We start from the raw sequence: 453,266 nt of genomic DNA, 5'->3' as shown, positions 1-453,266 counted from the left end.
GATCTCGCCGGCCATGCGATCCCGAAGAAGAGGGTGCTGGCTGTCGGCGACGCGATCCGAACCGACATAGCAGGTGCCGTGGGCTTCGGCATCGACGCCCTGATGATCGCTCGCGGCATTCATGCGGAGGAGCTTGGTCTCCACAAGGGCGATCTCGTCTCCGATCACGTGCAGGATTGGGTGGACCGGCAGCCGGTGAGGCCGACCGCGTTCACGGACGTGTTGTCCTGGTGAAACGAACTTCGGGCAGGGGTGCCCTTGACCCAAGAACCGGATTTCGACAGGGTCGCGCGGCACCGACCAGTCCCAGATGAGTTCCGAGGTTCTCCCCTGATGCCTACTTCCTTCGCGATCTGCCGCGATGGCGAGCCTGTGCCCGAGAGCCTCAAGGGAGCCCTGGCGGCTATCGGCAATTTCGACGGGGTGCATCGCGGGCACCGGCACCTTCTCGAAATGGCTCTGAACTCCGGACGGCCCGCCGCCGTCGTGACCTTCGAGCCGCATCCGCGCAGCTTCTTCCAGCCCGAAAAACCGCTCTTCCGTTTGACGCCCGAGCCCGTCAAGCTGGCGATCCTCGCGCGCCTCGGCCTTGCGGGTGTGTTCCAGAGGCGCTTCGACGGATCGCTCGCCGCGCTCACGGCAGCGGGCTTCGTGGATCTGCTGGTTCACGAATTGCAGCTGGCAGGCGTCGTGATTGGCCACGACTTCCATTTCGGCCGCGGGCGCGAGGGGAACCCGGAGCGCATGATGGAGCTGTGCCGGGAGCGGGGGCTCGACTGCCTAGTGGCGCCAGCCGTCGTCGAGGGCACGGAGCCGGTCTCCTCCAGCGCTATCCGGGCTGCTCTCGAGGCAGGCGACATCGTCACGGCCAACGGGCTTCTCGGCTACCGCTGGTTCGTCCGCGCCGAGGTGCGCCATGGCGACAAGCGCGGACGCGTCCTCGGTTATCCGACGGCCAATATGCGTCTGCCCGACGATTGCCGCCTGCGCCACGGCATCTATGCAGTGCGGGCCTCGATCGGCGGCAAGCCGGTCAATGGCGTCGCCAGCTTCGGCCGCCGCCCGACCTTCGACAACGGAGCACCGCTCCTCGAGGTCCATCTCTTCGATTTCGCCGGCGATCTTTATGGACAGGTCATGGATGTTGAGTTCATCGGCTGGATCCGCGGCGAGGAGCGGTTCGACGGCATCGAGGCGTTGATCGCCCAGATGGACCGGGACTCGGTCGAGGCGAAGCGGATGGTGGCCGAGGACAAGACAGTTTCGATGATCGCGTAATCTCGTCTGGTGTCATCCCGGATCGGCTGCGCCGTCGGGATGACACCCTTCACAGCACCGGCTTCATCGCCTGCGCGGCCATGGCATAGCCGCCCATGGCGCCGTCTACGAAATGGATGTGGTCGGCTCGGGTGGGCGAGGGAACGAAACAGGTCATAAGAGCCGCCTCCTGCCGGTGCAGGCCGTGGCGGGCAACGCCCTGCCGCTCTGCTTCGTGCAGAAGAGACTCAAGCCGGTCGGCCAGTCCTGGCGTGCAGTCGAGCGTCATCCGCAGGCCATCGTCGAACTTCCGGAAATCCGTGTTCTCGACCAGTTGGTGACGGTATCGGGTAGGATCGAAGCCGCCGAGAGAGCGGCCCGTTCGAAAAATCATGAAGGATGCGAGACGCCCGGCGGCGAGCCGCACCAGGGGCCACAGGTGAAGCCCGCCGGTCCTGACCGTCTTGGACTCGATCCCGAACCCTTGGAATGGCGATGCGAGCGGAGGTCCCTTGTCCGAGAGCGGGCGGCCGGCTTCCTGACCGTCCGCCAAGGCGAGCACCTTGTTGATGAGGGCGTTGAAAGCCTCCGGGTCTGCTTTTGGGGTAGGAAGGACGATCAGGGAAAGGATGACGCCGCGCTCCGGCGTGATCTCGTCGAACCGGCAGCTCAGGCCCGTCAGGTCGGGCAGGGTGCCCGATGGCGCCGGAGGAAGGCCGAAGGCGCCGTTCTTCATCTGCCGCTCGGCATAAGCCAGGCCGCCTCCCGCGAACATGGCGTAGGACACGTCCGGCGAGGCGGAAAACCGGGCGATGCGGACATCGTGGCCGTCAGCCCTGATCTCCGAGACCGGCACGAGGGCGATGCGCAGTTCGAAGCCGAAGGCATCCCGCACCCAGGCTGCGACAGCGCTCAGCGCATCCCGCGCGAGATCGGATTGCGAGGCGGGCAGGGCGAAGCTCGCGCCATCGCCACCGAAGGTGAAGGGGAATTCGCTGGTGCCGAGCTTGTTGGCCAAAGCCGCTATGACGGCGGCGGCGGCCGTGTTGACTTCCTTGTAGCGTCCCGCCTCGATCGCCGAGGTGGAGCGGACGATGTCGCTGAGGCCGAGCACCCAATCGTCCGGAACAGGCATGTAGCGCTTAGGGTCCGTCAGATCGGAGAAGTGATCGAAAACCGGCAGGCGGGCGTAGAAATCGGCGCCCGCCCTGATGTCCCTGTCCTGACGGCTCGGCTCCATGGCGGCGCCTTAGCCCGTGACCTCGCCTTCCGGCGCGCCGCGTCCCAGCTCGTCCGGCAGCGGATCGCCTTCGGCGACGAAGCGCATGGAAACCGAGTTCATGCAGTAGCGCTCGCCGGTGGGAGGCGGGCCATCGTTGAACACATGGCCGAGATGGCCTTCGCAGCGGGCGCAGCGGATCTCGGTGCGGACCATGCCGTAGCTGTTGTCGCGGATGAAGGCGATGTGGTCACGGTCGATGGGATCGAAGAAGCTCGGCCAGCCGGTGCCGGATTCGAACTTGGTGCCGGCATGGAAGAGGGGAAGCCCGCAAAGACGGCAGCAATAGGTGCCCTTCTCCTTGGCCTCGTTGAAGATGCCGCAGAAGGGGCGCTCGGTGCCGTGCTCCAGGATGACGCGGCGCTCCTCGTCGTCGAGGTTCTTCACCAGCGCGCGGAACTGCTCGGGATTCGGCGGGGAGAGGTCGAAGCCTGCACGGGAGCGCCGTTCGGCCGTGGTGGTCGAGTCTGCCATGGTTTAATCCTTCCTGCCGTCGTCTGTTGGATAGTGTAAGGCTGGTTTCCGCTCATAAATAGGGACCCGCTCCCGGAATCACCACGCTTTATTATCCGCCCCGGCGCTGCTAAAAGGCTCCCCATGCCCATGGTTTCTCAGGCCCTGCCGGCGGCCCGGATAGGCGCGGCGCGAATTATCGGCCCGGCTTTCGCATGACCTGCGAAGGTCCGGGATCCTAGCCGTTCGCCCTTCAAGAGAAGCCTGATGCGCCCGCCTTCTAACCGGGCCACACGAGACCTGATTGACCGTCATGACCGACAAGCTTGATCGCTCCACCCGCGACTATTCCGAAACCCTGTTCCTGCCCCAGACCGAGTTCCCCATGCGGGCCGGTCTGCCGCAGCGGGAGCCCTTGCTCCTGCAGCGCTGGAACGAGAAGAGGCTCTACGAGCGCCTGCGCGAGGTCCAGAAGGGCCGCCCGCGCTTCGTGCTCCATGACGGCCCTCCCTATGCCAACGGCAACATCCATATCGGCCACGCCCTCAACAAGATCCTGAAGGATCTCGTGGTCCGCTCGCAGGGCATGCTCGGCTTCGATTCCAACTACGTGCCCGGCTGGGACTGCCACGGCCTGCCGATCGAGTGGAAGATCGAGGAGGAGTATCGCGCCAAGGGCAAGAACAAGGACGATGTGGACATCGTCGAGTTCCGCCGCGAGTGCCGCGCTTTCGCCGAAAAGTGGATCGACGTGCAGCGCGAGGAGTTCAAGCGCCTCGGCGTCGAGGGCGACTGGACGAACCCGTACCAGACCATGAGCTTCGATGCGGAAGCGCAGATCGCCCGCGAGATCATCAAGTTCGCCGTCAGCGACCAGCTCTATCGCGGCTCGAAGCCGGTCATGTGGTCTTCCGTCGAGAAGACCGCGCTCGCCGAAGCCGAGGTCGAGTATCATGAGAAGACCTCCACGACGATCTGGGTGAAGTTCAAGATCACCAATACGCTCGATGGTGACCTCGACGGCGCGTCCGTGGTGATCTGGACGACGACTCCCTGGACGATCCCGGCCAACCGCGCCATCGCCTATGGCGAGAACATCGCTTACGGCCTCTACAGGGTCACGGAAGCCGCCGACGACAACTGGGCAAAGGTGGGCGACCGTCTCGTGATTGCCGACAAGCTCGCGGCCGACGTCTTCGCTGCGGCGCGCGTCGCTGCCTACGAGCGCGTCAAGGACGTGCTGCCGGTGATGCTCGAGCGCTGCGCGCATCCGTTCCGCGGACTCAATGGCGCGAACGGCTACTGGGATTTCGGCGTGCCTGTGCTGCCGGCCGATTACGTCACCGATGATGCCGGCACGGGCTTCGTGCACACGGCTCCCGGCCACGGCGCGGACGACTACAACACCTATGTAAAGCATCGCGACGTGTTCGCGGCCTGCGGCACGAAGGAGGTGCCGCATACGGTGTCGCCGGATTCGTCCTACTTTCCCGACGTGCCGTTCTTCGCGGGCGAGCGCATCTACGACGACAAGGGCAAAGATGCGGGTGCGAATGAAGCTGTCATCAAGAAGCTCGTCGAGGTCGGCGCGCTCATCGCGCGTGGGCGCCTGAAGCATCAATATCCCCATTCCTGGCGCTCGAAGGGGCCGCTGATCTTCCGTAACACGCCGCAATGGTTCATCTCGATGGACAAGCCGCTTGACGATAAGGGCGATACGCTCCGTCAGCGCGCGCTCCATGGCATCGAGACCGTCGAGTGGGTGCCGGAATCCGGCGAGAACCGCATCAACGGCATGATCGCCAACCGTCCCGACTGGGTAGTGTCCCGTCAGCGCGCCTGGGGCGTGCCGATTGCGGTCTTCGTGAAGAAGGGCAGCAACGAGATCCTCAAAGATGACCGCGTGAACAACGCCATCGCCGAAGCCTTCGAGAAGGAAGGCGCCGATGCATGGTATGCGGATGACGGGTCGCGTTTCCTCAAGCCCTTCGGCTACGATCTCGGCGAGTTCGACAAGATCAACGACATCCTCGATGTGTGGTTCGACTCCGGTTGCACCCATGCCTTCGCGCTGGAGAAGCGCGAGGACCTGAAGGTGACGCGCAAGGTCGATGGCGGGCCCGATCAGGTCATGTATCTCGAAGGCTCGGACCAGCATCGCGGCTGGTTCCACTCTTCGCTGCTCGAGAGCTGCGGCACGCGCGGCCGCGCGCCTTACGATATCGTCGTGACCCACGGCTTCACGCTCGACGAGCAGGGCCGCAAGATGTCGAAATCGCTCGGCAACACGGTCGCGCCCCAGACCATCATCAAGGATTACGGCGCCGACATCCTGCGCCTCTGGACCGCATCGGTGGATTACTGGGACGATCAGCGGATCGGCCCGGAGATCATCAAGACGACGGCCGAGACTTACCGCAAGCTGCGCAACACGATCCGCTGGATGCTGGGCTCGCTGGCGCATTTCCGCGAGGCCGACAAGGTCGCCTTCAAGGACATGCCGGAACTGGAGCGCTTCGTGCTTCATCGCCTGGTGGAGCTCGGCGGCGAGGTGCGCGAGGCTTACAGCAATTACGACTACAAGCGTGTCGTCGCCCTGTTGACCTCGTTCATGACCACGGACCTGTCGGCGTTCTATTTCGACATCCGCAAGGACGCGCTCTATTGCGACCCGATCTCGAGCCAGGTGCGCAAGAGCGCACTCACCGTCATCGATCAGACCTTCCGCTGCGTGGCCACCTGGATCGCCCCGATCCTCGCCTTCACGGCGGAAGAGGCTTGGCTTGAGCGTTATCCGGAGGCGGAGTCGGTGCATCTCGAGACCTTCCCCGACGTGCCGGCGGAATGGCGCGACGACGCGCTCGCCGAACGCTGGTCGAAGGTGCGCCGCGTCCGCCGCGTCGTCACAGGTGCGCTGGAGATCGAGCGTGCGCAGAAGCGTATCGGCGCGAGCCTCGAGGCTGCTCCCGTCGTGCACATTGCGGACGAGAGCCTGCTCAAGGCCGTGCAGGGCCTCGACCTCGCCGAGATCTGCATCACGTCCAACATCCAGGTGGCGCAGGGAGAAGGGCCTGCCGAGGCGTTCCGCCTCGAGGACGTGAAGGGCGTGGCCATCGTACCTGCCCTTGCTGAAGGCCGCAAATGCGCCCGCTCCTGGAAGGTTACGCCGGACGTTGGCACCGATCCGGATTATCCGGACGTGACGCCCCGTGACGCGGCGGCCCTCAGGGAATGGGACCAGCTCAAGGCAGCGGCGGAATGAGCAAGGCGAACGAGACCAGCGCGCCGCTCCCGGAAGCAGCGGCGACCTCTCAGGCCGGCCCGCAGCGCCCCGGTGCTGCGGCGCGTCCGCGCAGCCCGAGAAGTTCCGGCAAGAGAAGCACGGCTCGCAAAGGTCTCTCCACCGCCGCGATCCTCGGCTTCTCCGCGGCCGTGATCACGCTTGTCCTCGACCAGGCGACCAAGCTCTACACTCTGTTCGTCTTCGACCTGCCGGTGAAGGAGCCTGTGGAGTTCGCCCCGTTCATCAACCTGATCGTGGTCTGGAACAGGGGCATTTCCTATGGGCTGTTCCAGCAGAACTCCGAGCTCGGCCGCTGGGCCCTGATCGTGGTCTCGATCCTGGCTGCCATCGGCCTGTCCGTCTGGATCCGTCGCACCCAGGCCAAGCTCCTGGCAACGTCCCTCGGCCTGATCGTCGGCGGAGCCATCGGCAATGTCATTGATCGGCTGGCCTACGGGGCCGTGTTCGATTTCATCCAGTTCCACATTGGGTCGTGGTCCTGGTACGTGTTCAACGTGGCCGATGCCGCCATCGTTGCGGGGGTGGTCGGTTTGCTCTATGACTCCTTCGTGCTGGAAGGGCGTCGGGCAAAGAAATGATATTCTGCAGCGCCCGGCTGCCATATGTTCGCCAGAATGAGCGATCAGGCCTTCCGGCCACAATGAGAAACCAATGGTGGGTGCCATGAAGGGAATGAGAATCGTAGGGTGCGCGGGGGCTTTGGCGCTTCTGGTCGCCGCTACCGGCGCTTCGGCGCAGGAGGGCGAGGCCGTCAAGAGCCTGCTCGGCAGCATCGGCATCATTCCCAAGGAGAAGGACCCCATCGTTTACAACGAGCGTGCTCCTCTCGTGCTCCCGCCGAGCATGGATCTGCCCGCTCCCGCGCAGGGCGGCGGTGCCGAAGCGCGCAACGGCAACTGGCCCAAGGACCCCGATGTGGCAGCCCGCCGCAAGGCGGCCGCGGATGCCCGTACCCCTTGGACCAGCTCCGAGGCCTACAAGCTCAATGAGGGCCGCCGTCTCTCCATCGAAGAGATGCGCGCAGGCCGCAATCCCAACAACATCGCTACGGCGGCTCCCGCCCGCACGGGTGCGCAGGCCGACATGAGCCGTCTGACCCCGGACGAGCTGCGCTCCTACTCGAAATCGGACGATAACGTGAAACTTCAGGGTGACGGGCTGGAGCGCCGCTTTCTCAGCGATCCTCCTGCAGCGCTCCTCAAGGCCCAGGGCGGCGGCAGGCTCAAGGCCTCCGCCGATCCGGTGGTCAACGGCGACCCCGAAGGCCCTCAAGCCTTCATCCGCCAGCAGCAAGAGCGTAAGCGATAGCCATCCTCTCTTCTCTTTATTTTCAGGCGAACGGGTTCCCCCGCTTCGCCTGAAAACGTTATGGGGTCCTGAAAGGCCAAGTCTGGTTCCGCTCCCAGCGCGAACCGTCTCCCCACCGGAAAGTTTCGCGGCCTCGCTTGCGTACCCCCCTAATTTGACTATTCCCGTAGGTCTGATCCTGCGAAACGATTTGATGTCGCCAAGGTTGAAACGTCATGGACACTGCCTCTAAGCCCATTCTTCGCGCCGACGCCGCCTCTTTCGGGCGGACGGAAGGCAGTGGCCCTAACCTGTCCTCCTTCACCCTCGACAACGGCCTCGATGTGGTGGTCATCCCCGATCATCGCGTTCCCGTGGTCACGCATATGATCTGGTATCGCAACGGTTCGGCGGATGATCCGATCGGCCAGTCGGGCATTGCACATTTCCTCGAGCATCTGATGTTCAAGGGCACGCAAAAGCATCCGGCCGGCGAGTTCTCGAAAGTGGTCTCCGGTCTCGGCGGCCAGGAGAATGCCTTCACGTCCTTCGACTACACGGCCTATTTCCAGCGCGTCGCCCGCGAAAACCTCAAGACCATGATGGAGTTCGAGGCCGACCGCATGACGAACCTCCTCCTGGAGGAGTCCGTTATTGCTCCGGAGCGGGACGTGGTGCTGGAAGAGCGCCGCATGCGGGTCGAGACCGATCCCTCGGCGCAGCTGTCCGAGGCCATGGCCGCGTCGCTCTTCGTGCATCACCCTTACGGCATTCCGATCATCGGCTGGATGCACGAGATCGAAACGCTCAACCGCGATCACGCGCTCGACTATTACCGTCGCTTCTACACACCCGAGAACGGCATCCTCGTGGTTGCCGGCGATGTGGGCGAGGACGAAGTGCGGCATCTGGCCGACGCCACCTATGGCCGCGTCTCGCCGCAGGGCAAGCGGCCGGTTCGGTTGCGTCCGCGCGAGCCGGAGCCGGTGGCGGCCCGCCACATCACGGTGGCCGACCCGAAGGTCGAGCAGCCGACCATGCAGCGGCTCTACCTCGTGCCGTCCTGCCGCACCGCATCGCAGCGCGACTGCTATTCGCTCGAACTGCTCGCCGAGGTCATCGGCGGCGGTCCGACCTCCTATCTCTACCGCAAGCTCGTCATGGAGCGCGGCATCGCCGTGAATGCGGGCGCCTGGTACATGTCCTCCGCCATGGAGGACACCCGCTTCTGCGTCTATGCGGTCCCGTCCGAGGGCGTGTCGCTCCAGGCGCTGGAGGAGGCCGTCGATCAGGTGCTGAAGACTATTCCGTCCGAGGCGCTGGATGCGGATTCCATCGAGCGCGCTAAGACGCGCCTTGTGGCCGAGACGATCTATTCCACCGACAGCCAGTCCTCGCTTGCCCGCATCTACGGTTCGGCGCTCGCCATCGGCGAGACCATCGAGGAGGTGCGCCGCTGGCCGGTGGAGATCGAGACCGTCCTGAAGGACGACCTCGCCTCCGCGGCCGAGCGCTATCTCGTCCCCCGCCGGTCCGTGACGGGCTACCTGCAGAAGTCGGCTTCCTAAGCTGCCTGCCCCAGAATTTGAGGTCATAATGATAGCTTCTGTCGAAACCCTGTCTTCGTCTCCGACGCAAGTGAAGGCGCTTACCTCCCCGGGCGGCGTCGAGGTCTGGCATGTCGAGTCCGATGTGGTGCCGCTCATTGCCGTCTCGTTCATTTTCGAAGGCGGCTCGGCCCATGACCCGGCGGACAAGCCGGGCGTGGCGCAGATGCTCGCGCGCCTGCTCGACGAGGGTGCCGGCGAGTACGATTCCGACGCATTCCAGGAGCGCCTGGCTGCGCGCGCCATCGAGTTGTCCTTCAATGCCGGCAACGACGCGCTCGGCGGCTCCCTGAAGACCCTGGTCAAGCATGCCGACGAGGCTTTTGAGCTGCTGCGACTGGCGCTGGCTGAACCCCGCTTCGATCAGGATTCCATCGAGCGCGTGCGGGCCCAGACCATCGCAGGCTTGAAATATCAGCAGAACGATCCCGGCGTCATGGCGACGCGCTGTTTCTTCGAGGAAGGTTTTGCAGGCCACCCCTACGGGAGCCCAACCTCCGGCACCCCTGAGAGCGTTGCGGCGATCACGCGCGACGATCTCGTGGCGATGCATCGGGCGATCATCGCCCGCGGCCGCGTCAAGGTCGCGGTCGTGGGCGCTATCAGCTCCGATAACCTATCAGCGCTGCTCGACAAAGTGTTCGGCTCCCTGCCCGAAGCAAAGCCTCTTGGAATCATCGAGCCGGCGACGCTGCAGAAGATCGGCTCGCGCATCGTGGTCGATCTCGACGTGCCGCAATCGGTCATCCGCTTCGGCATGAACGGCATCGCCTGGCGCGATCCGGGCTTCATCCCGGCCTATGTGCTCAACCACATCCTCGGCGGCGGCGCCTTCACATCTCGCCTGTTCCAGGAAGTGCGCGAGAAGCGCGGCCTCGCCTACAGCGTCGGCACATCGCTAGTGAGCTACCGTTCCGCCGCCATGACCTGGGGCTATACGGCCACCAAGAACGAGCGTGTCGTCGAAGCTCTCGATGTCATCACCGATGAGATGGCGAAGCTGACGAGCGAAGGCCCCTCCGACGAGGAGTTGCAGAAGGCCAAGGACTATCTCATCGGTTCCTACGCTCTTGGCTTCGATACTTCGACCAAGATCGCCCACACCCTGGCGCAGATCGCCTTCGAGGATCTCGGCATCGACTATATCGCCCGCCGCAATGCCCTCGTCGGTGCGGTGACCCAGGCCGACATCCGCAAGGCGGCCGAGCGCATCTTCGGCGACGGGAAGATGTTGACGGTGATCGCAGGACGGCCGACGGGCGTGTGAGCCGGCCCGATAACCATGATGATATCCTGGTTATAGGCTGCGATTGCTGAGGATGGCGGTCCCTTGAACGGTGGGTTCTCTGCTTGGCCCTAGCCGTGCCCCCCTGTGTGCCCTAATCTTGCGCTCCAACTTGCAACGAGTCGGAGTACGCCTATGCCCCTGCAGCAATCGATCGAACTCGCCCTGGATGCCACTATCGGGGAGGGCGGTCTGACGCAGGCGGCGCTGGACGAGGCGCTCGCGCTGGTGGGCGAAGCTATGAAGCGGCTGGCGGAGGATGATTCCTCGGGACGACTGCCGCTGCTCCATATGCCCCGCACCACGGACGATCTGGCGAGCATCCGCGAGGCGGCGGCCTTCCTTCGCGACGATGCCACCGATGTGGTGTTCCTCGGCACGGGCGGATCGAGCCTCGGTGGTCAGACCCTGGCCCAGCTGAGGGATTACGCAGTGCCGGGCGCCGGGCGCTTCACCGAGAGCCCCCGGGTCCACTTCCTCGACAATCTTGATCCCATCACCTTCGACCGGGTGCTGCACAAGCTGCCGCTTTCCTCGACCAAGTTTGTGGCGATCTCGAAATCCGGCGGCACGGGCGAGACCCTGATGCAGACGATTGCCGTGCTCACGGCCCTGGATAAGGCCGGTCTGAGTGCCCACCCCAAGGATGTGTTCCTCGGCCTGTCCGAGCCGCGCAAGGAGGGCATCAGAAATGCGCTGCGCGATCTGCTGGAGCCCGAGGGCGTGCGTTTTCTCGAGCATCACACCGGCATCGGCGGCCGCTACTCGGTGCTCACCAATGTGGGCCTGCTGCCGGCAGCCGTGCTCGGCCTCGATATCGCGGCGATCCGCCAAGGGGCTGCTGATGCATATGAGCCGTTCCGCAACGGCGCTGCCGCCAAGGCCGCGCCGGCGGCGCTCGGTGCCGCCCTCAATGTGGCCATGGCCCGCGATGGCAAGGGCATCACCGTGGCCATGGGCTATGCGGATCGGCTCGAACGCTTCACCCGGTGGTGGGTGCAGCTCTGGGCCGAGAGCATCGGCAAGGATGGCCACGGCACCCAGCCGGTCGCCGCCATCGGCCCGGTGGACCAGCACAGCCAACTTCAGCTCTATCTCGCAGGCCCGAACGACAAGCTCTTCACGGTCATGACCACGGGTGTGGCGGGCAAGGGACCGCTCATGGACGAGAAGCTCGCCAAGCGGGCCGGCGAGCCTGGCTTCGGCGGCAAGCATATCGGCGATCTCGTGGCCGCGCAGGGGCGCGCCACCGCTGACACGCTGGCCAAGAACGGCCGCCCGACCCGCCAGATCCACATTGAGACGCTCGATGAGCGGGCCGTGGGCGAGCTCCTCATGCACTTCATGCTGGAGACCATCCTCGCCGGCTACGCGCTGGGTGTCGATCCGTTCGACCAGCCTGCTGTGGAAGAGGGCAAGATTCTGGCGAAGCAGTACCTGGCGCAGGGGTAATCAAAGTGCCGTCATCCCGGGCTCCGTTGCGCGGCCCCGGGACGATAGTGCTGGATTGATAAAGCGAACCCGGATCGCCTTAGGCCTCCGAGATGACGTTCCAAGTCAGCAGGGGAATAACGTCGCGCGTTCTGGTTTCCGGCGCCTCGAGCGCCTATCTTCCTGCCATCTGAATCCTGGAGAGCCGTAATCCTCATGCACGTCCGCCGCCTCGATCCCATCCTCGTCGACCGCATCGCTGCGGGCGAGGTCGTCGAGCGACCGGCGGCGGCCGTGAAGGAGCTGGTCGAGAATGCGGTCGATGCGGGCGCCACCTCCATCGAGATCACCGTGGAGGCGGGCGGGCGCCGCCTGATCCGCATCATTGACGACGGTCGGGGCATGACGCCCGAGGATCTGGAACTCGCGGTCGAACGGCACGCCACGTCCAAGCTGCCGGATGGCGACCTGTTCGCCATCAACACGCTGGGCTTCCGCGGCGAGGCTCTGCCGTCCATCGGCGCAGTGGCGCGGCTCTCCATCGTGTCCCGGACAGCTGTGGCCGAAACCGGCAGCGCCATCGTGGTGGAAGCGGGCATCAAAAGCCCGGTGCGGCCCGCGCCTGCCCCGAAGGGCACCCGCGTCGAGGTAACGGACCTGTTTTCCGCCACGCCCGCGCGCCTGAAATTCCTGAAGAGCGACCGCTCGGAGGCGCAGGCCGTTGCGGAGATCGTCAAGCGGCTGGCCATCGCGCATCCGACAATCCGCTTCACCCTGTCGGGCGAGCACATCACGGCCTTCACCTACCCACCGGAGGAGCCCGGCGAGCACGGCTTCCTGCGCCGTCTCTCGCGGGTTCTGGGGCCTGAGTTTCACGAGAACGCCATGGCCATTGGGGTCGAGCGCGAGGGCGTGCGGCTCGCCGGCTTTGCGAGCCTGCCGACCTATCATCGCGGCACCGGCACGGCGATCCATTTCGTGGTCAACGGACGGCCCGTGCGCGACAAGCTGCTGCTCGGCGCCGTGCGCGGCGCCTATGCGGATGTGATGGCGTCCGACCGGCACCCGGTGCTTGCCGTCATGATCGATATCGATCCGCGCAGCGTCGATGTGAACGTCCATCCGGCGAAGACCGAGGTGCGCTTCCGCGATCCGAATTTCGTGCGCGGCTTCGTGGTGGCGGCGCTCAAGGAAGCGATCACTCGCTACGCCTTCCGGGCTTCATCCACCGGCGGCACGCGCACGCTCGATAGCTTGCGTCCGCAAGGCGCTGTGCCCCTGCGCCCGGCCTATCCGCATCGCGTTCATGCCATCCGCCCCACTGGCTCTTTCGCGAACTGGCAGGCGCCGCTCGATGCACCGGAGCAATCCTACACATCGGGCCTTTCCGAGCGGCAGGCGAGCCTACCCAATCTCGCCGCGCCTTCCGCCGACAGCCGCGCGACATTGCATGAGATGGAGCCGCAAACCGAGGAATCGCCGCTCGGTGCCGCGCGCGCGCAGCTGCACGGCACCTATATCGTCGCGCAGACGCAGGACGGCATCGTCATCGTCGACCAGCATGCGGCGCATGAGCGCCTCGTCTACGAGCGACTGAAGCGCGAGCGCGCCTCATCCGGCATCGCGCGGCAGTTGCTGCTCATTCCGGAAGTGGTCGATCTCGATCCTGTCGATGCCGACCGGGTCTTGGCAGAAGCCGCCGCGCTGGAGGGGCTCGGCCTCGTGGTCGAGCCGTTCGGGCACGGCGCGCTCCTCGTGCGCGAGGTGCCGTCAGCGCTCGCCGGCGGGCGCATCAAGGCCCTGGTGCAGGACGTGGCCGATGCGCTTGCCGAATGGGGGCAGGGCGCCTCAAGTCCGCTTGAGGAGCGGCTTGACGCTGTTCTCTCGCGCATGTCCTGCCACGGCTCGATCCGCGCGGGGCGGCGCCTGCGGCCGGAGGAGATGAATGCACTCCTGCGTGAGATGGAAGCGACGCCGCTGTCGGCCCAGTGCAACCACGGGCGGCCGACTTACGTGGAACTGAAGCTCACGGATATCGAACGCCTGTTCGGACGGCGCTGACGCATATTTGATTGAGCGCTTCTCATGGTGGGAACGCTCAGGCGATGGTCAGATGCTGGTCTGATACAGCTTGAGGCTCTTGCGCGCCGGCTTGGCCGCAAGATGAGCCGGCATGGCGGCCTGATCGAGGCAATCCTCGAAGGTAAGCGTCCGGGGCGCTTCCACATTTATCACTGCGTCGGCCTCGTCCGAGCTGAAGGCGATTCCAGCAAAAGCCCCCTCGCGCCAGCACACCCGCGCCCGGCGGACCTGCAGGTCATGGGCTGCGATGAACAGCTCGAAGGTCTCGGGCAGGTCCATCTGCGGCTTAAGGGCGATCCTGGCGCCGCCGGTCGAGATGTCGCGCACCGTGCAGGCGATCATTGCGTCGGGTCCGAGCATGATCTGCGCCGGGTGATGGGCCGGAAAGCGCCTAGCGTGCCGGCGGTTGTCGGTAGCGATGGCAGGGACCATGGAAGAGACCTGGGGCAAATGGCCAATGAAGCTTTGCATTAACCATTTGTTAACCGGCTTCTCAAGTCCCCCGAAAGAGGTATCCCCGAAGAGATTGGGACTCTCCGGCTTAACGCGACGGACCCTTCCGCTCCGATGAGGCCGCCCAGATGTTCAGGTTGCCCTCGCCGGCGAAACGGTCGATCTCGGCGAGCTCCTCGGGCGTGAACGATAGGTTCTTGAGCGCGCCGACGCAGTCGACGACCTGCTCGGGACGGCTCGCGCCGATGAGCGCCGAGGTCACGCGCCCGCCTCGCAGCACCCAGGCCAGCGCCATCTGGGCCAGCGTCTGCCCGCGCTGCTCGGCGATGCCGTTGAGGCCGCGGATGCGGGAGAGGTTGTCTTCGCTGAGGAAGGTGGTGCGCAGGGATTTGCCTTGCGCGGCGCGGCTCTCCTCCGGAATGCCGTTCAGATATTTCGTGGTCAGCATGCCCTGCGCCAGCGGCGAGAATACGATGGAGCCCATGCCCAGATCGTCGAGGGTGTCGAGCAGGCCATCCTCCTCGATCCAGCGGTTGAGCATGGAATAGCTCGGCTGGTGGATGATGCACGGGGTCTTGAGCTCGCGCAGGATCGCAACGGCCTCGCGGGTGCGCTGGCTGTTATAGGACGAGAGGCCCACATAGAGCGCCTTACCCTGCCGTACGGCGGAGTCCAACGCCAGCATGGTCTCTTCCAGCGGCGTGTTCGGGTCGAAGCGGTGGGAATAGAAGATGTCCACATAGTCGAGCCCCATGCGCTTGAGGCTCTGGTCGAGGCTGGAGAGCAGATATTTGCGGCTGCCCCATTCGCCATAGGGGCCGGGCCACATGCGGTAGCCAGCCTTGGTGGAGATCACCAGCTCGTCGCGCAGGCCGTGGAACTCGCTGCGCAGGATCTCGCCGAACAGGGTCTCGGCCGAGCCCGGGGGAGGGCCATAATTGTTGGCAAGATCGAAATGCGTGATGCCTAGATCGAAGGCCGTGCGGCATATCTCCCGCGCGGTCGCCGCCGACTTGTCTTCACCGAAATTGTGCCAGAGCCCCAACGAAATCGCCGGCAGCATGAGCCCGCTGTGGCCGCACCGGTTGTAGATCATCTCATCATAGCGATTTTCAGCGGGCAGGTAGGCCATCGAATTCTCCAGCGCAGCAACAGGGCAGCAGACTTACATAGCGCGGTTGGGGCGCGTTCAACAACGTGGGCGTCGCATCTCTTATGACGAGAAGCGTGTGACGACGCTGATGCCAAGCCCTTCGAACCGGTCCATCGCCATGAGGGCGGCAGGTGCTTCGTCAAGGCTCAGGTGCTTGCCGACGAGCTTCTGCGGTGCGAGCTTGCCGGTGCGGATCATCGCCATCATGTCCTGATACCGGAAGGCCTGCATGCCGTGGCTGCCATAGATCTCCAGCTCATGGGCGATGACCTGCGCCATCGGTACGATTGCCCGGGCGTGATCGCCCACCATTAGGCCAACCTGCACGTGACGCCCACGGCGGCGCAGGTTGGCAATTGAGTTGTAGCAGGTAGCAGGGCTGCCCAATGCATCCATGGACATATGAGCACCGCCTTCCGTGATCTCATTCACCGTTCCGATCACGTCGGCGGAATCGCGTGCGTTCACGGTCGCCACAGCGCCCATCTCGCGCGCGAAGGCAAGCTTTTCGTCGGTCAGATCGATGGCGATCACGTTCGCCCCCATGGCGCTCGCAATCATGATGGCGGACAGCCCGACACCGCCGCAGCCGTGAACCGCCACCCATTCGCCGGGCTTCACGCGGCCCTGATCGACGATGGCGCGGAATGATGTCACAAAGCGGCAGCCGAGGCTCGCCGCAGTGGCGAAATCGAGTTCCTCGGGCAGCGCCACGAGGTTCGTATCGGCATAATCCACCGCCACATATTCCGCGAACGAGCCCCACGCCGTGAAGCCGGGCTGGAACTGCTGCTCGCAGACCTGGTGATTGCCGGAATTGCATTCGTGGCAATGCCCGCATCCGCCCACGAACGGCACCGTGACGCGGTCGCCCTTCTTCCAGCGTGTTACTTGGCGTCCGGTGGCCAGCACCGTGCCGGCGAGTTCGTGCCCCGGCACATGCGGCAGCACCACGTCGGGATCGTGCCCCATCCAGCCATGCCAGTCGCTCCGGCACAGGCCCGTCGCCTCCACCTTGATCACCACGCCATCCGGGGCGGGCGTCGGATCGGGCACGTTCTGCACGCGTGGTGGCTGACCGAACTGCTCGAAGAGAACCGCTTTCATGATGAGCCTTTCCTCCGTGACGGGTGAAGAGGCGATATAGCGGTTGAGTGAGGGCAGGGCAAACGCCCTGGTCATCGCTTCGAGAGCTTCAACGCCCCGGTGTCACCCCCACGAAGGCGGGGACCCATAACCACGACATTTCAGCGAGAGGCGAGACGCGTTGTGCGCTCTTCTGCATCGTCAGCGATTATGGATCCCGGGCGCCGCTGCGAGGCCCCGGGATGACGGCGTAGTGATGTGAGAGACGTATCTCAGATGACGAAGAAGTCGTGATAATAGAGCTTGGTTTTGTTGCCGATGGTGGCGATCTTCACCTGAGCCTTCGCGCCGGTGCCGTCCTGATCGTAATAGAGCGCACCGGTCTTGCTGTCGTAGATGATGCGGTCCTCCGCATCCTGCGCGCTGGTGCCCTGCACGAACATGTCGGCCTTGAACTTCACCCCCTTTGACGAGCCCTTTCCGAGCTTGGTGAAGATCTTGTCCTCAAGCTGGATGGAATCATACTTCGTGCTGAAATCGTAGATCCGGTCGACATTGGTGCTCTTGCTGGGGCGTGTGTCGAACACGAACACGTCCTTGCCCGCGCCGGTGCCGCCGTAGAGCTTGTCGTTGCCGGTGCCTCCATAGAGCTTGTCCGACCCCGAACCGCCGTAGAGCATGTCATTGCCTGAGGAGGCCTTGAGCACATCGTTGCCGCCCTGGCCCTTGAGGGTGTTCTTGCCCGTGTGGCCTGCAATCTCGTTGGCTGTGTCCGAACCGGTCAGGTTGCCCGACCTCTTGGACGACACGCCCGAGAGCTTGAGCACCTCGACCTCGGCAGACGCCGAGAGGGTGTAGGAGGAGGAGGTCAGAACCGTGTCACGCCCGGCCCCTGCATTCTCCGTCACCACGTCGCCTGATCGCACCCTGTAGGTATCATGGCCCGCCCCGCCGTGCAGATGCGTGGCGCCGTTGCCGGTCAGGATGTCGGCATGGTTCGAGCCGACAATGCCCTCGATGGAGATCCAGGTATCGCCGGCACCGTCACCGGAAGCACCCGCAAGGCTGGCGCTCACGCCAGCAGTCGAACTGGCAAACGACACGAAGTCGAAGCCGTCGCCGCCATTCAGGATGTCGGCGCCAGCACCGCCATCCAACGTGTCGTTGCCGAGCCCACCCTGCATGGTGTCGGCTCCTGCGTCGCCATCGATTTGGTTCGTGCCGGCATTGCCAGTGATCGTGTTCGCCAGAGCGTTGCCGGTCAGTGCAATTGAAGCCGAGCCAGTGGCAATGAGGTGCTCTACATGCGCACTCAAAGCATAACTGACACTGGCTTCGACCGTATCGATGCCTTCATTGGCCTTTTCGATCACACGGTCGCCGGCATTGTCCACTTTATAGGTGTCATTGCCGCCAACGCCTTCGAGCCGGTCCGCCCCCGCACTGCTCTCGAAGGTGTCGTTGAACGCTGTGCCGATGTAGTGATCGTTCTGAGCCGTACCTTTTAGAGAGATCGCTTTGTCGCGTGGGTCGACGATCTGGATACCTTGCGAGTGGCGAACGAGGATGCGCCCGTCAGCCATGAGATGCAGCTCGTGCAGGTAGATGGGCGCCGCTGTCGCCTCTTGTCTGACGCGAACATCGTCGGTCAGACGTACGCCGTTCTTGTCAAAGATAGCTAGATAGACCTCAAACCCAAGCGCGCCGCTGTCGTAAAATTCTGTCGCCTTCTCGTAAGCCACGGCAAAGCCGCCGTCCGGCAGGGACAGCACGTCGGAATGACCGGCGGAGAGAAACTCCGGAAATGGGAGGGATGAAACGGGCTTTTCATCGAAGAGAGGGGTGCCGTCCGGCTCGTAGACTCTGAAGAAGGCATTGTAATCAGGACCTTCAGCGGGGCCTTGCTCCATCCACGTGACGACAAAGCCGCCCCCTTTGAGGGCTGTGACTTTAACTCCTTCTTTGATGGGCGATGAAGTTGTTGAGATCTCGAAGGACATCGGAGCCGAACCGCCAGCCTCGGACGGCGCGAGCACATATCCTTTGAGGGACGAGGTGCCCTCGCGGACCACCACGGCGACATTGCCGTTGGCCAGCGCAGTGACATCGGTGAGAACGGCTCCGGGTGCAGAACTGCTGGCCAAGCCGAGATCGATTGCAGCCGAGCGTGTCCCGTCCGGGCTGAACATGCGCAGATATGCGTGGCCGTCCTTCTCGTTGCGGGCGCTGATGACCAGCGTTCCATCATCGAGGGCGATGATGGATTCCGCATAATCCCTCGCGCCGGAGACCGGATCGAAAACCGGCTTCGTTGTGCCGGTCGGCGTCAGATCCGCACTGTAGATGGACATCCAGGGCGCCACATAGGTGTTCCCAGAACTCGGCGTATTCACCGTCCAAGTGATGGCGATCCGACCGTCCGGCAGTTCCACCGCTATCGGATCGATGGCAGGGAGTTCCAAGTCTCCATAGACACCCGGTACCTCGTGCTTCGGAACATCGAGGTCCTGCTTGGTCTTCAGGGATCCATCTGCATTGTAGATCCAGGCTGTGAGCGTGACAGCGGGAAACGTTCCGGTTTTACCCACTACCAGAAAAGTGCCGTTGTTGAGCGCCGTCATGCGCGGGAACTGGGCTTCGGATGGAAGTGAGAATGGAGATCCCCAGAGAAATGGCTCAGTCATGACGATCCCCGTCGCAGTCAATCCATGGCGCCTTACGGCGCGATGACGCAATGTTATGCAGAATCAGCTATAGGACAACCGTCTTGACGAATATAGAATAATATTGCGCTATTATGGCGGAGCAGTTCGGTCTTTCTGTAAAGGTGCAGGATGAGGTTTGTTTTAGCCCTATGCATGTTGACATTAGGCTGTCTGATAGCATCCGCGCCCGCTTTCGCACATCGACCCTACTATTCGCAGATCGAAAGCATCCGTTTAGCCGATGGCGAGATCGGTCAAGTAAGGCTGCTCCATGGAGATGGTATTTTCTTCACTGATCCGGTCCGCCCCCTGATCGTGAATTCCAAGGGACAGCTTGTGGCGAGAGGCCCGAAGGCCCGTTCAATCGTGATCCCATGCAGTGCCGAGCATGCCTGCCTCATCGTCGATCTGAGGAACGAGCGCATCTATGACCTTGAGGCGGGCTCCTTCAGGCAAGGGCCAGTACAGCCTGACGTCCGGGATGGTGACCGGACGGACGATTGGGATCTGGAGGACGGGGACGAGAGCTGGGGGTTTACAATGCGTGACGCTAGCGCTCGCGAAATTCTGACAGCAAACTTGATGGCGGCACGTCAATCCGCCCCCGGACTTGCGATGATAGCGGCTCTTGCGGCCGTTGGAGCATTTGCTCTGATTCCGCTTCCCTTGAACCTCCGCTCCCGAGGTGTCCGAATCTTTGTCCGGACCATCCTGTTACTGGTCGGCGCAATGGTCTGCCTGTTTCTTCTGATCGTGACGTTCTGGCTCTCGGTGCTGAGCGGCCTCAGCTTCGAACTCTGGCTCGTTCCAACCGTCCTTGGAGCGGGAGCCGTCTGGCTTGCTGCAGGAATTGTTCGACGGCGTGCTCCTCGCGCTGCTCGGACATGAGGGAAGCCTGCAAACCACTCACCCCTTGAACCGCCCGAACACCACCTTGGTCTCCCCGTAATCCCGCCGCTCGATCTCCTCGAAGCGCTCCGGCAGTGCGACCTCGACGCTCTGCGCTTCTTCCACGATCACGAGCGCGTCCGGCACGAGCCAGCCGCCCTCGACGCAGGAGCGCAGGGCTTTCGGCGCGAGGTCCCTGCCATAGGGTGGATCGCAGAACACAACGGAGAAAGGCGCGTTGGGCGCGGCCTCGCCCATGCGGGTCGCGTCGCGGCGGAAGAGGCGGGTGGCGCCACCGGCGCCGAGGGCTTCCACATTCTCGCGGATGATGCCGCGGGCCTGGGCGCCGTCGTCGACGAAGAGCGCGAAAGCGGCACCGCGCGAAAGTGCTTCCAACCCTAAGGCGCCGGTGCCGGCGAACAGGTCGAGCACGCGCGCGCCCTCAAGGGGGTCGTTGTAGGAATGCTGGAGGATGTTGAAGAGCGTCTCGCGCAGGCGGTCCGAGGTCGGGCGGATGGCGTCCGAGCTTGGCCCCTTGAGCGAGCGGCCGCGCCAGCGCCCGCCCACGATTCTCATGGCTCAAACCTCATGAAGAGAGTCTCACAAAACCTCGAAGAGCCTCATCCTGAGGAGGTCGTGCAGCGACCGTCTCGAAAGAGGTTCCAGTGGTATCTGGAACCTCTTTCGAGACGCAGACTACGTCTGCTCCTCAGGATGAGGTTTGTGTTTTCTTAGCGGCGGCCGCGCGGGCCGCCCTTGGAACCACCTTTGAAGCCGCCGCCCTTCGAGGCGCCGCCCTTGGACGCGCCTCTGGGGCCGCTCTTGAATCCGCCGCCGGCACCGCCTCTCGGTCCACCGCGCGAAGGGCCATCGCCTCGCGGCGGGCCGCGACGGGGACGGTCATCGTCGCCACGGGCGCGGAACGGCCGGTCTCCTTCGGAGCGGCGAGGGCGGTCATCACCCCCTTCGCGCGAGCGGAAGGGACGGTCGCCCTGCGGCCTGCGCGGACGATCCTCGGAACCCTCATCACGGGAGCGGAACGGCCTGTCGCCGGCTGGGCGGCGCGGGCGGTCGTCGTCACGGCGCGGCGGACGGCTTGTGCCCTCGCGTCTTGCCGGAGCCGCATCTCGATCGTCACGACGGCGTGGGCGATCATCACCGGATGTTGCGCCACGGCCTCTGCGCGGAGCGGGTGCTTCCTCCGCTTCAGGCTGGCGCACGAGGCGCTCCACCCGGACCTTGCGACCTTCCTTGGAGGTGATCGCGCCCATCCGTTCGCGCTGACGCTCCCCGGCTACGGCACGGGCCTCGCGCGGATCGGCGCCGCGGCGGGGCATCTTCCTGCTCGGCGTATCCTCGTCGGTCTCGCCGGCGCGCCATACGCTGCGCTTCGGGTCGAGGCGGGAGGGGCGCTTTGCGGGTTCCTCCTCGTCGCGACCGCGACGTTCGCCGTCACGGGCGCGGAACGGCCGCTCGTCATCGTCGCGACGACGGCGCGGGCGCTCCTCATCGCGGCCGCGGGCGGAACGAGCCGGGCGCTCGTCTCGCTCCTGGCGGTCCTTTTTCGAGGAGCCGAAGGGTGCGATGGGCTCGCGCACCGGGCTCTCGAAATCGACGCCGGCCTCAACAGCGAGCGCTTCGCCGAGCTGGTCCTTCAGTATCCTGGTGCGCACCTCTTCCACGAGGCCAACCTCGAGGTCGCCGAGCTGGAACGGGCCGAACGACATGCGGATCAGGCGGTTCACCTGCAGGCCCATATGCTCGAGGATGCGCTTGATCTCGCGGTTCTTGCCCTCGCGCAGGCCCATGGTGATCCAGGCGTTGTCGCCCTGCACCCGGTCGAGGCGCGCCTCGATGGGGCCGTAGTCGATGCCGTCGATGGAGATGCCGTCGCGCAGTTTGTCGAGATCGGCCTGGTTCACCTCGCCGTGGGCGCGCACCTTGTAGCGGCGCAGCCAGCCGGTGTCGGGATGGGCGATGACGCGGGCAAGGCCGCCGTCGTTGGTGAGCAGCAGCAGGCCTTCGGTGTTGATGTCGAGGCGTCCGATCGCCACCACGCGGGGCAGATCCTCGGGCAGGTTGTCGAACACGGTGGGGCGTCCCTCCGGATCCTTGGCCGTGGTCACGAGGCCGCGCGGCTTGTGGAACAGCCACAGGCGCGTGCGCTCTTTGGTGGGCAGGGGCTCGCCGTCCACGGTGATCGTGTCGGCCGCCGTCACGTTGACGGCGGGGCTCTCCAGCACCTTTCCGTTGAGGGTCACGCGGCCTTCAGCAATCATCACCTCCACGTCGCGGCGGGACGCGATGCCCGCCCGGGCGATCACCTTGGCGATACGGTCCTCGACCGGCTCCTGAGGCTCGGCCTGCACCGCAGGCTGCTCCTCGCGGGTGCGGCGCGGGCGGTCCTCGCTCGAACGGTCGAAACGGCGCGGGCGCTCGTCGCCGCCACGACCCCGGAAGGGGCGGTCGCCATCCTCGCGGCGCGGACGGAAGGGCTTGTCGCCGCCTTCACCGCGGGGGCGGAACGGCTTGTCACCGGCACTGCGGGCGCGAAACGGCTTGTCGCCGCCCTCCGTGCGTGGTCGGAAAGGCTTCTTGTCGCCGCTTTCGGAACGGCGGGGACGGTCGTCGTTGTCACGGCTGCGGACAGGCCGGTCGCCACCCTCGGTCCGCGGGCGAAACGGCTTGTCCCCATCGCGGCTGCGGAAAGGTTTGTCTCCGGCGGCACGGGGCTTGCGCGGGCGGTCGTCGTCGCCACGGGCGCGGAAGGGGCGCTCGCCGCCTTCGCGGGGCTTGCGGGGGCGGTCGCCGGATGAGGGGCGGCCACGGTCGGAGCGTCCCGGCGGACGGCCCTTGCGATTATCGTCGTTGCTGTCGGTCATGGGAGCCTGATAGCAGAGGTGCCCAAGAGAAGCGAGGGCCAAGGGCACTACGAGAGTCATGGAGAACCAAGAGAGTGATGGACAACGCCGATCACACGCCGCTTGATCCGAGACAGGCCGATCCTATGAGCGTGGCCTTCGACGAGGCCCGTGCCGCTGCCGCGCGCGGCGAGGTGCCGGTGGGGGCTGTCATCGTCAGGGACGGGCGCATCGTGGCTTCTGCCGGCAACCGCCCACGCGAACTGCGTGATCCATCGGCCCATGCCGAGTTGCTCGCCATCCGCCGGGCCTGCGAGGCCCTCGACGATGAGCGTCTCTCCGGCTGCGACCTCTACGTGACGCTGGAACCCTGCACCATGTGCGCCGGAGCGATCTCGTTTGCCCGCATCCGCCGGGTCTATTACGCCGCCCATGACTCGAAAGGCGGTGCAATCGACAGCGGCGTGCGCTTCTTCGATCAGCCGACCTGCCACCACGCACCGGAGGTCTATGGCGGCATCAGGGAAAGCGAGGCGGCCGCATTGCTGCGGGAGTTTTTCGAGGGGAGGCGGTGAGAGCCGCATGAAAAAGCCCGGAGCGATCGCTCCGGGCTCTGCCTCAATTTATAGAACTGCGTTAGCGGCTCTTATCCGTCGTGCCGGTGCGGGAGATGCCGGCGCTGCGGTCGTCGTCAACCTCAACCTCGGTTTTGCGCACCGTGTCGGAGACGGTTTGCGTGCGCTGGTCGGCATCCTTGCGCACCACTACTTCCTCAACCACGCGAGCTTCTTTCGAGACAACAGCTTCTTCGGCCCGCTCTTCCATCTCGATGGTGCGCTCGCGGAAGAGATCGCCGTCGTTCACCGAGCCGGCGCGCAGGGTGCCCTCGGCCGGGCGGCGCTCGACGGACACGCGTTCCTCTCTCAGTGAAACCTGCTCCTCGACGGGACGCTCGGTCACGTGGGAGCGGATGCGGACGCGACCGTGACTGACCTCCCGCTTGCCCACATGCAGCTCTTCCTCGGCAACGGGGATCACCTCGTCGCCATCCGAACTGCGGCTCTGAGCGTACAGGCGATCATCCTGAAGGCTTTCATGGTCGCGTATAGCGCTTCCCTCTGTCAGGCCGCTGCCCAGCATGCCTGCGGACGTCGTTGCCGTACCGCCCAGATCTGCAACGCCTGAATCCTGATGGCTCCAGCCTTCCGACCGCCAAGCATCCTGCCGCTCGTCGAGATCGAGCACATCGTCGTCGTCGAGAATGTCGACAACGCGGTCAACCTCGTCGTCATTGCAACGCACGGCGATGAGAGCGTGGCCGCGGCGCACGCCTTCCGCATAGGCGCGGGCGTCATCGTGCGGCACCCCATTCGTGGTCAGATAGTTCTCGACGCGATCATGATGCGATCCGCTGGAGCTCTCGTCGAAGCTGCTGGTGCTGTCCCAGGTGCGATTGTTGCCGGATGCAGTGAACAGGCAGATTTTGCCCTGCGAGATGCCCGATTGCTCCAGCTCACGGACGATGGAAGAAGCTTGAGAGTCGCTGCCGAAGAGGCAGGTTACAGTCTTGGCCATTGCACAATATCTCCAGGGCCGCGAAAATACGGCGCCGTTGCTAAACGTTTCAGGTGTTTCAGGATGCCTGGACCGCGTTACAGGAAAACATCGCGGCACCAGACGCATTGATCTATCAATTGCTGCTCGTCGACTTCGTTCCTAAGGACAAGCTGTTCACGTGCTTTCACGGGTCTATGTCGTCATCGACCGGCACCCGCTCGATGATGACGCGTTGCTTGCGAAGCTCTACCGGTGCCTCAACGTCTTCAGTGGTCCTGCGCTTGTGAACGTGGAGTTCCTCTTTCAGGACAAGACGTTTCTCGACGACAAGAATTTCCTCGAGAACGGGAATGATCGTCACGTCGTTCTCGGTGCGAACCTCGGGCGCGCGCTCGACGATCCGATCAATGGGAACGCGCGTCACTTCAATGGTTTCGCCTTCGAGCGTGGCCTTGACCAGTTCCGTCTCGACATCGACGCTGGTGCGCACACGAACCTTGCCCGTTATGACCTCTCGCTTGTCGAGGCGCAGCTTTTCTTCCGCGATGGGAATGACTTCAGTGTCGGATAATGAGTCCTGAGCGTTCGGCTGGTCCGAAATATGATTGGCCATGAAAGGATCCCGTCTGCAGCGGTGAACGTGCCGCTTGCATGACAGGTTCCTCCGGCAGGGATGCCGGGACCGATGCAGGTTGTCCGACCTCAGCTGAGCAGGAAGGCCTGCAGCGCCTCAAGGGTTGCGCTTGGGTTTTCCTCCGCTACGAAATGTCCCGATGTGACGCCGATGCCATTCGCCTTCGGCGCGAAGCTGCGGCGCCAGATATCGATCGGCTTCTGCGCGTGGCCCATCGGGCCGCTGACGAGATAGAAGTCGCTCCAGATCACGTAGGTCGGGCAGGAGATCGTCTTGCCGGCGGCAAGGTCGGCTTCATCGGCTTCGATATCGCGCGTTGCGCCGGCCCGATAATCCTCGCAGAAGGCATGAATGCGGGTGGGCTCGTTGCAGCTCTGCCAATAAGCTTCCAGCGCTCTGTGATCGAAGGCACCGAGGTCGCCGGCGGCAGACCATTGCCGCATCAATCCTTCAAAATACGGAATCGGATCGCGCCCGATATCCTCCTCGGGCACCGGATAGGGTTGCGAGAGATAGCCCCAATGCGCTTTCGGGATCGTGCCGGCCCGCATCTGCTCCCACACATGATATGTTGGCAGGATATCGAGCAGCGCGAGGCGCTCGACCCGGCCCGGATGATCCAGCGCGAGCCGATAGCCGACGCGTGCCCCGCGATCGTGCCCGGCGACGGCGAAATGTACATGACCGAGGGCTTCCATGACCTCGATGACATCCCGGCCCATGGCCCGCTTGGAATAGGTCTCGTGCTTTGCATCCCCATTGGGTGCTGTGGACCAGCCATAGCCGCGCAGATCCATGCAGACGACCGTGTGGGTCTCGGCGAGCGTCGGTGCCAGATGGTGCCACATGGCATGCGTCTGCGGAAAGCCGTGCAGCAGCACCAGCGGCCTTCCATTGCCCTTGCTGCGCGCGAAGATGCGGCCGACCTCGGTATCGATCCAATGGCTCTGGAAACCGGGAAACAGATCATCGCTCATGGGCAGCCGCTCGGCGTTATGGAATGGCCTCCATCTTAAGCTAGAGCGCCGCTCCTCAAAATTGATGAGCTGGCTCTGGAAAATGAGGCGCAACCCGGACGAGAGAAAACTTACCCAACGTCATCAGTCAATAGGGGTAGGAGGAGTTTTCAACCCTGCTCACGCTCTACGGCCCGCCAGCCGATGTCGCGGCGGCAGAAGCCCTCGGGCCAGTCGATCCGATCCACAGCCTCATAGGCCTTTCGCTGAGCCTCGGTGATGGTGGCGCCGAGGGCAGTCACGTTGAGTACCCGTCCGCCATGGGCGAGGATCCGGTCGCCGTTCTGCTTCGTGCCGGCATGGAAGACGATCACGTCGTTGAGTTCCTCGGCCCTGTCGATGCCTTTGATCTCCGAGCCTTTCTCGACCGCTCCGGGATAGCCCTGAGCGGCCATAACGACGGTGAGCGCTGCCGCATCCGACCATTGCAGGGAGATGCTGTTCAGCATGCCGTCGCAGGCGGCGAGCAGGGCGGTGACGAGGTCGGATTTCAGGCGCGGCAGCAGCACCTGTGTTTCCGGATCGCCGAGGCGCGCATTGTATTCGATGAGCTGCGGCCCATCCTTGGTGAGCATCAGCCCGGCATAGAGGATGCCCGTATAGGGCATGCCCCGCGCCTTCATGCCGGCGAGCGTCGGCTCGATGATCTCCCGCATCACGCGCGCCTGCAGGTCCGGCGTCAGCACGGCGGCGGGCGAATAAGCCCCCATGCCGCCGGTGTTCGGGCCCTTGTCTTCGTCGAACACGCGCTTGTGGTCCTGGGCGGTGCCGAACGGGATCGCCCGGGTGCCGTCGCAGAGCGCAAAGAAGCTCGCCTCCTCGCCTTCGAGAAAGGCCTCGATCACCACCTCGGCTCCGGCCGCACCGAGACCGCCGCCGATCATCATGTCGATGGCGCCTTCCGCCTCCTCGAAGGAGGTGGCCACCACCACGCCCTTGCCGGCGGCCAATCCGTCCGCCTTCACCACGATCGGCACGCCGTAGCTGCGCACATAGGCTTTCGCCGTCTCCGCGTCGGTGAAGCGCCGGTAGGCGGCGGTGGGAATGCCGAACTCGGCGCAGAGATCCTTGGTGAAGGCCTTGGAGCCTTCGAGCTGGGCGGCAGCCTTGCTCGGCCCGAACGCCTTGATGCCGGCCCCCTTCAGGTCGTCCACGAGACCGGTCACGAGGGGCGCCTCGGGCCCGACCACCACGAAATCGATCTTCATCACCCGGCAGAAATCGATCACGGCGGGATGGTCGGCAACATCCAGGACCACATTGGTGCCATGCTGCGCCGTACCCGGATTGCCCGGGGCGATCAGGAGCTTGTCGCAGAGCGCGCTCGCCGAGAGGCTGCGGGCCAGAGCATGCTCCCGTCCTCCGGAACCGATGAGAAGAATGTTCATGGGCTTGCCTCCTGATGACGCTTGGGCTCTTAGCGGCTCCGGGTCTTTTCGCCTACCCGGAAACTGCGCAACCAGAGTCCTTTCGAAAGGCGCGGCGAAATGCACAGGGGATAGGTTGCCGTTGTCGCCGCCTGTGGCTCTCACGCCCTTGGCAGGCCCCTGCGGCACGGGGTAGGTTCACGGCATGTTCGCAGAGAAAGCCCCATCGAATGCCCAGGAATGGTCGGTCTCCGACCTCGCGGGCGCCCTCAAGCGCACCCTCGAGGATGCGTTCGGCCATGTGCGCCTGCGGGGTGAGGTTTCGGGGTATCGTGGGCCGCATTCGTCGGGGCATGCCTATTTCTGCATCAAGGACCAGAATGCCCGTATCGATGCGGTGATCTGGAAGGGAGCCTTCTCCAAGCTGAGGATCCGCCCCGAGGAGGGAATGGAGGTCATCGCCACCGGGCGCATCACCACCTTCCCGGGCTCATCCAAATATCAGATCGTCGTCGAGAGCCTGGAGCCCGCCGGCATCGGCGCGCTCATGGCGCTTCTGGAAGAGCGCCGTCGCAAGCTCAATGCCGAGGGGCTGTTCGCCCCCGAACGCAAGCGCCGTTTGCCGTTCCTGCCGCAGGTGGTCGGCGTCGTCACCTCGCCGACAGGCGCCGTGATCCGCGACATCCTCCACCGGCTGGAAGACCGCTTCCCGCGCCGGGTGCTCGTGTGGCCCGTGCGCGTGCAGGGCGACACCTGCGCGGCGGAGGTCGCCGCTGCCATCCGCGGCTTCAACGCTCTTGAGCCGGGCGGGCCGATCCCGCGTCCCGATGTGCTCATCGTCGCCCGCGGCGGCGGCTCCATCGAGGATCTGTGGGGCTTCAACGAGGAAATCGTTGTTCGTGCCGCGGCCGAGAGCGACATCCCGCTCGTCTCGGCGGTCGGCCACGAGACCGACACGACCCTGATCGACCATGCCGCCGACGTGCGTGCGCCAACGCCGACGGGCGCTGCCGAAATGGTAGTGCCGGTGCGCGTCGAGCTCATGGCCGCCGTCAGCGATCTCTCCCGCCGCCATGTGGAGGCTGCGCTGCGGCTCGTCGAGCGGCGGCGCTCCGATCTGCGCGCCACGACCCGGGCCATGCCCAGCGCGGAGACGCTGTTCTCGCCCAAGCGCCAGCGGCTCGATCTGGCCGCCACCAAGCTCTATCCGGCGCTGTCCCGCAATGCCCGCGGCCACGAAGAGCGTTTGCTCAAGGTCGCGCGCCAGCTCGCCCATGTTTCGCCGGTGGCGAACGTCGCCCGCATGCGCGCCCGCCTCGATGCGGTGGGGCCGCGCCCCCACAATGCGGTCTGCCGTTCCATCCTGCTGCGCGAGGAGAGCCTCAAGCAGATCGGGCGCCGCCTCCTGGTCTCGCGTGTAACGCTGCTGCGTGCCGAGCGGACGCGGCTCGCACAGGCGTCCGAGACGGCCCAGCGCGTGGCCGAGCGGCTCGGGCCTGCTGTGCAGAGTCAGCTCGCCCGCAAGACCGACCGACTAGACGCCGTGTCCAAGCTCTTCGACAGCCTGAGCTACAAATCCGTGCTCAAGCGCGGCTTCGCCCTCGTGCGCGATGCGGAGGGGCGGCCCATGAACTCCGCGGAGGCCGTGCATGATGGCCAGGCGCTGGTGCTCGAATTCGCCGACGGGAAAGCCGAGGCCACCGGCGGGCGCATCGGCTCACGGCCGAGACCCGCAAAGCCGAGGAGCGTGGCCGTGGAGGAGCAGGGCGCCCTGTTCTGAAGGTAAGATTGGCAATCCGCCGACTCAGCCCTTATGTGAGGGATAAGCGCAACGCGATCCGTCGATGTCTTCCATGATGAACAAGTTTGAACGCAGCGGCGGCGAGGCCGTGGTGCAATATCTCGACAGCAATCTTCGGGTGGTGAAGCCTGGGGCCTATGTGCGCTGTGCGGTGACGGGGGCTGAGATCCCCCTGGACGAACTGAAGTACTGGAGCGTCGAGCGTCAGGAAGCCTATGCCTCGCCCGAGGCCGTGATGATGCGCATCACCGGGCAAGCCGCGCCCCGGACGTAGGCCGTTTCAGACCACGCGCAGGCGCCGCTCGTTGATGCGCCGCATGAGAAGATTGCGAAGGCCTGTCTCATTCTCGATCCGCAGCCGCACCGGCAGTGCCATCAATGCCGGCCAGACCTCCGCGGCGTTGGCAATCCGCACAAGATCCTTTTCCGTCGTCACCGGCAGGAGCGCGAGACTTTCCGCCTCCTGCCGCAAGGCGGCCACCTCCTCCGGCTTGAAGGAATGGTGGTCCGGAAAAGCATGGGTCACGTCGACGATGGCCCCACAGGCGTGCAGGGTATCGAAGAACTTCTCCGGCCGTCCAATGCCGGCAAAGGCCATAACCCTCCGCCCCTTGAGCGCCTCGGCTGCTTCCGGGGTAGGCTTGAGCGATGCGGTAAAGACGCGTTTGCCATGCTCGTCCGCCTCCCGGACAATCCGCTGTCCCGGCTCACCGTCTCCGATCACCAGAACGGCATCGACCATGGGCCATTGAGCCGCCATGGGGGCGCGCAGCGGCCCGGCCGGCAACGGCAGACCGTTGCCGATGCCGGTGGCGCCATCCACCACGGCGATGGCACAATCCTTGATCAGCGACGGGTTCTGAAGCCCGTCATCCATGATGACGACGGTCGCGCCGATCTCGTAAGCAAGCCGTGCTCCGGCGGGGCGGGAGCGGGACACGATGGTGCGGGCGGCGCGGGACAGGAGAACGGGCTCGTCGCCGATATCGGTAACCCCATGCTGCGGCTGGACCCTGATGGGGCCTGCGAGGCGGCCCCCATAACCTCGGGACAGGAACACCGGATTCTCACCGGCCCCATCCAGGATGGTGGCAACCGCAAGGGCAGTCGGCGTCTTGCCGGCCCCGCCAGCCGTGAAGTTGCCAATGCAGATGACGGGCAGCTCCACCTGCTCGCCACGCCGCTTCATTCGATTCGCCGTAACGGAACCGTAAATCAGGCCGACCGGGCGCAGCAGGTTCGCCTCCAACGAGGGAGAGGGTTGCCACCAGAAGCGCGGCGCGCGCATCAGCGACGGGCTCCGAGCTTGGCCTGCACGATGAAGGGCTCGACGGACTGCATCGTCCGGTCCACAGCGCCGCCCAGCGCCTGCACGGCGTCTCCGGCGGCCCGGGCCATGTCCCGGGTCAGGGCGGCGTTGCCGAGCATTTCGCTCACTGCCCGCGCAAGACTATTGCTGTCCTTCACCATCAGGGCCCCGCGGGACCGGTCAAGCGCTTCGTAGATCTCGACGGCCGCATGAACATGGGGGCCATGCAGGATGGCGGCCCCCAGCTTGGCAGGTTCGATGGGGTTGTGCCCACCAACCGGCACAAGGGTTCCGCCCATGAGGACGATGGGCGAAAGCCGGTAGAACAATCCCATCTCGCCTATCGTGTCGATTACATAGACATCGGTCGCCCGATCGGGGTGCATCCCTTGTGACCGGCGACCCGCTTGCAACCCTGCCTGACCCGCGAGGGCGGCAACTTCAGGTCCCCGGTGCGGATGACGGGGTGCAATGATGGTCAGGAGGTGGGGGTGGCGTTTCGCCAAGGCCCGATGAACGGCGATGATGGCGCTTTCCTCACCCTGATGGGTGCTGGCGGCAAGCCATACCGGCCGTCCTGCGATCAGCCCTGAGAGTTGCGCCACAACGCGCGGATCGGCGGGCGGCGGGGCTGCGTCGAATTTGATGTTGCCGGTCACGACCACGCGCGGGGCGCCGAGCCGCGCCAGCCGCTCCGCATCCTCGGCGGACTGGGTCAGGCAGAGAGCGAAGCGCTCGAGCAGGCTTTTGATGATGCCAGGCATCTTCTGCCAGCGCTGGTACGACCGATCCGACATGCGACCGTTGACCATGACGAGCGGGATGTCCCGCTCCGAGAGCGCCATGATCGTGTTGGGCCAGATTTCCGATTCAGCGATGAGGGCCAAGTCCGGCTGCCAGTGATCCAGAAAGCGTCTTATATAACGTGGCACGTCGAGTGGCACAAATTGATGCACGGCGCCGGGCGGCAGGCGCCGGGCGATCAGACCGGCGGAGGTCTTGGTGCCTGACGTCACCAGAACAGCGAGGCCGCGCTGGGTCATGCGTTCCACGACCGGCAGGAGGGACAGGGTCTCGCCGATGCTGGCCCCATGGACCCAGATCACATGGCCCTTGGGCCTCTGTCGGCTGGGATGACCCTGGCGCTCGCCAAGACGGGTCTTGTCCTCGCGGCCCTTGCGCTGGCGCCAATAGAGGAGACCCAGAACGGCGGGCTCCAGAATGGACACGAGAGTCCGGTAGGTCCGGAAGGTGAGGGGCAGTCTCATGCCTGGGAGCCTCCCGCCAGCATGGGGCTGGTTTTCGCTCCAGGGTCTCTGGAGCCGACCAGCGCATAGGCTCGCTCGTGCACCCGGTCCAGCTCCCGCTCGACACCCTGCCTCAGGCGCTCGAGCGCAGGCTCGTCAGCATCTCTTGGCACCGGGATGGGCTCGCCCAGCACGATGGCGCCCCGGCCGAAGGGCAGGCCGATACTGGCCCGGTCCCAGCTGTTGAAGTCGATGCGGCGGCTCGTGACCACCGCAACGGGTACGATCGGGCGTCCGGACAACTGCGCCAGGGTCACGATGCCTAAGCCGCACACCCGCGAGATCTTTGGGATGTCGGCCGTCATCACGACCATATCGCCGTCGCTAAGGGCCCGCAGCATGGCCCGCAGGGCCTGGGCGCCGCCCTTCTTGCGGATGTCGCGGCCGCGCGCGCCGGAGCCGCGGATCGCTCGGACCCCGAGATGGCGCAGGGCGATGGCGTTGAACTCGCCGTCGCCCGAGCGGGAGACGAGGCTCGCCGCCCGGTCCTGCGGCCTTTTGGCGAAGTGGATCATGAAATGCTGCCCGTGCCACATGGCGGCGATCACGGGCATTTCGATCCGGTCATAGGCATCCGCCGGCTCCATGACGAACCGGTTCGTGCGCTGCACGAGCTTGAGATAAGCCGCTACAAGAAAGCCCATGGCTTCCTGCACCGCACGGGAGCGGGTGATGCGCTTGATGAGACCCATCGTGCTCGGGTCAGCCCTGCTGCGGGTCCAGCAGACGGTGAAGGTGAACGATGAAGTAGCGCATCTGCGCATTGTCCACAGTCGCCTGTGCTTTGGCTTTCCAAGCTGCATGGGCCGAGGCGTAGTTCGGGAATACCCCGACGATCTCGAGCTTGGACAAATCCTTGAATTCGGTCGATTCGAGGCTGGTAAGCTCGCCGCCGAAAACCAAATGCAGGAGCTGCTTGCCAGGCGTGTCGGTCATGGTGATAGGGCTCTTGTGACGAGGGTTGTAACGATGAAGGGCGTGAGGAGCCAGCAATGTTTCAGGCTCTCATGGCTCCAATAGCACGAGGATGCAACCGTGACGCAACGGCAATCATCTCATCATGAGACGGGTTGGGCTTGTTGTAGATCAGGAGCGAGCCGTCAAGCTGCGTCAGCCGGCCGCCTGCCTCCTGCAGAATGAGATCGGCGGCGGCGATGTCCCAGTCCTGGGCATGAGCCGACACGAGCCCCACATCGATGGAGCCGTCCGCCACCCGGGCGAGCCTGAGTGCCAGCGATGGAACCTTGGGCAGGCGCTCGACGGGATTGATATGCCGCTCAAGTCGGTCGACGAGGGGCTTGGGACCTGCCACCCGAGCCGGGCCTGAAAAAGTCTCCGCTTCGGGCAACTGCAGCCTCGCGCCATTGCTCCACGCTCCTTCGCCCAACCTTGCTTCATAGAGGCGGTCGTGGATCGGGGCATGCAGGATGCCGAGAATGGGCTTGCCGTTCTGTACAAGGGCAATGGAAATCGCCCAGTCCGGATGGCCGGACGCGAAGGCTCGGGTGCCGTCGATGGGATCGACGATCCACACATATTCTCGCCCGAGCCGCGCGGGATCGTCGACGGTCTCTTCGGACAGCCAGCCGGCCTCGGGGAGCAGTTCGAGGAGTTGGCTCTTCAGGTAGGTGTCGAGGGCGATGTCGGCCTCGGTGACCGGGGAACTCCCGCCCTTGTACCACAGCTTCGCGGCGGTCTGCGCGCCGGAACGGAAATAGGGCACGGCCAGATCTCCTGCACGGCGGGCGGCATCGCGCACGGCCGGTGCCAGGGACGACAAGGAATGTGGGGAAGGGGAAAGCATCGAACCTGAGATGGGAACTCCCGGCAGAAGATACCATATCTCACCGCACCGTTCTGCGACCTTTCCGAAGCGATAGGTGCAATGTCTTGAAACAGCCTTGAGAGATCTAGATCAGGCAGTCCAGGGTCATGGCCGCAAACAGGGTCAGGCCCGCATCACGGTTCGACCGGAAGAGCCGCAGCGCGCCGGCGCCGTCGTTGCGATCAATGTGCAGGACCTGCCAGCCCAGGTGAAGGGCGAACAGGCCCAAGCCTCCGAAGGAGACAAGCCCCGCTCCAGCCTGCGTGAAAGCAGCGGCCAAGAAGATCACCGTGAGAGCATAGCAGAGGCTGACGCCCTGCCTCACCTGCTCGCCGAAGAAGCGGGCGGAGGACTTGATCCCGACGACTTCGTCATCCTCGATGTCCTGCAGGGCATAGATGGTGTCATAGCCCACTACCCAGGCAATGCTGCCGAGGTAAAGGAGGATTGGAGCCCCGCTCAGGGAACCGAAAGCGGCGGCCCAGCCCATTAGGGCTCCCCAGGCGAAGGCGAGGCCCAGCACGATCTGCGGCATCCAGAAGAAGCGCTTCATGAAGGGGTAGAGTGCGACCACGCCCAGGGAGGCGAAGCCCGTGGCAATCGCGAAGCCATTGAACTGCAGCAGAACCAGAAGGCCAATGAGGCCCTGGAGGACGAGAAAGGCCAGGGCGCCCTTGAGCGTGATCTGCCCTGAAGGGAGGGGGCGCTGGCGCGTCCGCTCGACTTTGGTGTCGAGATCCCGGTCGACGATGTCGTTATAGGTGCAGCCAGCGCCACGCATGGCCACGGCCCCGATCAGGAAGAGCCCGCAGTGGAGCGGGTTGGGCCAAGACTGGCCGGCGTTGAGTGCTGCGAGCGCCGCCGACCACCAGCAGGGGAGCAGCAGCAGCCACCAGCCGATAGGGCGCTCGATCCGGGCGAGGCGCAGGTATGGCTTGAGCGAGGGTGGCGCCCACCGTTCGGCCCAATGGCCCCTGACGGCATCGGGCAGGGAAGGCGCGGCAGGGCGCTCCATAACGCTGAAAAGTTCAGATCAGAGGGCGCCCTTCGGAACGCTTAGGGTGCCGGTCAGGCCGCCGCCCATCTTGCCAGCCAGGCCGCCCTGCTGGGCTTGCTGAGCCTGCTGCTTGGCGCGCTTTTCCATCTCGGCCATCTTGGCGGCAGCTCCGCAGGCCTGGCCCTTGATGGTCTGAATGCGCTTATGCTCCGTGGAGAAATCCTCAAGAACCTTGTCAGGAACCTGACACCAGTCCTTGTTCTCGCTCATCCACTTCACGCCGCTTTCGCCGTTGGCCGCAAGCTTCGTGAAGAGGCCGCAAGCTGCACGAGGATCCAGCTGCTTGTTCTTACCGCCGTTGCTGAGCTTCTGAAACTGCTCACCCAGGCTCCGCCGCTCGGCAATGATCTTCTGCCCCTGCTCGCAGCCGCTGGCCTGCGCCTGGACCGATGAGCCGATGGCATCGGCACCGACGAGCAGACCGGCAACGGCCAACGCAGCCAGAAGATGCGAACGGATATGCGTCATGCCAAAATTCCTTCATAAAGCCTGCGACGTCTCGCATGCTTGCGTCCTGTTATCAGGTGAACGGCCATAAGGCCAAGAGGCGAATGGTCGCCTTGGCCTTAAGCTGTGCCATATAGCACCTGAATTTCCCGTGACCAAAGCGGCCACCCCTCTCCCTGGAAACAGGGGAAATTGATACAGCAAGGCCTGCTCAGTTCAAGGTTGTCATGGCTGATTACGATTTCAACGCTCCCCGCCTCTTCGTCGAGGCCCCCCTCCAGACCGGAGCCAAGGTCGCTCTTGACCGGGGGCAGGCCAATTACCTGCTGAACGTCCTGCGCCTGAAGGATGAAGACTCGGTCCTGATCTTCAACGGCCGGGATGGGGAATGGCGCGCCGAGGTCTCGGTGGAAGGCCGAAAGGCCGCCGATCTCGTCTGTGTGGAGCGAATCCGCGAGCAGGGCACGCCGTACGACATCATCTATGCCTTCGCGCCTCTCAAGCACGCCCGTCTCGACTACATGGTCCAGAAGGCCGTCGAGATGGGAGCAGGCGTTCTGCAGCCGGTCCTGACGCAACGGACTCAGAGTTCACGGGTCAACCTGGACCGGATGCGCAGCAACGCCATCGAGGCCGCCGAGCAATGCGGGATCCTGTCCATCCCGGAGGTGCGCGAGGAGGAGAATTTAGAGCGCTTTCTCAAAGGCTTGGAGGAGGATCGCCTGGTCGTTTTCTGTGACGAGAATGCCCCGGTTTCCAATCCTGTCGATGCTCTGGCCAAGCTTGGGAACAAACACTCCAGGCTTGTTGTTATCGTGGGACCCGAAGGAGGGTTCACCGATCAGGAGAGAGCGCTTGTCGCTGCCCACGAAAGATGTGTTTGCGTATCGTTGGGACCGCGAATCCTGCGTGCCGACACAGCCGCAGTGGCCGCACTGGCAATCGTCCAGTCTGTGCTCGGCGATTGGCACTGATCTCGTCGTCCGACGACGGCTCAAGCCGATCTGTCTCTAGCTTCAAAAGCTTAGCAGTTTCACGCCGATTCGCCCCATTCTGGCCCCATTGAGCCGGAGTTTGGGTGTGTCGCCGTAGGCCGATCCGCCTGTGCAAGGGTCATTTCTAAAGAATAATGAAGGACACGAGGAAATGAGCTGGGATTTCAAGTTCGGCATCGAGGAAGAGTACTTCGTCAACGATGCGCCCAGACGGGATATCGCCAAAGGTAAGATCAAGGAGTTCTTCGCCGCCTGCCGGGACCGGGTGTCGGGCGACATCCAGCCCGAGATGCTGGAGCCGCAGATCGAAATCGCCACCAAGCCCTCCCTGGAACTGGCTGATGCCCGTGCTCAACTGGCTGATCTGAGGTCCTCCGTCGGTGCTGTTGCCCGCGACTTCAACCTGTCCATCATGGCCTCCGGCACCCATCCGCTCGCCGTCTGGTCGCGCGTGCGCCCCACGGCGCAGGCCCGCTACGGCAAGGTGATGCACGACCTGCAGATGCTCGGAAGCCGCAACGTGCTGTGCGGCATGCATGTCCATGTGGAGGTGCCGGATCTCGGCATGCGCGTGGACATCATGAACCGGATTCAGCCCTACCTGCCGCTGCTCCTGGCGCTTTCCACCTCTTCGCCATTCTGGCAGGCGCAGCGGACAGGCCTTCTCGGCTACCGGCTGGCGGCCTACCGCGAGCTGCCGCGCACCGGCTTCCCGGACCTGTTCGAGAACGAGCAGGATTACAAGCGCTACATCGACACGCTGGTGTCGGCCCGCGCCATCGAGAATTCCAGCTATGTCTGGTGGGTGATCCGGCCGTCGCTGAAGCATCCGACCCTGGAGCTGCGCGTGGCCGACAGCTGCACGCGGCTCGACGACACCATCGCGATCGCGGCCCTTTATCGCTGCCTCGTGCGCCGGCTGAGCCTCGATACGAATCTCAATGCCGGCCAGACCGGCGCCTCGCGCGCCATCAACGACGAGAACGGCTGGCGTGCCCAGCGCTACGGTATTCACGGCAGCTTCGTCGACGAGAGGACCCGCACGGCCAAACCGGTTCGCGAGCTCCTCGATGAGACCCTGGATCTCGTGGCCGAGGATGCCAGGGAACTCGGCTGCCAGCGCGAGCTCGATCTCGCCCGCTGGATCGTCGCCCGAGGCACCAGCGCCGACCAGCAGCTGACGCTCTATACCGAGGCGGTGGGCCGTGGCCTGTCGAACCGGGATGCCCTGGCCGGCGTGGTCGACTGGCTCAGCGCGGAAACGACAGGGGAGCCGGCGTTTCGGCATTGACGAGATCGCATCGGGCGGATTGGTTCCGCACGATGCTCCAGCTGTGGATTGAGCATCGGCTCTAAAAGTGCAAGTCCACTTTTGTGGCCGATGCACCAGCCCTCATCGTTTTGTGCATGAGTCCCGCATTGCACCTTGGCGTTAAGCCCCTTATTGAGTCCCGACCCTGAGTCGGCGCGCCTTGAACGCGCTTTTTGATGAGGTGATGCATGGCGCGGGACGTATCCGATACGACCCCCATTGGTGCGCGGTCGGAACTCGTGGAGTGGATTGCCTCCGGCGAGAAGCCGCGCGAGTCGTGGCGGCTCGGCACCGAGCACGAGAAGGTTCCCTTCTATAAGGCTGATCTCTCGCCCGTACCCTATGACGGCAGCCGGGGGATCCGGGCGCTGCTGGAAGGCATGCAGGAGCGCACCGGCTGGGCTCCGATCATGGAGGACGGCCGCCCGATCGGCCTTGCCGACGAAGAGGGTGGAGGAGCGATCTCCCTGGAGCCGGGCGGGCAGTTCGAGCTGTCCGGCGCTCCGCTTGCCAACCTTCATGAGACGGCCCGTGAGACGGCGCAGCATCTCGCCGACGTGAAAGCCGTGGGCGAAAAGCTTGGGCTAGGCTTTCTCACACTCGGCATGAGCCCGCTCTGGACCCGGGCCGAGACGCCTGTGATGCCCAAAGCCCGCTACCGCATCATGACGAACTACATGCCGAAGGTGGGTTCGCTTGGCCTCGACATGATGTACCGCACCTCCACGGTGCAGGTGAACATGGACTACGCCTCCGAGGCCGACATGGTGAAGAAGCTGCGCGTCTCGCTGGCGCTGCAGCCCATCGCAACAGCGATCTTCGCCAACTCGCCCTTCACGGACGGCAAGCCCAACGGCTACCTGTCCATGCGCTCCAACATCTGGCTCGACACGGACAGGAACCGCACGGGCATGATGGCCTTCGCCTTCGAGGAGGGATTTGGCTACGAGCGCTATGTGGACTGGGCGCTCGACGTGCCGATGTATTTCGTCAAGCGCGACTCGGCCTATCACGATGTGGCGGGCGCATCCTTCCACGATCTGCTTGCCGGCAAGCTCCCCCAAATGCCGGGCGAGCGCGCCACGCATTCGGACTGGGCCAACCACGTCTCGACCCTGTTCCCGGAAGTGCGCCTCAAGCGCTATCTCGAGATGCGCGGCGCGGACGTGGGCAACCTCGAACACATCGTGGCGCTGTCCGCCTTCTGGACCGGCATCCTCTACGATGAAACGGCCCTCGACGGCGCCTGGGAGCTGGTGAAGGCGTGGAATGCTCAGCAGCGCGAGCAATTGCGCGCCGACGTGCCGAAACTGGCCCTCAATGCCAGCATCGCCGGTCGCTCCGTGCAGGATGTTGCCCGCGACACGCTTGCGCTGTCGCGCGCCGGTCTCGCACGCCGTGCGTGCCGCGACAATGCAGGGCAGGACGAGACCCGTCACCTCGCTTATGCGGAGGAGATCGTCGCGTCAGGCCGCACGCAGGCGGAGCGGCTGCTGGAGCGCTATCACGGTGCCTGGGGCGGTTCGGTGAAGCCTGCCTTCAGCGAGTGCGTGTTCTGATCGGAGAAACCTGATCAGGCGGCTTTTTCGCTGGCGACGCGGTTGCGCCCGTTTTGCTTGGCACGATAGAGAGCGGAATCCGCCAGCGTGATCAGGTCATCCGGGCGGATGCGGGAGCGATCCAGGCTCGGGATCCGGGTGGCGCTGCCGATGCTGATCGTGAGGATGCAGCTCGGAGGATTGGCCTCGTGCCGCACGCGCAGGGACTCGACCTTCGCACGCAAATTCTCTGCGATAATTGCCGCGTCGGCTTCATCCGCTCCCGGCAGGAGAATGGCGAGTTCTTCGCCGCCGTAGCGCGCAGCCAGATCACCGGGCCGGCGGGCTGCATCAGAGATGCTCCTGGCGATGGTCCGCAGGCACTCGTCCCCGGCCTGATGTCCATAGACATCGTTGTAGGCCTTGAACTGATCCACATCGATCAGGAGCAGAGACACGGGGGTTTTCTGGCGTGCGGCTCGAAGCCATTCCGCTTCGAGCTGCCTGTCGAAGGCTCGGCGGTTGGCGAGGCCTGTCAGGCCGTCTGTGGTGGCCAGAACGGCAAGCTCCGCCTCCGCATGTTCCCGTCGTCGGAGGGCCCCGGCGAGAATCCAGCCGAGGGAACCGATCATGAGGATGAGCAGGCCGATGATGCTGCCGCGGAACACGAACTCCTCGTTCCAACGCGCGAGCGCCTGGTCGCGACCGACGGCGGCAATCACGCCGACAGGGAAGATGTGGTTGCGCTGATAGCCGCCGATGCGGATCAACCCATCGATCGGAGACGTGTAATCGTAGTTGCCTGAGCCTTTCGCATTCCTGAACTGGGGATCGTCCAGGACATTGGATCCGATCGCACGCTCAATATAGGGGTAGCGTGACAGGATCGTTCCGTTCTGGTGAAGGAGCGTGATCGAACCTTGCGACCCAACATCGAAACGACCGAAGAAATTTCCGAAATAGCGGGGCGGAATGCTCGCCTGGACAACGCCGCCGAAGCTTCCGTCGAGCTTGTTGAAACGTCGAGAGATGGTCAGGATCCAATCGCCGCCGAGGGGATCGCGAATCAACGGGCCGACGAACCAGTCGCTGCTGGTTGTGGATCTGTGATGCTGGAACAGGGCAAGGGCGCCGATATTCACACGACCGCGGTGCCCAGGCAGTGAACTGCTCAGAAGGGTGCCATCCGGGCCAAAGATGGTCAGTGCCTTGATGCGCTGAAGCGGCTGCACCCGCTCGACCAGAAAGACGTCCAGACGCGCGATGGCATCCGGCGGGGTGCCACCCGTCTCGACCCGGTCCACCACATCCACCAGGAGCGCGTCCGCGAGTTCGAATGTGTCCTGGGCATGCTGGGTCAGGGATTTTGCCAGATTCAGGGTCTCAGACCGGATACGGTTGATCTCATGATCCCGCTCATGCCAGTCGCGCCACCCTTCAAGGCCGAGGATGGCAAGGCAGACCACCAGCACGAAGACCCGGAGGCCTCGCGCCGAGGACCTCGGCCTTTTCTGAACGAATGTGGTCATGGCGCACTCATCATACCGACCCAAGCTAGCCCGAAGCTAACTTCAGGCCGAGGATCCCGGAGACGATGAGGCCGATGCACACCAGGCGCATCACGGTTGCCGGCTCGCCGAAAAGATGGATGCCGAGCAGGGCGGTTCCAACGGTCCCGATCCCGGTCCAGACCGCATAGCCCGTTCCGACCGGCAGGGTTTTGAGCGCCAGGCCAAGGAGCAGGACGCTGACCACCATGCTGAGTGCCGTCAAAACCGAAGGAACCAGCCGGGTGAAGCCGTCGGTGTATTTCAGGCCGATGGCCCAGCCGATCTCGAACAAGCCGGCAAGCGTAAGCCAAGTCCATGCCATGACAGGACCTCCGTCATAGGCAGGGCCGTCCCTACCGTTTGTCATGAAGGCGAGGTCGTCCTCGCCCCTTCGGATATAGAGGGTCCGGAAAACCTTCTCAACAAAATCCGAGCGCGGCCAAAGGTCAGCCTCTCAACTTAGTTACCAGTGTCGGATGGCTGAGCGGAGCGTCCCAGGGCGGCATAAGGGTCGAACGGGGCGTAGATCTGGTGCTGCCACGCGTCGCCGCAATTGATGCAGATCGAGCGCACCATGTGATTGCTTCGCTCAAGGCGCATGAGGAGCTTCTGCTGCCGTTCCAGCGCCTCATTGGCCTCCGGCACGGTCCCGGATGGGCGGACGGTGAGCCGGAGCGGCTTGTCCTCCGGCGTCGTCTGGGCCAGGGCCGGACCCATGAGCAAGACGAGGCTGGCGATCCATAAAAGGCGGGTCATCAAGAATCCTGCGGCTGACTTGGCCACTGGACTCCAGGCGACACTGTTTCGTCAAGGCATGATCGCTGCCCTGAGACGTTCGGCTGCGGCGGTGTCGCCTCCGCAGCCCTGTCCCGGTGTTCAGAACCAGACGCTCTTTAACTAGATCTGCCGTACGGCGCCCTTGGCCGCGCTGGTGGCGAGCATGGCGTAGGCCTTGAGGGCAGCCGACACCTTGCGCTTGCGCGGCTGAGCCGGCTGCCAGCCACGTGTGTCCTGCTCGGCCCGGCGGCGCTGGAGTTCAGCATCGTCCACCGCCAAGCGGATGCTGCGGTTCGGGATATCGATCTCGATCCGGTCGCCGTCCTGCACGAGGCCGATAGTGCCGCCCTCGGCCGCCTCGGGTGAGGCGTGGCCGATGGACAGGCCTGAGGTACCGCCGGAGAAGCGTCCGTCGGTGATGAGCGCGCAGGCTTTGCCGAGGCCCTTCGATTTCAGGTAGCTCGTGGGATAGAGCATCTCCTGCATGCCGGGCCCGCCGCGCGGTCCCTCGTAGCGGATGACCACCACGTCGCCGGCCTTGACCTTGCCGTTGAGGATGCCGCTGACCGCATCGTCCTGACTCTCGAAGACGATAGCCGGGCCGGAGAACACCAGGATGCTCTCGTCGACGCCGGCGGTCTTCACGATGCAGCCGTCAAGCGCCAGGTTGCCGGAGAGGACCGCAAGGCCGCCATCCTTCGAGAAGGCATGCTCGGCGTCACGGATGACGCCGCTGGCGCGGTCGGTGTCGACGCTGTCGTAGCGGCTTTCCTGGCTGAACGCCGTCTGCGTCGGCACGCCGCCAGGCGCGGCGCGGAAGAAGTCGTGCACCGCATGGGAGTTCGTGCGCCGCACGTCCCAACGGTCGAGCGCGGTCTTCATGGTCTCGGCATGGACAGTCGGCACCGAGGTGTCGAGCAGGCCCGCGCGATCAAGCTCGCCTAGGATTCCCATGATGCCGCCAGCGCGGTGGACGTCTTCCATGTGCACGTTGGCGATGGCAGGCGCGACCTTGCACAGAACCGGCACCCGGCGCGACAGGCGGTCGATGTCGTCCATGGTGAAATCGACTTCCGCCTCGTGGGCGGCCGCCAGAAGGTGCAGCACCGTATTGCTCGATCCGCCCATGGCGATGTCGAGCGTCATGGCGTTCTCGAAGGCGGCGAATGAGGCGATGGTGCGCGGGAGAACGCTCGCGTCGTCCTGCTCGTAATAGCGACGGGCGAGATCGACGATCAGGTGGCCGGCTTCCACAAAGAGGCGCTTGCGGTCAGCGTGGGTGGCGAGCGTCGAGCCGTTGCCGGGCAGGGACAGGCCAAGCGCCTCGGTGAGGCAGTTCATGGAATTGGCCGTGAACATGCCCGAGCACGAGCCGCAGGTGGGGCAGGCGGCGCGCTCGATCGCCTTGATGTCCTCGTCGGCGATCTTGTCGTCGGCGGCCGCCACCATGGCGTCCACGAGGTCGAGCTTCTTAGTCACGCCGTTGAGCACGACCTTGCCGGCTTCCATCGGCCCGCCGGAGACGAAGACCACCGGAATGTTGAGGCGCATGGCGGCCATCAGCATGCCCGGGGTGATCTTGTCGCAGTTGGAGATGCACACCATCGCGTCCGCGCAATGGGCGTTGACCATGTACTCGACGCTGTCGGCGATCAGCTCCCGCGAGGGCAGCGAGTAGAGCATGCCGTCATGGCCCATGGCGATGCCGTCATCCACCGCGATGGTGTTGAACTCCTTGGCGACGCCGCCCGCCTTCTCGATCTCCCGCGCTACAAGCTGGCCCAAATCCTTGAGGTGGACGTGGCCCGGCACGAACTGGGTGAAGGAGTTCACGACGGCAATGATCGGCTTGCCGAAGTCGGAATCCTTCATGCCCGTGGCCCGCCAGAGGCCGCGGGCCCCTGCCATGTTACGGCCATGGGTGGTGGTGCGAGAACGATAGGCTGGCATGATTTCCCCTGCAGATTTGAGGTCTTGTTCGACTGAAATTGCGAAACTTGCAAGAAAATTTGCCATTCCTTGTGGTCGCGCCTGCTTTGCCGCAATGGAATTACTTGCGTTTGCGCTCGGTGGAATTGCGCTCTTGGGGCTGGTAAGGCTCGGCCGCAGGGGGAAGACAGAATGGATCATGCAGGCGCAAGCCAAAGCCTCCGCCGGGTGGTTGCCATCGTGGCTGCTCTCAACCTCGGCTATTTCGGCATCGAGTTCGCGGTGGCGCTCGCCATCGGGTCGGTGTCGCTCTTTGCCGACAGCATCGACTTTCTCGAGGATGCCTCCATCAACCTTCTCATCCTGCTGGCCTTGGGCTTTACCCTGAAGATGCGGGCCCGGGTGGGGATGCTGCTTGCCGGCATCATCCTCGTGCCGGGGCTCGCCACTCTCTGGATGGCCTGGGAGAAGTTCTGGGCTCCGGTCCCGCCCGAGCCCTGGCCGCTGTCGCTCGCCGGGGCAGGGGCTCTCGCGGTCAATCTCGCCTGCGCGCTCCTGCTGGCCCGCTTTCGCCATCACGGCGGCAGCCTCACCAAGGCAGCATTCTTGTCCGCCCGCAACGACGCCTTCGCCAATGTAGCCATCGTGGCCGCAGGTCTGGTGACCGCAGCCACGCTCTCGGCTTGGCCGGACCTGATCGTCGGTCTCGCTATCGCGGCGATCAATGCCGATGCGGCCAGGGAGGTCTGGGCGGAAGCCCGGGAGGAACATCGGGCTGAAACGCCTGAAGCTTGAGCCGCGTTGTCCTGCCTGAATGTTTCTCAAGGCAGGACCATACCATGCTGACCAAAGACGAACTGGATGCCCCGGCCCATCTGCAATACGAGCCCATCGGCACGGCTGGTCAAGGCCACCCCGGCGATGTGAGAGAGTTCAAGACGCTGCGGGAGGCTGTGCATTGGGCCATGAACAACGAGGCGCCGGCCGGCATGGAAGCTGTGATCCGCGCTGCCTCCGGCGCGGTGCTCGGGCCCCGGCACCTGGAAGAGATCTGGTCGAGCCTGCAGGGGCCTTAGATCCACCCCAAGCTTAAAGCTCCAACGGCTAGGTATCGGCCGGTCTTGGCCAGCGTCACGAGCGGGACGAAAACCCGCAAGGGCTCCCGCAGCAAGCCGGCCACGATGGTGAGCGGATCGCCGATGACCGGCACCCAGCTCAGCAGCAGGGTCCAGCGTCCGTAGCGGTGATACCAGGCTTCAGCTTTGGCCATTTGGTGGCGCTTCACGGGAAACCAGCGCCGATCCTCGAAATGGGCCAAGAAGCGGCCCAGGAACCAGTTCACGACCGAGCCGAGAATGTTGCCCACACTCGCCACGAGGATGAGCACCCACCAGGTGTAGTGCTCGGCCACAAGCATGGCGAACAGCACGACCTCCGACTGGAACGGGAAGATTGTGGCCGAGAGGAAGGCTGCGGCGAACAGGGCGCCGTGTTCGGCAAGGTGCGGCATGAGGCGGGGTGATCACACGGGACAGGAAAGAACCGGGGCAAGGCTCAAGGCCTGAATGAGGTGAGCCCTACCACAGTTCCGCTCTCCTGCCGAACTGACCTGTGCGATGCAGGTCAGCACCGCGACTCAGGTCGCTTCCTCGGGGTCACCAGCCTGCTTGATCAGTACATAGGTTCGCTGAACGAACCGTGCTGCGCCTGGGGATTGAGGCGCGAGAAGTCTTCCGCCTTCATATGCACCAGCGTGGCGTGGTCTCCGCCTTCGAAATAGATATCGCGCTGCCGGTCCATGTCATTCTCGATGATGACATTAAGCCCGTAGCAGGAGCCTACAGGCGGAATAGCACCACGATCGCAATCGCGGAAAACCTCCACGATCTCGTCCTCTGACGCGAGGCGCAGCTTCTGACCCAGTTCGGTCTTCAGATCGGACAGGCGCAGATGATGGGACGCCGGCATCACGGCAAGCATGTAGCGCTGACCATCGCTCAGCATGACGCCCTTAGCCATGCTGTCGCGGGGAATGTGACCGGCATGGGCCGTGCCCAGCGATGTCATGGCTGGCTCGTGCGGGATCAGGTCGTATTGGATGCCTTTGTCGGCCATGTAGCGTTGTAGGGTCGGGGAGATTGTCATGACAGCCTCCTATGAAACGAGAATGCTCGCGTATCAGGAGGGCGACTTTACTGACACACCGTCGCTTCGGGATGCGCAGCTGCAAGTAACCTGTAGATGGTACACCCCGGATGGACCGGCTTCAATCGAGAGAGCGACGACTTCGTCGAATACTTGCGCCTCTCAATAAGGTTCAGTACCAACGCCCTGCTCACTTGCTGAACCCAAGCTACGCTAGGCAAGGCATCGAAATCCTCCTTAGGGAGACCTTTCTTGGATCAGTTCGACGTTGTGGTGATCGGCGCGGGCGCCGCCGGGATGATGTGCGCGGCCGAGGCCGGCAAGCGCGGGCGCTCCGTGCTGGTCATCGACCACGCGGCCAAGCCTGGCGAGAAGATCCGCATTTCCGGCGGCGGGCGCTGCAATTTCACGAACCTCAACGCGGGTCCTGCCAACTTCATCTCACAGAACCCGAGCTTCGCGATCTCGGCGCTGCGCCGCTATACGCAGCGCGACTTCATCACCCTCGTGGAGCGCTATGGCATCGCCTATCACGAGAAGACCCTGGGCCAGCTCTTCTGCGACGGATCGTCGAAGCAGATCGTCGATCTGCTGCTGACCGAGATGCGGCAAGCCAATGTGGAGCTTTGGCTCTCCACCTCCGTACAAACCGTCGAGAAAATACCCGAGGGCTTCTCGCTCAGGCTCTCGCAAGGCGCGGTGCAGTGCCGCTCGCTCGTGGTGGCGAGCGGCGGCAAGTCCATTCCGAAAATGGGCGCCACCGGTTTCGGCTACGATCTCGCGCAGCAATTCGGTCTGAAGGTTGCCGAGACGCGCCCGGCCCTCGTGCCGCTGACCCTTGAGCCGACCCTATTGGAGCGGCTCGCACCTCTCGCGGGCGTTGCCGTCGATGCGGTGGCAGGCTGCGGCAAGACCCGGTTCGCCGAGGCCCTGCTCTTCACCCATCGCGGCTTGAGCGGCCCCTCCATCCTGCAGATCTCCTCCTACTGGCGTGAGGGCGATGAGGTCACCCTGTCCATGCTGCCGGGCGTGGACCTGTTCGAGGAGTTGCGCGCGGCGCGTGCGGAGAACGGGCGACAGGCGCTGCAGACGGCTCTCTCGGCTTTCCTGCCCAAACGTCTGGCGCAGCTGATTGCCGAGACCGAGAAGGGGCCTGCCAACCTGGCGGATTATTCCGACAAGCGGCTGCGTACTGTCGAAGAGACGGTAAACCGCTGGCGCTTCAAGCCGGCGGGTTCGGAGGGCTATCGGACCGCCGAAGTGACGCTGGGCGGTGTCGACACCCGCGAGCTCGATTCCCGCACCATGGAAACCAAGGCGGTGCCGGGCCTCTACTTCATTGGCGAGGTGGTGGACGTGACCGGCTGGCTCGGCGGCTACAATTTCCAGTGGGCCTGGTCCTCGGGCTGGTGCGCTGGGCAGGCCGTTTGACCTACCCTTTGGCGTCAGCACTCGTTCGGAATGGCTACATGCCGAATGGTCGGGATGATCTCCTTGAGACAGTGCGCTAAGGCACGCTGTCTTTCCCTTGAGGCAATTTTCAACCTGGAAGTGTTTGAGTTTCCCCGATGCCTTATAGATACGATATCCCATAACAAGATCCTTAAAGGACATAGCGTATCAATGGGGGCTTCAAGGAAAACTCAATGATGAAGTCTCATTACATTATGCCTCTTCTTATGATGGTTGGACTTTCTGTTGCGTCAGAAGCCAACGCGCTGGCGCTGGACAATGGCAGAAACCTGAATGGCCGTAATCTTAACGGCCTCAGCACCAACGGCCTCAGCACCAACGGTTTGAGCACTAATGGCCTGAGCACCAACGGTCTCAGCACCAATGGCCGTAACCTCAATGGCGTCGTCATCAACGATACGGCCCGTGAAGAAGCCAAAGGCCATGCGACGACCATCATCCTGAGGGATGGCGAGCGTGTGATCCTCAAGTAACAGGAGGAAGAGGACCCTCGCTCAGCGATGGGCGGGGGTCCTTGCAGATCATGTTGTTCCGATATTCAATCATTGTCCTAGGTGTCGTTTGGAGCCTTCTGATGCTTGACGCCGCAGAAGCCGCTAGCGGCCGCCTCGATGCTGAGCATGGCGAGTTCCGATTCGTTCTTGAGGATGGCCGTGTGCTGGCCGGCGAGTCTCTGGTGGGGGCCCGTGTCATGATGAGAAATGGCAATGAGGACATTCAGGTTCTCATTGCCGCTGTTGAGACAATGAACTCGGCTCCAGGCGAGCCACTCGTGCTTTACCGGTTGCTTGTCGAGGACATTGCGGGGCAGGGCCTTTATGATGCGTGCCGGCCTGATGCGAGAGGACGTCGGCTCGGGCTTCCCCTCATGAAAGACAAGGTCCTTACTCTCACATGCACCAGCGGCGCGGAGGGCAAATGCATCCTGATGGGCTACCGCCCCTGGGAGGAAAGAGGCGATGTGCCGATGCGCGATCTGCATGCGGCCTGCATTCACCTGGTGCGTGCCGATTACAGTGGCGATGATCGCCCTACAACCCGCGACGGTACCATGATCGATATCTATGACCGTTTCGGGATCCAGAAGCCGGATGATCTCGATCCCATGCCTTTCGAGGCGGCCTGGGGAAAAGATGGGGCTGTCTGCGTGGCCCATCCGCGTATTGCGCACTCCGTGACCCTCGACGAACTCGCGAAAAACCATCCGAGACTCCGCGATCGCCTTGGATCCGAAGCCTGCACGGAAGAAGTCATGCGCAGCCATCCGGAGGCTATTCTGTTCAACCGTTCGGCGCTGCCCTGACGGCCTGCACTTGTTCCTGGGTCCTGACCGGCGAGTGTGTTATGCTCCGCCGCGTCAGGTCTCATCAGGGAGGGGTTCATGCAACCGGGCATGGTCCTCATCTGGATCGGCGCGCTGCTGATCATCGCCGGGATCGTACTGGCAGCAGGCCAGGCGCTCTGGAAGGGACGCTTGAGCGATGCGCACCAAACGGGTCCAACGGGTGCAAGCGCCACGCTTGAGCCGCAGGGGCGGGTGCGCGCGTTCCATCCCAAGCACCACTGGCCCAGTATCATCCTCGTGGCGCTCGGCGTCGTCCTGATGCTGGCGGAAGCGGCTGTGTGACGAACATCGTACTTGAAACCGGGCGGGGCGAGTCCAGTTGTTGCTCCATCCGCTGCCTTGCGCGGCGGTATTCTCATCATCTACACCGGAGATCCCCATGCAGCAGCGTCAGCTTGGCCAATTGCAGGTGTCCGCCCTCGGTCTCGGCTGCATGGGCATGTCGGAGTTCTACGGCACCGGCGACGAGGCGGAATCCATCGCCACCATTCATCGCGCCATCGAGCTCGGCGTGACCTTTCTCGACACCGCCGACATGTACGGCGTCGGACGCAACGAGGAACTGGTCGGCCGCGCCATTGCCGACCGGCGCGACAAGGTGGTGCTTGCCACCAAGTTCGGCAATGTGCGCGGGCCCAACGGCGAGCGCCTCGGCATCAGCGGCAAGCCGGATTACGTGCGTCAGGCCTGCGAGGCGAGCCTGAAGCGGCTCAAGATCGATGTGATCGACCTCTATTACCAGCACCGGGTCGATCCCGAGACGCCGATCGAGGATACGGTCGGCGCCATGGCGGATCTCGTACGCCAGGGCAAGGTGCGCTACCTCGGTCTCTCCGAGGCCGGTCCGCAGACCATGCGCCGTGCTCATGCGGTTCATCCGATCGCCGCATTGCAGACCGAGTACTCACTCTGGAGCCGCGATCCCGAGGACGAGATCCTGCCCACCGTGCGCGAGCTCGGCATCGGCTTTGTACCTTATTCGCCGCTCGGACGCGGTTTTCTCACCGGGCAGATCAAAAGCGTGGACGATCTGGCTGAAGACGATTTCCGTCGCAACTCGCCGCGTTTCCAGAGCGAGAACTTCCAGAAGAACCTCGATCTCGTGCGCGAGATCGAAGCCATGGCGCGGGAGAAGGGCTGCGCGCCATCGCAGCTCGCGCTTGCCTGGGTGATGGCACAAGGCAACGACATCGTGCCGATCCCCGGCACCAAGCGCCGCCGCTATCTTGAGGAGAATGTGGGCGCACTTGACGTGACGCTCACGGACGAGGATCTCGCACGCATCGACCGCATCATCCCACCGGGCGCCGCCGCCGGGACGCGTTATCCGGAGCCGGGGATGAAGATGGTGGGGCTCTGATCCTTACGCTGCTGAAGAGGTGTTGAAGGACAGGGACTCCATCGCCCCCGCCTCGTCGATGCGGCGCACGAGATCGTCCACCTCTTCCTCGGTCTGATAGATGCCGAAGCCCAGACGCAGGCGCTGGCCGCGCACGTCGGTCACCACGCGCAGCTCTTTCAAGTTGTTGTGGATGGCCTGGGCTGCGGGCGTCTGGAATGTGAGGAAGTTGCCGCGCCGCGTCTCGTCCGTCGGCACCACGGGCGAGGCGTTCGCGAACAGGGCGGAGCTGCCGACGCGACGCAGGAAATGCTGCTGCAGCGCCTTGGCATGAGCGTGGATGATGCCGGCCGTGATGCCCTCGTCCGCGAGCCAGCGCATCACCGCGTTGAAGCGGTAGAGCCCCGACGGATCGAAGGTGGCGCCCATGAAGCGCCAGCCGTCCTCGCTGTAAGCCACCAATCCGCTCTGCACATTCGTGAGGTTGCCGAAGGCGGCGTACCACCCGGTATCGCGCGGGCGGAGCCCCCAGCCGGGCGGGCAATGCATGAAGCATGCGCCTTCGCCCGCCATGGCGTATTTGTAGCCGCCGGCGACGTAGAACACCCGATCCGCGATGCTGCTGAGATCCGCCGGCCGCGCCATGAAGCCGTGATAGCCGTCGATCACGATCATCGCACCGTCGCGGTCGCATTCCGCGAGGTGGCGCCCATCGAGCACGAAGCCGGAATTGAAAAACACCTGGCTGACGAAGACGAGATCATAGCCGGCTTTCGCGGCGGCGTGGAAGCGATCCTCGAAGGTCGCGAAGGGCTCCGCCGGTACGCGCGTCACGTCCACGAGGCGCTCCTCTTCCAAGCGCGCGATCTGGCGCGTGAAGGAATGGAACTCGCCGTCGGAGGTGAGGATGCGCACCGGGCGGTCGGCAGGGAAGCAGGAGAGGATGCGCTTCAGGAGCTCATGCGTGTTCGGCGCCACCGCGATGGTGTCGCGATCCGGCAGGTTGAGATGCCCGGCTACACGACCGCGGAACTCGTCGAGCACGGGGCCTAAGATGTGCTCCCACTTGTCGTCCATGAGACGGGCGGCGTCGTCCCACGCCTGCACCTGTGCCTCGCGCGTCACGTCCGGCCAGGGATGGTGGCTGTGAGCTGCGAAATGCAGGCGATCGGGCTCGGCGTTGAGGAAGCGGGAGAACTGGGAGCGAAGATCAAGCATGATGCTCTCAACCTGATTAAAGCTTGCCGCGCACGGACCAGAGTTCAGGGAAGAAGTATTTTTCCAGCGCCTTGCGCAGGTAGCTGACCCCGCTGCTGCCGCCGGTGCCGCTGCGCATGCCGATGATGCGCTCGACGGTCTTCATGTGCCGGAAGCGCCATTGCTGGAACGCATCCTCGAGATCGACCAACTCCTCGGCGAGTTCGTAGAGGTCGAAGTGCTCACCAGAATGGCGGTAGATCTCCTCCCAGATCGCCTCGACGCCTGGATGCGCCGTGTAGGGTTGCGTCACGTCCCGATCCAGAACCTCGAGGGGAACGTCATAGCCGCGCCGTGCCAGCAGGCGTAAGGCCTCGTCGTAGAGGCCCGGTGCGTGATAGGCGGCCTCGAGCTGCTCCGCGAGGTCGCTCCTGTGCTTGTGCGGTGCCATCTTCACCGCGTCCTTGGCGCCGAGCTTGAATTCGACAAGCCGATACTGCCAGGACTGGAAGCCGGAAGATTTGCCGAGCGCCGGGCGGAAGCTGAGATAGTCCGAAGGCGTCATGGTGGAGAGCACGGTCCATGCCTGGATCAGCTGCTCCTGGATGCGGTTGATTCGGGCTGTGCATTTGAAGGCCGGCTGGAGCTGGTCAGCCCGGATATGGGCCAGCGCCGTGTCGAGCTCCCGGTTCAGGAGCTTCAGCCACAGCTCCATCACTTGGTGGATGGTGATGAAGAGAAGCTCGTCGTGCTCGGCGGTCAGGGGGGACTGGGCGGAGAGGAGGGTATCGAGCCGGAGATAATCTCCATAGCTCATGCCGTCGGAAAAATCGGTGTGAATCCCATCCGTCGCTGCCGACAAATCTTTCTCTCCCTGGTTTCTTCCGCTTACGCGCGGATTATCGTCCTGCCGTTGGGGCTTACAACGAAAGTAGGACATTGCCGCAGGATTGTCACGTTGGGCTAGCCGGAATTGGCTTTCGGCCTCTGAGGCGGTAGGTTGCCGCCCCTGAACGATCCTGCATGGAGAGACCCTCGTATGACCGCTACGCTTCCCGACCGCCTGGCTTCGAACCCGGACAGCCCCTATTACGACGAGGAGCTGCTGGCGAAGGGGATCGGCATCCGTTTCAACGGAGCCGAGAAGACCAATGTGGACGAGTATTGCGTCAGCGAAGGCTGGGTCCGGGTCACAGCCGGAAATGCGAAGGACCGCTTCGGCAACCCGATGACCATCAAGCTCAAGGGCAAGGTCGAGCCGTACCTCAAGAGCCAGGAATAGGCCTTCACACGGAGCGGACCTGCCGCTGCGGCAGGACTGGACGCGCCATTCCGTGCGCTCCAAGATCACGGGTAAGCTAGTCGATCGCGGCACGTCCTCGGGAAAGGCTTGTCCTGAATGGCATCGGTGAAGGGGCGAACCTTAGTTGCAGCGGCTTATCTATTCGCCTCGCCGGCCTTCGCCCATGATTGGTATCCAACTTGGTGCTGCGACGATCACGATTGCCGTGAACTGACCGAGGCCCAGGGCGAGACGGTAACGGAAACCGCCGAAGGCTGGCGGCTTTGGGATGGACGCCTCATCGACCGCGAGTATGCCAAGATGTCGCCGGACGCCAAGTTCCACCTCTGCGAGGAGCCCACAACCCGGGCCATCATCTGCTTCTTCGCCCCGCAGGGCGCATCCTGATCGCCTCGTGTCCCGGAAGGCCGCGAATCAGAGATAGGCCCCAAAAAGGAAGCGCCCGCTCTTGGAGGGGCGCTTCAAGGTCCGACCCGTAGGGGCAAAATGAGGGTCGTGAACCTCTCTATTCGTAGAGTAATCGGGCTAAATTGTGACGAAAAACGGCGCCAATTGAGCATGTCAAGAGAAGAGGCGCGCTATTCTGACGCAAAGGATCGTTTATTTGCGAACTATTCGGCCTTGCGCGGACAGAGTTGATGGTTTATCCCAGATTAACCGTAGGGGCAAATACGGTCATAAGGGTCGCGAACACAGTCAAACAACAGGCTGGGCGCGGCCCTTTCCATTTCTGTTATTAGGAATCTGGTCCGTTACTTGCGGTCGATGCGACCTTCTGCACTCACTCCTTAGATAGTGCTGATCTTCCTAGTAGTCGCCGTGTATGTTGGCGCACGCCATATATTCCCATATGTTATAACTAGTATCGAGTGACGTTAATCTGCTTCACCTCCAGAGAAGGGGTGAGCAAAAGACGGGCATTCACTTTGTTGCAGCCGATGGGAGGCGCCGACTATGGCAACGATTTACGCAAATGGGGACACCCTTGGAACCGCAAGTCGCGATGAGATCTACGGAAGTAGCGGTGCCGATCAAATCGAAGGGCGTGGCGGGAATGACTGGATCCAGGGAAACCGAGGCCATGATGTGATCTTTGGCGACACAGGCAACGACACGATCTGGGGCGGCAGCGGCAACGACTTGATTCTCGGCGGAGCCGGGCGCAACATGCTGACCGGTCACGGCGGAAATGATGTTTTTGTGTTCAATCAGGCACTGTCGAGTTCCAATGTCGATACGATCACGGATTTCAGTGTGAGACATGACACGATTATTCTGACACCTAATGTCTTCAAGGGGGTTGGTGTTTCCGATCGGGATATGAGGTCGAGCGCCTTCTGGACGGGGGAGTCGGCACACGATGCGAACGACCGCATCATCTATAACAAGGGCACAGGCTCCGTGTACTACGATCCAGATGGAAGCGGTTCACGAGCGGCCGTCGAGTTCGCCAAGATCGATGCGAACCTGAAACTGACTTACAAAGACTTATACGTCCTGAATCCATGATGCCCTAGAGAGGCATCTATTTGTCTCAACTCCTTTTCCCGCGAACGTCCTGAAGGCGATCCATGGTGGCCTTGATCTCCTCGGCCGCCTTCAGTCCCCGGATGCCGATCACTCCACGGTCGACCGTCTTTCCATCCGCATCTTTCCTGCCGTTGAAGAACGCGTCCCTTTCGGCCTTGGACATCTTCAGCAGGGTTCGGGCCTCGGTCTCGATTCGCCACTCCTCGGACCAGGTGCTAACGGGCTGGCCGGTGAGTTCGGAGACGGCTTCGGTATCGCGGGAGTAGGTCATGCCGGACACCATGGCATGAAGGGGTGAAGAGAGCGTTGACTGGGTCTGCGGTTCAACTGGTAAAGCGTGCCCCGTAATGCGTTCCGTCCGTCCACACCAGCCGTGTCGTGGCTGCTGCGCCCGCCTCAGGGATCTCGAGCTCGAATTCCAAGGGAATTTCGGCAGAGCCGGCAATCACCAGCCGGACGCCCGACTGCGACAGGTCCCACACGGAACAGCCGATGCGCGCCCTGCTCTTCGTGTCCCGGATCCACCCTTCCAGCATGGTGGGGAAGCGCTCGTCCGATCGACGTTCAGGCAGTCCAAGGCTCATGCGCGGGATTCCATGGTTCGAAGGGTCCCGTTATAGGCTGGCGAGCTGGTGTGAGGCTATCCGATGCCCATCTGCATGACGATGTGACGATGGATTGACCCGATGGCGCCTTACCTCACGCAAGTTCGAGCGGTCCGTCGATAATCACGTGCGGGCACAGGCGCGAGCAGCGCTCGATCCGTCCATCCACCCGATAGATGTTCTGCAGGAGGGTTGGAGTGATCACCGTCTCCACCGGACCGCAATTCACCATGGTGCCGGAATCGATCACCATGACCCGGTCGGCGACGCGCAACACCTGGTTGAGATCGTGGATGGCGAGCACCACGCAGATCCCGCGTTCCCGGGCGAGCGAGCGAATGAGCGCCAGCACCTCCACCTGCCGGTGCAGGTCGAGGGCGCTCGTCGGCTCATCGAGCAGGAGGATCTTCGGCTCGCGTACGAGCACCTGGGCCAAGGAGACGAGCTGCCGCTGGCCGCCGCTGAGTTCGTTCAACCCCTTGAACAGGATTTCCTCGAGCCGCAGGTTGAACAGAGTGCGGTCGACCTCCTGGAGATCCTCGTCGGTCACCTTGCGCGGCGTGCCCTGCTTGCGGGCGAGGAGCACCGACTCGTAGACGGTCAGTACCGTGTTCACCGAGGTGTCCTGCGGCATGTAGCAGACAGGGCTCGGGCCAGGCCGCAATGCGATGTCGTCGATGCGGATGTCGCCCGGCCCGTCGAGCAGGCCGGCGATGCGCCGGAACAGGCTCGACTTGCCGGCGGCGTTCGGTCCGATCACCGCTGTGACCTCACCGCCCTTCAGCACCGGCGTGGTGACGCCGGAGAGCACGTCCTGCTTGCCGTAGCGGACGCCGACGTCGGTCATTTGCAGGGTCACTACCATGCGCGCCTCCGGGTGGACATAATCAGGCTGAAGAGGAACGGCACACCGACCAGCGCCGTGATGATGCCGATGGGAAAGATCGTGCCGGGCACGATGGACTTGCTGATGACGGAGGTGAGCGACAGGATGGCGGCACCGGACAGCACGGAGGCCGGAAGGAAATAGCGCTGATCCTCGCCCACCAGCATGCGGGCGATGTGCGGGCCGACCAACCCGATGAAGCCGATGGTGCCGACGAACGCCACGGGCACGGCGGCGAGCAGGCTGATGACCATCATGGTCTCGAGCCTGACCCAGCGCACATTGACGCCGAAGCTCGCCGCCTTGTCGTCGCCAAGCCGCAACGCGGTAAGCGCCCAGGCCCGGCGCATGAAGAGTGGAAGTGAAACCGCAACCACCGCCGTGGTAATGGCAAGTTTGGGCCATGTGGCGCGGGTGAGGCTGCCCATGGTCCAGAACACGACGGCGGACAACGCCTGTTCCGATGCGAGATACTGCACCAGCGCGAGAAGCGCGTTGAACGTGAAGACGAGGGTGATGCCGAGGAGCACGATGGTCTCGACGGTCACGCCGCGCTTCTGGCTCATGAAATGGATGAACAGGGCCGCCGCCATCGCCATGAGCAGCGCGTTGATCGACACGATGTAGTCGATGGCCCAGGGCAGGAAGCCGATGCCGAACACGAGCGCGACGGAAGCGCCGAAGCTCGCGGCCGCCGAGATGCCGAGGGTAAAGGGGCTAGCGAGCGGATTGTTGAGGATCGTCTGCATCTGCGCGCCAGCCGCGGACAGCGCCGCGCCGACGACCACCGCCATGAGCGCCACCGGCATGCGGATGTCCCAGATCACGACGCTGATCTGCTGCGAGACCTCCGGCGAACCCATCAGGGCCAGCACGACCTCATGCATGGAGTAGCGCGCGGGACCTAAGCCCAGATCGGCAATGACGGAGAGAACGAGAACCAGGCTAAGCGCAAGAAGCACGAGCTTCTTGCGCTGCACGAGGACGCGGTAGGCACCGCGTCCTTTAGGCATGGCGATGGCAGGAGAATGGGCCAAGAGCCTTATTCCTTGTCGCTGAGGGAGACCCAGTAGCCGGTCTTGTAGGGCACGGGCAGGAAGCGCTCGTAGAGCGTCTTCATGGTGGCGTCTGGTTCCACATCCTTGAACAGGTCCGGATGTAGCCACTTGGCCATCGCCTGGATGGCAATGAACTGATAGGGGCTGTTGTAGAACTGGTGCCAGATCGCGTGGACCTTGTTGTCCTTGACCGCCTTCACGCCGGTATAGGCCGGGCGCTTCATCAGGCCTGCAAGCTTGGTGCGGGCCTTCGCCTTGTCCGCGCCGGAGCCGACGCCGACCCAGGCACCGCCGGGCACATAAAGCTCCCAGTTCGAGCCGGTGACGATCACGTGGTCGGGATTGGCCGCGATGATCTGCTCGGGGTTCACGACGCCGAAGGTGCCGGGAATGATCTTGGCAGCCATGTTCTGGCCGCCGGCCACTTCCACGAATTTGCCGAAGTTTTCGGTGCCGAACGACATGCAGCAATCGTCCGAATAGCCGCCGGCACGCTCCACCATCACCAGGGGCTTGGCGGGATTGGCCTTGGCGAGGCGCTCGGTCACGAGGTCGATCTGTGCTTTCCGGAACGCGATGAACTCCTCGGCGCGCGCTTCCTTGCCGAACAGCTTGCCGATGAGGCGCATGCTGGCATCGGTGTTCTCGAAGGGCTTCTCACGGAAGTCGACGAACACCACCGGGATGTCGATCTTGGCGAGCTTCTCGATGAGCTTGGCGTCGTCGGTGGCGGTCTTGGCCTCGATGTTGAGGAGGATCACGTCGGGCTTCAACGAGACCGCCTGCTCCACATCGAAAGTGCCTTCTTTGAAGCCGCCGAAAGTCGGGATCTTCTCGATCTGCGGATACTTGGCGAGGTAATCCTTGTAGCCGTCGAGATCAGCCTTCTGCAGGTCGTCGCGCCAGCCGACGACGCGCTTGAATGGCTGATCCGTGTCGAGGGTGGCGACGAAATACATCTGCCGGCCTTCGCCGAGAATAACCTTCTCGACCGGCGCCTTCACCTCGACCTTGCGGCCAGTGATGTCCGTCACGGTGATCTTGTCGGCGGCATGAGAGGAAACGGGCAGGAGCCCGACGAGCGCCAGGGCGGCACCGAAGACCAGTTTGGAGAGTTGCATGATGCGCCTCGCAGCATTTGAGAAAGCGGGCTTCTCCTAGGTTCGATCACCAGGGCATGCAAGCGTTATCTTTTAGAATTACTCTAGTTAAAATAAGTAGAACGACAGATTAAAATAATTCTATTCTGCAGTTTACAATTATTCCAGTTTGACGTTATCGAAATTTGCTTTTAGAGGAGCGCCGGAATTCATCTTCACCACGAGCTTCTCATGAATGCGAATTACACGCTCCGGGACGAAATCCGCGACTACTGGTCGGCACGCGCGGCAACCTTCGACGAGCAGGTAGGGCACGAGATCTTCTCGGAAGGTGAGCGGCAGGCATGGCGCGACCTGTTCCTGCGCCATCTTGGACCGGGAGAAGGACGCCGGGCGCTCGATCTGGCAAGCGGTACCGGCGTGATTTCTCATCTGCTGCACGGTCTCGGCTTTAACGTCACCGGGCTCGATTGGTCGGAGGCGATGCTGAACCAGGCGCGCGCGAAGGCGGCCCGACGCGGCGCGGATATCCGCTTCGTCATGGGCGATGCCGAGCACACTCTGGAAAAGCCGGAGAGCTACGACGTGCTCGTCACGCGGCATCTGGTGTGGACGCTGGTCGACCCGAAGGCAGCTTTCCGCGAATGGCACTCCTTGTTGAAGCCCGGTGGGCGGCTTCTCATCGTCGATGGCGACTTCGTGTCGGACACACTGGTGAAGCGCATGATCCGCTTCATCGAGAAGCTTGTGCCAGGGCTTGCCGGGACTTCGCATGCTCCCAACGGCATGCGCGAAACTCATGAGCGCATCCTAAAGCGCGTGTATTTCTCGAAGGGAGCGCGGGCGAAGGACGTGGCAGCCCTGTTGCGCGAGGCAGGCTTTGCTGAGGTCATCATCGATCATGACCTCAAACCTATCCATCGGCAGCAGGCGAAGAACCTGCCGCTGCTCAAAGGGCTCGAGCGCGCCACGCAGCATCGTTACGCTGTCCTGGCGGTTAAAGCCTCATCCTGAAAACCCATAGCCTTCCTGTCGTGATCATGCTCTCTTGAACGTCGAGGAAACTCGGCATCAGGAGAGCGAATGGGACGCAGCCGCTTCCGAATGCTTGTTCTTTGCTCCGTGCTGACGGCGCCACTATGGGCTCTGGCGCAGCAAAGCGCCGATGTCGCGACACCCGAAGGCTTTCCCGTCATCGGCAAATGGATGCTGACGTCGCAAGGTGTTCCGTCAGACTGGCTGGGCGAGATTGTCCGCGGCAAGAACCTGCGCGAGCCGATCAACGTCATTATTGTGGATGAGGTCGCTTCAAGCGCCGAGGAAGCAAAGGCGAGATTGCTCGCCGCTGCCGCTCGCGCCGGCTATCCCGTGCGGTTCGGACATTCGGCAGGCTATCAGGGCTTCATCGGCACACAGCTCCACGCACAGCTGCCGCAGGGCCGGGATGATGCCTTGTCCAACGACATTTTCGAAGTGAGCAACAATCACGGCCGGATCTTCGGTCCGCATGTTTTTGGACAGGCCTATGTGTTCACTGGCGCATTCAGCCGCGAGGAGGTCGACCCGTTCCGCGATCCGCCGCATCAATACGGCTCGTTCAACCGGGCGCGGGACGATTTCACGCAGAGGCTCGATCGCAGCACGGCCTACAATGTGAGCGGCTTCGTCAATCTCGGCAACGCGCTCATCGATGATCCAAAGCTCACCACGGGCGATCACGACGGCATGGCTGTGGTGGTGCGGGCAGGGCGGTAGGAATCAACCAGCGAGAAAACCCGCCAAAGCCTGCGGATCCACGTTGCCCCCGCTGATGATGATGCCGACGCGTTTGTTCTTGCACGACACGGGTCCGTTCAAGGCCGCGGCCGCTGACAGGCAACCGGTGGGCTCCACGACAATCTTCATGCGCTCGATGAAGAAGCGCATGGTGTCGATGAGCTGCGCATCGGACACGGTGAGAATGTCATCGACGAGCGCGCGCATGATCGGGAAGGTCTTGGATCCCACATAAGTGGTCTGCGCCCCGTCGGCGATGGTGGAGGGCACCGGGATCTTGACGATGGAACCTGAGCGGAACGATTGCTGCGCATCGTTGCCCGCCTCCGGCTCGACGCCATAGATGCGGCACTCGGGCGAGAGCGCCCTGGCAGCGAGCGCCGAGCCTGCCAGCAGGCCGCCGCCGCCGGTGCAGACGAACAGCATGTCGAGAGGGCCAACCTCCTCGAACAGCTCCTTGGCGGCCGTGCCCTGGCCGGCGATCACGTCCTCATGATCGTAGGGCGGGATGAGGGTGAGGCCGCGCTCTTCCGAGAGCTTGCGCCCAATAGCCTCGCGGTCCTCCGTGTAGCGGTCGTAGAGCACGACCTCGCCGCCATAGCCTTTGGTGGCCGCCACCTTCATGGCCGGTGCGTCCTGCGGCATGATGATGACGGTCGGCACCCCCTGAAGCTGGCCGGCATAGGCGATGGCCTGGGCGTGGTTGCCGGACGAGAAGGCGACCACGCCGCGCTTCTTCGCCCCCGGCGACAGCCGCGCGATGGCGTTATAGGCTCCCCGAAATTTGAAGGCGCCGGCACGCTGAAAGTTCTCCGCCTTGAAGAACAGCCGACCGCCCGTACGCTCGTCGGCGGTACGGGAGGTGAGAACAGGCGTGCGATGGGCAATTCCCTCGATGCGCTGCGCCGCCGCTGCGACATCTTCATAGGTGGGAAGCCCTGGCAGGATGGAGCGAAGGGCGTCCTGCTGTGCTTGTGCGTTCATCAATTCCCATGCTCCTCAGGGTTTCCCGCTCGCGGCATCACGCCCCACAATGGCCGGATGCCGCCTTGGCCTTTGCATAGCAATTTCAGAGAAGCCTTGTCAGTAGGGGATTGCGGACCCGCGGCTCCCATGACGCCTTTCTCAAAGGAATGCTCCCGTCGGAACAGCCGTCCGCCCAAGCCGTTCATCCTGATCGAGGCAAAGGCTCAAGAGGAGGCTTCCCATGGACCTATGGCAAATGGTCGTGTCGGATCATGCGAATATCGAGGAGCTCTGCCGCGAGGTGCTGCGAGCCACGGCCACCGGCCCGAACAGCCGCTCCGAGCTTTTCGACGACCTCCAGGACGAGCTGGAGCGACACATCGCGGCGCAGCAGAACGTGCTTTACCCCGCTCTGGCCCATCATGAACGCACCGCCGGCTATGTGGCCGATCTGGAGCGCAAGCAGGATGAAATCCTCCGGCAGCTCGACGAGCTGGCCGCGCGGCCGAACAAGGACAGCCACGATTGGGCCGTGGATTTCAAGGACCTGACCGGCTCCATCCGCCACGCCTTCACCCTGGAGGAGAACGGCGTGATGATCGTCGCCCGCGGCGTCTTTTCTCCAAGCGAGCTCAAGAGCCTGCAGCGGGATTATGAGCGCGAGCGCATCGCGGCCTACGAGGCCAGCCGCTGGCACATGCCGCAGGCGATGATGCCGAGCCGCTACGGCCTGCCCACCGGCACCGTCTTCGGTGCGCTCGCCGGTGTGCTGGCTGTTGGGGCCGGAGCCCTGCTGTGGAGCATGAACCGGTCCAGGTCCATAGGCTCCGGACGGAGCCGGCCCATGCAGCCGGCGCCGCGCCGTCCGCAGCCGCCATTCCCGCTCGAGAGCGGCGTCATCGACCGCAGCCTTGAGGGCTCCCGCCGTGGCAGCATGGGACAGGATGCTTCCGGGGTCCGGACGTATTCCGGTTCCACCTCGGCAACCAGCGCCGCCGGTCGGATGAGCGGTCAGCCGGGGCAGGGCGCGTCGCAGGCCGATGATGCTCTGCTGCACGGCGCAGGCAGCGGATCCCCGCCGACGGCCGGTGGCAGCCCTTCCGACGACAACTGGTTCTCCTCGGCCAACCCGCCCCGGGCTCCTTCCGGCCTCTCGACGCCTCTGCAGCCAGGCGGAACTCTGCCGGCCGGCGGGCCTGCGGTTTCCACAGGCTCTATTGGCACCGGAGGCGCCCAGACGGGCGGCGCGGATACGGGTGGGCTGAAGAGGGGCGGCGTGTAAAGCAAGCTTGGGGACAAGCGGGAGACGCTTTTCCTTTTTCCTGCCTGTGCCGAAAAGACCGATTCAGAGAAGCCCGCGGACCCCAGAGACGCGGGCTTCTCGCGTCAGGCTCGGTTCCGGTTTCTGGTAAAGGGCCAGATGGTGGAGCCGCCGCATATCGAGGGTGACGGAGCGCGACTGATCAAACGGTTGTCGGATCCAGCTCTGGATCCTTGATGGAGTTCCAGAGGAATGACTGGACGGCCATCAAGCGCGGCAAGCTGAATTGCAACACCCCTACAAAATGCGCCCGGACCAATAAGAAAATATGCTCCTATACATTGACAGGGCCAGCACGCCTCACGGACTTTTCCTGGCAGATTCCCGGCGAACCAAGGTTGCAGGGTTTGTTTCGAGAGGCAGGAGACGGCCTTAAGCGCTGGCAGGTGACACAGATGACGACACAGACATTCGAGATGGCTGAGGCCTGGGCTACGAGCTTCGCGCCTCCGGCTCCACCGGTGATTTTCACGCATCCCGGGAGCAATATCACGAACAACCCCAAGCCTGTCATCGTAGGCTCAGCAGAGCCAGGCACCACGATTACGGTCTATGCCAACGACGCAGCAATCGGCACGACGACGACAGATGCCAGTGGCCACTGGAGCATAACGTCAACAATTGATCTTGGTGAAGGGGCACATACGTTCCGCGCTCAAGCGAAAGACCCTGACGGCAATGTCAGTGCCAATTCGAACACGACGACGATCACCATCGATACCGTCGTTCCGACGATTTCTATTACGTCCGGATCCTGGACCTGGGACGCGACGCCTCTCATCACAGGAACAGCCGAGAATGGTGCAACCGTTACGTTGACGGTTAACGGCGCGACTTACAAGACCGTTGCCGCAGCCGGTTCGTGGAGCATCGATCTCGGCATTGCGACGCCCACCTCCGGCGCTCCAGCGCTCAACCTCCATGGTCGCAACAGCATCTCGGTCATTGCCGAGGATGGAGCCGGCAACAGATCGGCGCTGGTGAGCCAAAGTCTCGACATCGAGATCAATCGCCTTCTGATTGGCGATTCCCGTCGTAACCTGCTGGCAGGAGATCTCGGGGACGACACCATCCTGGGCGCAGGGGCCAATGACGCGCTCTACGGCGGTGACGGCAAGGACATCATCGACGGGGGCTCCGGGAACGACGTGACCTATGGGGGCACGGGCGATGACCGTGCCACCGGCGGAGGCGGCCGCGACAAGCTCTATGGTGAAGTCGGTGCCGACCGACTCTATGGCAAAGCCGGGCGTGACATGCTCAGCGGCGGATTGGGTAACGACACATTGTCCGGCGGAACGGGTCAGGATGTCTTCGTGTTCGACAAAGAACTCGGCACGTGGAGAACCGACCGACTGGTAAACTTCGATAAAATCACCGATTTCAGCGTCAAAGACGACACCATCCGGCTCGACAATGCCGTGTTCAAGAAGCTCGGCGCCGGTACCGCATCCAAGCCCAAGGCCTTGAAAGAGGGGTTCTTCACCATCGGAAGCCATGCCAAGGACAAGAACGACTACCTGATCTATAACACGAGCAAGGGCGTTCTATCCTATGATGCGGACGGATCCGGGGCAAAGTTCAAGGCTGTGGAGTTCGCCCTGCTTAAAAAAGGTCTGGCTCTCACGGCAAAGGATTTTTTCGTGATCTGAGGGCATCTCCCTGGGAAGGGTCCAGTATCGGAGCGCCGGCTGAGAAACCCTTCGTCCAACTGCGACAAAACCTTGGTTTTCCGCCAAAAATCTATCCTTTTGCCCGAAATCTTAACCGTCCGGTAACCATAACGGGCGCCGAATGGATTCATTCCGTTGCGTAGAAATCGCGACAGCTCGATCCGCCTCCGCTCTCCGAACATGTTCTGCGGTTTTCTGGAGAACCTGCTGGTGATGCCGTCGCAACAACAGGTCTGAAGGGTAGGAGAACCAAGGATGGCGAAAGTTCTTGTGGTGACATCGGGCAAGGGAGGGGTCGGCAAGACGACTTCCACAGCGGCCCTGGGCGCGGCGCTGGCCCAGTCGGGACAGAAGGTGGCGATGATCGATTTCGATGTCGGTCTGCGCAATCTCGATCTGATCATGGGCGCCGAGCGGCGGGTGGTGTATGATCTGATCAACGTCATCAAGGGCGATGCGACGATCGACAAGGCGCTGATCCGCGACAAGCGCGTGGAAACCCTGCATCTGCTGCCGGCCTCCCAGACCCGCGACAAGGACAACCTCACCGACGAGGGCGTTGCCCGCGTCATCGAAGACCTGCGTGAAAAATTCGACTGGATCATCTGCGACAGCCCGGCCGGCATCGAGCGCGGCGCAACGCTCGCCATGCGCCATGCGGATGTCGCCGTCGTCGTGACCAATCCGGAAGTTTCCTCCATCCGCGATTCCGACCGCATCATCGGCATGCTCGATTCCAAGACGCTGAAAGCGGAGAACGGCGAGCAGGTGGAGAAGCATCTCCTTCTCACCCGCTATGACGCGGCCCGCGCACAGCGCGGCGAGATCCTGAAAGTCGAGGACGTGCTCGACATTCTATCGATCCCGCTTCTCGCCATCATTCCTGAAAGCACCGAAGTGCTGCGCTCCTCCAACCTTGGCGCACCGGTAACGCTCGGCAGCCCGAACTCCGCGCCGGCGCGCGCTTATCTCGAAGCCGTGCGCAAGCTGCAGGGCGAAACCATCGTCGAGGTGCAGAAGCAGCGTGGTCTGCTCAGCAAGTTGTTCGCCAGGAGGGCCGCATGAACCTGTTCAACTTCTTCAAGAAGAACACCACCTCTGCTCCGGTGGCCCGCGAGCGTCTTCAGGTCCTGCTGGCGCATGAGCGCACCATCGTCGGAGGCGGCGAGTCCGATCTCGTGGCGATCCTGCGCGAGGAGATCATGGCGGTGATCGCCAAGCACTTGGCAGTGCCGCAGGACAAGGTGCAGATCAAGATGGATCGTGGTGCCTCCGTGTCGACCCTGGAGGTCGACATCGAGATCCCGGCGACCCTCACAGGTTTGCGCCCGGCTGCCTGAATGCTCTGATCGCAGGCTGCCCTGTCCAGCCTGCGATCTTCCGGTTATAGTCCTCATCCACGATCCCGCTCGGCCCGGAGGTGTTTTATGGATGACGGCAGCTGGCCTGAACTCTCCTATCCTGCCTGGCGTGACACGGCCGCGACCCTGCAGCTCTGGACGCAGATCGTTGGCAAGATCCGGCTCGCGCTTACACCCTGGCTCAATCACGGTTGGCACGTGCCGCTCTACGTCTCCGCACGGGGCCTGAGCACCTCGCCCATGCCTGTCGGCCGCGAGATCCTGGAGATCGAGTTCGACTTCATCGCTCATCGCCTCCTCGTGCGCACCAGCCGCGGTGACGAGCGCATGCTGCCGCTGCGGCCGCAGAGCGTCGCGGCGTTCTACGCAGATCTTGCCAACCTTCTGAACGATATCGGCATCAGGGTCTCGATCAACGAGATGCCGAATGAGGTGCAAAATCCCGTCCGCTTCTCGGAAGATCACGAACATGCGTCCTATGATGCCGATGCCGCTCATCGCTTCTGGCGCGTGCTGGTGCAGGCCGACAAGGTGTTCAAGCTGTTCCGCAGCGGTTTCCTGGGCAAGGTCTCGCCGGTGCACTTCTTCTGGGGCAGCTTCGATCTTGCGGTCACGCGCTTTTCCGGCCGCGAGGCGCCGCATCACCCCGGTGGGGTGCCCGGCCTGCCGGACGCGGTTACCCGTGAGGCCTATTCCCACGAGGTTTCAAGTGCGGGATTCTGGCCCGGCAGCGATGCTTATCCTCAGGCCGCTTTCTATTCTTACGCATACCCCGAGCCGCCGGGTTTTCGCGATGCGGCACTACCGGCGGGCGCGGAGTTCGATCCTGCTCTTGGTGAGTTCATCCTGCGCTACGATGTTCTGCGGCAAGCGCCCAATCCCGATGCGATGCTGCTCGATTTCCTGACTTCCACCTACGCAGCGGCAGCGGATTCAGGACGTTGGGACCGGGCTATCCTCGAATGTGCCTTAGGCGCACCCGCACGTGTGCGCAATGTCTGAGGACATCGCTTCGAAAGGTGATGACGTTGCCCGAAAGGGTGACGTCCTGCAGAAAATCCTGCACCTATCCTGTAATTGCCGTTGATCCGATCAGATTCGGCGAGATTGCCACGTCTGCGCCACAACCCGCCTCTAGCCCTAGCATTGCATGCGGCGAGACGAACCCCGATTGCCGCATGCACGCTCATCAAGAGTGGAGCATCCACCACGAGTAAAGGTGTGAGGACCCCATGCAGATTGGCAATTTGTCACGAACCCGTCATCCCCACGAACAGCACGACAACGCAGCCTTTCAAGCGTTGCGCATTCTCCTTGTGGCTGGCCTGATGGCTGGCGGATCGCTGGCCTTGTGGCTCTCCGCCGGTACCAGTGCCCCCGCGGGCGGCATGATTACCGCCGCGCCGCCGCAGATCCTGGCAGGCGAGAAGCAGCTGGTGGAAGTGCCGCATCGGGACGAACGCGTGCAGGTGGCCGATGCGGATCCTGCCACCTCCATGGCGACCTCAAGCTCACGAGTGGAGGCTTCCTACTTGCCCGCGTCCGGCCCGCAGGACATTGTCTCTGCTCCCATGGCAACCGATCTGTTGCCGCTCGCCGGCGAACAGGCTTCCGCTGCTCTGGAGTCAACGGTGTCAGCCCCTCCCGCCGATATCGACATGACGGGTGCCGTGGCCAAACATGCGAGCCTCGCGGTGCCCGCTTCCCCTCTGGGCCCGGTCGCTGATCTGGTCGATCTCAATCGGGCCTCTGTCGAGCAACTGAATTCCTTGAAGGGCGCAGGCGCCCTCGGTCGCGCCATCATCAAGCACCGGCCTTACAGATCCGTTGACGATCTTGTGAAGAGGAAGATTGTGCGTCGCACGGTCTTTGAGAAGATCAAAGGTCAGGTCACCGTGCGGTAGGGCCAAAAGCCCTGCGATCCCGCGCCCGCTAAGGGCATGAATCTCCGGCACGGCTCTGCGCCTGCCGGGCGCGCAACGGCGCCTGCGTCAAGGCCATGCCGCTGGCCCCATTGCCGCCGGCGATGAGGACGCTACAAAACATCAAAGCGTCGCCATTCCAAGCCAGACAGTGCCCATGCCTTTTCGACCCGTTCTGGATGTGTGTGTCATTCCAGGGCTTCCAACCCCAATCTACGTAGGAGCGGGGCTTTCAGCTCATTGCGGACTCAGCCAAGCTGAGCTGCAGGAGGTTTCCCTGGCGGGTGGACGCATCCTCCGGACCGAGGCTGTTCGGACGAAAGGTCGGGGTGATGGACATTAGAACCCCGCATCACCCCGATTTCCTCCGGGATGGCGGCGAGACGGGCGCGCTGATCCGCCATTACGACTGGGCCAGCACGCCTATCGGGGCAATTTCGGACTGGCCACAGAGCCTGAGGACGACCGTCGGCCTGATGCTTCGTTCCCCGATCCCGATGGTTCTGCTGTGGGGCGGGCATGGGGTGATGATCTACAACGATCCCTACTCGGTCTTCGCCGCAGGGCGCCACCCGCGGCTTCTCGGGTCGAACGTGCTGGAGGGCTGGCCGGAGGTCGCCGATTTCAACGCCCATGTCATGAAGGTCGGCATGGCGGGCGGTACCCTGTCGTTCCGGGATCAGGAGTTGACCCTCTACCGCAAGGGCGTGCCCGAGCAGGTGTGGATGAACCTCGACTACAGCCCTGTGATCGATGAAAGCGGTCAGCCCGGGGGCGTGCTGGCCATCGTGGTGGAGACCACCGATCGGATCACCATGGAGGCCGCCCTGCGCGACAGCGAAACCCGCCTGCGCGGGGTGCTCGACGGCATGGGAGAAAGCCTAGCGCTCATGGATCGGGATTTCCGCATCATCGACATGAATGCGGAAGCGCTGCGCCTCGAAGGTCGGCCTCGACAGGAGGTAATCGGCAAGACTCATTGGGAGGCCCACCCGGATGCCGATCCGGCTCTTGGCGAGATGTTCAGGCAGGCCATGGCGACCGGGACGCCTGTCCAAATGAAACACCGCTATGCCTGGCCTCACGGGCGGGTGAGCTGGATCGCCATGCACGCCTACCCGGTTGGCGAGGGCTTGGCGGTATTTTACGGCGACGTCACCGAGCAGGTAGAGGCCGAGGAGCGTCTGCGGGAGAGCGAGGAGCGCCTGCGGCTCATGGCCGATGCAGTGCCGCAGATCGTCTGGGTCACCGACGCCGAAGGAAAGACCGAGTTCTTCAACCGTCAATGGTTCGAATACACCGGCGCGACCGAGAAGCCTGACAGTGCGACCCAAGTCGCTTCGGACTTCGTTCATTCCGATGATCAGGCCGCCACGATGCACGCTTTCGAGGATGCTCGTCGAAACCAGAGCATCTTCGAGGTCGAGCATCGAATCCGCTCGAAGGCCGGGGAGTATCGCTGGTTTCTCGTGCGCGCAGAGCCCTATTGCGATCCACGGACCGGTGAGATTGTGCGCTGGTTCGGCGTTTCCATCGACATCCATGACCGCCGGATCGCCGAGGAGCATCAGCAGCTTCTCATCAACGAGCTGAACCATCGGGTGAAGAACACCCTGGCCACCGTGCAGTCCGTGGCATCGCAGACGCTGCGCAATGCGAACTCGACCGCGCAGGCCAAGGAGGCGCTGGAAGCCCGCCTGTTCGCCCTGTCCCGCGCCCATGACGTTCTCACCCGCGAGAACTGGGAAAGCGCGGACCTGTATGACATCGTCGAACAGGCCGTGGCGCCCTATTCGAGCCGTGGCGAGGATCGCCTGCATCTTGAAGGCGCAAGGGTCCGCGTGCCCCCGCGCATGGCCCTGGCGCTCGCCATGGCGCTGCAGGAACTGGCCACCAATGCGGTCAAGTACGGAGCTTTGTCCAACGAGGCGGGGGTGATCAGGATTGCCTGGGGCGTGCAACAAGGCGAGAGCGGGCCACGCTTGCATCTCAAGTGGGAGGAAAGCGGAGGCCCCACTGTGCGGTCGCCGTTGCGGCGGGGCTTCGGATCGCGGCTGATCGAGCGAAGCCTGTCACAGGACCTTGATGGCACGGCCCAGATCGTATTCCCGGCCACCGGCGTCGTGTGCATCGTGGATGCGCCGCTCACCTGAAGCTGCGATCTTATGAGGACCTATGCGAGAAGCGCCGCAACAGATGCGGCGCTTCCTGTTGTGATCAGTTAGCCTTGGCGGCTTTGACCGGATCCTTGACGTTCGGGATCGTGGCGAACTCCACATTGTAGAGCTCCCCGTCCTTGCGCTCCACTTTCCGCACATAGATGTTCTGCACGATGTCGCGGGTCTGCGGGTCGATCGAGACAGGCCCGCGCGGGCTGGTCCAGCTCATGCCCTTCATGGCATCGATCAGCGCCTGACCGCCTTGGCCGTTGGTCTTCTTCAGGCCTTCGTAGATCAGGTGCATGCCATCATAGCCGCCTACCGCCATGAAGTTCGGGCGCATGTTCGGGTTCGCCTTCTTGAAGGCTTCCACGAACGCCTTGTTCTCAGGGCTGTCATGCGCGACTGAGTAGTGGTGAGTGGTGATGGCCCCTAAGGCTGCATCGCCCATGCCGTTGAGCACTTCGTCGTCCGTCACGTCGCCAGGTCCAATGAGCTTGATACCGCTCTTGTCGAAGCCGCGCTCCACGAACTGCTTCATGAACTGCGCGCCCTGGCCTGCGGGCACGAAGACGAAGAGCGCGTCGGGCTTAGCGTCGGCCACCTTCTGCAGGAAGGGCGAGAAGTCTGGGTTCGCCAGCGGCACCCGCAGGTTCTCCACCTGGCCCCCGGCCTTGGTGAACACACCCGAGAAGGCTTTCTCGGAATCGATGCCCGGACCGTAATCCGAGACGAGCGTCACAACTTTCTTGATGCCGTTCTTGGCGGCCCAATCCGCCATCGGCTCGGTCGCCTGAGGCAGGGTGAAGCTGGTGCGCGTGATGAACGGCGAGGCCTCCGTGATCGTCGCCGTGCCCGCCGCCATGACGACTTGGGGAACTTTGGCCTGCGTGGCAAGCGGCGCTGTGGCAAGCGCCAGCGGGGTGAGGCCGAAGCCCGCGAGCACGTTGACCTTCTCGTTGACGATGAGATCCTGGGCCGTCCGCTTCGTCGCGTCCGCCACGCCGCCATCGTCCTTGACGAGCAACTCGAGGGTCTTGCCCGAGACCGTATTGCCCTTCTGCTGCATGTAGAGCCTGGCGCCCATTTCGACTTGGCGCCCGATGGCCGTGAAGGGACCGGTCAGCGGCAGGATCAGGCCGACCTTGATCGTCTCCTGCGCCTGCGCGCCCGATATGGCGGTCACGAGCGCGGCGGCGCCTGCGGCCAGGATAAGCGTTCTGCGGTGCATCGTTGGTCCTCCCTGGTTCTTCTTGCTGTCTTATGGCACAGGATGAACAAGGATACACGGGCGGCCAATGGATAAAGCAAGCAGGAGATTGGACGAATCGAACATCTCCGGTCCTGTCCCTGTCACGCGAGGGACTGGGTATCCCCGTCGATGGCAATAGCCTGACCCGAGATCGTTCGCCCGCGCGGCGAGCACAGGAACACGATCTGATCGGCAATCTGCTGCGGGGTGACGGCGGTTCCCAAGGAAACGTGCCGGAGGAACTCGCTCTCCATTTCCTCGTAGCTGACCCCGCGAGCTTCAGCCTTGCTGCCGATCACGCGGCGGATCCGCTCGCCTTCCACCACACCCGGAAGGATCGCGTTGACGCGGATCCCGAGCGGTCCCAGCTCCATGGCAAGCGTCTTCGTAAAGCCCACCGCTGCCCATTTCGCAGCGGAGTAGGGGGAGCGAAGCGGAAAGCCGAAACGCCCTGCCGCAGACGAGAGATTGACGATGGAGGCATTGCTGCTCTCGCGCAGATGCGGGACCGCCAAGCGGGCGCAATTGAACTGCCCTGTGATGTTGATCGCAAGCGTTCGGTCCCAATCCTCGGGATCGACCTCGTCCACCCGCGCGGTCGGGCCGGCGATGCCTGCATTGTTGACGAGAACATCGAGGCCGCCCAGAACGTGGAGAGCCTCGTCGAAAAGGCGGCTCACATCCTGGCGGTTCGCAACGTCCGCACGCGAGCGGGTGACATCGGGATCGTTCGCTGCCAGGGAGGCAAGCGCTGCGTCGTCAACATCGCAGACATGCACCTTCGCGCCCTCGCGGACGAAGCTTCTGGCAATCTCCAGGCCAATGCCGCCGGCGCCCGCCGTCACGAGAACGCGCAAACCTTGAATGTCCAAATCCATGGCAGGTTCTTTCCGTCTCTTCACCATAAAAGAGACAAGGCCAGGACGAACCCGGCCCTGTCGTTGTCGTGGCGATCAGCCCTTCACGAGCGGGCAACCGCCTTCGTTGAGAGGCCGGAAGGCCTGATCGGCCGGGATTGTGGCGAGCTGCTTATAGAGATCCCAAGGTCCCTTGGACTCGGCCGGCTTCTTGACCTCGAACAGATACATGTCGTGGATCTTGCGGCCATCCTGACGGATCATGCCCTTGCCGAAGAGCGGATCGTCCGTGGGCATCTCCTTCATCTTGGCCATCACCTGCGCGGTATCCTTGCCCTTCAGAGCCTCGACGGCCTTGAGGTAATGAAGCGCGCCGGCATAAACGCCTGCATGGACCATGGTGGGCATCTTGCCGCCGTTCTTCTCAGCGAAGCGCTTCGACCAGGCGCGGGTCTGGTCGTTCTGGTCCCAGTAGAAGGCTTCGGTCATGACGAGGCCTTGTGCCACCTGAAGGCCGAGCGAATGCACGTCGGTAATGAACACGAGGAGCCCTGCGAGGCTCTGCCCGCCCTGGACGATGCCGAACTCCGCCGCTTGCTTCATCGCATTTGTGAAGTCGCCGCCCGCATTGGCAAGGCCGATCACCTTGGCGCCAGAGGATTGTGCCTGGAGCAGGAAGGATGCGAAGTCCTGACCCGGGAAGGGATGCCGAACCGTGCCGACGACCTTGCCGCCTGCCTTGGCCACCAGGGCCGAGGTGTCACGCTCGAGGGCGTGGCCGAAGGCATAGTCCGCCGTGACGAAGAACCAGGTGTTGCCGCCGCGCTTCACCATGGCGCCGCCGGTGCCGTTCGCGAGCGCCCAGGTGTCGTAGGTCCAGTGAACGGTGTTTGGCGAGCATTGCGATCCAGTCAGGTCCGAAGTGCCGCCGCCTGAATTGATCAGGATCTTGTTCTTCTCACGGGCAATGCCGTTCACGGCGAGCGCCACCGAGGAGGTCGGAACGTCGAGGATCACGTCGACGCCTTCCTGATCGTACCATTGCCGCGCGATGCCGGCGCCGATGTCGGGTTTGTTCTGGTGGTCGGCCGCCACGATGTCGACCTTGATGCCCTTCTCGGAGGCCTTGAAGTCTTCGGCGGCCATGCGGGCCGCAATCACTGAGCCTTCGCCGGTCAGGTCAGAATAGACGCCGGATCGGTCATTCAAGACCCCGAGCTTGACCGAAATCTGCGCATGAGCGGCTCCTGTCATGGCCAAGGCGGCCAGAGCGCTGAGAACATAACGCGTCTTCATTGTTGTTTCCTCCCTATTAGGGCATCCATCTTAGGCATGCCTGCAAGGGATTGGAAAGCCGGGCGGAAGCCCTGGGCAATTGCCATGACAGCGCTGACAGTTGTGATAAATTCCACCCGCTCGTTTTCGGAGGATGCGCAGCATGGACTGTTTCACCGGCGGCTGCCTGTGTGGCAATGTGCGACTGGTGGCGTCAGGGCGTCCCTACCGGGTGGGCCTCTGTCACTGCCTCGACTGCCGCAAGCATCATGGGGCGCTCTTTCACGCATCTGCAATCTTCCCCCAGGATGCGTTGACGATCGAGGGCGAAACACGCGACTATGCGGGGCGGTTCTTCTGTCCCCGCTGCGGCTCATCCGTTTTCTCACGTAGCGCTGACGAGATCGAAGTGAATCTGGGCTCCCTCGATGTTCCTTATCAACTGACGCCCACCTACGAACTCTGGACCGTTCGCCGCGAATCCTGGCTGCCGCCGTTTCCCCTCACGAGACGCTACGAGCGCGATCGCGAATCCGCGAGTCGTTCCGAGGAATAGGCCGCGCGGACAGCAGACCGCTCAAAAGCGCTATCCCGTCGGCGCAGTTCTCTCACATCGTTTCAGAAGGCTGTGTGCTCCGGCCCTTTCGTCTGCAGCATGCGGCGCGCATCATCCGGGGTTGCGATGGTAAGCGAAAGCTCCTCCAGGATGCGGCGGATCTTCCGAACCTGATCGGCATTCGACGGCGCGAGCTCGCCCTTGCCCAGATAGAGGTTGTCCTCCAGGCCCACGCGCACATGCCCGCCGAGAATGGCCCCCATGGTCACGAACGGCAGCTGATGGCGGCCGGCGGCCAGGATGGAGAGATAGTAGTCGTTCCCGAACAGCCGGTCGGCCGTCGCCTTCATGTGCATGAGGTTCTCGGGCTCCGGCCCGATGCCGCCGAGGATCCCGAAGATCGCCTGCACGAAGAAGGGCGGCTGTACGAGCCCGCGGTCGGCGAAGTGGGCCAGGTTGTAGAGGTGCCCGACATCGTAGCACTCGAATTCGAAACGGGTGCCGAGCGCACCGAGTTCGGTCATGCCCCGCTCGATCTGCGCAAAGGTGTTAGAGAGGATGAAGTCCTTGGTCATGTCCAGATAGGGCTTCTCCCAATCGTTCTTGAACGATGCGATGCGCCCGCCGGCGCCGGAAATGTTGAAGTTGAACGATCCCATGTTCATGGAGGCGATTTCGGGCTGCGCCCATTTCGCCGCCGCGAGGCGCTCGTCGAGGCTCATGCCGAGCCCGCCGCCGGTGGTGATGTTCACGATGGCGTTGCTGCCGTCCTTGATGGCCGGCAGGAATTGCTTGAACACCTCGGGGCTCTGCGTCGGACGGCCGGTCTGCGGGTCCCGTGCATGCAGGTGAAGGATTGCGGCACCGGCTTCTGCGGCCGCGATGGCGCTTTCTGCGATCTGCTGCGGGGTCACCGGCAGGTAGGGCGACATGCTGGGCGTGTGAATGGACCCTGTAATCGCGCAGCTGATGATGACTTTGTCCGCTCGCTTCATCGAAACCTCCAGGGCCGTGAGACCCCCTCGTCTATCGGGAACGATCTCCAGGTTAGGCGAAACGGCGGGCCCAGGTCCATAGAGCGCCGGATTCGGGGTGAGGCAATCATCGGGTTGGATTTTCCGGCACCCCATTCACGCGGCCATCATTCCCGGCTAAGAGTCCATCGTCTCTTCGCGAATTGGATTCCAATCTATGGCCGCCAGCGTTACCGACCGTTTCCTCCGTTACGTCGTCATCGATACCCAGTCCGACGCCTCCTCCAAGACCCAGCCCTCCACCGAGAAGCAAAAGGATCTCGGCCGCCTGCTGGTCGATGAGCTCCTGTCCATCGGCGTCTCGGATGCCCATCTCGATGAGCATGGCTACGTCTACGGGACCATCCCGTCGAACACGCCGAAGAACAGTGTGCCGGTGATCTGCCTCTGCGCGCATATGGACACGGCGCCGGATTTCTCCGGCACGAACGTCAAGCCGCAGATCATCCGCCACTACCAGGGCGGTGACATCCGGCTGCCGGGCGATTCGACCCGGGTCATCCGCGTCGCCGACCATCCGGTCCTGAAGGACATGATCGGCCATGACATCGTCACGTCGGACGGCACCACGCTGCTCGGCGCCGACGACAAGGCAGGCGTCGCCGAGATCGTGGCGGCGGCCGAGTTCCTAATCAACAACCCGGACATCAAGCACGGTACGATCCGCATCCTCTTCACCACGGACGAGGAGATCGGGCGCGGCGTCGACAAGGTCGACTTCAAGAAGCTCGGGGCCGATTTCGGCTACACCATGGACGGCGGAGCCGCCGGCAGCATCGAGGACGAGACCTTCTCGGCCGATGCGGTGGAAATTGCCATCAAGGGCGTGGCGATCCACCCCGGCCTCGCCTACGGCCGCATGGAAAACGCCATCAGGATCGCGGGCGACATCATCGCGCGCCTGCCGAGGGACATGGCGCCTGAGACTACGAAGGGCCGCGACGGCTTCATCCATCCGACCGGCGTTTCGGGCGTGATGGAAAAGGCGCATTTGAGCTTCATCGTCCGCGACTTCACGGAAGAAGGCCTCAAGTCCAAGGAAGCTCTCCTGGAAAACATCACCCGCGAGGTGCTGAAGACCTATCCGGGCTCCAGCCACACCTTCACGGTCAAGGAGCAGTATCGCAACATGAAGGAGGTGCTCGATCGGCACCCGGAGATCATCGAGCATGCCGTGGAGGCGGTCAGGCGTGCCGGCCTGGAGCCTCGGCGCGACAGCATCCGCGGCGGCACGGACGGCTCGCGCCTGTCCTTCATGGGCCTGCCCTGCGCCAACATCTTCGCCGGCGGCCACGCCTTCCATTCCCCGCTGGAATTCGTCTCGAGCCAGGACATGGAGAAGGCGGTGACCACCATCGTCGAACTCGCGAAAGTCTGGGAGGAGCGCGCCTGACGCGCCTCCTACGGGCCGCGCGAATGGAACGCCTCGGCTTGACGGGAATTGCCTTGGGAGGCGGCCACTGGGCCGCCCCTGGAGGAGGTCGCCCAATGCCTAACCGCGTGCAGGATGGTCAACAGCCCGAGGCTCTGCGTTCCCTGAAATCGGCCGCCAAGGCGGGCAGCCGGAAGCCTGACGATCAAGGTCTCGAAGCCCGCGGCGACACCGCGCCGGTTTCAGCCTCTCCGGAGCAGGAGCAGGACGCCGCCGCAAAGGTGCTCCGTGAGGGGGTCAAGAAGAACCCTCGCGGCATGGAGGAAGCTGCCAAAAAGGCTCCGCGGCGCTGATCGCCGGGGCTCCAGGCCAAGACAAAATAGGCTTGAGAGCAGAACGGGAGGTCTTGACACTATGATCCGCCTGCTTTGTCCCATTCGGAAACGATTGGGCTCTCTTCTTCTGCCCTGACAGGGCGTATATGCACCCATAGGATCGGGCTGCGTCGGCAGTCTTCTTGCCTTGGAGCCGATTCCGCCCGGTTCGGACCTCGGTTCGATAGACCTGCAGCCGCGCCCTCTATGGTTGCGGTCACCCACAAGCCATACTTGCACACCGGAGATCCTTCATCTGTCAAAGCTGAACCGTTCGCCGCGCAGCTACGTTGAACCGAGAAGGATCCCCTAGTGAAGAATTGGGAGTGTTCATGTCTGCAACTGGGATCAGCGAGCGGGTTGGCGTTAGTCCTGCGGAGCATGGGCATGCGACCCCAACCTCCTTCTGGGCGCTGACCCTCGGCTCCATTGGAGTCGTGTATGGCGATATCGGCACCAGCCCGCTTTACGCCCTCAAGGAGAGCCTCGCGGCTGCGACCGCGCATGCCGGCCACGCCGCGCTGACGCGCGAGATGGTGGTCGGAGTGGTCTCACTGATCCTGTGGGCGCTGATCATCATTGTGACCCTCAAGTATGTGGTTCTGGTTCTGCGCGCCGACAATAACGGCGAAGGCGGCACCCTCTCGCTCGTCACGCTCGCCCAACGCGCCCTCGGGCACAGCACTGGGTTCACCATCATCCTCGGTATGGTGGGGGCCTCGCTTTTCTATGGCGATGCCATCATCACACCGGCGATCTCTGTGCTATCGGCGCTTGAGGGCCTCAAGCTTGTGACACCTGCCTTCGATCCTTACGTGGTGCCGATAAGCCTCATGATCCTGATCGGCCTGTTTGCCGTCCAGCGGTTCGGCACGGCCAGCGTGGCAACCTTCTTCGGGCCGATCACCGCTTTTTGGTTTGCTGTCATGGGCGTCGGAGGCCTGATGCACATCCTGGACGATCCTGGGATCGTCGGCGCGATCAACCCACTCCATGGTCTCAGCTTTCTGGTCAACCACGGCACTGCCGGCCTGTTCGCGCTTGGCGCAGTGTTCTTGTCGGTCACTGGGGCCGAAGCGCTCTACGCCGATCTCGGCCACTTCGGTCGGACACCGATCCGCACCGCCTGGCTTGGGTATGTCCTGCCGGCCCTGGCCCTCAACTACCTCGGTCAGGGCGCCATGCTGCTGGCCCATCCCGAAATGCTGGAGAACCCCTTCTTCCTGCTCTACCCCTCCTGGGCGCTGCTGCCGATGGTGATCTTGGCTACCATCGCCACGATCATCGCCAGTCAGGCGGTGATCACTGGCGCGTTCTCAATCTCGCAGCAGGCGATGCAGCTCGGCGTATTGCCGCGCTTTCGGGTGCTGCGCACCTCGGAGACTGAAAAGGGCCAGATCTACATTCCGATGATCAACTGGCTACTGCTTATCGCCGTCATCGTGCTTGTGGTGTTCTTCAGGACATCGAGCAATCTGGCGGCGGCCTACGGCATCGCCGTGACGGGTGACATGGTCATCACCTCGTGCCTGCTGTTCGTCGTGGCTTGGAAGTTCTGGCGTTGGTCCCCGATTGTCACTGCCCTGGTCATTGCGCCGTTCTTCGCCATCGAGTTGATCTTTCTCGGAGCGAACGCGCTCAAGATCCCGCAGGGCGGCTGGTTCCCCTTGATGACCGGCGCGGGGCTGTTCACTCTCATGTGGGTGTGGCGCAAGGGCTCGCGCCTGCTGGCTGAGATCTCGCATCAAGGCCGCCCGCCGCTGCCTGAATTCATCCGCACTGCGGAGAGCGGCTCGGCCCCGCGGGTGCCTGGGACGGCCATATTTCTGACGGGCAATGCCCAGGACGTGCCCGCTGCCCTGCTGCACAACATGAAGCACAACAAGGTGCTGCACGAACAGAACGTCATCCTGACGGTGGTGACCGAGGAGGTGCCGCGCCTCCCGAATGAGGGGCGTGTCTCCGTCGAGAAGCTCTCGGATTGCTTCTCGCGGGTGACAGTACGCTTCGGGTTCATGGAAAGCCCAGTCGTGCCGAAGGCTCTGCAGGAGGCTGGTTTCGACCTCACCGACGTCTCGTTCTTCCTGTCGCGGAGGGCGCTGCAAGCCTCGGCTCAGGCCGGGTTGCCCCTGTGGCAGGACTACATCTTCATCCCAATGGCACGCTCCGCCAGCGACGCCTCGGACCACTACTGCATCCCAGAGGACCGGGCCGTTGAGGTCGGGGCGCGGATCACAATCTGAGTGCCACCCCACAGGCCGGCTGACACCAAAGCGCCAGCGATACGATCAGCCGATCATTTCGAGGACGATCTGACGGATCTCCTCGCGGGACAGGCCGGTTGATTGCGGCTTTGGTGCAGCCTTGGCCTGCAGGGGAGCCTTGGCGTGATGATGGGTTTTCTTGGAATTCTGAGTTTGAATAGCAGTCGACATAATGAACCTGTGGCCGCGCCGGGCACAGCCCGGTCGGCATTGTGATGAGTGAAGCCGTCGGCGCAGCGCACCAAAAACGGCGAAATCCGCCCGAAAGGGCCGGAGGTAACAAACGATGGGAACGGTAAGCGGGCTCGGCGGCTCGATCACGAGCTAGGGAGAGCAGGCCGAACATCTCGGTTGGATAGGATGCATATGGGGCATCAGCCGGCTTATGGCAAGATAAAACTTTGCAAAACTGCATGCAGCAGCCCGGCTCAGGAAAGTAAAACCAGCCGCAAAGCCCCGTCTATTTCGTTATTTTTCAGAAGAAATAGGGCCTCTTCGAGGAACAATGCTCAGGTGAACGCCGGCATTTTCTCAAAATGGTGGCTTGTATTTGGGGGCTGGACACCCTACATCAGGATCATCGACCTTTGGCCGGACAATTGGGCCGTTTCGCCTTGGCATGCCAGGCGCACGTTCAGACGCTCTCCCAAACTTCGACGAACCCGAGCTTAAGGGCGTGCTTCCGCACGTCTCTGAGCTCACGTGCACTAATGCATAAACTCCAAGGAATACCGCCATGATGACAGGCACCGTTAAGTTCTACAACGATCAAAAAGGCTTCGGCTTCATTCAGCCCGACAACGGCGAGAAGGACGTGTTCGTCCACGCTACCGCTCTCGAGCGTGCCGGCATCCGCGGCCTCCGCGAAGGCCAGAAGGTCACCTTCGACACCGCTGAAGATCGTCGCTCCGGCAAGGTTGCCGTGAACAACATCCAGGCAGCCTAAAGTTGATGGGCGCGCCACACAGCGCCTGATGCTACGAAGCCGCTCCCACGGGGGCGGCTTCTTGTTTGTGCAAGTCCATCTTTGATGGCGATACCGGCGAGGACGCTATGAACACGTTTCGAAAAGCCTCTCCTGCGAAATCCGTGATGTTCGTCGTGGATTATGCCGACGCCCGCAGGGCGTATCTCTGGGTCGACAATCCCGGAAAGGCGAGCGATCCCCGCGCAGTCGGGATCATCGCCCGCGCTCAGCAAGAGCAGGGCACTCTTCCCGGCGGTGACATCGCCAGCATCCGGCGCGTCCGGTAATCGGCCTTAAGTTCGACGAGGCAGCAATAGGAACAATGAGCGGAATGAAGCATCAGGATCTCGGCGAACGGCTCAATGCAGCCAAGAGCGCGAAGCAGGCCATGGCGGAAAAGTTTCGGCAGCGTCCGGGACTCGACGACCCGGCGGTTGCGGAGCGGCGGGCTGCCAGGGCCTCGGTGAGCGCCGCGCGCGATGCCAGGACCGCTGAGCGCGAGGCCAAGCGCCTTGCCGATGATGCCCGCATGGCGGCCGAGCGCGAAGCCCGCGCGGCCGAACAGGCTGAGCAGGACAAGCTGCAGGCGGAGCAGGACGTGCGGATGGCAGCCGAGAAGGCTGCCGATGACGCAAGGCTCGAAATCGAGCGCAAGGCAGCGCGCGATGCTCGCTATGCGGCCCGCAAGGCCCGCAAGTAAGAGAGGAACCCAAGCGATGACTCACAAGTTCAAAGTCCGGCAGATGGTTCGGCTGGCGCAGCCCGGTTTCTCCGACACCCGGACGAATTCCGGCAACGTCTATGAGGTCGTACGGCTCATGCCGGCCGACCAGACCGGCGAAGTGTCATACCGTATCAAGTCGGGCATGACCGAAAAGGCCGTCCGCGAGGGCGAAATCCGGAGCGCTTAAGGCCTAACGCCCCAAGCGCTTTGCCGATCCGATCCGCCAGGCAAAAGCCGAGGCACAGCAACAAACCATTTTAGAGAGAGGACATCCATTGCAGGTTCTGGTACGCGACAACAACGTCGATCAAGCCCTCAGGGTTCTCAAGAAGAAGATGCAGCGCGAAGGCATCTTCCGCGAAATGAAGGCGCGGAAGGCCTACGAGAAGCCGTCGGAGAAAAAGACCCGCGAGAAGGCCGAGGCCGTCCGGCGCAACCGCAAGGCTGCCCGCAAGCAAGCTATCCGCGAAGGGCTGATCGCCGCTCCCAAGCCGAAGCCCCGTCCCGGCGCCGCCGGCGCCCGCCGGCCGATGGCCGCTCCGAGCGCTGCGCCTCGCACCGAGGCTGCAGAGTAAAGCCCGGCTAGAGCATTTTCCGGCGAAGTGGCTCCGGTTCGCCGTCCGAAAATGCGGCAAACCCAAAAAGAGAGATGATTCCACGCAAGTGGAAACAGCTCTAAAGGGCTCTCCATCGGTCTTTCAGGCGGCGCATGGGATCATGCGCCGCTTCGTTTTTTTGTTGATCGTGAGCCGGCATCGCGGCAGAGCGTGGTGCGCATCGAACGCCGATTCATTTAAAGCATTTCATGATTATGCAGTTGCTCCGCTCCAAACTCTTCGACGTCTACCTGGCTGTCTGGACCGGCCTTTTCGCGCCGGTTCTGGCCGCGCTGTGGCTGTGCGGCTCTCCCGAGCGCGGCGTGCGCCTGGCCTCGCGGCTGTGGGCGCGGGGCATCCTGGCCGGCCTGAAGCGGATCGTCGGTCTGACCTATGCCGAGCGCGGGCTTCACAACATCCCCAACGAGCCCTGCCTGATCATCGCCAATCACCAATCGACCTGGGAAACCCTGGCGTTCCTGGCGCTGTTTCCGGATGTGGCCATCGTCGCGAAGCAGGAGCTGCTGACCATCCCGGTCTTCTCGTGGTTCCTGCGCAAGTCGCCGATGATCCTGATCGACCGGGAGAGCGGCTCGAAGGCCGTTCGCAAGATGGTGGACGAGAGCCGGGCTGCCTTGGCCCAAGGCCGCTCCGTGCTGATCTTTCCGGAGGGCACCCGCAAGTCCGTCTCGGAGCCCATCGCATTCAAGCGCGGCGTCGAGCTTCTTTATGCGAAGCTCGACCGGGTGGTTCTTCCCGTGGCCTTGAACTCGGGGCACTTCTGGGGGGTGGACCGGTCCGTCAAGCGGGGAGGGACCATTTCGGTCTCCTATCTCGACCCCATCGAGCCAGGCCTGCCCGGCAATGAATTCACCCGCAGGGCCGAGCAGTTGCTCGAGGCGGAGCGGCAGCATTCCTGGCCGCAGGCGGCCTGAAGCCGAGCGCAGGTTCAGGCGACGGCCCTGACCGTCGGCTGAGGGTTCTGGATGTCGGCCATGAAAGCCGCGAGGGCTTCGCGGGGCATGGGCTTTGCGATCAGATAGCCTTGAGCCTGCGAGGCGCCGGCCACGCGCAGGGCGTTGAGCTGCTCCTGCGTTTCAACGCCCTCGGCTGTCGTGCTCATCTTCAGGTCGTTGGCAAGCCCGATCGTGGCCGTGATGATCGCACGGCTGCCCGCCGAGTCGATCATGCCGCGCACGAAGGACTGATCGATCTTGATCTTGTCGAACGGGAAGCTTCTCAGATAGCTCATCGACGCATAGCCGGTGCCGAAATCGTCGAGCGAGATTCCCACACCCAGCGTCTTGAGCCGCCTGAGAGCGGCGGTCGCTTCCTCAGTGAGCTTGACGGATTCCGTGATCTCCAGCACGAGGCGGTGGGCCGGCAGGCCGGAGAGGTTCAGGGCTTTCGTGACGCTGGCGAAAACGTCCCGGCGCTTGAACTGAACCGGCGAAAGATTGACCGCGACCTTCGTCATGGAATCCCAGGTCATGGCCGTGGCGCAGGCCTCCTCAAGGATCCAGTCGCCGATGGGTGCGATGAGCCCTGACTCTTCGGCGGTCGGGATGAACTGCAGGGGTGGGATCATTCCCTTCGTGGCGTGCTTCCAGCGCACCAGCGCCTCGCAGCCCCACATCCGGTTCGTCGCCAGATCGAGGATCGGCTGGTAGAACAGCTCGAATTCCCGGTTGTCGAGGGCGCTCTTGAGAGCCCCCTCGATGGCGCGGCGTTCCGCGCGGGAATCCTGGATGGTCGGGTCGTAGAACCTGTAGCTGCTGTTGGGATCGGACTTGGCCGCGAAGAGCGCGACGTCGGCCGCTCGCATGATTTCGGTAGAGGTCTTGCCGTCCGTGGAGGCGATCGCGATGCCGGCGGACAGCCCCACGTCGATCTCCGTGTTGCCGGCTGTGCAGGGCGTCTTCATGGCGGCTTGGATGGCCGTAACGAAATCCATCACCTGCTGCCGGTCCCTGACCGGCCGTTGAATGATGGCGAACTCGTCGCCGCCGATGCGGGCGATGAAGTCGCTCTTCCGGAGCCGCTCGCGCAGGCGCCGCGCCACCATTTGAATGATCTCGTCGCCCGCGCCATGGCCGTGATTGTCGTTGATGTCCTTGAAGCGGTTGAGGTCGAGAAGATGCAGGGCGAAATCCGTGCCGGAGCGCTGCGAGGCAAGGTATGTGCGCTTCAGCTCCTCGATGAAGAACGGCCTGTTGGGAAGCCTCGTCAGCACGTCGTGACGCGACAGGTAGCTCTCGCTCGCGGCCCTGAGGATTCCGGTCTTCACATGCCTCAAGCCCATGAGGCTCGCCGTATCGACCGCAACGCCCATGACATAGGCCACAAACCCGATCATGCGCGCCTCGAGGCGCTGCCCGGCCATCAGCTCCGCCACGGTGCGGCTGACGGCGATGCCGGCCGAATGGTTGGCCAGCGGATGCAGCGCGAACAGCCGCTCCTGCCGGTCGATCCAGCTCACGTCGCGAATGAGGGTCGGGCTGTTCTTGGCGATCATCCGCTGCAGCGGCGTGTCGGGCTTCCAGATCTTGCGGCCCAACGCCCGCTCGGAATGCGGACTGTGCGCCAGCACGACACCGTCCCGCCGGTAGAGCGTGACAGCCGACGAGGGCTTGCGGAGATGCTCCTTGTAGAGCGCCTCGAAATGACTGAGGTCGATGGTGCAGACGACGATGCCGAGGAGGTTTGCCTCGGTGTCGTTGATCCGGCGCGCGAGCGACAGAACCTTCTTGCCCGTGGTGCGGATCCGCATCGGCTCGCTCAGGTACGAAATGAGCGACGGATCCGTCGTGAGGGTCTGATAGTAGGATGCGCCCGTGAGGTAGATGGGGTCGGACATCGGACGCGGGTTCGAGGTGCCGACGAGCTTGCCCCGGGCGTTGACGAGGTCGATGCGCACGATCTGGGGCAGGGTGCAGGAAGCACCGACCAGAACGAGCTTCGTGGCCTGGGACGCCGCGAAGCCGTCGAACTCACCCACCCGGAGGCTCGCCTGCGGGATGCGGTCGACGAGGTCGCGAAGAACGCCATCGATGGATTGCAGGATACCGTCCGTGCGCTCCTGGAGGGTCAGCGCGAGGTTCGCCAGATCGCCTTCCGCGCGCGCGAGATCGTCGGTGTAGCCCCGCACCAGAAGGAGCACGGCGCCGACGATGACGGCAGCCGCGAGCACGACGCTGAGGGTTATGATCAGTGAGGCGGGCACAATGGTTTCGATGAGGCCTGGGAGCGACGATCCCAGCCACCATCCGCCCGCAGGTGTGGTTATTCCGTTAACTTCTATCGAGTCTGAGCTTCCTTTAGGTAAAAAAGCAAAGCTTAGCCCTGTTCGCAGGGCTCGATTGGCGCCGAGGCCGCGTTGATGGGCTGTCTTTCGGGATCTGGCTCAAGCCTCAATGGGATTGCTGCGTGACCGAGATGGCTTCCATGAAGGGGAACTCCAGGACGATCTCGTCCATGTCGTCCTTCACCTCGATATGCGCCGTGGCCCAGTTGACCGGCCGCTCGAACTCGGTGCTCATCAGGTTCCGGGCCATGGCCTGGGCCACCTCCCAGGCCTGATCCGCATTGCGCAGATCCTGCCCCTCGGGATCGGCGAGCGCGTCGCCACCGATATGCACGTTGAAGAAGTAGCGCGGCATGAATGTCCCTGAAGCTTGAGTGGTAAGAGGCCAATCGGGTTGGATGCGATCAGTTCCGGACAGCATCCGAAATTGCCGGCCAGCGCGCGGGTCATCGAATTCATCGCGGGCTGTTGTTGGCAACGGTCAGCCGTGACGACCACAAGGGCCGGAGAAGCGGTTCGGCCACGACCCCGCCGATCACGGCGAAGGCCATCAGGATCAGGCCGAGACGGCCATAGAGCGCAATGCGATCCCTGCGGGTCATGAGCCCTCGCAATCGGTTGGCTGAAATCAAGTCAAGCTGATCCTTGTTGGCGATTGTGGCGAGATTACTGCTCCGATTTGGCCAGGATGAATAAACCAAGGCTTAACCATGCGGCAATGAAGCCAAGCATGTTTCCCACTGAATCAGGCGGTGAGGGGAACGGGGGCGAGGCGGAGCGGTTGGACAAGCTCACGGGGCGGCTGGGGAGCGGGTCCTTTGAGTTCTCATTCGCATCAATGCCTTTGCTCACATCAGAATTGTCGTCCCGGCATGTGGCTGGGCACCTGAGTGCCCTCACCGAGAAGGTCGATGAGATCGCACGGCGTGCCGGCGTGCCTGCGGTCGCGCGGCTGGATCTTGAAACCACACTGGCCGCCCTGCCGTGGCCGAGCCGGCGGCGCCTCGGCCTGGTCCTCGAGAGCGCCCGTGCCGGCACGAGCGACAAAGGCGTACAGGAGGCCGTAGCGGTGATGCTCGCGCTGGCGTCCGATGTCTGGGCCCGTACACCTCCGCCGGAGGAAGGCGCCCGCAACAGAGGTGATGCCTGAAACTGCGCTGCTTATGAGACCCTCGAATAGGAGTCCCGTCCGGCGTCCCAGACCATGATCCGCTGGTCACCCTCTTCCATCACGACGCCCGCGGCCTTTCCAAGGCGGGCCGACGCTTCGGCCACGACGACAGCCGCTTCGATGGCCTTCGGCCGCTCATCGAACCGGGCGAGGGTCTCTTTCGCGAGATGAAGGGTCCAGCCCTCGCCGGACGGGCGGATGATGTAGAGATCCTGCTCGCTCATGGTGGCACTCCTGGACCCTGCCGTGACCGGCAATGAGGAATAACGGAGAACCGCCAAGTTTATTCCCTTCGAGCCTCTTATCACCTGGTTCTATGGCCGAAGAGCCGGTCTCCACTACATTGCCCGCATCGGGTCCCGATCCGCCGATCTCGGAAGGCAGAGGTTGGGTTGGGCCAGCGCCGGCTCAAGCGATGGATGGCTGATGCTCTGCTACTTTCATCTGGTGAACGGAGACGAGATCATCGCCGACGATATGGGCGTTGAGATCCTCGACCTGGCCAAGGCGCACGAGCTTGCCTTGCAGGCCATCGATGACATTCGCGCCGAGGCGAGCCAGTTCGGCGACTCGTGGCAGGGCTGGCGGCTCGATGTGGTCGATCCATCGGGCAATGTCCTGCTGTCCATTCCGCTGGACCCGGTCCTGCACTGAGAGAGTCTCGACGATTTCCTGCGAAGGGCTAGGCGACCGGGGCATCCACCGTACAGACGACCCCCGTCGGAGCGAATGCGATCTCCACCTGGCCATCCAGATCATTGGCCAGGCTGCGCTCGATGAGGCGGGATCCGAAGCCGCGCCGGCGCGGGGGGATGACAGGCGGGCCACCGGCCTCGGTCCAGCGCAGGGTCAGCCGGGGAGGGGCTGTGCCGTTCGTCACGTTCCATGACACCTCGATGGTGCCTGTCTTGTTAGCCAGGGCGCCATATTTCACGGCGTTGGTGGCCAGCTCATGGATCGCCATGGCTAACGCGAGCGACATGCGCGGCGTCACGCGCACATGCGGGCCTGTGATGCGGAACCGTTTCTCGCCCGAGATCTGATAGGGCTCGAGAGCTTTCTCGATGACTTCGAAAAGGTCGGCGCCATCCCAGCTCTCGCGGGTGAGCACGTCGTGCGCCCGGGAGAGGGCGAGAAGGCGCATCTCCAGTGCTTCTCGCGCATCCTCTTTCGTGTCCGATGTGCGCAGGGTCTGGGCCGAGATGGATTGCACGGTGGCCAGCGTGTTCTTCACCCGATGGTTCAACTCATCGATGAGCAGTCGCTGATGCTCGGCCGCGCGTTTCTCCTTGTCGAGGCCAGCCTTCAGGCGCTCCTCGCCCTGATGCAGATCATCGAGCCGTGCGCGTGCCTCATATTGCCTGCGCCGTCCGCGCAGGGCCGATCGGGCGACGCTCACCAGCGTGCTGGGATGGAAAGGTCGCTCCAGAAACACGACATTGCCGAGAACCTCGGAAAGACGCGCCAGGGCCGGATTGCGCTCGATCCCTCCGCCGCGAAGGGTGAGGATCACGAAGGCGAAATCCGACCACGGGGGCTGAGCCGATAGCCAAGACGAAAGATCCTTCAGGTCCGCATTGCGGATCGCCTCGTCGGTGACGAGTGCAAAGCCCGCACCCTGCGCGATCTCGTGTACGAGCGCCGACATGTCGGGGCAGATCTGAGACGTGATGCCGACACCGTGCAGAATGTCGGCAGCGATCGCCGCATCCCGTCCAAGCGGCGCCAGGATGACCGCGCGCTCCGAATGCGAGTGAAGCATGTCTTTCATGCTCAGCGATCTTTGAGCAGTTGCGCGCGGTCGCCGTCGGTGAAGACGGGAGTCCCGCGCAGGATGCCCTGGAAACCTTCCAAGGGCTCGCCGAGGGCGACGCCCTTGTTGGTGATCCGCATCTCGCGAATGGTGTTCTCGTGCGAACCGAACCGCTTCTTGATGATCGAGATCGCCCGCCGGACCTGACCGAACGCCTCGAAGTAGCGCAGCAGGATCACGGTATCGGCGAGGTACGTGACATCGACGGGAGACTTCATGTCGCCGACGAGCCCATGCTGCGCGACGGTCAGGAATGTCGAGACGCCCTGCCGGTTCAGGTATTGCAGCAGCTCATGGATGTGCAGGGTCAGAAACTCTTCTTCGGGCATGGCGGCCTGATAGCCGTTGAGGCCGTCGACCACCACCGTCTTCACGCCGTGACGATGGATCTTGGTGCGTACCCTATCCGTGAACTCGCCAGGTGAGAGTTCGGCAGCATCGACCTGCTCGATGAACAGATTGCCGGCTTCGCACAAAGCCACCAGGTCAATGCCGATCAGCTTGGTCCGGTCGATCAGGAGGCCGAGTTCCTCGTCGAAGATGAACAGGGCCGCCTTCTCGCCGCGCAGGGCCGCCGAAATGGCAAACTGCACCGTCAGAAGCGACTTGCCCGTGCCGGCCGGGCCCATCACGAGGGTGCTCGATCCCTGCTCGACGCCGCCGCCGAGGAGCGCGTCGAGCTCGCCGATTCCACTCGTGAGAACGTTGCGGGCAAAGCCCGTCTTGTGCTCGCCGGAGACGAGGCGCGGGAACACCTGGACGCCTCCTTTCGCGATGATGTAGTCGTGAAACCCGCCCCGGAACGACTGGCCGCGATACTTGATCACCCGCAGGCGGCGGCGCTCGGCGCCGTAAGTGGGCGTCAATCCCTCCAGGCGGATCACCCCATGGGCGAGGCTGTGAACGGTCTTGTCGTTGGTGTCCGTGGTCAGATCGTCGAGCAGGAGAACCGTCGCGCCCTGGCGCGCGAAGTAGTGCTTCATGGCCAGGATCTGGCGGCGGTAGCGCAGGGAGCTCTGCGCCAGAAGGCGGATCTCCGACAGGCTGTCGATGACGATGCGGACCGGCTTCGTCCGGTCGATGGCGGCGAATACGGCCCGGGTGGTTTCGCCAAGTTCGAGATCGGACGAATAGAGCAGGCTCTGCTGGTGCTCGTCGTCGAGGAGGCTCTCCGGAGGCACGAGTTCATACACGTGCAGGCTGTCGCCGAGGGACCAGCCATGGGACGCCGCGCCGTCGCGCAGCTCGGCTTCCGTCTCCGACATGGTGATGTAGAGCCCGGTCTCTCCGACCTTGGCGCCGTCGAGCAGGAACTGGAGTGCGATTGTGGTCTTGCCGGTGCCGGGGCTGCCCTCCAGCAGGTAGACATGGCCTGGCGATAGGCCTCCGATGAGGATGTCGTCGAGGCCAATGACCCCCGTCCGGGCTTTGCGGGCGGGTTGAGATTCAGCGGTCATGGTGAAGTCCGATCTCGGCCTGCAGAGCGGCCGGAAGTGTGTGGGTCGGGATCAACCCGAGAATTCCTGTGAGAGCCTGCTCCGCGTGCCAGAGATCGTGCTGCTGCTGCCGTTCGAGCCAGAAGTGAGGCGTGGTGCCCGAGAGGCGGGCGAGGCGGGCGGCCATTTCCGGACTGACTGCGGCCTTGCCGGCCAGAACCCGATGGAGCGTCTGGCGGGCGATGCGGAGTTCGCGAGCGGCTTGGCTGATCGACAAGCCGAGGCCGGGCAGAACCCGGTCGCGCAGAATCCATCCCGGGTGGGGCGGAGCCGCCGGGAGAGTGTCTCGGGAGTGGGTCATGATCCTGCCTTTGTTGGCCAACTGTAGCGTTATGGGTGACAGTTCGCGAAAGACAAGGACCTTGGCGATTTTCGATCCTGAGCATCGCTGTCAAGCTTGGCCGCGCCATCGGAGGTTCAGGGGGAGCACCACACAGGCTTATCCCAGGTTAATGGCAGCACACCTTTAGTCGGTTAAGGCTTGGGATGCCTTCCGTACGCAACCGGTGTGCAGGGCATCCTAACCGTGTTCTGGAGAAGCGAGCGTGCCCAAGAAGGATCACAGAGACGGCGCCGTTCTGGAAGAGCCCGATAAGCTTGAGGACCTCCTCAACGTCAATGGCGATCCTGCTCCGGAGCCAAGCCTGCCGCCCCACGTGGCGGCCTTCCTGGGCGAACAGCTCCAGAACTACTACTCCCAGCTCATGAGCGAGCCGGTGCCTGACCGGTTCGTCCAGCTCCTGAAGCAACTGGACGGGAAAGAACGTGACCGCGATGACGCATGAGGATCCCGTCCGTCAGGCGATGCTGACGGCCATCCCGCATCTACGCGCCTTCGCCATCTCGCTCACCGGCAACGTCACCTATGCCGACGATCTGGTGCAGGCGGCGCTTCTGCGCGGCCTCGAGAACCTCGACAAGTTCCAGCCCGGCACGAGCATGCAGGCGTGGCTGTTCACCATCCTGCGCAACCAGTTCTACACGGATATGCGCCGCAGGCGTCGGGAGGTGGACGATCCGGAAGGAGCGCTCGCCGGCAAGCTGGCGGTCATGCCGGAGCAGGGCGCGCGTCTGGACCTGAACGATATGCAGGCGGCGTTGGCCAAGCTCAGCGTCGAGCAGCGCGAGGCGCTGCTGTTGGTGGGAGCCGAAGGCGTGTCGTACGAGGAGGCGGCGCAGATCTGCGGCACCAATCTCGGTACGATCAAGAGCCGCATCAACCGCGCCCGCACCCGCCTGGCGGAACTCCTGGCCCTCGATGCCCAGGAGGATCTCGGCCCTGATCGATTGGTGAAGGCGGCTTTGTTCGTACAGACGTCCTGATCGGCCGCTTACTTGCCCGCTGCCTTGCGCAGGGCCGCATTGATGCGGTCCTGCCATCCCGGGCCGTCCTGCTGGAAAAATTCGAGCACGTCCTGGTCGATGCGCAGGGTGACGCTCTCCTTCACGCCCGGGATGGAGGGAGCCGGCGCGGGCCCCTCGATGGGTTTGGTCGTCGCCTTCTTGAAGGCCGCTTCGGCCGCCTTCAAGGGATCGATCGTTCTGCGTCCGCCCGGTGATCTCGACATGTCCGTCTCCGCTGGTTGCTCTCCGCCTACGATAGGCGAGATCGCATGTCCGCGCCAAACCGGGAAGGCCGTTGCCGTTTCACCAAAGTCGGGCAACTGCTTCAGCCTCACAGGAACGAGACCGGATCATCGCTGTTGACCTCCATGTCCGCTATGGAGGTCGAGACTAGCTATGACAAAGCTCAAATGCTTATCGGCTGTTCTTGCAGGCTGCCTTCTCGCCGGCAGCCTCGCTACGGGTGTGTCCGCGCAATCCAGGATGGATCGCGATTGGGATAACGGCCGCGACTGGCAGGACCGCGACCGCGGCTGGGAGCGTGACAGAGACTGGCGGGATCGCGATTGGGATCGCGGGCGCCGGTGGCGCAGTGAGCGCGACTGCTATTACGAGACCCGGCGCGAGCGGAACCGCTTCGGCGAACTGATCGTCAGGCGCTACCGCGTTTGCGAAGATTAGTCGTTCAAGGCTGGTGGCAGCCCCTCCGCCGCCCGCCTTGATGACTCATTGAGATGTTGCAGGAGGCGTTGACGCGCGCGGCTGCGACTGTACCCTGTCGAACATGCGGAGCGCCGCGTCGACGCAGGCCTGTGTCGATTCCCGGTCGCTGCAGACGACGCGAAGCTGCGTGTCGCCGCTGCGCACGAAGAAGTGAGCGTTGCCGCCGGGACGATCCTCGTCGCCGTGGTCACGCATGGCGTGCCGGCGGCGGTCGCCCCGGTCGTCATCGCGATCCCTGTTGCCGTCCCAACGGTCGCGGCTGTCATACCACCGCCCAGAGCGGCTATCGTCGTCATCCCGCGATGAGGTCTGGCTCCAGGCCGAGGTTCCGAGCAGCACCAGTCCCGTTGCTAGTATGAGGGCTTTCCGCATATGGGCCTCCATCAGGCGACGCCTTCATGGAATGCGCGCGAACATTCCGCCGGAGCGGCGTCTTGGATCGTGAAAAGGGGCGCCTGGGTGAACCGGGCGGCAGGGCGTAAGTTCCGAAAACAGGAATGCCGCACCGCTTTGGCCGATCGCCGTGCGGCGATGGCGCATCAGCCGCGCCGCGCCGCCTCGATGGCAGCAACATCGATCTTCGTCATGTCCATCATCGCGTCGAATGCGCGCTTGGCCTCCTGGCCACCTGCCGCGAGCGCCTCCATCAGCACACGCGGCGTGATCTGCCAGGACACGCCCCACCGGTCCTTGCACCAACCGCATGCGCTCTCCTGGCCGCCATTGCCCACGATGGCATTCCAGTAGCGGTCGGTCTCCTCCTGATCGTCGGTGGCGATCTGGAACGAGAAGGCTTCGGTGTGCTTGAACGCGGGACCCCCGTTAAGCCCGAGACAGGCAACGCCCGCGACGGTGAACTCGACCGTCAGCACATCGCCCTGCTTGCCGGACGGATAATCGCCGGGCGCCCGGTGCACCGCATGCACTGCGCTGTCGGGAAAGGTCTCGGCATAGAAGCGGGCCGCAGCCTCGGCGTCCTTGTCGTACCAGAGGCAGATCGTGTTCTTTGCCATTGCGAGTTCCTTCATCTCTGAAGCCGAGACACCGGCCTATCCTCATCGCTCTATAGATGATCTCCATCGAGCATGCGCCTCACCTTGGAGGCCAGCTCGGCATAGGTGAAGGGCTTTCCGATCAGGTGCATCCCGGGGTCGAGGCGACCGTGATGGACGATGGCGTTCTGCGTGTAGCCGGTCGTGTAAAGAACCGGCAGCCCTGGCCTGCGCCGGGACACTTCGTCCGAGAGTGCACGCCCATTCATTCCCCCGGCGAGAACGACATCGGTAAAGAGGAGGTCGATCTCCGGATGCTCCGCGACGATATCCAGGGCCCCTTGACCATCACCAGCCTCAAGGACGCGGTATCCGAGATCCCGCAGCGCCTCGGTGGTGTAGGTGCGCAGATCGGGCTCGTCCTCCACAACCAGAATGGTCTCGCCCATGCCCCTCACCATCGCGGGGTTCTTCGCCGGCATCTCGGCAGGCTCCTCATCGGAGCCGATCAGGCGGGGCAGATAAACCTTGATCGTCGTGCCTTCACCCAACTCGCTGTAGATCCGTACATGGCCGTTGGACTGACGCACGAAGCCGTACACCTGGCTCAGGCCCAGGCCGGTGCCCTTGCCCACCTCCTTGGTGGTGAAGAACGGCTCGAACACCCGCTCCATCGTGGCCTTGTCCATTCCGCTGCCGGTGTCGGAGACGGCCACGAGCACATACTGACCAGGCGGCACGGGCTCGGCCAGAACTTCCACGTAGGCCTCGTCCAGGCGGGCATTGGCCGTCTCGATGGTGAGCTTGCCGCCATCCGGCATGGCATCGCGGGCGTTCACCGCCAGGTTGAGGATCGCGTTCTCGAGCTGGTTCGGGTCGGCCTGGGAGCGCCACAGGCCGCCGCCGAGCACGGTCTCCAGCACGACCACCTCGCCGAGCGTCCGCCGCAGGAGATCGGACATGCCGGCCACCAGCTTGTTGACATCGATGGGCTTGGGATCGAGCGGCTGACGCCGGGAGAAGGCCAGGAGCCGCTGGGTCAGGGTCGCGGCGCGCCGTGTCGCCTCCATGGCGTGCGTGGCGGCCCGCTGGAGGCGGTCGGACCCTTCCGGCAGACGGCGCTGGAGGAGTTCGATGTTGCCGACGATGATGGTGAGCAGGTTGTTGAAGTCGTGGGCGATGCCGCCGGTGAGCTGACCGATGGCCTCCATCTTCTGGGCCTGCCGGAGAGCCTCCTCGGCCTTCAGGCGCTCGGCGACCTCTTCGGTGACGCGCTCCTCCAGCGTTTCGTTCAGACGCTTGAGCTCCTCGGTCGCCTGCTCGGCCTTCTGGCGGGCCAGGAGCAGCTCGCGCTCGTATTTGCGCCGGTCGGTGGCATTGAAGAGGGTGATACGATGAACCATCGGGCGGCCATTCGCATCCCCCTTCTGGACCATGTTGGCCAGAACCGGCAGTACACGTCCATCGGTGCAGGTGAGATCGACGGCGATCTCGTTCACGAAGCCCTGCATCCGCAGGAGCGGGGTCAGGTGCGTGTCGTAAAAGATCTTGGCGCCGACGCTCAGCAGATCCTGGAAGCACGTGTGGCCGACGAGGTCCTGCCGGTCCATGCCGATCCAGGTGAGAAAGGTCTGGTTGGCCCTGATGATCGTGCCGTCCGGCAGGGTCGACAGATAACCGCAGGGAGCGCTCTCGTAGAGCTCCTCGGCCGTCTCAATCAGCGACCCCTGGTCCATCTTCACTAGGCGACGGCCTTGACCGGGGCCGGATCGCGCAGAAAGGCTTCCATGGCGGCAATCGTCTCCTCTGGCGCACTCAGGTTCGGGCAGTGCCCCGTGGCGCTGAGCTGAATGAATTCACTGCCCGGGAGGTTCTGGTGCATGTAGCGCCCGACCGCCTCCGGGGCAATCGCGTCATGCGAGCATTGAAGAATGAGCGCCCTGGTCTTCACAAGGGGAAGATCGGCACGATTGTCCGACAGAAACGTCACGCGGGCGAAGTGCTTGGCGATGTCCGGGTCGGTGCGGCAGAAGCTGTTGGTCAGCTCCTCGCCGAGCTCCGGGCGCTCCGGGTTGGCCATGATCACCGGGGCCATAGTGCTCGACCAGCCGAGATGGTTGCTGTCGAGAAAATCGAGCAGCCCCTCGATGTCCTCCCGCTTGAACCCGCCCACATAATCGCCATCGTCGATGTAGCGCGGCGAGGGGCCGATCAGGACCAGCTGGGCGAACCGCTCCGGCTCCCTGATGGCGGCGAGAACGCCGATCATGGCGCTGACCGAATGGCCGACGAAGACGGCATCCGTCAGGTCCAGCTCCCGGCAGATCGCCAGCACGTCGTCGGCATAGCCATTGAGCGAGCCGTATTGCGCCGGATCGAAGGCAGCGGCATCCGAGTGTCCATGCCCGATATGATCGAAGAGGACGATCTTGTACCTGTCCTCGAAAGCCGGCGTGATGAAGCGCCACATGTTCTGATCGCAGCCATAGCCATGGGCAAAGATCATAGGCGTCTGGCCGCGCCCGAATACCTTGACGTTGTTTCGCTTGAGGACGGCAGACATGGGAGCTCCGCAGATGCCGAAGACAAGGCAGATGGGGTTGAGTGGGTGCCGCTCGCCTATGGAGGCGGGTGTCAGCTTCGCTTTTCAGCCCACCTAAATAGATGAACCGGCCTCCGTTTCAACGGAAGGGCCATGCACGCGGGTCATTCCAGGCTGCTCTGACCCGCAGTTCGCCGAAGCGGGCGATCCGGCTGAATGATGAACGGGAGACGTCCGCGGGCCGAATTCCCTGGCGATCTTCGAACCGTCACAACCAGCCGTTCCGGCGGAAACGCCAGTACAGCCAGCCGCACACCGCGAGGATCACGGCCAGCACGAGGGCATAGCCGTATCGCCAATTCAGTTCGGGCATGTGCTGGAAGTTCATGCCGTAGACCCCGGCCACCGCCGTCGGCACCGCCAGGATGGCCGCCCAGGCGGCGAGCTTGCGCGTGATCTCGGTCTGCTGCGCCTGCCCGGTCATCAGGCTGGTCTCGAAGGCGAAGGCCAGCACCTCGCGCAGGGACTCGATCTCCTCCTGCACCCGGCGGATATGGTCGGACACGTCGCGGAAGAGCGGCGACATGGCAGGATCGATCCCCGGCAGCCCCGGCTGCTCGAGGCGACGGCAGACCTCCACCAGGGGCACGGCGGCATTGCGCAGGCGCAGCAGATCCCGACGGAGCTGGTAGAGGCGCGGCACCTGAGTCGAGGTTGTGGTCTCCGCCAGGATGCAGTCCTCGATTGCCTCCACCTCCGCCTGGATCGTCTCGATCACCGGCATGTAGTTGTCGACGATGAAGTCGAGAATGACATAGAGGATGAAGTCCTCTCCTTCCGAGAACGCCTTCTGGTCCGCTTCGCAGCGCTCGCGCACCGGCGTGTAGGAGGTCGAGGCGCCGTGGCGCACGGAGACCACATAGCCGTGTCCGACGAACAGGTGCGTCTCGCCGAAGGCGATGCGCCCGTCCAGCATCTGGGCCGTGCGCGCGACGATGAACAGCGCCTCGCCGTATTGCTCGAGCTTGGGCCGCTGATGGGCTTTCAGGGCATCCTCGATGGAGAGGTCATGCAGGTTGAATTCCCGCTGAACCCGACGCAGGAGATCGAGGCCCGGCTCGTGCAGCCCGATCCAGACCACATGACCGGGCTTCTTCGACCATTCGCCGACATCCTCGATCGGGATCTCGGCCACGCGCCGGCCGCCGACATAGACGGCGGAGGCCACCACTCCAGGAGGAGCCTCAGGCGGATCGGATACGAGCTTGAGCGGTTTCGTCATGATCAACCAACGCGGAGATGCCTCGTCGGTGCCAAGCCGAGAGGGCAACTTGCGAGATCGGCGATGCGGCCTCGTCTAGTGCGGCACCGCCGAATTCTCATCGATATGAGCGCTGGAATAGATCCTGTGCGCCAACGCGGCCAGGCCGAGCAGGGTGATCGCGGCGAGACTACAACACACCGCAAAGCCGAGCGAGAAGCCGCTGCGCGCGGTTTCCAACCATGTCGGTGTGGTGGTGCCCATCGCCTTGGCGGTCTCGACCGCGCCGGCGAGCGTGCTGGACACCGCGAGTTGCTGCGCGGCGTTCAGCCCGCTCAGGTCCACACCGTCCATGGTCATGCGGTAGACAAGCGTTCCGAGACTTCCGAGCAGCGCGACGCCGAGCGCGCCGCCGAACTCCGCGCTTGTCTCGGAGATGGCAGAGGCCGAACCGGCCTGCTCCGGCGGTGCAGTGCCCACGATCAGGCCAGTCGTGGTGAGGACGACGGGCACGAAGCCGATACCCACCAGCATGCTGGCTGTAAGGACGCCGACGAGGCTCTCGGCATAGGCAGCGACGGCCATCGCGGCGACGCCAACCGTATAGACGAGCAGCCCAAGGAGAACGGTCTTGACCGGCCCGAGCCGGTTCGTGAACCGGTACGCTTGCAGGGACATGATCGTGAAGACGAGGGCGGACGGCACGGACCATATGGCCGCCTCGAGTGGCGACAGGCCGAGAACCAGTTGCAGGAACAGGTTCTGAAACAGGAACACGCCGAACACGAAGAACATGCCGGCCAGATTGACGATCAACGAGGCGGTAAACGCGGGAATGCGGAACAGGCGCAGATCGATCAGCGGATGCGCGAGGCTCTTCTGCCGGCGCACGAACAGCCCGCCGACCAGAAATCCGGCCGCGATGGCCACGAGCTGGCGCGGCGCGAAGCCGTCGGCCGCCATATGCTTGAAGCCGTAGATGATCGGCAGCACGGTTCCGAGCGACAAAGCCACACTGATGAGGTCGAGCTTTTCGCCGCCCTCGCTCCTGTATTCCGGCAACAGGAAGGGTGCCACGACCAGCAGCGCGAGCATGACCGGAATGTTGATCAGAAACACCGATCCCCAATGAAAGTATTGCAGCAGCACGCCGCCGATGAGCGGCCCCACAAGCCCGCCTAGGGCAAAGGCAGTGCCCCATATGCCGATTGCGCGATTTCGCTCGGGCTCGTTCTGAAACAGATTGACCACCAGGGACAGGGTCGATGGAGCAATCGTCGCGCCGGCAATTCCCAACAATGCGCGCGCCATGATGAGCTGCTGGGCCGTGCCGGCAAATGCAGCCAATGCGGACGCCAGACCGAAAGCAAAGGCGCCGATGAGCAGCACGCGTCTGCGACCGATCCTGTCGCCGAGCGTGCCCATGGTCACGAGGAAGCCCGCGACCATGAAGCCGTAGATGTCGTTGATCCAGAGAAGTTCCGATGCCGATGGATCAAGATCCGCCACGATGGCGGGCATCGCCAGAAAGAGCACGGACAGGTCCATCGAGTAGATCAGGCAGGCGACCGACAGAACGCAAAGCCCGATCCATTCCCGACGCCCCGCGAGCGGCTGGTCTTGAACGCTAACCTGTTCCTGCATGAACCGACTCTTATCTTGGCGGGGGCGGGCACTGTTACGTCCTCGCGAAGATTTGGCAAGCCTTGGAGATTCGGGCGCGTGGTCTTGGCTATATGGCAAGTTGGCGAAGCCGCATGCACCCCAGATGTCTGCTTTCGTGCAATGAGGCCGTTGGGCTCAGATCAGAAATGTGCCAGGAGCGGTCCTTACCATCCAAGGCGCCGGCACAGGTTGGGGTCCCGGGACATCAGCGCTGCGGCGCGGTCCGACTGCGATGAAGCAGAAGAGAGATCCGGCGGGTGCGGCCTGTGCATGATGTCAGTCTGTTCCAGACTTCGTGTAGGACCGGTTCGCGGTCGCCTCCATCATCAGAAGTCAGCGCCATTTGGAGGCAGTCCAGCGTCCCGAACAGTCAACTCTCCCAGCCAGAGTCCGTGTGCCGGAGCCCGATTTCCCCGCGAGATTGCCTGTCACCTCAACCTGAGCCCCACGGCGTTGGAGGCTGGCCCGCACGCGCCCGCTGGGCTCCAACCCGCCAGTAACATTGGTCCTCGTCCGGCCGGAGGCATTGCGGGCCACGCCATTCTCAACCACGACCGCATAATGATCCGTTCTCCGACACGCGCCCTTCTCTGGAATGGTCGTGACGGTCCATCTCCCATCGAACTGCTGCTGTGCCATGCCCGTGGTGCTGACCGGGGTCAATGGTGCGGCAAGGAAAAGGCTGAGCAGCAGGCGGTTCATGGCGCGGTCTCCCTTGGGCGTTCGAACATCGCCAGTGCGGTGATGCGGTTGTCACCACTGCAACCCACAGCCGCTAGCATGTTCCAGGCGACTGACCGGACGGGTACTTAACGGTTTAGGGTGCCGGGTCGTCACTCATGATGGCATTCGTCACGCCATGCGGTCGGCGTCTGGCCCGACCAGCGCCGGAAGGCGCGGGTGAAAGCACTGGCTTCCGAATAGCCCAGCGCCGCCGCGATTTGGGCGAGCGGCACTTGCGTGTCCTGCAGCAACTGCCGCGCGATCTCGAACCGGATCTCGTTCGTGATTTCCCGATAGCCCATGCCGATGCTCTTGAGATGCCGACTCAGGGTGCGCCGGTGTATCACCAATAAGTCGGCAATGTCAGCGGCTGAGCAGCGCTGGCTCGTCAGCCGCGTCCGCAGCAGCCGCCGGATCTCGTCGGAGAAGTCGGACCCTTGTGCGCATATCAGTTGCTGGATCTTCTCCTCCAACATGGCCCGCAACAGGGGATCGGCCCCGGCAATCGGCAGATCCAGATCGCGGGCCGGGAAGACGATGGTGGCGCTTTCCTGGTTGAACTGGATCGGTGCCCGGAAATGATGCCGATACAGCGCCTGATCTGCCGGCGCGGCCCGTGGCACCAGAACCTCATCCGGCTGCCAATTCGATCCGCATAAGGTCCGCAGGATGTTGACGGTAACGGCCACGGCTGCGTCGAGGATCTGCTCCACGCTCCCGATCTCCGCCCGGTAGGTCGCATACGTGAGCAGGGCCGTGCGGTCGCTGATCGTCAGCGACGGCACCACCGCCCGGTCCTCGACGCTCAGGTTCGAGACGAGGGCGCGCACAGCATCGCCGACAGTGTTTGAATGCCGCATCAGGCGGCCGACCAGGCCCAGCGACAGGATGCTGGCCCGCCGGCCGACCAGCAGTCCGAAATGTGGGCAGCCCGTGCGGGCCACGCACAGCGTGTACAGCTGGCCCAAGGCCGCAAACGGGATCACATTCATGCCGTCGTCGAACAGGCGCGGATCGAGTCCTGCCGCCCGGATGACCGGATCGGGATCGACGCCGAGTGCTTGAAGGGTCGGTCCGATTTCCTTAGAGACGCCGAGGTGGATGTAGCCTGGGGCAAGCGTTCGCTCGCTTGCCACCGGGACAGAGTGGGACACCTGGCTTGGTGGCCGGCTGTCACCCGCTGTCAGACATTCAGTGCCATCAACTTGCCTCATGAGAACCTCACGCAGGTCGATTGTATGTCTTTACGCAAGCAACCTGATGATGTCCTGCATCCTCAGTCACACCGTCGTGCCAGGGGCGATCACCGCCCTAGTCCCAATCCATGCTGGGGATCTGGGATCCGACCATGGCTCCAACAACCGCCCGACCAAAGCCTTTAGCGGCATGGCCTGGAGCAGGTAATGTCCCCGATGGTCAACACAAGGTTATCACAGCCACCGAGCTAGTCCATAAGGAAAAACCCTGAAAACCAGCTGGAGAACACCTGATAATCGCTGATCAGATGGAAAAAACCTGTCCTTTGCTAGGACAGATCCTAGTATTATTTACTTTGGAGGCCTGCGCAGACATGCTCATCTGGCTGCGAAACTACTCCGAAGTCAAATCAACCGAACATCCGTTAGGGCATCGGCATCCAGCCGGGACAGCAATACTGGCGGAAGCAGCAGACCCATTCTGGTGTTGCTCTTGAGCCGTACCTGGTGCCTGGTCGTGCGGCTCCTGAGACAAGGGATGCGGGTCTTTTTGAGAACAGGCCTTCTCGGCCTCTTCGAGGCGTGGGCCAAGCTGAGCTTCAAGCTCGGCCGCTCCTGATCGGGTTATCCAACAACGGAAAGGCACATGGCGGGGTTCGACGGCGCCACCTCCCGTCTACTTCCGGGAGGTGCCATCAACTGTTCTTACGACCCGAGCCTCCGCATGATCGGCGAGCCCCCAGGACCTCGCAGACGCGCCGAACGGCCTGGAACCGGCAACAGTGCCTGCGGATGGCGGCACCCAAGGATGTTGCGTTCTCAGCCACCGCCCTGGCGCATTTCAAGAGTCACGATTCTCTCCAGCGGCGTTGCTGGATACAGTTGGCCGATGACGGCTTCGAGGATGCAGAGCGTACGCGCGATCCGATGCATCGGAACGATGCGGCTGTCGGAACTCCCCGAGAGGAATGACGGGTCATGACCGGGAAGCGTTCTCCGCCCGTCCGCCATTCCTATGGCTCTCTATGGACGCGCACTTGATGCCTCGGGACAGCGCCTTGCCGGTTTGGGATCTCGACCGTGTGATGCTCGCCATTACCCGTAGCCACAGGTGGGCGGGAGGCCGGCTGCCGAACTAAATCCCAAGCTTACCAGACACCTGCGATCTGCGACGATACCTTTGGGGGCCGCAGTTCCCATGCGCGGCCTTCCGCATTCGTCAGATGATCACGGCACACCCGACCGCAGGTCCCCGGCGGATGAGCGAAGTGCCTGCCCGAGGGCCGATCAGATGATCATGCCAAAACCACCCGCTCCCACACCTTTCACCGATCACCCCATATCAAGCCACGATGGGCGTAGTGCCTTTGCCGGGGCAGCCTTGCTTCCCTTCAACCCGGCCTTGCACAAGGGTCCGGATCGCAGCACAAAGGCTTTGGCCTGAACATCCCGCTGAGCCAGGAGCGATCGCGTGAGTCTCATCAGTTGCGGCAGGACATTGGTGGCGGGTGAGGCAGGGGGCGAGCTGCTCAGCGCGGAGTTGGGGCTCAGCTTCTGGGGCGGTGTCGATCCTCGAACGGGGATCGTCATCGATCAGCATCATCCCTTGTGCAACCGGAGCCTGGCCGGGCGCGTGCTCGCGATCCCGAGCGGCCGTGGATCGTGCTCCGGAAGCGGCGTGCTGCTCGAACTGATCCTCAACGGTCATGCGCCTGCGGCCATCGTCATCAGCGAACGTGAAGAGATCCTCACCCTTGGCGCAATGGTCGCCGAGGTTGTCTTCGACCGGTCGATCCCGGTGCTGCGTGTGGACCGGGAGGTGTTCGCGCGGATCGGTGAGTACCAGTACGCCAGAGTTGCGGGATCCAGCCTTCAGCTTCTCCACGAGCCGCCTGCCGAAAATGGGCAGCCCATACCGGCGCAGCATGGGAGCAGCGAGGACACGACAATCCACCTGGATCCGATCGACCAGGCGTTCCTTTCGGGCGAGCATGGCAAGGCGGCGCAGGTTGCCATGCGGTTGCTGCTCCGGATGGCCGCCGTTCAGGAGGCCGAGGCCTTCATGGATGTCTCCCAGGTGCATGTCGACGGCTGCATCTATACCGGGCCGGCAAGCCTGCGCTTTGCCGAGATGCTGGTCGCGTGGGGAGCGCGCGTGCGGGTGCCGACGACCCTCAACGCCATCTCCGTGGACAAGCGCCGCTGGCGTGCACAGGGCGTAGCAGACGATTTAGGGAGGCCTGCGAGCGCTCTGGCCGGCGCCTATCATGCCATGGGCGCCGAGCCCAGCTTCACCTGTGCCCCGTACCTGCTTGAGACCGCACCGAAATTTGGCGAGCAGGTCGGCTGGGCGGAGTCGAACGCGGTGGTCTATGCCAACAGCGTGATCGGCGCCCGGACGATGAAATACCCGGACTACCTGGACATCTGCATCGCGCTCACCGGACGTGCGCCGCTCGCGGGCTGCCACCTTGACGCAGGACGGCGGGCGACGCTTGCCCTGAATGTCGAGATGCCACGAGACACCGATGACAGCTTCTGGCCGCTGCTCGGTTATTGCTGCGGCTCCGTGTGCGGCACCGAGATCCCGTTGATCCGCGGGCTTGAGACGAGCGCTGCCGAGCCGGACGCGTTGAAGGCGTTCGGTGCAGCCTTTGCCACGGTGGCCGCCGCGCCTATGTTCCACATCGCCGGGATCACCCCGGAAGCGGACGGGCAAAGTCCGGAGCGCCAGGTGCGCATCGAATTGAGCGCGTTGCAGCAGGCCTGGGAGGCCCTGAACACGGCCGCATCGCCAGAGATCGGGCTTGTCAGTCTCGGCAATCCGCACTTCTCCCTGGGCGAGTTCGCTCACTTGGCCGCGCTGGTGCGGGGGCGAACCAAGGCGGCGGATGTTGCAATCGTCGTGACCTGTGGCCGGGCCGTGTTTGAGGGGGCCGCGCAGGCGGGTCATGTGGCCGAGGCCGAAGCCTTCGGCGTGCAGTTTGTAAACGATACGTGCTGGTGCATGCTCGGCGAGCCAGTGATCCCCCCGGCGGTGCGAACGCTGATGACCAACTCCGGCAAGTACGCGCATTATGCGCCGGGCCTCGTCGGGCGCGGCGTCCGGTTCGGCAGCATGGCGGCGTGCGTGGAGGCTGCCTGCAGCGGCCGGGCGCAACTGGAGCCGCCGGCCTGGCTGATTTGACAAGGTTGATCTGCCACGGCTGCGGGCGTACGAGATCCTGATCGCGAACAGCCCTGTGCCTGCTATCGTGCCGAATCGATGGCAGGCACTTGCACAGGAACCGCCTCATGAAGAAGATCGGCTTTCTCTCGTTCGGACATTGGTCGCCTTCGCCCGGATCGCAGACGCGCTCGGCCCGCGACACGCTGCTTCAGTCCATCGATCTTGCGGTGGCGGCCGAGGAGCTCGGGGCGGACGGCGCCTACTTTCGCGTCCATCACTTCGCCCGCCAGCTCGCCTCGCCCTTTCCGCTGCTGGCCGCCATAGGCGCGAAGACCAGCCGCATCGAGATCGGCACCGCCGTCATCGACATGCGCTACGAGAACCCGCTCTACATGGCCGAGGATGCGGGCGCGGCGGACCTCATCGGCAACGGCCGTCTCCAGCTCGGCATCAGCCGCGGCTCGCCCGAGCAGGTGATCGACGGCTGGCGCTATTTCGGCTACGCGCCGGAGGAGGGCGTGAGTGATGCCGACATGGCCCGCCAGCACACGGAGGTGTTTCTCCGCGTCCTCAGCGGCGAGGGCTTTGCCCAGCCGAACCCGCGCCCGATGTTCCCCAACCCGCCCGGGCTGCTTCGCCTCGAGCCGCACTCGGAGGGCCTGCGCGAGCGCATCTGGTGGGGGTCCGCGTCCAACGCCACGGCCATCTGGGCCGCGCAGCAGGGCATGAACCTTCAGAGCTCGACCCTGAAGGAAGACGAGTCGGGCGAGCCCTTCCACGTGCAGCAGGCCAAGCAGATCCGCCGTTACAGGGAGGCCTGGAAGGAGGCGGGGCACACGCGCGCGCCGCGCGTCTCGGTCTCGCGCTCCATCTTCGCGCTCATCGACGACCGCGACCGCACCTACTTCGGACGTGGCAAGGACGACGATCAGATCGGCATCATCGACAACATGCGCGCGATCTTCGGCCGCTCCTATGCGGCCGAGCCGGACAAGCTCGTGGAGGAGCTGAAAGCCGACGAGGCGATCGCCGAGGCCGACACGCTGCTCCTGACCGTGCCGAACCAGCTCGGCGTCGCCTACAACGCCCATGTGATCGAGGCCATCCTGAAGCATGTCGCTCCAGCAATGGGCTGGCGGTGACGGTCAGCTTTAATCCGCAAGCCCGTCACTGCGCCCAGCAATAGCCGAAGGCGCAACCGGAAATCGCGACCTTCTGCGAGACCGCGAAAGGGTTCTTGTCATCGAGCGTGATGCGGGCCAGTCGCGAACGGTCACGCGGGCGGAACATGTTCTGGAACTCCGCAGGAAGCGCATCGGCAACCGTCAGGATGGCATCGATCCGTCCCTTCGCCGACAGGGCTCCACCCTTCACGTGCACGGGCATGCCCTCGGAGATGTCGAAAAGATAATCGTCGGGCAGATAGGCGAGAATATAGGATTTGCCGCCGTTGATCTGCATCAGCTCGTCGCCGAACTTCATGATCTGTCCTGGGATCGGCACTTTCGCGCCAATGGTGCCTGGTACACCGGACCGCAGATAGCCTTCGTCATAAATTCCATTAAGCTTGCCGATGGCTTCGCTGAAGATCGCGCGCGATTGCCGCAGAAGCTTCAGCTCATTTTCGGTGGAAAGCTTCTCGCTCTGCATCTGCGCCACCCGTTCGGCGGCCTGCAGACTGTTGCGCAGGGCATCGTCCTTGGAGAGAGACGACACGATGCCTTTGCCCAGCACAGTGTCGAACTGTGTCGCCGTCACCATGGTTTCGCGCGCCGTGCGCAGCGCCAGCGGGGAGACCGCCTCGAAGGCCGTCAGCTTGCCGCTGAGCTGGCCCTCGCGGATGGAGAGCTCGCTGTCCCGCAAGGCGAAGTTGGCGAGCTCCTGCACCATTTCGAAGGACTCCAGGCGCAGCAGCGGCGTTCCCGCTTCAACTCGGTCTCCCTCCTTGACATAAACGTCCACTACCTTGCCCGGGTAGCTCGCGCCGACGGAGTAACGGTCCTTCAACACCGTGCCGTCGATGGACAGCACGACCATTCCGCCGACCAGGTAATATGCGAGGGAGCCCAGGAAGAGAACGACCAGCGCAAGATAGGTCATCCGGCCGAGTCTGCCGGACGACGAGCGCTTTTGAGCATCAAGCACGTCAATACGGGGATGTTTGCGGAGGCGTTTCACTTGATTTTCCGTTCTACCAGGGACGTTGCATGCGGACTTTCACCGGGGTGTAGTTGTCGCGGTGAGAGCCGGAGAACGCCCATTCGTCGATATAGGCGAGAAGTCTGACGGGCCGCATGACATAGGTCATGAAAAGGGAATACCCCGGCACGAAGAGAATGTTTCGCAGGAAGATATGACGACCCGTGCTCCAGGCCGAAGCCGCGAGGATCAGCACGTCGATGGCCATGATCCCGATCTGCATGGCCACGAGGATGGCCGGTGTGAACGCGCCGTACTGCATGAACAGCCAGACGAGATAGGCCGGAAGCATGAGCGCGCCGATCACGTTGAACAGGATGAAATCCCATTGATGGACTGCTTCGCCGAGGCGGAAGCCGGGAGAAAACGGGTTCATCAGCTTGGGATGCTTGCGGAAGCGGATCCAGATGGCGTCGCGTTCCCAACGCAGACGCTGTCGGATATACTGGTACACCGTCTCCGGGACATCGGTGTAGCATATGGCCTCGGGTGCGTATGCGATCTGCCAGCCCTTGAGACGCAGCCGGATGGTCATGTCGAGATCTTCGCCGCCGCCGACGTCGAAGCCGCCGATATCATCGAGCGCCGTGCGCCGGAACGCCCCAAAGGCACCGGAGACACAGACGACCTGATTGACGGCGCCGGCGATGCGCTTGCCGACGGAAATCGATTGCAGGTATTCGATCTCCTGAAATTGCGTGATGACGCTTGCATGGCTGTTGCGGGGAGCGATGTCGCCGGAGACGGCGCCGATGCGCGGATCGGCGAATGGCTCGATCAGACGCTCGATGGCATAGCGGTCGAACGAGCAGTCGCAATCCACGTTGATGATGATGTCGCCGGTCGTGTAGGCGCAGGCCAGATTGACCCCGCTGGACTTGCCGCCCCTGAGATCCGTGGAGAAGACGCGCGCGGCAAGGCCACGTTTCACGAGATCCCGCGCCCTTTGCGTCATCCTGTCGGTCGACCCGTCGCTCACGATGACAATCTCGAAGGCCTGTATCGATTGCTCGTGCAGGGACCGCACGCAAGCCTCAAGGGCATCTTCCTCGTTGTGGCCGACCAGGACGATGCTGACGCTTGGCTGCGCCGCTCCCTCGGATTCTGCCGGAATATCCTCCATGTCGGGCGAGCGCATGGTGAGGCCTGCCACCATGAAAGGCAGCATGTAGCGGGGAAACTCGAAGATCAGGGTGTACCAAAAGACCGACAGGATGCTGAGGATCGACTGGCTCAGAAGGAGGGCGAAGCCGACCTCAAGCGTGTTCACGATGAGGCTCTTCCAAAGCGTTGGGCGATCGTCAGCTGCGCCCCGAGCTTGTGCCGGAGGAGTTCCTCGCTGCGGGCCGCAATTGTGCGAATCTCCCGCTCCATGTCGGCATCGAACCGCTCTGCCAGGATATAGGCCGCATCCTCACCCACATGCAGGGAGGCTGCGCCTCCGAGCCGGTTGCGGACATCCTCGAGAAACAGGTCGCTCGCTCTCTCGAAAGCCGGGCGCCCGTGGCTGGCGATCACCTCGTCCTTTTCGGAGAAGCGGATCTCCGCCACCGCAGCCTGCGCATCGACTGTTCCCTGAACCCGCGCGATTTCGCGCTGGAGCGATATCGGAAGCGTCGCGGCAATGGCCGTGGTGCTCCCTTCGAGGAAGGCGACGCATGCATCGGTCAGGGCGTAGCTGTAGAGATCGACCCGCTCGGCGCCTTCGCCGTCCATGCGCGCATTGCAGTCGAGGCACACGAAGCCGACCTCCAGCTCGGACGAGCAGGTGTCGCAGGTGTTGCAGACATAGGCGTCGCCGGGCCTGTCGTAATCCTTGCCGTAATTGCGCATCTGGCGCTTGCATTTCGGGCAGACCAGGGCGGCGCCCTGGCGGAACTGCTCTTCCGGCAGCAGCGCGGCGCAGTGGAAGTGATGGATCAGCGATGTCTCGCGCAGATCCGCCGAACGGCACGTCGGACACTCCTCGCGCACGCTGAGCCGGCGCGAGCGGCACGTCCTGCATTCATGCAGCCGGTCGAAGAAGGTCTTCTTGAGGAAGCCGCGCAGAACGAGGCGTTCGGCGATCTCGACGACCGTGCTGGCCGACATGAAGCCGGGATAGCAGACGGCGTCCGGAGTCAGCGGGTAGCGCATGCCGCGCAGCTGCCGACCGGACACGTACATGTGCGCGAGAACCTGGAGATCGGGATCCACCGTATGGCGATATTGCGGTGCGAGCGACACACGCCTCTGCCTGAACCTGATGATGCGGCGCGCCGTCTCGGCCCAGGTGCGAGGCTCCATCAGGTCGAAGTGAGCGTCGGCGAATTCACCCGCGCGCCCTCCGAGATCGATCATCGGGATCTGGAGCCCACCGACGAAGTCGCGGATGTTGTGCAGGGGTGCGGAACGCCGCTCGTCGGAGAATAGAATGGCGTCGATGTCGTCGCCGTCCGCGGGCTCGAACAGAAGGCTGAAGACCTCGTCGAGATGGACGGGCATGCGCGGAAACCAGCGTGCCTGCGGCTTCCAGTTCAGGCCGGCCTCGCGCCAGACCTCAAGAATCTGGTTGGCGAGCTGCTCGGGTGACGAGATCACCCCACCCAACGAAAGGGCTGACCGGGCAAGGAGTGATGTCATGACGATAACTCAGGTGTCGCTAAAAAATCGGTCGGCAACGGTGTTATCGCGCTGCCTGCAAATGTTCGATGAATATGTTGTTGTGTAACAATCCGGATTTGCACCGGTGTAGCGGGGCGGCATCATGCCTTTGAGCGAACGGTTTCGGTTTCGTTGCTCAACCCGCCACAGACGTCATCGTAACGATTGTTCCTTTAATCCTATGCCGAGTCAACGACAACTTGGTTTGACATAGATCATGTTCACGTTGTCGTTAATCGAGCAATCCGATACTTGATGTTACTTCATTGCCGTGGCCGATGAGCAGATCGCTGGAGAATATCCGCGCCTTGATCATCGAGTGGCCGCCGACCTTGATTGAAGATAAACCTAACGGCCGGATGGGGCGCCATCCAGCGCGGAAGTTCCACATAGTCCCGAGCCGGGGAGGGGAAGCCCGCGCACACAACATGACCGATCACCGGAACCCTTACCGTCCCGCTGTCACTGACGCCTGCCAGCACCTTCGCTCTCCTGTATCTGAGAACAAAATAGGAACAAATTGACCTGGGCGGCGTCAATCGGGTTGGGTTGACTGGATGCAAATTTCGTAAGGGAGGCTCAAAATATCCGCCGATAAGGCGGCTTATTTACATGTATCCAAAGGCTTAGAGTTATTGGAAGGAGAACGATGAGCTTTCGCTGCCTCCCAAGCCTGATCCGCTCACGCAGAGGCTGGCCCTCGGGATCGGCCAGGTCACGGCCGTTCGCGCCGGAACCCGCTTCCCGAAAGGCCTGCCGTTGCAGCCGGGTTGAAGGGGCAGCCCGAGGCGTGGCCGATGGCCCCGGTTCCTGAAGAAGCGGGGCGCGGCCCGCTGTTCTTCCCGTGTCTGGCGCTCAGCTAGCCGTGGCGGTTGGCGTAGCGGCGCTTCTTCGTGAGGTTCCTCTGCCCTTCGACCATTTTGGCCGGGGCGACCACCGCCTTGTAGCGGCGGGTATTCTTCTTGAACGAGGGTCTGGTGCGCGCTTTGCCGGCCATGGATTTCATTCCTTCCCTGATGGACGTTGCGTTTACATGGCACTGACAAGGGGACAGGTCAACGCCGATCCCGGCCGTAAGCCCGCCGGTCGGGCGCCGCGTTCGGCTGAGGCTGCCTGCACGGATCGAGCGATGCCGGAACAGCCTATGCAGCCCTGGCGTTACAAGGAGGACGGTTAGCGACGGACCCACCCGAAGCGCCCTGGAGAACTCAAATGGCGAACCCTCCTCATGCCGGCAGCCCATCCGCCCCTGAAAGGCAAGGGAACAGATCTGCACAGCAGCCACTGGACAACGATATCGCCGAGAATTCGCAGGAGAACTTGGATGCGAGGCTCGACCACGCCATCGAGGAGACCTTCCCCACGAGCGATCCGGTCTCCGTGACCGTCACCAAAGGCCCCGAGCCCGAGCGGGAACCCCGCGGCGCGGCAACGGGCGGCCGGCCCGGCGATCCACCGCAGGGCTCGACCGAGCATGTTCTGAACCAAGTGCGGGACGCCCTGCACGAGGTCTCGGACCAGGCGTCAGGCGTCGCCCGCGACGTGTACGAGCGCGGCGAGCACTACGCCCAGCAGGCGCGCGAGCGCTATCCGGAGGCGGAGCGCTACATCCGCCAGGGTCAGCGGGCCGTGACGCAGCAGGTGACAGGAAACCCCTTGCTCGCGCTGTTCATGGCGGCAGCCGCCGGATACGCCCTCGCCTGGCTCATCCACGGCGAGAGGAGAAGCCGGGAGTCGGACGTGCCGGATTACGGCCGAACAGGGCGCGGATACGCACCCCACCGCGACAGGCAGAAGCCCTGACGCGCGTTGACGCGATGAGGTGAAGAGCGCGGCTTGAGCCGGGACCTTCGCATGGGTCGATCCGCTTGAACGCCGTTGCAGTATCGACCAGCGGAAGGCCGGGCGGATGATCATAGTAGGTCAAAGGTGAACCTCGCACGAGGGGCTCTGGGCTTTCTCCCAGGACCGATCCGCGTTGGGGAGATCGTGCCCTCGGGATCAGGAATGGTGGGCGGCCCAGCTCTTAGCCTTCCATTGATATCTTCCCAATCGACGAACCTCCCCCAGAATCCGGGTAGAGTTTCTAATGGGCAGGGGCATGGTCGATACCCGAACACCTGAGCAACGTCGTCATATTATGCAGTCAGTCCGGAGCAAGAACACCGGACCTGAAATGATAGTACGGCGGATCGCACATAGGCTCGGCTATCGCTTTCGAGTTCATCGGCGAGACCTTCCCGGCACCCCCGATCTAGTTTTCCCCAGCAGAAAGAAGGCCATCTACGTCCATGGCTGCTTCTGGCATGGTCATAGATGTTCCAAAGGAAAACTGCCTAAGTCACGACCAGAATTCTGGATTCCGAAGATCTCAAGGAACAAGGAGCGTGACCTAGGCGCCGTTGCCGCTATGGAGGCCATGGGGTGGGATACATTGACTCTCTGGCAATGTGAGACGAAGGATCGCGATGCCGTCGCTAAAGCGCTTGTGGATTTCCTCGGTCCGCCCGGAGCAGGGGCTCCCGTTTAGCGTTAAGCTCAGCGGCGGGAGCAAAGCTGAAGAATGACACGACCAATCGGAATTGACCTTTTCGCAGGCGCTGGCGGATTAAGCCTTGGTTTTGAGCAGGCGGGATTCGACGTACGCGCAGCTGTCGAGATCGACCCAGTTCATTGTGCCGTCCATAAGTTCAACTTCCCGAACTGCACCGTCATTTCACAGTCGGTCGCGGACGGCTTGACCGGACGTGATATCCGGGATCGCGCCGGGCTCGGCGATGCCGAAATCGATTGCGTTTTCGGTGGTGCGCCTTGCCAGGGCTTCTCATTAATTGGGCAACGCGTCTTGGACGACCCACGCAATCGGCTCGTTCTCGAATTCGTGCGTCTCGTTGCGGAATTGGACCCAAAATATTTCGTATTCGAGAACGTTAAGGGCCTCACGGTCGGCACCCATCGTAAATTTCTAGATGAGCTTGTATCTGCACTCGATGACGTAGGCTATTCCGTACGAATTCCCTGGCAAGTCCTCGATGCTGCCGAATACGGTGTCCCGCAGCATAGGGAGCGACTGTTCCTACTCGGGGCCCGAAAGGGACTTCCCCTTCCGGAATACCCGATGCCTACCACTCATGCTGCCGACGATCTCGATGTATCCTTGGACCTGCCGGTAGGGCCGACCTGCGAGGAGGCCCTCGGAGATTTACCGAACGTGGACCTCATCGAGGACCTCAACACTACCGATTCCGTACTGCTCGACGACTACGGCGTGTCAAGCGCGTACGCACGTGAAATGAGATGCCTGTCGAACGAGGCATGGCATCTGGGCTACGTACGGCGGTGGAACCCCGCTATGCTCACGTCCAGCTGGCGTACCGAACACACGGGCATCTCACAACGAAGGTTTGCCGAAACCCAACCGGGAGCGGTCGAACCGATCTCACGCTTCTATAAGCTTTCGCCGAACGGTCTATCGAACACTCTCAGGGCCGGAACTGACGGAACTCGCGGAGCATTCACTAGCCCGCGCCCAATTCATTATCAGTATCCTCGATGCATTACCGTGAGAGAGATGGCACGCCTCCACGGTTTTCCAGATTGGTTTCGCCTTCATGCAACGAAATGGCATGGGGCTCGGCAGATCGGAAATGCGGTTCCTCCTCCCCTTGCACGCGCAGTAGCCGCAACTGTCGTATGCGCGCTTGGATACACGCCTTCTCGTCCACGTGGCTCGTTGCTATTAGGTGACGAAGCGTTGCTCTATATGGATCTCAGTGAGGCAGCACGCCATTTCGAAGTTAAACCGCCAGCATCACGGCGTGATCGGAAAAGCGGTGCTCGGAAACGCAAGCAGCACGAGACCGAAGCTGCCCGTCTTGCAGCGCTGGAGGCAGCAGGTGCCTAAGCCCGATGGATCTACGGCGGTCCAAGAGCCAGCTGGCCAGGAGTCATCGACGACATCGCCAAAAGCCGAAGCAAAATACAAGCGGATTATTAGGGATATATTTGATCGATTCTATACCCCTGGTGCAACCGAGTTCGAATTTGGGCGAGAGGAGATTGCACGGAGCGCCGCAAGTCTAGAATTTGAGCCGCCTAAGAATCTTGGGGATGTGATCTACTCGTTCCGGTACCGCAATCGGCTCCCGCAGGAGATCTTAGACACGCAGCCGGAAGGGAAACATTGGCTAATTCTCGGGGCAGGCGATGCACGGTATCGCTTTCGTTTAAGCGACCTTGCATACATCTACCCATCGAAAGGGCTACTTGTTCGGAAAATACCGGACGCAACGCCGGAGATTATCGCTCAGTATGCTTTGACGGACGAGCAAGCCCTTCTCGCCAAGATTCGATACAACCGGCTCATCGATATTTTCCTCGGAATTACCGCGTACTCTTTGCAAAACCATCTCCGGACGAAAATCGCGAATTACGGTCAGATCGAGATCGACGAGTTGTACGTCGGCGTCGATGCGCGCGGGGCACAATACATCGTGCCAGTCCAAGCCAAAAGTGGGAAAGACGTTCTCGGCGTCATTCAGACAATTCAGGACACAGTCTTCTGCGCGTCACAGCCGAAGTACGCCCGTTGCATTCCACGCCCAGTTTCGGCTCAGTTCATGCCCAACGATATAATCGCAATGTTCGAGTTGAACTTCGACGGCAATGACGTGTCCATCGTTCGTGAGCGCCATTATCGCCTATCCGACGCCAGTCAGATAAGCGCGGATGATTTGAAGAAATACGGGCTCCCGGAGCCTGACTGATGTGGCATGGAGCGCCTTGCCTCTTTGGCGCATTGCACTCCGTAGCATGGTTCGGCGAACAACCGGGCTAGTTCCTATTGATCTCTAAATCCCCGCCCCATTCTCAAACGTCCACCGATAGCGCTCATCATACTCGCGCTCCTCGCGCTCGAGTGCTCCAGATGGGCCACGAGTTCGTCGCGCAGCTCGTGGAGGCTGCGGCGGGGCTGGTTGTCGATCTCGTATTGCCCTGACGGCAGAGCCGGCTCGGTTGTCCTGAGCCGCCGGTTCAGTGCCCGGTTGCAGTGTGTGGCGCGGCCACGGGCTTGGACTCCGGTGATCCGCGCTCCCGCAAGTAGATGCCGAGCACAAGCAGCACGGCGATCGACAGGAACTCGCTCTGCCAGTTCTGGAAGCTCTCGTACCAGAACCCCGGATCTCCAAGTGTCTCGACCATGGTCTGCGTCGGCTGATGATGCATGAGGGCCTCCTCGTTCATCCGCCGTGTGCTCCCGACCAGATGGAGCCAGAAGGAGGCGAGAAAGAGCGTGACCAGCGCGATGCTGAGGGAGTGCGAATAGAGCTTCAGCAGCAGGCCGCCACGATGCACGGGCCAAGGCGCGTCCGGATCGCTGCGCCTGGCGGATGGCGACTCATCCTCGGGGTTCGGCTCATCCGGCTTCTTGGATTCTGAGGCGCCTTTCTGGAACAGGAAGATGGTCAGCACCACGTAGGCGGCCATCTGGAGGAACTCGCTCTCCCAGTTCTCGAACACGGCTGAGATGAAGTGGCCGCTGGCCAGGTAGTCTGTGAAGCCGATGGCCGGGAGCTCGTGCAGGCGCAGTTCCTCGGCTTGCGCCCTCCATCCAGCGAGCGCTTGGCCGACCAGGGAAATCAGGAACAGGCTCAACAGGGCTATTGATAATCCATTGTCACGCAGAAACTGCCGCATACGCCTTACCTCAACCACTCGAACGGCTACGGTTGGGCAACGCAGGAATAGGAATGTTGGTTTCGCTCTGTCTTCGCGGTGGGAGCCAGCCTGAGGGGCTGTGGCCATACCGGTCCACAGGGTCGGCCGCCAGAAGAGGTTCTTCGAAAGAACCGCTTCGGGTCGAAAGCGGACGTTTGATCGTCATGCGGACAGGTCTCTTCATGGTCTCCTGCGGGACCTTGGTCCTGTTTGCATCAAATCCCGGCGCCATTCTCGAACGTCCATCGATAGCGCTCGTCATACTCCTTCTCCTCGCGCTCGATGCGCTCCAGATGGGCCACGAGTTCGTCGCGCAGCTCGTGCAGACTGCGGCGGGGCTGGTTGTCGATCTCGTATTGCCCTGGGGGCAGGGGCGGGCGGGCGTGCTTGTCCATCTCGCCCAGCGTCCGGGTGAGGCGGGCGAGCGGCTGGAGGGCGCGCTGGGCGTGGGCGATGGGCTGGTGCTCCAGCTCCTCCGCGTGGCGTTCGGCGAGGCGCCAGAGTTTGTCCGTGAGTTCCTGGCGCCGCTCGCCTGTCACGGAGGGGGGCGCTTTGCGCCGGCGCTCCGGCTTGAGCTTCGCGCTGCGGGTGGGCGCCGCCGCGCCGGGCGGACGCCGCCAGCCGCCTTCCGTGGCATAGCGCGACAGGGTGGAGGCCGAGACGCCGAGCGCCTCCCCGAGGCGCTTGAAGGAGAGGGTGGAGCCCTCCACCCATTCCCGCAGCTCCGCGATCCGCTCAGGAGGGAGCTTGTCCCGCAGGGTGGAAGGGGCCGAGGGGACTTGGGCAGAAGAGGCTGCGGAAGGAGAGGCAGGGTCGCTGGGGGTCATGGGGATCGATCCTTCCGGTTCTTCGCAAATGAGTACAAAACAAGAACAAGATAATGTTCACAGAGAAACCGTCAAGGTTGGCGCCGCTTGGGTGAATGCATTGCCGCGCTTGAGCCTGCGCCGTACACTCCGGCAGGGGCGTGGAGATTTGTCCGATGCCGATCGAGCCGGGTCTGTGGGGCGCGGGAGACGCCTATGAGCGCTATATGGGCCGCTGGAGCCGGCTCGTCGCGCCTCGCTTCGTGGAGTGGCTCGGGGCGGGGGCTGGCGGGGACTGCGTCGATATCGGCTGCGGCACAGGGATCCTGACCGCCGCATTGCTGGAGGGGGCTGGGCCTCAACGCATCGTCGGGATCGACAGCGCGCCGGGCTTTCTCGAGCTGGCGCGGGCGCGGGTATCCGATCCGCGGGCGACGTTCGCGCAAGGGGATGCGCTGGCCCTGCCGGAGGCGGACGATGAATTCGATCTCGCGGTCTCGGGGCTCGTGCTGAACTTCCTGCCCGACAAGGCGGCGGCGCTCGCCGAAATGGTCCGCGTGGTGCGGCCGGGCGGAACGGTCGGGCTCTATGTGTGGGATTATGCCGGGCACATGCAGATCATGCGCCATTTCTTCGACGTGGCGGCAGCCCTCGACCCGCGGGCGCTGGACTTCGACGACGGGGTAAAGGCGCCGGTCTGCCGGCCCGGCCCGCTGCGGGCGCTGTTCGCCGACGCCGGCCTCGAGAGCGTGGAGGTGCAGGCCATCGATATCACGGCCGCGTTCGAGAGCTTCGACGATTACTGGACGCCCTTCCTCGGCGGCACCGGCTCGGCGCCCAAATACTGCATGTCGCTCCCTGAGGAGGCCCGGGAAGAGCTGCGCGAGCGGCTCCGCACCCGGCTGCCCACGGGGCCGGACGGTGAGATCCTCCTGGCCGTGCGGGCCTGGGCGGCGAAGGGGCGGGTGGCCGGCTAGAAACGGTCGTTCCAAGGCGTTCCAGAGCAGTTTCAAGCGATTAGCGGGTCTTCCAAGCCGTTCCAGGGCGGAAGTCTTGGAACGTCTCATCACCGTTCCAAGGGCAAACGATCAGATATCATCATTTGTCGTGATGGCTCATCGGGCGTATTCGGATCGTCCCAAGAGGACGAGACCCCATGAGCCATGCCACCGCCGCCATGCCCGCCCAGAACCTGAGCCGCATCGACGGCTCGACCCTCGGGCTTTACGCTGCCACCGTGTTCCTGTGGGGCGTGAGCTGGATCGGGATCCGGGCGCAGCTCGGCGTCGTGGCGCCGGAGATGTCGGTGCTGTGGCGCTTCCTGCTCGCGGCCGTGCTCATGTGGGCCTGGGTGCTCGCAACGGGGCACAAGGTGCGCTTTGCTTTGGCCGACCATCTGCGCTTTGCTGCGGTGGGGGCCTGCCTGTTCTCGTGCAATTTCGTCTCGTTCTATTACGGCGGTTTGAGCATCCCGTCCGGCCTGCTCTCGGTGGTGTTTTCGCTGGCTTCGGTGTTCAACCTCGTGCTCGGTTTCGTGATCTTCCGGCAGCGGCCGGAGGCCCGGGTGGCGCTGGGCGGCGTGATCGGGGTGCTGGGAATCGTGTTTCTGTTCTGGCCGGAGATCACGGGTGCGGGCTTCAACGCGGCGGCCCTGCAGGGACTGGCGCTCTGCGTGATGGGCACCCTGTTCTTCTGCTCGGGCAACATGATCTCGACGCTGGTGCAGCGCCGGGGCGTGCCGCTGCTCTCCGCCACCGCCTGGGGCATGACCTATGGCTGCGCGGTGCTGCTGGCGCTGAACTTAGTTCGCGGCAACGCCTTCATCATCGAGCCGACGGTGAAATATGTGGGCTCGCTGCTCTATCTCTCCATCGGCGCGTCGGTGCTGGCCTTCATGTCGTACCTGACCCTGCTGCGGCGGCTCGGGGCCGCACGCGCCGGCTACGCCACGGTGCTGTTTCCCATCGTGGCGCTCACCGTCTCGACCCTGATCGAGGGCTATGTGTGGACGCCGCTTGCCGTCATCGGCGTCGTGCTGGCGCTTGTGGGCAATGTGCTCGTGCTGCGGCGGCCGGCGGCAAAGGCCTGATTATTCCGCCGCGATCGGCTGCACATTGCGGGTGGAGCCGAGATTGTCGAGGGACTGCTTGATGTGGAAGCCGAGCGCATCCGCCAGCGGGTTCTCCTCGCCGCGGGCGCGGATGAGGCCGATCTTGCAAGAGGGCAGGGCCGGAAAGCCGTCGGAGGGGCCGAGGATCCGCATGCCGGGGCGCACGGCGCTTTCCGGCAGCACGGAGACCGCAAGGCCCGCCAGCACGGCAGCGCCCACGGCGGTGGAATGCCAGCTCACATAGGCGATGCGGAACGGCCGGTCGGCGCTCTCCAGCGCTTCGGTCGCCGAATGGCGCCAGTCGCAGTTGGGGCGGCCGAGCGCCAGCGGGATCGGGGTCTCCTCGTGCACCCCGTGGCGCGATGACGTGACCCACAGCAACTGCTCGATGCGCACGATCTCGGACGGGCCGCGCCGGTCCACATGGGTGATGATCGCCAGATCGATGTCCCCGTGCTGAACCCGCTCGATCAGGTTGTGCGTGGGCTCGCACATCACCGTCACCTCGGCCTTCGGGTTGGAACGCGAGAACCGGGCCAGGATCTCCGGGAGATACCGATCGGCGTAGTCGTCGGGCAGGCCGAGGCGCACCCGGCCGGTGAGCTCGTTGTCGTTGAACGACGCGATGCACTCGGCATTCAGCCGCACGATCCGGCGGGCGTAGTCGAGCAGGCGCTCGCCCTCGTCGGTGAGCTTGGACAGGCGCCCGTCGCGCTCGAAGATCGTCTTGCCGACCCGGTCCTCCAGGCGCTTCATCTGCATGGACACCGCGCTCTGCGTCTTGTGCACGATCTCCGCCGCGCGGGTGAACGAGCCGGTATCGGCAATGGCGACGAACGTTCTCAGCTGGTCAATGTCGAGCAGGTGCATGGCGCAAACCTCATCATCAATCCTGTTGATGATATATATCTCAAACAATCGTTTCAAGTGATGAAAGAGATTTGGTAAAACTTCCCATATGAAAATGAAAGCGCATCAACATCAATGACTTAGCTGAGAGATCACTGGCAATTGCTCTCAGAAAGTCATTGGCAGGTCACTGGAAGACTACCAGCCGACTACCAAGACCGAAAAATCGAGAGCGAGAGCAAGGAGAACAGCGATGAACAAGCCGATACCAGCCAGAATGACCTTCACCGGCATGACCGTTCTGGGGCAGTTCGTCCGTTCGCTCACGGATCTCTCCAGAACCCTCAGGCACCGTGGGGAGATCAGGCATCTCGCCGAGTTCGACGACCGGATGCTCAAGGACATAGGCCTCACCCGCAGCGATGTGTCGTGCGCTCTATCCGAGCCACTTCTGCGGAATCCGTCCTGGGTGTTGATTCGAAGCGCCGAGCGACACTCGCGCGGCGAACGACCTGATCGGTCAGCTCGGCCTGTTCGTACGGTCGTGCCGATCGTGACGCAGGTTAAGCGCTGCGCCTAGGACTTGCCGCCACTCTTATCGGCGTCTGTGAAAATCGATTGGAGGGACGCGAGATATTGCATCTGCATCTCGCGTCCTTTCTCCATCATCGCATCGAGAGGTGTGGATGACGATTGCGGCTCCGGCTCCGGTTTTGGCGGCTCCGCCGGCGGAGGCATCTGAAAGAATCCAGCAAGCATCTCCTCGAAAGGATTGGCCGGCTTCTTCTCAGGCGAAGCGGTCTTCATCCAGTTTGTCCAGAGATCCGCCCACGGGTTGGCTGCCGGCGGGGCCTGCTGGCTATCCTTTGTGTTCGCAAAATTCTGAAAGGCCTGCGTCTGAGCCATCATCCACTGGGATGTGCCACCCGCCAGGATGCCGGCGAGCACCGGCAGCAATTGCTGCATGGTGTCGGCGTTGATGCCCGCATAGCTTGCGGCCTGATGCGCCACGCGCCGGCTGACTTCGTCGGAGCCGAAGAGCTGGTCGAGCAGCTGACGGCCCTCCTGCTGCGCCTGAGGCGTGAAGGGGTTGCCGGCCGCCTGCCAGAAGTTCTGGTAGGCTCCCCCCATCATGGATTGAAGCACGCGGGTCGGATCGCTCGACGCCATGGCGTGCTGGAGACCCATGGCGAAGGCCGGCATGAAGGCCGCCATGGTCCGCTGCGGCTGGTCGCCGGAGAGATTGAACTGCCGTGCGAGCGCATCAAGGGCTGCACTGGTCTGGGCCTGTCGCATCAGATCGAACCAGTTGAACATCGCGGCCTCCTTACAACAAACGCCCAGGCCCAGCGCTCAGGCGACCGGAACAGCTTGCCTCTCAAGGCGTCGAATTGTCCAGAACGCCGTGATGATGGCCGCGATGCCGAACGCAACGGAGCCGAGGCCGATCCCGACGAGCGCCCCCTTCGGGCCCGCCATCTGGGCTCCGAAATAGGCGAACGGAATCATGCCGAGGGTCGCGCGACCCCAGTTGAAGAAGGTCGACAGCAGGGGATAGCCGAGATTATTGAATGAGGCGTTCGACACCAGAACGAGCCCGATGAACAGCCAGATGAATCCGCTGAGCTTGCAGAAGAACTGTATGAGCTCGGCCGTCTCATCGGGAGCGTTGAAGGCGCGGGTCAGCGGCACCTGGACGAGGAACAGGATGAGCCAGACGCAGCCTACATAGATGATCGTGATCGTGAGGGCATCCTTCAGGATCTGCTTCATGCGATCGTAACGCTGCGCACCCCAGTTCTGTCCGAGCACGGGGCCGATGGCGCCCGCAAGCGCGAACAGGCCGGCGAAGGCCACCGGCGTGACCCGGTCGATGATGGCGGAGGCCGCAATGACCTCGTCCCCGAACTGGGCGATGACGCCCGTGAAGAACGCATTCGCCGCCGGAGCGGCGATGTTGGTCAGGATGGCGGGAATCGCAATGGCCAGGAAGGGGCGCGCATCGTGCCGCAATCCTTTCCAGGTGGGGAGAGCCAGCAGATTGTGGATGCGCGTCACATATCGGAAGCTCATATAGGCCGTCACGAACCGCGCGATGCCGATTGTGACCGCTGCACCGTCCGACTGCATGTCGAGACCGAAGATCAGGATCGGATCGAGAACCACCGTCACGACCGCGATAGACAATGTGGCGTACATGGCCCGTTTGGCGTCGCCCACGGCGCGCAATACCGTGGACAGTCCCATGCTGAGCGCCATCACGGCGTTGGACGGCAGAGCGATCCAGAGAAAGCTTAAGGCAACGTCGTAGGTCCGGTCATGCCCTCCCAGTGCCTTGAGGATGACGGGGAGCATGAGCAGAACGATCACGCTGACCACGGCAGCGATTGCCGTCATGAGAATGCTGCACGATGTCGCCAGGCGTCGCGCATCATCGGGTCGGCGCGCGCCGAGCGCGCGCGAGACGAGAGCCCCGATGGGGATCATCAGTCCTACATTGATCGAGATCGTGAAGAACATCACCACAGTGGCGAGGCCGACGCCGGCCGTCATGCTCGGATCATTGAGCCATGAGATGTAGAGAAGCGACACAAGATCGACGATGAAAATCGCGACAAGCCCAGCCGCGCTCGTTCCCGTCATGACGAGCACATGGCGCATGGTGGATCCGACGACAAAGCGCGGTGTGTCGGCCTTCCGGCCCAGGTCTTCCGTCGAGGGACTTGCGTCCATCAAATGACCCCTTCGCCGAGAATGTCGCGCGTCTCAGGGCTGAGGGCTCTCGCCTTGCCGGCGGGAGCCGTGAGCGGCTCGGGGGTAATCTTGGAGCCCACCACGAGTTCCGCTCCACCCATCGCGCCAACCTCCTTTTGCAGGACGAGGCGGGCAATGTCGCGCTTGCGGACATCGTTGGCAGCTTGCGTGGCCGTTTCAGGATCCGTCCCGAGTTCCTCAAGGGCGGCACGGCCGAACACGATGGCGGATTCGAAGACCTCGCGGATCTGATAATCCACATCCCGGTTCATGAGCTCGATCGCGTGAATGCGGTCGTAGGCGCGCACGAAGCTGCGGGCGTTCTGGAAGTTCTCGTGAATGATCTCAATGATCTTCATCATGGCATCCTGATTGTCGATGCAGATGCAAATCATCTCGGCCTTTTCGGCGCCCGCGGCGCGAAGCACGTCGAGGCGGGTTCCATCGCCGTAATAGACCTGAAGGCCGAAGCGTCCAGCATCGCGAATGCGCTCCACATCGCTGTCGATCACCGTTGCCTGGATGCCCTGGGTCAACAGAACCTGGTTTACGATCTGCCCGAACCGGCCGAAGCCGATCACGAGGACGCGGCTCTCAAGCTCGCCTTCGGGCACGTTCAGACCATGCAGGTCCGGTTCGTCCTCACTCCCGGCACGATTTCTGAGAAGCTTTTCGACGAGCGTCGACAGGAGCGGTCCCAGCAGCATGGTCATGGCCGCAAGGGCTGTCAGCGGCTGCGCCTCGGCTGGCGACATGATGCCGAGCCCTGCAGCGACCGGAATCAGGACGAACGCGAATTCACCGGCGGTGCATAAAATCGTGCCTGAGCGCAAACCATCGCGCCAGCTTGCGCCGAACAGCCGCGACAGGACCGCGATGATGAGGGTTTTGCCCAGGAGAACGACAGGTACCGCAAGGGCGAGCATCACCCACTGCTCCCGCACGAGAGCGAGATCGATCGACATGCCCACGCTCATGAAGAAGAGGCCCAGCAGCATGCCGCGGAATGGCTCGATATCGGCCTCTAGCTGGTGACGGAAATTGGATTCGGCCAGCAAAAGCCCTGCTAGGAAGGCGCCCATGGCCATGGAGAGGCCGACCTCCTGCATGAGGAGCGCTGCGCCGAGGACCACGAGCAGGGCCGACGCGGTCATCACCTCACGGGCGCCGCTGCGGGCGAGGATCCGGAAGAAGGGATTGAGCCCATAACGGCCGATCAGCACCACGGCGGCAATCCCGAGGAGCGCCTCGCCGACCGCGAGAAGGCTATCCATGAAAGAGCCCTGGTCTCCGACCCGTGAGGCCAGCAGCGGCAGAATGGCCAGGAGCGGGACGACGGACAGGTCCTGAAACAGCAGGATCGCGAAGGAGCGCTGTCCATACGGAGTGGGCAGGTCGTTGCGCTCTCCCAGCATCTGGAGCGCGATGGCCGTGGCGGAGAGCGCGACGGCAACGCCGGTGACGAAGGAGGCCTCCGGCGAGAAGCCGACGGCCATGGCAGCAGCCCCAAGAAGGATGGCCGTGACGGTCAGCTGGGCGAAGCCGAGTCCGAAGATGTCGCGCTTCATCTCCCAGAGGTGCGACAGCTTGAGCTCGAGCCCGATGATGAAGAGCAGAAGCACCACCCCAAGCTCGGCCACCGTGGCGATTGTCTGCGGATCCTCCACCAAGCTCAGGCCCGACGGGCCGATGGCGACGCCGGCTGCGAGATAGCCGAGCACCGCGCTCAGGCCCAAGAGCCGGAACACCGGCACGGCCACGACAGCGGCCCCGCAGAAGGTCAGGATGGGTGGGAGAAAGCTGACGTGGGATGCGGTGGATGCCATGAGGATCGGATATGATGAGGGACTGTTGCACCGTTGTAGGGATTCTTGGCCGCAGGCGCGAGCGTTTCTTGACGAGGGCCAAGTCTGTTTGGTGCCTCATCGCACAGGTTCGGGAAATGTTTGCGCTCAGCCTCCCGTCATCACCGGCCTTGTGCCGGTGATCCCGATTGATCGAAGCACGGAGCCTCATAGCATCGGGATGGCCGGGACAGGCCCGGCCATGACGTGATGGGTGTCATCCCCGGCGAGCCATAGGCGAGGGAAGGGGATCCATAGCGCCGCGCGAGTGAGTGGATTCCCTTCCTCTGCGATGGCTACGCCATCTCCGGCCGGGAATGACACTGAACCCGCCACACCATCCCCGCCGCGAATAAGCGTCGCTCCCGCTTGACAGGGGGGGTCCCGTCTCGCCACATCGCCCAATCATGACGAAGCCACCCCTCGACATTCTGCTCTGTGCCCCGCGCGGCTTCTGCGCCGGGGTCGTCCGTGCCATCGATGCCGTCGAGAAGGCGCTCGCGATTCATGGGGCGCCGGTCTATGTGCGCCACGAGATCGTGCACAACAAATATGTCGTGGAAAACCTGAAGCGGAAGGGCGCGGTCTTCGTCCGGGAACTCGACGAGGTGCCGGACACCGAGGCGCCGGTCATCTTCTCGGCCCATGGGGTCGCCAAATCGGTGCCGGAAGCGGCCCAAGTCCGTAATCTCTTCGCCATCGATGCCACCTGTCCCCTGGTGACCAAGGTGCACCGGGAGGCGCAGGTCCATTTCAAGCGAGGCCGCCACATCATCCTGATCGGCCATGCAGGCCATCCCGAGGTCGTCGGCACCATGGGCCAGCTGCCTGAAGGAGCCGTCACCCTGGTCGAGACCGTGGACGACATCGCCCGGCTCCAGCCGGCGGATCCCAGCAACCTTGCCTTCGTGACACAGACGACCCTCTCGGTCGACGACACCCAGGACATGGTGGATGCCCTCAAAGGGCGCTTTCCCACCATCGTCGGACCGCACAAGGAAGACATCTGCTACGCCACCACGAACCGCCAGGGCGCCGTCAAGCGGGTGGCCCCGCAGGTCGACGCCATGATCGTGGTGGGCTCACCCAATTCCTCCAATTCCCAGCGCCTGCGCGAAGTCGCCGAGCGGGAGGGCTGCCCTGTGGTGCGGCTGATTCTGCGGGCCGAGGACATCGACTGGTCGCTGTTTGGTGCCGTCCGGAGCCTCGGCATCACGGCGGGAGCTTCGGCGCCCGAAATCCTGGTGGAGGAGATCATCGACGCTTTCGCCGAGCGCTACGAAGTCTCGGTCGAGAGCGTGTCCACGGCGGATGAGAGCGTGTTCTTTCCTTTGCCGCGCGAGTTGCGTGAGCAGGCGGCGGAGTAAAAAGTGGCGGTCTATACGGAAGTCAGCGACGAGGAGCTCTCGGCGTTTCTCGATACCTACGATATCGGCACGGTGCTCTCCTACAAGGGCATCGCCGAGGGCGTGGAGAACACCAACTATTTCCTCCACACCACCCAGGGCTCCTACATTCTGACCCTCTACGAGAAGCGGGTGCGAGAGGCCGATCTGCCCTTCTTCCTCGGCCTCATGCAGCATCTGGCGCAAAAGGGGCTGAACTGTCCGTTGCCGGTCAATAACCGCAAGGGTGAGCCCCTGGGCCGTGTCTCCGGGCGGCCCGCCGTCATCATCACGTTTCTCGAAGGCATCGCGGTCCGCCGTCCGACGGCCCAGCATTGCGGAGCCCTTGGTGGCGCCTTGGCAAAGCTGCATCTGGCCGGCCAGGACTTTGACGGCCATCGGCCCAATGCGCTCACGCTCGAAGCCTGGGCGCCGCTCTTCGCCCAGGCCGAGGCCCAGGCCGACACCGTGTCCACAGGTCTTGCCGAGCGGACGCGGCGAGAGCTCGCAAGCCTGGAAGCTTCCTGGCCGCGCGGCCTGCCAAGCGGCATCATCCATGCGGATCTCTTCACCGACAACGTATTCTTCATCGGCTCCGAGGTGTCAGGGCTGATCGACTTCTATTTCGCCTGCACGGATGCCTTCGCCTACGACGTGGCCATCTGCCTCAATGCCTGGTGCTTCGAGATCGACGGCTCGTTCAACCTCACCAAGGGCCAGGCGATGCTGGCGGGCTATCAGGCCGTTCGTCGCCTCAATGCGGAAGAGGTCGAGGCGCTGCCGATCCTCTGCCGGGGCTCGGCCATGCGCTTCATGCTGACCCGGCTCGTCGACTGGCTCAACGTGCCGCCGGGCGCGCTGGTGAAGCCCAAGGATCCGCTGGAATACGACCGCAAGCTCAATTTCCACCGCCACGTGAAGCATGCGCGCGAATACGGACTTGAAGCATGAGTGATACCAAGCGCGTAATGATCTACACCGACGGCGCCTGCTCGGGAAATCCCGGGCCGGGGGGCTGGGGCGCGATCCTGTTCTTTAATGGGAGCGAGAAGGAGGTTTCCGGCGGGGAGCCTCACACCACCAACAACCGCATGGAAATCAGGGCCGCCATCGAGGGGCTGAATGCCCTCAAGCGCCCTTGCGCGGTCGATCTGTTCACGGATTCCCAATATGTACGCCAGGGCATCACGCAGTGGATGCACAACTGGAAGCGGCGCGGCTGGCGTACGGCCGACAACAAGCCGGTGAAGAACGAGGATCTCTGGCGGCAGCTGGACGAGGCGGCTGCCCGCCACGATGTCGCCTGGCACTGGGTGAAAGGCCACGCGGACGACCCGATCAATATCCGCGTCGACGAGTTGGCGGTTGCTGCAATGCAGCCATTCAAGAAGCAGGGGCGGAGGGCCAGCGCTTAACGTTTCGGCGCTAACCGTGGATGTCATGGCCGGGCTTGTCCCGGCCATCTCGATTGTTTGAAATGCTGCCCTCCTTGAGCGGGATCACCGGCACAAGGCCGGTGATGACGAAGGAGGTAGACCTTTCAAAGATCCTTCAGGAGGTTCTCGGCGCCGGAATGTTGCGCCTTGGAGGGGGCATCCTCCACGTTCAGGGCCTGCACCACGCCATCGTCGACGACCATGGAATAGCGCTGCGAGCGGGTGCCGAGGCCGAAGCCCGCACCGTCCATGGACAGGCCGATGGCCTTGGCGAAATCCGCATTGCCGTCGGACAGGAACTCGATGCCTTCGGCCTCCGAGGCCTTGCCCCAGGCTTCGAGAACGAACACGTCGTTGACCGAGGTCACGAGGATCGCATCGACGCCCTTGGCCATGATCTCGTTCTTCTTCTGCACGTAGCCGGGCAGGTGATTGCGGTGGCAGGTGGGCGTGAAGGCGCCGGGGACGGCGACGAGAACCACCTTGCGACCCTTGAAAAGGTCGTCCGTGGTCTTCGCCACGGGTCCATCGGACGTCATGACGCGGAAGGTAACCTGGGGCAGGCGTTCGCCGACCTGAATGGGCATGGGCAGGTTCTCCAAAGCTATACTGTTGAATGCTTTATCCCTAGCGCGGCAGGTCGCTCGCGTCGAGGCTGACTTCCGTCTCGATGGCCTTGTCGCCGGCGACCAGCGTCAGGCGTAAGGAAACGGGACCTGATGCGTCCTTCGGCTTCTCCTCTACCGTGAGGATGAAGTGATCCCCATCGACCGGATGAGAGGCGGAAAAGAACCAGTTCTCCGGCCCCTCAGGGAAGAGGGCGGGCTTCGTGCCGACTGGCGCCCGGATAGTCACCGTGAAGGCCGGCTTGTCCCCGGCGAGGGGGGCGACGGACAGGATCGACAGGTCGGCCGGAGCTGCAAGTGCTTGAGGGAGCGGAACCTTCACCAGGGCCGCCTCGATGGCATTGCGCTCGGAATCGGCCCCGTTGAGGTCAAGGGACAGGTCCGCATTGGCTGGGATGCAAATGTCCTTGCAGACCCCGTATTCCAGCGCCAGAGCGAGCCTGACGGGCTTTGCCGGATCCTTGGGCTTCACGAGGATCGGGATCACGGCCTGTTTGCCGTAGACATAGGCGACCCCTGCCGCATCCTCATGCCGCTTGGGGGCAGGCCATCGGATCTCGGTGCTGGCCACGTTCTCCGATCCCGACCAGTCGAACCGGGGCGGCAGGCCGGAATCGCCTGGTGTGCGCCAGTAGGTCTTGAACCCCTGGTCGAGGGTGATCTCGACTCCGGCGAGCCAATGCTCTCCCTGCTGCCCTCCACCGATCAGGCGGGCACGGGAATGGAACCCTTGAGTGGTAGCGGAAGGCTTGACGGGTTGCGCGATGGCTGCGGCAAAGGACAATACACAAAAAAACGCAACCGAAGCGGCGCGGAACATGGATACCATGGAACTGACGCCTCCCTGAGGCACTTCCCTTATGCGTTTATTCTCGGGTCTGCCATCCACGATCCTGTGATCGGGCTGGCAAGCTCGGCAAGGCAGATTGTAGGATATGGGCTCTCACCTTTCATCATACGGCACCGAATCAACCTACCTCGACGGGCAGCTTCTCGTGGCGATGCCAGGGATGATGGACGAACGCTTCGCCCGGGCCGTCATCTTCATCTGCGCCCATTCGACCGAGGGCGCGATGGGTATCATCCTCAACCGGCCTGCCGCCAACGTGACAATGCCGGATCTGTTGGTTCAGCTCGAGATCGTGCCCGAGGCGGAGCGCATCCGTCTGCCGCAGAAGGTGGGGAATATGCAGGTGCTCATGGGCGGCCCTGTGGAGACGAGCCGCGGCTTCGTTCTCCATTCGCCGGATTTCCACCTCTCCCAGTCGACCCTGCCTATCGACGACGGCATCTGCCTGACAGCCACCATCGACATCCTGCGCGCCATCGCGGCCGGCCGCGGGCCTGAGAACGCGGTGCTGGCCCTCGGCTATGCCGGCTGGGGCGCTGGCCAACTGGAGATGGAGCTGCAGGCCAATGGCTGGCTCAACACGCCGGCCGATGCGGAAATCGTCTTCAACACGGCTGCGGACGTGCGCTACGAGATGGCCCTGCGCCGGATCGGCATCGAGCCCGCTATGCTGTCCATGGAAGCCGGCCACGCCTGATCAGCATCAGGCGGCCGCCGGGGCAGCTCCCAAGAGCTGGCGCGCCTGGAGCGTCGACATCGGCTCGCCGAACACGGGTCCCTGCGCATATTCGCAGCCGAGCTGATAGAGCTCGATTGCCTCGGACTCACTCTCCGCGCCTTCCGCCACGATTTCCATGCCGAGCTCGTGCGCCATCTTGACGATGGATCGCAGGATGACCGGCCTGCCGCCCGCCATCTGGCGCACGAAGGACTCGTCCACTTTGATCGTGTCGAACGGGAAGCGCTGCAGGTAGGCGAGGGCGGAATAGCCCGTTCCGAAATCGTCGAGCGACAGGCCGGCGCCCAAATCGCGCAGGCGCGAGAGCATCTGGGCCGAGTATTCCGGGTTCTCCATCACGAGACTTTCCGTCATCTCGATCTTGAGCGTGCCGGGAATGACGCCAGAGCGGGCGATCACCGTCTTCACATCCTGCAGCAGGTCGTGCCGCAGCAGGTGGTGGCTCGACATGTTCACGCTGGCGAAAATCGGCGGCTCGACCTCGAGGGCGTTCTGCCATGCAGCGAGCTCGCGGCCCGTCTGCTCCAGCAGGAACACGCTCAGCTTGACGATGAGACCCGTATCCTCGGCAATGGACATGAAGTCCTCAGGACCGACGCGGCCGAGCCGCGGATGATCCCAGCGCAGCATCGACTCGAAGCCCGCAATGGTCCGGTCTTCCAGGCGCACGATCGGCTTGAACAGCACCTTCATCTCGCCCCGGTCGAGGGCGTGGCGAAGGTCGGTTTCCATGGTGAAGTGATCGCTGCGGTCGGAGCGCATGGTGGGCCGAAACACCTCGATCCGGTCGCCGCCGTTGCGCCGTGCGTGCGCCATGGCGATCTCGGCGTTGCGCAAAACCTCCTCGCGCCGCGCGGCGATCTGCGGATCGTGCAGCGCGATGCCGATGGAAGCGGTGAGGAAGAATTCCCGCTCGGAATAGGTGAACGGCGTCGTCACCACGCGCCGAACCATGTCGGCAAACGAGATGATGCGGTCGGTTTCCCGCTCAGACAGCAGGATGATCGCGAACTCGTCACCCGAAATGCGTGCCAGGGTGTCCTGGGGCTTCAGCAGGCGGCTCAGGCGCCGCGACAGGGTCAGCAGGATCGAGTCGCCGGCCGCATAGCCGGCACTGGCATTGGCGTCCTTCAGCTTGTCGATGTCGATGACCACGACGGTTGGGCGTAAGGCATCGTCCTGGCTCGCATAGGTGAGAGCCGCTTCGAGACGATCATAGAAGAGCTGCCGGTTCGGCAGGCTGGTCAGGTTGTCGTGGACGGCGTCGTGCAGCAGGCGCTCCTCAGCGGTCTTGCTATCCATGACATCCGCGAGCGTGCCAACGATGCGCAGCACTTCGCCATCCGAACCGATCACCGGGCGGGCTCGGAGGCGGAACCAGTTATGCGCCCCGGTCGACGAGCGCAGACGGAAATCCTGGGTCAGGCGACCGCGGCGCTGCTCGATGACCGCGTCGAGGCCGAGCCGGTAGCGGTCCTTGTCGAAGGGATGGATGAGGTCGAGCCAGGCCGAGGCGGGGCCTTCCAGCGAGCCGCGCTTGAGCCCGAGCTGATGCTCGACCTCGGGGCTGACGAAGATGTTGTCCGAGACCACGTCCCAGTCGAACACGATGTCGCCTGCGCCCGTCAGCGCCAAGGCCCGGCGTTCCGTGTCGTTGACGAAGCCGCGCGCAAAGCCGCCGCCGGCGAAGGCATGCTGCATGACCGTGAAGCCGATCAGCATGACCACCAGGACAAGGCCGCCGACGAGGGCCGGGGGCACGAGATCGGAGGAGAGCTGTCCCACGACGGTGAAGCTCGCCGCTGTCACCCAGGCCACCAGGAGCAGCCAAGTGGGGACAAGCATCACGGCGCGGTCGTAGCCGTGGGTCGCCAGATGGATCACGAGAACGAAGCCGATGCCGGCGACCGCAGCAATCGACATGCGGGCCACGCCAGAGGCCATGGGAGGATCGACGATGGCGAGCGCCATCAATCCCCCGAGGAACAGGAGCCAGAACGCCGTGACGTGGCTGTAGCGCACGTGCCAGCGGTTGAGGTTGAGATAGGCGAAGAGGAAGACGAGAAGCGTTGCGGCGAGCACCGCCTCGGCACCGGCGCGGTAGATCTGCTCCGTGGCTTCCGTGATCGGGAAGACCCGCTGGAAGAAGCCGAAATCGATGCAGGCATAGGCCAGCACCGCCCAGGCAAGCGCGGCTGCCGCCGGGAAGATCAGGGCGCCCTTCACCACGAACACGATGGTGAGGAACAGGGCGAGCAGGCCCGCGATGCCGATGATGATGCCCTTGTAGAGGGTCAGGCCGTTGACCCGGTCCTTGTAGGCATCCGCGTCCCACAGGTGGACTTGGGGCAGGTTGTCCGAGCGCAGCTCCGCCACGAAGGTCACGGTCGTGCCGGGATCGAGGGTGATGAGGAAAAGATCGGCGTCTTCGCTGTCGTCGCGTTCGGGCCGGATGCCCTGGCTCGCCGTGATCGCCGCGATGCGGGTGGCGCCGAGATCGGGCCAGATCACGCCGGAGCCGGTGAGCCGGAAATGCGGGGCGACCAGGAGGCGTTCGATCTGTTCGTCGGTGTCGTTGGTGAGCGCGAAGACCATCCAGTCCGGCCGGGTGCCGGACTCGCGCGCCTTCACGGCGATACGGCGAACGATGCCGTCGCGCCCGGGCGCCGTGGAAATGCGGATCTCGTCCCCGTCCGAGTTGTAGCGCTCGATGGCCGGGGTGAGGTCGATGGCCTTCATCTTGGGGTCGACGCGCACGGATTCCACGGCCCAGCCGGCAGTCGGCCAGGCGAGCCCCAGGAATGTCGCCAAAAGAAGGGTTATGGCGAAAGATACGATCCGCAATGCTTCGGTCTTTCGTCCGGTACTAAGACAGTGGAAGGGAATTGGTACCGGTCAGGAGGCTTGAGAGCAAGGCGGAGCCTGCAAAGGCCCCCACTTGTCCGCAGGACTCAGTTGTTATTGTTATCACGCGCCATGAGGCCCGTTTGCGGCGGCATTGAGGAGAATCAAGCATGACCTAAAGGCAGGCGCGGCAGAAAAATCAGCCACGCAGCCTCTGGGCGATGCTCTCCAGAGACGGCAGCGCCTTGATCGGCCCGATGGCCGCCATGGTGGGTGTGCCCTGCAGCAGCGAGCGGCCTGCCTCTCGCACATGCTCTACCTCAAGGGCATCGACCTTGCGGACGATCTCATCGCTGCCGACCACCCGGCCCCAGGACAGGAGCTGGCGGGCCACCCGCTCGATCCGGCCGCCGGGAGTCTCCAGGGCGGTGAGCAGGGCCACCTTCATCTGGGCCTTGGCGCGGATCAGCTCGATCTCGCTGATGTCCCCCGTCGCCTGGACCATGCAGGCGAGCGTCACGTCCATCAGCTCGCGCACGTCCGATCCTGCCGTTCCAGCCCCGATTCCGAAAAGGCCGCAATCGGAGAAGGGCCAGTGGAAGGAATCGATGGAATAGGCGAGGCCGCGGGTCTCGCGCACCTCGTGCCAGAGCCGAGAGGTCAGGCCGCCGCCGAGCATATGGGCGAAGAGATGGGCGGCGTAATAGTTTGGGTCCTTGAACGAGAGCCCCGGCAGGCCGAGCACAAGATTGGCCTGCTCAAGCTTGCGGGAGATGCGCCGCTCGCCGCCCGTATAGCGGCCCGCCTCCGGCTGGCGCGCCTCGACGGCTGGCATGGCGCCGAACAGGCGCTCGGCCAGATCGACGATCTGGGCATGCTCCACGTCGCCGGCGGCGGCCAGCACCATCTTGCCGGGCGTGTATTCCCGCGTCAGGAAGGCGCGGATCGTCGCCTCGTCGAAGCTCTTGATGGTTTCCGGCGTGCCTAGGATCGGGCGGCCGACGGCTTGGCCTGCGAAGGCGGTTTCCATGAAGGCGTCGTAGATCAGGTCGTCCGGCGTGTCCTCGACGGCAGCGTATTCCTGAAGGATCACTCCCTTCTCGCGGGCGAGCTCGCCTGCATCAAAAGCCGAGTGGATGAGGATGTCGCCGAGCACGTCGAGGGCGACGTCCACGTTCTCGCCGAGAACGCGGGCTGTGTAGCTCGTGTATTCGACGCTGGTCGCGGCATTGATGTCGCCGCCCACATTCTCGATGTCCTCGGCGATCTGGCGGGCGGAGCGGCGCGCCGTGCCTTTGAACGCCATGTGCTCGATGAGATGCGACAGGCCGTGCTCCTGCGGCTCTTCGTGGCGCGAGCCGGTGCCGACCCAGACGCCGAGCGTCGCGGTGGCGATCTCGGGCATCCGCTCGGTGGCGACCATGAGGCCGTTGGGCAGGGTGGTGATGTCGATCCGCTTTTCGCGGACGAAATGCTGGTTCATGCGGCAGCGCCTTTGACCGCCCGCGCGCGCTCACGGATGAAGCGCTCGACCGCAGCTTGGTCGTTGGGAAGAACGGTGAAGCTCTCCTTGCGCTCCATCAGATCCGCCATGTGCGGCGGAAGTGCGGGGCGCACGCCCGTGGCGCGCTCGACCGCGTCCGGGAATTTTGCCGGGTGGGCGGTGGAGAGGGCCACGACGGGCGTTTCGGGATTCTGCTTCAACAGGGCGCGGCCGGCGCGGGTGCCGACGGCGCTGTGCGGGTCGAGCACGTAGCCGGTGCTGCGATAGGTCTCGGCCATTTCCGCCATGACGTTGTCTTCGTTCACGGCTTCCGCCGAGAATTCCTCGCGGATGCGGGCCATTGGCTCCGCGTCGATCAGGAAGGCGCGGGACTGGTGGAGGCTCGCCATGAGGCGGCGGACCGCCTCGCCGTCACGGCCGTAGGCTTCGAACAGCAGGCGCTCGAAGTTGGACGAGATCTGGATGTCCATCGACGGCGAGGTCGTGGGATGCACGCCCTTCATCTCATAGCTTCCTGTGCCCAGCGTGCGGGCCAGGATGTCGTTGGCGTTGGTGCCGATCATCAGCCGCTCGATGGGCAGCCCCATGCGCTTGGCCACCCAACCGGCGAGGATGTCGCCGAAATTGCCCGTGGGCACGGAGAACGAGACCGGGCGGTGAGGGGCACCCAGGGCAACCGCAGCGGTGAAGTAGTAGACGGCTTGAGCCGTCACACGCGCCCAGTTGATGGAGTTGACGCCCGAGAGCTGCAGCTCGTCGCGGAAGCGGGCATGGTTGAACATGCCCTTCACCATAGTCTGGCAATCGTCGAAGGTGCCTTCCACCGCCAGCGCATGGACATTGGGCGAGGCGACCGTGGTCATCTGCCGGCGCTGCACGTCCGACACGCGGCCATGCGGATAGAGAATGAAGATGTCGACCTGATCGAGGCCCTTGAAGGCCTCGACCGCCGCGCTGCCCGTATCGCCCGAGGTGGCGCCCACGATGGTGGCGCGGGCCCTGCGTGCTTTCAGCACGTGGTCCATGAGCCGTCCGAGCAGCTGCATGGCCACGTCCTTGAACGCGAGCGTGGGGCCGTGGAAGAGTTCGAGCACGAACAGGTTGTCGCCGAGCTGGGTCAGCGGGCACACGGCCGCGTGACGGAACGAGGCATAAGACTCATCGATCATGCGCGACAGTGCCGCTTCCGGAATATCGCCGTCGACCAGAGGCCCGAGCACGGCTTTGGCCACCTCGGCGTAAGGCTTGCCGGCAAAGCCCCGGATTGTCTCGGCCGTCAGTGTCGGCCAGCATTCCGGCAGGTAGAGCCCACCATCCCGGGCGAGGCCGGTCAGCAGGGCATCAGTGAAACCGAGCGCCGGGGCTTCTCCCCGGGTCGAGACATGGAGCAATGTCGATCTCCTGGAAATTCGGCCGGACAATAGGTGCCGCGACCGGTCACGGCAAGGCGCAACCGGCCGCAGTGTCAGGGTTTTATCCTGGCCATCGCATAGGCATCGGCGAAGGCGCCGCCCCGAAAGGCGAAATCCCTGTGCGTGCCCTCGATCTCGAAACCGTTGCGCTTGTAGAGCGCGATGGCCGGCACGTTGTCCACATAGACGGTCAATTCGATCCGGCGCAGGTTCATCCAGTCATCGGCGATCGTGATCAGTTCGCGCAACAGCCTCGAGCCGATCCTCCGGCCGTGGAAACCGTCGTGCAGGCCCATGCCGAGATAACCCACATGGGCGCGCCGCCCCTGGTGCCGCTCGAAGCCGCCGTTGCCGATGATCCGGCCGGACTGCTCGACCACGAGGCTGATGTTGTTGGCCGGATCGGTGCCCTCGATCCATTTCCGGATCGCTTCAGGCGTCCGGTAGGGCAGCCGCAAGGTGCCCCAGCGATAGCCCGGATTGTCCCCAAGCGCCGCGATACCCTCGCAGTCGGCGGGACGCGCCGCCCGAATGACGATGTCATCAGCGGGACTAAGTGGATGAGTTGTCGGCTGAATGTCCATGTCGCTCTCCTCTGGATGAAGGCGGAGGCGAACCGAACCTTTAAGAAGCCCTGCTCGTCTCCGCAGGGCTTGTCAGGAATGCTCGACGCTAACTTAGACGCGCAAAGCCTCTCCCGTGCGCCCTGCATGGCACATCGTGAGATGGGTTACGGTCATGAGAAGCTTGAACATGCGGCTAGAATAGCTGCGCTCAGCTAAAATGACAAACGTCCTATTTCAGCTCGTCTGGGTCGGGCTCGGTCAAGCGCCGCCAGGCAAAGGCCGTGAAGACGCCGATCAGGGTCAGGGCGATGCCGTACCAGGTGATCACGTATTGAAGGTGGTTGTTCGGCAGGGTCAGCGGTGTCTGTCCGCCCCGGGGCCAGCCACCGGGATTCGGGCTCGCATCGGCGTCGATCAGGAAGGGCGCAACCCGCTCGAGCTTGTGGGCCGCCGCCAAGGCCAGAGGGTCGCGGGTGAACCATTGGTCGCGGGCGGGATCATTGTTGGGCGTGAAGGAGTTGCGGGCTTCCGGCGCCCGCACGAGGCCGGTGATCGTGACCTCACCCCTAGGCTGGCTCTCGGGGCGGCTGGCCGGATCACGCAGGTCGGTGGGCACGAAGCCGCGGTTGATCATCACGACGGCGCCGTTGGCAAGCTTCAACGGGGTCATCAGGTAATAGCCCTGGATCGGCGCTCCCTGCCGCTCACCGCGGGCGAGGCCGTAGACCGGAGTTTCGAATTCGTGGAGGAAGGTGCCGGTCACCCGCACTTTCCGGAACTCGTCCTGATCGGCGCGCCAGGTAGGCCAATCCGCCTCGGGCAGGATGGCGCCGGGCTCGCCATAGGCGCGGGTCTCGATCTGCGCGATCAGGTCCTCCTTCCAGGCCTTGCGCTGGAGTTGCCAGGTGCCGAGGCCGATCAGGATGGCCAGCGCCACCAGGGTTGCCAGGCCTGGAAGAATAAGGGAGCGGCCCTTGTGCAGGCGGGAGGCGGTCACTTCTCGAAGCGCCCTTCCTCGGCCTTGTGATGGTACTGCAGGTTCATCAGAACACCTTTGAGCGGCCTCACCAGGGCGAGGCTCAAGGCAATGCTGAGAACCGTCCACATGACGAGATGGAGCCAAATCGGCGGCTCGTAGGTGAACTCGGTCCACAGCGCCAGGGCCACCACCACGATGCCGACAAAGGACATAACGAAGAATGCCGGGCCGTCACCGGTGTCGGTGAATGCAAGGTCGAGGCCGCAGACCTCGCATCTCGGCTGAACCGACAGGAAACCCTTGAACACATGCCCCTTGCCGCAGCGGGGGCATAGCCCCTTGAGGCCGGTGGTGATGGGCGAGGGGGCGGACGGGTCGTGAGCCACGGCTTTTCTCCAAAACGGCCGGTGGGGCGTGACCGACAAATGGTGACGGGACCCCGAAAATGCGAAGGGCGGCCTTGAAGCCGCCCCTGCTGATTTGTCGTTCGGCGTGCGACTTAGTGGCCGCCGGCGGCGTGTCCGCCGTAGCCCCACACATAGATGGCGGCGAAGAGGAAGAGCCACACCACGTCGACGAAGTGCCAGTACCAGGCGGCGAACTCGAAACCGAGATGCTGCTGAGGCGTGAAGTCGCCGCGATAGGCGCGCAGCAGGCAGACGGCCAGGAAGATCGTGCCGATGATCACATGCGCGCCGTGGAAGCCCGTCGCCATGAAGAAGGTGGCGCCGTAGATGTTGCCGCTAAACCCGAAGGCCGCGTGGCTATACTCGTAGGCCTGCACGCAGGTGAAGACGAAGCCGAGGATCACCGTGAGCCACAAGCCCATCTTCAGGCCCTGGCGGTCGTTGTGCAGGAGCGCATGGTGCGCCCAGGTGACCGTGGTGCCGGAGGTGAGCAGGATCAACGTGTTGAGAAGAGGCAAGTGCCAGGGATCGAAGGTCTCGATGCCCTTCGGAGGCCAAACGCCGCCGAGCGTCTCGACTCGGGAGTAGAGCTGCGGGTCGCCGGCATAGAGGGCCGCATCGAAATAGGCCCAGAACCAGGCGGCGAAGAACATCACCTCGGAGGCGATGAACATCATCATGCCGTAGCGGTGGTGAAGCTGGACCACGCGGGTGTGCGACCCGGTGTTGGCCTCCTTCACCACGTCGGTCCACCAGGCGAGCATCGTGTAGAGAACGCCGATGATGCCTGCGCCGAACACGATGGGGCCGAGGTCCATCCCGGCGATGTGGATGTCCTTCCACCAAGTGACGAACCCGGAGGTCAGCAGGAACGCGCTGACCGCGCCGATGAGCGGCCACGGGCTCGGTTCAAGGATGTGGTAGTCGTGGTTCTTGGCGTGGGCCTCGGCCATTTCGTGTCGTCTCCGTGCCTCGAAGGTGAACTCGCTTTAAGACGTTTCCGCTTAAGTTGTCACGTGTCTTATTGAGAGATGGGTGTGGTGGATGATGTCACCTCCGCCACCGGCTTGCCCCCCTTGGAGGGAAAGTAGGTGTAGGAGAGGGTGATGGATGAGATGTCCTTCACGTCGCGATCCTCGGCCAGACGGGGATCGACGTAGAACACGACCGCGGATTCCAGAGTTTCGCCCGGCTGCAGGGTCTGCTCGGTAAAGCAGAAGCACTCGAGCTTGGAGAAGTAGGTGCCGGCGAGATCGGGCTGCACGTTGTAGGTGGCAATGCCCGTCGTCGGTTTGTCGCCCTTGTTGGTGACCTTGTAGAGAACCGTCGTGGTCTCGCCCAGCCTGACCTTGACCTCAGGGGTTTCCGGCGCAAAGCGCCAGTTCAGCCCGGGCGCCACATTGGAGTCGAAGCGCACGGAGATCGTCCGGCCGAGCACCTGCGAGCCGTTGCTGTCGACCGCGATGGGCGTGCCGCCGAAGCCGGTGACCTTGCAGAAGAGGTCGTAGAGGGGAACGGACGCGTAAGCCAAGCCGACCATGCCCACGACGAGGCCGACGCAGGCGAAGGCCGTGCGGTGCATCTTGCGTTGGATGTGCGGGTTCTCAGCCATGCTCAAACCTCACATGGGGCGCTGCAGGACGCCCGGTCCCAGCTTCGCGATCGTGACCACGTAGAACAGCAGCACGAGGGCCCCGAGGGTGAGCGCCAGGGCGAGCGAGCGCGTGCGGCGGCGCTTCTGTTCCTCGGGCGTCAGGCTTTGGGATGGTTTGCGATCCGCCATGGGGTTACCCGAACACCGGCCGGAAGAAGCCGAAGCCGTGCTCCACGAGCAGGGTCGCGAAGAGCAGGAAGAGATAGAGGATCGAGAAGCCGAAGAGCTGCTGAGCCACCCGCATGGCAGGCTCGCCTTGGCGCAGGCGATAGACCTGCAGGGCCAGCGCCAGCATGCCGAAGCCGCCGACGAGGGAGATGATGGCATAGGCCAAGCCGCCAAACCCTAAGGCCACCGGAGCTATGCCCAGCGGGGCCAGAAGGATCGTGTAGGCGAGGATCTGGAAGCGGGTCGCGTCGGGGCCTGCCACGTTCGGCAGCATGGGGATGCCGGCGCGCTGGTAATCGCCCGACTTCACGAGAGCCAGAGCCCAGAAGTGCGGAGGCGTCCACATGAAGATGATGGCGAACAGCACGATGCTGTCCAGGGCCACGTGGCCCGTGACGGCCGCCTGCGCGACCACCGGGGGGAGGGCGCCCGCCGCACCGCCAATGACGATGTTCTGCGGCGTCGTGCGCTTCAGCCACATGGAATAGACGACCACGTAGAAGAAGATCGTGAAGGCCAGGAGACCCGCGGCGAGCCAGTTGCTGACGAGCCCCAAGATGATGACCGACCCGACGGAGAGGGTCATCCCGAAGGCCAGGGCCTCGCCGGGCTGAATCTTGCCGGCCGGAATCGGGCGCTTGGCCGTGCGGGTCATGACCGCATCGATATCCGCATCCCACCACATGTTCAGGCACCCGGATGCACCACCGCCGACGGCGATCATCAGGAGGGACACAAAGGCGACGATCGGGTGAACGGTCGATGGGCTCACGACCATGCCGACCAGGGCCGTGAAGACGACGAGAAACATCACCCGCGGCTTCAGCAGGGCGAAGAAGTCGGACACGTCGCCCTGCGACAGGCCTGCCGTGGCAAGGCTCTCGACTTGGGTTTCGGCCAGACTGTTCGACATGGTGCTCATCACAAAATTCCGAAATGCCGTGACGAGGCCGAAAAGGCCTCCGGATGGTCGGCTCCTCGCCGGAAGGCTTGAAGAAACCCAAGCCCTCTGGGGAGGAGCCGGGCGGTGAAAGCCGCCCAGCTCAAATGTTTTAGTGCATAGTGCGGAAAAGTGGATCCGGTTTTCCGCGTGCAACGATGCACTACTTTTTAGATCAAGCATCGGATCAATCCCAAAAGTGGGTTCCACTTTTGGGTCCGATGCTAGTGGCCCGTGTCGATGACGCGGGGCAGGGTCTCGAACTGGTGGTACGGAGGCGGGGAGGACAGGGTCCATTCCAGCGTCGTCGCACCCTCACCCCACGGATTGTCGGCAGCCTTTTCCTTGCGGATGAAGGCATAGACCACGCCGAACATGAAGATGAAGAGGCCCGCGAAGAAGATATAGGCGCCGATGGAGGACACCATGTTCCAGCCCGCGAAGGCGTCCGGGTAGTCCGCATAGCGGCGCGGCATGCCGGACAGCCCGAGGAAGTGCATCGGGAAGAACAGGATGTTCGAGCCGATGAAGGCAACCCAGAAGTGCAGCTTTCCGATCCATTCGGGCATCACGTAGCCGGTGATCTTCGGGAACCAGTAGTACATGCCGGCGAAGATCACGAAAACTGCGCCGAGAGACAGCACGTAGTGGAAGTGAGCCACCACGTAATAGGTGTCGTGCATGTAGCGGTCGACGGGAGCGTTCGCCAGCACGACGCCGGTGACGCCGCCGACCGTGAACAGGAACACGAAGCCCACCGCCCATTGCATGGCCGCCGTGAAGCGGATGGAACCGCCCCACATGGTGGCGATCCACGAGAAGATCTTCACGCCCGTGGGAACCGCGATCACCATGGTGGCGAACACGAAGTAGGCCTGGGTCTGGAGCGATAGGCCGACGGTGTACATGTGGTGCGCCCACACGACGAAGCCGACCACGCCGATCGCCACCATGGCGTAGGCCATGCCGAGATAGCCGAAGATCGGCTTCTTGGAGAAGGTGGAGATGATGTGGCTGACGATGCCGAAGGCCGGCAGGATCATGATGTACACTTCGGGGTGGCCGAAGAACCAGAACAGGTGCTGGTAGAGCACCGGATCGCCGCCGCCCGACGGATCGAAGAAGGTCGTGCCGAAGTTACGGTCGGTGAGCAGCATCGTGATCGCGCCCGCGAGAACCGGCAGCGACAGGAGCAGCAGGAACGCGGTCACCAGCATGGCCCAGGCAAAGAGCGGCATCTTGTGCAGCGTCATGCCCGGGGCGCGCATGTTGAGGATCGTGGTGATGAAGTTGATCGCGCCCAGGATCGACGCCGCACCGGCGAGGTGCAGGGCGAAGATGCCGAAGTCGAGCGCCGGACCAGGGTGGCCGACGGTCGAGAGGGGCGGATAGACGGTCCAGCCGCCGCCGAAGCCGAGCGAGCCCGGAGCGCCCTCGACGAAGAGCGAGCAGAGCATCAGGGCGAAGGCCGAGACTGTGAGCCAGTAGGAGATGTTGTTCATCCGCGGGAAGGCCATGTCGGGAGCGCCGATCATGAGCGGGATGAACCAGTTGCCGAAGCCGCCGATCAGCGTGGGCATCACCATGAAGAACACCATGATGAGGCCGTGGCCGGTCACGAAGACGTTGAATGCCTGCGGGTTCGAGAAGAACTGAAGGCCGGGCTCCTGGAGTTCCAGGCGCATGCCGATGGAGAGAAGGCCGCCGACGATGCCCGCCGTGAAGCCGAAGATCATGTAGAGCGTGCCGATGTCCTTGTGGTTCGTCGAATAGAACCACCGGCGCCAGAAGCTCGGAAGGTGATCGTGGTGATCCGCGTGAGCGGCATCAGCTGCATGTGCCATGATGAGACCTCTGTGGTCCTTTTTTCAGATTATTGAGCGGTCGCGAACTTGATCGGGGCGGAGCTGTCCGTAGAAGCATAACGCTGCTTCGCCTCGGCTAGCCAAGCGGCAAATTGCTGCTCGCTCACGACGCGGATTTCGATCGGCATGTAGGGATGGCCGTTGCCGCAGAGCTCCGAGCACTGGCCGTAATAGACGCCTTCCTTCTCGGCCTTGAACCAGGTCTCGTTCAGGCGTCCGGGAACGGCGTCGACCTTGATGTAGAAGGACGGCATGGCAAAGGCGTGCAGGACGTCGGCGGAGGTCACTTGGACCCGCACAACCTTGCCCACGGGCACCACCATCGCGTTGTCGGCGCCGAGCAGGCGCGGCTGGTCGGGCTTCCGGTTCCCGTCCTCGGGAATCATGTTCGAATCGAACTTGAAGCCGCCTTGATCGGCCGGGTACTCGTAGCCCCAGTACCAGGAATAGCCGGTCGCCTTCACCACCAGGTCCGCCTGAGGCGGCACGAGCTGCTCGCGCAGCAGGCGAAAGGACGGGATGGCAATCGCCACAAGGATCAGGACCGGGACGATGGTCCAAGCCACCTCAAGAAGGGTGTTATGAGTGGTTCTCGACGGGGTCGGGTTCTTGTTCTCGTTGAACCGGACGATGATCACCAGGATCAGGGCCAGCACGAAGAGGCAGATCGCTGTGATCAGCCAGACCAGGTAAGTGTGGAAGCTGGACACGCTCTGTCCCAGCTCGGTCACCATCTCCTGCATGCCGGTTTCCCAGGGAGAGGGCTGCCCGGCGGCGGCCGACGCCACATTGATGCCCAACACAAGTGCGACCGCTGCCGTGGAGAGGGCGGTCACCGATCGACGTGCATTCTCGATCCGCATCGGTGTTCCAAAGCTCCTAAAGATGTGATGGCCCAGGGCCATGAAAGCATCGGGGAGGGCGCGGGCGTGCGAATTTCGGCGCCCGGCTTGCGCCATCACCTTTGATCTGCGTCAAAGACCACAGGATGGAATGAAGCGCAACGGTAGAAGCGTTCCAAACTATGCGTCATAACCGCCAAAAAACGTTTCAGGTCCCCAAATAGCCCCTCTCGCTTGACATTACGCCCCCTGGCATGGTCCCAACGGGCCAAACTTGGATCGGAGCGGCCGCATGCCGCGACCCTTCAAAAGGGTTTACGGAATGGAGAAACCGATGGGCGCATCGCAATGGGTTCGCCATGGCGCGGCAGTTGTCCTGGGGCTGGCAGCCCTGCTCGGCGCCAGCAGCGCAGGCGCTCAGGGCATGGTCAAGAACACCTTCGGCGACTGGCAGATGCGGTGCGAGACTCCGGCCGGCGCCACCGCCGAGCAATGCGCCCTGGTGCAGAACGTTGTTGCAGAGGATCGCCCCAACGTCACCCTCGTGATTATCATGTTGAAAACCGCCGACGGCAAAAGCCGCCTCCTGCGCGTGGTGGCGCCTTTGGGTATTCTGCTGCCTTCGGGGCTGGGCCTGAAGATCGACCAGACGGATATTGGCCGCGCCGGCTTCGTGCGCTGCCTGGCATCGGGCTGCGTTGCCGAGGTGGTCATGGAGGACAACCTGATCAACCAGATGAGGACCGGCCAGCAGGCCACCTTCATCGTCTTCCAGACGCCCGAGGAGGGGATTGGGATTCCCGTGTCGCTGAACGGGTTTGCGACCGGATTCGATGCCCTTCCGTAAACAATGAAGAGAGGGTGGGGGACAATGATGGATAAGGGATTGAACCGCTGGGCCGGACGGGCCTTCGTCTCGCTCGGGATTGCGGCCCTGGCTGGCTGCGGAGCGCCGGGCGAGGGCGGCTTCGGCGTCGGCGACATGCTGCTCACGGCGGGGACAACCCAGACGCCGCCTCAGGCGGCCGAGACCCGCGACGTCTATTGCCCGACGGTCGATGTCATGGCTGGCGGTTCGGTCATCCGGGCTGGAGGCGTTGATGGCGGCTCTGTCCGCAGCCAGATCTCCCTGGGCGACTTGGCCCGCGAATGCGTCGGCCAGCCGGATGGCGGCACCCTCGTGAGGGTCGGTGTCGAGGCCCGGGCGCTCCTCGGCAACGCCGGGTCGGCGGGCCGCTATGACGTTCCTGTCCAGATCGTCGTCAAGGATGGCTCGACCGTTTTCGCCAACCGCTCCCGCCGGGTGGCGGCCGCGATTCCGGCCGGCCAGACCCAGACGACCGTCTCGATCGTCGAGGAGGGCATCGTGGTTCCGGCGTCGTCCGCCAATAACTTCGAGATCGAGGTCGGCCTCGGCACCCGCGCGGCGACAGGCCGGCGGGGCTGATACTTAATAAAGAACGGCCGCGCCCGCTCTCTGATTGAGCGGGGCGGCCAGCACCTTGTCGATCCGGCGCTCGTCGAGGTCGATCACCTCGAAGCGCCAGCCGAGGGTCTCCACGTGTTCGCCTGTGGCCGGCAGGTGCTGCAACTCGCTGATTACCAGGCCGCCGACCGTGTGATAGCTGCGGGTCTCGGGCAGGGTCACGCCGAGGATCTCGGCCATCTCGTCCACCGGCATGGAGCCGGCGAGCAGCCAGGAGCCGTCCTCGCGCCGGACGGCGTCGGGCTCCGGCGCCTCGCCGTCGGACCGGAAGGCGCCCACGATGGCCTCCAGGGCATCGGCCGGGGTCACGACCCCTTCAAAATGGCCGTACTCGTCATGGACGACCGCCATGGGCACCTCGGAGTCCCGCAGGATCGCAAGAGCGTCCAGAGCGTAAAGCGTGTCCGGAATGACCGGCGCCTGCTGCAGATGCTTGCGGATTTCGAGGGGCTGGCCGGTCAGCATGGCGGCCAGAAGCTCCCGCGACTGAACGACGCCGATCACATTGTCGGGGGTGCCCTCGCTCACCGGTAGGCGCGAATGCGGCGTCTCGATCAGCAACTGGCGGATCGTCTCCTCGTTATCCTCGGTATCGATCCAGTCCACGTCTGTCCGGGGCGTCATGAGGCCGCGCACGGTCCGGTCGCCGAGGCGAAGCACGCCTGAGATCATGCGGCGCTCCTCCTCCTCGATTACGCCGGCGCTCTCGGCCTCGCCGACGAGCATCTTGATCTCCTCTTCGGTGACGGTCGAGGAATCGTCCGACTTGGTTCCGAAAAGGCTGAAGATCAGAGTGGTGGAGGCATTCAGAAGCCAGACGGCTGGCGCTGCGACCTTCGAGACAACCAGCATCATCGGGGCCATGGCGCAGGCAATGCCCTCCGGGTGGCGCAGGGCCAGCTGCTTGGGTACAAGCTCGCCCACCACGATGGACAGGTAGGTGATGATGCCGATGACGATGCCGTAACCGAGAGGCTCGGCCGCACCCTCGGGCATGCCCTGGCTTAAGAAGATATCCGTCAGCCGGCCTCCCAGCGCCGCGCCCGAAAAGGCGCCGGCCAGGATGCCCACCAGGGTGATGCCGATCTGGACCGTGGAGAGGAAGCGGCCCGAATCCTCCATGAGAGTCAGGGCCGTGCTGGCGCCGGAACGGCCCTGCTCGGCCATGGCCTTGAGGCGAGCCCGGCGGGCTGACACGATGGCAAGTTCGGAAAGAGCGAAGACGCCGTTGAGGGCGACGAGAGCGAGAGCGATGATCAGTTCGAGCAACGATGCGTGGAGCTGCTGACCGGATCAGGCCGCGCTTCTCCCCTTCTGTGACAGATGGCCCTAAGATGGAGCCTGGAGGGCGTGGCGTCAATTAAAGGGTGAACAGGCTCGGCTTGCTTTGTTGACAGGAGGCCAATTCCTCTTCAGAGCTTAGGCCAGCCGATGATCCCCGCGGAAGAGTCCGGACCTTAGTGTCCGGCGCCGAAGGCGCAACCGCCCCGGAAACGCTCAGGCCAAAGGACCGCGCGGGAGCTGGCACTCTGGAAAGCGACGACGTGTGAAAGCGTCGTCCACCGACGGGCGTAACCTGGGGCTTTTGCCCCGAGGGAAATCTCTCAGGTCTCGGGACAGAGGGGGCGCAGAGCAACGGGCCGCAAGGCTCGATGAAACGCGCACCTTTGAGGGAAACCGATGGCCGAGCCAGCGCACAGCGACGAGCCGCTCCTGAAAACCCCGCTCCACGCGGAGCATGTGGCGCTTGGCGCCCGCATGGTGCCGTTCGCCGGCTTCGACATGCCGGTGCAATACCCCACCGGCATCCTCACAGAGCACAACTGGACCCGTAAGCATGCGGGCCTGTTCGATGTCTCGCATATGGGCCAGGCTTTCCTGGTCGCTGAGGACAAGAGCCACGAGACCGTGGCCAAGGCGCTGGAAGCCTTGATCCCCGCCGATGTCGTGAACCTCAAGCCCAACCAGCAGCGCTATTCGCAGCTACTCGCCGATGACGGCGGCATCCTCGACGACCTCATGGTCACCCGCGTCGGCGCTTCGGGGCATGAGGGCTGGCTCTATCTCGTCGTCAACGCCTCCATGAAGGAGCAGGACTACGCTCATATCCAGGCGCGTCTGCCGAAGGGCGTGAGTCTGAACCGCAAGGACAACCTCGGCCTGATGGCCTTGCAGGGGCCTTCCGCGGAAGCCGTGCTGGCGAAGCTTTCGCCTGAAGCCGCCGCGCTCTCCTTCATGATGGCGGCCGATGTGCAGATCGGCGGCATCTGGTGCCATGTGTCGCGCTCCGGCTACACCGGCGAGGACGGTTTCGAGATTTCGTGCAAGGGCGAGGATGCGGCAAAGCTCTGGACCACCCTGCTGGCCGATCCGGAAGTGAAGGCCATCGGCCTCGGCGCACGCGATTCGCTGCGCCTCGAAGCGGGCCTCTGCCTCTACGGCCACGACATCGACACCACCACATCGCCCATCGAGGCCGGCCTGATCTGGTCGATCCAGAAGCGCCGCCGCGAGGAGGGAGGCTTCCCTGGTGCCGCGCGCGTTCAGCGCGAGATCAAGGACGGTGCTGCGCGCGTTCGTGTCGGCATCAAGCCGGAAGGCCGCGCTCCGGCCCGCGAGGGCAGCGTCATCACCACGCCAGACGGACGCGAGGTCGGCATCGTGACCTCCGGCGGTTTTGGCCCCACGGTCAACGGCCCTGTCGCCATGGGTTACGTTGCGAAAGACGTCTCCGCCGTCGGCACCGACCTGCATCTCATCGTTCGCGGCAAGCCGCTGCCGGCCAAGGTCGCAGCCATGCCGTTCGCTCCACACCGCTACAAGCGCTGACATCACTATCAAGAGGGAATTCATCATGACTACGCGCTACACCAAGGATCACGAATACATCCGCGTCGAGGGCGATGCCGGCATCGTCGGCATCTCCGATTATGCCCAGGGCCAGCTCGGTGACGTGGTGTTCGTGGAGCTGCCCAGCGTCGGCAAGAATCTGTCGAAGGGTGATGAGGCGGCCGTCGTCGAGAGCGTGAAGGCGGCTAGCGAAGTCTATGCACCCGTCTCCGGCGAAGTCGTCGAGGTCAACAGCGAACTCGAAGCTTCCCCCGGCACCGTCAACGAGGATCCGGCCGGTCGCGGCTGGTTCATGAAGATCCGCCTCACGAACCAGAGCGAGCTCGACGGCCTCATGACCGAAGAGCAGTACCAGGAATTCGTGAAGTCGATCTCCTAAAAAGAGAACACGGGCATGGCGCACGAATACAGGGCGACGATCCGCTGGGCGCTGGGTGCGGAGGAAAACTTCTCCGACAACCGCTACAGCCGCGGTCATACGTGGTCCTTCGATGGCGGCATCGAAGTTCCCGGTTCATCATCACCCTCCGTCGTGCCGTTGCCGTTCTCGCGGGAGGATGCGGTCGATCCGGAAGAGGCGTTCGTGGCAGCAATCTCAAGCTGTCACATGCTCACCTTCCTGTCGATCGCCGCCAAGAAGCGTTTTGTCATCGACCGTTACGAGGACAAGGCACTCGGAATCATGACGAAGAACGAGAACGGCAAGCTCTTCGTCTCCAAAGTGGTTCTCGATCCGACCATTGAATTCTCAGGCGACAAGCAGCCGACGCCTGAGCAGATTGCCGACATGCACCACCTCGCCCATAAGGAATGCTTCATCGCCAACTCTGTGCTCACGGAGATCGTCGTGGCGGGCATTCCCTCGCATTAACAAACAAGGTTCTTTCGCCGATGCGTTATTTGCCTTTGTCCGACACCGACCGCAGCGAGATGCTCGCGCGCATCGGCGTCAACCATGTCGATGAGCTGTTCGCCGACGTGCCGAAGAACCTGCTCCTCAAGGAGCCGGTGGACCTGCCGCGCCGCAAGGGCGAGCTCGATGTGGAGCGCATCCTCTCCCGCATGTCCGCCAAGAACATTCCGGCCTCGTCGGTGCCGTTCTTCGTCGGTGCCGGCGCCTACAAGCACTATGTGCCGGCCACCGTCGATCACCTGATTCAGCGCTCCGAGTTCCTGACAAGCTACACGCCGTATCAGCCGGAGATCGCTCAAGGGACGCTGCAATACCTCTTCGAGTTTCAGACTCAAGTTGCCGCGCTCACTGGCATGGAGGTGGCGAACGCCTCCATGTATGACGGCTCCACCGGCACCGGCGAGGCGGTGCTCATGGCGCACCGTGTCACCAAGCGCCGCAAGGCCGTGCTCTCCGGTGGCCTGCATCCGCACTACGCCGATGTGGTGCGGACGCTCTCCGAGATGTCGAGCGACGACGTCGTCACCATGGCACCCGACGTGGGCGCCAGCGAGGACATCCTGTCCCAGATCGACGACAGCGTATCCTGCGTGGTCGTTCAGTCGCCGGACGTCTTCGGCAACGTGCGCGACTTAAAGCCCATTGCCGACAAGGCTCACCAGCATGGTGCTCTCCTGATCGCCGTGTTCACGGAAGTGGTATCGCTCGGTCTGCTCAAGTCTCCCGGCAGCCAGGGGGCCGACATCGTGGTGGGCGAGGGGCAGTCGATCGGCAATGCGTTGAACTTCGGCGGGCCTTATGTGGGCCTCTTCGCCACCCAGTCCAGGTTCCTCCGCCAGATGCCGGGCCGCCTCTGCGGCGAGACCGTGGATGCGGACGGCAACCGTGGCTTCGTGCTTACGCTCTCAACTCGCGAGCAGCATATCCGCCGCGACAAGGCGACCTCGAACATCTGCACCAATTCGGGCCTGTGCTCGCTGGCGTTTACCATTCACATGACGCTGCTCGGCGAAGCGGGCCTCTCGCGTCTCGCCCGCATCAACCATGCGAACGCGGTAAAGCTGGCCGATCAGCTGGCCTCCGTGAAGGGCGTGGAGGTGCTCAACGCGACGTTCTTCAACGAGTTCACCGTGAAGCTCTCAAAGCCCGCGGCGGACGTGGTCGAGCGTCTGGCCGAGAAGGGCGTGCTCGCGGGCGTGCCCGTGTCGCGCCTGCTGCCAGGTGCCGGTCACGACAACCTGTTGCTCGTCGCTTCCACCGAAGTGAACACCGATGATGACCGTGCGGCGCTCGTGGCCGCCTTGAACGAGGTTCTGTGATGTTGAACCGCCAGGGACGTCCCTCTTCCGCCGGCCAGGCCGGCACCGCTGAGCATCCGACTTTCACCGGCAACAAGGCGCTGGCGCAGATCGAGCCACTGCTGTTCGAGATCGGCCGTTATGACACGACCGGCGTCGATCTCGACGAGCCGGAGGATTTCAAGCCGCGCCTCGGCGGGCTGGAGCGCAAGGAGCCCATCGGCCTGCCGGGCCTCTCCGAGCCAGAGACCATGCGCCATTACGTGCGCCTCTCACAGCAGAACTACGGCATCGACACGGGCCTGTTCCCGCTCGGTTCCTGCACCATGAAGCACAATGCGCGCCTCAACGAGCGCATGGCGCGCCTGCCGGGCTTCTCGGACGTGCATCCCCTGCAGCCGGTCTCCACCGTGCAAGGTGCGCTGGAGCTGATGAACGAGCTCGGCCGTTATCTCGTCACGCTCACCAACATGACCGCCGTGGCGCTCTCGCCGAAGGCCGGCGCCCATGGCGAGCTCTGCGGCATGATGGCGATCAAGGCCGCCATCGAGGCGAAGGGCGAAGGCGCGACCCGCAACGTGGTGCTCGTGCCCGATTCAGCCCACGGCACGAACCCGGCGACCGCCGCTCTCATCGGCTTCAAGGTGAAGCCGGTGCCGGCCCGCGAGGACGGCTGGGTGCATGTGGAGGACGTGAAGGAGCGTCTCGGCCCCGATGTGGCGGCGATCATGCTCACGAACCCCAACACCTGCGGACTTTTCGAGCCGCAGGTGGCTGAGATCGCCAAGGCGATCCACGATGCGGGCGCGTACTTCTACTGCGATGGCGCGAACTTCAACGCGATCGTCGGCAAGGCGAAGCCCGGCGATCTCGGCGTCGATGCCATGCACATCAATCTGCACAAGACCTTCTCGACGCCTCACGGCGGCGGCGGCCCGGGCTCCGGCCCGGTGGTGCTCTCCGCACGCCTCGCGCCATTCGCCCCGGTGCCGTTCGTGCGGATGAAGGATGGCAGCTTCGAGCTGGTTGAGCAAAACAATGAGGCCGGCGGCACCGCCGCCCCGTTCGGCCGCATGACCGCTTTCCATGGCCAGATGGGCATGTATGTGCGCGCCCTGTCCTATATGCTGTCCCATGGTTCGGACGGCATGAAGCAGGCTTCCGAGGATGCGGTGCTCAACGCCAACTACATCCGCGCAGGCCTCGCCGATCTGATGTCGCTGCCCTTCGGCAACAAGCCCTGCATGCACGAGGTGCTGTTCGACGATGCGTGGCTCAAGGATACCGGCGTGACCACCCTCGACGTGGCCAAGGCCATGATCGACGAGGGCTACCACCCGATGACCATGTACTTCCCGCTGGTGGTGCATGGCGCCATGCTGATCGAGCCGACCGAGTCCGAATCGAAGGCGTCCCTCGACCTCTTCATCGCCATGCTGCGCGACCTTGCCATGTCCGCGAAGAATGGTGACACGGAGCGCTTCACCGGCGCCCCCTATCACGCCCCCCGCCGCCGCCTCGACGAGACCCGCGCGGCAAGGACCCCGGTGCTCAAGTGGACGCCATCGGCGCCGGTCGCGGAAGCGGCAGAGTGAGGCTCCTTAAACTGCAAATGCCCGGCTAAGTGCCGGGCATTTTCTTTTGATGAGGATCAGATTCGTCATCCTGGACAGAGCGTAGCGGAGCATCCGGAATCGCGTGCCGAGAAAGTGCCTCGTCCTGCAACCGATCCCGGATCGGCTTACGCCATCCGGGATGACAAGTTGTCACTCAAGCATCTGCACGGCGCTTCTCAAGTCTGCCATCCGCTCGATAATCGTGCGAGCATCTGCTTGTTTCAGCTTCTCCGCATGCTCCGGCCCGCAATGAGCGCCGCCGACAAAGCCGATCACGCGCATGCCGGCGGCAAGCGCACCCTGAACTCCTGCGGCTGAATCCTCGATTACGATGCAATCCTGCGGGCTCACGCCCATTTGCTCTGCCGCATGGAGAAACAGATCCGGTGCCGGTTTGCCGCGTGAGACCTGTGTGGCGCTGAAGATGTGGTCGAACAGGGCCGACAGCCCTGTGATGCGCAGCGATAGTGCGATCCGGTGGGGTGTGGACGAGGAGGCGACGCAGCGCCGGTAGGGAAGCGAGAGGATGGCCTCGCGGACGCCCTCGATCGGCTTCAGGTCCGTCTCGAACTTGGCGAAGAGTGCGCTGTCCAGCTGCGCTCCCAGATCGGCGGGAAGCACGCAGCCATGCTCCGCCTCAAGGCGCGCCACCATGTCCTTGAAGCTGACGCCGACGAACTTCCGGGCGATGACCTCAGCCGAATAGGGCAGTCCGATCCTTGTGAGGATCTGGGCGTCGATCTCGCAGGCAAGCGCCTCGGAATCGACCAGCACTCCATCGCAATCGAAGATCAGCAGCATGGTGGTCTCCAGCAAAAAGGCCGCCTCGGAGGGCGGCCTTTGAGATATATCTGCTTCGCAGGAAGCCTTACTGGAGCTTCGTGCGCACGTCGTTGAGGCTCGATGTGACGAAAGAAGCCGCGGTGGCACCGGTGATCTCGTCGCGCAGGACGCGCTCGGACGCCTTGATGGCGGCGTCGATAGCGGCGGCGCGCACCTCGGCTGATGCCTGTGCCTCGGCCTGAGCGATCTTCGCCTCGGCGGTCGCAGTGCGGCGCTTCACGAAGTCGGCCATCTTCTCCTGGGCTTCGGCGGCGAGGCGCTCGGCCTCGGCGCGGGCGTTGGAGACGATGTCTGCAGCCTCTTGCTCAGCGGCGGCGCGCTTGGCCTCGTACTCCTTGAGGAGCCTCTCGGCATCCTGACGCAGGCGCTTGGCCTCGGTCAGTTCGTCGGCAATGCGCTTGCCGCGGGAATCGAGCTGGTTCATCACCTTGCCTGGGACACCTTTGTAGAACAGGATACCCCAGAAGATGACGAAGGCGACCGCAACCCAGAATTCAGCGCTTTGGAACATGCGGATCTCCTGATCAGGCCTTGATCTGGTTGAGAGCAGCTTCGACCTTCTGCGGGGCCGGAGCCTTGCCGGTGAGGCGCTCGATGATGGCGGAGGCCGTGTCGCGGGCGATGGCGTCCACGTGGCTCATGGCCTCGGCTTTCTTGCCCGAGATGGTGGCCTCAGCCTCGGCCAGACGCTGGTTGAGGTCGGCCTCGAGCGCCTTGCGCTTGGCATCGCTCTCAGCGGACAGCTTGGCACGCGTTTCTTGAGCCAGGGCCTGAGCGCGGCCCTTCGCCTCGGCGAGGGATCTCTCGTAGGCCGTACCAGCTTCTTCCGCGCGGGACTTCATGGCGGCCGCGTCGTCGAGATCGCTTGCGATCATCGCGCGGCGGTTCTCGATGATTCCGCTCAGGCGCGGCAGGACCAGCCGTGAGAGCAGGGTGTAGAGCACCACGAAGGTGATGGCGAGCCACAGGAGCTGACCAGCATAGGTTTCCGTCTCGAAGGGCGGGAACCCGATATCTTCGTGAGCGCCGCCGTGGGCCTCAGTTGTGGCATGGGTCGTTTGAGCCTGAGCCATAGAGCAGATCCTAAGGATAAACGTTCCTAGCATCGGCCCCAAAAGTGGAATGCACTTTTGGGATTTAGCCGATGCATAATTCCTAGACTGGCGCATCGTCGGACGCGGAAAACCGGAACCACTTTTCCGCACGATGCGCCGGAAACATGAATGACGGCGGTTGAGCCCGCCGTCACCCCTGTTGAGGCGAAGCGCGGGAAGCGCGCCTCAACCTCCCGATCACCGTCTTGAGATTAGGTGAAGAGCAGAACGAGAGCGACGACGAGGCAGAAGATGCCGAGACCTTCCGCGAGCGCGGCGCCGATGAAGGCGCGGGCGAACTGGCCGTCGGCAGCCGACGGGTTGCGCAGGGCGCCCGAGAGGAAGTTACCGAAGATGTTGCCGACGCCCATAGCGGCGAGGCCCATGCCGATGCAGGCGAGGCCCGCGCCGAGGAACTTGAAAGCAACCGGATCCATTGTGATCTCCTTGGGAATAACGTGATCGGGAGGGTAGGTTAACTCAGCGCAGACCTAGTGGCCCGGGTGCAGCGCGTCGTTCAGGTAGATGCAGGTCAACACCGTGAAGACGTAGGCCTGCAGAGCGGCGACGAGGAACTCGAGCGCCATGAGAGCAACCGCCATGAGGAGCGGCAGCGGAGCGAGAATCGTCAGAGCGCCGCCGGCCGCCAGGAGGCTGACCACGAAGCCTGCGAAGACCTTCAGCGCGATGTGCCCCGCGAGCATGTTCGCGAAGAGACGCAGGGACAGCGAGATCGGGCGGGACAGGAAGGAGATGAGCTCGATCACCACGATGAAGGGCAGGAGCCAGGCCGGCACGCCCGACGGCACGAAGAGGCCGAGGAAGTGGGTGCCGTGCTTGATGAAGCCGTAGACCACCACAGTGCCGATCACCAGCATCGCTAGCGCGAAGGTGACGATGATATGGCTGGTGACCGTGAAGAAGCCGGGGATCATGCCAAGCAGGTTTGCCGTCAGCACGAACATGAAGAGCGAGAACACGAGGGGGAAGAACTTCATCCCTTCCTTGCCGGTCGCATCGACCAGTGTGTTCGCGACGAAATCGTGCAGCACTTCCGCTACCGACTGGGCGCGGCCCGGAACGACGGCGCGCTTGCGGGTGGCGTACAGGAGGCCGCCCACGATCACGGCGGCAGCGCCGATCATGAAGGCGGACGAATTGGTGAAGTTGATGACCGGAATGATGGGCTTGATCTGGAATTGTTCGATCGGGCTCGCCATGATCCGCTCTCAAAAGTTCGCTGTTGCCAATGCCGTTCGGCGCTCGAAGTCGAAGTCCGTTACCGCTTGTCGTCATACCGGGCGGGTTTGACTACCCCGGCTGCTCGCATCAGATTGAGCATCCCGGCGCAGAAGCCGAGTATCAGACAAACGATCAGACCCCAAGGGGAAGATCCGAGCAGGTAGTCGATGATCCAACCCAGGATCCCGCCGGCCGCAACTCCTGCAACGAATTCGGCTGAGAGCCTGAAGGCTTGGCCGAGGGCAGTGGAGTTGGACGTCGGGCGGGCGCGAGGTTCCGACTCGGCTCGTTGAACGGATGCTTGAGAAATCCGGGCATCGAGCGATTTCAGTCTCGCTGACAGGTCGGCATCATCGGCGCTGCTCGGTTTCCCTTCATTTTCGCCGTTCCGCTCGTGAGGGTCCGCCATTGCGATCTCCTGTGAAGCGTTGCGGGAAAATGCCTGGAAACCAGCCCCGAAAGCCGGGCGCACCATATGAGCGGGGGTTACCCCTGTCAAGAACCGTCTGAAAACAACTAAGTAATTGATATTGCTCTAATATGATCGGTTTTGTGCAGGCTTGGGCGGAAAGCGCACATGTTTTTGAGGCCGAAGCGTGGCGGAGGCTTCAAAGCCTTACAGCATCGGACCTAGAAGTGGAATCCACTTCTAGGATTGATCCGATGCTTCATTTCTTAGTTGGCGCATCGTTCGTGCGGAAAACCGGAACCACTTTTCCGCACGATGCGCTAAGCCACCTCAAGAATGCGCTCTGCGCTCTGCAGGTCGACGGAGACCAGCTGCGAAACCCCACGCTCGGCCATGGTGACGCCGAACAGGCGGTCCATACGGGCCATGGTGATCGGGTTGTGGGTGATGACCACGAACCGGGTCTCGGTCTGGCGGGCCATGTCCTCCAGGAGGGCGCAGTAGCGCTCCACATTGGCGTCGTCGAGGGGCGCGTCGACCTCGTCGAGCACGCAGATCGGCGAGGGGTTGGTGAGGAACACGGCGAAGATCAGCGCCGTAGCGGTGAGCGCCTGCTCGCCGCCGGAGAGCAGGGTCATGCTCTGGGGCTTCTTGCCGGGCGGGCGGGCGAGGATTTCGAGGCCGGCTTCGAGCGGATCGTCCGAATCGACCAGGGTCAGCTCCGCCGTGCCGCCGCCGAACAGGGTGCTGAAGAGCTGCTTGAAATGGTTGTTCACCACATCGAAAGCGGCGAGCAGCCGCTCGCGGCCCTCGCGGTTGAGGCTGCCGATCGCCTGGCGCAGGCGCTTGATGGCCTCGACGAGATCGTCTCGTTCGCCTGCGATGCTGTTGTACTTGGTTTCGAGCTCGGTCAGCTCCTCGTCGGCGCGCAGGTTGACGGCACCCAGGCGCTCCCGGTCGCCCTTAAGGGAGTGGAGCTTGGTCTCGATCTCCGCATGCGGCGGAAGCTCGGTCGCCTCCTTCAGGCCCGCGAGCTCGATGAGACCGGCCGGGGTCGTCTCGAGGTTTTCCGCAATATTGTGGGTGATCTCAGCGAGGCGGGCCACGGCGGCTTCGTGCCGGGCCTGTGAGCCTGCACGGGATTCGCGCGCAGCCGAGAGCGCTTCGAGCGCCGCGCGGGCGGTGCGATCCGTCTCGGCGAGGCCGGTCTCCGCATCGGCAAGGCGGTCGGCCGCTTCCTTGCGCTTCGCCTCGGCCTCCTCGACTTCTGCAATCAATGCGCGGCGGCGCTGAAGATAGGTGTCGGGTGCCTCCAGCAGGCGCTGGTGTTCGTCCTGGGCGCGCTCCAGGCGCTCGCCCAGATCCTCGAAAGCCCTGGCGGCGCGGGCGGCGCGCTCGGTCCACAGGCGGATATCGGCCGCGAGGGCCTCCTGCCGACGCCGCCGCAGCTCGGCTTCGTGCATGAGCGATTGCAGGGCGGCCCGTGCCTCGGAAGCGGCGGCCCGGCGCTCTGCTACGCGGGTGCGCTCCTCGAGCAGACGGCTTTCCAGATCCGGCGCGGGGGCGAGGTCCTGCAGGGCACCTTCGGCATCCTGCACACGCTCCAGCGCTTCCGCCTCGCTTTCCGAGAACCGGGTCAAGCCCTCCTGCAGGGCCGAGCGGCGCTGGCCGAGCTCGGCTTCCTTGCGCTCGATGGCCGTCAGGCGGGTCCGGGCGGTATCGAGGGCCTGACGGGCCTGACGGGCAGCCTCGATGGCCTGCATTTCATGGGATGCAGCCCTGCGGACAGCCTCGAGGGCCGCTTCGGACTCGTGCCGCAGGTGCTCGGCCTGCTCGCGGGCCGCCGCCGCCTCGCGCTCCAGGTCGCCGAGGCGGTTCTTTTCGGCCAGGCGCCGGGCCGCCGGGGAGGGCGCCTCTGCGGCGTTGGTGAAGCCGTCCCAGCGCCACACGTCGCCTTCCTGCGAGACCAGCCGCTGGCCGGGCTTGAGGAGCGCACGCAGGCGGAGGCCATCGGCCCGGCCGACCACGCCGATCTGGCGCAGGCGGCGCTGCAGTTCGGCCGGCGCGCGGGCGAGATCGGCCAGCGAGCGGACGCCTTGCGGCAGGGAGGGGTCGCTCTCGCCGGCGCCGGTCATTTCCCAGTGGGCAGGAGCGGAAGGATTGGTCGAGGCTTCGAGATCGTCGCCAAGCGCCGCGCCCAGGGCGGCCTCATAGCCCTTCTCGACCGTGATCTGGTCGAGGGCCGGAGGCCACAGGTCGCCGGTGGCGGAGGTCACGAGCTTGGCCAGGGTGAGTGCTTCGGTCTCAAGCCGCTGCGCCTTGCGCTCGGCCTCATTCAGAGGCTGACGCAGGCGGTTCTCGGCCTCGCGGGCGACCGACAGGGTCTCACGCGCCTCGAGCACCGCCTCTTCGGCCGATTGGGCGCTCTCCTCGGCGATCGCCATCTCCTCGCGGAGATCGCCCAAGGAGGGGCCGTCCTCGGTCGAGCCGGCGAGGGCGGCAATCTCGCGCTCAAGCCGCTCTTTCTCGGACCGGAAACGGGCGGCGCGCTCCATCTCCTCCCGCACGGCACGCTCCAGGGCGGCACGGCGGGCATTGAGGTCGGAGGTCTGGGCCTGAAGAGCCCCCAGGGCGGCCTCGGCCTCGTGCAACTCCGCCTCGGCGGCGTGGAGGCGCTCCTCGGCCTCGGCGCGGACATCGTCCGCCCCATCGGTGGTGAGCGCGATCTCGGCGGCCTCGGACTGGAGTCGCTCGATGGTGGCCTGGGCGTCGGTGCGCTGGGCGGCCTCGCGGGCAATGTCCCGGTTGAGGTCGCCGATATGGCGCTCCAACTCCGTCACGCGCTCCTTGGAGCGGCGTTCCTCCGATTCGAGCTCGTTGCGGGCATGGGTCAGGCGCTGCAGGGCGGCCGCGGCGGCGGCTTCCTCCTGGCGCAGGCCCGGAAGTGCATGGGCAGCGACCGCCTGGGCGGTAGCGGCGCGAGTCTGCTCCTCGGTGGCATCGGCCACAGCCTTGAGGGCCTCAGCGACCTGGCGTTCGGCCGTGGCGGCCTGCTCGCGCGCCTCGGAGAAGCTGATGGCGTACATCAGGGCTTCAAGCCGGCGGATCTCGGCCGAAAGATTCTTGTAGCGGGAGGCTTGGCGGCCCTGGCGCTTCAAGCTCTCGATCTGGCTTTCCAGCTCGCGGATCACGTCCTCGACGCGAACGAGGTTGTCCTCGGCGGCCTTGAGCCGCAGCTCGGCCTCGTGGCGGCGGGCATGGAGACCCGCGATGCCGGCGGCGTCTTCGAGGATGCGGCGGCGGGCCTGGGGCTTAGCCGAGATGATTTCACTGATCTGGCCCTGGCGGACGAGGGCGGGCGAGCGGGACCCGGTGGCGGCATCGGCGAAGAGGATCTGCACGTCGCGGGCGCGCACTTCCTTGCCGTTGACCCGGTAGGTCGAGCCTTCCTCACGCTCGATCTTGCGCGAGATTTCCAAGAGATCGCTGTCGTTGAAGGCGGCGGGCGCGGTGCGCTCCGCATTGTCGATGGTGAGCATCACCTCGGCCCAATTGCGGGCCGGACGGCCGCCGGAGCCGGAGAAGATGACGTCATCCATCCCCGTGGCGCGCATGTTCTTGAAGGAGTTCTCCCCCATGACCCAGCGCAGGGCTTCGACAAGGTTGGATTTGCCGCAGCCGTTGGGGCCGACCACGCCGGTGAGGCCCGGCTCGATCAGGAAGTCGGTGGGCTCGACGAAGGTCTTGAAGCCTGCAATGCGAAGGCGCGTCAGCTTCATGGACGCGCCTTCCCGTCCCGCCCCAAAGGGGCAGGGGAGGAGAGCTTACTCTCCCAGGATCGGCTTGATGACCTTTTCAATCTCATCGATCGACAGGCTTCCAGGATGACGCTGACCATTGATGAAGAAAGTGGGCGTGGAGTCCACACGGAACTGCTCCATACCCCGGTTCTTCACCGCGTTGACTGCGTCATATAGTTTCTGGTCCTTGAGGCAAGCGTCAAATTTTTCCTGTGAAAAACCCGCTTGGCGCATCAGCCCGCGCAGAGCGTCAAGGGGCTTGTCGGTGAACGCCCAGTTCTTCTGCTGCTCGAAGAGCAGGTCCGTGATCGGATAATATTTGTCGGCGCCGTCGCAGCGGGCAAGCATGAAGCCGGCCGTAGCGAGCGGGTCGAGGGGGAACTCGCGCAGGACGAAGCGGACCTTGCCCGTATCGATGTAGCGCTTCTTCAGCTCCGGCCATGTGGTCTTGTGGAAGTTCGCGCAGTGGGAGCAGGTGAGCGAGGCATACTCGATAATGGTCACCTTGGCGTTTTCCGGACCCAGGGCCACATCGCCGAGAGGCCCCTGAACCGCGAGATCGGACACGGCCACGTTCTGGGCGAAGGCAGGCAGGCTCGTGGCGAGGTACGCGGTGACGGCTGCGGTTCCGAGAAGCTGAAGCGTCTGACGCCGGGTGATCATCGTAAGGGAACTCCTGAAGGGATTTCGTTCTGCGGTAGAATGCCTGACCTTAAGAGGCAAGCGCCGGATATCTCACGCTTTCGTGCGTGAACCTGAGCTGACGATTGCCTGGCCCAGCCGGTCGAGGGCCGCCTTGAGGGCCTCCTCCTCGATAGGCTGAACGGCCCTGTCGACCTTCTCCCGGTCTGCCGGGGTGAGGGCAGGAAGGAACGGGCGCTTCTTCTCGACCCGTCGAACGGGCCCTTGTTTCAGCACCATCTTCCCGATGCAGCGCCAGCCGTAATAGGTGTTCACCCGGTCGATGATGGTAGGCGCCATGTGCTGGAGCTCGAGGGCAAAGGCGCTCTCCACCCGGATCACGAGGGTCGCCGGATCGGGCCGCGTCTCCGGGTCCGCATGGGGGGCTTTGCGCTTCCACTCGATCTTGAGGGGCTGGGTAAAGGCGGCCAGCCGCTCGCCGACGATATCGGGCCAGGCCATGATGATGTCCGACGTGGCGAAGCCCTGCGCCGCCAGGCTGGGGGACAGACAGACGTCGAGAAACTCGGCGAGGGGGCGGGCAAGTGGCCGCGGTCGTCTCATGTTGAATGTCCAAAAGCCGCGTTGGAATATTCGGTATAGAACGCTATTCCAAAGCCCATGTTAACGCCCGCTTCGAGCGCAACCAAGCCCGACCCGCAGGATCTTCTCGTCTGGTACGACCGTCACCGGCGCGACCTGCCGTGGCGCGCCAAGCCGGGCGAGACCGCAAACCCTTACCGCGTCTGGCTCTCTGAGATCATGCTGCAGCAGACGACGGTCACAGCGGTCAAACCCTATTACCTGAAGTTCCTGGAGCGCTTCCCCACGGTCGAGGCCCTTGCGGAAGCGCCTTCGGATGCGGTGATGCACGCCTGGGCCGGGCTCGGCTATTATTCCCGCGCCCGCAACCTTCACGCCTGCGCCAAAGCGGTTGTGGACAAGCACGGCGGGCAATTTCCACCGACCGAAGGCGAACTCCTGAAGCTTCCCGGCATCGGCGCCTATACGGCGGCGGCGGTCGCGGCCATCGCCTTCAACGAGAAGGCCGCGGCGGTCGATGGCAATGTGGAGCGGGTCATGTCCCGCCTGTTCATGGTCGAGGAACCACTGCCGAAGGCCAAGCCGCTGATCCGGAGCCTCACCGAGGCACTGGTGCCTGAGGACCGTCCGGGCGACTTCGCCCAGGCCGTGATGGATCTCGGCGCCACCATCTGCACGCCCAAGCGACCGGCCTGCGCGCTCTGCCCCTGGATGGCGCCCTGCCGCGCCCGGGCCGAGGGCCTGCAGGAGACCTTTCCGAAGAAGCAGAAGAAGGAGACCGGGCAGTTGCGAAAAGGCGCGGCCTTCGTGGTTTTGCGCGCCGACGACACGATCCTGCTGCGCACCCGCCCGCCCACGGGATTGCTCGGCGGCATGGTGGAGCCGCCGACGAGCGAATGGGTGCCGGATTACCAACCCTCCCGGGCCGTGCTCGACGCCCCCATCGAGGCCCGTTGGCAGCGCCTGCCGGGCATTGTGCGCCACGTTTTCACCCATTTTCCGCTGGAGCTGACGGTGCTCTTCGCCAAAGTCGCAAAGGGAACGCCGGCACCGGACGAGATGCGCTGGACACCGCGGCTTCAGCTGCACGAGGAGGCGCTGCCAGGTGCGATGAAGAAGGTGCTGGCGCATGCGCTTGGCGAGCTGCCGGGTGCGAAGGTGAAAGCACCGGGGCAGAAGCAGGCGAAGGGTGCCTAAAAACGGTCGAAACCACACTCTGCCCTCATCCTGACGAGGTCGCATGCCAGAAAGGCATCACCCGCCGACGAGCGCCTTCTGATTGCGCTTGAACAGCGCGGCGAGCGCATTCGCCACCCGGGTCACGTTCGGGCGGTTCCGGCTCCGGCGGTGCATGACGAGGAACACGTCCTCGATCAGGTCGCCCTCCGGCTTCATCACCTGCACGAGGTCGGGGTCCGAATCGCCGAGCCAGCAGGGGAGGAAGGCGGCGCCGAGGCCTGCTTTCGCCGCCTGATAGCGGATCGGCATATCGCCAATGCGGGCCGCGATGGTGCGGCCTTGCGCGAAATCGGCCACATAGGCCGCCTGCCGCGATAGGGTCGGATCCTCCGGCGGCGCGATGACGGCTGTGGGGTTCTCGTTAAGGGCATAGATGGCGAAGGCGATCTGGCCGATCTTGCGTGCGACGAGATCGTCCGTGCCCTCCGGCAGGGTGCGCATCCGCAGGCCGATATCGGCTTCTCCGGAGGCTAGATCGAGCTGCTGCCTTGTCGGGATGTAGGAGATTTCCACAGGCGCAGCGGCCTCGTGCAACTCCGCCGCATGAAGCGACATGAAGAGCGTGACCGAGGCTGTGGCCGTGATCCGCACGGGCGCATCGGGATCGGGCCGGTAGGCGGCGGCTGTGCGCGACACGATGGCGGCTGCCTCGCCCATGGGAGCGGCCGCGTCGAGGACGGCGTGTCCGGCCTCCGTCAGTTCGAGATTGTTCGGGCCACGTTGGAAGAGGGTGAGCCCAAAGGACTCCTCCAGCACCTTGATGCGCCGCGCGATGGTCGGCTGGCTCTGGCCCAGCGCCTTGGCGGCGCTGTTCATCGATCCATGAGCCACCACGGCGAGAAAGATCCGCAGATCGTCCCAGGACGGTTCGGTGAGGGCGAAGCGGAAGGAATCGAGACACGAACGAGCCATGAGAGGATGCTAAAGCGCTGAACCGGGTTCGGCATAGGGGAATGTTCCAGCCTGGGGACAAGCCGCACCATCGCGCGGATGCAGGTCCCGCGCAGTCCGGCAGAAGCGTAGGAGACCTCTTCAGTTTTGAGGGAGGAGCTGGGCCTTCACAAACTCTTCAGTTTGGGTGAAAAGAACCGTCCCGATATCGAAGGACATCAACCGTGCGCCTCATCCGTTAGCGACGCCATCCGACAAAACATCGTGGCCGAGGAGCCACATCTTTTGGCGCCGAAACACATGTTTCGGCCGGATCATGACGCATGGATGAAGGAATCATCATGTCTGACAGCAATCGCGCCGTTATGCGCGGAACCATTCAATCAGGCCCGTTCGAACTGGCCTATTCCATCGAGGGCGAGGGAACGCCTGCTCTCGTCATCGGCAGTGCGGTCTATTATCCGCGGATCTTCTCGCAGGATTTACGTCAATCCCTGAAGCTCGTCTTCTCCGATCATCGCGGCTTCGCGAAAGCAAGCGGCGATATCGAACCGTCGGATTACACGCTCGATGTCGTACTCGATGATATCGATCTCGTCCGCCGGCGTCTCGGTCTGGAGAAGGTGATCATCGTCGGCCATTCCGGCCATGGATACATGGCGCTGGAATATGCCAAGCGCTATCCGCAGCATGTTTCCCATGTGGTGATGATCGCTACCGGCCCGAGTCACAGCGCCGCGCATCAGGCAGCGACGGAGCAGTATTGGAATGAATCCGTCTGCCCCGAACGGAAGGCAAGACTCGATGCCGACCTCGCCGGGCTGCCGGCAGAGATCGAGGCGGCGCCCGACAGGCGCTTCGTGACCTTCTGCGTGAGGATGGGCGCGCGAAGCTGGTACGATCACACGTTCAACGCTGCGGTTTTGTGGGAGGGCGTGCATGTGAACATGCCGGTTCTCGATCATCTCTGGGGCGAAGCCTTTCGCGACATTGATATCGCACAGGGGCTGGACCGACTTAACGTGCCGGTGTTCCTGGGGCTCGGTCGCTACGATTATCTCGTAGCGCCCTACGCCACATGGGCTCCGTACCGTGAGCGTTTCAGCGATCTGACCGTGCGCGTGTTCGAGAAGAGTGGGCACACGCCGCAATACGAAGAGAGTAGTCTCTTCGATGCGGAGCTGGTGCGATGGCTAGCATCGCATTGATGTCTTGAGCAAACGCCATGGCCGGAGGCGCCCGGCCATGGCGAAATATCAGGCACTCAAAGCAGGTCTTGGCTCGATCTGTCCAACGGACCTTGCACGAGGAACTGCGCCATCCGGCTTACGGGTGGCGCGTGCCGCTCCCTCCGTGGAACAATCCCAGGGGAGAGTTCCCACCGGGAGATATCGGCTCAATGCATTCAGCGCGAGCATCGCGGCAGTCACGACCGCAACGATGACGATGGCAACCGCCGAGGCCTGGCTCGCGAGGCCCGCTTCTTCGAGATTGTAGAGCACCACCCCTATGGTCTCCGTGCCGGCCGACCAGAGCAGGGCCGAGACGGTGAGCTCGCTGAAGGCGAGCAGGAAGGCCATCAGGCCGCCTGCCACGGCAGCGGGAAGCAGCGAGGGCAGGATGACGTCCATGAGCCGACGCATGAGGCGTGCGCCGTCGAGCGCAGCGGCCTCCTCCTGTGCCATGTCGACCTGAGCCATGCCGGCGAGCGCAGGCTTGAGCACCACTGGCAGAAAGCGGGCGAGATAGGCAAAGACGATGATCCAGGGCGTGGCATAGAGCGACACACCGATGAGCGGCAGCGGCTTCAGAAACAGCAGGATGCACGCAATCGCCAGCACGATGCCGGGCAGCACATAGGAGATCTCGAGGAGGGCGATAGCCGGGAACCTTGCAGGCCCCATCAATCTCACCAAGCCATAGGCCATAGGGACCGCAAAGAAGGCGAGCAGGCACCCCGCACCGCCTGCGAAAAGCAGGGAATTCAGGAAGGCCCTGATGGTGACCTCCTGCCGGGCCACCACTTCAACGAAATTGTCAAGGGTGATCGATGAGAGCGTCAGCGGCATGCCGTAGGACGGCACGAGGGCGGCAGCCAGGAGCGACAGCATCGGCAGCACCAGCGTGATGGCGATCACAGCAATGATGAAGGTTTCCGCGATTACGCCGGCGCGTCCGAGCATCCAGAACGGCTGGAGCGGGGCATCTTCGTCCAGGAGCACATCGCCCCGGCGGGTCAGGAATTGGCTTGCCGCCACGCATAGGATGGCGATGACCGCCACGAGAAGGCCGAGCGCCGCCACGTCGCCGAGGACGCCGGTGCCGAAACTCGACAGACGGCGATAGATGAGAACGGGCAGGGTGAGATAATTCACGGGTGCACCAAGCAGCGCCGGGATGCCGAAATTGCCGATGCCGGCCACGAAGGCGAGCAGGCCTGCGCTCATGATATGCGGCTGCAGCAGCGGCAGGAGGTGGTCGGTCACGACCTTGAGCGGCAGCGATCCATCTATGCGTGCGGCTTCGACGACCGCGAGCGGAATGCGCTTCAGCCCCGCGCTCATGATCACATAGACGAGAGGCGCGTGGTGCAGACCCAATACGAGAATGATGCCGAGACGCCCGAGCATCGGATTTGCGCTCCCTGCCTCAGGCGCGAGTCCGAGGGTGTTGAGGATCGGGGAGGCCGGGCCTGCAAGATGCAGGAAGGCGAGCGCGATCACCTGCGGCGAGATCATCAGCGACAGGACGAACAGGAACGACGCGACCCGGCGCCCACGCATGTCGGTGATGCCGAGCATCAGAGCCATGAGCGTGCCGAGGGGCAGCGCCAGCAGGGTGGAGAAGAAGGCGGTTTCCAGCGTCGCCCAGGTAGCGCGGATGGCCGAACGGCTGGCGAGCGCCGAGACCGCCTTGTCAGGATCGAACACACCGCCGGGCGCCAGAGCCGTCAGCAGCAGGCGACCGGCAGGCAGCACGTCGAAGATCAAGACGGCCAAAGCGATGGGAGCGAGAAGGCTGAGACCTCCTCGCTCCAGGAACGACTTGCCGTGCGTGCGATGTCTCACTGACCGAAGATGTCGGCGAAGGTCGCCTTGTTTTCGGTCTCATCGGCCAGCGCCTTGGCGGCGTCGAAGCCCATGACCCTGATTTGCTCGCGGGACGGATAGCCGGCCGGCAGCGCGACAGCCGGGTGGGCAGCGATGTAGCCCTGCTTCAGCGCCAATTCCTGGCCTTCTTTCGAGAGCAGGAAATCGACGAAGGCGCGCGCGGCGTCAGCGTTCTTCGTGGTCTTGAGGATGGCGACAGGCTCGGACACGGCCGAGACGCCTTCCTTCGGAAACACGAACTCGATGGGTGCACCCTTGGCCTTCTCGCGGATCGGCATGTAATCGACGATGACGCCGTAGAGCTTCTGGCCGCCGGCCACCTGCTTGAGCACGTCGCCGTTGCCGCCGCCAGCCACTGCGTCGTTCTCCTTCAGCGCTTCGTAGTACTTCCAGCCGTCTTCGATATTGCCGGTGAGCGTCGCCGCATGGATGAGAGCCGCGCCCGAGGTTAGGGGGCTCGGCATGACGAGCTGGCCCTTGACCTCAGGCTTGGTGAGATCCGCCCATGACCTCGGCTTGAAGGACGCCTTGGTGTTATAGGCGATGCCCGTGGTGATCAGCTTGGTGGCGAACCAGAATTTTTGTGGGTCGTGCGTGCCGGCGGGATAGGCCGAGAGGTCTGCCTTGTCATGCGCGAGGAGACGGCCTTCCTTCTTGAGCCCTTCCATGGTGACGCTGTCGGCAATCAGCAGCACGTCGGCCTGGGGTTGGCCTGCCTCGAACTCGGCGCTCAGCTTGGCAAGGATCTTCGGGGTCCCGTCGCGCACGAAGGTGACGTTCACGCCAGGATGCTTCGCCTTGAAGGCGTCTATGGTCTGCTGCGCGTCGGTGTTGGGCTGGCTCGTATAGAGCACCAGATTGCCGGAAAGACCTTGCGCCTGCGCGAAGGCAGGCACGAGAATGGCGAGCAGGGGAAGAAAAATCCGCTTCATGGACACGGGGCAGGTCCTCGCTTTTGGTAAGGCTCCCCCCGCGCTAGCGGTGTTGGATGACGCCTCTGTGACGGAAAGCTTAGTGCGGGAAACGAAAAGGGCCAGCACATGGCTGGCCCTATCACGGATTTGCGATGTCGCAGTCAAGCCTCAGGCGGCGATTTCCGCTCGAACCTTGGCGCGGAACTCGTCGATTGAGACCAGCTTGCCGCCCCGCTCCACGTTCCAGAAGGTCCAGCCGTTGCAGGACGGGAAGCCTTGCGTGAGCGCGCCGATCTTGTGGATCGACCCGACAATGGCGCCGAGCGCGAGCGTCCCATCGGCGCGCACCACCGCCTTGTGGCGGCGCCGCTCGTCCACCAGGGTCTCGCCGGCCTTTACGTGGCCGGCCTCGATGATGGACAGGAACGGTACGCGCACTTCCGTGCGCTTCTCTGGGGCGGCTGCAATCGAAACGTCGGAGAGTGGCTCCACCGCGTCGATCCGCTTGCGGGCCGCCTTGGCGTAGGTCGAATCGCGCTCGAGGCCGATGAAGTTGCGGCCGAGCATCTTGGCGACGGCGCCGGTGGTGCCGGAGCCGAAGAAGGGATCGAGTACCACGTCGCCGGGATTGGACGATGAGAGCAGGATCCGGGCGAGCAGGGCTTCCGGCTTCTGGGTCGGGTGGACCTTGCGGCCGCTCTCGTCCTTCAGGCGCTCGTCGCCGGTGCAAAGCGGTATGAACCAGTCCGAGCGCGCCTGCACGTCTTCGTTACCGGCCTTCAGCGCATCGTAGTGGAAGGTGTAGCCCTTCGACTCTGCGCTCTTTGAGGCCCAGATCATGGTCTCGTGCGCGTTGGTGAAACGGCGGCCCTTGAAGTTCGGCATCGGGTTGGCCTTGCGCCACACGATGTCGTTGAGGATCCAGAAGTTCAGATCCTGCAGGGCCGAGCCCACCCGGAAGATGTTGTGATAGGAGCCAATGACCCACAGCGTCGCGTTCTTCTTCATCACGCGGCGCACGGCCAAGAGCCAGGCGCGGGTGAACGCGTCGTAATCGGCAAAGCTCGCGAACTTGTCCCAGTCGTCGTCGACGGCGTCGACGAGGCTCTGGTCCGGGCGCGTGAGCGCCTGTTCGAGCTGGAGATTGTAGGGCGGATCCGCGAAGACCACGTCCACGCTCTCAGGGGGAAGCTTCTCAAGATTGGCAATGCAATCGCCGAGAAGGATCTCATTGAGAGGAAGAGAAGGCGGCAGAACGGAGAGGGGCGTTTTACGCCCCGTCCGAGGTGCCGGCGCAGACCGCCCGGTACGCGAGACATGGATCCGGGAGGCGGCGCCGGCAGCCCCGGTACGCGAGGTACCCATGGGTGATCACCGGTTACGCAACTGACACTCAGGATCATGAGGCGATAGGGTAAAGAGGAGGTTTCCAAACGCGATGAAATCCAAATATTTTGGATCGGCAAATCTTGCCTACGCTTTGAAATTATTGATCTTTTTAGTTAATCAAAGTTAAGGGAGGTTACAGGTCCGGTAACCCTTGGCGCAGGGGCGAGAAACTCATGCGATGGAACGGGCAGGGACCCTCGCTCGCGACCGCCGTGAGATGCGCTTTGGTGCTGTAGCCCGCGTTGCTGGCAAAACCATAAGCAGGATAAGCGTTCCCCAGCCGCGCCATCATGCGGTCGCGGACGACTTTCGCGACAATGGAGGCCGCGGCGATCGACGCGATGCTCGAATCACCCTTGATGACTGCTTCTGCGGCGCAGGGTAGGGCGGGGGGATCGTTGCCGTCGACGAAGGCGATATCCGGCTGGCAGGGGAGTGCGGCCAGCGCCCGGCACATGGCAAGCAGCGAAGCCTGCCGGATGTTGATCGTGTCGATCTCCTGATGTGACACGGAGGCGATGCCCACACGTGACGTTGCCAGGATCTCCGTGAACAGCGCCTCGCGCTTGGCCGCCGTGAGGGCCTTCGAATCGGCCAGCCCTTGAGGAACGTTGTCGAGATCGAGCACCACGGCCGCCGACACCACCGGCCCGGCCAGCGGCCCGCGCCCGACCTCGTCGAGGCCGGCAATGCAGGTATAGCCGGCGGCGCGGGCGGAGAGCTCGCGAGCAAGGCCGAGGCCGGAGGATTTGGAGGGGCGAATCACGGCTGTCATGGAGGGGATGAAAGCGGGAAGCCGGCCGCTTTGTCATCCCTGATGGGCGTTCACGAGAGTCGCAGCCTTAGGTGTCGTCCGGGATGACCCTTAAAGCGAGCCGTCAAAACAAGCTCAGCTGCCCCGTCTCCTTCGGCGGCACCTTGAACAGGTCCGTGCGCAGGCGCAGGTTGCGCTTGTTGAGCCCGAGCCGCTCGGCCGTGGTCTCGAATCGCCGTCCGAGCATCCAGGCATAGGGACCAACGCCGGATTGGCGGGTGCTCCAGTTGGCATCGTAATCCTTGCCGCCACGGGCCTCCTGCAGCAACGTGAAGACGTGATTGAGCTTGTTCGGATAATGATCGACGAGCCAATCGCGCATCAGATCCTTGAGGTCGTGCGGCAGGCGCAGGAGCACGTAGCCGGCCTCCTGCGCGCCAGCCTCGGCGCAGGCCTTCAGGATGGCTTCGATCTCGTGATCGTTGATGGCCGGTATGATGGGCGCGACCAGCACCGACACGGGAATGCCAGCCTCGGTGAGCCGGCTGATCGTCTCAAGCCGCTTGGCGGGCGTGGCCGCGCGGGGCTCCATGCGGCGGGCGAGCTTCGGGTCCAGGGTCGTGACGGAGATCGCCACCTTGGCAAGCTGCCGCTCGGCCATGGGGCCGAGAATATCGATGTCGCGGGTGACGAGGGCCGACTTGGTGACGATGGCGACCGGGTGGTTCATCCGGTTCAGCACTTCTAGGATGGAGCGTGTGATGCGGAAGCGCCGCTCCACCGGCTGATACGGATCGGTGTTGGAGCCGAGCGCGATGGGAGTTGGCTGGTACTTGGGAGATTGCAGCTCCTTCTCCAGAAGCTCCGCTGCGTTAGGCTTGGCGAAGATCTTGGTCTCGAAGTCGAGGCCGGAGGACAAGCCCTGATAGGCATGGGTGGGCCTGGCGAAGCAATAGGAGCAGCCGTGCTCGCAGCCGCGATAAGGATTGATCGACTTCTCGAAGAGGATATCGGGCGAATCGTTCTTGGTGACGATGGTGCGCGCCTTCTCGACGATCACCTCGGTGGGAAGGGTCGGCAGCTCCTCGTCCATTTCCCAGCCGTCGTCGAAGGCCTCGCGCTGCGCCGGCTCGTAGCGACCCGACGGGTTGGCCGAAGCGCCGCGGCCGCGGCGGCGATCCACCTCGACCCGGTAGGCCGGATCGTCCATGCGCCGCCGGGCCGCCTCTGCCGCCTCCAGGGGCGTGCGCTTCACGGGCCTGGAACGGGCAGGATCATGAGCCTGATCCTTGGCGCGAGCAGTCATAGCAGCCTCGGGCGAATCTGATTTCGGAAGCCGCAAGCTTAAGAACAAAACAGGAACAAAATCAAGATGGGATCGGCAGAAATGTCCTGGCGACGGACCGACAGGGAAGCGCTATAGTGTTCATATGATTACTGTTCTCGTACGCGTGACCCATGGGCCCGAGGCTCTGGCTGCCACCTTGAGTGCCCTCGTTCCCGCTGTAGCCGAAGGTCTGGTCGGCGACGCCGTGATCCTGACGGACAAGCAGGACGATACTTTGATGAAGGTGGCGGATGCTGCCGGCGCGACTCTGGTGGTGGCCGAGCGCGGCTCCTGGATGGAAGGCGCGCGAGCCGCGCGGCGCGACTGGCTGCTGTGCCTCGATGACGGCGACATCCCGCAGGAGGGTTGGATCCGGGTGCTCGACCGGTTCGTGGCCTTGTCGAAGCCCGAACAGGGGTTGGCGCGGATGCGGCGTCGGCGGGCCGGAGTGGCGCGTGCTCTCACCAATCTGTTTGCGGATGTGAAGGTGCGCGCCGGCGATCTGGTTCACCGCCGGGTGCTGCTGAACGAGGTGAGAGCCCGCATGCCCGTGCGGCTCTCCGCCACCATCGAGCGCGATCCTGTCTTCGGTTGAGCCATCCATGAACGATTTTCCGCCTGCACACGTGTTCTGCCAGGATTCCGAACTCGGCTACGAGCGCAGCCGAACGCGTTTTATCTCTGGCGAAAGGCTCATCCTCGATGAGACCTACCGACTCGCGCATCTGCCGCTCGTGGCACCGGATCATCCGCGTGTGATCAGGATGCGGGACGGCTCGTCTTATGTGATGGGCCGGCATGAGAGGGTGTTCTCGCTCGTGCTGCCGATCTCCGGCGACCTGCTGCATCGGTCACCGGCCTATCGCGCGCTGAACGAAGCCCTGAGAGTGGCGCCGTTTGCCCCCAAGATCGCCTGGGATCTGCTCGACAGGCGCAAGGACAAGCTGCATGCAACGATCTGCGGCTCGCTCTCAAGCGGAGAGCCGCCCGTGATTGATCGAATGCAGCGGCAGGAACTGGCCGGAGTCGGACCCATTCATGTCGAATTGCGCGGGCTGTTCTCCGGCAGCGTCAATCGCGGCAGGCTCTACCTTCGCGCCTATCCTGAAAGCCGAAAGGGCGAGAATGTCTTCCGGCACATTCAGCGCGCTCTGAGCTGCCGCGAGACCGATCTTTATGTCGTCGGCGTCTACAATCTGACAGACGATCTCGATGCCGAGGAGACGGCGGCGCTCGCATCCCTGATTGAGCGCTGGTGGGATCGCACGATCCTGCAAGTCACCGTGGATCATCTCTGGCTAATGGGAGCTTGCGACGACCTCGTCCTCGACTCCATAGTCGCGGAGACCGTTTCGCTGGTATGACGTTGAGAGCCCGCGTTCTCAGGTTTTCAGCTTGCCCCGCTTCAGGTGCTCGTCGAGGCGCGGCATGATCTCGACGAAGTTGCATGGCCGGTGCCGGTAATCGAGCTGGTTAGCCAGGATGCCGTCCCAGGCGTCCTTGCACGCACCGGGCGAGCCCGGCAGCACGAACACGAAGGTCGTGCCGATCACGCCGGCGGTGGCCCGCGACTGGATCGTCGAAGTGCCGATCTTGTCGTAGGAGATGCGGTGGAAAACGGCGGAAAATCCCTCCATCCGCTTGTCGAACAGCGGCTCGATCGCTTCCGGCGTCACGTCGCGTCCGGTGAAGCCAGTGCCGCCCGTGGTGATAACCACGTCGATGGTGGGATCGTCGACCCAACCCTGCACCTTGCCGCGGATCGCCTCCACGTCGTCCGTCACGATGGCACGGTCGGCAAGCTTATGCCCCACCTTTATGAGCCGCTCCGCCAGCGTGGAGCCGGACTTGTCCTCATCAAGGGAGCGGGTATCGGATACGGTCAGCACGGCGATGCTGAGAGGCACGAAGGGGAGGGTATCGTCGATGTCAGGCATGAAAGGCTTCTCGCGTAATCGACGTGTTTGTAGCCTAGAGGAGAGCCCCCTTGCCACCGGTGTTACCGCGGTTGGAGCGCAGCGAAGATCCAGGATCGAATGACGAGAATAGCGCCTGATCTGGATGCGATCCCGGATCGGCGTCCGCCGTCCGGGATGACGTTTTTCGGCTGAGCTTAAAGCTGGCTTGCCCGGAAGGTGTCGCAGGATTGGATCGTCCCACTTTTCAAGCCGGTCGTCAGCCAGCGCATGCGCTGTTCGGAGGAGCCATGGGTGAAGCTGTCGGGCACGACGCGGCCTTGAGACTGCTTCTGAAGCCGGTCATCGCCGATGGCTTCCGCTGCGCGAATGGCCTCCTGGATATCGCCCTGCTCGAGCGACTTCCAACGCTGGTCGGAATGGTGCGCCCAGACGCCAGCGAGGCAATCGGCCATCAGCTCGACACGCACGGAGAGCTGGTTGCCTTCTGCTTTGCTGACCTGCTGCTGACGCTCCTGAACCCGCGGGAGAATGCCGAGCTGGTTTTCCACATGATGGCCGACCTCGTGGGCGAGCACATAGGCATAGGCGAAGTCGCCGCCAGCGCGGAAGCGTTGCTGCATTTCCTGGAAGAAGGAGAGATCGATGTAAACGGTCTGGTCGAGCGGGCAGTAGAACGGCCCCATGGCCGATTGCGCGCCCCCACAGCCTGAGCGGGTCTGGCCGGAGAACAGCACCAGCTTAGGCGCTTGGTACTGGCGATTGGCCTGCTGGGGCAGAACCGTGTTCCACACGTCTTCGGTATTGCCGAGAATGGCAGAAGCGAAGCGCCCGGCCTCGTCCTGCGGCGCGCCCTGCCGGCCCTGTTGCTGCTGGTAGCCCGAGCCGCCGCCTGTCATCATCTCGGCGCCGCCGATCAGGATGCGGGGATCGATGCCCAGAGCCCAGCCGACAAGGCCGAGAATCACCATAGCGCCTATTCCGAGGCCCCCGCCGCCCGCCATGCCCATGCCGCGACGGTCTTCCACATTGGACGAGGTTCGAAAGTCTTGCCAGCGCATCGTTCACCTTCCAGCCGCAGTACAGGTCACTGCAGGAACTTAAGGCTTAAGCATATGAACCGGTTCCGAACGGACGCCTTACTCGCGACCGTCCAGGGCCCGCCGCAGGGCCTGAAAATCGCGCCAGCCGAGGCGCTTCTGCAAGGGCTGGCGCAGGAGATAGGCCGGGTGGAGGGTCGGCAGGGCCTTGATCTCGCGTCCGTCCTCTGCCTTGTAGGTGAACCAGCGGCCGCGGGTGCGCAGGATGCCGTCCTTGATGCCGAGCAGGTTCTGGGCCGCAGGGCCGCCGAGGCAGAGCAGGAATTCGGGTGACGCCAGCTCGATCTGCCGCGCAATGAAAGGCTTGCAGATCGCGATTTCCTGGGGCGTCGGGGTGCGGTTGCCCGGCGGACGCCAGGGCACGATGTTGGCCACATAGACCTGGGAACGGTCGAGCCCGATGGTGGCGAGCATCCGGTCGAGCAGCTGGCCGGAGCGGCCCATGAAGGGCTTGCCGATCCGGTCCTCATCCGCACCGGGAGCTTCGCCTACCAGCATGACCCGGCCCTCCGGGTTGCCGTCCGCGAAGGCAAGGTTCTTGGCGGAGAACTTCAGGGCGCAGCCGTCGAAGCCCGCCAGGATCGCCTCAAGCTCCTCCAGCGATTGCGCGTGGCGCGCCTGCTCGCGCGCCATTCCGGCGACCTCCTCGGGGGCGGCAGCGGCGGCCTTTGGCAGGGCGCGGGGCGGCGGGGCAGCAGGGCCTGCTTTGGGCGCAGGAGCCTTGGCCTGAGCGGGCTCGGCCTTGGGTTCGGCGAAGCGGTTATGAGGGGTTTCGTCGAGCGCAAGATCGACCCCTGCTTCGACATGGAAGTCGAGCAGCGCCTGAAGAGCGTCGCGGTCGGAGGGGAGATCCTGCATGATCCGTATGTAAGCATCCGGGGGGATGTGGACAACTCAGATTCGCGAAGAATCCCAGTGGTCTTAGCCCTTATGAGATCAGGTCGAAGAGGGTCGGGTTCTCGTCGCGTCTGGCGCCTTCGATCGAAAGGAGCCGGAGCTTGGTCGTGGGGCCGCCATTGGCCGAAAAGCCCCCCAGCTTGCCGTCCGCCGCGACGACCCGGTGGCACGGCACGATGACGGCAAAGGGATTGCGCCCCAGAGATTGGCCGATGGCCCGGGCGTTGTTGATGCCAAGCCGTGACGCAACCTCCCCATAGGTCAGAACCCTGCCAGGAGGGATGCTGCGGGCAAGCTCGTAAACCCGCCGGTCGAACTCCGATACCTCTGCCATATCCAATGGCACGGCCGACAGATCGCGCGCTTCACCCTGCAGCAGAGCCGTCACATCGGCGATGATGCATTGGATATCCGGGGGCGGCGGAGCCTCGCGAATACCGGGAAAGCGATTGGCAATGCGTCTGCGGGTCGTTGAGGCATCGTCTTCAGGGAGCTGAAAGCCGATCACGCCACGCTCGTTCCATGCCAGCCCGCAGGGGCCGATGGATGACTCGAAAAGCGTATAGAACGCCGCATGGTTGGACGGATGGTCCTGCATGCTTCCTTGTAAACCTCCCAATCTCGCCGAACAACCGCTTGATCGATCCGATCCAGTTGCTCAGGGCGGAGGCGATTATTGTGTTTCTGCATAACCTTATGCGGAAAGAGAACTTTCAGCCTTGTTTCAATGAAGCTAGGACAATGTCTTGATTAGAATGGCTTGAGAATTCGGACAGATTGTTCATATGTAAACCATCTGTGTCTTCAATCGCTGAAGCCGCGTACCAGGAGGAAACTCGATGTCCGATCTGCCCGCCCGTGAATCGATGGAATTCGACGTCGTCGTTGTGGGCGCGGGTCCCGCAGGCTTGGCGACCGCCATTCGGCTCAAGCAGCGGGCCGCTGATGCAGGGGCGGACATCTCCGTGGTCGTGGTGGAGAAGGGCTCCGAGGTCGGCGCGCACATCCTGTCCGGCGCAGTGATTGATCCCATAGGCCTCGACGGTCTCCTGCCGGAGTGGCGCTCTGATCCGGACCGGCCGCTCAAGACGGAAGTGACTGCCGACGAGTTCATGTATCTGGGCCATGCCGGCGGCGTGACGCTGCCCAACGTGTTCATGCCCAAGCTCATGAACAACCACGGCAACTATATCGGCTCCCTCGGCAACGTCGCCCGCTATCTCGGCCGTAAGGCAGAAGAACTCGGCGTCGAGATCTATCCGGGATTCCCGGCCGCCGAAGTGCTGATCGAGGACGGCAAGGTGGTGGGCGTCGCCACCGGCGATATGGGCATCAGCCGCAACGGCGAGCCCAACGCCAACTTCACCCGCGGCATGGAGCTACGTGCCAAGTACACAATCTTCGGCGAGGGAGCGCGCGGCTCGCTCACCAAGCAGATGGTCGAGCGCTTCGGCCTGAATGCGGGCAAGGATCACCAGAAATACGGCATCGGCATCAAGGAGCTGTGGCAGGTCAAGCCCGAGCATTTCCGGCCGGGCCTCGTGCGTCACTCCATGGGCTGGCCACTGCCGAACAATTCCGGCGGCGGATCCTGGCTCTACCATTTCGACGACAACCTCGTATCGGTCGGCTTCGTGGTTCACCTCAACTACAAGAACCCGACCCTCTCGCCCTTCGACGAGTTCCAGCGCTTCAAGACTCACCCGATGGTGCGCGACGTGTTCGAGGGCGGAAAGCGCATCGGCTACGGCGCGCGCGCCATTATGGAGGGCGGCTGGCAATCGGTGCCGCGCCTGAGCTTCCCGGGCGGCTGCCTCGTGGGCGACTCGGCCGGCTTCGTGAACGTCCCGCGTATCAAGGGTAGCCACAACGCCATCCTTTCGGGCATGCTCTGCGCCGACCATCTGTTCGCAGCCCTGCAGGGGGGGCGAGCCCATGACGAGGTCGCTTCTTATGAGGAATCCTGGCGCTCCTCTCCCATCGGCTATGACCTCAAGCGCGTGCGCAACGTGAAGCCGCTCTGGTCGAAATACGGCACGGCGGCCGGCGTGGCGCTCGGCGGTCTCGACATGTGGCTGACCGAGATCTTCAACTGGTCGCCCTTCGGCACCATGAGTCATGGCAAGCCAGACCATAAGTGCCTGCTGCCGCTCTCCCAGGTGAAGGCGATCAAGTACGACAAGCCGGACGGGGTTCTGACCTTCGACAAGCTGTCCTCAGTGTTCCTGTCCAACACCAACCATGAGGAGGACCAGCCGGTCCATCTCAAGGTCAAGGACATGGACCTGCAGAAGGCCTCCGAGCACGACGTCTTCGGCGGTCCCTCACAGCGCTACTGCCCGGCAGGCGTCTATGAATGGGTCGATGGAGAGGGGGGCGTGCGCTACCAGATCAACGCCCAGAACTGCGTCCACTGCAAAACCTGCGACATCAAGGACCCAAACCAGAACATCAACTGGGTCACGCCCGAGGGCGGCGGCGGGCCGAACTACGTCAATATGTGAAGCTTAGTCGCTGTCAGTTGGTCATCCCGGACGGCGCAGCCGACCCGGGATCGTGTGCAGGATAAGGCGGGTCTCCCTCTCCCGTCGGGAGAGGTGGTGGGGGAGCCATTCTCGTCCGGCGATCCCGGACCTGCGCTGCGCTTCATGCGGGATGACGCTTGACCTTTTCTGCCCCAGTGCCGTCCCTCTCACGAGCCTTTTACGCCCCAGCGTCAATTGTCCCCTTGCGGCGCTCTGAGGGAGACGCCATTCTCCGGCCTGATTTGGCGCACATCTCCCTCTGATGAGATGTCGCGATGATTGGAGCCGCGCTTCGTGCCCACCTTGAAAAGTCTGAAGTCCCGCAAGGGCTTGCCCGCCCTGATCTTGGCTGCCGGTCTGCTGGCGGCCCCTGCCGCCGTGGCGAACGCTACCGAGGAGATCTTGGAGCCGGCCCAGAGCCTCGAGGGCAATTTCCTCTCGGCCTATGTGGCGGGGTCCGCGCGGGACACGGAGGCGGCGACGCTTTTCTTCCGGCAGGCCATTCAGGAGGATCCCCGCAATCAGGAGCTTCTGGAGCGCGCTTTCGTGGCCTTCCTGGCCAACGGCTCCATGCCGGACGCGATCCGGGCGGCGGAGCGCCTCTCGGGTCAGGATGGATCGAACAACCTCGCGCAGTTCGCCCTCAGCGTCCGCGCCATTAAGACCCAGAAGTACGCCGATGCCCGGGCCCGGCTCTCCAAGAGCATCCGCGGCCGCCAGGCGGATCTGACGGCGACGCTTCTCTCCGCCTGGACCTTCGCCGGTTCCAAGGATGGCAAGCAGGCACTCGCCACCGTCGACAAGCTCAAGAACGAGCGCGCCTTCGACCAGTTCCGCGAGTACCATGCCGCCCTCATCGCTGATGTGACCGGCAACGCCGCCGAGGCGGAGAAGCGCTTCAAGGCGGCTTACGAGGGCGAGCGCAACACCCTGCAGGTGGTCGACGCCTATGGCCGCTTCCTGGCCAAGCGCGGCCGCAAGGACGAGGCCCTGAAGGTCTACAAGGCCTTCGATGAGGCGGCTCCGCGCCATCCGATCGTGCGCGCCGCCATGAAGGCGCTGGATGAGGGCAAGCCCCTCATGCCGCTCGTGAACAGCGCGCAGGATGGCGCGGCGGAGCTGCTCTACGGTCTCGGCGTTGTGGGCAATTCCCAGGGCGACGAGCTGACCGCCATCATCTATCTGCGCCTCGGCCTTGATCTTAAACCCGATCATCCGTTGGCTCTCGTCACCCTCGGTGATGTTTATGAGCGCCTGAAGCAGTACGACAATGCCAATGCGATCTTCGCGCGGATCCCGAAGGATTCGCCGATCCGAACGAGCGCCGAGATTTCCATCGGGCACAATTACGAGCTGATGGGCCGCGGCGAGGATGCCATCACCCATCTCGACAAGCTCATGAAGGAGCATCCCGAGGACGTGGATGTGGTCATGGCGCTCGGCAACGTGCAGCGTTCGCGCAAGAAGTTTGCGGAAGCGGCCGAGACCTATACCAAGGCGATCAACCTCGTGGGCCAGCCCGAGCGCGGCCACTGGATCCTGTTCTTTTATCGCGGCTCGTCCTACGAGCGCTCGAAGCAATGGGACAAGGGCGAGGCCGATCTGAAGAAGGCTCTGGAGCTAGTTCCCGAGAACCTGAATGCCGCCCGGGCCCAGGTGATGAACTATCTCGCCTATTCCTGGGTCGACCAGAACATGAATATCGACGACGCCTTCAAGATGCTTACGAAGGCCGTGGAGCTCGCGCCCCGCGACGGCATGATCATCGACTCGTTGGGCTGGGCCTATTACCGCATGGGCCGCTACGAGGACGCCGTGCGCGAGCTCGAGAAGGCGGTTGAGCTGAAGCCGGGCGACTCCACCATCAACGACCACTTGGGCGACGCCTACTGGAAGGTCGGCCGCAAGCTCGAGGCGAAGTTCCAATGGGATCACGCCAAGAATTCCGATCCGGAGCACGAGGAGCTCGTGAAGATCCTCAAGAAGATCGACAACGGGCTCGAAGAGGCTCCGAAGCCGGCGGCAGCGGAAAATACCCCTGCGCCTCAGGCGGAGGCGCCGAAGCAGAACGGCGGGTAAGGCTCTCCTATACTCCTGATTTCAACGTCATGGCCGGGCTTGCCCCGGCCATGTCTGTTTTTGAGCTCACTCTTCGCTGTCATTCCGGGCTCCGGTGCGCGACCCCGGAATGACAGTGGGAGAGCTTTCTCCAACTCTTTCCAACCGCGCCGCTCTCGGGCATGGAAGCGCCATGCCTCAGCCGCTTGCCACCCGCGCACCTGCCAAGATCAACCTGACGCTCCACGTGCTCGGGCGCCGGGCCGACGGCTATCACGATCTGGAAAGCCTTGTGGTCTTCGCCGGCACGGGCGACGATCTGTGGCTCGTGCCTGGCGATAAGCTGGCCCTTGAGGTTACCGGCCCGACAGCACCTCTCGCTGGGAGCCATGCCGACAACCTCGTCATGAAGGCGGCACGCCTTCTGGCGGAGCGCGTGGAACGCCTCAAAGTCGGCACCTTCCATCTGACGAAGCGCCTGCCGGTCGCGGCTGGGATCGGTGGCGGGTCGTCCGATGCGGCAGCAGCCTTACGGCTCCTAGCACGGCTCAACGGCCTCCCGTTATCGCATCCGGCCTTGAGGGAGGCAGCCCGCCTCACCGGAGCCGATGTGCCCGTGTGTCTTGAACCGAGAGCCCGGATGATGCGAGGGGCAGGGGAGGAGGTGGGACCCGGGCTGAACCTGCCGCGCCTGTTCGCCCTGCTGGTGAATCCGCGCGTGCCGGTGGAAACGCCCACGGTGTTCAGGGCTCTCGGCCTGCAGCCAGGGCAGGGGTTGACCGCCGCTGCGCATCCTACTCCTGAGGCATCCTCACCGGATGCGCTCCTCGCCATGCTGAGAGAAGCCCGCAACGATCTTGAGCCGCCCGCGCTCAAGATCCAGCCGCTGATCGGCGAAGCGCTCAGCCTCATGCGCGAGACGGACAGCTGCCGTCTCGCCCGCATGTCCGGCTCGGGCGCGACGGTGTTCGGGCTCTACGACGATTGCGAAGCGGCTGCCAAGGCCGCGCGGCAGATCCGCCACCTGAAGCCAGATTGGTGGGTGAAGGCGACGAGCCTCCGATAGAGTGCAAACGCGGTTCCCTCCCCTTGCGGGAGGGATGAAGGGTGGGGGTCGCAAAGTCGGAGCGCTGTGCGTGATCTAGAGAGGATGAAGGCTGAAACAGCGCTTCTCACGTTGGGTGGCTCACCCGGTCAGACCACCCCCACCCCTGCCCCTCCCCGCAAGGAGGAGGGGAGAAGAAGCCTCTTACCAAGCCGGGATGATGGCGCCCTTGAAGCGCTCTTCCAGGAACTTGGCGACTTCCGGCGACTGGTAGGATTCCACGAAGGTCTTGATCTCCGGGCGCGTGTCACCCTGACGGGCAGCGACGAAGTTGGCATAAGGATTGCCCTCGCGCTTTTCCGTCGCAATGGTGTCCCGGCGAATGTCGAGGCCTGCATTCAGCGCATGGTCGGTGTTGATGACAGCCGCATCGAGATCGGGCAGCGCGCGCGGCAGTTGCGCCGCGTCGAGTTCGGAAAACTTCACGCTCTTTGGGTTCTCGGCGATGTCGAGGAGGCTCGGCGACAGGCCTTTGCCATCCTTGATCGTGATGACGCCCTGAGCGGCGAGCAGGTTGAGAGCGCGGCCTCCGTTGCTCGGGTCGTTCGGAATACCGATCTTGGCGCCCTTGGGCAGTTCGGCGACGGATTTCGCCTTCCTGGAGTAGAGGCCGATCGGCTGCACGAAGGTAAAGCCGACGGGCGCGATCTTGTACCCGCGGGCGGCGATCTGCGCATCGAGATAGGGCTTGTGTTGGAAGGCATTGGCGTCGAGGTCCTTGCGTTCCAGGGCCTCGTTGACGAGGGCATAGTCGGAGAAGGGTACGAGGTCCACGGTGAGTCCCTTTGTGGCCGCAACCTTCTTCACGACCTGCGCCACCTCTTCCTCGGCGCCGGACATGACGCCGACCTTGATGCTGTTCTGCTGGGCCGCGACGGGCAGGGAGAAGGAAAGAGTGGTGCTGACAGCGACAGTGACAGCCAGAAGAGTGCGACGGGTGAAAACGGACATGGGAGATCTCTTTCAGACAAAGGTCGTTGCGGCTTCAACATGAAGCCGGTCAGGTTGTTCGAGCTGGAGTTTTGAGATTTCAGGCGGTGATGCGATGGCTCATGCCGAGCGGTGCACGCCACTGCGGACATCGGATAGAGATGGGGCACATGCGCATCATGACGCGTCGATCCTCGTGAACCACGAGGCGGAATTCGCCCGTGGCGCTTTAGCGTTTGATCACGCGGCGCAAGCTGCTCGTCTCAAATCACCGCGGCCTTGAGGCAGCTGAAGCCGTCCCAAGGCAGAGTTATTTTTAAACCGTTTGATTTTTTCGTCAACCGTTTCGTTCTGTAAAAAGAACAAGCCAGCTATGCTCAGTGAGCACGGCCAATGCAGAAATCGACCGTGTCGAGAAGGGCCTGCTTCATAGGGCCTGACGGGAAAAGCGCCAGCGCGTCGCGGGCCATGGCGCCGTAATGGCGGGCGCGCTCGACCGTGTCCTCGAGCGCCCGGTGGCGGCGCATGATGGCGATGGCCTGTTCGAGGTCTGCGTCCTCAATCTCGCCCTGCTCAAGCGCCCGCTTCCAGAAGGCGCGCTCCTCATCCGTGCCACGGCGGAAGGAGAGGACGACGGGAAGGGTGATCTTGCCCTCGCGGAAATCGTCGCCGACGTTCTTGCCCAGCGTCGCAGCCTTGCCGCCGTAATCGAGCGCATCATCCACGAGCTGGAAGGCGATGCCGAGATTCATGCCATAGGAGCGGCAGGCGGCCTGCTCTGCCTTGGGGCGCCCGGCGATGACGGGGCCGACCTCGCAGGCGGCGGCAAACAATTCGGCCGTCTTGCCCCTGATCACCGCGAGATATTCGTCTTCCGTCGTTTCGGTGTTCTTCGCGGCGGCGAGCTGCATCACCTCGCCCTCGGCGATCACGGTCGCGGCGGCGGACAGGATGTCGAGGGCGCGGAGCGAGCCCACCTCCACCATCATGCGAAAGGCTTGGCCGAGGAGGAAATCGCCGACGAGCACGCTCGCCTCGTTGCCCCATTTGATTCGGGCGGCGATCTTGCCCCGTCGCATATCGCTCTCGTCCACCACGTCATCGTGGAGTAGGGTGGCCGTGTGCATGAACTCGACGGAGGCCGCAAGCTTCACATGCCCGTCGCCCTGATAGCCGGAGAGGCCGGCGGTCGCGAGGGTCAGCATGGGTCGAAGGCGCTTGCCGCCCGAGGAGATGAGGTGGTTCGCTACCTCCGGGATCATGGTGACCTCGGATCCCGTGCGCGACAGGATCATCGTGTTGACCCGTTCCATGTCGGAGGCCACAAGGGACACAAGCTTCTCGATGCTCGCATTCTTCTCGGGATGCTTGTCTTCGAACGGAACGACGACGCCCACTGTCACGACCCGGGTTGCCGGCGGGAGAAGCCGGTAGGAATATGAACTGGCATGGCACTTTCCATGCTGCAATGCAAACGCATACCGCATGGGAAAGGGTCTCAAGCCGATGGTCGAAATCGTCCGAAGCAGCGATCTCGTTCTGGTCGGCTTCCTACAATCCTTGTTGGAAAACGCCAATATCCCCGTTCTTGTCGCGGACAGGCACATGAGCGCCCTCGAGGGCATGATCGGCGCCTTCCCGCGCCGGATCCTGGTGCCCGGAGATCATGTGGCGCAGGCGCGTCGGCTCATCGTCGATGCCGGTCTCGGAGCCGAATTGCGGCATGATTGAAATCACGCAGGATTTACTGCTCGGCGGACGCGCGCACCTGGCGCAGCCGGCCAAGGGCCATCGCGCCGGAACCGACGCGGTTTTGCTCGCCGCTTCCGCTCCGGTGAAGCCCGGTGACGTGGTGATGGATGTGGGCGCCGCCACCGGGGCAGTGGGGCTGATGGTAGCTGTCAGGGAGAAGAATGCGCGCTTCGTCTTCGTAGAGCATGATCCCGAGCTTGCCGACCTCTGCCGCCGGAACTGCCTGGACAACGATGTTCAGGGCGAAGTCGTCGTCGCCGATGTGCTGGACAGGGGGGCACGCCACGCTGCAGGCCTCATGCCGGAGAGCGCTGACCTTGTCCTGACCAACCCGCCTTTTCTGGAAGAAGGGCAGGCCCGCATCTCGCCGGACCGGGGCAGGGCGGCGGCCCATGCCCTGCCGGCGGGCGGTCTGGAGGCTTGGCTCAAGGCCTGCACCGGGCTGCTCAAACCCAAGGGACGCCTGGTGTTAGTCCACCGGGCCGACCGGACGGCCGAGTGCCTGGACATCTTAGGCAAAGGGCTCGGAGGGATGCAGCTTCGCTTCGTGCACCCCAGCGCCGACCGGCCTGCGATTCGCTGCCTGCTCTCCGGCACTAAGGGAAGCCGGGCTCCTCTTGCGATCCTGCCACCTGTGATTCTGAACGGCCCCGACGGGCGCTTCACCCCTGAAGCCGAGGCGCTGCACAGGGGCGAGGCTAGCCTCCTATGAGAAAGGGCGCCTTTCGGCGCCCTTTTCAGACTTACCAGCGACCGGGTCTGCGCACCGTGCGGCAGATCTCCACGGGACGACGGGTCCAGCCGTAACTGGTCCGCACGGTCCGCCGCTCGACCCAGCAACGTCGGACCGTGCGGACCGGGCGATAGACCGGCACGGGCCGGTAAGCCCGATAGGGGCGGTACGCGCGGTATGGGGTGCCGACCTGGACGCTGATCACCGGGCGGGGCCGGACGTAGCGGCGCTCGACCACGGGACGATAGCCATATCCGTAGCCCGGGTAATAAGGCTGAGCCTCCACGGGTTGCGTCGAAAGGGCACCAAAGCCAAGGGTCACGAGGCCAAGAAGGCCGAACATCAGCTTACGCATTGTTTTCTCCTAATGCTGCCCCGATTCCGGCTGGCCCGGAGCCTTGGCAGAACTCTTCTTCATGATGAGGGTCTAGCCCATCCTAGCTGAACGAAGGCCAACGAATTCCCTAACGGGATGTTCATCTTGGGAAGCCGGGCCGTGCACCCTACATAGACGCCATGGCTCAAACATCCATCTCCTCCATGCTTCCTGCACGCCTGCAATTCCTCTTGCCCGCCAAGTACCGCACTTATGCCAATCCCGTTGTGCCGGTGGTGCGCCTGTCCGGCCCCATCGGCGCCGTGATGCCGTTCCGCTCAGGGCTCGCCATGTCGAGCGTGGCGCCCCTGCTGGAGCGGGCCTTCTCGGTGCCAGGCGCGAAGGCCGTGGCCCTTGTCATCAACTCGCCAGGGGGCTCGGCGGCGCAGTCTCACCTGATCTTCAAGCGTATCCGGGCCTTAGCCGAAGAAAAGAAGCTTCCCGTCATCGCCTTCGTGGAGGATGCGGCAGCGTCGGGCGGCTACATGATCGCCTGCGCGGCGGACGAGATCTATGCTGATCCGGCCTCCATCGTGGGCTCCATCGGGGTGGTCTCCGCGAGCTTCGGCTTCCAGGAACTGATCGAGCGCATCGGCGTCGAGCGGCGGGTGCATACCGCCGGCAAGAGCAAGGCCATGCTCGACCCGTTCCGGCCCGAGAATCCGGACGACGTGGTGCGCCTGAAGGGCCTCCAGCGTCGGATCCACGATATCTTCGCCGATCTCGTGAAGGATCGCCGGGGCGAAAAGCTCAACGATTCCTATGACGACCTCTTCTCCGGCGCCTTCTGGGTCGGGGCCGAGGCGGTCGATCTCGGCCTCGTCGACGGCCTTGGCGACATCCGCTCCGTCATGCGCCAGCGCTTTGGCGACAAGGTGCGGTTCCGCATGATCGAGCCCGTTCGTCCGCCGTTGCTGGGGCGTCTGCTCGGCCGCCGCGCGGTTGGCGACATCAGCCTCATCGATCCGGGCGAGATCGTCGGCGCCCTCGAGGAGAGGGCCGCCTGGTCCAGACTGGGGTTGTAACAGCGTCGTCATCACCGGCCTTGTGCCGGTGACCCCGATTGGTTGAAGCATGGAGCTTCACTGCATCGGGATGGCCGGGACAAGCCCGGCCATGACGAGGAGGCTGTCATCCCCAGCGGCCGAATGTCCGGAAGGGGATTCATGGCGTCGAGCCTGATCGTGGATTCCCTTCCCCTGCGCTGACGCTGCGGCCGGGAATGACAGTGAGGGTGGCCCACCGCTTGACTTGAAGCGCCCATCATCCCAAGGGTTCGCCTGAAATTTTTGGATAAAATCGGACGCCGATATGACGAGCGAACCCGCGCATATGAACCCTGCGTGCTCTTTCCAGGGCCTGATCCTCACGCTCCAGCGCTACTGGGCCGAACAGGGCTGCGTGATCCTCCAGCCCTACGACATGGAGGTAGGCGCCGGCACCTTCCACCCGGCTACGACCTTGCGGGCTCTCGGCCCCAAATCGTGGCGCGCAGCCTATGTGCAGCCCTCCCGCCGCCCGAAGGACGGGCGCTATGGCGAGAACCCGAACCGCCTCCAGCACTATTACCAATTCCAGGTTATCCTGAAGCCGAACCCGCCGAACCTGCAGGAGCTCTATCTCGGTTCGCTCAAGGCCATCGGCATCGACACCGCGCTTCACGACATCCGCTTCGTCGAGGACGACTGGGAAAGCCCGACGCTGGGCGCCTGGGGTCTTGGCTGGGAGTGCTGGTGCGACGGCATGGAAGTGTCGCAGTTCACCTATTTCCAGCAGGTGGCGGGCTTCGAGTGCTCGCCGGTTGCGGGCGAGCTGACCTACGGGCTTGAGCGACTCGCCATGTACCTGCAGGGCGTGGAGTCGATCTACGATCTCAACTTCAACGGCCTCGACGGCGTCGAGAAGGTCACCTACGGCGATGTCTTCCTGCAGGCCGAGCAGGAATATTCCCGCCACAACTTCGAGCATGCCGACACCGAGATGCTGTTCCGGCACTTCCGCGACGCGGAGGCAGCGTGCCGCAAGTATCTGGAAGCCGGCGAGCCGAAGGCCGATGCCAACGATCAGCGCCACCTGATGGCGCTGCCGGCCTACGACCAGTGCATCAAGGCCAGCCACATGTTCAACCTGCTCGACGCCCGTGGCGTGATCTCCGTCACCGAGCGTCAGAGCTACATCCTGCGCGTCCGCGAGCTGGCGAAAGCCTGTGGCGCCGCATGGCTGAAGACCGAGGGCGGAGGCGTGGCGGCTTAAGAGAATGACGGCTTCTCGCACCTATTCCCCTCCCCCTTGTGGGGAGGGGCTAGGGGTGGGGGTGCCGGCGCTAAATTGAACCAGTCTGGCACTCACACCCCCACCTCCAACTCCTCCCCACAAGGGGGAGGAGGGCCAGGGCGGTGCCTCCTGCGAGAAAATGGGAAATCGGATCGAATTTCATATGCCTTCCACCCGCAAAATCGGCACCTCCCGATCTCGCGCGCTGCGCCGGAATTCAACCGAGCCGGAGCAGGCCCTCTGGCGCGCCCTTAAGCGGATCCCTGTCTACGGCACTCACTTCCGCCGCCAGGCCCCCATCGGCCCCTATATTGCTGACTTCGCCTGCCTGAAGGCCCGCCTGCTGATCGAGCTCGACGGCGGACATCATTCCCGAGATGATGTCGCCACGAAAGACGAGACCCGGTCTCGGTGGCTTGAGAACGAAGGCTACCGCGTCGTCCGCTTCTGGAACAATGAACTCTCCGAGAACATGAACGGCGTTCTCGACACCATTTACGCGGCCTTGTATGGCTCGCCTCAATCCGAAGCCGTCGCGCTTCCCACCCCACCCCGGCCTGACGGCCGACCCTCCCCCTCGAGGGGAGGGTGATGGACGCAACCGCCATGCCCGATCTCCTCCTCGAACTCTTTTCCGAAGAAATTCCGGCCCGCATGCAGCGTCGCGCGGCGGAGGATCTGAAGAAGCTTGTCACCGATGCGCTCGTGGAGCGCGGCTTCCTCTATGAGGGTGCCAAGGCCTTCGCCACCCCGCGGCGGCTGGCGCTGCATGTGGCGGGGCTGCCCGTGAAGGGGCAGGATGTGCGCGAGGAGCGCAAAGGGCCGCGCGTCGGCTCGCCTGAGGCTGCGATCCAGGGCTTTCTGAAAGGGGCGGGGCTTTCCTCCATCGAGCAGGCGAAGATCGAGAGCGATTCGAAGAAGGGCGAGTTCTACGTCGCCATCATCGAGAAGCCCGGTCGCTCCACGCCGGACGTGCTGGCGGAGATCCTGCCAGCCATCGTCAAGACCTTTCCCTGGCCGAAATCCATGCGTTGGGGTGCGGCCTCCCGCGAGCCCGGAAGCTTGCGCTGGGTGCGGCCGCTCCATTCCATCGTCTGCACCTTCGGTCCCGAGACCGAGGACCCGGAGGTGGTGCGCTTCGATGTGGACGGGATCGGCTCAAGCGACGTCACGAAGGGCCATCGCTTCCTCGCGCCGGATGAGATCCGCGTGAAGCGCTTCGACGATTACGCGCCGGCGCTAGAGCGCGCCAAGGTCGTGATCGACACCGACCGCCGCAAGGACATGATCCTGCACGATGCCAAGGACCTCGCCTTCGCGCAAGGACTCGAACTCGTCGAGGATGAGGGCCTGCTGGAAGAGGTCGCCGGTCTCGTGGAATGGCCCGTGGTGCTCATGGGCTCCTTCGACGAGGCGTTTCTCGACATCCCCCCGGAGGTGATCCGCACCACGATCCGGGCGAACCAGAAATGCTTCGTGCTGCGCGATCCAAACACCGGCAAGCTCGCCAACAAGTTCCTGCTGACGTCGAACCTGATTGCCAGTGACGGCGGCAAGACGATTGTCGGCGGCAACGAGCGCGTGGTGCGCGCGCGTCTCTCCGACGCCAACTTCTTCTGGAAGACGGACCAGCAGGTGAAGCTGGAAGACCGGCTGGAGAAGCTGAAAGCCATCGTGTTCCACGAGAAGCTCGGCACGCAATATGAGCGCGTGGAGCGCATCGCGGCACTCAGCAAAGAACTGGCGCCCATCGTCGGCGCCGATCCTGAACTCGCGGAGCGCGCCGCGCGTCTCGCGAAGGCCGATCTCGTGACCGAGATGGTGGGCGAGTTCCCCGAGCTGCAGGGCCTCATGGGCCGCTATTACGCGACGATGCAAGGAGAGCACGCGTCCGTCGCAGCCGCCATCGAGGAGCACTACAAGCCGCTTGGACCCTCTGATCGTGTGCCAACTGATCCTGTATCGGTTGCTGTAGCTCTCGCTGATAAAATTGATACCCTTGTCGGCTTCTGGTGGATTGGGGAGACCCCGACTGGATCGAAAGATCCTTTTGCGCTTCGTAGGTCAGCCCTCGGTATTATCAGGCTGCTTCTTGAAAAGAATATACGGCTGAGCCTTCATCAGGCTATCGTGAGTCATTTGCTAAGGGCAGTTGGCGCTGATGCAAAAAGGCAAAAGAAATTCGAAGACGCTTTTATTCTCTTCAGGGAGTCGAAGACTTCGTTTGAGCCAGTCAACGCCGTAATTTCAGGCTTCACTCGTCAGCTAATTTTCAAATCAGCTGGCCGTATTATAAATGATAACGACCAACTAAGTGACTTGAGCTCTGATGTGCAGACTAGGCTTCTAAACAGCTTAGATGACATTAATTTCTATTTTAAGCTCGTTGCTGACCCGGAGTTTCATAAACGAGGATATGAAGGTGACGACAGTATACAGCAAGAGCTATTGGCAACTGCTGAGAAGGGAAGGGCTCTAATCGTTGAGCATGGAAGCGAGATCGCAACAGACCTCCTCTCCTTCTTCGCCGACCGCCTAAAAGTCTACCTTCGCGATCAAGGCGCCCGTCATGATCTCATTGATGCGGTGTTCGCGCTCGAAGGCCAGGACGACCTGCTCATGATCGTCCGCCGCGTGGAGGCGCTCGGCCGCTTCCTCGACACGGAGGATGGTCGGAACCTGCTCGCCGGCTATCGCCGCGCGGCCAACATCCTGCGCATCGAGGAGAAGAAGGACGGGCGGGCCTACGACGAGGCGCCCGATCTCCAGATCGTCAACGATCAGGGGCAGATCGAGGAGAAGGCGCTGGCCGTGGTTCTCGACGGTGCCAAGCGCGAGGCGGCCGCTGCCGTCGAGGCGGAGGATTTCGAGGGTGCCATGCGTGCCCTGTCCCGCCTGCGCCAGCCGGTGGACGCCTTCTTCGACAAGGTGACGGTCAATGCGGAGGATTCGGCGCTCCGGGCGAACCGCCTGCGGCTCCTCAACAGCATCCGCGAGGCGACCCGCACGGTGGCGGATTTCTCCCGGATCGAAGGGTGAGCAAGAACCCGGCCAACAGCGAGGGTTGCGCCATGCGCATGGGGCGGCCCTCACAGGTTAATTCAGGTTAAGGTGTTGCCCGGGGGGCACAGCCATTCAATCCTCCAGGCCCTAGGTAGGCGGCAACCGATTCCATTCAGAAGACCGATCATGATTCGACGCCTCCTGATTGCCGCTCTCCTGAGCGTGCCCCTGGCTGCCTGCCAGACCGCCCAACAGCCTGTTGCCACGATGGACGATGACAACTGGTATGTGGGCTCGATCCCGGATCAGCCCCATAACATCCCGCTGGTCGACCGCCGCAAGATGGACGCGAAATACGCCCGCCAGACGGTGGAGTACAAGGGTCCGGAGAAGCCGGGCTCCATCGTGGTCGATATCGACGAGCGCATGCTCTATCTCGTTCAGCCCGAGGGCAAGGCGATCCGCTACGGCGTCGGCGTCGGCAAGCAGGGCTTCTCCTGGCGCGGCATCGCCAGCGTCGGCCGCAAGGGCGTGTGGCCCAACTGGTCGCCCACCAAGACCATGGTCGGCATCAGGCCGGACTTGCCGCGCTACCTGGAGGCCGGCCTCGACAACCCGCTCGGCGCCCGGGCCCTCTACCTGCACCAGAACGGTGCCGACACGCTCTTCCGCATCCACGGCACCAACGAGCCTTGGAGCATCGGCGAGCAGGTCTCATCGGGATGCGTGCGCATGCTCAACGAGGACGTGGCCGACCTCTACGAGCGCGTCCCCGTCGGCACCACGGTCTACGTGAAGCGCAACGGGCGGTATCGGGTCTGAACCCGAGTTCATGAGAGATTTCGAAAGGCCGGGCATGTCCCGGCCTTTTTCCATTTGTGAGACCGTCAGACAGCGAAGAAATCGGATGCTTTGATATTCAGGCCCTTCTCGAGCTGAGCGAACTTGATCTGAGCCGCTTTGCCGGTACCGTCCGCATCGTAATAGAGCGAGCCGGTCGTCTTGCTGTAGATGATGCGATCCTCCCTGTCGTGCGCGCGGTTGCCTACGATGAAGTCATCCGAGTCGAGCTTGGCGGGCTTGGTCAGGGAGCCGGCCTTGCCGAGGCCTTTGAAGATGCTGTTCTCGAGCCAGATGCTGTCGTCGACGACCCTGAAATCCAGGATGTGATCGACATTACCCGTTTTGCTGAGCTTGGTCGTGAAGAGAAAGACGTCCTTGCCCAGGCCGCCGTTGAGGGCGTCGTTTCCCGCCCCACCGTCCAGCCGGTTCGCGCTCTCGTTCCCGAAGATCTGGTTGGAGAATGAATTGCCGGTCAGGCCGATGCGGCCGGAATTGGGAAAGGCCTGCAGGATTTCGACCGATATTCCCTCCGCAAGCCGGTAGGTCGCCGTCGAAATGACGGTGTCGAGACCCTCTCCACTGTCTTCTCTGACCGCATCGCCTTGGTTGTCTACGTAGTAGACGTCATCTCCCCCCAGGCCTTCGAGCCAGTCGATGCCCCGCCCGCCATCGAGAACGTCGCTCCATTGACTGCCCGGCAGCTTGTCGTTGCCGTCGGCTCCCTTGAGGACCAGCGTTGCTCTGTCGGAATCGAGCCGGTCGGCAACGCGCATCAGGGAAGCGGGGGTCATGTCTAAGATGGAGGAAATCGGCACCCCACCGTAAGTGGTCGTATACGAGCCAAGATCGATAGAAAGGGTGGCCAGCGGGGCTTTGGTTCCTCCCATCGGCGTCACGGAAAGGGTTGCCGATGCGATCGTTCCAGCCACGGCTCCCTCGCCATGGGAAAAGGCATAATCTTTTCCGGTCGTTTCTATGCTGTAGTATTTCGTCTCGTCGACAACGCCATTGCTGATGATGCGGTAATTGGTATTGCCGCTGGTTGGGCTGTATCCGGCTGAACTCCATCGCGTCCCGAGCAAGCCGGGAAAGAACAGCGAGAGATCAACGCCTGCAGGATTGGTCACGGTCAGGGTGAATACGGCCACGGCGGCCTCCCATAGCGACAGAACTTCGATACTTGGGTAGGTTCGAGTGTGCTCCAAGCTTGCGGAGTTCACGAGGTATGCCGCGGGCTATTTGGAAATCCTCATCCGGATATTTGTGGTTACATGCGGGCGACCGGGTATTCAGAGCCGATCCCGCAGCGGTGCCGGGAAGTCGGTCGGCTCTCATCTTATGATAAGGTCGAACAGCCGCAACGCTGGTAAGGACAAAGGCGGCATTTCGTCCGCCCTTGCTTGACGAAGGAACCTTGGCTGTTCAGCTTGCGTTTGGGCTCCACATGTTTCAAGCCAACACCTGCGCGGCAGCAGGGCGTTTCTTAAGCCAAGGGATCGAGTGATGACGCAGTGGGTCTATACCTTCGGGGACGGCAAGGCCGAGGGCCAAGCGGGGATGAAGAACCTGCTGGGCGGCAAGGGGGCGAATCTGGCAGAAATGTCCAATCTGGGACTTCCTGTACCTCCGGGCTTCACCATCACCACCGAGGTCTGCACCTACTACTACGATCACGACCGTGCTTATCCGGGCGAGCTGAAATCCCAAGTCGAGAAGGCCCTGGATTATGTCGGGCAGCTCACGGGCCGCACCTTCGGCGACGCCGCGAACCCGCTCCTGGTCTCCGTCCGCTCCGGTGCCCGGGCCTCCATGCCCGGCATGATGGACACGGTGCTCAATCTTGGCCTCAATGACGTCACCGTCGAGGCGCTGGCCAAAGGCGCCGGCGACGAGCGCTTCGCCTACGATTCGTATCGCCGCTTCATCACTATGTATTCCAACGTGGTGCTGGACATCGAGCACCACCATTTCGAGGAGATCCTCGACGAGTTCAAGGATCGCAAGGGCTACACGCTCGACACGGACATGACCGCCCAGGACTGGAAGGCCATTCTCCCGCGCTACAAGGCGCTGGTCGAGAAGGAGCTGGGCAAGCCTTTCCCGCAGGAGCCGCAGGAGCAGCTCTGGGGCGCCATCGGGGCCGTGTTCGGCTCCTGGATGAACAACCGCGCCATCAAGTACCGCGAGCTGCACGCCATCCCGGCGAGCTGGGGCACGGCGGTGAACGTGCAGGCCATGGTCTTTGGCAACATGGGCGAGACCTCCGCCACCGGCGTGGCCTTCACCCGCAATCCCTCCACCGGCGAGAGCGAGCTCTACGGCGAGTTCCTCATCAACGCCCAGGGCGAGGACGTGGTGGCGGGCATCCGCACCCCGCAGGACATCACCGAGAAGGCGCGCATCGCATCGGGCTCCGACAAGCCCTCCATGGAGCGGGCGATGCCCGATGCCTACAACGAACTGGTGCGCATCTACGGCATCCTGGAGAAGCACTACCGTGACATGCAGGACATGGAATTCACGGTGGAGACGGGCAAGCTCTGGATGCTCCAGACCCGCAACGGGAAGCGCACGGCGAAAGCCGCTTTGCGCATCGCCGTGGAGCTGGCGTCCGAGGGCCTGATCACCCAGGAAGAGGCCGTCACCCGCGTCGAGCCGGCGGCCCTCGACCAGCTGCTGCATCCCACCATCGACCCCAAGGCCGAGCGCAAGATTATCGCCACCGGCCTGCCGGCCTCGCCGGGTGCAGCTTCGGGCGCGATCGTGTTCAACTCGGACGATGCGGAGGCGGCCAAGAAGGCGGGCCACAAGGTCATCCTCGTGCGCGTCGAGACGAGCCCTGAGGACATCCATGGCATGCACGCGGCCGAGGGCATTCTCACCACCCGCGGCGGCATGACCTCGCACGCGGCGGTGGTCGCCCGCGGCATGGGCAAGCCCTGTGTGTCGGGTGCGGGCCAGATCCGCGTGGACTACGCAACCCAGTCGCTCACGGTGGCAGGGCAAACCCTGAAGAAGGGCGAGATCATCACCATCGACGGCTCCAACGGCCAGGTGCTGCTGGGCCAGGTAAAGATGCTCGAGCCGGAGCTGTCGGGCGAGTTCGCCACCCTCATGGGCTGGGCCGACAAGGTGCGCCGCATGAAGGTGCGCGCCAATGCCGAGACGCCGCTCGACGCCAAGACGGCGCGCTCCTTCGGTGCGGAAGGCATAGGCCTCTGCCGCACCGAGCACATGTTCTTCGAGGGCGACCGCATCGTTGCCGTGCGCGAGATGATCCTCTCCGACGACGAGGCGGGTCGCCGCGCGGCGCTCTCCAAGCTGCTGCCGATGCAGCGCAAGGACTTTGCCGAGCTGTTCTCGATCATGAGCGGATTGCCGGTCACGATCCGCCTGCTCGACCCGCCGCTGCACGAGTTCCTGCCGCACTCCGAAGAGGAGATGCAGGAAGTGGCGAAGTCCATGAACGCGCCCATCGACAAGCTCAGGCACCGCGCCCGCGAGCTGCACGAGTTCAACCCGATGCTCGGCTTCCGCGGCTGCCGCCTAGCGGTAGCCTATCCGGAAATCGCCGAGATGCAGGCGCGCGCCATCTTCGAGGCGGCGGTCGAGGCCGGCAAAACGACCGGCCAGCCTGTCGTTCCCGAGATCATGGTGCCGCTCGTGATGACGAAGCCGGAGCTCGATCTGGTAAAGGAGCGCATCGTCGCCATGGCGGAAGCTGTGAAGGCGGAAAGCGGAGTCACTATTGAATATCAGGTCGGCACCATGATCGAACTGCCCCGCGCGGCCCTGCTGGCCGGCGAGATCGCGGAATCGGCGGAGTTCTTCTCCTTCGGCACCAACGACCTGACGCAGACCACGCTCGGCATCTCGCGCGACGATGCGGCCTCGTTCCTCGGTCCCTATACGCAGAAGGGCCTGCTGCCGGCCGATCCGTTCGTCACCATTGACCAGGAAGGCGTCGGCGAACTGGTGAAGATCGCGGTGGAGCGGGGTAAGAAGACGCGGCCCAACATCAAGCTCGGGATCTGCGGCGAGCATGGCGGCGATCCGGCGTCGATCCACTTCTGTGAATCGACGGGGCTCGACTACGTGTCCTGCTCGCCCTACCGCGTGCCGATCGCGCGTCTTGCGGCCGCGCAGGCAGCGCTTGGGGCGAAAGCCGCGAGCCAGGCGTGATGCCGATGGCATTATCGCGCGGACGGCTGCTCTACATCGCCGCGGTGCTGGTCTCCGGCATCGTGATCGGCCTCATCGTGGCGCCACGGCCGCATCTTCAGGAGCTGGTCGTGCCGCCCGCGGCATGGCCTTTCGCCGTGTCGCTGGTGCTCGATCTGATCAGCGGCCAGATGGCCGCTCAGGGCAGGGCGGCGCCGCTCACCATGAGCGACCGCTTCATTGCCGTACTCGGTGCTGGACTCATCGTCACGGCGATGGTGGCATACTCGGCCTGACAACAGACGGGGGTTGGAATGACGCTTCATAAGGGTTCGTGCCATTGCGGCAAGGTCGCCTACGAAGTCGAAACGGATCTTGCGCAGGTGATCGAGTGCAACTGCTCGATCTGCCAGCGCAAGGGCTATCTTCTGACCTTCGTGCCGCGCAGCGCCTTGAACGTAATCCGTGGTGAGGAGGATCTCGCCACCTACACCTTTAACACGCACACGATCCAGCACCGCTTCTGCTCCACCTGCGGCGCAGCCACCTTCGGCGAAGGCAAGCAGCCGACCGGCGAGGCTATGGCCGCGATCAATGTGCGCTGCCTGGAGACGGTGGAACTGTCGGAGATCACGCTGGTCCCGTTCAACGGGCGGGATGCGAGGGGTTAGTCACGCAGTTATCCCGGGGCTGCGCAGCAGAATCCGGGATCGCGGGACAAGTGTAGCTCCCCTTCACCTCTCCCTGAGGGAGAGGGAGTAAGCACTTCATCCTGCACCCAATCCCGGATCGGCTTCGCCGTCCGGGATGACGAGGTGCTGATCGGCATTTCACGCCACGGCTTCCTGCGAACGCCGCAGGCCGACATACTGGAACTCCGCATACATCAGCACCACCAGGGCCTGGGCGATCACGAAGGCGTAGCCCGCGCTCGTCGGCGCGACCCAGCCGCTCACGAGGAGCAGGACGCTGTCGGCCACCCAGAGCGCATTGCCTAGCACCACCGCCCAGGCGATTGGCTTCTGAATGGTCTCGCGCACGCCAAGCCAGCCGATGAAGCCCGCGTAGGGCAGGAGGACGAGGCCCGCGATGCGCAGGAGCATCTCCGGCAGTCCGAGCACACCACTTAAGGGTCCAGCGCCGATCAGCATCAGGAGGCCGCAGGCGGCGCTGGTGGCGGCATCGGCCACGAGGGCCTGGCGAAGAAGTGGGGAGGAGTGGATGTTCATCATGGCTGTCTCCTGTGGTTCGTCGATTGAGAGCCTCAACCGTGAAATCAGGATTGCGCCGTGAGGGAGGCTCGTCGATTACCTCTGAGGTCATGGAACAGTGACCTGCCTCGCGCTATGGTCCCGCTCATGAGAACCGCGAGCATACCTGTGAACAGCACTCCGCATTTGGGCGATTATCTGCGTGAATGGCGCCAGCGCCGGCGCATGAGCCAGATGGACCTGGCCCTCGAGGCCGAGATCTCCACGCGGCACCTGAGCTTCCTCGAGACGGGCCGCTCGCAACCGAGTCGCGAGATGGTGCTGCTGCTTGCCGAAAAGCTCGACATGCCCCTGCGGGAGCGCAACATCATGCTGGTCTCGGCGGGCTACGCGCCGGTCTATTCGGAGCGCTCCCTCGATGATCCGGCGCTGGCGAGCATGCGCCAAGCAGTCGATCTCGTGTTGAAGGGGCACGATCCCTATCCGGCGCTCGCCGTCGATCGGCATTGGTCGCTGGTCTCGGCCAACGATGCGCTCGTGTTGCTTATCGGGGATGTGGATCCTGCCTTGATGAAGCCCCCGGTGAACGTCCTGCGCCTGAGTGTCCATCCGGCGGGTCTTGCGCGGCGCATCGTGAACTTCACCGAGTGGCGAAACCATCTCATCCACCGCCTGCATGGCCAAGTAGATGCGACCGGAGATGCAACGCTCGCTGCCCTGATCGCGGAGCTGCGCTCTTACCCGACGCCCGATGCCGCGGCGCGCGCTCCCAAGCCTGGGCATGATTATGCGGGCATTGTCGTTCCCCTGCAGATCACCACGGAAGAGGGCCTGCTGACTCTCTTCAGCACCACGACGATCTTCGGCACGCCGGTGGACGTGACCCTGTCGGAACTCGCCATCGAGGCCTTCTTCCCGGCCGATGCGGACACTGCGAATGCGTTACGGCGTCTGTCCGACAAGCGTCAGGCTGCCGCAGCCCCTGCCCAATAGAGCAAAGCCGCCTTAACCACCCATCAACCTTAACCCGCGATAACTTTAAGCCATCGGAGCCCTCCTGCTGGATGCTTCGGATGTTCACGAGTTTTTTGCAGGGTGTTGCGCGTGCGTCTTCCGTATCGTCGGTCTCGGGTGAAATGGATCTGCGCCACCACGGCTCCCTGGGCGCTGGCCACGGGCTTGCTGATCTCGTTCACGGCGTCCGCCAGCAACGACCTCCATTCCGGCGTGAGCTTTGCTCCGCGCAGCACGACCGCCCGCCTGATCGATACCGCCCTCGTGCCGCCGACCGGCGCCTCCATGGCCGGTGGCAGGCTCGGGGTCGAGCGGGACATCCTTCGCACCCTGCCGCGCTACGACCTGCCGGATGACATGGCCGATTCCGAGCCCCTCAAGGCCGACCGGAAGGCCGATGCGGGGGCTGACGCGGTCATCGACCGCTCCCTGAAGAGCAACCCGCTGGTTGCCCCGCATGCGACCCTTTCCCGGCGGGCCAAGCAGCTGCGCCCGGCCCTCAACCAGGCTGGTGGCGCCCGCCTGCTTTACAGCCGCGACGAGAATCTTCTGCCGCCTACCGTTCTCATGGAGGGGCAGCTCGAAGAATTCGACATGGAGCAGACCTTCGAGCCGTGGCAGGCGCCGGAATACACCACGACCCAGCAGGCGACCTCGGTGCAGTCTCCCGCTGCCGCAGCGGCAGGTTCGACCGGAGCCTCGGCAAGCCCGACCACCCCGATGGTGAAGCGGGCGGTCGCCCTGTCCTCGGCAACGCCGGCGCCCATGGATGCCACGCCGATGGAGATCGCCGCCGCCCCCGTGTCGCTGCAGTCGCCGCGCCTCGACCGGGGCGAGATCACGATCCTGCCGAAGAGCGACGATCCCGACCGTCCGCGCTATGCCGATCTGATCGACCCGGACAACCTGAACAAGGAGCAGCGCTGCCTGGCTGAGGCTGTTTATTTCGAAGCGCGCAGCGAGCCTGTGGAAGGGCAGGCGGCGGTTGCCCAGGTGATCCTGAACCGCGTGAAGAGCGGGCTTTACCCCTCGTCCATCTGCGGCGTGGTCTACCAGAACCGCCATCGCCATCTCGCCTGCCAGTTCACCTTTGCCTGCGAGGGCAAATCCCTGCGCATCCGCGACACCGAATCCTGGGAGCGGGCCACGCGGGTGGCGAGCGCGGTGCTCGAGGGCCGGACCTATCTGGCCGATGTCGGTGGTGCCACCCACTACCACGCAGACTACGTTCGCCCTTCGTGGTCCCGCCGCCTGAAAAAGATGGACGTGATCGGCCGGCACATCTTCTACAAGCTCAAACCAGGGCAGACTTAAGAATGCCCCTCACCTGTGCGTTACGGCACTCACAGAACTGTAATAGCGTAGTAGAAGCTTGAAGCTCAAGCATCGGACCCAAAAGTGGACTTGCACTTTTGGGTCCCATCTGATGCTTTTCTTTAAGCTGCGCATCGTCTGGGCGGAAAGCCGGATCCACTTTTCCGCACGATGCGCTCGTGGCCTTGGGACGAGGGAATAATGGCGACGATCCGAAACTCTGTGCCGGGCGCCGGATACGGGAATGTCTATGTGGATTCCCTGATCTGGGGCGGCACGGCGTGGAACTCGAGTGTCGAGCCGATCAAGGTCTATTTCGGCCAGAGCGGCGACTTCGCAGCAGCCCGTGCTCGCCATGGCGAAAGCGAGGTCTTGACCAGCGCGGCTCAGGCGGATGACTGGATAACGACGGAAATAGATATCTTCGACTACGCGGCCGCTGTCTATGGGAGTGTCTGTGGTCTCAGGTTTCAGCTCGTCGATACGGTAAGCGCGGCCGACATCGTCTGGTGGAAGACAGCGCTCGACGGCAGCACACTCGGCCTCCATGAATTGCCCGCCAACGGTCAGGTCTGGGGATATTTCGATCCTTCCACTCCCTCCTGGAGCAACATGCATTTCGGGGGTGATGGCCTCAACACGGTGCTGCATGAGCTTGGGCATGGCTTAGGTTTGGCGCATCCTCACGATGGCGGAGACGAGGGAGGCACGAGTTTTCCCGGTGTGACTGACTCTTCCTCGACAGGAACCTACGGCCTGAACCAGGGAATTTGGACAATCATGTCGTACAACACCGGCTGGGATCGGGCCGGCTATGATGTGAGCTATGGTAACCAGGGAGGGCTCGGAGCCTTCGACATTGCGGCCCTGCAAGCCCTCTATGGAAAGAACATGGCGACGGGCGCCGGCAAGGATGTCTATACCCTGCCGACATGGAACCTGCTCACGGAGGAGCAGGGGTGGTTCTGCATATGGGATGCGGGCGGAACGGACACGATCACGGCCGCGAATGCATTGGCCGGCGTGCAGATCGACCTGCGGGCTGCCACCTTGAGGGCCGGGGATCGCAACGCCGGAGGGTTCATCTCGCGTGAAGCGGGGGTCGCCGGCGGCTACACGATCGCGAACGGCGTGGTGATCGAGAACGCCACGGGCGGCCGCTCCAACGACAAGCTCTACGGAAATGCCGCAGCCAACACGCTGAAGGGCAATGGCGGCAAGGACAGTCTGCTGGGGCAGTCCGGAAACGACATTCTCATGGGCGGATTGGGAGCCGATACCCTGAGCGGGGGCTCCGGCAGCGACGCGTTCGTCTTCAACACCAAGCCCAACAAGACCACCAATCTGGATCGCATCACCGACTTCAATGTCCGATACGACGTCATTCGTCTGGAAAACTCCATTTTTAAGAAGATCGGGAAAACCGGGACCCTGAGCAGCAAGCACTTCGAGGTCGGCACCAAAGCCGGCGATGGGGATGACTACATCGTCTACAACAAGTCGAAGGGCATCCTCTATTACGATGCCGACGGGTCAGGGCAGGGCCGCGCAGTCGAGATTGCCATTCTGTCGAACAAGGCCAAGATGACGGTGGCCGACATCATCGTGATCTGAAGCTGTCAGCGACGAGCCTGTATATTCATCACGATTCATCATACCAAAGGCGACAAACTTTCAATTCTGCTGATGCACGACTTGGGCTAGGGTGCCCTTCCAGTTTTGCCCCTTGAGGCCGTGACCATGCCCGCATCGCCAGCCCGCTCCCGCGTCTCCCCGGAAATCATCGTCGTCTGCGGCTGCCTCATCGCCCTGATCACGTTCGGGCCTCGGGCTTCCTCGGGGCTGTTCCAGCTTCCGATGATTACGGAATACGGTTGGGGCCGAGACACCTTCGGCTTTGCCATCGCGATCCAGAACCTCCTCTGGGGCGTCGGACAGCCCTTTGCCGGCGCGGTGGCAGACCGGTTCGGGGCCTTCCGTGTGCTCTGCGTCGGCGCACTTCTCTATGCGCTCGGGCTCGTCGTCATGGCCTATGCGACCACACCGGGCGTCCTGCATATCGGCGCCGGCGTGCTCATCGGCTTCGGCCTCTCCGGCTGCTCATTCAACCTGGTGCTTGGCGCTTTCGGCAAGATTCTGCCGGAGAAGTGGCGCCCTATGGCCTTCGGTGCCGGCACAGCCGCGGGTTCCTTCGGCCAGTTTCTTTTCCCGCCCATCGGCAACGTGCTCATCGAGTCGTTCGGCTGGCAGCAGGCCCTTCTGGTCTTTGCCGCCAGTGTCCTGCTCGTGATGCCCCTGGCGCTGGCGCTGGCCACCCGCCCTACTGCCGATTCCGCGCAGGCCGGAGCGGCAGCGGTGCCGAATCAGTCGATTGCTCAAGCCCTGGCAGAGGCGTTCAAACATCGCTCCTATGTTCTGCTTGTGCTCGGCTTCTTCACCTGCGGCTTCCAGCTCGCCTTCATCACCGTGCACCTGCCGGCCTACCTGAAGGATGCGGGCCTCTCGGCGGCCGTTGGGGGCTGGACGCTTGCCGTCATCGGCCTCGCCAACGCGGTCGGCTCCCTCGGCTCGGGCTGGCTCTCCACCCGCATGTCGAAGCGCTGGCTGCTGGCCTGGATCTATCTCGGACGCTCGGTGGCGATTGCCGCCTTCATCCTGGTGCCGGCGTCCCCCGTCACGTCCATCCTGTTCGGCATTTCCATCGGTCTGCTCTGGCTCTCCACCGTGCCGCCCACGTCGTCCCTCGTGATGCTGATGTTCGGCACCCGCTATATGGCCATGCTCTACGGCTTCGCGTTCTTCTCGCATCAGGTCGGCGGCTTCCTCGGCGTGTGGCTCGGCGGGCTGCTCTACGAGATCAACGGCAATTACAGCATGGTCTGGTGGCTCTCGGTCGTTCTTGGCCTCGTCTCCGCCCTGATCAATCTGCCGATCAAGGAGCAGCCGGTCCATCGCGCCCCGGCGCTGCAGCCGGCGGAGTAAGACAGCCTCCCTGCTAAGGGATGAAGCTTTCGCGCTTGTCCTCATCCTCCGCCGCGCCACAAATGGTGCGGGGAGGAATCGGCATTAGCGCATTCAAGGCTATGGTCATCGACAAGACCGACGCTGGGCAGAGCGTCGGGATCCGTGCGTTCGACGACACGGATCTCATGGATGGCGACGTGACCGTCCGCGTGTCGCATTCGACGCTGAACTACAAGGATGGCTTGGCGCTCACCGGCAAGGCTCCGGTGGTGCGGCGGTTTCCGATGATCCCCGGCGTCGATCTCGCGGGCATTGTGGAAGCTTCCTCGAATCCCGAGTTCAAGCCCGGCGACGCGGTCGTGCTCAATGGCTGGGGGCTGGGTGAGACGCATCTCGGCGCCTATGCGGAGAAGGTGCGCGTTAAGGGTGAATGGCTCATCCCGCTCCCCAAGGGTTTGACCGCGCAGCAAGCGATGGCCGTTGGCACGGCCGGCTATACGGCGATGCTCTGCCTGATGGCGCTGGAGCGGCACGGCTTGCGCCCGGATCGCGGCCCCGCCATCGTCACGGGGGCGGTCGGCGGCGTGGGCTCGGTGGCCGTGGCGCTGCTCGCCAAGGCCGGTTGGCACGTGATCGCCTCGACCGGAAGGCCCGAAGAGGCGGATTATCTCAAGGGCTTGGGAGCGGCGGAAATCCTCGACCGCGCCGAACTCGCGAGTCCTGGGCGGCCGCTTGGCAAGGAGCGATGGGCGGCTGGTGTCGACACGGTCGGCTCCACGACCCTGGCCAATGTCCTGTCCATGACGAAGTATGGTGGCGCCATCGCAGCTTGTGGTCTTGCAGGCGGAATGGACCTGCCCACCACGGTCGCGCCGTTTATTCTGCGCAACGTAGCACTGCTCGGCGTCGATTCGGTGATGGCGCCCAAGGCGCTGCGGCTCGAAGCCTGGAACCAGATCGCCCGCGAACTCGACCACAACAAACTCGCCGCCATGACCTCAACCATCCCGCTCGATGGGGTGCTGGAGGCAGGCCGGGAAATCGTGGCCGGGCGGATCAAGGGCCGGGTGGTGGTGGAGGTCAAATGACCTCGGCTGCATAGTTGAATAGGTGAGAGCCGACAGCACGGCTCAATGTGTTTTCGCCATGAGTGTTGCTCATGGCGAGGTCTGGATACGAGGCTTACCCGCTAGAATCTTTATCGAGAACAGGAATTGAAAGACCATAACTGAGAAAACAGGTATCATTAGCGGTATTGCTGCAAGGCTTCTTCCTTGCCTAAGTCCACGCTCACTAGATAAATCGACTTTAAACATAACGATGATGAACATAACCATCGTTAGCACTGTGGCTACAGCGCGTATCAGTCCGAATGCATAAACATCAAAGACCTTCTTCCCTCTCTTTCTCCTCATAAAAATAAGGTGATTGATGTCCATCATCGAGAATCCTCGATAGAGGAACCGTGCGGAGAGGATCGAACAAAGAATCGATCCGTAAAAGGATGCCAACGCGGCAGTCGAGAGATTGAGTTTGCCGTTCGCTGAAAGGCCAAGCACATAGTTGGCAACTGACGGGGCGATGAGGCCTGCAGGCTTTGCAGCCCATGATAACGCCTCATGGGAGGGCAAGCTTCCTGGTGCGAAATAGGCTTGTAGCCATACGATGGCCATCAAAAGATAAGGAAGAAACATAAACCAACCGAACACCCGAAGTGAGCGCAGAATTTCTTCGGATTTTGCAGTTTGATCTGCCGGAATCTCCACTTTCGAGAGATCGATAACGTCATTCTTTGAATGATTAGCCATTCGCCCGTCTGTCCGTCCCACCAAGGACCGGGGGATGCAACACTATTCTACAGCTGGCCGACATACCTCCGTCAAGCTGGAATACCTGGAGCTGGATTCATGAGGCTTTTTGCCCCGCCGCCCTCAATCCGCTTCTTCTGCTTGGCGATCTCGGCGGCCATGAAGTCCATGAAGGCCCGCACCCGGGCGGATTGGCGCAGGTCCGGATGGGTGAGGAGCCACAGGCCTGCGGCGAAATCGGCGTTGATGTCCGACAGGCGCACGAGATTGGGGCTCGCATCGGCGATGAAGCAGGGCAGGGGGCCGATGCCGGTCCCGGCCTCCACCGCTTCGGAAAGACCGAGCACCGTGTTGACCTTGTAGACGATATTGTCCGGCGACACGTGTTCGCGCACGAAGCGGGCGACCTTCAGGGTCGCCAGGTTGTCCCCAAGCGCGACCCAGTGCCGGTCGAAGAGATCGGCCAGGGTGACGTCTTCGGGGCCCCTGACATCGGGAAAGTCCGCCCTCCTACCATAGATCGCCCAGGCAATGGTGGCCACGCGCCGACCCACCAGCGTCTCGGGCGGGTCGTCCGTAGCGCGGATCGCCACGTCGGCATCGCGCTTCGAGAGGTTGAGCGCCTGGTTGGCGAGGACCACGTCAAGCCGCATTTCCGGGCAGGCCATGATGAAGCGGGCGAAGATCGGCGTCAGCAGATGGACGAGCAGCGTGTCGTTGGTGGTGACGCGCAGCTCTCCGGCCGGCGCGACGGCCTGGCCGGCGAGCTTGCGGGTGAACGCCGTGACGTTCTCCTCCATCTGCTCGGCGAGCGCCGTCATCTCCTCGCCGGCGGTAGTGAGCACGTAGCCGGTCCGGTGCCGCTCGAAGAGCTTGACCCCGAGGTTCTCCTCCATCTGGCCGAGCCGGCGGAAGACCGTGGAATGGTTGACACCTAATTTCTCGGCCGCGCCGGCCAGTCCATTGGCTTCGGCGATGATTTTGACGAGTCGGAAGTCGTCCCATTCGAGATGCTGCTGCTTGGACATGGGTTTGCATTCACGCAAGAGAGGCCCTGCATATCTAACACTGGTTTTGCAGGGGAGAAAGCTTATCCTCTTGGATGTCCAACACCCGCAGGGCAGTGCACATCCTGGCCTCTCGTGAAGACTGGCTGGGCAATGACTGGCCTGCGTCTCAATCCAACCAATTGGAGTTCACATGACCAAGGTTCTGGTTCTGTATTATTCGTCCTGGGGTCACATCGAGCAGATGGCCTATGCCGCGGCCGAGGGTGCCCGCGAGGCTGGCGCCGAGGTTGTGGTCAAGCGCGTGCCGGAGCTCGTGCCGGCTGAAGTCGCGCAGGCCGCTCACTACAAAACCGACCAGAAGGCCCCCATCGCCACGGTCGAGGAATTGCCGGAATACGACGCCATCATCTTCGGCACGCCGACCCGCTACGGCACCATGACGGCGCAGATGAAAAACTTCCTCGACCAGACCGGCGGCCTCTGGGCGCAGGGCAAGCTCATCGGCAAGGTCGGCTCGGTCTTCACCTCCACGGCTACCCAGCACGGCGGTCAGGAAGCCACCATCCTCACCACGCTGCCGGTGCTCCTGCACCACGGCATGGTGGTTGTGGGCCTGCCCTATTCCTTCCAAGGTCAGATGGGCGTCGACCAGATCCGCGGCGGCTCGCCTTACGGCGCTTCCACGACCGCTGGCGGCGACGGCTCGCGCCAGCCGACCGAGATCGATCTCGACGGCGCCCGTTTCCAGGGCCGACACGTGGCTCAGATCGCCGCGAAGTTGGCGGCGAAGTAAGAAACGACAGAAGAGCGGAGCGGACTTACCGCTCCGCCGCAGCCCGCCTCAGGCGGTCGTTGATGGCTTCGCCTAGGCCCGTCTCAGGAATCGGGCTCACCGCAATGGTGGCCGCTCCCGAAGCGTCGAGCTGCCTCAGATAGGAAAACAGATGAGCGGCGGCCTCCACGAGGTCGCCGTTTTTGCTGAGGTTCAGGGTGATGCGCGCGGCATCCGCCCCCTCCGGAGCCTTGGGGCCGAACAGCAGGACCGCTTCACCAGCCTCGACGCTCGCCGCATTCAGGCGCACCCGCGCCCGAGGTGCGTAATGGGAGGCGAGCATGCCGGGCGCCAACGGAGCTCCGCCTCCTTCCGATCCCACCTCAAGCCTCATCCCGATCAACGCCTCGATGGCCTCGCGCGGCACGCCGCCGGGGCGCAGCAGGCGTGGCGCGCCGCCGAGGCAGGCCACAATGGTCGATTCCAGGCCAACCTGGGACGATCCGCCGTCGAGCACCGCGTCGATGCGCCCGTCGAGATCGCCCAGCACGTGATCGGCATCGGTGGGACTTACGCGCCCCGAGCGGTTGGCGGAGGGCGCGGCGACCGGGCGGCCCGTCTTCTGCAGAAGCGCATGGGCGAGGGGATGGGCCGGCACGCGCAGGCCCACGCTGTCGAGACCGGCGCGGGCGAGGTCGGAGATGGTGCAGGTGGGGGCCACCGGCACCACAAGGGTCAGCGGGCCAGGCCAGAAGGCTTCTGCCAGGCGCCGGGCCATCTCGTCGAACACGCCTTGGGTTCGGGCGGCTTCAAAGCTGTCCAGGTGGGAGATCAGCGGGTTGAAGCTCGGGCGATCTTTGGCGGCATAAATGCCGGCCACAGCTTGCGAATCCGTGGCATCGGCCCCGAGGCCGTAGACGGTCTCGGTCGGGAAAGCCACGAGGCCACCCCGGCGCAGAATCTCCGCCGCGCGCGCAAGGCCGGCCTCGTCGGATGTCAGACGCTCCGTTTGGCGCATTGACCCAAGATCGTTCACGTCTAAACTATCCCTTGCCCGCGGGGAAAATCCCCTTGCCGGGCGGGTTTAACGGCGCGAGAACACGCGTCAATATGAAAAGCCTATCCCTGTGAGAGGAAGAGCCCATGACCTACCGCGCGCCCGTCCCCGACATCGTCTTTACCATGCGGCATGTGGCAGGCCTGGATCGTGCCGTGGCGGACGGCGTCTATGGCGATCTCTCCGTGGAGTTGGCCGAGACCATCCTGGAAGAGGCGGGCCGCTTCGCCAACGACGTCATCGCGCCCCTCAACCGCGAGGGCGACAAGCATGGCGTGACCCTCAAGGACGGAACAGTGACCACCGCTCCAGGCTGGAAGGAAGCCTATAAGGGCTGGACCGAAGCGGGCTGGAATGCGCTTCCCGGCCCGGTGGAATACGGCGGCCAGGGCCTGCCAACGCTGCTGAATTCCGCCTGCGTCGAGATGTGGAACGCCGCCTCCATGGCCTTCGGCATCGGCCCCGTGCTCACCATGGGGGCCATCGAGGCGCTGGTTCAACATGGTACGGAGGATCTCAAGAGCCGGTATCTTGAAAAGCTCGTCTCCGGCGAATGGACCGCCACCATGAACCTCACGGAGCCTCACGCGGGCTCCGATCTCGCGGCCCTGCGCTCGCGCGCCGAGCCGGCAGGTGACGGCACCTACAGGGTCACAGGCCAGAAGATCTTCATCACCTATGGCGAGCACGATCTCACCGACAATATCATCCATCTCGTGCTCGCGCGCCTGCCGGATGCGCCCGCCGGCACCCGCGGCATCTCGCTGTTCCTCGTGCCGAAGTTCCTGCCCGACGGCACCCGCAACGACGTGCGCTGCCACTCCATCGAGCACAAGCTCGGCATCCACGCCTCGCCCACCTGCACCATGATCTTCGGCGACAATGGCGGCGCCATCGGCTGGCTTGTCGGCGAGGAGAATCGCGGCCTCAATTGTATGTTCACGATGATGAACAACGCCCGCCTCGCCGTAGGCCTGCAGGGTGTGGCGGTTGCCGAGCGCGCCTATCAGCAGGCGCTCGGCTATGCCAACGAGCGCAGGCAGGGCCGCGCCATCGGAGCGGTGGAAGGCATGAGTCCGATTGCCGTGCATCCGGACGTGCAGCGCAACCTGCTCACCATGAAGGCGCTCACCGCTGCGGCTCGGGCCATCTGCTACATGACCGCGGAAGCCATCGACCGGGCGCATCTTGAAGAAGATCCGGGGCGCAGGAAGAAAGCGCATGAGCGCGCCTCGCTGCTGACGCCGGTGGCCAAGGCCTTCTCGACCGATATCGGCGTGGAGGTGGCCTCCATCGGCGTGCAGGTCCATGGCGGCATGGGCTTTATCGAGGAGACGGGCGCCGCGCAGCATTTCCGCGATGCGCGCATTGCACCGATCTACGAGGGCACCAACGGCATCCAGGCCATCGACCTCGTCACCCGTAAGCTGCCGCTCGCCGGCGGCGAAACGGTGCGGGCGCAGATCGCCTCCATGCGCGCTACGGCCGCGCGCCTTCTCAAGGAGAGCACGCCCGCTTTCGGCGCGACCGCGCCGCGCTTGCGCGATGCCATCGAGAGCCTTGACCGGGCGACGAGCCATCTGCTGCAGTCCCTGTCCTCCAACGCGCAGGGCGAAGCGCTTGCCGGCGCCACGCCATATCTGCGGCTCTTCGCCCTCGCACAGGGCGGTGCGGCTCTTGCCGAGATGGCGCTGGCGGCGAATGCTCAAGTGGCCGGCGGCGACACGGACCCCGCCCATGCCGGGCGCATCGCGCTCTGCCGTTTCTTCGCCGAGAACATCGCTGTCGGAGCAAAGGGGCTTGAGGAAACGGTGATGAGCGGTGCAGGCTTCCTGCACGACGCAACCCTGGCACTCGCGAGTTGATCCCATGAGCCTCAACGGAAAAACCCTCTTCATCACCGGCGCCTCGCGCGGCATCGGCCTTGCCATCGGGTTGCGTGCGGCGAAGGACGGCGCGAACGTGGTCATCGCGGCCAAGACCGCCGAACCCCATCCCAAGTTGCCCGGCACGATCTATACGGCCGCGCAGGAGATCGAGAAGGCTGGCGGCAAGGCGCTGCCGCTGGTGGTCGACGTGCGCGACGAGGAGGCGGTGAAGGGCGCGATCGCAAAGACGGTCGAGACCTTCGGCGGCCTCGACATCGTGGTCAACAATGCCAGCGCCATCAGCCTCACGCCGACGCCACAGACCGACATGAAGCGCTTCGATCTGATGCACCAGATCAACACACGCGGCACCTATATGGTGTCGAAATACGCCATTCCGCATCTGGAGAAGGCCGAGAACCCGCACATCCTCATGCTCTCGCCGCCGCTGGACATGAGCGAGAAGTGGTTCGCCCCGCATCTCGCCTACAGCATGGCGAAATACGGCATGAGCCTCTGCGTGCTGGGGCTTGCGGGCGAGTTGCGGGGCAGGGGCATTGCCGTCAACGCCTTGTGGCCGCGCACCACCATCGCGACCGCTGCGGTCAAAAATCTGCTCGGCGGAGATGCCCTCGTTCAGGCCAGCCGCACGCCGGAGATTCTGGCCGATGCAGCCTACGCAATCTTCCAGAAGCCCTCGAAAAGCTTCTCGGGTCATTTCCTCATCGACGACGTTTTCCTGCATGGGGAGGGTGTGAAGGACTTCGAGAAGTACCGGGTCGACCCGACACAACCCCTCGCGCCGGATTTCTTCGTGCCTGACAGCACACCGCCTCTGTCATCCTTGCGTTAAGCCCACAATCCATAGTTATTCTGGCGCTAACAGACTCTCCTCTCTCTTGTGGGGAGGGGGAAGAATTGGTCGTGAAGGGGCAAGAACGCGCATGATTCTGATCCACAGGCCAGCAGCGCAGGCGACGGGACCGGCTGGTCAGTCCCTCGACCGTTACGTCCTGCCGCCGGGAACCCCGATTCCCGGCGATGCCCTTTGGATCGACCTGATCGAGCCGACCCGCGAGGAGGACAAGCTCGTCGAGGCTCATCTCAGCATCGAAATCCCGACCCGGGAGGAGATGGCCGATATCGAGCCGTCCGAGATCCTTTATCACGAGAACAATGCGCGCTACATGACGGCGCGTGTCCTGTGCAGTTCCGAGACGGACACGCCGAAGCTCCTTGACGTGTCCTTCATCCTCACCGAGCGGGCCCTCGTGACCGTGCGCTATGGCGAGCCGCGCTCCTTCAGCATGTTCATGGCCCGCGCGGGCAAACCAGGCGGATGCCGGCATCAGCCGGAGGCCGTGCTCGACGGGCTGATCGAGACCATCATCGACCGCGCGGCCGAAATTCTCGGAACCGTGGGCTCGCGCATCGACCGCCTGTCGCAGGCGATCTTCGAGAACGAGCGGCAGGGAGCTAAACGTGCCGCATCCTACCGCGCTGCCCTGAAATCTATTGGCCGCAAGGGCGACGTCATCTCGAACGTGCGCGAGAGCATGGTGTCGGTGGAGCGCATGCTGCTGTTCTTGTCGGCCAGCATGCCGCGACCGCAGAAGACGGCGGGCTATCAGGCCGAATGGCGCACGGCCCTGCGCGACGTGCAATCCATCGAAGAGCACGCGACGTTCCTGTCCAACAAGATCCAGTTCCTGCTCGATGCGACGCTCGGCCTCGTCACCATCGAGCAGAATGACATCATCAAGATCTTCTCGGTCATGTCGGTGATCTTCCTGCCGCCGACGCTTGTCTCCTCGCTTTATGGCATGAACTTCAAGTTCATGCCCGAGCTCGAATGGGACTTCGGCTATCCCTGGGCGATTACCCTCATGATCCTCGCCGCAGCGCTGCCCTATCTCTACTTCCGCTGGAAACGGTGGCTTTAGGAGGATCTCATGTGCGGACGCTATGCCATTAGCCTCCCACCCGAAACCTACCGGGAGTTCTACGGCTATTCGGAACAGCCGAACTTTCCCCCGCGCTACAACGTGGCTCCCACCCAGCCGGTGCCCGTCGTGCTGGAGGATCGGGGCGAGCGGCATTTCATGCTGGTGCGTTGGGGCTTCCTGCCCTCATGGGTCAAGGATCCGAAGGATTTTCCACTGGTCATCAACGCCCGCGGCGAGACCCTGCAAACCAAGCCGACCTTCAGGAATGCATTGAAGCGCCGACGCTGCATCTTCCTCGCCGACGGCTTCTATGAATGGCGCCGGGACGGGAAAGAGAAAACGCCGTTCCTGATCCGCCCGCGCGACCGCAGGCCGATGCCGCTTGCAGGCCTGTGGGAAACCTACAGCAGCCCTGACGGCGGTGAGATCGATACGGCGGCCATCGTCACCACAGACGCCAACGGCACGCTGTCTGCCGTTCACGACCGCATGCCGGTGATCCTCTCGCCGGACGACATCGGAGCCTGGCTCGATGTGCGGGATGAGCGCGCCGACGTGATGCGCTTGGTACGGCCGTGTCCTGACGAGTGGCTCGACATGGTGCCGGTCTCAAGCCGGGTGAACAAGGTCGAGAACGACGACTCGGGCTTGCTGGAGCCTCTTACGCAGCCGGAGCCTGCGCCTGTGGCCGAGAGAAAGCCTAAGGCCAAGAAGCCGCTCTCCAGTGATGAGGATGATCAGGGGAGCTTGTTTTAGCTTTTCAGCACATTCATCCCGGACGGCGCAGCCGATCCGGGATCGGGTGCAGAATAGAACGCGGGTTTCCCTCCCCCTTGCGGGGAGGGGGCGCTGCGAAGCAGCTGGGGTGGGGGTGCCGGCGCTGGACTGGACCAGGGTAGCGCTCACCCCCACCCCCAACTCCTCCCCACTAGGGGGAGGAGGGTTCCCGCGCCACACTGATCCAGCGGTCCCTGATCTTCGCTGCGCTTCGTCCGGGATGACGCTTATGAGGCTCACCGCCGCTTCTTCACCACATCGCGGCGCAGGATGCCGACGACTTCCAGGTGCGGCGAGTGCTTGAACTGATCGACAGGGGTCACGCGCTCGAGCCGATAGCCGCTGTCCATCAGGATGGCCGCGTCGCGGGCGAAGGTGGCGGGATCGCAGGAGACGCTCACCACAAGTGGCACTTTCGACACGGCAATCTGCTTCACCTGCGCCTCCGCTCCGGCGCGGGGCGGATCAAGGACCACTGCGTCGAAGGCATTCAACTCCGGTGTCAGCAGCGGGCGGCGGAAAAGATCGCGGGCCTCCGTCGAGATCCGGCGAAGACCCGGCGTAGCGCGAAACGCCTTGTCCAATGCCGCCATCGAGCCCTTGTCGAACTCCACCGCATGCACCTCAGCCTTCTCGGCAAGCCGCAGCGAGAAAGGCCCCGAACCGGCAAAGAGATCGCCCACGCGCTTGGCCTTCGCGCAGGCCTCCATCACGAGTCCAGCGAGCACCTCCTCGCCGCGCTGCGTCGCCTGCAGGAACGAGCCTGCGGGCGGAATCACGGAGGCGCGGCCCATGAGGATCGCGGGCGGGCGGCGCTCCACGACCACGTCGCCATGGATCGACAGACGTGAGAGATCGAGCCGGCCTGCAAGGTCGATGAGGCTCAGGCGCTCCGCATCCTTCGTGGGGCCATGTCCGCGCACGTCCACGTCGAAGCCGGTCTGCGTCTGCGTGATCTGGATGTCGAGCGGCTTTCGCGGTCCCTTCAGGTGCTCGCCGATGGCGCGGGCGATGCCGGGCGCCTGATCCTTCAGGCCGGGCTCCGCGATGGGGCAGAACGCGATCTCGACGATCTGGTGGCTACGCGGAGCCATGTAGCCCACATGCATGGCGCGATCGGGAAAGCGCACATGCAGCGTCACGCGCCGCCTTCCCTCGCCATGGGCGTCGATGAGCGGTTCGATGGGCGCCTCGATCCGTGCCTGACGCAGGGTGTGAGCAAGGATCTCCTGCTTCCAGGACTGATAGAAGCCGTGCTTCATGTGCTGCGTGGCGCAGCCGCCGCAGGCGTCGAAATAGGGGCAGAACGGCGTCTCGCGCTCGGGCGAGGGGGCATCGACGCTCAGAAGCCGCGCATGCGATCCGTCGCGCTCGATCGTCACGATCTCGCCCGGCAGCACCTTCGGCACGAAAACGTGCTCGCCAGCGCTCTCGGCGATGCCGTCGGCTTTCGCGCCGAGGCGCCTGATGGTGACCTGTTCAGCCAATGCGGGCTCCCAACAAAAATTCGCGGTTACCATCACCGCCCTCGATGGGCGAGGGGATGAGCCCCATGACCTCGAAGCCGAGCGAAGCCACGAAGGCTCTCATATCCTCGCACACGGCACGATGCACAGCTTCATCGCGCACGATGCCCTTTTTCACGTGATCGCGCCCGGCTTCGAATTGCGGCTTCACGAGAACGGCAAGGTCCGCGCGGGGTTTCAGTAGGGCGACGGCGGCCGGCAGCACGAGCTTGAGCGAAATGAAGCTCACATCCGAGACGAGAAGATCCGCCGGCTGCGGAAGGAGGTCCGCATTCAGCGCGCGGGCATCTGTTCCCTCCAGATTACTCACACGCGCATGGCCGGCGATGGTGGGATGCAGCTGGCCATGACCGACATCCACCGCGTACACATGCGCTGCGCCCCGGTTGAGCAGCACCTCGGTGAAGCCGCCCGTGGACGCCCCAATATCGAGGCAGACCTTGTCCTTCGGATCGATTTGAAACACGTCGAGCGCCGCTGCCAGCTTCACGCCGCCGCGGGAGACGTAAGGGTGCGGCTGCTCGGCCGTGATCACAGCCCCCTCCGACACCGTGTCGGACGCCTTGCGGACCACAGTGCCATTCACGGTCACGAGGCCGGCGGCAATCGCCTCCTGGGCCCGGGCGCGGCTTGCGAAGAAGCCGCGCTCGACCAGAGCCACGTCGGCGCGCTTGCGGGTCATCAAGGTCTCACATCCATGTGCGTTCACGATCCTTTCATGGGCAGGAACCAGGCCCGGCCCTAGATCATCTTTCGTTCACAAGTCTCTCATAGCCAATGGAGATCCCATGATCAGCCGTCGCCATCTTCTGACAGGCGCTACCCTGCTTGCTGCCAGCGCTGCCATTCCCCGCGCCTGGGCGCAAGCCCCGTCGGGTCCTTTCAAGCTCGATCCCTTGCCCTATGCGCCCGCCAAGAACGAGCCTCATATCGACGCGCAGACCATGGAGCTTCACCATGGCAAGCACCATGCGGCCTATGTGACCAACCTCAATGCGGCGCTTTCCCAGAATGCCGAGGCGGCCAAGCTGCCGCTGCACGAGATGCTGGCGAAAATCGGCGAGCTGCCGGAATCGATCCGCATGGCCGTGCGCAACAACGGTGGTGGCCATGCCAACCACACCATGTTCTGGCAGATCATGGGCGGCCAGGGTGGCGAACCTGCAGGCGAGCTCAAGAGCGCAATCGATCGGGATCTCGGCGGCCTTGCGAAGTTCCAGGAGGACTTCAATGCGGCCGGCACCCGGCAATTCGGGTCGGGCTGGGTCTTCATGACCGTTGCCCGCGATGGCAAGCTCGGCCTGGTCACCAGGCCCAATCAGGATACGCCGCTCATGGACGGGCAGCGCGTCCTCATGGGTAACGACGTGTGGGAGCACGCCTATTACCTCAAATACCAAAACCGCCGGCCGGATTACCTGAAAGCGTGGTGGAACGTGCTCGACTGGAACCGGATCGGTGAGCGCTACGCCGCCGCGAAGGCCGGGACGCTGGCGATTTAACCAAGACTGTCATTCCGGGGCCGGATAGCGGAGCCCGGAATCCATAATCACGAGGTTGCAGAAATCTGCAATCGGCGTTCTGCTTCTTTTTGTAGCGTTAGCGGTTATGGGTTCCGGGCTCGGCCTGTGGCCGTTCCGGAATGACAGCGGAGGTGCTGTTAAGCCCTGACCTTCCGCGTCTCTTCTTGTCCAAGCGCCTCGAACACCTTGGTCACGATGCCGGCGGCATCGAGGCCGGCCTTGGCATACATGCGCTCCGGCTTGTCATGGTCGAGATAGACATCAGGAAGGACCATGGAGCGCACCTTCAGGGTGCCGCGATCCAGGGCGCCTTTGTCAGCAAGAAGCTGTAGCACATAGGAGCCGAAGCCGCCCACGGAGCCTTCCTCGACGGTGATCAGCACCTCGTGGTCGCGGGCCAGCCGCAGGATCAGCTCCTCGTCGAGGGGCTTGGCGAAGCGGGCATCGGCCACGGTGGTTGAGAGGCCTCGCGCTTCCAGTTCCTCGGCCGCCTTCAAGGCCTCGCCAAGCCGGGTGCCGAGCGACAGAATGGCGATGCGACTACCTTCCTTCATCACACGGCCTTTGCCGATGACGAGCGGCACGCCCTGCTCAGGCATGTCGACACCAACGCCTTCGCCACGCGGGTAGCGGAACGCGATGGGGCCGGAATCATACGCCGCGGCGGTAGCCACCATGTGAACGAGTTCGGCCTCGTCGGCTGCTGCCATCACCACCATGTTCGGCAGGCAGCCGAGATAGGCGACGTCGAAGGAGCCCGCATGGGTGGGGCCGTCCGCACCCACGAGGCCTGCCCGGTCGAGGGCGAAGCGCACGGGCAGGTTCTGGATCGCCACGTCGTGAACCACCTGGTCGTAGGCCCGCTGCAGGAAGGTGGAATAGATAGCGCAGAATGGCTTGTAGCCTTCTGTGGCCATGCCGGCGGCAAAGGTCACCGCATGCTGCTCGGCAATGCCTACATCGAAGGTACGGGTGGAGAATTCCTTACCGAAGAGATCGATACCCGTGCCGGTCGGCATGGCAGCCGTGACGGCGACGATCTTGTCATCTCGCCTCGCTTCCTTGATCAGGCTTTCGCCAAAGACCTTGGTGTAGGCAGGGGCATTGGCCTTCGCCTTGGTCTGGGCGCCTGTGACCACATCGAAGGTGACGACGCCGTGATACTTGTCGGCCGCTTCCTCCGCCGGCGCGTAGCCCTTGCCCTTCTTCGTCACCACATGGACGAGGATCGGACCGGTCTCGGAATCGCGGACATTCTTCAGGATCGGCAGCAGGTGGTCGAGGTTGTGACCGTCGATAGGCCCCACATAGTAGAAGCCCAACTCCTCGAACATGGTGCCGCCGGTCCAGAACCCGCGGGCGAATTCCTCTGCCTTGGCAGCCTTGTCGTAGAAGAACTTCGGCAGCTTCTTGGCCAATTGCTTGGCGGTCTCGCGCAGGCCCCGGTAGGCCCCGCCGGACACGAGACGGGCGAGATAGGACGACATGGCACCGGTGGGCGGCGCGATCGACATATCGTTGTCGTTGAGGATGACGATGAGGCGCGAATGCATGGCGCCGGCATTGTTCATCGCCTCATAGGCCATGCCGGCCGACATGGCGCCATCCCCGATGACGGCGATCACATTGTTGTGCTTGCCCTCCAAGTCCCGCGCGACGGCCATGCCAAGGCCGGCTGAGATCGACGTGGAGGAATGGGCGGCTCCGAAGGGGTCGTATTCGCTCTCCTGGCGCTTAGTGAAGCCCGAAAGGCCATCGGCCTGGCGCAGGGTGCGAATTCGATCACGGCGACCCGTGAGGATCTTGTGGGGATAGGCTTGGTGGCCCACGTCCCAGATCAGCCGGTCGCGGGGAGTATCGAACACGTAGTGTAGCGCCACCGTGAGCTCGACCACGCCTAAGCCTGCCCCGAGGTGTCCGCCCGTGACGGAGACCGCACTGATCGTCTCGGTCCGCAGCTCATCGGCCACTTGGCGGAGCTGGCTCTCGGGCAGATGACGCAGATCGTCTGGGGTCTTGAGGGTGTCGAGAAGGGGTGTGGACAACGTTTTACTCGCCAAGCTTCGACCGAAGGCCAGACAAAGGAGATAGGGGCTTAACTGGGGAGGGTCAAATCGGAAACCTCGTTCCATCTGCCTAGTCATGGCAACTTAACAACTGCCAAGGTGGTGGCAACCTGTCGCACTGAACACCGGCGGAGCCAAAGATGGCTTGGAGTCACTGTTCTCGAAGCCGTTTCATAGGTTAAGCTTCAGATATAACCCTGAGGATGCCTACGGATCTGTAAGCCGGGCGAGGTCATAGGCCTTTGCTCGTCATGCCTGAAGGTCACAGCGAGTTCACAGTTGGTTGAAAACACGGAATCGAAGTGCTAGACGGCGATCATTCCCGAAATATTGTTCCACGCCCTCATGGATATCAAAGTCTGCCGGTTCTGATGACTTTAGGCGCCTCCCGACTCAGCCTACCCACTGCCCTGGCCCGTAAGCACCTTGCCGATCATGGGCGGGTTCATGCGCTGAGCGTTGTGGCATTCGTTCTCTTCGTTATTGCCATCTTCTTCGCCAGAGGCGGAAAGGCCCCGGGTCTATCTGTCTCGCCTATATTTGCCGGTGCGCTCCTGGCCTTCGCCAGCGGGATAGTCGCGGAGACGCTTCGGAGAAATCTGTGGCTTTGGCTCTCACTCGGTTTCCTGTTAGCCTGGCAGGCAGCAGGCGCCCTGTTCGGCGACATGCCTCGGCCGGTCTCCGACTATTCCAAAATCGGATTGCTGGCCGCGTTCTTCCTTTTCGCCGCGCAGACGTCTCGGGTCTTAAGTACCCGACAGATCCTCTGGATTATCGCCGGCATCGGGGCAGCAAGCGCCTTCCTGTCGATCATCATTCATGTTCTGAAAGCCCCGCATTTCATGGACCGCATGATCCCCTTCGGGCGGGGCGGCAATCCCATTCCCGGTGCTGGTGCGCTCGCCAGTGCCCTGATCGCCACAGTTGCTCTGTGGAGGGATGAAATGGGCAGGAACCGGAAGACCTTTGGTATCCTGCTTATGCTGGCGGTGCCGTTGGCTGCCGGTCTCGTCCTGACCCAGAGCCGGGGGCCACTCGTCGCTCTCTGCCTGGCACTGCCACTTGCTTTCATGCTTGAACGGCGCGGCATGCTTGTCGTGCTTATGGCCTGCCTGGCAAGCTGGCTCATCGTAACAGGCCTCGTCATCTTCGAGCCGAACATCAAAGCCATCATTTGCGGCAGCAACAGCGACTGGTGCCGGCCCTCAAACCGCAACGAAGTATGGGAGCGGGTTCGCGATCAGATCGCGCTTCATCCGATTCTGGGCAGCGGACCTGAGTTTCGATTTCCGTTTGAGTGGTTGAGCCATGCCCATAACGGTCTTTTCGGCATCGCCTTGTATTTCGGTCTCGGCGGCCTCGTGGCATCCGCCTTCATGGCTGCAGGCTATGCCCGGTGCCTGACCCGAGGGATGGACGAGACCCTGCGCTTCTTCGGTCTTGCGTCGCTCATCTTCTCGTTCGGCTATATGGGAGCCGACCTGCCGAATCCCTTCGCGTTCTTCAACACGCATTATTTGTTTATGTGGTTCCCTATCCTGCTCGTCCTGGCGCGTGATAGGTCCTCAATCAACGTCAAGGCGACGTCTGCGGCTCCGGTGCCAAGCTTCGCCCAACGCATTTAACGGATCGCGATGGCCCGACATCATTCCGCCCTTCACCGGACCTTTGATCTCAAGCCCATCGCGTTCCGCGTGATGAAGGGGCTCACGGGCTCCAGTGCGACGTTGCGGAAGGCCGTTTCGTTCTTTCCCGATTTTGGTTGGCCCGATGACGGGAAGGTGAGGCTCGTCGAGGACAGCATTCATCCTTTCCGGCTGATGCAGGGCCGGTACGATCGGCAGCGCGCCTTCGTCAGTCAGCACAATGTCGATGTGATGAAACCGTCCTGCCGGTTCACGGATCAGAATTCCGCCCGTCGGGTGGCGGCCTTGCTGTCAGGCATCCTGGTTCCCGGTCATACCCTGACCCCTGTCGATGCGGCCACGGGCCGGCAGTTGTCCTTCGACACGAATGCGGACAGCAACTGGAACTTCGCGTTTCCGGCACCGACAGCTTTCCACACGCGCCGCGTGAGCGGGGTCGTTGCGGCAATTCCCCCTTACTCCCATTACGGCCATCTGCTCACCGATGTTCTGATGCCCCTGTGCCATGCGCTCGACCGTGGTGCGGTGCCTCAAGGGGAAACCCTCACCATCGCCACGGCGCGCTCGGTCAATCCGCTGGTCATGAGTTTCATCGAGGGCCTGCACCGCAAAGGCCTTGCCATCGATCATGTGAAGCTTGCGCCCTGGGAACGGATCCAAGCGGATTCCTACCTCTACGCGCGCACCCATTGCTGCAATGTCGAGAGGCTTTTCGCGACACCCGAGGCAATCGGCTTCGCCCGCTCAGTGTTCGAGGCCGCGTACAAGGATCGACAGCTCCCCGAGCCTGCGCCACGCATTTATCTGACCCGGGGTGACACGCGCCTGCGCCGGGTGGACGGAGAAGCCGCCCTGATGGAGGGGCTGCGCAAGCGCGGTTTCCAGATCGTCCAGGCATCCTGGTCGAACCACCACGAGCAAATGCAGTGGTTCGGCGAAGCCCGGATCGTCATGGGGGTCCATGGCGCGGGCCTTGCCAACATCCTCTGGGCTAAGCGCCAGCCTCTGCTCATCGAGCTGATGGCGCAGAACGGGCGCAAGAGCACGGGTCTGCATTGGGCCGCCGAAGTCGGCGCCAGCTATGAGCCGGTGATCGGCGGGCCCGAGGGACAGAAGCAGGCCTTCGCCATTGATCCCGATGCCGTGCTCCAGGATGTCGACGCGGCCATCGAGCGGAGCGGCGCCGCCTGATCTTTCAGTGACTTAGTTATCGACGTCCAGCGGAGCCGTGCCTGAGGCAACGCCGTCCGGGCCGATGGTGATCCTCTCGATCCGGGCCTCGGCCTTCTTCAGCAATTGCTCGCAATGCTTCTTCAGGGCCTCGCCGCGCTCGTAGATCGCAATCGAGTCCTCAAGGGGCACGTCGCCGCGCTCGAGGCGCCGCACGATCTCCTCGAGTTCGGCCAGAGCCTTCTCGAAGGGGAGGGTCTTGATGGAGGCGGTATCGGTCATGCGGCTATCCGTCAAATCTCGAGGCTAGGACAATGTCACGATGGGATTGCGGCGTTGCTGGGTCGATGGGCGAGGAGTCTTTGATAGACGAGACCGATGCCGATGAGAACAAGGCCGAGGCCAATAAATGACAGGGCGCGCATGACGCCCTCCAGATTGGCCAGGTCGACGATGAACACCTTCAGCACCGCCAGCACGAGATAGGCCGCAGAAGCCAGGCGGGCAAAGCGGTTGTCGCGGGCGAGCCCCGAACCGAGCAGCAGGATGCCGGTGACCAGCAGGGCCAACGAGTAGGCCCATTGCTCGCCCTGGGTGAAGTCGCGCCATATAGCGATGTCAGGTCCGGCAAATAGCCGCCGGATCTCCAACCCGACATAGGCAGAGAAGAGCAGCAGGCTCAAAATTGCCGAGGACAGGCTGTAGAAGCGGGGGCGGGAGCGCCGCTCGACCAGGGCCAAGCCGGCAGCCAGCAGGGATGGCAGCAGATAGGCTGGGATCAAGGCATTGAACACTGGCCCGCCGAGGATGGTATCATCCGTCAGCAGCGGGTTCTCGATGAGGAGGAGCCCTCCGGCGCAGAGCGCCAGCGAGGCAATTTTGAAGATCAGGGAGCCCCAGCGGTAAACCGGGTCTCCACGCCTGAGGTCCAGGCGCGTCAGGAGGATCGCGAAGACGAGGCTCTCGGTTGCAACCAGTCCGACCTCGAGGAGATCGGTCGTGAGTGCCAGTGGATCTCCCGCCCGGAGAGCGTGGCGGATCTCGAAGAAGACCAGGAAGGTCGCGAAGACGAGCCCCAGGCTCTCGGTCAGCTGGACGATTCTGCCACGACCGGATCGCTCTAGCAGCCGGCTTGCGGCGAGAAAGGCCAGGGCCGGGACGCCGTAGCCCCAGAGGAGCCAGTTGATCAGGACCGGGCCGGGATCGCCATTCACGATGGTCGGGTTGGCGATCAGCCGCCCCAGAACGATCAGCCCGATGGCGCCGACTGCGTAGCGCAGGGCGGGCAGAGCTGCTCGATCTGCAACCCAGGCCGTTCCCAGAGCCGTCAGGGCGAAGGCGACCGTCAGCATCCCCTTGTCGAGGGCGAAGGTCAGGCCGAGGGCAAGTGCCGCCAAAGCAGCCGAGGCGGTGGCCCCGAGGGCCAGCCGGATCGGAGCGCCCTCCGCACCGTCCTGGCGGCTGAGCCAGCGGGTAGCGGCGATGAAGGCCAGAGCCAGTCCGCCGGCGATCAGGGCAAAGGACAGGCTCCGCTCCAGGTGCGCCACCCGCCAATAGGCTGCCACGAGGGCGAAAAGCGGGCCGATGGTGGCGGCTCCCACGTACCACGCAGTCGCGGAGAGGCGCAGGTCTGGCGAGCGCACCAACCGGAGGAGGGCGGTGCCGGCGATGGCTGCAGGGGCAAGGAGCGCGAGGGCGAGATAGACTTCGAGCGCATGCGGCCGCACCGCGAAGACATCACCGCTCTGGTAGAAGAGGTTTTCCGGCGTGCCGCCGAGATCGGCCCGAATGGGCCAGACCAAGAGGGCGCCGACACTGGTCAGGGCTGCCCAAGCAGCAACTGGGGCCGCCGGGGCGAAGCGGATGCCTGTCGCCAGGAGGACGAGCACCATCGCGGCAACGAAGAGCGCGCGCCCGTCGCCCGCCGCAACCGTGCTCGACACTGCGACAGCGGCCACCGCGAAGGCCAAGAGAACTACGCTGGCCGCCCGGTCGATCATGCTCTCGGTATCGGGGACATGGCGGTAAGGCAGGGCCGCCAGGAAGAACGCAGCCAATGCGGTCTGGATCACCAGATGTACCATGGCCGGCAGGGCGTCCTGCGCGTCGAGGACAAAGATCAGGAACGTCCAGATCAGCACGCCGGTCGCGGCCGCCAAGGCAAGCCAGCGCCACAGGCGCAGGCGCGCGACGCCGTAGGCGGGCAGCACCACGAAGGCGAGATAGATCACGAGGGCCCAGGGCTGGGGCTCGTCGGATGAGACGAGGAGCGGGCTCCCCATAGCGCCGAGCAGGCCGAGCGCGGCCAGGATGGGGCCGTGCAGAGTGGACGCGGCCATGGTCAGGACCGCGATCACGCCCAGGACCACGAAGGCAGCTGCTGGGCCGATGAGGCCATAGAGCGCGTAGGCCGCATAGGCCGCCGCAAAAGCCCCGCAGGTTCCTGCCGCCGTGAGGATGCTGGGTACATTCGCGCTGGGAACGACCGGCAGGGCGATGCTGCTCTCCCGGCGTCGCAGCCATTCACCGGCCCCGATCAGCATAAGGGCGAACATCCCGCCGAGCATGATGCGGGTGGCGGGGCTCAGCAGGTTCTGTTCGATGGAGTAGCGGACGAGGAAGATGCCGCCGAGGGCCAGCGCAACGCCTCCGACCCAGACGGCCCAGCGGGAGCCGAGCGTCGCCTCGAAGTCCCGGTCGGGAGAAGCTGGCTGTGGGGCCGGCGGTTGCATGGCTGGAACCGATCCCGCCGGTCGGGGAGCTTCGGCTTGCGGCTCCGGGAGCAAATCCGGTGCGGGAACCTCTTCTGGAGGAGCTTCAGGAGCTTGCTGCTCCGTCGTGGAGGCTGCCGGTCCTGCCTGCGCCCTGGCGAGCCGCAATTCGCTCTCCAGAGCCGCGACGCGTCCCTGCAGGAGCATCAGCTTGCTGCGGGCCGAGAGGCCAAGAACAAGGCCCGCGATGGCGCAGACCGGAATGCCGAGGGCCAGCAGGACGAGGAAGGGGATCTCCAAGGGATGGCCTCAGTGTTCGTGACAGGCTGATTGTCCGAAACGGAATCGGCTAGCTACCGTTAAGCTGTAGCATGAAGGGTGTCCCCTCCATAGCCTCGGCCCCACGACCGATGGAGCGGATCGCGTCGACCATCCGGCCTTGGCGGCCGAGAAGATCGTCGGCGAGCGCAACGAACCGGGCGTTCGGGGTGGCGCTGGGGGCGGCTGCACGCAAGGCGAGGGCAATGGAGGTTTCGTCCCGCTCCGGCGCCAGGGCGCAGGCCGCGATATAAGCGGCAGCCGTTGAGCGGCTGATCCCGGCCCAGCAATGCAGGACGAGTGGGCTTTCCCGGCCCCATGCGCGAACGAACGAGAGCAACTGCTCCATGTGCTCCGCACCCGCCAGCACATGGCCGTCGAGCGGCTCCACGATGTCGCTGACGCCGATGAAGAGATGACGCTCCGCTGCGATGCCGGTAAGGCGAGGCACCTCGGCCCCGACCCCCATGAGGCTCACCACATGGCTGGCTCGGGTTTCGGCCACGGTGGCGTGCAGGCGGGACAGGGGGCAGACGTGAAGGGTCGGCATGGGCTCGGTCTCGGAGGTGGTGAAGAGGCTTACAGGATTCGGGTTGGCAGCATGAATTGAAGTGAGATGTCATTCCCGGCCGGAGCGCAGCGGAGGGGAAGGGGATCCATAGCAATGAGGGTGTGACTGGATCCCCTTCCCTCGCTGACGCTCGCCGGGGATGACACCCTGGCCGTCATGGCAGGCTTTAGATCAGATGAGACTGTGCATCACTTCGCCAGCGCCGCCGTCACCTTCTGGTGATAGTGCTCCTCGGCTTGCGCGACAGGCCAGGGCTCCAGAAGGGTCAGCACCGTGCGGGGCAGGGGATCGGGCCGTCCGAAGACCTTGATCGCCTCTTCGCGTCCGAAGCCTGCGAGATGGGTCGCTTCGAGGAAGGCTGCCTGCCGGTCCGCTTGCTTGATGAATCGCTTGAGGGCCGCAGCGGGTTGGGCAGGCAGGCCGAAATGCAGGTGAATGGCCGCGAGCAGGCCCGCTTCGATGGCCTTGTAGGCATCGCCGATCACCGCCTTGAAGGGCGAGATGATGTCGCCGATCACGTATTCGGGCGCATCGTGCAGGAGCACTGCCAAGCGCCACTCGCGGGACATGTCCGGATCGAGGTGACTGGCAATCGCCTCGACGAGAAGCGAGTGCTGCGCGACGGAGAAGATGTGTCCGCCCACCGTCTGCCCGTTCCAGCGGGCCACGCGGGCAAGCCCATGGGCGATGTCGTCGAGTTCCACATCGAGGGGCGAGGGATCGAGCAGGTTGAGACGGCGGCCGGAGAGCATCCGCTGCCAGACGCGCGGTTCCTTGGCCATCAGCGCATCTCAGCCAATGCCGCACATTCCGCGTGGCGATAGCAGCCGGTCAGGTGATCGTTCGTCATGCCCACCGCCTGCATGAAGGCATAGACGATGGTGGGCCCGACGAAGTTGAAGCCTTCTGTCTTCAGCGCCTTCGAGATCCTGCGCGAGACCTCGGTCTCGGTTGGCACGTCCTTGCGGGTTTTCGCATTTGTCTGGATCGGCCGGCCATCGACGAAATCCCAGAGAAAGTTTGAAAAGCCGCCGCGCTCCTGAATCACGAGCCAGGCGCGGGCGCCCGCAATCGTCGCCTCGATCTTGGCGCGGTTGCGCACGATGCCAGGATCGAGCATCAGTGCCTCCACCTGCGCCTGATCGAACCGGGCGATCACGGCCGGGTCGAAGCGAGCAAAAGCGCTGCGGAAGTTTTCGCGTTTGCGCAGGATGGTGATCCAGGACAGGCCCGCCTGGAAACCGTCGAGAATAAGCTTCTCGAACAGCGCTCGGTCGTCGTACTCGGGCACGCCCCATTCCGTGTCGTGGTATTCCACATAGAAGGGATCCGTGCCGGGCCACCAGCAGCGGGATTTGTTGTCGGGATGCAGGATCAGTCCGTCGCTCATGCGACCTGTGTAGCGGGAGTGCCGAAAAACGGGAAGATCGCTCCTGACGAAATACGTCAGGAGCGCGACAGCCGCTTCCGATAATACACGACCCGCTCCGTCTCCTCGAAGCCGAGCGCCTTGTGCATGCCCTGGGACGCGGTGTTGTCGAGGAGAACGTCGGAGGCGAATTCGCTGCAGCCGAGGCTCCGCGCCCAGCGCTCCACCGCCCTGCACAGCAGCCGGGCAAGGCCCCTCCCGCGGTGCTCCGGCTGCACGTAAATCCCTTCGAGAAAGGCCACCGGTGAGGTGGCGCAGCCGTTCACGTAGTCGTGGCGCAACGCCGCTTCGGCAAAGCCCGCCGGCGTTCCATCGGGCAGGCGCACGAGAAGCGCGATGGCTTCCTTCTGGTCCCAAAGCATGGCCTGAGCTTCGGAGCGGTGATCGTCCTTCGGCCCCTCCGGCCACAGGGCATGCCTCATGGCAACCCATTCCTCAAGGGTCTGCAGGACGCAGGGCTCAACGCGCGGTTCAAGATTGTCGGCCACCGGGCAAGGCTCCTCGCGCATCGACCAGATCCGCCATGTGCCGCGAGGCATCGTCCTCGGCAAGGCGCAGGCCCTCCGCGACACCCTGACGGTCGGCCTCCGACCGATTCTGGCTCACCTTCCACTTGCCCTCGATCCGGGTGATCTCGATCTCGATGCCGATGATCCCCTTGAGCTGCGCCGCCACGAAGGGAGCCGGTGCGTCAGTCACATTCCAGGGCTCCGGCCGGGCGACTTCCTGCACGTCCGTCATGGCGGTAATCTGCCGGAGGAGCCAATCCGTATCGTCAATGACGCGCATGCGGCCATAGGCCTGCACGACGGCGTAGTTCCAGGTCGGCACCACCTTGCCGTGCTCGCGCTTGGCTGCATACCAGGACGGGGTGATGTAGGTCTCGGGCCCCTGGAACACGACGAGAGCTTCCTGCGACGCGTCGAAATCCTGCCACTGGCCGTTCGCCCGAGACAGATGGGCCTTGAGGGTTCCCTGGGGCGAGGCGGAGGCGTCGAGCACGAAGGGAACGGGATTGGCCACGAGCCCCGCGCTGCCCAGCGTCACGAGAAGCCCAAGCGGATGGGCTCTGATGAGGGCGTGCTGAACCTCACGATTGTCCTCACGAAAGTGGGGCGGCTGATACATGGCATTCCCGGCTCGATTCTGTCGGGATGCTAGCGGGAAGCTTTTGCCGGCACCAATCAAAATTGCCGATGCCGTCCATCACTGAAGGCGATGACCTGTATGCTTAAGAACGGAGCATCCGCAGCTTGTCGGCAAGCTCCGTCCAGCGGTAGGGCTTGCTGATGAAGGAGACCCCCGCACCCAGGCCCTCGGAGGGCAGGGCCGACATGGGATAGCCCGAGGCCAGCAGGATCTTGAGGTGGGGGCGCAACTCGCGCGCCTTGCGGGAGAGTTCGACGCCGTTCATGCCATTGGGCATGATCACGTCGCTGAACATCACGTCGATCGCAGCATCGCCTTCCAGAACCGCAATGGCCTTTTGCGCATCGGTCGCGGTCAGCACGTCGTAGCCGAGGCTGTCGAAGATGTCGCTTGCCACTTCCAGCACGGCAGGCTCGTCCTCGACGATCAGCACGGTGCCCGCGCTATCACGTCCCGGATGCTCGGTCCTGTCTTCGTCCTGCACGGGCTCTTCCCCGTTATCTTGAGCGGGCAGCAGCATCGTGATCGTCGTTCCGCGGTCCGGGGTGCTGTCCACCTTCACGTGCCCGCCCGACTGCGTGACGAAACCATAGACCTGGCTTAAGCCTAAGCCCGTGCCCTTGCCGACCTCCTTGGTGGTGAAGAAGGGCTCGAAGACGCGCTCGACAACCTCGGGCGCCATGCCCGAGCCGGTATCCTCTACGGCGATCGAGACATAGGGACCCGGGCTCAATTCCGCCGAAACCCCTTCGTTCTCGCCTATGGTCGCGTTGCCAGTCGTGATCGTCAGCATCCCGCCATCCGGCATCGCGTCCCGCGCGTTGACGATGAGATTGAGGAGGGCCGCCTCGAATTGCGGCGCATCGACCGAGATCGACCGAACGCGTGGTGCAAGCGCAAGCTTCAACTTGACCCGTTCACCGCAGGCTCGGCGCAGGATCGCCTCGAAGCCTCCGATCAGGGTGTTCGGATTGTGCAGGGCAGGCTGGAGGGGCTGACGGCGGGAAAAAGCCAGCAGCTGCTGCGTCAGCTTCGAGCCGCGTTCGGCCGCGCGCTGGGCGCTCTCGATCAGCCGCATGTCGCGCGCATCGCGGGTGTTGCGGGTGAGAAGATCCAGGCTGTTGACGATGACGGTCAGCAAATTGTTGAAGTCGTGGGCGACGCCGCCCGTGAGCTGCCCGACGGCCTCCATCTTCTGCGACTGGAACAGGGCCGCCTGAGCCTGGGCCAGGGCCTCCTGCGCCTGCCGGCGCTCGGTGATGTCGCGGGTGATCTTGGCAAAGCCGATGATCTCGCCCATGTCGTTCCGGATCCGGTCGATGACCACATGGGCCCAGAAGCGTGTCCCGTCCTTGCGCAGGCGCCAACCTTCCGCCTCGAACCGGCCCTCGCGGGCTGCCGTCTCCAGGGCCCGCTTGGGCAACTCGGTCGCCTTGTCCTCGTCGGTGTAGAACTGTGAGAAATGCGCGCCGAGAATCTCGTCGTGAGAATAACCCTTGATCCGTTGCGCGCCCGCATTCCAATTGGTAACGCGGCCCTGCGGATCGAGCATGTAGATGGCGTAATCGGTGACGCCCTGGACCAGAAGGCGGAAGCGCTCCTCGCTTTCCTTCAGGGCTTCCTGCGCTCTCTTCCGTTCGGTCAAGTCGCGGGTGATCTTGGCGAAGCCGATCAGGTTCCCACGGGTGTCGCGGATCGGGTCGATGACCACATGGGCCCAGAACCGGGTGCCATCCTTGCGCAGGCGCCAGCCCTCGGCCTCGAACTTGCCCTCGCGGGCCGCGGTCTCCAGGGCGCGCCGCGGCAATTCGGTGGCCTTGTCCTCATCTGTATAGAATCGGGAGAAGTGCTCGCCGAGAATCTCGTCCTGCGTATAGCCCTTGAAGCGCTGCGCGCCGGCATTCCAGCTGGACACGATGCCCTTCGGATCGAGCATGTAGATTGCATAGTCAGTGACGGCATCGACCAGAAGCTGGAAGCGTCCCTCTTGGGGCGTCGAGCCGGTCCCTTGCACTGCGTTCATCAGAATCCCCCAGCGGACCCAGGCCAGCTCTTGCTTCAGTCCGATCTCGGGTCGATTGGCTGTAACGATTTCGTGAGGATTTCGTTCCGCTTCAAGCTTGGCTTTTTACCGGCTCAGGACGCGGCGTGCTGCTCGCCCGGGAAGGCAAACCTCACCCAGGAGGGCTTTTCCAGCAGCACCGGGATGCCGCCGGCCCGGATCGTCTCGCCGGCTTTGAGGGCATCCTCCGCCCGGTCGAGGCGGATCATCACGAGCCCGCGCCCTTCAGCGCCGGTGCCTGTCTTGCCCAGAAGCTTCTCGCCAGCCATCACCTCAACGCCGAGATCCGCCGCGAAGCCGCCCTCGTAGACGGCCGGGACGATCCGGGTGCGGGCCGTGCCGCGATGCTGCATGCGGGAGACCACCTCCTGGCCCACATAGCAGCCCTTGTCAAAATCAACTCCTTGGAGCTGGTCCATGAGGGCCTCGTGCGGGAAAGCGTCTCCGAACAGGAAGTCGCGCCCGCCCTCGGGCACGCCGAGAGCGATGCGGTGGGCGTGATAGGCTTCCGCCGGATCCTTGGCGAATTCGCCCGAGTCCTCGGTCGCCACGATGGCGCGCCAGCCCAGCGCCGGCAGCCGGGGATCCGCCACGACGAGACCGGCCTCGTCATCCGGCTGCGGCGCATCCCAGCCGGCCACAAGGTCGAGCGAATCGGACAGGTCCTCGACCACGACCTTCGCCCTGAGCTTGTAAAAGCCGAGGCGTTTGGCGAGGTCGGGTCCGTAGACCCTCAGGACATCGAGATAATAGGCGCCGCCGATCTCCTCCGGGGCCTGGAAAACCAGGAAGTCGAACAGGATCTTGCCCTGCGGCGTCAGCAGGGCGCCGAAGCGCGCCGTGTGCGGTGACACACGGTCCAGGTCGCAGGTGATGAGGTTGTCGAGAAAAGTCTTGGCGTCCTCGCCCGAAACCCTTACCACGCCCCGGTCGGCCAGATGGACTGACGGCATGTGCCCCGCTCCGATTGCTTTAAGCTCGATGCCTGACATATGCCCCTTCCGCAGCGGCCTCAAGGGATGAGATTGCCATGCCCCAAACCTTCGACCTGATCCTTAAAGGCGGCATCGTGGTGAACCACGACGGGCGCGTGGAGCGCGACATCGGTGTGCGCGGCGGAAAGATCGCCGCCATCGGCGACCTGTCGCAAGCCTCCGCCGCGCGGGAGGTCGACTGCCGGGGGCTGCACATCCTGCCGGGCGTCATCGACACCCAGGTGCACTTCCGCGAGCCCGGCCTCGACCACAAGGAAGATCTCGAATCGGGCTCCCGCGCCGCCGTCATGGGCGGGGTCACGACGGTGTTCGAGATGCCCAACACTGACCCGCAGACTACGACGCCCGAGGCGCTCGCCGACAAGGTGCGGCGCGGCCACCATCGCATGCATTGCGACTTCGCCTTCTGGGTCGGCGGCACCCATGAGAACGTGAACGATCTGCCCGAACTGGAGCGCCTGCCGGGCGCTGCCGGCATCAAGGTGTTCATGGGCTCGTCCACCGGCTCACTGCTCGTCGAGGATGACGAAGGCATCGCCAATATTCTTCGCCGCACCCGCCGTCGCGCCGCTTTCCACTCCGAAGACGAGGCAATGCTGCGCGAGCGCAAGAACCTGCGCGTCGAGGGCGATCCGCGCTCGCATCCCGTGTGGCGCTCGGCCGAAGTGGCGCTCGCCTGCACGCACCGCCTCGTGCGCATCGCCCGGGATACCGGCGCGCGCATCCACGTGCTCCACATCACCACCGCCGAGGAAATGGCGCTTTTGAGAGAGCACAAGGATCTCGTGTCGGTGGAGGTGACGCCGCATCACCTGACGCTGGTGGGACCGGAAGATTACGAGCGCCTCGGCACCTACATCCAGATGAACCCACCCGTCCGCGACGAACTCCACCGCGCCGCACTCTGGCAGGGGCTCGATGAAGGCATTGCCGATATCCTGGGCTCCGACCACGCGCCGCACACCCGCGCGGAGAAGGACAAGACCTATCCCAACACGCCGTCCGGCATGACTGGCGTGCAGACCCTCGTGCCGATCATGCTCGACCACGTGAATGCCAGCCGCCTCACGCTCGAGCGCTTCGTAGACATGACGAGTGCCGGCCCCAAGCGCCTGTTCGGCATCGCCGGCAAGGGCCGCATTGCGGTTGGCTATGACGCGGATTTCACCGTGGTCGATCTGAAGCGCGCCGAGACCATCACCAACGACTGGATTGCATCCAAATCGCAGTGGACACCCTACGACGGCAAGAAAGTCACCGGCTGGCCCATCGGTACGGTCGTGCGCGGCAACGTGGTGATGTGGGATGGATCGCTGGAGGCGCCGTCGCAGGGTGAGGTGGTGCGGTTCGAGGAGACGCTGGGCGGTTAATCTGCGGGAGTGAAGATGGACATCGTGGTTGGTGGACGGCGCTATACCACACTGCTTTGCAGTGACGTCGATGCCGATGGAATGTATCTTGAACTCAGGGAGATCACTGATGAAGGGCAGCCTGCCGTAGCCGACATCTTCTACTCAGATCAAACTCATGACATGGCTCTCAGCGCCTATCGCGAGAACATACCGCTAGAACTTATTGAGTGGCTGATTCAACAAGCTCGAGAAAGGCTCATTCCTAGAGCAACGACAAATGATTGAGGTCGTCTGAGTCCGTTCTCGTATAAGGTAGTGGATTTACTTCACCCAGGCCATGTTCTGCAGCACGACACGGTAGCCATCAGGGTCCTCGAACGTCACGCCCAGTTCATCCCAATATGGATTGAAGGATGGCACTGGAGAATGTCCGTTGTCGCGCATTCTCTGCACCGCAGCCTCCCATTCGCTGCGATCCGGCAGGTAGAAGACGAGCAGGTTGTCTTCGGTCGGGGCACGGCCGGCTTGATGACCGCGCAGGGATGTGAACTCCAGGTGCCACATGGCCTGGGGATGCCCCAGCATTCTGCCCTCGAAGCCATCCGTTTCGTCGAACGAGGCAATCACCTGGAAGCCAAGGCCATCGCGGTAGAAGCGCACAACCGCCTCAAGGTCATCTGTCGGCCGCGCCACGCGGAGCTTGAGATTTTTCATCAGCACATCCAGCTTTGATGCTTCAGCATGCGAACTCTACTTCACCCATGCTGTATTCTGCAGCACGATGCGGTAGCCGTCAGGATCCTCGAAGGTCGCGCCGTCCCGATCCCAGTAGGGATTGAACGAGGTGACGGATGAATACCCGTTGGTTCGCATCCGTTCGACGGCGGACTCCCATTCGGCACGATCGGGCAGGTAGAAGACCAGCAAGTTATCCTGCGTGGGCGCTCGTCCCGCTTGAAGATCGCGATAATACGTGAATGCGAGATGCCACGGTGCTTGCGGATGGCCCAGGATTCTACCGGAGAACACATTCTGATTGTCGAAAGCGGCGATGAGCTCGAAGCCCAAGCCATCGCGGTAGAAGCGTATGACTTCTTCAAGCCGGTTCGTGGGCCTGACCACGCGGAGCTTGACATCTGTCATGCGCCGACTTCCCGCCTCAATGCTTCAGAGATATCGCCATCGAAAACGCCCCCGTGCGGATCTTGTCCGGCAGGGTGGCGGCGTATTCCGCAACGGCATCCTCGCCATAGGTGGCGACGAGCTCGGTGAAGGCCGCGAAGAGGGCGGCCTGGGCCATGCAGTCGCCGTCGAGCCCGTCGAGCTCGGCTTCGGCGAAGGCCTCGGTCACATAGCTCAGGGCCGCCTGTTTGAGGGCGCTGAGGTTGGGCGATTCGTCGAGAAGGACGTCGTTGTCGTTCATGATCCAGGCCCCTTTGAGGGGCGGCGCGAGTTCGGTTGAATTAGTCTTAGACATCGCGCCGACCCGCCGCCAGCATCACCTTGCAAGGAGGTTAACGCGAGAGGGGATCGGCTGAAAAATGTGGATAAGAGGCATGGCTGCAACACCTCCGGACGGAGGGGCATCCCGCCCGATCAGCCGCCGTATCGCCCGGTGATGTTGCGCGCGAGCTGTTCTCCCTCGGCCAGGAAGCGGACCGAGGCCTCCTGGGCCGACGGCGTGCAGACCCGATAGGTGAGGGCATAGGCCTGATAGCCCTTGTTGTAGGCGCCGGCGAGCCGCTCCTTGCGTCCCGGCGTCGAGCCTTCGGCCTCGAGCAGAACCTGCATGCGCCGGCTCCACTCGGACGCGTCGGGGGCGCTGCAGAGGGGGCGCAGCATGGCGAGCGACCCCATGATCTCGGCAAGCCGCAGCAGCTCCTTCTCATAGGGCGCGGGCGGCGGCTCGACCGCGGGCGCGGGTTCCGCCTGCTGCTGCGGTGGCTGCTGTTGTGGCTGGGTGGCCGGACGCTGTGTTTGCGGCCGCCGCGGCTGCTGAGGGGCAGGCTGCGGCCGATACTGCTGCTGCGGGAGCGGCTGTGGCAGGGGACGGTATTGTGGAGGGACCCCCGGCTGCGGCCGGGATAGCGGCGGACCACCCGGCTGCTGGCCCGGCGGAGGGCCGAACAGCCGTTCGAAGAAGCCTTGAGCCGAAGCTGGGGCGGGTAGAGCCAGCAGCATCGCGGGAACGACGAGGGTCAGCCCCAAGCGTTTCACGAAGCGGAGTCCTCCCGCGCGATCCTGAAGGCCTGCTCCAGAATCCCAGTTAGTCCTGCCGTCAGCGGCAAACCGGCGATGTCCCGTTCCGTGATCCAACGGATTTCCTTTGCTTCCGGACCTGTCTGGGGTTCGCCCGAAGCCCAGCGGGCCGCATGGGCGGCGATGACGACATGATGCCTTATATGGCCTTTCTCGTCCCTTTCAATGAATTCGACCGGGGCGATCAGGCGGATAAGCTTGGCCTCAACCCCGACCTCCTCACGAAGTTCCCGCAAGGCCGCCTCGGCAAGCGTCTCGCCCACCTCCACCATGCCGCCGGGCAGCGAAAACAGCCCCTCGCGGATCACGGCCACGGAGGCGGTGAGAACGGGGCGGGTGGGGTAAAAGCGGTCGCCGGTCATAGGGAGTTATGCGTGGCCAGCCATCATTTAACAGATCAAGTGCCAATTCGCGTGGGCAAGCTCTTACCAGACATTATGTCACAATAACAAGTTTTTTCGAACAAATTCAATGACTTGGATCGGTTAAAAGGCATACCTCATTCCATCTGCAGAGACGCTTCTTGCAAGTGAGAGCAATCCTAAGTATCAGCCGCCCATACTGGGCAGAAGCAGAAGCTTTGCCGGAATGTCAGGCGTCATGCATCACCCACATCACCACATTATCAAAGAGGTGCAGGGACTTCGGGCGATCGCGGTCTTATCTGTGCTGATCTATCATGTCTGGCCCGAAATCTTGCCGGGCGGGTATGTGGGCGTCGATGTTTTCTTCGTGATCTCGGGCTTCCTCATCACCGGGTCGTTGCTTAAAGAAGCCGAGGTTGAAGGACGCATCAACATCCTGCGGTTTTATGCCCGACGCATCAGGCGCTTGCTCCCTGCCGCCGCGCTTGTGTCCGGCGCCGTCGCGCTGAGCATTCCGGTTTTTCCGAAAGGTCAGTGGCCTGACATCGTCAACGGGATTGCTGCCAGTGCGACCTATGTTCAGAATTGGTACTTGGCTGCTCAAGCGGTTGATTATCTCGCAGGGAACACAAATGGGCCCATGAATCATTTCTGGTCCCTATCGGTCGAAGAGCAGTATTATATTTTCTGGCCATTGATCCTCGTCCCCGTGCTTGCGACTGCGCGCAAGGCGGGCTTGACCTCCCGCGTGGCGTTCGGATGGGTTACTGCTTTCATCGGAGCCGGATCTCTCGCTTATTCCGTGTTCCTTACGCCTCTCGATCCTGGAACAGCCTACTTCGCAACCACAACTCGCGCATGGGAACTGGCCCTTGGCGGCGGCTTGGCCGTTTACCTAGCAAGGAATGCCTTATCTCCCGCCCTCCGTGAAATCCTGGGATTTGCTGGCATCGTCGGCATCGCCTTCGCGAGCCTAGCCTACAACGATAGCACTCAGTTCCCGGGTTATGCAGCGCTGGTTCCAACTTTAGGAGCGGCCGCAATCATTGCCTCGAGCGGCTCACAGTCACCTTGGTCTGTTCAGACCATCCTGAACTCGAGGCTGTTTCAGTATCTCGGCGATACATCATATTCACTGTACCTTTGGCATTGGCCGATCATCGTTATCTACAGGGAGATCACTGATCGTGCCCCAGGACTAGCCGATGGCGTCCTGATCCTCCTCGCTTCAGGCGGACTTGCGCATGTGAGCAAAGTCTATGTCGAGGATCGGTTCCGTACCTCCTCGTTTGCCGTCGGAAAGACGATTGCCGTCGGTGCCGGATGCATTGCAGCGACATTTCTCCTAGGGATTGGCTACCTTTCCTGGAGCGATCAGGCGCGGGGTCCTGTGGCTTTGAACGGGCGGCTTGGCGCCATGGCGATGCTCGATCCCCAGTACAATTGGCGTGATGAGGATCCGAGCAAGTTCATCCCAAGGCCGGAGAACGTGAAGGCGGATGTTCCGTCCGTCTACGCGACCAAGTGCCATCAGGAGCAGCGCAGAAGCGAGGTTCTGACATGCATGTACGGCGACCCGACGGCCAAGACAAAGATCGTCATGATCGGCGATTCTCATGCGGGACATTTGTATCCTGCATTCGAGGAGTTAGGGCGCGAAGGTGCGATCTACTTCCGCGGTCTGTCTAAGTCGGCATGCCTGTTCTCGCTGGAGGCATTCTATCATCAGCCCTTCAAGCGCGATTATACTGAGTGCCTTGAATGGTCGAAAAACGTGATTGCCTGGCTGGAGCGGGAGCGGCCAGATCTCGTCCTGATCTCGCAATCGCCGGCCTATCCCGAGTCGACCGGAAAGGGGATGACTGAGGCTTGGCTACGACTGATCGAGATGGGACTGGATGTGCGTGTTATCCGCTCGACTCCTTGGCTACGGTTCGATGCAGACAAGTGCCTGAGCGCCAGCAAAAATTGGAGTGTTGATTGCGCTCCCATGCGTAAGGATGTCTTCAGACAGGATCTTGTATCGGCAACCGCTGACAAGATGGAACTGCGTGTGTTGGATCTGTCTAATTACCTGTGCGATGCCGAAAGGTGTCCAACGGTGATCGGCGGCATTCTGGTGTATAGGGATCGGCATCATCTCACGGCCACATTCGCCAAGACCCTAAGCCACGCCTTCAGGAAAGAGTTATCAATCGATACGCGAGCCAACTAGCCAAAAAGGGGAACACTCGCTGGTCATGAAGAAGGCTTGTTTTCCGCCGCGACATAGCGCGCCCGTGGGCGGATGAGGGTAGCCTGGCTGCGCTGCTCGATGGCATGGGCGAGCCAGCCGGCCGTGCGTCCGATAGCGAAGAGCGTAAAGGCGGCGCCGGTGGGCAGTCCATAGGCCCGCTCCGTCACGACAAGTGCCACGTCGATGCTGGGCGAACCGCCCGAGACACCTGCCAGAACCCGCAGGGTCGTGGCATCGGAGGCGAGCAGGGGTACGTTCTCCAGGAGCGCACGCGCCCGTGGATCGCCTTCCGGATAGAGGCGATGGCGGAAGGCCGGATGGGGCGCTGTTCCGGGGGAATTCAGAAAGGCCCTGACCCGCTCGGTCATGCCGCCGTGATAGGGGCCGCTCAGGGCTGCCAGTCCCGCGATCACCGCATTGCGCAGGGATGCGCCGGTCGAAGCCGTGACCCGCACTGCGAAGGCCGAGGAACTGAGTTCGTGATCGGCGCACAGAACGAGCGCACGCCGGATCGCGTCCGCAGCCTGCGGTGGGGCTTTCCAGGCCGAAGCCAGGTGCCGGTGGATCGGTTGGATTCCGGGATCCGCACCGGTCGCCGCGGCGGCTGTCATGCGCAGGATCGCCGCCACCTCGGCTCCACGGGTCTCGCGCACGGAAGGCGCGGACAGGAGGCGGATGGCCTGCGCGACGAAATCGTGCGGTCCGAAGGCCGGCTCCGTCAGGGCACCAGGGATCGGGGAAGGGTGGTGAAAAGCGTTCCCGTCCAGGGCTCCGATGAGGAGGCGTGCCACATCCTCGAGGGTCGCCGTGCGGGTGATCGCGATGGCGTCCTGCCCGCGGTAGAACAGCCGTCCATCCCTGATCTGGGTGATGCTGGTCTCCAGCACCGGCAGGCCCCAGTCGAGGGCGGTCGCAGCCGCCACAGTCGGGCGCCGGAACCGTGCCTTGCGCTCCATCAGGGCTTCCACATCGTCCAGCGCATAGAGGCGCTGGCGCGGGTCGTGCGGCGAGGCGTAGGAGCGGATCAGGCCGCGGCTCACATAGGCATAGAGGCTCGCCCGGCTGATCCCGAGGCGGGAGGAAGCCACTTCGGCCGATGTGAGGTCGAGGGATGCTTGGTCCATATGTTGATATGTTGATTCAAGATTGACGCCTCAGCAAGTCCGGCGCGATCCTCCCCACAACAAAGGAGAGCATTCATGACCATCGGATTGGACGATGTGATCGCGGCCGAAACGGCGCTCAGCCATGTGGATGGTGAGGCGGGCCGCCTGATCATTGCCGGGCATGACCTTGAGGCATTGGCGGGTCGCGTGGCTTTTGAGGACGCGGTGGCGCTGCTCTGGGAAGGTCTCGTTCCCGACCTAGTGCACCCGCGCGCAGTTCTGGGCCAAGCCCGCGAGAGGGCTTACGGCTACCTTGAACCTCTCGGCCCGCAGCTTGCCGGCCTCACGCCGGTCGAAGGCATGCGGATGCTGCTGGCGGGCCTGCCCGATGCGGAAGTGGACCATCCCACATTGGCCGTCGGGGCCGCCGGCGTTGCGGCCGCCATGGCCGTGCGGGGCACCCAGGGCCTCGCGCCGGTCGCGCCCGATGCACGCTCAAGTCACGCGGCCGATATCCTGCGCATGATGCGCGATGCGCCCGTGTCGGATGACGAGGCGCAGGGCCTCGACACCTATCTCGTGACGGTGATCGACCATGGGCTCAATGCCTCCACATTCACCGCCCGGGTGGTGGCCTCGACGCAGGCCGGCATCCTGTCGTCCGTGGTGGCGGGGCTCTGCGCCCTCAAAGGTCCGCTGCATGGCGGCGCGCCAGGCCCGGTGCTCGACATGCTGGATGCCATCGGGTCGATCGACAACGCGGCGGCCTGGCTCGACGACGCGATCGTTCGGGGCGAACGCCTTATGGGCTTTGGCCACCGCATCTACCGGGTGCGCGATCCGCGGGCGGATGTGCTGAAGGCGGCCGTCGGGCGACTGAAGGGCAGAGGCAATCGGATAGCCTTCGCGGAGGCCGTTGAGGCGACGGCCCTCAAGGTGCTGGAGCGCCGCAAGCCCGGACGCCGCCTCGACACCAATGTGGAGTTCTACACCGCCATCCTGCTCGATGCCCTGGGTGTCCCGCGTGAGGGTTTCACGCCGCTCTTCGCAGCCGGTCGCACAGCGGGCTGGGTGGCCCATGCCATCGAGCAGAGCCGCCTGCGTCGGATCATCCGGCCGCAATCGCGTTATGTGGGCGCCTGGCCTGCGCAGGCCGCCTGATCGGCTCTATTGCGGCGGCTCCTCCGGGCAATGCGCAGGGTGGCGAAGAGCGTAAAGGCAGCCCCCACCGGCAGTCCATGGGGGCCCGTTCCATCATGACCAGCGCCACATCGATGCTCTGCGAGCCGCCGGACACGTCCGCGATGTCTCGCAGGGTTGTAGCCCCAAGGCGGCGGGCGGAGGTACAGTCTTGAGGAGGGTCCGGGCTTCAGTCTCGATCCGCCATTCCGAGGCCGAGTGCTGACGAACTGGGTCTGATAGGCCTCGGCATCAGAAAACCCATTTTCAGGAAGGTCGTCAGCTACACTGGCTCTCCAGCAGCGGCTGCTTGCGTTCAACTAACGAGCATATGGCCAAGATTTAAGTGGCCGTGCTAGATGCGTCACAACCTTCCTGCATGGTGAAGGGTAGCGTTAGGACCAACGGGGGTGGTCCTGGCGCACATCTGTCGTTTTTGACAGCAAACCCAAATAACCCCGCTCGGGGCAATGCGATGTTCGAGGTGCTCGCTCGATTCTTCCTTGGTGAGCCGCCACGCGAAAAAGGCGTGCAGGTGGATCTCATCTACAGCGACCCGGATCTCCAAGCCTTCTTCCTGGTGCTCTTAATATTTGGATCGCTGCTTTTGGCGCCGTTTGTCCCGTCCTTATGGCGGATGCAGAGACAAGGGGCGGCCTTCGTGTTGGCTTTCACGCTGTTCTGTGCCGTGAGCTTTGCTGCAATCGGCATCTTCGCCAGTGGCTTTGCCGGTGGACGATATCCGCAGCTCCAATGGAGCGCGGGCCAACAGCAAGCCCTGAAGTAATCCTGCAAAGCACTGCTCACGGAGGCTCGCTGGCTCCTGACTGTCTCTATCCTTACGCACCTCCCTAGCCTTACGCACCTCCCTAGCTTCTTGTGGACAGGCGGGCGAAAAACAGGGCTGAAAAAGAAAAAGCGCCAGTCCGAAGACGGCGCTTTAAGTTTACGGATCCGTAGGGGCAAATAAAACAAATCCGATGAAGAGCACCTGCTCACAAAAAAACCGGAATGTCTTTTTTCTTAGTCGTTTGGAGGGTGCGGCATTTTGGTAGTCATTGAGAACGATAAGGCTTTCTACTTATTGCATACCTCCGGCGAGGTAGGTATGCAGGCGTCTCCGTAGGGGCAAATACGGATCAGAGGGTCGCGAACACGGTCAAAAGACCGGGCGCGGCCCTTTTCTCTGTTCCGCTCAGCCCTTGCATGCCGGGGCTTACGGCATGCAAGGGTGAACGCACCTTCCCGAGGAGTGTGGACTGTACTCGTTCTGTCCCTGCCTCACGCGGGAGGCGGTCCAACGAACTCAAGACCGTAGCGGCCTGCGATTTCCACGATCTGAGGCATATCCCGCGACGGGTGGAGACCGAGACTCTCGACCTCGATGAAGAAGCCGTCCCCTTCTCCAGGGGTCAGGGTAATCAGCAGCTGCCCCTCGCTGGAGCCTATATTCTTGAAACTGTGCGGAGCACCCTTCGGAATCAGAATGGTGTCCCCGTCCGTCAGGTCCTGAGCCTCGCCCATGCACCAGAAGCGGAATTTTCCGGCGAGGACGCGGAACAGCTCCTGCTCCCTGTGATGCACATGCATCGGCGGACCGGCCCCGGCCGGGACCTTTTCAATCCAATGGGAAAAGGCCCCTTTAACCTCATCGGAGCGAACCAGGAAGGTGCGGGGCAGATCGAAGGCGTGATTGTTTGTGCCTTCGCCAGCCCGCCGGACGAGTGCTCTGCTTCCCGAATCCTGATCCATCATCTCGCCTTTGGTTGACATGGCATCCGAAGCCGACCAGGCGAAGCTAACATGCGAGCTTAGTGATTTGAGAAGGGAATTCCGGGCGATACAGGCTGCTGAGATCGGAAACGGCGGTGTCGCGGGATTAGGCCATGCCATCGCCATGGCATGGATGAGTGAAGTAAAAGGCCGCGCCCGATCCTTATGAATGCAAGGCGCGGCCCCCGGCCCGCAGTTGCCCCTACGGGTGAGCGTCAACGTAAGGTTAACCTTGGCTGGAATGCGGCCACGCTTCGGAATTTGTGCGACCATTCTGTGGGAACCTGAGAGCAGAACGGCCGTCGAAAGCCTTCTGGCCCTTTATTGCCCCAATGAGCCAGGCACTTCGGAGCGCCCCTCGCGGGCGATTATCCTATGGTGCTCAGGAAGCGTCCAGTCGCCGCTCGATTTCACGGGCGACGTCCCGGAGGGGAGGCGATAGGGGCTGTTGGAGCAACTCGCCGTACATTGCCCGCAGATTGACACCGATGTGATCGTGAGTGGCTGTCTTTATTTGTGACCAGAGCCGGTCATCTCTCCATGCGAGAGGGACTACGACAAGCTCACCGCATTCCCAGTCGTCGCAACCTGCATCCACCATGGGCTTCCCCCAGCCTACGCTCTGGCGATCATGGCTGGAAAACTATGCAGGAGAGCGACCGTTCCCGTCTCACCATCACAAATAATAGCTTATGTTAACAATGCTACTGAGGCTCCCGCCCATAGAGGGGTAGGGTCGCAGGAGAGAACCATAACCAGTGGCCCGGTGTCTCAGCCGAGGAACAGGTCGGCGAGGAGCGATACAGTCACCGCCTTACAAACCAAGGTCATTCCCAGGAGGGGGTGGCCGACGTGGGTCTGCTGAGGAATGCGAGTGGTCGAGCCGCGCACCTCGGTGTCTTGGGTTTTATGGGTTTCAAGCCGGTGCTCAGACATTGGGGCTCGTCATAGCGGTGCGCTCAGTCGGGAGCAATAGATCCGCGGGAGTCGTCATGGGGAGGGTATAGCGGAAAGGGGTGAAGAGAGGGTTGGTCAGCTTGGCTCAATCCCGAGCACACTTTGAACTTTGGCTTTCAGCAGGGCCGTCCCGATTTCTTTAAGTGCGGCAATGGACCAGCTCCCAGCAGCTGAGGCGCCTTCCTTGGTTTTTCGCCAAATCTCAGGGTCGCGCATGGTGTCCAAAAACTCGTGCCCGTCCCATGTGAGGCGTCGGACATACCATCCTCCGACAGTACTGCTTCCCTGCTTCTGATTGGCGTCGATCAGGCCGGCCTCTATCAGAAGCTTCAGATGGAGCTCGATTGTCGGTTGATCAATCCCATTAAGACGGTCGGCTGAAATAAGGTCGCTAATATAGAGGGCAGGCTTTTCCGATGCCTCGATTTCAAGCAGAAGGTTACGCACCAAGTCCATGTCGCGCTTCATGCCTGCCCCTCATCCCACCGTCACAGCATAGTCGCTTGCTGAGCTCGAAAACAGCCTTTCCCGATGAAGGGCGTCAGCCCTGAACCTGCTCCAATCACGCCGTTCATCATGAGGTACCGGTACCATCCCTCTTTTGGCTTATGCATCGGGAAACTCGTCATATGCGTTTCCTGATCTAGGCAGCCTGGGACAGCTGGGGAGGGCTTGACGCCCCAAGCCCCTGGGTCGGTCACACGAAAGGTACCGCGTATGAAAAGTCTTGTTATCCTCTTGGCGCTTGCAGCCACTCCCGCAGCTGCACAAGCAGAGCGCGTCACGCTGCGTAGCCTTCACGTCCTTTGCTCGACAGCTGACACGGCAAACCGCCTGCACGAGCTGCGCGGCAACAACAGCGCTTGGATAGAACAGGTCAAATCGGAAACAGCCCAGAAGCGCTGCACGATCCTGCCATCAGCCACGAACGTGTGGGTGGAGAGCCGCTCCGGGGCGCTAACATGTGCCAAAGGCGATGACATGCCCAGCTGCGGGTGGACCGTGCTTGATGCGACCTGACAGCTTTGCAGGCTGAAGGAGGGCAGCCATCCCCCTCCTGTCTAGGTGAGCAGAGGGAGGCGTAGCCTGCCGTCGTGATGGGTCATCGCTTGGCCCGCGCGGGCGGCGTGATGCTTCCTATCGCGCCGGCTCCTCCGGCCGCTGCGCGAGGCAGGGGTCAAGGACGATGAAGTCCGGGTTCGGCCGGCTGTAGCCGCCCGCCGCCGTCACCACCTCGCCGACCTTCATGTCGTTGGTCTGGTAGGTGACGCAGAGCACCTTCGGGTCGGGCGCTGTGCCGCACAGGCCGAGATAGGCCAGCGTCCCGTCGAAATGCACGAGGGCGAGGGGACCCGTGACGCTGAAATCCACACGCGTTGCGCCGGTCTCGCGATCCTTGGTCAGCTCCCGCACCTCATGGCACAGAGCCCGATAGGAGGGTTGCATGTCCGGATCGGCGAAGGGGCTTTTCTCATCGCTCTCCTGGCCTGAGGCCGCTGCCGAACCGAACATCAGCAACGCGATGAAAAGGCTCTGCATCTGGCGTCGGGGCATGGACCACCTCAGACGTGCTGGCCGCCGTTGATGTGAAGCTCCGCGCCGGTCACATAGGAACTTGCATCGGTGCAGAGGAAGTAGATGGCTTTCGCCACCTCGTCCGGGGTGCCGAGGCGGCGCATCGGCAGCTGTTCGACGATCTTCTCCGTGCCGGGCGACAGGATCGCGGTGTCGATCTCGCCCGGCGAGATCGCGTTCACGCGCACGCCCAGCGGCCCGAAATCGGATGCCATCTCGCGGGTGAGCGAGGCGAGCGCCGCCTTGGAGGTGGCATAGGCCGCGCCCGCGAACGGATGGACGCGCGAGCCCGCGATGGAGGTCACGTTCACCACCGAGCCCTTGGCCTTGGTGAGTTCGTCCTGAAGGCCGCGGGCCAGCATGATCGAGGCGAAGAAGTTCACCTGGAACACCCGCAGCCAATCCTCGTAGCGGGTGTCGAGGGTGCCCATCCGCGCGCCGCCTTCGCCCTTGGGCGAAATGCCCGCGTTGTTCACGAGCGCATGCAGGCAGCCGCCCTCGACGGCCAAGCGCTCCTTCACCTCCGCGATGGCGCGGCGGGTGTCCTGCGCATCGGCCAGATCGACCTGCAGGTGGTCCTCAGGCCCCATCTCCCACGGGCAGTTCTCAGGGAATCCGTGCCGCGAGCAGGTGATCACCCGCCACCCGGCCGCGGAGAAACGCTTGACCGTGGCATGCCCGATGCCGCGGCTCGCACCGGTGAGCAGCATGATGCGGCGAGAGGTGTTGGATGAAGAGGACATGGGGTTCTCTCGTGAGAGGGGGCAGACCTTTAGCCCGGTTCGGAGGTAGGGTCCATGGGATGGCTCGGCGTCACGGATAAAGCCGCACCTTCCGCCAGCCGTCGCCGTCGCGGCTGAACACCACGCGATCATGCAGCCGGAACGGCTTGTCCTGCCAGAACTCGATGGAAACCGGCGCGATGCGGAAGCCCGTCCAGTGCGGCGGGCGCGGGATTTCGCCCACGGCGAACTTGGCGGTGTTCAGGGCCACGGCCTTCTCCAGGGCGAAGCGGCTCTCGAGCGGGCGCGACTGCTGGCTCGCCCAGGCGCCGATGCGGCTGTCGCGGGGGCGGCTCTGGAAATAGGCGTCGGCCTCCTGGTCGCTCACCAGCGTCACGGGGCCACGGGCGCGCACCTGCCGGCGCAGGCTCTTCCAGTGCAGCACAAGGGCGGCCTTGCCCTGGCCGAGAAGCTCGCGGCCCTTGTTGGATTCCGTGTTGGTGTAGAACACGAAGCCGTTCTCGTCGAAGCCTTTGAGCAGCACCATGCGCACGTTCGGCAGCCCGGTCTCGTCCACGGTGGCGAGCGCCATGGCGTTGGGATCGTTCGGCTCCGAGGCTTCCGCTTCCTTCATCCAGGCCTCGAAGAGGGCGAAGGGCTCATCCGATTCCGTGAAGTCACCAGTTATTAACCCGCTCACTGTCTTATCTCGTTCTGTGACTTTTGGTTCTGGGGGACCCAACGCGTGACGTGGATCAATCCGCGCCGTTATAGATCAGATGGCTTCGCCAGCGAAGCCATGAAAATCCTGGTCGTCGGCCTGCTCGCCCTGTCGACGAGCGCCTGCGGCCTGTCCCTTGGCCTGTCGGCCCTCGACGAGGACGGACCTATGGCGACGGGCGCGATCGCGTCCAAGACCGACATCTCCCTCTCGTCCGATCTGGACGATGAGGATTGGCGCCGCGCCAAGGCGGCGCTGGCCGTCGCCCTCGACCCGCAGGGACCCGGCACCCAGGTCTCCTGGGACAACCCGGCGACCACCCGCAAGGGCACCTTCACCCCTGTCGGGGCGCCCTTCGTGAAGAACGACGAGATCTGCCGCAGCTTCTCGGCTCATCTGAGCGGCCCGTCCACATCAGTCCTGCAGGGCATGGCCTGCCGGCCTTCCGGCGGGGAATGGGTCCTCAAGGAGGTCAAGCCATTGAAGGGCACGGCCAAAGTCTAGCTGTTATCGGTTCGGGCGTTGCGAAGGGGCAACACTTTGCCCATATGACCGTCAAACCCGTGGAGCCTCCAAGCTCTTGTCCCGACGGTTCAGGATTCCACCATGCGCAACCCCTATGACGTTCTCGGCGTGTCCCGCTCTGCGAGCGAAGCGGACATCAAGAAGGCGTTCCGCAAGCTCGCCAAGACCTACCATCCCGACAGCAACACGGACGACCCCAAGGCCAAGGACAAATTCGCGGAGGCCAACTCGGCCTACGAGATCCTCGGCGACGCGACCAAGCGCGCCCAGTTCGACCGGGGCGAGATCGACGCCGAGGGCAAGCCACGTTTTCAGGGCTTCGAGGGCTTCGGCGGTGGCCGGGGCGGGACCGGGGCGGAGGGATTCTCCAGCTTTGGCGGCGGCAATCCTTTCGGCGGGCGGCGCAGCCGGAGCGGCTTCGGGTCCGATCCGGGTGAGGACTTCTTCTCCCAGATCTTCGAGAACGCCTTCCGGGCCGGGGGCGAGAGTCCGCGCCAGGCGCGCGGCCGCACCCGGCAGCCGAAGGGCGAGGACGTCGAGGCCACCCTCACGGTTACGCTTGAAGAGGCCGCCGCCGAGGCGAAGAAGCGGGTCCGGCTCCCCACCGGGCGGGACGTGGACGTGGTCATCCCCAAGGGCGTTGCCGACGGCCAGGTGATCCGCCTGCGCGGCCTAGGGCAGGGCGCCCCCGGAATCGATCCGGGCGATGCGCTGCTGACCATCACGTTCGCGCCCCATGAGCGCTTCACGCCGGAAGGCTCCAATCTGCGACTGCGCCTGCCCGTCGAGATCGAGGAGGCCGTCCTGGGCGGCTCGGTGCGCGTGCCGACGCTCACCGGCTCGGTGGAGATGAAGATTCCGCCTCTCACCAATTCCGGCCGCACCTTCCGCCTGCGCGGAAAGGGCCTTCCGGCCAAGACCGGCCATGGCGACCTTCTCGTGACCACGGAGATCAGGCTGCCGGAGATCGTGGACGAGGACCTGATGGACTACGCCCGCAGGCGCCTCTCGGCCAAAGCCAAGTAAGGCGTTTCAGCGGAAATTAGTCCTCATTTGCCGGGATCGTCGCAAGCCGTGCCAAGAGGGCTTCCCCGTGGACGACGGGTCGGCTAAAGAGGCCGTTCTTATTTGAACGATCCAGCGACGATCTAGGTGAATCATGGCGGAGACAAAGGCCACCGGCATTCTGGCCGGCAAGCGCGGCTTGGTGATGGGTGTGGCGAACAACCGTTCCATCGCCTGGGGCATTGCGCAGGCGGCCCGCCAGCACGGGGCGGAACTCGCCTTCACCTATCAGGGCGATGCCTTGAAGAAGCGCGTCGAGCCCCTGGCCAAGGAGTTGGATGCCCATGTGGTCGGCCATTGCGACGTGACGGACGGCGCCACCATCGATGCGGTGTTCGACGAGGTGAAGCGCCTCTGGGGCTCCATCGACTTCGTCATCCACTGCATCGCCTTCTCGGACAAGGATGAGCTGACCGGCCGGTACGTTGAGACCTCCGAGGGCAACTTCACCAAGTCGCTGCTGATCTCCTGCTATTCCTTCACGGCCATCGCCCAGCGGGCCGAGAAGCTGATGAACGAGGGCGGTTCGCTCCTCACACTCACCTATTACGGCGCCGAGAAATGGATGCCGCACTACAACGTCATGGGCGTGGCCAAGGCAGCCCTTGAGGCCTCGGTGCGCTATCTCGCGGCCGATCTCGGCCCCAAAAACATCCGCGTCAATGCCATCTCGGCGGGCCCGATCAAGACCCTGGCGGCGTCGGGCATCGGCGATTTCCGCTATATTCTGAAGTGGAACGAGTACAACTCGCCGCTGCGCCGCACGGTCACCATCGAGGAGGTCGGCGAGACGGCCGCCTATCTCGTGTCCGATATGTCCCGCGGCATGACCGGCGAGATCCTGCACGTGGATGCCGGCTACCACGTGGTCGGCATGAAGAACCCGGAGGCGCCGGATCTCTCCCTCGACAAAGACTGACCTTCAGTAACGCGTAACCGGATTTTCCCGTGACCCCGTCCCGCCCCACGATCTACTTCATTCGCCATGGCGAGACGGACTGGAACCTCGAAGGGCGCCTTCAGGGGCAGAAGGACATTCCGCTCAATGATGTCGGGCGCGTCCAGGCCGAGGAGGCTGGCCGCAAGCTCCGGACGCTCGCCCCCCATATCGAGGACCTCGCCTATATCGCGAGCCCCATGACGCGCACCCGCGAGACCATGGAGATCCTGCGCCAGACCCTGGGCCTGCACCCGGAATCCTACAAGCTGGACGACCGCCTCGTGGAGCTGACCTTCGGCTCTTGGGAGGGCATGACCTGGAAGGAAGTGCGCAAGGCCGAGCCGTCCCTCGCGGCCCTGCGCGAGCAGGACAAGTGGCACTACGCCCCGCCCGGCGGCGGCGAGAGCTACGCCATGCTGGTCGACCGCATCCGCCCGTTCCTCGACGACATCACCCGCGACACGGTGGTGGTGGCCCATGGCGGCGTCGCCCGGGCGTTCCTGTCACTTGCCTGCGGCGTCAACGCCCGTCAGGCCGCCAGCCTGGACATCTGGCAGGGGCGGGTGCTCGTGATCGAGGGGCGCAACCACCGCTGGGTGTAGCTGGCTTCCAAAAGTGGCCAACGTGATGGAGCATGCGATGGCCGATCTATACCCACCGCTCGACCCCTACGAGACCGACATGCTCGATGTGGGTGACGGGCACCGCATCTATTGGGAAGCCTGCGGCAATCCTCTCGGCAAGCCGGCTCTCGTTCTTCATGGTGGTCCTGGCTCCGGCTGCACGGTGAATGCGCGCCGATACTTCGATCCGGGAAAGTATTGCATCGTTCTGTTCGACCAGCGCGGGAGCGGTCGGAGCCAACCTCATACGAGCGAGCCGCGAGCCGATCTCTCCACGAACACGACCTCTCACCTGCTCGCCGATATCGAGCGGCTGCGTAAGCATCTCGGAATCGAGCGTTGGCTGATCCTCGGCGGCTCCTGGGGTTCGACCTTGGCGCTCGCCTATGCCGAGCAGCATCCGGAACGCGTGACAGAGATGGTCCTGTTCAGCATTGCCACCACCACGTCTCGGGAGATCGAGTGGATCACGCACGGCGTCGGGGCGTTCTTTCCTGAAGCCTGGAGCCGCTTTCGCGATGGCGCTCCTGAGGAGGAGCGGGACGGCAGTCTGGTCGAGGCCTATCATCGCCTGCTCATGAATCCGGATCCCTCCGTTCACGAGAAGGCAGCGCGGGACTGGTGCGACTGGGAGATGGCCATCGTCGCAGTTCATCCCGGTCACAAGCCACATCCTCGCTATGAAGACCCCACCTTCCGTCTCGGCTTCGCCCGTCTGGTGACCCATTACTGGCGCCATGCAGCTTGGCTCGAGGATGGCGCTCTTGTGCGCAATGCAGCCCGCCTGTCCGGAATCCCCAGCGTTCTTATCCACGGCCGACTGGATATCGGCGGGCCGCTCGTCACGCCGTGGACGCTTCATCGGCATTGGCCGGACAGCGAACTCGTGGTCGTCAGCGAGGCTGGGCACGATGCGCGTGATCCGGGCATGACGGAGAGCATCGTGGCCGCGACGGATCGCTTCGCTTGAGTCCTAGCGTCACCGCCGAGTAGTCGACAACCTTCAGCCGCCCTCCTGCGTTGAAGGATATGCAATTCATCTGCGACGCTCCGGGATCGACGACGTGGTTTCTCATTGAAACGGAAGGGGAGGCCGCGCTCGAATCCGACGCTATGCACCATGCGGTCGAGAAGCACTTCCGTCAGGCCTGGGAGACCGCCGAACGGAGCTACCGGCCGACGTCGAGTTCCTTCGTCGAGACGAATATCGGCCTCAAGGCCCATGTGCAGCGTGTCATGCCGCTGTTCCTGACCCTGCGCGATGCGGAGGGGCAGGCGCTCGTCACGGCCATGCTGCCGCCGGGCGGTCAGCACAATCCGGCCTTTCGGACCATCATCGTCGGTCCGGGGAACAGCGACCCCTATCTTGAGCACGGGGAGGCCATCGAGACCTTGGGCGAGCGCTTCGGCCTCTCGCTCGACCGCGCCGATTGCTATCCCTACCGGTGAGTGCGCCCACGCTCCCGGACATCACCTCTTGTTCTGCGCCGGTCATGGCCAGTGGGGTGTCATCCCCCGACTTGTTCCGGGGATCCTGTTGTCGTTTCCAGCTGCGCGCCCTTCAGGATGAGGACGATGTCTATTGAGACGGGATGGCCTGCACGAGCCGGGCCATGACGCGGCGGGCAAGTTCAGGGCCGCCCCCCATTGTTGAGCCTTCCCTAAGAATATGCTCTTATGCGTTACTCAGTAACGAAATAAGGGGTTTTCATGTCTCGCCTCACGGCCTTCGCGGCCAGCCTGATCATGCTCGCGGGCTCCGCATCGGCGGAAACCGTCGAGCGGACCGTCAAGGCCAACACGATTTCGGCCATCGGTGGCTTTCTCGGCTATGAGGTGGATACCTGCTACCCGTCGAACATCCCCGATGTGAAGGTACGCCAGCAACCGGCGAACGGCACCATCCAGATCCGCCCATACGAGCAGGCGCTCGGGAAGGAGACCCGCTGCCCCGGCACGAAGGTTCGCGGTCTCGCGTATGTCTACACGCCGAAGAAGGGCTTCAAAGGGACCGACGAGGTTGTTCTCGATATTCCCTGGAGCTGGAATGAGGCCGCGCCCCAGACGCTCATGACCTATACGTACCGGATCCGCGTGGAATAAGGTCGAGCAGTCAGCGCCAATGGAACTGCACCGGACGCGAGGATGACTGCTTCCTCAGACCACACAGGAGACCGCGGTGAATCAAGGGATTGCGCATATCGCCCTTGTGGTCCGTGACTATGATGAGGCCATCGACTTCTATGTGAACAAGCTCCGGTTCGAACTGGTCGAGGACACATACCAGCCGGAGCAGGACAAGCGCTGGGTTATCGTCAGGCCGCAGGGCCAGGGGAGCGCTTCGCTGCTGCTGGCACGTGCGTCGAATGCTCATCAGGAGAGCTTCATCGGCAACCAGGCCGGCGGCCGTGTCTTCCTGTTCCTGCGGACCGACGATTTCCGGCGCGACCATGCCGCCATGGTCGAGGCAGGCATCATATTCGTCCGGGAGCCCAAGCAAGCGGATTATGGCATCGTCGCCGTATTCAAGGATCTTTACGGCAATCTCTGGGACCTCGTTCAATTCACGGATGGCCGTCCATGATCACCCTGCGCCATCAGCCTCCGGACAAATGTTGCATGATGCGGGGGGCATCCCCGGCGGCCGCAGGCCGGGAAGGGGTTCCTTGGCGCTGAGTGTGCCAGTGGATTCCCTTCCCCTGCGATGGCTTGCGCAATCTCCGGCCGGGAATGACAGTGGTTCGGCAGCATCAATGTTCACATTTTGTTCTTGACAATTCTCCTAAGCTGGGCTATAGCTGGGGACATCCTCGCCCGACGAGGGGCGCGCTCGCGAGGCGTCGCAAGAGTGGGGCGAGGAGCGGTCCCGCCGCAGGTCTCGCACGCCTGTGATCGCGGGTGGCCGATCCTGGCTTGATCCAGGTCCGCTGAAACAAACCGCGCGTGACGGGCAGTCTGGCTCTCACTTTCCCCACACCCATCGAGCCGGGCTGCCCGCCACGCCTCCCTCGATCCACCTTCAGGCCCGCAGCCCAACGGCTGCAGGCCTGAAGGTGCTGGCTGTTTGACATCGATCCGCCTTTAGCCAGCGTGACACCGGGGCGCTTTGGTTCTAAGAGGCCCTAAACCCTGAAGAAGTGCCATGTCCCACAACACCTTCGGTCACCTGTTCCGCGTCACCACTTTCGGCGAAAGCCACGGGCCGGCCCTCGGCTGCGTGATCGATGGCTGCCCGCCCATGATCCCGCTGGAGGCGGCCGAGATCCAGGCGGAGCTCGACCGGCGCCGGCCGGGCCAGTCGCGCTTCACCACGCAGCGCCAGGAGCCGGACCAGGTCAAAATCCTCTCGGGCGTTTTCACCGACGAGCGGACCGGCCGGCAAGTGACCACCGGCACGCCGATTGCCTTGCTGATCGAGAACGTGGATCAGCGTTCGAAGGACTACTCCGAGATCAAGAACTCTTACCGTCCGGGCCACGCCGATTTCACCTATGACGTGAAATACGGCATCCGCGACTATCGCGGCGGCGGCCGCTCCTCGGCCCGCGAGACGGCGGCGCGTGTGGCTGCCGGGGCCGTGGCCCGTAAGATGCTCGCCGGCATCACCATCCGGGGTGCCCTCGTGCAGATGGGGCCGCATGCCATCGACCGTGGCAACTGGGATTGGGACGAGGTGTCCCGCAACCCGTTCTTCTGCCCCGACGCGAAGGCGGCCGCCTTCTACGAGGAATATCTCGACGGCCTGCGCAAGGCCGGCTCCTCCATCGGGGCCGTGCTTGAGATCGTGGCCGAGGGCGTGCCGCCCGGCCTCGGCGCGCCGATCTACGGCAAGCTCGATTCCGACCTCGCCTCCGCGCTCATGTCGATCAATGCGGTCAAGGGCGTTGAGATCGGCGACGGCTTTGCTGCCGCCGCCCTGCGCGGCGAAGAGAATGCCGACGAGATGCGTCCGGGCAACGGCGGCGTGCCGACGTTCCTGTCGAACCATGCCGGCGGCGTCCTCGGTGGCATTTCCACGGGCCAGCCGGTAGTCTGCCGCTTCGCCGTAAAGCCCACCTCGTCGATCCTCACGCCCCGCGCCAGCGTCACCCGCTCCGGCGCCGAGGCCGAGGTGATGACCAAGGGACGGCACGACCCCTGCGTGGGCATCCGAGCCGTGCCGGTGGGCGAGGCCATGGTCGCCTGTGTGCTCGCCGACCACGTCCTCCGTCACCGGGGGCAGGTGGGGCAGAGCGCGTCTTGGCCGTTCCAGGGCTGACCCTTCGCGCTAGCTCATCCTGATCTGCAGTTTTGCAAGGGCAGCCATGCGGATTTTAGTTTTACTAAAATCCTGCCATCGGCTAAGCCATCGCCATGAAACTGGCTGAGTGGCTCACCCGCAATGGCGTCTCGCGTGTGGAATTCGCGCGGCGGATCGGCGTTACCCCTGGCGCCATCACCCAGATGTGCAACTCCGAACAGGCTTGGCTCTCGCGGGACACGGCGGATTTGATCGCCCGTGAAACCCGTGGCGCCGTCACGCCCAACGATTTCCTGCCCCCGGCCGCCAAGGAGGCCCTGATGCCCAATTCCGTCACCGATGCCATCGAGGCTTTCGCCCGCGGCGAGATCGTCATCGTCACGGACGACGACGACCGTGAGAACGAGGGCGACCTTATCGTCGCCGCCTCCCTTTGCACGCCGGAGAAGATGGCTTTCATCATCCGCAACACCTGCGGCATCGTCTGCGCGCCGCTCACCGCAGCAGAAGCCCGCCGCCTGCGCCTCGACCCGATGGTCGCCTCTAACGATGCCCCGCTCGGCACCGCCTTTACCGTCACCGTCGACGTGAAGCATGGGCTCACCACCGGCATCTCCGCCGAGCAGCGCTCGAACACGGTGCGGGCGCTCGCCAACAACAACATGGGCGCGGCGGATTTCGTGCGTCCCGGGCACGTCTTTCCACTGATCGCCAAGGACGGCGGCGTGCTCATGCGCTCGGGCCATACGGAAGCCGCCGTCGACCTCTGCAAGCTCGCGGACCTGCCGCCGGTGGGCGTGATCTGCGAACTGGCTAACGACGACGGCACAGTGATGAAGGGCCGGCAGATCGACGTCTTTGCCGAGACGCACAACCTGAAGCGCATTTCGGTCGCCGATCTTATCGCCTATCGCCAGGCGCGGGAAAAGCTCGTCGAGCGCATCGCCACCTTCCCAGTGGAGACCCAGTGGGGCTCGTTCACCGGCTATGCCTATTCGACGCCCTTCGACAGCGTGCAGCACATCGCCCTCGTGCATGGCCGCATCGGCGACGGCACCAACATCCCCGTGCGCCTGCACCGGGCCAACGCGCTCACCGACGTGTTCGAGGGCGGCAAGGCGGTGAATGCCTCCCTGCAGCGTTTCGTCAAGGAGGGCAGGGGCGTTCTCGTCTACCTGCGCGACGGCACGGCGGGCGTGCCGACCACGTCCTTCGCCGAAACCGAAGAGACGGAATCGGAGGCCATGCGCTCGAGCCAGTGGCGCGAGATCGGCCTCGGTGCACAGATCCTGAAGGATCTCGGCGTCGCGTCCATCCGCAACCTCGCCACCTCGAGCCGCTCCTATGTCGGCCTCTCCGGCTTCGGCATCGAGTTGCTGGGTCAGGAGCCGATTGAGGGGTGAAGGGCACACTTGCAGTGTCATCCCCGTCTGCTGACGCTCCGGCCGGGAATGACAACTCTGGCTTAAGCCCCCGTCTCACGCCCCATCAAAGCATCGAGGTGGAAGGCTGTCGATTTCGCCAAGCCTTCGAGATCATAGCCGCCTTCGAGAACCGACACGATGCGTTGACCGCAATGGCGGTCGGCGAGATCCATCAGCTTCTGCGTCGCCCATGCGAAATCCGACTCGGTCAGATTGAGGCTGGCAAGGGGATCGCGCCAATGGGCGTCGAAGCCCGCCGAGATGATGATGAGATCGGGCGCGAAGCTGTCGATGCGCGGCGCGATGACGGTCTCCACCGCCTCGCGGAAGGCCTCGCTCCCGTCGCCCGCGTTCAAGGGCGCATTGACGATGGTGCCGTGATCGCCCGTCTCTGAGAGTGCGCCGGTGCCAGGATAGAGCGGCGCCTCATGGGTCGAGCAATAGAGCACGGTCCCGTCCGACCAGAAGATGTCCTGGGTGCCGTTGCCGTGATGCACGTCCCAGTCGAAGATCGCCACGCGCTCGGCGCCATGCTTCTTCTGAGCATGGCGAGCCGCGATGGCCGCGTTGTTGAAGAAGCAGAAGCCCATGGCTCTGATGCGCTCTGCATGATGCCCCGGTGGACGCATGGCGACAAAAGCATTCTTCACCTTGCCGGTCATCACCTCGTCGACGGCGAGCACCGCACCACCGGCGCCCCGCAGGGCGGCCTCGTAGGTGCCCGGCGACATCACGGTGTCCTCATCAATCCGGACTAGCCCTTCCCGAGGGCTGATGTCGCGAAGGCGGAGGATGTAATCTTCTGGGTGGGCGAGGGCGAGGCTCTCCATCTCGGCCATCGGCGCCTGCTCGCGGATGAGCGATGTGAAACGCTCCTTCTCCAGGGCGCGCTCGATGGCGCGGATGCGATCGGGCCGCTCCGGATGGCCGAAGGGCGTCTGATGGTCGAGGCAGGCCGGATGAGTGATGTAAAGCGTGGACATGGATTTTCTTAGATAAGGAAGGCTGCCGAATTTCGCAGCGTCACATGGGCCGGTTTATGTTGTTGCGATGCAACACCTTTCGGAGCGGAGCCGTGCCATGGTGTGTTTCGATTCGCGTTGGGGACCTTCCGGTCTATAAACCCGTCCGAAACCATCCCTCACCTCAGTTCCGCTGAGTCTTCAGAGCTTTGCACGATGCGTCTTTTTAGTCTGCCCCTTCTTTTGGCAATGATGACGGCCCTGGCCGGCTGCAACTTCAAAGGCGTTCCGGATCCGCAGGTCTCGGCGCGAGATGCCGAATGGATCGCGCAGATCCCGAAAGCGGAGGAAGACCCGCGCTTCGGCCGCTACATCATCGACGATCCCACGGGCGAAACACCGGGGACCATCGTGGTCGATACCAAGGAGCGCCAGCTCTATCTCGTTCAGGCGAACAGAAAGGCGATCCGCTACGGCGTGGCGGTCGGTGACGAGGCCTATGGCTGGACCGGCACCTCCACCATCGCCCGCAAGGCCGAGTGGCCGGATTGGAATCCGCCGGCCGAGATGAAGGCGCGTTGGCCGCATGTCCAATATACCAAGGGCGGACCGGCCAACCCGCTCGGAGCGCGGGCGCTCTACCTCTATGAGGGCAACAAGGACACCCTCTACCGCATTCACGGCACCAACGAGCCGGAGAAGATCGGCTTTGCCGTCTCGTCGGGCTGCATCCGGATGCGCAATATCGACGTGATCGACCTCTACAACCGCGTGCCGGTGAACACGAAGGTCATCGTCCGCTAAGGCCGCAGGTCACACGGAATTCGGATATGAAAAGAGCGCCTGAGGGCACTCTTTTGTTTTGGATTGATCGCTTGTTTGGGATCACTGGCCCAGCATGGCTTCCTTGCGCAGGAAGGCGGGAAGCTCTGAGACCTTCGGGCGCTTCTGCTGCAGCTTGGCGGCCTGGACGGCAGCGGCGAGAGCCGGAAGGGCGACGTCCTTGAAGGCCGGAATTGACTGGGCGGCATTCGGTTGGTCTGAACGGCTTTCACGGCCTGAAACGTGCTGGGTCATGGATCCTCTCTGAAAGATGCAGGCTGTTTCGACAACCTGCCTTCATGATCTCCAGGGCTGTGACCGCTTTGGGGCAGTCCCGTGATCATGTGTTGGCTTGGCTGCAGATGCAGGCCTCAAGGTGAATCAACACTTAACGGTGCCGTATTCTCGCAATCCGAGGCGTGAATACCTCCCGTCTTGTCGTTGCGGCAACTGAGCATGTTCTAAGGATTCGCTTCTTCAGAGGCTGTGCGCCCCCACACCCTTTGCAAAGCGCTCGCCGTCCCTCAACCCCATCTCGTAGGCCTTGCGGATCCCGGCCGGGTTGGTGATGTCGAACTGTCCGATCGGGACTGGCTGGGAGGGCTGGATGTAGGTACGGCCCTGGACCGTGGGATGAGCCCGGTAGAGTCGGGAGAGGATCACCAGGGTCCTGCCGCCCCGCTCCTCGACCGGGAGCAGGGGCTCCGTCGGCACGTTGTCGACGAGGCCGCCATCGAGAGCCGTCATGCCGCCGATGCGGCCGACCGGCATGAAGGGCGGCACGCTCGCGCTGGCCATCAGCGCCGCCGAGAGTTCCGCGGGAGACGCAAGATCCTGCACGCGTATGAATTCCGGGCGAAAGCCCAAGGCGCGGCCGCCTCTCGGGTGGACCGGTGCGCGCCATGTCTTCTCGATCTGGTACGTGGCGATGCCCAACGGAACGGCGAGCGACAGGGGCAGGCGGCGCGGCTTGCGGGCCAGACCGATAAGGACGCTGGGGCCCTGCTTCAGGCGCTCCAGCGCGGTTTCGTCGATGATGCTCTCGATCAGGGTGCGATACATGAGCGAAACCGGCCAAGGGGAGCCCTCGCTGCGCCAAGCGCGCCATTCGAAATTGCGGCGCCCGAGGCTGCAGCCCTCGGCCGCCATCTCGTTGACCTTTCGGCCAAAGCCCAGAAGGCTGTAGCAGGCGGACCAGGCGCCTGCGCTCACGCCGACCACCATCTCCGGCTTCAATCCGAGCAGCGGCGCCGCGGCCTCCCAGAAGCCTCCCTGCCAGTAGCAGCGGTTGCCGCCGCCTGCGAATGCCACCGCGTCGAACATTGATGCTACTACCGCTGTTTGGCGGGCGGAGCATCCTCGTCGGCCCGTGCCCTGTCGCGCCATGCCAGAACGATCCGCTCCATCTCGACGAGATCCTGCGGCGGAAGCGTCCCGAGGGTCCGCATCACATAGGCGCGCTGAGCCGCCATCCCCTGGTTGGCAAGGTCGCGCCCTTTGGCCGTGAGATAGAGCGCATTGGAGCGCCGGTCGCCCGGGATCGCACGCCGCTCCACGAGGCCGGCTTCGACCATGCGGTCGAGCAGGCCCGAGACATTGCCCTTGGTCACATAGAGCCGCTCCGCCAGCTCCTGCTGGCTCAAGCCCTCGCGCTCGGTGAGGGTGGACAACAGGTCGAACTGAGGAATCGACAGTCCGAGCGCCTTCAACTCCGCCGCCACGGCATTCGTTGCCCGCCGGTTCAGGCGGATGATCCGGAACCAGATCCGCAGAGGATCGGCAGCTTCGATCTCGGCAGGGGCGGAGGGGAGTGACGTCAAGGGATCGGAGCTCCTGGTGCAAAGCGGATAGTTTACATTGAAACCATTCCTTCCGTCATCCTCTTTGGGATAAGCGGGGCTGAATGTGCAGCTTTCTAAACAATCTTTGGAACCTGAAGCCAAGCTTCGCTTTTCTCTCCACCCACCCGGTTACCGATCAACGGCTGAAAGCTTTGGAAAAACAGGTGCCGCCCCGGCAAGGCGAGCCGCTTCTCGGTCAAGAGCAGTGGCGCGCGCTCAAAGAGATTTGTAAGACCACCTGATGCGTCGCCTCATCATCGAAGAACCTTACTCGCGGCCGGCCAAGTGGTCGCCCACGCTGGCCTTGTTCGCGCTCGCCGTGACCATCCTGGCGGTGCTGCTGATCCGCTTCGGCCGGATCGATTACCAATCCGGCTTCATCGCCCTTGGAGCAGGAATCGCGATTGCGCTCGTGGCGGTTCTGTGTGCCCTGGCCGGGTTCGTTCGCATCTGGCAGGAAGGACGGCAGGGCTTAGGAAGCGCGATTAAGGGATTGGTCGTCGCGATGCTGGTTCTCGCCTATCCGGGCTTTATGGCGTTCAAAGCCGTCACCCTGCCGGCGATTGCCGATGTGACCACCGATACGGACGACCCGCCGGGGTTCTCCCGCTCCCGGGCTGCGCTCGAGGCGCGTGATGGACGCGTTCCTCCGGACGTGCCCCCGGACGTGAGGGAGATGCAGCGGGCCTCCTATGTTCAGATCGCGCCGCTCACCCTCGACATAGGTCCCGAGGAGGCTTTTGCCCTCGTGCGCAAGGCGGCCGAGAATCTCGGATGGCGCGTGATCGAAGCCGTTCCGCCGGGTGGACGTGCCGGTCTCGGACGCTTGGAGGCCGTCGATCGGTCGAGGATTCTCAGGGTGCCCTACGACATCACGATCCGGGTGCGGCCGCGTGTCGATGGCGCGCGTATCGATATCCGCTCAGTCTCCCGGTTCGGCAATCATGATCTGGGCGCCAACGCGGACCACATCCGCGACTTCCTCGAGGAAGCCTCGAATCTGGCAATAGCCGTGCGCTAGTCAAACGGCATGATACTCGCTGTCGAGGGCAGGAAGACCATCGACCGCAGCCTGCCCCTTCGCGACCAGATCCTCCAGATGGGCAAAGACCGACAGGCCGGCGGCACCGACCAAGGCCGGGTTCAGGCCCTGATAGATGGCGGCCACGATCTCGGGGATCGTCCTGTCGCCGGCCCTCAGCCGGTTGAGGATCGAAGCCTCGCGCTGGTGGCGATGGTGGATGAGCGCACGCACGAAGCGCTGTGGCTCCTGCACCGGGCCGCCATGGCCGGGCCAGTAGAGGGTTTCCTCCCGCCCTCTGAGCTTGTCGAGGGAGGCCATGAACGCGCTCATGGACCCGTCGGGTGGGGCAACCACGGTGGTCGACCAAGCCATTACATGATCGCCGGAGAACAAGGCCTTCTCCTCAGGCAACACGAAGGCGAGGTGATTGGCCATGTGGCCCGGGGTGGCGAGAGCCTCCAGGGTCCAGCCGGCGCCCTCGATGGCATCGCCCTCATTCAGCTCCTGATCGGGCGCATAACCCTTGTCGGAACTTGCCTCCAGCGTGTTGACCTCGCCAGAGAACAGGGGGCGGGCGCTGTGATGAGGGGCGCAACCGACGATGACGGCCCCGGTGGCGGCTTTGATGGCGGCTGCTGCCGGCGAGTGGTCTTTATGCGTATGGGTGACGAGAATGTGCGTGACCGTCTCGCCCCGCACGGCGTTGAGAATCGCCTCCACATGATCCGGCATGTCGGGTCCCGGATCGATGATGGCGACATTCCCGGTGCCGACGATGTAACTGCAGGTGCCCGTGAACGTGATGGGGCCGGGATTGCCGGCGACGACCCGGCGGACGAGCGGGCTCACGCACACGCATTCCTCGGCCAGAGCCGGAGGGCGGGTGTCGAAGGTGGGGTCGTCTGCCATGGAAGATCCTTGCAACTGCCGTCAGGACATCGCTCGTTTCCTAACGCATCGGATTGAAAAGGGGACCCTGTTTCCTGAACCCTGTCTTGAACTAAAGCGTGTCCACAGCCGTGGCGAATGCTCAAGAGTGCGGCTTGAGGCACGAGGCGGACCCACCTATAAGGCTCCATGAGCCGCCGCGCGCATGGCGGAATGATCTGGAGATTGCCCTTATGACGACCAGCGCCCCTTCGCTGTCTTCTCCCTCGACCCTCGTCGGCCTCCTCTGGCCGTCGCGGGATGATGCCCGCTTCGCTGCGCTTCGTGCCATCGTGCTGATGGTTGTCGGTACAGCGCTTCTCACTGTCTCCGCGAAGGTCCAGGTGCCGCTGCCTTTCGTCCCGATGACGCTGCAGACCCTGGTCGTTCTGATGATCGGCGCGTCCTATGGCTGGCGCCTCGGCGGCGCGACTGTTGCTCTCTATCTCGCCGAGGGTGCCATGGGTATGCCGGTCTTTGCCGGCCCGACGGCCGGCCTCGGCTACCTGATGGGCCCTACGGGCGGCTTCCTGTTCGGCTTCGTGGCCGCTGCTCTCGTGATGGGCTTCATGGCGGAGCGCGGCTGGGACCGTTCGCTCCTGCGCGTCATCGTGATGATGAGCATCGGCCATGCGGTGATCTTCGCCTTCGGCCTGTCCCAGCTGTCCCTGGTGATGCCGTTCGCGAAGGCCTGGACGGTTGGCGCCGCGCCGTTCGTGGCCGCCACATTGGTCAAGACGGCCCTGGCCGTTGCCCTCATGCAGGCAGCCTGGTCCGTGACCCGTCGCGGTACCAAGGCCTGATCAGCCTTCGAACGTCAGCGTTCAGAAGCCGCCTTCGGGCGGCTTCTGCTTTTGTGGATACAGAATGAGAAATCGCCGGCGGTGGTCAGCCGACGGAGTGCACCAGCTTGAGCTTGGGGCGAGCCTTGACGCTGCCATGGAGGAAGGTGACGTCCACCCATTCCTCGTCGCCACTGCCTTCCTCGACGCGGTAGCCCATCTGCTTGGCGATGGCCTGAACCTGGCTGAGGTTGGACCGGGCGATCCAGCGTGAAAACTCGGGAGAAGCCTGGTCCATCAGAACGGCAATCATGCCGATCTCGACGCCCTGGTCGAACTCTTCGCTGCGACCGGGAAACCGCAGCCGCAAGCCATCGTCGAGGTGGATATGTCTCATGACGGGAAGCCCCCAAATCACCCTTTTCGGGCACCTTTTGTTTGAACTTATCAGGGAGTTGAGCGCGCCGAAAGGTGTCATGGCCGCGCAGGGAACCGCTTACCTGGCCGCTCATTAGCCTCGCACAGGCAAAACACCCGGAGGGCTCCCATGGCCGAGCGCAGGATAACCGCCTTCTTCGACACCTATGAGGAGGCCGCACGGGCGGTGCAGCGGCTCGAGGCAGCCCGGATGCCGGATTTCGAGATCAGCCTCGTGTCCAACAACTTCAACGATGCCTACACGCATCATGCGTCGCAGTCATTCGAGCCGGATGGGTCCGCGCATCCTTTCGCGGGCGCCACGGCGGCGGCCGGAACGGTCGCTGGAGCCGGCGCGGGCCTTCTGGCGGGGCTCGGCACGGTGGCCATTCCGGGCTTTGGACCGGTGATCGCAGCCGGCTGGATCGTCTCGACCCTAGTGGGCGCCGGTGCTGGCGCGGCAGTGGGTGGTCTTGCCGGCGTGTTGGCCGATGCTGGGCTCAGCGATGAGGAGGCGCATGCCTATGCGGACGGCGTACGCCGCGGTGGGGCGCTCGTGACGGTGAAGGTCGACGAAGCTCAGATGGACAGGGTGGTGAACATTCTCGATGACGAAGGCGAGGTCGAGGCAGGTGAAGAGGCGGGGCGCCGGGACGAGGCGCCTGCGCCACCCATTGGCGCCGCAGCTTCGACGACGACCGGTCTCATGACGGATCTCATGCCGATTCCGTTCGACGAGGACAGCGAGGATGGGGACGACCACACGCTTCATGTCGACGTGGAGGACGAGCGCCTGCGTCGACCCACAGGCACGAAGTCTGAGTAGGTGAGAGGCTGCGACGCCTCCCACCTGATCTCGGCGGCATCAAGCCTTGCGCAGAGTGCGATCCAGGCTCCACGCGCCGCCGCCGGCGGCAGCCAGGAACAGGAACACGAAGCAGTAGAGGATCGCAGCATCGCCGCCGTTCAGGACAGGGTAGGGGCTGCGCGGTGCGTGGGCGAGCCAATAGGCGAAAGCCATTAGGCCGGAGAGGACGAACGCGGTAGGCCGCACGAACAGTCCGGGGATCAGCAGCGCGCCGCCGCCAATCTCGAGCACGCCGGCAATCCAGGGCAGGCTGAAGGCCTCTGGGCCGGGACCCGGGGAGGCAGGAAAGCCGAGGAGCTTCTGCGTGCCATGCGCCATGAAGATGAGCGCTGCGACGATGCGCAGGATGCTGAGAAGGCGCGGTGCCCAAACGGTTTCGAGATGAGTTGTGTTCATCGGTCAGTCTCTGAATTGGTGATAAGGCGATCAGCACAGCCGATCAGCCAGGGAGGGAGCACCCCGATACTAGGTCAGGCAAACCGTTCCCAGCCTTTAAGGCACAGCTTGCAGTAACAAATTGCTTACCACGTTCCGAAGAGCGTTTGATCCGTTCGGGTTTTGCGGCGTTTCTCCTACGCCAACAGAACAGGGGGCTTTCATGACCATCCTCGATCCGAAGACCGGGCAGCTCGTCACGATCAATCTCAAGTCCAAGCCGCGCCGCGGCTGAGATCTTTCGGAACATATTCCGATTTCGCAGGATCGTTTCATAGAGCCAACCGCTACTCATTTTCCAAAAAATTTGATCTTTACGTCTCCTGAATTCTTGCGCGGCTCACCTAATTACTTTGACAGGTTGCGGATCGTGCCCCGACGCACATCGTAGATGCGACACGTATGGCAGATGGGTGTCTCGGCCGGAACCCTTGGTTCGCAAAGGCATTGGCTAAAGGAATGGATTCAACCGAGCGCCGGAGCCGCGGATTGTCAGGCTTGCAAGCTTAAGCAGCCGCAGCTTTGGCGTTCTAATTTTGAAGTGATCGAAAGAGTTGAGGAGCGGAAAATGGCTCTGACAGGGCGTTTTAATCTGCGCAAGACTTGGTCCGGGCGCATTGTATTGCAAGTCGAGGAAGAGGTCGCGGGTTTCTGGGGCCGTATGACGGGCAAGGCCAAGCTGAATCGCCGCTGGCGGGATGCCAACGTGCTGGATCTCGCAGCTCCCGAGCTGAGAAGCCTCGTCGACCTGCGCTTCCGCCCCCGCTACATGCCCCAGACGAACGAGGTGCCGCAGGATTGGCCGACGGCGCCGCGCCAGCTTGAGGCCATCCCGGCCCAGACTCTCCACTACGAGACCTATCAGGAAGACGGCCGCTTCTCGACGCATTGAAGCCCTGTTTTCTGCCCTGGAGGCGGAGTGCTGTTGCAATGCTGGCTGTCAGTCAGGCAGACCTCCGCGCGATTATGAAGCGGACTTCGCGAGGGGCCATTCCTTCGGGTTGATAGGAATCTCGAGAAGTTGCGGGGCACATGCTTTGATGAGCAGCTTGAATGCCTTCGCACTCTTCCGTTCTCGCTCTGGAACGCCAAGCAGCGTTTCGAATACACGTCGACTGTTGAAGGGGATGAAGCAGTCGGCATAGAAATCACGTTCAAGTAGGATCATGGCATGCCAAGCGCTCATGCGGTGCTCCCAGTAGAACTGATCTTTAGGGTTGAGAATGCCGCGTGCCTGATTGAAGCGCGAAGTTTCCAGAAAATCGGCAAAGTATTCCGTCGCCACGGTTTTGTATCGCTCCACTCCGTATTCTTCGACACGCTCACGAGCTAGTGGCGAAAGTGCACTCAGATAGAGCTCATACATCGAGTCCATAGTTTCGACCGATCCGATCAGATCGTACTTTCCCCCCTTATAGAAGAAGCGACCGATCTCGAGCAGATTGGCTGTCACAGTAAGGGTATCAGTCCCAGCGAAGTGCTCTCGCATTGGAGCAATCACTTCAAAATGGTGATTGTAATATGTCGTGGTGCTCAAAGCCTGAGAATCGGGTATCGACGACTTATCAGCTTTCACGACATGATGCTGGAATCCGGCAATCTTGCTAAGCTCGCGAGCTACGGCACAATCGATACCAGTCTTGGGGCCTCTGTCATACGTGTATCCCTCGAACGGAATGCCCGTATGAACTGTGAGAGCCAACGTCGTGCGGGAGTCCAATCCGGCTGTGATGCTCAAGGCAATACGATGGCTCAGCGCAATGTTCTTGAGTGCGGTTGCGCCATAAACAGTGACAGCGTGAGCCGCTTCAGAGGCCGTCCGGGTCTTGACAGGGCCACGCGGCCAGAAGCGTTCGACCTTGCAGGCGGCAAAATCATAAAGTGTGTTCGGCGTTAGAAGGCGAGTCCTCGAATACGGGGTGCGATTGCCTGGAAAACCATAGCCGAAGGGGAGCCGTTCTTTCTCAGGTTTGCCGCCCAGCATCTCTTCCACGAGCCTTGCGTGAGATGCCACGACTCCGCCGTCTGCGGCATAGAAGACCGTGCGCATGCCCGTGGCGTCAGTGAGGATGCGTATGCCTGTTTTGGTGCGGAAAAGTATGGCATGCCGACCGCAGTACCCGTCCAGCGCAACAAAGAACGTCTCCTCTCCCTGGCAAAGGGCGCTCAACAGGTGTCGGGCAGGCGTCTGTTCTGTTTTAGACTCATGGTTGGGCCTGTTCCTCCTGAGCAGGCGATCCAGCCACGTCGCGTTTGCTGTTTCAGGGCCAGTATCGACACAGGTGCCTAAAACAATGACGGCGTGATCCCCTTCTGAGGCAGCGTCAACGCTGCACGCCGGATCGATGAAGAAGTTGTCGAGGAGGGGACCGGAAACAAATTGTTCCGGTGGATGAATGGCTCGATGCGAGAGAACAAACCCCCGCGGATAAGGACGCAGCGACATGAGTCCGCATTAAATTGTCCAGCAACTTATGAACTGCCTGCCGGATTGGTTTTGACTGCAGGCTTATAGCTAAAAGAAAACTAGCAGTCTAGCTTTTGCGAATAAATGCAAATTTCTCTAAATAAATACGATAAGATTTGTGCTTCGCTTGATTGAGAAAAGCGGATTATCGGTGCTCAATAACTATCATTAACACGTTCTCGATCAGGATGGATAACGAAAGAACTCAAGCGCTCCAGCATATGATTCGGGCCAATCGGTCCAAACTTGAGTATTCAAATTATACTGGGTGTCGTGTGGAAAATGGTCGGAGTGGCAGGATTTGAACCTGCGACCCCCACGTCCCGAACGTGGTGCGCTACCAGACTGCGCTACACTCCGACACCGAGAAATTCTCGGGAAGGCCGGTCTTATAGCGGTGAGGGGGAAGCACCGCAAGGGGAGATTTGAACGTTTCCCATGGGATCGAACCATCCGCAAAACGGTGTTGCCAGCCGCGTTTGGGCCGATTATGTACACGCCACACCTATTGGGGCGTCGCCAAGCGGTAAGGCAGCGGTTTTTGGTACCGCCATTCCCAGGTTCGAATCCTGGCGCCCCAGCCATCCTCATTTTTTCCCAGCCTCTGAGATCTCCTCATTCTTAGAATGAGGTTGAGCGGCTATATTTGCTGGTCGTCAAGCAAACATGTTCGACCGATAAGGCATATTGCCCTAAAGATTACGACAAATTGAAATAGTGTTGTTGGGGCGAATGTGGTTAGCAGGCAGGACTCGACACCAGATTTCCAACCTCCCGGCATCAAGCATCGCCTACCGTCCTTGAGGATGCGCCTACTTTTCATTGTCTTTGCCCTGCTGATACCCTCTTTCGCCGCTGCCACCTTGGCCCTTTATACCGGCTATTACCGGGACAGACAGGAAATCCAGAAGCATCTGTTGGAGACGGGGCGTGCCCTGTCACTGGTCCTGGATCGCCAGTTCGGGCAGGCGGAGGCACTTTTGTGGGCTTTAGCCGCTTCGCCCGTTCTTCAGACCAACGATCATGCCGCTTTTGACGCCCTCGCCCGTCGGGCGACCCGCCTGCCGGACGCCTGGATCGTGGTCGAGGAGCTTGGGCGACAGGTGGTCAACACCCGCCTGCCGCCCGGCGCAGCTCTGCCTGAATTGCCGGTGCAGAATCACTGGAAGGGTATCGCTCCTGGACAGGTGCGGGTGAGCAATCTTTTCACCGGATTGCTTGCGAAGTAGCCGACGGTCGGTATCGATACGCTCGTCATACTCAACGACGGCTCGCCACGGTACGTTTCCGTCATCATGCCTGCGGCCGCCGTCGGGCGCATTCTCTCCGATCAGCGCCTCCCGCTGACCTGGATCGGTGCGATCGTGGATCGGAACGGGACGATGGTGGCGCAATCCCGCAATCCTGATCCGTTCGTCGGTTAGCCTGCAACCGAGGACAATGTGCTGCGGGTGCAGTCGGGTGTAGAGCAGGGGGTCTTCGAAGGCACATCCCTCGATGGAGAGGCTATGATGCTTGCTCTCGCCCGATCCCCATCGTCAGGTTGGTCGACGATCGTGGCGCTTCCGAACTCGGAATTCGATGCCGGCGAACGGGATCTTGCTCTTGCCCTTGGCGTTGCAGGGAGCGTGCTGCTTGCCATGGGGCCGTCCTGGCATTCCATGTGACCCGCCGCATCACCCGTCCGGTCGAGGCTCTGGCAAGGGATGCGTTGGCTCTTCAGGATGGCGGCTTTGAGACGCCTCTCCCTTCGCCCGGAGTGGAATTCAGGGAAACCACGGTGTTGCGCCATGCACTTGAAAATACGCGCGAGGTCTTGAGCCGGCAGAAGGTCGAACGCGACGAGGCGTATGAGCGCCTCCGTGAGGTGAAGGAAAGTCTTGCATTAAGAATCGAAGAGCGCACGCAAGAGCTCGAAAGGGCCAACGCGAGCCTTCGCGAGAGCCAGGCGGCACTTGCCGAGCGTGAAGCGCTCTATGCGGGTGTCTTCAAATTCAGCGCGGATGGCATCCTCGTCTTCACGCTCTCACCTCAGGGGAGTGTCGTGGTCGAGGCCTGCAATCCTGCGGTGCAACATCTTACTGGCAAGTCTACCGTCGCCATGGTCGGACGGCCCCTAAGCGATCTTCTGCCTCCGGATCAACGGCCGATCCTCAAGGCGCGAGCGCTTGAATGCCTGACATCCGGCCATGGGATGGCCTACGAGCAGAGTTACGCCTTCCCTTAACGCAAAGGGATGTTGATGACGACCCTCGCTCCCATTCGCGAAGGGGATGAGCCTGTTGTGCGAGTGGCGCATCTCTACGTGACATTACGCACGAGAAGGAAACCGAGATCGAGCTTCGGCAGAGCCGAGACAGATACAGCACACTTTTCGAACATTCCCCGTTCAATCTCGCCGTCATCGGCGTCTGCCCGAATGATTGCTTCGTCTATGAGGATGCCAACACGGCGCTGTTGAAATCCTTAGGCTTTGCCCGCGACGGATTCGTCGGCCGGATGCCCCAGGAGATATTTGCCCCCGAGACCGCAAAGCACGTTTCCAAACACTATCGGACTTGCGTGATGACGAAGTCGATCATGGATTTCGAAGTGACATGAAAGGTGCCGATCTGCGAGGTTACCCGACGGACCGTTCTCGTTCCCCTGCTTGATGGGCAGGGTCAGGTGACGGAGATCTTCGTGACGTCCATCGATCTCACGGAACAGCGCCGCATGGAAGAGCAGTTGCGCCAGGCACAGCGCCTTGAGGCGGCGGGGCAGCTCACAGGAGGCATTGCGCACGACTTCCACAACCTGCTGACGGTCGTGATGGGCAACCTCGACATGTTGAGGCGCGCAAAGCCCGATCATGCTCCGCGCCTGATCGACAACGCCATCAATGCCGTCGAACACTGGCGTAAATTGACCTCGCAGCTTCTCGCTTTCTCGCGACGGCAGCCCCTGAAACCTGGAGTCGTCGACCTGAAGGACTTCGTTGGTGGAATGGGGGACATGCTGGCGCAATCCCTGCGCGGGGATATTACGCTTGAGATCGATTTCTCCGAGGACTTGTGGCCCGTCGAGGTCGATCCGGCACAGTTGCAGGCCGTTCTCATTAACCTTGCGGCCAACGCCCGTGACGCGATGCCGAAAGGCGGCAAGTTCACAATCGGCATCCGGAATACCATGTCCTATAATGACGGACCGGCCGAGTTCGTCTCCATCGAGGTGGGCGACACGGGAATAGGGATTCCGCCCGAAGCCCTGCAAAAGGTCTTTGAGCCGTTCTTTACAACGAAGCCTGTCGGTGTGGGACAGTGCTGGGCCTGGCCCAGGTTTATGGTTTAGTCCAGCAGTCGGAAGGCTTGATCGACATCAAGAGCGAAGTGGGCCGCGAAACGACTGTGACGCTGCTTCTCACGCGAAAGTACAAGGAGCGAGACGAAGAAGCCCCCGAAAAGGAGATCGCTCCTTTCACCTCTCTTCCAACATCACGGATCCTAGTGGTCGAAGACAATTCACAGGTCGCTGAATCCGCCATGGCCTTGCTGCGCGAGCAGGGATATCAGGTAGAGCATTGTGCGTCCGCTCCCGATGCGCTCAAGTTTCTGGAGCGGGACGCGCGGTTCGATGTCATTTTCTCCGATCTCGTCATGCCCCGAGGCATGGACGGCTTGGATCTGGCTCGGATCGCCCGAGAGCGCTGGCCCGACATTCCGATCCTGCTGGCAACAGGTTACAGCGGTTCCGTCGAGCGTGCGGCCAGGGAGGGCTTCCCGAGTCTGAGCAAGCCCTATCATCCTGCAGAATTGGAGCGAGAGCTGCGCCGGTTACTCTCGCAGGCTGGTAGCGGATCAATCGTGCTGTCATTGCGGCCACGGCAGGTCTGAAGGCCTGCAGCATGCAGCGCATTCAGCTGCGGGCTGCCCATACCATCCCGCGGCGCAGGATCGTGCGCATTTCGGGAACATCAAACTCCTTCGCCGCGTGGCCGAGGGAGCTGTAGAAAACGTGCCCCTGGCCGTGCCGGCGCTTCCAGACGACGGGCATCACCACGCCTTCGATCCAGGACGCGTGCTCGCCTGAGAAGGTGGTGGTCGCGAGAACCTCGTTCGAGGGATCCACATGCATGTAATAATGCTCGGACCGGTAGTCGAAGTCGCGGATTCCCTCCATCACCGGGTCGTCGGGCCGGGCGATGTTCACCCTATAGTCGATGATGTTGCCCGGATGGGCCACCCACTGGCCGCCGCACATGAACTGGTACTCGACAGCCTCACGGAAGGCATCGCCCATGCCGCCGTGGAAACCAGCGAGGCCGGTGCCCTCACGAACGGCGAGCGAGAGATTGGCGACTTCGTCCTTCTCGATTTTCGACATGGTGAAGATCGGCACGATGAGATTCATCGTGTGGAGTTGAGGGCTGGCGAAGGCGCGGGTCGAGTTCTCCAGATGCACCCTAAAGCCTTCGTCCTGCAGCATCCCGGCGACGATCCCGGCGCATTGTTCAGGCTCGTGGCCATGCCAGCCGCCCCACACGATGAGTGCTTCGCGCATCGCTCCATTCTTTCTGTCAAAGATTTAGAAACCTTAGGCGGCGGATGCCGTTTGAGGAGGGCCTTTCCAGAGAATGGAGGCGTCCGCCTCCTCCAGAATGGCCGGGCGTTCGAGCGCGGTGGTGATCGCCCTGGGCTGGCCGGTCGCGGCGCCCTCGAGAATGCTGTGCATGACCTCAAGAACGTGCAAGCCAAGGCGCCCGCTGGAGCGGTGTGGCGTGCCGTTCAGAACTGCACTCGCCAGGTCGGCGAGGCCGAGCGCCCGGTAATTGGCCTTGTTGGGCATCTCGGGAGCCCAGTTCGGGGAGCGCCAGTTGGGAACGCCGAGCGGCATCTCGCTCGAATCGACCGCGCGCCAGTCCCCGCCGCGCTCGGTAACCTCCACATGGCCGCCGAAGAAATTCGGATCCGGCACGCGCAACGATCCTTCCGAACCATAGATCTCGATGGCCGGATGGCTGTGCTTCCACACGTCCCAGCTCATGCACAAGGTGACCTGCGCGCCCGAGGCGAATTCGAGCAGCGCCGTCACGTGAGTGGGAGTCTCGACCGTGATGCGATCGCCCTTGCGGGGCGATTCCGCCGTCACGATGCGTTCAGGGTATCCGATGCTCGACATGGCGAAGACGCGCTGCACCGGGCCGATCAGGTTGACGAGGGTGCTGAGATAATACGGCGCCATGTCGAGGATCGGACCGCCGCCGGGTTTGAAGAAAAATTCCGGATCAGGGTGCCAGTGCTCCATGCCATGGGACATCAGGAAGGCTGTTCCCGACAGAATGCGGCCGACGGCGCCATCGTCGACGAGCTTGCGGGCAAGCCGCCCGCCAGCACCGAGGAAGGTGTCGGGGGCGCAACCGAGATGAAGCCCGCGGGCTTCCGCCTCGTCCACAAGCCTGCGGCCCTGCTCGAAATCGACCGCCAGCGGCTTTTCCGAGAACACGTGCTTGCCCGCGCTGAGAGCCGCGAGCGAAACGCCGAAATGGGCTGCCGGTACCGTGAGGTTGACCACGAGATCGATATCATCGCGAGCCAGGAGCTGATCGACCGTCATGGCTTCAATGTTGTGGCGGCTCGCCTGGGCCTGAGCGACCTCCGGTCGCATATCCGCGCAAGCGCGTAGGGTAAGGCCGCGATAGGCAGGGATGTTCTGGAGATAGATGCCCGAGATGTTGCCGCATCCGATGATGCCGACGTTCAGCGAATTCATGATCGTTAATCCTCAATGGAACGCAGAAAATCGAAGCTGGCGCGGGCCGTCCGGGCCGGGTCGGAGGGCTTGTCGTGCTCGACCACCATCCACTCGGCTCCAGCCTCGCGGCACACACGCCAGAGATCGCGCCAGTTCAGCACGCCGGAGCCCACATCGGCCCAGCCGTCCTGGTCCTCGTTCTGGCCCGCGGGCGCGATGTCCTTCACATGGGCGGCGGTGACCTTGCTGCGGTATCGGTTGATCCATTCCTTGGGATCGGCATCACCGCGCACGAGCCAGGCCACGTCGACCTGCCAGGCGAGGGGGCTCGAACCGGCAGCCTCAAAGATCAGTTCTAGCGCCGTCTTCGCGCCGTCCTTCGGCTTCAGCTCCCAATGGTGGTTGTGATAGCCGAGGCGGATGCCTTGAGCCTGAAAGCGCTCCGCCATTTGCCCAAGCTCCTTGCCGAGATCACGCCATCCATCGGCGGCCATATCCCGTTCCTCCGGAGGAACGGCCGGCATGTAGAGGTGTGTGAGTCCGAGAGTACGGCAGGCCTCAACGATGGCGTCGGGCTTCTCACGCAGGGCCGCCATGCTGACATGGCTGGAGGACGTTTTCAGTCCACGGGCATCGAGCTTCGCCCGAACCTCGGCAGCCTTGTCGAGGTGTGATCCGACGGTCTCCACGTAGCGATAGCCGGCATCCGCGACCGTATCCAGGATCAGGTCCAGGTCTTCCAGGGTTCGCAGGGTGTAGAGTTGAATGGATAGTCTGTCCGTGACGCTCATGGGGTCCTCAGGGTTCAGAAAAAGCGGGCGCGACAGGTCGTACGCGAGACCTGCCATGATGGCAGTGTTGCTAAAGACGCTCGCCGGATTCCGCGGCGAACAACGAGACTTGGGCGGGATCGATGTGAAGCGTCACACTTTCGCCCGGCGTGGCGCGGCGAGAGCCGGCGGTGCGGACCTGAACGGAGCCTACGCCGTCGCTGCACCAGATCACCGTATCGGCGCCCATGGGTTCGACGATGTCGACCGTAAATCCTGGCCAAATGCCGGTGCTCGATATTTCAAGGTGTTCCGGACGCACGCCGAGCACCACGTCCTGACCTGACGATGGGGCCGTGATGAATGGGTAGCCGGAGAGTGACAGGCGGCGATCGCCAGCCAGGAAGCTCAGGCCCTCGCCGGTGTTCTCCAGGCGGCCCTTGATGAAATTCATCTGCGGAGAGCCGACGAAACCTGCCACGAACAGATTGGCCGGGCGGTGATAGATCTCGTCCGGAGTGCCGATCTGCTGGATCTTCTGCTCCTTCATCACCACGATGCGGTCGGCCAGCGTCATGGCCTCGATCTGGTCATGCGTGACGTAAACCATCGTGGTCTTGCCAAGCCGCGCGTGCAGCCGCTTGATCTCGACCCGCAACTCGTTGCGCAGCTTCGCATCGAGATTGGAGAGAGGCTCATCGAACAGGAACACGGCGGCATCGCGCACCAGGGCCCGGCCGATGGCCACGCGCTGGCGCTGGCCGCCGGAGAGCTGGTCGGGGCGCCGGTCAAGGAGGGGCGTGATCTGCAGCAGCTCGGCGGCCTTGGCGACGCGCTTCTCGATCTCGGGTTTCGGCGTCTTGGCCATCTTCAGGCCGAAGGACATGTTCTCACGCACGTTCATGCGCGGATAGAGCGCATAGGACTGGAACACCATGGCGATGCCACGGTCTTTCGGCTCCTCCCAGGTGACGTTTTTCCCGTTGATCCAGATCTGCCCCTCCGCCACATCGAGCAGACCCGCGATGGCATTGAGCAGGGTGGACTTGCCGCAGCCCGAGGGGCCGAGCAGCACGATGAACTCGCCTTCCTCGATGTCGAGGGACAAGCCGTCGAAGACCTGCACGGCCTCAAAAGCGACGGTCACATCACGAACGGAAACGGTCGACATAGCTTATCCCTTCACTGCGCCGGCGGCGATGCCGCGGACGAACCAGCGGCCGGACACGAAGTAGACGACAAGCGGAACGAGCGCCGCCAACATGGTGGCTGCCATGTCGACGTTGTAGGCGCGCTCGCCCTGCGTTGAGTTAACGATGTTGTTGAGCTGCACGGTCATGGGCAGGTTCTCCCGGCCCGCGAAGGTCAGACCGAAGATGAAGTCGTTCCAGATACCCGTGACCTGCAGGATGGTGGCTACCACCAAAATCGGCGTCGACATGGGAAGGATGACCCGGAAGAAGATCGACCAGAACCCGCCGCCGTCGATGCGTGCCGCTTTGAACAGCTCGATGGGCAACCCTGCATAGTAGTTGCGGAACAGGAGCGTCATAGTCGGCAGGCCGAAGATCACATGCACCAGAACGATGCAGGTGAGCGAGTTATAGATGCCGGTCAGCGAGAAGATGCGGACCAGAGGATAGAGAAAGACCTGGTAGGGGATGAAGGCGCCGAGCAGCAGAACGCCGAACATGACGTTGGCACCTTTGACCCGCCAGAACGACAGCGCGTAGCCGTTGATGGCACCGGCGATGATCGAGAGGATCACGGACGGGATCAGGATACGCACCGAGTTCCAAAACCCGACACTGATGCCGTTGCATTCCAGCCCCGTGCAGGCGGAGGACCACGCCTTGATCCAAGCCTCGAAGGTCATGGCGGCGGGCAGGGCGAGAATGTTGCCGAGCCGGATCTCTTCCATGGGCTTGAGCGACGTCACGACCATGATCCAGAGCGGCAGCATGAAGAACAGCGCGGCGGTCACCAGAAAGGCATAGACACCGATGCGACCGGCGGTGAGGCGGTGGGGGCGGCGGCCTTGCGGCACGGCGGTGCTCATGCATGCCTCCCTTGCGGACGGACGTAGCGGACGTAAACCCAGGGCGCCAGAACAGCGATGACGGTAGTCAGCATGATCGTCGCGGCAGCCGTGCCGAGGGCGATGTTGTTGCGCTCGAACAGGTGATCCATGACGAACTTGGCAGGCACTTCGGTGGCGATGCCGGGACCGCCGAGAGTCATCGCGACCACGAGATCGTAGAGCTTCACGACGCCGGTCGTGAGAAGCACGACGGCCGTGACGACCATGGGTCGGAGGAGGGGCAGAACCACGGACGTGTAGACGCGCCAGGTCGGGATCCCGTCGATCTTGGCGGCCTTCCAGAGATCTTTGTCGATCCCGCGCAGACCCGCGAGCAGAATCGCCATCGTCAGGCCCGAGCCATGCCAGAGTCCTGCGATGACGATGGTATAAATCGCCATCCTCTGGTTCACGAGCCAATCGAAGGTAAAGCTCTCGAATCCCATATCCCGGACGAGTTTCTGCAGGCCCAGTGCCGGGTTCAGGAACCACTGCCAGGCAACCCCGGTGACGACGAACGACATGGCATAGGGATAAAGGAAGATGGTGCGGAAAAGGCCTTCGCCGCGCACGTTCTGGTCGATGAAGACTGCAAGCAGAAAGCCGATGATGAGGCAGCCCGAGATGAACAAGGCGCCGAAGATGACGATATTGGAGGCCGAGGTCAGAAAGCGGTCATTGGCGAAGAGGCGGCTGTATTGCGCGAAGCCGACCCAATCGAGCTTGGGCAGGAGGGTCGAGCTCGTGAATGAGAGCCGCACGGTCCAGAGCATGCAGCCGATATAGACGACGAGGACGATGAGAGCGGTCGGCAGGAGGGCCAGGGCCGCAGGCAGGCGCGTCTTCATGCGACGCCGGGTCTTGGTGCCGCCTGAAGGCATGCTGGGGGCGCGGATCGAAATGGTATCCATCGAGAAGATCCCGTCGAGAGAACTCAAGCTTCAATAGAGAACGGCTCGCCCCAGCCCCGAGGGGCGAGCCGTTAAGTTTTAGCCTGCGTCTCGCATGGCGCTGACGATCTTCTCGATGAAGGCGTCCGCCGACATGCTCGGGTTGTTCCAGTACTGGGTGACGGCGTCCTGCATGGCGCCCGAGAAATTCGGCGGGCTCAGGATCTCCATGCTCTCCACTTGGTTTGCCGGATCCTTCAGGATGGCGTGGGACTTCTGGGCGCACACGTCCATGGAGGATACGTCGACATCCATGCGGACCGGGATCGAGCCCTTTTTCTTGTTGAATTCGAGCTGGCTGGTCGGGTCGAGGAGAACCTCGACGAGCTTGTCCTGGGTGGCAAGCGCCGCCTTGTCCTTCGTCGCAGGGAAGACGAACACGTCGCCGCCGATCACGAGCTTGGGCTCCTGGCCAACGACCGTGCAGCCGTATTCCTTACCGGCGGTCTGACCCGCGGCAATGAACTCGCCCTTGGCCCAATCGCCATTGAAGTGCATGGCGGCCTTGTTGGTGATGACAAGAGCCGTAGCGTCATTCCAGTTCCGACCCGGGCTGCCCGGGTCGACGAGGCTGCGCATCTTGCCGAAGAGCTCCACGGTTTCCTTGAACTTGGGGTTCTTCAGAATGTCCGGCTTGCGGGTGCCGTAAAGCTGGCGGAACATGTCGGCTCCGCCATGGCCGACGACCACGGCCCGGAAGAGATTGTGCTCCCAGGTCGGCTGTCCTCCAAGAGCAATGGGAATGATGCCCTTAGCCTTCAGTTTTTCGCCGCTGGCGACCAGTTCAGGGAAGGTCTTTGGAGGCTCAAGGCCAGCATCGGCAAAGACCTTCGTGTTGTAGAACATCCAGTTCTGGCCGTGAATATTGACCGGTACTGCAAAGAACTTGCCTTCGCGGACCGTTGCATCGACGATCGGCTTTGGCATGATCTCCCGCCACTTGCCCGCCTTCGCCTGTGCGTCGACATCGCGCACCAGAGCGTTGCTGACCAGTTCGTCGAACTGCTTGCCGGTGTTGAACTGCATCATGGTCGGGGGATTGCCGCCGACCATGCGGTTGATGCCGGCCGTGCGGGCATTGGCGCCGCCGGCGATGGCGTTGTCGACCCAGGTGCCGCCGGCTTTGGTGAACTGCTCTGCGAATACCTTCACGGATGCGGACTCACCGGCGGATGTCCACCAATGGAGGACCTCTGCCTTCTGCTGAGCGAACGCTGCGGAACTCCAGATCAGGGCAACAGAAAGGGTATACGCGGAAACGCGTGTCTTCATGCGCATGGCTTCCTCCCAGAAGCGTCTTATCGATTTTTGTAATCGATTACATCTTGTGTTATAGGTTGTAGGCGGTTTCATTATTAGTCAAGACATAAGTTAAGGCAAGTTATCGACCTGTGAAAGAGGGTAACATGTCTTGCGTGGCGCCCGGAGGTAACCTGCATGAGTCGGAAAAGGTGGCGAGCCGTGAAGGAGATACGCATCGCCGACGTTGCTCGACTTGCTGGGGTATCTACGGCAACCGTCAGCCGCGTCCTGTCCGATCCGGACAAGGTGCGGCAGAAAACTCACGATCTCGTGATGGAAGCCGTGCAGCGCAGCGGTTATATCCCCAACAGCACCGCACAGAAGCTCCGGACGCGCCGTACCATGAACGTGCTGGTGATCGCCCCGAGGCTTACCAATCCCGTCTTCGCCGAGATTCTCCGTGGGGTCGACGATGAACTGACCCAGTCAGGATATGGCATCATCATCGGCAATCTGGACAACCGAAGGGAGCGGGAGGCCCGCTATGTCGACTTGGCCCTGTCTCGCCAGGTGGACGGTGTCCTCCTGCTGACCGGGTACATTCCGGAGAACGGCGCACGTAGCATGCGGGATTCAGGTCTTCCCATCGTAGCCATGTGTGCTGCCATTCATGAGGACGGCATCCCCAATGTCGTTGTTCAGGACCGGGAGGCCACCCGGAAGGCTGTGGAATATTTGGCGCGCCTCGGGCATCGCAGGTTCGGCTACATCTCTGGCACGCTCGGCTCCATCATCGAGGCCGAGCGGTTCGCAGGATTTTGCGAGGGGATTGCCGCAGCCGGTTTCAGCTGGGATGATTTCGTGCGCTGGGAGGGACCCTTCGTGTTTTCCACCGGCGTTGCGGCGGCTGAAGCCTTTCTGCAGATGAGGGATCGCCCCACCGGCATTTTTGCAGCCTGCGATGAAAGTGCGATCGGATTCATCAAGCATGTTCGCGCCGAGCGCATCCGCGTCCCGCAGGATGTTTCCGTCATCGGCTTCGACGGGATCGAATATGCGGATTACACGGAGCCCACCCTCACCACGTTTCGGCAGCCGCTGCATGAACTGGGACGTGTCGGGGCCGATGTTCTCCTAAAGCTGATTCACAACCAGATGAAGCCGGAGGACTGGAGCATCCGCTTACCTGTGACGCTTCTGGAACGCGAAACGACAGGGCCGGTTCTGCACAAGGACTACAAGTCCTTACGCCGCTCCACGGTCTGAAATACGGATCTCATTTCACAACCAGAGAGCCTGAGGAGAAAGCCATGCAGCCGGTTCGTTGGGGTATTTTGAGCACGGCCAAGATCGGCTGGACGAAGGTTGTCCCCGGCATGATGAAGAGCCCGCTCTGTCAGGTGGTCGCCGTCGCCTCAAGAAACGAGGAAGCCGCCAGTGCGATGGCTGCGGAGCTCGGGATTGAAAGAGCCTATGGTTCCTACGAGGCGCTGCTTACGGATTCCGACATCGAGGCAATCTACAATCCGTTGCCCAATCATCTGCACGTCCCGATGACGCTGGCCGCCGCTGCCGCCGGCAAGCATGTGCTCTGCGAGAAGCCGATCGCCATCACGGCCAACGAGGCTGAGGCATTGAAGCAAGCTTCATCACGGGTGCTGATCGCTGAAGCCTTCATGGTTCGCCACCACCCGCAATGGCAGCGCGCCCGCGAGATCATTCGAGCCGGTGACATTGGAGAACTACGCTCCATCCAAGTCATCTTCTCCTATTTCAACGTCGAACCAGACAACATCCGCAACCGACCCGACATCGGCGGGGGAGGGCTCCTGGACATCGGCTGCTATGCGGTGGTGGCTGGACGGTATTTCTTTGAGGCTGAGCCTGTTCGCGCAATTGCTCTGGTCGACCGTGATCCGACCTACGGCGTTGATCGCACCACGAGTGCTCTTCTGGACTTCGGCACGGGCCGGCAGCTGACGTTCACCATCTCGACTCAGTCCGTGCCGTTCCAGCGGGTTCAGCTGCTTGGGACGAGGGGACGAGTCGAGATCGAGATCCCCTTCAATGCTCCTCCTGACAGGCCGACCCGCATCCTCGGGGACGACGGCAGCGCGCATGGCAATCGCTCGGCGCGGGCCATTGAGTTCCCGGAGGTGGATCAGTATGGGCTTCAGGGAGAGGCGTTCAGTCGGGCGATTCGAGGCGCTGAACCCCTGGCCTATGGCCTGGAGGATGCCATCCTGAACATGCGCATCCTCGATGCCTTGCGGCGATCCGAAACCTCTTCCGCATGGGAGAGGGTTTAGGATCGGGCTCTGTGGCTAGCCGGAAGGCTTAAGGCTGCAATGCCTTTGCGGTAGTTCGGATAATCGTCTCCCCCGTCCGAGTGACCCGTCCGAGCCATGTGGGTGCGTTGACTTGCGCGGCTGCGATCGAAATTAATCACCTGATCGAACATCGGAAAATACCGCACTTTGATCGAGCGGTTTCGAGCAGCCAGATTGCAGACAGGCAAGCCCTCATGGACATGAATCCAGCATTCGTTCCGTCGTCCCTGAAATTCGGCACAAGCGGGCTGCGGGGGCCTGTCGTCGAGCTGAACGGCGTCCCAGCGTTTGCCTACACCCGGGCTTTTGCTGAAATGCTCAAGGAAGACGGGTCGGCGGCGGCGTCCAACAACATCGTGCTGGTCGGTCGGGATCTGCGCGAGAGCAGCCCGAACATCGCCCAGCTCTGCTGCGCGGCTCTGCGGGAATCCGGTCTGATCCCGCTCGATTGCGGCGCTCTTCCCACACCGGCACTCGCCTATCACGGCATGAGGTTCGGCATTCCCGCGATCATGGTCACCGGAAGTCACATCCCGGAAGACCGCAACGGGCTGAAATTCTACAGGGCTCAGGGCGAGATCGATAAGAATGATGAGGCGAGCATTCTCGCTTGGCATGCCAAGCTTGGTATCGCCTATGTGCCAGCGAGCGCCCGCGCGTTTCGGGACCAGACGCCCGATACCGATCTGATCGGCGCCTACAAGACGCGCTATCGAGATTTCTTTGGGGCAGGGGCGCTAAAAGGACTTACTGTCGGCGTCTACCAGCATTCCTCAGTGGCGCGGGACGTCATCGTCGAAATGCTCGAAACCCTGGGCGCTCGGGCGGTGCCATTAGGGCGGGCCGCGAGTTTCATCCCCGTCGACACGGAGGCTTTGCGTCAGGAGGATGAGATTCTGGCGCGGCAATGGGCCGGCGAGCACACGCTTGATGCCATCGTCTCGACCGATGGTGATGCCGACCGCCCCCTCATTTCCGATGCAGACGGCGCCTTTCTGCGCGGTGACCTTGTTGGGGCGATCACGGCCAAGTCTCTAGGCGCGGACACGATCGTCACGCCTGTGACCTCCAATTCGGCTCTGGAGGCGTCCGGCGCCTTCGGGATGGTGCTTCGCACCCGGGTTGGCTCACCTTACGTCATCGAGGGCATGGGCGAGGCTTCTCAGTCCGGCGCCCGAGCCGTTGTGGGATTCGAGGCCAATGGCGGTGTCCTGCTCGGTTCCCATATCGTGCAAGACGGCCGCCAACTCGCAGCCCTGCCGACCCGGGACGCCATGCTGCCCATCCTCTGCGCTCTCCGCGAGATTGTCATCCAGGACAAGTCCCTCGCTGAGATCGGAGCCGCCTTCGCCTTCAAGGCTGCCGCCAGTAACCGGCGGCAGAACGTCGCAACAGAGAAGAGCGCAGCCTTCGTCTCCCGATTGGAGCAGGATGAGGCCTTCCTGTTTGAATTGATGACGCCCCTGGGGGGCGTGGCCGGATTCAGTTCCCGGGATGGCTTGCGGATCACCGCGAAGAACGGCGAGGTCGTGCACTTCCGCCCCTCGGGCAACGCGCCGGAACTGCGCGTGTACGTTGAGGCAGGAACCCAAGAGCGGGCAGATAGCTTGCTCGTATGGGGGCTGGAGAGGGCTGAAATGCACACAAGCTAAATCTTCGGGTCTTTCTCTAGCTGGGGTTGTAGAAACGTTCTGCCAACATTCCAACCATGGGCGTCTGATCTTGCTTGAGCGATGAAGATCTAATTTGCCGCGCTTGCGGTAGTGATCTCAACGTCCTTGACCAATGTACAGCATCGTCTGTGTAAGAGTTTCTCCCAGAAGCCAGTGACGCTGGAGTAGGTCGAATCCTTGGCCTTAATGACAATAATAGGTCTCCTCATTGCGGTTGGTCTGAATCAGACGCTAATAGCCTCAACCTGATTACTGCTCAGGTATTGCAGAGAGAAACGGCATCGCGATACAGAGTGGCATTAGCTATCCCTTGGCTTGACTGCTCGTTCCATGGTAGCGAGCGTCCAGCAAGAGGCGGAAGGGGGCATCATGCCGGGTAAAGCTGTTCAAGTAGAGGATCTTAAGCCGCTTACAAGCTTAAGATTCGTTGCGGCTATCATGATAGTACTTCTGCATTGCCTTAACTATTTCAAATGGGGCTGGTTAGTATACGTCCCGGGTACGGCTGTGCATGGGGTTAGTTTTTTCTTTGTGCTTAGCGGGTTTATTCTCTCTCACGTCTATAGTTCTCGACCTGATATTTCATACGGTCGCTTTATATGGACACGATTTGCTCGTCTTTGGCCAATACATGTTGCAGCAATAATATTTCTTGTGCTGACAGTGCCGCCAGGGTCTGTAACCTTCGACGGTCCGGGTATGTTTGATAAATGGATTGTTCTAGGCTTCAATCTATTATTGACTCATTCATTGTTTCCATTTCCTGCATATAGCTTTTCATGGAACGCTGTTTCTTGGTCGATTTCGACGGAGTTGTTTTTCTACTTATGCTTTCCATTTCTGTTAAAGAACATAGTGTCGTCTTGGCACTGGAAGCTAGTTGTATCTTTGTTGCCACTGGCTTCTCTTGCTTTACTAGCTAATGTCGTGGAACTGCCATTGGGTAGTGCTACTGTTGAAACTCCATCTACATACATGCTCATCTACACAAATCCCCTCTTCCGAGGCTTTGAGTTCTGCCTTGGACTTGCAAGTTGGGTTTGTTGGAAGCGTCTGTCGGTCATAAGTGTAAGCCGAGCAATAGCTACGATAATTGAAGTGGCTGCGATCGTGCTTGCAGTCTTTTGGCTTAAGACGGGCTTCTCTACGTATGGAATGGCTACTTTGCCTCCAACAACCATTGTTGGTCAGTGGTTTTCTGTTGCAGGTTCCTCATGGGTCTTCGCAGTCGTGATTATCGTCTTGGCTACTGGTCGTGGTTGGATTGGTTTTCTCCTTAGCTTGCGACCGTTTGTGTGGTTGGGGGAAATAAGCTTTGCAATTTATATGTTGCACCAGATTTTGCAGAAGATTTTCGTCACAAGTCTCCTGGATTGGCATTACGAGTGGGTCTTCTTTCCTCTTCTTATCTTACTGTCAGCTGCAGCTCATCACGGTATAGAGTTGCCGTGTCGCAAACTGTTGTTGTCGATTAGGTTCAGCAGCCTTATGGGGATTTCGAAGAGGGCGTCGGCTGCGCCCTAATGTGGAAGAATAGCCTGTATGTTTACACTCAGACAATAAGCTTTAACTCGAGCAATTTTGGAGTCGTAGTGTCAATAATATTTTGATATACGATATATCGTCATGCGCCTGTTGCTCGATGATAGAAACTAAGTAGCAAACGAAAAGATCTCTGACATGTCATCCGCACTGGCCTCATTTCAGGAAACGGCTCGCCTCCTTTATGCGGAAGCGTCACCGCTCGTCCGCTTCATGCAAAGAGGTCGCCCTTATATATGCCCGATGGACCTTCTGGTTCGGCAAGTGCCTGCAGGCGCTCAGATATTTGACATTGGATGCGGGAGCGGTCTCCTTAGCCTGCATCTTGTCAGGACCAATCACATCCGAGGATCCATGGGTGTGGATACGTCAAGCGACGCTATCGAATCTGCTCGTCGCGCTGCGGCAAATCTTTCGGATCAACTGCGTGGGCGGACTCAGTTCGAGGTTGTCAACGGAACGGATGATTGGCCCGACAGTCAATTTGATGCCGTTATGATGATCGATATGATGCATCATGTTCCAGTCTCAATCCGCAGGACTCTATTTTTGGAAGCTGCGCAGCGTGTCAAACGGGGCGGGCGTTTGATCTACAAGGACATGCGCAGCCAACCGGTTTGGAGGGCTAGTATGAATCGCCTCCATGACTTGGTCATGGCGCGCCAGTGGATCACCTATTGCCCATCTGAGACTGTTCGTGAGTGGGCGGGCGAGGCGGGGCTAAAGCTTAGCCTTCATCAGACATATGACGCTTTATGGTACGCACACGAACTGATGAGCTTTGATCGATGAATACTGGAGCCTATTTCGGTTGTTTGTGGGCACTTTTGGCGATAGTTTTGAATGCACTTGCAAGTACCTTGCTCAAGTTCGCATCAGGCAGTTCGCTCGCATCACTACTCGCACTCGATAGTCCACGAACGCTTCTCCTGCTTGTTGGCGCAATTACATCCTATGGATGTGCATTCGTCGCATACTTCATGACACTTCGATATATGCCGTTGGGAATTGCGTACATCCTGATTACGGCTGGAGCCTCGCTCGTCATAGCACTTATATCATTTCTGATTTTGAATGAACGCCTCATCTGGATGCAGATTCTTGGTTTTGCGCTCTCGATAAGTGGGTTGTATTTGATCGTAGCCAGTCCATCGCTTGCATCTCGGTGATCTTCGGCGGTGTGGGCCCAATGCAATTAGCAAAGACCGATCATGAACTTGAATAGCCATGTAGAAGTGCCGGATGCTACTGACGGGAGGCGAGCGCCCGCTGCCAATCGCGAAGTCCCTCTTGTCGTTGATCTTGATGGGACTCTCATACGATCCGATCTCCTGATTGAGACATTCTTAGCACTACTCGCGGTACGCCCCGCTGATGCTCTAGCGAGCCTGCGAGCCTTGAGAAATGGTCGGGCTGCCTTCAAGGCAAGTCTTGCCCTGTATGATCTCATTGATTTTGGGGCTCTTCCTTTCAATGATGAGGTTCTCACCTTTATACGACAGGAGCACGAGAAGGGACGGGAAATCCACCTAGTGACGGCTGCGGACGAGCGCCTAGCCAAAGCTGTTGCTCAGGAGGTTGGGCTTTTCGTCGATTCCCAAGGATCGAGCGGGGATACCAATCTTGCTGGTACCGAGAAGGCGCGGTTTGTATGCGAAACTTTCGGGTCGCAGCAGTTCGACTACATAGGGAATTCCGCAAGTGACATTCCCGTTTGGCAGCACGCACGACACAAAATCGTCGTTGATGCGCCGCCTTCAGTCGTCAAATCTTTGCGGAAGTTTGCTCCGGACGCCGTAATCCTTAGCGAAATATGTCCCCGTGATCGCCGTGCCAGCTTGATCAGGGCTCACCGGCCGCATCAATGGTTTAAGAATGTACTCGTTTTTCTTCCGCTACTGACCGCTCATCGGTTTGATTTTGGTGCGCTAGTTGCGGCCTGCATGGGCTTCGTCGCGTTCTCGTTGGCAGCTTCAAGTGCTTATCTGCTCAATGACCTGGTTGACCTGCAGCATGATCGAAAGCATCATTCGAAACGCCACCGTCCAATTGCAAGCGGCAGAGTGTCACTCACGCATGCGGCACTACTGACACCGCTTTTAGCGCTTGCTTCTGCCGGGATTGCGCTCGCTCTCTCGCCTCAGTTCCTCAGCGTGATAGCAATCTACTATACAGCAACGATCAGTTACTCACTTTACCTCAAGCGGTTGCTGCTTGTTGATGTCTTCGTGCTTGCGTTCCTCTACTGCATTCGCGTCTTCGGCGGGGCCGTCGCAACTTCAATCGTCATTTCACCATGGCTGGTTGCTTTTTGCATGTTCCTCTTCCTTGCACTGGCGGTGATAAAGCGACTGACTGAGTTGGTGAAAATCCAGGGGAAACGTGGAACCGGATCTCATGGTCGAGCCTATGAAACCAGTGATATCCAAGCTCTGATAGGCATCGCGGCAGCAAGTGGTTTCAGCGCAACCATCGTCCTCGCATTGTACATCACCAGCGATGCGGTTCTTAGCCTATACAGAACGCCTGCTGCCTTATGGGTCTTATGTCCGCTCCTCCTATTCTGGAACACTCGCATTCTCCTCCTGACGATGCGGGAGCAGATGAATGATGACCCGGTCGTGTTCGCGTTGAAGGATCGCACGAGTCACATCATTGGTGTTATGGTTCTGATTGTGCTGACTGCCGGGGCCAGTATCCTGTAAGTTGACCTTCTTCGTGGTTTATTGCCCATGACTTCTACTTCGCTCTGGTATATCCTCTACGAGATTTCGATTTTCGTAGCCGTACTTCCGATTGGGCTGCGGGTGCTTCCGGCGCCGGCGATCTCAACTGCACTTCTGCTTTGTACTTGGCTCACATTGAAGCTGCTCGCTTCCTCGGCCATTCCTATGATTATGACATTCTTGGGGCTGAATAGCTTCATCGGTTACATAATCATAGCGGCCATAGCCCTTATGCTTGGCGTCTTTCTCTATGCGAAACTGGGCTGCAGTCACCTAAATGCGCAATTCACGTGGACGTCAGGCCACCTTACTTCGTCGGTAGTTCTGTTGGCCTTCGTGGCGTTTGCTGTAGGAGTCGGGCTATCTCGCGTCGGCCCATTTTCCGAAACGGACTCGCTGGTCAATTTCTCCTATGTATTGGAATGGGCAAAGAATAGCTCATCTCCGTATTTCATGGCATATCACTATAGTTCATTTTGGGAGGTGGCCTATATCCCGATCATCGCTTTAGGCGGTACTGACGCGCTTCTTTGGTGGCCTGCGGCTCAAGCCATGGCATTACTGGCGGCATCGGTTTACGTACTAGCCCTGTATTTGACCAATAGCCGCTGGCTATCTTGGGGTGTCTTAGCTGCCAGCATTACGTTGCCAGCGTTCTGGTTCGGTGTCAGTGGGATCGGAACTCTAAAGAACGATATGATCTATAACGCGGGCCTTATTCTGCTCGTTGTCAGTTTAATATCGTTCCGGCTTCCCGAGCATCGACTTTGGTCCGCCGTACTTGCAATCGGCGGCTTATCCTTCTTGGCTGTAAAGTACTCAGGTCCAGTCTTGGGATTCGGAATAATGACTGCTTGGATCAGTCTTGGGTTCCTCTCCGCCGGGGTGCCTGAGGCGGCGAATCGTACTCGATTTGCAATACTCACCGGCGGGACTGCGCTGTTAGTCGCGGGGCACTATTATATCAAGAACATCATGTTCTACGGTAATCCTCTTTATCCGTATCCACTTCACATCGGTGCCTTTCAGTTGCCGGGTGTGGAAGCTCTGCCTAAAACCTCACTCCTGTCGCGAGCCAACGATTTGGCGCTCTGGACCGAGTTCTTTAAGAGTCCAATTTATGGATTGGCGTTGCCAGCATCCTTCCTGCTCGGGATAGGATGTTCGCTCTACCTTGTCATGCTGGGCGTAAAGCGTAAGGAGATCTTCAATGACGCGCTGATAGGCGCCTCATGTGTTCTCTCAGTGCTGATATATGCCGCATCGACTTTCAGTGATTGGCTAGGGCCAAGCCTTGTGAGCGTTCGATATGCCACAGGGGCCTTCATTCTATCGCTGATTGCCATTGTCATTACTGCGCGGTCTATTGGCAGGATTACCACTCTTTTGGCAGTTTCCATGCTCGCGTGGTGTGCCGTCGTCTTCGTCCAGTCGTCAATTCAGATCTCATTTCGATATACTCCCAGCGAAACTGTCCTTAAATATAGTGTATATGCAGTAGTGGTTGCTGGTATCGCTTTCGTAATAGCGAATATGCAACCACGGTTCCGGCCAGCGACCTTATTGGCATTGGTTCCGATAATAATTCTGGCTGGAAACCAATTTACTGAAATCAACCGGGACCGTTACTGGATTCCATCTTGGAAGCCTATTGTAGCTTATGTATCTAAGTTAAGGTCCGGAGAGCGGATTTTCTTGGTATCAGCAAGCGACAAGCTAATGCCTATATATGCAGGGATTGGTGAGGAGCAAAATCTCGCGCCAGCCAAGTATCCGGCCGTTGGCCCGTCTTTCCGTAACACAGTCATTTCTGGACGACTACCGGACTTGATCGATCGCCTTAAATCCGGGGAGAGTTTCACGGCGATTGCGGTTATGACATGGCAAGAGGCCGACGGAAATTTTATGGGGCGGGTTGTCCGTGATGTGGCGCCGTTCGGTTATACAACTAGTGGGACAAGCAAGTATGCTGTATTGCTTCAGAACTCATCAGCCAAAAGGCTGTCGCGAGATATCTCTGACACGGAGCGCGCATCTCAGTAGTGGCAGAGTGGATCGGATTGATCGGGCGCCCCTACGGCGGGCGACCCTCCTTGCGAACAGCGCCTGACAGCCAATCGGCCACGCCTTTCTCGCGTTCCCATCCGTGTTTGAGTCAGGTGCCAATGCTCGTATCAGGCATTCACTTGCCATGCTCCCTAACAGCTAATCGTTATAGGTGTAGTTCCATTCTCCGTTTGCGCCAAGGAGCGTTGCAGTATAAACAAACAGCAGGTTCCGAGAATGCTCTCGGCTGTATAGTCATATTGAGTCTAAACTAAAATATACTGTTTATTTTGTTGATAAACCTGAAACAAAATCAATATTATTATACGAATGAGGGCGCAATATAGATGGAACGGCTTTGGTAATGGCGAATGACATGCGGCTAACGGTCGAGTCTTGGTGAGTGAGTTGTGTGTTCTAAACTAGCAAAATCTCTAAGATAATATCGCGTCGGCCTCACATATCTGCTGTTTGTAAGATTAAAAACCCATATTTCTCTGGATAGGTTGCGAGCAATTGATACTATCCGTAGGATTGCCATTAGGTCGGTCGGATTGCTAGACGTAAAGAATTGGCCGGATTGGCTTGGGAGCGATAGGACTTGAACCACAGTTGTAATCCATCTCGGCAAGACGGAGCTGTGCCTGAGATTTCACAGGCTGAGTCCTTCGACGTTGCTGAAAAGAAATCTCTCAGGCACGCCTCCCAGTATACAGCTAGCTTGGAGGCAATCTCCGTAGAGCTTCAGCGTGCTCATGGCGAAAACTTGTCGTTGCGCGAGAAGCTTTCGCACGTCCAATTGCATTCGACCGACTTGCACATGAATCTCAACGCCGAGATTACCAGATATAGGAACGAAATTGTTAAGCTGAAGGCCGAGTTAGCGATAGCAGAACATGACAGACGACTAAATGTCACTCAGATGGTGAACGCGATGGTCGCTGCCGAGCATCGCGTTCGCGGGACAGGCGCTGTTCCTACTGACCTTGAGGAGCGCTATCAGAATATCCTCAATTATCTTGAACGGGTTAAGGTCGTTCACCAACATCTGCAAAGGCATGCTGAAGACGTTGCTAAACAGCGAGATGCATTTCAGCAGAGACTCGAAAAGGTTCAGAAAAAGCTAAAAGCGGTGACTAACAGCATCAGTTGGAAGGTGACGGCTCCACTTCGTCATCTTGTACGTGACAACCCGCGAGCAGTTCAGATAAGCCTTCGGGCGCTTTGGTTCGCGTGGCATACCTTAAAGCTACGTTCGATATATCGATTGTCAAAAATTGAGCGTCGACGAGAGGAACCTCTGAAGCCTTCGGGCTCGAAGCATTTGGAAAATGGTTCGCAGAAGCCTAACGCTGCAAAATCGAAGCGGGCAATTGCGGCGATGAGCGATCCATTTGCCTTACCGATTGAGTTGCTTAGCCGAACTGGCATTCAGAACAGCATCAGCACCGCTTCCATGGACCCTTGGCCAGCAGATCGACCCTTGGTCAGCGTCGTCATCCCTTGCTTCAACTATGGTCATTTCGTTGCCGAGTCGGTGGAGTCGGTGCTCGCCCAGACATTTCAAGATCTCGAGATTATCGTTGTCGAGGGTGGGTCGAGTTCGCTTGAGTCGCGGCAGCAACTGGCTGAGATGGTCTTCCCAAGAACCCGCATCCTGCTGCAGTCGGAGGCGCATCGAGCAGGCGCGAACCGTAACTTCGGCATTAGTCAAGCTCGCGGCAAATATATATGTTGCCTAGACGCCGACGATCGCATCGATCCGACCTACATTGAAAAAGCCGTGTTTCTCATAGAGCACTTCGGCTACGATGTGGTCTCGACCGCGGTTGAGTTCTTTGGTAACCGAACAGGCGGCTATGGCAGCCTTGAGCGTCCGGTTCTCAAAGACATGCTTCAAGCCAACTACATTCCTACATGCGCCGTCTTCAAACGTGATCTCTGGGATCGGGTAGGAGGATTTAGGGATTCCGACCTGAACACTGGGCATGTGCATGAGGATTGGTTATTCTGGGTGCGTGCGGCCGCCTTGGGGGCACGGTTCTGGAATATTGTTGGCGAACGTCTCTTTAAGTACCGTATCCACGGCAATAGTCTGAGCAATGGGCAGGATGTTCTACCCATCGAGCATCAGCGTACGATCGTTCGCGAGCTTAATGCAGACGTCTTGGGGCCGGAAGTTATTGGGCATTCATATGAACTTGCAGTGCAAAATTGGCGCCACCCAGAGCCGCTGCGCAACCTAACCCGATTTGGGCGAGATATCGCAGACGACCGGCCAACGATGCTTCTGGCCTTACCTTTCCTCATCATCGGAGGTGCTGAGCGCCTCTTGAGTGCGATCACAGGGCACTTAAGTTCCGTCGGATGGCGGGTCATCATTGTCACGACAGTGCAGGTTGGGCCAGAGCATGGTGACACTACGGATTGGTTTCGCGGCGCGACGAGCGAGATCTACCATCTCCCTCGTTTCCTAGGTCAGGAGCGCTGGAACGACTTCATCAACTTTCTTATACAAACGAAGCGCATCGACCTCCTCTGGATCGTCGGAAGCGCTGCGTTCTATGACAGGCTCCAGTGGCTGAAAGAGCTATATCCCAAGTTGAAAGTAGTCGATCTACTCTTCAACACGGTCGGTCATACAGCCAACAATAGGAAGCATGCGAATCTCATAGATCTCAACCTCGTCGAGAACCAGGAGGTTTACGGTTGGCTTGTCGAGCAGGGGGAGGCGCAGGACCGGATCCGCAAGATCGAAAGTGGTCTTGACCTGGAGCGCTACTCGCCGAGACCGAAAAGTCAGGAGATTCTCAACGAATTGGGCATCTCTGAAGATACCGTCCTCATCGGGTTCTCTGGTCGGTGGTCCGAGGAGAAGGATCCTCTCGGCTTTATTGAAATCGCCAAGCTTGTGCCTGAGGATGTGCCGGTCGCTTTCGTCATGACAGGAGCCGGGCCCCTGACGAAAAAGGTCGAGGCGGCTGTCACGGAGGCGAATTTTGCGCCCAAGCGATTCCATCTCATGGGAGCCGTTCCGGATGTCACGCCCTATATTGCTTCCTACGATTTGCTATGTTTGCCGTCGCTTTTGGACGGGCGCCCTGTGGTAGTGCTCGAGGCGTTAGCTCTTGGGATTCCAGTACTTGCATCGCGGGTCGGCGCGCTTCCTGACCTCGTTCAGGACGCGGTGAGCGGTCGTCTCTGCGCCCCTGGTGATTATCCTGCTTTCGCGGCGCAGATCGCGGCGTTGGTCCGCAACCCCAGCCAGCTTCAAAAGATGAAGCAGCAGGCACGGCTTGCGGCCGAGCAGAAATTTGATGCTCGCAATATGCTTACTGCATATGACGAAGCCCTTCGAGGTGTTTTGGTCGGTGACGCCGCAGGAAAGTCGTTTGAGGACGGCGACGGAGCGTCCAAGGCTGGCTCGGGAGAGTATTTTCCGGAGAATTCCGCAGGGGAGTAGATCGGCAGACTCCCGCGAGGCCCGTGCAAGCCAAGCTTCTGTCCTCGACATCAGACCTTTGACGATATATTGCTGCCCGCAAAATGACAACGGAGGCCCCAGTGATTAAGGGCAAAAACATTCTGGTAACAGGTGCGGCAGGCTTCATTGGTAGCCATCTCGTGGAGACGCTGCTGCAGCGTGGCGCGAATGTGACCGCCATGGTTCATTACAATTCGGCATCGTCGATCGGAAATCTGAAGTTCATACCAGAGGATCTCCGGACTAAGCTCAAGGTCGTCTTCGGCAATATTGAGGATAGCGACTTCGTTTTCAGGGCAGTCGACGGGCAGGATATCGTCCTTCATTTGGCTGCTCTCATCGCTATTCCTTACTCCTATGTCGCGCCAAGATCTTATGTGCGAACCAATGTTGAGGGTACGCTCAACGTATTGGAGGCCGCCCGTCGGCTAGGGACAGGCCGCGTCGTTCATACCAGCACGTCCGAGGTTTATGGGACAGCCATTCGCACGCCGATCGATGAGGATCATCCTCTCCAGGGACAATCTCCATACTCAGCCAGCAAGATTGGTGCGGACAAAATTGCAGACTCCTACTATTTGTCATTCGATACACCGGTTGTGGTGCTGCGCCCCTTCAATACGTACGGACCACGCCAGTCTGCACGTGCCTTCATCCCAACTATCATCTCCCAAGCTCTGGTGCGGGACGAGATTCATCTCGGGGCTCTTACGCCGCAGCGCGATATGACTTTTGTAACCGACACGGTTGAGGGGTTCATTCTTGCCGCTACAACACCGGGAATTGAAGGGGAGACCATTAATCTCGGAACGGGCGAGACATACAGCATCGGGGACTTCGCGCATCACATTTTGCGCCTCATGGGAATGGACAAGCCCATCGTTCATGACTCGTCGCGAGAGCGCCCTAGCAAGAGCGAGGTCATGAAGCTGGTATCCAACAACCGCAAGGCCGCCGAGTTACTGGGATGGCGCCCAACGACCTCCCTTGACCAGGGGCTTCGTCAGGGAATCGATTTTATTTCAAGCAACCGCGGGCTTTACAACGCAACAACCTATACGGTTTGAGTCAAAGAGGCGATCATGCAGGCAATCATCATGGCCGGGGGCAAGGGGTCACGCCTGCACCCATATTCTGCCTTGTTTCCCAAACCCCTTATGCCTTTGGGCGATAAGCCCATACTTGAAATCCTGCTCCGTCAACTCCGAGCCGCGAACGTGACCAACATCATTATCGCGGTCAACCATTTGCGACATCTCATTGAAGCTTTCTTCGGGGACGGGTCGCGCTTTGGCCTTTCGATTACCTATAGTGTTGAAGATAAGCCCTTAGGTACAGCAGGTCCTATGGGCCTAGTCTTAGACAAACTTGAAGACAACTTCATCCTCACGAACGGGGATCTTCTCACGAGCTTGGATATCGGTCGGATGGTTTCAGACCATCTAGAGAGCGGCGCTGCGGCGACCATTGGTACTTATCGCCGGGAGCTCCGATCCGAGTTCGGTTTGCTTGAGGTCGACGATAGTATGCGCATGGTGGGGTATCGCGAGAAGCCTACTTACCAGCATCTTGTCAGTATGGGTCTCTACGTGCTGAACCGTCAGGCTGTGCAGCGTTGGCTGGTGCCGGGCGAATACCTCGACATGCCCGTCCTGATGCAGTCGATGACGCAGGCCGACATGCTGGTCCGCTGCCACCAGCAGGACTGCACCTGGCTCGATATCGGCCGGCCCGAAGATTTCGCGCTAGCTCAGCAGATTGTTGAGCGCGACCCCGAAGCCTTCTCGCCTCGCAAAACTGTCTGATGCGTATCCTGCTCACAGGCTCAGGCGGTTTCCTGGGACGGCATATCTTGGCCTCACCCGCAGTAGCTGGCGTGCAGATTATCTGTGCGACCCGCGACCAGGGAGAGGCTTCAGGCGCCAAGATCCCTTTGGGGAAAGGTCCCTGGGGCAGGGCTGAGTTCGAGCAGGCCTTGGATAGGAGTCAGGCCGATGCGGTGATTCACTGTGCCGGCGCAACCCATGCAAACAATCCCGGACAGTTTTTGGAGGCCAACACTCTTCCGGCAGCGGGCCTGATTGCCGCAATGGCAGGAATGGCACGGCCGCCCCGGGCTATCCTTATTGGGTCGGCCGCGGAGTATGGATATGTCGGCCCTGACGCCATGCCAGTTCGGGAGGACCATCCCTGCCACCCTCGCAGCGACTACGGCATATCCAAATACACTCAAACGCTTTTAGGGGTTGCTGCAGCGGAACGCGGACTTCCTATCATGAGTGCACGCCTGTTCAATCCGGTTGGATTGGGTATGCCGTCCAAACTCGCCTTGCCATCCTTTGTAAGACAGATTGCCAACGCAGCATCGAGCGGTGGCATCATCAACGTCGGGGATCTTGAAGCGCGCCGCGACTTTATTGATGTGTCTGAGGCCGCGCGCATCCTTCTAGCATTGGCACATATGCCGCAATGGTCGTGGCCTATTGTCAATATTTGCAGCGGGCGCGCCTATCGAATTGGAACGCTTCTCAACGCGTTAATTGCAGCGAGTGGTCGCGCAGTACAGGTGAAGATCGATGCCGATCTGCTTCGACCTGGCGATATGCCGCTGCTTGTCGGGAGCATAGAGCGTCTCACCGCACTCAATCTAGCGCCGATCCCACCAGACTTCGATACGCTGATCCCCAAAATCCTTGTAGAAGAACATATCTAAGTTAGGTTGATCATTGAGAAAGCGGCAGATCAAATGCGACAATCCGTCGAGTGCGTAGGCTTCTCAAAGGGTGGGCGCTACTTCTTACTTGAGTTGGGACTCGCCTAGCTTGATACGCGTGCGACGGAAATCGTAACGAGCTCCATTTAGTGTACGACAATCTTCAAGCCTTAAAAGGCCCGATCCGCAGACAACAAGCGGCCGTCCCCCATCGAGGGTCCATATCTTACCTGGCTGTCTGATCTCAAAGTTCAAATCATCAACCTCAGATGCACTTTCAATAATAAGGGTTTCCCCATTAGCTGTAGTTCGTGCACCAGAGTACGGATATCCAAGCGCATCAATTGCCCGTACAATCTCACTTGCCGTCTTTGACCAGTCGATTAAGTAATCTGCATCGTTTCGCCATAGACTATACGTGGCCCGCGCGTGTTCTTGTTCACAGGTCGTGAAAAATCCCTCCGACCATTGTCTGTGGATCTGGGTTGCCAAGCTAATCATGAGATCTGATTGCAGATCAAGGGCGGTTTTGATTTTGATAGGGTACGCTATCTGAACTGCCAATTGACCAATAATAGGTCCTTCATCAACACCCGGTGTTGGCGTGAGCGCCGTTACGCCTATTTGAGTATCCCCTTTAAGGAGAGCAGTAACGGTTGGTGCAAATCCTCTATATTTTGGCAGCAATGAATCGTGAAATACTACGGAGAAAGGAGTGATCGTAGCAAACATATACTGCCAGCCAATAATGAATATCAGATCACTTGAAGAAAACTCAGGCTTCCTACTTTCCCGAAATTCAATTTGCATCGTCTCGGCGAGTTGCTTGATTGAGAAAAAGCTATCAGAATGATCATCCGGTTGCTTATAAGCATAAATCCTATCTAATCGGATCTCATGGTTCACAAGACCGCGAACGAAATTGGCGCCTTTGAGTCCAGCCGCACAAACAATGACCTTTCGATCTGCAGTTATCATTGATGATTGCACTCCCCATGATCAGCACACACTAAAGAAGAGCGTCCAGATGCCTTATGACGCGTTCTATCACATAGTCCAGCTGCGAATCGATGTGAGGGTAAAGTGGCAATCGAACTAACCTCTCACTCAAGTCTTGCGTGTGAAAAAGGTCGCCACTCGTTCTTGCGAGTTTAGTTCCTGCCGGTGAGTTGTGTAGCGGAACATAATGGAATGGTGCATTGATTCCATCCTGTCTTAATAAGGCAATGAGTTTCTGTCTCATTTCGGGGGTAGGCAGAATAATATAATAAAGGTGAGCGTTATGTGTGCGTCCCGGAGGCACAATAGGAGTTCTAACTCCTCTGCTTGCAAATCCCTGCAAAGCATCGTCATATTTTGTCCACGATGCCATTCTGTTGGAACCTATGGTATCTAGTTCGTCCAGTTGGGCGCATAGGAACGCAGCTATCAACTCTCCCGGCAAGAAAGAAGATCCAACATCAACCCACGTGTATTTGTCGACTTGGCCGCGAAAAAAGCGTTTGCGGTTAGTACCTTTCTCTCTGATGATTTCGGCTCGCTCAAGAAGAGATCCGTCATTGATCGCGAGCGCACCTCCTTCTCCGGAAATAATATTTTTTGTCTCATGGAAGCTGAACGCGGCGAGATGCCCAAGTGAGCCAGCTTTGCGGCCATTGTAAGTCGAGCCCAAGGCCTGAGCTGCGTCCTCCACTACATACAGGCTGTGTCTATTCGCGATTTGGACGATGCGGTCCATTTCAGCAGGCACGCCTGCATAATGTACTGGAAAAATTGCTTTTGTGCGTGAGGTTATTGCGGACTCGATAAGATCCTCGTCAATGTTGAGTGTATCCGGACGAATGTCGACGAAGACTGGGATTCCCCTGCGGAGCGCCACGGCGTTGGCTGTTGAGACAAAGGTGTATGAAGGCATGATGACCTCGTCCCCAGGTTCAACTCCTATTAGTATTGCGGCCATTTCGAGCGCTGCCGTGCAGGAGTGGGTAAGAAGAACTGCATTTGCCCCAATGTATGCGCTTAGTTTATTTTGACACCTTATTGTAAAATTCCCATCGCCAGCAAGTTGCCCAAGGGAAACCGCCTCTTGGATATAGTCAAGTTCCTTGCCTGCAAGACTGGGACGATTGAACGGGACTTTCATTTACAAAACCTTGTATGTGAAGCGATCTTCAGCCGTATAGCAGCACGGAGCCAAGCTTTAACAAGTGAGAAGTACGTTTTAAACTCTCTGGACGGATTCGCCATAGCTTCCACTTAGTATGCTCATTTAACATTCTGCTTATGTGGAAATTTTTAAAAGGTGCTGGGGACTGCGACATAGCTTGCGGCCTGTAGCAGCATAGGACAGACCAGAGCAATGACATGCAAGCCAACGAGCGTCTGAGGTAAACGCTTGTTATCGCGTCAAGTGGAGAAAGAACGTTGCGGACGCGCTAGCACTACAGTTGCACCCGCTGCTCATGGGCTCATAATCTCCTGATCTGACCCGGGAGGCTGCCATGACGGGTGTAGCCGTCGAGCAAATGCTCGAACTCTGGTGTGTGGAGTTGCGTCAGGTGAAAGCTCACCTCAAATCCCTGTTTGCTCATCCGAGTGTCGCGAATTCGGCCGCTGCCTTTCTTGACGGACTGCTCGGCCCCGAGCGGCGCAAGACCGGCTGGATGCGCGCCGAAGCCGCTGGCGATCGAGGGCCCTGGCGCAAGCAGGCGGTGCTCGGCCGCAGCCACTGGGAGGCGGACGCCTTGCGGGACATGGTGCGCGAGTACGCGCTCGAGACGCTCGCCACGCCCGAGGCCGTACTCGTCATTGATGAAACTGGCTTTCTCAAGCACGGTGTGGGCTCGTGGGGGATGGGGCGCCAGTACACCGGATCGTCGGGTAAGATCACCAGCTGCCAGATTGGTGTGTTTGCGGGGTACGTCTCAAACAAGGGCTGCGCCTTCATCGATCGCCAGCTGTATCTGCCCAAGGACTGGATCAACACGCCCGAGCGTCGGACCGCCGCTCAGGTTCCCGACAGAATCGGCTTCGTCACCAAACCCGAGATCGCCGCGCAGATGATCGAGCGCGCTCTTGCAGCCGGTGCGCCATTCGCCTGGGTGGCCACCGACACCATCTATGGCGTGGGCCGAATCGAGATGCAGCTGCGCCGGGCCGGCAAGGGCTATGTGTTGGGCGCGCATGCAACTGATCAGTTCTCGTCCTGGATCGACAAACCTGAAGTGGCCGGTACGGCCGAGCCGATCGCGCAGGTTCTTCCGTCTGAGGTCTGGCAGCGCCTGTCGGCGGGCGACGGCACCAAGGGCGCGCCTGTATGAATGGGCCTATGTCGCGTTGGCGGATCTCGAGACGGAGGAATACAACGAGGACCTCACCGGCTGGTGGACGCGCGGTCTGCTGATCCGACGCACCATCGTTGAAGGGGATCTGGCGTTCTTCTCGACTTGGTGTCCGGCTGGCACGCCGATCGAGATCCTGGTGCGGGTGGAGGGCCAGCGCTGGGCGATCGAGGACGCGTTCGAGACCGCCAAGACGGAGTCGGGGCTGACGCACAACGAGACGCGCTCGTGGCATGGCTGGCATCGGCATGTCTCGGTGGTGACGCTGGCCTTTGCCATGATGACAGTGGTGCGCGAGCGCGCCAACAGCCTGAGCTCACCCCAAAAAAGAACCGACGAAGCCAGGCTTCAGCGCTGGTACGATGGTCTGTCCAGGAAATCCGTGGCGTGGCCACGCGCCTCCAGCAACGTCGGATCGAGCCTGCCTTCGTAATCGCCTGGTCTGCGTGGCGGCGCGCGCATCAAGCGATGGCGCAAGTCTCCCATCGCAAACGCAAGGTGCAATTGTAGTGCTAGCACTACTTTGGCACTCTCATCATTGAACCAAGAGTGAAGCGAGCCCGACACATCGGACATCGCACGTGCATGGAGTGCGCCAGACGATCGAGCAGCATGCACCGGATTGCCGGCAAGCTGGGTTGTGGTGGCGGTCCGCTGGCTTTTCTTTTTCCCCCTTTGGCGGCCCGCAAACGCAGATGCTGCAGTAACAGATAGGCAATCAGCGTCAGCAATGCATGCCGGTGCAGTCCGCGCCACGAGCGCCCCTCAAAGTGATCGAGCCCAAGCTCTTCCTTGAGCTGCTGGTGCGCCCGCTCGCACACCCATCGAGCCTTGATGAGAGACGCCAAATGCTTCAGCGTCGTGTCAGGCGGCAAGTTGGACAGGTAGTACTTGCGCTCCCCCGACGAGCGGTGCTCGCCCACCAACCATACCTCAGCGCCGGGCAGATGCTGGGCGGCATGCCCGCGCAACTGAACCGCTGGTCCGTCGTTCACCCGCCACGCACGGCGGCGAACTTCGCCCGCAACGGCCCCTTCTTGGTGCCGCGCCGCCACGTGACCCGGCGCCATGACGCCTTGGCCAGCATGACCTCGGCCGAGATCGCTTCCGCATCCGGAACTAGCGTCTTGCGGGGCCGTCCACGGGTGGTGGTGGAGGCCACCACCCGCACATCGGCCGGGTAGACCTTCTGAATGCGCACTGTGCTCACGGCCCAGCGCAACCTAAGAGCCGTGAGCGCCTGGCGGAAAGGCGCGCTGATGCCGTAGCCGGCATCGGCCACCACCGCCCCGAAGCTCACGCCCGCTTGCATGATCTGCTGGAGCTCAGTCAACGCGATCTCCGGCTTGGAGCGCTCCATCCAGAACGCCTCGGGCACACCCGCGCGCTGCAGGCGCCCAAGATCTCTGATCCAGGTCTCCGGCAGGAACAGCCGCAAGACAATCGGGATCGGCACCTCGCCCTTAGCAAGCGTCAGTGAGACCAGGCTCTGGCAGTTCGCCTTCTTGCCCAACGCTCCGACATACTGCGGACCAACACCGACGGAATGGGTGCCCTTCTTGGGCAGGGCCGTGTCGTCGATCACCAGGTTGGCGTCAGGCCCGCCAACAAGCCGGTTGGCATGGGCCAGGAGTTTGGCTTCCAGCGGCGCCTCATCCCAGGGCCCCACGGCCACGAAGTGATGCAGCTGGTCATAGTCGGCAGGCGCTACCCGAGCCGCGATGGGCTGTAGGCTCTTGCGTGCGCCGGGGCCGATCAGCCCGGCGACATAGAGCGGGCACATGCGCCGGCGGGCCGGATGACGAAGGGGTTTGAGGAAGGGTTCGAGCCAAGACTGAAGTTCGTGCTCCCTCGCAACTGAGGTGCTCATGACAGCCTCCTGCAGACCCTCCTTCAGAAGGAGACGTCGACCGTACTCGCCAGGTTCCCCATACCTGCCAAAGTAGTGCTAGAGGGTGTCTGAGAATTCAGGTTGTGCCCATTTGAAGAGAGTATGACAAAGCTTCGCTACGGCACCGCGACCTGAGCGATGCGGAGCGGGCGGTGTTGGCGCGCCTCTCCTTGCCCCCGCGGCCCTCGCGGGCGCTCGCGAACATGAGCTGCGGCGGGTGCTGAATGCGGTCCTGTACATCCTGCGGTCTGTTTGCTGATATGGGCTAGCCTCCCTGACTCTCGGCCGAATTTGAATGGACGCTGCTGATCGTGAAGCGCCCCCCCGGCGCTGGGTGCGGGTACCGGCTGATCAGCCCGGGCCAGAAATGCCAGCTGGGTTTGGTGTTCTGCCCCAGCGCTGGATTGTAGAGCGGACCTTCGCGTGGCTCATCTGCAACCGTCGCCTGGCCAAGGATTGGGAGCGCCTTTCGATTATCACCGAGACGTGGTTCTATCTCGCGATGTGCGGCCTGATGACAAAAAGATTAGCCCGTGCAACAGCTTAATTTCCAAGAGCCCTCTAGTTTGCACGCTAGTATAGGCCAGGCCCAGGTAATCGGACAATGAACAAATTGAAGACGCTAAGGCGCAGACAGCCAGCGCCGTGATCGATAATACAGACAAGGACCGGCTGGGCATTATTTTCTAGGCATCAAGGCATTGTCCGGGTTTCCCAAGAATAATTACCGAGCTTGCGTCGTGGAATAGAATTTGAGGGTTCCGGAAGCCTGTTCGTTAAGTCAGTCGGGACAGGAGCCCACCTGTTCTCTTGGTGTGAGAACAAGACACTCGCAGCAAAACAGCTGCCATGTTGTTGCCCTCCCCAAATAGGACAATTGGCATCACGACAGCTGGCTGCGCCTCTCATCAGTCGGTACTGCACTCGGATGAACCACTGGCTCCCTAAGCCTAAATGCATTCCCGAAGCCATTCGCGAGCGTCCGCCTCACATCTGTTAGCCTGCGCTTTAGCCAGACTAGGACAATGCAGAGCGCAACCGAAACTAGAAGGTTGTACAGTAGGTTTAAGTTGAATGCGAACAGGCCTTGAGCGGCCGAAAAGTACTTTGGCACAGGAGAGAATTGGTAGGTATAAGCTACAAGACCATGGATACCAAATATGATGAGACTATTCTTTCCTAGGAACGATAATGCCTTGCTACTTACAAGATCAATTGCCAGACGATAGTAGAAAATTATGCTCACAAGGGCTGCCGGAATGTACAGATAGCTTCCTATGCCAGCAATATGGCCACCGTAGCTATATGAGTACCAAATCCCTACACACAGAGATCCGACTACGAGTGTTGTATAGAATGGGTTCGGTATCCGTACCCGGGTCTCTAGGTGTCTGTAGATATGGCCGAGGCCCATGAATACGAGCGCCATAGGAAGAACATTGATATGCAGAACCGGACGCACTGGTAACTTCGACTGGAATGGTATTACAGCTAGCGACATAGCTAAGATGATTGCAGAGAAAAGATAAATATTTGCTTTAGGAATGAAGAAATACATCAAGATGCTGACGAACATCAGCGGCAAAAACCACAGTGCGAAATTGAAAGTCGGGACTTGATTCAACCAGTCACTGGAGTACAAAAGTGCTTTAGCAGTTGCTATTGCTTCAAATGGAATTACGTACTGCCCAATCACATGTCGTACGAAGAGATGTCCAAAGGCAGTCGATATAATAAAGAACACTATGTAAGGAACATAAATACTTTTGAATTTCCGGGAGAAGTAAGAAACAAAACTTCTGTCATCCCTGCCGTAAGACAAATACCCTGTTGCCCAAAAGAACAAGGGCATGTGAAACGAATATATATATGCGACAATGGAGTATCCAATGGGCGCTGGGTCCATATGGCCCATAACTACGAAAATTATTCCAATCCCCTTGAGAATATCGATAGCGTTGTTCCTGGCACTGGACAATGGGATTGCGCGATCCATAAGAGCTTTGCTTTTGAACCTGTGAACGGGAAGTAGGGTATCTAGCCACAAGTTTCGAAGCAGGCAAGGATGTCGGCCGAAGGCATGGCATCACACTAAGTCGTGAACGCATAAAAGGTCTTTCATTTGCAGTGAGTTGATGATTCACCCCCCCCGGATGAGGGGGCCTGATGCGCCGAGATGAACTTACTGATTTCGAAAGGAAGATTATCGAACCGCTCTTGCCCAACAAGCTCCGCGACGTGCCGCGAGTGGATGACGGTCGCCTGTTCAACGGTATTCTCTGGCGCTTTCGAACCGTGTCACGTTGGCGGGACATCCTCAAGCTGTATGGCCCCTCCACGACCTGTTACAATCGCTTCGGGCGGTGTGCGAAGCAGGCATATGGAACCGGCCCACTGGAAGTGGTCTCGGCCGCTTACGATGGCGACCTGGTCACGGTCGAAAACTCCTGTGTTCGCATCCATCAGCATGGGGCGTCGGGTAAAAAGGGGATCAGGATGGTGGCATGGGGCGTTCCCGCAGCTGCCTGATGACCAAGATCCATGCGCTGGCGGACGGCGAAGGCCGCCCAATCCGCAGCATGTTGACGTCGGGGCAGGCGCATTGCGGCTGACGGGCTTCTGAGCGGGCTTTAGCCCGACGCGACCCTGGTAGCGCATAGGGTTTTGACAGCAGCGCCATTCGCAAGCAGGCTCAAGATTAATGTGGAGGCTAAGATGCTGCCGAAGAGCAACCACACGGGCTCGTTTATTATTAGCGCTTTGCTGTATGAATATGGAAACCTCGTCGAGCGCTTCTTCAGTAAGCTCAAGCAGTTCCGCTGCATCGCCCTGCGATACGATAATAGCCCAGAAAACTTCCAGCTGCCATCAAGTTCGTCTCAGCCCACATCTGACTGCGCAGTTATGAGAGCACAGCCTAGCAAAAGCTATCCAATTCATCAGCTCAGATCACTCTAGCCCAGTTGCAGATTGCAGATGTTAACAGTAAAGGATTATCAAGGTGCTCAGCGAACCTCAAAAACTCTGGCTGTGTTTGAACTACAAGACGCTGGACGACCGGTTGTCTCTCTTTATTGCTTGGAAGGAGTTGTAAATGTTCTTGAGTCCTAAAGTATCATTCGTAGTTCTTTCATATAACAACGCTAGATTTATACGTCAGGCAATTGATAGCATATTGGAACAAACATATTCGAATTGGGAAGCTATTGTGGTGGACGACGCATCTAGCGACGCTTCTGTGCAAATAGTTAACTCTTACGCAGATAGTCGAATAAAGCTCGTCATCCATAACGAAAATCGGGGGCTTACGCCAAGTTACAATGAAGCAGTGCAGTTGGCCAGCGGGAACTTCATTGTTAATTTGGATTCTGATGACGCGATCGACCCAATGAAGACTGAGAGGCAACTTGCAGTCTTCATGCAAGACCCTAGCTTAGAAGTTGTAGGAACCTACATCAATCTTATAGATGAAAACGGTCAAGCGCATCCCAGAGCTGAGTTGATAGAGGGCATGATCAACCAACAGTACGACTTGAATTCAGTCGGTGCGTGGATCGGGCAAAACATGATTGTTCGCTCATCAACGATGATGAGACGAAGTCTTCATAAGCGAGTTGGGCCAAATGAACTCGGAATGTTACGTGCTCCTGATTATGATCTGTGGACACGTGGGTTACGAAGTGGCTGCCGGTTTCATGTGATACCAGATCGGCTGACATATTATCGGCAGCATTCGGGTGGCCTTACATACGGAGATCCGTACGCAACCTTTCTGGAGTTGAGTTATTCTCTTATTCGGCATCTTGTTCCGCTAATAGATGAACGCGAAGACTATGTGTCGCTTGCGAAGGCGGTTGATTGGTTGATACACGACGAGCAATTCTCGGTGCTTGAAAGAGAGCAACAGCAACGGTTAATCGGCCTAATGCTGCGAGCTTGCCCGTTGAAAAGCTACAGTAGTTTTCTTCAGTTAGTGAATTCAGGTCTTGGACTTGAGGAGGACTTCATCACTTTTGGAAAGCGCATGCTTGCTTTGCAAGACTTACAAATAGATATCCAAAGGTTTAACGCTGTGAATGAAAGCTTGAGATCATTAGAAGAAAGTGCTATATGGTATAAGGGGCAGGCTGAAAACTGGAAAATAGAATACGAATACTACAGGGGACAATCGGAAAATTGGAAATCTAAGTTTGAGGCCTTGGAGTCGCGTAAGTCTCGTTCATCATAAAGGATCCCTCGGATCGACATTCTTAACGTATTCCATCTGCTTGCGATTCCACTGAGTCGTATAATCTCCGCCAATGTATTATGTAATAATCGTGCCCCAATACTTAAGGGGCTAGATACTTGTTTGTCTTGTGAAACGCGGTTTTATCTGTACTTAATTGCGCTTGCTAGGACCCTGACTCATAAAGAGGTTTAAGCGGGACGAGCTCTTGTGATTCATGGTTTCGGTGGAGATCACTTAGAGCCTGTTAGAGCATCGGACGGTTAAACGGACGCATAGCCGGCGGCCCTGAGGAAGTTCCAACACTCGTGCGGCTCAAACAAATCACAGATGTCGCCGAGGGCGCGCCAGAGCGCGTCGAATGTTCTCGTCTCGGCCGTGCGCAGGTGTGCCTTGATCTTGGCAAAGGCCTGCTCCATCGGGTTGAGATCGGGCGAACAAGCCAGCAGGAACAGGAACTAGGCGCCGCGTTGCCTCAGACACTGCGCGGCCTTCTCGCTCTTGTGGAACGCGAGGTTGTCGAGGATCACCACATCCCCTGTTCTGAGGGTCGGCGCGAGCTGCGTCTCGATGTAAGCCTCAAACGCCAAGCGGGTGATCGGACCATCGATCACCCATGGGGCGCTCAGCTCGTGACAGCGAAGCCCTGCGATGAAGGTGTGGGTCTTCCGGTGTCCAAGGGAGCGCTCATGCGCAGCCGCTGGCCTCTGCGCGCCCGCCCGCGCAGGCGCGTCATCTTGGTGTTGACGTAGGTCTCGTCCAGGGACACCAGGCGGTGCGGCTCTTGGCGCATGCGGACCTGACGGTGGTCTCGCCAAGCCCGACGCTCATCCCGAATGTTGGCGCGCGCGCACTCCGCCGCCATCAGGGCTTTTTTATAGGAGAAGCCGCGCCGGCACAGGAAGCGCGAGAGCATGGCAGGGGCTGCCACCACCTCATGCTGCTCCAGCAGCCTTGCGGCGAGCTCAGGCATGGTAATAGCGGGCCTCGCCTCGACCGTCTGGATCAGGAAGCGCTCATAGGGCACCAGCTTACCGCGTCCCGGTGGACGGCGCTGGCGGTCCGGCGCCGGTGAGCCGGTGTCCCGCGTGCGCGGCGGCCCGACAGGAATGGCCCGCCTCGACAAAGTCGACCACCCGCACCCGAAGATCGAGAGAATAGCAATGACCCATGATCCACCTCCCGGTCCAGCAAGTGGATCACAGCTTGCTCTCGCACAGAAGCCCAAGAGTCTGGTTTCCGGTCCGGTGCTCTAGGACTTGCTCCAATCGAGGACCGCGGCAAGACAGAGGATGCCGATGTAAGACTATGCGGTCTTCTCGTAGCGAGTTGCAACAGCCCGCCACTCTTTGAGGCGGCCCAGAGGCGCTCGATGACATTGCGGTTGTTGTCGATCCACTCAGGGCAGGCGACCGATGCCTCATGGCGCTGAGGCGGGATCGCCGGTCGGGCGCGCGGCGGATCGCGGTGCTCATCAACCCACCGAATTAGGTTGTGAACAGGCTCCTCCTCCCAATCGAAGCACCGCCGGCAGCCGCCCAGCTCGGCTTCCCGCTTGACATGATCGAGGTGCACGAGATTGAGGAGCTTGCTGCCGCCGTAGCGAGGGCTAAAAAGCAAGGGGCGGACGCCCTCTTGGTCCCTGGCGAGGCGATGTTTCACAGCCCGCCTAACCGCCTTCCGAATCTTGCCGCTGAGGTGAAGCTACCCGAGCTCTACTTGCCGCGTGCGTTTGTTGAGGCGGTAGGGCTCATGTCTTACCGCCCTGACTTTGAGGCCATCGAGAGGCGGGGTGCTCATTACGTCGACCGAATTCTGCGGGGAGCGAATCCAGTGGAGCTTCCGATTGAGCAGCCGACAAGGTATCAGCTCGTAATAAATCTACAGACGAAGGCGCTTGGGCTTGATGTTCCTTCCTAACTTCTCGCCGCCGCTGATGAGATAATCGAATGAGACGCGCGATGAATTGAGTCTGGATCCTAGGTGAGCAGGCTTCAGTCACGGAACAGGGCTTTGGGAGAGTCAGAATTAATTTTTCATAATTCAAGTTGACCCAAGTGGCCAGCTAGGCCGTCCCGAGCGCCGCGCACAATCAGTTTGAATCTAAAAGTTCTGTTGTCAACCATGGTTGTATATACAGCCAGAAAAGCTAGACATCGGCTGAACAAATAAATTCGCCATGCCAGAGGGGTGTAGTATTGTCGTGCCAGCCACAAAGCATTCCTGACCCAATAATAGTTCCGGACAGGCGCATGGACCGCAATTTGGCGGCGCCCTACATAAACAGTTCCGCTCCCGAGATGGTGATCTACGTTAGCAGTGGGACATAAAAAGGTCCTGTATCCGGCCGCCCGCGCTCGAAAACACCACTCCACGTCGACGAGGTCGATGAAGAGCTCCTCCTTAAACTCCCCAACCTTCTCCAGTACCGAGAGTGGGATAAGCGACCCTGAGGCAATAATAAAGTCACTGGCGAGCGGGTCCATCTTTTTATCGACTGAGATCCGCGAAAGAAGGGGGCCGCTGCCTCGGTAGGCTCTCGTACGTTGCCTACTGTTCACCTCGTAATATGCTGGCCCTATGGCAGCCACTGCGCCATGCTCCTTCTCAAGGTTTGCCAGATTCCTCGCCAGATCAGCTACAACCCCCGGTGCCAAGACTGTATCTTGGTCAAGTAGTAATATGTGCGAAAAGTCCTCTGCCTGAGCTAGCTTGATTCCCTGGTTCTGGGCCTTGGCTATCCCAAGATTTTGTTTGTTTGCTACGACCTGAACTCCGAGCGCCGAGGCTATGCTGCAGACTTCCTCAGCATTTCTAGAGCCGTTATCAATAACCACGATACCCTGCACTTGCGAGGCTATCGCATGCAGGACTTTAGTTAGCATGCTCGCATCCGGATGATATGTGATCGCGACAGCGAAGATACGCATTTCTGTTCTCCAGGACCGATTCTGGTCGACTAAACCAGTCCTTCAGCGTGAGCAAGCAAATGGTCCCTGCTATCTACGATGGGAGGCCAATGTTGCGGATCATTCGGTATTGTCTGATGGCCTAGGGGATGGCTTTCCTTAGCTCTCCTCGGTTAAGCGAGTTGCAGAAGAGATTGACGGCACTCAAAGGCAACGCGAGAAAGATATCAAAGGTATATGCTAGGGACCCTTTTGAGAATGGTTGAGACAGGCGTTGGTGTGATATTCAAGCTCGGGATGTGGACCCAAGAGAGCTGTGACCGGATGGCCCATATTTAGCGGAAGACCGAGCAACCCTAACTATTCCGACGGAGGATTAGGAGCGGATCGAGCCGCTGTCGCCGACTGCCGTCCCCGCTGGACGCGAACGCAGCGTCGATCTGTGGGAGATACCAAACGCAATCAAATATAGGCGACTCTGGTGAGGCTTGTGCTTGATGCTGAAGAACTTTCCGGCCCGGCAGGCAGTATACTGTTGGATCGCGTGTCCGAGATTATCCGGTACATTTGTCAGGAGCCAGGGGCAAGCTCTTGCCGAGGTGCCAGTTCGTGGAACGTACCTCCGGCTGAATGTCCCACTGGCGCCGGCTAATGTGTGATAACTAGACCTGGGTGGATGTCTCAGAGGCCAAGTCTATGTTGATATGGGAGGGCTGCTAATGCGACATAACGGGCGCTGAAAGTATTCAAACAGACTCTTGGCCTTGGCTTGTCCGCATGCATGCGTCTTCGCGATAGGAGGATTCATGTAATAATGTCTTGAGTTGACTGGCTGAGACCAGACACCTTAGTCATGGCTACACTACCACTAGGAGAGCCAAGATGGCGCTTGATGACATCATGAACCTGACAGCAGAACAGCGGGACTGGTATCATCGTACGTTCGCGAAGTGGCACGAGGTAATGCGCCCGTATGATGGGTTCCAACCTGGAGGACTCCTTCAGCGCTTACCTGTTCTTCCCGCAGATCTTCTAGCCGAGTGCAAAGTTGTCCCCCGTCGAGACGATATTTTGCCAGATATGCCGAAGCGCGGGCGCATTGCGGAAGTCGGGACGCAGCAAGGTCTCTATGCCGATAAGATTTTGGCCATCTGCCAACCATCAGAGCTGCACTTGTTTGACATCGACCTGAACCCGCTGAAAGCTCGTACAGATACTAATCTCATCTCCACAGCCATCTTGCATGAAGGCGATTCCTCAACTCGCCTTGCTGAGATGCCGGATGACTACTTCGATTGGATCTACCTGGATGCTGACCACTCCTATTCCGCCGTAAAGAAAGATACCGAAGTAGCCCGCACTAAGGTAAAGCCGGGCGGTCATATTGTCTTCAACGATTTCACTATTTGGAGCCCCATTGAACTCATTCCATACGGAGTGCCCCACGCCGTCCATGAACTTATGATTGAGCATAGATGGCCCATGACGCACTTAGCATTTAATCCTCTGTTGTACTGTGATGTAGCCCTCAGGCGCCCTGCGTAAATAGCGCTTTACCTCAAGATTGATTGTTTTACGCAAAAAATTACAGTTTTATTTCGGGAGGCTCCCGCCAGGGCTATGGAAATAGGTCCCCTTGCCAACCTACTTCTTAGCTTAGCCATACAAAATGGCTATATCCGGCGAGCTCTGAGGCATCTTCTGACCATCCCTATGCTTTAGGATATCCTTTAACCTGCGGAATTACTGGCCAAAGTGCTCCGAAAGCTCTGCCATATTCGGGCGAAAGAGCACCGCAGCGCCAGAGATATGCACTGCCCTGGTGGCATCGTTGAGATTTATTAGTGACTATTGCCATTGGACGAGCGTCCCAGGTTCAGGGCAAGTACTCCGCTCGTTAGGCTCGGTACAGCTAGGCACTTAATAGGTTCGAGAGGAGGTTCGGTCGAGCAACAGCTAGTGGTCGGTGCGGAAAAAACTCGTGACGCCAGGGCGTCTGATGGGAGAGTCAGGGTGAGGGTTGCTGATGGAACTGCGAGGAGGTATAGCGAGCTTCGAGCAGTTCCAGCCTACTTCCGAGGTCGGGTAACTGCCTCCCCATTCCGGTAGGCGCGGTATCATTGCGCTTTCCGGAGCCGTGCGACCCCATCCGAAATCTCTAAAGAAGGGGAGCACTGTCCAACGAGGTAGAATTCGAGATTTCCGATGCATAAAGATGGCCTGCTCAAGAAATTGAACGACAAAACTGCTGTCATCGGGGTCGTTGGCTTAGGCTATGTCGGTCTGCCCCTTTCGCTCCGGTACTGCGAAGTTGGCTACAAGGTCGTCGGTTTCGATATCGACCAAAGCAAGGTCGATATCCTAAAGCAGGGGCAGACCTATATCGAACATATCGGCTCCGAGGGAATCACCAAGGCCATCGAGAGTGGGTTCGAGCCGACCGCCGATCTGTCGCAGGCTGGCGATGTGGATGCCCTGATCCTGTGCGTCCCTACCCCTCTCAACAAATACCGCGAGCCGGATCTCAGCTTCGTGCTGAACACCGTCGATGCTCTTCTGCCGCATCTGAGAGCCGGCCAGGTCATGTCGTTGGAGAGCACGACCTATCCCGGTACGACCGAGGAAGAGTTGCGCCCGCGGCTTGAGAAGGCCGGATTTACGGTCGGTGAGGATGCGTTTCTCGTGTTCTCGCCCGAGCGCGAGGATCCGGGCAATGCCAAGTTCAGCACGCACAATATTCCCAAGGTCTGCGGCGGCAGCACGCCGTCCTGCCTCGAGGTGGGCCTTGCTCTGTATGGCCAGGTGATCAACACGGTTGTTCCGGTGAGTTCTACCCAGGCGGCAGAGTTAACAAAACTGCTCGAGAACATCCACCGCGCCGTCAATATCGGCCTCGTCAACGAGATGAAGATCATCGCCGACCGGATGGGAATCGATATCCACGAGGTCATTCGGGCCGCCGCGACCAAACCGTTCGGCTTCGTTCCCTATTATCCCGGCCCGGGCCTGGGCGGGCACTGCATCCCGATCGATCCGTTCTACCTGACCTGGAAGGCGCGCGAGTATGGCCTCCATACGCGCTTCATTGAGCTTGCCGGCGAGATCAACAGCACGATGCCGGAATGGGTCGTCGACAAGATCGCCGATGCCCTCAACGAGCGCGAGAAGCCGATCCGCGGCAGCAAGATCCTTGTTCTTGGCATCGCCTACAAAAAGAACGTCGACGACATGCGGGAATCGCCCTCAGTCGAGCTGATGACGTTGCTCCAGGACAAGGGCGCGCAGATCGCCTACAGCGATCCGCATGTCCCGAGCTTCCCGAAGATGCGGCGCTATTCCTTCGATCTCAGGAGCGTCGAGCTGACTCCCGAGACGCTTGCCGATTATGATCTGGTGCTTCTCGCAACGGACCACGACAAGTTCGACTATGACATCATTGAAAAGCACGCGAAGCTTATCGTGGATACGCGTGGGCGATATCTGGGTGTCCGCAACAATGTAGTGAAGGCGTGAACGCGCAGATGTGAGGACATCCGAGAGAAGAGAGCTACTGCCTCATTATTGGGTGTAGGACCAAGTTTAGATATGTTTGGCTTCTCGGGTTCAGCCCTCGAACGTCAGGAATGGAATCAAGGAAGCGAAGTTGAGAACCAACGGTTCGAATATGTTGGATGTCCTGCAAGAGGTTCGCGACGGCTGGCGCTGGCGTGAGTTGTGGATGACGCTGGGGTGGCGGGATGTGCAGACACGTCACCGTCGCTCGCGTATCGGTCCGTTCTGGAATACGCTGAGCCTGTCTTTGTTCGTGATCTGCATCGGCAGCCTGTATGGCGGGATCATGAGCCATCCGATGTCCGACTATATCCCCCATCTCGTCACTGGCTATATGGTATGGGTTTTTCTCAATGCTCTCGTGCTCGAAGGGAAAGACGCCTTTGTCGGAAATGCCACTGCGATCCGGGAGATCCCCGTTCCGAGGACCGTCTATATCTATAAGCTTCTCTGGAAGAATTTGATCATCCTCAGCTTCAACTCCCTTGTGTATATTGCGGTTGTTGTTCTCTACGGTGTGTCGCCATTTCCTAATGTCATCCTGATCCTGCCCGCCTTGATGCTTGTGTTTCTCAACGGGATTTGGGTTGCGCTGCTGCTTGGTCTCATCAACGTGCGTTACAGGGACGTGGGGCAGATGATCCCAAACGCCATGCGTCTCGCCTTTTTCGTGACGCCGATCCTCTGGTATCCGGATAGTGTCACCGGAATTCGCACGATCTTCGTGGATTTCAATCCGTTCTATTATTTTATCGAGCTCCTACGCGCACCACTGCTCGGGCAGGCCCCGACGACCTTAGTCTGGGCGGTGGCCATCGGGATCACAGCGGTTGGTTGGGGTATCACCGTGCCGATCTATGCCCATTGGCGTCGGCGCATTGCGTTCTGGGTTTGAGGTGAAGCGATGGCGCTGATAAAGCTTGAAAACATAACGCTCGAATTTCCAGTCCAGGCGTCGAAGTCTGACAGGCGGCAGTCGTCGTCGAAGGAGAGCCACATCGGTGGGCAGTTGTCGCTGGGGCCGTCGGGCCAAATGGTGGTTCGCGCCCTGGATCAACTGTCGCTCACGCTGGGACCGGGGGATCGTTTGGCTCTGTTGGGACACAATGGTGCAGGCAAGACAACGCTCCTGCGCGTGATGGCGAAGCTCTATCCGCCGACCCACGGGCGGGTCACCGTTCAAGGACGTGTGGCACCACTGCTGAATCTCGGCTTTGGTCTCGACATGGATTCCACCGGCTACGACAACATATTCATTCGTGGTCTCTATCTGGGGATGAGCAAAGCTGATCTGAAGAAGAAGGCTGATGCCATTGCAGAATTCAGCGAACTCGGAGACTTTCTCGATCTTCCGATGCGCACCTATTCCTCTGGCATGCGGGCGCGTTTGGCCTTTGCGATTTCCACACATGTGCAAACCGACATTCTATTATTGGATGAGGTGGTTGCAACCGGTGATGCACGATTCTTGAAGAAAGCCAATGAGCAACTGGAGAATTTCGCTCGTGACTCCAAGCTTCTGGTCCTTGCTTCCCATTCCAACAAGGTGTTGCGAGACCTCTGCAACAAGGCGGTCATCTTGGAGCACGGTCGAATCAAAGCATTCGGGCCCATCGATGAGATCATCGATGCATATGCTGTCTCTATGGGTGTAGAGGCTAAGGACAAGTGATCCTGTCGTGCTGTCGAAAAGGCTCAAGGGTGATGGGCATGAAACTGACGCTAAAAACAGCATGCTCGTCTCGGGTTCAGCAAGCTCAAGCCGCTCTTGGCCGGGCTCGCGGGTTCTGAGCAGCAAGGTCTCGGGCATATGACCCAGGATTTTCCCCGTTACACGTCCCAAACTGATGATCCTAGCGTTTCAAAGAATGGCGCCTCGCTGCAGGAGCAGGTCCAGCAACAAAGGGACGAGATCGCGGAACTTAATGCCACGATCCGGGAACTGCGATCGGAAATCAACGGGCTAAGGGGGTCCCTATCCTGGACAGTGACACGCCCTTTGCGCCTGCTGGCCAGGCGTCTTCCCGGCTTTGCCGCTGTGGTGCATCGCGGTCTTGATCGAACGAAGGACCTTCTCGCGACAAGACTTCCGAGGCGGGTCGCGCAGGCATTCTTCGACAATCGATGGGATGTGGAAGACGATATCGGGCGGCAGATTTCTGTCTATCGTTCCGCTGCACCGGAAGGCCGGAGAATCGTCTTTTACACGGCTATCTTTGGCGAATACGATAATCTGCTTCTCCCAGATCGCATTGATCCCGATGTCGAGTACGTGTGTTTCACCGATCGCCCGCGGAACGATTACGGTGTATGGCAGATGCGGTCCTCGCCATACTATCACCCTGATCCAACAAGGATTGCCCGCTGGGTCAAGACGCATCCGCACGAGCTGTTCCCGACCCACGAGGCTGCCGTATGGCTGGATGCCAACATCATCTTCAGAGGCGATGTACATCGCTATATCGAGATGGTCAGGCAGCAGGGCGCCCAGCTTGGTCTGGTATCTCACCCACATCGCACATGCTTCTATGAGGAGGCCGAAGCTTGCAAGCGGCTTAAGAAGGATGCTGCAAAGCTCATCAATGTACAGGTCGAGCACTATAGGAGCGCTGGTCTACCCTTGAACCAGCCGCTATTCGAGACTGGCTTCATGATCGTTCTCCTCAAAAATCAGGAGACTGCCGACGCCCTTCACGCTTGGTGGCAGCAGATCGAAAGCTTCAGCCGTAGAGATCAACTCGCCTTGGCATGGGTCAACTACAGCCATCCAGCTCTCCAACTCGTTCCGCTTCTGCCGCAGGGTGCGTCCGTCAGAGACCACGAGGACTTCTCCTATTTTCGCCACAGCGTCGCGCGGGCTTTGAAGGTTCCGGATATCCTGGTAAAGCTCGGCAATGTCGCCGACCCTTCAGCTGGGTTGAGCTTCGCCGACGTCAAGAGGGAGCGGCTGAAGCCTTTATGCGACATTCCCATCGATATAATCGTCTGCGTTCACAACGCTGTCGACGACGTTCGGCTTTGCCTAGAGGCGGCTTGGGCGAGCCTGTTGCCAAGTCACAGGATTATTGTCGTCAATGATCGTTCCGACGAGGCGACAACCTCCTATCTGCGAGAATTTTCAGCGGCCCGGGACCGGGTTGTCCTGCTCGAAAACGAACACAATTTGGGGTACACGCGTTCCGCAAATCGTGGCCTTGCCGCCGCGGGAGCCGGGTTTCGCATCCTTCTCAACAGCGACACGATCGTGAGTCCCAACTGGGCCTTAAAATTGCTCGATGCAGCCAACCAGAGCGACAGGATCGGCATTGTCGGCCCGCTCTCGAACGCGGCGGGAGCGCAGTCCATTCCTCGGATCAAGGACAAAGGCAACAACACAACCATTAATCCGCTACCGTGTGGCCTGGAACACTCCGATCTCGACCTAGCCTGTGAGACCTGGAGCAAGGCGGATCTCGTGCCTCGAATTCCGCTGGTTCACGGCTTTTGCTTTGGCATCAAGAAGGACGTCATTGAAAGCATCGGGTTGTTCGATGAAGTGAACTTCAAGCTGTTTTACGGCGAGGAGAACGACTACTGCTTCCGGGCTCGCGCCGCGGGCTTCGAACTCGCCGTGGCAACCAATACCTTCGTCTTTCACCGCAAGTCGAGGAGCATCGATGAGGAAAAGCGGGTCGTTCACATGGCGGAAGCCTGGAGGCGGCTGCGGGATCTCTACGGAGCCGACAAGATCCTCGCCGCCTACCGTCAGGTGGAGGAGCACCCGCTGTTGGAGCGGATCCGCAAGGAAGCGGTGGGCTATTTCCGGTCAATGCAACGGATGAATTAGAGACAAGTTTTTCTACCTGGAGTTGAGAAAGGGCTCAATTGTGGCTTTTTGCCCCGCAGGCAGACGTGACGTCGGAAGCCGTGGACGATATTACTTTGATAGGCTAGAACCCTCGCCGGAAAGCGAAAAGCGGGCTGCTCGCATCAAAGAGCGGGACTTGCACAGCAGTGCCGATGCTAACTGTTGATGGAGAGAGCACGAGTCATGGCAAAGCGATATTTGGTCACCGGAGGCGCCGGGTTTATTGGGTCAGCCGTCGTGCGCAAGCTTATTGCCAGTACGCCGCATGAGGTTCTCGTCGTCGATAAACTCACCTACGCGGGAAATCTCGACTCCCTCAGATCTGTCGCAGGCAGCGAACGATATCGCTTCATGCGCGCTGATATCGTCGACGCCCAGCGGATAAAGACCGTGATCGATGAGTATCAGCCGGACGTGATCATGCATCTCGCCGCCGAAAGCCATGTTGACCGCTCGATCGACGGTCCTGGAGAGTTCGTGCAGACGAACGTCGTCGGCACCTTCACACTGCTCCAAGCAGCCCTGGCTTACTGGAATAGTCTTGATGCCGCGCGTCGCGATACATTCCGCTTCCATCACATCTCGACTGACGAAGTTTTCGGATCCCTTAACCAGGAAGGATTCTTCCATGAGGATTACCCGTATCATCCCAATTCGCCTTACTCAGCGTCGAAGGCTGCGTCGGACCATTTCGTGCGCGCTTGGCACCACACCTACGGCCTGCCGACGCTGATCACCAACTGCTCTAACAATTACGGACCTTACCATTTCCCTGAGAAGCTCATCCCTCTCATGATCCTGAATGCGCTCGAGGGAAAGCCTCTGCCCGTTTACGGACTGGGCGAGAATGTGCGCGACTGGCTCTACGTGGAGGACCACGCTGACGCGCTAACCCTCGTGGCTGAAAAGGGCAGGGTGGGCGAGAACTACAACATCGGCGGATGGAACGAGCGCACGAATATCGACGTCGTGCGCTCTATCTGTCAGCTCGTCGATGAGATGGCGCCGAGCAACGCGATCGGGCCCCGAGAAAAGCTGATTTCGTACGTGACCGATCGGCCGGGCCACGATTTGCGCTATGCCATCGACGCCAGCAAGATCGAGCGCGAGTTGGGATGGCGTCCGGTCGAAACCTTTGAGACCGGGCTCCGGAAGACCGTCTCCTGGTATCTCGACAATCAAGCCTGGTGGGAGCGCGTTCGCTCCGGCGTCTATCAGGGTGAGCGGCTCGGAGTGGCGGTTTGACTCGCAGATGTGGGCTGACTCGGCTACTGCGAGTGACACCGTTCAAGCATGTTGAAGCAGTCAAAACAGAATGAGGATGAACCGTGCTGAGCGTGGAGCCAACGAAAATCCCTGATGCAAAGGTGATTACGCCAAGGCGCCTGAGCGATAGCCGTGGATATTTTTCGGAAGTTTTTCACAAGCAACGTTTTGCCGAGGCGGGCATCACGGTCGATTTCGTTCAGGACAATTGTTCTCGTTCCGCGTCAGCAGGCACTGTGCGAGGCCTGCACTTCCAAGCCGATCCGTTTGCTCAGGCCAAGCTGATCCGTGTCATGCGGGGCTCTATTCTTGATGTTGTCGTTGATATTCGGCGGTCCTCTCCGACCTATGGAAAACACGTTGCCGTTGAGCTTTCAGCGGAAAATGGCCGCCAGATGTTTGTGCCGATAGGCTTCGCTCACGGCTTCTGTACACTCGAGCCTGATACAGAAATCCATTATAAAGTTTCGTCATATTACTCTGCTGCTCATGATCATGGATTGCTCTGGGATGATCCTTCTCTCGAGATTGAGTGGCCAATCGATCCATCCCGAGCCGTTCTTTCCGATAAAGACCGCCGCCAGCCAACGCTTGCCGAACTTCCGGTCTACTTCCCGTAGATCAGGCTCGCCCCGGTGACGTTAGGGATATCAAGGAGCATAGCGATGAAGGGCATCATCTTGGCCGGTGGCAGCGGAACCCGCCTGCATCCTATGACGTATGTTACGTCAAAGCAGTTGCTGCCGATCTACGACAAACCAATGATCTACTATCCGCTGACAACCTTAATGCTGGCGGGAGTACGCGATATTCTCATCATCTCCACGCCGGATGACCTGCCGCGGTTTAAGCAGCTTTTGGGTACCGGCGAGCAGTGGGGTATTCGCTTGTCCTATGCGGAGCAACCAAAACCCGAAGGGCTTGCTCAAGCCTATGTTATCGGTGCTGACTTCGTAGCAGGTGGGCCGTCCGTGCTGATTCTCGGAGACAACGTTTATTACGGCCACGGATTGACTGATCTTCTGCGTTCCGCGGCACGCCGAACCTCCGGCGCGTCCGTCTTCGCATACCATGTTACGGATCCGGAGCGGTATGGTGTTGTTGAGTTCGACAGCAACGGCAAAGCAGTTTCGATCGAAGAGAAGCCTAGGGTTCCCCGCTCGAACTGGGCCGTTACGGGGCTGTATTTCTATGATCATCAGGTGGTCGACATTGCCGCACGCCTGAAGCCCTCCCCTCGCGGCGAAATCGAAATCACGGAAGTGAACCGCGCCTATCTTGAGATGGGTGAGCTCCAAGTCGAGCTAATGGGCCGGGGTTATGCCTGGCTAGACACCGGTACGCCGGACAGCTTGGTCGAGGCCTCCGAGTTCGTGCGCGCGCTCGAGAAGCGTCAGGGATTCCGCATCGCATGTCCGGAGGAAATCGCCTTCACGAGCGGCTGGATCGACCGCGCTCAACTCGTGTCTCTCGGATCGACGCTTTCGAAAAGCACTTATGGTCAGTATCTGCTCCGAATTGCAGAAGATGCAGAGCGTTTGCCTCGCAAATTGCTCGGGTAGCGGAACCCTCCGACACCAGCACCAGAAGGCTGTCCATTCCATATGCAACGTTTCCTCCGAAGCACAGTCTCACGGCTCAAAAAGATCGATCTCCTTCGAAGGACAGTGTCGCGGGCTAGGACGATCGGCTTCAGCCGCCAGACCGTTGCGCTCGAGCATGCTAGGAGGAACATGGACGCAGGCAACTTCAATGCCGCGGCCGCGCAGATCGAGAACCTGGAGACGAAGAATGCTCGGGCCTGGCGCATACTGCTCGATTGCTATCTCTCGGCACACCGATTCAATGATGTCATCCAGGCATATGAAGCGATGCCGGAAGAGCACAGGAAGGACTTTGCCTACCGGCACATCTATCTTCTAGCGGCTGCCAATCTGAAGCAATTCGATGCGGTTGCTGGGATCATCCAGGGTGCCTTGAACGAACCGAATTCGATGGCCACGTCCGAGTTCCTGAACAAGGTCCGCCCTTTCGCCGAAAGAATGGGATCGAATGCGCATAGGTTTGTGGTGGAACGGATTGTCTCTCAACGGACTTGGCTGGCGGCGGAGCAGTTCGACACGATCCTCAAATGCGCCCACGATCTTCGCGAGAAAGGCTGGGAGCAAGACGCGATCGCTTTGGAGAAGGCGCTACGAGACGCAGCGGGCAGCGCCAGGGCGAGAATGAAACTAGACATTTTTGATGCTCAGCTCCACTTCTGGAGCGGACGATATGACCTTCAGCTTGCCTCAATCAACTCGGTCCTCTCGAAACAGGACCTAACACCGATCCAGTTGAAGGATGAGAGTGCACCGTTCGCCTGCGAGAATCTAAAAGGTGCGCCGGCCACTCCTCCTATGCAGGGACCATTCGTCTCGGTCCTGGTGCCGGCCTACAACAGCGCAGGAACCATTCCGTATGTCCTGGAATCCTTGCGCAACCAGACCTACCGCGACTTCGAGGTGATCGTCGTGGACGACGCGAGCACCGATGACACTGCCAGCATCGTGGCGCAGTTCCGTGATGCCGACCCACGCTTTCGCCTGTTGTCCATAGAGCGCAACTCGGGCGTATTTGTTGCCAGGAACATGGCGCTTGTATCCGCCACGGGTGAGTTCGTGACCAATCAGGACGCCGACGATTGGGCTCACCCGCAGAAGATCGCTACCGCGGTTGCCGAGCTCCGGCGCGATCAGTCGATCATTGCGACTTGGGTGGATCATGTTCGCTGCTCCAAACAGCGCGGCTTCAGGGCTCTGAACGGGTACTTCAGGCCAGATGCTTCGTCGCTGATGTTCCGACGAAAGCCGGTCCTAGAAACGATAGGATACTATGACTCTGTGCGCGCGGCAGGCGATGGGGAGTTTCATCTCAGGATGAGTCGGGCGTTCGGTTCGCGGTCTATACGGAAGATCGACAAGCTGCTTTCCTTCGTGAGCTGGTCGGACGCAAGTCTCTCGGGGGGAGGGGCATTCCAGATCGACAGCGATTTGGGCCTCTTCAGTCCTGCACGAAGCGCATATCGCAGAGCTTTCGGCCTCTGGCATGAGACCACGAACTTGCTCAACGTGCCTTTTCCTCTTGAGAAGCGGCCGTTTCCGATACCGGACAGTCTCGCCCCGTCGCCCGACCATTGCTCCTGAGTGCCGGGCCCGGCTCATGAATGACCGGTCCCGCCAACAACGCCGCTTCCACACGGGCGTTGGCTGAGCGATCAGCGACGAGGCAGGGCCGACTTCTGTGCGGGTGATTTCAATCGACTGCTGAGATCCGCGGGGACTCACGCCGGGGCCGAACTCAACCCCTTAGATGTCAACTCGGCCAGTACAGGCTCGGCGTAATCTGCACCGCTCACGACTGGAGCACAGCCGAAGCGTTGCCTGAAGGCTTCATGCTGCTCGTCAGAGAGGCCAAGCTCAGTCACCACATACAGGCGCTCGGTTCGAATGCTCGGCAAAGGATGAGGAGCGTCGTTGAGCAGATCGGAGCCGAGTACGATAACAGTCGTGCATGACACGGCCTCACCCGGAACGATGTTCTGTGCGAGCCCGATGGCAAGGGCCGTGCGAACGGGCGAGGCGATGTTGGCTTCCGCCCGCCGGTAGGATGGCCAATGAACCAGCCCCAGTTTGAGGCCGGCTCGGGCCAAAGCGTTCCACTGGGCGGTTTGGCGTTCGGTCGAGTGCTCAGCTTCGGCGAAGTTACCGACGATCACGAGGTCTATGTCCGTAATTTCACCCTTCTGCCCCAGCAGAATTCGCGGGGCTGGAAACCGACGGGTCTCCGTCATGCGGAGGTCCGGTTCGGGTTTGGCCAACTCGCTCGCATGCCAGAAGCGGTAGGCTTCCTTGTACTGCCGGCGTGCACCGTAGTTGACGGTTGCGATACCTGCGGCCTTCGTCTGAGTCAGCGACGACCCGCTGAAGAGGATGAGAGTCAGAGGTGTAGCTGGAAAGAGCTTGTTCGTGGTCAGCCGATGCTTGGTCTTGACACGCTCATAGAGTTCGGAGTCCGCGCCGACTCTGGTCCTGTCCCATCCGCCGAGATCAGCGAGGATTTGCGTCCGCAGGAGCAGTGAGGATGTGTTCTCCATGAGCATGCCAGCCATGTTGGTTTTAACGTCGAAACGAAGGTCCTCAGAAACCCGCACGCCGATCGTCGTACTGATGCCGTCTGGATTCAAGAGGGCATAGTGCATCTGCGCGGCGAACTTCTCCGGGTGCGACCAGTCATCCGCGTCGTGAACTGTCACATACTCTCCAGTGGCGTGTGCGAGTGCTGTGTTTCGGGCTGCATAGGCGCCGCCATTCCGCTCGTGCCGGAGTGGAACGATACGGCTATCGCCTTGGGCAAGGCGCTCGATCACATTCCATGTATCGTCCTGACTTCGATCATCCACGATCACCAGCTCAAGATTATTCCACGTCTGGTTCAGAATGCTCTCGACGGCGATCGGCAGGGTGGCGGCGCAATCATAGGCCGGCATCAGCACGCTGAGCTTCACTGATGCGTCAACAGCGCGTGGGTGAGGGACTGTCAGATTACCGAGGGTAAGCGGAGCGCTAGGATCGCGCTTTTCGACTTTCGAGAAGCCCGCTTCCTCATACGGCCGGTTCAGCCGGGCAAGGCGCTCGGCATCGGCAGACGAAAGAGAGCCGCTTCGGACTGCAAGTGCATGACAGATGTTGGCGGCCGAGAAGTAAAGTTCAGCTCTGGGAATCGTTTTCCGCGACGCCCATTGCAGCCATTCATGAGCCTCGTCCGGCCGGCCGAGCTTGAGAAGGCACTCCACGATCATAAGCTGGGCGTAGACGTTCCGGCGGATTCGAGGAACCGCAGTGGTCATGAGAACGAGATTTTCGAGAGCCTTCCCGATGTCGCCATTATAGGCATACCACTTCGCAAGAGCCCAAGCCGTTGCGGCCAAAACCTTGCGGTCACGTTGCGCCGACAGCTTTGAGCGCTCGAGCTCGCCTGCAGCCCTCTCGCCAAAGCCGGACCACATCTTGGGAGCAAGCGGGTGCAGCCGTTGATTAGGGTTGGGCTGTAATAGCCTCTGCCAGGCACGCACATTGAGGAAGAGGGGAATGCTGTCCAAGCTGATCGCTAGCCTCTCGACAAGCTCGGGAGAATTCTTCTTGATCAGGGCTCGAGCCGCTGATGGGACAATGTACTTGATATTTTTTGCGACAGTCATGGAAATGGGTGCGCCCAACGATTGATCGGCCAAGCAGATATCAGCTTGAACCCTGATGAAGCAGGAAAGCTATTGCTGTGTTCTCAGGATGCCTAAGCTACACTTTACGGACCTTCTACTCTCGTGCTTTCGGGAGCACGACCACCAGTTCATCGGCATCCTCCGGAGCGGCGCAGCCGAAAGCCTGAGCCGCCCCTGTCCCATAGAATGCGTCCGGCTCGAATGCGGAGCAATGCGGCCAGCCTTTCTTCTGCAGCCATTGGATTACGGCTCGGTCCTGCTGCCGCCACCTCATTGGCCCCCACGCTCCCGAGTATGCATCGACCGCGAAGATCTGCCTGCCTTTCGGCGACAGCAAGGCGTCCGCGGCTTTCAAGACTTTCCCCATGCGGAAAGAATTCCCGGCAAGCCGATATGAATGAACGCAAAGATCAACTCCCGAGGGCACCTCCCAGCGCACGGCATCGAGGTCCTCCGCGAAGGCGATATTACTTATTCCGTCGAAGATCGCCTTCGTGACACTATCGGACCCGAGCACCAGAATTTCCGGGCCGGGCCCGTTCATTGACGCATAAATGGCCAGCGCCAAACGGCGATGGTGTGGACGGGATCCGCATCCCGCGCATTCGATCTGTTGCTGGGCTTCCTGCGGCTGAAGCCCTGTGCCGCAGATGGGGCATTCGAAGCGGCGAGGGCTCGACGATCGGTTGGCCAGTTTCGGTCCGCCGGTTCCTGCTTTGCCAGATTGAGCCCAAGTGGCGACGGTTGCCACGAATGTTGGTGGCAGCCGGTGCTTCAGAAATCGGCGAACGGATAGAGGTGTGAGATGTTTGAGCGTTCTGAGCAAGGTCACGACACGGTCTTCGGCTGACTGGTGGGGCCATCGATGCTCGGCTCCTGCTCGCTACCGTCGGGCATAATCAAGCCCCGCTCTCGATCAGAGAGAACCGCTCCGGCCTCGTGAAGCTCCCGAAGCCGCCTCGCGGCCTCCTTCTCTCCGGCAATTTCGCCGCCAGAGCGTGCCGACAGGAGCTTGGCAATCCAGAAGTCGGTCAGATCCTCTGGATGCATGCGATCCTGATGTCGCTCAGAGAGAAAGGTCGCCAATCCGATGGGCGACGCCAAAAACTCCTGAAGCGCCTCGAAACCGACCCCAAGCAGCGGCGCTTCAACAGCGATGTTGACGGCAGCCAGCAACATCGTGAGGCGAGCGAAAAGATCGATTTCGACAGCAGTCAACTCTAGGATCGGTAGGACAAGCCGGGCAAGTCCCAAGTCTTCCGCAAATAAGACCGCGGCGGCAATGGTCGGGAGGATGGCGTTCAACTGACCGTCGCGACGCGCGAACAAGCCGAAATTGGATGACACAATTGCATTGCGCGGTCCAATCGACGTCGTATAGGTACTCTCGCTCAACCTGATGGCTAGGTCATGCTCGAAGGCGCCAAGCGCCGCTGCCGAACGATAGGATCCGTCGCAAAGGATCGCCGTCCGCGTGCCGGAGGGTATGCGAGCCGGCGCCATCTCGACCCCTTCAACCAGTACATGCCGCGGCGAGAAGAAGCCCCGCAAGGGTTGGGAAACGTCGATTCCACAGCCGCGGCTCGGACTAAGTCGGCCGGATATGAACGGAAAAAGTAAGATGGCGTGAGCAACGGCTTCACGGTCCCGATTGCGCTCAATGAGGCGCCAATCCAGCCAAGCGGTGGATGACAGCGGAAATGCATCGTATTGTTCGGGCGTGAACTTGATGATTGTAACCCGCTCTGTGGGATTGAGTACGGTTTCAGTCTGCAAATCATTCCCCTGCGTCGAGACACTCGTTAGGGCCAAAGCGCCTGAGCTTTGCACATAGAAGGGCCTTCACGGGTCCGTCGAGCGGCGGCAGGCCTAGCCGATATCCGGATTCTTCATTTACAGACAGGAAGCAGCAACTGCTGTGTTTTTCCAAGACGTGCAGGACCCCCTCGATATCGGTGCCGACATCAATGTCAGCTCTCTCCGCGTGGGTTTTGGCTTTGAATGCGGCTTCAAGCATGGTAAGATTCGGATACACGGTCGGGAGCATGATTTCGTTCACCCCCTTAACCGGACCTGCTCCCGAGAGTGCAGACATGATTTTTCCTCGGCTTGCTTCATCAGGAGCCGTGATCGTAACGGCTTTGATGCCTTTGTGCGCGGTCGTGCCAAACGCGATGTTGATCTCACGGTAATCACTGAGGATCGACGCCAGCATCGCAGAGATATTGCGGCTAACTGGTAAGTTCTCCCCAAACTCAATCTTCATTCTCTTTGACATTAGACGCGATGGTAGGTGACCGGCCGCTTCGATAAAATCGCAGAGGGGAATGTCAGCCTCGGGGTTCGCTCTCGACGCTTTTAGATACTGCTGATCGAGATTTGCGGATAAGGCGCTTCGAGCCATAGTTTTGCTTATTCCAGAAACTGATTTCTGAAGGGAGCTATGCGCCTCAGCCGACTTGTGTGTGTGTCGGCGACGAAGAACGACATGGCGGCCGCAATGGGCCAAGCTGACACCTCCTCGCGCAATCCTGGTCAGCAGATCGTGGCTTGAATTCGCGCCAAAATTGTCGTTGTACCTATAAAACTCAAGCACCCGTCGTCTGATGAGAACAGTGCCATGGGCGAGAGGGCTTCGGAACATCATAGATGCGAAGTCGAATGTCGTGCGCCCTGGATTCGATGTCAGCGCACCCGTTTCATCGAAATCGATGTAGCCACCGTACGACCCCGCGCAGTCGTCGACGATTGCACTAAGCTGGCGGTCGAGCCTCTGAGGCAGCATCAGGTTGTCGTCATCGTGAATGGCGATGAACTCTCCTCGCGCCATGGCATTGGCATAATTCCTAGCAAACGCAAGGCCTCGGCTGTCCTTTAGGAGCAGCACCTTCAGCCGCGGATCATCAAGGTCGTCCAGTGACGGTCGCAGTTCCGGGGTCGATCCATCATCAACGACGATAATCTCGAAATCCTCGAATGTTTGTCGGAGACAACTCGATACCGATTCCCGCAACAGATCCGGTTGGTTCTTCGTCGCAATGACAATAGATACCGTTGGAACTGAACTTGTAGCGCTGCGATAGGACCGTGACAGGTTTCTGACCATCGTGCGGTCTTCCTGAAGGATCTTCTTATTGCTCTCGACGACTTTCACACCCGCAGAAGACGTACCTCTCGAATCCGGCGCATGCCAAATGTGATAGATCAGGGCTTCCGGGTCCCCGATCCAGTTTAGGATCGCTCCTGACCTGCGGGCACGCTGGACAAAATCATTGTCTTCTCCGCCCCAGACGGTCATGCGCTCATCGAAGCCATGGATCCGCGCGAAGATATCCCTTTTGAACGTCGCCGATCCGCCCATGCCCCACCGCGGGCGGATGGACGAAACCTGGAAGAGCTGATGCCAGTCGAATTGCGACAGGTTGTCCGATCCAAAGCCTTCGGGCAGATCACGGCATTGGATAATCTGAACGGAATCGGGCATCTGCCGAAGGTTCTCAAGCAGGATGCCGTGAGATTTAGGCGCAAAGATAATGTCTGCGTCCGTTGTGAGGATATTGTCGCTGCTGGCCTTCGCAATTCCTGCATTCAGGGCGGCCGATCTGCTCCAAACCTCAGCTTTGCTATAGATGTACTTGCAGTCGTAAGTCTCGGCAATCCTGAAAACATCGTCGCAATTGGCTGATCCGTAATCTGAAATGACGATTTCCAGGTCATGAATGTCGGATGCTCGATGTGACCTTAGGGCAATTTGAAGGCGATCCAAGCCCCAGTTCCGAATACCGATAACGATGCTCAGGGGGGGAGGCACATCGGCCGGTTCTGAAGATTTAATCGGATTAGTCATTCTCTCGAGTCTGCAGCCTTGACGATCAAACGATCCTTTTATCGTGCCGGGTCCTTTTTGAGAAGTGCAACTATGTTACTTAATGTGCGGGGGCCTCGTAGCCCGAGTAGTGGTCAGGCTTGAAGTTAAACGAGCAAACCTCCTGTCCGAGCTTCCTGCAACGAGCAATGGATGGCCAGGATTTGGTCATCTATGGAGATGAAAGCCAGAGCCGGGACTTCGTCCGTGTCTCCGATGTGACACGTTTCCTCGCAGCAGCCATGGAGGAGTCCGATGCTTCAACTCCCGTGACGAACGGCTGCATTGGGAGGGGAACGTCAGTCTTTGAACTGGGGAACACGCTCATTAAGCGTTACAAGGGCAGGATCGTGCATGATCTTGGACGTCCCGGAGATATACGCCGTTCGCTGGGCGCCCCAGAATTGGCCGCGAAGATTCTGGGTGTGCAGGCTCAGATTTCATTCGAGCAAGGCTTGACCACTTTAGGGTATTATTAGTTTGTCGTTTGGAGGAAGGACGAATTGCAGCCTAATGCGGAATTCAAAGTATTTGGGACATACTTGCTGCATCCGGTCTAGAGCACTAACTCTCACATGACTGGCTTCCTCAGTCTTCAGCGCGCTGCAGAGGTACACTGCTGCAGCGCCAAGTGTCTACCTTGTCTCCAGGACTGAGCTCTCTCGCGTGTCGGAAGGAGTCTGAAATAAGTCCGGTCGCACCTGCCTCATTCGCTCTCCGAGAGGAGTAGCGAGTGTGCGGGCGTATTCGATCGAAATATGATGGGAGTCTCTTAGAACCAGAACGTTGCCGATCACTGGGAAGCAATGTGTATCGTCACAGAACCTATCTGTAAGATCAATAAAGCTGACATTCTCCGGCTTATTCTCAAGCCTGGTTGTAGGATCCACCTCATCGAAAATTTCAGCCCGAGGCCGGGCGCACTTCATGATATCGGTTGGGTTCGCATCCACGCACTCGAGATTGTTCTTTCCAAACCGTGAATTATCCCGAATGGCGATCACGGTGATGCCATGCTTGGCCAACCTCTCCCAGCTCTTCAGGTAACCGTGAGGGACCGCCTCTTTCCAATTCTTTGAATTGCCCGACTGACGCGTCGACGTCATGACTACAGCATCAGGCTTCAGCTTGCTCAGTTCATCATGAACACTTTCGTTCCATTTGACACAGTGGGGAGCTCGTCCCCCTGCACCATCCATGAACGCGCATGCGCTCTTTGTAATCGCGACGATGTTCCAATTGTTTTCGTGAGCGATCCCTTCAAGAGCGGGCAGCCAGTGTTCCGAGTGCGACCCGCCAACAAGGGCAATCGTCTTGCGTGCTCCTATCTGAACACCATAATTGCACATAGTGACCTCAGGATCTCTCTCATTCTGCTGACAGCGATTTGGGTGCTTGTGCTTGACCCATTTTGTCTTGGGGTAAATCGGAACCCCCGGCTGCAACAGGTTCGCACGTGATATCGGTAGGGAGCCACCCGGATAGTCCTTGTTTCTGCGCTCAATGGCTTCTCTCTGGCGGGCTTCTTCTCTCTCGTTTGCATTGAGCCATACGCTGGCCGTAACAATCACCGGCAGAGCCAAAGCGACGCCCATAAAGTGGATGTGCCAAGCCTTGCTCTGTCCGATCGATGAGCGGTGGATTGGCTGCTCCAGACAGCGGGCGGTCACGTAGGCGCCGCCCAGCGCAATCGCGATCACCGCCAGTCCAGCCTGGAGGCCAAGCTGGGTCTTACCGCTGATGAGAAGGGCAAAGATCAGAACCGGCCAGTGCCAGAGATAGAACGAGAACGAGATCTCCCCGATGGCAACAAGTGGCCTCCAAGCCAGGATCCGGTCAGCGCCGAACCGCGTCCTATCGCCACCCGACATGAGGACCAGTCCTGCTCCGAGGGTCGGCCACAGCGCGATATAGCCAGGATAATGGGCGGAGGCGGGAACCAAGAAGCCGCAGCTTACCACCAGCAGCAGCCCAGCCCATCCGGCGATCTCGCGCAAACGCTCCGGCAACCGCACATAAGGAAGAGAGACCGCCAGGATTCCCCCCAGGGTAAACTCCCACATTCGGGCCAAGGTGTTGAAGTAGGTGGGGGAGGGATCAAGCCGCGTCTGCAGGACGGAATAGGCCAGAGAGCCTAGAAATATCGCTGTCAGGGCGGCAAGGTAGGCGGAGGCTCCGGCGCGAAGCTTCCGGGCTGCGAGGGCCACGCCCAGCAACAGGAAGGGCCACAAGGCGTAGAATTGCACCTGGACCGACAAAGCCCAGAACTGCTGAACCGGACTGGGAGCCTCCTCACGGGCTAGGTAGTCAACCGAATTCATCATGAGCTTGATGTTCTCAAGATGAACGGCGCTGTAGAGAACCTCGGACAAGAAGCCGGCTTGCCGAGACTGGGGCATCCACAGCACGGCGGCGGCGAGGGTGAGGGTGAGCACCAGATAGGCCATGGGGGCGACGCGCTTGGCGATCCGCCCCCAGAACGCGATCACGTCAATCGTCTGGCTGTGCTGAACTTCCTTGTAGAGCGAACCCGTGATCAGAAAGCCGGAGATGACGAAGAACACGTCTACGCCGCCCGAGACCCGCCCGCCCCAGATATGAAAACAAGCGACCAGCAGCGCACCGATCGTCCGGATGCCCTGAATCTCGGGGCGATAATTTTGTCGTTTGGCACTCGTGTTAGCCATTCGCCCAAGCTTCTATGTCTAGCCTCATTTGAGGGAGGTCATACAGTTCCATGCTTTACAAGGGAAGCCTGGGCGAGAGCACTTGCGCTGCAGCGGTTTGTCTAATTTTGGCGTCGGCTTGGCGGTTTCACCCAATAAATTTTGGCAGCCATTTCATGTGTTTGGCAGTATGATGCTCTGAAGGCGGGACAAGCCTCTGGCCGCTTTGAGCGCATATGTCGCGTTTCTGATCTTTTTCCCTCCCCAGGTGTTGTGACTCCTGCGTCCATATAAGGAAGGAAGTGGGATGGCGGCCAATGGGGATATCTTGGACTGCCTGATCGTCGGTGGCGGGCCGGCGGGGCTTACGACGGCTTTGTATCTGGCCCGGTTCAAGCGCCGTTTTGCCGTGGTCGATAGCGGGTCCCCACGGGCGTCCTGGATCCCGACCAGCCACAACATCCCGGTTTTCGCCGAGGGCATCTCCGGCAAGGATATCCTGGCCCGGGCTCGGACGAATCTTGACCAATATGGGGACTGTATTCTGCCCGGCATGGTCACGGGTCTGCGCAAGCAGCCCGACCGTTTCATTGCCTTGCTGGAGGACAATAGTAGCTCCACGAGGCAGATCGCCGCCCGCCGGGTGGTGCTCGCCACGGGAGCGGTCGATGTCGAGCCTGATTTGCCCAATGTACCCAATGCCGTCCAGCGCGGCCTCGTCCGCTACTGCCCGATCTGCGACGGCTACGAATCCCGTGACCGGAAGATCGCCGTCATTGGTTATGGTGCCCACGGCATAGGGGAGGCGGTCTTCATCGCCCGCACCTATTCCCGGGATGTGACCCTCCTCACCTTGGGGCAGCATCTGGAACTCAACCCGGAGCAGCAAGGGAGGCTCGACGAGCACGGGATCAAGGTCGTCGAGGCCCCGGTCGAGTCTCTCGCCATGGAGAACGACCGGATCTCTGCCGTGAACTTGGCCGGCAAGGAATATCGCTTCGACGTGCTTTATTCGGCGCTTGGCCTCAAGTACCGCTCGGACCTCGCGATCGCCTTAGGCGCAGAGCACGACCCCTCGGGCAGCCTGATCGTCGACAGCCACTGCCAGACCACCGTCAAGGGCCTCTACGCGGCCGGCGACATCGTCCGGGGTCTCGACCAGATCGTCGTGGGCATGGGCCACGCAGCCGTTGCGGCAACCCACATCCACAATCATTGCGAACTACCCACCGAGGATGAACCAGGCGGGGCTTAAGCGAGCGCTTTCGCCAGGAGCGGCAGGCTGATGTCCATCCGGTAGTCCACGGAGGAGTGGTCGTCGTGGAATTCCTCGTAAACGTGGGAAATACCTGCGGCCTCGAGCTTCCGGCGCATGATCCGTGAGCCATAGACCATGTTGTACTGGTCGATATCTCCGCAATCGATGTAGAAGGCCTTGAGCTGGCGCAGGTTCTGCAGATGCTTCGCGTCGTCCACTAGGCGCAGCGGGTCCCAGCGCAGCCAGTTGGCCCAGCGCTCCTCGATGATCTCGCAGGTCTCGAGATCCACCGGCAGGCGGACACCGTAGAACTGGCTCGGGTCGGGATCGAAGCTCGCCGCCTGGGCGAGAAGCATCAGAATGTGCCAGTCCTTGTCCTTCGCCTTAGGCCCTGCCTCTAACTTGCGGAGGAAGGCTTCGATGGACATGCCGTAATCCACCAGATGGCGGAGCGCTCCGGCGAACTCACCCAAATGGTAGAGGTATTCGAAGCCCACATCACCCGAATGCGAGGCGGCGGCTGACCAAACGGAACCACCGTGGCGCAGCGCATGCACCATGCTGCCGTAGCCGCCCGAACTTTTGCCGAACACGCCCCGGCGTCCGTCGCCGCCGCAACCGAGGCGCTCCTCGACGAAGGGCAGCATCTCGCGGATCAGGAAGGTCTCCCAGAGGCCCATGGCAGCGCTGTCGACATATTGGTTGCCGCCAAGACGCGTGAAGCAGTCGGGGAAGGCCACTGCAACGGGCGGCATGGCGCCGGTGCCGATTAGCCTGTCGAGGCGCTCGGGCACGTTCTCGCCGTAGTTCTTCCAGTTGGTGTGGGCCGGGCCGCCGGCCGTGTAGCCGACGAGATCGACCAGGAGGGGCAGGCTGTGGCCGTCATGTCCGGCCGGCACATAGACGTCGACCCGGCGTCGGGAAGGATCGCCGAGCAGGTTGTTTTTCAGACAATCGCTCTCGATCCAGAGGCTGTGCACGGTGCCCGCCGGCACGTCATGGTTCTTGCGCATCGCGATCCCTCTTGAGGCCTATCGTTCGAGATGTGACGGTCAAAACGGCACTTGTCCAGAATTTGGGTTGTCGTGCCGGTTAATAAGTCCTTATCGCACCTAGCCATTCCACAGGCCGCGAGGCTACGGTGCAGCCCCAGGTGTCAGACATTTGATGTCATACTTGGGGGTGTAGTCATGAGGGATGGTTTCCTGCCGCGATGGAGCTTGAAGACGGAAGGCGTCATCATGCCCGACGAGCGGCTGCCGACCGGCCAGATGGTGGTTGTCGGCCTGCAGCATGTGGTCGCCATGTTCGGCGCAACCGTGCTAGCTCCGATCCTAATGGGCTTCGATCCGAACGTCTCGATCCTGTTCTCCGGCATCGCGACCCTGATCTTCTTCGTCGTGGTCGGCGGCCGGGTGCCGAGCTATCTGGGCTCCAGCTTCGCCTTCATCGGTCCCGTCCTCGTCGCCACCGGCGCGAGCGTGGGCAGCCCCAATCCGAACATCCCCTTGGCGCTCGGCGGCATCATCGCGGCCGGTGCGCTCTATTTCCTCGTCGGACTTGTTGTGCAGCTGGCGGGCCATCGCTGGATCGAGCGGCTGATGCCGCCGGTGGTCACGGGTGCCATCGTGGCTGCCATCGGTCTCGTGCTCGCGCCGATTGCGATCAACAGCGCCTCCGGGGTCACGCCCGATAACCAGAACGGCAGCGATTTCGCCCGCTGGATCGCGCTTACCACCGTCGTGGCCGTCGGCCTGGTGGCGGTCTATGCGCCCGGCATGTGGCGTCGCCTGCCGGTGCTGGTCGGCGGTGTGCTGGGCTACCTGGTCTACTTCATCTGCGCGAACGTGCTGGGCCTCGGCCAGCCCATCGATTTCGCCAAGATCAGCGCGGCGGCCTGGTTCGGCCTGCCGTCCTTCCAGAGCCCTGTCTTCGACATGCGCGCCATGAGCCTGATCGCTCCGGTGGCCGTGATCCTGGTGGCCGAGAATCTCGGGCACATCAAGGCCATCGGTGCCATGACGGGCCGCAACCTCGATCCCTATCTGGGCCGTGCCTTCATGGGCGACGGCATTGCCACCATGTTGTCGGGGGCTTCCGGCGGAACGGGCATGACCACCTATGCCGAGAACATGGGCGTGATGGCCGTGACCCGGATTTATTCCACGCTGGTCTTCCTCATCGCCGCGGCTTTCGCGCTGCTGCTCGGCCTTTCCCCTAAGTTCGGCGCCTTCATCGGCACGATCCCCGGGCCCGTGCTCGGCGGCCTCTCCATTGTGGTCTTCGGCCTCATCGCTGCGACCGCAGGTCGGATCTGGGTGGAGAACCGGGTCGATTTCTCGAACCCGCGCAATCTCATCACGGTGGCTGTGGCCCTGATTCTGGGCGCCGGCAACTTCAAGCTGAATGTGGCTGGCTTCACCCTGGATGGTATCGGGACGGCGACCTTCGGGGCCATCATCCTCTACCACCTCCTGAGCATGGCACCGAGCACGGCGGACCGCACTGAGACCGTGCACTAACCAGCCTTTCCAGGAACACGCTTTTCGAGCCCGCGTTGAGCTTCAACGCGGGCTTCGTCGTTTGTATCGGCCTTTCGCTACGGTCGGCAGGAGGCCCGCATCCTTTCCGCACAAGGGATGACCCTATGAGCTCCGACCAGAACCAAACCCTGCCGCCTCAGGTCCAGGACCAGCAGCCCGGCCACGAGACCGAGATGAATCCGCGCCCCGATTACGAGCCACGCTATCCGGGCAGCAACCGGCTGCAAGGCAAGGTTGCCCTCATCACCGGTGGAGACAGTGGCATCGGGCGCGCAACGGCCGTTCTGTTTGCCCGCGAGGGCGCCGATCTCGCGATCATGTATCTGAACGAGAACGAGGACGCACAGGAGACGAAGCGTCTCGTGGAGAGGGAAGGGCGCTCGTGCCTGACCATCGCAGGCGATGTGGGCGATCCCGGCTTCTGCCGCTCGGCGGTGGATCAGGTGATTCAAAAATTCGGCAAGCTCGACGTGCTCGTCAACAATGCTGCGGAACAGCACCCGAAAAAGGAAATCGACGAGATCACGCCGGATCAGATCGACCGCACCTTCCGCACCAACATCTTCGGCTATTTCTACATGGTGCAGGCGGCGATGCCCCATCTCAAGAAGGGCGCTGCCATCATCAACACCACTTCGGTCACGGCCTATCGCGGCAGCGGTGATCTGCTCGATTACAGCGCCACCAAGGGCGCGATCGTGGCCTTCACCCGGTCATTGGCGCAGAAGCTTGCGGCTGAGGGCATTCGCGTGAACGGCGTGGCGCCCGGCCCAATTTGGACGCCGCTGATCCCCTCGACCTTCCCGGCCGAGAAGGTGAAGCAGTTCGGCGCGAACACGCCCATGAAGCGCCCAGGCCAGCCGAACGAGGTGGCGCCGTCCTACCTGTTCCTGGCATCCGAAGATTCTTCCTACATCACCGGATCGGTCCTGCACCCGAATGGAGGCGATCCTACGGAGGCGTGAAACAAGAAGGGCGGCTCTTTCGAGCCGCCCAATATTCGTGGCGCTGCCGGAGTAATCAGCGTCTGTGGCGCACGCGCACCGGAACTGGACTTTGCGAAGGCGTCATCCGTGCGAAGAACAGCATGACCGCCGAGAGAGAGCCGCCGATCAGAAAAAGAACTTCCGCGATTTCAACTTGAGAAGCCACGCCGGTGATCGCTGAAAAGACAGCAACAACAGCAAAGATGAGAAGTGCACGAAGGGCAACCGAACGATTCATTGGCCATCTCTCCCAAAGTGTTCTTGAAAACGTGCAGGGGGAAGTCGAGTTCCATGTGAACAAAAGCCTGAAAGATTACTGTTGAACGACTGATGAACAGCCACAATGAATGACGAAACGCGGAACCTTACAGTCGCGCTTGGCGTTGTTTGAACATCATCGGCTTACAGTCGATTGTCATGTTAATGAGGTAACACCATGCTGGGTTGGGCAGTCACTTTTCTCATCATCGCTCTCGTTGCAGCTCTGTTCGGCTTCGGGGGCATCGCCGGCACCGCGGTTGAAATCGCGAAGCTGATTTTCTTCGTCGCAATCGTGCTGTTCGCGATCTCGGCCGTCATCGGCCTGCTACGCGGACGCAGCCCTATGTGATGCCACTACGGCATATTTGACGTCGAACGCCGCCTTCATCGGGCGGCGTTCGGCATTTGGGAGTGTCGAATTCTATGGCGTCAGCCCTGCAGGGCCGCCCGGGTCATGCTGTCGGGGCCGAGATCCTCGATGTCGTTAACATTCAGTAGCGACGCGAGGCGCAATCGCGCCCGGTTCACGCGGCTCTTGATGGTGCCCACGGCACAGCCGCAGATGTTCGCAGCTTCCTCGTAGGAGAAGCCTGAGGCCCCGACCAGCAGAAGGGCCTCCCGCTGGTCGGAGGGAAGCTGGGAGAGGGCGCTGCGAAAATCCTCGAAATCCAGGTGGGCACCTTGCTCGGGCTGCACCTTCAGCCGTCCGGCATAGGAGCCATCAGGGTCTTCCACCTCCCGGCGCCGCTTTCTGTATTCGGAATGGAAGAGATTGCGCAGGATGGTGAAGAGCCATGCATTCAGATTCGTGCCGGGTTCGAACCGATGCAGATTGGAAAGGGCCCGCAGCAGAGTGTCCTGAACAAGATCATCGGCCCTGTCGACCTGGCCTGAGAGCGAGATGGCAAAGGCGCGGAGGCTGGGAACCGCCGCCAGAAGAGCCTCCCGTAACTCGGGCTCCGGCTCTAGGGTCATTGAGACCCGCCCTTTCGGCCGTTCTTGTCCAATTGGTCGAGCAGATCCCGGAAACGGTCCGGGACGGGCTGCTGCATGAGCTCGTCGTACATGGCGCGGAGTTGGTCGCCGATACGTTTCTGGCTGCCGCTGTCGAGTTTAGGATCGGTTGCAAGCTTTTCGCCGGAGCCGTTGTCGAGACTGACCCGAGCGAGCTTGTTCCCCTTATCAACCGTCATATTCTTCCCCTTGCCACCCGTCGTTTATCCGGGGTAGCCAACCTTGGCAGTATCCATATATTCGTTTTCGAGCAATAACGCTCATTGCTGCACCCGGTTCCACTCGACGGAACTTTTGCAGCTTTGCCGCGTTAAAGGAACCATCGGTACAACGAGTCAAAAGCACAATTAAGGGGAAGCGAATGTCGACAGCCCAGCTTGTCGTCCAGCACTTACCATACCTTCGCCGCTACGCGCGCGCTCTCACAGGCAGCCAGATGGCTGGGGACGCCTATGTCGCCGCAACTCTCGAAACGCTTGTAAGCGAACCTGAGACGATCGGCCCTTCCGGAAACGTGAAGGTTGAACTCTTTCAGGTGTTCACCCGGATCTGGAATTCCCTGTCGGTGAACGGCCGGAGCGAGCAGATCCAGCGCGACCTGCCAGCCGAGGTTCGGCTCGGTCAGATCACGCCGCTTCCCCGTCAGGCCTTCCTTCTCTCCTGCCTCGAAGGCTTTGGAGAAGAGGAAGTCGGCCAGATCCTCGATGTCGACACACGGACCGTGCGCGACCTCGTCGACGAAGCGGGCCGCGAGCTTGCGGCCGATATGGCTACGGACATCCTCATCATTGAGGATGAGCCCCTGATCGCCATGGATCTCGAGGCCCTTGTCGAAGGCTTGGGTCATAACGTCACCGGCGTCGCCCGCACGCGCACCGAAGCCGTTAAGCTGGCTGCTGCAAAGCAGCCGGGACTGATCCTTGCGGATATCCAGCTGGCGGACGGAAGCTCCGGCCTCGATGCGGTCAACGACCTCCTCAAGTCCTTCGAGGTTCCGGTCATCTTCATCACGGCCTATCCCGAGCGGTTCCTCACAGGTGAGCGCCCGGAGCCGGCCTTCCTGATCGCCAAGCCCTTCCAGCCGGCCAATGTGTCCGCCGTCATCAGTCAGGCGCTGTTCTTCCAGCAGAGCGCTCGCCGGCGCGAGGCGCGCGCTGCGACTGCCTAAGTCCAGACGGATACCAGCCTGAATAGTAATAGCCCGGCTTAAACGCCGGGCTATTCTTTTGTGTGCATGTATTGGGCGCAAAAAAAGACGGGCTCTGAAGCCCGTCTAAGGTGCCGGCCAATGCACAAGGGGAATGCGGGGAGGACCAGGAGGCCGGTACCTTAAGAACGTCCTATCGAAAATAAAGGTTCCAGGTTTTTTATCGCCCTTTTTATTCTTCTCTCCTGCGTAAGGGTGCAGGAACATCAAAGATACGGTCGCGTTGAATTTTCGAAACGTCGAGGTTGAAGAGCAGGAGAGAGGGATGTTCCGTATCCCTATGGCACTGGTGGGACTGGCTGGAATCTTCTTCGTTGCAGGAAGCTTCGTTCCTGCCTCATTCAACATGTCTGATCAGGCGCAATCCGAGGTCCTTGCCGACGCCGGACTGCCCCAGCGCATGAACGCTCCCACAAAGGGAGATCGCATGCTTGCCCCCGTTCCGAGTACAAACCCAGCCACCGTGTCCATTGTTGAGCTTGTGGGTGTCGCCCAGGCGGCGGTGATCCTACGCGATCGTGATGGGACGGTGCTCTACAAGTCCGACCCTCTCACGGGAACCACCATCTACGCCCGCGACACGGATCTGCCTGTTGTCACTCTCAAGGAGGAGATGCAGGCTCCCGCCACCCAGCATCCCGTCAGCCAGCGGGAAGGGAACGAGGCTCCCAGCGGGCCAAAACCTAAAATGCGCAAACCAGTCGGTTGCCTCGGCGATGTCAGCCCTCTGGCCAAGGCGAGCGCCGACAGGATGCCAAGCCTTTGCCTGGCGCTCCTTGAGCAGTCGCTCTCCTGATGGATGTGGCTCTCTGGAGCGAGGGGTCGGTCACCCCATGAGCCAGAGTGAATCCCGATGCGGTATTGTCTCCGAGACGGCGCGGGAACCAATTCTCTTGGCGCAGGTTCCTGCTAATGTAAGTCTTACTCCTGCTTTCTCACAAGAAGCAGCAGAACTAATTCCCTGCTCTTAAAATATTAATTAGTATTCAGATTGGCCTATCAGGTTAGACGAACCATTCACATTGTCTTGAAGAAGTTGATATTCGGAACGGTTGCGCATGCTGGGCGTTTAGTCCTCGCGCACTTTGGCGCTTAACGCGATTTAATGTACCCTCAGGAGAAATAAGCAATGCTGAAGAAGCATATGGCAGCTTGCCTTGTAGTGACGGCTTTCGCGGCTGCGCCCGCCTTTGCACAGACCTCTACCACTCCCTCGGCTCCGACTGACCGTCCGGCCGCGTCCGGCACCGGCACCACCTCGACCGGTTCGCCGGCCATGCAGCCCGGCGCATCGGGTTCTTCGTCGACAATGAGCCAGTCCTCGTCGACCATGAGCCAGAGCGGCGGCATGCAGGGTCAGTTCATGACCAAAATGGAAACCAACCAGATGATGGCCTCCGATCTGATCGGAACCCGTGTGATTGGCTCGAACAACGAATCGATCGGCGACATCAATGACGTCATCATGGACCGCAACGGTCAGATCATGGCGGCGGTGGTCGGCGTCGGTGGCTTTCTCGGAATCGGTGAGAAGGACGTGGCTGTTCCGTTCAAAGCCCTTGAGTTCATGAACGCCCAGCAGGCTCAGGCCATGAACAGCAGCAACAGTGGCAACAGCAATGTCGCTACGACGGGTTCGACCACGACGGGCAACACCACTGCGACTGGATCGGGCACCACGGCCGGATCGTCCAACATGACGGCCAGCAACACCTCGAGCAACCAGAACCAGCCTGAGCGCGTGGTTCTGCGTATGACCAAGGATCAGCTCCAGGCTGCTCCTGCGTTCGACGAGGATGGCGACAACAACAGAAACTCGACCACCGGCTCTGCCGGCCAGTCGGGCACTTCGACGGCTCCGAAGCCGTAACCTGCTGTCCTAGCGGGAAGATTGTTCGGCGCTTGGGGAAACCCAGGCGCCGCTTTCGTGCCTATTGTCTGTGTCAAGCTGGCCTACCACACAAAATAAAAGGCGCAGCCATAAAGCTGCGCCTTAAAGGTGCCAGTCCAAGGGGGCATTCGGACCGGTTATCAACTTAACTGCCTTGTCGCCGTCCAGTTCCAAAGAATTTTCGAAACTTTCCTGGCTTCTGATTTTCTGGCCGTCTCCCACCATCCTCTGCTGTGCGACCTGGACTTCCTGAGGAATAAGGAACCGGGGTCCAAGGCATACGTTGCCGTTAAGCAAGATGCGGAGGGAGCCATGACTGCGACGAACGAGCTGGATGCCGTCTTATGCCAGGAAGAACTGCCCGATGAGTTCTCCAGGCTGACCTCAAGTTCTCCCGCCCGGGACAAGCCATCGGTGGCCTCCATGCTGAGCGGCATGATTTCCGTCTGTCACCAAGATGATGTGACCTGTCCTCTGATGTTGAGGCGCCATCTTGTTGTTCCGGCATGGCCGCATGTGATCCCCGCCGGACCCGGAGTCTAGGCGGCCAGCAGTTCAAGGTTTTTCTTTATGGTAGAAGCATTGTCACTTCCGTCTGGCCCTAACCCCGTGGCGGTCCTGCTCCATCCGAGCACCGTCGCGGTCGTTGACGTGTTCCGTTCCCTCAACCGTCTTGAGGACCATTACGATCTAGCTCTGCTCGACGGACCTGAACAGGCGCTCGCAACCTATACGCAACCCGACACGGCGAAGGGGATTGTGTCGGATGCGCTTCTGCTAGCTTTTGCCCTGACCCGGCAGCGCGGACGACCGTTCATCCATAGGCCGGTCGGGTCCCGGCACGGAAGCTTGGATGAATATTCCCTTCTGACGCTGATCGGTGCCTCACGCGACGCCTCCCCGGAGGTGGCTCTTGAGGCCGCTCGCTATCTCGACATCGTGTCGCTCGATTTCATGTCGGCCTTGGCAGGAGATCTCGTGCGGCAGATCGAGCTTGGCGCTGTGGCATTCGAAGTTCCGAGCCTTCCTGAACTGCGCGCCATGCTGGGTGTGGGGACAGCTGAGGAGGTTCTCGTCGAGACGGCTTTGAGGCGCGCTGAACTCAATTTCAGGCATCAATAGGTATTCGGTCTAATAGGGGGCTTGAGCCAAGTAAAAGGGGCCGCTGAGCGGCCCCTTTGATTATTGGAATAGATGAATGCTTATTCCTGGTTGCCGCGGGTATTGCCCGAGGCCTGACCGCCTTTGCGGCCAGCTTCCGAGGCGAGTTCACGGTCCTGTGAGAAGGAACGCTTCTCGGCGGGAACGCTCTTGCCGCCCTTGCTGGCGATTTCACGCTGCCGGTCGGAATCCATCGACGCGAAGCCACGCTTCGAGGTCGAACCACCTGCCATTTATGCCTCCTAATCGAGTGGTGTTCGTGCTTCATCAACCGCTCGCGGAATCGATGGTTCCGGTTAGGAAGGGTCAACCTTTGCAAAAAATTTTACGAAATTATTCAGACCTCACGATTTGGCGCGTTTGAGGCAAATGTTTGGCTGGAGGAAACAAGGCAACATCTTGTTCATGGGAACAAGCACCTAGCAGGTACTTGCCCCGATACAGATGCTGGATGGCATCTATATTTGCCGACGGCCAGTCCTATTGAAGTTAAGTCATAGAAGAACGAGTGGGAGGACTAAAATCTCGAAGCTGAATTCAATTCGGCCGAGATTGTAAGTTCGTATGAGGAAGAGAGCCGCGTAGTAGCGCTCGGGGGGGCACCAGTATAAGGAACGCGCAGGGCTGCGGCGCTCCTGCAGAAACCGTGGAGGAGAAGGGATACGATGACCTACGACGACAACAACGTGTTCGCGAAGATCCTTCGCGGCGAGCTGCCTTGCCACAAGGTCTACGAGACGGACCGGGTCCTGGCCTTCATGGATGTCATGCCCCGGGGTGACGGACACGTTCTGGTCATTCCCAAGGCGAAGGCACGCAACCTCCTCGACGTTGAGCCTGACGATCTTGCGGAGCTCGCGAAGGCCGTGCAGATCGTCGGAAACGCGGTGAAGACAGCGCTTTCAGCCGACGGCCTGACGGTCCAGCAATTTAATGAGAGCGCTGGCGGACAGGTAGTCTTCCATATCCACTTCCACGTCATCCCCCGCTTCGAGGGCGTAGCGCTGAAGCCCCATACGGGCCAGATGGAGAGGCCGGACGTGCTCGCAGCAATGGCCGACAAGATCCGCGCAGCTCTGGCCTGAGCCTGAGGTTATGAGTGGCAGGAGGATCTGCCGCCTTCTTTCGCGAGTTCAATCTGCCCAATCGAGGGAGCGCGAAACGGCCTTGTCCCAGAGGGTATTCAGTTGCGTCCGGCGGGAGGCCTCCATGGCCGGCGTCCAGCGCTTGTCGATCGCCCAGTTGCGCACCAGCTCGTCCGTCCCGCTCCAGAAGCCCGTGGCCAGTCCCGCCGCATAGGCGGCCCCGAGAGCCGTGGTCTCGATCACCTTCGGGCGCACCACCGGCACGTCCAGGATGTCCGCCTGGAATTGCATCAGCAATTCGTTGACCACCATGCCCCCATCCGTGCGCAGTTCCCTTGCGGTGATGCCTGTGTCCTTGGTCATGGCGTCCAGAACCTCACGGGTCTGGAAAGCAGTGGCCTCCAGAGCCGCGCGGGCGATATGCGCCTTGGTGGCGTAGCGCGTCAGGCCGCCGATGAGGCCGCGGGCATGGGAGTTCCAGTGCGGGGCATAGAGACCGGAAAATGCCGGCACGATGGTCACGCCGCCATTGTCCTCGACGCTGCGGGCGAGGGTCTCGATGTCGGGGCTCTTCTCGATCATGCCGAGATTGTCACGAAGCCACTGCACCAGGGCGCCGGCAATTGCGATGGAGCCCTCCAGGGCATAGACAGCCTTCCCCTGGCCGAAGCGGTAGCCCACTGTTGTGAGGAGACCGCATTTCGACGGGTAGGGGGTCTCGCCGGTGTTCATCAGCATGAAGCAGCCGGTGCCGTAGGTGTTCTTGGCCTCCCCCTGCCGGAAGCAGGCCTGCCCCACGAGTGCCGCCTGCTGGTCGCCGAGAATGCCGGCAATGGGCAAGCCGGCCAGATTGTCGGTCGCCTCGCCATAGACCTCGCTCGACGAGCGGATCTGCGGCAGGCAGGCGCGCGGGATGTTGAAGAGGTTCAGGATCTCCGGATCCCAGTCCAGAGTTCGCAGATTCATGAGCTGGGTGCGGCTGGCATTGGTCACATCGGTGATGTGACAGCCGCCATTGACGCCGCCGGTCAGGTTCCAGACCAGCCAAGTGTCGATATTGCCGAACAGCACGTCGCCGGACTGAGCCTTCTCACGGGCACCGGGCACGTTGTCGAGGAGCCAGCGCAGTTTCAGACCGGAGAAATAGCTCGCCAGCGGCAGGCCGGTCTTGTCGCGCAGGCGGTCGTAGCCACCGTCTCTCGCGAAGTCCTCGACGATCGCGTCGACGCGGGTGTCCTGCCAGACGAGGGCGTTATGAAGGGGCTGGCCCGTGCGCTTGTCCCATATCAGCGTCGTCTCGCGCTGGTTGGTGATGCCGATGGCAGCAAGATCCTGAGGTTTGAGGCCCTTCTTCGCCAATGCCTCACCGATCACGGCCTGCGTGTTGCGCCAGATCTCGAGCGGATCGTGCTCCACATAGCCGGGCCTGGGGTAGATCTGCTCGTGCTCCTTCTGCCCGACCGAGACGATGCTCCCGGCCTTGTCGAACACGATGAAGCGCGAGCTGGTCGTGCCCTGATCGATAGCACCGACGTAGTGAGCCATTTCCTTCCCCGAAACTTATTGAGCCGCGACGGCGGTTGCTTTTGTCCTGGCCAAATAGGCATCGATCTTGGTCGGAGCGTCAACCGGCACATGCAGCCCGAGCTTGGAACGGCGCCAGAGGATGTCCTCGGCGGAGCGTGCCCATTCGCGGCGCACAAGATAGTCTACCTCGGACGCCGTCAGCCCAGCGCCGAAATCCTCGCCGAGATCGGCCATAGACTTGGCGGAGCCCAGAAGCTCCTCGATCCGCGTGCCGTAGGCGCGGGCGAGGCGGTGCGCGATCTGCTCGGGCAGGAAGGGCCAGCGCTGACGCACGGTGGCGAAGAAGCGGTCGAAATCGGCGTCCGGCATGTCCCCGCCCGGCATCTTGGCCTTTTCCGTCCAGGACGGCTTCATGTTCGGGAAATAGGCCTTCAACTCATCGAGGGCGTGTTCGGAGAGCCTGCGGAAGGTGGTTATCTTGCCACCGAAGATCGACAACACCGGCGCCTGGCCCTGCGGGGCGTCCATGTCGAACACGTAGTCGCGGGTGACCGCCGAGGCGTTGGTCGAGCCGTCGTCGAAGAGCGGGCGCACGCCGGAATAGGTCCACACCACTTCGGCCGGGGTCACCTCGCGCTTGAAGAAGTGGTTCACCACGTTGCAGAGGTATTGGACCTCGTCGGGGGTGATCTCCACCTTCTTGTCCGGCACGGACTCAACCGGGATATCGGTGGTGCCGATGAGGGTGAACCTCTCCTGGTAGGGGATGGCGAAGACGATCCGCTTGTCCGTGTTCTGGAGAATGAACGCTTCCTTGGTGTCGAAGAGCTTCGGCACCACGATGTGGCTGCCCTTCACGAGGCGCACGTTCTTGGTGGTGTTCAGCCCGAGCTTGGCGTTGAGCACGTCGGCCACGAAGGGGCCGCCCGCATTGACGATCACTTTGGCGCGTACTTCTTCCGTCTCGCCCGTCTCCACGTTCTGGAGGGTGGCGACCCAGGTCTGGCCCTCGCGGCGGGCGGAGGTGAGCTTGGTGCGCACCCGGATGTCGGCGCCCTTCTCGAAGGCATCCAGCGCATTGAGGGCCACCATGCGGCTGTCCTCGACCCAACAGTCGGAATAGACGAAGGCGGTGTCGAAGCCGGGCTTCAGGGCCTGGCCTGCGGGATGCCGGGTGAGCTTGATGCCTTCCGTGCCCGGGAGCTTCTTGCGCGGGGCGAGGTGGTCGTACATGAACAGGCCCAGGCGCACGAACCAGGCCGGGCGGATGCCCTTCTCATGCGGCAGGATGAAACGCAGGGGCCAGATGATGTGAGGGGCGGATTCGAGCAGGCGCTCCCGTTCGAACAGGGCCTCGCGCACCAGCCGGAACTCGTAATATTCGAGGTAGCGCAGGCCGCCGTGGATCAGCTTGGTCGAGGCGGAGGAGGTGTAGCCGGCAAGGTCGCCCTGCTCGCAGAGCACCACCGAGAGGCCCCGGCCCACGGCATCGCGCGCGATGCCGGCGCCGTTGATGCCGCCGCCTACAATCAGAAGATCGGTCACTGTCGTCACGGAATGCGTCTTTCCTTGCAGCCGGGGCTGTCCCGGCGCCCTGCACATGGTTTCTTTAGCCGCCTAAGGCAAGCCAATTCTGTATGTTATTCAGGGCTCGTTCGCCAGGGCCAGATTTAGCATGAAGGCCACGAGGGAGCACACGGCCATGCCGAGGCAGAGAACAATCACGGCGTCGTAGCTACCCCACCATGCCCAGAGGGCCCCGAAGGCAAAGGGCGCGATGGCCATCGTGATCCGGACCGGCATGGCGATCATGCCCTGGATCGCGCCATAATTCTCACGCCCGAACAGCTCCGGCGGGAGCAGGGCGCGCACGATGGTCAACATCCCGTTGGAGGCACCATAGAGGGACGCGAAAGCCAGGATCAGCCAGGAACCTGCCGGAATGAAGGGCAGGAGGAGGAACCCGAGGGCGCTGAGCGCCATGGTGGCGACCCCGATCCCCTTGAGGCTCATGGCCCGCTCGCCGAACCCGGTGAGGAACCTCGCCGCAACCTGGGCCGGCCCGATCATCGTATAGGCGGCCACGGCCGCGTCGATGGAAAACCCGCGCTCAAGAAAGATCGGGATCAGGTGCACGGGAATCCCGGTCGAGATCATGCCCTGAAGGACGCTGGTGATCACGAAAAACCAGAAGGCGGGCTTGGCGAGAACGCGGCGAGGGTTCGAGGCTGATGGAGAGACTACTCGGGGCTCACCGGTATGCTTTGGTCTTTCAGGGGCGGCCGGGATGCAGAAAGCGTGCAGCACGGCGCAGATCCCGACATTCAGGGCCGCCATCACGAGGATCGTGTCGCGCCAGCCATAGCGGTCGATGAGCACATGGAGGAGAGGGATGAACACCGTGCTGGCGAATCCGGCCACGAGAGTGATGATTGTGATCCCCCGGCGGGCCAGAAGGCCGAGGTTCAGTGCCAGGACTGCGAAGCCCGCCTCATAGAAGAGAGCGCTCGTGGCAGCACCCAGGCCGAGCCAGATCAGCAGGAAAACCGGGTAGCTGTCAGTATAGGCCCACAAGGCGAGGAGGAGGGCAGCCAGCACCGACCCCCCGGTCATCACGGCCCGCCCGTAGCCCTGGTCGATCAGTCGCCCGACCGGTACGGCGAAGAACGCCGAGGAAATGAGCGCGAGCGAGAAGGCGGCAGTCAGGGCCGTCTTCGACCATCCGAGGTCGCGCTCCATAGGCTCGATGAGGAGGGCGAAGGCATAGAACAGCGTCCCGTAGGAGATCAGATGGGTGATCGAGAGGGCCGAGACGATGCGCCAGGGCATGGAGCCGGATGGTGACATTCTTGCTTTATGTCAGGCCATGCGGTTGACGGATAGGTTTTTAGCGCCCATATGCACAGCAGGCGACGGCGCTTGGCATCCAAGCAGCTTGAGCGGGACTGCGTGACGGATATTCGCATGAGCGAAGACCCCGGTTCCCTTCTTCAATCGCTCCATCATAAGACGGCCCCATCACGCGGGCTGTTTCCCAAAGAGCCCTGAAGCGCCTTTGCTTTATGAAGCCGAACCTGCTTTCCGGCTCACCGCATTCGTTCGAAAGACACACCTCCTTTGACACTCTTCACCGATTTCGGATTGGCCCAGCCGATCCTGAAGGCGCTTGCGACCGAGGGCTACGAGAAGCCCACCCCGATCCAGGCCCAGACCATTCCGTACGCCATGGAAGGCCGCGACGTCTGTGGCATCGCACAGACCGGCACCGGCAAGACGGCTGCCTTCGCGCTGCCGATCCTGCACCGCCTGTCCGAGAGCCCGAAGCCGCGTAAGCCGAAGAGCCCCCGCGTGCTCGTGCTCAGCCCGACCCGTGAGCTCGCCAGCCAGATCGCCGACAGCTTCAAGACCTATGGCCGCAATCTCCGGCTCACCACCGAAGTGGTGTTCGGCGGCGTCACCATCTCCCGTCAGGAGAAGGCGCTGTTGAACGGCGTCGACGTGCTCGTCGCCACGCCCGGCCGCCTGATCGATCTCATCGACCGCAGGGCCCTGTCCTTGCGTGAGATCGAGATCCTCGTTCTCGACGAGGCCGATCAGATGCTCGACCTCGGCTTCATTCATGCGTTGAAGCGCATCGTGACCCTGCTGCCGAAGGAGCGCCAGAGCCTGTTCTTCTCGGCCACCATGCCGAAGACGATCTCGACCCTGGCCGAGTCCTTCCTGCGCAATCCGGCCCATGTGGCCGTCACCCCTGTGGCGACGACCGCCGAGCGCGTGGAGCAGAGCGTGATCTTCGTGCAGACCGGCCGCAAGCAGGTTCTGCTCGAGACGCTCCTGCGCGATCCGGCCATCGACCGCGTGCTCGTCTTCACCCGCACCAAGCACGGCGCGGACAAGGTGGTGCGCGGCCTCGACAAGGCCGGCATCGCGGGCGCCGCCATCCACGGCAACAAGTCACAGCCGCAGCGCGAGCGTGCGCTGGCAGGCTTCCGCGACGGCTCGTGCCGTGTTCTGGTGGCCACCGACATCGCGGCTCGCGGCATCGACGTCGATGGCGTGTCTCACGTCATCAACTACGACCTGCCGAACGTGCCGGAATCCTACGTTCACCGCATCGGCCGCACGGCCCGTGCGGGCGCCACGGGCTCCGCTATCTCGTTTTGCAACGACGAGGAAAAGGCCTACCTGAAGGACATCGAGAAGCTGACCCGCCTCAAGGTGCCGGTCATGCCGCTTCCTGAGGGCTTGCCTGCCGGTTCTGCCGTGTCCGAGGCTTCTGAGCCGCGCCGCGAGCAGTCCGGGCGCAACGGTCAGCCACGGGGTCGCGCAGCGCCCCATGCCCGCGGGCATCAGGGCCACGGCCAGCCGCGCAGCGCCGATCCGAATGCTGATCGCGGGCCGAAGCGCCGTCGCGGTCACGGTGGCAAGCCTGCGGGCAACGGTCAGCCTCAGGGCGGCCAGCCCAACGGCAACCAGCAGCGCCCCGCACAAGGCCAGCGTCCTGCGCAAGGTCAGCGTCCGGCTCAGGCACAACGGTCTGCTCAAGGAAAGCCCGCCGCGCAGCGGTCGGAAGGCCGCCGTGGTGATGGCGCCCAGGTGGCCTGGCTCGAAAAGAGCCCCCGCCGCCGCTAAGACAGTTTAAGGCGCCTTCGGGCGCCTTTTTCTTTCATAGCTGCAGGAGGTTCGACAACTGTAGACCAAGAAGTTATAGAGAAACGTTATTCGAATGCGCGGGGTGTAGAAGATTGCTGAGGCAAATTTCTCTTGCTGTCCGTAACACCAGTCTCACAATAGGTGCCCTGTTCTTAGGGGCGGATTTTGCAATCAATCTCTGGTTCATAGTTTCAGGTAAAGCTTATCAAGAAGCCATAGCGCCAGCTTTGATGAGCGAACTTCGCGTTTATGGCTTCCTAGCCGTTCTTATCGGCCTGGTTCTCGGTGCCGTAGTAGCATCTGGTTGGAAGCGACGTCTCCTCTGGCTGTTGGGGGCTGTTCCAAGCCTGTTGATTCTATTTCTCACTTTTGTTTTCCTGATGATTAGCGCCGGAACCCCGGTGGAAATCAACAGGGTGCAACTCGCTGACGGCAGATTGGTGATGTTGGGAATCCAACCAGTTCCCACTGACGAAGTCTATGACCTCTGGCAGGCCAAAGATGCTCGTGGATTGGTTTGGCAGAATTTGTCTGACGTCTCACTATCCTACTCGGAGGACGGATCGTGGACCAAAGATCCTGCCCTGGTTGCTACGCCTGATGGGAAGCACCTTCTTGTAAGGCGTGGCGGCATATGGACAGATTGTCTCGTCATTGCAGAGAGACTGAATGCTTGCCCTGGTGTTTCCTCAACTCTCGACTGGACAAAGCCGGCTGAGTGGCTTGAGCAATCAGACCACATAGTGCGCATCACGGGCCTCTCTCCTGGGCATGTGGAAGAAAGGCAGCCAGTCAGAAGTTTCATGCAAAATTGATGCAGCGACGAACATCGATTGCAGCTCCCCAAATATAGCTCTTAAAGTTTGCTTGGCATAAGGCCTGACGCAACATCCCAAGGAGACACCGCTCGATGGCGAAGCGCGCCGGAAGTGCCGATCTGCCGCTACATTCAGGCCATGTGCCGAAATGGCTGGCCGATCGCATGACGCGCCTCGGCGGCGTGGTGTCTGAGGCCATCGTGCACCATTACGGACGCGACGAGCTGCTTCGCCGGCTGGCGCATCCGTTCTGGTTTCAATCCTTCGGCGCCGTGATGGGGATGGACTGGCATTCCTCCGGCATCACCACCAGCGTGATCGGAGCGTTGAAGCGCGGGCTCACGCCGCTCTCGAAGGAGCTTGGCATCCATGTCTGCGGCGGACGCGGAAAGCACTCGCGGCGGACGCCACATGAACTCGTCGCGATCGGTGAGCGCGTCGGCTTCGATGGGGCCGCTCTCGCGAATGCCAGCCGCCTCGTCGCGAAGGTCGACAGCGCGGCGATCCAGGACGGGTTCGATCTCTATCTTCACGGCTTCATCGTCACCGATGACGGAAAATGGGCCGTGGTCCAGCAGGGAATGAACGACGAGAGCCGGCAGGCGCGCCGCTATCATTGGCTGTCGGAGGATCTCGAAAGCTTCGTCGACGAACCGCATACGGCCATCGACGGCAAAGGGCAGGGCACCATCGTCAATCTCACCGACCGGCGTGCGGAGGCCTCTCGCAAGGCGCAGATCAATATTCTGGGTACACTGGGACCTGACAACATCGCCCGCAAATTCCTCGCGTTGGAAGAGCGCGAAACGGAAGCGGCCCCGGCCGTGAGCCCGCAGCCCCTGCTGCCGCATCTGATCATGCCCGAGCATCACGATGTCCGGGCAAAGGACGTGGTGCTGCGGCGGCTCCACGGAACCCTTGCGGCAGCGGCGGATCGGGGACCTGAAGACTTCTCCGACCTCTTGATGACGCCCGGCGTCGGGCCGCGCACCGTGCAGGCGCTCGCCATGGTGGCGGAGGTCGTGCACGGCACGCCCTGCCGCTTCAGCGATCCGGCCCGCTTTTCCTTCGCACATGGCGGCAAGGACAGGCACCCTTATCCGGTGCCGGTGCGGGTCTATGACGAAACGATCCGCGTGCTGAAATCCGCCGTGCAGAAGGCGAAGCTCGGGCAGCAGGAGGAGCTTTTCGCCCTCAAGCGGCTGGACGACCAAGCGCGTCAGCTCGAGCGCCATGCCACAGGGCCTAACGTTGAAGACCACATCAGGCAGGAGCGGGCAAAGTCGCATGCCTATGGCGGCCGCTCGATCTTCGGCGACGAGCCGCCACCTGAGAATGTTTAGCGGTGTGCCTTCTGCAGCAGGCCCTTGTCGAGCATCACGTGGACACCCTTGTTGCCGTTGACCACCTGCGTGATGCGCAAGTCCGCCGCGAGGCTGCACAGGGCATAGGCCTCAGCCTTGGTGATGCCGGTGCGGGCGACGATCAGCTCGATCATGGAGCGCAACGCGATGACTACGCAGTCGTCGAGGTCCGGATCAAAGGCCATGGTCATGACATGGGTCGGCGTCTCGGCCATGGGCCAGGTGAGGCTCATGTCCGCGCGCAGATGCAGTTCGAAGGTGCCGATGAGGCCGGTCTCGATGGCCGTGACGCAGACCTCGCCGTCGCCCTGCACGCCGTGTCCGTCGCCGACGGAGAACAGAGCGCCGTCCACATGGATCGGCAGATAGAGGGTGGTGCCCGCCACCAGTTCCTTGTTGTCGAGATTGCCGCCGTTGCGGCGCGGGGGCAGGGTGCTGAGTGCACCCCAGGAGGCCGGTGGCGCCACCGCCATCACGCCGAAGAACGGTTTTAAGGGCAGTTCCAATCCCCAGGGCAGCTTGCCTGTCATCTGCTCCCGATCGAGCGGGATCGTCATGAAGTGGATCTCGTCGAAATCGTCGGGCAGGGCGCCTTTCTGCGGCGCGGAATAGGTGAAGCCCCAATCGTAGTGCAGCTGGATGTCCTTGATGCGGACTTCGAGAACCTGACCGGTTTTGGCGCCGCGCACGGCAACAGGGCCTGTGCAGATGTGGCCGGGCAGCTTCGGCTTCTGGGCTGCATGAATGTCTGACAGGGCCTGCGGGATCACGAAGGGCGCTTTCGGCATCGCCTCTGGGCCGCCGGAGACGGTCGAGATCGTGACCGTGTCGCCTGATTCCACCGTGAGAAGCGGGGGAAGGCCCGCATCGAAATAGCCCCAGTGAACGCTCTCAGGGGACGCATCAATCCGGTACTCGGCCACGAAACACCTCTGCTCTCTTCATCGATGCAGGATGTCTCGCATTCCCTTGACCTTAGGACAACAGGCCATCCAGCTAATGATACGGATCCGCCGCATCTCTGAGGCCATCGCCCATGAAGTTGAAGGCGAGCACCACGATCACCACCGGGGCCATGGGGAACAGAAGCCAAGGGTGCAGCTGCACGGCCGCGAGATTCTGCGCCTCATTGAGCAGCACGCCCCAGCTCGTCACCGGTGGCCGCAGCCCCAATCCTAGGAAGGACAGCGCGGTCTCACCCAGGATCATGGACGGTATCGAGAGCGTCGCCGAGGCGATGAGGTGGCTCATGAAGTTGGGGATGAGGTGGCGTGCGATCACCCGCTGCTTGGACGCGCCCATCAGCTCCGCAGCCTTGACGAAATCCTCTTCGCGCAGGGAGAGCAGCTTGGAGCGCACGGCGCGCGCGAGGCCCGGCCAGTCGAGGAGGCCAAGGATGATCGTGATGCCGAAGAACACGAGAATCGGGCTCCAGTTCGGCGGCAGGGCAGCTGACAGCGCGAGCCACAGGGGCAGCTCCGGCAGGGAGCGCAGGATCTCGATCATGCGTTGGATCACGTGATCGACCCAGCCCCCGAGATAGCCCGCAAGGCCGCCGAAGAAGAGTCCGAGCGTGAACGAGACCGCGATGCCCACGATGCCGATGGTGAGGGAAATCCGCGCGCCATAGATGATTCGTGAAAGCAGATCGCGGCCGAGGCGGTCGGTACCCAGCAGGAACATCGTTCCGTTTTCCGGCGGGCAGACCAGATGCAGGTTCGCCTGCCACATCCCCCAGAATTCGTAATCGTCGCCACGGCAGAAATAACGGATCGGCTGCGGCTTCGAGGTGTCGAGTGTGTAGACGCGCCGGAAGTTCTCCAGGTCGAAGCTGTAGGTGTAGGGATAGACGAAGGGGGCCATGAGCCGCCCCTCGTGCATCAGGTGGATTCCTTGAGGCGGCGCATAGAGGAAGTCGCCGTGCCGCTTGGTCTGGTTGTAGGGCGCGATGACCTCGACGAAGGGCACGAGGGCATAGAAGGCGAGCAGCACGAAAGCGGCGGCGAGCGCCACCTTATGCCGCCGGAACTTCCACCACATCAGCTGCCAGGAGGATGCACGGTAGAAGCTTTCGCTCTGCGTGCTGCCGGGCTCCGTGGCGCCTGGATCGAAGGGGGCAGGATCGACATAGTGCCGCTTGGCGGTCACGACATTGTTCATCGTGCGCCTCCCATGCGGATACGCGGGTCAAGCCATGCCAGCAGGAGATCGGAGACCAGCATGCCCACGACGGTCAACAAAGCGACGAACATGAGGATGAACCCGGCCAGGAACTGATCCTGGCTCTTGAGGGCACTGAGCAGGATCGGGCCGACGGTCGGCAGGCTCAGCACCAGCGAAACCAGCACCGAGCCCGAGACGAGCTGTGGCAGGAGATTGCCGATATCGGCGATGAAGGGGTTGAGCGACATGCGGAACGGATATTTCAGCAGGGCCTTGGTCGGGCCGAGACCCTTCGCCTTCGCGGTCACGTAATACTGCTTACCCAGCTCATCGAGAAGGTTCGCGCGCATGCGCCGGATCATGGCAGCCGTTCCGCCGAGCCCGATCACCACCGTGGGCACCACCAGATGCGAGAGGAGGGATTGGATCTTGGGCCAGCTCCAGGGCTCGCCCGCATATTGCGAGTCATAAAGCCCGCCGATGGAGATGCCGAACCAGCGGTTCATATAATAGAGCAGGATCAGCGCGAGCAGGAAGCTCGGAGTCGCAAGGCCGATGTAGCCGATGAAGGTGGCAATGTAGTCGCCGACGGAATATTGCCGCGTGGCCGAATAGATCGCGATCGGGATCGCGATCAGGTGGATGAAGATCACCACCGCGAAGTTGACGAGGAGCGTGAGCCAGAGGGCATCGCCCACCACATCCACGACGGGCTTGTCGTATTCAAAGGACCAGCCCCAGTCGCCCTGCAACAGGCCGGAAAAGCCGTTCGGGCCCGGCATGACGCCGAGCCAGACCAGGTATTGCTGCCAGGCCGGCTTGTCGAGGCCGTATTGCCGGATCAGGAACTCGGCCTTGGCGATGGAGGCCGATTCGCCCTGAGCCCGCAGCTCAGCGATCTGGTTGGTCAGGAAGTCGCCTGGCGGCAGCTTGATGATGAAGAACACCAGGGCCGAGATGATCAGCATGGTCACCGCCATGGTGACGATGCGGCGCAACAGGAAGCGGATCATCGACGGACCTCTTTGCCGACAGCTTTGTTCCAGTAGATCTCGTCCATCCGGTAGATGCCGAGCATCGCGGTCGGCTCCCAGCTATAGAGGGCTTTGGCGGGAAGACCCTGGAGGCCGTTCCGCACGACGATGGGCTGCAGGGCGCCGGCAATGGTGCCGATGACCCACTGGTTCTCTACGTGATTCCTCAGCATCTCGTGCCAGGCCGCTCTCTGGACTTCCCGGTTTCCGGTGTTCATCCAGGTCTCATAGGACTTGAGAAGTTGTTCCGCCTCCGGAACGTCGACCGCTTCGCCGTTCTTGCCCTTGGTCTCGATGTACTGCCCCCATTTCGGCCAGGCATAGTTGTCCTGGCGCATGGGAGCGAGTTCGGTCGGAGGCATGAGGGCCGTGGGGATTGCGTTGTCGAGGCCGGGGGCTGCCACCATCACGGTGAGACCCGCATAAGAGCGGTTGCGCAACACGGTCCTGTCCTGCGGCTTCACGAAAAGCCGTACGCCGATCTCGCGCCAGAACTCGCCGATGAGGGTGAGCCCATCCACTACGAGGCTGCTCTCGCCGTCTGTCTCGACGATGATCTCAAGTTCGCGCCCATCGGGCAGCAGGCGGATGCCGGCGCCATTGCGCTTCGTCAGACCGATCTCGTCGAGCAGTCGAGAAGCCTGGCCGGGATCGTAGGCCGCGTGCTGCGTGCGCAGCTCCGGCATGAAGAGCGGGCTTTCCGCCACGATGGTGTTGTTGCCTTCGACGCCGAGCCCGAAGAGCAGCGCGTTGTTCAGCGTCTTGCGGTCGATCCCGAGGGACAAGGCGCGGCGGAAGCGAACGTCCCGGTTGAGCTGGCGCCACACCGGATCCACCGTGTTGAGATTCGGGTAGAGCGCGAGCTCCGTGCCACGGGCATAGGGCCAGAGGAGGGTCGTGTAGCCCTTCGCCTTCTCACCCTGCTTCAGCACGGGAATATCGCCCATGGACAGGCCGCGGAACAGCAGATCCTCCTCGCCCGCATTGGCCTTCGCGGCAAAGAGGCCGCTGGCCGACACGTCCATGATGATCCGGTCGACATACGGCAATTGCTGCCCCTGAGCATCGACGCGGTGATAATAGGGGTTGCGTTCGAAGATGAAGCGGTTTGCCGGCGCCGCATTCATCACACGCCAGGGCATGAGGGTCGGCAGCTCCGGATTGGTCTGCTCCTTCATGTCGTCCATGCGGTTGTGGAGCGCGGCCCAGGATTTCAGCTTCTGCTGCTTGGCCTTCTCCTCAAGGGCGGCCTTGTCGGCGTACTTGGCATGGAACTGCTTGAGATAGGCCGACGCCCTGTAGATGCCCGGATCGAGCGGACCCGCGAGCTGCGGCAGGAAGCGAGGGTTGGGCTTCTCCCAGGTGTAGCGAATTGTGCGCTCGTCGATCACTTCGAAGCGCGGCGGCTTGCCATCCACCAGCATGAACTCGGGCGGGCCGGCGGGCGAAAGTTCCAGGTTGTGCGCGACGTCCTCCCAGTAATAACGGAAGTCCTCCGCCGTAAAGGGCGAACCGTTCGACCAGCGATGGCCGGCGCGCAGGGTGAAGGTGAAGACCCGGTCGTCCTCGTTCTCGAGCTTTTCCAGGAGGTCGGGCTGGAGATCCAGGTTCCGGTCATAGCCGACGAGGCGCGTATAGGTGAAGGTCGAGATGTAGCGGATGTCGCGTGGGCGGGGCACGAGGGTGATGATGTCGCCACCGTACTGGCCGGACGAGCCCACCACGATGGGTGTTTTCGGAAGCCGCTCGGCTATCGGCGGGAGCTTCTTGTTCTGCGGCAGGCCAGCAAAGAGGGGTGGCTCCTTGTAATCCTGGCCTAAGGCCGGCGGTGCCAGCCATCCGAGCGCCAGCGCGAGGGCAAGCGTGGTCTTGCAGAAGTCGAGCATCATGCAGCCTCCTGGGCTGACAGGCGCCCCAAACGAACCTTATGGCCGGGTTCGATCTCCTTCATCACCCCGAACTCGCCCGGCTCGATGCGGAAGGGCTCGGGCCATGCGGAGGGCTGCGAAAAGCCGCCTGTGCGCAGCTTGGTGAAATCGAGGGGCCGGTCGAGATCCGGGTCAGGCACCGCCGCTAGCAGCGCCTGAGTATAGGGGTGAACCGGGTTCCGGAACAGCGAGGATTTCGGGGCCTCCTCGACGATGTAACCCCGGCACATGACCGCGATGGTGTCGGCGATATAATCCACGACGGCGAGGTTATGCGAAACGAACAGGTAGGAGAGGCCGAGCGCCGATTGCAGGTCCTTGAGCAGGTTCAGCACCTGCGCCTGGACCGAGACATCGAGGGCCGAGACCGGCTCGTCGCAGAGCAGCACGCGCGGTTCGAGGGCAAGCGCCCGAGCGATCCCGAGGCGCTGGCGCTGGCCGCCGGAGAACGAATGCGGGTAGCGCCGGAGCGCCCGCTGATCGAGCCCTACCATCTCGAGGAGATGCTTCACGCGCTCGTAGCGCTCGTCCGAAGTGCCGATGTCATGGATGCGCAAGGGCTCGGTCAGAAGCTCATAGACCGTCATGCGTGGGTTGAGGGACGAGAACGGATCCTGGAAGATGAACTGCACCGAACGCCGGTAGGTGGTGAGCGCTTCGCCTTCGAGCTTGTGCACGTCCTTGAGGCCGGTGCCGTCGTCGAACAGCACCCGTCCGGAATTGGGCGGGATCGCCCGCATGATCATCTTGGACACGGTGGTCTTGCCGCAGCCGGATTCGCCGACGAGCCCCAGGGTCTTGCCTGCCGGAAGCGAGAGGTCCACCTCGCTGACGGCGCGGATCTCCCGCGCCTTGCCGGAGAACCATCCGGACCGGAGCGTGAACGATTTCGTAAGATGCTCCACCTTCAGGATCGGGCCTGCCGGCTGAACACGCTGCGGTGCATCGATGCTTGCGAGGCTTGCGCTTTTCACCTCGCGTATCGGCGTAAGGCGCTCGTTCTCCGCCATGGCAAAGCGCGGCACCGCCCGCATGAGCGCCTGGAGATAGGGGTGCTGGGCATTGCGGAAGATGTCGTCCCGCGAGCCGGCTTCCATGATCCGCCCACGATACATCACCACCACTTCGTCGGCCACGTTGGCCACCACGCCGAGATCGTGGGTGATGAGGAGAACCGACATGCCCGTCTCGACCTGCAACTCCTTGATGAGGTCGAGGATCTGCGCCTGCGTTGTCACGTCGAGCGCCGTCGTCGGCTCGTCGGCGATCAGAAGAGCCGGGCGCGTGATGAGCGCCATGGCGATCATGGCGCGCTGGCGAAGGCCGCCGGAGAGTTCGAACGGGTATGTCCTGAGCGCGCGCTTCGGATCGGGGAAGCCGACCCTGCCCAGCACCTCCATGGTCCGCTGGTTCGCCGCCGCCTGGTCCACATCGGCGTGGATCATCAGCGCCTCGGAGATCTGGTCTCCGATGGTGTGGAGCGGCGACAGGGAGGTCATCGGCTCCTGGAAGATCATGGCGATGCGTCCGCCACGCAGGCCATGCATGGCGTCGCTCTCGGCCGGCAGCGCCGCAATATCGATGCTTCCGCCATTCGCAGGATCGTTGAAAAGAAGGGAGCCGTTCGCGATTCTGGCCTTTTTAGACAGGATCTGGAGGATGGCCTGCGCCGTCACCGACTTGCCGGACCCGGACTCGCCGACAAGTGCCACCGTCTTGCCCTTCGGAATGTCGAAGGTCAGTCCATCGACCGCCCGGAAGTTTCCGGCGTCGGTGCTGAAATCGACTGTCAGTTGGCGAACCGACAGGATTGGCGCTTCCATATGCTCCTCCAGGCCTACGAGCATAACGCTTCAAACCGCATTAGATCGCAAATGTGACCCTGTTTCCATTCCGAAACATACATCAGGGCGAAGGAAAGTGATGTTTCGTTCTGCAAGGTGCGCGATAAGCCTTTCGGATAACGTCCAGATGACTTCGTCATGAGCAAGGTGATGGGTGAGGAGCCCGATGGGTTCGTTCCGGTCGGCCTTGCTGGCCATGCGCCGCATGATGGCCGCTGTCACACCGGCGATGAACTGCTGGGGCTCAACTGCACTGCGTTTGCCGTGCCAGTCGATGGGATCCAGATGGGTGTTGATCTGGAGAAGGCCTGATGCAGGGGAGGCTGCCTTCCGATCCGTGAAGGTGGACAACCCGGCAAAGCCCAGACGCGGCAGGTGCAGGATAAACTCGTTGGAGATTCGGTTCCAGGGTGGCACGAAGACCGAGAGCAGCTTCGCTCCGAGATGGCCGCGGGCGACCTGCAAACCGCGCCGCGCTTCATCCGCCATGGTCTCCACGGGACGATGCGCACCAAACTCCGCCTTCTTTGCTTCCAGAGGAGCATGGTTGGCATGGCTCCAGCCATGCACGAGGGCAATAGCCGCGCTTTCATCCGCCAAGCGGGAGGCGAGGGAGGCTTGAAGGCTGTCTGGAATAACAGCCAGGCCGATTCCGGCGCCATAGCGTTTCGACAGTGTGAGGAGGCGGTCGAGGGCAGGGGTCGCAGCGACTGCATCGTCATCCCGCCACCAAAAGCGGATCGGGCAACCCTGATCCTTGGCCCGCTCCAGCGCGTCGTCCAGAGGCGACCAGTCGATGCCTGGGTGCAGGGCGGGCCTGGACAGGATCATGCTTTCCGCGATGGCGACGCTTTGCCTTGCCCCATCGAGGGCGATGGCCGGTGGAGACGACGCAGGCTGCGACAGCCCGTGGCGGATCGCCTCCGCCAAGCGTGTCCCGGACGCCTCGTCCTCCGAGACGATGTCAGCGAGTCCCAGGCTCTTCAGACGCTCGGCCCGCAGGCGCTGCTCCGTCTCGTGACCGGCCTCGAAGGGGATGAGGACCGACCGCACGCCGCAGCGCAGGAGGTCCACCACCGTGTTGTAGCCTGCTTGGCTGACGGAGACTTCGGCGCCGGCGAGCATCGTGCGGAAATCGGTTCTCGCCCGCTCGACGATGGCATGGGCCGGAGCATTGTGCCGCAACGCCTGAAAATCCTCTTCCGAGACGCCTCGTCCGATGAGGATGCGCCAGGGGCGGTCGGTGATGAGGTGCGCGGCTTCGAGAGCGGCAAGGTAGAGCGGCAGGCTCGCTGCGCTCGACCCGCCCGAGACCACGATGCCATGCCGGTGACCTTGGGAAATGTCATTCTCGTTCTCGTCCACATAGCCGGTGTAGCGGATAAGCGGCCTGATCTTTTCATTCACCGGCCATGAGGCCTCCAGGGAAACGAGGTTGGGATCACCATGAACGAGAATGCCATCGTAGTCGTGAAGGATGTGCTCATGGGCCTGTGCGATGCGTTCCGGCTTCGTTGGTGCCACAAGAATATCGCGGATGGAGCACAGGACGAGCGGGCGCGGATTCAGGGCATGGGCGGCTTCGATCAACGCCATGAACTCGCCTGCCAGCACCCGACGCCCGAAGGGGAAGAGTTCGGTGATGAGAATGTCGGGCCGGGTGCTGCGGAGCGTGTCGAGCAGGATGCTCCGGCGCCTGTCGAGATAAGCCTCGTCGACCGGCTGGAGGTTCTCGTCGAGAAGCGTCTTGAAATCGGTTCCGAGCGTGCGCACGGGCGGCAGCTGAACCAACTCCGCTCCGCCGAGATCGGCTAAGGGGGCAGGGGTTCCGCCCGATACGAGAATCGTCTCATGCCCCTTGCGGGCAAAGGCACGCGCCAGGGCTGCGGCCCGTGTCAGGTGGCCGGCGCCAAGCAGATGCGTCACGGCGATGAGAACGCGCAATGTCGTCATGCTCCCACTCTAGCCGTGAGCGGTTCGAGCGCTTTGCGCAAGCGCAAGGCCGCATGATCGAGACCGCGCTCCTGCCGCACGAAGGTCAAGGCATTGGCGCCTAAAATCCGGAGCTGACCACGATCCTGCAGGAGCGCGCTCAGGGCATCGGCAAAGGCCCCAATGTCGCCGGACTGTGGCAGGATGCCCGTCTCGCCATGCTGCACCACACTGGCGACACCGCCATAGGCGCCGGCGAGCACCGGACAGCCCATGGCCTGCGCCTCCAACAGCACCATTCCGTAAGCCTCGTTGACCGCTGGCCAGACGAAGAGGTCGGCGCTTTCATAAAGGGTTTTCAACTCGGTCTGGTTTTCGATCCGCCCCTGGAAGCGAACCCGGCCAGCGAGGGACGAAAAGCGCTGCACGATCTCCTCGCGCGCTTCGCCATCCCCCACGATGTCGAGCGACCAGGGCAGATGCTGAATCCGTTCGAGGGCAGCGGCAAGGATGCTGTACGAAGCAAGCTTGTCGCCCTTTCGCATCATGGCGACGGTGAGCAGGCGCAGTTCGCTTTCAGGCGAGGAGAGAGCGGTCGATTGAGGCCAGTCCTGCATGTCGAGAAACGGCGGAAGATCGACTAGAACCTGATCCATTGGCCGTGCTCTTTCCAAAGCCTCCCGGTCGTGCGCCGTCATGACGAAGAGCGCATCGGCGCGGTCGAGAGCAGCCTCCGCTCCTTCATGCCCCAGAGCCCAGGATCCTTGCGCACGCTTTGCAGCCCGCGATCCTTCCGCTACGGCATAAGGAACGTTCAGCGCCTGTGCCACGCGAGGACCGATCCAGTCCGGCGCCTTGTAATAGACATGGTAGGTGAACCAAAGGCACGGACGGCTTTGCTCCGGCAGAGCCTTGTAGTGCTCGATGAGGCGTGCAGCCTCGTCCAGCGATTGCTGCCTGATGAGATCCTGGTTCTGCGGATCGCCTGTCTTGTCGAAGGTGCGCATCTCGCTCGCGAGTTGTGGCACGTAGCCTGCCTGGTCGAGAGCCTTCATCAGCAGGCGCGCCATAGTGCGATCACCCGACGGAAGAGGATGGTTCGGGCTCTTCAAGGGAGCGTAGAACGCCACTGGCCGGCCGTGGATCACACCCGCTCCGGTTCTCTGTGCGGGTTGTCGGTAACGGCACGCAGGCGCGCTTCCAGCACGTCGATTCCGCCCTCCATGGAGAAGTCCCGCCGCAGGCGTGTGAAGGCTGCGGAGCCGAGGGCCTTCCGCCGTTCAGGGTCGCGGGCGAGCAGGTTGAGGGCGTTGGACAGGGCCTCCCAATCGCCCGGTGCAACCAACTCGCCCTCGTTGCCGTTGCGGATGAATTCCGGGATCCCGGCAAAATCCGTCGCTACGATGGCAAGACCCTGGCTCGCGGCTTCCATGATCACGTTCGGCAAGCCGTCCCGGTCGCCCGACTTCGCCTCCTTGGATGGCAGAACGAAGAGATCGGCCTCCTGGAGAAGAGCGATGATGTCCGGCTGCGCCTTGGAGCCGAGAAACGCCACCTTGCTCCCGATTCCGGCCTGCTCGGCCTGCTTTTTAAGGGTGTTGAGAAGTTCGCCGCCGCCCACATGGGCGAAGCGCCAGTGCAGATCGGGCGGCAGGGCCGCAAGCGCCTGGATCAGGTCGCCATAGCCCTTCTTGGCCACGGCCCGCCCGACGGAGACGATACGCACCGGATCGAGCGGATCCGAGCCATCACGGGCAGGGCGGCTCTCGGGCGGCGGCGGAAAGCGTGAGAGATCGAGCCCGTGATAGACGAGCGAGACCTGGTCAGGCCGCGACAGCGACTGAAGGTGTTCGGCTCCTTCGGCCGTGCAGGTTACGCCCCAGCGCGCCTCGGCCATCTTCTCGCGCTTCTCCCAGCCCGGCGTCGTCCAGATGTCCTTGGCATGAGCCGAGAAGGTCCAGGTCCGGCCGGTCAGGAGCGCCGCATAGCGGACCACGGAAGCCGGCGTGTGCAGGTAATGCACATGCAGGTGCCGCACGTCCGCCGGGAGTTCCCGGGCCATCGCGAAGGCCTGGCCGAGACGGCGCACCCGGTTGGCCGTGAGATCGCGCTTGAGATCGCGCCAGAAAGCCTTGATCGTGCGCCTGAAGCCTTTCTGGCTCATGCTCCAGATGGCCCCGCGCAGCACGCGCGAGGGCTCTTCGTAGAGATATTCCGGCAGGTAGGTGACCTTCGCCTTGATCGCCTTGTGCATCGGATGCACGGCCCGCTCCGTCGGATGGCGGAGAGACCAGATTTCGAGGTCCAGCCCGCGCTGCTCGATGGCCAGGATCTCCTGGGCGATGAAGGTCTCAGAAAGGCGTGGATAACCTTTCACCACGATGGCGATGCGTCGGGCGGTGATTGAGGGAAGCATTCTTCACTCTACTCGGCCGCCTGGTGATAGGCAGGGGCAAACCGTGATCGGGATTGGATCAGCACTTTGAGGCGTTCGCACTCCCGGTCAAGCCCATCGAGAAGGCCAGGAATCGTCACTTCCGACGGGCGAGGCTGGGACGAGAGCGCGCGCAGGGCAGCAGCCATGCGCTCCGGCGTACGGGGCTCCTTGTAGTCGCTCAGCATGCACACGAGACGGAGGCGCTCAGCCTCCACCGCTCGGATATACTGCTCCAACCGCGGCCGCGTGCGCGGGACGATGAGGGTGCGCTTGTCGAAGGACAAAGCCTCGCAGAAGGTGTTGTAGCCGCCCATGGCCACCACTGCGTCGGCCTTCTTCATCAGCCATTCGATCTTGTTGTCGAAGGACATCACGTCGAGCTTCGGCTGCCGGGCGATGCGCTCCACGAAGGAGCGGCGCTTGTCCCTGTCGATGAACGGGCCGAAGAGGATCAGGGCCGGCTGGTCGAGCTCCGCATCGGCCTCATAGGCCGATATTACCCAGTCGATCAGGTCGTCCCCGTCACCGCCGCCGCCGGTGGTCACCAGGATGAAGGGCTGCTTGGTGATCTTGGGGTATTTGGTCAGGGATGGGGTCGGCGGCACGTCTCGGCGCAGATAGCCGGTATAGGCGATCCGGTTTTCCACAGCCGAGGGGAGGTCCAGTGCCTTGAGGGGCTGGTAGACATCCCTCAAGCCGTAGACCCAGATCTCGTCATAATAGCGGATCAGGGCTGTCTTGGCGCCCTTGCGCTCCCATTCCGGAACCAGGAGGGCAGGCTCGTCCATAACGTCGCGGATGCCGAGCACGAGCTTGCAGCCGGCCGCCTGGAGAAAGTCGAGGGCCGGCACGATCTCGCCGCGGAAGCCCGTCGGCTCCTTGTCGACGATGAACACATCCGGCTTGAAGGCCTTCGCCGTCTGGAGAATGAGGGCTTGGCGCAGGCCCACCGCCTCGTCCAGGCTCACATTGAGGTTGAGGCTGCGGTAATCCCCATCGGGAAGCTTTGTAACGCCGGGGATGCGGATGTAGTCGACCCCGCTCTCGAACTCGAAATTACCGATCACGGGTGATCCCGAAATGATGATCACCGAGGTGTCCGGCTGGGCCTCCACGATGGCATTGGCCAGCGCCCGCGACCGGCGCAGATGGCCGAGCCCGAACGTGTCGTGGCTGTAGATGAGGACCCTTGCGCCCGGATGGGACTTGACTAAGGGCAGGCCTGTCTCTGTTCCCGGCTCCATGACCGCGTTTGCCATGCAGGCTTCCCTTGGTGGGCAAGAATAGGAAATTAGCGTATCGTTTATTGACGGTAGGCCAGCTACCTCTAACCTTACAATAGCCCCCCTCGTCAAACTATGGCGATGCCCCGGAACGGAAAGAGGGATCACAGGCACATGAAGATGGCATCACGGCGCTGATGGAAAAGAGCCTATTCCGCTATATCTGGACACATTCCAAGCGCGACCAGATGATCATCTGCGCCGTCGTGCTGGCGTCCCTGCCATTTTACTTCATGTCGCTCGATCTGCCTCGCCAGATCGTGAACCAGGCGATCCAGGGCGAGGCGTTTAGGGACGGCAATGCGACGGCTCCTCTCCTCAAACTGGCATTCGACTGGCCGGAATGGCTCGGAGGCGGCAAGTGGGAGATCTTCGAGGGCTTCCAGGTTGGCCGGGTCGGCCTGCTCATGGGCCTGTCCTTCGTCTTCCTTTTCTTCGTCATCGTGAACGGGGCCTTCAAGTACTGGATCAACGTCTCCAAAGGTGTGCTGGGCGAGCGCATGCTCAGGCGCATGCGCTTCGACCTGTTTGCCATGGTGCTGCGCTTTACCCCGAATGCCCTGCGGACCGTCAAGTCATCGGAGACCGCGACAATCATCAAGGATGAGGTCGAACCGATCGGCGGTTTCATCGGCGATGCCTTCATCACCCCCGTGTTCCTGGGTACGCAGGCCATCACCGCGCTCGTGTTCATCATGGTGCAGAACGCCTGGCTCGGCCTGATCGCCCTGGCGGTAATCGCCGTGCAGTTCACGATCATTCCGCGACTGCGACGCGAGTTGCTGCGGCTCGGCAAGCAGCGCCAGCTGGCCTCCCGCCAGCTGGCGGGTCGCATCGCGGAAGTCCTCGACGGCATCGAGGTCGTGCATGTTCACAATGCCTATGGCTGGGAAAGAGCTGAGATCGGGCACCGCCTCTTCAGTCTCTTCACCATCCGCTTGCAGATCTACAACCGGAAATTCTTCGTCAAAACCCTCAACAACTTCCTGGCCCAGCTGACGCCGTTCTTCTTCTATGCCATCGGCGGCTATTTCGCCCTGCGCGGCACCCTCGACATCGGCCAGCTCGTCGCGGTTATCGCGGCTTACCGGGAATTGCCGCCGCCTCTGAAGGAGCTGATCGACTGGGACCAGCAGCGTCTCGACGTTCAGGTGAAATACGATCAGGTCACCCAGCACTTCGCCGAGGAGAGGCTCGGCCCGATGCTGGAGGCCCGCGAAGCGGAGGAGGCGGATCAGCCTCTGGTCGGTTCCTTCGTGGGAGAGGACATCCGGGTCGCCGGACCGCATGGCGACCTGATCATCGAAGGAGGCGCCTTCACGGTCGAGCTGCCCTCGAGTGTCGCGCTGATTTCGAATGGCGGTGCGGCCGCCAGCATGCTGGCGCGCATCCTGGCCCGTCGAAGCCTGGAGTTCAGCGGCCGGATCCGCATCGGCGAGCGCGACCTGACCCAGCTTCCCGCCTCGGTGACTGGGCGCAGGATTGCCTATGCGGGCGTCGACCCGATTCTCTTTCCCGGCAGCATTCGCGACAATCTCGTCTACGGCCTCCGCTCCAAGCCTTTGGGCCGGCTGAAGGAGGACAGACAGGAGATGGACCGCCGGATCGCAGAGGCGCTCAGAACCGGCAACCCGGTTGAGAGCATCTCTGATCAGTGGGTGGATTACGAGCGCATCGGCGCAAAGGATGAAAACGACCTGGATCGCATCCTCCTCGATCTCCTCGACAGGGTCGGCATGGGCGACACGATCTACCTGTTCGGCCTTGCCGGCAGGATCGATCCGGAGCGCCATACGAGCCTTGCCGAACGCCTTGTCGAGGCCCGACACCGCCTTCGCAAGACCTTCCAGTCGAATGGCATGGCCGATCTGGTCGAGCCCTTCGATCCGGCGCGCTACAACAGCCAGGCGACGATTGCGGAAAACCTCCTCTTCGGCGTGCCGATCTCTGACGAGTTCAGGGGGCGCAACCTCGCTGACAATGCCCAATTCCGCAGCGCCATCGACAGGGCGGAGATGACGGACGACTTCGTCCAGATGGGCCTGCAGATCGCCGAAACCATGACCGAGATCTTCGAGGGGCTGCCGCCCGGACATTCCCTGTTCGAGCAGTTCTCCTTCATCGGCGCCGATGAACTGACCGAGTTCGAGGCCATTCTGCGCCGCCGCGGCCGCGGCGAGGGCAGTTTGAGACGCGAGGACCGCACACGCCTGCTGTCCCTGCCTCTGGCCTATATTGAATCCCGGCATCGCCTGGGTCTTCTCGATGATGCCATGACCGGCCGGATCGTCGAGGCACGCGGGATCGTCCATGAGGTTCTCGAGAAGGCAGGGTCGGGTGGCGTCGAATTCTATGATCCGGAAGGGATCTGCGCAGCCGCTCCCTTGAGAGACAACCTGCTGTTCGGGCGTGTCAGCTATCAGGTGGCCAATGCCCGCGCGCGGGTTGCGGAAGCGGTTGCCGCCGTCGTCCGCGAACTCGACCTCCAGGAGGAGGTCGAGAGGGTCGGCCTGGAATATCAGGTCGGCACAGCCGGCAGGCTCCTGTCGCCGCAGGAGCGGGCGAGCATCAACCTGGTCCGGTGTCTGGTGAAGCGCCCGGACATCCTGGTGATCGACGGAGCGCTCGCTCCCTTCGACGAGGCGAGCAGCCAGCAGCTGATTCAACTGCTTCTCGAGCTTTTCGACCAACAAAGCCTGTTCATGGTACTTCCGAATGATCGACAGGCCGGCGCCTTCGATGTTCAGATGCGTTTCCGCGATGGACAGATCATAACTGATAAGACGGCCGCTCCGGCTCCGAGGGCCTCCAGCCCTGAGCCGGACGCCCCCCAGAGGATAGCAGGAGAGGTGGCATGACCCTTGAGACGGAAGTTCAGTCCTTGCGGCAGGTCCCGATGTTCCGGGATGTGGACCCCGCTCGTCTGAAGCTTCTCGCCTTCACCAGCGAGCGGGTGCAATTCGCCGGGGGGCAGCGGTTCTTCTCCCAGGGAGACCCATCCGATACCGCCTATGTCATCCTCGAAGGCCGGGCCAACGTGCTGCTTAACACCCCTGGTGGGGAAATTCAGGTGGCGGAACTGGGGAGCAACGCCCTGGTGGGCGAGATGGGAATTCTGTCCGACACCCCGCGCTCGGCGACGATCATGGCGGCCGAACCGACCACGGCGCTTCGAATCGACAAGCGGGTCTTCCTGGAGCTCCTGGCCCAGTTTCCCCAGATGTCCCTGGCCATCATGCGGGAGCTGGCGAAGCGCCTCGAAAGGACTAATGCACAGCTTGTCGCCCAAGCCTCGTCCTGAATTTTTCGGAAAAAACCTGAAAATATCCCGGGGAAAAACCGGACAAGGTTAGCAAAATCTTACTTTTATGGCCAAGCTGACCGATTCTCGACACATCTACCCGTCAACCCTGTCCCCAGAATAACACAAGGGAAGGCCTGATCGTCCGGTCGGGCTATGCGGGATAAGTGATGATGAGTAACGCGAGAACGCTGCTATGCGCAGTACCGCAGCCTGTTGCGGATGTGCGTAAGACTGGAAGTCGCCGCTCACTCCACCTCGCCCTGGCCGCAGGCCTGATCATGGGCTTCCAGGGCCTTACGGCCGGACCGGCCGCCGTGGCCACCATCCCCACCGGCCTGATGGCGCGGCCTGCTGCCGTCCCGTCCGTGCCGGAGGACGTCACCGGTTCGGTGGTGACGGCGTCCGTGGCCTTCACCCCGAAGCTTGCCAAGGATCCGGGCCTCTTCAAGGCCATCCTCGATGGGGCCTTCTCCGTCGTGAAGCCGCGCGGCGAAAAGCCGGCGTCACCGACCATCTCGGAGACGGAAGCGGGGGATCCTGACGAGCTGATCCCCTTCAACGGCCGGACCGTGCCGCGCTGGCTGGTGCATTCAATCCTCAAGGCCGCCCATGCGACCGGTGCCGATCCGGTCTACATGATGACCCTGGCGGATGTGGAATCGAGCCTCTCGCCGGAGGCCAAGGCACGCACCTCCTCGGCCCAGGGTCTGTTCCAGTTCATCGACAGCACCTGGATCGAGACCGTCTACGAGCATGCCGCCGATTACGGCTTCAAGGCAGCCGCCGAGGCGATCCGGTATGTGAACGGCGAGCTCGCCGTCGAGCCTAAGGACCGCGACTGGGTCATGAGCCTGCGCACGGATCCCTATTTCTCCGCGCTCATGGCCGGCGAGCTGATCAAGGACGTGGAGCGGGCTCTGCAGGCTCAAGGAGAGCGGGAGCTGGCCGAGGCCGAGCTATATCTTGCTCACTTCCTTGGCGCTTCCAGTGCGGTCCGGTTCCTCGAGGTGCTGGATCAGGACCCCAACATGAAGGCCTCCAAGCTCTTCCCGAAGGCGGCACGCGCCAATGCCGGTCTCTTCATGGACGGCAAGGGCCGCAAGCGCCGTCCCGTGAGCGTCGCCGAGCTCTACAACAAGATCGACACGAAGATCGTCCGGCGCCTCGATCGCTATGAGGGTATCGGCCCATATCTTGCTGAGATCAGCCGTCAGGCCGATCGCACGGCCGAAGCGACTGCCGTCGTCCAGTAAAGGATCGGTCCCAACCATGGGACCTCTTACCCGACGGCGCTGATCGCCGATTGGGCCGAAGCTGGCAGCGTCCTCGTATGCACGAAGTCACCCTTCGCCATATAGGCCAGTTCTTCCTGCGTTGAGGCCCGGCCCAGAACCGGATTGCGATGTGGGAACCGACCGAAGCGGGTGATCACTTCGAGATTGGCCTGGGCTTGACTGAGCGAGAACTGCCAGACGGGCTTAAGGTGCTCTGGGGCCTCCTCCACGGCCTGCTCCGACAGGGCAACGATGCGCCTCATCCGTTCCAGATGGTCCGGACCCTCCGCATGGGCCAGCGGGAGCAGATGGAAAAACCTTTCAAAGGGATTCTGCAGGGCATCGTAATGGCCGTTCCGGAGGCCATCCTCCGCGATGCTCAATGCCTCCTGATCCGACGAATAGGCTTCGGCCGCTCCGGCAAACAGGCCTCGCGGAAACTGATCCAGAACGATGATGAGGGACAGGCGCCCGTGCGGGGTTTCCAGCCAGTGATCCAGCCGGCCGTTCCTGGCGTCCTGCACCACAGGCGCGAAATGCGCCATCTCCGCATTGGCGCCTCCACGCATCCACCAAACCAGCATTTGCCAGTGGGTGGCGATGTCGGCGTTCGAGAGATCGACCGGGAACCAGAACCGGTAGACCTGTTGCCAGTCCGTACGAGGTGACATCGGCTCCTCCCTGAAGGAAACCCGATGTTAGGCCATGCCGGCCGTTCCCGATGTGACCTGGATCACAGACCGTTGGGCAGGCTTCAGAACGCCTTGAAGGTGATGATCGTGTGCGTGTCGGCGATCTCCGGGATGATCTGCACGTTCTCGGCGATGAAGTGGCCGATATCGACGCCGTCGTCCACGTGGAACTTGGCGAGGATGTCGTAGTTGCCGGCGGTCGAGTAGATCTCGGACGCGATCTCCCGGTCCGCGAGGGCATTCGCGACGGCGTAGGTCTTGCCGAGCTTGCACTTGATCTCGACGAAGAAGGTCTGCATGAGCCGCTCCCGGTGGCGCAATCTTTGAGATGCCTCTCTCATGGCATCGGCGGGACCGGCGCGCAAGCCGAACCCCAGGCCAACATCAGGGACGCCCGATGCTCACATAGGTGAAGCCGTGGCGGCGCATCTCGTCGGGGCGGTAGACGTTGCGCAGGTCGACCACCACCGGCTCGGCAAGGGCTGCCTTCAGGCGGCGAAGGTCCAGGGCGCGGAACGTGTCCCACTCGGTCACGAGCACCAAGGCATCCGCATCGTTTGCGCAGTCGTAGGCGTCCTTCGTGTAGTGCACGTCCGTCAGCATGGACCGGGCGGCTTCCATGCCTTCCGGATCATAGGCCTTCACCCGAGCACCGGCATCCTGGAGCGCCGTGATCACGTCGATGGAGGGCGCATCGCGCATGTCGTCGGTGTTGGGCTTGAAGGTCAGCCCAAGTACCGCAATGGTCTTGCCGCGCACGGAACCGCCGCAGGCCGCGATCACCTTGCGGCCCATGGCGCGCTTGCGCTGGCTGTTGACCGCCGCCACCGTCTCCACGAGGCGGATCGGCGCCTCGTGATCCTGCGCGGTCTTGATCAGGGCGAGCGTATCCTTCGGGAAGCAAGAGCCGCCATAGCCCGGGCCGGCGTGGAGGAACTTGGAGCCGATGCGGTTGTCCAGCCCGATGCCGCGGGCCACGTCCTGCACGTTGGCGCCCACATGCTCGCACAGATCCGCGATCTCGTTTATGAAGGTGATCTTGGTGGCAAGGAACGCGTTCGCAGCATACTTCGTCAGTTCCGCCGTGCGCCGGGTCATGGCGAGCACCGGCGACTGGTTGAGATAGAGCGGGCGGTAGATATCGTTCATCACGCTCAGGGCGCGCTCGTCGTCGGTGCCGATGACGATGCGGTCCGGGCGCTTGAAGTCGGCAATCGCCGCACCTTCGCGGAGGAATTCCGGGTTGGACACCACGGCGAAGTCCGCATCGGGCCGGGCCTCGCGAATGATGCGCTCCACCTCGTCGCCGGTGCCCACCGGCACGGTGGATTTGGTCACGATCACCGTATAGCCGTCGATGGCCGCGGCGATGTCGCGGGCGGCCTGATAGACGTAAGAGAGGTCCGCATGGCCGTCGCCGCGCCGGGAGGGGGTGCCCACCGCGATGAAAACGGACTCAGCGCTCCTGACCGCCTGGGTCAGGTCGGTGGTGAAGGTGAGGCGTCCCTCGCGCACGTTCTTGGCGACGAGCTCGGCCAGCCCCGGTTCGAAGATCGGGATCTCGCCCCGGTTGAGGGCATCGATCTTAGCCGGGTCCTTGTCGACGCAGCAGACCTCGTGGCCGAAATCCGCAAAGCAGGCGCCGGACACTAGGCCCACATAGCCTGCTCCGATCATCGCGACATGCATTAGGGGCTCCCCGTTTGTTCAAGCTTTCGGTTTAAGGTGACCCTGGCTCTGCCGCAAGCTGTTGCCTGCGGCGATTCCGTGGTGGTTTTCTGCTCTTTTGCAACAACGTCCCCTTTGACTTCTGGCCCCAGTGCCTCCACAACACCGCCGCTTTTCAAACGGGGCATTGATGGACAACCCATTTCTTGTCGAGGTCACTCGCGGCCATCTGGTCGAGTCGCGCCACAGGGGCAGCGTCTCGGTGGTGGACGCCGAAGGCGCCACGGTTCTGTCGATCGGCGATGTGGACCGGCGCGTTTTTCCGCGCTCCGCCGTCAAGGCGCTTCAGGCCATCCCGCTGGTCGAGAGCGGGATTGCGGACAAATACGGCCTGACCGACGACGAGATCGCGCTGGCCTGCGCCTCGCATTCCGGCGAGCCGGCACATGCGGCGGCGGCCCAATCCATGCTGTCCAAGGCGGGGCAGGATGTAGGCTGCCTAGAATGCGGCATCCATTGGCCCATGGGCGAGGCTGCGAACCGTGCCCTGGCGGCGTCGGGAGGCAGCCCCAGCGCCCTGCACAACAATTGCTCGGGCAAGCATGCCGGCTTCATCTGCCTCGCCTGCGGCCAGGGGGAGAACCCGAAGGGCTACGTGCTGGCGGACCATCCGGTTCAGCGCAAAGTCCGTGAAGCCCTGGAAGATATCACCGGCGCCTGCCACTCGGTCGAGAAGAGCGGCATCGACGGCTGCTCGATTCCCACCTATGCGATCCGGCTCCCGTCGCTCGCCTTCGGGTTTGCCCGTTTCGGCACCGGCCTCGGCCTGCCCGGCGAAGGCAAGGCGGCCGCTGCCCGGATCCGCAAAGCCGTGGCCCGCCATCCTTTCATGGTGGCCGGCACCGGCCGCTTCGACACGAAGCTGATGGAGTGTCTCGGCGAGCGCGTCTTCGCCAAGGTGGGTGCCGAGGGCGTCTATTGCGCTTCGTTCCCGGAACTCGGCTACGGGATCGCCCTCAAGGCCGACGACGGCAATGCCCGGGCGGCCGAAGCCATGATGGCCGGCCTCGTTCTCCGCTTCCTCTCCTTGAGCGACAACGAGCGCAAGGTGGTTGAAGCGCTGGCGCAGCCCGTGCTCAAGAACTGGAACGGGATCGAGCTCGGGCAGATCCGGCCGACCGCGGAAATCCTGGGGACGGCGTAAACCGGCATCAGGCCCGTGGCTGCATCTGCTGGCGGGCCTGAATCAGATCGTCGGGCCGAAGGCCATGCGCGCCGTGGAACGGCCGGTCGAGCACGGCGACCATGTAGACGACGAGGCCGATGAAGGCCATCAGCACGCCGCCGAGGATGAAGTGGGTTGTACGCTTCAGATCGAACAGCCAGAGAGTGAAGACGTTGAGGGCCGCGCCGACCATGACGACGGCCCAGATCACTCGCGGGACGCTGGTTCCCGCCGCCTGCACCCGGAGGCGGCGCTGCTCGATGAACTCGGCGAAGGTCCTCAAGGCCTCCTCATGGAGCAGGTCCTCACCGGTGGCGCGGTTGGGCCTGAAGCTAAGAAGGTCCCGGCTCAAGCGATCGACCAGCAGCGTGCCCGGCGTGGAGACCTGATTGCCCTGCTGGAAGGCCCAGCCCGGGCCCGTCTCCTCCTCGACATAGCGCAGCAAGGCCTCGGAAAGAGATGAGCGGGCAGGCTCCGGATAGCCGCTGAAGACCCGATGGAGGGCAACTGCGCTCGAGGCCTCCCGTCCGACAGCGTCCTGGGCCTTGTTGTAGTTCTCGAACACCGCAATCGAGAGCAGGGCCAGAAGAACCCCGTAGTAGAGCGAGAAGGCGTTCAGGAGCAGTCCGACAACCGTGTTCGCGTCCTTTTCACCGCGCAGCAGGCGGCTGAGAACAGGCTGCAGGAGCGCCGATCCGATCAGGGTTGGCACCACGAAGACCAGGCAGACGATGATGGCGCCGAGCAGGAGAGGCAGTTGATGCAGCCGGTCGATCACGATGCAATCCGCTCCTGTCCTGACGAGCCAAAGAATCCGCCCAGAATTGAACCGGGTTTTTGAGCCTGGATCAGGTGCAATTCCGGATAGGGGGATGGATGGGCTGCTAAATTCCCAAGAGCTTGACGATCTCGCTCGCCGCCGCATTGGGCGACAGGGTGCCGCCTGCAATAGCGCGCTCGATCTCCGGCACGCGCTGGCGCAGGGCAGAATCGTGGGTGAGGCGCTCGTGCAGGCGCTCGTGGACGAGGGCCCACATCCATTTCGTGTCCTGTGCCCGCCGCTTGGCGGCGAGCTCCCCGGTGGCCTCCAGGCGCTTGCGGTGGTCGAGCACCTTGGCCCAGAGCTCGTCGAGCCCCTGGCCGGTCAGCCCCGAGACCGTCAGCACAGGCGGCGTCCAGGTAGGCGAGGCCGGGGCCAGGATGTGCAGGGCGGCCGTGTACTCGGCGGCGGCTTTCTTCGCCTTTGCACCCGCATCGTCCGCCTTGTTGACGGCGATCAGGTCGGCCAACTCCAGGATGCCCTTCTTGATGCCCTGCAACTCGTCGCCGGCACCAGGCAGCATGAGGACGAGGAAGAAGTCGGTCAGGTCCGCCACCGCCGTCTCCGACTGCCCGACGCCCACGGTCTCCACCAGGATCACGTCGAACCCGGCGGCCTCGCAGAGAAGCATCGTCTCGCGGGTCTTGGCCGCGACGCCGCCGAGCGTCCCGGAGGAGGGTGAGGGGCGGATGAAGGCGTTGGGATCGGCCGCGAGCTGCGCCATCCGGGTCTTGTCGCCGAGGATCGCCCCGCCGGTGCGGGTGGAGGAGGGGTCGACGGCGAGCACCGCCACCTTATGACCCTTCTCGGTGAGCATGGAGCCGAGCGTATCGATGGTGGTGGACTTGCCCACGCCGGGAACGCCGGTGATGCCGATGCGCACGGCCTTGCCGGTGCGGGGCATCAGTTCCTGAAGAAGCGCGCGCGCCGCCTCCCGATGATCGGGACGGCGCGACTCCATGAGCGTGATGGCGCGCGCCAAAGCGGCCCTGTCGCCGCTGGCAACCATCTCCGCCGTCACTGTCTTCTTCTGTGAGCCCCCAGTCATAACGGAGCTTTAGCGCATTATGCGAAGGCTTTCACCACGTGATCGGGTCCATGCCGAACCGTCCCCAGGCGGGAACCTTGATGGCCGGTCGGCGCAGGTCGAGGCCTGCTACGAGGCCCATGAAGTCGATCTCGACACCTTCGATCCAGCCGACCGCGATGCCCGCGTAGCCGCCGAGCGAGATCTGGATGCCGGTGCGGCTCGGGGTGAGGCCGACGATGTCCCGCCAGGGCTGCCAGTCCTTCCCAAGAGCCGTAGGCGGCAGGGCGGCGGCGAGTTCGGGGACGGAGCGCATCACATGCGCCACGAAGGTGTTGGAGTTCGGCCCGGGCCAAGCGTTGTAGGCGCCGAAGGTCTGGTAGGGATAGCTCGCCACGGCTTGGCGCACCTCTGGAATCACGCGCTCGGCCTCGGGGCCTTCTATCACCACCACCGGATGGGGCGCGTTGCCGAACCAGCGCCCGTCCGGCGCCCAGCCGTTGGTGCGCACCGGGCTGCCCCAGCCGACCTTGTCGTAGCGGGTATAGGTGCGGGCGCCGGCCTCCTTCACCACCACCCAGGTATGGTGTGCGAAGATGCCGCGCCAACGCCCGACCCGCGCGGCATAGACTGCCACGATGGCCTGAGGAGCCTCGGACGCCGGCGGCAGGAGCTTCGCGCTCGACCAGTCGGCCGCTCCCCAGTTTGGCGCAATATCGTCGCGCATGGCCCACCAGAGGGCGTGAGCCCCCAGGGGAATGAGAAAAAGGGCAACGATGACAAGGAAGATACGGGCGAGAGTGGCGAGCATGGGGTGAAGGTACGGTCGGAGCCTGCCTGCATCAAGGCACCGGTCCTGCGGCTTTGTTCACCAATGCTTTACCGCAATGCGGCACGAGTGGAGGCTGCGGCAGCGTTTTTCGCCTTGCGCATGCCATGATCGAGGGCAAAACAGCATGACCTTCCTTGTCTCCTCTCGAATCCCAAGGCCCATGCGCTTCCCCTTGTCCCGCCTTGCCATCGCCTGCCTTGCCGGTTTTGCCCTGTCCGGCTGCGTCGGCGAGGATTCGGCGCTCATCAGTCCCGCGTCCTTCAAGATCGGCCTCGAAAAGGACCCGAAGCTCCTCGTCGCGACTACGCGGCTCCCGGTGGGCGATCCGCCCAAGAAGCCCTGGTTCAGCAGCGAACGCTCGGCCGACATGATCTTCGCGGAGGCGCGCCTGACACCGCCGTCGGGCTCTCTCCTCAGCAGCGGCAGCTGGAACATCGCCAAAGTGGAAAACGTCGACCACAGCAATGCCGCGCAGGCCTTCGCGCAGGCTGCCTTCGGCCGCGACTTGCTGCTCTACATTCACGGCTACAAGGAAAGCTTCGAGACGGCCGCGACCTCGACGGTCGATCTCTCCGAGGGCATCAAGTTCGCGGGCGTGACCGGTCTCTTCACTTGGCCGTCCGCCGCCTCGACCTTCAGCTACGTGGCCGACCGCGAGAGCGCCATGTGGTCGCGCGACTCGCTGGAAGATCTGCTGGCCGCCATCGCCAAGACCCCGAGCGGCGGGCGCATCCACATCGTGGCGCACAGCATGGGCACGCTGCTGACGCTGGAGACCCTGCGCATGCTGCGCGCCTCCGGCGGCGAGAGCGCCATGGAACGTATTGGCGCCGTGGTGATGGCGGCGCCCGACATTGACATCGACCTGTTCGCCCGTGGCCTGGAGAAGCTCGGGTCGGATGCGAAGAAGATCACGGTGATCAGCTCCACCAACGACCGGGCGCTCGCCGTCTCGAGCCGCCTCGCCGGCGGCATTGTGCGGGCAGGGGCGGCGGACCGCGAGCGGCTGGAGGCTCTGGGCGTGCGCGTGGCCGACGCCTCGGAATTCGGCGGCGGCATCATCAACCACGACCTGTTCCTGTCGAACAAGGAAGTGCAGCAGGTGGTGAAGCGGGCGATCGAGCGGTCTTAAATCAAGCGTTTTCAGATGATGACGAAGTCGTCGTATTTGAGCTGCGCCTTGCTGATGCCGTCGAAGGTGATGGAGCCGCTGTCAGCAAGCTTCAGAACAGCATCTCCGGCGGCATTGTCTTTGATCTGCTTGTAGAGACCGGCGAAGTTCTTCTGGCCGGCAATCGCTTTCGTGATGCGCACCACGTCTCCGCCGAGGAGATCGAAGTCGAGGATCACGTCGTGGCCGCTCGGCCCGGTCCGGTAGATGAAGGTATCCGCGCCGCTACCACCGACCAGGGTATCGTTCCCTTTCAGTCCTTCGAGAGTGTCGGCGCCGTCATAGGCATAGATCGTATCGTGGACGATGCCGGCATGGATATCGCCCACGAGGGTGTCGGCCCTCGATCCGCCTGATATCGTCGGCGTGACAACCACCTCGGGTGTTTCATCGAGCGCCCAGGCACGGATGTAGTCGATCTGGAATTCGGCCGGAAACTGAGTTGTTTCATCCGGCGCACCCGGCCAGTTGCCGCCAACCGTGAGGCCTGCGAGCAGATACATCGGCTCGTCCATGCCGGCCGGCGTTGCCATGGAATAAACCTCCATGCCATCGAGGTAATAGGTAATCGAGTCTGCCGTCCACAGAGTGCCGTAGCTGTGGAAGCCGAGGGAAAGATCGACACCTGTCGAAATGCCCTGCGTGTCGAAGGCATGACTGCCGGCCGCATCGGTCCAATGCGACCCGACATGATAGGTCGAAGGATCGTGGCCGAGCAGCTCCAGCACGTCTATCTCCGGCGGCCAGTTGCCGCTCTGCGGCAGCAGCCAGAAGGCCGGCCACAGCCCCTGGCCGGAGGGCACCTGAGCCGAGATCTCGAAATAGCCGTAGGTCTGCGAGAAGGTGCCGTGGGTGTTGATGAGCCCCGATACGTAAGGGAGGCCGTCCGTCTGGCTCGTGTCAGGGGAGGGCCGGGCGGTGATCGTCAGAATGCCATCGCCGGCCTCACGAGGATCGGCCTCGATGCTGAACGGGTCGAGATGCGGGTTGCGCTGGATAACGGCCGTCGAACGGTCGGCGAAGTATTGCATCTCGCCATTGCTCGCGAGATTGCGCCCGCCCCACCAGTATTTCGTGCCCCATATCGATGTATTGAGGTAGCTGCCGGTGAACTCGTCAGAAAAAGTGAGTGAATAATCTTCCAGATTAAGTGCCATGGGTGCCCCGCAAACGCTTTGGTAAAAACATCATTGAGAGAACTTCCCATGGGGAAGGGTGATCATCAATCGACCAGAATGCTCGGGTTGTGCGGATGCTGAATGCACGGTTAAGGCAGCGGATTATTCCGCCGCCTGTTTCGGGCCGTAGCCGAGCCTGCGATTGAGATCATCGATCAGGTTCACGGCGGCATCCGCGATCACCGTGCCGGGCGGGAAGATCGCCGAGGCGCCGGCCCGATACAGCGCGTCGAAATCCTGCGGCGGGATCACGCCGCCGACCACGATCATGATGTCGTCGCGGCCGAACTTGGCGAGTTCGGACCTGAGCTCAGGAACGAGCGTCAGATGGCCCGCCGCCAGTGACGAGACGCCGATGATGTGCACGTCGTTCTCGATGGCTTGGCGCGCCGCTTCCGCCGGTGTTGCGAAGAGCGGGCCGATATCCACGTCGAAGCCGAGATCGGCGAAGGCCGAGGCGATGACCTTCTGGCCGCGGTCGTGCCCGTCCTGGCCCATCTTGGCGACGAGAATACGCGGACGGCGTCCGTCGTCGTGCTCGAACTGCTCTACCAGAGTGCGGACTTTCTCGACCGCTGGCGACGCCATGCCGACCTCCCGTTTGTAGACGCCCGAGATCGCCTTGATCTCGGCCCGATGCCGGCCCCAGATCTTTTCCAGGGCGTCCGAAATCTCGCCCACCGTCGCCTTGGCGCGGGCGGCCTTCACGGCTAGGTCGAGCAGGTTGCCGTTGCCTGCCGCACCTTGCGACAGAGCGGCAAGTGCCGCATCCACATCGGCTTGGTTGCGGTCGGCTTTGAGGCGCCTGAGCTTCTCGATCTGGCTCGCGCGCACGGCGGCGTTGTCGACCTTCAGGATGTCGATGGACGCCTCGTCCGTCGACTTGAAGCTGTTCACGCCGATGATCTTCTGGTGCCCGGAATCGATGCGCGCCTGCGTGCGGGCCGCCGCCTCCTCGATCTTCAGCTTGGGAATGCCGGCCTCAATAGCCTTCGCCATGCCGCCTAAGCTCTCCACCTCCTGGATATGCGCCCAGGCCTTCTGCGCGAGCTCATAGGTAAGGCGCTCGACGTAATATGAGCCGCCCCACGGATCGATGATGCGCGTGGTGCCGCTCTCCTGCTGCAGGAACAGCTGCGTGTTGCGCGCGATGCGGGCGGAGAAGTCCGTGGGCAGCGCCAGCGCTTCGTCGAGCGCATTGGTGTGCAGCGACTGCGTGTGGCCTTGGGTGGCCGCCATGGCCTCGATGCAGGTGCGCGTGACGTTGTTGAACACGTCCTGCGCGGTGAGTGACCAGCCGGACGTCTGCGAGTGCGTGCGCAGGGGCAGCGACTTCTCGCTCTGCGGGTTGAAGCCCTTCACGAGCTTCGCCCAGAGCAGGCGCGCGGCGCGCATCTTGGCCACTTCCATGAAGAAGTTCATGCCCACCGCCCAGAAGAACGACAGGCGCGGCGCGAACTGGTCGATGGTGAGCCCGGCCGCAATGCCGGCACGGATGTATTCGACGCCGTCGGCGAGCGTGTAGGCGAGCTCCAGGTCCTGCGTCGCGCCGGCTTCCTGCATGTGGTAGCCGGAGATCGAGATCGAGTTGAACTTCGGCATGTTCGCGGAGGTATACGCGAAGATGTCTGAGATGATGCGCATCGACCCTTTCGGCGGGTAGATGTAGGTGTTGCGCACCATGAATTCCTTGAGGATGTCGTTCTGGATCGTGCCCGACAGCTTGGAGGCAGGCACGCCCTGTTCCTCGGCCGCTACGATGTAGAGTGCCAGGATCGGCAGCACGGCGCCGTTCATGGTCATCGACACGCTCATCTGGTCGAGCGGAATGCCGGCAAACAGCGTGCGCATGTCGTAGATGGAATCGATGGCCACACCCGCCATGCCCACATCGCCCGACACGCGCGGATGATCGGAATCGTAGCCGCGATGGGTGGCAAGATCGAAGGCCACCGAGAGACCCTTCTGGCCGGCCGCGAGGTTGCGGCGGTAGAAGGCGTTGGAGTCTTCCGCCGTGGAGAAGCCGGCATACTGGCGCACGGTCCAGGGCTGGTTGACGTACATCGTGGGGTAGGGGCCGCGCAGGAACGGCGCGATGCCCGGATAGGTATCGAGGAAGTCGAGCCCAGCGCGGTCCTTAAGGTCGTAGGATCCCTTCACCGCAATCCCCTCCGGCGTCAGCCACGGCTCGGCCGGGGATGTCGAGGAGGATGCCAGGGGAGCGTCCGTGAAAGCGACACTCGCGAAATCCGGGATGCTGGTCATGGGATGAAGCGGATGCCCTTGCCGGTGGAAACGGATCGAATGGGGTGTATTCTAGGGCATCCGCCTGTGTGATGCTATCGGCGCATGGTTGGAGGGGCTCAGTGTCATCCCCGGCGGCCCGAAGGACCGGGAACGGGATCTACTCACATGCGCTGCGGCTGATGGATTCCCTTCCCCTCCGCTGTGCTCCGGCCAGGAATGACACGGGTGTCACCCCCGCTTCTCGGCATTCCAATAGCCTGAGCAAACCCGCCCACCCGAGGTCTTCCAGGTGCCCCGGCCTGCGTTGCCGGAAAGGCGGCCTGAAACGTTCGCCCGGTCCTGACCGCGCGAGATGCTGGCGGAAACGGAGCCATTCTGCTGCACGCGACCGTTCACGTTGAAGTTCTCCGGGCCGCCATAACGGGCCTGGCCGTTCTGGACGACGACCGCATAGCGATAAGCCCGGTCGCAGGCACCCTGCTCGGTCACGACCTCCACGCTCCAATTGCCATCGAACTGCTTCGTCTGGGCTTGGGCTTGTGGTGCCATCAAGAGGGCTGCGATTGCGGCTCCACCAAGCCAGGAAAGGACGCGCATCGAACACTCCCGAACACGATGAATTTGCTGAACCAACGTGGGTGTTTCGGGCAGGGTTCCTGTGGAGTTCCGCTGCAGCCGGCGTAAGAGTCGGCCTTCCAGATGCCAGGAACGGGAATCTCAAGCCTCAGCGCAAGCCATATCGAGGGCCTCGCCGATAACCTTAAGGGTGTCGCACCCGGAAAAAATGAAGGTTGTGATGCCGGCCTCCGTCAGCTCTTGTTGATCTTCCCCGGGGCGGCCCGCCAGGAACATAAGTTTTGACCCTGCCTGATGCAGGGTTCTTGCGGCCGCGGGAGCATGCAGTTTGTAAATATCGTCAGTCGAGCAGATGCAGCTGATCTTGGCTTTGCTGCCGATGAAGGCTTTCTGCATGCTGTCCAGATCCGTTAGACCCTCGCTCATGATGGCTTCGATGCCGCCGGCCTCGAAGAAGTTCTTGGCGAAGGTTGCGCGAGCCGTGAAATCGGCCACGGATCCGAGATTGGCGAGGAAGACCTTTGGTCTTGAACCGGTCCTGGCCCGGTAAGCGTCGGAGATGTCGCGCAGGCGTTCGAAGGGCTCGGCGATGCGGGTCGAGGGCAGAGGAGCAACCGCCACGGCGGACGAGCTTGCCGCCGTCATGGCAAGCCGCGGCAGCGTTGCTCCATCCGCAGCCATCTGCACAAGAGAGGCGAACGATGTTTCCCCCGAGCCCGCAGCGGCTTGGGGTGCTGGTCCATCACCCTCTTTCGCGGTCGGCATTGGCACCAGAACCGTCACGTCCGCTTCGTTGATGTTTGGGAACTCGCTCGTGCCGGTGATCGGCTCCTTACGGGTGGCGACGGCTTTCTCCCGCTGGGCGCGTACCGCTGCGATCCGACCTTGGAGCGTTTCACCTTGCAGGCTTGCCAGAATGCCGCCCTCGCGTTCGATCTCCTGGAACAGGCCCCAGGCTTTTTCGCAGAGAGCGTCGGTGAGGGCCTCGAACCCGCCGGCGCCTGCCGCCGGGTCGGCGACGCGGGCGAGGTTGGATTCATCGAGCAGGATGGCTTGAGTGTTGCGCGCAACACGGCGGGCGAAGGCGTCGGGCAGGCCGAGTGCTGCCGTGAAGGGCAGCACCGTGATCGCATCCGCCCCGCCGATGCCGGCCGAGAAGGCCGCGATGGTGGTGCGCAGCATGTTCACCCACGGATCGCGCCGTGTGGTCATGCGCCAGGCCGTCTCCGCATGCAGGCGGATCGGCCTCGGCCTCAGGCCGCAGGCCTGCTCGACCCGCGCCCAGAGCCGGCGCAGGGCTCTGAACTTCGCCACCGTGAGGAACTCGTCCGCATCAGCTACGAGCAGGAATGACAGCGCCCGCCTCGCCGCATCGAGGGAATGGCCTGCCGTTTCGAGACCGCGCAGATAGCTCAAGCCCGTTGCGAGCACGGCCGCGAGTTCCTGCGCTTCGCTGGCGCCGGCCTCGTGATAGACGCGGCCGTCGGCCAGGAAGGCGCGACCGGTGAAGCTCTTTGATGTGAGGTGCGCGAGCGTGTCGCCCATGCGTTGCGCCATCGCGTCCCAGGACGCTGACATACGTCCCATGGCCGCCATCGCGCCCACTGGATCGAGGCCGAGGTCGAGGGATAGGTCGGAGAGCTTGTGGCCGCGGCGCTCGGCCAGGGCCAACGTGAGCGCGGCCATCTGGCGGCCATGTCCGCCGGCATCGACGCGCAGGTGGATGAGGTCGAGCATCACGCCATTCAGCGTCCTGTCGAGATCCTCGACGGAGTCGATCTGCACGCCAAAACCCCGCGCGGCGGGAGCCTTGCGGGTGACGAGGGTCAGCGCATCGGCGCCGCCTTCGAGATCGATGAGGACGAGCTCGTTGGCCTTGGCCGGATCGGGATGGTCGACGCGCTGCGAGACCCGCCAGCGACCGGCTTGCTCGCGCGCAATCGGCGCCGCTCCTTTTGCCTTCGGATAAAGTGGCTGGATGGCGATGCCGTCATGGCTGCGGGAGACGAGCTTCTTCTGGAAGTCCGCGCCCTTCAGCACCCCCTCGACCAGCTTGAGCCATTGCTCGCGGGTCGCTTGCGGAAAATCGGCGGCGAGAGAGAGATCGTCCATGAGGGCCTCGTCCGGAGGAAGGCTGCGCGAATGGCGCGGACAATACCGGGCGGAGGGGAATGTGGGAATGCCCCAAAGGATGGGCCCAGGACAGACGTGATCGCAACCCGTTCCAGGCTGACGCGCCTCGGATTCCAACACGCTCGTCGTCATCTCCGGACTTGGTCCGGAGATCCACGTCTTTGCGCTGTTGCGGTTCCCAAGATGTGGATGGCCGGGACGAGCCCGGTCATAATGCGGTGAAGCTATGTTCTCATTTTGTTCTTGACAATCGTCCTAAGCTGGGCTATAGCTGAGGACATCCTCGCCCGACGAGGGGCGCGCTCGCGAGGCGTCGCAAGAGTGGGGCAAGGAGCGGTCCCGCCGCAGGTCTCGCACACCTGTGATCGCGGGTGGCCGATCCTGGCTTGATCCAGGTCCGCTGAAACAAACCGCGCGTGCGAGCAGTCTGGCTCTCACTTTCCCCACACCCATCGAGCCGGGCTGCACGACACGCCTCCCTCGATTTGACCTGACGGCTTGAGGCCCACCGGCCTCAGGCCCGAAGGTGCTGGCTGTTTGACATCCCAACCACCCGCATCATCCCGGACAGCAGAGCCGATCCGAGATCGCAAGACCAGTCCAGCACTGTCATTGCCGCTTGCGCGGGGATGACAGTGTCGAGCTTACGGTGCCATATCCGGCCGCCGGTCCCGGGTTCTGCTGGACAGCACCGGGATGACAGCTTTGGCGATCAAACGAACTGCGAGAGCCCCGGGATCGAACCGACAATCGGCCCCATCACGTCCTCGCCGGCCTTCTCGCGGCCGTAGGTGAAGAGCTCCTTGCCGAGCGGCTGCATCTGGCCCATGGACACGCCGATACCCATGAGCTGGCCACCGAGCGCCATCACGCCGCCGCCCATGGAGCCCATCATGCCCATGAGGCCGCCGCTGCCGCCGGTCTTGCCCTCTTCGATGGCGTCCTGAGCACCGGGCAGGGCCGCAATCAGCTGGTTGACCTCGCTCGAGGGGCCTTCCTTCTGGAGGTAGCCGAGAATGATGCCGATCGCCTTGCGGGCGGTCGCCGCGTCGAGTCCCGTCTTCTGCGTCACGCGGGCGATGAGCTCATCCATTTGATTCTCCTAAATTTGTAACGGGGGCAGATAGTTCATATCTGAACTGTTTAATCAAGAAATCCGAGAGTGGAAACTCGCGGCAGGGCTTCTAAGATCCATTAGAGACGCTGGAGGGATTCGATGCTGCAGGACGGGAAGATCTTCATCGGGAAGAGCACCAAGCCCGAATATCTCGATCTGAAGCTCGCCAACCGGCACGGCCTCGTGACCGGAGCAACGGGCACGGGCAAGACCGTCTCCCTTCAGGTGATGGCGGAAGGCTTCTCCAAGGCGGGCGTTCCGGTCTTCGCCGCCGACATCAAGGGCGATCTCTCCGGCATGGCGGCCCCCGGCAACGGCAAGGAGCCTCTGGTCAAGCGCGCCAAGGAGATTGGCGTCGAGTATGTGCCGGACAAGTTCCCGGTCGTGTTCTGGGACCTGTTCGGCGAGCAGGGGCACCGGGTGCGGGCGACGATCTCCGAGATGGGTCCGCTGCTGCTCTCGCGCCTGCTCGATCTCAACGATACGCAGGAGGGCGTTCTCAATATCGCCTTCCGCATCGCCGACGAGCAGGGATTGCTGCTCCTCGACCTGAAGGATCTGCGCGCGCTGCTGCAGCTCATCTCCGACAATGCCAGCCAGCTCACCACCACCTACGGCAATGTGTCGAAGGCCACCATCGGCACCATTCAGCGTCAGCTCCTTGTGCTGGAGAACCAGCAGGGTGACGAGTTCCTCGGTGAGCCGGCGCTCGACATCAAGGACCTGATGCGCATGGATCGTGACGGTCGCGGCGTCGTCAACATCCTGGCGGCCGACAAGCTCATGAGCAATCCGCGCCTCTACGCCACCTTCCTGCTCTGGCTTATGTCGGAGCTGTTCGAGGAGCTTCCGGAGGTGGGCGACCTCGACCAGCCCAAGATGGTGTTCTTCTTCGACGAGGCTCATTTGCTCTTCAACGATGCCCCGAAGGCTCTCGTCGAGACCGTGGAGCGCGTGGTGCGCCTCATCCGGTCCAAAGGTGTCGGCGTCTATTTCATCACCCAGAACCCGATCGACGTTCCCGAAAGCGTGCTGGCGCAGCTCGGCAATCGCGTGCAGCATGCTTTGCGCGCCTATACCCCGCGCGAGCAGAAGTCGGTGCGGGCGGCTGCACAGTCCTTCAGAGAAAATCCGGCCTTCGACACGGAGAAGGCGATCACCCAGCTCGGTGTCGGCGAGGCCCTGGTCTCGACCCTCGAGGGCAAGGGCGCCCCTTCCATGGTGGAACGCACGCTGATCGCCCCACCCATGGCGCAGGTGGGGCCGATCGAGCTCAGCGAGCGCCAGCAGATCATCGCGGCAAGCCCCATGAAGGGGAAATACGATCAGCCGGTCGATGTGGAATCTGCCTACGAGATGCTGGCCAAACGGGCCGAGCAGGCTGCCGCCGAGGCGAAGGCCGCGGAAGGGGGCGGCGGCCTCCTCGACATGCTCGGCGGCCTCTTCGGCTCCGGTCCGCAGCGCAAAGGCTCCATGACGGTCGGCCAGCGCGTCACCCGCGAGGTGACGCGCACCATCGTCAACCAGACGGTCGGCAACCTCGCGGCCGAGATCGGCAAGTCCATCGGCGGCCGCCAGGGCAGCTCCATCGGCCGCGCCATCGTACGCGGGACCTTGGGTGGGCTGTTGCGGCGGTAGAAACATGGGTCATCCCGGATCGGCTGCGCCGTTCGGGATGACGGTTTTGGGGAATGCCCCTTGCGACATCCTCCTGTTGGATGCACCTTGTCGGCCGCGAAAAATTCCAACTCAGGGCCATCATGTCAAAGCTCGACCAAGTTCTGCAGCGTATCGATTCCGATCTCGATTCCTCCCTGGAGCGCCTGTTCCAGTGGCTCAAGGTTCCGTCCATCTCCACGGATCCCGCTTACAAGGACCATTGCCGCAAAGCCGGCCAGTGGCTCGTTGACGAGCTGAAGAATATCGGGGTCGAAGCTTCTTTGCGCGAAACGGGCGGGCACCCGGCCGTGGTCGGTCATGCCAAGGGCGATGCGAAGCTGCACGTGCTCTTCTACGGGCATTACGACGTGCAGCCCGTCGACCCGCTGGAGCTGTGGGAGACGCCGCCCTTCGAACCGCGCATGATCACGCTGCCTGACGGCCGCAAGGCCATCAGCGCCCGCGGCTCCGCCGACGACAAGGGTCAGGTGATGACGTTTGTCGAAGCCTGCCGCGCTTGGAAGGCCGAGACGGGTTCGCTGCCGATCAACATCACATTCCTGGTCGAGGGCGCCGAGGAGGACGGCTCCAAGTTTCTCCCTGAGTTCATCGAAGCCAACAAGAATGAGCTGAAGGCCGATGTCGCACTCGTCTGCGACACGGGCATGTGGGACCAGGATACGCCAGGCATCACGTCCTCTCTCCGCGGAATGGTCTATGAGGAGATCATCGTCCGCTGTGCCGACCGCGATCTGCATTCTGGCTCCTTCGGCGGTGCTGCGCGCAACCCCATCCATGTGCTCTCGAAGATCATCGCTGCCTTTCACGACGACAATGGCCGCATCACGATTCCAGGTTTCTACGAGGGTGTGCCCGAGACTCCGACCCAGGTTCTTGAGCAATGGAAGGGCCTGAACCTCACGGAGGAAGAGTTCCTCGGTCAGGTCGGCCTCAAGCATTCCGCCGGCGAGAAGGGACGCATGCTGATCGAGCAGATCCAGTCGCGCCCCACCTGCGACGTGAACGGTATCATCGGCGGCTACACGGGCGAGGGCACCAAGACGGTGATCGCCGCGGAGGCCCGCTGCAAGGTCTCGTTCCGCCTCGTGGGCGATCAGGATCCGGTTGCGATCTCGAAGAACTTCGAGGCTTTCGTGCGCGAGCGCATTCCTGCCGATTGCTCGGTGGAGTTCATCCATCACAAGGGTTCGCGGGCGCTTGCCCTGCCGCATGATTTCCCGGCCATCACGGCGGCGAAATCCGCCCTGCACGATGAGTGGAAGAGGGATCCGATCGTCATCGGCATGGGCGGCTCGATCCCGGTCGGCGGCGACTTCAAGCGCACGCTGGGCCTCGACACCCTCTTCGTTGGCTTCGGTCTCGACGACGATCGCATCCATTCGCCGAACGAGAAGTACGATCTCAAGAGCTTCCACAAGGGCACCCGGTCATGGGCGCGCATTCTGGCGGCGTTGGCGAAGTAAAGACGCGTCCTCCTCTCGACGTCGTGCCCGCACTTCTTGCGGGCATCCACGTTTTAGTCAAAGACATGGATGGCCGGGACAAGCCCGGCCATGAAGAAGCACTAAAGCAACCTATCGAGCGATGCGATGACTGCGCTTGGCGCGAGTTCTGCGTACTCGTCCGGCAGACCGAGCCGGTTCACCCACATCGGTGTGAACCCGAAGGCTGCCGCGCCTGCTATGTCCCAGCGGTTGGACGACACGAACACCACTTCGGCTGCGGTGAGGGACAGTGCCCGCAGCACGAGTTCGTAGGTTTGCGGGCTCGTCTTGAAGATACCCGCAGCATCGACGGACAAGACCGCGTCTAGGCCGTCGGCAAGGTTCGCTGACTTCACGGCTGCGTTGAGCATGCCGGGATCGCCGTTCGACAGGATGCCGGTGAGCATGCCTCGCTCCCTGAGGGCATGCAGCGTCGGCCGGACATCCGGGTAGGCGTCAAGCGTGCGGTAGGCCTCGAGCAGAAGCGGCCTCAGGGAGCCGTCGACCTCCGGAAACCGCGCAAAAGCATGGTCCAGTGCCTGTTCGGTCAAAGTCCAGAACGGTGCGTAGCGGCCGGCCAGCGACAGCACCCAGGAATATTCGAGCTGCTTCGTGCGCCACACTTCCGAGAAGCGTGCTGCGTCGGGCCCAATCTGCGCCATGTGGCGCCCGACGGCGGAATGCACGTCGAACAATGTTCCATAGGCGTCGAAGATCACGGCCTTCGTGAGAGCGGGGATGAGGCTGGGGCTGGTCATGAGGGCCAGAGTTTCACTGGCTGCCTGTGATGGCAAGCCGGCCAATGATCAGCCCTTCTCATGGAAACCATCACAAGACTTTATGCGCTGCTCCGGATGAAGCGATTGACGGTTGCCGACGCAGGGGGTTCGATAGGGCAGAACTTCTGACCGATTAAGGATGGTACACGTGGCTTGGTATTCGCAAACTTGGAACTGGTTCAACGGCACTTGGCATGAGGGCAATCCGCCCTTGATCGGGCCGCGCTCTCACGTGTCCTGGCTCGGCTCCTCCGTCTTCGACGGGGCCCGCGTGTTCGAGGGCGTAGCACCCGATCTCGACCGGCACTGCGAGCGCGTGAACCGTTCGGCCCTCACCATCGGTCTCAAGCCGACCATGGATCCTCGCGTCATCATGGATCTCGTCCGCGAGGGCGTGAAAAAGTTCGCGCCCGGCACGGCGCTCTACGTGAAGCCCATGTACTGGGGCGAGGCCGAGGGCCTGGCCACCATCGCGCCGGATCCGGAATCGACGCAGTTCTGCCTGTCTCTCTTCGAAGCCCCGATGCCGGTGCCGGGCGGCCTGTCCGTCATGAAGTCGAGCTTCCGCCGCCCGACGCTCGAATCCATGCCTACCGATGCGAAGGCCGGCGCCCTCTACCCCAACAATGCCCGCGTGCTCCGCGAGGCGAAGGAGAAGGGCTTCGACAACGCGCTGGTCTGCGATGCCCTCGGAAACATTGCCGAAACCGGCACGTCCAACGTGTTCATGGCCAAGGACGGCGTGGTCCATACGCCGTATCCGAATGGAACCTTCCTCAATGGCATCACCCGCCAGCGCGTGATCCAGCTCCTGCGCGACGACGGCGTCCAGGTGGTCGAGAGCACCCTGCGCTACGAGGACTTTGCCAGCGCCGACGAGATCTTCATCTCGGGCAATTATTCCAAGGTGATGCCGGTGCTGCGCATCGATTCCCGCGACCTCCAGCCCGGCCCGTTCTACCGACGCGCCCGCGAGCTCTACTGGGCCTTCGCGCACGACAAGGGTATCCTCAAGGCGGCTTGAGCGGCTTCAACGAAGTTGTGAACGATGCACGAGGCGGCGATGATCGCCTCGTGCCCTACATGGCTCCAGCATCGTGCCCAATGCTGGAGCCCTCGATGCGGTTGATCCTGAAAAGCTTGGTCGCCTTGAGCCTCCTGACGGCAGAGGCCCAAGCCGAGCCCGTCGATCTGGAGCTGGTCTTCGCCGCCGACGGCTCGGGGTCCATCGACAATGACGAGCTGCGCCTCCAGCGGCAGGGCTGGGCGGATGCGCTGACTAGCCCCGATGTGCTCACCGGCATCAAGGACGGACCTGTCGGGGCCATTGCGGTCGCCTTCATGGAATGGGGCGGGCCGGGCTCGCAGGTGGTCATCGTCGACTGGCATGTGATCCGCGATGAGGCGAGCGCGAGGGTGTTCGCCGAAAAGCTCCTGAGCGCTCCACGGGGCGCGACGGGCTACAATTCCATCTCCAACGCCATCGACTTCTCCATGCGCCTCGTGGAGGGCAACGCCCATGAGGGCACGCGCAGGGTGATTGATGTCTCGGGCGACGGTCCGAACATGAATGGCCGGTCCCTGGAGCAGGTGAGGGCGGAGGCGCTGGCCAAGGATTTCACTATCAACGCGCTCGCCATCCGGCGCCCCGGCAGCGGCCGTCCGGGCGGGCCCGGCGGCGTGACGCTGGAGGATTACTACGCGCAGAATGTCATCGGAGGTCCTGGCTCCTTCGTCGAGATTGCCGACGAGACGCAGCCTTTCGCTCTGGCCGCACGCCGCAAGCTCCTGACGGAGATCGCCGGAACGGGTGGAGCCACCCGGCACGCGAGCCGCTGATCTGACGTCGACAGCAGCAAGACATTTCCCGTCGGAATGCTAGACTGCCGGCCATGACGAATCTTGAGAGCTGGATCATTGGCCAGGGCTTGCACGGGTCCGATGTGGCTTCGCTGCTCTCAGGGGTTGCCGAGCGGCTCGTCGGAGAAGGCATCCCCCTGGTCCGGGCGTACATCGCCCTGCCGACCGTCAACCCGACGATTCGCGTCTATACCCATGTGTGGACCCGCTCCGCCGGTACCATCGTGGAAGGGGTCTCCCACGAGCGCAACGACAATGCCTTTGAGATCAGCCCCTTCGCCTACATGATGCGCACCGAGCAGGAGAGCTGCCACTGGCATGTACATGGACCTGATGCGGACAGGTTCAGCGTGTTCGAGGACATCAGGGGGCTTGGAGGGACCGATTACCTGGCGCGCCTCTTCAGCTTCGGCAACGCCAGTGCTCCGGATCTGCGGGGGTTTGGCGCCTCCTTCTCCACCAGCCGCCCCGAGGGCCTGCGTCCGGAAGAGGTCGCGCGGATCGATGCCCTTCTGCCGCTCTTAGGCCTTGCGGCCTACCGCATGACCCTGTTCGACCTCACGGTCGCCATGCTCGACACCTATGTGGGTTTCTCGGCCGGCCGGCGCGTGCTGAGTGGGGCGATCCGGCGCGGCTCCGGCACGACCATCGAGGCGGCTTTGCTCTTTGCCGATCTGAGGGGCTTCACGACGCTTGCGGACACGGCGGGTCTCGACCTGATCGCCCGGCTCGACCGACATCTGGAAGCCATGGCGGACCCGGTGGCGGAGCAGGGCGGCGAGGTGCTCAAGTTCTTAGGGGACGGCCTGCTGGCCGCTTTTCCGATCACTGAGGAGCGATCGCACGAGAGTGCCTGCGCGGCGGCGATCCGGGCCGCGCAAATAGCGTTCGAACGCAACGAAGCAGTCAACCGCGAGCACGAGACGCCGCTTAGCCTCGACATCGCGCTCCATTGCGGAGACGTGTTCTACGGCAATATCGGGGCCGCCGGGCGCCTCGACTTCACGGTGATCGGGCCTGCCGTGAACGAGGCAAGCCGGATGGAGGCCCTGTGCGGCGCCCTCGATTGTTCGATCATCCTGTCCGACCGTGTCGCCTCGGTCAGCCCTGTGCCGGTTCGCTCCCTAGGGACCCACCGCCTGCGGGGTGTCGCCATGGAGCGGGAGCTGTTCACGTTCGCGGCTGGTTAGAGGTGTGTTTCAGGGCCAGTCCCTTTTCAGTCCTTCGAGGGACAAAGGCGCGCCAGAACGGCCTGCGTAATCCGGGCGCAGCGTGCCCCGGCAAAGGGGAACGTATCGGCCAGCGCACTTGAGAGGGTCTTGTCGAGGTTCTGCCGCAGGAGGCGTCGGGCCCGGTGAAGCCTTGTCTTCACGGTTTCAGGACGTAGGCCGAGCTGACCTGCGGTCGCCTCGATGCTCATCTCCTCAATATCGCGCAGGACGAAGACGATGCGGAACGGATCCGGCAGCTGGTCCACGGCTCGCTCAATGAGACGACGGATCTCTACGCGCGCGGCGGCCGCTTCAGGATCAACCTCCTGCCGAGTCAAGGGCAGATAGATCACGCGAGACGCACCTTGTTCGTTGATCATATCGAGCTGATTCAGATCCACGGAGGCGCGCCGGGTGCGAAGCCGTCCAAGAGCCTCATTGAGGGCAATCCGTGTGAGCCATGTTCCAAGACGTGCCTCGCCGCGAAAGCCTTCAAGGTGAGTGAAGGCGCGCATATAGGTGTCCTGAACCACATCCTCGGCCTCGGTATCGTCGCCGAGAACGCTGCGGGCGATGCGATAAAGCCGACGGTTGTTCTGCTCCATGATTTGGCGAAGCGCGGCGGGGTCGCGGTGCTGTGCCCTCTCGACCAGAGCCATGTCGTCCAGGCTGTTCAGGAGCGGCGTTGCGGCAGTCTTCGGTTGCATGGCGTCCCTCCCGCATATGGCCATTAGATGGAGCGATTGCGCAAAGGTTCCCAGATTTTCTTCGGGTCGTTCAGATCCGGCGAACGATGCCCCGGTTCATGATCTCCTCGACTGAGGGAAACGCAAACCTTGCTGCCTCCGAAATGTCCAATGAGCTGGCCTCGTCAGCCGGCGAATTCACCGGACGCCCCACAATGATCCGTCCCACCATCCCGGCATGCTCGTGCGGCACGCAGAAGAAATCGTAGATGCCTTCCGCATCGAGCGTAACCGAAAAGCTCTCGTTCGGCAGCAGGTAATCCGAATTCCACGGGGTGGCATTCTTGGGAATACGCAGCGCGTGCTCGAAGTTTTGCGGATGGTAGGCTGTTGCTGTGTGGGAGTTTCCAGGGTCCAGATTGATCCAGCGGATGGTCTGACCAGATTTGATGCGCAAGCCGACCGGGTCGAACCAGACATGCGAGCCATCCGCGTTCCCCTGCATCCAGATCTCTATCGGTTCATCGGCCAGCGGACGAAGCGGTTGGGCCAGACCGGCGAGGGCAAGGCCCCCGCCGATCTGCAGGATATGTCTGCGCGAGACCGTCACTTCGCGGCCACCCGCGACTCGTCGGCCTTGGGAACGTGCCACAGCACGACATGGGCATGAGGCTTCTCGACACCCGGATGGCCGGCGTTGAAGTAGACATCCACATGATCGACCTTGCCGCCGGGAGCCGCGAGGTCGTCGAAGCGCTTGTCTTTGTTGGAGAGGTCCTCGACGGGCAGCATGTAGACCGTGCTGACGAGCCGGCCATCGCGATCGTAGGCGAGGAATGGGCCGGCCGGCAGGGTCTTCGGATCCACAAAGAGCTGGCCGAGGCCCGGCAGGAAGTCGGGCAGCTTTACGAGTTCGCTGACCTTCTTGTAGGCGCCCGATGGCGGAGCCTTCTCGACCTGATCGGCAGCCATGGCCGGGAGGGCGATGGCGGCAAGCGCGATGGCGGCTGCAATGCGGAAGCTCATGGTATCATCCTCTCGCTAGGCCAGGCGATGCCCGGCACATGTGATTGGATGGAGCCCTGACAGAAAGGTTCCCGAAAACCTACAGTCTGCAAATCAGCGGCGCGACAGCCTGACCCCAAGCACCTTCAGGCCTGCCAGCAGTGTGCCGCCATAGATGAAGGCGCCGGCCATCCCAAGAAGCCCGAGCAGGATCTCGCTGTTCCAGGCGGGGAGCCGAATGGTCCATTCCGACACGGGAATCGGTGCAAACCAGGCAAAGGCTCCCAGCAGCAGGCTCGCGACAGCGACGGCGGCCGCTGTACGGCCCAGGGCGCCGCCCGGAGCCATCCAGTCCCTCCGCAGGGCGAGCAGCACGAGGAGCCCGAGATTGACCCAGATGCCAATCGCGGTGGCGAGTGCCAAGCCCACCACGCCGTAAGGTCCCGTCAGCACGATCTTCAAGGCCACATTGACCGCCACCGCCGTGAGCGAAGCAATGAGCGGCGTGACCGTGTCGGAGCGGGCATAGAAGCTCGCCACCGCCGAGCGGATGAGCACGGCCGGGGGCAGGCCGAGGGCATATGCCGCGAGCACCGCCCCGGAGCGCTCGGCGGCGGCGGCATCGAAGGCGCCGCGCTGGAACAGGGCCGACATGATGAGGTCGGGCAGGGTGATGAAGGCCACCACGAAAGGGGCGGCAAGCGCCAGGGTCAGCCCCACGGCCCGGTTCTGGGCTCCATGAGCCCCGGTGACGTCGCCTGCGGCGATGCGGCGGCTCATTTCCGGCAGCAGGACGGTGCCGGCCGCAATCCCGATCACGCCGAGCGGCAACTGGTAGATGCGGTCGGCATAATAGAGTGAGGCCACGGCGCCGGTGGGCAGGAAAGAGGCGATGATCGTGTCGGCGAACATGGCGAGCTGCACGCCGGCCGAGCCGACGACAGCGGGCCCTAGCACCTTGAAGAAGTGCTTCAGGGCCGGATCGAAGCGCGGTGCCTCAAGCCTCGGTGCGACGCCTAGGCGCCGAGCCGAAACCCACACCAGCAGCAGTTCGAGCACGCCCGCCACCGTGACCCCCCAGGCGGCCGCGTAGCCGGCATTCGGGAACAGGAACGCGACAGCCAAAGCCGCCACGATGGAGACGTTGAGCAGCACGGGCGCGGCGGCTGCGGCCGCGAAGCGCTCATGGGCGTTGAGGATGCCCGACAGGATCGTCACCAGGGTGACGAAGAGGAGATACGGGAAAGTGATGCGGGTGAGCGTCACCGCCAGGTCGAATTTCTGCGGCTCGTCTGAGAAGCCAGGGGCCAGCAGGGTCACCACCACCGGCATGCCGATCAGGGCTGCCGCCAGCAGCACGATCTGGACGATCAGCATCAGGGTGCTGATGCGGCTCGCGAATGAGCGGGCAGGGGCGGCGCCTTCCCGCTCCAGCACGCCCGCATAGGTGGGCAGGAAGGCGCTGTTGAAAGCGCCTTCGCTGAAGATGGCACGGAAATGGTTCGGGATGCGGGAGGCGACCACGAAGGCGTCGGCGATAGGCCCAACGCCCATGACGGCCGCCAGCACTACGTCGCGGATGAAGCCTGTGAGACGGGAGACGAGTGTCCAGCCGCCGACGGAGAGGATCTTTCTGAACATCGATCAGACCCGGCGCATGCGATAATTGTCGGGAACGATGTCGCTCGACACCTCCGCTGCGCCGCCGACCCGCTCGGCCACCACGTAAAGCGGCCGACGCTTCACTTCGGCGAAGATGCGGCCGACATATTCGCCGACGATCCCGAGCGACATGAGCTGGATGCCGGAGAAGAACATGACGGAGACGATCAGGCTCGGAAAACCCGGAAGGTCAGTGCCGAAGAGGAGCGTTCGGACGGTGAAGAAGATGGCTGTGGCGATCGCCAGGAACGAGATCAGGAAGCCGATATAGGTCCAGATCCGCAGCGGCACCGTGGAGAAGGCTGCAATGCCGTCGAAGGCGAAGCGGAAGAGCTTCCTGAAGCTCCATTTGGTGGTGCCGAAGCGACGCTCCTCCACCACGAAGGGGACGCCCGTGGCCTTGAAGCCGATCCAGGCATAGAGGCCCTTCGAGAAGCGTGCCTTCTCGCCAAGGGTCCTGAGGGCGTCGACCCCCTTCCGGTCGATGAGCCGGAAGTCGCCTGCCCCCTCGGGCAGGGGGATCTCGCCGAAGCGGGCGAAGAGCTTGTAGAAGACTTGGGCGAAGCCGCGCTTGGTCCGGGTCTCGTCCGAGCGGTCCGTGCGCTGGCCGTAGACCATGAGGAAGCCCTGCTGCCAGCGCTCCACGAAGGCCTCGATCATCTCCGGCGGATGCTGGAGGTCGGCATCCATGATCACCACCGCGTCGCCCCTGGCATGATCGAGCCCCGCCGCGATGGCGATCTCCTTGCCGAAGTTGCGGCTGAAGGAGACGGCCCCGATCCGGGGCTCGGCGCGACTGACGCCTCTGATGAGGTCCAGAGTATCGTCCCGGCTGCCGTCATCCACGAAGATCACCTCCCAATCAGGGGTGATCCGGTTGAGGACCGGTAGCAGGCGCTCGCAGAGAGGCGCGATATTGGCGCTCTCGTTGTGGACCGGGATGATGACGCTGAGCTTGGGCGACGCCACTGGAAGAACCCTTGATTATCGGGCCGCATCAAGAGCCGAGTTTGCAGCTTTGCTCAAGGGGATTAGGGTGCGGCAAAGCTGAATTTTTAGGGCATATATGGGCTCCTTTCGTAACGTCATTCTCTGCGCCGATGATTTCGGCCTCTCCGATGGCGTAAGCCGCGGCATCGTCGAACTGGCTGAGATGGGCCGTATTTCGGCCACAGGCGCCATGACCAGCATGCCCAGCTGGCCGCGGGCTGCAGGCGATCTGAGGCCCCTTCAACGTCGGATTGCCGTAGGCCTTCATCTCAACTTCACGACGGGAGCGCCCCTGGGGTCGATTCCGCAGCTCGCGCCGTCGGGCACCTTTCCGAACCTGGGGGCGCTCCTGCCGAAAGCCCTGAGGCGCCAACTGCCTGTCGAGGAAGTCGCTCGGGAAATCAGCTGCCAACTGGACGCCTTCTTGGAGGTTCATCGCGACCCGCCAGCCTTCGTGGATGGCCACCAACATGTGCATGTTCTGCCGGTGATCAGGCCGGCTCTGATCAGGGTTCTGAAGGATAGGGGCTATGCCGGGCGTGTCTGGCTGCGCGACCCGTCGGACCGGATGGCCGCGATCCTGCAGCGTTCCGTTGGGCGCAGCAAGGCGCTGGTCGTGAAATCTCTGGCGCGAGGCTTCGCCAGAGCTGCCCATGCGGCGGGCTTTGAAACCAATGAGGGATTCTCAGGCTTCGCTCCGCTCGACCTCTCGGTGACAGCTGAACGCGTCTTCAAGGAGGCGTTTTCGGAGCTCGGGCCTCATCCGGTCGTCATGTGTCATCCTGGCCATGTGGACGACGAATTGCGGGCGCTCGATCCTGCGGTGGAGAGCCGTGCTGCGGAACTGGAATATCTGAAGTCCGATGCATTTGATGCAATGCTGGAAGAACGAGGGATCAGGCTCGGTCCCAATCTGGATCGCTAGTTCTTGTTACCAACCCAGCCTCTGCACGAAAGATCACCTTCTTCGCATGTCAACTGAGAATCCAGATACCTGATATGAAGCTCGGTCAGCATGGTCATACATCCAGCAAAGATCATTGGGCGAACGGATCCAAGACCACTCGTCTCGAAATCACACACCTTGTCCCTGTAGGAAATCCAAGCTCTTTGCGCGTCGCGAAGTTTCCCTTGATCGTCACGATCAAGGCGTTTCATGAGCTTCGTGTAGCGCTCATTCATCGCTTTGTCCGCCTTCTCAAACTTGTGTTCTGCGCACATATTCATTTCGGATTGGGTCTCGCCTTTGCAGTCGTCCCCGGCCCTGGCGGCAGGGGATAAGAAAAGCATCGCAAGAAGAACAATCGATAGGGGGCGCATCGTATTGGTTCCTCGATCAGCTAGAGGCAAAATGGCCTTGATCGATACAAATTTACATTTCTTTCTAAGTTCCGCCTAAAAAGGTCCATTAGACCCCTGCTGATCCAGTTTCCAAAACAAACGGGCCTCCGAAGAGGCCCGTTTGACGTTGCGGTATATCGCTTACTTCGACGCCTGTTCGAACATCTCCTCGACATGCTCCCAGTTCACGAGATTGTCGAGGAAGGCCTTGACATAGTCGGGACGGCGGTTGCGGTAGTCGATGTAGTAGGAGTGCTCCCAAACGTCGCAGCCGAGGATCGGCTGGGCGCCGTGCACCAGCGGATTCTCGCCGTTCGGGGTCTTCATGACGGTGATCTTGCCGTCCTTGAGCGCGAGCCAGGCCCAGCCTGAGCCGAACTGGCTGACGCCGGCCTGGATGAAGTCTTCCTTCATCTTGTCGACGGAGCCGAGATCCTCGACGATCTTCTTCTCGAGCTTGCCCGGCAGGGCACCGCCGCCATTGGGCTTCATCCACATCCAGAAGTGGATGTGGTTGTAATGCTGTCCGGCGTTGTTGAAGAGGGCTTGGTTCTTGCCGTAGGAGCCCTTCACGACCTCCTCGACGCTCTTGCCCTCGAATTCCGTGCCTTTCAGCAGGTTGTTGCCGGTGTTGACGTAAGCCGCATGGTGCTTGTCGTGGTGAAACTCCAGGGTTTCCTTCGACATGTAGGGCTGCAGGGCATCATAGGCATAAGGCAGTTCGGGCAGGGTGAACGACATCGGCGTCTCCTTTGGATTGAGCGACCCGGAGCATCGGACCCGAAAGTAGTGGCGACTTTGGGGTCGATCCGATGCCGGTCACTTGCGACCGCGCATCGCCGGATGCGCTTGAGCGTTAGTTAAAGCGCGGATGGCCCAAGAGCAACGGCCAAGCTCTGGACTTTTTTCTGCTCAAGCTTCACAGCCCGTTGTCTTTTGCCTATAGAAGCATAGCTTTTCCGCGGTAATATTTGTTTTGCGTATGATGGAGACAGCATGATCATCGCTCTTCTGGCCCTCGCTCTTGCGATGATCCTCGGTGGATTGCTGGCTGCCTTCTTTGGATGGGATATCGTTCTGGTCGAGCGCGGCTGGACGATGGTGATTGCAGGTAGCGTTACGGCCGCAAGCGGCGCGCTGCTCCTCGGCATCGCGGCGGCGGTTTCCAAACTGGCTAAGATCGAGAAACGGCTCTCTGGGCTCCAGGCCGGATCCGGGCTCGATGAGTTCGGTATGGGCCATCGCTCGCCTGGAACGCTTGCCGGTGCAGGGCTTGGCGGTGGTCTTGCGGCCGCAGAGGCGGCCGGTGCCTTCGAGGAGAGCACCGACGAAAACCGCGTGGAGGAGAACCAGCCCACCCTCCCGCTGTTCGAGGAACAGGTGCGACGCGAGCAGGACCAGGCAGAAGATAAGCCGGTGGTGGCGGTCGCCGAGTGGCCTGACGAGAGGGATGTAGCCCCTGTCATTCCGTTCCCGCCGAGAACCACCCCGGTTACCCTGCCTGCCGATGACGAGCACGAGCAGGACCTTAAGGTGCCTGATTTCCTCCTGGCCGACCGGCAGCGCAATGACGAGCAGGACCACCTCGTTGCCGAGCCGGGTCTCGACCTCGATGCGCTCGAGCGAGGCGACCGCGAGCCTGAGGTCGAGGATCGCGACCGGAGCGATGAGCTTTCGGAGCCCGTTTCGGACAAAGAGATACACGCAGAGACGCAAGACGACGGTGAGCGTTCCGTCGCAGAGGCCGATCAAGAGATGCCTTCAGAGGATGAGCCGACGTCCGACGAGGACAGCCCGGCCACAATCATCGGCACTTATAATTCCGGTGACAACAAGTATGTCATGTTCTCGAATGGCTCGATCGAGGCTCAGACACCGAGTGGCACCTATCGCTTCCAGTCTCTCGACGAACTGAAGGAGTTCATCGCGGCAGGCGGCGAAGGCAGTTCCTCGGCATCTATTTGAAGAGTGGAGCCAGAGCGCGGAAATCGTCCGTTCCGGCCTGCTCCATCCATTCGAAGGTCACCATCTCCGTCGTTACCCAATGGCATCCCGCGTGCAGCAGACGTGCGCAGGCAGCACTGACGCTGTGAGGTGAGCGGCTCGACACCGCGTCGGCCACCACGAAAACCTCAAAGCCTGACGTCTTGAACTCCAGGGCGGTCTGCAGAACGCAGATATGCGCCTCGGCCCCGCAGATCATGAGGTGATCGCGGCCGCTGCCTCGCAGGGTTGCGATCCGCTCCGCAATCGAAGGTTCACGGGCAGCCGAGAAGGTGGTCTTCGACAGGGTGACGGCACCAGCAGGGAGTGCCTCCGCAACGGATGGAAGGGTCGCTCCCAGTCCTTTAGGGTACTGCTCCGTGACCGTGACAGGAACCTTAAGCCGCCTCGCTGCTTCCAGCAGGGTCGCCAAATTACGGACAAGAACCCCGCCTTCATAGATTGCCGGCATCAGACGGGCCTGAACATCGACGACGACAAGGTGCGAGCGGGTTGCGTTCATCAGCATGGCTATTGATCCGGGTTGAAGATCGGCGGGGTGCCAGGGATCGGCATGGTCATGGTGAAGCGCAGCCCTTCTTCGGGGAAGTTCATGGACACCTCCGCCTGAAGCTGCGTGGCCAGCACCCGCTGCAGCAGGCGCGAGCCGAAGCCCTGCCGGGTGGGCGTGCTCACCTTCGGACCGCCATGCTCGGTCCAGGCAAAGTGCAGGATCGGCCGCTCCGCGCCCGGCTCCACGTGCCAGCGCACCTCCACCTGGCCGCCGAAGGTCGACAAGGCCCCATGCTTGGCTGCGTTGGTGGTGAGCTCATGGATGGCCATGCCGATGGGCACGGCTGCCTCCGAGGGCAACTCCACGTGGGGGCCCTCAACCAGGATGCGGTTGCGTGCGCCGTCCTCGTAGGGGCCGAGTTCGGTCTGGATCAGGTCTTCGAGCGCTGCCTTCTGCCACAGGTCCTCGGTGAGCAGGTTGTGGGTGCGGGCGAGCGACACGATGCGGCCGACGAAGCCCTGGTAGAACTCGTCGATGCTCGAGGCGGTGCGGGCGGTGGATCCGACGATGGCCTGGACGGTGGCGAGGGTGTTCTTGACCCGGTGGTGCAGCTCACGGATCAGCAACTGCTGGCGATGCTCAGCCTGCTTGTGCTTGGTGACGTCGATATTGACGCCGATGATCCGGGCCGGGCTGTTGTCCTGCCCATAAAAGATCATCAGGCTTCCTTCGATGTGGCGGAAGGAGCCATCCGGAAGGGGGATACGATATGTGAAAGCCATCTCCCGATCGCCTCGTGCAATCGTGTCCCGAAAGCTCTTCTCGAACGCATTCAAGTCGGCCGGGTGAATGCGGGAGGTCCAGCCTTCGTAAGTTCCCTCGAAACTGCCGGGTTCAATCCCGAACAGCTCTTCTTGCTCCGACATCCAGGTAATTGCGCCGCTGCCCACATCCCAATCGAAGACACCGATCCGGGCGGCGCGTTGAGCCAGTGCGAGCCGCTCCTCGCTCTTGCGCAGGGCCGCTTCCGTTTCCTTCAGGTTGTGAATGTTGATGCTCGTTCCGATCTTGCCCTTGAACTCGCCATCAGCATCGTAAAGCGAGCCGACCCGTACGATGTGCCAGTGATAGGTGCCGTCGACCGCCCGATAGCGCATCTCGGCTTCCATCACATCGTCGGTCGCATTCTTGGAGTCCTCCATGACTCCGGCGAGATCCTCGGGGTGGATGATCGACAGCCAGCCATGGCCCAGGGTCTGTTCGCGCGAGAGCCCTGAGAATTCGAACCAGCTTTGCTCATTCACGTAGTAGACCAGTTCGAGTTCCGGAGTGGCGATCCAGGCAAATCCAGGCAGCGCCTCGGTAAAGGTTCGGAACCGAAACTCGGTATCATGCAGGCTGCGTTCGGCACGCAGCTTCTCCACGGCCGTCCAGGTGCGCTCAGCCACATCCTCGACCAAGGCCACGTCATCCTCCGCCCAGGAGCGCGGTGTGGACGAGATGACATAAAGGATGGCCGTGATGTGGCCTTCCTTGAGCAGCGGGACGGTGAGAACCGCCCGGGCATTGATTGTGCTGTAAAAGCTTTGGAGAGCGGGGTTTTTCGTTCGCGGGTCGGTGGCAACGTCCTCGATGGTCAGGATCTGCCCCACCTTCGAGTCGTCGATCATGCCGTGCAGGAATTCCTGCAGGCGGTAAGCTCGGCCTTCGTTGCTGATAGCACCTCTTGACCATTCCCGCTCGACGAGCACCACACTGCGGCCATTGTCCACCTCACCATAGCCGACGCAATCCACTCTCAGGAGCTGGCCGATGCTCTGAGCAGTCGCTTCCATGGCGGCGAAAGGGTCCTTGAAGCTCCGAAGCTGCTCGTTCAGCTTCAGCAGATAATCCTGGCGGCGCCTGGCATCCTTGAGCTCTTCCTTGGCGCGCTCACGCTCCGTGACATCCTGCGTCACGCCGACCAGGCGGACCGGCTTGCCATCCTCGAAGATCGGCGTGCCCCTGACGAGGACGCGACCGATATAACCGTCGGGACGGACGATCCTATGCTCCACATTGAAGTCGGATCGAGTCGCCAGCGCATAGGTGACCGCCTGGTTGATGCGCTCGACATCGCCCGGATGCTGCAGCTTCTTCAGCCTCTCGAAGGTCAAAGGCTCATCGGCAGGCAGTCCGAGATGTGCCTTGCAGATCGGATTGGCTGTCATCTCGTTCGTGGCGAGATTCCGCTCCCATGATCCCATGCGTGCGATTTCGAGCGCCAGACGCAGCATGGCGCTGTTCCCACTTGACTCCGTCTCGCTGATGTCGCGGCTCTTTTCCTGTGAGTTCGAGTGCCGCTCGCCTTGCGGCGTAACGGCTCTTGGAAACGGCGGAACGTCGACCCTGTTGATCATGAACAATGCTCTTGAGCTGCGTCTGCTGCTTTCTAAGCATTTCCGGAGGCTACGTCACCTCATGCCGTAAAGTCATGCTGAGAGGGCGGCAATAGAGGAGGAGCGGGTAGAACTATTAACCAGAAGGTCAATTCTCTGAACGATCCGGGTTGAAGATCGGCGGGGTGCCAGGGATTGGCATGGTCATGGTGAAGCGCAGCCCTTCTTCGGGGAAGTTCATGGACACCTCCGCCTGAAGCTGCGTGGCCAGCACCCGCTGCAGCAGGCGCGAGCCGAAGCCCTGCCGGGTGGGCGTGCTCACCTTCGGACCGCCATGCTCGGTCCAGGCAAAGTGCAGGATCGGCCGCTCCGCGCCCGGCTCCACGTGCCAGCGCACCTCCACCTGGCCGCCGAAGGTCGACAAGGCCCCATGCTTGGCTGCGTTGGTGGTGAGCTCATGGATGGCCATGCCGATGGGCACGGCTGCCTCCGAGGGCAGCTCCACGTGGGGGCCTTCAACCAGGATGCGGTTGCGTGCGCCGTCCTCGTAGGGGCCGAGTTCGGTCTGGATCAGGTCTTCGAGCGCTGCCTTCTGCCACAGGTCCTCGGTGAGCAGGTTGTGGGTGCGGGCGAGCGACACGATGCGGCCGACGAAGCCCTGGTAGAACTCGTCGATGCTCGAGGCGGTGCGGGCGGTGGATCCGACGATGGCCTGGACGGTGGCGAGGGTGTTCTTGACCCGGTGGTGCAGCTCACGGATCAGCAACTGCTGGCGTTCCTCTGAGTGCCTGCGGTCAGTGATATCCTGGATAATGCCACTGGTCACAAGGGTGCCATCCTCATTCAGGGTTGTCTGTGCCTGGGTCGCGATCCAGATCTCGGCGCCGTCATTGAAGCGCCTCATGCGGTACTGCACGCTGTAGGGTTGACCTGTCTCCCTGGCCTTTTCTTTAGCCTCCCTCATGCGGGGCAGATCCGCGGGGTGAATCCTATCGCGGATCTGTTCCGGCGTGATGCGTGTTCCGGGAGCAACGCCGACGATCTCAGCGGCATGATCGGAATGGCTGACCAGATTCGTGACTGAATCCCAGCTCCAATCGCCCATCTTCGCAGCCTGCAGTGCGAGGCGCAGCCGTTCTTCGCTCTTTCTCAGAGCTTTTTCGGTCTGCTTGAGATCGTGGATGTCGACGCTGGTTCCAACCCAGCCCTTGAACTCTCCGGTAGAGGAATGGATCGGAGCGCCTTGGATCAGGTGCCAGCGATAATGGCCTTCGTGAGATCGATACCTTGCCTCTGTCGTATAGGCGGTATGCAGAGTCACCACCGGCACCAGCTCTTCCTGCATGCGAGCCATATCGTCCGGATGGATTGCCCGCATCCAGCTGTGACCGAGCGCTTCTTCAGAGGAGAGACCGGAATAGGTCACCCACCTCTGGTTGGTGTAGAGAAGCTCCGTCTGCGGATTGAGGATCCAGACCAGGGCTGGAAGGGACTCGGCGATCAGACGGAGCTTGGCGTCCGTTTCCCTGAGATCCATTTCTGCACGCGCCTTCTCGACAGCCGTCCAGGTGCGTTCAGCCACATCCTCCGCCAGCGTGAGATCATCCGCAGTCCAAGCCCGCGGCTCGGCTGAATGCATGTAGAGAATGGCAGTGAGCTTCTGGTCCTTGAGCAGGGGTACAGCCAGTGCCGATCGGGCGTTGATGGTGCTGTAGGCGGTCTGAACGGCCGGGTTGCTCGCGCGAGGGTCGTTCCTGATGTCCTCGACAAAGATGGGCCGACCTTGCTTGAGTTCGGCCATCATGGTGGGAAGGAAGTCATAAAGGCGGTAGGCCCGGCCTTCGTTGCTGATCACGCCTTTCGACCATTCCCGCTCGACCAGGATAACTCCGCGGCTTTCGTCGACCTCCCCGTAACCGGCACAATCGACTTTCAGAAGCCATCCCAGGCTTTGAGCCGTGGTTTCCATGATCGCATCCGGATCATCAAGGCTGCGCAGTTGATCGTTGAGCTCCAAGAGGAATTCCTGGCGGCGCTGGGCGTGCTGGATGTCCTCCTTGATCTTTTCCCGCTCCGTGATGTCCTGCACGATCCCAAAATGGCGAACAGGCTTTCCATCCTCGTAGACATGGCCGCCTTGCACCAGGATCCGCGTGATACGCCCGTCAGGTTTGATGATCCGGTGCTCGATGTTGATCCGGGTATTTGTCCGCTCGGCGTATGCGATGGCCTGCCTGACCCGCTCCATGTCAGCAGGATGGAAGATCCTCTCCAATTCTTCGAATGTGGGCTCAGCCCCGGACGGCAGACCAAGGGTCGTCATAAAGGTGGCCGTGCCAGTCATCTTGTCAGTTTCGAGATCACGCTCCCAAGCACTCAGCTTGCCCATTTCGAGTGCAATATCCAACTTGGCGTTAGCCACATGGAGCGTGGTCTCCAACTCGCGAACACGCTTCTCCAGTTCGGCAAGACGTTGCTTGTCGCTTTCCTTGCGGGAAGAGGCGCGAACGACCGTCTCGGAGTGGCCCCTTTCAGACATTGACGCGTACTTTCGGAAATCCCTGGTATCCCGCAGCTATCTCAACCTATGCGGTTAGATACGGTACAACGAGACATAGGGCCGTACGTCAAGTCTGAAACCCCCCGATGCATTTAAGAGCGAAGGTATAGGCGAGGGCGACTTCCTCCAGACGGTCGAAGCGACCGGCAGCCCCTGCGTGCCCGGCCTCCATGTTGAGCTTGAACAGGATGGGACCGCCGCCCGTCATGGTGGCCCGCAACCGCGCCACCCACTTCGCCGGTTCCCAATAGGTGACGCGTGGGTCCGTCAGCCCTGCAAGCGCCAGGATCGCCGGATAGGTCTGAGGCTTCACGTTGTCATACGGCGAGTAGGATAGAATGTTGCGAAAAGCCGACTCATCCGCAGCCGGGTTGCCCCATTCCGGCCATTCGGGCGGGGTGAGGGGGAGCTCGCTGTCGAGCATGGTGTTGAGCACGTCGACGAAAGGCACCTCGGCGATGATTCCGGCGAAGAGATCCGGCGCCAGATTCGCCACCGCACCCATGAGCATGCCGCCGGCGCTGCCGCCAAGCGCGACGATGCGGCCGCGCGAAGTATATCGGGCTTGGATCAGAGCTTCGCCGCACGCGATGAAATCCGTGAAGCTGTTGGGCTTCTTCTCGCGCTTGCCGTCCATGTACCAGCGCCAGCCTTTCTCCGTTCCGCCGCGGATATGAGCGATGGCATAGACGAAGCCCCGGTCGACAAGGGACAGGATCCCGGTACGAAAGCCCGCCGGCATTGACATGCCGTAGGAGCCATAGCCGTAGAGCAGGCAGGGCGCCGATCCGTCGAGGGCAACCTCTCGCCGATGAACGAGGGAGATCGGCACCTGCTCTCCATCAGGGGCGGTGGCGAAAAGGCGGCGGGTCACGTAGTCGGCCGGATCATGGCCGCTCGGCACCTCCTGGCGCTTGCGTAAATTTCGTTCCCCGGTGCGCAGGTTGTAGTCGATCACTTCGCTCGGGGTTGTCATCGACGAGTAGTGATAGCGGATCGCATCCGTGTCGAACTCGTAGCCCGCCGAGAATCCTAGCGAGTAGGCTTCCTCGTCGAAGGCGACGCTCTCTTCGCGTCCTGTTGCGAACTCCCGCAGAATGATGCGCGGATTTGCGTTCTCGCGCTCAAGGCGCACGAGATATCGGGCAAGCGCCACGTGGGAGAGGATCATCGTGCCCGGGCGATAGGGCACGAGATCGCGCCAATGGGCTCGTCCCGGTGTTGCGACGGGAGCCGTGACGATCTTGAAGTCTTCCGACCCATCCGCATTGGTCAGGATGATGAGATCATCGCCGTGATGCTCCACATCGTATTTGAGCTGCGGCGTGCGCGGCTCGACCACCCGGGGCGCGGCCGATGGATCGGCCCGGTCGAGAAGCCAGATTTCCGAGGTTTCGTGGTCGCTTGCCTCGATGAGCACGAAGGCGTCCGACTGGGTGGTGCCGAGCTTCACGAAGAAGCCGGGATCCTCCTCCTCGTAGACGACCTGATCCTGATCGGGGCTCGTGCCGAGGCGGTGAAGCTTGGCCCGGACCGGGCGGTGGTTTTCGTCGAGTTCAATGTAATAGAAGCCTGACGAGTCGTTGAGCCACACGGCCCCGCCGGAAGTCTGGGACACGGCGTCAGGCAAATCTCCGCCGCTCTCAACGTCACGGACGCGAATCGTGAAGTATTCCGAGCCCTTAATGTCAGCCCCCCATGCGAGGAGCCGGTGATCGGGCGAGTGGTCCGCTCCGCCGAGATCGAAGAAGGGATGGCCCTCGGCCTCCCTGTCTCCATCAAGCATGATCGTCTCAGACCCGCCGTCGCGCGGCTGGCGGCAGACGAGAGGGTGCTGCCCTCCCTCCCGGTAGCGGGTGAAATAGGCGTACGGACCGTCAGGCTCCGGAACCGAAGAATCGTCTTCCTTGATGCGTCCACGCATCTCGGCCACGAGTCGGGTCTGGAACTCCTCCGTGTCGGCGAAGGCTGCGGCCGCGTAGGCGTTCTCCTGTTCCAGGCCGACCCGGATCTCCGAATCGAGGACGGACGGATCCTTGAGGACTTCCTTCCAGTTCTCCGCCTTCAGCCAAGCGTAGTCGTCTCGGACCTCAGCCCCATGCATCTCGAAGACATGCGGTCTTGCGGAAATCGACGGTGCAGCAGGCAAGGGATCGAAGGGGAGGCGCTCGGGTTTCATGAAATCTTCCGGTGAGTATATCGGGCAGGGATTATGCACAGATAACTCTGATTTCCCACGCCGGGTCCGCATGGGACGCAAGAGAGGCTCGAATGTTCTATCGAAGTGCCTTTCTAGTTACTTCTTCGGCTCCAAAGCATGAAAATTATGTGATCAAGTGCCTAACCTATGGACACAGGCATTAACTTTTGCTCCAGGGTTTATTGCACAGTGCAAGATGATACGAAGTTTTCCAAAGTTTTCCTTTTGAACATCTTGCATTGAGGCTGAATTTGCCATACTTGGACGAACAAGCACGATTTCTGTGCAAGTACGGTGCGGTTCTAGGAAGAAGCAAGCATTGCTTCAGACGAGAATGCTCAAAGATAGGTTGAAAAGCTTTTTTGAGCTGTTCTAAAGAGCCGGAAAGGAAGAAAATCAAAATGAGCGACAATATCGCTGCTTCGAACTACATTGAGCTGGCTGCCGACATCGTTTCTGCCTATGTCAGCAATAATTCTGTTCCTACATCCGACCTTCCGACTCTGATCAACGAGGTCCATACGGCTCTTCTTCGTGTCGGAGGCGGCACCGTAGAAGTTCCGGTCGAGGCGCCCAAGCCGGCGATCCCGGTGAAGAAGTCCGTGACCCCGGATTACATCGTCTGCCTTGAGGACGGAAAGAAGTTCAAGTCGCTGAAGCGCCATCTGCGCACTCAGTACAACATGACGCCCGAGCAGTACCGCGAGAAGTGGGCCTTGCCCGTCGATTACCCGATGGTGGCTCCCAACTACGCGAAGGCCCGCTCCGAGCTTGCCAAGGAAATGGGCCTCGGCCAGCAGCGCCGGAAGCGCCGTTCCTCGCGCAGCGCCAGCTAAACGACTTTCATACGTTGAAATCAGCCGCCCTAGGGGCGGCTTTTTTCATTGTGGAGCTGTGCTGAGGGAAAAGCTGTTCTTAGCCTCTTGAGCAAAGCGGCTTCGATAGGCCGCCGGACTTGTGCCGAGCCGCGACCGGAAGTGATGGCGCAGCGTCGCCGCTGAGCCGAAGCCGGTTACGCTGGCAATATCCTCGATCGAATTCCGGGTCGTCTCCAGCAGTTCACGGGCGCGGATCAGGCGCTCTCCGAGCAGCCACTCGCCGGGCGGCATGCCGGTTGCGGCCTTGAAACGGCGCAGGAATGTGCGGGTGCTCATGCCGACCTCCGTGGCCAGCATGTCGATGGGCTGCTCTTCGCTGAGCCGTTGCCGCATCCGGTCGAACAGGGGAGCGAATCTCGTTCCCTCCCGGGCCGGTGGAACGGGGCGTTCGATGAACTGCGCCTGGCCGCCCTCGCGATGCGGCGGCACGACGAGGCGGCGGGCCAGCCGGTTGGCGATCTCGGGGCCGAAATCATGGCGCACCACATGCAGGCAGAGATCGATTCCCGCGGCGCTGCCGGCCGATGTCAGCAGCAGACCCTCATCCACGTACAGAACGTCCGGCTCGATCTCGATATCGGGATAGGCTGCCGAGAGTTGCTCCACGTAATGCCAGTGGGTCGTCGCGCGGCGGCCCGACAGCAGGCCGGTGGCGGCGAGCGCGAAGACGCCGGAGCAGATCGACATCAGCCGCGCGCCGCGTTCATGTGCGCGTCTCAGGGCGTCGACGAGTGCTGTCGGGACCGGCTCGGCGGAGGCTCCGCGCCAGCCGGGAATCACGATGGTATCGGCCTGCTCCAGAAGCTCGAGATCGCCATCGGCCATGATCTGGAAGCCACCGATGGCGCGCAGGGGGCCGGGCTCGATGGCGCAGACGGCGAAGCGGTACCAGTCCGGCCCCATCTCTGGACGAGGCAATCCGAAGATTTCCACGGCAATGCCGAATTCGAAGGTACTCAGGCGATCGTAGGCGAGGGCGACGACGAGGCGGTTTGGCATGATGTTTACGTCTGTTGGCAGGAGCGCCACTTTCCACCATGACGCCAGTGCGGAACTCTGGCCATGGCTTTTCCACAAGGAGGATCTCATGCCAGCCAGTTCCGTCGCGGCCATTCCGGTTGCCGCACCCGCGGTCGCACAGGCGCATTTCGCCGCCCGCCTTTCCCTGGAGACCGACTGCACCGATGTGCATGAGGCCTTCGTGAGCGGACAACCCGACTTCGTGCTCTTCGACGTGCGCGGGCCGAAGGCCTATGCCCGCAGCCATGTGCCGGGCGCTCTCAACCTTCCGCACCGGGAGATCACGCCGGAGCGGATGTCGGTCTGGCCCGACTCGACGCTGTTCGTGGTCTATTGCGCTGGGCCGCACTGCAACGGCGCCGACAGAGGCGCGCTGCGGCTGGCGCAACTCGGACGTTCGGTAAAGCTGATGCTCGGTGGCATGACGGGCTGGGCCGACGAGGGGTTTCCCTTTGCTGAAGGGACCGAGCCCGGGTCGCTTGAAATCTTGTCCGCAGCCTAAACCGGCGTGATCCCTCGCCGGAAAATGCGAGGGGTCATTGCGGCCTTTATGCGGGCGGACCCCGCGCTGTCCGAGTTATCCTCAATCTTATCAACAGTTTTGAATCGCGTTGACAACTAGGAATATGCCCCCACTATCGAAGGAGGAAGGGGTACCCCTTCCTTACTTTATTTATGGGAACAAAACATGAACATTGAAGACGGCGATGCGGTTCATCAAAGTATTGCCGCGACAGAGATTTCAGCATCTGAGAAGGCCGGTTCGAAGAAGCGTAAAGGACGTGCGAAGAGCAAGGCAGCGCCGGTCACTGGACAACCTTCAAGCGATTCCCTGACCCGGGAAGCGAGGCGACTGCTCGCGGCGCTGGGCCAGCCGGAGACTTGGGCGTTGATTGATCCGACGGACCCGTCGAGCGTGCTTATCCACAGGCGCCGCAGTGGCGTCTCGGTTGGGGCAGGGCGCTTTGCAGCGGCGACGGCGGACGCTCTCGTGCGTGAGGATCTCGCCAGCTGGCAGCAGGCAGCCTCGGGGCGGCGCACCCTTCAACTGACCTCAGCGGGCGAAGCCCATCGGAGGCGCATCGCTTCACCCGATGCGGATCTCGCCTTCCTGCATCAGCACCGCGAGACGGAAACCGCGACCGTCGAGACCGCCACGGGTCCAACGCGCGTGCGGATCGACACGGAGGAGAGCCCTCTCGGTTGGCTGCGCCGGCGCCGGGACCGCAATGGCGAACCGATGATCGACGAGACAGCCTTCCAGGCGGGAGAGCGGCTTCGGACCGATATCATGCTCGCTGGTCTCCTGCCGGGGGTAACGGCGCGCTGGGACGCGATGCCGAAGACCGGCGGCCCTGCCTCTCCGGGCGAGGCCACGGATCGCATGGTCGCAGCGCGCCAGAGGCTCCGCCATGCGTTCGATGCGATCGGTAGCGATTTCAGCGATCTGCTCCTCGATCTGTGCGGCTTCCTCAAAGGGCTGGAGCAGATCGAGCGGGAGCGGCAATGGCCTGCACGGTCCGCCAAGGTGGTGATCCGCCTCGCACTGGGGCGCCTTGCGGAGCATTACGGCATCGAGTCGACGGCACGCGGACCGGCCGCTTCGCGCGGCATCCGGGCTTGGCAGGCGGTGGTGATCGAGGGCGGGCGGATCTAGGAAGCAGCCAGCGCCATCTGAGCGTCGCGGCGGATGCGCTCGACCATGGATCTGACGCCGTTCGACCGTTGCGGCGTCAGATGTTCGGACAGGCCGAGTTCCTTGAACAGGCCGAGTGCATCCGTGGAGAGCGCCTCGGATGCAGTCTTGCCGCTGTAGAGGGAGATCAGGAGCGCCACGAGTCCGCGCACGATGTGGGCATCGCTGTCGCCGAGCAGGTGCAGAACCGGCTGGCCGCCAGAGGATTTCACGTCCATCTGGAGCCAGACTTGGCTGGCGCAGCCCTGCACCTTGTTGACGTCGCTATGGGCCTTGTCCGGTAACGGGTCCATCATCCGGCCGAGCTCGATGAGGTAGCGATAGCGCTCTTCCCAGTCGTCGAGCAGCTCGAAGTTGGAAACGATTTCGTCAATGGTCGGCAGCATGGAAAACCTGTGATGTCTGCCGCTCATATAGCCATCGGGCTGCCTTTTGGCGACGGGTGCGGTGATTTTACGTGCGCGGCTTCGCTGAGGCGAGCGCACGGTCCTCCGGCTTCAGTGTATCGGCTGGCCTCGAGGCGTCCGCGATGGGCAAGCCGGACGACGTCAGGATCTTGTCGACGACGGCCTGCTTGGCGCTGTCGGGCAGGGCCTTCCAGACAGTCTCCAGATGGCCTGGGCCGCCCGTTGCTGCGGGCGGAGTAGGAGCGAGCGGCTCGCTGGCTTTTGGCGTGAACAGGGCCTCGAGGGCAGTGGTGCCTTCGCCTTTCTGGCGGACCGGCGAATAGTAGAAAATGATGCCGACGATCAGGATGAAACGGAGAATGGACAACATGGGGCGACTGGATGGCCTGAAGCGAACAATGATGCAGCACCATACCGAACTCGGTGGCATCCGCGTAGGCGTGTCATGGGAAACCTGCAAACAGGATGAACGAAACCTTGCTGCTCTTCCTCAGCGCCAAGTCTTTGTGTGGCAATGGAAAACTGGAGTGCTCTTCGCTGCCCCGCGGCCTGCGGACACCGGAATCGGCGCTGCCCGAGATCCCGCTCGGTCAATCGGATACGGCAATTAGGTTTCGTTTAAGCGCCCTCTGTCAGGCTCCGTCGCTAGAATGACAGCAGGTGGCTCCCGCCGCAGGCTTGTCCTTTGGTTGACGCGATCCAAAACGACCTCATCTCCTGAGAACGGAACGATCCTTTGCGTGAAGCTTTTGTCGATCAGCCCGATGACGATCTGGACCTTCCCGCCGTGGTGCGGCGCAAGGCGCCGGCACGCCCGCCGCAGCGCCGCACTGTGAAGCCTCAGCGCAGGCCGGGCATGGCCGAGCAAGCCACCGCTTTCGTGTTCGGTCACCCGCGGCAGATCCTCGCCGCCCTGTTCCTGACCGGTTGCGGAGGAGCGATCGCCTGGAATGCGCTGGCGCTGCAGAGCAGCCGCCATCCGGCGCCTCTCTTCACCACGCGGGAAATCGCCTTTACCCCGGAGCCCCCGCCCGAGACAGCGACAGATCGGTTCTTGCCCCCCGTGCGTCCTGGGGCTGAACTTGCCGAGCCATCGCCAGCGGGGCCGAATCCCCATGCTTTCGTTCCACAGAGTGCAGCCCCTGATGCCAGTGCTGTCGGCGCGACGACAAAGCCCGTGGCGCGCAGCCCGATCACGGACATGATCCGCAATGGCGGCCAGCCTGCACCGGTCGCCACACCTCCTGCGCGCGCCCAGCAGCCTACACCTGCGGCGGCATCGCCGACCCCGCGAACCGCCGCGCGCGATCCGATTGCGGATATGATCCGCATGGGCGGGCCTGTGCCGGTGCCGCCCGGTAATGTGGGTCGGCCCGATCCCGGCGACACGGTTCTTGCGGGCCAGCGCGCCCTTGCGCGGCTCGGCTACAGCGTGAAGGTGGATGGCGTGATGGGCGCCGGAACGCGACAGGCCCTTGAGCGCTTCGAGCAGGAACGGCGCCTGCCGGTAACGGGCGAGTTCAATGCGCGCACCCTGCGTGAACTGTCCAGCGCATCCGGTATCGCGGTTCAATAGTGGTGCGCCTCCGTTCCGACTTCTGGGTGTCCGCCTATCTCCGCCGCTGCTCGCTGGAGGGCCTCGACGCGGCCCTGCGTAAGCGCGGGTCTGCCGAGGCCGGGGCGATCTACGTGAAGGTCGATCATCTCGACGGCACCGCAAGCCTGTATGGCCCAGCGCCGCAACTCTTCCTCGACGACAGCGGCGAGCGCCTGTTCGCTCCCGTCCTGCAGGGTTCAACACCTCTGGACGTGGAGGAGCGCATGGCCCGCGAATTGCGCTTCGATCCCGACCTCTGGCTTGTCGAGGTCGACGACCGGCAGGGCAGGCACTTCCTCGACCTGGCGCCGGGCGACTAGTTTCGGAAAGCAATCCTTCAGAGAGCCCTGCCGACGGTCATCTTCGACCGAAACTCTTCATCGCTGTCGATGAATGCCGCTTCCGTGCCCGCGCCGACCGCGTCGAAGAATCGGCTGACGAAGCATCGAAAGGCCGCGCAGAGTGCGATGTCGCAAATCTGTCGGTCCGAGAACCCGACTGACCGCAGCCGCTCTATGTCAGATTCCGCGATGTGCGATGCATCCCTTGTGACTTTCTCCGCATAGGACAGCATCTCGACGTCCTTCGCAGATAAGCCTGCCGTGCGAAAGTCTTCTTGGACCGCAAGGACGGCGTCCTTGGATCCAAGATCCGCGATGAGCTGCTTGCTATAGACCTGGGAGCAATAGGTCGACGGGATGTGCTTTGCGGCAATGAGCGTAATCAGTCGCCATTCTCGCAAGCCAAGCGAAAACCCGGCCCTGATCCTGTCCGAGAAGTCCGTGTAGATCGGCAGCAGGTCGGGACGGGCGGTGAAGCATTTCGTCGCTTCCATGACGAACCCGAGCTGCTCCCGCTGCCGTTCGTAAATCTCCGCCACTCTGCCGGTTGCGCGCTCATCGCCGATCGTTTCCAGGAACATGCGCCCCTCCGGTGCATCCGACGGAATGGGAGGATCCTAACAGAAAAACGGACAGGCAGGCATCCTCCTCTGCGCGGAGCAGCGCATCCGCAGGCATGGCCGCGGCGGTTTATGCCTGATGCTCCCGCGACAGGACTCTCACGCCCAGGATCGCCTCGACGAGGGCGAGGGCAACCGGCCCGGGAACGTCCCGCACTTCACGCACCAGCTCCCTGATCGCCGAGAGCGGATAGGACAGGGCAGGGTGGAGACAGAGGAAGATCCGAATCGCATCCCTGCTGCTCATGCCGAGCACTTTCAATGCAAGCGCAAGAAGACGATGGCGACCGAGTTCGAGCACCCGCCACTCCGCCGACGAGGAAAGTTCGAGGAAAGTGGAGAGAAGGGCTTCCAGCCGCTCCACATCGCCCCTGCGGCTGACGGCCAGGAGTTCTGCGACATCCTCTTCGGTGAGAGCGCAGGACAGCGTCACGCGACGTCGCGCCAGGGTGGCTATGACGTGCTCACGAATTGCCACGCGTTGCGGGGCATCAGCCGCAAGATAAAGAGCTGCTGCGTCGTTCGGCGGAAGATCGCCACGCTCGAGCAGGACGCGGGCCAGAGCAGGCCGCCAGCGAGCGCGCTGCATAAGGAGCTTGAACGGGCCCGTGTCGGGTATTACGGCGGGACTGGCCGCGAGGGCATCGGCAACAGCCTCCTCGCCGAGAAGCAGCATCCTTCTGACGGTTGCGGGATCGAGATCAGGGCGGACTGCGAGCCGTAGGCGCCCTGCAGGCGTTGCGAGCTGGCGGCGGTTTACCGTCTCAGGCAGATGCGTGGCGTGCTGGAGCACGATGGTTCGTGCCTCGGGCGAATGCTGAACGAGATAATCGAGAACGGATGCTGGCGCGTCGGCACAAGGTGCGAGGATGCGTGCGAGCGCCAGGAGAGAGGCTGAATCCGCGCGCGGCAGGGAGCCGAGCATGAGCGCCTCAAACGTTTCGATACTTTCCCGGTCGCGGGCGGGTGCAGCGACAAACATCTCCGCGTTCACTTTGAGGAGAGCAGCGCGCATGTCCGGCGTTGCGCTCTCGGAGGATCCGAAACCCGAAAGGCCCGACCAGAGATCCGGGTTCGAAGAGGACGCCATATACAACTCGCTTCAACGCAACTGCGCGGAGGCTAGGGGGTGCATCTTAGCGCATCTTTAACGGGCATCCGCTGCACGGAATATAGGCGATCATAAGCGGAACATAAGCGCGGCCGTAGATGTTGTTTTCATGTCAGGCTCGGCCTTTTTCGACATGGCAGAGCCCGACGGAAACCATCTGTTAACCATAGGTCTCTTTTTGTGAGAGTCAGTCATCGAGGCAGCTAGTGGCACCATAGAACAGGAGGGCAAGATGCAAGACGTCTGGACGAGGTCGCCAGGAGTGGTGATCGCATTCCCGGATATTTCGGAGCGCCCGCCGCGTCCGCATCTGTCAGATGACGAACCCAGGGGCGAAATCCTTCTCTTCACGGGTGTCCGCTACGAGAGACCCGCTCCCAATCCGGGTCCTTCCCGCCCATTGGTCTCCAACGGCCGCGGCCGTCGCCGCTCCTGATTGTTCGAATTTTTTGTTGCCGATAAGACGCCGTTAGGCGTCGTTCAAAGGCTGGCGGCGTCGCGCACCATCAGCGCTGCATCCGGTCCATAGCTCGCGAGCTTTGGGCCTAAGTCCGGAACCGCTACCACGCGAAAGCCTGCCTTCTCCCAGAAGACTTGAGACTTGTTGACGGCGACCAGCGACAGGTTGTCGAAGCCTGCTTCGCGCGAATGAGCCACCAAACGATCGGTGAGCTGCGCCGCGTAGCCCTTGCCTCGAGCGATGGGCAGCAGGGCGACATCGTGAATGTAATAGGTTGTAGCAGGCGACGGGACTGCCCCGAGAAGCCGGTTCAACGGCGGCGGCTCCGCGAAGCGCCAGGGATGAGTGAGCGCATAGCCGATGGCGCGTTCATCCTCGACCAGCATGAAGCAACCCTCCGGGTAAAGGTGCTGCCGCTCCGCCAGAACCTCAGGATCTTCCGGGTGGCTGACATGGATCGCATCCGCCAGAGACTGAACCTGGTTCAAGTCCAGCGCGGTCATCGGTCGCCAGGGCATGGGTCTCAGGCGTCCGGCTCGGCCGTGCAGGCAACCGCCTTCGCCATCTCCTCCGCCTGCGGCCGCAGGCTGGGACTGGGCGCGACAACGCGAACGATCACGAAGCCCTGCACTTCGGGTGCAACGATCCGCACGTCGCGGGAGGGGGCGTTCTCGTCCTCGGCAGCCCTTGCCTCATCGAGTTGACGCCCGGTCATAGCGACGATCTCGAGTTCACCCCGCACGGCGGCACGATCCGTTACCGCAAAGAACACTCCGCCTGTCTCCTTGTGGAACGAGAAGGAGAGGGGAAGCGAGCCTGTGCGGGTGGCGACACGCATCGGCCCATTGCGCAGGTCGAACGCGCAGGTGGCGACCGCCACTGCAGGATCGGGATTGGGCAGCCAAGTGTTCTCGCCGCCGGGCGCGCTGATGATCTGAGCCTTGTCTGCGGTCAGGGTCGCCTGCACCTTGGAGAAGGCATCCTGGTCGGCCAGATAGGGGCTGCCGAGGATCGCCACGATATGGACCCCAGCGGCAATCACGAGGCCGCACAGGGTAGCGATGACGAAACGCCCGAACCCTCTCATGCTCCGCACTCCAGCCGCTGGATGACGGGCATTTCGCTCTCCTCGAGATTGGCCCCCGCGGCGCCTGGAGGATCATAGAGGCGTAGCGCGACCGTGAAGGGGCCTCCCGCGGGAAGCTGGAGCCAGTTGCCCGGTTGCACATTCCGGGACAGGGCAATGGAGAAATGGTCCTGTGCATCGCGCAGCACTTCCGCCGAAGTGAAGCTTCTACGCTTAAGTTCGGTGCTCGGCAGGCGACCGGCCTGATCATACAGGGTGACGGTCCAGACACGGGCAATGGGCGCGACCGGGCCGATGCTGTAGGAGCAGGCCGAATCGAGAGGCCTGCCGTCATTGTCCACGCTGGCCGTGAACCCCATCCCTTCGCCCGTGGCGAGGGGCACGTCGCTCCTGCGGGCGATGATGGCGCGCATGTACGGATCGGCCTCAGGGGCGCCGAGCTTGGGCCAGGACTGCCACGGACCCAGCCGGAGGCTGCCGAAGGGCGGTTTGCCATTGATGGCCCAATAGGCCGAGCCCAGGCCGACTCCCAGCGCCAGAAGAAGCGAGTAGACGACCAGGATGGCTGTGGGAACTCGGCGGATGGACACGGACAGGGATGGCCTCGATGGCGCGCGCATCGAAGCGGCCGCAGGGGCGTTCGTCAAGAGAGCTTCACTCTGCATGGTCAGGGCATGGCGACTTGGCGGGGGGCATCCACAGCCGCAGAACTGCGCGGCGCTTCCGGAGCCCTGCCTGTGGTGACGGAGCGGTCGACAGACTGGAACAGGGTGCCGATCCCGCCGAGGACTTCATAGGACTTGCGCGACAGGGTGCCGGCTAGGAAAGCCTGTGACGAGGACTGGGACGGATCGGCTGCCGGACGGCTCGAGGAGGCGACGCGGGTGGCATTGGCCGGGCTTGCACCAGGGATCGGGCGGATCTCCAGGTTCTGGTGGGCCACATTCATCACGTCGTGCCAGGTCATGGCCGGGAGCGTACCGCCGGTCATCTCGTTCATGGGGGTGGAATCGTCGTTGCCGTACCAGACGCTGGCCACCAGATTGCCCGTGAAGCCCACGAACCACGCGTCCTTGTAGCCGTTCGTGGTGCCGGTCTTGCCGGCCACCGGGATTCCTTCAAGGATGGCGCGCTTGCCGGTGCCTTCCTCCACGACCTTGTTCAGCATGAAGTTCATGTCCTGCACCACGCGGGTGTCGAGCACCTGCTTGGGCGGGGTATCACGGTCATGGCGGTAGATGATCTCACCGGAGGAGTTGCGCACCTCCCAGGCCGCATAAGGGTCGGCGCGCTTTCCGCCATTGGCGAAGACCGCATAGGACGCTGCCATGTCGATGGCGGTAACCTCGGCGGCGCCGATGGGCAGCGAGCTCGAGTCCGTGAGCGGGTGAGTCAGCCCCATGCGCTTGGCCGTATCGACGATCACGGCGCGGCCTGCCTTGGCGTTGCCCTTGCCGATCTCGACCGACATGATCACAGGAATGGAATTGATGGAGCGCGCCAAGGCAGAGACGAGCGGCATCGAGCCCGAGAAGGAGCGGCCATAGTTCTGAGGGCACCAGTTGCCCAGACAAACGGGCCGGTCGGTCACGATGGAATTCGGCCGCAGCTTCGGATTGGTGGTGAGAGCCGCCGCATACACGAAGGGTTTGAAGGAGGAGCCCGGCTGGCGCAGGCCTCCGGTGGCGCGGTTGAACTGGCTCTGCCCGTAATCGCGCCCACCCACGATGGCGCGCACGGCACCGTCGACATCCATGACCACCAGGGCGCCCTGGCCCACCTTGTACTGGCGGCCGTGCTGACGAAGCATGTTCTCGAGAGTCTGCTCCGCATGGCGCTGTAGGGCTGTGTCGAGGGGTGTCTTCACGATCAGCACGCGCTCGTTGCCGAACTTCTTCTGCGAGGCCTGGAACTTCACCTGCTCGAAAGCCCAGTCGAGGTAGAAGTCGGGTGTCGTCTCGCGTTCTCGGCTCACCGGGATGGCCGGATTGCGCCGGGCGATCTGGATCTGGCCCTCAGTGAGGAAGCCGGCTTCGACCATGTTGCGCAGCACTTCGTTTGCCCGGGCGCGAGCGGCAGGCAGGTTGACATGCGGAGCGTACTTGGTCGGTGCCTTGAACAGGCCGGCCAGCATGGCCGATTCCGCCAGCGTCAGGTCTTTCGCCGGCTTGCCAAAGTAATAATCGGCCGCCGCCACGGCGCCATGAGCGCCACCGCCCATATAGGCGCGGTCGAGATAGAGTTTGAGGATCTCGTCCTTGGTGAGGTGGAATTCGAGCCAGATCGCCAGGAAGGCTTCCTTGATCTTGCGCTCCAGCGAGCGCTCGTTCGTCAGGAAGAGGTTCTTGGCCAACTGCTGGGTGATGGAGGAGCCGCCCTGCACCACGCCGCCGCCCTGCGCATTGACCATGAGGGCGCGCAGGGTGCCGAAGGGGTCGATGCCCCAGTGATCGTAGAAGCGCCGGTCTTCGGTCGCCAGTGCCGCCTTGATCAGGTGATCCGGGAAATCCTCAAGCTTGTAGGAATCGTCAAGGTGGAGCCCGCGCCGCCCGACCTCCTGGCCGTAGCGGTCGAGGAAGGTGACGGCGAGGTCCTGGGTCTTGAGCCAGTCGTCCTCGGTCTCCTGGAAGGCCGGAAGAGCGAGCGCCAGCATGACCACAGCGCCGGCCGCGCCGAGGGTGGTCGCTTCGCTCGTCAGGTCGAGGAGAACACGGGGAGCACCGCGAAACCGCAGGCACTTCATCTTTTCCGAATACCATTCCCACGCGCCGCCGAGGCCGCTTCGGCCCTGGAACAGAGCCGAATTGAGCCAAGCATCGAATGCGAGCGCGGCACGCTTGATCCGTGTCGTGAAAGGGAGGGGAGGCTGCTGGCTCACGGTGGTCCTTCGGGGCGGGTCAGGCGGGCTGACCGCGCTTATATTATGGTCGTTTGGTATCCTAGCGGCAACGCTGAAGCGCGGCGAGGCTGATGTATATAACTCCGTACCTTGTTTGTAGGTTCACGGAGATTTACCTCTTAAGGGCTAAAAGGCTGCGACACGTGCGGTTTAGCACCTTCCTTCAAACCGCCTCAAAGAGACGTCAAAGCGCCCACATGCCAAATGCCGCACCCATGATCCGCTCCCAGCCGGAGGAGCATCCCTTCTGGCGCACGAAGTCTCTGGAGGCCATGAGCCTCGAGGAATGGGAGAGCCTGTGCGACGGCTGCGGCCGTTGCTGCCTCGTCAAGCTAGAGGACGAGGACTCGGCCGAGGTGATGTACACCAATGTGGGCTGCACTCTTCTGGACGATCAGACCTGCCGCTGCCGCGACTACCCGAACCGTCAGGCCAAGGTGGCCGATTGCGTGCGCCTGACGCCACAGGCAGTCCGGAGCCTCTCCTGGCTGCCCCAGACCTGCGCCTACCGTTTGCTGGCAGAAGGCCGGGATCTCTATTGGTGGCACCCGCTCGTCTCCGGCGACCCGGAGACGGTGCATGCGGCCGGCATCTCCGTACGCGACCGGGTGGCCGGACCAGAGGAGAATTTCAGCATCGCCGAACTGCTGGAGCGCATCACCGACTGGCCGATGGAGCATCCTGAAGACTGAAATAGGGCGGGAAAGGGTGCTGCCCTTTCCCGCTTCGTATCAGCGTGATGCCTTGTAGAGCTTGGTAGCGATCTCGAACATTTCTTCCGGTGCATAATCGGGCGTGAAGGCCGAGGGGACGCCTGTGAGTTGCTGGATCTTGCCGCCTTCGGGCATGCCCTCCACCACGGTCAATTCGCCTGGAGGATCGTCAGGCAGCGCCACCTCGCCGTTGCCCCAGATCCCGGCCATTTCCTTGTAGTCGTCCGGGCTGAACGTATAGAGGCGCCGGTGGGAGCCCTCATCGAGATATTTCTGGCATTCCGGAATGTTGCCGAGAGGGATGTTGGGAGTGGGGAGCATCTTCTCGATTTCGACGCCCGTGATCTTCTTCAGCGCCAACGCGTAGGCATGGGCGTGAACGGAGCCCCGGACCAAGAGGTAGCCGCAGACTTCGCGCCCGGTCGGGTCCGTCAGCGTCTCGTAAACACGCAGCTTATGCAGTCTGGCGCCGCATTCGAGATGGAAGTTGTGCAGGAGATCGAGCACCACGTTGCCGGTCGTGGTGATGAAGTCATTGTTCCACGACTGTCCGTTGCTGTTTACCGGCATGGCGCCGCCGCCGCCGGAAAGGAACGCTGCGGCGAGACGAATGTCCTTCATGTCTTCGAACGGCGCATCGGAAATGTCGGCACCGCCGTCTTCATCGTCATTGGCGTCATCCGGGCCGTTGTTCAGCATGGCGACACCATTGCTGACCAGTTCCACATGGCCGAGTTCCTCCGCCGTAATGGCTGCGACCAAGCTGTAGAAGGGGCGAAGCTTGCTCTTGCTGCGAAAGTTGAAGCTCTGGAACATGTAGTTCCCAAGAGTCGACATTTCCCCATACTTGCCGCCGAGAAGCTCCTGGAGGGCTGCAGCCGCATTCGGGTCCTGACGCTTCGGCGCCGGGAGATCGATTTGGAGTTTATCGACGCGTAGGAACATGGCAGATCCTCCCTTTGGGTAAGATCGGGAAACCTGCCAGTGCTCGGCGGGTTCCGGAAAAACCCTCAGCAATCCGCGCCAGCGCTGCTTTTTATAGGGGTAAGAAGTCTGGCCTCATCGCAGCTTGGTGTCATGAGATGACAGTCCTAGCTGTCCGGGATCATTCAGCCGCTCCTGTTAGAAGGACCCACCGGTTCTGAAGCCGCCTCCGCCGAAGGATCCGCCCGTTCCGAAACCACCCGGCTGTGGGAAAGGAATTCCACCGCCGAAGCCGGAATCCCAAGGGCTGGGGCCATGGTGGAAGCCGCCGCGCAGCACCTGCCCGAGAATGGCTCCGCCGATCGCCCCGGTGAGAACGCCGCCGAGCACGTTGCCGAGGGCGGCCTCATTGCCGAAGGTGCCATAGGGGGTATCGTAGCCCTGGCTGCGCAGCTCCTCCCATTCCTGCTCGATCATGGCCCGCCGCTTGGCCGTCTCCTTGAGCTGGCGGTGAGCGTCCACTGCCTGGCGCAGCGCTCGGTTGATCATAACATCGGTCGCCTGGATGCGGCGCACGAGCGCCTCGTCCTGGGGCGTGGGGGTGCGCAAGGCTTCCTCGTAGAGCTGGTTGAGATCCTCGCGCTCGTCCGCGGCCGCCAGAAGTGCCACGGCCTCCCGGTAGGGTGCATCTCCTTCCAGCACCGAGGCATCGTGGGTGCGGTCCAGATCGGCGAGCGCTGACCGGGCCTCGGCAAGACTCCGCTCGGCGTCATCCACGGCCTCTTTGTTCTGCGCGGCCTTTTCCTCCAGCGGCGGGGTTCCGGCAACTACAAGCGCTTGGCGCTCTAGCGCGGTCAGCCGGCTCCGGACAGCCTTCAGATCATCGATGATGCGGCGGGCGTGCTCGCGCAGCCTCTCCGGGATCTCGTTGAGGAGGGCGTAGTTGGCCCGCGCCTTGTCGTAGCCGACGACGCGCGCCACGACGCGGTCCATGGCGCGGGTGAAGTGACCGACCCGGTAGGCCGCCGTGCCGAACTTTCGCGTCCATAGATACATGAAGAGCGGGTCGGCTTCGTAAGGTCGGCGCTTCTCGTCCCGGTCGGTTTCCGCCTGCACGGCCTTCTTTTCAGCCTGCTGGGCCTGTCCGGTGATTTCGGCCACCCGGGCGCGGGACGCGATCCATTCTGGGTCGGCGCTGATTTTAGCCTCCACGTCCCGGCGCAGGGCTTCGACCTGGGCCAAGGCCTGCTCCAGGGCATCCACGGCGGCCTGCCGATGGGCCTCGGCCTGCCTTACCCGCTCTTCGGCCTGACGCCGCCGCTCGGTGAGCTGGCGCAAGGCCTCCTGGCGGCTGTTGAGCACGCTCAGCGCCTGCCGTTCGGCGGCATCCAGCTGGCCCACGACCTGGTCCTGGCGGATCGCGTCGAGCTTCAGCCGCGCCAGCTCGCGGAACGCCTCCGTGCGCTGGATCCGAAGGCGGCCGACCTCCTCAGTGGCGCGCGAATAGACAAGCTCGCACGCCGCCTCCTGCTGACGGGCTTTCTCGATGATGTGCTCGATCTGTGCGAGCGCCTGACGTCCCGAAATCATCGTCCTACCATTGTGTGATCGCACCATTGAGGACCGGCATCTGGTACTCGACGTCGAGCTGGCCCCGGCGCTTCTCGCCCAAGCGGTTGCGCTGCACGATGCCGTCATCGCTCTTGTCCCGCTGCACCTGCATGGCCGTGGTCTCGCTCACGCGCACGCCCCATTTCGACGCGGTGACGGTGCGCCCATCCTCCTCGCTCGTGACCGGCAGGCTGAGGATCCGCCCGTCCGGGGCGACCGGCTCCACGATCAGGTAGTAGTTTCGTCCGGCCGGATTACGCTCCGGCACCCGCCAGACGCCGCTTGGCTCTCCGGGGCGGGAGACGATGCGCAGTACATATTCGCGCCGCAGCTCCGCGCGCAGGACCTCCAAGTCATTGAGGGCCTGCCGGGCTCGGTCGGCGTCACCGCGGGCAATAGCGGTCTTGCCTTCGGCGAGGAGCCGATCGGCCCTTTCCCGCGCCGCCGGCACCTGCGCCTCCCGCAGCACATCCTCGTGCCCCTGCTCCAGGGCCGTCGGCAGTCGCGTGGCCAGCTCGATCCGGTTGCGCTCGGCCTGGGCCTGCACCTCGGCAGCCCGCTGGCGAGCAGGCTCGACGACGCCGAAGTGATAGGCGCCCCAACCGAAGGCCAACAGCGCCAGCAGGGTGACGAGGAGCCGTCCGATCCGCCCCCGGTTGACCCAGGCCCGCGCCACCGTGTGGGAGAAGCTTGGACCAGGCGGCGTATAGACGAAGCGCTGCTCCTTCAGGGCCTGCACGCCTTCCTGCAGGATGCGGTCCGGGACCTCGATTCCCTGTCCGTGGTAGATCTCGCGCAGGCGCTGCAGCAGCTGGGCGTCGCGGTCATGCTCGCTCAACTCACGGCTGACGAGGTTTTCCTGGTGGCGGAGCGTGTCCACCACGTCCATCGCGAGCATAACCTCGTCGAGGTCCCGGGGCGGCTGGTCGGGAGGGCTCGCGGGCGCAGTGGCAACCATCTCAGCCATTGGCCGGCAGCGCCTGTCCTTCCGCAACGAGGCGTGCGATACGCCGCTTGCCGTCCTCGACCGCCTCGCGGATCTCGGCGGAGTTCTGCGTCGCGAGGCGGCGCATCTCCCCGATGATCTCCTGGGAACGCTCCTGGAATGTGATCACGGAGTCCACGAGCTTCTTCACCGCGTCGGCCCGGATGGTCGGGCCGTAACCTGCCTTCACGGCGGCCTCGCCGACCTGATCGCCGATCTCGGCCAGAACCTCAAGGCTGCGGGAAACGCCCTCCTTCATCTCGTTCAGGGTCTGGGTCGACTCGTTCAGGCCGAACATGCCGGTGAACGACGCTTTCAGCGCCGTGAACACCGAGTCGTTGGTGGAGAAGAAAGAGACCGCCTGGGCATAGACGCGTTCCTTGGCGTTCGTCATCTGCATCAGGCGCGCCATGATCACTTCGGAGGTGTTGTAGCTCACCGTCAGGTTGTCGGAGAGATCCTTGGCGATCTGATAGCGCTTTTCCTCGTCCTGGGTGCGCCGGAGCTGTTCGTCGCGCGTGAGCTCGAGGCGAGCGCGATCTGCCACTTCCGTGCCCTTGAAGTTGACGACCGTATCGGACGCCTTCTGCAGATCCGCCTTGGCGGCTTCGAGCTTCTGCTCAGCGGTTCGCAGGACCTCAAGGGCCATCACCTCCGCATGTTTGAGGGCGCCGCGGAAATCGCGGTAGGCATCGAGGATGATCTGCTCGCGCTCGATCTGATCCTTGGTCGAGCGGGTCACGTCGAGATAGACTTCCTTGATCCTGTCGAAGCGGTCCGCAACATCGCCGCGCGAAACCTTCATCCAGACATTGTTGATGCGCTCGAAGAGATCGATCTTCTGGTCATCCAACTGGTCGACCATCTTCTTCGTGTCGTCGCGGATCGAGTTGAAGGATTCCGTGATCTCGCGGTAGCGCTCGCCGATTTCCATGGCTTGTGTCTGCTCGCGCACCACCTCGTTGAACACGCTAGTCTGGCCCAGGGTGCGTGCGATGATCACAATCCTGTCCTGATCCAGATCCGAAATCTTTTCCAGAAGTCCGTTGATCGGCGCGTCCATGGCCTGAGGCGGAATGATCCCGAGCTCCCGCAGGGCGGATGTCGCCTTGTCGAGATATTGCAGGGGCGTTTTGACGACGATATCGGACATGAGGTCTCCTCCGAACCAAAGCGCGGCCTCTCAGCCGCTCTGTAAATTATCAGCACAGCGCATGATCGGACGGCCATGAAAGCACAGCGGTCTAATGTGCAATCGGATCGAGGGTTCCAGGAGACCCTCTCCGGGTATCTGCAATGGGCTCGCTGGCACAGAGCGTCCATGTGGGCTCAGGATTGGGCTTCCTTGCGCCCGTCGCCGTTATCTTCGCCAGGAACCTCCGTTTGCTCGCCGAGGGTCTCCCGCACGTAAAGCTTCTTCACCAGCACATAGGTGACGATCGCGAGGGGGAAGCCGAAGATCAGGCCGAGCGTGCCGAACAGGATGCTGCCGACCAGGATGGCGAACAGCGCCATGGCGGGCGGAACGCTGATCATGCTTCGCGCCACGAGAGGCTGGATGACGTTGCCCTCGATCTGCTGAATCACCAGGACGGCCCCCATCGTCCAGAGCGCGGCTTCCCCGCTCACGGTGAAGGCGATCAGAACCGCCGGCAGGGCTCCCAGGATCGGACCGAGGAAGGGGATGAAATCCATGATGCCGGCGATGAGGCCGAGGCCGATGGGTGAGGGCAGTCCGATCAGCCAATAGGCCGACGTCGAGAGAACGGCGACACAAGACATCGCGATCAACTGCGAGATCAGCCAGAGCCTCAGGACCTGACCTGATGCATCGAGCGAGGATTCGACCCGCTCATGCTGGTTCTTCGGGAAAAGCTTGACGAGGCCGCGGGTGTAGAGCCGCGGATCCGCCGCGACATAGACGCCCGCGATCACCACCAGGAGGAAATTAGCGAGCCCGTCGAGAATGGCGCCGCCGATCCCGGCGAGGCGTGCAGCCAGTCCACCATTGGGACCATTGGATATCATCTCCGAGATGTCGTCGCTGACGGGTCCAATGCCGAGATTCTTGGAGAAGTTGTCGACAGCGGACGGCAGGCGCTCGACGACATTCGAGAACTGCGCCCGGACCTGCGTTCCAAAAAGCGCCCCGAGGCCAATGAAGGCCACCAGGATGAGCAGACCGGCCACCATCAGCCCCCACCGGTCCGGAACCCTCAGATAGCGAACCAGACCGTCGGCGGCGGCATGCAGGATGATGGCCACGAGAACTGCGCCGAAGGCCAGCAGAAGCACGTCCGAGAGCTTCCAGAGCAGAAGGGCGAGCACCAGCAGGCCGAGGGCGATGAGGAACTTGCGGATGAATTCCGCGTCTCTCATGACCCCACGTCGGGAACGGTCCCGGTCATCCATCGTTTACGCCCTCTCCACTTGCGCATTGATAATGGAAACAGCGAAGCTCGGTTCCGACGTGTGCACTGAGTGTATTCACAAAGCAATTACGGGCTGTTCCGCCTCAGCTCGATGGTATAGCGTAAAATACCTTCCCAAAATTTTGGAACGTTATCAAAAATTCATGGTTGTTCTGGCATGGAGGGAAGTCAAATGACATCGCATGTCATCTGTTTTGTTCTCGGTACGGTATTCCCGCTTGCTACGGTAGGTTGGCTGTTCGCACACTGAATGGAATGCAGCACATTACTTTCGTATGAAGTATTCTGTTTCCCAATTCCGATCGATGCCTATGCAAAACCCGCCTGATGAGTTCAGGTGGGTTTTGCATGCTTAGACGTCTAAGTCTGCCTAGCGAATAACGTCCATACAGGACTGATTGCCCTGAATATCCACGCTACAGGTCCGCTGGCGGATGGAACCGGTGGTGGTAGGATCCGAAACGACCAGCACGTTCGGCGCTGATTGGGCCTTCGCATTCTGCTCGGCAACGCCGCCTGCAATGCCGCCTACGCCTGCACCGATCACCGCGCCCACAGGGCCACCTACGATCGCACCGGTGACGGCGCCGGTCGCAACGCCTGCTGCCGTTCCATCTTGGGCGAGGGCAAGATGAGGCATGATTAAGAGAGCGGATGCAGACAGTCCGATAGCAAGTTTACGCATAACTTAACCCTACATCAGAATACTTCCGAAAAAGAACGCTGAGCTTGGCCTCAATGTTCCTTCTCTGGCCAAGTTGGTCTGGCACGTCTACTTTGACGCGACCGTAGCACGCTTGCGTAACTCTTCCTGGAGTGAGGTGGGGAGGTCGATTCCTGTTAGGCGCCAGGTGGTGCCGCTCAGGCGTAGGGTGAGCCTGAATTGCCGGTCTCGGGGCTCGTCCGGGTTCAGCGGGATCGTGATGGCCCTGAAACCCTGTGATTCAGACAGGACGAAGATCCGCAAGGCCTGCTGGAGGGAGCCGGGATCGAAGCGGATCGCTGGCCCGGCCGCCCCCTCCCGCTGAATCTGCTGCAACTGCCCGTCTTCAAGAAGATCGATCAAAGCCTGGGGGGTGAGGAGTTCCTCCAGAACCGGATTGAGGGCGGCGGCTCCAGCCTGGGCGGCGAGCTGCCGGTCACGTTCGCTGATGTCCTGGGTCTTCAGATACTCTCCAAAGATCTGGCGGGCGAGGGAGGCGCGCAGGGCGTTGAAATTGACGCGCTCGGTGATGCGCGCCACATCCTTGGCTTGGACGGCCTTGGAGAGATCGTAGAGCGCAACGAAAGGCGAGACCATGAAGATGGCCCAGCCTAGGAGAAGCAGGAAGCTGATGCGGAAGGTCCAGCGCATCGTCTCTCTATGGTCAGAGGGTCAGGAGCCGCCCCCATCGGACAGGGCAACCGGTGAGCCGACTCAGGTAAGCATGTTTTCCGCAATAAAAAAGGGCGATCCTGCGACCGCCCTTTCTTCATAGTCGCTGAACTGAAGATCAGCCGCGGGCGCGGGCCCGGATCATGAAGGTGTCGAAGGCGTATTCGGCCACTTGGAACCAGAGGTATTCCTCGTTGCGGAAGCCGCGGACGCTCTCGTAGATCTTCTTGAAGTCGGCATTCTTGCCCGAGACCTCGTCATAGACCTCGTTGGCGGCCTTGTAGGCGGCCTCGAGGATCTCCTGCGAGAACGGACGCAGCTGCGTGCCGGCACCGAGCAGACGGCGCAGGGCGGCCGGGTTGCGGGCATCGTACTTGGCCAGCATGTCGTTGTTGGCGTAGCTCGAAGCCGTGGTCAGGATGGCCTGATACGCCTTGGGCAATTCTTTCCATTTTGCCTGGTTCACGAACAAGTGGATCGACGGGCCGCCTTCCCAGAAGCCGGGATAGTAGTAGTACGGCGCCACTTTCGAGAAGCCGAGCTTCTCGTCGTCGTAGGGGCCGACCCACTCGGCGGCGTCGATGGTGCCGCGCTCGAGCGACGGATAGATGTCGCCGCCCGGGATCTGCTGCGGCACGACGCCGAGCTTCGCCATCACCTGACCGGCGAGGCCGGCGATGCGCATCTTGAGGCCCTGCAGGTCCTGAACGGTCTTGATTTCCTTGCGGAACCAGCCGCCCATCTGCACGCCGGTGTTGCCGGCCGGCATGCCGTACAGGTTGTGCTTGGCGTAGAACTCGTTCAGCAGGTCGTTGCCGCCGCCATGATAGAGCCAGGCGTTCTGCTGGCGGGCGTTGAGGCCGAAGGGCAGGGCGGTGCCGATGGCGAAGGTCGGGTCCTTGCCGAAGTAGTAGTAGGAGCAGGTGTGGCCCAGCTCGACGGTGCCGCCGCCGACAGCGTCGGCGATCTGCGGGGTACCGACGATTTCACCCGCCGCGAAGGGCTGGATCTGGAACTTGCCGTCGGTGGCTTCCGACACGTACTTGGCGATGGTTTCAGCCGCGCCGTAGATGGTATCGAGGGACTTCGGGAAGCCGGACTGCAGGCGCCACTTTACCTCGGGAGCCGACTGGGCGATCGCCGGAGCGGCCACCGCGGTCGAGGCGGCGCCGACCGCCGTTGCCTGCAAAAACTGACGACGTTTCATATACTAACTCCTCCCTCTGGGGTCGTGACTTCGTCACTTGCGCCCTATTGACACCAAATCGGGTTCCCTCCGCAAGAACCCTCGGGCCGCTATCGACTAATGATCTATGCGCCTCTTGAAAACCGGTTCGGTCTGCTCACGAAAGAGGCACGTCGATCGTGCAGACCACCCCTTCAGGCCGGTAGATCAGGCGAACCTCGCCGTTGAGCTCGCGGGCGAGACCGTCTTGGATCAGGCGCGAGCCGAAGCCCTTGCGCGATGGCGGGGAAACGGGCGGCCCGCCATACTCCTCCCAGTTCATGACGAGCCGCGGGCCGGGTGCGGCCTCAACCGTTGACCAGGACACCAGGACCTGGCCTTCGGCAGCGCCAAGGGCGCCGTACTTGGCCGCATTCGTGCACAGTTCGTGCATGGCCATGGAAAGGCTCAGTGCCATGGAGGGCGTCACGCGAAGGTCCTGCCCTTCGAGCCGGATCCGGCTGCCATCGTCCGAGGGGTCCCGGTAGGGATCGAAGGCCTGGGCGACGAGTTCGACCAAGCCTGCGCCTTCCCAGTTTTCCCGGGTGAGTATGTCGTGGCCCCGGGCCAGCGCGAAGAGTCGGGCCTCGAAAGCGGCGTAGAGGGCGGGCAGGTCCCGCGCCTCGCTGGCCCCTCGCACCCGGAAACTCTGGGACGCCAGGGACTGTACGGTAGCCAGGGTGTTCTTCACCCGGTGGTTCAGCTCGTTGAGCAGAAGTCGCAGGTGCTCCTCCGACCGCTTGTGGTCGGTGATGTCGATCTGGATGCCGTCCCAGACGATACCGCCATTCTCCAGCCGCCGCGGCGTCGTGATGATGCGGTGCCAGCGCGTCTCGCCGGTCCTGGCATGCTGCATCTCAACCTCCTCCTGGCATTCGGTGAGGGTGCGAAGGCTCTCCAGCCGCCGCGCGAGCATGCGCTCGCGGTGATGCGGCAGCACGAGGCTGTAGAGCAGATCCGGATTGGACTGCGCTTTCTCCACAGGGACACCCGTGAGGATCTCGCAGGTCTTCGAGACATAGAGCACCTTGCGCTCGTGATAGTCCGCAGAATGGCTGGTCTGATAGAACATGCAGGCGGGCGCATTGTTGGCCAAGGCGCTCAGGCGCGCCTCGCTGGCGCGCAGCTCCTCCTCGGCTCTGCGCCGCTCCGTCCAGTCGCGAAAGCTGACGCCGATGCCGCCGTTATAGGGGAAGACATGGAATTCCAGGTGGCGCCCGGGTCGCCCGACGGCCTCGCCTTCGAAGGACAGAGGGTGGCCTGAGAGGAAGACCCCCTCGTAGCGGCCACGCAGGTCGGTACCCTCGGATTCGGGAAACACATCCCAGATCACCTTGTGGAGCATCGCCTGTCGGGGAAGGCCGAAATAGGTTTCCGCCGCCCGGTTGATGTAGCTGAAACGCCAATGCGCGTCGAGGGAGTAGAAGGCATCGCCGATGCCCTCCAGAACCACGGCAAGCTGGGCATTGACCTTGGCTTCGACCGTGCGGGCGAGAGCCTGCTGCAGAGCATCGTTCAATGCTCCGCGCGGGCTGGCGGAGATGGAAGCCACGAGATCGTTTGTGAGCTTCTCCAGATCGATGGATGCAGTCAGGGCCGGGTTGGGCATGTTCATGATATGAAACATAATCACGGTTTCACATCATGGGCAATGTGCCTCCATGCCGTTCGGGCAGGTTTTGGAGCTCACGGTGCGAATCCGCACACCGCTACCGTTCAGGTCGGTCAGGATTCGGTCTGAACGGAGGTCTTTTCGAACGAAGGATTCTTTGGAATGCTGAAGGCTTCGGCGGCGCAGATCAGGGTGAACAGGGCGATGACGCCGACGATCTCGGCGAAGCTGACAAGCGTGGAAGACTGATCGCCCACGTAGGCGAACGCGCCCGAAACGAGCGCGACAACGACAGCCCAAAACATCATGGGCCTTCTCCCCGGCTAAGCTTATTGCGGCTACACAACGCCCACCTAGACGAAAAGTTCCTAAAGCCAAGCTAAAAAATTTCTTGGATGTCGGTCTTTCGGCATGCGGCGTTATTCCACCATGAGGAAGATCCATGACGGTTTTTTGAAGGCCTGTCCATGCGCGCCCTGATCGCCCGGTTCGTGTCTGACCTCGAGCCCCCGGACAGCATTGTGCTGGAGGACGCCCGGCAGGCATCCACGCTAGGGCAAAAGGCCGTCCACGGGAGCCTGCTCGAGCGCATCCCCGCCCTGCACGCCGTCGAGCATTCTCCGCCCGCTAACCCGCGGCCGTGGCCCGGCTCCATCAGGATCGCAGCGTTCAACGCGCAGCGCCTCAAGGACAGGCGGGCGACCCGGCATCTCATGCGGCAGGCCGGTGCGCAGGTGACGCTGCTGAGCGAGGTCGATCTCGGCATGGCGCGATCCGGCAACGCCCACACCATTCGGGACCTGACCGCCGGAACTGGGGACGGCTATCTCTACGGGGCTGAGTTCGCCGAACTCGACCTCGGCAGCGCGGACGAGGTCGCGCAATGCGCCGGTCAACGCAATGCAAGCGGCCTGCACGGCAATGCCATCGTGACGGGCCTTGCCCTGGAGCACCCCTGGCTGATCCCGCTCGAGGAGAACGGCCTGTGGTTTCCCGGCATCGACGGCCTCCAGAGGCGCGTCGGCGGGCGCATGGCACTGGCCGCCCGCGTGGCCGAGGCGCCCCGGCCGCTATGGATCGTGAGCACGCATCTCGAGAGCAAGTCCGATCCGGCCGACCGCCTGATGCAGATCGAGGCCCTGCTGCGCGCGCTCGACGTCATCGCTCCTGATGAGGCCTGCGTGATCGGCGGCGACTTCAACACCAAGGCCCTGCCGCGCGGCGAGGGCGAGCGGCCTCTCCTGCTGGAGGCGCCCGAGCGCTTCGAGCCGCTCTTCGCCAGCCTGCGCAAGGCCGGTTTCGAATGGCAGCACGCGAACCTCCCGCTGCCAACACAGACGCCCGGCCCGACGAACAAGCCCGCGCCGCCCTTCGGCAAGCTCGACTGGTTCGTGGTGCGCGGGTGTGAGGCGTCAAACCCTCAGGTCATCTCAGCGGTCGACGAGCTGGGCAGGGCGGTGTCGGACCACGAGATGATCGCGGTGGATCTGAGGATCGCTTGAACACGGGCGCGGTAGGGATCAGAAGCGATTTGGACCAACTACAACTTGGTCGACCGGTCTCAACGTTGATCCGGCTGCGCGCCGATCCCCGCGCTCGCGCCGGCCGTTGTCGGGTTGTGTCGGTGCCGTCCGAACATCGCGCGCTTCCAGGCCGTCAGGCTCACGATGGCGACACAGCACAACGTGTTCGCGACAAAGACCGCCGCCATGCGCCAGTCATCCACCACCAGGACCGCATAGGCGACCGTGGACAGATGGGATACGCCGAACAGAGTCCAGGTCGCGTAGGAGATGGCCACGGCGCCCTGCGTATCCCGGCTGATCTTCACGATCTGCGGCAGATAGGCGAAGACCCGGGCCGTGTTGCAAACGGTGAACACGACCAGGGCCGCCTCGGCGGGTGTGACCGGCATGGTCAATCTGCGGCATGCGCGCTGAAGGGGCAGTAGGACATGACCTCGTCCTGGGTCGTCATGATTCTCTGTGCAACCCTGTTGAGCGTATCGGCCCCGAAGCGATCATACAGGGAGGCTGCGGCTATGCGAGGCTCGTTCACGTAGCTGCGGCCCACGAGATGCAGGGCGGCGGCGCCTTCTTCGGAGCCGAACTTGCTCGTGTAGTACAAGCCCTGGCACCGACAGCCGGACAGGTCGGAATCGGCGATGGACCTGCATTCGCCCTCGACGTCGAGCGTGGTCTCGGCGGCGTTCGCCGTCGTTGCCGTCATGGCAATGCCGAACATGATGATGAGCGCACGGTTCATTAGCTTGCTCCTTGGCAGCCCGCATCGTTGGATCGAAGGGACGCCGTAAGGCTGCTCCCATCGTGGGCCGAGTTTCGAATCAATCGGTGAGCGCTCGTCGATCATGATGCTGCGCGCGGCTCTGCACGTCCTCCTCCATTTGGGGGAGGGACGTGGATTCGGTCTCGGAGTAGGCTTCAAGCCAGGTGCTTGCGCCCCTGTCGGCGTGGCCTGCTTCGGGGGAATCCATGAAGCCGTACGAAGCCTTCTCCGATCTAATCGGCCGCATCTACGACTGCGCGCTCGATACGCGTTTGTGGCCAACAGTCCTGGGGGAAATCGCGGACGCTCTCGGCGGCATCATGGGGGACCTGTCGGTGGTCCATCCGCTCGAGCCGAGATTGATCGTGGCGGCCATATACAACTGGCCGGACGACCTTGTTGAACGTGTTGCAGCCAGCGCCCCGATCAACCCGACCCTTTCCATCGGATTGACGTCTCCTCTGTGTGAGCCGCTCTGCACCACCCGGGATTATCCCGAACTCCACCAGAGCCGCTACTGGCGAAACTGCTTTGCCGAGCGCGGGCTGTACGACTATGTCCTCGCACCGTTGACGCGAACCGTCACCAGCTTCTCCTCCTGGGGAGTCGTGGGCAGCGAGGCCAAGGGGCCCTTCACGGATCAGGACCTTGAACTCGCTCGACTGCTCTCGCCGCACATCAAGCGTGCGGTCGCGATCTCCGGTGTCATCGGGCATCAGAGGGTGGAGGCCGGCACCCTGCGCGCCGCTCTCGAAGCCCTGGCAACGCCCGCCATGATCATCGAACCCGACGGCACCATCCGGTTCCGCAACCGGGCCGCCGACGAGGAACTCGCCTCCCAGCGGGCGCTGCGCGAGCACAATGGCGCTCTCAGGGCAATGACGCCCGATGCGGCGAAGCTGCTGGCCGGACTGTCGCTCTCAAGCGATCACCGGATGCGGAGAGGATTCGATGCCTTCCTGACCGACACGGCAGGGCGAACCCTGCACGCCACCTGGGCTCGGTTGGAACAGGCAGGAGAGGAGATCGGCAGCCCCATCATGCTGCTGCTGCGCGAGCCTGAAACCGCGCTCATGACGCCCTTGGCGAGCGCCGCCTCCCTATATCACCTCACGACGGCCGAGATCCAGGTGCTCGGGCAGGTTCTGCAAGGGCACGCCCTTGCGGATGTTGCGGACCTCCTCGGCCTCGCCCGCTCGACGGTAAAGACGCATCTCGACGCGATCTACCGCAAGACCCAGACCAACCGGCAGGCCGAGCTGGTCTCCCGGATCATGAGCCTAGCCTCTCCGCTCAAGTCCTGACCGGAAGCCTTCCGGTCCCCAAAAGCGTTCGTCGGCGAGTGCAGGAGGCGGAAGCGGTAGAGAGCATTTCGACGATTTTGCATGCTGCACCGACATGCTCCGGCGGGATGCCGACGTCCGGTGAGAAGTATGGAACCGAAGAAAAGTTTCCTGTTTATCGCCCTCTTGTTCTATGTCTGGCCCCTGAAAGTGAGACATTGTCCATTCTTTCCTGGGCTTTCCGGAACATCTGTGGACGAGCTTGCGCGATCCCCCCACCGGAGCGAACCATCAGCCGTCGCAGAATTCATCTTGACAGCGTGACGCTCTTAGAGTACAAAACGTGAACACTGACGAAGTGTGAATGAAGAGCCCCCGCCCGCATCCGCTGCGTCAGCAAACCTCCACCGCCCAGCGACCCCGCTCGGGCGGTTTTTTGTTGGCTTCTTCATGGTCCAGAGAATTGAGATCACCGACGAGCAGAGGCAGCAAGCCTGGGAGTTCTATACCCGCGAGCCGAAGATGAGCTTGCCCGAGATCGAGCGCTACCTCGGTGTCGGCAGCAATACCTTCCTGCGGATGCGCAGACGCTGGGGCTGGCCGTCGCGTCAGGGCGCCAGCATAGAGAAAGCCTCAGGCACGGCCGTGAAAGATGACGGTGCTCCCGCTCACATCGCCACGATCGCGGCCGCTTCGGTGAACGACGCCGCCCGCGCCTTGGCGCAGGCGACGCGGGTGCAGATCGATGCGCTCATGGACGAGCAGCGCAGGGGCCAGGCCAAGGATCACGACAAGACCGCCCGCAGGCTCGCGTCTTACGCCAAGACGCTGGCAGCCGCGCGGGCGCTTCTGGAACAGGAAAGTTCATCGCTCGATGATACCGAGCCCCATGACAACAAACCCCGGCGCAGCCTGCACGAACTCCGCGAGGAGCTTGCTCGCCACCTTGACCGGGTTATCGCGGAGGAAGAGTCTCGCGGACGCGACGGCCTCCTTATCTGAGGCCGAACTCAGCAGCATTCTCCGCTTCTGGCCGATCCGCTGCCGGCCCGAGCAGCGCCTGCCGGGCCTGGCCCGGCACCACGGCCCCTGGACGATCTGGCTCATCCTCGGCGGACGCGGCGCGGGCAAGACCCGCACCGGTGCCGAATGGGTGCGCGGCATCGCGCTGGGCGATCCCGATTTCGGGACAAGCGCCTCGCGGCGCATCGCGCTCGTAGGCGAGACCTTTGCGGATGCGCGCAACGTGATGGTGGAGGGGCCGGCCGGCATCCTCGCTGCTCATGCGCGCCATGAGCGGCCCACCTGGTCGCCCTCGCTGCGCAAGCTCGAATGGCCGAACGGCGCGGTGGCGCAGGTGTTCTCGGCGGAGGATCCGGACAGCTTGCGCGGCCCGCAATTCGAGGCCGCCTGGGCGGACGAACTCGCCAAGTGGCGGCACGTGGAAGAGACCTGGGACATGCTGCAGTTCGGCCTGCGTCTCGGCGCCCATCCGCGCCAGATGGTGACGACCACGCCGCGGCCGATTCCGATCCTGAAACGCCTGCTCGGCGATCCGCACGTGGCGGTGTCGCGGGTGCGGACCGCCGAGAATGCGGAGAACCTGGCGCCAGCCTTTCTCGACACGGTGGTGCGCCGCTATGCGGGCACGCGGCTCGGGCGGCAGGAATTGGATGGCGACATCATCGAGGATCGTCCCGATGCGCTCTGGACCCGCGACGTGATCGAGAGCAATCGCATCGACGCGGCGCCATCCCTCAGGCGCATCGTCGTGGCGGTCGATCCGCCGGCCTCGTCGTCGAAACGCGCCGATGCCTGCGGGATCGTCGCGGCCGGCGTGGACGAGGGCGGCACGGCCTATGTGCTGGAGGATGCGAGCGCCTCAGGATTGAAGCCGCCCGAATGGGCCGCAAAGGCGGTGGCGTTGTACCGACGATTGCAGGCCGACGCGCTCGTGGTCGAAACGAACCAGGGCGGCGAGATGGTGGGCAATGTGATCCGCGAGGTCGACCCGTCCGTGCCGGTGGTGAGCGTGCATGCGACGCGGGGCAAGTATCTTCGCGCCGAGCCGGTCTCCGTGCTCTATGCCCAGAACCGCGTGCGCCATGTGGGCGCGCTGCCGGAGCTGGAGGACGAACTCTGCGATTTCGGCCCCGGCGGCCTCACCTCGGGCCGCTCGCCCGACCGCATGGACGCGCTCGTCTGGGCGCTCACCGAGCTGATGCTGCGCGAACGCCGCGCGCCGCGGGTGAGGGTGTTGTGAAAAAGAACGCCCCAGCCGAAGGGTGGTGTTCACGCACATCTCCAGCCGGGGCGCCGTGGCTACCGTAGGGGCAACAAGTAAAGCCACTCGGCATAAGCTAAGCCGTTGAAAAAAATCCTCAAGGCTCCTGACGGGGTGAGTCTTTTGCGCCGGCCTGGCTCGGAAGAGATATTCGGGCTGCAGGGCCGGGGCGGACGGCAGTCCGTCCGTGCCGATCCGCCCCGCCATCTGCCTCGTACCGCCCTTTTAAAGGCGGCAGAGCTCAAGAAAATCATGGTCGCGCCAGCCGATCCGAGGGAAACGGCCCGGCTGGCGCGTGAATGTCGCCGGATGCCCCGCAACATCTTGAGATTACCTTGGGGTATGTGACGCGCCAATGACGAACGCAGCGAACCTGCATCCTTTGCGGTCACCGGCTGCGGAAGTTTGCGGCAGTCTGGATCGACGTGAAGCACCGCTGTCATCCCCGGCGGCCGTAAGGCCGGGAAGGGGATTCATTCATGCGCTCGGCCCTGTGGATTCCCTTCCCCTGCGATGGCTGCGCCATCTCCGGCCGGGAATGACACCCTCTCGCGTCATCACCGGCCTTGTGCCGGTGATCTCGATCGTATGGAGCGCCGCGTCTCTTTGCGTCGGGATGGCCGGGACTGATCTCCTGATCAAATCCGGGGACGGCCATGACGGGGAGGAATGCTGGGCGCCTCACTTTTCACGCCTCATCAAGGCAGGACCTCTACATGCTGAACCGATTGACCCGCTGGCTGCAAGGATCGCCGGAGGCTAAGGCCTCGCGGGCGCAGGGCGCCATTGCGCTCTATGTCGCCGGGCGTCCCGTGTGGACGCCGCGCGATTATGGGGCGCTCGCCCGCGAGGGATTCCAGAAGAACGCCATCGTGCATCGCGCCGTGCGGCTGGTGAGCGAGGCGGCGGCGTCGCTGCCGCTGGTGCTCATGAGCGAGGGCAGGGAGCTTCCGTCGCATCCACTGCTGTCGCTGCTGTCGCGGCCCAATGCGCGGGATGGTGGCCAGCGCTTTCTCGAGAGCCTCTACGGGCACCTGATGGTGTCCGGCAACGCCTATGTGGAGGCAGTGAGCCTCGACGGCGCGCCGCACGAACTGCACGCGCTGCGTCCCGACCGCATGCGTGTGGTGCCCGATGCCGATGGCTGGCCGGCGGCTTACGAATATGCGGTCGGCACGCAGGCCGTGCGCTTCCCGATCCGGGATGAAGTCTTGGCGCCGATCCTGCATCTGACGCTGTTCCATCCGGCGGACGATCATTACGGATTGTCACCGATGGAGGCGGCCGCCACCGCGCTCGACATCCACAACGCAGCGGGCGCCTGGAACAAGGCGCTTCTCGACAACGCGGCGCGTCCCTCCGGCGCGCTCGTGGTCGGTGGCGCGACGCTGACCGATGCGCAGTTCGACCGGCTGAAGGATGAACTGGAAACCAATTACCAGGGCGCCGGCAATGCGGGCCGTCCGCTGCTTTTGGAGGGCGGCCTCGACTGGAAGCCGCTCTCGTTGTCGCCCAAGGACATGGACTTCGTGGAAGCGAAAGCCGCCGCCGCGCGGGAGATCGCGCTTGCCTTCGGCGTGCCGCCGCTGCTGCTGGGCCTGCCCGGTGACAGCACACACGCCAACTACGCCGAGGCCAACCGCGCCTTCTATCGCCAGACCGTAATCCCGCTGGTGAAGCGCACGGCCGAGGCGCTCGCCCACTGGCTCGCGCCGGCCTATCGCGAGACGCTTGTGCTGGAGCCCGACCTCGATGCCATCGAGGCATTGGCCGACGAGCGCGAAAGCCTCTGGCGGCGCGTGTCGGCGGCAGCGTTTCTGAGCGATGACGAGAAGCGCGAGGCGGTGGGGTATGGGCGTGTGGAGGAGAAGGGGAAGGGGAGGTAGGGATGAGTGCGCAGTAATGAGCTTCTCAAGATGTCATCACCGGCCCTGTGCCGGTGATCTCGCCTCGATGAGGCGCGGCGCTCTTCCTAAGCGGGATGGCCGGGACAAGCCCGGCCATGACGTAGTGGGTGTCATCCCGGACGTAGCGCAGCGGAGATCCGGGATCGCATGACGAGTGTGGCTCCCCTTCACCTCTCCCGGTGTGAGAGGTCAGGATGAAGGGTTGACGTCCTCTCCGGAGAAGCCTGTAACCCATCGCTCCAACTCTCTCCCGACCCAAGTCGGGTGTCCCGACTTAGGCCAATAGCAACGGATCTCGGGAACACCCGAGATCCGGGAGAGGGAGACCCGCGCCAAGTCCCGCATACGATCCCGGATCGGCTTGCGCCGTCCGGGATGACGAATTCCACAGGCTCATTCATAGCGCTCACAGAAGACTTCACGACGGCCCACACTTTTTCGCCTTCGCACTCATCGTTCAACGGAGTTTTTTCACGAGAACAAATCATGAACTCATTTGATCAGATCACCGAGGCCGTCATCCGGCGCGGGGATCTTGCCCATCTGGCCCTGTTCGTCTGGGCCAGCGGGGCATCCGCTTTGCTTGCCATGACCCTGCGCGACCTGTTCGCGGCCAACCGCCGGTTCGATGCGTTCGTGCGCGAGCTGTCCCTGTTCAACCGCCGTCATTCGGGAGATCCCACATGACCCGCCTCTCATCCCGCGCGCCGCGCAAGCCGAAGGCCGCACGGGAGAGCCACACCCGCGCCACGCTCGTGTTCCGCGACTTCGTGCGTCAGCTCGAAAAGCTCGATGCGAAACCACCTCAATCGGCACGCGGGGCGGCGCGATGATGGTTGCCGCACCCACCGTCCGGGAGCGCAAATTCCTGCCCGAGCCCGTGAGCGGCGTCGATACGGATGGCGTGTTCGAAGGCTATGCCAGCCTGTTCGGCGAGGCCGATCTCGGCAAGGACGTGGTCATGCCTGGCGCCTTCCGCGACAGCCTGAAAAAACGCGGCGCCGCTCAGGTGCGCCTGCTGTGGCAGCACGATCCGGCGCAGCCCATCGGGCGCTGGCTCTCCATCGCGGAGGACCTGCGCGGATTGCGCGTGCTCGGCAGGCTCAACCTTGCGGTCGAACGGGCGCGCGACATTCATGCGCTCATGCGCGACGGGGCCGTAGACGGGCTCTCCATCGGCTTTCGCGTCGAGCGGGCCAGGGCTGAGAGGCCCACCGGGCTGCGGCGCCTGGAGCGGCTCGACCTGTGGGAGATCTCGGTGGTGACCTTTCCGATGCTGCCCGGCGCTCGGGTCGAGACCGTGAAGCACGGGGCATATAGGCTCGCTACCCATATTCGCAGCACCTCCGTCAGACTGTTTTCCTGAACCTTGTCCATGGGAGCGCGTTACCTGAGAGCCCGCACGAGCGCGGAGGCTGCGGGCCCTTTCCTCACGTGAGAGGTGTCTGTTCTTCGCTTGTCTCGGGAGGTTCTTATGAAGAAGCTTGCTTTCGTTGCGCTCCTCGGCCTTGCGGCGGCTGCCTGCACGACCACGGAGGAGCGGGTCGGCGGCGCGGCCGTCGGCGCCGGCGTCGGTGCGGTGGCGGGACCGCCCGGTGCGATCGTCGGCGGCGCCGTTGGTGCTGTGACCGGACCGACCGTCGCAAGAACAACCCGGCGCGCAGCTCGCCGTATGTAAGCATTTCCCTCACAGGGAAATAACGGGCCCGCCTCTCGGCGGGCCTTTTTCTTTTCAAATTGATGGATTGATATGAACCCAGTTGTAGACACCAAAGCCGTGTCCGGCGATGTCGCTTCGGCCTTCGATGATTTCGCTCGCGCCTTCGAGGCGTTCAAGGACGCCAACGACACGCGCCTGTCCGAGATCGAGACCAGGCTCGGGAGCGACGTGGTGACGGACGAGAAGCTTGCCCGCATCGATACCGCCCTCGACGACGCCAAGCGCCGCCTCGACCGCCTCGCCCTTGACCGTTCCCGCCCGCCTCTTGGAGGCGGCACGGACACCCCGCGCGATCCGGCTCAAGCCGAGCACAAGGCGGCGTTTCATGGCTATGTCCGTACCGGCGAGGCCGCAGGGCTCAAGCGGCTGGAAGAGAAGGCGCTCTCCGCAGGCTCCGGCCCCGATGGCGGCTATCTCGTGCCCGACAACGTCGAGCGCGAGGTGCTGCGCCGTCTTGCCAATGTGTCGCCGATCCGCGCCATCGCGTCGGTGCGTGTGATCTCCGGCGGGCACTACAAGCGCGCCTTCTCGACCACGGGTCCGGCCACCGGCTGGGTGGGCGAGACGGCAGCGCGGCCTCAGACCGCAAGCCCTACGCTCTCGGAGATGAGCTTTCCAGCCATGGAGCTCTATGCCATGCCGGCCGCGACCCAGACCCTCCTCGACGACGCAGTGGTCGATATCGAAAGCTGGATCGCCGAAGAGGTCGAGTCTGCGTTCGCCGAACAGGAGAGCGCTGCCTTCGTCAACGGTGACGGGTTGAACAAGCCGAAGGGCTTTCTCGCCACCGACAATGTCGAGGAGGAGATCTGGGAATGGGGCCGTCTCGGTACGGTGAACACAGGCGGCGCGAGCTTCCCGGCTTCGAGCCCGTCCGACGTGCTGGTGGACCTGATCTACACGCTGAAATCAGGCTACCGCCAGAACGCCTCTTTCGTGATGAACCGCAAGACGCAGAGCGCGATCCGCCGCTTCAAGGACGATAGCGGCCAGTATCTCTGGGCGCCGCCCGCGAGCATCGGCCAGGCCGCAAAACTCATGGGCTTCCCCGTGGTCGAGGCGGAGGACATGCCGGACATTGGGCTGAACAAATGCGCCATCGCGTTCGGCGACTTTAAGCGCGGTTACCTCATCGTCGACCGCGCCGGCATGCGCGTGCTGCGCGACCCGTATTCCGCCAAGCCTTACGTGCTGTTCTACACCACCAAGCGTGTCGGCGGCGGCGTGCAGGATTATGCGGCGATCAAGCTGTTGAAGTTTGCGGCTTAAACGCGCCATTCCCTCCCCTTTGCGGGGAGGGAAACACCCGTGGCATCAATTCCCGGCCCATGCGGCATTGAGGCTCTGCATGCTGCCCACGATCCAGCGCAGGTGCTCCGCCACCGGCGTCACCGCCGTGAGGCCGCCGCAGGCGGTGGGCTTGGGCGAGCGCATGGCGCCGCTCGACCAGCTTGTGATGCCGTGGAGCTGGTAGCCGCTCTGGGTGGCAGCGAGGATCGGGCCTCCGGAATCGCCGCGGCAGGCGCCTGCACCCGTGGTTTCGGCGAGGCGATTGCGGTCGGCGACGATGAGAACTCGGTTTGCGACCTCGATGGGGCCGAGCGAGACCAGATTGGTCTGGCGCAGCGTCCGGGCGGTGCCGCGGGCACGCTCCGCCAGCACGCCGTAGCCTGCGATGGTCACGCCGTCGCCCACAGCGATGCGGCTTGCCTGGGTTGGGTCGAGGGCCAGGAAGTCGGGGCCGAGGGGGCGGTCGAGCTTGACGACCGCGAGATCGATGCCGGGCTGCGTGCGCGGCGTGGTGCCGCGCACGAAGGTCGGGTGGATCGCGAGCGCGGCGACGTTGAAGCGCAGTGACTTGAATGTACGGTTCAGAGCGGTGACGCGGTAGGCGGCGCGGTCGATCACGCAATGGGCCGCCGTCAGCACGAGATCGGGCCCGACGATCACGCCCGAGCAGAGCTCGCCGAGGGAGTTTTCGATGGATACCACCGAGCGCCTTAGGCCGTTCGGATCGCGCGAGGCCGCACCCTGCAGGATGGCCCAGGCCGGGCTCGCGATGAGGGTGAAAGCAGCAAGGGCGAGAATCGGCAATGCGCGCATGGAATGATGATGCCGTGAAGGAGGGATTTTGTAAGGCAAGATCTCGGCCAGGAGGATAGTTCCGTTACATTATGAATTTCTAAAACCCGTTGCCACTCCACAACGCCGCACGGTTCCAGCCTTTAAGAGTCCTGTCTATCCATTCGCGTTGCGGGCCAACGAGGATGCCCTGAGTCATGCCTCCGCAGCTTCGGCCCTTGGCCGGCGCCGCCCAACTCGTGATGGCAGCGACTGTTGCGCCAGACCCCATCGGACCGCCGGAATCGCCCTGGCAGGCGCTGGCAGATCCTGACCCCTCGGCCCAGAGCAGAATCCGACTCGGTCCATAGGGTTCGACAGCGGTCAGCGACGCGGTGCGGAAGGTGCCGGTGCTCTTGGCATCGCCCTCGCGGGCAAGGCCATAGCCGCCAACGGTGACGAATGTGTTCTCGGGCACCTTTGCGGCGCTGAGCGTCGCCCGCTCGAAGCGCCCGGGCAGGGCCTCTGGGACTCGCACGAGCGCAAGGTCAATGGAGCGCTGTCGGTTCTCGATGGCCTTCGCATTGTAGCCGGGATGCACCGTCTTCGCGGCAGGCACGATCAGCACGGGCTCGCCGGCCTCGTCGCGGAAATGCACCCGGTGCTCGGCCGCCCCGGTGACACAATGGGCGGCGGTGAGCACCACGTCGGGGGCCAGCACCACGGCGCTGCACACGCCCCCGTTCGAGCTCAGCACCATCACGCTCTGGCGCGACAGCGGTCCCTCATCGGGCTGGCCGCCGACGATGGCATGGGCGCCTGCAGCAGGCAGCGCCAGCGCAAGACAGAGCGTGATCAGACGTTTCATGACAGCACAAGGATCCTTGTTTCCGATGATTCCCATATTCGTCAGCGGCCCCGCCGTCGAGCCCATCACGCTCGCCGAGATGAAGGCCTACCTGCGCGTCGACGAGGACCAGCCTGAGCAGGATGACCTGACTTCAGGCCTCATCAAGGCGGCCAGGCTCATGATCGAGGCGGCCTCCCGGCGGATCCTCATCGAGCAGCACTGGCGCGTGGTGCTCGACCGCTGGCCCCGCGACGGCGTGGTCCTGCTTCCGCTCGCCCCGTTGATTGCTGTCGATGCGATCAGGATCACGGACGCTTCGGGCGGCGTGAACGCGCTCCCTGACGATGCCTTCGAGGCTGATGCCCTGAGCGATCCGCCTCGCATCATCGTCAGGGATGCGCCGGAGCCTGGCAAGTCCCGCAACGGCATCTCTGTCGAACTGCGGGCCGGCTTCGGCACGACGCCCGAGACGGTGCCCGCAACCCTGAAGCTCGCCGTCCGCATCCTCGTGGCGCACTGGTTCGAGAACCGGGGCGACGTGGTGGGCGAGCAGATCCTGCCTCCGGAGGCCCTGGCTCTCGTAGCGCCGTTTCAGAGGGCGCGGCTTTAATCACCGAGACATTCCCATGAAAACCAAATCCATTCCCATCGGCGCACGCTCGCGCCGGTTCGTGCTCGAACTGCCCCTGGAGCGGCCCGACGGCTTCGGCGGCGTCATCCGCTCCTATGCGCCGGGGCCTCAAATCTGGGGCGCCATAGAGATGCTCTCCGGCACCGAGCGCGTGCGCGCCGACCGGCCGGAGCAGAGCCTGACGCACCGCATCACCCTGCGCTACCGCGAGGGCGTGACGGGCGCCATGCGGCTCACCGCCGGCCTGCGCCGTTTCGCCATTCGCGCAGCCTCCGATCCGGACGGGTCAAAGCGCGACCTCGTCTGCCTCGTCGAGGAGGTGAGGGCATGACGAGCCCGGTGCTTTCCTTACGCCGCGCCATCATCGACGCGGCCTCAGGCGACGCGCAGCTGCGCACTCTCATGGGCGGCGCTTTACGCCTCTACGACGAGCCACCGCGCGGGGCCGAGCCGGTCTATGCGCTCTTCGGCGACGTGAAGGCCGAGGATTGGTCCACCGATCTCGACCGCGGCCACGCGCAGAGCGTGGATCTCGTGATCTGGTCGGAGAAGGGTGGCGCGCGTACGGCGCTGATGGTCGCCGACCGTTTCTTCGCGATCCTCGACGATGCGCCGCTCACCGTTGAGGGCCACCGCCTCGTCAACCTGCGCGTCACCGAACTCGTGTCCATCCGCGACAAGGATTCCGGCCTCGCCCGCGTGACGCTGCGCCTGCGCGCGGTGACGGAGGTGGGGTGAGAATTTCCCTCCTCCTTGCGGGGAGGGGCAGGGGTGGGGGTGGTTCGACCGGGTGAGACCTTCCGTCATGGCCGGGCTTGTCCCGGCCATCCCGATGCTGTGAGGCTCAGCGCTTTAATCAATCGGGATCACCGGCACGGGGCCGGTGATGACGGGGTAGGAAGCATTGCCGGGACTCATCAGGCACAACGCTCTGACTTTGCGACCCCCACCCTTTAATCCCTCCCCGCAAGGGGGAGGGAAGCAACAATCAACATTCGAACCTCAACAAAGGACATCCCATGCCTGCTCAGAAGGGCAAGGATCTGCTCATCAAGATCGGCGACGGCGGCAGCGCCTTCGTGACCGTGGCGGGTCTGCGCACGCGCCAGATCGCCTTCAATGCCGAGACCGTCGACGTGACGCATGCGGAATCCGCCGGACGCTGGCGCGAGCTCCTGGCCGGCGTCGGCGTGCGGCGCGCGAGCATCTCCGGTTCCGGCGTGTTCAAGGACGAAGCGTCCGACGCGCGCATGCGCCAGGTCTTTTTCGATGGCGACATCCTCACTTATCAGATCGTCATTCCGGATTTCGGCCGCATCGAAGGTCAGTTCCAGATCACGAGCCTGGAATATCGCGGCGACCATGCGGGCGAGGTAACGTTCGAGATGGCGTTCGAATCCGCCGGCGCGCTCGCTTTTGTGGCGATATAGGAGACATCATGCCCAACAGACGACGGGGCGAGGTGGCGCTGCAGCTCGGCGACACGCGCTACACCCTATGCCTAACGCTCGGCGCGCTCGCGGAGCTGGAGGATGCCTTCGGGGCGCAGGATCTCATGGCGCTCACCGAGCGCTTCGGCACCGGGCGCCTGTCGAGCCGCGACCTCCTCACGCTGCTCGCTGTTGCCTTGCGCGGCGGCGGTCAAACGTTGAGCGACGCGGAGGTGGCGAGCCTGCCGCTGCACGACGGCATCGAGCCCGTGGCGGCGGCGCTGGCCGATCTTCTTGTCATGACCTTCGGCGGAGGCGATGCCTCGCCAAACCCTCCGTCATCCCAGGAGGCGAGCACGAGCCATACGCCTTCCCCTGGGACGACGCGCTGACGCTGGGCTTAGGCATCTTGCGGTGGAGGCCGGAGGACTTCTGGCGTGCAACTCCGCGCGAGCTGCTCGCGGCCTGGGAGGGAATGCATGGCGGGCGAAAAATGGAGCCGGCGCTGAGCGGGGATCTCAGGCGGTTGATGGAGGCGTTTCCGGATCGGTGAGAGATCTCTTACTCGACAGCTACCTGAATCTTGCCTTTGTATTTAACCCCCTTCAGATCCAGGCACTGAATGTAGAGTTCTTCTTCTATATAGCCGGCGATGTTGACATGCGCAGATGCTGACGCTTTGGCGGCTTCATAGCGGCATTCTTTTCGAACGCGCTCCCAGCGCTCCGGGGGCATATCGCCTGTGTCGAACTGCAGCCGAGTTTCATATCTTTGAAAACAGCCGCCGAGCATCAGCAACAGGATGCTGCACGTCAAGCAGCGCCAAGAAATAGAATTCATTGCTTTGACCTCAAGAACGGGACAATGACTAGGAGACTTGCTTGAGCGATAACCGCCCCAAAAGCCCCATTTCACTGACCGATCCCATTGACGACGACCGCAAACGCCAGCTCAACACTCTCATTGGCCTCTCCGAAAAGTTCGGCGACTCCCTGTCTAACGCTTTCGCCAAGAATGTCTCGGAAGGCAAGAAATTTGATAACGTTCTAAAGTCCGTGCGCCAATCCCTTGTGGAAACGGGGTTGCGCCTGGCTTTGGCGCCGCTGCAGCTCGCCTTAAGCCAGAGCGTGAAGGGCATGATGACGGGCGCTCTTCAGGGCTCGCTGCCGCTCAATGGGGACGGGTTTCTCGGCGGGTTGACCAAGGGTTTGGGCTCGATCCTTGGCTCACTGTTCGGCGCTGGCGGTCCGGCCCTCGCCAAGGGTGGCGTGCTCTCCCGTGGCATGCTGATGCCCTTCGCGAAGGGCGGTGTTATCGGCGCGCCGACCTACTTTCCGCTCGGACGCGGGCTCGGCCTGATGGGTGAGCAGGGGGCGGAGGCCGTGATGCCGCTGGCTCGCGGGCCCGACGGGCGGCTCGGCGTGCGCGGCGGCGGAGGGCGGCCGGTGTCGGTGACCGTGAACGTCACAACCCCGGATGCTGACAGCTTCCGCCGCTCCGAGGCGCAGGTCTCCGCCGCACTCGCCCGCGCCGTCGCGCGGGGTCAGCGCGGGATGTGAGGGCGATCAGGCGTCCGTGCCGTCCAGCATGGCCATGATCTTGTCCTTGATCCGCAGGCGGCGGCGCTTCAGCTCCTCCTCGGCCTCCTCGGATGTGGGCTCAACCCGGGTTTCGATCCGGTGGATGGTGCGGTTCAGCTCGTCGTATTCGTCATAGAGCCGCGCGAAGCGCCCGTTGCTCGTTTTCAGCTGGTGGATCCGGTCGACCTTGTCCGGGAAATCCTGCGCGAGGTCGTTGGGAGCATTGCTCATCGCGGGCCGCCTCCGTGTTGAATGGCTTGCGCCTCGTCAACGCCACCCCGGTTCTTTCGTTTCAACCTTCAGGATGTGCCCATGGCCTCAGACTTCCACGAGGTCCGCTTTCCGCTCGACGTCAGCCTCGGCAGCCGGGGCGGGCCCGTGCGGCGGACCGATATCGTCACGCTCGCCTCCGGCCGCGAGCACCGCAACAGCCGCTGGGCCGGCTCGCGCCGCCGCTACGATGCGGGCTTAGGCGTCAGGACCGTCGATGCGCTGCACACGGTGATCGCCTTCTTCGAGGAGCGGCGCGGAAGGCTCTTCGGCTTCCGCTTCCGCGACCGCACCGACTGGCGCTCAGGGCCGCCCTCCCGCGAGCCGACGCCGCTGGACCAGCGCATCGGCACCGGCACCGGCGCCGAGCGGGATTTTCAGCTCGTGAAAGCCTACGGCTCCGCCTTCGCGCCCTACAGCCGGAGCATCGCCAAGCCGGTCGGCGGCACGGTGCGGGTGGCGCTGAACGGGGTCGAGCAGGCGGTGGGCTCAGGCTTCAACTGCGATCCGGCCACAGGGATCGTGACCTTCGCTGCCGCGCCGCCGGCCAGTGCCGTCATCACGGCAGGCTTCGCCTTCGACGTGCCGGTGCGCTTCGACACGGACGAACTCGACATCGACCTCTCCACCTTCGACGCCGGCGGCATCCCTCAGATCCCGCTGATCGAGATCGTTCCTTAGGTGCAGGCGCGCCAGTGTCATCCCCGGCGAGCGAAGCGAGGGAAGGGGATCCATAGCGCCGAGTGAAAGGGTGGATTCCCCTCCGCTCCGGCTGGGAATGGCATCTCTTCACACTCTCCTATGTCATCTCCGGACTCGTTCCGGGACCCGCGCCTCAAAGCCGCCCATAGACATGGATTGCCGGGACAAGCCCAGCCATGACGAAGAGCGCGAGGCGTCGTCTCACACCATTCGAGGCCACTATGCGCACCATCCCTGAAAACCTCGCGACCCACCTCACGGAGGGAGCAACGACGCTGTGCCATTGCTGGCGGCTCATCCGGCGCGACGGCACCGCCTTCGGCTTCACCGATCATGATCGCGACATCAGCTTCAACGGCGCCACCTATGCGGCCCGCTCGGGGCTTGAAGCCGCGGAGGCGACCGCCGAACTCGGCTTCGCGGTCGGGGGCGGCGAGGTGGCCGGCGCGCTCGTCTCCGCAGGGTTGACGGAGGACGACATCTCCTCCGGCCTCTACGACGATGCGAGCGTGGAAACCTGGCTCGTGAACTGGAGCAACGTGGACGAGCGCGTGCTGCTCGACATCGGCTCCATCGGCGAGATCCGCCGCGCCGACGGTGGTTTCGTTGCGGAGGTAAGGGGGCTCATGCACCGCTTCGACGAGGAGCGCGGGCGGCTCTTCCGCGCCACCTGCTCGGCCGATCTGGGTGATGAGCAATGCGGCGTCAACCTCTCCGCATCGGCCTATGCCGACACCGGCACTGTCACCCGCACCGACGGCGCGTTGAGCATCGCGGCTTCCGGCATAGGTTTCTCGGACGGATGGTGCAATGCCGGCAAGCTCACCTGGATCAGCGGCGACAATGCAGGTGTGTCCGTCGAGATCAAGGTGCACCGCGCGATCAGCGGCGCGGACGAGTTCGATCTCTGGCAGCGTGCCCCTCAAGGGATCAAGGTCGGCGACACGTTCCGCGTGACGGCCGGCTGCGAAAAGACACATGCGACGTGCAGGCGAAAGTTCGACAATGTCGCAAACTTCCGCGGCTTCCCGCACATGCCCGGCAACGACTTCATTATCCGCATGCCGCAGCAGGGCGAGCCGGGGTTGGATGGCGGGAGTTTTTTTAGATGAGGCCTTTTTACCCTCCCCTTGAGGGGGAGGGTCGCGAGCATCGCGAGCGGGGTGGGGTGGCAGCACTGCCTGTCTTCGTCGCCCTCGGACAAAACGCATAGACAATCAAACTAACAGCGCCGTTCACCCCACCCCGGCTCTTCGAGCCGACCCTCCCCCTCAAGGGGAGGGTGCTGCCGCACGTTTTGTGATCATGCCCTCATCAAACCTCATCATCGCCGAGGCCCGCGCCTGGATCGGCACGCCTTACCGCCACCAGGCCTCGCTGAAAGGCATCGGCTGCGACTGCCTCGGGCTGCTGCGCGGCGTGTGGCGCGAGGTCATGGGGGCGGAGCCCGAGCTGCCGCCGCCGTACTCGCCGGATTGGGCAGAGGCCGGGGCGGATACGCTGGTGGCGGCTGCGCGAAAGCATCTCGTCGAGATCGAGCACACGCAATTCGTGGCTGGCGAAGTGCTGCTCTTTCGTTGGCGCGAGACGATGCCGGCCAAGCACTGCGCCATCGCGACCTCGCCCGACACCATGATCCACGCCCATGACGGTGCGGCTGTCGCGGAAGTCGCATTCCGCCCCTGGTGGCGGCGTCACCTGTCCCATGCCTTTCGTTTTCCGGATGCACCCTGATGGCCACCATCGTTCTGCAAACCGTCGGCTCCGTCGTAGGCGGCATGGTCGGCGGACCCATCGGCGCCATGGCGGGCCGTGCCCTCGGCGCGCTCGCGGGTGCAGCGATCGACAATGCGCTCTTCTCCGGTAGCGACACGAAATATGTGGAGGGCCCGCGCCTCAAGGATATCGATGGGCTCACCTCCACGGAAGGCGCGCCGATCCCGCGGGTCTATGGCCGCGCGCGCATCGGCGGCCAGCTCATCTGGGCGACGCGCCTGGAGGAGGTGGTGAACACCAGCACCGACCGGGGTGCCCAAGGCGGCAAGGGCATGAGTGGGCCGAAGACCGTCACCACGGCCTATTCCTATTTCGCCAATCTGGCGGTGGGCCTGTGCGAAGGCCGCATCGCGTTCATCCGCCGGGTCTGGGCCGATGGGCGCGAGCTCGATCTCAGTACGCTCACCATGCGGGTGCATAAGGGCAGCGATACGCAAAGCGCCGATCCGCTCATCGTTGCCAAGGAAGGGGCGGATTATGCGCCCGCCTATCGCGGCTTGGCCTATGTGGTGTTCGAGCGCCTGCCGCTTGCCGATTTCGGCAACCGCGTGCCGCAATTCTCCTTCGAGGTCGTTCGCCCCGTCGATGGGCTCAACCGCATGGTCCGTGCAGTCTGCCTCATCCCCGGAGCAAGCGAGTTCGGTTACGACACCGAGCCTGTGATGCAGGTGCTCGATCTCGGCAAGACGCGGCCGGAGAACCGCCATCAGCTGCAGCGTTCAAGCGATGCTGCGGCATCGCTGGATGCCCTTGAAGCCCTGTGCCCGAACCTCAAGCGGGTCTCTCTCGTGGTGAGCTGGTTCGGCGACGACCTGCGCGCCGGCTCCTGCCTCATCGAGCCGCGCGTGGACGTGAAGATTAAGACCACGGACGGCGCCACATGGTCCGTGGCCGGGCTGACGCGCGAGGACGCGAAGGCGGTGTCGCTTGTCAAAGGCGCGCCCGCCTATGGCGGCACGCCTTCCGATGAATCCGTGATCCGGCTCATTCGCAACCTGAAGGATCGTGGACTTCAGGTGGTGCTCTATCCCTTCGTGATGATGGACGTGCCGGCCGACAACGATCTGCCCGACCCCTATGGTGGCACCGGGCAGCCCGCCTATCCCTGGCGCGGGCGCATCACCTGCCATCCCGCGCCAGGCGAAAGCGGCTCCCCAGACGGCGCGGGTGCCGCCGCCGCCCAGGTGAACCTCTGGTTCACGCGGACTGCCGGCTTCAACCGCATGGTCCTGCATTATGCAGCGCTCGCGGAGCAGGCGGGCGGCGTCGACGGCTTCATCCTCGGCAGCGAACTCGTCGGCCTCACCCGCGTGCGCTCCGCATCAGGCGTCTATCCGGCGGTCGCGCGGCTGCGGGATCTCGCGCAGCAGGTTCGTGCGATCCTGAGCGCCGCGACCAAGATCGTCTATGCGGCCGACTGGACGGAATACGGGGCCCATGTGCTGAACAATGGGAGCGAGGTGCGCTTTCCCCTCGATCCGTTGTTCGCGAGCAGCGCCATCGACGCGGTCGGGATCGATTATTATCCGCCGATCTCCGACTGGCGCGACGGCCCGGCTCATGCCGATCTGGCGAGCGCACGCAGCATCTACAATGTGGACTACCTGCGCGCCCGGCTCGGCAGCGGCGAAGCCTTCGACTGGTACTATGCCAATGCCTCCGAGCGTGCGGCCCAGACACGCCGCCCCATCACCGATGGCGCCACCAACAAGCCTTGGACCTTCCGCCAGAAGGACCTTGTGTCCTGGTGGTCGAACCGGCATGTGGAGCGCGTCGGCGGCGTCGAGGTCGGAGCGACGGCTTGGCAACCGCAATCGAAGCCGATCTGGCTCACCGAGATCGGCGTGCCGGCCGTGGACAAGGGGCCGAACGGGCCGAACGTCTTTCCCGATCCGAAATCGTCGGAATCGGCCTATCCGCCGTTCTCCCGCGGCGTGCGTGACGATCTCGTGCAGGCGCGCACGCTGGAGGCCATTCTCTCGCGTTTCGATCCGGCCCAGAGGGGCTTCGCGCCTGAGTACAACCCTGTCTCAGCATCCTACAATGGGCACATGGTCGATCCGGACAACGTGTTCGTCTGGGCCTGGGATGCAAGGCCCTATCCGGCCTTTCCCGATTTCGACCTCGTGTGGTCGGATGGTGCCAACTGGGACACAGGTCACTGGATCACCGGACGCATCGAGGGCGCGACGCTCGACCGTTTGATCGCACGCATCCTGCGCGATTTCGGCCTCGCCGATCCTGGTACCATTCCCGTCGACGGTTTCGTGGACGGCTACGTGATCGACAAGCCGATGTCCCTGCGGGGCGCGCTCGAGCCGCTGCTGCGGCTCTTCGGCGTCGATGCGGTGGCGCGGGGCGGCGCGATTGCATGGCAGGGGCGCGGCGGCCGCGCCGTTCTGCAGCTGACGAAGGACGATCTCGTGCTGAACGAGAATGAGCCTGCGCTGAAACTTTCCCGCGCCCAGGAGACCGAGCTGCCACATCAGGTGGAGGTGGGATTTACTGAGAGCGACACGGATTACCGCCGCGCGGCCGTGGCCTCGCGGCGCCTGTCCGGTTCGAGCCGCCGGGAGGCGAGGGCGGACAGCGCCGTGGTCACCCGCCGCGCCGAGGCGCAGCGTCTCGCCGATACGTGGCTGCAGGATCTGTGGGCGGGGCGCGAAGGCGCCGAGTTCGAGCTGTCGCCGCGCCGCATCGAGCTGGAGCCCGGCGATGTGATTGCTTTGCCCACTGATGCGGGAGAGAAGCTCCATCGCATCACGCGGATCGCCGACGGCCCGACGCGCAAGGTCTCGACGCGCGCGGTGGAGCCGGCCGTGTTCGAGCGGCCTGGCTCCGCGATCCCACGACCGGTGAAGCGCCCGCCGCCCGTGCCGGGCAAGCCAACAGCAATCGTGCTCGACCTGCCGGCGGCGATCGGCGATCCGACACCGCTGCAAGTCATCGCGGTAGCGGCGGATCCCTGGCCCGGCGCCATGACGGTGTGGCGCTCCGGGAACGGCGCAAGCTTCACGCCGCATCGCATTCTCGATCTGCCCGCCTTGATCGGTCGTACGAAGACCGCGTTCGCCCCAGGGCCGCTCTGGCGCTGGGATATAGGTGCAACGCTCGACGTGGACATCTCCACCGGCGCGTTGAGCGCCATCGACGACGAGGCGGCATTGGCGGGGCGCAATCTGTTCGCCCTGCGCGGTGCGGACGGGAGCTGGGAAATCGTGTCCGCCGCACGCGCAGAGCTGATCGGGGAGCGGACCTACCGCCTGTCGCGCTTCCTGCGCGGCCTTGCGGGCAGCGAGCCCGAAGCCAGCCGGCCCGTGCCGGCGGGGGCCCTGATCGTGAAGCTCGACGAGGCGGTGGTTCCGCTCACCACGAGCCTGCAGGATCTCGGCCAGAGCTGGCGCTACAGGATCGGTCCGTCAGGTCGCGACCATGCGGATGCGTCCGTTGCGGAGATCGCCGCGACCGTGGGGCGCGAGTCGCTGAAACCACTGAGCCCCGTGCATGTGACGGCGCGGCGAGAGCAGGGTGGCATCCGCCTCAGCTGGATCCGTCGCACCCGCCGCAACGGCGACGGCTGGGAGGCCGTGGACGTGCCGCTCTCCGAGGATGCTGAGCGTTACGAGATCGATGTTGTCAGGGATGGTACGGTCGTCCGGACGCTTTCAAGTCCGGAGCCTTCCATCCTCTATGCGAATGCCCAGGAGCTTACGGATTTCGGCAGCTTCCAATCCACGCTGTCCCTTCGCGTCGCACAGGTGAGCGCTGCGGCCGGGCGCGGCTTCGAGCGGCGTGTCACTGTTTCCGTGCACTGAACGGTTTTTTGCTGTGATCGAAGTCCGATCCGACAAAGGCCGGTAACGACGTGAGAGGGGTGCTGCCATCGCCCGTAAGTCGTGACCCTTTTTTCGTTTCTTTTTTAGAGCCAATCATTCCATGTCATCGACTCCTCATCTCGCCCTGCCGCTCATCGCTGCCGCGCAGGCGCAAAAGCATGTCACCCATAACGAGGCGCTCGCCGCCCTCGATGCGCTCGTGCAGCTGTCTGTGAAGGAGCGCCACCGCACCGCGCCACCGGCTTCGCCTGAGGATGGGGACCGTTACCTTGTCGGAGCAAATGCCGCGGGCGCCTTCGACGGTCATGAAGGCCACGTCGCGCTGTTCGACCTCGGCATCTGGCGCTTCTTCGCGCCGCAACCCGGATGGCGCGCTTACGTGGAGAACGAGGATCTGATCGTCGTCTTCGACGGAGATCAATGGAAGACCTTCGGGGCCGTACCCGACGAGATCCAAAATCTCGACAGGCTCGGCATCGGCACCGCTGCCGATGGGTTGAACCGGCTCTCGGCCAGACTCAACGCGGCGCTGTTTGCGGCCCTGACAGCCGAGGAGGGTGGTAGCGGCGACCTGCGCTTCGTGCTCAACAAGGGTGCGGAAGCCAACGTTCTCTCGCAGCTCTACCAACGCGGCTTCAGCGGGCGCGCGGAAACGGGCCTGATCGGAGGCGATGACTTTTCAATCCGTGTCTCCGCCGATGGAAACCTGTGGCGCGATGCGCTCGTGATCGACCGCCGGACCGGCATCGTGTCGTTTCCCTCGGGGCTCACCAATGCGCCGCGCACCAACCTGCTGATCAATGCCGCCTTCCTGGTGAACCAGCGCCGGTTTGCCGGCGGAGCCCAGGGGGAGGGCGCCTTCGGCTTCGACCGCTGGAAGGGCGGGCCGGGCGGCTGCACAATCGCGCGCACCCCTGGCGGCACCATCACGCTTTCGGGTGCCATCGAGCAGGTGATCGATGCCTCGCAGGCGGCGGCCGAGTACGGCGCAATCAATCTTGCGGGCGCAACGCTGACCCTCTCGGTGGAGAACCCGTCCGCGCCGCTGCCTTTCGTCATCGGCTCGAAGACCGCCACGATCGCGGCCGGCTCCGGCCGCCAAGGGGCGAGCGTGACCCTCGAAGGCGGAGACACCGGCAACCTCACGCTGCGCCTGCAACCGGGTGCGGCCTGCTCCTTCAAGCATGTGAAGCTGGAAGTCGGTGCTCAGGCAACGCCCTGGCGCGCACCGCCCCTTGACATCGAGGAGTATCGCTGCCGACGCACTTATCAGCGCCTCGCCACCACCGGCGGAGCGCCCGGCATTCTCGGTTATGTGGCGCAGCGCGTCGGCGTGAACATCATCGATGCAGTGTGCACCCTGCCGGTGCCCATGCGGGCCGATCCCATGCTCCTCACCAGCGGGTTTGCCTGGGTGAATGCATCGCCCGTGGGCAATCAGGCGGGCTTCTACAGCAACAGCAGCGCGGTCTGGGCCGCTCTTTCAGGCGCCTTGACGGTGACGACAGCAACGCTCGCGAGCGCCTCGTGCGTCGTCCTGCGCTTCCGGGCCGGCACATCGTTCAGCGCGGCGGCCGGCGGAGTCGGCAATCTCCACCTCGGTCCCGACGCGTTCATCGCGCTCGAGGCGGAACTGTGAGATCGCCCATGAGCGCATCGCGCTTTCAGCAGGCGGTCGAACTGGTGCTGCGGCACGAGGGCGGCTTCGTGGATCACCCCAGGGATCCCGGCGGGGCGACCAAGTTCGGCATTGCCCGCGAAACCCTCTCCCGGGCACGGGAACGCCCCGCTTCCCTCGATGACGTTCAGAAGCTGACCCGGCCGGAGGCCGTGGTGATCTATCGGAGGCTCTACTGGGATGAGCTTCGCGCGGATGAACTGCCGCCCGGTGTCGATCTCGCCGCCTTCGATCTTGCCGTGAATTCAGGTCCTGTGCGGGCTGCCCGCATGCTGCAGAGCGTCCTCGGGGTCACCGCGGACGGGATCATCGGGCCGGTCACTCTGAGAGTCGCCTGGCAGGCCGATCCTGTGGAAACGATCCGCCGTCTCACCCGCGCCCGTCTCGATTTTCTCGGCCGCCTCGCCGCTTGGCCGGTTTTCGGCCGCGGCTGGCGCCGGCGGGTCCTTGCCGTCGAGCAGGGGGCTCTGCGGCTCGCTTCTTCTCCACCCCCTCACCCCAGGAGTGTTTGACATGTTCGATACCAAGACCATTCTGGCCAGCCGTACCGTCTGGTCCAACCTGATCGGGCTTGCGGCCCTCGTCCTCGGGCTATTCGGCTTCGACAGCTCGGCGCTCGCCACCGGCGCCGTCGAGGAGGCGCTGCTCCAGATCATCGCCGCCGGCAGCTTCATTGCCTCGACCCTGTTCCGGATCGTCGCCACGAAGCAGATCCTGAACTAAAGGATTTTAAGGCCATCAGGCCATTTTATCCTTCCCAACCCGGCCCTAGTTACATTCAGAATTCGTTCAGTGCGGCAAAGGCATGGTCACCTCATGCGTCTGGTTTGTCTGATCATAGCTTTGTGGGGGGCAATGGGGGCGGCCTATGCGCAAAGCGCCTCGGCGGCGCTCGGAAACTGCCTTCCGCCTCGCGAGATGCAGGAAGCCGTAGCCTCGAAGGGCGTCGTCACGCCGGCCTCGGCCGTGATGACCGCGCGCCGCCAGGTGCCAGGCGCCGACGTGGTCCGGGCGAGCCTCTGCCGCAACAGCGATGCCCTTGTCTATGTGATCATGGCCTTGCAAAAGGACGGTCGCATCGTGCAAGTGATGATCGACGGCTCCTCCGGGCGCGTGAGATCGGTGAAATAGGGAAGCCAGAACCGTGCGCCTACTCGTTGTCGAGGACGACAGAGCCCTCAATAAGCAGATCGTGACCGCCCTTGAACAGGCAGGCTACGCGGTGGACACCGCCATGGACGGCGAGGAGGGGCAGTTCCTTGGGGACACCGAGCCCTACGACGCCATCATTCTCGATCTCGGCCTGCCGAAGGTGGACGGCGTATCCGTGCTGACCGCCTGGCGCCGTGAAGGGCGCAAGACCCCGGTCATCATCCTGACCGCTCGCGACCGCTGGAGCGACAAGGTGCAGGGCTTCGATGCGGGCGCCGATGATTACGTAACGAAACCCTTCCACATGGAAGAGCTTCTCGCCCGCGTGCGCGCCCTGCTGCGCCGCTCGGCGGGACACGCCACGAGCGAGATCTCCTGCGGTCCCGTGAAGCTCGACACCCGCTCCGGCCGCGTGACTGTCGATGGCAACCCGGTGAAGCTGACCTCGCATGAGTACCGGCTCTTGTCCTACCTCATGCACCACATGGGACGCATCGTCTCCCGGGGTGAGCTGACCGAGCACCTCTACGACCAGGACTTCGACCGGGATTCCAACACCATCGAGGTCTTCATCGGCAGGCTTCGCAAGAAGCTCGGCGTCGATATCATCCAGACCGTCCGCGGACTGGGCTATCTCCTCGACGCCACCCAGGCCCAGACGACCCAAGCCCAGACCAAGACGTGACCGGCCTGTCACCGCTCGTGAAACGGTTCGCCAGCCGGCCCATCGCGGTTCGTCTGGCGGTCTCCTCCGTCTTCTGGAGCTTCGTGATCCTGCTGATCGCGGGGCTGATCCTGTCGACACTCTACCGGGACAACACTGAGCGGGCTTTCGATCAGCGGCTCCTCGTCTATGCCAACACGCTGGCTTCCAACCTCGTCGGTGCGGGCGACCCGGACCGGGATCTCGGGCCCATCGGCGATCCCCGGTTCGAGCTGCCCTTGTCGGGCTGGTATTGGCAGGTGGCGCGCCCCAACGCAGCACCGGCCGAGATCCGCTCTTCGAAGTCTCTTTTCGGCGGGCAATTGCCGAGTCTCGCTGCAGGCGACGACCGGTTCGGGCAGATCCGCCGCGGCTACGGACGGGCGCCGGACGATCGCAACCTTCGGGTCATCGAACGCGACATCGATCTGGGCGAGGACGGACGTTACATCATCCGCGTGGCCGGGCCTGCCGACGAGATAGAGGCTGCGGCGCGAGACTTCATCTTCGCGCTCACCGTCACCTTCGCGCTTCTTGGGCTGGCGCTCGGGTTCACCACGCTGCTGCAGATCCGCTTCGGACTGCGGCCCTTGTCCAATCTCCGCAGCGCGCTCGGCGCGATCCGGCAGGGGGAGGCGGAGCGCATCGCAGGTGAGTATCCGCGCGACATCTCTCCGCTCGCCAGTGAACTGAACCTGCTCCTCGACACCAACCGCGAGATCCTGGAGCGCGCCCGCACGCAGGTTGGCAACCTCGCCCATGCGCTCAAGACGCCGCTCAGCGTCATCATGAACGAGGCCGAGAACGCGCCCGAGGACGTGGCCGCAAGGATTCGCGAGCAGGCGGCCCTCATGCGCGATCAGGTCAATTATTATCTCGACCGGGCCCGCGCGGCGGCGCTCGCCGGAACACTCGGTACGCTGACCGAAGCCGAGCCGGTGATCGCGGGCTTGGCGCGCACCTTCGCGAAGATCTACCGCGACAAGGACCTGGAGGTGGAACTCGCGATCCCGCCAGATCTGCGCTTCCGGGGCGAGAAGCAGGATCTTGAAGAGATGGCCGGCAACCTCATCGACAACGCGTCCAAATGGGCCGTGCACAAGGTGGTGGTGGCCACCGAGATCGCCCGTGACGATGACCGGCCGCGTTTCCGTCTGCTCATCGATGACGACGGGCCGGGACTGCCTGAAGCGGCACGAGCCGAGATGCTCAAGCGGGGCCGACGGCTCGACGAGACCAAGCCCGGCTCTGGCCTCGGCCTCTCCATCGTCACCGACCTGGCGGCCCTCTACCGGGGCTCGCTCAAGCTCGATGCCTCCCCCATGGGAGGCCTGCGCGCGATCCTGGAACTCCCGGGGGACAGGAGCTCCGATTAAGGACATTTACGCGTGACACCGTGCCACCGTCGTGCTTGAGGAGGACACGGAGTAAATAGGACTTTATGGTGATCTGGATCATTCTCCTGGCAATGACGGCGGCAGCCGTGATGGCGGTGTTGTGGCCGTTGTCGCGCCATTATGCCGTCGGGCGTCAGGCCAATCCGGACACGCAGTTCTACCGCGAGCAGATTGCCGAGATCGAGCGGGATCTGGGCCGCGGGGTGCTCCTCCCGAGCGAGGCGGACGCCGCCAGGGCCGAGGCTGGGCGCCGGCTGCTGCGGGCCACCGGCATGCAGGCAGAAGATGCTTTTGCTGCTGTTGGCGAGCCGGCCCTGCGCCGCCGCCGCGCCGCATCGACGCTGGCCCTGTCGATCATTCCGCTCCTGGCGCTCGCGACCTACGAAATCTACGGCTCGCCCCAGCTGCTGAGCGAACCGCCTGGCGCGCGGATGCAGCCGCAGCAGGCGGGCAACATGAACCTGCTCGGCGCCGTGGCAGATATTGAGGCACATCTCGCCAAGAACCCGCAGGACGGGCGCGGCTGGGAGGTGATCGCTCCGGTCTATCTGCGCATGGGCCGCATCGAGGATGCGGTGAAAGCCTATGAATCGGCCATTCGCTACCAAGCGCCCGATGCCGTCCGCTTCGCCAATTACGGCGAGGCCCTGGTGCTTGCCAAGGACGGATTGATCTCGGCGGAAGCGCAGGCTGCCTTCGAGCAGGCGGTCAAGCTCGACCCGAGTGCGCCCAAGGCCCAGTTCTATCTCGCCCGCGCGGCCGTGCAGGACGGGCAGACCGACAAGGCCAAGACCATCCTGCAGAACCTGCTCGCCTCCGCGCCGGCCGATGCGCCCTGGACGGATGGGGTGCGGCAGGAAATGGCGGCGCTCGGCGCGCCCGAGGCCGCTTCGACTTCAGCGCCGCAGGTTGGCCCGGAGGCCATCGCCGGCATGGTGGCGGGGCTTGCGAGCCGCCTCGAAGCCCAAGGCGGCACGGCCGAGGAATGGACCCGGCTGATGCGCTCCTATGCCGTGCTGGGGCAGCGCGACAAGGCTACTGATGCGGCCAAGCGCGCCCGCGAGGCTCTGGCGCAGGATACCGAGGCCTTGAGGACCATCGACACGATGGCCCAGGAACTGAAACTGACCGACGTCCAGCCATGACGAGAAAACAACGCCGCCTGACCCTCATCGGAGTTGCCGGATGCGTCCTCGCGGTGGCACTGGGGCTCGTGCTCTATGCCATGAACGACACGATCGTGTTCTTCAATTCGCCGGCGGATATCCAGTCCAAGAGCGTTCAGCCCGGCACGCGCATCCGCCTCGGCGGCCTCGTGAAGGAGGGCTCCGTGCAGCGCGGCGCCGATCAGCAGATCACCTTCGAGGTCATGGACGCCGAGGCGGTGATCAAGGTGAACTACAAGGGCCTGCTGCCCGACCTGTTCCGTGAAGGGCAGGGAGTCGTGGCCGAGGGCATTCTGGAGAGCCCAAGCGCTTTTCGCGCCGACTCGGTTCTCGCCAAGCACGACGAGAACTACATGCCGCGCGAGGTGGCCGATACGCTGAAGAAGCAGGGTCACTGGCAGGGCGAGGCCAATGCCACGCCCAAAACGCAGTAGCAAGGGAGAGCCTTCGTGTTGGTCGAGGCCGGACATTTCGCACTCGCGCTCGCCCTGGGCCTGTCGCTGATCCAGTTCCTCGTGCCGCTCTGGGGCGCGCGGGCCAATGATCCCGTGCTGATGGCCGTGGCGCCCGCAAGTGCGCTGGCGGTCTTTGCCTGCATCGCCTTCGCGTTCCTCGCCCTGACCTTCGCGTATCTCAGCTCCGACTTCTCGGTGTTGAACGTCGTTCAGAACTCGCATTCGGCGAAACCGCTGATCTACAAGATCTCCGGAGTGTGGGGGAACCATGAAGGCTCCATGCTGCTCTGGGTGCTGATCCTTGCCCTGTTCGGCGCGATCGTGGCGATCTCCCGCAACAGCATCCCCATGCGGCTGCAGGCGAACACGCTGGCCGTGCAGGCCGCCGTCACCATCGCATTCCTGCTCTTCATCCTCACGACATCCAATCCGTTCACGCGCGTCGTTCCGGCGGCGCTGGAGGGGCAGGATCTCAACCCGCTGCTGCAGGACCCCGGACTCGCGATCCATCCGCCGCTTCTCTACATCGGCTATGTGGGCTTCTCGATCTCGTTCGCCTTCGCATGCGCGGCGCTCATCGATGGGCGCATCGATGCGGTCTGGGCCAGGATCGTGCGCCCCTGGACGCTCGGCGCCTGGGCCTTCCTGACGCTCGGCATCGCCATGGGGTCCTACTGGGCCTATTACGAGCTCGGCTGGGGCGGCTGGTGGTTCTGGGACCCGGTGGAGAACGCCTCGCTCATGCCGTGGCTTGCCGGCACGGCGCTCGTGCATTCCACGGTGGTGATGGAAAAGCGCGATGCGCTCAAAGTGTGGACGATCCTGCTTGCGATCCTGACCTTCTCGCTGTCGCTGCTAGGCACCTTCCTGGTGCGCTCCGGCGTGCTCACCTCCGTGCATTCCTTCGCGGTCGATCCGGAACGCGGCACCTTCATCCTCGGCATCCTGATCCTGTTCATCGGCGGCTCGCTCGCGCTCTTCGCCTGGCGCGCGCCGATGCTCAAGCAGGGCGGCCTGTTCGCGCCGGTCTCCCGCGAGGGCGCGCTCGTGGTCAACAATCTTTTTCTCGCCACGGCTTGTGCCACCGTGTTCATCGGCACCCTCTATCCGCTGGCGTTGGAGGTGCTGACGGGTGAAAAGATCTCCGTCGGCGCGCCGTTCTTCAATTTCACATTCCTGCCGCTGATCGTGCCGCTTCTGCTGCTTCTGCCGCTGGGGCAGACGCTCGCCTGGAAACGCGGCAACTTCCTCGGCACCGCCCAGCGCCTCTACACCGTATTCGGCCTCTCGCTCCTCGCCACCATCGTGATGTTCGCCGCGACCTATGGCGGTCCGGTGGCGGCCCCTCTCGGCGTCGGGCTTGGGCTCTATCTGGTGCTCGGCTCGATCAACGAGATCGTCACCCGCTCCTGGTCGAAGGGCACGCCTCTGGCGGTTGCCTGGCGCAAGGCGCGAGGCCTGCCACGCTCGGCCTGGGGCACGGCCATTGCTCATGCGGGCGTTGGCCTTACCGTGATCGGTATCGCGGCCACCGCCTGGGGCGTCGAGGCAATCGGCAGCCTGAAGATCGGTGAGCGCCTGAAGGGCGGCGACTACGAGGTGCGGCTCGAACGGGTCATCCCCCGCGTCGAGGCCAACTACCGAGAGGAAGCGGCTGTCCTGACCGTGTTCGGTTCAGGTCGCGAACTTGGAACGCTGGAGACCACGAAGCGGCTCTACGTGACCCGCGGCATGCCGACCACGGAGGCGGGGATCCTGACGGTCGGACTCGGCCAAGTCTATGCCAGCATCGGCGACGCGCAGCCCGATGGGTCCATCGGCGTCAGGCTCTATCACAAGCCCCTGGTGCTTCTGATCTGGATCGGCTCTCTCGTGATGGCGGCGGGTGGTGCTCTGTCATTGACCGACCGGCGCTTGCGCATCGGCGCCCCGGTTCCAGCCAAGGCGATGCCACCGGCTGCGATTCCTGCGGAGTAGGCCATGCGCTTCGTTCTCGCCCTCATCGCGGCCCTTATCTTCAGCAGTTCAGCCATTGCCGTGCAGCCGGGCGAGGTGCTGAAGGATCCAGCCCTCGAAAAGCGCGCCCGCGAGATCTCGTCAGGCCTGCGCTGCCTCGTCTGCCAGAACCAGTCCATCGACGATTCCGACGCCCAACTCGCCAAGGACCTGCGCCTTCTGGTGCGCGAACGCCTCATGGCCGGCGACAGTAACGACGAGGTGGAGAATTTCCTTGTCCAGCGCTACGGCGAGTTCGTCCTCCTGAAACCCGCCTTCGGCGCTCACACCTTGCTGCTGTGGCTGACGCCGGCCCTGGTGCTGATCCTCAGCGGCATCGGTGCCTATGCCGCCATGAGGCGCCGCCCACAGCCCATAGCGTCCGCTCTCGATGAGAAGGAGCGTGAAGCGCTGGAGACTCTGCTCAAGCGTGATCAGAGCGCTTGATCCATCAAGTCCGCCTGACATCATTCACACCATATCGATGCATGAAACTTTGCTCATTTATGAGAGCTTAGTCCGCTCGCACTAGGTCCGTATTCCTCAATTGGAAACAGTATCGTTTTTTTCGGTGAACATGCCAATTTGTCGCTGTGCCAAGCCGCCAAGCTGATGATATCGGGCCATCAATCTCCTGATATTTCCTGCGAAAGGGACGGTCGTGAAAGCAGCGGCCTTTGGATTGGGTTTTGTCCTTTTCGTTCTGCCTTTCGCTGCACGATCCGACGATAATCTCGTCGCCAAGCGCGAGGCCTGCCGTCAGGAGGCAAGGCTCGCGATTGCACCGAAAGGAAAGATCGGAGTCGATGGCTTCCGATGGATTGTGGAGCGGCGTGTTGCTCATGTGAGCCAATGCATGAACCGTGCCTTTGTCGCTCGCAAGGATACGCCGCTTCCGCCAAGAAGGGCGTCCACCACCAGCTCGGTCCGAAGCGAAGCTGCCGGCACTTTCGGCAGTGGTGGCCGGCGAAAGCTGAAAACAGTCTCGACCAGAACCCTCAAGATGAAGAAACCCGCTCGCAAGCAATTCAGGCGCTTGTCCCGCAGAAGCAAGTGAGCGACGGCGCTGTCCGCCTGTCGCGAAACCTTACCAACATTTCATCTTGAGGTGAGGGTACCGTAAGGCGCCAACCCCCATCTTGCTCCCATGACGAACCGACAAGGGTTCATCCAGGAGAGACAAGAGATGTTGGACAAGGTTTCCACCTCCCCCCGCAAGCGCACCATGAAATGGCTCGGCGCGGCGGCCGTCGCCGCGTTGATCGCGGGTGGCGCCGTCGAGAGCGGTCTGGTCGCTCCCAATCCGGCTCATGCCGAGCTGCGCTCCATGGCGCAGCCGATCCAGAACGTTCCGTCCTTTGCCGACGTGATCGATCAGGTCAAGCCCGCAGTCGTCGCCGTCAAGGTCAAGGTGCAGAACGTCGCCGACCGCAACGACGACGATGACGACGGCCAGCAATTCTCCATGCCCGATCTGCCCCCGGGCCACCCGATGGAGCGTTTCTTCCGCCAGTTCCGGGACCAGATGCCCGGCCGTGGCGAGCGTGGTCCCCGCCAGGAGCGCCCCCGTCAGTTTGGCCAGTCCCTGGGTTCCGGCTTCTTCATCTCGGCTGACGGCTATGTCGTGACCAACAACCATGTGGTCGACAAAGGCTCCGAAGTCACGGTGACCATGGACAACGGCAAGGAGCTGAGCGCCAAGGTGATCGGCACCGATCCGAAGACCGATCTCGCCCTGCTCAAGGTCGATGGCGGCAACGACTTCCCCTATGTTCGCCTGGCCGGCCAGAAGGCCCGCATCGGCGACTGGGTGATGGCCATCGGCAACCCGTTCGGCCTTGGCGGCACGGTCACGGCCGGCATCGTGTCAGCCCAGCACCGCGATATCGGTAGCGGTCCTTACGACGACTACATCCAGATCGACGCTTCGGTGAACAAGGGCAATTCCGGTGGCCCGACCTTCAACCTGTCCGGTGAGGTCGTGGGCGTGAACACGGCGATCTTCTCGCCGTCCGGCGGCAATGTGGGTATTGCGTTTGCGATTCCCGCGAGCACCGTCGAGAGCGTCGTGGCCTCCCTGAAGGACAAGGGCTCCGTGACCCGCGGCTTCATCGGCGTGCAGATGCAGCCGGTGACCAAGGAGATCGCCGAGGCCATTGGCCTGAAGGAGCCCAAGGGCGCCCTTGTGGCCGACGCCGTGAAGGATGGTCCTGCGGCCAAGGCCGGTGTCAAAACGGGCGACACGATCATCGCCGTCGACGGACAGCCGATCAAGGAAGCCAAGGACCTGTCCCGCAAGGTGGCCAATGTGGCCCCGGGCAAGACCCTGTCGCTCACCCTCTGGCGTGAGGGCAAGGAGCGGACCGTGACCCTCGAGGTCGCGAGTCAGCCGAAGGGTGTCTAAAGCATCGGACCCAAAAGTGGACATCACTTTTGGGATCCATCCGATGCGTTAGTGTTGCCGCATTTCCTTAAGGCGAACCGGTTTCCACTTCGCCGGGAAATGCTTTGCCCTCGATAACGGCACAGGCACCAGGCTTTCTAGTTGATTGCCCCCGACACCTGGTGTCTTCTGCCCGCGGCGGATCGGTCTTTCCCCCTCCAGGACCGGTCCGCCGACGGGCATTTTCTTGTGTAGCGTGTAGGCCGATGCGGATTCTGATCATCGAGGACGACCGGGAGGCAGCCTCCTACCTCGTCAAGGCTTTTCGCGAAGCGGGCCACGTGGCGGACCATGCCGCCGACGGCCTCGACGGCTACGCCATGGCGGAAGCAGGCGACTACGACGTGCTCGTGGTCGACCGCATGCTGCCCAAGCTCGACGGCCTCTCCCTGATCCGGTCCCTGCGCGAGCAGAAGGTCGAGACGCCGGTTCTCATTCTCTCGGCGCTGGGCCAGGTGGACGACCGGGTGAAGGGGCTGCGGGCCGGCGGCGACGATTATCTCCCCAAGCCCTATGCCTTCTCCGAGCTTCTCGCCCGCGTCGAGGTCCTCTCGCGCCGCCGCGCATCGGCACCTCATGCGGAGCCGACCGTCTACCGCATCGCCGATCTCGAGCTCGACCGCCTGTCCCATCGCGTCACGCGCTCGGGGCAGGAGATCATGCTGCAGCCGCGCGAGTTCCGGCTGCTCGAATACCTGATGAAGAACGCCAATCAGGTGGTCACCCGCACCATGCTGCTGGAGCATGTGTGGGATTATCACTTCGATCCCCAAACCAACGTGATCGACGTTCACGTCTCGCGCCTGCGCGCCAAGATCGACAAAAGTTTCGACAATCCGCTGATCCACACCATCCGTGGCGCGGGCTACATGGTGCGCGTCGGTTCCGAGGGGGACGAGGAATGAGCGTGCGGTCATGAGCGCCTTCATGTCTGCCCTGGGCAAGCTCTTCCGCACGACCGCCTTCAAGCTGTCCTTCGCTTATCTGCTCATCTTCACCATCTTTGCTTTTGTCGGGCTCGGCTACGTGGCCTGGAACGCCCAGAGGCTTCTCACCCAACAGTTCATTTCCACCATCGAGAGCGAGATCGACAGCCTGTCCAATCTCTATAGGTTCGGCGGGCTGCGGCGTCTCGTGACCAGCGTCGAGCGGAGATCCCGGGCGCCCGGCGCGCTGATCTATCTCGTCACGACGGAAGCGGGTGAGCGCGTCGCCGGCAATGTGGGCGCGCTGCCACCGGAGGTGCTCGGCCGGACGGGCCAGTTCGAGACGCTCTACAACCGCACTGACGAGACCGAGACGCGGCCCGATGTGGCCATAGTGCGTGTCTATCTTCTGCCCGGCGGATTCAGGCTCCTGGTCGGACGCGACATTGAGGAGCGGCGGCGCCTGCAGGAAATCATCCATCGCGCGTTCGGCTATTCCCTGCTTTTCATCGGCGTACTTGGCTGTCTCGGCGGGTGGTTCATCACCAGGCGAGTGCTCAAGCGCGTCGACGACATGACAGACATCACGCGCCACATCATGGCGGGCGATCTCGGCGGGCGGCTGAAGGTGGCGGGAACCGGCGACGAACTTGATCGCCTCGCGGAGAACCTCAACGCCATGCTCGACCGGATCGGCGAGCTGATGCGCGGCATGCAGGAGGTCTCGGACAACATCGCGCACGACCTCAAGACGCCGCTGACGCGCCTGCGCAACAAGGCCGACGAGGCCCTGCGCACGGCCAAGTCGCCGGACGAGTTGAGGACGGCGCTGGACGCCACCATCGACGAGAGCGACAACCTCATCCGCATCTTCAACGCGCTCCTCATGATCGCGCGGCTCGAGGCCGGCAGTGCCCGCGAAGGTCTCGCGGATTTCGATGCCGCCGAAGCGGTGCGCGGCGTGGCCGAACTCTACGACGCCTTGGCTGAGGAGGCCGGCGTGGATCTTGAGGTCTCGGTCGAGGACGATCTGCCCGTTCACGGCAGCCGCGAACTCCTTGGGCAGGCCATGTCCAACCTCCTCGACAATGCCCTCAAATACGGTGCGTCGTCCGACTCCCGCAACAAGACGATCAGCGTTTCGGCCCATCGCCGCGAGGGCGAGGTGTGTATCGCTGTGGCGGACCGGGGCCCCGGCATTCCGGAAGTGGAGCGGGGCAGGGTGCTGGAGCGCTTCGTTCGCCTGGAAACAGCCCGCTCGCGTCCTGGCTTCGGCCTCGGCTTGAGTCTCGCCGCCGCCGTGGCGCGGCTCCATGGCGGGGTGCTGCGGTTGGAGGACAACGAGCCGGGCCTGAGGGTCGTGCTGGCCCTTCCGCTCAAGGCCGTGGAGCTTCCGCAGCCAGCCCTTCAGACCGCCGCTTAAGCCTGAAGGATGAGAGCCCCAGGGCAGTTTTCGGTTGCCTCCGGATGCCTGGCGTGAACACTCGGGCCGTCGCAGAAAGCCCGAGAGACCCGCCGTGCCGGATACGAAAGCCTCCCTCCTCAGCCGCTTGACCCGGGCGCCGCACGTGGCCGACCCGAAGCGGGCCAAGGCGCAAATGAAGGATTTCATCGATCGGATCCGCTACGAGCCCGAGGCGGCTGTCCTGTTGCCTCATCTCGATGAGGGCCTTTTTCGCGATCTTCTCCTTGGCCTCGCCGATCATTCCCCCTTTCTGTGGCAGCTGACCGTCAACGATCCTGCGGGCATGGCGAGGCTCGCATTCTCCCCGCCGGAGGAAGCGCATCGCGCGATCATCGAGAGCCAGACCAACCTGTTCCGTGAGCAGCGCAACGGTGTGATCACCCGCGACGATGCCGTGCGAGCCTTCCGGCAGAACCGCAATGCCCATGCGCTTCTCGTCGCAATAGCCGATATCGGCGGCCTCTGGGGCACGGAGCAGGTGACGCAGGCGCTCTCCGACTTCGCCGATGCCTCTGTTGCCGGTGGCGTGAATTTCGTTCTCACCGAGATGGCTGATCTGGGCCGCGTCAATCTCGCGGATCCGGACAATCCGGGGGAGGGCTCCGGTTTCACCGTGCTGGCCCTTGGCAAGCACGGGGCAGGGGAGCTCAACTACTCCAGCGACATCGATCTCGTGATCTTCTTCGATCCGGAAACCAAGGTGTTGCGCGATCCCTCGGAGGCGGCGACGATCTACACCCGCGTCGCTCAGCAACTCGCCAAGCTCCTGCAGGAGCGCACGGCTGACGGCTATGTGCATCGTGTCGATTACCGCCTTCGCCCCGATCCGGGCTCGACGCCCACCGCCGTGTCGCTGTCCTCGGCATATGTTTATTACGAGACGGTGGGGCAGAACTGGGAACGCGCGGCCTTCATCAAGGCAAGGCCCATCGCCGGTGACCTGACGCTGGGCGAGAATTTCCTGAAGGAACTGCGCCCCTTCATCTGGCGCAAGTATTTCGACTTCGCGTCCATCGCCGACGTTCATGCCATGAAGCGGCAGATCCATGCGGTGCGCGGGCACGATCAGATTGCGGTCGCGGGCCACGACATCAAGCTCGGACGCGGTGGCATCCGCGAGATCGAGTTCTTCGTGCAGACGCAACAGCTCGTCTTCGGCGGGCGCCGTCCCGGGTTGCGCGGACGCCGCACCCTTGACATGCTGGGAGCCCTTCACGATGAAGGCTGGATCACGGCGAAGGCACGCGACGAACTCTCGGACGCCTACCGTTTTCTGCGCACCATCGAGCACCGGCTGCAGATGGTGGCCGACGAGCAGACGCAGCGCCTGCCCTCAGACGAGGAGCAGCTCAAGCGCTTCGCCAGATTCTGCGGCTTCGCCAACCTAAAAGCCTTCTCCAAAGCCCTCACGGATCAGGCGAAGATCGTGCAGGGGCATTATGCGCTTCTGTTCGAGGAGGGGCCGGAGCTTGCCTCCGATGTGGGCAGCCTCGTCTTCACCGGCTCGGACAACGATCCCGATACCCTCGCGACCCTCCAGCGTCTTGGCTTCCATGAGCCGGAGCGCGTAGCCGAGACCGTGCGCGGCTGGCATTTCGGCCGTCGTCCCGCGATCCAGAGCGCTCGCGCCCGCGAAGTCTTGACCGAACTCACGCCGGCGCTGCTGGCGGCGCTCGGCGGCACCGCCGATCCCGATGGAGCATTGGCGGCACTCGACCGCGCATTCGGCCGCATGCCGGCGGCCGTCGAACTTCTCACCATCCTGCAATCGCACGACCGCCTGCGGCTTCTCTTTGCCGACCTTCTCGGCACCGCGCCACGCCTCGCCGATACGGTGGCGCAATCGCCCCACGTGCTTGACGCGCTGATCGATCCCGCCTTCGGCACGCCCACCACCGATTACGAGACGATTGAAGAACAGGTGCGCCAGCTCATCGGGCCGCCACGCGATTTCGAGGATTTTCTCGACCGCATTCGCGATGCCACGCGCCAGATGCGCTTCGTGACCGGCGCCCGGCTTCTCTCCGATGTGCTTTCACCTGCACAGGCCGGCGAAGCCTATGCCGCCATCGCCCGAGCCGTCATCCGCGCATCCTTCGACGAAGTGCGTCGCGCCTTTGAAGCCGAGCACGGCACCGTGCCGGGTTCACGCATCGCCATTCTCGGCCTCGGCCGCTTGGGTAGCCGCGAACTCACCGCAGGCTCTGATCTCGATCTCGTGGTAGTCTACGATTTCGACGAGAACGCGCGCGAGAGCACGGGATCGAAGAAGCTCGATGTGGTGGTCTATTACACCCGCCTCACGCAGCGCCTCGTCTCCGCGCTCACCGTGCCGACCCGGCGCGGCCTGCTCTACGAAGTCGATCTGCGCCTGCGCCCGCAGGGCGGCAAGGGGCCTGTCGCATCGCAGTTCAAGGGCTTCGTGAATTACCAGAAGTCGGAGGCCGATCTCTGGGAGCACATGGCCCTCACCCGCGCCCGTGTGATGGCGGGCGATGAGAATTTCGGTACGCAAGTGTCGGAAGCCGTAAAGGATATTCTCACCACAAAGCGCAATCCGAAAAAGGTGTTCAAGGAAGTCCGCGCCATGCGCGAGCTGATCGCGCAGGAGAAGGGCGACAGCGACCCTTGGGACCTGAAGCTCGCCCGTGGCGGCCTCACGGATCTCGATTTCATCGCACAAGGGCTGGTACTCGCTTATGCAAATGCGCATCCAGCGCTCTTCGAACTCTCAGTCGAGGGCGTATTCGCAAAGGCGCAAGCCGAAGGTTTGCTGGATGACAATGACGCACGGGCATTGATCGAAGCGCACAAGCTCTTCAACGACATCTTCCAATGGCAGCGCCTCACCATAGAAGGCAAGTTCGACGTCGAGACGGTGCCATCCGTCATCCTCAAGCGTCTCGCAACGGTCGCCGGTTTGCCGAGCGCGAAGGTGTTGCTGGAGCACATGGCTAGCATGCGAGGAGAGGTGACGCAGACCGTTTCAGCCTTGTCAACTTAAGCGACTCTTCTGCTGTGTCATGAGCGGCGTTAGAGGCTTTCAACGCAGGATATTTGTTGACGCAAGGCATATCGACTGAAGTGATATTCGGATTATGTGTGAAGTCGCACATGTTGATCACACCATCGGACAAAGATCCTGTGCTGACGCGTCGTCACTCTCCATTCGAAGAGTATCGCGGCAATCTTCACCCCAATAAGCCTTGATGCGCAGAATGTGCTGAGAAATACTCAAAGGGGATTGAGGATGTTCAGACCGTATACACTGGAAGAAGAGCTTGCGCGTTTGATGACGGGATCTGTCGGCTATGGCGGCGCCCAAGCTGGGACCGGGATTGGTGGTGTCGGTGGAGCTGGGACGATTTCGATTGATTCAAGGACAGGTGCCGTACAGACGGGTAATCTTCCAACGACAGTCGTGCAGCCTGATGGAACCAGAGTCACGACGAGGGTCCAGGAGGGAAAAACTTACTATCTAAGAGAGCACACTGACGGAACCAGAGAACTCTCAATCCAGGAGAAAACAGGGTATACTATTATTATTGAGTTTGCCAGCGGCGGACGTTATTTTTCAACATTGCATCGATCTGAAGATACATCAGTATACTGGCAGGTTCAGTTCAGTAGAGAGCCTGATGGGACAGCGGAAAAGATATTTTACGATTTTATTGCCGGTACGGAGCTTAAAGAAGATTATGCATCGGATGGATCTCTTATTAACGTTGTGAAGCGAGACATGGACACGGGAAGAGTTCTTTTCGAAAGTCATGTTCTGGAGAACGGAGCCGTTGAGACGGAAGAGTTTCGTCCAAACGGAGACTTTGCGCATTCCTATGTCCTCCACAATTCGGATGCTAGAACTGATGAATTCTCGAGTTATCGCTGGGAGCGAGTCGTTCCGTCATATAACCCTGATAACCCTGAACAGTATGGTTCGATCATCGAGACTGAAACGACGACTTATCTCCGTCAGGTCGGGTCGATCCCTGCCTTGGAGACAGTTCAAACAATAAAAACAACCGATCCTCTTGGGAATGAAACTACGGAAACAAGGAGTGACACGATCCTCTTCCATGAAAATGAGGAGAATGAGACAACGGACCCGTTCCCAACACAGTATGATCTCATGCTTCAGGGGATACAGTTGCTCCGGGATATGGTCGACTCTCTGACAGGCCCGGACGCTGGCAGCCAGACTACTCAAAAACATGGCGTCATGGAAGTGCAATCGGGATCGCAGGAGTATTTCGTTGAAGCTCATATTGGTGCTGCCGGCGCGGATTTCATCCAGGGTAACGGCGTGTTGGCGGGCGGCGGCGACAACGACGTGCTGACTGGAGGGAGCCAGATCGACTTTCTGCATGGCGGATCCGGTTCCGACATTCTCGTTGGCGGCCTTGCGGGCGATCTGCTCTATGGCGATTTAGGGATAGACGTTGCGAGCTATGAGCAGGCAGGCGGATCCATCACGGTGAGCCTTGCGGATCCCGCGCGCAACACGGGTGAGGCTGCGGGCGACGTCTACAGCAGCATCGAAGGCTTGACCGGCTCAGCCTACAACGACCGTCTCGTCGGCGATGCCTTGCACAATGTCTTGCAGGGCGGAGCCGGTCACGACCTCCTGGAGGGTGGCGAGGGCGGCGACCGGCTTGTCGGCGGCGACGGCATCGACTTTGCCGATTACGAGAACGCCACCTCCGGCGTGACGGCGAAGCTGCTTATGGCGCAGTACAATGCAGGCGAGGCAGCGGGCGATGTCTATGCCTCGATCGAGGGCATCATCGGCTCGCGCTTCGGCGACGAACTCGCTGGCGACAACGGCACCAACGACCTGCAGGGTCGCGACGGCAACGACAGGCTGATCGGCCTGGGCGGCAATGATCGTCTTGAGGGCGGCGCCGGCGACGACACCCTCTATGGCGGCATCGGGGCGGATCACCTCATCGGTGGCGCCGGTCTCGACACGGTGGCCTACACCGTGGACGGTGTGGGTGTGACGGTGCATCTGGCCCAGCCGCACCTGAACACCGGCGAGGCCGCCGGCGACACCTATGACGGCATCGAGAACGT

The 453,266-nt window shown here is 62.5% G+C and carries 437 protein-coding genes, 2 tRNA genes, 5 pseudogenes and 1 riboswitch (1 of these 445 running past the window's edge); of the genes and pseudogenes, 221 read left to right on the top strand and 223 right to left on the bottom strand.

Annotation, left to right across the window (positions count from 1 at the left end):
• Positions 1-234, top strand: the end of a protein-coding gene (locus I2H36_RS06290; protein WP_196263006.1) for a TIGR01459 family HAD-type hydrolase. The gene continues 642 nt to the left of window position 1, outside the view; 234 of the gene's 876 nt are visible here — the last part of the coding sequence; its start codon lies beyond the left edge, outside the window; it ends in the stop codon at positions 232-234.
• A 99-nt stretch (positions 235-333) separates the two neighbouring features.
• A complete protein-coding gene (locus I2H36_RS06285; RefSeq protein WP_196263005.1) occupies positions 334-1,278 on the top strand; it encodes a bifunctional riboflavin kinase/FAD synthetase in 945 nt (314 codons plus the stop codon).
• Positions 1,279-1,327: 49 nt separating this feature from the next.
• On the opposite strand, the gene I2H36_RS06280 is transcribed toward I2H36_RS06285, so the two are convergent.
• Together I2H36_RS06280 and msrB are read right to left on the bottom strand one after the other, a co-directional pair.
• The gene (locus I2H36_RS06280) at positions 1,328-2,497 is read right to left on the bottom strand and encodes a DUF3095 domain-containing protein (protein WP_196263004.1); all 1,170 of its coding nucleotides are present in this window, start codon (positions 2,495-2,497) and stop codon (positions 1,328-1,330) included.
• 9 nt (positions 2,498-2,506) lie between these two features.
• A complete protein-coding gene (gene msrB, locus I2H36_RS06275; protein WP_196263003.1) occupies positions 2,507-3,010 on the bottom strand; it encodes a peptide-methionine (R)-S-oxide reductase MsrB in 504 nt (167 codons plus the stop codon).
• A gap of 292 nt (positions 3,011-3,302) precedes the next feature.
• On the opposite strand from msrB, the gene ileS reads away from it, so the two are divergent.
• From ileS to mutL, 7 genes are all read left to right on the top strand, one after another.
• The gene (gene ileS / locus I2H36_RS06270) at positions 3,303-6,251 is read left to right on the top strand and encodes an isoleucine--tRNA ligase (protein ID WP_196263169.1); all 2,949 of its coding nucleotides are present in this window, start codon (positions 3,303-3,305) and stop codon (positions 6,249-6,251) included.
• Positions 6,252-6,400: 149 nt separating this feature from the next.
• Entirely contained in the window at positions 6,401-6,871 is a 471-nt protein-coding gene (gene lspA / locus I2H36_RS06265) for a signal peptidase II (RefSeq protein WP_343234412.1), read from the top strand.
• Between the two features lie 85 nt (positions 6,872-6,956).
• Positions 6,957-7,601, top strand: a complete 645-nt coding sequence (locus tag I2H36_RS06260; RefSeq protein WP_196263001.1) for a hypothetical protein — start codon at positions 6,957-6,959, stop codon at positions 7,599-7,601.
• A 215-nt stretch (positions 7,602-7,816) separates the two neighbouring features.
• Positions 7,817-9,148, top strand: a complete 1,332-nt coding sequence (locus I2H36_RS06255) for a M16 family metallopeptidase (protein ID WP_196263000.1) — start codon at positions 7,817-7,819, stop codon at positions 9,146-9,148.
• A 28-nt stretch (positions 9,149-9,176) separates the two neighbouring features.
• Positions 9,177-10,454 (top strand): M16 family metallopeptidase, encoded by a 1,278-nt coding sequence (locus I2H36_RS06250; protein ID WP_196262999.1) that lies wholly within the window; start codon positions 9,177-9,179, stop codon positions 10,452-10,454.
• Positions 10,455-10,607: 153 nt separating this feature from the next.
• Positions 10,608-11,924, top strand: coding sequence for a glucose-6-phosphate isomerase (locus I2H36_RS06245; protein ID WP_196262998.1), 1,317 nt, complete (start codon positions 10,608-10,610; stop codon positions 11,922-11,924).
• Between the two features lie 195 nt (positions 11,925-12,119).
• Positions 12,120-13,964 (top strand): DNA mismatch repair endonuclease MutL, encoded by a 1,845-nt coding sequence (gene mutL / locus I2H36_RS06240; protein WP_196262997.1) that lies wholly within the window; start codon positions 12,120-12,122, stop codon positions 13,962-13,964.
• A 48-nt stretch (positions 13,965-14,012) separates the two neighbouring features.
• On the opposite strand, the gene I2H36_RS06235 is transcribed toward mutL, so the two are convergent.
• The 6 genes from I2H36_RS06235 to I2H36_RS06210 form a co-directional block, all read right to left on the bottom strand.
• Positions 14,013-14,417 (bottom strand): PilZ domain-containing protein, encoded by a 405-nt coding sequence (locus I2H36_RS06235; protein ID WP_196262996.1) that lies wholly within the window; start codon positions 14,415-14,417, stop codon positions 14,013-14,015.
• A 109-nt stretch (positions 14,418-14,526) separates the two neighbouring features.
• Positions 14,527-15,570 (bottom strand): L-glyceraldehyde 3-phosphate reductase, encoded by a 1,044-nt coding sequence (gene mgrA / locus I2H36_RS06230; protein WP_196262995.1) that lies wholly within the window; start codon positions 15,568-15,570, stop codon positions 14,527-14,529.
• Positions 15,571-15,651: 81 nt separating this feature from the next.
• Entirely contained in the window at positions 15,652-16,698 is a 1,047-nt protein-coding gene (locus I2H36_RS06225; protein ID WP_196263168.1) for a zinc-dependent alcohol dehydrogenase family protein, read from the bottom strand.
• 251 nt (positions 16,699-16,949) lie between these two features.
• Entirely contained in the window at positions 16,950-19,361 is a 2,412-nt protein-coding gene (locus I2H36_RS06220) for a hypothetical protein (RefSeq protein ID WP_196262994.1), read from the bottom strand.
• A gap of 927 nt (positions 19,362-20,288) precedes the next feature.
• Positions 20,289-20,846, bottom strand: coding sequence for a 16S rRNA (guanine(966)-N(2))-methyltransferase RsmD (gene rsmD / locus I2H36_RS06215; protein WP_196262993.1), 558 nt, complete (start codon positions 20,844-20,846; stop codon positions 20,289-20,291).
• Between the two features lie 155 nt (positions 20,847-21,001).
• Positions 21,002-22,639, bottom strand: a complete 1,638-nt coding sequence (locus I2H36_RS06210) for a pseudouridine synthase (RefSeq protein ID WP_343234411.1) — start codon at positions 22,637-22,639, stop codon at positions 21,002-21,004.
• A gap of 590 nt (positions 22,640-23,229) precedes the next feature.
• Here I2H36_RS06210 and I2H36_RS06205 point away from each other — a divergent pair.
• A complete protein-coding gene (locus tag I2H36_RS06205) occupies positions 23,230-23,706 on the top strand; it encodes a nucleoside deaminase (RefSeq protein WP_246718669.1) in 477 nt (158 codons plus the stop codon).
• 61 nt (positions 23,707-23,767) lie between these two features.
• Here the strand turns inward: I2H36_RS06205 and I2H36_RS06200 are convergent, their stop codons facing one another.
• From I2H36_RS06200 to purD, 4 genes are all read right to left on the bottom strand, one after another.
• Positions 23,768-24,706, bottom strand: coding sequence for a YsnF/AvaK domain-containing protein (locus tag I2H36_RS06200; protein ID WP_210330958.1), 939 nt, complete (start codon positions 24,704-24,706; stop codon positions 23,768-23,770).
• 166 nt (positions 24,707-24,872) lie between these two features.
• Positions 24,873-25,301, bottom strand: a complete 429-nt coding sequence (locus I2H36_RS06195; RefSeq protein WP_196262991.1) for a YsnF/AvaK domain-containing protein — start codon at positions 25,299-25,301, stop codon at positions 24,873-24,875.
• 89 nt (positions 25,302-25,390) lie between these two features.
• Positions 25,391-26,299 carry an alpha/beta hydrolase gene (locus tag I2H36_RS06190; RefSeq protein ID WP_196262990.1) on the bottom strand — a complete coding sequence of 303 codons (909 nt, stop codon included), beginning with the start codon at positions 26,297-26,299 and terminating at the stop codon, positions 25,391-25,393.
• 149 nt (positions 26,300-26,448) lie between these two features.
• Entirely contained in the window at positions 26,449-27,726 is a 1,278-nt protein-coding gene (purD, locus tag I2H36_RS06185) for a phosphoribosylamine--glycine ligase (RefSeq protein ID WP_196262989.1), read from the bottom strand.
• A gap of 184 nt (positions 27,727-27,910) precedes the next feature.
• Here purD and xseA point away from each other — a divergent pair, with 184 nt between their 5' ends.
• Entirely contained in the window at positions 27,911-29,485 is a 1,575-nt protein-coding gene (gene xseA / locus I2H36_RS06180; RefSeq protein ID WP_196262988.1) for an exodeoxyribonuclease VII large subunit, read from the top strand.
• A 73-nt stretch (positions 29,486-29,558) separates the two neighbouring features.
• Positions 29,559-29,780, top strand: coding sequence for a DUF2093 domain-containing protein (locus I2H36_RS06175; RefSeq protein ID WP_196262987.1), 222 nt, complete (start codon positions 29,559-29,561; stop codon positions 29,778-29,780).
• A 6-nt stretch (positions 29,781-29,786) separates the two neighbouring features.
• Here I2H36_RS06175 and lpxK read toward each other — a convergent pair whose 3' ends face one another.
• From lpxK to I2H36_RS06140, 7 genes are all read right to left on the bottom strand, one after another.
• Positions 29,787-30,794: a tetraacyldisaccharide 4'-kinase gene (gene lpxK, locus I2H36_RS06170; protein WP_196262986.1), complete on the bottom strand. Its 1,008-nt coding sequence runs from the start codon at positions 30,792-30,794 to the stop codon at positions 29,787-29,789.
• Entirely contained in the window at positions 30,794-32,083 is a 1,290-nt protein-coding gene (locus I2H36_RS06165; protein ID WP_196262985.1) for a 3-deoxy-D-manno-octulosonic acid transferase, read from the bottom strand. Before I2H36_RS06165 ends, lpxK begins: the two co-directional genes overlap by 1 nt.
• On the bottom strand, positions 32,080-32,814 hold the full coding sequence (locus I2H36_RS06160) for a lysophospholipid acyltransferase family protein (protein WP_196262984.1): 735 nt from the start codon (positions 32,812-32,814) through the stop codon (positions 32,080-32,082). Before I2H36_RS06160 ends, I2H36_RS06165 begins: the two co-directional genes overlap by 4 nt.
• A 10-nt stretch (positions 32,815-32,824) precedes the next feature.
• Complete coding sequence (locus tag I2H36_RS06155; RefSeq protein ID WP_190844795.1) at positions 32,825-33,058, bottom strand: DUF4170 domain-containing protein; 234 nt, start codon at positions 33,056-33,058, stop codon at positions 32,825-32,827.
• Positions 33,059-33,119: 61 nt separating this feature from the next.
• Positions 33,120-33,926 (bottom strand): inositol monophosphatase family protein, encoded by an 807-nt coding sequence (locus I2H36_RS06150; protein WP_196262983.1) that lies wholly within the window; start codon positions 33,924-33,926, stop codon positions 33,120-33,122.
• A 106-nt stretch (positions 33,927-34,032) separates the two neighbouring features.
• Entirely contained in the window at positions 34,033-34,962 is a 930-nt protein-coding gene (gene ubiA, locus I2H36_RS06145; RefSeq protein ID WP_196262982.1) for a 4-hydroxybenzoate octaprenyltransferase, read from the bottom strand.
• A gap of 18 nt (positions 34,963-34,980) precedes the next feature.
• Complete coding sequence (locus I2H36_RS06140; RefSeq protein ID WP_196262981.1) at positions 34,981-35,472, bottom strand: hypothetical protein; 492 nt, start codon at positions 35,470-35,472, stop codon at positions 34,981-34,983.
• Between the two features lie 206 nt (positions 35,473-35,678).
• Here I2H36_RS06140 and I2H36_RS06135 point away from each other — a divergent pair, with 206 nt between their 5' ends.
• From I2H36_RS06135 to I2H36_RS06125, 3 genes are all read left to right on the top strand, one after another.
• Positions 35,679-36,425 carry a 16S rRNA (uracil(1498)-N(3))-methyltransferase gene (locus I2H36_RS06135; RefSeq protein WP_196262980.1) on the top strand — a complete coding sequence of 249 codons (747 nt, stop codon included), beginning with the start codon at positions 35,679-35,681 and terminating at the stop codon, positions 36,423-36,425.
• Positions 36,426-36,597: 172 nt separating this feature from the next.
• Complete coding sequence (locus I2H36_RS06130) at positions 36,598-37,737, top strand: carboxylate-amine ligase (protein WP_196262979.1); 1,140 nt, start codon at positions 36,598-36,600, stop codon at positions 37,735-37,737.
• Between the two features lie 209 nt (positions 37,738-37,946).
• Positions 37,947-39,317: a glutamate--cysteine ligase gene (locus I2H36_RS06125; RefSeq protein ID WP_196262978.1), complete on the top strand. Its 1,371-nt coding sequence runs from the start codon at positions 37,947-37,949 to the stop codon at positions 39,315-39,317.
• 14 nt (positions 39,318-39,331) lie between these two features.
• Here I2H36_RS06125 and I2H36_RS06120 read toward each other — a convergent pair whose 3' ends face one another.
• The 4 genes from I2H36_RS06120 to ilvD form a co-directional block, all read right to left on the bottom strand.
• On the bottom strand, positions 39,332-40,825 hold the full coding sequence (locus I2H36_RS06120) for a sensor domain-containing diguanylate cyclase (RefSeq protein ID WP_196262977.1): 1,494 nt from the start codon (positions 40,823-40,825) through the stop codon (positions 39,332-39,334).
• 25 nt (positions 40,826-40,850) lie between these two features.
• Entirely contained in the window at positions 40,851-41,168 is a 318-nt protein-coding gene (gene sugE / locus I2H36_RS06115; protein WP_196262976.1) for a quaternary ammonium compound efflux SMR transporter SugE, read from the bottom strand.
• A gap of 137 nt (positions 41,169-41,305) precedes the next feature.
• Positions 41,306-41,602 carry a hypothetical protein gene (locus I2H36_RS06110; RefSeq protein WP_196262975.1) on the bottom strand — a complete coding sequence of 99 codons (297 nt, stop codon included), beginning with the start codon at positions 41,600-41,602 and terminating at the stop codon, positions 41,306-41,308.
• Positions 41,603-41,743: 141 nt separating this feature from the next.
• Positions 41,744-43,573, bottom strand: a complete 1,830-nt coding sequence (gene ilvD / locus I2H36_RS06105; RefSeq protein WP_196262974.1) for a dihydroxy-acid dehydratase — start codon at positions 43,571-43,573, stop codon at positions 41,744-41,746.
• Between the two features lie 171 nt (positions 43,574-43,744).
• Between ilvD and I2H36_RS06100 the strand changes: the two genes are divergently transcribed.
• Together I2H36_RS06100 and I2H36_RS06095 are read left to right on the top strand one after the other, a co-directional pair.
• Positions 43,745-44,347 carry a cation efflux transmembrane domain-containing protein gene (locus tag I2H36_RS06100; RefSeq protein WP_196262973.1) on the top strand — a complete coding sequence of 201 codons (603 nt, stop codon included), beginning with the start codon at positions 43,745-43,747 and terminating at the stop codon, positions 44,345-44,347.
• Between the two features lie 44 nt (positions 44,348-44,391).
• Positions 44,392-44,628 carry a hypothetical protein gene (locus tag I2H36_RS06095; RefSeq protein WP_196262972.1) on the top strand — a complete coding sequence of 79 codons (237 nt, stop codon included), beginning with the start codon at positions 44,392-44,394 and terminating at the stop codon, positions 44,626-44,628.
• On the opposite strand, the gene I2H36_RS06090 is transcribed toward I2H36_RS06095, so the two are convergent.
• Both I2H36_RS06090 and I2H36_RS06085 read right to left on the bottom strand, forming a co-directional pair.
• Positions 44,625-45,062, bottom strand: a complete 438-nt coding sequence (locus tag I2H36_RS06090; RefSeq protein ID WP_196262971.1) for a YqaA family protein — start codon at positions 45,060-45,062, stop codon at positions 44,625-44,627. The two genes, I2H36_RS06095 and I2H36_RS06090, sit on opposite strands and share 4 nt — an antisense overlap.
• A gap of 161 nt (positions 45,063-45,223) precedes the next feature.
• Positions 45,224-45,697, bottom strand: coding sequence for an aminoacyl-tRNA deacylase (locus I2H36_RS06085; protein WP_196262970.1), 474 nt, complete (start codon positions 45,695-45,697; stop codon positions 45,224-45,226).
• A 252-nt stretch (positions 45,698-45,949) separates the two neighbouring features.
• On the opposite strand from I2H36_RS06085, the gene I2H36_RS06080 reads away from it, so the two are divergent.
• From I2H36_RS06080 to I2H36_RS06060, 5 genes are all read left to right on the top strand, one after another.
• On the top strand, positions 45,950-47,128 hold the full coding sequence (locus I2H36_RS06080; protein WP_196262969.1) for a BaiN/RdsA family NAD(P)/FAD-dependent oxidoreductase: 1,179 nt from the start codon (positions 45,950-45,952) through the stop codon (positions 47,126-47,128).
• A gap of 215 nt (positions 47,129-47,343) precedes the next feature.
• Positions 47,344-47,643: a hypothetical protein gene (locus tag I2H36_RS19800; protein ID WP_210330957.1), complete on the top strand. Its 300-nt coding sequence runs from the start codon at positions 47,344-47,346 to the stop codon at positions 47,641-47,643.
• A 101-nt stretch (positions 47,644-47,744) separates the two neighbouring features.
• On the top strand, positions 47,745-48,473 hold the full coding sequence (locus tag I2H36_RS06070) for an ADYC domain-containing protein (protein ID WP_196262968.1): 729 nt from the start codon (positions 47,745-47,747) through the stop codon (positions 48,471-48,473).
• Positions 48,474-48,551: 78 nt separating this feature from the next.
• Complete coding sequence (locus I2H36_RS06065; RefSeq protein ID WP_196262967.1) at positions 48,552-48,797, top strand: hypothetical protein; 246 nt, start codon at positions 48,552-48,554, stop codon at positions 48,795-48,797.
• A gap of 97 nt (positions 48,798-48,894) precedes the next feature.
• Positions 48,895-49,875 carry an aldo/keto reductase gene (locus I2H36_RS06060; protein ID WP_196262966.1) on the top strand — a complete coding sequence of 327 codons (981 nt, stop codon included), beginning with the start codon at positions 48,895-48,897 and terminating at the stop codon, positions 49,873-49,875.
• 3 nt (positions 49,876-49,878) lie between these two features.
• On the opposite strand, the gene I2H36_RS06055 is transcribed toward I2H36_RS06060, so the two are convergent.
• Positions 49,879-51,072: an aminotransferase class V-fold PLP-dependent enzyme gene (locus tag I2H36_RS06055; protein WP_196262965.1), complete on the bottom strand. Its 1,194-nt coding sequence runs from the start codon at positions 51,070-51,072 to the stop codon at positions 49,879-49,881.
• Positions 51,073-51,088: 16 nt separating this feature from the next.
• Positions 51,089-51,913: a tryptophan 2,3-dioxygenase gene (gene kynA / locus I2H36_RS06050; protein WP_196262964.1), complete on the bottom strand. Its 825-nt coding sequence runs from the start codon at positions 51,911-51,913 to the stop codon at positions 51,089-51,091.
• A gap of 177 nt (positions 51,914-52,090) precedes the next feature.
• Between kynA and I2H36_RS06045 the strand changes: the two genes are divergently transcribed.
• From I2H36_RS06045 to I2H36_RS06035, 3 genes are all read left to right on the top strand, one after another.
• Complete coding sequence (locus I2H36_RS06045; RefSeq protein ID WP_196262963.1) at positions 52,091-52,333, top strand: DUF3297 family protein; 243 nt, start codon at positions 52,091-52,093, stop codon at positions 52,331-52,333.
• A 117-nt stretch (positions 52,334-52,450) separates the two neighbouring features.
• Positions 52,451-52,741, top strand: coding sequence for a hypothetical protein (locus I2H36_RS06040; RefSeq protein ID WP_196262962.1), 291 nt, complete (start codon positions 52,451-52,453; stop codon positions 52,739-52,741).
• 567 nt (positions 52,742-53,308) lie between these two features.
• Entirely contained in the window at positions 53,309-53,863 is a 555-nt protein-coding gene (locus I2H36_RS06035; RefSeq protein WP_196262961.1) for a calcium-binding protein, read from the top strand.
• Positions 53,864-53,888: 25 nt separating this feature from the next.
• On the opposite strand, the gene I2H36_RS06030 is transcribed toward I2H36_RS06035, so the two are convergent.
• From I2H36_RS06030 to I2H36_RS06010, 5 genes are all read right to left on the bottom strand, one after another.
• On the bottom strand, positions 53,889-54,155 hold the full coding sequence (locus I2H36_RS06030) for a DUF7696 family protein (RefSeq protein ID WP_196262960.1): 267 nt from the start codon (positions 54,153-54,155) through the stop codon (positions 53,889-53,891).
• A gap of 52 nt (positions 54,156-54,207) precedes the next feature.
• Entirely contained in the window at positions 54,208-54,468 is a 261-nt protein-coding gene (locus tag I2H36_RS06025) for a PilZ domain-containing protein (RefSeq protein ID WP_196262959.1), read from the bottom strand.
• Positions 54,469-54,583: 115 nt separating this feature from the next.
• Positions 54,584-55,354, bottom strand: coding sequence for an ABC transporter ATP-binding protein (locus I2H36_RS06020; protein ID WP_196262958.1), 771 nt, complete (start codon positions 55,352-55,354; stop codon positions 54,584-54,586).
• Entirely contained in the window at positions 55,348-56,388 is a 1,041-nt protein-coding gene (locus tag I2H36_RS06015) for a FecCD family ABC transporter permease (protein WP_425523283.1), read from the bottom strand. The genes I2H36_RS06020 and I2H36_RS06015 overlap by 7 nt, the downstream gene beginning before the upstream one ends.
• Before the next feature lie 29 nt (positions 56,389-56,417).
• On the bottom strand, positions 56,418-57,554 hold the full coding sequence (locus I2H36_RS06010) for an ABC transporter substrate-binding protein (protein ID WP_196262956.1): 1,137 nt from the start codon (positions 57,552-57,554) through the stop codon (positions 56,418-56,420).
• Between the two features lie 210 nt (positions 57,555-57,764).
• On the opposite strand from I2H36_RS06010, the gene I2H36_RS06005 reads away from it, so the two are divergent.
• Both I2H36_RS06005 and I2H36_RS06000 read left to right on the top strand, forming a co-directional pair.
• Complete coding sequence (locus I2H36_RS06005; RefSeq protein WP_196262955.1) at positions 57,765-58,547, top strand: class I SAM-dependent methyltransferase; 783 nt, start codon at positions 57,765-57,767, stop codon at positions 58,545-58,547.
• Between the two features lie 69 nt (positions 58,548-58,616).
• Complete coding sequence (locus I2H36_RS06000) at positions 58,617-59,288, top strand: hypothetical protein (protein ID WP_196262954.1); 672 nt, start codon at positions 58,617-58,619, stop codon at positions 59,286-59,288.
• A gap of 3 nt (positions 59,289-59,291) precedes the next feature.
• Here I2H36_RS06000 and I2H36_RS05995 read toward each other — a convergent pair whose 3' ends face one another.
• Positions 59,292-60,293: a threo-3-hydroxy-L-aspartate ammonia-lyase gene (locus I2H36_RS05995; protein ID WP_196262953.1), complete on the bottom strand. Its 1,002-nt coding sequence runs from the start codon at positions 60,291-60,293 to the stop codon at positions 59,292-59,294.
• Between the two features lie 223 nt (positions 60,294-60,516).
• Here I2H36_RS05995 and I2H36_RS05990 point away from each other — a divergent pair, with 223 nt between their 5' ends.
• The 7 genes from I2H36_RS05990 to I2H36_RS05960 all read left to right on the top strand — a co-directional run bounded on the left by I2H36_RS05990 (position 60,517) and on the right by I2H36_RS05960 (position 68,705).
• On the top strand, positions 60,517-61,557 hold the full coding sequence (locus I2H36_RS05990; RefSeq protein ID WP_196262952.1) for a hemerythrin domain-containing protein: 1,041 nt from the start codon (positions 60,517-60,519) through the stop codon (positions 61,555-61,557).
• 434 nt (positions 61,558-61,991) lie between these two features.
• Positions 61,992-63,248, top strand: a complete 1,257-nt coding sequence (locus I2H36_RS05985; RefSeq protein ID WP_196262951.1) for an Ig-like domain-containing protein — start codon at positions 61,992-61,994, stop codon at positions 63,246-63,248.
• Positions 63,249-63,524: 276 nt separating this feature from the next.
• Entirely contained in the window at positions 63,525-64,334 is an 810-nt protein-coding gene (minD, locus tag I2H36_RS05980) for a septum site-determining protein MinD (RefSeq protein ID WP_196262950.1), read from the top strand.
• Complete coding sequence (minE, locus tag I2H36_RS05975; protein ID WP_196262949.1) at positions 64,331-64,609, top strand: cell division topological specificity factor MinE; 279 nt, start codon at positions 64,331-64,333, stop codon at positions 64,607-64,609. The genes minD and minE overlap by 4 nt, the downstream gene beginning before the upstream one ends.
• Before the next feature lie 87 nt (positions 64,610-64,696).
• Positions 64,697-65,632, top strand: a complete 936-nt coding sequence (locus I2H36_RS05970) for a DUF5996 family protein (RefSeq protein ID WP_196262948.1) — start codon at positions 64,697-64,699, stop codon at positions 65,630-65,632.
• Between the two features lie 230 nt (positions 65,633-65,862).
• On the top strand, positions 65,863-66,534 hold the full coding sequence (locus tag I2H36_RS05965; RefSeq protein ID WP_246718668.1) for a ComEA family DNA-binding protein: 672 nt from the start codon (positions 65,863-65,865) through the stop codon (positions 66,532-66,534).
• 350 nt (positions 66,535-66,884) lie between these two features.
• Positions 66,885-68,705: a PAS domain-containing sensor histidine kinase gene (locus I2H36_RS05960; RefSeq protein WP_196262947.1), complete on the top strand. Its 1,821-nt coding sequence runs from the start codon at positions 66,885-66,887 to the stop codon at positions 68,703-68,705.
• 64 nt (positions 68,706-68,769) lie between these two features.
• Here the strand turns inward: I2H36_RS05960 and I2H36_RS05955 are convergent, their stop codons facing one another.
• The 3 genes from I2H36_RS05955 to I2H36_RS05945 all read right to left on the bottom strand — a co-directional run bounded on the left by I2H36_RS05955 (position 68,770) and on the right by I2H36_RS05945 (position 72,116).
• On the bottom strand, positions 68,770-69,942 hold the full coding sequence (locus I2H36_RS05955) for an ABC transporter substrate-binding protein (RefSeq protein ID WP_196262946.1): 1,173 nt from the start codon (positions 69,940-69,942) through the stop codon (positions 68,770-68,772).
• Positions 69,943-70,064: 122 nt separating this feature from the next.
• The gene (locus I2H36_RS05950; protein ID WP_196262945.1) at positions 70,065-70,841 is read right to left on the bottom strand and encodes an SDR family oxidoreductase; all 777 of its coding nucleotides are present in this window, start codon (positions 70,839-70,841) and stop codon (positions 70,065-70,067) included.
• A gap of 75 nt (positions 70,842-70,916) precedes the next feature.
• A complete protein-coding gene (locus tag I2H36_RS05945; RefSeq protein ID WP_196262944.1) occupies positions 70,917-72,116 on the bottom strand; it encodes an ABC transporter substrate-binding protein in 1,200 nt (399 codons plus the stop codon).
• A gap of 142 nt (positions 72,117-72,258) precedes the next feature.
• Between I2H36_RS05945 and I2H36_RS05940 the strand changes: the two genes are divergently transcribed.
• A complete protein-coding gene (locus tag I2H36_RS05940) occupies positions 72,259-72,651 on the top strand; it encodes a GFA family protein (protein WP_196262943.1) in 393 nt (130 codons plus the stop codon).
• Between the two features lie 62 nt (positions 72,652-72,713).
• Here I2H36_RS05940 and kce read toward each other — a convergent pair whose 3' ends face one another.
• The gene (gene kce / locus I2H36_RS05935; protein WP_196262942.1) at positions 72,714-73,646 is read right to left on the bottom strand and encodes a 3,5-dioxohexanoate:acetyl-CoA acetone transferase; all 933 of its coding nucleotides are present in this window, start codon (positions 73,644-73,646) and stop codon (positions 72,714-72,716) included.
• A 196-nt stretch (positions 73,647-73,842) separates the two neighbouring features.
• On the opposite strand from kce, the gene pepT reads away from it, so the two are divergent.
• The 3 genes from pepT to I2H36_RS05920 all read left to right on the top strand — a co-directional run bounded on the left by pepT (position 73,843) and on the right by I2H36_RS05920 (position 77,674).
• Positions 73,843-75,078 (top strand): peptidase T, encoded by a 1,236-nt coding sequence (gene pepT / locus I2H36_RS05930; protein WP_196262941.1) that lies wholly within the window; start codon positions 73,843-73,845, stop codon positions 75,076-75,078.
• Between the two features lie 95 nt (positions 75,079-75,173).
• A complete protein-coding gene (locus I2H36_RS05925) occupies positions 75,174-75,410 on the top strand; it encodes a hypothetical protein (RefSeq protein ID WP_196262940.1) in 237 nt (78 codons plus the stop codon).
• A gap of 368 nt (positions 75,411-75,778) precedes the next feature.
• A complete protein-coding gene (locus tag I2H36_RS05920) occupies positions 75,779-77,674 on the top strand; it encodes a potassium transporter Kup (RefSeq protein ID WP_425523282.1) in 1,896 nt (631 codons plus the stop codon).
• 45 nt (positions 77,675-77,719) lie between these two features.
• Here I2H36_RS05920 and I2H36_RS05915 read toward each other — a convergent pair whose 3' ends face one another.
• Positions 77,720-77,866 carry a hypothetical protein gene (locus I2H36_RS05915; protein WP_196262938.1) on the bottom strand — a complete coding sequence of 49 codons (147 nt, stop codon included), beginning with the start codon at positions 77,864-77,866 and terminating at the stop codon, positions 77,720-77,722.
• A gap of 565 nt (positions 77,867-78,431) precedes the next feature.
• Here I2H36_RS05915 and I2H36_RS05910 point away from each other — a divergent pair.
• The 6 genes from I2H36_RS05910 (at position 78,432) to I2H36_RS05885 (ending at position 80,917) form a co-directional block, all read left to right on the top strand.
• Positions 78,432-78,641 carry a cold-shock protein gene (locus I2H36_RS05910; RefSeq protein WP_196262937.1) on the top strand — a complete coding sequence of 70 codons (210 nt, stop codon included), beginning with the start codon at positions 78,432-78,434 and terminating at the stop codon, positions 78,639-78,641.
• Positions 78,642-78,748: 107 nt separating this feature from the next.
• Positions 78,749-78,949 (top strand): hypothetical protein, encoded by a 201-nt coding sequence (locus I2H36_RS05905; RefSeq protein WP_196262936.1) that lies wholly within the window; start codon positions 78,749-78,751, stop codon positions 78,947-78,949.
• A gap of 44 nt (positions 78,950-78,993) precedes the next feature.
• Positions 78,994-79,362: a DUF6481 family protein gene (locus tag I2H36_RS05900; RefSeq protein WP_343234406.1), complete on the top strand. Its 369-nt coding sequence runs from the start codon at positions 78,994-78,996 to the stop codon at positions 79,360-79,362.
• Positions 79,363-79,378: 16 nt separating this feature from the next.
• Entirely contained in the window at positions 79,379-79,573 is a 195-nt protein-coding gene (locus tag I2H36_RS05895) for a hypothetical protein (protein WP_196262934.1), read from the top strand.
• An 88-nt stretch (positions 79,574-79,661) separates the two neighbouring features.
• Positions 79,662-79,961 (top strand): 30S ribosomal protein S21, encoded by a 300-nt coding sequence (gene rpsU, locus I2H36_RS05890; protein WP_196262933.1) that lies wholly within the window; start codon positions 79,662-79,664, stop codon positions 79,959-79,961.
• Between the two features lie 236 nt (positions 79,962-80,197).
• Entirely contained in the window at positions 80,198-80,917 is a 720-nt protein-coding gene (locus I2H36_RS05885) for a lysophospholipid acyltransferase family protein (RefSeq protein ID WP_196263164.1), read from the top strand.
• Positions 80,918-80,931: 14 nt separating this feature from the next.
• Here I2H36_RS05885 and I2H36_RS05880 read toward each other — a convergent pair whose 3' ends face one another.
• The 3 genes from I2H36_RS05880 to I2H36_RS05870 form a co-directional block, all read right to left on the bottom strand.
• On the bottom strand, positions 80,932-83,205 hold the full coding sequence (locus I2H36_RS05880) for an EAL domain-containing protein (protein WP_196262932.1): 2,274 nt from the start codon (positions 83,203-83,205) through the stop codon (positions 80,932-80,934).
• A gap of 187 nt (positions 83,206-83,392) precedes the next feature.
• Positions 83,393-83,641: a DUF6894 family protein gene (locus I2H36_RS05875; protein ID WP_196262931.1), complete on the bottom strand. Its 249-nt coding sequence runs from the start codon at positions 83,639-83,641 to the stop codon at positions 83,393-83,395.
• 100 nt (positions 83,642-83,741) lie between these two features.
• Positions 83,742-83,888: a hypothetical protein gene (locus I2H36_RS05870; protein ID WP_196262930.1), complete on the bottom strand. Its 147-nt coding sequence runs from the start codon at positions 83,886-83,888 to the stop codon at positions 83,742-83,744.
• 128 nt (positions 83,889-84,016) lie between these two features.
• On the opposite strand from I2H36_RS05870, the gene I2H36_RS05865 reads away from it, so the two are divergent.
• Complete coding sequence (locus tag I2H36_RS05865) at positions 84,017-84,436, top strand: hypothetical protein (RefSeq protein WP_246718667.1); 420 nt, start codon at positions 84,017-84,019, stop codon at positions 84,434-84,436.
• Between the two features lie 11 nt (positions 84,437-84,447).
• Here the strand turns inward: I2H36_RS05865 and I2H36_RS05860 are convergent, their stop codons facing one another.
• Positions 84,448-84,681: a hypothetical protein gene (locus tag I2H36_RS05860; RefSeq protein WP_196262929.1), complete on the bottom strand. Its 234-nt coding sequence runs from the start codon at positions 84,679-84,681 to the stop codon at positions 84,448-84,450.
• Between the two features lie 202 nt (positions 84,682-84,883).
• Between I2H36_RS05860 and I2H36_RS05855 the strand changes: the two genes are divergently transcribed.
• Entirely contained in the window at positions 84,884-85,111 is a 228-nt protein-coding gene (locus I2H36_RS05855) for a DUF6894 family protein (RefSeq protein ID WP_196262928.1), read from the top strand.
• A 28-nt stretch (positions 85,112-85,139) separates the two neighbouring features.
• On the opposite strand, the gene I2H36_RS05850 is transcribed toward I2H36_RS05855, so the two are convergent.
• The 3 genes from I2H36_RS05850 to I2H36_RS05840 are packed head-to-tail and all read right to left on the bottom strand — an operon-like array spanning position 85,140 to position 88,067.
• Positions 85,140-86,228, bottom strand: a complete 1,089-nt coding sequence (locus I2H36_RS05850; protein WP_196262927.1) for a sensor histidine kinase — start codon at positions 86,226-86,228, stop codon at positions 85,140-85,142.
• Positions 86,229-86,230: 2 nt separating this feature from the next.
• Positions 86,231-87,727, bottom strand: a complete 1,497-nt coding sequence (locus I2H36_RS05845; protein ID WP_196262926.1) for an ATPase domain-containing protein — start codon at positions 87,725-87,727, stop codon at positions 86,231-86,233.
• Positions 87,717-88,067, bottom strand: coding sequence for a HigA family addiction module antitoxin (locus I2H36_RS05840; RefSeq protein WP_196262925.1), 351 nt, complete (start codon positions 88,065-88,067; stop codon positions 87,717-87,719). The genes I2H36_RS05845 and I2H36_RS05840 overlap by 11 nt, the downstream gene beginning before the upstream one ends.
• A 244-nt stretch (positions 88,068-88,311) precedes the next feature.
• Between I2H36_RS05840 and I2H36_RS05835 the strand changes: the two genes are divergently transcribed.
• Both I2H36_RS05835 and I2H36_RS05830 read left to right on the top strand, forming a co-directional pair.
• Positions 88,312-88,551 (top strand): NepR family anti-sigma factor, encoded by a 240-nt coding sequence (locus I2H36_RS05835; RefSeq protein ID WP_196262924.1) that lies wholly within the window; start codon positions 88,312-88,314, stop codon positions 88,549-88,551.
• On the top strand, positions 88,541-89,089 hold the full coding sequence (locus tag I2H36_RS05830; RefSeq protein WP_196263162.1) for a sigma-70 family RNA polymerase sigma factor: 549 nt from the start codon (positions 88,541-88,543) through the stop codon (positions 89,087-89,089). The genes I2H36_RS05835 and I2H36_RS05830 overlap by 11 nt, the downstream gene beginning before the upstream one ends.
• A gap of 8 nt (positions 89,090-89,097) precedes the next feature.
• On the opposite strand, the gene I2H36_RS05825 is transcribed toward I2H36_RS05830, so the two are convergent.
• Complete coding sequence (locus tag I2H36_RS05825) at positions 89,098-89,334, bottom strand: BrnA antitoxin family protein (protein WP_196262923.1); 237 nt, start codon at positions 89,332-89,334, stop codon at positions 89,098-89,100.
• Positions 89,335-89,506: 172 nt separating this feature from the next.
• Between I2H36_RS05825 and I2H36_RS05820 the strand changes: the two genes are divergently transcribed.
• A complete protein-coding gene (locus I2H36_RS05820; RefSeq protein ID WP_196262922.1) occupies positions 89,507-89,791 on the top strand; it encodes a hypothetical protein in 285 nt (94 codons plus the stop codon).
• Between the two features lie 45 nt (positions 89,792-89,836).
• Here I2H36_RS05820 and I2H36_RS05815 read toward each other — a convergent pair whose 3' ends face one another.
• The 8 genes from I2H36_RS05815 to I2H36_RS05780 all read right to left on the bottom strand — a co-directional run bounded on the left by I2H36_RS05815 (position 89,837) and on the right by I2H36_RS05780 (position 99,223).
• Positions 89,837-90,205: a hypothetical protein gene (locus I2H36_RS05815; protein ID WP_196262921.1), complete on the bottom strand. Its 369-nt coding sequence runs from the start codon at positions 90,203-90,205 to the stop codon at positions 89,837-89,839.
• A gap of 167 nt (positions 90,206-90,372) precedes the next feature.
• The gene (locus I2H36_RS05810; protein ID WP_196262920.1) at positions 90,373-90,846 is read right to left on the bottom strand and encodes a VOC family protein; all 474 of its coding nucleotides are present in this window, start codon (positions 90,844-90,846) and stop codon (positions 90,373-90,375) included.
• Between the two features lie 50 nt (positions 90,847-90,896).
• On the bottom strand, positions 90,897-92,561 hold the full coding sequence (locus tag I2H36_RS05805) for an ATP-binding protein (RefSeq protein ID WP_210330979.1): 1,665 nt from the start codon (positions 92,559-92,561) through the stop codon (positions 90,897-90,899).
• 5 nt (positions 92,562-92,566) lie between these two features.
• The gene (locus I2H36_RS05800; RefSeq protein ID WP_196262918.1) at positions 92,567-93,388 is read right to left on the bottom strand and encodes an alpha/beta fold hydrolase; all 822 of its coding nucleotides are present in this window, start codon (positions 93,386-93,388) and stop codon (positions 92,567-92,569) included.
• 247 nt (positions 93,389-93,635) lie between these two features.
• Entirely contained in the window at positions 93,636-94,649 is a 1,014-nt protein-coding gene (locus I2H36_RS05795; protein ID WP_196262917.1) for a magnesium and cobalt transport protein CorA, read from the bottom strand.
• A 75-nt stretch (positions 94,650-94,724) separates the two neighbouring features.
• Positions 94,725-96,272: an MFS transporter gene (locus tag I2H36_RS05790; protein ID WP_196262916.1), complete on the bottom strand. Its 1,548-nt coding sequence runs from the start codon at positions 96,270-96,272 to the stop codon at positions 94,725-94,727.
• 854 nt (positions 96,273-97,126) lie between these two features.
• Entirely contained in the window at positions 97,127-98,170 is a 1,044-nt protein-coding gene (locus tag I2H36_RS05785; protein WP_343234405.1) for an AraC family transcriptional regulator, read from the bottom strand.
• An 861-nt stretch (positions 98,171-99,031) separates the two neighbouring features.
• The gene (locus I2H36_RS05780; protein WP_196262914.1) at positions 99,032-99,223 is read right to left on the bottom strand and encodes a hypothetical protein; all 192 of its coding nucleotides are present in this window, start codon (positions 99,221-99,223) and stop codon (positions 99,032-99,034) included.
• 460 nt (positions 99,224-99,683) lie between these two features.
• On the opposite strand from I2H36_RS05780, the gene lhpI reads away from it, so the two are divergent.
• Together lhpI and I2H36_RS05770 are read left to right on the top strand one after the other, a co-directional pair.
• A complete protein-coding gene (lhpI, locus tag I2H36_RS05775) occupies positions 99,684-101,399 on the top strand; it encodes a cis-3-hydroxy-L-proline dehydratase (protein WP_196262913.1) in 1,716 nt (571 codons plus the stop codon).
• Positions 101,400-101,506: 107 nt separating this feature from the next.
• Positions 101,507-102,523 carry an LLM class flavin-dependent oxidoreductase gene (locus I2H36_RS05770; RefSeq protein WP_196262912.1) on the top strand — a complete coding sequence of 339 codons (1,017 nt, stop codon included), beginning with the start codon at positions 101,507-101,509 and terminating at the stop codon, positions 102,521-102,523.
• Positions 102,524-102,548: 25 nt separating this feature from the next.
• Here the strand turns inward: I2H36_RS05770 and I2H36_RS05765 are convergent, their stop codons facing one another.
• The 4 genes from I2H36_RS05765 to I2H36_RS05750 form a co-directional block, all read right to left on the bottom strand.
• Complete coding sequence (locus I2H36_RS05765) at positions 102,549-103,481, bottom strand: HlyD family secretion protein (protein ID WP_210330956.1); 933 nt, start codon at positions 103,479-103,481, stop codon at positions 102,549-102,551.
• A gap of 91 nt (positions 103,482-103,572) precedes the next feature.
• A complete protein-coding gene (locus I2H36_RS05760) occupies positions 103,573-104,850 on the bottom strand; it encodes a glycosyltransferase (protein WP_196262910.1) in 1,278 nt (425 codons plus the stop codon).
• Positions 104,847-106,202, bottom strand: coding sequence for a TackOD1 domain-containing metal-binding protein (locus I2H36_RS05755; RefSeq protein WP_196262909.1), 1,356 nt, complete (start codon positions 106,200-106,202; stop codon positions 104,847-104,849). Before I2H36_RS05755 ends, I2H36_RS05760 begins: the two co-directional genes overlap by 4 nt.
• Positions 106,203-107,082: 880 nt before the next feature.
• Positions 107,083-107,220: a hypothetical protein gene (locus I2H36_RS05750; RefSeq protein ID WP_196262908.1), complete on the bottom strand. Its 138-nt coding sequence runs from the start codon at positions 107,218-107,220 to the stop codon at positions 107,083-107,085.
• 215 nt (positions 107,221-107,435) lie between these two features.
• Between I2H36_RS05750 and I2H36_RS05745 the strand changes: the two genes are divergently transcribed.
• The 4 genes from I2H36_RS05745 (at position 107,436) to I2H36_RS05730 (ending at position 110,989) form a co-directional block, all read left to right on the top strand.
• Positions 107,436-108,026, top strand: a complete 591-nt coding sequence (locus I2H36_RS05745) for a hypothetical protein (RefSeq protein ID WP_196262907.1) — start codon at positions 107,436-107,438, stop codon at positions 108,024-108,026.
• 286 nt (positions 108,027-108,312) lie between these two features.
• A complete protein-coding gene (locus I2H36_RS05740) occupies positions 108,313-108,753 on the top strand; it encodes a very short patch repair endonuclease (protein ID WP_343234404.1) in 441 nt (146 codons plus the stop codon).
• 33 nt (positions 108,754-108,786) lie between these two features.
• Positions 108,787-110,127 (top strand): DNA cytosine methyltransferase, encoded by a 1,341-nt coding sequence (locus I2H36_RS05735; protein ID WP_196262905.1) that lies wholly within the window; start codon positions 108,787-108,789, stop codon positions 110,125-110,127.
• Complete coding sequence (locus I2H36_RS05730) at positions 110,120-110,989, top strand: endonuclease (protein WP_210330955.1); 870 nt, start codon at positions 110,120-110,122, stop codon at positions 110,987-110,989. The genes I2H36_RS05735 and I2H36_RS05730 overlap by 8 nt, the downstream gene beginning before the upstream one ends.
• Before the next feature lie 268 nt (positions 110,990-111,257).
• Here the strand turns inward: I2H36_RS05730 and I2H36_RS05725 are convergent, their stop codons facing one another.
• Both I2H36_RS05725 and I2H36_RS05720 read right to left on the bottom strand, forming a co-directional pair.
• A complete protein-coding gene (locus tag I2H36_RS05725) occupies positions 111,258-111,920 on the bottom strand; it encodes a DUF6766 family protein (protein WP_196262904.1) in 663 nt (220 codons plus the stop codon).
• 236 nt (positions 111,921-112,156) lie between these two features.
• On the bottom strand, positions 112,157-112,768 hold the full coding sequence (locus tag I2H36_RS05720) for a hypothetical protein (protein ID WP_196262903.1): 612 nt from the start codon (positions 112,766-112,768) through the stop codon (positions 112,157-112,159).
• A 155-nt stretch (positions 112,769-112,923) separates the two neighbouring features.
• Between I2H36_RS05720 and I2H36_RS05715 the strand changes: the two genes are divergently transcribed.
• The gene (locus I2H36_RS05715; RefSeq protein WP_196262902.1) at positions 112,924-113,724 is read left to right on the top strand and encodes a class I SAM-dependent methyltransferase; all 801 of its coding nucleotides are present in this window, start codon (positions 112,924-112,926) and stop codon (positions 113,722-113,724) included.
• A gap of 179 nt (positions 113,725-113,903) precedes the next feature.
• Positions 113,904-114,836, top strand: coding sequence for a DMT family transporter (locus tag I2H36_RS05710; RefSeq protein ID WP_196262901.1), 933 nt, complete (start codon positions 113,904-113,906; stop codon positions 114,834-114,836).
• On the opposite strand, the gene I2H36_RS05705 is transcribed toward I2H36_RS05710, so the two are convergent.
• Positions 114,837-115,727: a LysR substrate-binding domain-containing protein gene (locus I2H36_RS05705; RefSeq protein WP_196262900.1), complete on the bottom strand. Its 891-nt coding sequence runs from the start codon at positions 115,725-115,727 to the stop codon at positions 114,837-114,839. It lies immediately after the preceding gene.
• A gap of 232 nt (positions 115,728-115,959) precedes the next feature.
• Between I2H36_RS05705 and I2H36_RS05700 the strand changes: the two genes are divergently transcribed.
• Positions 115,960-116,286 (top strand): DUF1127 domain-containing protein, encoded by a 327-nt coding sequence (locus I2H36_RS05700; RefSeq protein ID WP_196262899.1) that lies wholly within the window; start codon positions 115,960-115,962, stop codon positions 116,284-116,286.
• Here I2H36_RS05700 and I2H36_RS05695 read toward each other — a convergent pair.
• Genes I2H36_RS05695 through I2H36_RS05685 form a run of 3 tightly spaced genes read right to left on the bottom strand, consistent with a single transcriptional unit; the run spans position 116,283 to position 120,286 of the window.
• Complete coding sequence (locus I2H36_RS05695) at positions 116,283-117,023, bottom strand: DUF937 domain-containing protein (protein ID WP_196262898.1); 741 nt, start codon at positions 117,021-117,023, stop codon at positions 116,283-116,285. The two genes, I2H36_RS05700 and I2H36_RS05695, sit on opposite strands and share 4 nt — an antisense overlap.
• A gap of 36 nt (positions 117,024-117,059) precedes the next feature.
• Positions 117,060-118,439, bottom strand: a complete 1,380-nt coding sequence (locus I2H36_RS05690; RefSeq protein WP_196262897.1) for an MATE family efflux transporter — start codon at positions 118,437-118,439, stop codon at positions 117,060-117,062.
• Complete coding sequence (locus I2H36_RS05685) at positions 118,439-120,286, bottom strand: monovalent cation:proton antiporter-2 (CPA2) family protein (protein ID WP_196262896.1); 1,848 nt, start codon at positions 120,284-120,286, stop codon at positions 118,439-118,441. Before I2H36_RS05685 ends, I2H36_RS05690 begins: the two co-directional genes overlap by 1 nt.
• 425 nt (positions 120,287-120,711) lie before the next feature.
• On the opposite strand from I2H36_RS05685, the gene ispH reads away from it, so the two are divergent.
• The 3 genes from ispH to rnhA are packed head-to-tail and all read left to right on the top strand — an operon-like array spanning position 120,712 to position 123,104.
• Positions 120,712-121,671 (top strand): 4-hydroxy-3-methylbut-2-enyl diphosphate reductase, encoded by a 960-nt coding sequence (gene ispH, locus I2H36_RS05680; RefSeq protein WP_196262895.1) that lies wholly within the window; start codon positions 120,712-120,714, stop codon positions 121,669-121,671.
• Between the two features lie 3 nt (positions 121,672-121,674).
• Positions 121,675-122,640 (top strand): homoserine kinase, encoded by a 966-nt coding sequence (locus I2H36_RS05675; protein ID WP_196262894.1) that lies wholly within the window; start codon positions 121,675-121,677, stop codon positions 122,638-122,640.
• Complete coding sequence (rnhA, locus tag I2H36_RS05670) at positions 122,637-123,104, top strand: ribonuclease HI (RefSeq protein ID WP_196262893.1); 468 nt, start codon at positions 122,637-122,639, stop codon at positions 123,102-123,104. Before I2H36_RS05675 ends, rnhA begins: the two co-directional genes overlap by 4 nt.
• Positions 123,105-123,229: 125 nt before the next feature.
• Here the strand turns inward: rnhA and I2H36_RS05665 are convergent, their stop codons facing one another.
• The gene (locus tag I2H36_RS05665) at positions 123,230-123,712 is read right to left on the bottom strand and encodes a peroxiredoxin (RefSeq protein WP_196262892.1); all 483 of its coding nucleotides are present in this window, start codon (positions 123,710-123,712) and stop codon (positions 123,230-123,232) included.
• A gap of 40 nt (positions 123,713-123,752) precedes the next feature.
• The gene (locus I2H36_RS05660; protein ID WP_196262891.1) at positions 123,753-124,580 is read right to left on the bottom strand and encodes a protein-disulfide reductase DsbD domain-containing protein; all 828 of its coding nucleotides are present in this window, start codon (positions 124,578-124,580) and stop codon (positions 123,753-123,755) included.
• Positions 124,581-124,686: 106 nt separating this feature from the next.
• Between I2H36_RS05660 and I2H36_RS05655 the strand changes: the two genes are divergently transcribed.
• Entirely contained in the window at positions 124,687-125,298 is a 612-nt protein-coding gene (locus I2H36_RS05655) for a YqgE/AlgH family protein (RefSeq protein WP_196262890.1), read from the top strand.
• A gap of 6 nt (positions 125,299-125,304) precedes the next feature.
• Here I2H36_RS05655 and I2H36_RS05650 read toward each other — a convergent pair whose 3' ends face one another.
• From I2H36_RS05650 to coxB, 12 genes are all read right to left on the bottom strand, one after another.
• Positions 125,305-128,184 carry an EAL domain-containing protein gene (locus tag I2H36_RS05650; protein ID WP_196262889.1) on the bottom strand — a complete coding sequence of 960 codons (2,880 nt, stop codon included), beginning with the start codon at positions 128,182-128,184 and terminating at the stop codon, positions 125,305-125,307.
• Between the two features lie 199 nt (positions 128,185-128,383).
• Positions 128,384-129,667, bottom strand: coding sequence for a M16 family metallopeptidase (locus I2H36_RS05645; RefSeq protein WP_196262888.1), 1,284 nt, complete (start codon positions 129,665-129,667; stop codon positions 128,384-128,386).
• Entirely contained in the window at positions 129,664-131,079 is a 1,416-nt protein-coding gene (gene thrC / locus I2H36_RS05640) for a threonine synthase (RefSeq protein WP_196262887.1), read from the bottom strand. Before thrC ends, I2H36_RS05645 begins: the two co-directional genes overlap by 4 nt.
• 74 nt (positions 131,080-131,153) lie before the next feature.
• The gene (locus I2H36_RS05635) at positions 131,154-131,684 is read right to left on the bottom strand and encodes a GNAT family N-acetyltransferase (RefSeq protein WP_196262886.1); all 531 of its coding nucleotides are present in this window, start codon (positions 131,682-131,684) and stop codon (positions 131,154-131,156) included.
• A 211-nt stretch (positions 131,685-131,895) separates the two neighbouring features.
• On the bottom strand, positions 131,896-132,663 hold the full coding sequence (locus I2H36_RS05630; RefSeq protein ID WP_196262885.1) for an SURF1 family cytochrome oxidase biogenesis protein: 768 nt from the start codon (positions 132,661-132,663) through the stop codon (positions 131,896-131,898).
• On the bottom strand, positions 132,660-133,031 hold the full coding sequence (locus I2H36_RS05625; protein WP_196262884.1) for a DUF983 domain-containing protein: 372 nt from the start codon (positions 133,029-133,031) through the stop codon (positions 132,660-132,662). Before I2H36_RS05625 ends, I2H36_RS05630 begins: the two co-directional genes overlap by 4 nt.
• A gap of 113 nt (positions 133,032-133,144) precedes the next feature.
• Complete coding sequence (locus I2H36_RS05620) at positions 133,145-134,005, bottom strand: cytochrome c oxidase subunit 3 (protein WP_196262883.1); 861 nt, start codon at positions 134,003-134,005, stop codon at positions 133,145-133,147.
• A gap of 68 nt (positions 134,006-134,073) precedes the next feature.
• Positions 134,074-134,664 carry a cytochrome c oxidase assembly protein gene (locus tag I2H36_RS05615; protein ID WP_196262882.1) on the bottom strand — a complete coding sequence of 197 codons (591 nt, stop codon included), beginning with the start codon at positions 134,662-134,664 and terminating at the stop codon, positions 134,074-134,076.
• A 9-nt stretch (positions 134,665-134,673) separates the two neighbouring features.
• On the bottom strand, positions 134,674-134,835 hold the full coding sequence (locus I2H36_RS05610) for a hypothetical protein (RefSeq protein ID WP_196262881.1): 162 nt from the start codon (positions 134,833-134,835) through the stop codon (positions 134,674-134,676).
• A 4-nt stretch (positions 134,836-134,839) separates the two neighbouring features.
• A complete protein-coding gene (locus tag I2H36_RS05605; RefSeq protein ID WP_196262880.1) occupies positions 134,840-135,796 on the bottom strand; it encodes a heme o synthase in 957 nt (318 codons plus the stop codon).
• Positions 135,797-136,038: 242 nt separating this feature from the next.
• Positions 136,039-137,658: a cytochrome c oxidase subunit I gene (gene ctaD, locus I2H36_RS05600; RefSeq protein WP_196262879.1), complete on the bottom strand. Its 1,620-nt coding sequence runs from the start codon at positions 137,656-137,658 to the stop codon at positions 136,039-136,041.
• Positions 137,659-137,687: 29 nt separating this feature from the next.
• Positions 137,688-138,542 carry a cytochrome c oxidase subunit II gene (gene coxB / locus I2H36_RS05595; protein WP_196262878.1) on the bottom strand — a complete coding sequence of 285 codons (855 nt, stop codon included), beginning with the start codon at positions 138,540-138,542 and terminating at the stop codon, positions 137,688-137,690.
• Positions 138,543-138,855: 313 nt separating this feature from the next.
• On the opposite strand from coxB, the gene I2H36_RS05590 reads away from it, so the two are divergent.
• Positions 138,856-139,368: an invasion associated locus B family protein gene (locus tag I2H36_RS05590; protein WP_196262877.1), complete on the top strand. Its 513-nt coding sequence runs from the start codon at positions 138,856-138,858 to the stop codon at positions 139,366-139,368.
• Between the two features lie 39 nt (positions 139,369-139,407).
• Complete coding sequence (locus tag I2H36_RS05585) at positions 139,408-139,968, top strand: hypothetical protein (RefSeq protein WP_196262876.1); 561 nt, start codon at positions 139,408-139,410, stop codon at positions 139,966-139,968.
• Between the two features lie 3 nt (positions 139,969-139,971).
• On the opposite strand, the gene I2H36_RS05580 is transcribed toward I2H36_RS05585, so the two are convergent.
• Positions 139,972-141,276: a hemolysin family protein gene (locus I2H36_RS05580; RefSeq protein WP_196262875.1), complete on the bottom strand. Its 1,305-nt coding sequence runs from the start codon at positions 141,274-141,276 to the stop codon at positions 139,972-139,974.
• Between the two features lie 162 nt (positions 141,277-141,438).
• A riboswitch (glycine riboswitch) is annotated at positions 141,439-141,530 on the top strand.
• 157 nt (positions 141,531-141,687) lie between these two features.
• Here I2H36_RS05580 and gcvT point away from each other — a divergent pair.
• The 5 genes from gcvT to gcvPB are packed head-to-tail and all read left to right on the top strand — an operon-like array spanning position 141,688 to position 146,663.
• Positions 141,688-142,836: a glycine cleavage system aminomethyltransferase GcvT gene (gene gcvT / locus I2H36_RS05575; RefSeq protein WP_196262874.1), complete on the top strand. Its 1,149-nt coding sequence runs from the start codon at positions 141,688-141,690 to the stop codon at positions 142,834-142,836.
• A gap of 25 nt (positions 142,837-142,861) precedes the next feature.
• Positions 142,862-143,236 (top strand): glycine cleavage system protein GcvH, encoded by a 375-nt coding sequence (gcvH, locus tag I2H36_RS05570; protein WP_196262873.1) that lies wholly within the window; start codon positions 142,862-142,864, stop codon positions 143,234-143,236.
• 15 nt (positions 143,237-143,251) lie between these two features.
• Positions 143,252-143,728 (top strand): OsmC family protein, encoded by a 477-nt coding sequence (locus tag I2H36_RS05565; RefSeq protein ID WP_196262872.1) that lies wholly within the window; start codon positions 143,252-143,254, stop codon positions 143,726-143,728.
• A gap of 20 nt (positions 143,729-143,748) precedes the next feature.
• The gene (gene gcvPA, locus I2H36_RS05560) at positions 143,749-145,089 is read left to right on the top strand and encodes an aminomethyl-transferring glycine dehydrogenase subunit GcvPA (protein WP_196262871.1); all 1,341 of its coding nucleotides are present in this window, start codon (positions 143,749-143,751) and stop codon (positions 145,087-145,089) included.
• A complete protein-coding gene (gene gcvPB / locus I2H36_RS05555; protein ID WP_196262870.1) occupies positions 145,089-146,663 on the top strand; it encodes an aminomethyl-transferring glycine dehydrogenase subunit GcvPB in 1,575 nt (524 codons plus the stop codon). Before gcvPA ends, gcvPB begins: the two co-directional genes overlap by 1 nt.
• Before the next feature lie 171 nt (positions 146,664-146,834).
• Here the strand turns inward: gcvPB and I2H36_RS05550 are convergent, their stop codons facing one another.
• The 9 genes from I2H36_RS05550 to I2H36_RS05510 all read right to left on the bottom strand — a co-directional run bounded on the left by I2H36_RS05550 (position 146,835) and on the right by I2H36_RS05510 (position 155,317).
• Positions 146,835-147,485, bottom strand: coding sequence for an HAD family hydrolase (locus tag I2H36_RS05550; RefSeq protein WP_196262869.1), 651 nt, complete (start codon positions 147,483-147,485; stop codon positions 146,835-146,837).
• A 67-nt stretch (positions 147,486-147,552) separates the two neighbouring features.
• Entirely contained in the window at positions 147,553-148,038 is a 486-nt protein-coding gene (locus I2H36_RS05545; RefSeq protein WP_196262868.1) for a F0F1 ATP synthase subunit B family protein, read from the bottom strand.
• Between the two features lie 13 nt (positions 148,039-148,051).
• Entirely contained in the window at positions 148,052-148,600 is a 549-nt protein-coding gene (locus I2H36_RS05540) for a F0F1 ATP synthase subunit B family protein (RefSeq protein WP_196262867.1), read from the bottom strand.
• A gap of 233 nt (positions 148,601-148,833) precedes the next feature.
• Positions 148,834-149,058 carry a F0F1 ATP synthase subunit C gene (locus I2H36_RS05535; RefSeq protein ID WP_009764739.1) on the bottom strand — a complete coding sequence of 75 codons (225 nt, stop codon included), beginning with the start codon at positions 149,056-149,058 and terminating at the stop codon, positions 148,834-148,836.
• Between the two features lie 54 nt (positions 149,059-149,112).
• The gene (locus I2H36_RS05530; protein ID WP_196262866.1) at positions 149,113-149,841 is read right to left on the bottom strand and encodes a F0F1 ATP synthase subunit A; all 729 of its coding nucleotides are present in this window, start codon (positions 149,839-149,841) and stop codon (positions 149,113-149,115) included.
• 59 nt (positions 149,842-149,900) lie between these two features.
• Positions 149,901-150,272: an AtpZ/AtpI family protein gene (locus I2H36_RS05525; protein WP_196262865.1), complete on the bottom strand. Its 372-nt coding sequence runs from the start codon at positions 150,270-150,272 to the stop codon at positions 149,901-149,903.
• 320 nt (positions 150,273-150,592) lie between these two features.
• Positions 150,593-154,051 carry a chromosome segregation protein SMC gene (gene smc / locus I2H36_RS05520; protein WP_196262864.1) on the bottom strand — a complete coding sequence of 1,153 codons (3,459 nt, stop codon included), beginning with the start codon at positions 154,049-154,051 and terminating at the stop codon, positions 150,593-150,595.
• A gap of 45 nt (positions 154,052-154,096) precedes the next feature.
• Positions 154,097-154,735, bottom strand: a complete 639-nt coding sequence (locus I2H36_RS05515; RefSeq protein ID WP_196262863.1) for a DsbA family protein — start codon at positions 154,733-154,735, stop codon at positions 154,097-154,099.
• A 72-nt stretch (positions 154,736-154,807) separates the two neighbouring features.
• A complete protein-coding gene (locus I2H36_RS05510) occupies positions 154,808-155,317 on the bottom strand; it encodes a DUF721 domain-containing protein (RefSeq protein ID WP_196262862.1) in 510 nt (169 codons plus the stop codon).
• A gap of 57 nt (positions 155,318-155,374) precedes the next feature.
• Here I2H36_RS05510 and mutY point away from each other — a divergent pair, with 57 nt between their 5' ends.
• Complete coding sequence (gene mutY / locus I2H36_RS05505; protein WP_196262861.1) at positions 155,375-156,493, top strand: A/G-specific adenine glycosylase; 1,119 nt, start codon at positions 155,375-155,377, stop codon at positions 156,491-156,493.
• Positions 156,494-156,550: 57 nt separating this feature from the next.
• Here the strand turns inward: mutY and I2H36_RS05500 are convergent, their stop codons facing one another.
• Positions 156,551-157,447 (bottom strand): LysR family transcriptional regulator, encoded by an 897-nt coding sequence (locus I2H36_RS05500; protein ID WP_196262860.1) that lies wholly within the window; start codon positions 157,445-157,447, stop codon positions 156,551-156,553.
• 320 nt (positions 157,448-157,767) lie between these two features.
• Between I2H36_RS05500 and I2H36_RS05495 the strand changes: the two genes are divergently transcribed.
• The gene (locus I2H36_RS05495) at positions 157,768-158,634 is read left to right on the top strand and encodes an alpha/beta hydrolase (RefSeq protein WP_210330953.1); all 867 of its coding nucleotides are present in this window, start codon (positions 157,768-157,770) and stop codon (positions 158,632-158,634) included.
• 48 nt (positions 158,635-158,682) lie between these two features.
• On the opposite strand, the gene I2H36_RS05490 is transcribed toward I2H36_RS05495, so the two are convergent.
• The 5 genes from I2H36_RS05490 to I2H36_RS05470 form a co-directional block, all read right to left on the bottom strand.
• Complete coding sequence (locus I2H36_RS05490; protein ID WP_196262859.1) at positions 158,683-160,494, bottom strand: ABC transporter permease subunit; 1,812 nt, start codon at positions 160,492-160,494, stop codon at positions 158,683-158,685.
• Entirely contained in the window at positions 160,491-161,468 is a 978-nt protein-coding gene (locus I2H36_RS05485) for an ABC transporter substrate-binding protein (protein WP_196262858.1), read from the bottom strand. The genes I2H36_RS05490 and I2H36_RS05485 overlap by 4 nt, the downstream gene beginning before the upstream one ends.
• Positions 161,469-161,618: 150 nt before the next feature.
• A complete protein-coding gene (locus I2H36_RS05480; RefSeq protein WP_246718666.1) occupies positions 161,619-162,815 on the bottom strand; it encodes a site-specific DNA-methyltransferase in 1,197 nt (398 codons plus the stop codon).
• Positions 162,816-162,972: 157 nt separating this feature from the next.
• Entirely contained in the window at positions 162,973-163,614 is a 642-nt protein-coding gene (locus I2H36_RS05475; protein WP_196262857.1) for a ribonuclease HII, read from the bottom strand.
• Positions 163,615-163,717: 103 nt separating this feature from the next.
• Positions 163,718-164,899 (bottom strand): PA0069 family radical SAM protein, encoded by a 1,182-nt coding sequence (locus tag I2H36_RS05470; RefSeq protein ID WP_196262856.1) that lies wholly within the window; start codon positions 164,897-164,899, stop codon positions 163,718-163,720.
• A 124-nt stretch (positions 164,900-165,023) separates the two neighbouring features.
• Here I2H36_RS05470 and I2H36_RS05465 point away from each other — a divergent pair, with 124 nt between their 5' ends.
• Together I2H36_RS05465 and I2H36_RS05460 are read left to right on the top strand one after the other, a co-directional pair.
• Entirely contained in the window at positions 165,024-165,515 is a 492-nt protein-coding gene (locus I2H36_RS05465; protein ID WP_196262855.1) for a glycosyltransferase family 2 protein, read from the top strand.
• Between the two features lie 7 nt (positions 165,516-165,522).
• Complete coding sequence (locus I2H36_RS05460; RefSeq protein WP_196262854.1) at positions 165,523-166,284, top strand: hypothetical protein; 762 nt, start codon at positions 165,523-165,525, stop codon at positions 166,282-166,284.
• 18 nt (positions 166,285-166,302) lie between these two features.
• Here I2H36_RS05460 and moaB read toward each other — a convergent pair whose 3' ends face one another.
• The 4 genes from moaB to I2H36_RS05440 form a co-directional block, all read right to left on the bottom strand.
• On the bottom strand, positions 166,303-166,857 hold the full coding sequence (gene moaB, locus I2H36_RS05455) for a molybdenum cofactor biosynthesis protein B (protein WP_196262853.1): 555 nt from the start codon (positions 166,855-166,857) through the stop codon (positions 166,303-166,305).
• Between the two features lie 176 nt (positions 166,858-167,033).
• Positions 167,034-167,897 carry a KPN_02809 family neutral zinc metallopeptidase gene (gene ypfJ, locus I2H36_RS05450; protein ID WP_196262852.1) on the bottom strand — a complete coding sequence of 288 codons (864 nt, stop codon included), beginning with the start codon at positions 167,895-167,897 and terminating at the stop codon, positions 167,034-167,036.
• A 78-nt stretch (positions 167,898-167,975) separates the two neighbouring features.
• Complete coding sequence (locus I2H36_RS05445; RefSeq protein WP_196262851.1) at positions 167,976-168,794, bottom strand: uracil-DNA glycosylase; 819 nt, start codon at positions 168,792-168,794, stop codon at positions 167,976-167,978.
• A 70-nt stretch (positions 168,795-168,864) separates the two neighbouring features.
• A complete protein-coding gene (locus I2H36_RS05440; protein ID WP_196262850.1) occupies positions 168,865-169,431 on the bottom strand; it encodes a methylated-DNA--[protein]-cysteine S-methyltransferase in 567 nt (188 codons plus the stop codon).
• A gap of 241 nt (positions 169,432-169,672) precedes the next feature.
• Between I2H36_RS05440 and I2H36_RS05435 the strand changes: the two genes are divergently transcribed.
• The 3 genes from I2H36_RS05435 to I2H36_RS05425 all read left to right on the top strand — a co-directional run bounded on the left by I2H36_RS05435 (position 169,673) and on the right by I2H36_RS05425 (position 174,482).
• Positions 169,673-171,337 (top strand): electron transfer flavoprotein-ubiquinone oxidoreductase, encoded by a 1,665-nt coding sequence (locus tag I2H36_RS05435; protein ID WP_196262849.1) that lies wholly within the window; start codon positions 169,673-169,675, stop codon positions 171,335-171,337.
• 315 nt (positions 171,338-171,652) lie between these two features.
• Positions 171,653-173,437, top strand: coding sequence for a tetratricopeptide repeat protein (locus I2H36_RS05430; protein WP_196262848.1), 1,785 nt, complete (start codon positions 171,653-171,655; stop codon positions 173,435-173,437).
• A 172-nt stretch (positions 173,438-173,609) separates the two neighbouring features.
• Positions 173,610-174,482: a 4-(cytidine 5'-diphospho)-2-C-methyl-D-erythritol kinase gene (locus tag I2H36_RS05425; protein WP_196262847.1), complete on the top strand. Its 873-nt coding sequence runs from the start codon at positions 173,610-173,612 to the stop codon at positions 174,480-174,482.
• A gap of 183 nt (positions 174,483-174,665) precedes the next feature.
• On the opposite strand, the gene I2H36_RS05420 is transcribed toward I2H36_RS05425, so the two are convergent.
• Positions 174,666-175,472 (bottom strand): MetQ/NlpA family ABC transporter substrate-binding protein, encoded by an 807-nt coding sequence (locus I2H36_RS05420; protein WP_196262846.1) that lies wholly within the window; start codon positions 175,470-175,472, stop codon positions 174,666-174,668.
• Between the two features lie 356 nt (positions 175,473-175,828).
• On the bottom strand, positions 175,829-176,848 hold the full coding sequence (locus I2H36_RS05415) for a polyprenyl synthetase family protein (RefSeq protein WP_196263158.1): 1,020 nt from the start codon (positions 176,846-176,848) through the stop codon (positions 175,829-175,831).
• A gap of 109 nt (positions 176,849-176,957) precedes the next feature.
• On the opposite strand from I2H36_RS05415, the gene I2H36_RS05410 reads away from it, so the two are divergent.
• Both I2H36_RS05410 and I2H36_RS05405 read left to right on the top strand, forming a co-directional pair.
• The gene (locus I2H36_RS05410; RefSeq protein ID WP_196263157.1) at positions 176,958-177,182 is read left to right on the top strand and encodes a putative signal transducing protein; all 225 of its coding nucleotides are present in this window, start codon (positions 176,958-176,960) and stop codon (positions 177,180-177,182) included.
• Positions 177,175-177,915 (top strand): tRNA1(Val) (adenine(37)-N6)-methyltransferase, encoded by a 741-nt coding sequence (locus I2H36_RS05405; RefSeq protein ID WP_196262845.1) that lies wholly within the window; start codon positions 177,175-177,177, stop codon positions 177,913-177,915. The genes I2H36_RS05410 and I2H36_RS05405 overlap by 8 nt, the downstream gene beginning before the upstream one ends.
• A gap of 31 nt (positions 177,916-177,946) precedes the next feature.
• Here the strand turns inward: I2H36_RS05405 and I2H36_RS05400 are convergent, their stop codons facing one another.
• Positions 177,947-178,291, bottom strand: coding sequence for a hypothetical protein (locus I2H36_RS05400; protein ID WP_196262844.1), 345 nt, complete (start codon positions 178,289-178,291; stop codon positions 177,947-177,949).
• A gap of 161 nt (positions 178,292-178,452) precedes the next feature.
• Between I2H36_RS05400 and I2H36_RS05395 the strand changes: the two genes are divergently transcribed.
• The 5 genes from I2H36_RS05395 to I2H36_RS05375 all read left to right on the top strand — a co-directional run bounded on the left by I2H36_RS05395 (position 178,453) and on the right by I2H36_RS05375 (position 184,411).
• Positions 178,453-179,337 (top strand): S49 family peptidase, encoded by an 885-nt coding sequence (locus I2H36_RS05395; RefSeq protein WP_246718664.1) that lies wholly within the window; start codon positions 178,453-178,455, stop codon positions 179,335-179,337.
• Between the two features lie 286 nt (positions 179,338-179,623).
• Positions 179,624-180,565, top strand: coding sequence for a glycine--tRNA ligase subunit alpha (locus I2H36_RS05390; protein ID WP_196262843.1), 942 nt, complete (start codon positions 179,624-179,626; stop codon positions 180,563-180,565).
• A 184-nt stretch (positions 180,566-180,749) separates the two neighbouring features.
• Positions 180,750-181,178 carry an endonuclease domain-containing protein gene (locus I2H36_RS05385; protein WP_196262842.1) on the top strand — a complete coding sequence of 143 codons (429 nt, stop codon included), beginning with the start codon at positions 180,750-180,752 and terminating at the stop codon, positions 181,176-181,178.
• A gap of 14 nt (positions 181,179-181,192) precedes the next feature.
• Positions 181,193-183,625, top strand: a complete 2,433-nt coding sequence (glyS, locus tag I2H36_RS05380; protein ID WP_196263155.1) for a glycine--tRNA ligase subunit beta — start codon at positions 181,193-181,195, stop codon at positions 183,623-183,625.
• A 150-nt stretch (positions 183,626-183,775) separates the two neighbouring features.
• Entirely contained in the window at positions 183,776-184,411 is a 636-nt protein-coding gene (locus I2H36_RS05375) for a L,D-transpeptidase (RefSeq protein ID WP_196262841.1), read from the top strand.
• Positions 184,412-184,476: 65 nt separating this feature from the next.
• Here the strand turns inward: I2H36_RS05375 and I2H36_RS05370 are convergent, their stop codons facing one another.
• Positions 184,477-185,580 carry a calcium-binding protein gene (locus I2H36_RS05370; RefSeq protein ID WP_196262840.1) on the bottom strand — a complete coding sequence of 368 codons (1,104 nt, stop codon included), beginning with the start codon at positions 185,578-185,580 and terminating at the stop codon, positions 184,477-184,479.
• Positions 185,581-185,935: 355 nt separating this feature from the next.
• On the opposite strand from I2H36_RS05370, the gene ppdK reads away from it, so the two are divergent.
• Genes ppdK through I2H36_RS05355 form a run of 3 tightly spaced genes read left to right on the top strand, consistent with a single transcriptional unit; the run spans position 185,936 to position 189,264 of the window.
• A complete protein-coding gene (ppdK, locus tag I2H36_RS05365) occupies positions 185,936-188,614 on the top strand; it encodes a pyruvate, phosphate dikinase (protein WP_196262839.1) in 2,679 nt (892 codons plus the stop codon).
• A gap of 5 nt (positions 188,615-188,619) precedes the next feature.
• On the top strand, positions 188,620-188,889 hold the full coding sequence (locus I2H36_RS05360; RefSeq protein ID WP_196262838.1) for a hypothetical protein: 270 nt from the start codon (positions 188,620-188,622) through the stop codon (positions 188,887-188,889).
• An 18-nt stretch (positions 188,890-188,907) separates the two neighbouring features.
• The gene (locus I2H36_RS05355; RefSeq protein WP_196262837.1) at positions 188,908-189,264 is read left to right on the top strand and encodes a GFA family protein; all 357 of its coding nucleotides are present in this window, start codon (positions 188,908-188,910) and stop codon (positions 189,262-189,264) included.
• Between the two features lie 159 nt (positions 189,265-189,423).
• Here the strand turns inward: I2H36_RS05355 and I2H36_RS05350 are convergent, their stop codons facing one another.
• Positions 189,424-189,825: a hypothetical protein gene (locus I2H36_RS05350; RefSeq protein ID WP_196262836.1), complete on the bottom strand. Its 402-nt coding sequence runs from the start codon at positions 189,823-189,825 to the stop codon at positions 189,424-189,426.
• Between the two features lie 204 nt (positions 189,826-190,029).
• Between I2H36_RS05350 and I2H36_RS05345 the strand changes: the two genes are divergently transcribed.
• The 5 genes from I2H36_RS05345 to acuI all read left to right on the top strand — a co-directional run bounded on the left by I2H36_RS05345 (position 190,030) and on the right by acuI (position 196,184).
• Positions 190,030-190,797 (top strand): helix-turn-helix transcriptional regulator, encoded by a 768-nt coding sequence (locus I2H36_RS05345; RefSeq protein ID WP_246718685.1) that lies wholly within the window; start codon positions 190,030-190,032, stop codon positions 190,795-190,797.
• A gap of 111 nt (positions 190,798-190,908) precedes the next feature.
• Complete coding sequence (locus tag I2H36_RS05340; protein ID WP_343234403.1) at positions 190,909-192,132, top strand: cell wall hydrolase; 1,224 nt, start codon at positions 190,909-190,911, stop codon at positions 192,130-192,132.
• A gap of 201 nt (positions 192,133-192,333) precedes the next feature.
• Positions 192,334-193,746, top strand: a complete 1,413-nt coding sequence (locus I2H36_RS20300) for a M10 family metallopeptidase C-terminal domain-containing protein (protein ID WP_196262834.1) — start codon at positions 192,334-192,336, stop codon at positions 193,744-193,746.
• Between the two features lie 126 nt (positions 193,747-193,872).
• Positions 193,873-195,114 carry an MFS transporter gene (locus I2H36_RS05330; RefSeq protein WP_196262833.1) on the top strand — a complete coding sequence of 414 codons (1,242 nt, stop codon included), beginning with the start codon at positions 193,873-193,875 and terminating at the stop codon, positions 195,112-195,114.
• Between the two features lie 83 nt (positions 195,115-195,197).
• Positions 195,198-196,184 (top strand): acrylyl-CoA reductase (NADPH), encoded by a 987-nt coding sequence (acuI, locus tag I2H36_RS05325; RefSeq protein ID WP_196263153.1) that lies wholly within the window; start codon positions 195,198-195,200, stop codon positions 196,182-196,184.
• Between the two features lie 69 nt (positions 196,185-196,253).
• On the opposite strand, the gene I2H36_RS05320 is transcribed toward acuI, so the two are convergent.
• Together I2H36_RS05320 and I2H36_RS05315 are read right to left on the bottom strand one after the other, a co-directional pair.
• A complete protein-coding gene (locus I2H36_RS05320) occupies positions 196,254-196,904 on the bottom strand; it encodes a hypothetical protein (RefSeq protein WP_196262832.1) in 651 nt (216 codons plus the stop codon).
• 71 nt (positions 196,905-196,975) lie between these two features.
• On the bottom strand, positions 196,976-197,932 hold the full coding sequence (locus tag I2H36_RS05315) for a LysR family transcriptional regulator (RefSeq protein WP_196262831.1): 957 nt from the start codon (positions 197,930-197,932) through the stop codon (positions 196,976-196,978).
• A gap of 172 nt (positions 197,933-198,104) precedes the next feature.
• On the opposite strand from I2H36_RS05315, the gene wrbA reads away from it, so the two are divergent.
• Positions 198,105-198,707 (top strand): NAD(P)H:quinone oxidoreductase, encoded by a 603-nt coding sequence (gene wrbA, locus I2H36_RS05310; protein ID WP_196262830.1) that lies wholly within the window; start codon positions 198,105-198,107, stop codon positions 198,705-198,707.
• Positions 198,708-198,732: 25 nt separating this feature from the next.
• On the opposite strand, the gene I2H36_RS05305 is transcribed toward wrbA, so the two are convergent.
• Entirely contained in the window at positions 198,733-199,722 is a 990-nt protein-coding gene (locus tag I2H36_RS05305; RefSeq protein ID WP_425523275.1) for an L-threonylcarbamoyladenylate synthase, read from the bottom strand.
• Between the two features lie 107 nt (positions 199,723-199,829).
• On the opposite strand from I2H36_RS05305, the gene I2H36_RS05300 reads away from it, so the two are divergent.
• The 4 genes from I2H36_RS05300 (at position 199,830) to I2H36_RS05285 (ending at position 204,313) form a co-directional block, all read left to right on the top strand.
• A complete protein-coding gene (locus I2H36_RS05300; RefSeq protein ID WP_196262829.1) occupies positions 199,830-201,608 on the top strand; it encodes an acyl-CoA dehydrogenase family protein in 1,779 nt (592 codons plus the stop codon).
• Positions 201,609-201,612: 4 nt separating this feature from the next.
• Positions 201,613-202,464: an SDR family oxidoreductase gene (locus I2H36_RS05295; RefSeq protein ID WP_196262828.1), complete on the top strand. Its 852-nt coding sequence runs from the start codon at positions 201,613-201,615 to the stop codon at positions 202,462-202,464.
• A gap of 91 nt (positions 202,465-202,555) precedes the next feature.
• On the top strand, positions 202,556-203,554 hold the full coding sequence (locus I2H36_RS05290; protein ID WP_196262827.1) for a magnesium transporter CorA family protein: 999 nt from the start codon (positions 202,556-202,558) through the stop codon (positions 203,552-203,554).
• Between the two features lie 9 nt (positions 203,555-203,563).
• Positions 203,564-204,313 (top strand): SOS response-associated peptidase, encoded by a 750-nt coding sequence (locus tag I2H36_RS05285; RefSeq protein ID WP_196262826.1) that lies wholly within the window; start codon positions 203,564-203,566, stop codon positions 204,311-204,313.
• 257 nt (positions 204,314-204,570) lie between these two features.
• Here I2H36_RS05285 and I2H36_RS05280 read toward each other — a convergent pair whose 3' ends face one another.
• A complete protein-coding gene (locus tag I2H36_RS05280; RefSeq protein ID WP_246718663.1) occupies positions 204,571-205,821 on the bottom strand; it encodes a class I SAM-dependent RNA methyltransferase in 1,251 nt (416 codons plus the stop codon).
• Positions 205,814-206,542, bottom strand: a complete 729-nt coding sequence (locus I2H36_RS05275; protein ID WP_196262824.1) for a TlyA family RNA methyltransferase — start codon at positions 206,540-206,542, stop codon at positions 205,814-205,816. Before I2H36_RS05275 ends, I2H36_RS05280 begins: the two co-directional genes overlap by 8 nt.
• 106 nt (positions 206,543-206,648) lie before the next feature.
• Between I2H36_RS05275 and I2H36_RS05270 the strand changes: the two genes are divergently transcribed.
• Complete coding sequence (locus tag I2H36_RS05270) at positions 206,649-207,362, top strand: superoxide dismutase (RefSeq protein ID WP_196262823.1); 714 nt, start codon at positions 206,649-206,651, stop codon at positions 207,360-207,362.
• 158 nt (positions 207,363-207,520) lie between these two features.
• On the opposite strand, the gene dxs is transcribed toward I2H36_RS05270, so the two are convergent.
• Positions 207,521-209,428: a 1-deoxy-D-xylulose-5-phosphate synthase gene (gene dxs / locus I2H36_RS05265; protein ID WP_196262822.1), complete on the bottom strand. Its 1,908-nt coding sequence runs from the start codon at positions 209,426-209,428 to the stop codon at positions 207,521-207,523.
• A 482-nt stretch (positions 209,429-209,910) separates the two neighbouring features.
• On the opposite strand from dxs, the gene I2H36_RS20405 reads away from it, so the two are divergent.
• Positions 209,911-211,074: an O-antigen ligase family protein gene (locus I2H36_RS20405; protein ID WP_196262821.1), complete on the top strand. Its 1,164-nt coding sequence runs from the start codon at positions 209,911-209,913 to the stop codon at positions 211,072-211,074.
• Between the two features lie 9 nt (positions 211,075-211,083).
• Positions 211,084-212,286, top strand: coding sequence for a glycosyltransferase family 61 protein (locus tag I2H36_RS05255; protein WP_196262820.1), 1,203 nt, complete (start codon positions 211,084-211,086; stop codon positions 212,284-212,286).
• Between the two features lie 12 nt (positions 212,287-212,298).
• Here the strand turns inward: I2H36_RS05255 and I2H36_RS05250 are convergent, their stop codons facing one another.
• From I2H36_RS05250 to ygfZ, 9 genes are all read right to left on the bottom strand, one after another.
• A complete protein-coding gene (locus I2H36_RS05250) occupies positions 212,299-212,547 on the bottom strand; it encodes an exodeoxyribonuclease VII small subunit (RefSeq protein WP_196262819.1) in 249 nt (82 codons plus the stop codon).
• A gap of 35 nt (positions 212,548-212,582) precedes the next feature.
• On the bottom strand, positions 212,583-215,276 hold the full coding sequence (locus tag I2H36_RS05245) for a DUF2339 domain-containing protein (protein WP_196262818.1): 2,694 nt from the start codon (positions 215,274-215,276) through the stop codon (positions 212,583-212,585).
• Positions 215,277-215,325: 49 nt separating this feature from the next.
• Positions 215,326-215,844, bottom strand: coding sequence for a tyrosine phosphatase family protein (locus I2H36_RS05240; RefSeq protein WP_196262817.1), 519 nt, complete (start codon positions 215,842-215,844; stop codon positions 215,326-215,328).
• Between the two features lie 209 nt (positions 215,845-216,053).
• The gene (locus I2H36_RS05235) at positions 216,054-216,647 is read right to left on the bottom strand and encodes a YfbR-like 5'-deoxynucleotidase (protein ID WP_196262816.1); all 594 of its coding nucleotides are present in this window, start codon (positions 216,645-216,647) and stop codon (positions 216,054-216,056) included.
• Positions 216,647-217,255 carry a DNA-3-methyladenine glycosylase I gene (locus I2H36_RS05230; protein WP_196262815.1) on the bottom strand — a complete coding sequence of 203 codons (609 nt, stop codon included), beginning with the start codon at positions 217,253-217,255 and terminating at the stop codon, positions 216,647-216,649. Before I2H36_RS05230 ends, I2H36_RS05235 begins: the two co-directional genes overlap by 1 nt.
• 56 nt (positions 217,256-217,311) lie before the next feature.
• The gene (aac(6'), locus tag I2H36_RS05225) at positions 217,312-217,803 is read right to left on the bottom strand and encodes an aminoglycoside 6'-N-acetyltransferase (protein WP_425523274.1); all 492 of its coding nucleotides are present in this window, start codon (positions 217,801-217,803) and stop codon (positions 217,312-217,314) included.
• Positions 217,766-218,422, bottom strand: coding sequence for an FMN-binding negative transcriptional regulator (locus I2H36_RS05220; RefSeq protein WP_196262814.1), 657 nt, complete (start codon positions 218,420-218,422; stop codon positions 217,766-217,768). The genes aac(6') and I2H36_RS05220 overlap by 38 nt, the downstream gene beginning before the upstream one ends.
• A gap of 103 nt (positions 218,423-218,525) precedes the next feature.
• The gene (locus tag I2H36_RS05215; protein WP_196262813.1) at positions 218,526-220,466 is read right to left on the bottom strand and encodes a hybrid sensor histidine kinase/response regulator; all 1,941 of its coding nucleotides are present in this window, start codon (positions 220,464-220,466) and stop codon (positions 218,526-218,528) included.
• A 113-nt stretch (positions 220,467-220,579) separates the two neighbouring features.
• The gene (gene ygfZ, locus I2H36_RS05210; RefSeq protein WP_196262812.1) at positions 220,580-221,458 is read right to left on the bottom strand and encodes a CAF17-like 4Fe-4S cluster assembly/insertion protein YgfZ; all 879 of its coding nucleotides are present in this window, start codon (positions 221,456-221,458) and stop codon (positions 220,580-220,582) included.
• 77 nt (positions 221,459-221,535) lie between these two features.
• On the opposite strand from ygfZ, the gene I2H36_RS05205 reads away from it, so the two are divergent.
• The gene (locus tag I2H36_RS05205; RefSeq protein ID WP_196262811.1) at positions 221,536-222,870 is read left to right on the top strand and encodes a dihydroorotase; all 1,335 of its coding nucleotides are present in this window, start codon (positions 221,536-221,538) and stop codon (positions 222,868-222,870) included.
• A gap of 15 nt (positions 222,871-222,885) precedes the next feature.
• Entirely contained in the window at positions 222,886-223,137 is a 252-nt protein-coding gene (locus I2H36_RS05200; protein ID WP_196262810.1) for a hypothetical protein, read from the top strand.
• Positions 223,138-223,173: 36 nt separating this feature from the next.
• Here the strand turns inward: I2H36_RS05200 and I2H36_RS05195 are convergent, their stop codons facing one another.
• The 5 genes from I2H36_RS05195 to I2H36_RS05175 all read right to left on the bottom strand — a co-directional run bounded on the left by I2H36_RS05195 (position 223,174) and on the right by I2H36_RS05175 (position 225,473).
• Complete coding sequence (locus I2H36_RS05195; RefSeq protein ID WP_196262809.1) at positions 223,174-223,566, bottom strand: VOC family protein; 393 nt, start codon at positions 223,564-223,566, stop codon at positions 223,174-223,176.
• 36 nt (positions 223,567-223,602) lie between these two features.
• Positions 223,603-223,995, bottom strand: a complete 393-nt coding sequence (locus tag I2H36_RS05190; RefSeq protein WP_196262808.1) for a VOC family protein — start codon at positions 223,993-223,995, stop codon at positions 223,603-223,605.
• Positions 223,996-224,011: 16 nt separating this feature from the next.
• Positions 224,012-224,275, bottom strand: coding sequence for a hypothetical protein (locus I2H36_RS05185; RefSeq protein ID WP_196262807.1), 264 nt, complete (start codon positions 224,273-224,275; stop codon positions 224,012-224,014).
• Between the two features lie 173 nt (positions 224,276-224,448).
• The gene (locus I2H36_RS05180; protein ID WP_246718662.1) at positions 224,449-225,168 is read right to left on the bottom strand and encodes a TIGR02301 family protein; all 720 of its coding nucleotides are present in this window, start codon (positions 225,166-225,168) and stop codon (positions 224,449-224,451) included.
• Positions 225,066-225,473: an NUDIX hydrolase gene (locus I2H36_RS05175; RefSeq protein WP_196262806.1), complete on the bottom strand. Its 408-nt coding sequence runs from the start codon at positions 225,471-225,473 to the stop codon at positions 225,066-225,068. The genes I2H36_RS05180 and I2H36_RS05175 overlap by 103 nt, the downstream gene beginning before the upstream one ends.
• Positions 225,474-225,699: 226 nt before the next feature.
• On the opposite strand from I2H36_RS05175, the gene I2H36_RS05170 reads away from it, so the two are divergent.
• Positions 225,700-227,691: an acyltransferase family protein gene (locus I2H36_RS05170; RefSeq protein ID WP_196262805.1), complete on the top strand. Its 1,992-nt coding sequence runs from the start codon at positions 225,700-225,702 to the stop codon at positions 227,689-227,691.
• Positions 227,692-227,714: 23 nt separating this feature from the next.
• Here the strand turns inward: I2H36_RS05170 and I2H36_RS05165 are convergent, their stop codons facing one another.
• Positions 227,715-228,836 (bottom strand): citrate synthase, encoded by a 1,122-nt coding sequence (locus tag I2H36_RS05165; protein WP_196262804.1) that lies wholly within the window; start codon positions 228,834-228,836, stop codon positions 227,715-227,717.
• Between the two features lie 75 nt (positions 228,837-228,911).
• Here I2H36_RS05165 and I2H36_RS05160 point away from each other — a divergent pair, with 75 nt between their 5' ends.
• Positions 228,912-229,979 carry a citrate synthase/methylcitrate synthase gene (locus I2H36_RS05160; protein ID WP_196262803.1) on the top strand — a complete coding sequence of 356 codons (1,068 nt, stop codon included), beginning with the start codon at positions 228,912-228,914 and terminating at the stop codon, positions 229,977-229,979.
• Positions 229,980-230,472: 493 nt separating this feature from the next.
• Positions 230,473-230,784: a hypothetical protein gene (locus I2H36_RS05155; RefSeq protein ID WP_196262802.1), complete on the top strand. Its 312-nt coding sequence runs from the start codon at positions 230,473-230,475 to the stop codon at positions 230,782-230,784.
• Positions 230,785-231,278: 494 nt separating this feature from the next.
• On the opposite strand, the gene I2H36_RS05150 is transcribed toward I2H36_RS05155, so the two are convergent.
• Positions 231,279-231,770, bottom strand: a complete 492-nt coding sequence (locus I2H36_RS05150; protein ID WP_196262801.1) for a cupin domain-containing protein — start codon at positions 231,768-231,770, stop codon at positions 231,279-231,281.
• A 1,032-nt stretch (positions 231,771-232,802) separates the two neighbouring features.
• Positions 232,803-233,195 (bottom strand): DUF2513 domain-containing protein, encoded by a 393-nt coding sequence (locus I2H36_RS05145; RefSeq protein ID WP_196262800.1) that lies wholly within the window; start codon positions 233,193-233,195, stop codon positions 232,803-232,805.
• A 249-nt stretch (positions 233,196-233,444) separates the two neighbouring features.
• On the opposite strand from I2H36_RS05145, the gene I2H36_RS05140 reads away from it, so the two are divergent.
• Positions 233,445-233,747 carry a hypothetical protein gene (locus I2H36_RS05140; protein WP_196262799.1) on the top strand — a complete coding sequence of 101 codons (303 nt, stop codon included), beginning with the start codon at positions 233,445-233,447 and terminating at the stop codon, positions 233,745-233,747.
• A gap of 117 nt (positions 233,748-233,864) precedes the next feature.
• Here the strand turns inward: I2H36_RS05140 and I2H36_RS05135 are convergent, their stop codons facing one another.
• The 3 genes from I2H36_RS05135 to pdxH form a co-directional block, all read right to left on the bottom strand.
• Entirely contained in the window at positions 233,865-234,281 is a 417-nt protein-coding gene (locus tag I2H36_RS05135) for a hypothetical protein (RefSeq protein ID WP_196262798.1), read from the bottom strand.
• Positions 234,282-234,289: 8 nt separating this feature from the next.
• The gene (locus I2H36_RS05130) at positions 234,290-235,012 is read right to left on the bottom strand and encodes an SDR family NAD(P)-dependent oxidoreductase (RefSeq protein WP_425523281.1); all 723 of its coding nucleotides are present in this window, start codon (positions 235,010-235,012) and stop codon (positions 234,290-234,292) included.
• 103 nt (positions 235,013-235,115) lie between these two features.
• Positions 235,116-235,724 (bottom strand): pyridoxamine 5'-phosphate oxidase, encoded by a 609-nt coding sequence (gene pdxH, locus I2H36_RS05125; protein ID WP_196262796.1) that lies wholly within the window; start codon positions 235,722-235,724, stop codon positions 235,116-235,118.
• 99 nt (positions 235,725-235,823) lie between these two features.
• Between pdxH and I2H36_RS05120 the strand changes: the two genes are divergently transcribed.
• From I2H36_RS05120 to ribB, 10 genes are all read left to right on the top strand, one after another.
• Entirely contained in the window at positions 235,824-236,249 is a 426-nt protein-coding gene (locus tag I2H36_RS05120; protein ID WP_196262795.1) for an RT0821/Lpp0805 family surface protein, read from the top strand.
• Between the two features lie 102 nt (positions 236,250-236,351).
• Entirely contained in the window at positions 236,352-237,296 is a 945-nt protein-coding gene (locus I2H36_RS05115; RefSeq protein WP_196262794.1) for a DnaJ C-terminal domain-containing protein, read from the top strand.
• Between the two features lie 133 nt (positions 237,297-237,429).
• Positions 237,430-238,254, top strand: a complete 825-nt coding sequence (gene fabI / locus I2H36_RS05110; protein ID WP_183449366.1) for an enoyl-ACP reductase FabI — start codon at positions 237,430-237,432, stop codon at positions 238,252-238,254.
• A gap of 29 nt (positions 238,255-238,283) precedes the next feature.
• Entirely contained in the window at positions 238,284-238,877 is a 594-nt protein-coding gene (locus tag I2H36_RS05105; protein WP_196262793.1) for a histidine phosphatase family protein, read from the top strand.
• Between the two features lie 37 nt (positions 238,878-238,914).
• On the top strand, positions 238,915-239,868 hold the full coding sequence (gene pip, locus I2H36_RS05100) for a prolyl aminopeptidase (protein ID WP_196262792.1): 954 nt from the start codon (positions 238,915-238,917) through the stop codon (positions 239,866-239,868).
• Between the two features lie 59 nt (positions 239,869-239,927).
• The gene (locus I2H36_RS05095; protein WP_196262791.1) at positions 239,928-240,347 is read left to right on the top strand and encodes a hypothetical protein; all 420 of its coding nucleotides are present in this window, start codon (positions 239,928-239,930) and stop codon (positions 240,345-240,347) included.
• 261 nt (positions 240,348-240,608) lie between these two features.
• Positions 240,609-241,001: a hypothetical protein gene (locus tag I2H36_RS05090; protein WP_196262790.1), complete on the top strand. Its 393-nt coding sequence runs from the start codon at positions 240,609-240,611 to the stop codon at positions 240,999-241,001.
• Positions 241,002-241,077: 76 nt separating this feature from the next.
• Positions 241,078-241,482, top strand: a complete 405-nt coding sequence (locus I2H36_RS05085; protein ID WP_196262789.1) for a VOC family protein — start codon at positions 241,078-241,080, stop codon at positions 241,480-241,482.
• Between the two features lie 558 nt (positions 241,483-242,040).
• Complete coding sequence (gene aroC, locus I2H36_RS05080) at positions 242,041-243,156, top strand: chorismate synthase (protein ID WP_196262788.1); 1,116 nt, start codon at positions 242,041-242,043, stop codon at positions 243,154-243,156.
• A gap of 95 nt (positions 243,157-243,251) precedes the next feature.
• The gene (gene ribB / locus I2H36_RS05075; protein WP_196262787.1) at positions 243,252-244,541 is read left to right on the top strand and encodes a 3,4-dihydroxy-2-butanone-4-phosphate synthase; all 1,290 of its coding nucleotides are present in this window, start codon (positions 243,252-243,254) and stop codon (positions 244,539-244,541) included.
• Positions 244,542-244,603: 62 nt separating this feature from the next.
• Here ribB and I2H36_RS05070 read toward each other — a convergent pair whose 3' ends face one another.
• Entirely contained in the window at positions 244,604-245,545 is a 942-nt protein-coding gene (locus tag I2H36_RS05070; RefSeq protein ID WP_196262786.1) for a histone deacetylase family protein, read from the bottom strand.
• Between the two features lie 195 nt (positions 245,546-245,740).
• Here I2H36_RS05070 and I2H36_RS05065 point away from each other — a divergent pair, with 195 nt between their 5' ends.
• Positions 245,741-246,328 (top strand): L,D-transpeptidase, encoded by a 588-nt coding sequence (locus I2H36_RS05065; protein ID WP_196262785.1) that lies wholly within the window; start codon positions 245,741-245,743, stop codon positions 246,326-246,328.
• 81 nt (positions 246,329-246,409) lie between these two features.
• On the opposite strand, the gene I2H36_RS05060 is transcribed toward I2H36_RS05065, so the two are convergent.
• The 3 genes from I2H36_RS05060 to I2H36_RS05050 form a co-directional block, all read right to left on the bottom strand.
• Positions 246,410-246,601: a hypothetical protein gene (locus I2H36_RS05060; protein WP_196262784.1), complete on the bottom strand. Its 192-nt coding sequence runs from the start codon at positions 246,599-246,601 to the stop codon at positions 246,410-246,412.
• A 222-nt stretch (positions 246,602-246,823) separates the two neighbouring features.
• A complete protein-coding gene (locus I2H36_RS05055) occupies positions 246,824-247,657 on the bottom strand; it encodes a patatin-like phospholipase family protein (protein WP_343234401.1) in 834 nt (277 codons plus the stop codon).
• A gap of 20 nt (positions 247,658-247,677) precedes the next feature.
• Positions 247,678-248,166 carry a MarR family winged helix-turn-helix transcriptional regulator gene (locus tag I2H36_RS05050; RefSeq protein WP_196262782.1) on the bottom strand — a complete coding sequence of 163 codons (489 nt, stop codon included), beginning with the start codon at positions 248,164-248,166 and terminating at the stop codon, positions 247,678-247,680.
• A gap of 262 nt (positions 248,167-248,428) precedes the next feature.
• Here I2H36_RS05050 and I2H36_RS05045 point away from each other — a divergent pair, with 262 nt between their 5' ends.
• On the top strand, positions 248,429-249,208 hold the full coding sequence (locus I2H36_RS05045; protein WP_196262781.1) for a DUF1499 domain-containing protein: 780 nt from the start codon (positions 248,429-248,431) through the stop codon (positions 249,206-249,208).
• On the opposite strand, the gene I2H36_RS05040 is transcribed toward I2H36_RS05045, so the two are convergent.
• A complete protein-coding gene (locus tag I2H36_RS05040) occupies positions 249,209-250,120 on the bottom strand; it encodes an MBL fold metallo-hydrolase (protein ID WP_196262780.1) in 912 nt (303 codons plus the stop codon).
• A gap of 212 nt (positions 250,121-250,332) precedes the next feature.
• Between I2H36_RS05040 and I2H36_RS05035 the strand changes: the two genes are divergently transcribed.
• Positions 250,333-250,941, top strand: a complete 609-nt coding sequence (locus I2H36_RS05035; protein WP_196262779.1) for a biotin transporter BioY — start codon at positions 250,333-250,335, stop codon at positions 250,939-250,941.
• A gap of 85 nt (positions 250,942-251,026) precedes the next feature.
• On the opposite strand, the gene I2H36_RS05030 is transcribed toward I2H36_RS05035, so the two are convergent.
• A complete protein-coding gene (locus I2H36_RS05030) occupies positions 251,027-251,317 on the bottom strand; it encodes a hypothetical protein (RefSeq protein WP_196262778.1) in 291 nt (96 codons plus the stop codon).
• A gap of 150 nt (positions 251,318-251,467) precedes the next feature.
• Between I2H36_RS05030 and I2H36_RS05025 the strand changes: the two genes are divergently transcribed.
• The gene (locus tag I2H36_RS05025) at positions 251,468-252,163 is read left to right on the top strand and encodes a DUF1269 domain-containing protein (RefSeq protein WP_196262777.1); all 696 of its coding nucleotides are present in this window, start codon (positions 251,468-251,470) and stop codon (positions 252,161-252,163) included.
• Positions 252,164-252,202: 39 nt separating this feature from the next.
• Here the strand turns inward: I2H36_RS05025 and I2H36_RS05020 are convergent, their stop codons facing one another.
• A complete protein-coding gene (locus I2H36_RS05020; RefSeq protein ID WP_196262776.1) occupies positions 252,203-252,601 on the bottom strand; it encodes a DoxX family protein in 399 nt (132 codons plus the stop codon).
• A 607-nt stretch (positions 252,602-253,208) separates the two neighbouring features.
• On the opposite strand from I2H36_RS05020, the gene I2H36_RS05015 reads away from it, so the two are divergent.
• The gene (locus tag I2H36_RS05015) at positions 253,209-253,532 is read left to right on the top strand and encodes a hypothetical protein (RefSeq protein ID WP_196262775.1); all 324 of its coding nucleotides are present in this window, start codon (positions 253,209-253,211) and stop codon (positions 253,530-253,532) included.
• Between the two features lie 72 nt (positions 253,533-253,604).
• Here I2H36_RS05015 and I2H36_RS05010 read toward each other — a convergent pair whose 3' ends face one another.
• Together I2H36_RS05010 and I2H36_RS05005 are read right to left on the bottom strand one after the other, a co-directional pair.
• Positions 253,605-255,086 (bottom strand): hypothetical protein, encoded by a 1,482-nt coding sequence (locus tag I2H36_RS05010; RefSeq protein WP_196262774.1) that lies wholly within the window; start codon positions 255,084-255,086, stop codon positions 253,605-253,607.
• Between the two features lie 304 nt (positions 255,087-255,390).
• Positions 255,391-255,467, bottom strand: a tRNA-Pro gene (locus tag I2H36_RS05005).
• A 149-nt stretch (positions 255,468-255,616) separates the two neighbouring features.
• Between I2H36_RS05005 and I2H36_RS05000 the strand changes: the two genes are divergently transcribed.
• The 8 genes from I2H36_RS05000 to I2H36_RS04970 all read left to right on the top strand — a co-directional run bounded on the left by I2H36_RS05000 (position 255,617) and on the right by I2H36_RS04970 (position 258,979).
• Positions 255,617-255,691: transfer RNA gene (locus tag I2H36_RS05000), tRNA-Gln, on the top strand.
• A 222-nt stretch (positions 255,692-255,913) separates the two neighbouring features.
• Complete coding sequence (locus I2H36_RS04995) at positions 255,914-256,336, top strand: hypothetical protein (protein WP_196262773.1); 423 nt, start codon at positions 255,914-255,916, stop codon at positions 256,334-256,336.
• Between the two features lie 66 nt (positions 256,337-256,402).
• Complete coding sequence (locus tag I2H36_RS20295) at positions 256,403-256,531, top strand: hypothetical protein (RefSeq protein WP_281432974.1); 129 nt, start codon at positions 256,403-256,405, stop codon at positions 256,529-256,531.
• An 84-nt stretch (positions 256,532-256,615) separates the two neighbouring features.
• On the top strand, positions 256,616-256,774 hold the full coding sequence (locus tag I2H36_RS04990) for a hypothetical protein (protein WP_196262772.1): 159 nt from the start codon (positions 256,616-256,618) through the stop codon (positions 256,772-256,774).
• Positions 256,771-257,334, top strand: a complete 564-nt coding sequence (locus tag I2H36_RS04985) for a PAS domain-containing protein (RefSeq protein ID WP_196262771.1) — start codon at positions 256,771-256,773, stop codon at positions 257,332-257,334. Before I2H36_RS04990 ends, I2H36_RS04985 begins: the two co-directional genes overlap by 4 nt.
• A gap of 83 nt (positions 257,335-257,417) precedes the next feature.
• Positions 257,418-257,708 (top strand): PAS domain S-box protein, encoded by a 291-nt coding sequence (locus I2H36_RS20475; protein WP_196263149.1) that lies wholly within the window; start codon positions 257,418-257,420, stop codon positions 257,706-257,708.
• An 81-nt stretch (positions 257,709-257,789) separates the two neighbouring features.
• On the top strand, positions 257,790-258,437 hold the full coding sequence (locus I2H36_RS04975) for an ATP-binding protein (RefSeq protein WP_196262770.1): 648 nt from the start codon (positions 257,790-257,792) through the stop codon (positions 258,435-258,437).
• A 17-nt stretch (positions 258,438-258,454) separates the two neighbouring features.
• On the top strand, positions 258,455-258,979 hold the full coding sequence (locus tag I2H36_RS04970; protein ID WP_196262769.1) for a response regulator: 525 nt from the start codon (positions 258,455-258,457) through the stop codon (positions 258,977-258,979).
• A gap of 22 nt (positions 258,980-259,001) precedes the next feature.
• Here I2H36_RS04970 and I2H36_RS04965 read toward each other — a convergent pair whose 3' ends face one another.
• The 7 genes from I2H36_RS04965 to I2H36_RS04935 all read right to left on the bottom strand — a co-directional run bounded on the left by I2H36_RS04965 (position 259,002) and on the right by I2H36_RS04935 (position 265,909).
• Complete coding sequence (locus I2H36_RS04965) at positions 259,002-259,646, bottom strand: ThuA domain-containing protein (protein ID WP_196262768.1); 645 nt, start codon at positions 259,644-259,646, stop codon at positions 259,002-259,004.
• A 33-nt stretch (positions 259,647-259,679) separates the two neighbouring features.
• The gene (locus tag I2H36_RS04960; protein ID WP_196262767.1) at positions 259,680-260,855 is read right to left on the bottom strand and encodes a Gfo/Idh/MocA family protein; all 1,176 of its coding nucleotides are present in this window, start codon (positions 260,853-260,855) and stop codon (positions 259,680-259,682) included.
• Positions 260,856-260,860: 5 nt separating this feature from the next.
• Complete coding sequence (locus I2H36_RS04955; RefSeq protein WP_246718661.1) at positions 260,861-261,685, bottom strand: sugar phosphate isomerase/epimerase family protein; 825 nt, start codon at positions 261,683-261,685, stop codon at positions 260,861-260,863.
• A gap of 13 nt (positions 261,686-261,698) precedes the next feature.
• On the bottom strand, positions 261,699-262,778 hold the full coding sequence (locus tag I2H36_RS04950) for an ABC transporter ATP-binding protein (protein WP_196262766.1): 1,080 nt from the start codon (positions 262,776-262,778) through the stop codon (positions 261,699-261,701).
• A gap of 3 nt (positions 262,779-262,781) precedes the next feature.
• Entirely contained in the window at positions 262,782-263,666 is an 885-nt protein-coding gene (locus I2H36_RS04945) for a carbohydrate ABC transporter permease (RefSeq protein WP_196262765.1), read from the bottom strand.
• Positions 263,663-264,598, bottom strand: coding sequence for a carbohydrate ABC transporter permease (locus tag I2H36_RS04940; protein WP_196262764.1), 936 nt, complete (start codon positions 264,596-264,598; stop codon positions 263,663-263,665). The genes I2H36_RS04945 and I2H36_RS04940 overlap by 4 nt, the downstream gene beginning before the upstream one ends.
• Before the next feature lie 78 nt (positions 264,599-264,676).
• Positions 264,677-265,909, bottom strand: a complete 1,233-nt coding sequence (locus tag I2H36_RS04935) for an ABC transporter substrate-binding protein (RefSeq protein WP_246718660.1) — start codon at positions 265,907-265,909, stop codon at positions 264,677-264,679.
• A gap of 189 nt (positions 265,910-266,098) precedes the next feature.
• Between I2H36_RS04935 and I2H36_RS04930 the strand changes: the two genes are divergently transcribed.
• The 12 genes from I2H36_RS04930 (at position 266,099) to I2H36_RS04875 (ending at position 282,393) form a co-directional block, all read left to right on the top strand.
• Positions 266,099-267,145 carry a substrate-binding domain-containing protein gene (locus I2H36_RS04930; protein ID WP_196262762.1) on the top strand — a complete coding sequence of 349 codons (1,047 nt, stop codon included), beginning with the start codon at positions 266,099-266,101 and terminating at the stop codon, positions 267,143-267,145.
• 44 nt (positions 267,146-267,189) lie between these two features.
• Positions 267,190-268,188, top strand: coding sequence for a Gfo/Idh/MocA family protein (locus tag I2H36_RS04925; RefSeq protein ID WP_196262761.1), 999 nt, complete (start codon positions 267,190-267,192; stop codon positions 268,186-268,188).
• Between the two features lie 221 nt (positions 268,189-268,409).
• Positions 268,410-269,861: a phosphomannomutase gene (locus I2H36_RS04920; protein WP_196262760.1), complete on the top strand. Its 1,452-nt coding sequence runs from the start codon at positions 268,410-268,412 to the stop codon at positions 269,859-269,861.
• 390 nt (positions 269,862-270,251) lie between these two features.
• Positions 270,252-271,406 (top strand): acyltransferase family protein, encoded by a 1,155-nt coding sequence (locus tag I2H36_RS04915; RefSeq protein WP_196262759.1) that lies wholly within the window; start codon positions 270,252-270,254, stop codon positions 271,404-271,406.
• A 156-nt stretch (positions 271,407-271,562) separates the two neighbouring features.
• On the top strand, positions 271,563-272,216 hold the full coding sequence (locus tag I2H36_RS04910; RefSeq protein ID WP_196262758.1) for an SAM-dependent methyltransferase: 654 nt from the start codon (positions 271,563-271,565) through the stop codon (positions 272,214-272,216).
• Positions 272,213-272,593, top strand: coding sequence for a DMT family transporter (locus tag I2H36_RS20470; RefSeq protein ID WP_196262757.1), 381 nt, complete (start codon positions 272,213-272,215; stop codon positions 272,591-272,593). The genes I2H36_RS04910 and I2H36_RS20470 overlap by 4 nt, the downstream gene beginning before the upstream one ends.
• Positions 272,594-272,635: 42 nt before the next feature.
• Positions 272,636-274,129, top strand: a complete 1,494-nt coding sequence (locus tag I2H36_RS04900; protein WP_196262756.1) for a UbiA family prenyltransferase — start codon at positions 272,636-272,638, stop codon at positions 274,127-274,129.
• A 27-nt stretch (positions 274,130-274,156) separates the two neighbouring features.
• Positions 274,157-276,193 (top strand): hypothetical protein, encoded by a 2,037-nt coding sequence (locus I2H36_RS04895; protein ID WP_196262755.1) that lies wholly within the window; start codon positions 274,157-274,159, stop codon positions 276,191-276,193.
• Positions 276,194-276,836: 643 nt separating this feature from the next.
• Entirely contained in the window at positions 276,837-279,659 is a 2,823-nt protein-coding gene (locus tag I2H36_RS04890) for a glycosyltransferase (protein WP_196262754.1), read from the top strand.
• Between the two features lie 104 nt (positions 279,660-279,763).
• Positions 279,764-280,747 carry an SDR family NAD(P)-dependent oxidoreductase gene (locus I2H36_RS04885; protein WP_425523280.1) on the top strand — a complete coding sequence of 328 codons (984 nt, stop codon included), beginning with the start codon at positions 279,764-279,766 and terminating at the stop codon, positions 280,745-280,747.
• Positions 280,748-280,762: 15 nt separating this feature from the next.
• The gene (locus I2H36_RS04880; protein WP_196262752.1) at positions 280,763-281,485 is read left to right on the top strand and encodes a sugar phosphate nucleotidyltransferase; all 723 of its coding nucleotides are present in this window, start codon (positions 280,763-280,765) and stop codon (positions 281,483-281,485) included.
• On the top strand, positions 281,485-282,393 hold the full coding sequence (locus I2H36_RS04875; protein WP_196262751.1) for an NAD-dependent epimerase/dehydratase family protein: 909 nt from the start codon (positions 281,485-281,487) through the stop codon (positions 282,391-282,393). Before I2H36_RS04880 ends, I2H36_RS04875 begins: the two co-directional genes overlap by 1 nt.
• Before the next feature lie 84 nt (positions 282,394-282,477).
• Here the strand turns inward: I2H36_RS04875 and I2H36_RS04870 are convergent, their stop codons facing one another.
• Together I2H36_RS04870 and rffA are read right to left on the bottom strand one after the other, a co-directional pair.
• Positions 282,478-283,371 (bottom strand): methionyl-tRNA formyltransferase, encoded by an 894-nt coding sequence (locus I2H36_RS04870; RefSeq protein WP_196262750.1) that lies wholly within the window; start codon positions 283,369-283,371, stop codon positions 282,478-282,480.
• A gap of 31 nt (positions 283,372-283,402) precedes the next feature.
• Positions 283,403-284,536, bottom strand: coding sequence for a dTDP-4-amino-4,6-dideoxygalactose transaminase (gene rffA / locus I2H36_RS04865; RefSeq protein ID WP_196262749.1), 1,134 nt, complete (start codon positions 284,534-284,536; stop codon positions 283,403-283,405).
• A gap of 358 nt (positions 284,537-284,894) precedes the next feature.
• Between rffA and I2H36_RS04860 the strand changes: the two are divergent.
• Positions 284,895-286,059 (top strand): annotated as a pseudogene (locus I2H36_RS04860) (IS701 family transposase); the annotation flags it as partial.
• 248 nt (positions 286,060-286,307) lie between these two features.
• On the opposite strand, the pseudogene I2H36_RS04855 reads toward I2H36_RS04860, so the two are convergent.
• A pseudogene (locus tag I2H36_RS04855) lies at positions 286,308-287,604 on the bottom strand (IS701 family transposase); the annotation flags it as partial.
• A 397-nt stretch (positions 287,605-288,001) separates the two neighbouring features.
• On the opposite strand from I2H36_RS04855, the pseudogene I2H36_RS04850 reads away from it, so the two are divergent.
• Positions 288,002-288,172 (top strand): annotated as a pseudogene (locus tag I2H36_RS04850) (transposase); the annotation flags it as partial.
• Between the two features lie 336 nt (positions 288,173-288,508).
• Here the strand turns inward: I2H36_RS04850 and I2H36_RS04845 are convergent.
• On the bottom strand, positions 288,509-289,621 hold the full coding sequence (locus I2H36_RS04845) for an acyltransferase family protein (RefSeq protein ID WP_196262747.1): 1,113 nt from the start codon (positions 289,619-289,621) through the stop codon (positions 288,509-288,511).
• A 170-nt stretch (positions 289,622-289,791) separates the two neighbouring features.
• On the opposite strand from I2H36_RS04845, the pseudogene I2H36_RS04840 reads away from it, so the two are divergent.
• Positions 289,792-290,519, top strand: a pseudogene (locus I2H36_RS04840) (IS5 family transposase).
• Between the two features lie 200 nt (positions 290,520-290,719).
• Positions 290,720-291,853 (top strand): glycosyltransferase family 2 protein, encoded by a 1,134-nt coding sequence (locus tag I2H36_RS04835; RefSeq protein ID WP_196262746.1) that lies wholly within the window; start codon positions 290,720-290,722, stop codon positions 291,851-291,853.
• 458 nt (positions 291,854-292,311) lie between these two features.
• Here the strand turns inward: I2H36_RS04835 and I2H36_RS19925 are convergent, their stop codons facing one another.
• The 3 genes and pseudogenes from I2H36_RS19925 to I2H36_RS04825 form a co-directional block, all read right to left on the bottom strand.
• Positions 292,312-292,671: a transposase gene (locus tag I2H36_RS19925; protein WP_246718658.1), complete on the bottom strand. Its 360-nt coding sequence runs from the start codon at positions 292,669-292,671 to the stop codon at positions 292,312-292,314.
• Positions 292,672-292,884: 213 nt separating this feature from the next.
• Positions 292,885-293,025 (bottom strand): IS630 transposase-related protein, encoded by a 141-nt coding sequence (locus I2H36_RS19920; RefSeq protein WP_246718657.1) that lies wholly within the window; start codon positions 293,023-293,025, stop codon positions 292,885-292,887.
• Positions 293,026-293,159: 134 nt separating this feature from the next.
• Positions 293,160-293,305 (bottom strand): annotated as a pseudogene (locus I2H36_RS04825) (transposase); the annotation flags it as partial.
• 42 nt (positions 293,306-293,347) lie between these two features.
• On the opposite strand from I2H36_RS04825, the gene I2H36_RS04820 reads away from it, so the two are divergent.
• The gene (locus tag I2H36_RS04820) at positions 293,348-293,773 is read left to right on the top strand and encodes an ABC transporter substrate binding protein (protein WP_343234399.1); all 426 of its coding nucleotides are present in this window, start codon (positions 293,348-293,350) and stop codon (positions 293,771-293,773) included.
• A 116-nt stretch (positions 293,774-293,889) separates the two neighbouring features.
• Here I2H36_RS04820 and I2H36_RS04815 read toward each other — a convergent pair whose 3' ends face one another.
• Entirely contained in the window at positions 293,890-294,783 is an 894-nt protein-coding gene (locus tag I2H36_RS04815) for a glycosyltransferase family 2 protein (RefSeq protein ID WP_196262744.1), read from the bottom strand.
• A gap of 861 nt (positions 294,784-295,644) precedes the next feature.
• On the opposite strand from I2H36_RS04815, the gene I2H36_RS04810 reads away from it, so the two are divergent.
• The 9 genes from I2H36_RS04810 (at position 295,645) to I2H36_RS04770 (ending at position 306,612) form a co-directional block, all read left to right on the top strand.
• The gene (locus I2H36_RS04810; RefSeq protein WP_196262743.1) at positions 295,645-296,307 is read left to right on the top strand and encodes a class I SAM-dependent methyltransferase; all 663 of its coding nucleotides are present in this window, start codon (positions 295,645-295,647) and stop codon (positions 296,305-296,307) included.
• 660 nt (positions 296,308-296,967) lie between these two features.
• Entirely contained in the window at positions 296,968-298,275 is a 1,308-nt protein-coding gene (locus tag I2H36_RS04805) for a nucleotide sugar dehydrogenase (protein WP_196262742.1), read from the top strand.
• A gap of 130 nt (positions 298,276-298,405) precedes the next feature.
• Positions 298,406-299,209: an ABC transporter permease gene (locus I2H36_RS04800; RefSeq protein WP_196262741.1), complete on the top strand. Its 804-nt coding sequence runs from the start codon at positions 298,406-298,408 to the stop codon at positions 299,207-299,209.
• 9 nt (positions 299,210-299,218) lie between these two features.
• A complete protein-coding gene (locus I2H36_RS04795) occupies positions 299,219-299,986 on the top strand; it encodes an ABC transporter ATP-binding protein (RefSeq protein ID WP_196262740.1) in 768 nt (255 codons plus the stop codon).
• Between the two features lie 138 nt (positions 299,987-300,124).
• Complete coding sequence (locus I2H36_RS04790; protein WP_196262739.1) at positions 300,125-302,140, top strand: glycosyltransferase; 2,016 nt, start codon at positions 300,125-300,127, stop codon at positions 302,138-302,140.
• Between the two features lie 204 nt (positions 302,141-302,344).
• Positions 302,345-303,406, top strand: a complete 1,062-nt coding sequence (gene rfbB, locus I2H36_RS04785; RefSeq protein WP_196262738.1) for a dTDP-glucose 4,6-dehydratase — start codon at positions 302,345-302,347, stop codon at positions 303,404-303,406.
• Between the two features lie 83 nt (positions 303,407-303,489).
• Positions 303,490-304,047, top strand: coding sequence for a dTDP-4-dehydrorhamnose 3,5-epimerase (gene rfbC, locus I2H36_RS04780; protein WP_196262737.1), 558 nt, complete (start codon positions 303,490-303,492; stop codon positions 304,045-304,047).
• A gap of 45 nt (positions 304,048-304,092) precedes the next feature.
• On the top strand, positions 304,093-304,989 hold the full coding sequence (rfbA, locus tag I2H36_RS04775; RefSeq protein ID WP_196262736.1) for a glucose-1-phosphate thymidylyltransferase RfbA: 897 nt from the start codon (positions 304,093-304,095) through the stop codon (positions 304,987-304,989).
• A 171-nt stretch (positions 304,990-305,160) separates the two neighbouring features.
• Positions 305,161-306,612, top strand: a complete 1,452-nt coding sequence (locus I2H36_RS04770; protein WP_196262735.1) for a glycosyltransferase family A protein — start codon at positions 305,161-305,163, stop codon at positions 306,610-306,612.
• A gap of 137 nt (positions 306,613-306,749) precedes the next feature.
• On the opposite strand, the gene I2H36_RS20290 is transcribed toward I2H36_RS04770, so the two are convergent.
• The 4 genes from I2H36_RS20290 to I2H36_RS04750 form a co-directional block, all read right to left on the bottom strand.
• Complete coding sequence (locus tag I2H36_RS20290; RefSeq protein ID WP_196262734.1) at positions 306,750-308,567, bottom strand: glycosyltransferase family 2 protein; 1,818 nt, start codon at positions 308,565-308,567, stop codon at positions 306,750-306,752.
• Between the two features lie 214 nt (positions 308,568-308,781).
• Positions 308,782-309,438 carry a hypothetical protein gene (locus I2H36_RS04760; protein WP_210330951.1) on the bottom strand — a complete coding sequence of 219 codons (657 nt, stop codon included), beginning with the start codon at positions 309,436-309,438 and terminating at the stop codon, positions 308,782-308,784.
• Positions 309,439-309,515: 77 nt separating this feature from the next.
• Entirely contained in the window at positions 309,516-310,463 is a 948-nt protein-coding gene (locus I2H36_RS04755; RefSeq protein WP_196262732.1) for a hypothetical protein, read from the bottom strand.
• 1 nt (position 310,464) lies between these two features.
• Positions 310,465-312,534, bottom strand: coding sequence for a glycosyltransferase family 2 protein (locus I2H36_RS04750; protein ID WP_196262731.1), 2,070 nt, complete (start codon positions 312,532-312,534; stop codon positions 310,465-310,467).
• 119 nt (positions 312,535-312,653) lie between these two features.
• On the opposite strand from I2H36_RS04750, the gene I2H36_RS04745 reads away from it, so the two are divergent.
• The gene (locus tag I2H36_RS04745; RefSeq protein WP_196262730.1) at positions 312,654-313,031 is read left to right on the top strand and encodes an NAD-dependent epimerase/dehydratase family protein; all 378 of its coding nucleotides are present in this window, start codon (positions 312,654-312,656) and stop codon (positions 313,029-313,031) included.
• A 156-nt stretch (positions 313,032-313,187) separates the two neighbouring features.
• Here I2H36_RS04745 and I2H36_RS04740 read toward each other — a convergent pair whose 3' ends face one another.
• On the bottom strand, positions 313,188-315,239 hold the full coding sequence (locus I2H36_RS04740) for an acyltransferase family protein (protein ID WP_196262729.1): 2,052 nt from the start codon (positions 315,237-315,239) through the stop codon (positions 313,188-313,190).
• 286 nt (positions 315,240-315,525) lie between these two features.
• Between I2H36_RS04740 and I2H36_RS04735 the strand changes: the two genes are divergently transcribed.
• The gene (locus I2H36_RS04735) at positions 315,526-316,473 is read left to right on the top strand and encodes an NAD(P)/FAD-dependent oxidoreductase (protein ID WP_196262728.1); all 948 of its coding nucleotides are present in this window, start codon (positions 315,526-315,528) and stop codon (positions 316,471-316,473) included.
• On the opposite strand, the gene I2H36_RS04730 is transcribed toward I2H36_RS04735, so the two are convergent.
• Positions 316,470-317,489 carry an alpha/beta hydrolase gene (locus I2H36_RS04730; RefSeq protein ID WP_196262727.1) on the bottom strand — a complete coding sequence of 340 codons (1,020 nt, stop codon included), beginning with the start codon at positions 317,487-317,489 and terminating at the stop codon, positions 316,470-316,472. The genes I2H36_RS04735 and I2H36_RS04730 overlap by 4 nt on opposite strands.
• A 177-nt stretch (positions 317,490-317,666) precedes the next feature.
• Between I2H36_RS04730 and I2H36_RS04725 the strand changes: the two genes are divergently transcribed.
• Together I2H36_RS04725 and I2H36_RS04720 are read left to right on the top strand one after the other, a co-directional pair.
• Positions 317,667-318,998, top strand: coding sequence for a solute carrier family 23 protein (locus I2H36_RS04725; protein WP_196262726.1), 1,332 nt, complete (start codon positions 317,667-317,669; stop codon positions 318,996-318,998).
• Positions 318,999-319,123: 125 nt separating this feature from the next.
• Entirely contained in the window at positions 319,124-319,984 is an 861-nt protein-coding gene (locus tag I2H36_RS04720; protein WP_196262725.1) for an SDR family oxidoreductase, read from the top strand.
• 55 nt (positions 319,985-320,039) lie between these two features.
• On the opposite strand, the gene I2H36_RS04715 is transcribed toward I2H36_RS04720, so the two are convergent.
• Complete coding sequence (locus I2H36_RS04715; RefSeq protein ID WP_196262724.1) at positions 320,040-320,243, bottom strand: hypothetical protein; 204 nt, start codon at positions 320,241-320,243, stop codon at positions 320,040-320,042.
• Positions 320,244-320,441: 198 nt separating this feature from the next.
• Between I2H36_RS04715 and I2H36_RS04710 the strand changes: the two genes are divergently transcribed.
• On the top strand, positions 320,442-320,615 hold the full coding sequence (locus I2H36_RS04710) for a DUF1328 domain-containing protein (RefSeq protein ID WP_009494036.1): 174 nt from the start codon (positions 320,442-320,444) through the stop codon (positions 320,613-320,615).
• A gap of 80 nt (positions 320,616-320,695) precedes the next feature.
• Here I2H36_RS04710 and I2H36_RS04705 read toward each other — a convergent pair whose 3' ends face one another.
• The gene (locus tag I2H36_RS04705; RefSeq protein WP_196262723.1) at positions 320,696-321,241 is read right to left on the bottom strand and encodes a sigma-70 family RNA polymerase sigma factor; all 546 of its coding nucleotides are present in this window, start codon (positions 321,239-321,241) and stop codon (positions 320,696-320,698) included.
• Entirely contained in the window at positions 321,238-321,459 is a 222-nt protein-coding gene (locus I2H36_RS04700; protein ID WP_196262722.1) for a NepR family anti-sigma factor, read from the bottom strand. The genes I2H36_RS04705 and I2H36_RS04700 overlap by 4 nt, the downstream gene beginning before the upstream one ends.
• A 182-nt stretch (positions 321,460-321,641) precedes the next feature.
• Here I2H36_RS04700 and I2H36_RS04695 point away from each other — a divergent pair, with 182 nt between their 5' ends.
• The 4 genes from I2H36_RS04695 (at position 321,642) to I2H36_RS04680 (ending at position 325,500) form a co-directional block, all read left to right on the top strand.
• The gene (locus tag I2H36_RS04695) at positions 321,642-322,448 is read left to right on the top strand and encodes a response regulator (RefSeq protein ID WP_036347878.1); all 807 of its coding nucleotides are present in this window, start codon (positions 321,642-321,644) and stop codon (positions 322,446-322,448) included.
• A gap of 304 nt (positions 322,449-322,752) precedes the next feature.
• Positions 322,753-323,283, top strand: coding sequence for a hypothetical protein (locus tag I2H36_RS04690; protein ID WP_196262721.1), 531 nt, complete (start codon positions 322,753-322,755; stop codon positions 323,281-323,283).
• Positions 323,284-323,616: 333 nt separating this feature from the next.
• Positions 323,617-324,357 carry a PRC-barrel domain-containing protein gene (locus I2H36_RS04685; RefSeq protein ID WP_196262720.1) on the top strand — a complete coding sequence of 247 codons (741 nt, stop codon included), beginning with the start codon at positions 323,617-323,619 and terminating at the stop codon, positions 324,355-324,357.
• 591 nt (positions 324,358-324,948) lie between these two features.
• The gene (locus I2H36_RS04680) at positions 324,949-325,500 is read left to right on the top strand and encodes a hypothetical protein (RefSeq protein WP_210330950.1); all 552 of its coding nucleotides are present in this window, start codon (positions 324,949-324,951) and stop codon (positions 325,498-325,500) included.
• An 80-nt stretch (positions 325,501-325,580) separates the two neighbouring features.
• Here I2H36_RS04680 and I2H36_RS04675 read toward each other — a convergent pair whose 3' ends face one another.
• Positions 325,581-325,772: a con-10 family general stress protein gene (locus I2H36_RS04675; protein WP_009494027.1), complete on the bottom strand. Its 192-nt coding sequence runs from the start codon at positions 325,770-325,772 to the stop codon at positions 325,581-325,583.
• Between the two features lie 432 nt (positions 325,773-326,204).
• Here I2H36_RS04675 and I2H36_RS04670 point away from each other — a divergent pair, with 432 nt between their 5' ends.
• Complete coding sequence (locus I2H36_RS04670; RefSeq protein ID WP_196262718.1) at positions 326,205-326,624, top strand: HIT family protein; 420 nt, start codon at positions 326,205-326,207, stop codon at positions 326,622-326,624.
• 48 nt (positions 326,625-326,672) lie between these two features.
• On the opposite strand, the gene glpK is transcribed toward I2H36_RS04670, so the two are convergent.
• The 3 genes from glpK to I2H36_RS04655 all read right to left on the bottom strand — a co-directional run bounded on the left by glpK (position 326,673) and on the right by I2H36_RS04655 (position 330,998).
• Entirely contained in the window at positions 326,673-328,169 is a 1,497-nt protein-coding gene (gene glpK, locus I2H36_RS04665; protein WP_196262717.1) for a glycerol kinase GlpK, read from the bottom strand.
• Positions 328,170-328,184: 15 nt separating this feature from the next.
• Entirely contained in the window at positions 328,185-329,705 is a 1,521-nt protein-coding gene (glpD, locus tag I2H36_RS04660) for a glycerol-3-phosphate dehydrogenase (protein ID WP_196262716.1), read from the bottom strand.
• A gap of 90 nt (positions 329,706-329,795) precedes the next feature.
• The gene (locus I2H36_RS04655; protein ID WP_196262715.1) at positions 329,796-330,998 is read right to left on the bottom strand and encodes an MFS transporter; all 1,203 of its coding nucleotides are present in this window, start codon (positions 330,996-330,998) and stop codon (positions 329,796-329,798) included.
• Between the two features lie 270 nt (positions 330,999-331,268).
• On the opposite strand from I2H36_RS04655, the gene I2H36_RS04650 reads away from it, so the two are divergent.
• From I2H36_RS04650 to I2H36_RS04640, 3 genes are all read left to right on the top strand, one after another.
• Entirely contained in the window at positions 331,269-332,783 is a 1,515-nt protein-coding gene (locus tag I2H36_RS04650) for a DEAD/DEAH box helicase (protein WP_196262714.1), read from the top strand.
• A 113-nt stretch (positions 332,784-332,896) separates the two neighbouring features.
• On the top strand, positions 332,897-333,619 hold the full coding sequence (locus I2H36_RS04645) for a hypothetical protein (RefSeq protein ID WP_196262713.1): 723 nt from the start codon (positions 332,897-332,899) through the stop codon (positions 333,617-333,619).
• A gap of 95 nt (positions 333,620-333,714) precedes the next feature.
• The gene (locus I2H36_RS04640) at positions 333,715-334,965 is read left to right on the top strand and encodes a DUF763 domain-containing protein (RefSeq protein ID WP_196262712.1); all 1,251 of its coding nucleotides are present in this window, start codon (positions 333,715-333,717) and stop codon (positions 334,963-334,965) included.
• Here the strand turns inward: I2H36_RS04640 and I2H36_RS04635 are convergent.
• From I2H36_RS04635 to I2H36_RS04595, 9 genes are all read right to left on the bottom strand, one after another.
• Positions 334,962-335,909, bottom strand: coding sequence for an acetamidase/formamidase family protein (locus tag I2H36_RS04635; protein WP_196262711.1), 948 nt, complete (start codon positions 335,907-335,909; stop codon positions 334,962-334,964). The two genes, I2H36_RS04640 and I2H36_RS04635, sit on opposite strands and share 4 nt — an antisense overlap.
• A 73-nt stretch (positions 335,910-335,982) precedes the next feature.
• On the bottom strand, positions 335,983-337,146 hold the full coding sequence (locus I2H36_RS04630) for an ABC transporter permease (RefSeq protein WP_196262710.1): 1,164 nt from the start codon (positions 337,144-337,146) through the stop codon (positions 335,983-335,985).
• A complete protein-coding gene (locus I2H36_RS04625; protein WP_196262709.1) occupies positions 337,143-338,162 on the bottom strand; it encodes an ABC transporter permease in 1,020 nt (339 codons plus the stop codon). Before I2H36_RS04625 ends, I2H36_RS04630 begins: the two co-directional genes overlap by 4 nt.
• Positions 338,159-340,072: an ABC transporter substrate-binding protein gene (locus I2H36_RS04620; RefSeq protein ID WP_196262708.1), complete on the bottom strand. Its 1,914-nt coding sequence runs from the start codon at positions 340,070-340,072 to the stop codon at positions 338,159-338,161. The genes I2H36_RS04625 and I2H36_RS04620 overlap by 4 nt, the downstream gene beginning before the upstream one ends.
• Positions 340,069-341,934, bottom strand: coding sequence for an ABC transporter ATP-binding protein (locus I2H36_RS04615; RefSeq protein ID WP_196262707.1), 1,866 nt, complete (start codon positions 341,932-341,934; stop codon positions 340,069-340,071). Before I2H36_RS04615 ends, I2H36_RS04620 begins: the two co-directional genes overlap by 4 nt.
• 30 nt (positions 341,935-341,964) lie before the next feature.
• On the bottom strand, positions 341,965-343,908 hold the full coding sequence (locus tag I2H36_RS04610) for a glycosyltransferase (protein WP_196262706.1): 1,944 nt from the start codon (positions 343,906-343,908) through the stop codon (positions 341,965-341,967).
• Positions 343,905-344,957, bottom strand: coding sequence for a glycosyltransferase family 4 protein (locus I2H36_RS04605; RefSeq protein ID WP_196262705.1), 1,053 nt, complete (start codon positions 344,955-344,957; stop codon positions 343,905-343,907). Before I2H36_RS04605 ends, I2H36_RS04610 begins: the two co-directional genes overlap by 4 nt.
• Positions 344,958-345,031: 74 nt before the next feature.
• Positions 345,032-346,303, bottom strand: coding sequence for a glycosyltransferase family 4 protein (locus I2H36_RS04600; RefSeq protein ID WP_196262704.1), 1,272 nt, complete (start codon positions 346,301-346,303; stop codon positions 345,032-345,034).
• Positions 346,304-346,311: 8 nt separating this feature from the next.
• The gene (locus tag I2H36_RS04595; protein ID WP_425523279.1) at positions 346,312-347,568 is read right to left on the bottom strand and encodes a glycosyltransferase family protein; all 1,257 of its coding nucleotides are present in this window, start codon (positions 347,566-347,568) and stop codon (positions 346,312-346,314) included.
• Positions 347,569-347,744: 176 nt separating this feature from the next.
• On the opposite strand from I2H36_RS04595, the gene I2H36_RS04590 reads away from it, so the two are divergent.
• The 3 genes from I2H36_RS04590 (at position 347,745) to I2H36_RS04580 (ending at position 352,164) form a co-directional block, all read left to right on the top strand.
• Positions 347,745-350,465, top strand: a complete 2,721-nt coding sequence (locus I2H36_RS04590; protein WP_196262702.1) for an ABC transporter transmembrane domain-containing protein — start codon at positions 347,745-347,747, stop codon at positions 350,463-350,465.
• Entirely contained in the window at positions 350,462-350,908 is a 447-nt protein-coding gene (locus I2H36_RS04585; protein ID WP_196262701.1) for a Crp/Fnr family transcriptional regulator, read from the top strand. Before I2H36_RS04590 ends, I2H36_RS04585 begins: the two co-directional genes overlap by 4 nt.
• Positions 350,909-351,078: 170 nt before the next feature.
• The gene (locus I2H36_RS04580) at positions 351,079-352,164 is read left to right on the top strand and encodes a transglycosylase SLT domain-containing protein (protein WP_196262700.1); all 1,086 of its coding nucleotides are present in this window, start codon (positions 351,079-351,081) and stop codon (positions 352,162-352,164) included.
• Between the two features lie 26 nt (positions 352,165-352,190).
• On the opposite strand, the gene I2H36_RS04575 is transcribed toward I2H36_RS04580, so the two are convergent.
• The 3 genes from I2H36_RS04575 to I2H36_RS04565 form a co-directional block, all read right to left on the bottom strand.
• On the bottom strand, positions 352,191-352,856 hold the full coding sequence (locus I2H36_RS04575; protein WP_196262699.1) for a DUF924 family protein: 666 nt from the start codon (positions 352,854-352,856) through the stop codon (positions 352,191-352,193).
• 83 nt (positions 352,857-352,939) lie between these two features.
• Positions 352,940-353,176, bottom strand: a complete 237-nt coding sequence (locus I2H36_RS04570; RefSeq protein WP_114947155.1) for an Lrp/AsnC ligand binding domain-containing protein — start codon at positions 353,174-353,176, stop codon at positions 352,940-352,942.
• An 85-nt stretch (positions 353,177-353,261) separates the two neighbouring features.
• Positions 353,262-354,566: a UDP-glucose dehydrogenase family protein gene (locus I2H36_RS04565; protein WP_196262698.1), complete on the bottom strand. Its 1,305-nt coding sequence runs from the start codon at positions 354,564-354,566 to the stop codon at positions 353,262-353,264.
• A 169-nt stretch (positions 354,567-354,735) separates the two neighbouring features.
• Here I2H36_RS04565 and I2H36_RS04560 point away from each other — a divergent pair, with 169 nt between their 5' ends.
• The gene (locus I2H36_RS04560; RefSeq protein ID WP_196262697.1) at positions 354,736-355,749 is read left to right on the top strand and encodes an asparaginase; all 1,014 of its coding nucleotides are present in this window, start codon (positions 354,736-354,738) and stop codon (positions 355,747-355,749) included.
• A gap of 7 nt (positions 355,750-355,756) precedes the next feature.
• On the opposite strand, the gene I2H36_RS04555 is transcribed toward I2H36_RS04560, so the two are convergent.
• The 3 genes from I2H36_RS04555 to I2H36_RS04545 form a co-directional block, all read right to left on the bottom strand.
• On the bottom strand, positions 355,757-356,548 hold the full coding sequence (locus tag I2H36_RS04555) for a bestrophin-like domain (protein ID WP_196262696.1): 792 nt from the start codon (positions 356,546-356,548) through the stop codon (positions 355,757-355,759).
• 106 nt (positions 356,549-356,654) lie between these two features.
• Positions 356,655-357,638 (bottom strand): methylmalonyl Co-A mutase-associated GTPase MeaB, encoded by a 984-nt coding sequence (meaB, locus tag I2H36_RS04550; protein WP_196262695.1) that lies wholly within the window; start codon positions 357,636-357,638, stop codon positions 356,655-356,657.
• Positions 357,639-357,669: 31 nt separating this feature from the next.
• On the bottom strand, positions 357,670-358,428 hold the full coding sequence (locus tag I2H36_RS04545; protein WP_196262694.1) for a DUF3750 domain-containing protein: 759 nt from the start codon (positions 358,426-358,428) through the stop codon (positions 357,670-357,672).
• A 145-nt stretch (positions 358,429-358,573) separates the two neighbouring features.
• On the opposite strand from I2H36_RS04545, the gene I2H36_RS04540 reads away from it, so the two are divergent.
• Positions 358,574-359,581 (top strand): alpha/beta hydrolase, encoded by a 1,008-nt coding sequence (locus tag I2H36_RS04540; RefSeq protein WP_246718654.1) that lies wholly within the window; start codon positions 358,574-358,576, stop codon positions 359,579-359,581.
• Positions 359,582-359,592: 11 nt separating this feature from the next.
• On the opposite strand, the gene I2H36_RS20285 is transcribed toward I2H36_RS04540, so the two are convergent.
• From I2H36_RS20285 to I2H36_RS04515, 5 genes are all read right to left on the bottom strand, one after another.
• Positions 359,593-360,777, bottom strand: coding sequence for a family 16 glycosylhydrolase (locus I2H36_RS20285; RefSeq protein WP_281432973.1), 1,185 nt, complete (start codon positions 360,775-360,777; stop codon positions 359,593-359,595).
• Positions 360,778-360,900: 123 nt separating this feature from the next.
• Positions 360,901-363,063: a methylmalonyl-CoA mutase gene (gene scpA, locus I2H36_RS04530; protein ID WP_196262693.1), complete on the bottom strand. Its 2,163-nt coding sequence runs from the start codon at positions 363,061-363,063 to the stop codon at positions 360,901-360,903.
• Between the two features lie 210 nt (positions 363,064-363,273).
• Entirely contained in the window at positions 363,274-363,642 is a 369-nt protein-coding gene (locus I2H36_RS04525) for a hypothetical protein (protein WP_196262692.1), read from the bottom strand.
• A gap of 120 nt (positions 363,643-363,762) precedes the next feature.
• A complete protein-coding gene (locus I2H36_RS04520; protein ID WP_196262691.1) occupies positions 363,763-365,733 on the bottom strand; it encodes a methylmalonyl-CoA mutase family protein in 1,971 nt (656 codons plus the stop codon).
• A 733-nt stretch (positions 365,734-366,466) separates the two neighbouring features.
• A complete protein-coding gene (locus I2H36_RS04515) occupies positions 366,467-366,847 on the bottom strand; it encodes a DUF2267 domain-containing protein (protein ID WP_196262690.1) in 381 nt (126 codons plus the stop codon).
• Positions 366,848-366,970: 123 nt separating this feature from the next.
• On the opposite strand from I2H36_RS04515, the gene I2H36_RS04510 reads away from it, so the two are divergent.
• Positions 366,971-368,509: a helicase HerA-like domain-containing protein gene (locus I2H36_RS04510; protein ID WP_196262689.1), complete on the top strand. Its 1,539-nt coding sequence runs from the start codon at positions 366,971-366,973 to the stop codon at positions 368,507-368,509.
• A gap of 122 nt (positions 368,510-368,631) precedes the next feature.
• Complete coding sequence (locus tag I2H36_RS04505) at positions 368,632-370,014, top strand: M20/M25/M40 family metallo-hydrolase (protein WP_196262688.1); 1,383 nt, start codon at positions 368,632-368,634, stop codon at positions 370,012-370,014.
• Between the two features lie 101 nt (positions 370,015-370,115).
• Here the strand turns inward: I2H36_RS04505 and I2H36_RS04500 are convergent, their stop codons facing one another.
• On the bottom strand, positions 370,116-370,793 hold the full coding sequence (locus tag I2H36_RS04500; RefSeq protein WP_196262687.1) for a haloacid dehalogenase type II: 678 nt from the start codon (positions 370,791-370,793) through the stop codon (positions 370,116-370,118).
• A gap of 169 nt (positions 370,794-370,962) precedes the next feature.
• Here I2H36_RS04500 and I2H36_RS04495 point away from each other — a divergent pair, with 169 nt between their 5' ends.
• The 3 genes from I2H36_RS04495 (at position 370,963) to I2H36_RS04485 (ending at position 373,864) form a co-directional block, all read left to right on the top strand.
• A complete protein-coding gene (locus I2H36_RS04495; protein ID WP_425523273.1) occupies positions 370,963-371,838 on the top strand; it encodes a branched-chain amino acid aminotransferase in 876 nt (291 codons plus the stop codon).
• 95 nt (positions 371,839-371,933) lie between these two features.
• Positions 371,934-372,653, top strand: coding sequence for a DUF1194 domain-containing protein (locus I2H36_RS04490; protein WP_196262685.1), 720 nt, complete (start codon positions 371,934-371,936; stop codon positions 372,651-372,653).
• 53 nt (positions 372,654-372,706) lie between these two features.
• Positions 372,707-373,864 carry an adenylate/guanylate cyclase domain-containing protein gene (locus tag I2H36_RS04485; protein ID WP_196262684.1) on the top strand — a complete coding sequence of 386 codons (1,158 nt, stop codon included), beginning with the start codon at positions 372,707-372,709 and terminating at the stop codon, positions 373,862-373,864.
• Between the two features lie 26 nt (positions 373,865-373,890).
• On the opposite strand, the gene I2H36_RS04480 is transcribed toward I2H36_RS04485, so the two are convergent.
• From I2H36_RS04480 to I2H36_RS04460, 5 genes are all read right to left on the bottom strand, one after another.
• Positions 373,891-374,592, bottom strand: coding sequence for an RNA polymerase sigma factor (locus tag I2H36_RS04480; protein WP_196262683.1), 702 nt, complete (start codon positions 374,590-374,592; stop codon positions 373,891-373,893).
• A gap of 70 nt (positions 374,593-374,662) precedes the next feature.
• Complete coding sequence (locus tag I2H36_RS04475) at positions 374,663-375,181, bottom strand: plastocyanin/azurin family copper-binding protein (protein WP_343234397.1); 519 nt, start codon at positions 375,179-375,181, stop codon at positions 374,663-374,665.
• Positions 375,178-375,597 carry a DUF5602 domain-containing protein gene (locus tag I2H36_RS04470; protein ID WP_196262682.1) on the bottom strand — a complete coding sequence of 140 codons (420 nt, stop codon included), beginning with the start codon at positions 375,595-375,597 and terminating at the stop codon, positions 375,178-375,180. The genes I2H36_RS04475 and I2H36_RS04470 overlap by 4 nt, the downstream gene beginning before the upstream one ends.
• Positions 375,598-375,690: 93 nt before the next feature.
• Entirely contained in the window at positions 375,691-377,217 is a 1,527-nt protein-coding gene (gene murJ / locus I2H36_RS04465) for a murein biosynthesis integral membrane protein MurJ (protein ID WP_196262681.1), read from the bottom strand.
• A 3-nt stretch (positions 377,218-377,220) separates the two neighbouring features.
• On the bottom strand, positions 377,221-378,207 hold the full coding sequence (locus tag I2H36_RS04460; RefSeq protein ID WP_196262680.1) for a glycosyltransferase: 987 nt from the start codon (positions 378,205-378,207) through the stop codon (positions 377,221-377,223).
• Positions 378,208-378,304: 97 nt separating this feature from the next.
• On the opposite strand from I2H36_RS04460, the gene I2H36_RS04455 reads away from it, so the two are divergent.
• Positions 378,305-379,153, top strand: coding sequence for a ChbG/HpnK family deacetylase (locus tag I2H36_RS04455; protein ID WP_196262679.1), 849 nt, complete (start codon positions 378,305-378,307; stop codon positions 379,151-379,153).
• On the opposite strand, the gene I2H36_RS04450 is transcribed toward I2H36_RS04455, so the two are convergent.
• Positions 379,150-379,548, bottom strand: a complete 399-nt coding sequence (locus tag I2H36_RS04450; RefSeq protein ID WP_196262678.1) for a lysozyme inhibitor LprI family protein — start codon at positions 379,546-379,548, stop codon at positions 379,150-379,152. The two genes, I2H36_RS04455 and I2H36_RS04450, sit on opposite strands and share 4 nt — an antisense overlap.
• 162 nt (positions 379,549-379,710) lie before the next feature.
• On the bottom strand, positions 379,711-380,310 hold the full coding sequence (locus tag I2H36_RS04445) for a superoxide dismutase (protein WP_183449073.1): 600 nt from the start codon (positions 380,308-380,310) through the stop codon (positions 379,711-379,713).
• A gap of 255 nt (positions 380,311-380,565) precedes the next feature.
• Here I2H36_RS04445 and I2H36_RS04440 point away from each other — a divergent pair, with 255 nt between their 5' ends.
• A complete protein-coding gene (locus tag I2H36_RS04440) occupies positions 380,566-381,534 on the top strand; it encodes a hypothetical protein (protein ID WP_196262677.1) in 969 nt (322 codons plus the stop codon).
• On the opposite strand, the gene I2H36_RS04435 is transcribed toward I2H36_RS04440, so the two are convergent.
• From I2H36_RS04435 to I2H36_RS04420, 4 genes are all read right to left on the bottom strand, one after another.
• Positions 381,527-382,081 carry an isochorismatase family protein gene (locus I2H36_RS04435; protein ID WP_196262676.1) on the bottom strand — a complete coding sequence of 185 codons (555 nt, stop codon included), beginning with the start codon at positions 382,079-382,081 and terminating at the stop codon, positions 381,527-381,529. The two genes, I2H36_RS04440 and I2H36_RS04435, sit on opposite strands and share 8 nt — an antisense overlap.
• A gap of 2 nt (positions 382,082-382,083) precedes the next feature.
• Positions 382,084-384,465, bottom strand: a complete 2,382-nt coding sequence (locus I2H36_RS04430; RefSeq protein WP_196262675.1) for a PAS domain-containing protein — start codon at positions 384,463-384,465, stop codon at positions 382,084-382,086.
• Between the two features lie 127 nt (positions 384,466-384,592).
• Positions 384,593-386,983, bottom strand: coding sequence for a PAS domain-containing protein (locus tag I2H36_RS04425; RefSeq protein ID WP_196262674.1), 2,391 nt, complete (start codon positions 386,981-386,983; stop codon positions 384,593-384,595).
• 88 nt (positions 386,984-387,071) lie between these two features.
• The gene (locus I2H36_RS04420) at positions 387,072-389,183 is read right to left on the bottom strand and encodes a S9 family peptidase (protein ID WP_196262673.1); all 2,112 of its coding nucleotides are present in this window, start codon (positions 389,181-389,183) and stop codon (positions 387,072-387,074) included.
• Between the two features lie 422 nt (positions 389,184-389,605).
• Between I2H36_RS04420 and I2H36_RS04415 the strand changes: the two genes are divergently transcribed.
• Positions 389,606-390,040: a Ros/MucR family transcriptional regulator gene (locus tag I2H36_RS04415; protein WP_196262672.1), complete on the top strand. Its 435-nt coding sequence runs from the start codon at positions 389,606-389,608 to the stop codon at positions 390,038-390,040.
• Positions 390,041-390,085: 45 nt separating this feature from the next.
• On the opposite strand, the gene ftrA is transcribed toward I2H36_RS04415, so the two are convergent.
• A complete protein-coding gene (gene ftrA, locus I2H36_RS04410) occupies positions 390,086-391,102 on the bottom strand; it encodes a transcriptional regulator FtrA (protein ID WP_425523278.1) in 1,017 nt (338 codons plus the stop codon).
• A gap of 67 nt (positions 391,103-391,169) precedes the next feature.
• Between ftrA and I2H36_RS04405 the strand changes: the two genes are divergently transcribed.
• Together I2H36_RS04405 and I2H36_RS04400 are read left to right on the top strand one after the other, a co-directional pair.
• On the top strand, positions 391,170-391,604 hold the full coding sequence (locus I2H36_RS04405) for a rhodanese-like domain-containing protein (RefSeq protein WP_196262671.1): 435 nt from the start codon (positions 391,170-391,172) through the stop codon (positions 391,602-391,604).
• A 186-nt stretch (positions 391,605-391,790) separates the two neighbouring features.
• Positions 391,791-392,759: a DUF6456 domain-containing protein gene (locus I2H36_RS04400; protein WP_246718653.1), complete on the top strand. Its 969-nt coding sequence runs from the start codon at positions 391,791-391,793 to the stop codon at positions 392,757-392,759.
• Here I2H36_RS04400 and I2H36_RS04395 read toward each other — a convergent pair.
• Together I2H36_RS04395 and I2H36_RS04390 are read right to left on the bottom strand one after the other, a co-directional pair.
• Positions 392,756-393,184, bottom strand: a complete 429-nt coding sequence (locus I2H36_RS04395) for a SufE family protein (RefSeq protein WP_196262670.1) — start codon at positions 393,182-393,184, stop codon at positions 392,756-392,758. The genes I2H36_RS04400 and I2H36_RS04395 overlap by 4 nt on opposite strands.
• Before the next feature lie 67 nt (positions 393,185-393,251).
• The gene (locus I2H36_RS04390) at positions 393,252-393,575 is read right to left on the bottom strand and encodes a hypothetical protein (protein WP_196262669.1); all 324 of its coding nucleotides are present in this window, start codon (positions 393,573-393,575) and stop codon (positions 393,252-393,254) included.
• 366 nt (positions 393,576-393,941) lie between these two features.
• Between I2H36_RS04390 and I2H36_RS04385 the strand changes: the two genes are divergently transcribed.
• The gene (locus I2H36_RS04385) at positions 393,942-394,781 is read left to right on the top strand and encodes a peptidoglycan-binding domain-containing protein (protein ID WP_196262668.1); all 840 of its coding nucleotides are present in this window, start codon (positions 393,942-393,944) and stop codon (positions 394,779-394,781) included.
• On the top strand, positions 394,781-395,122 hold the full coding sequence (locus I2H36_RS04380) for a DUF1491 family protein (RefSeq protein ID WP_196262667.1): 342 nt from the start codon (positions 394,781-394,783) through the stop codon (positions 395,120-395,122). The genes I2H36_RS04385 and I2H36_RS04380 overlap by 1 nt, the downstream gene beginning before the upstream one ends.
• Positions 395,123-395,139: 17 nt before the next feature.
• On the opposite strand, the gene I2H36_RS04375 is transcribed toward I2H36_RS04380, so the two are convergent.
• The 6 genes from I2H36_RS04375 to I2H36_RS04350 form a co-directional block, all read right to left on the bottom strand.
• Positions 395,140-395,724 carry a carboxymuconolactone decarboxylase family protein gene (locus tag I2H36_RS04375; RefSeq protein ID WP_196262666.1) on the bottom strand — a complete coding sequence of 195 codons (585 nt, stop codon included), beginning with the start codon at positions 395,722-395,724 and terminating at the stop codon, positions 395,140-395,142.
• A 109-nt stretch (positions 395,725-395,833) separates the two neighbouring features.
• The gene (locus tag I2H36_RS04370) at positions 395,834-396,853 is read right to left on the bottom strand and encodes a hypothetical protein (RefSeq protein ID WP_196262665.1); all 1,020 of its coding nucleotides are present in this window, start codon (positions 396,851-396,853) and stop codon (positions 395,834-395,836) included.
• 501 nt (positions 396,854-397,354) lie between these two features.
• A complete protein-coding gene (locus I2H36_RS04365) occupies positions 397,355-397,837 on the bottom strand; it encodes a GNAT family N-acetyltransferase (protein WP_246718652.1) in 483 nt (160 codons plus the stop codon).
• Between the two features lie 20 nt (positions 397,838-397,857).
• The gene (locus I2H36_RS04360) at positions 397,858-398,421 is read right to left on the bottom strand and encodes a DUF1254 domain-containing protein (RefSeq protein WP_196262663.1); all 564 of its coding nucleotides are present in this window, start codon (positions 398,419-398,421) and stop codon (positions 397,858-397,860) included.
• Positions 398,418-399,068 (bottom strand): DUF1214 domain-containing protein, encoded by a 651-nt coding sequence (locus I2H36_RS04355; RefSeq protein WP_196262662.1) that lies wholly within the window; start codon positions 399,066-399,068, stop codon positions 398,418-398,420. The genes I2H36_RS04360 and I2H36_RS04355 overlap by 4 nt, the downstream gene beginning before the upstream one ends.
• Before the next feature lie 20 nt (positions 399,069-399,088).
• A complete protein-coding gene (locus tag I2H36_RS04350; RefSeq protein ID WP_196262661.1) occupies positions 399,089-401,299 on the bottom strand; it encodes a PBP1A family penicillin-binding protein in 2,211 nt (736 codons plus the stop codon).
• A gap of 218 nt (positions 401,300-401,517) precedes the next feature.
• On the opposite strand from I2H36_RS04350, the gene I2H36_RS04345 reads away from it, so the two are divergent.
• A complete protein-coding gene (locus I2H36_RS04345) occupies positions 401,518-402,012 on the top strand; it encodes a YcgN family cysteine cluster protein (RefSeq protein ID WP_196262660.1) in 495 nt (164 codons plus the stop codon).
• A 39-nt stretch (positions 402,013-402,051) separates the two neighbouring features.
• On the opposite strand, the gene I2H36_RS04340 is transcribed toward I2H36_RS04345, so the two are convergent.
• From I2H36_RS04340 to I2H36_RS04295, 10 genes are all read right to left on the bottom strand, one after another.
• Positions 402,052-402,978 carry a manganese catalase family protein gene (locus I2H36_RS04340; protein ID WP_196262659.1) on the bottom strand — a complete coding sequence of 309 codons (927 nt, stop codon included), beginning with the start codon at positions 402,976-402,978 and terminating at the stop codon, positions 402,052-402,054.
• Between the two features lie 177 nt (positions 402,979-403,155).
• Positions 403,156-404,547 (bottom strand): coiled-coil domain-containing protein, encoded by a 1,392-nt coding sequence (locus tag I2H36_RS04335; RefSeq protein ID WP_196262658.1) that lies wholly within the window; start codon positions 404,545-404,547, stop codon positions 403,156-403,158.
• Positions 404,548-404,551: 4 nt separating this feature from the next.
• Positions 404,552-405,535, bottom strand: a complete 984-nt coding sequence (locus I2H36_RS04330) for a DUF6384 family protein (protein WP_196262657.1) — start codon at positions 405,533-405,535, stop codon at positions 404,552-404,554.
• A complete protein-coding gene (locus I2H36_RS04325) occupies positions 405,528-406,706 on the bottom strand; it encodes a cell surface protein (protein WP_196262656.1) in 1,179 nt (392 codons plus the stop codon). Before I2H36_RS04325 ends, I2H36_RS04330 begins: the two co-directional genes overlap by 8 nt.
• Before the next feature lie 176 nt (positions 406,707-406,882).
• Positions 406,883-407,932 (bottom strand): AI-2E family transporter, encoded by a 1,050-nt coding sequence (locus tag I2H36_RS04320; protein ID WP_196262655.1) that lies wholly within the window; start codon positions 407,930-407,932, stop codon positions 406,883-406,885.
• Positions 407,933-408,355: 423 nt separating this feature from the next.
• Complete coding sequence (locus I2H36_RS04315; protein ID WP_246718651.1) at positions 408,356-408,670, bottom strand: YMGG-like glycine zipper-containing protein; 315 nt, start codon at positions 408,668-408,670, stop codon at positions 408,356-408,358.
• Positions 408,671-408,757: 87 nt separating this feature from the next.
• On the bottom strand, positions 408,758-409,339 hold the full coding sequence (locus I2H36_RS04310; protein ID WP_196262654.1) for a DUF2939 domain-containing protein: 582 nt from the start codon (positions 409,337-409,339) through the stop codon (positions 408,758-408,760).
• Between the two features lie 139 nt (positions 409,340-409,478).
• Positions 409,479-410,567 (bottom strand): TRAP transporter substrate-binding protein, encoded by a 1,089-nt coding sequence (locus tag I2H36_RS04305; RefSeq protein ID WP_196262653.1) that lies wholly within the window; start codon positions 410,565-410,567, stop codon positions 409,479-409,481.
• A 136-nt stretch (positions 410,568-410,703) separates the two neighbouring features.
• Positions 410,704-412,200 carry a sensor histidine kinase gene (locus tag I2H36_RS04300; RefSeq protein WP_210330949.1) on the bottom strand — a complete coding sequence of 499 codons (1,497 nt, stop codon included), beginning with the start codon at positions 412,198-412,200 and terminating at the stop codon, positions 410,704-410,706.
• A 110-nt stretch (positions 412,201-412,310) separates the two neighbouring features.
• Entirely contained in the window at positions 412,311-412,505 is a 195-nt protein-coding gene (locus tag I2H36_RS04295) for a hypothetical protein (RefSeq protein ID WP_196262651.1), read from the bottom strand.
• Between the two features lie 159 nt (positions 412,506-412,664).
• Here I2H36_RS04295 and I2H36_RS04290 point away from each other — a divergent pair, with 159 nt between their 5' ends.
• On the top strand, positions 412,665-413,699 hold the full coding sequence (locus tag I2H36_RS04290) for an endonuclease/exonuclease/phosphatase family protein (protein ID WP_196262650.1): 1,035 nt from the start codon (positions 412,665-412,667) through the stop codon (positions 413,697-413,699).
• A 59-nt stretch (positions 413,700-413,758) separates the two neighbouring features.
• Here the strand turns inward: I2H36_RS04290 and I2H36_RS04285 are convergent, their stop codons facing one another.
• Together I2H36_RS04285 and I2H36_RS04280 are read right to left on the bottom strand one after the other, a co-directional pair.
• The gene (locus I2H36_RS04285) at positions 413,759-414,112 is read right to left on the bottom strand and encodes a hypothetical protein (RefSeq protein ID WP_196262649.1); all 354 of its coding nucleotides are present in this window, start codon (positions 414,110-414,112) and stop codon (positions 413,759-413,761) included.
• Between the two features lie 2 nt (positions 414,113-414,114).
• A complete protein-coding gene (locus tag I2H36_RS04280) occupies positions 414,115-414,462 on the bottom strand; it encodes a hypothetical protein (protein ID WP_196262648.1) in 348 nt (115 codons plus the stop codon).
• Between the two features lie 227 nt (positions 414,463-414,689).
• Between I2H36_RS04280 and I2H36_RS04275 the strand changes: the two genes are divergently transcribed.
• The 9 genes from I2H36_RS04275 (at position 414,690) to I2H36_RS04235 (ending at position 422,946) form a co-directional block, all read left to right on the top strand.
• Entirely contained in the window at positions 414,690-415,787 is a 1,098-nt protein-coding gene (locus I2H36_RS04275; protein WP_196262647.1) for a helix-turn-helix transcriptional regulator, read from the top strand.
• Positions 415,788-416,216: 429 nt separating this feature from the next.
• On the top strand, positions 416,217-416,768 hold the full coding sequence (locus I2H36_RS04270; RefSeq protein ID WP_196262646.1) for a hypothetical protein: 552 nt from the start codon (positions 416,217-416,219) through the stop codon (positions 416,766-416,768).
• Positions 416,713-418,029, top strand: a complete 1,317-nt coding sequence (locus I2H36_RS04265) for a DNA-packaging protein (RefSeq protein WP_425523272.1) — start codon at positions 416,713-416,715, stop codon at positions 418,027-418,029. The genes I2H36_RS04270 and I2H36_RS04265 overlap by 56 nt, the downstream gene beginning before the upstream one ends.
• Before the next feature lie 737 nt (positions 418,030-418,766).
• Positions 418,767-419,936, top strand: coding sequence for a phage portal protein (locus I2H36_RS04260; RefSeq protein WP_196262645.1), 1,170 nt, complete (start codon positions 418,767-418,769; stop codon positions 419,934-419,936).
• Between the two features lie 507 nt (positions 419,937-420,443).
• Positions 420,444-420,644, top strand: coding sequence for a hypothetical protein (locus I2H36_RS04255; protein ID WP_052003580.1), 201 nt, complete (start codon positions 420,444-420,446; stop codon positions 420,642-420,644).
• Entirely contained in the window at positions 420,641-420,790 is a 150-nt protein-coding gene (locus I2H36_RS04250; protein ID WP_196262644.1) for a hypothetical protein, read from the top strand. The genes I2H36_RS04255 and I2H36_RS04250 overlap by 4 nt, the downstream gene beginning before the upstream one ends.
• The gene (locus I2H36_RS04245) at positions 420,787-421,323 is read left to right on the top strand and encodes an HK97 family phage prohead protease (RefSeq protein WP_196262643.1); all 537 of its coding nucleotides are present in this window, start codon (positions 420,787-420,789) and stop codon (positions 421,321-421,323) included. Before I2H36_RS04250 ends, I2H36_RS04245 begins: the two co-directional genes overlap by 4 nt.
• Before the next feature lie 108 nt (positions 421,324-421,431).
• Positions 421,432-421,635: a hypothetical protein gene (locus tag I2H36_RS04240; RefSeq protein ID WP_196262642.1), complete on the top strand. Its 204-nt coding sequence runs from the start codon at positions 421,432-421,434 to the stop codon at positions 421,633-421,635.
• A gap of 72 nt (positions 421,636-421,707) precedes the next feature.
• Positions 421,708-422,946 (top strand): phage major capsid protein, encoded by a 1,239-nt coding sequence (locus tag I2H36_RS04235; protein ID WP_196262641.1) that lies wholly within the window; start codon positions 421,708-421,710, stop codon positions 422,944-422,946.
• Between the two features lie 45 nt (positions 422,947-422,991).
• Here I2H36_RS04235 and I2H36_RS04230 read toward each other — a convergent pair whose 3' ends face one another.
• Complete coding sequence (locus tag I2H36_RS04230) at positions 422,992-423,780, bottom strand: S1 family peptidase (protein ID WP_196262640.1); 789 nt, start codon at positions 423,778-423,780, stop codon at positions 422,992-422,994.
• A gap of 79 nt (positions 423,781-423,859) precedes the next feature.
• Positions 423,860-424,606, bottom strand: coding sequence for a S1 family peptidase (locus I2H36_RS04225; RefSeq protein WP_196262639.1), 747 nt, complete (start codon positions 424,604-424,606; stop codon positions 423,860-423,862).
• Between the two features lie 25 nt (positions 424,607-424,631).
• Between I2H36_RS04225 and I2H36_RS04220 the strand changes: the two genes are divergently transcribed.
• The 6 genes from I2H36_RS04220 to I2H36_RS04195 all read left to right on the top strand — a co-directional run bounded on the left by I2H36_RS04220 (position 424,632) and on the right by I2H36_RS04195 (position 427,202).
• Positions 424,632-425,198 (top strand): head-tail connector protein, encoded by a 567-nt coding sequence (locus tag I2H36_RS04220; RefSeq protein WP_196262638.1) that lies wholly within the window; start codon positions 424,632-424,634, stop codon positions 425,196-425,198.
• Positions 425,199-425,214: 16 nt separating this feature from the next.
• On the top strand, positions 425,215-425,550 hold the full coding sequence (locus I2H36_RS04215) for a phage head closure protein (RefSeq protein WP_196262637.1): 336 nt from the start codon (positions 425,215-425,217) through the stop codon (positions 425,548-425,550).
• On the top strand, positions 425,547-425,957 hold the full coding sequence (locus tag I2H36_RS04210; protein ID WP_196262636.1) for a DUF3168 domain-containing protein: 411 nt from the start codon (positions 425,547-425,549) through the stop codon (positions 425,955-425,957). The genes I2H36_RS04215 and I2H36_RS04210 overlap by 4 nt, the downstream gene beginning before the upstream one ends.
• Before the next feature lie 281 nt (positions 425,958-426,238).
• Complete coding sequence (locus I2H36_RS04205; RefSeq protein ID WP_196262635.1) at positions 426,239-426,649, top strand: phage major tail protein, TP901-1 family; 411 nt, start codon at positions 426,239-426,241, stop codon at positions 426,647-426,649.
• Between the two features lie 8 nt (positions 426,650-426,657).
• The gene (locus I2H36_RS04200; RefSeq protein ID WP_196262634.1) at positions 426,658-427,041 is read left to right on the top strand and encodes a gene transfer agent family protein; all 384 of its coding nucleotides are present in this window, start codon (positions 426,658-426,660) and stop codon (positions 427,039-427,041) included.
• A 17-nt stretch (positions 427,042-427,058) separates the two neighbouring features.
• Positions 427,059-427,202, top strand: coding sequence for a phage tail assembly chaperone (locus I2H36_RS04195; RefSeq protein WP_425523271.1), 144 nt, complete (start codon positions 427,059-427,061; stop codon positions 427,200-427,202).
• A gap of 8 nt (positions 427,203-427,210) precedes the next feature.
• Here the strand turns inward: I2H36_RS04195 and I2H36_RS04190 are convergent, their stop codons facing one another.
• Positions 427,211-427,489 carry a hypothetical protein gene (locus I2H36_RS04190; protein WP_210330948.1) on the bottom strand — a complete coding sequence of 93 codons (279 nt, stop codon included), beginning with the start codon at positions 427,487-427,489 and terminating at the stop codon, positions 427,211-427,213.
• 41 nt (positions 427,490-427,530) lie between these two features.
• Here I2H36_RS04190 and I2H36_RS04185 point away from each other — a divergent pair, with 41 nt between their 5' ends.
• The gene (locus I2H36_RS04185) at positions 427,531-428,208 is read left to right on the top strand and encodes a phage tail tape measure protein (protein WP_246718650.1); all 678 of its coding nucleotides are present in this window, start codon (positions 427,531-427,533) and stop codon (positions 428,206-428,208) included.
• Between the two features lie 6 nt (positions 428,209-428,214).
• On the opposite strand, the gene I2H36_RS04180 is transcribed toward I2H36_RS04185, so the two are convergent.
• Positions 428,215-428,460, bottom strand: coding sequence for an HP1242/YdcH family protein (locus I2H36_RS04180; protein WP_196262632.1), 246 nt, complete (start codon positions 428,458-428,460; stop codon positions 428,215-428,217).
• Between the two features lie 81 nt (positions 428,461-428,541).
• Here I2H36_RS04180 and I2H36_RS04175 point away from each other — a divergent pair, with 81 nt between their 5' ends.
• The 19 genes from I2H36_RS04175 to I2H36_RS04085 form a co-directional block, all read left to right on the top strand.
• Positions 428,542-429,180, top strand: a complete 639-nt coding sequence (locus tag I2H36_RS04175) for a DUF2460 domain-containing protein (RefSeq protein WP_196262631.1) — start codon at positions 428,542-428,544, stop codon at positions 429,178-429,180.
• A 242-nt stretch (positions 429,181-429,422) separates the two neighbouring features.
• Positions 429,423-430,313, top strand: coding sequence for a DUF2163 domain-containing protein (locus I2H36_RS04170; protein ID WP_196262630.1), 891 nt, complete (start codon positions 429,423-429,425; stop codon positions 430,311-430,313).
• Between the two features lie 193 nt (positions 430,314-430,506).
• Complete coding sequence (locus I2H36_RS04165; protein ID WP_196262629.1) at positions 430,507-430,935, top strand: NlpC/P60 family protein; 429 nt, start codon at positions 430,507-430,509, stop codon at positions 430,933-430,935.
• Positions 430,935-434,792 (top strand): baseplate multidomain protein megatron, encoded by a 3,858-nt coding sequence (locus I2H36_RS04160; protein ID WP_196262628.1) that lies wholly within the window; start codon positions 430,935-430,937, stop codon positions 434,790-434,792. The genes I2H36_RS04165 and I2H36_RS04160 overlap by 1 nt, the downstream gene beginning before the upstream one ends.
• A gap of 121 nt (positions 434,793-434,913) precedes the next feature.
• On the top strand, positions 434,914-436,452 hold the full coding sequence (locus tag I2H36_RS04155) for a DUF2793 domain-containing protein (RefSeq protein ID WP_196262627.1): 1,539 nt from the start codon (positions 434,914-434,916) through the stop codon (positions 436,450-436,452).
• 8 nt (positions 436,453-436,460) lie between these two features.
• Positions 436,461-437,003, top strand: coding sequence for a glycoside hydrolase family 108 protein (locus I2H36_RS04150; protein ID WP_196262626.1), 543 nt, complete (start codon positions 436,461-436,463; stop codon positions 437,001-437,003).
• 1 nt (position 437,004) lies between these two features.
• A complete protein-coding gene (locus tag I2H36_RS04145; RefSeq protein ID WP_196262625.1) occupies positions 437,005-437,214 on the top strand; it encodes a hypothetical protein in 210 nt (69 codons plus the stop codon).
• A gap of 93 nt (positions 437,215-437,307) precedes the next feature.
• Positions 437,308-437,622 (top strand): PepSY domain-containing protein, encoded by a 315-nt coding sequence (locus I2H36_RS04140; RefSeq protein ID WP_196262624.1) that lies wholly within the window; start codon positions 437,308-437,310, stop codon positions 437,620-437,622.
• A gap of 13 nt (positions 437,623-437,635) precedes the next feature.
• Positions 437,636-438,328, top strand: coding sequence for a response regulator (locus I2H36_RS04135; RefSeq protein WP_196262623.1), 693 nt, complete (start codon positions 437,636-437,638; stop codon positions 438,326-438,328).
• On the top strand, positions 438,325-439,722 hold the full coding sequence (locus tag I2H36_RS04130; RefSeq protein ID WP_343234396.1) for a sensor histidine kinase: 1,398 nt from the start codon (positions 438,325-438,327) through the stop codon (positions 439,720-439,722). Before I2H36_RS04135 ends, I2H36_RS04130 begins: the two co-directional genes overlap by 4 nt.
• 65 nt (positions 439,723-439,787) lie before the next feature.
• On the top strand, positions 439,788-440,888 hold the full coding sequence (ccmI, locus tag I2H36_RS04125; RefSeq protein ID WP_196262622.1) for a c-type cytochrome biogenesis protein CcmI: 1,101 nt from the start codon (positions 439,788-439,790) through the stop codon (positions 440,886-440,888).
• Positions 440,885-441,343 (top strand): cytochrome c maturation protein CcmE, encoded by a 459-nt coding sequence (gene ccmE / locus I2H36_RS04120; protein ID WP_196262621.1) that lies wholly within the window; start codon positions 440,885-440,887, stop codon positions 441,341-441,343. Before ccmI ends, ccmE begins: the two co-directional genes overlap by 4 nt.
• Positions 441,344-441,358: 15 nt before the next feature.
• Positions 441,359-443,341, top strand: coding sequence for a heme lyase CcmF/NrfE family subunit (locus I2H36_RS04115; RefSeq protein WP_196262620.1), 1,983 nt, complete (start codon positions 441,359-441,361; stop codon positions 443,339-443,341).
• Between the two features lie 3 nt (positions 443,342-443,344).
• Entirely contained in the window at positions 443,345-443,806 is a 462-nt protein-coding gene (locus I2H36_RS04110) for a cytochrome c-type biogenesis protein (RefSeq protein WP_196262619.1), read from the top strand.
• Between the two features lie 739 nt (positions 443,807-444,545).
• Positions 444,546-445,763, top strand: a complete 1,218-nt coding sequence (locus tag I2H36_RS04105) for a S1C family serine protease (protein ID WP_196262618.1) — start codon at positions 444,546-444,548, stop codon at positions 445,761-445,763.
• A 245-nt stretch (positions 445,764-446,008) separates the two neighbouring features.
• Positions 446,009-446,707 carry a winged helix-turn-helix domain-containing protein gene (locus tag I2H36_RS04100; protein WP_196262617.1) on the top strand — a complete coding sequence of 233 codons (699 nt, stop codon included), beginning with the start codon at positions 446,009-446,011 and terminating at the stop codon, positions 446,705-446,707.
• Positions 446,708-446,717: 10 nt separating this feature from the next.
• Positions 446,718-448,151, top strand: a complete 1,434-nt coding sequence (locus I2H36_RS04095; RefSeq protein ID WP_196262616.1) for a sensor histidine kinase — start codon at positions 446,718-446,720, stop codon at positions 448,149-448,151.
• 94 nt (positions 448,152-448,245) lie between these two features.
• Positions 448,246-451,197: a bifunctional [glutamine synthetase] adenylyltransferase/[glutamine synthetase]-adenylyl-L-tyrosine phosphorylase gene (locus I2H36_RS04090; protein WP_196262615.1), complete on the top strand. Its 2,952-nt coding sequence runs from the start codon at positions 448,246-448,248 to the stop codon at positions 451,195-451,197.
• 1,215 nt (positions 451,198-452,412) lie between these two features.
• Positions 452,413-453,266, top strand: an 854-nt coding sequence (locus tag I2H36_RS04085; protein WP_425523270.1) for a calcium-binding protein, incomplete at its 3' end; no start/stop codon positions are given.

The organism is Microvirga terrestris, from assembly GCF_015694425.1.
GTDB classification, from domain to species: Bacteria; Pseudomonadota; Alphaproteobacteria; order Rhizobiales; family Beijerinckiaceae; genus Microvirga; species Microvirga terrestris.
The sequence above is the reverse complement of the archived record's forward strand: the minus strand, read 5'-3'. Positions and strand labels throughout refer to the sequence as shown.

Excerpts from the sequence above, each read along its gene's own strand:
- I2H36_RS06285 (WP_196263005.1), top strand. The coding sequence starts at position 334 with ATGCCTACTTCCTTCGCGATCTGCCGCGATGGCGAGCCTGTGCCCGAG.
- I2H36_RS06280 (WP_196263004.1), bottom strand. The coding sequence starts at position 2,497 with ATGGAGCCGAGCCGTCAGGACAGGGACATCAGGGCGGGCGCCGATTTC.
- msrB (WP_196263003.1), bottom strand. The coding sequence starts at position 3,010 with ATGGCAGACTCGACCACCACGGCCGAACGGCGCTCCCGTGCAGGCTTC.
- ileS (WP_196263169.1), top strand. The coding sequence starts at position 3,303 with ATGACCGACAAGCTTGATCGCTCCACCCGCGACTATTCCGAAACCCTG.
- I2H36_RS06260 (WP_196263001.1), top strand. The coding sequence starts at position 6,957 with ATGAAGGGAATGAGAATCGTAGGGTGCGCGGGGGCTTTGGCGCTTCTG.
- I2H36_RS06255 (WP_196263000.1), top strand. The coding sequence starts at position 7,817 with ATGGACACTGCCTCTAAGCCCATTCTTCGCGCCGACGCCGCCTCTTTC.
- I2H36_RS06250 (WP_196262999.1), top strand. The coding sequence starts at position 9,177 with ATGATAGCTTCTGTCGAAACCCTGTCTTCGTCTCCGACGCAAGTGAAG.
- I2H36_RS06245 (WP_196262998.1), top strand. The coding sequence starts at position 10,608 with ATGCCCCTGCAGCAATCGATCGAACTCGCCCTGGATGCCACTATCGGG.
- mutL (WP_196262997.1), top strand. The coding sequence starts at position 12,120 with ATGCACGTCCGCCGCCTCGATCCCATCCTCGTCGACCGCATCGCTGCG.
- I2H36_RS06235 (WP_196262996.1), bottom strand. The coding sequence starts at position 14,417 with ATGGTCCCTGCCATCGCTACCGACAACCGCCGGCACGCTAGGCGCTTT.
- mgrA (WP_196262995.1), bottom strand. The coding sequence starts at position 15,570 with ATGGCCTACCTGCCCGCTGAAAATCGCTATGATGAGATGATCTACAAC.
- I2H36_RS06225 (WP_196263168.1), bottom strand. The coding sequence starts at position 16,698 with ATGAAAGCGGTTCTCTTCGAGCAGTTCGGTCAGCCACCACGCGTGCAG.
- I2H36_RS06220 (WP_196262994.1), bottom strand. The coding sequence starts at position 19,361 with ATGACTGAGCCATTTCTCTGGGGATCTCCATTCTCACTTCCATCCGAA.
- rsmD (WP_196262993.1), bottom strand. The coding sequence starts at position 20,846 with ATGAGAATCGTGGGCGGGCGCTGGCGCGGCCGCTCGCTCAAGGGGCCA.
- I2H36_RS06205 (WP_246718669.1), top strand. The coding sequence starts at position 23,230 with ATGGACAACGCCGATCACACGCCGCTTGATCCGAGACAGGCCGATCCT.
- I2H36_RS06200 (WP_210330958.1), bottom strand. The coding sequence starts at position 24,706 with ATGGCCAAGACTGTAACCTGCCTCTTCGGCAGCGACTCTCAAGCTTCT.
- I2H36_RS06195 (WP_196262991.1), bottom strand. The coding sequence starts at position 25,301 with ATGGCCAATCATATTTCGGACCAGCCGAACGCTCAGGACTCATTATCC.
- I2H36_RS06190 (WP_196262990.1), bottom strand. The coding sequence starts at position 26,299 with ATGAGCGATGATCTGTTTCCCGGTTTCCAGAGCCATTGGATCGATACC.
- purD (WP_196262989.1), bottom strand. The coding sequence starts at position 27,726 with ATGAACATTCTTCTCATCGGTTCCGGAGGACGGGAGCATGCTCTGGCC.
- xseA (WP_196262988.1), top strand. The coding sequence starts at position 27,911 with ATGTTCGCAGAGAAAGCCCCATCGAATGCCCAGGAATGGTCGGTCTCC.
- I2H36_RS06175 (WP_196262987.1), top strand. The coding sequence starts at position 29,559 with ATGATGAACAAGTTTGAACGCAGCGGCGGCGAGGCCGTGGTGCAATAT.
- lpxK (WP_196262986.1), bottom strand. The coding sequence starts at position 30,794 with ATGCGCGCGCCGCGCTTCTGGTGGCAACCCTCTCCCTCGTTGGAGGCG.
- I2H36_RS06165 (WP_196262985.1), bottom strand. The coding sequence starts at position 32,083 with ATGAGACTGCCCCTCACCTTCCGGACCTACCGGACTCTCGTGTCCATT.
- I2H36_RS06160 (WP_196262984.1), bottom strand. The coding sequence starts at position 32,814 with ATGGGTCTCATCAAGCGCATCACCCGCTCCCGTGCGGTGCAGGAAGCC.
- I2H36_RS06155 (WP_190844795.1), bottom strand. The coding sequence starts at position 33,058 with ATGACCGACACGCCTGGCAAGCAGCTCCTGCATTTGGTTTTCGGCGGC.
- I2H36_RS06150 (WP_196262983.1), bottom strand. The coding sequence starts at position 33,926 with ATGCTTTCCCCTTCCCCACATTCCTTGTCGTCCCTGGCACCGGCCGTG.
- ubiA (WP_196262982.1), bottom strand. The coding sequence starts at position 34,962 with ATGGAGCGCCCTGCCGCGCCTTCCCTGCCCGATGCCGTCAGGGGCCAT.
- I2H36_RS06140 (WP_196262981.1), bottom strand. The coding sequence starts at position 35,472 with ATGACGCATATCCGTTCGCATCTTCTGGCTGCGTTGGCCGTTGCCGGT.
- I2H36_RS06135 (WP_196262980.1), top strand. The coding sequence starts at position 35,679 with ATGGCTGATTACGATTTCAACGCTCCCCGCCTCTTCGTCGAGGCCCCC.
- I2H36_RS06130 (WP_196262979.1), top strand. The coding sequence starts at position 36,598 with ATGAGCTGGGATTTCAAGTTCGGCATCGAGGAAGAGTACTTCGTCAAC.
- I2H36_RS06125 (WP_196262978.1), top strand. The coding sequence starts at position 37,947 with ATGGCGCGGGACGTATCCGATACGACCCCCATTGGTGCGCGGTCGGAA.
- I2H36_RS06120 (WP_196262977.1), bottom strand. The coding sequence starts at position 40,825 with ATGACCACATTCGTTCAGAAAAGGCCGAGGTCCTCGGCGCGAGGCCTC.
- sugE (WP_196262976.1), bottom strand. The coding sequence starts at position 41,168 with ATGGCATGGACTTGGCTTACGCTTGCCGGCTTGTTCGAGATCGGCTGG.
- I2H36_RS06110 (WP_196262975.1), bottom strand. The coding sequence starts at position 41,602 with ATGACCCGCCTTTTATGGATCGCCAGCCTCGTCTTGCTCATGGGTCCG.
- ilvD (WP_196262974.1), bottom strand. The coding sequence starts at position 43,573 with ATGCCAGCCTATCGTTCTCGCACCACCACCCATGGCCGTAACATGGCA.
- I2H36_RS06100 (WP_196262973.1), top strand. The coding sequence starts at position 43,745 with ATGGATCATGCAGGCGCAAGCCAAAGCCTCCGCCGGGTGGTTGCCATC.
- I2H36_RS06095 (WP_196262972.1), top strand. The coding sequence starts at position 44,392 with ATGCTGACCAAAGACGAACTGGATGCCCCGGCCCATCTGCAATACGAG.
- I2H36_RS06090 (WP_196262971.1), bottom strand. The coding sequence starts at position 45,062 with ATGCCGCACCTTGCCGAACACGGCGCCCTGTTCGCCGCAGCCTTCCTC.
- I2H36_RS06085 (WP_196262970.1), bottom strand. The coding sequence starts at position 45,697 with ATGACAATCTCCCCGACCCTACAACGCTACATGGCCGACAAAGGCATC.
- I2H36_RS19800 (WP_210330957.1), top strand. The coding sequence starts at position 47,344 with ATGATGAAGTCTCATTACATTATGCCTCTTCTTATGATGGTTGGACTT.
- I2H36_RS06070 (WP_196262968.1), top strand. The coding sequence starts at position 47,745 with ATGCTTGACGCCGCAGAAGCCGCTAGCGGCCGCCTCGATGCTGAGCAT.
- I2H36_RS06065 (WP_196262967.1), top strand. The coding sequence starts at position 48,552 with ATGCAACCGGGCATGGTCCTCATCTGGATCGGCGCGCTGCTGATCATC.
- I2H36_RS06060 (WP_196262966.1), top strand. The coding sequence starts at position 48,895 with ATGCAGCAGCGTCAGCTTGGCCAATTGCAGGTGTCCGCCCTCGGTCTC.
- I2H36_RS06055 (WP_196262965.1), bottom strand. The coding sequence starts at position 51,072 with ATGCTTGATCTTCGCTCCCAGTTCTCCCGCTTCCTCAACGCCGAGCCC.
- I2H36_RS06045 (WP_196262963.1), top strand. The coding sequence starts at position 52,091 with ATGACCGCTACGCTTCCCGACCGCCTGGCTTCGAACCCGGACAGCCCC.
- I2H36_RS06040 (WP_196262962.1), top strand. The coding sequence starts at position 52,451 with ATGGCATCGGTGAAGGGGCGAACCTTAGTTGCAGCGGCTTATCTATTC.
- I2H36_RS06035 (WP_196262961.1), top strand. The coding sequence starts at position 53,309 with ATGGCAACGATTTACGCAAATGGGGACACCCTTGGAACCGCAAGTCGC.
- I2H36_RS06030 (WP_196262960.1), bottom strand. The coding sequence starts at position 54,155 with ATGACCTACTCCCGCGATACCGAAGCCGTCTCCGAACTCACCGGCCAG.
- I2H36_RS06025 (WP_196262959.1), bottom strand. The coding sequence starts at position 54,468 with ATGAGCCTTGGACTGCCTGAACGTCGATCGGACGAGCGCTTCCCCACC.
- I2H36_RS06020 (WP_196262958.1), bottom strand. The coding sequence starts at position 55,354 with ATGGTAGTGACCCTGCAAATGACCGACGTCGGCGTCCGCTACGGCAAG.
- I2H36_RS06015 (WP_425523283.1), bottom strand. The coding sequence starts at position 56,388 with ATGCCTAAAGGACGCGGTGCCTACCGCGTCCTCGTGCAGCGCAAGAAG.
- I2H36_RS06010 (WP_196262956.1), bottom strand. The coding sequence starts at position 57,554 with ATGCAACTCTCCAAACTGGTCTTCGGTGCCGCCCTGGCGCTCGTCGGG.
- I2H36_RS06005 (WP_196262955.1), top strand. The coding sequence starts at position 57,765 with ATGAATGCGAATTACACGCTCCGGGACGAAATCCGCGACTACTGGTCG.
- I2H36_RS06000 (WP_196262954.1), top strand. The coding sequence starts at position 58,617 with ATGGGACGCAGCCGCTTCCGAATGCTTGTTCTTTGCTCCGTGCTGACG.
- I2H36_RS05995 (WP_196262953.1), bottom strand. The coding sequence starts at position 60,293 with ATGAACGCACAAGCACAGCAGGACGCCCTTCGCTCCATCCTGCCAGGG.
- I2H36_RS05990 (WP_196262952.1), top strand. The coding sequence starts at position 60,517 with ATGGACCTATGGCAAATGGTCGTGTCGGATCATGCGAATATCGAGGAG.
- I2H36_RS05985 (WP_196262951.1), top strand. The coding sequence starts at position 61,992 with ATGACGACACAGACATTCGAGATGGCTGAGGCCTGGGCTACGAGCTTC.
- minD (WP_196262950.1), top strand. The coding sequence starts at position 63,525 with ATGGCGAAAGTTCTTGTGGTGACATCGGGCAAGGGAGGGGTCGGCAAG.
- minE (WP_196262949.1), top strand. The coding sequence starts at position 64,331 with ATGAACCTGTTCAACTTCTTCAAGAAGAACACCACCTCTGCTCCGGTG.
- I2H36_RS05970 (WP_196262948.1), top strand. The coding sequence starts at position 64,697 with ATGGATGACGGCAGCTGGCCTGAACTCTCCTATCCTGCCTGGCGTGAC.
- I2H36_RS05965 (WP_246718668.1), top strand. The coding sequence starts at position 65,863 with ATGCAGATTGGCAATTTGTCACGAACCCGTCATCCCCACGAACAGCAC.
- I2H36_RS05960 (WP_196262947.1), top strand. The coding sequence starts at position 66,885 with ATGGACATTAGAACCCCGCATCACCCCGATTTCCTCCGGGATGGCGGC.
- I2H36_RS05955 (WP_196262946.1), bottom strand. The coding sequence starts at position 69,942 with ATGCACCGCAGAACGCTTATCCTGGCCGCAGGCGCCGCCGCGCTCGTG.
- I2H36_RS05950 (WP_196262945.1), bottom strand. The coding sequence starts at position 70,841 with ATGGATTTGGACATTCAAGGTTTGCGCGTTCTCGTGACGGCGGGCGCC.
- I2H36_RS05945 (WP_196262944.1), bottom strand. The coding sequence starts at position 72,116 with ATGAAGACGCGTTATGTTCTCAGCGCTCTGGCCGCCTTGGCCATGACA.
- I2H36_RS05940 (WP_196262943.1), top strand. The coding sequence starts at position 72,259 with ATGGACTGTTTCACCGGCGGCTGCCTGTGTGGCAATGTGCGACTGGTG.
- kce (WP_196262942.1), bottom strand. The coding sequence starts at position 73,646 with ATGAAGCGAGCGGACAAAGTCATCATCAGCTGCGCGATTACAGGGTCC.
- pepT (WP_196262941.1), top strand. The coding sequence starts at position 73,843 with ATGGCCGCCAGCGTTACCGACCGTTTCCTCCGTTACGTCGTCATCGAT.
- I2H36_RS05925 (WP_196262940.1), top strand. The coding sequence starts at position 75,174 with ATGCCTAACCGCGTGCAGGATGGTCAACAGCCCGAGGCTCTGCGTTCC.
- I2H36_RS05915 (WP_196262938.1), bottom strand. The coding sequence starts at position 77,866 with ATGTCGACTGCTATTCAAACTCAGAATTCCAAGAAAACCCATCATCAC.
- I2H36_RS05910 (WP_196262937.1), top strand. The coding sequence starts at position 78,432 with ATGATGACAGGCACCGTTAAGTTCTACAACGATCAAAAAGGCTTCGGC.
- I2H36_RS05905 (WP_196262936.1), top strand. The coding sequence starts at position 78,749 with ATGAACACGTTTCGAAAAGCCTCTCCTGCGAAATCCGTGATGTTCGTC.
- I2H36_RS05900 (WP_343234406.1), top strand. The coding sequence starts at position 78,994 with ATGAAGCATCAGGATCTCGGCGAACGGCTCAATGCAGCCAAGAGCGCG.
- I2H36_RS05895 (WP_196262934.1), top strand. The coding sequence starts at position 79,379 with ATGACTCACAAGTTCAAAGTCCGGCAGATGGTTCGGCTGGCGCAGCCC.
- I2H36_RS05885 (WP_196263164.1), top strand. The coding sequence starts at position 80,198 with ATGCAGTTGCTCCGCTCCAAACTCTTCGACGTCTACCTGGCTGTCTGG.
- I2H36_RS05875 (WP_196262931.1), bottom strand. The coding sequence starts at position 83,641 with ATGCCGCGCTACTTCTTCAACGTGCATATCGGTGGCGACGCGCTCGCC.
- I2H36_RS05870 (WP_196262930.1), bottom strand. The coding sequence starts at position 83,888 with ATGACCCGCAGGGATCGCATTGCGCTCTATGGCCGTCTCGGCCTGATC.
- I2H36_RS05865 (WP_246718667.1), top strand. The coding sequence starts at position 84,017 with ATGTTTCCCACTGAATCAGGCGGTGAGGGGAACGGGGGCGAGGCGGAG.
- I2H36_RS05860 (WP_196262929.1), bottom strand. The coding sequence starts at position 84,681 with ATGAGCGAGCAGGATCTCTACATCATCCGCCCGTCCGGCGAGGGCTGG.
- I2H36_RS05855 (WP_196262928.1), top strand. The coding sequence starts at position 84,884 with ATGCTCTGCTACTTTCATCTGGTGAACGGAGACGAGATCATCGCCGAC.
- I2H36_RS05850 (WP_196262927.1), bottom strand. The coding sequence starts at position 86,228 with ATGAAAGACATGCTTCACTCGCATTCGGAGCGCGCGGTCATCCTGGCG.
- I2H36_RS05845 (WP_196262926.1), bottom strand. The coding sequence starts at position 87,727 with ATGACCGCTGAATCTCAACCCGCCCGCAAAGCCCGGACGGGGGTCATT.
- I2H36_RS05840 (WP_196262925.1), bottom strand. The coding sequence starts at position 88,067 with ATGACCCACTCCCGAGACACTCTCCCGGCGGCTCCGCCCCACCCGGGA.
- I2H36_RS05830 (WP_196263162.1), top strand. The coding sequence starts at position 88,541 with ATGACGCATGAGGATCCCGTCCGTCAGGCGATGCTGACGGCCATCCCG.
- I2H36_RS05825 (WP_196262923.1), bottom strand. The coding sequence starts at position 89,334 with ATGTCGAGATCACCGGGCGGACGCAGAACGATCGATCCCTTGAAGGCG.
- I2H36_RS05820 (WP_196262922.1), top strand. The coding sequence starts at position 89,507 with ATGACAAAGCTCAAATGCTTATCGGCTGTTCTTGCAGGCTGCCTTCTC.
- I2H36_RS05815 (WP_196262921.1), bottom strand. The coding sequence starts at position 90,205 with ATGCGGAAAGCCCTCATACTAGCAACGGGACTGGTGCTGCTCGGAACC.
- I2H36_RS05810 (WP_196262920.1), bottom strand. The coding sequence starts at position 90,846 with ATGGCAAAGAACACGATCTGCCTCTGGTACGACAAGGACGCCGAGGCT.
- I2H36_RS05805 (WP_210330979.1), bottom strand. The coding sequence starts at position 92,561 with ATGGACCAGGGGTCGCTGATTGAGACGGCCGAGGAGCTCTACGAGAGC.
- I2H36_RS05800 (WP_196262918.1), bottom strand. The coding sequence starts at position 93,388 with ATGTCTGCCGTCCTCAAGCGAAACAACGTCAAGGTATTCGGGCGCGGC.
- I2H36_RS05795 (WP_196262917.1), bottom strand. The coding sequence starts at position 94,649 with ATGACGAAACCGCTCAAGCTCGTATCCGATCCGCCTGAGGCTCCTCCT.
- I2H36_RS05790 (WP_196262916.1), bottom strand. The coding sequence starts at position 96,272 with ATGCAGGAACAGGTTAGCGTTCAAGACCAGCCGCTCGCGGGGCGTCGG.
- I2H36_RS05780 (WP_196262914.1), bottom strand. The coding sequence starts at position 99,223 with ATGGCGGACGGGCGGAGAACGCTTCCCGGTCATGACCCGTCATTCCTC.
- I2H36_RS05770 (WP_196262912.1), top strand. The coding sequence starts at position 101,507 with ATGAAGAAGATCGGCTTTCTCTCGTTCGGACATTGGTCGCCTTCGCCC.
- I2H36_RS05765 (WP_210330956.1), bottom strand. The coding sequence starts at position 103,481 with ATGACCTATCTTGCGCTGGTCGTTCTCTTCCTGGGCTCCCTCGCATAT.
- I2H36_RS05755 (WP_196262909.1), bottom strand. The coding sequence starts at position 106,202 with ATGACATCACTCCTTGCCCGGTCAGCCCTTTCGTTGGGTGGGGTGATC.
- I2H36_RS05750 (WP_196262908.1), bottom strand. The coding sequence starts at position 107,220 with ATGGCCGGCAAAGCGCGCACCAGACCCTCGTTCAAGAAGAATACCCGC.
- I2H36_RS05745 (WP_196262907.1), top strand. The coding sequence starts at position 107,436 with ATGGCGAACCCTCCTCATGCCGGCAGCCCATCCGCCCCTGAAAGGCAA.
- I2H36_RS05740 (WP_343234404.1), top strand. The coding sequence starts at position 108,313 with ATGGGCAGGGGCATGGTCGATACCCGAACACCTGAGCAACGTCGTCAT.
- I2H36_RS05735 (WP_196262905.1), top strand. The coding sequence starts at position 108,787 with ATGACACGACCAATCGGAATTGACCTTTTCGCAGGCGCTGGCGGATTA.
- I2H36_RS05725 (WP_196262904.1), bottom strand. The coding sequence starts at position 111,920 with ATGCGGCAGTTTCTGCGTGACAATGGATTATCAATAGCCCTGTTGAGC.
- I2H36_RS05720 (WP_196262903.1), bottom strand. The coding sequence starts at position 112,768 with ATGACCCCCAGCGACCCTGCCTCTCCTTCCGCAGCCTCTTCTGCCCAA.
- I2H36_RS05715 (WP_196262902.1), top strand. The coding sequence starts at position 112,924 with ATGCCGATCGAGCCGGGTCTGTGGGGCGCGGGAGACGCCTATGAGCGC.
- I2H36_RS05710 (WP_196262901.1), top strand. The coding sequence starts at position 113,904 with ATGAGCCATGCCACCGCCGCCATGCCCGCCCAGAACCTGAGCCGCATC.
- I2H36_RS05705 (WP_196262900.1), bottom strand. The coding sequence starts at position 115,727 with ATGCACCTGCTCGACATTGACCAGCTGAGAACGTTCGTCGCCATTGCC.
- I2H36_RS05700 (WP_196262899.1), top strand. The coding sequence starts at position 115,960 with ATGAACAAGCCGATACCAGCCAGAATGACCTTCACCGGCATGACCGTT.
- I2H36_RS05695 (WP_196262898.1), bottom strand. The coding sequence starts at position 117,023 with ATGTTCAACTGGTTCGATCTGATGCGACAGGCCCAGACCAGTGCAGCC.
- I2H36_RS05690 (WP_196262897.1), bottom strand. The coding sequence starts at position 118,439 with ATGGACGCAAGTCCCTCGACGGAAGACCTGGGCCGGAAGGCCGACACA.
- I2H36_RS05685 (WP_196262896.1), bottom strand. The coding sequence starts at position 120,286 with ATGGCATCCACCGCATCCCACGTCAGCTTTCTCCCACCCATCCTGACC.
- ispH (WP_196262895.1), top strand. The coding sequence starts at position 120,712 with ATGACGAAGCCACCCCTCGACATTCTGCTCTGTGCCCCGCGCGGCTTC.
- rnhA (WP_196262893.1), top strand. The coding sequence starts at position 122,637 with ATGAGTGATACCAAGCGCGTAATGATCTACACCGACGGCGCCTGCTCG.
- I2H36_RS05665 (WP_196262892.1), bottom strand. The coding sequence starts at position 123,712 with ATGCCCATTCAGGTCGGCGAACGCCTGCCCCAGGTTACCTTCCGCGTC.
- I2H36_RS05660 (WP_196262891.1), bottom strand. The coding sequence starts at position 124,580 with ATGGTATCCATGTTCCGCGCCGCTTCGGTTGCGTTTTTTTGTGTATTG.
- I2H36_RS05655 (WP_196262890.1), top strand. The coding sequence starts at position 124,687 with ATGGGCTCTCACCTTTCATCATACGGCACCGAATCAACCTACCTCGAC.
- I2H36_RS05645 (WP_196262888.1), bottom strand. The coding sequence starts at position 129,667 with ATGAACCAGCATTTCGTCCGCGAAAAGCGGATCGACATCACCACCCTG.
- I2H36_RS05635 (WP_196262886.1), bottom strand. The coding sequence starts at position 131,684 with ATGGACATTCAGCCGACAACTCATCCACTTAGTCCCGCTGATGACATC.
- I2H36_RS05620 (WP_196262883.1), bottom strand. The coding sequence starts at position 134,005 with ATGGCCGAGGCCCACGCCAAGAACCACGACTACCACATCCTTGAACCG.
- I2H36_RS05615 (WP_196262882.1), bottom strand. The coding sequence starts at position 134,664 with ATGGCTGAGAACCCGCACATCCAACGCAAGATGCACCGCACGGCCTTC.
- I2H36_RS05610 (WP_196262881.1), bottom strand. The coding sequence starts at position 134,835 with ATGGCGGATCGCAAACCATCCCAAAGCCTGACGCCCGAGGAACAGAAG.
- I2H36_RS05605 (WP_196262880.1), bottom strand. The coding sequence starts at position 135,796 with ATGAGCACCATGTCGAACAGTCTGGCCGAAACCCAAGTCGAGAGCCTT.
- ctaD (WP_196262879.1), bottom strand. The coding sequence starts at position 137,658 with ATGGCACATGCAGCTGATGCCGCTCACGCGGATCACCACGATCACCTT.
- coxB (WP_196262878.1), bottom strand. The coding sequence starts at position 138,542 with ATGCGGATCGAGAATGCACGTCGATCGGTGACCGCCCTCTCCACGGCA.
- I2H36_RS05590 (WP_196262877.1), top strand. The coding sequence starts at position 138,856 with ATGGGCGCATCGCAATGGGTTCGCCATGGCGCGGCAGTTGTCCTGGGG.
- gcvT (WP_196262874.1), top strand. The coding sequence starts at position 141,688 with ATGGCCGAGCCAGCGCACAGCGACGAGCCGCTCCTGAAAACCCCGCTC.
- gcvH (WP_196262873.1), top strand. The coding sequence starts at position 142,862 with ATGACTACGCGCTACACCAAGGATCACGAATACATCCGCGTCGAGGGC.
- I2H36_RS05565 (WP_196262872.1), top strand. The coding sequence starts at position 143,252 with ATGGCGCACGAATACAGGGCGACGATCCGCTGGGCGCTGGGTGCGGAG.
- gcvPA (WP_196262871.1), top strand. The coding sequence starts at position 143,749 with ATGCGTTATTTGCCTTTGTCCGACACCGACCGCAGCGAGATGCTCGCG.
- gcvPB (WP_196262870.1), top strand. The coding sequence starts at position 145,089 with ATGTTGAACCGCCAGGGACGTCCCTCTTCCGCCGGCCAGGCCGGCACC.
- I2H36_RS05550 (WP_196262869.1), bottom strand. The coding sequence starts at position 147,485 with ATGCTGCTGATCTTCGATTGCGATGGAGTGCTGGTCGATTCCGAGGCG.
- I2H36_RS05545 (WP_196262868.1), bottom strand. The coding sequence starts at position 148,038 with ATGTTCCAAAGCGCTGAATTCTGGGTTGCGGTCGCCTTCGTCATCTTC.
- I2H36_RS05540 (WP_196262867.1), bottom strand. The coding sequence starts at position 148,600 with ATGGCTCAGGCTCAAACGACCCATGCCACAACTGAGGCCCACGGCGGC.
- I2H36_RS05535 (WP_009764739.1), bottom strand. The coding sequence starts at position 149,058 with ATGGATCCGGTTGCTTTCAAGTTCCTCGGCGCGGGCCTCGCCTGCATC.
- I2H36_RS05530 (WP_196262866.1), bottom strand. The coding sequence starts at position 149,841 with ATGGCGAGCCCGATCGAACAATTCCAGATCAAGCCCATCATTCCGGTC.
- I2H36_RS05525 (WP_196262865.1), bottom strand. The coding sequence starts at position 150,272 with ATGGCGGACCCTCACGAGCGGAACGGCGAAAATGAAGGGAAACCGAGC.
- smc (WP_196262864.1), bottom strand. The coding sequence starts at position 154,051 with ATGAAGCTGACGCGCCTTCGCATTGCAGGCTTCAAGACCTTCGTCGAG.
- I2H36_RS05515 (WP_196262863.1), bottom strand. The coding sequence starts at position 154,735 with ATGATCACCCGGCGTCAGACGCTTCAGCTTCTCGGAACCGCAGCCGTC.
- I2H36_RS05510 (WP_196262862.1), bottom strand. The coding sequence starts at position 155,317 with ATGAGACGACCGCGGCCACTTGCCCGCCCCCTCGCCGAGTTTCTCGAC.
- mutY (WP_196262861.1), top strand. The coding sequence starts at position 155,375 with ATGTTAACGCCCGCTTCGAGCGCAACCAAGCCCGACCCGCAGGATCTT.
- I2H36_RS05500 (WP_196262860.1), bottom strand. The coding sequence starts at position 157,447 with ATGGCTCGTTCGTGTCTCGATTCCTTCCGCTTCGCCCTCACCGAACCG.
- I2H36_RS05495 (WP_210330953.1), top strand. The coding sequence starts at position 157,768 with ATGTCTGACAGCAATCGCGCCGTTATGCGCGGAACCATTCAATCAGGC.
- I2H36_RS05485 (WP_196262858.1), bottom strand. The coding sequence starts at position 161,468 with ATGAAGCGGATTTTTCTTCCCCTGCTCGCCATTCTCGTGCCTGCCTTC.
- I2H36_RS05480 (WP_246718666.1), bottom strand. The coding sequence starts at position 162,815 with ATGGGTACCTCGCGTACCGGGGCTGCCGGCGCCGCCTCCCGGATCCAT.
- I2H36_RS05475 (WP_196262857.1), bottom strand. The coding sequence starts at position 163,614 with ATGACAGCCGTGATTCGCCCCTCCAAATCCTCCGGCCTCGGCCTTGCT.
- I2H36_RS05470 (WP_196262856.1), bottom strand. The coding sequence starts at position 164,899 with ATGACTGCTCGCGCCAAGGATCAGGCTCATGATCCTGCCCGTTCCAGG.
- I2H36_RS05465 (WP_196262855.1), top strand. The coding sequence starts at position 165,024 with ATGATTACTGTTCTCGTACGCGTGACCCATGGGCCCGAGGCTCTGGCT.
- I2H36_RS05460 (WP_196262854.1), top strand. The coding sequence starts at position 165,523 with ATGAACGATTTTCCGCCTGCACACGTGTTCTGCCAGGATTCCGAACTC.
- moaB (WP_196262853.1), bottom strand. The coding sequence starts at position 166,857 with ATGCCTGACATCGACGATACCCTCCCCTTCGTGCCTCTCAGCATCGCC.
- ypfJ (WP_196262852.1), bottom strand. The coding sequence starts at position 167,897 with ATGCGCTGGCAAGACTTTCGAACCTCGTCCAATGTGGAAGACCGTCGC.
- I2H36_RS05445 (WP_196262851.1), bottom strand. The coding sequence starts at position 168,794 with ATGCAGGATCTCCCCTCCGACCGCGACGCTCTTCAGGCGCTGCTCGAC.
- I2H36_RS05440 (WP_196262850.1), bottom strand. The coding sequence starts at position 169,431 with ATGCAGGACCATCCGTCCAACCATGCGGCGTTCTATACGCTTTTCGAG.
- I2H36_RS05435 (WP_196262849.1), top strand. The coding sequence starts at position 169,673 with ATGTCCGATCTGCCCGCCCGTGAATCGATGGAATTCGACGTCGTCGTT.
- I2H36_RS05425 (WP_196262847.1), top strand. The coding sequence starts at position 173,610 with ATGCCTCAGCCGCTTGCCACCCGCGCACCTGCCAAGATCAACCTGACG.
- I2H36_RS05420 (WP_196262846.1), bottom strand. The coding sequence starts at position 175,472 with ATGTCCGTTTTCACCCGTCGCACTCTTCTGGCTGTCACTGTCGCTGTC.
- I2H36_RS05410 (WP_196263157.1), top strand. The coding sequence starts at position 176,958 with ATGGTCGAAATCGTCCGAAGCAGCGATCTCGTTCTGGTCGGCTTCCTA.
- I2H36_RS05405 (WP_196262845.1), top strand. The coding sequence starts at position 177,175 with ATGATTGAAATCACGCAGGATTTACTGCTCGGCGGACGCGCGCACCTG.
- I2H36_RS05400 (WP_196262844.1), bottom strand. The coding sequence starts at position 178,291 with ATGCGTAAGCTGATGTTCGGCCTTCTTGGCCTCGTGACCCTTGGCTTT.
- I2H36_RS05395 (WP_246718664.1), top strand. The coding sequence starts at position 178,453 with ATGGCTCAAACATCCATCTCCTCCATGCTTCCTGCACGCCTGCAATTC.
- I2H36_RS05390 (WP_196262843.1), top strand. The coding sequence starts at position 179,624 with ATGACGAGCGAACCCGCGCATATGAACCCTGCGTGCTCTTTCCAGGGC.
- I2H36_RS05385 (WP_196262842.1), top strand. The coding sequence starts at position 180,750 with ATGCCTTCCACCCGCAAAATCGGCACCTCCCGATCTCGCGCGCTGCGC.
- glyS (WP_196263155.1), top strand. The coding sequence starts at position 181,193 with ATGCCCGATCTCCTCCTCGAACTCTTTTCCGAAGAAATTCCGGCCCGC.
- I2H36_RS05375 (WP_196262841.1), top strand. The coding sequence starts at position 183,776 with ATGATTCGACGCCTCCTGATTGCCGCTCTCCTGAGCGTGCCCCTGGCT.
- ppdK (WP_196262839.1), top strand. The coding sequence starts at position 185,936 with ATGACGCAGTGGGTCTATACCTTCGGGGACGGCAAGGCCGAGGGCCAA.
- I2H36_RS05360 (WP_196262838.1), top strand. The coding sequence starts at position 188,620 with ATGGCATTATCGCGCGGACGGCTGCTCTACATCGCCGCGGTGCTGGTC.
- I2H36_RS05355 (WP_196262837.1), top strand. The coding sequence starts at position 188,908 with ATGACGCTTCATAAGGGTTCGTGCCATTGCGGCAAGGTCGCCTACGAA.
- I2H36_RS05350 (WP_196262836.1), bottom strand. The coding sequence starts at position 189,825 with ATGATGAACATCCACTCCTCCCCACTTCTTCGCCAGGCCCTCGTGGCC.
- I2H36_RS05345 (WP_246718685.1), top strand. The coding sequence starts at position 190,030 with ATGAGCCAGATGGACCTGGCCCTCGAGGCCGAGATCTCCACGCGGCAC.
- I2H36_RS20300 (WP_196262834.1), top strand. The coding sequence starts at position 192,334 with ATGGCGACGATCCGAAACTCTGTGCCGGGCGCCGGATACGGGAATGTC.
- I2H36_RS05330 (WP_196262833.1), top strand. The coding sequence starts at position 193,873 with ATGCCCGCATCGCCAGCCCGCTCCCGCGTCTCCCCGGAAATCATCGTC.
- I2H36_RS05320 (WP_196262832.1), bottom strand. The coding sequence starts at position 196,904 with ATGGCTAATCATTCAAAGAATGACGTTATCGATCTCTCGAAAGTGGAG.
- I2H36_RS05315 (WP_196262831.1), bottom strand. The coding sequence starts at position 197,932 with ATGTCCAAGCAGCAGCATCTCGAATGGGACGACTTCCGACTCGTCAAA.
- wrbA (WP_196262830.1), top strand. The coding sequence starts at position 198,105 with ATGACCAAGGTTCTGGTTCTGTATTATTCGTCCTGGGGTCACATCGAG.
- I2H36_RS05300 (WP_196262829.1), top strand. The coding sequence starts at position 199,830 with ATGACCTACCGCGCGCCCGTCCCCGACATCGTCTTTACCATGCGGCAT.
- I2H36_RS05295 (WP_196262828.1), top strand. The coding sequence starts at position 201,613 with ATGAGCCTCAACGGAAAAACCCTCTTCATCACCGGCGCCTCGCGCGGC.
- I2H36_RS05290 (WP_196262827.1), top strand. The coding sequence starts at position 202,556 with ATGATTCTGATCCACAGGCCAGCAGCGCAGGCGACGGGACCGGCTGGT.
- I2H36_RS05285 (WP_196262826.1), top strand. The coding sequence starts at position 203,564 with ATGTGCGGACGCTATGCCATTAGCCTCCCACCCGAAACCTACCGGGAG.
- I2H36_RS05275 (WP_196262824.1), bottom strand. The coding sequence starts at position 206,542 with ATGACCCGCAAGCGCGCCGACGTGGCTCTGGTCGAGCGCGGCTTCTTC.
- I2H36_RS05270 (WP_196262823.1), top strand. The coding sequence starts at position 206,649 with ATGATCAGCCGTCGCCATCTTCTGACAGGCGCTACCCTGCTTGCTGCC.
- I2H36_RS05255 (WP_196262820.1), top strand. The coding sequence starts at position 211,084 with ATGGCCCGACATCATTCCGCCCTTCACCGGACCTTTGATCTCAAGCCC.
- I2H36_RS05250 (WP_196262819.1), bottom strand. The coding sequence starts at position 212,547 with ATGACCGATACCGCCTCCATCAAGACCCTCCCCTTCGAGAAGGCTCTG.
- I2H36_RS05240 (WP_196262817.1), bottom strand. The coding sequence starts at position 215,844 with ATGCCGACCCTTCACGTCTGCCCCCTGTCCCGCCTGCACGCCACCGTG.
- I2H36_RS05235 (WP_196262816.1), bottom strand. The coding sequence starts at position 216,647 with ATGGCCAAGGAACCGCGCGTCTGGCAGCGGATGCTCTCCGGCCGCCGT.
- I2H36_RS05230 (WP_196262815.1), bottom strand. The coding sequence starts at position 217,255 with ATGAGCGACGGACTGATCCTGCATCCCGACAACAAATCCCGCTGCTGG.
- I2H36_RS05220 (WP_196262814.1), bottom strand. The coding sequence starts at position 218,422 with ATGTATCAGCCGCCCCACTTTCGTGAGGACAATCGTGAGGTTCAGCAC.
- I2H36_RS05215 (WP_196262813.1), bottom strand. The coding sequence starts at position 220,466 with ATGAACGCAGTGCAAGGGACCGGCTCGACGCCCCAAGAGGGACGCTTC.
- ygfZ (WP_196262812.1), bottom strand. The coding sequence starts at position 221,458 with ATGCCGTCAGTCCATCTGGCCGACCGGGGCGTGGTAAGGGTTTCGGGC.
- I2H36_RS05205 (WP_196262811.1), top strand. The coding sequence starts at position 221,536 with ATGCCCCAAACCTTCGACCTGATCCTTAAAGGCGGCATCGTGGTGAAC.
- I2H36_RS05200 (WP_196262810.1), top strand. The coding sequence starts at position 222,886 with ATGGACATCGTGGTTGGTGGACGGCGCTATACCACACTGCTTTGCAGT.
- I2H36_RS05195 (WP_196262809.1), bottom strand. The coding sequence starts at position 223,566 with ATGAAAAATCTCAAGCTCCGCGTGGCGCGGCCGACAGATGACCTTGAG.
- I2H36_RS05190 (WP_196262808.1), bottom strand. The coding sequence starts at position 223,995 with ATGACAGATGTCAAGCTCCGCGTGGTCAGGCCCACGAACCGGCTTGAA.
- I2H36_RS05185 (WP_196262807.1), bottom strand. The coding sequence starts at position 224,275 with ATGAACGACAACGACGTCCTTCTCGACGAATCGCCCAACCTCAGCGCC.
- I2H36_RS05175 (WP_196262806.1), bottom strand. The coding sequence starts at position 225,473 with ATGACCGGCGACCGCTTTTACCCCACCCGCCCCGTTCTCACCGCCTCC.
- I2H36_RS05170 (WP_196262805.1), top strand. The coding sequence starts at position 225,700 with ATGTCAGGCGTCATGCATCACCCACATCACCACATTATCAAAGAGGTG.
- I2H36_RS05165 (WP_196262804.1), bottom strand. The coding sequence starts at position 228,836 with ATGGACCAAGCATCCCTCGACCTCACATCGGCCGAAGTGGCTTCCTCC.
- I2H36_RS05160 (WP_196262803.1), top strand. The coding sequence starts at position 228,912 with ATGACCATCGGATTGGACGATGTGATCGCGGCCGAAACGGCGCTCAGC.
- I2H36_RS05155 (WP_196262802.1), top strand. The coding sequence starts at position 230,473 with ATGTTCGAGGTGCTCGCTCGATTCTTCCTTGGTGAGCCGCCACGCGAA.
- I2H36_RS05150 (WP_196262801.1), bottom strand. The coding sequence starts at position 231,770 with ATGTCAACCAAAGGCGAGATGATGGATCAGGATTCGGGAAGCAGAGCA.
- I2H36_RS05145 (WP_196262800.1), bottom strand. The coding sequence starts at position 233,195 with ATGAAGCGCGACATGGACTTGGTGCGTAACCTTCTGCTTGAAATCGAG.
- I2H36_RS05140 (WP_196262799.1), top strand. The coding sequence starts at position 233,445 with ATGAAAAGTCTTGTTATCCTCTTGGCGCTTGCAGCCACTCCCGCAGCT.
- I2H36_RS05135 (WP_196262798.1), bottom strand. The coding sequence starts at position 234,281 with ATGCCCCGACGCCAGATGCAGAGCCTTTTCATCGCGTTGCTGATGTTC.
- I2H36_RS05130 (WP_425523281.1), bottom strand. The coding sequence starts at position 235,012 with ATGCTGCTCACCGGTGCGAGCCGCGGCATCGGGCATGCCACGGTCAAG.
- I2H36_RS05120 (WP_196262795.1), top strand. The coding sequence starts at position 235,824 with ATGAAAATCCTGGTCGTCGGCCTGCTCGCCCTGTCGACGAGCGCCTGC.
- I2H36_RS05115 (WP_196262794.1), top strand. The coding sequence starts at position 236,352 with ATGCGCAACCCCTATGACGTTCTCGGCGTGTCCCGCTCTGCGAGCGAA.
- fabI (WP_183449366.1), top strand. The coding sequence starts at position 237,430 with ATGGCGGAGACAAAGGCCACCGGCATTCTGGCCGGCAAGCGCGGCTTG.
- pip (WP_196262792.1), top strand. The coding sequence starts at position 238,915 with ATGGCCGATCTATACCCACCGCTCGACCCCTACGAGACCGACATGCTC.
- I2H36_RS05095 (WP_196262791.1), top strand. The coding sequence starts at position 239,928 with ATGCAATTCATCTGCGACGCTCCGGGATCGACGACGTGGTTTCTCATT.
- I2H36_RS05090 (WP_196262790.1), top strand. The coding sequence starts at position 240,609 with ATGTCTCGCCTCACGGCCTTCGCGGCCAGCCTGATCATGCTCGCGGGC.
- aroC (WP_196262788.1), top strand. The coding sequence starts at position 242,041 with ATGTCCCACAACACCTTCGGTCACCTGTTCCGCGTCACCACTTTCGGC.
- ribB (WP_196262787.1), top strand. The coding sequence starts at position 243,252 with ATGAAACTGGCTGAGTGGCTCACCCGCAATGGCGTCTCGCGTGTGGAA.
- I2H36_RS05070 (WP_196262786.1), bottom strand. The coding sequence starts at position 245,545 with ATGTCCACGCTTTACATCACTCATCCGGCCTGCCTCGACCATCAGACG.
- I2H36_RS05065 (WP_196262785.1), top strand. The coding sequence starts at position 245,741 with ATGCGTCTTTTTAGTCTGCCCCTTCTTTTGGCAATGATGACGGCCCTG.
- I2H36_RS05060 (WP_196262784.1), bottom strand. The coding sequence starts at position 246,601 with ATGACCCAGCACGTTTCAGGCCGTGAAAGCCGTTCAGACCAACCGAAT.
- I2H36_RS05045 (WP_196262781.1), top strand. The coding sequence starts at position 248,429 with ATGCGTCGCCTCATCATCGAAGAACCTTACTCGCGGCCGGCCAAGTGG.
- I2H36_RS05040 (WP_196262780.1), bottom strand. The coding sequence starts at position 250,120 with ATGGCAGACGACCCCACCTTCGACACCCGCCCTCCGGCTCTGGCCGAG.
- I2H36_RS05035 (WP_196262779.1), top strand. The coding sequence starts at position 250,333 with ATGACGACCAGCGCCCCTTCGCTGTCTTCTCCCTCGACCCTCGTCGGC.
- I2H36_RS05030 (WP_196262778.1), bottom strand. The coding sequence starts at position 251,317 with ATGAGACATATCCACCTCGACGATGGCTTGCGGCTGCGGTTTCCCGGT.
- I2H36_RS05025 (WP_196262777.1), top strand. The coding sequence starts at position 251,468 with ATGGCCGAGCGCAGGATAACCGCCTTCTTCGACACCTATGAGGAGGCC.
- I2H36_RS05020 (WP_196262776.1), bottom strand. The coding sequence starts at position 252,601 with ATGAACACAACTCATCTCGAAACCGTTTGGGCACCGCGCCTTCTCAGC.
- I2H36_RS05015 (WP_196262775.1), top strand. The coding sequence starts at position 253,209 with ATGGCTCTGACAGGGCGTTTTAATCTGCGCAAGACTTGGTCCGGGCGC.
- I2H36_RS05010 (WP_196262774.1), bottom strand. The coding sequence starts at position 255,086 with ATGTCGCTGCGTCCTTATCCGCGGGGGTTTGTTCTCTCGCATCGAGCC.
- I2H36_RS04995 (WP_196262773.1), top strand. The coding sequence starts at position 255,914 with ATGCGCCTACTTTTCATTGTCTTTGCCCTGCTGATACCCTCTTTCGCC.
- I2H36_RS20295 (WP_281432974.1), top strand. The coding sequence starts at position 256,403 with ATGCCTGCGGCCGCCGTCGGGCGCATTCTCTCCGATCAGCGCCTCCCG.
- I2H36_RS04990 (WP_196262772.1), top strand. The coding sequence starts at position 256,616 with ATGATGCTTGCTCTCGCCCGATCCCCATCGTCAGGTTGGTCGACGATC.
- I2H36_RS04965 (WP_196262768.1), bottom strand. The coding sequence starts at position 259,646 with ATGCGCGAAGCACTCATCGTGTGGGGCGGCTGGCATGGCCACGAGCCT.
- I2H36_RS04960 (WP_196262767.1), bottom strand. The coding sequence starts at position 260,855 with ATGAATTCGCTGAACGTCGGCATCATCGGATGCGGCAACATCTCGGGC.
- I2H36_RS04955 (WP_246718661.1), bottom strand. The coding sequence starts at position 261,685 with ATGGCAGGTCTCGCGTACGACCTGTCGCGCCCGCTTTTTCTGAACCCT.
- I2H36_RS04950 (WP_196262766.1), bottom strand. The coding sequence starts at position 262,778 with ATGTCGACCGTTTCCGTTCGTGATGTGACCGTCGCTTTTGAGGCCGTG.
- I2H36_RS04945 (WP_196262765.1), bottom strand. The coding sequence starts at position 263,666 with ATGAGCACCGCCGTGCCGCAAGGCCGCCGCCCCCACCGCCTCACCGCC.
- I2H36_RS04940 (WP_196262764.1), bottom strand. The coding sequence starts at position 264,598 with ATGGATACCATTTCGATCCGCGCCCCCAGCATGCCTTCAGGCGGCACC.
- I2H36_RS04935 (WP_246718660.1), bottom strand. The coding sequence starts at position 265,909 with ATGAAGACACGCGTTTCCGCGTATACCCTTTCTGTTGCCCTGATCTGG.
- I2H36_RS04925 (WP_196262761.1), top strand. The coding sequence starts at position 267,190 with ATGCAGCCGGTTCGTTGGGGTATTTTGAGCACGGCCAAGATCGGCTGG.
- I2H36_RS04920 (WP_196262760.1), top strand. The coding sequence starts at position 268,410 with ATGAATCCAGCATTCGTTCCGTCGTCCCTGAAATTCGGCACAAGCGGG.
- I2H36_RS04915 (WP_196262759.1), top strand. The coding sequence starts at position 270,252 with ATGCCGGGTAAAGCTGTTCAAGTAGAGGATCTTAAGCCGCTTACAAGC.
- I2H36_RS04910 (WP_196262758.1), top strand. The coding sequence starts at position 271,563 with ATGTCATCCGCACTGGCCTCATTTCAGGAAACGGCTCGCCTCCTTTAT.
- I2H36_RS20470 (WP_196262757.1), top strand. The coding sequence starts at position 272,213 with ATGAATACTGGAGCCTATTTCGGTTGTTTGTGGGCACTTTTGGCGATA.
- I2H36_RS04900 (WP_196262756.1), top strand. The coding sequence starts at position 272,636 with ATGAACTTGAATAGCCATGTAGAAGTGCCGGATGCTACTGACGGGAGG.
- I2H36_RS04895 (WP_196262755.1), top strand. The coding sequence starts at position 274,157 with ATGACTTCTACTTCGCTCTGGTATATCCTCTACGAGATTTCGATTTTC.
- I2H36_RS04880 (WP_196262752.1), top strand. The coding sequence starts at position 280,763 with ATGCAGGCAATCATCATGGCCGGGGGCAAGGGGTCACGCCTGCACCCA.
- I2H36_RS04875 (WP_196262751.1), top strand. The coding sequence starts at position 281,485 with ATGCGTATCCTGCTCACAGGCTCAGGCGGTTTCCTGGGACGGCATATC.
- I2H36_RS04870 (WP_196262750.1), bottom strand. The coding sequence starts at position 283,371 with ATGATAACTGCAGATCGAAAGGTCATTGTTTGTGCGGCTGGACTCAAA.
- rffA (WP_196262749.1), bottom strand. The coding sequence starts at position 284,536 with ATGAAAGTCCCGTTCAATCGTCCCAGTCTTGCAGGCAAGGAACTTGAC.
- I2H36_RS04845 (WP_196262747.1), bottom strand. The coding sequence starts at position 289,621 with ATGGATCGCGCAATCCCATTGTCCAGTGCCAGGAACAACGCTATCGAT.
- I2H36_RS04835 (WP_196262746.1), top strand. The coding sequence starts at position 290,720 with ATGTTCTTGAGTCCTAAAGTATCATTCGTAGTTCTTTCATATAACAAC.
- I2H36_RS19920 (WP_246718657.1), bottom strand. The coding sequence starts at position 293,025 with ATGGGTCATTGCTATTCTCTCGATCTTCGGGTGCGGGTGGTCGACTTT.
- I2H36_RS04815 (WP_196262744.1), bottom strand. The coding sequence starts at position 294,783 with ATGCGTATCTTCGCTGTCGCGATCACATATCATCCGGATGCGAGCATG.
- I2H36_RS04810 (WP_196262743.1), top strand. The coding sequence starts at position 295,645 with ATGGCGCTTGATGACATCATGAACCTGACAGCAGAACAGCGGGACTGG.
- I2H36_RS04805 (WP_196262742.1), top strand. The coding sequence starts at position 296,968 with ATGCATAAAGATGGCCTGCTCAAGAAATTGAACGACAAAACTGCTGTC.
- I2H36_RS04795 (WP_196262740.1), top strand. The coding sequence starts at position 299,219 with ATGGCGCTGATAAAGCTTGAAAACATAACGCTCGAATTTCCAGTCCAG.
- I2H36_RS04790 (WP_196262739.1), top strand. The coding sequence starts at position 300,125 with ATGACCCAGGATTTTCCCCGTTACACGTCCCAAACTGATGATCCTAGC.
- rfbB (WP_196262738.1), top strand. The coding sequence starts at position 302,345 with ATGGCAAAGCGATATTTGGTCACCGGAGGCGCCGGGTTTATTGGGTCA.
- rfbA (WP_196262736.1), top strand. The coding sequence starts at position 304,093 with ATGAAGGGCATCATCTTGGCCGGTGGCAGCGGAACCCGCCTGCATCCT.
- I2H36_RS04770 (WP_196262735.1), top strand. The coding sequence starts at position 305,161 with ATGGACGCAGGCAACTTCAATGCCGCGGCCGCGCAGATCGAGAACCTG.
- I2H36_RS04750 (WP_196262731.1), bottom strand. The coding sequence starts at position 312,534 with ATGACTAATCCGATTAAATCTTCAGAACCGGCCGATGTGCCTCCCCCC.
- I2H36_RS04740 (WP_196262729.1), bottom strand. The coding sequence starts at position 315,239 with ATGGCTAACACGAGTGCCAAACGACAAAATTATCGCCCCGAGATTCAG.
- I2H36_RS04735 (WP_196262728.1), top strand. The coding sequence starts at position 315,526 with ATGGCGGCCAATGGGGATATCTTGGACTGCCTGATCGTCGGTGGCGGG.
- I2H36_RS04730 (WP_196262727.1), bottom strand. The coding sequence starts at position 317,489 with ATGCGCAAGAACCATGACGTGCCGGCGGGCACCGTGCACAGCCTCTGG.
- I2H36_RS04725 (WP_196262726.1), top strand. The coding sequence starts at position 317,667 with ATGAGGGATGGTTTCCTGCCGCGATGGAGCTTGAAGACGGAAGGCGTC.
- I2H36_RS04720 (WP_196262725.1), top strand. The coding sequence starts at position 319,124 with ATGAGCTCCGACCAGAACCAAACCCTGCCGCCTCAGGTCCAGGACCAG.
- I2H36_RS04715 (WP_196262724.1), bottom strand. The coding sequence starts at position 320,243 with ATGAATCGTTCGGTTGCCCTTCGTGCACTTCTCATCTTTGCTGTTGTT.
- I2H36_RS04710 (WP_009494036.1), top strand. The coding sequence starts at position 320,442 with ATGCTGGGTTGGGCAGTCACTTTTCTCATCATCGCTCTCGTTGCAGCT.
- I2H36_RS04705 (WP_196262723.1), bottom strand. The coding sequence starts at position 321,241 with ATGACCCTAGAGCCGGAGCCCGAGTTACGGGAGGCTCTTCTGGCGGCG.
- I2H36_RS04700 (WP_196262722.1), bottom strand. The coding sequence starts at position 321,459 with ATGACGGTTGATAAGGGGAACAAGCTCGCTCGGGTCAGTCTCGACAAC.
- I2H36_RS04695 (WP_036347878.1), top strand. The coding sequence starts at position 321,642 with ATGTCGACAGCCCAGCTTGTCGTCCAGCACTTACCATACCTTCGCCGC.
- I2H36_RS04690 (WP_196262721.1), top strand. The coding sequence starts at position 322,753 with ATGTTCCGTATCCCTATGGCACTGGTGGGACTGGCTGGAATCTTCTTC.
- I2H36_RS04685 (WP_196262720.1), top strand. The coding sequence starts at position 323,617 with ATGCTGAAGAAGCATATGGCAGCTTGCCTTGTAGTGACGGCTTTCGCG.
- I2H36_RS04680 (WP_210330950.1), top strand. The coding sequence starts at position 324,949 with ATGGTAGAAGCATTGTCACTTCCGTCTGGCCCTAACCCCGTGGCGGTC.
- I2H36_RS04675 (WP_009494027.1), bottom strand. The coding sequence starts at position 325,772 with ATGGCAGGTGGTTCGACCTCGAAGCGTGGCTTCGCGTCGATGGATTCC.
- I2H36_RS04670 (WP_196262718.1), top strand. The coding sequence starts at position 326,205 with ATGACCTACGACGACAACAACGTGTTCGCGAAGATCCTTCGCGGCGAG.
- glpK (WP_196262717.1), bottom strand. The coding sequence starts at position 328,169 with ATGGCTCACTACGTCGGTGCTATCGATCAGGGCACGACCAGCTCGCGC.
- I2H36_RS04655 (WP_196262715.1), bottom strand. The coding sequence starts at position 330,998 with ATGTCACCATCCGGCTCCATGCCCTGGCGCATCGTCTCGGCCCTCTCG.
- I2H36_RS04640 (WP_196262712.1), top strand. The coding sequence starts at position 333,715 with ATGGCGAAGCGCGCCGGAAGTGCCGATCTGCCGCTACATTCAGGCCAT.
- I2H36_RS04630 (WP_196262710.1), bottom strand. The coding sequence starts at position 337,146 with ATGAACAATGTCGTGACCGCCAAGCGGCACTATGTCGATCCTGCCCCC.
- I2H36_RS04625 (WP_196262709.1), bottom strand. The coding sequence starts at position 338,162 with ATGATCCGCTTCCTGTTGCGCCGCATCGTCACCATGGCGGTGACCATG.
- I2H36_RS04620 (WP_196262708.1), bottom strand. The coding sequence starts at position 340,072 with ATGATGCTCGACTTCTGCAAGACCACGCTTGCCCTCGCGCTGGCGCTC.
- I2H36_RS04615 (WP_196262707.1), bottom strand. The coding sequence starts at position 341,934 with ATGGAAGCGCCAATCCTGTCGGTTCGCCAACTGACAGTCGATTTCAGC.
- I2H36_RS04610 (WP_196262706.1), bottom strand. The coding sequence starts at position 343,908 with ATGACGACATTGCGCGTTCTCATCGCCGTGACGCATCTGCTTGGCGCC.
- I2H36_RS04605 (WP_196262705.1), bottom strand. The coding sequence starts at position 344,957 with ATGGCGCGCCTGCTGATGAAGGCTCTCGACCAGGCAGGCTACGTGCCA.
- I2H36_RS04600 (WP_196262704.1), bottom strand. The coding sequence starts at position 346,303 with ATGCTTCCCTCAATCACCGCCCGACGCATCGCCATCGTGGTGAAAGGT.
- I2H36_RS04595 (WP_425523279.1), bottom strand. The coding sequence starts at position 347,568 with ATGGAGCCGGGAACAGAGACAGGCCTGCCCTTAGTCAAGTCCCATCCG.
- I2H36_RS04590 (WP_196262702.1), top strand. The coding sequence starts at position 347,745 with ATGGAAAAGAGCCTATTCCGCTATATCTGGACACATTCCAAGCGCGAC.
- I2H36_RS04585 (WP_196262701.1), top strand. The coding sequence starts at position 350,462 with ATGACCCTTGAGACGGAAGTTCAGTCCTTGCGGCAGGTCCCGATGTTC.
- I2H36_RS04580 (WP_196262700.1), top strand. The coding sequence starts at position 351,079 with ATGATGAGTAACGCGAGAACGCTGCTATGCGCAGTACCGCAGCCTGTT.
- I2H36_RS04575 (WP_196262699.1), bottom strand. The coding sequence starts at position 352,856 with ATGTCACCTCGTACGGACTGGCAACAGGTCTACCGGTTCTGGTTCCCG.
- I2H36_RS04570 (WP_114947155.1), bottom strand. The coding sequence starts at position 353,176 with ATGCAGACCTTCTTCGTCGAGATCAAGTGCAAGCTCGGCAAGACCTAC.
- I2H36_RS04565 (WP_196262698.1), bottom strand. The coding sequence starts at position 354,566 with ATGCATGTCGCGATGATCGGAGCAGGCTATGTGGGCCTAGTGTCCGGC.
- I2H36_RS04560 (WP_196262697.1), top strand. The coding sequence starts at position 354,736 with ATGGACAACCCATTTCTTGTCGAGGTCACTCGCGGCCATCTGGTCGAG.
- meaB (WP_196262695.1), bottom strand. The coding sequence starts at position 357,638 with ATGACTGGGGGCTCACAGAAGAAGACAGTGACGGCGGAGATGGTTGCC.
- I2H36_RS04545 (WP_196262694.1), bottom strand. The coding sequence starts at position 358,428 with ATGCTCGCCACTCTCGCCCGTATCTTCCTTGTCATCGTTGCCCTTTTT.
- I2H36_RS04540 (WP_246718654.1), top strand. The coding sequence starts at position 358,574 with ATGACCTTCCTTGTCTCCTCTCGAATCCCAAGGCCCATGCGCTTCCCC.
- I2H36_RS20285 (WP_281432973.1), bottom strand. The coding sequence starts at position 360,777 with ATGGCACTTAATCTGGAAGATTATTCACTCACTTTTTCTGACGAGTTC.
- scpA (WP_196262693.1), bottom strand. The coding sequence starts at position 363,063 with ATGACCAGCATCCCGGATTTCGCGAGTGTCGCTTTCACGGACGCTCCC.
- I2H36_RS04525 (WP_196262692.1), bottom strand. The coding sequence starts at position 363,642 with ATGCGCGTCCTTTCCTGGCTTGGTGGAGCCGCAATCGCAGCCCTCTTG.
- I2H36_RS04520 (WP_196262691.1), bottom strand. The coding sequence starts at position 365,733 with ATGGACGATCTCTCTCTCGCCGCCGATTTTCCGCAAGCGACCCGCGAG.
- I2H36_RS04515 (WP_196262690.1), bottom strand. The coding sequence starts at position 366,847 with ATGGATGAGCTCATCGCCCGCGTGACGCAGAAGACGGGACTCGACGCG.
- I2H36_RS04510 (WP_196262689.1), top strand. The coding sequence starts at position 366,971 with ATGCTGCAGGACGGGAAGATCTTCATCGGGAAGAGCACCAAGCCCGAA.
- I2H36_RS04505 (WP_196262688.1), top strand. The coding sequence starts at position 368,632 with ATGTCAAAGCTCGACCAAGTTCTGCAGCGTATCGATTCCGATCTCGAT.
- I2H36_RS04500 (WP_196262687.1), bottom strand. The coding sequence starts at position 370,793 with ATGACCAGCCCCAGCCTCATCCCCGCTCTCACGAAGGCCGTGATCTTC.
- I2H36_RS04490 (WP_196262685.1), top strand. The coding sequence starts at position 371,934 with ATGCGGTTGATCCTGAAAAGCTTGGTCGCCTTGAGCCTCCTGACGGCA.
- I2H36_RS04485 (WP_196262684.1), top strand. The coding sequence starts at position 372,707 with ATGACGAATCTTGAGAGCTGGATCATTGGCCAGGGCTTGCACGGGTCC.
- I2H36_RS04480 (WP_196262683.1), bottom strand. The coding sequence starts at position 374,592 with ATGCAACCGAAGACTGCCGCAACGCCGCTCCTGAACAGCCTGGACGAC.
- I2H36_RS04470 (WP_196262682.1), bottom strand. The coding sequence starts at position 375,597 with ATGAGCTTCCGCATTGCAGCCGCCATCGCGCTTGCCGCCATCGCCCTC.
- murJ (WP_196262681.1), bottom strand. The coding sequence starts at position 377,217 with ATGTTCAGAAAGATCCTCTCCGTCGGCGGCTGGACACTCGTCTCCCGT.
- I2H36_RS04455 (WP_196262679.1), top strand. The coding sequence starts at position 378,305 with ATGGGCTCCTTTCGTAACGTCATTCTCTGCGCCGATGATTTCGGCCTC.
- I2H36_RS04450 (WP_196262678.1), bottom strand. The coding sequence starts at position 379,548 with ATGCGCCCCCTATCGATTGTTCTTCTTGCGATGCTTTTCTTATCCCCT.
- I2H36_RS04445 (WP_183449073.1), bottom strand. The coding sequence starts at position 380,310 with ATGTCGTTCACCCTGCCCGAACTGCCTTATGCCTATGATGCCCTGCAG.
- I2H36_RS04440 (WP_196262677.1), top strand. The coding sequence starts at position 380,566 with ATGATCATCGCTCTTCTGGCCCTCGCTCTTGCGATGATCCTCGGTGGA.
- I2H36_RS04435 (WP_196262676.1), bottom strand. The coding sequence starts at position 382,081 with ATGCTGATGAACGCAACCCGCTCGCACCTTGTCGTCGTCGATGTTCAG.
- I2H36_RS04430 (WP_196262675.1), bottom strand. The coding sequence starts at position 384,465 with ATGATCAACAGGGTCGACGTTCCGCCGTTTCCAAGAGCCGTTACGCCG.
- I2H36_RS04425 (WP_196262674.1), bottom strand. The coding sequence starts at position 386,983 with ATGTCTGAAAGGGGCCACTCCGAGACGGTCGTTCGCGCCTCTTCCCGC.
- I2H36_RS04420 (WP_196262673.1), bottom strand. The coding sequence starts at position 389,183 with ATGAAACCCGAGCGCCTCCCCTTCGATCCCTTGCCTGCTGCACCGTCG.
- I2H36_RS04415 (WP_196262672.1), top strand. The coding sequence starts at position 389,606 with ATGAGCGACAATATCGCTGCTTCGAACTACATTGAGCTGGCTGCCGAC.
- I2H36_RS04405 (WP_196262671.1), top strand. The coding sequence starts at position 391,170 with ATGCCAGCCAGTTCCGTCGCGGCCATTCCGGTTGCCGCACCCGCGGTC.
- I2H36_RS04400 (WP_246718653.1), top strand. The coding sequence starts at position 391,791 with ATGAACATTGAAGACGGCGATGCGGTTCATCAAAGTATTGCCGCGACA.
- I2H36_RS04395 (WP_196262670.1), bottom strand. The coding sequence starts at position 393,184 with ATGCTGCCGACCATTGACGAAATCGTTTCCAACTTCGAGCTGCTCGAC.
- I2H36_RS04390 (WP_196262669.1), bottom strand. The coding sequence starts at position 393,575 with ATGTTGTCCATTCTCCGTTTCATCCTGATCGTCGGCATCATTTTCTAC.
- I2H36_RS04375 (WP_196262666.1), bottom strand. The coding sequence starts at position 395,724 with ATGTTCCTGGAAACGATCGGCGATGAGCGCGCAACCGGCAGAGTGGCG.
- I2H36_RS04370 (WP_196262665.1), bottom strand. The coding sequence starts at position 396,853 with ATGGCGTCCTCTTCGAACCCGGATCTCTGGTCGGGCCTTTCGGGTTTC.
- I2H36_RS04365 (WP_246718652.1), bottom strand. The coding sequence starts at position 397,837 with ATGACCGCGCTGGACTTGAACCAGGTTCAGTCTCTGGCGGATGCGATC.
- I2H36_RS04360 (WP_196262663.1), bottom strand. The coding sequence starts at position 398,421 with ATGAGAGGGTTCGGGCGTTTCGTCATCGCTACCCTGTGCGGCCTCGTG.
- I2H36_RS04345 (WP_196262660.1), top strand. The coding sequence starts at position 401,518 with ATGCCAAATGCCGCACCCATGATCCGCTCCCAGCCGGAGGAGCATCCC.
- I2H36_RS04340 (WP_196262659.1), bottom strand. The coding sequence starts at position 402,978 with ATGTTCCTACGCGTCGATAAACTCCAAATCGATCTCCCGGCGCCGAAG.
- I2H36_RS04335 (WP_196262658.1), bottom strand. The coding sequence starts at position 404,547 with ATGATTTCGGGACGTCAGGCGCTCGCACAGATCGAGCACATCATCGAG.
- I2H36_RS04330 (WP_196262657.1), bottom strand. The coding sequence starts at position 405,535 with ATGGCTGAGATGGTTGCCACTGCGCCCGCGAGCCCTCCCGACCAGCCG.
- I2H36_RS04325 (WP_196262656.1), bottom strand. The coding sequence starts at position 406,706 with ATGTCCGATATCGTCGTCAAAACGCCCCTGCAATATCTCGACAAGGCG.
- I2H36_RS04320 (WP_196262655.1), bottom strand. The coding sequence starts at position 407,932 with ATGAGAGACGCGGAATTCATCCGCAAGTTCCTCATCGCCCTCGGCCTG.
- I2H36_RS04315 (WP_246718651.1), bottom strand. The coding sequence starts at position 408,670 with ATGCGTAAACTTGCTATCGGACTGTCTGCATCCGCTCTCTTAATCATG.
- I2H36_RS04310 (WP_196262654.1), bottom strand. The coding sequence starts at position 409,339 with ATGCGCTGGACCTTCCGCATCAGCTTCCTGCTTCTCCTAGGCTGGGCC.
- I2H36_RS04305 (WP_196262653.1), bottom strand. The coding sequence starts at position 410,567 with ATGAAACGTCGTCAGTTTTTGCAGGCAACGGCGGTCGGCGCCGCCTCG.
- I2H36_RS04300 (WP_210330949.1), bottom strand. The coding sequence starts at position 412,200 with ATGAACATGCCCAACCCGGCCCTGACTGCATCCATCGATCTGGAGAAG.
- I2H36_RS04295 (WP_196262651.1), bottom strand. The coding sequence starts at position 412,505 with ATGATGTTTTGGGCTGTCGTTGTCGCGCTCGTTTCGGGCGCGTTCGCC.
- I2H36_RS04290 (WP_196262650.1), top strand. The coding sequence starts at position 412,665 with ATGCGCGCCCTGATCGCCCGGTTCGTGTCTGACCTCGAGCCCCCGGAC.
- I2H36_RS04285 (WP_196262649.1), bottom strand. The coding sequence starts at position 414,112 with ATGCCGGTCACACCCGCCGAGGCGGCCCTGGTCGTGTTCACCGTTTGC.
- I2H36_RS04280 (WP_196262648.1), bottom strand. The coding sequence starts at position 414,462 with ATGAACCGTGCGCTCATCATCATGTTCGGCATTGCCATGACGGCAACG.
- I2H36_RS04275 (WP_196262647.1), top strand. The coding sequence starts at position 414,690 with ATGAAGCCGTACGAAGCCTTCTCCGATCTAATCGGCCGCATCTACGAC.
- I2H36_RS04270 (WP_196262646.1), top strand. The coding sequence starts at position 416,217 with ATGGTCCAGAGAATTGAGATCACCGACGAGCAGAGGCAGCAAGCCTGG.
- I2H36_RS04260 (WP_196262645.1), top strand. The coding sequence starts at position 418,767 with ATGCTGAACCGATTGACCCGCTGGCTGCAAGGATCGCCGGAGGCTAAG.
- I2H36_RS04255 (WP_052003580.1), top strand. The coding sequence starts at position 420,444 with ATGAACTCATTTGATCAGATCACCGAGGCCGTCATCCGGCGCGGGGAT.
- I2H36_RS04250 (WP_196262644.1), top strand. The coding sequence starts at position 420,641 with ATGACCCGCCTCTCATCCCGCGCGCCGCGCAAGCCGAAGGCCGCACGG.
- I2H36_RS04245 (WP_196262643.1), top strand. The coding sequence starts at position 420,787 with ATGATGGTTGCCGCACCCACCGTCCGGGAGCGCAAATTCCTGCCCGAG.
- I2H36_RS04240 (WP_196262642.1), top strand. The coding sequence starts at position 421,432 with ATGAAGAAGCTTGCTTTCGTTGCGCTCCTCGGCCTTGCGGCGGCTGCC.
- I2H36_RS04235 (WP_196262641.1), top strand. The coding sequence starts at position 421,708 with ATGAACCCAGTTGTAGACACCAAAGCCGTGTCCGGCGATGTCGCTTCG.
- I2H36_RS04230 (WP_196262640.1), bottom strand. The coding sequence starts at position 423,780 with ATGCGCGCATTGCCGATTCTCGCCCTTGCTGCTTTCACCCTCATCGCG.
- I2H36_RS04225 (WP_196262639.1), bottom strand. The coding sequence starts at position 424,606 with ATGAAACGTCTGATCACGCTCTGTCTTGCGCTGGCGCTGCCTGCTGCA.
- I2H36_RS04220 (WP_196262638.1), top strand. The coding sequence starts at position 424,632 with ATGATTCCCATATTCGTCAGCGGCCCCGCCGTCGAGCCCATCACGCTC.
- I2H36_RS04215 (WP_196262637.1), top strand. The coding sequence starts at position 425,215 with ATGAAAACCAAATCCATTCCCATCGGCGCACGCTCGCGCCGGTTCGTG.
- I2H36_RS04210 (WP_196262636.1), top strand. The coding sequence starts at position 425,547 with ATGACGAGCCCGGTGCTTTCCTTACGCCGCGCCATCATCGACGCGGCC.
- I2H36_RS04205 (WP_196262635.1), top strand. The coding sequence starts at position 426,239 with ATGCCTGCTCAGAAGGGCAAGGATCTGCTCATCAAGATCGGCGACGGC.
- I2H36_RS04200 (WP_196262634.1), top strand. The coding sequence starts at position 426,658 with ATGCCCAACAGACGACGGGGCGAGGTGGCGCTGCAGCTCGGCGACACG.
- I2H36_RS04190 (WP_210330948.1), bottom strand. The coding sequence starts at position 427,489 with ATGAATTCTATTTCTTGGCGCTGCTTGACGTGCAGCATCCTGTTGCTG.
- I2H36_RS04180 (WP_196262632.1), bottom strand. The coding sequence starts at position 428,460 with ATGAGCAATGCTCCCAACGACCTCGCGCAGGATTTCCCGGACAAGGTC.
- I2H36_RS04175 (WP_196262631.1), top strand. The coding sequence starts at position 428,542 with ATGGCCTCAGACTTCCACGAGGTCCGCTTTCCGCTCGACGTCAGCCTC.
- I2H36_RS04170 (WP_196262630.1), top strand. The coding sequence starts at position 429,423 with ATGCGCACCATCCCTGAAAACCTCGCGACCCACCTCACGGAGGGAGCA.
- I2H36_RS04165 (WP_196262629.1), top strand. The coding sequence starts at position 430,507 with ATGCCCTCATCAAACCTCATCATCGCCGAGGCCCGCGCCTGGATCGGC.
- I2H36_RS04160 (WP_196262628.1), top strand. The coding sequence starts at position 430,935 with ATGGCCACCATCGTTCTGCAAACCGTCGGCTCCGTCGTAGGCGGCATG.
- I2H36_RS04155 (WP_196262627.1), top strand. The coding sequence starts at position 434,914 with ATGTCATCGACTCCTCATCTCGCCCTGCCGCTCATCGCTGCCGCGCAG.
- I2H36_RS04150 (WP_196262626.1), top strand. The coding sequence starts at position 436,461 with ATGAGCGCATCGCGCTTTCAGCAGGCGGTCGAACTGGTGCTGCGGCAC.
- I2H36_RS04145 (WP_196262625.1), top strand. The coding sequence starts at position 437,005 with ATGTTCGATACCAAGACCATTCTGGCCAGCCGTACCGTCTGGTCCAAC.
- I2H36_RS04140 (WP_196262624.1), top strand. The coding sequence starts at position 437,308 with ATGCGTCTGGTTTGTCTGATCATAGCTTTGTGGGGGGCAATGGGGGCG.
- ccmI (WP_196262622.1), top strand. The coding sequence starts at position 439,788 with ATGGTGATCTGGATCATTCTCCTGGCAATGACGGCGGCAGCCGTGATG.
- ccmE (WP_196262621.1), top strand. The coding sequence starts at position 440,885 with ATGACGAGAAAACAACGCCGCCTGACCCTCATCGGAGTTGCCGGATGC.
- I2H36_RS04110 (WP_196262619.1), top strand. The coding sequence starts at position 443,345 with ATGCGCTTCGTTCTCGCCCTCATCGCGGCCCTTATCTTCAGCAGTTCA.
- I2H36_RS04105 (WP_196262618.1), top strand. The coding sequence starts at position 444,546 with ATGTTGGACAAGGTTTCCACCTCCCCCCGCAAGCGCACCATGAAATGG.
- I2H36_RS04100 (WP_196262617.1), top strand. The coding sequence starts at position 446,009 with ATGCGGATTCTGATCATCGAGGACGACCGGGAGGCAGCCTCCTACCTC.
- I2H36_RS04095 (WP_196262616.1), top strand. The coding sequence starts at position 446,718 with ATGAGCGCCTTCATGTCTGCCCTGGGCAAGCTCTTCCGCACGACCGCC.